Annotated in this window: 487 protein-coding genes, 3 tRNA genes, 2 pseudogenes, 2 riboswitches and 4 other annotated features (2 of these 498 running past the window's edge); of the genes and pseudogenes, 283 read left to right on the forward strand and 209 right to left on the reverse strand. The window is 28.2% G+C overall.

Annotated elements, in window-relative coordinates:
- Both ACQPUW_RS04890 and ACQPUW_RS04895 read left to right on the forward strand, forming a co-directional pair.
- Positions 1-54 carry the end of a hypothetical protein gene (locus tag ACQPUW_RS04890; protein ID WP_430836371.1) on the forward strand. The gene continues 87 nt to the left of window position 1, outside the view, so the window shows 54 of its 141 coding nt (coding positions 88-141); its start codon lies off the left edge, out of view; its stop codon occupies positions 52-54.
- 52 nt (positions 55-106) lie between these two features.
- The gene (locus ACQPUW_RS04895; RefSeq protein ID WP_430836372.1) at positions 107-3,022 is read left to right on the forward strand and encodes a DEAD/DEAH box helicase; all 2,916 of its coding nucleotides are present in this window, start codon (positions 107-109) and stop codon (positions 3,020-3,022) included.
- Between the two features lie 121 nt (positions 3,023-3,143).
- Here the strand turns inward: ACQPUW_RS04895 and pnuC are convergent, their stop codons facing one another.
- Both pnuC and ACQPUW_RS04905 read right to left on the reverse strand, forming a co-directional pair.
- Positions 3,144-3,935, reverse strand: coding sequence for a nicotinamide riboside transporter PnuC (gene pnuC / locus ACQPUW_RS04900; RefSeq protein WP_430836373.1), 792 nt, complete (start codon positions 3,933-3,935; stop codon positions 3,144-3,146).
- A 425-nt stretch (positions 3,936-4,360) separates the two neighbouring features.
- A complete protein-coding gene (locus ACQPUW_RS04905; RefSeq protein WP_430836374.1) occupies positions 4,361-4,756 on the reverse strand; it encodes a (deoxy)nucleoside triphosphate pyrophosphohydrolase in 396 nt (131 codons plus the stop codon).
- A gap of 147 nt (positions 4,757-4,903) precedes the next feature.
- On the opposite strand from ACQPUW_RS04905, the gene ACQPUW_RS04910 reads away from it, so the two are divergent.
- The 9 genes from ACQPUW_RS04910 (at position 4,904) to ACQPUW_RS04950 (ending at position 13,068) form a co-directional block, all read left to right on the forward strand.
- On the forward strand, positions 4,904-5,662 hold the full coding sequence (locus tag ACQPUW_RS04910) for a conserved phage C-terminal domain-containing protein (protein ID WP_430836375.1): 759 nt from the start codon (positions 4,904-4,906) through the stop codon (positions 5,660-5,662).
- A gap of 503 nt (positions 5,663-6,165) precedes the next feature.
- A complete protein-coding gene (locus ACQPUW_RS04915) occupies positions 6,166-6,345 on the forward strand; it encodes a hypothetical protein (protein WP_430836376.1) in 180 nt (59 codons plus the stop codon).
- A 164-nt stretch (positions 6,346-6,509) separates the two neighbouring features.
- Positions 6,510-6,632 (forward strand): hypothetical protein, encoded by a 123-nt coding sequence (locus ACQPUW_RS04920; protein ID WP_430836377.1) that lies wholly within the window; start codon positions 6,510-6,512, stop codon positions 6,630-6,632.
- 173 nt (positions 6,633-6,805) lie between these two features.
- The gene (locus ACQPUW_RS04925) at positions 6,806-7,564 is read left to right on the forward strand and encodes a MurR/RpiR family transcriptional regulator (RefSeq protein ID WP_430836378.1); all 759 of its coding nucleotides are present in this window, start codon (positions 6,806-6,808) and stop codon (positions 7,562-7,564) included.
- A 141-nt stretch (positions 7,565-7,705) separates the two neighbouring features.
- A complete protein-coding gene (pfkB, locus tag ACQPUW_RS04930; RefSeq protein ID WP_430836379.1) occupies positions 7,706-8,626 on the forward strand; it encodes a 1-phosphofructokinase in 921 nt (306 codons plus the stop codon).
- Complete coding sequence (locus ACQPUW_RS04935; protein WP_430836380.1) at positions 8,623-10,008, forward strand: PTS fructose transporter subunit IIC; 1,386 nt, start codon at positions 8,623-8,625, stop codon at positions 10,006-10,008. The genes pfkB and ACQPUW_RS04935 overlap by 4 nt, the downstream gene beginning before the upstream one ends.
- A 12-nt stretch (positions 10,009-10,020) precedes the next feature.
- Positions 10,021-10,464, forward strand: a complete 444-nt coding sequence (locus ACQPUW_RS04940) for a PTS sugar transporter subunit IIA (RefSeq protein WP_430836381.1) — start codon at positions 10,021-10,023, stop codon at positions 10,462-10,464.
- A gap of 315 nt (positions 10,465-10,779) precedes the next feature.
- Entirely contained in the window at positions 10,780-11,094 is a 315-nt protein-coding gene (locus ACQPUW_RS04945; protein ID WP_430836382.1) for a nucleotide pyrophosphohydrolase, read from the forward strand.
- Positions 11,095-11,118: 24 nt separating this feature from the next.
- Complete coding sequence (locus ACQPUW_RS04950) at positions 11,119-13,068, forward strand: DNA/RNA helicase domain-containing protein (protein WP_430836383.1); 1,950 nt, start codon at positions 11,119-11,121, stop codon at positions 13,066-13,068.
- Between the two features lie 184 nt (positions 13,069-13,252).
- On the opposite strand, the gene ACQPUW_RS04955 is transcribed toward ACQPUW_RS04950, so the two are convergent.
- Positions 13,253-15,016: a glycoside hydrolase family 35 protein gene (locus ACQPUW_RS04955; RefSeq protein ID WP_430836384.1), complete on the reverse strand. Its 1,764-nt coding sequence runs from the start codon at positions 15,014-15,016 to the stop codon at positions 13,253-13,255.
- Between the two features lie 393 nt (positions 15,017-15,409).
- Here ACQPUW_RS04955 and ACQPUW_RS04960 point away from each other — a divergent pair, with 393 nt between their 5' ends.
- The 3 genes from ACQPUW_RS04960 to ACQPUW_RS04970 all read left to right on the forward strand — a co-directional run bounded on the left by ACQPUW_RS04960 (position 15,410) and on the right by ACQPUW_RS04970 (position 16,880).
- Positions 15,410-15,862: a carbohydrate kinase family protein gene (locus ACQPUW_RS04960; protein ID WP_430837278.1), complete on the forward strand. Its 453-nt coding sequence runs from the start codon at positions 15,410-15,412 to the stop codon at positions 15,860-15,862.
- 9 nt (positions 15,863-15,871) lie between these two features.
- Positions 15,872-16,483 carry a bifunctional 4-hydroxy-2-oxoglutarate aldolase/2-dehydro-3-deoxy-phosphogluconate aldolase gene (locus ACQPUW_RS04965; RefSeq protein WP_430836385.1) on the forward strand — a complete coding sequence of 204 codons (612 nt, stop codon included), beginning with the start codon at positions 15,872-15,874 and terminating at the stop codon, positions 16,481-16,483.
- 148 nt (positions 16,484-16,631) lie between these two features.
- On the forward strand, positions 16,632-16,880 hold the full coding sequence (locus ACQPUW_RS04970) for a BRCT domain-containing protein (protein WP_430836386.1): 249 nt from the start codon (positions 16,632-16,634) through the stop codon (positions 16,878-16,880).
- 117 nt (positions 16,881-16,997) lie between these two features.
- On the opposite strand, the gene ACQPUW_RS04975 is transcribed toward ACQPUW_RS04970, so the two are convergent.
- Positions 16,998-17,429: a hypothetical protein gene (locus ACQPUW_RS04975; RefSeq protein WP_430836387.1), complete on the reverse strand. Its 432-nt coding sequence runs from the start codon at positions 17,427-17,429 to the stop codon at positions 16,998-17,000.
- Positions 17,430-17,610: 181 nt separating this feature from the next.
- Positions 17,611-18,627 (reverse strand): tryptophan--tRNA ligase, encoded by a 1,017-nt coding sequence (trpS, locus tag ACQPUW_RS04980; protein ID WP_430836388.1) that lies wholly within the window; start codon positions 18,625-18,627, stop codon positions 17,611-17,613.
- Between the two features lie 65 nt (positions 18,628-18,692).
- Positions 18,693-18,966 (reverse strand) — a binding site (T-box leader).
- A 551-nt stretch (positions 18,967-19,517) separates the two neighbouring features.
- On the opposite strand from trpS, the gene ACQPUW_RS04985 reads away from it, so the two are divergent.
- From ACQPUW_RS04985 to ACQPUW_RS04995, 3 genes are all read left to right on the forward strand, one after another.
- Positions 19,518-20,294: a nitroreductase family protein gene (locus ACQPUW_RS04985; protein ID WP_430836389.1), complete on the forward strand. Its 777-nt coding sequence runs from the start codon at positions 19,518-19,520 to the stop codon at positions 20,292-20,294.
- A 32-nt stretch (positions 20,295-20,326) separates the two neighbouring features.
- Positions 20,327-21,094 (forward strand): peroxide stress protein YaaA, encoded by a 768-nt coding sequence (gene yaaA, locus ACQPUW_RS04990; protein ID WP_430836390.1) that lies wholly within the window; start codon positions 20,327-20,329, stop codon positions 21,092-21,094.
- An 85-nt stretch (positions 21,095-21,179) separates the two neighbouring features.
- Complete coding sequence (locus ACQPUW_RS04995) at positions 21,180-21,392, forward strand: hypothetical protein (protein ID WP_204595628.1); 213 nt, start codon at positions 21,180-21,182, stop codon at positions 21,390-21,392.
- A gap of 55 nt (positions 21,393-21,447) precedes the next feature.
- Here the strand turns inward: ACQPUW_RS04995 and ACQPUW_RS05000 are convergent, their stop codons facing one another.
- On the reverse strand, positions 21,448-21,576 hold the full coding sequence (locus ACQPUW_RS05000; protein ID WP_430836391.1) for a hypothetical protein: 129 nt from the start codon (positions 21,574-21,576) through the stop codon (positions 21,448-21,450).
- Positions 21,577-21,719: 143 nt separating this feature from the next.
- Here ACQPUW_RS05000 and ACQPUW_RS05005 point away from each other — a divergent pair, with 143 nt between their 5' ends.
- The 21 genes from ACQPUW_RS05005 to ACQPUW_RS05105 all read left to right on the forward strand — a co-directional run bounded on the left by ACQPUW_RS05005 (position 21,720) and on the right by ACQPUW_RS05105 (position 38,861).
- Complete coding sequence (locus ACQPUW_RS05005) at positions 21,720-21,935, forward strand: hypothetical protein (RefSeq protein WP_430836392.1); 216 nt, start codon at positions 21,720-21,722, stop codon at positions 21,933-21,935.
- Positions 21,936-22,068: 133 nt separating this feature from the next.
- On the forward strand, positions 22,069-22,965 hold the full coding sequence (locus ACQPUW_RS05010) for an NAD-dependent epimerase/dehydratase family protein (RefSeq protein WP_430836393.1): 897 nt from the start codon (positions 22,069-22,071) through the stop codon (positions 22,963-22,965).
- Between the two features lie 11 nt (positions 22,966-22,976).
- Positions 22,977-23,474, forward strand: coding sequence for a flavin reductase family protein (locus ACQPUW_RS05015; protein ID WP_430836394.1), 498 nt, complete (start codon positions 22,977-22,979; stop codon positions 23,472-23,474).
- A gap of 158 nt (positions 23,475-23,632) precedes the next feature.
- On the forward strand, positions 23,633-24,049 hold the full coding sequence (locus ACQPUW_RS05020; RefSeq protein ID WP_430836395.1) for a DUF3592 domain-containing protein: 417 nt from the start codon (positions 23,633-23,635) through the stop codon (positions 24,047-24,049).
- Positions 24,050-24,093: 44 nt separating this feature from the next.
- A riboswitch (purine riboswitch) is annotated at positions 24,094-24,195 on the forward strand.
- 175 nt (positions 24,196-24,370) lie between these two features.
- A complete protein-coding gene (locus ACQPUW_RS05025; RefSeq protein WP_430836396.1) occupies positions 24,371-25,765 on the forward strand; it encodes an NCS2 family permease in 1,395 nt (464 codons plus the stop codon).
- Positions 25,766-26,000: 235 nt separating this feature from the next.
- A complete protein-coding gene (locus tag ACQPUW_RS05030) occupies positions 26,001-26,834 on the forward strand; it encodes an MBL fold metallo-hydrolase (protein WP_430836397.1) in 834 nt (277 codons plus the stop codon).
- A gap of 216 nt (positions 26,835-27,050) precedes the next feature.
- Positions 27,051-27,500, forward strand: coding sequence for a MarR family winged helix-turn-helix transcriptional regulator (locus tag ACQPUW_RS05035; RefSeq protein ID WP_430836398.1), 450 nt, complete (start codon positions 27,051-27,053; stop codon positions 27,498-27,500).
- Positions 27,501-27,510: 10 nt separating this feature from the next.
- On the forward strand, positions 27,511-28,488 hold the full coding sequence (locus ACQPUW_RS05040) for a beta-ketoacyl-ACP synthase III (protein WP_430836399.1): 978 nt from the start codon (positions 27,511-27,513) through the stop codon (positions 28,486-28,488).
- A gap of 62 nt (positions 28,489-28,550) precedes the next feature.
- Entirely contained in the window at positions 28,551-28,775 is a 225-nt protein-coding gene (acpP, locus tag ACQPUW_RS05045; RefSeq protein ID WP_430836400.1) for an acyl carrier protein, read from the forward strand.
- A gap of 156 nt (positions 28,776-28,931) precedes the next feature.
- Positions 28,932-29,870: an enoyl-[acyl-carrier-protein] reductase FabK gene (gene fabK, locus ACQPUW_RS05050; RefSeq protein WP_430836401.1), complete on the forward strand. Its 939-nt coding sequence runs from the start codon at positions 28,932-28,934 to the stop codon at positions 29,868-29,870.
- The gene (fabD, locus tag ACQPUW_RS05055; RefSeq protein ID WP_430836402.1) at positions 29,863-30,807 is read left to right on the forward strand and encodes an ACP S-malonyltransferase; all 945 of its coding nucleotides are present in this window, start codon (positions 29,863-29,865) and stop codon (positions 30,805-30,807) included. Before fabK ends, fabD begins: the two co-directional genes overlap by 8 nt.
- A 9-nt stretch (positions 30,808-30,816) precedes the next feature.
- Complete coding sequence (gene fabG, locus ACQPUW_RS05060) at positions 30,817-31,557, forward strand: 3-oxoacyl-[acyl-carrier-protein] reductase (protein ID WP_430836403.1); 741 nt, start codon at positions 30,817-30,819, stop codon at positions 31,555-31,557.
- A 15-nt stretch (positions 31,558-31,572) separates the two neighbouring features.
- Positions 31,573-32,811: a beta-ketoacyl-ACP synthase II gene (gene fabF, locus ACQPUW_RS05065; RefSeq protein ID WP_430836404.1), complete on the forward strand. Its 1,239-nt coding sequence runs from the start codon at positions 31,573-31,575 to the stop codon at positions 32,809-32,811.
- An 11-nt stretch (positions 32,812-32,822) separates the two neighbouring features.
- On the forward strand, positions 32,823-33,320 hold the full coding sequence (gene accB / locus ACQPUW_RS05070) for an acetyl-CoA carboxylase biotin carboxyl carrier protein (RefSeq protein ID WP_430836405.1): 498 nt from the start codon (positions 32,823-32,825) through the stop codon (positions 33,318-33,320).
- Positions 33,321-33,322: 2 nt separating this feature from the next.
- On the forward strand, positions 33,323-33,745 hold the full coding sequence (gene fabZ, locus ACQPUW_RS05075) for a 3-hydroxyacyl-ACP dehydratase FabZ (RefSeq protein ID WP_204595643.1): 423 nt from the start codon (positions 33,323-33,325) through the stop codon (positions 33,743-33,745).
- Between the two features lie 9 nt (positions 33,746-33,754).
- Positions 33,755-35,107: an acetyl-CoA carboxylase biotin carboxylase subunit gene (locus ACQPUW_RS05080; protein WP_430836406.1), complete on the forward strand. Its 1,353-nt coding sequence runs from the start codon at positions 33,755-33,757 to the stop codon at positions 35,105-35,107.
- Positions 35,100-35,969: an acetyl-CoA carboxylase, carboxyltransferase subunit beta gene (gene accD, locus ACQPUW_RS05085; protein ID WP_430836407.1), complete on the forward strand. Its 870-nt coding sequence runs from the start codon at positions 35,100-35,102 to the stop codon at positions 35,967-35,969. Before ACQPUW_RS05080 ends, accD begins: the two co-directional genes overlap by 8 nt.
- Positions 35,962-36,777, forward strand: a complete 816-nt coding sequence (locus ACQPUW_RS05090; protein ID WP_430836408.1) for an acetyl-CoA carboxylase carboxyltransferase subunit alpha — start codon at positions 35,962-35,964, stop codon at positions 36,775-36,777. Before accD ends, ACQPUW_RS05090 begins: the two co-directional genes overlap by 8 nt.
- 140 nt (positions 36,778-36,917) lie before the next feature.
- Positions 36,918-37,877 (forward strand): DUF4003 family protein, encoded by a 960-nt coding sequence (locus tag ACQPUW_RS05095; protein ID WP_430836410.1) that lies wholly within the window; start codon positions 36,918-36,920, stop codon positions 37,875-37,877.
- Positions 37,878-37,913: 36 nt separating this feature from the next.
- The gene (locus ACQPUW_RS05100; RefSeq protein WP_430836411.1) at positions 37,914-38,327 is read left to right on the forward strand and encodes a HutP family protein; all 414 of its coding nucleotides are present in this window, start codon (positions 37,914-37,916) and stop codon (positions 38,325-38,327) included.
- A gap of 120 nt (positions 38,328-38,447) precedes the next feature.
- Positions 38,448-38,861 (forward strand): hypothetical protein, encoded by a 414-nt coding sequence (locus ACQPUW_RS05105; RefSeq protein WP_430836412.1) that lies wholly within the window; start codon positions 38,448-38,450, stop codon positions 38,859-38,861.
- Positions 38,862-38,932: 71 nt separating this feature from the next.
- Here ACQPUW_RS05105 and ACQPUW_RS05110 read toward each other — a convergent pair whose 3' ends face one another.
- The gene (locus tag ACQPUW_RS05110; protein ID WP_430836413.1) at positions 38,933-39,262 is read right to left on the reverse strand and encodes a thioredoxin family protein; all 330 of its coding nucleotides are present in this window, start codon (positions 39,260-39,262) and stop codon (positions 38,933-38,935) included.
- Between the two features lie 124 nt (positions 39,263-39,386).
- Here ACQPUW_RS05110 and ACQPUW_RS05115 point away from each other — a divergent pair, with 124 nt between their 5' ends.
- From ACQPUW_RS05115 to nrdR, 30 genes are all read left to right on the forward strand, one after another.
- The gene (locus ACQPUW_RS05115; protein ID WP_430836414.1) at positions 39,387-39,653 is read left to right on the forward strand and encodes a hypothetical protein; all 267 of its coding nucleotides are present in this window, start codon (positions 39,387-39,389) and stop codon (positions 39,651-39,653) included.
- Positions 39,654-39,797: 144 nt separating this feature from the next.
- Entirely contained in the window at positions 39,798-41,072 is a 1,275-nt protein-coding gene (locus ACQPUW_RS05120) for a replication-associated recombination protein A (RefSeq protein ID WP_430836415.1), read from the forward strand.
- A 487-nt stretch (positions 41,073-41,559) separates the two neighbouring features.
- Complete coding sequence (locus tag ACQPUW_RS05125) at positions 41,560-42,012, forward strand: RrF2 family transcriptional regulator (protein ID WP_204595653.1); 453 nt, start codon at positions 41,560-41,562, stop codon at positions 42,010-42,012.
- Between the two features lie 2 nt (positions 42,013-42,014).
- Entirely contained in the window at positions 42,015-43,196 is a 1,182-nt protein-coding gene (gene nifS / locus ACQPUW_RS05130) for a cysteine desulfurase NifS (protein ID WP_430836416.1), read from the forward strand.
- 2 nt (positions 43,197-43,198) lie between these two features.
- Positions 43,199-43,633 (forward strand): Fe-S cluster assembly scaffold protein NifU, encoded by a 435-nt coding sequence (gene nifU / locus ACQPUW_RS05135; protein ID WP_204595655.1) that lies wholly within the window; start codon positions 43,199-43,201, stop codon positions 43,631-43,633.
- An 8-nt stretch (positions 43,634-43,641) separates the two neighbouring features.
- Positions 43,642-44,721 carry a tRNA 2-thiouridine(34) synthase MnmA gene (mnmA, locus tag ACQPUW_RS05140; protein ID WP_430836417.1) on the forward strand — a complete coding sequence of 360 codons (1,080 nt, stop codon included), beginning with the start codon at positions 43,642-43,644 and terminating at the stop codon, positions 44,719-44,721.
- Between the two features lie 132 nt (positions 44,722-44,853).
- Positions 44,854-45,348 carry a PRC-barrel domain-containing protein gene (locus ACQPUW_RS05145; protein WP_430836418.1) on the forward strand — a complete coding sequence of 165 codons (495 nt, stop codon included), beginning with the start codon at positions 44,854-44,856 and terminating at the stop codon, positions 45,346-45,348.
- Complete coding sequence (locus tag ACQPUW_RS05150) at positions 45,332-46,363, forward strand: AI-2E family transporter (RefSeq protein WP_430836419.1); 1,032 nt, start codon at positions 45,332-45,334, stop codon at positions 46,361-46,363. Before ACQPUW_RS05145 ends, ACQPUW_RS05150 begins: the two co-directional genes overlap by 17 nt.
- A gap of 90 nt (positions 46,364-46,453) precedes the next feature.
- Positions 46,454-46,632, forward strand: a binding site (T-box leader).
- Between the two features lie 48 nt (positions 46,633-46,680).
- A complete protein-coding gene (alaS, locus tag ACQPUW_RS05155) occupies positions 46,681-49,326 on the forward strand; it encodes an alanine--tRNA ligase (protein WP_430836420.1) in 2,646 nt (881 codons plus the stop codon).
- A 145-nt stretch (positions 49,327-49,471) separates the two neighbouring features.
- Entirely contained in the window at positions 49,472-49,729 is a 258-nt protein-coding gene (locus ACQPUW_RS05160) for an IreB family regulatory phosphoprotein (protein ID WP_039315650.1), read from the forward strand.
- Positions 49,730-49,775: 46 nt separating this feature from the next.
- Entirely contained in the window at positions 49,776-50,195 is a 420-nt protein-coding gene (gene ruvX / locus ACQPUW_RS05165; protein ID WP_430836421.1) for a Holliday junction resolvase RuvX, read from the forward strand.
- A 72-nt stretch (positions 50,196-50,267) separates the two neighbouring features.
- Positions 50,268-50,528: a DUF1292 domain-containing protein gene (locus ACQPUW_RS05170; protein ID WP_204595661.1), complete on the forward strand. Its 261-nt coding sequence runs from the start codon at positions 50,268-50,270 to the stop codon at positions 50,526-50,528.
- Between the two features lie 22 nt (positions 50,529-50,550).
- Positions 50,551-51,012, forward strand: a complete 462-nt coding sequence (locus ACQPUW_RS05175; protein ID WP_204595662.1) for a Fur family transcriptional regulator — start codon at positions 50,551-50,553, stop codon at positions 51,010-51,012.
- 73 nt (positions 51,013-51,085) lie between these two features.
- A complete protein-coding gene (locus tag ACQPUW_RS05180) occupies positions 51,086-52,753 on the forward strand; it encodes a ribonuclease J (protein ID WP_430836422.1) in 1,668 nt (555 codons plus the stop codon).
- Between the two features lie 174 nt (positions 52,754-52,927).
- Entirely contained in the window at positions 52,928-54,754 is a 1,827-nt protein-coding gene (typA, locus tag ACQPUW_RS05185) for a translational GTPase TypA (RefSeq protein WP_430836423.1), read from the forward strand.
- Between the two features lie 97 nt (positions 54,755-54,851).
- Positions 54,852-55,856, forward strand: coding sequence for an endolytic transglycosylase MltG (gene mltG, locus ACQPUW_RS05190; RefSeq protein ID WP_430836424.1), 1,005 nt, complete (start codon positions 54,852-54,854; stop codon positions 55,854-55,856).
- Between the two features lie 18 nt (positions 55,857-55,874).
- Positions 55,875-56,519, forward strand: coding sequence for an O-methyltransferase (locus ACQPUW_RS05195; protein WP_204595666.1), 645 nt, complete (start codon positions 55,875-55,877; stop codon positions 56,517-56,519).
- An 8-nt stretch (positions 56,520-56,527) separates the two neighbouring features.
- Complete coding sequence (locus ACQPUW_RS05200; protein ID WP_221860822.1) at positions 56,528-57,772, forward strand: peptidase U32 family protein; 1,245 nt, start codon at positions 56,528-56,530, stop codon at positions 57,770-57,772.
- 11 nt (positions 57,773-57,783) lie between these two features.
- A complete protein-coding gene (gene udk, locus ACQPUW_RS05205; protein ID WP_430836425.1) occupies positions 57,784-58,401 on the forward strand; it encodes a uridine kinase in 618 nt (205 codons plus the stop codon).
- Positions 58,402-58,458: 57 nt separating this feature from the next.
- The gene (locus ACQPUW_RS05210; RefSeq protein WP_430836427.1) at positions 58,459-60,066 is read left to right on the forward strand and encodes a penicillin-binding transpeptidase domain-containing protein; all 1,608 of its coding nucleotides are present in this window, start codon (positions 58,459-58,461) and stop codon (positions 60,064-60,066) included.
- 124 nt (positions 60,067-60,190) lie between these two features.
- The gene (gene sigK / locus ACQPUW_RS05215; RefSeq protein WP_204595669.1) at positions 60,191-60,892 is read left to right on the forward strand and encodes an RNA polymerase sporulation sigma factor SigK; all 702 of its coding nucleotides are present in this window, start codon (positions 60,191-60,193) and stop codon (positions 60,890-60,892) included.
- Positions 60,893-60,985: 93 nt separating this feature from the next.
- The gene (locus ACQPUW_RS05220; protein WP_430836428.1) at positions 60,986-62,041 is read left to right on the forward strand and encodes a type IV pilus twitching motility protein PilT; all 1,056 of its coding nucleotides are present in this window, start codon (positions 60,986-60,988) and stop codon (positions 62,039-62,041) included.
- A gap of 183 nt (positions 62,042-62,224) precedes the next feature.
- Positions 62,225-63,514: a cell division FtsA domain-containing protein gene (locus ACQPUW_RS05225; RefSeq protein ID WP_430836429.1), complete on the forward strand. Its 1,290-nt coding sequence runs from the start codon at positions 62,225-62,227 to the stop codon at positions 63,512-63,514.
- Positions 63,515-63,527: 13 nt separating this feature from the next.
- Positions 63,528-64,682 carry a cell division protein FtsZ gene (ftsZ, locus tag ACQPUW_RS05230; protein WP_430836430.1) on the forward strand — a complete coding sequence of 385 codons (1,155 nt, stop codon included), beginning with the start codon at positions 63,528-63,530 and terminating at the stop codon, positions 64,680-64,682.
- Between the two features lie 196 nt (positions 64,683-64,878).
- Entirely contained in the window at positions 64,879-67,530 is a 2,652-nt protein-coding gene (locus ACQPUW_RS05235) for an SH3 domain-containing protein (protein ID WP_430836431.1), read from the forward strand.
- A 369-nt stretch (positions 67,531-67,899) separates the two neighbouring features.
- Positions 67,900-68,703, forward strand: coding sequence for a sigma-E processing peptidase SpoIIGA (locus tag ACQPUW_RS05240; protein WP_430836432.1), 804 nt, complete (start codon positions 67,900-67,902; stop codon positions 68,701-68,703).
- A 10-nt stretch (positions 68,704-68,713) separates the two neighbouring features.
- Complete coding sequence (sigE, locus tag ACQPUW_RS05245) at positions 68,714-69,421, forward strand: RNA polymerase sporulation sigma factor SigE (protein WP_430836433.1); 708 nt, start codon at positions 68,714-68,716, stop codon at positions 69,419-69,421.
- Between the two features lie 80 nt (positions 69,422-69,501).
- Entirely contained in the window at positions 69,502-70,275 is a 774-nt protein-coding gene (gene sigG, locus ACQPUW_RS05250) for an RNA polymerase sporulation sigma factor SigG (RefSeq protein ID WP_430834348.1), read from the forward strand.
- 92 nt (positions 70,276-70,367) lie between these two features.
- On the forward strand, positions 70,368-70,646 hold the full coding sequence (locus ACQPUW_RS05255) for a YlmC/YmxH family sporulation protein (protein ID WP_430836434.1): 279 nt from the start codon (positions 70,368-70,370) through the stop codon (positions 70,644-70,646).
- An 81-nt stretch (positions 70,647-70,727) separates the two neighbouring features.
- Positions 70,728-71,177, forward strand: coding sequence for a transcriptional regulator NrdR (nrdR, locus tag ACQPUW_RS05260; protein WP_204595678.1), 450 nt, complete (start codon positions 70,728-70,730; stop codon positions 71,175-71,177).
- A gap of 44 nt (positions 71,178-71,221) precedes the next feature.
- Here the strand turns inward: nrdR and ACQPUW_RS05265 are convergent, their stop codons facing one another.
- From ACQPUW_RS05265 to ACQPUW_RS05275, 3 genes are all read right to left on the reverse strand, one after another.
- Positions 71,222-72,325, reverse strand: a complete 1,104-nt coding sequence (locus tag ACQPUW_RS05265) for a tyrosine-type recombinase/integrase (protein ID WP_430836435.1) — start codon at positions 72,323-72,325, stop codon at positions 71,222-71,224.
- A 72-nt stretch (positions 72,326-72,397) separates the two neighbouring features.
- Positions 72,398-72,862: an ImmA/IrrE family metallo-endopeptidase gene (locus ACQPUW_RS05270; protein ID WP_430836436.1), complete on the reverse strand. Its 465-nt coding sequence runs from the start codon at positions 72,860-72,862 to the stop codon at positions 72,398-72,400.
- 20 nt (positions 72,863-72,882) lie between these two features.
- A complete protein-coding gene (locus tag ACQPUW_RS05275; RefSeq protein WP_430836437.1) occupies positions 72,883-73,401 on the reverse strand; it encodes a helix-turn-helix domain-containing protein in 519 nt (172 codons plus the stop codon).
- Positions 73,402-73,560: 159 nt separating this feature from the next.
- On the opposite strand from ACQPUW_RS05275, the gene ACQPUW_RS05280 reads away from it, so the two are divergent.
- The 86 genes from ACQPUW_RS05280 to ACQPUW_RS05705 all read left to right on the forward strand — a co-directional run bounded on the left by ACQPUW_RS05280 (position 73,561) and on the right by ACQPUW_RS05705 (position 143,506).
- On the forward strand, positions 73,561-73,803 hold the full coding sequence (locus ACQPUW_RS05280; RefSeq protein ID WP_430836438.1) for a DUF739 family protein: 243 nt from the start codon (positions 73,561-73,563) through the stop codon (positions 73,801-73,803).
- Positions 73,804-73,815: 12 nt separating this feature from the next.
- Positions 73,816-74,571, forward strand: a complete 756-nt coding sequence (locus ACQPUW_RS05285; RefSeq protein WP_430836439.1) for a phage antirepressor KilAC domain-containing protein — start codon at positions 73,816-73,818, stop codon at positions 74,569-74,571.
- Positions 74,572-74,584: 13 nt separating this feature from the next.
- Entirely contained in the window at positions 74,585-74,917 is a 333-nt protein-coding gene (locus ACQPUW_RS05290; protein ID WP_430836440.1) for a histidine kinase, read from the forward strand.
- Between the two features lie 31 nt (positions 74,918-74,948).
- Positions 74,949-75,128: a hypothetical protein gene (locus ACQPUW_RS05295; protein ID WP_430836441.1), complete on the forward strand. Its 180-nt coding sequence runs from the start codon at positions 74,949-74,951 to the stop codon at positions 75,126-75,128.
- Between the two features lie 12 nt (positions 75,129-75,140).
- On the forward strand, positions 75,141-75,278 hold the full coding sequence (locus ACQPUW_RS05300; RefSeq protein ID WP_430836442.1) for a hypothetical protein: 138 nt from the start codon (positions 75,141-75,143) through the stop codon (positions 75,276-75,278).
- Positions 75,278-75,577, forward strand: a complete 300-nt coding sequence (locus ACQPUW_RS05305) for a hypothetical protein (RefSeq protein ID WP_430836443.1) — start codon at positions 75,278-75,280, stop codon at positions 75,575-75,577. Before ACQPUW_RS05300 ends, ACQPUW_RS05305 begins: the two co-directional genes overlap by 1 nt.
- A 12-nt stretch (positions 75,578-75,589) precedes the next feature.
- The gene (locus tag ACQPUW_RS05310) at positions 75,590-76,156 is read left to right on the forward strand and encodes an ERF family protein (RefSeq protein WP_430836444.1); all 567 of its coding nucleotides are present in this window, start codon (positions 75,590-75,592) and stop codon (positions 76,154-76,156) included.
- Between the two features lie 2 nt (positions 76,157-76,158).
- Positions 76,159-76,467, forward strand: a complete 309-nt coding sequence (locus ACQPUW_RS05315) for a hypothetical protein (RefSeq protein WP_430836445.1) — start codon at positions 76,159-76,161, stop codon at positions 76,465-76,467.
- Positions 76,468-76,480: 13 nt separating this feature from the next.
- On the forward strand, positions 76,481-77,188 hold the full coding sequence (locus ACQPUW_RS05320) for a hypothetical protein (RefSeq protein ID WP_430836446.1): 708 nt from the start codon (positions 76,481-76,483) through the stop codon (positions 77,186-77,188).
- Positions 77,188-77,592 (forward strand): hypothetical protein, encoded by a 405-nt coding sequence (locus tag ACQPUW_RS05325; protein WP_430836447.1) that lies wholly within the window; start codon positions 77,188-77,190, stop codon positions 77,590-77,592. Before ACQPUW_RS05320 ends, ACQPUW_RS05325 begins: the two co-directional genes overlap by 1 nt.
- Positions 77,570-77,872, forward strand: coding sequence for a hypothetical protein (locus ACQPUW_RS05330; RefSeq protein ID WP_430836448.1), 303 nt, complete (start codon positions 77,570-77,572; stop codon positions 77,870-77,872). The genes ACQPUW_RS05325 and ACQPUW_RS05330 overlap by 23 nt, the downstream gene beginning before the upstream one ends.
- Before the next feature lies 1 nt (position 77,873).
- A complete protein-coding gene (locus tag ACQPUW_RS05335; protein ID WP_430836449.1) occupies positions 77,874-78,266 on the forward strand; it encodes a replication terminator protein in 393 nt (130 codons plus the stop codon).
- A gap of 34 nt (positions 78,267-78,300) precedes the next feature.
- Entirely contained in the window at positions 78,301-79,014 is a 714-nt protein-coding gene (locus tag ACQPUW_RS05340) for a hypothetical protein (RefSeq protein WP_430836450.1), read from the forward strand.
- A gap of 83 nt (positions 79,015-79,097) precedes the next feature.
- The gene (locus tag ACQPUW_RS05345; RefSeq protein ID WP_430836451.1) at positions 79,098-79,583 is read left to right on the forward strand and encodes a Holliday junction resolvase RecU; all 486 of its coding nucleotides are present in this window, start codon (positions 79,098-79,100) and stop codon (positions 79,581-79,583) included.
- A 194-nt stretch (positions 79,584-79,777) separates the two neighbouring features.
- Positions 79,778-80,518 (forward strand): RES family NAD+ phosphorylase, encoded by a 741-nt coding sequence (locus ACQPUW_RS05350; protein ID WP_430836452.1) that lies wholly within the window; start codon positions 79,778-79,780, stop codon positions 80,516-80,518.
- 192 nt (positions 80,519-80,710) lie between these two features.
- Complete coding sequence (locus tag ACQPUW_RS05355) at positions 80,711-81,184, forward strand: DUF722 domain-containing protein (RefSeq protein ID WP_430836453.1); 474 nt, start codon at positions 80,711-80,713, stop codon at positions 81,182-81,184.
- 60 nt (positions 81,185-81,244) lie between these two features.
- Positions 81,245-81,418, forward strand: coding sequence for a hypothetical protein (locus ACQPUW_RS05360; RefSeq protein ID WP_430836454.1), 174 nt, complete (start codon positions 81,245-81,247; stop codon positions 81,416-81,418).
- 186 nt (positions 81,419-81,604) lie between these two features.
- A tRNA-OTHER gene (locus tag ACQPUW_RS05365) sits at positions 81,605-81,689 on the forward strand.
- A gap of 153 nt (positions 81,690-81,842) precedes the next feature.
- Complete coding sequence (locus ACQPUW_RS05370) at positions 81,843-82,475, forward strand: hypothetical protein (protein WP_430836455.1); 633 nt, start codon at positions 81,843-81,845, stop codon at positions 82,473-82,475.
- A gap of 145 nt (positions 82,476-82,620) precedes the next feature.
- Positions 82,621-83,370 (forward strand): hypothetical protein, encoded by a 750-nt coding sequence (locus ACQPUW_RS05375; protein WP_430836456.1) that lies wholly within the window; start codon positions 82,621-82,623, stop codon positions 83,368-83,370.
- A gap of 258 nt (positions 83,371-83,628) precedes the next feature.
- Entirely contained in the window at positions 83,629-84,423 is a 795-nt protein-coding gene (locus tag ACQPUW_RS05380) for a DUF2971 domain-containing protein (protein WP_430836457.1), read from the forward strand.
- A gap of 131 nt (positions 84,424-84,554) precedes the next feature.
- The gene (locus tag ACQPUW_RS05385; protein WP_430836458.1) at positions 84,555-84,848 is read left to right on the forward strand and encodes a hypothetical protein; all 294 of its coding nucleotides are present in this window, start codon (positions 84,555-84,557) and stop codon (positions 84,846-84,848) included.
- The gene (locus tag ACQPUW_RS05390; protein WP_430836459.1) at positions 84,841-85,236 is read left to right on the forward strand and encodes a terminase small subunit; all 396 of its coding nucleotides are present in this window, start codon (positions 84,841-84,843) and stop codon (positions 85,234-85,236) included. The genes ACQPUW_RS05385 and ACQPUW_RS05390 overlap by 8 nt, the downstream gene beginning before the upstream one ends.
- Entirely contained in the window at positions 85,220-86,479 is a 1,260-nt protein-coding gene (locus ACQPUW_RS05395; RefSeq protein ID WP_430836460.1) for a PBSX family phage terminase large subunit, read from the forward strand. The genes ACQPUW_RS05390 and ACQPUW_RS05395 overlap by 17 nt, the downstream gene beginning before the upstream one ends.
- Positions 86,480-86,493: 14 nt before the next feature.
- Positions 86,494-87,918, forward strand: coding sequence for a phage portal protein (locus ACQPUW_RS05400; protein ID WP_430836461.1), 1,425 nt, complete (start codon positions 86,494-86,496; stop codon positions 87,916-87,918).
- On the forward strand, positions 87,911-88,681 hold the full coding sequence (locus tag ACQPUW_RS05405) for a minor capsid protein (protein ID WP_430836462.1): 771 nt from the start codon (positions 87,911-87,913) through the stop codon (positions 88,679-88,681). Before ACQPUW_RS05400 ends, ACQPUW_RS05405 begins: the two co-directional genes overlap by 8 nt.
- 28 nt (positions 88,682-88,709) lie before the next feature.
- A complete protein-coding gene (locus ACQPUW_RS05410) occupies positions 88,710-89,615 on the forward strand; it encodes a hypothetical protein (RefSeq protein WP_430836464.1) in 906 nt (301 codons plus the stop codon).
- Between the two features lie 115 nt (positions 89,616-89,730).
- Positions 89,731-90,351 carry a phage scaffolding protein gene (locus tag ACQPUW_RS05415; protein ID WP_430836465.1) on the forward strand — a complete coding sequence of 207 codons (621 nt, stop codon included), beginning with the start codon at positions 89,731-89,733 and terminating at the stop codon, positions 90,349-90,351.
- Between the two features lie 18 nt (positions 90,352-90,369).
- Positions 90,370-91,194, forward strand: coding sequence for a N4-gp56 family major capsid protein (locus tag ACQPUW_RS05420; RefSeq protein ID WP_430836467.1), 825 nt, complete (start codon positions 90,370-90,372; stop codon positions 91,192-91,194).
- A 38-nt stretch (positions 91,195-91,232) separates the two neighbouring features.
- Complete coding sequence (locus tag ACQPUW_RS05425) at positions 91,233-91,535, forward strand: phage head-tail connector protein (protein ID WP_430836469.1); 303 nt, start codon at positions 91,233-91,235, stop codon at positions 91,533-91,535.
- A gap of 26 nt (positions 91,536-91,561) precedes the next feature.
- Positions 91,562-91,855 carry a hypothetical protein gene (locus ACQPUW_RS05430; protein ID WP_430836471.1) on the forward strand — a complete coding sequence of 98 codons (294 nt, stop codon included), beginning with the start codon at positions 91,562-91,564 and terminating at the stop codon, positions 91,853-91,855.
- On the forward strand, positions 91,848-92,261 hold the full coding sequence (locus ACQPUW_RS05435; protein ID WP_430836473.1) for an HK97 gp10 family phage protein: 414 nt from the start codon (positions 91,848-91,850) through the stop codon (positions 92,259-92,261). Before ACQPUW_RS05430 ends, ACQPUW_RS05435 begins: the two co-directional genes overlap by 8 nt.
- 386 nt (positions 92,262-92,647) lie before the next feature.
- Entirely contained in the window at positions 92,648-93,172 is a 525-nt protein-coding gene (locus ACQPUW_RS05440; protein WP_430836474.1) for a hypothetical protein, read from the forward strand.
- Between the two features lie 13 nt (positions 93,173-93,185).
- A complete protein-coding gene (locus tag ACQPUW_RS05445; RefSeq protein ID WP_430836475.1) occupies positions 93,186-93,527 on the forward strand; it encodes a hypothetical protein in 342 nt (113 codons plus the stop codon).
- Positions 93,528-93,598: 71 nt separating this feature from the next.
- Positions 93,599-93,811 carry a hypothetical protein gene (locus ACQPUW_RS05450; RefSeq protein ID WP_430836476.1) on the forward strand — a complete coding sequence of 71 codons (213 nt, stop codon included), beginning with the start codon at positions 93,599-93,601 and terminating at the stop codon, positions 93,809-93,811.
- Positions 93,811-97,374, forward strand: coding sequence for a phage tail tape measure protein (locus tag ACQPUW_RS05455; protein ID WP_430836477.1), 3,564 nt, complete (start codon positions 93,811-93,813; stop codon positions 97,372-97,374). Before ACQPUW_RS05450 ends, ACQPUW_RS05455 begins: the two co-directional genes overlap by 1 nt.
- An 11-nt stretch (positions 97,375-97,385) precedes the next feature.
- Complete coding sequence (locus ACQPUW_RS05460) at positions 97,386-98,261, forward strand: phage distal tail protein (RefSeq protein WP_430836478.1); 876 nt, start codon at positions 97,386-97,388, stop codon at positions 98,259-98,261.
- An 11-nt stretch (positions 98,262-98,272) separates the two neighbouring features.
- Complete coding sequence (locus ACQPUW_RS05465; RefSeq protein ID WP_430836479.1) at positions 98,273-98,902, forward strand: hypothetical protein; 630 nt, start codon at positions 98,273-98,275, stop codon at positions 98,900-98,902.
- On the forward strand, positions 98,881-101,181 hold the full coding sequence (locus tag ACQPUW_RS05470) for a Gp37-like protein (protein ID WP_430836480.1): 2,301 nt from the start codon (positions 98,881-98,883) through the stop codon (positions 101,179-101,181). The genes ACQPUW_RS05465 and ACQPUW_RS05470 overlap by 22 nt, the downstream gene beginning before the upstream one ends.
- 19 nt (positions 101,182-101,200) lie before the next feature.
- Complete coding sequence (locus ACQPUW_RS05475) at positions 101,201-101,665, forward strand: hypothetical protein (RefSeq protein WP_430836481.1); 465 nt, start codon at positions 101,201-101,203, stop codon at positions 101,663-101,665.
- A gap of 15 nt (positions 101,666-101,680) precedes the next feature.
- On the forward strand, positions 101,681-102,055 hold the full coding sequence (locus ACQPUW_RS05480) for a hypothetical protein (RefSeq protein ID WP_430836482.1): 375 nt from the start codon (positions 101,681-101,683) through the stop codon (positions 102,053-102,055).
- A 1-nt stretch (position 102,056) separates the two neighbouring features.
- The gene (locus ACQPUW_RS05485) at positions 102,057-102,215 is read left to right on the forward strand and encodes an XkdX family protein (protein WP_430836483.1); all 159 of its coding nucleotides are present in this window, start codon (positions 102,057-102,059) and stop codon (positions 102,213-102,215) included.
- A gap of 46 nt (positions 102,216-102,261) precedes the next feature.
- Positions 102,262-102,552 (forward strand): hypothetical protein, encoded by a 291-nt coding sequence (locus tag ACQPUW_RS05490; protein ID WP_430836484.1) that lies wholly within the window; start codon positions 102,262-102,264, stop codon positions 102,550-102,552.
- Positions 102,553-102,711: 159 nt separating this feature from the next.
- A complete protein-coding gene (locus ACQPUW_RS05495; RefSeq protein ID WP_430836485.1) occupies positions 102,712-102,990 on the forward strand; it encodes a phage holin family protein in 279 nt (92 codons plus the stop codon).
- A gap of 76 nt (positions 102,991-103,066) precedes the next feature.
- Positions 103,067-103,924: a peptidoglycan recognition protein family protein gene (locus ACQPUW_RS05500; RefSeq protein ID WP_430836486.1), complete on the forward strand. Its 858-nt coding sequence runs from the start codon at positions 103,067-103,069 to the stop codon at positions 103,922-103,924.
- Between the two features lie 280 nt (positions 103,925-104,204).
- Positions 104,205-105,275, forward strand: a complete 1,071-nt coding sequence (locus ACQPUW_RS05505) for a hypothetical protein (RefSeq protein WP_430836487.1) — start codon at positions 104,205-104,207, stop codon at positions 105,273-105,275.
- Positions 105,262-105,585, forward strand: a complete 324-nt coding sequence (locus ACQPUW_RS05510; RefSeq protein WP_430836488.1) for a hypothetical protein — start codon at positions 105,262-105,264, stop codon at positions 105,583-105,585. The genes ACQPUW_RS05505 and ACQPUW_RS05510 overlap by 14 nt, the downstream gene beginning before the upstream one ends.
- Positions 105,578-106,363 (forward strand): hypothetical protein, encoded by a 786-nt coding sequence (locus tag ACQPUW_RS05515; RefSeq protein WP_430836489.1) that lies wholly within the window; start codon positions 105,578-105,580, stop codon positions 106,361-106,363. The genes ACQPUW_RS05510 and ACQPUW_RS05515 overlap by 8 nt, the downstream gene beginning before the upstream one ends.
- Before the next feature lie 171 nt (positions 106,364-106,534).
- Entirely contained in the window at positions 106,535-106,663 is a 129-nt protein-coding gene (locus ACQPUW_RS05520; protein ID WP_430836490.1) for a hypothetical protein, read from the forward strand.
- A gap of 133 nt (positions 106,664-106,796) precedes the next feature.
- Positions 106,797-107,084 carry a DUF5658 family protein gene (locus ACQPUW_RS05525; RefSeq protein WP_430837279.1) on the forward strand — a complete coding sequence of 96 codons (288 nt, stop codon included), beginning with the start codon at positions 106,797-106,799 and terminating at the stop codon, positions 107,082-107,084.
- Positions 107,085-107,183: 99 nt separating this feature from the next.
- Positions 107,184-107,792 (forward strand): DUF4352 domain-containing protein, encoded by a 609-nt coding sequence (locus tag ACQPUW_RS05530; RefSeq protein ID WP_430836491.1) that lies wholly within the window; start codon positions 107,184-107,186, stop codon positions 107,790-107,792.
- A 228-nt stretch (positions 107,793-108,020) separates the two neighbouring features.
- Positions 108,021-108,557, forward strand: coding sequence for a hypothetical protein (locus ACQPUW_RS05535; protein WP_430836492.1), 537 nt, complete (start codon positions 108,021-108,023; stop codon positions 108,555-108,557).
- Positions 108,558-108,726: 169 nt separating this feature from the next.
- Entirely contained in the window at positions 108,727-109,077 is a 351-nt protein-coding gene (locus ACQPUW_RS05540; protein WP_430836494.1) for a coiled-coil domain-containing protein, read from the forward strand.
- Between the two features lie 8 nt (positions 109,078-109,085).
- Positions 109,086-109,739 (forward strand): hypothetical protein, encoded by a 654-nt coding sequence (locus tag ACQPUW_RS05545; protein ID WP_430836496.1) that lies wholly within the window; start codon positions 109,086-109,088, stop codon positions 109,737-109,739.
- Between the two features lie 736 nt (positions 109,740-110,475).
- Positions 110,476-111,033, forward strand: coding sequence for a DUF4352 domain-containing protein (locus tag ACQPUW_RS05550; RefSeq protein ID WP_430836497.1), 558 nt, complete (start codon positions 110,476-110,478; stop codon positions 111,031-111,033).
- Between the two features lie 518 nt (positions 111,034-111,551).
- Complete coding sequence (gene pgeF / locus ACQPUW_RS05555; protein ID WP_430836498.1) at positions 111,552-112,286, forward strand: peptidoglycan editing factor PgeF; 735 nt, start codon at positions 111,552-111,554, stop codon at positions 112,284-112,286.
- A gap of 15 nt (positions 112,287-112,301) precedes the next feature.
- The gene (locus tag ACQPUW_RS05560) at positions 112,302-113,009 is read left to right on the forward strand and encodes a response regulator (protein ID WP_430836499.1); all 708 of its coding nucleotides are present in this window, start codon (positions 112,302-112,304) and stop codon (positions 113,007-113,009) included.
- Complete coding sequence (locus tag ACQPUW_RS05565) at positions 113,006-114,697, forward strand: ATP-binding protein (protein ID WP_430836500.1); 1,692 nt, start codon at positions 113,006-113,008, stop codon at positions 114,695-114,697. Before ACQPUW_RS05560 ends, ACQPUW_RS05565 begins: the two co-directional genes overlap by 4 nt.
- 204 nt (positions 114,698-114,901) lie before the next feature.
- Positions 114,902-115,780 (forward strand): phosphate ABC transporter substrate-binding protein, encoded by an 879-nt coding sequence (locus tag ACQPUW_RS05570; RefSeq protein ID WP_430836501.1) that lies wholly within the window; start codon positions 114,902-114,904, stop codon positions 115,778-115,780.
- A gap of 31 nt (positions 115,781-115,811) precedes the next feature.
- Positions 115,812-116,702: a phosphate ABC transporter permease subunit PstC gene (pstC, locus tag ACQPUW_RS05575; RefSeq protein ID WP_430836502.1), complete on the forward strand. Its 891-nt coding sequence runs from the start codon at positions 115,812-115,814 to the stop codon at positions 116,700-116,702.
- A 2-nt stretch (positions 116,703-116,704) separates the two neighbouring features.
- Positions 116,705-117,589 (forward strand): phosphate ABC transporter permease PstA, encoded by an 885-nt coding sequence (gene pstA, locus ACQPUW_RS05580; protein WP_430836503.1) that lies wholly within the window; start codon positions 116,705-116,707, stop codon positions 117,587-117,589.
- 9 nt (positions 117,590-117,598) lie between these two features.
- Positions 117,599-118,348 (forward strand): phosphate ABC transporter ATP-binding protein PstB, encoded by a 750-nt coding sequence (gene pstB / locus ACQPUW_RS05585; RefSeq protein WP_221860858.1) that lies wholly within the window; start codon positions 117,599-117,601, stop codon positions 118,346-118,348.
- Between the two features lie 21 nt (positions 118,349-118,369).
- The gene (gene phoU / locus ACQPUW_RS05590) at positions 118,370-119,026 is read left to right on the forward strand and encodes a phosphate signaling complex protein PhoU (protein WP_430834335.1); all 657 of its coding nucleotides are present in this window, start codon (positions 118,370-118,372) and stop codon (positions 119,024-119,026) included.
- Between the two features lie 168 nt (positions 119,027-119,194).
- Positions 119,195-120,526, forward strand: a complete 1,332-nt coding sequence (locus ACQPUW_RS05595) for a DUF512 domain-containing protein (RefSeq protein WP_430836504.1) — start codon at positions 119,195-119,197, stop codon at positions 120,524-120,526.
- A gap of 2 nt (positions 120,527-120,528) precedes the next feature.
- Complete coding sequence (gene der / locus ACQPUW_RS05600; protein ID WP_221860865.1) at positions 120,529-121,845, forward strand: ribosome biogenesis GTPase Der; 1,317 nt, start codon at positions 120,529-120,531, stop codon at positions 121,843-121,845.
- A gap of 2 nt (positions 121,846-121,847) precedes the next feature.
- Positions 121,848-122,840 (forward strand): NAD(P)H-dependent glycerol-3-phosphate dehydrogenase, encoded by a 993-nt coding sequence (locus tag ACQPUW_RS05605; protein ID WP_430836505.1) that lies wholly within the window; start codon positions 121,848-121,850, stop codon positions 122,838-122,840.
- Between the two features lie 431 nt (positions 122,841-123,271).
- Positions 123,272-124,750, forward strand: a complete 1,479-nt coding sequence (spoIVA, locus tag ACQPUW_RS05610) for a stage IV sporulation protein A (RefSeq protein WP_430836506.1) — start codon at positions 123,272-123,274, stop codon at positions 124,748-124,750.
- 141 nt (positions 124,751-124,891) lie between these two features.
- Complete coding sequence (locus tag ACQPUW_RS05615; RefSeq protein ID WP_430836507.1) at positions 124,892-125,287, forward strand: hypothetical protein; 396 nt, start codon at positions 124,892-124,894, stop codon at positions 125,285-125,287.
- 217 nt (positions 125,288-125,504) lie between these two features.
- A complete protein-coding gene (locus ACQPUW_RS05620) occupies positions 125,505-126,497 on the forward strand; it encodes an asparaginase (RefSeq protein WP_430836508.1) in 993 nt (330 codons plus the stop codon).
- A gap of 94 nt (positions 126,498-126,591) precedes the next feature.
- A riboswitch (purine riboswitch) is annotated at positions 126,592-126,690 on the forward strand.
- 80 nt (positions 126,691-126,770) lie between these two features.
- A complete protein-coding gene (locus tag ACQPUW_RS05625) occupies positions 126,771-128,135 on the forward strand; it encodes an NCS2 family permease (protein WP_430836509.1) in 1,365 nt (454 codons plus the stop codon).
- A gap of 159 nt (positions 128,136-128,294) precedes the next feature.
- Positions 128,295-129,176, forward strand: a complete 882-nt coding sequence (locus tag ACQPUW_RS05630; protein ID WP_430836510.1) for a YicC/YloC family endoribonuclease — start codon at positions 128,295-128,297, stop codon at positions 129,174-129,176.
- Positions 129,177-129,190: 14 nt separating this feature from the next.
- Positions 129,191-129,460 (forward strand): extracellular matrix/biofilm regulator RemA, encoded by a 270-nt coding sequence (gene remA, locus ACQPUW_RS05635; RefSeq protein WP_039316141.1) that lies wholly within the window; start codon positions 129,191-129,193, stop codon positions 129,458-129,460.
- Positions 129,460-130,092, forward strand: coding sequence for a guanylate kinase (gene gmk / locus ACQPUW_RS05640; protein ID WP_430834331.1), 633 nt, complete (start codon positions 129,460-129,462; stop codon positions 130,090-130,092). The genes remA and gmk overlap by 1 nt, the downstream gene beginning before the upstream one ends.
- Positions 130,073-130,294 (forward strand): DNA-directed RNA polymerase subunit omega, encoded by a 222-nt coding sequence (rpoZ, locus tag ACQPUW_RS05645; RefSeq protein ID WP_430834330.1) that lies wholly within the window; start codon positions 130,073-130,075, stop codon positions 130,292-130,294. Before gmk ends, rpoZ begins: the two co-directional genes overlap by 20 nt.
- Positions 130,295-130,300: 6 nt before the next feature.
- The gene (gene coaBC, locus ACQPUW_RS05650; RefSeq protein WP_430836511.1) at positions 130,301-131,491 is read left to right on the forward strand and encodes a bifunctional phosphopantothenoylcysteine decarboxylase/phosphopantothenate--cysteine ligase CoaBC; all 1,191 of its coding nucleotides are present in this window, start codon (positions 130,301-130,303) and stop codon (positions 131,489-131,491) included.
- A 53-nt stretch (positions 131,492-131,544) separates the two neighbouring features.
- Entirely contained in the window at positions 131,545-133,740 is a 2,196-nt protein-coding gene (gene priA, locus ACQPUW_RS05655) for a primosomal protein N' (protein WP_430836512.1), read from the forward strand.
- Positions 133,741-133,752: 12 nt separating this feature from the next.
- Positions 133,753-134,196 (forward strand): peptide deformylase, encoded by a 444-nt coding sequence (def, locus tag ACQPUW_RS05660; protein ID WP_430836513.1) that lies wholly within the window; start codon positions 133,753-133,755, stop codon positions 134,194-134,196.
- 31 nt (positions 134,197-134,227) lie between these two features.
- Complete coding sequence (gene fmt / locus ACQPUW_RS05665; RefSeq protein WP_430836514.1) at positions 134,228-135,157, forward strand: methionyl-tRNA formyltransferase; 930 nt, start codon at positions 134,228-134,230, stop codon at positions 135,155-135,157.
- Positions 135,158-135,168: 11 nt separating this feature from the next.
- Positions 135,169-135,858, forward strand: coding sequence for a zinc metallopeptidase (locus tag ACQPUW_RS05670; protein WP_430836515.1), 690 nt, complete (start codon positions 135,169-135,171; stop codon positions 135,856-135,858).
- A gap of 41 nt (positions 135,859-135,899) precedes the next feature.
- Positions 135,900-137,213, forward strand: coding sequence for a 16S rRNA (cytosine(967)-C(5))-methyltransferase RsmB (gene rsmB, locus ACQPUW_RS05675; protein ID WP_430836516.1), 1,314 nt, complete (start codon positions 135,900-135,902; stop codon positions 137,211-137,213).
- A 13-nt stretch (positions 137,214-137,226) separates the two neighbouring features.
- Positions 137,227-138,258 (forward strand): 23S rRNA (adenine(2503)-C(2))-methyltransferase RlmN, encoded by a 1,032-nt coding sequence (gene rlmN, locus ACQPUW_RS05680; RefSeq protein ID WP_430836517.1) that lies wholly within the window; start codon positions 137,227-137,229, stop codon positions 138,256-138,258.
- Between the two features lie 13 nt (positions 138,259-138,271).
- Entirely contained in the window at positions 138,272-138,991 is a 720-nt protein-coding gene (locus ACQPUW_RS05685; RefSeq protein ID WP_430836518.1) for a Stp1/IreP family PP2C-type Ser/Thr phosphatase, read from the forward strand.
- Positions 138,988-141,192 (forward strand): Stk1 family PASTA domain-containing Ser/Thr kinase, encoded by a 2,205-nt coding sequence (gene pknB / locus ACQPUW_RS05690; RefSeq protein ID WP_430836519.1) that lies wholly within the window; start codon positions 138,988-138,990, stop codon positions 141,190-141,192. The genes ACQPUW_RS05685 and pknB overlap by 4 nt, the downstream gene beginning before the upstream one ends.
- Positions 141,193-141,352: 160 nt before the next feature.
- Entirely contained in the window at positions 141,353-142,216 is an 864-nt protein-coding gene (rsgA, locus tag ACQPUW_RS05695) for a ribosome small subunit-dependent GTPase A (protein ID WP_430836520.1), read from the forward strand.
- Entirely contained in the window at positions 142,216-142,866 is a 651-nt protein-coding gene (gene rpe / locus ACQPUW_RS05700; protein ID WP_430836521.1) for a ribulose-phosphate 3-epimerase, read from the forward strand. Before rsgA ends, rpe begins: the two co-directional genes overlap by 1 nt.
- A gap of 1 nt (position 142,867) precedes the next feature.
- A complete protein-coding gene (locus ACQPUW_RS05705) occupies positions 142,868-143,506 on the forward strand; it encodes a thiamine diphosphokinase (protein ID WP_430836522.1) in 639 nt (212 codons plus the stop codon).
- Positions 143,507-143,749: 243 nt separating this feature from the next.
- Here ACQPUW_RS05705 and rpmB read toward each other — a convergent pair whose 3' ends face one another.
- Positions 143,750-143,941 (reverse strand): 50S ribosomal protein L28, encoded by a 192-nt coding sequence (gene rpmB, locus ACQPUW_RS05710; RefSeq protein ID WP_039316116.1) that lies wholly within the window; start codon positions 143,939-143,941, stop codon positions 143,750-143,752.
- A 197-nt stretch (positions 143,942-144,138) separates the two neighbouring features.
- Here rpmB and ACQPUW_RS05715 point away from each other — a divergent pair, with 197 nt between their 5' ends.
- From ACQPUW_RS05715 to ACQPUW_RS05740, 6 genes are all read left to right on the forward strand, one after another.
- Entirely contained in the window at positions 144,139-144,489 is a 351-nt protein-coding gene (locus ACQPUW_RS05715) for an Asp23/Gls24 family envelope stress response protein (protein ID WP_204595246.1), read from the forward strand.
- A gap of 14 nt (positions 144,490-144,503) precedes the next feature.
- Positions 144,504-146,153 (forward strand): DAK2 domain-containing protein, encoded by a 1,650-nt coding sequence (locus ACQPUW_RS05720; protein WP_430836523.1) that lies wholly within the window; start codon positions 144,504-144,506, stop codon positions 146,151-146,153.
- 76 nt (positions 146,154-146,229) lie between these two features.
- The gene (gene recG / locus ACQPUW_RS05725; protein WP_430836524.1) at positions 146,230-148,260 is read left to right on the forward strand and encodes an ATP-dependent DNA helicase RecG; all 2,031 of its coding nucleotides are present in this window, start codon (positions 146,230-146,232) and stop codon (positions 148,258-148,260) included.
- Between the two features lie 69 nt (positions 148,261-148,329).
- Complete coding sequence (gene rsmD / locus ACQPUW_RS05730; RefSeq protein ID WP_430836525.1) at positions 148,330-148,890, forward strand: 16S rRNA (guanine(966)-N(2))-methyltransferase RsmD; 561 nt, start codon at positions 148,330-148,332, stop codon at positions 148,888-148,890.
- Entirely contained in the window at positions 148,890-149,405 is a 516-nt protein-coding gene (coaD, locus tag ACQPUW_RS05735; RefSeq protein ID WP_430836526.1) for a pantetheine-phosphate adenylyltransferase, read from the forward strand. The genes rsmD and coaD overlap by 1 nt, the downstream gene beginning before the upstream one ends.
- The gene (locus tag ACQPUW_RS05740; protein ID WP_430836527.1) at positions 149,386-149,925 is read left to right on the forward strand and encodes an ATPase; all 540 of its coding nucleotides are present in this window, start codon (positions 149,386-149,388) and stop codon (positions 149,923-149,925) included. Before coaD ends, ACQPUW_RS05740 begins: the two co-directional genes overlap by 20 nt.
- Here ACQPUW_RS05740 and ylbJ read toward each other — a convergent pair.
- Both ylbJ and ACQPUW_RS05750 read right to left on the reverse strand, forming a co-directional pair.
- A complete protein-coding gene (gene ylbJ, locus ACQPUW_RS05745) occupies positions 149,908-151,086 on the reverse strand; it encodes a sporulation integral membrane protein YlbJ (protein WP_430836528.1) in 1,179 nt (392 codons plus the stop codon). The genes ACQPUW_RS05740 and ylbJ overlap by 18 nt on opposite strands.
- 42 nt (positions 151,087-151,128) lie before the next feature.
- Positions 151,129-152,340 (reverse strand): nucleotidyltransferase, encoded by a 1,212-nt coding sequence (locus tag ACQPUW_RS05750; RefSeq protein WP_430836529.1) that lies wholly within the window; start codon positions 152,338-152,340, stop codon positions 151,129-151,131.
- Positions 152,341-152,568: 228 nt separating this feature from the next.
- Between ACQPUW_RS05750 and pta the strand changes: the two genes are divergently transcribed.
- From pta to ACQPUW_RS05845, 19 genes are all read left to right on the forward strand, one after another.
- A complete protein-coding gene (pta, locus tag ACQPUW_RS05755) occupies positions 152,569-153,570 on the forward strand; it encodes a phosphate acetyltransferase (protein ID WP_430836530.1) in 1,002 nt (333 codons plus the stop codon).
- 60 nt (positions 153,571-153,630) lie between these two features.
- Complete coding sequence (locus tag ACQPUW_RS05760; RefSeq protein WP_430836531.1) at positions 153,631-154,827, forward strand: acetate/propionate family kinase; 1,197 nt, start codon at positions 153,631-153,633, stop codon at positions 154,825-154,827.
- Between the two features lie 175 nt (positions 154,828-155,002).
- Positions 155,003-155,509 (forward strand): YceD family protein, encoded by a 507-nt coding sequence (locus tag ACQPUW_RS05765; protein WP_430836532.1) that lies wholly within the window; start codon positions 155,003-155,005, stop codon positions 155,507-155,509.
- A 2-nt stretch (positions 155,510-155,511) separates the two neighbouring features.
- Positions 155,512-155,694, forward strand: a complete 183-nt coding sequence (gene rpmF / locus ACQPUW_RS05770) for a 50S ribosomal protein L32 (RefSeq protein ID WP_430834309.1) — start codon at positions 155,512-155,514, stop codon at positions 155,692-155,694.
- 58 nt (positions 155,695-155,752) lie between these two features.
- Positions 155,753-156,751, forward strand: coding sequence for a phosphate acyltransferase PlsX (gene plsX / locus ACQPUW_RS05775; RefSeq protein WP_430834307.1), 999 nt, complete (start codon positions 155,753-155,755; stop codon positions 156,749-156,751).
- Between the two features lie 77 nt (positions 156,752-156,828).
- Entirely contained in the window at positions 156,829-157,059 is a 231-nt protein-coding gene (gene acpP, locus ACQPUW_RS05780) for an acyl carrier protein (protein ID WP_204595258.1), read from the forward strand.
- Between the two features lie 108 nt (positions 157,060-157,167).
- Positions 157,168-157,866, forward strand: a complete 699-nt coding sequence (gene rnc / locus ACQPUW_RS05785; RefSeq protein ID WP_430836533.1) for a ribonuclease III — start codon at positions 157,168-157,170, stop codon at positions 157,864-157,866.
- The gene (locus ACQPUW_RS05790; RefSeq protein ID WP_221860918.1) at positions 157,859-158,881 is read left to right on the forward strand and encodes an elongator complex protein 3; all 1,023 of its coding nucleotides are present in this window, start codon (positions 157,859-157,861) and stop codon (positions 158,879-158,881) included. The genes rnc and ACQPUW_RS05790 overlap by 8 nt, the downstream gene beginning before the upstream one ends.
- A gap of 185 nt (positions 158,882-159,066) precedes the next feature.
- Positions 159,067-162,624 (forward strand): chromosome segregation protein SMC, encoded by a 3,558-nt coding sequence (gene smc, locus ACQPUW_RS05795; protein WP_430836534.1) that lies wholly within the window; start codon positions 159,067-159,069, stop codon positions 162,622-162,624.
- A 22-nt stretch (positions 162,625-162,646) separates the two neighbouring features.
- The gene (ftsY, locus tag ACQPUW_RS05800) at positions 162,647-163,561 is read left to right on the forward strand and encodes a signal recognition particle-docking protein FtsY (protein ID WP_430836535.1); all 915 of its coding nucleotides are present in this window, start codon (positions 162,647-162,649) and stop codon (positions 163,559-163,561) included.
- Between the two features lie 85 nt (positions 163,562-163,646).
- Positions 163,647-163,976: a putative DNA-binding protein gene (locus ACQPUW_RS05805; protein ID WP_430837280.1), complete on the forward strand. Its 330-nt coding sequence runs from the start codon at positions 163,647-163,649 to the stop codon at positions 163,974-163,976.
- 16 nt (positions 163,977-163,992) lie between these two features.
- Positions 163,993-165,348: a signal recognition particle protein gene (ffh, locus tag ACQPUW_RS05810; RefSeq protein WP_430836536.1), complete on the forward strand. Its 1,356-nt coding sequence runs from the start codon at positions 163,993-163,995 to the stop codon at positions 165,346-165,348.
- Positions 165,349-165,380: 32 nt separating this feature from the next.
- Entirely contained in the window at positions 165,381-165,626 is a 246-nt protein-coding gene (gene rpsP, locus ACQPUW_RS05815) for a 30S ribosomal protein S16 (RefSeq protein WP_307483653.1), read from the forward strand.
- Between the two features lie 51 nt (positions 165,627-165,677).
- The gene (locus ACQPUW_RS05820) at positions 165,678-165,905 is read left to right on the forward strand and encodes a KH domain-containing protein (RefSeq protein ID WP_307483655.1); all 228 of its coding nucleotides are present in this window, start codon (positions 165,678-165,680) and stop codon (positions 165,903-165,905) included.
- A gap of 87 nt (positions 165,906-165,992) precedes the next feature.
- Positions 165,993-166,490, forward strand: coding sequence for a ribosome maturation factor RimM (gene rimM / locus ACQPUW_RS05825; protein ID WP_430836537.1), 498 nt, complete (start codon positions 165,993-165,995; stop codon positions 166,488-166,490).
- Positions 166,480-167,196, forward strand: coding sequence for a tRNA (guanosine(37)-N1)-methyltransferase TrmD (trmD, locus tag ACQPUW_RS05830; RefSeq protein ID WP_430836538.1), 717 nt, complete (start codon positions 166,480-166,482; stop codon positions 167,194-167,196). Before rimM ends, trmD begins: the two co-directional genes overlap by 11 nt.
- 119 nt (positions 167,197-167,315) lie before the next feature.
- Positions 167,316-167,663: a 50S ribosomal protein L19 gene (gene rplS / locus ACQPUW_RS05835; protein WP_430836539.1), complete on the forward strand. Its 348-nt coding sequence runs from the start codon at positions 167,316-167,318 to the stop codon at positions 167,661-167,663.
- An 83-nt stretch (positions 167,664-167,746) separates the two neighbouring features.
- On the forward strand, positions 167,747-168,589 hold the full coding sequence (ylqF, locus tag ACQPUW_RS05840; protein ID WP_430836540.1) for a ribosome biogenesis GTPase YlqF: 843 nt from the start codon (positions 167,747-167,749) through the stop codon (positions 168,587-168,589).
- Positions 168,590-168,611: 22 nt separating this feature from the next.
- Positions 168,612-169,418, forward strand: a complete 807-nt coding sequence (locus tag ACQPUW_RS05845) for a ribonuclease HII (RefSeq protein ID WP_430836541.1) — start codon at positions 168,612-168,614, stop codon at positions 169,416-169,418.
- 41 nt (positions 169,419-169,459) lie between these two features.
- Here ACQPUW_RS05845 and ACQPUW_RS05850 read toward each other — a convergent pair whose 3' ends face one another.
- Positions 169,460-169,825, reverse strand: coding sequence for a YraN family protein (locus ACQPUW_RS05850; protein ID WP_430836542.1), 366 nt, complete (start codon positions 169,823-169,825; stop codon positions 169,460-169,462).
- Between the two features lie 113 nt (positions 169,826-169,938).
- On the opposite strand from ACQPUW_RS05850, the gene ACQPUW_RS05855 reads away from it, so the two are divergent.
- From ACQPUW_RS05855 to ACQPUW_RS06035, 37 genes are all read left to right on the forward strand, one after another.
- Positions 169,939-171,468 (forward strand): YifB family Mg chelatase-like AAA ATPase, encoded by a 1,530-nt coding sequence (locus tag ACQPUW_RS05855; protein ID WP_430836543.1) that lies wholly within the window; start codon positions 169,939-169,941, stop codon positions 171,466-171,468.
- Between the two features lie 14 nt (positions 171,469-171,482).
- Positions 171,483-172,541 carry a DNA-processing protein DprA gene (gene dprA / locus ACQPUW_RS05860; RefSeq protein ID WP_430836544.1) on the forward strand — a complete coding sequence of 353 codons (1,059 nt, stop codon included), beginning with the start codon at positions 171,483-171,485 and terminating at the stop codon, positions 172,539-172,541.
- 44 nt (positions 172,542-172,585) lie between these two features.
- A complete protein-coding gene (gene topA / locus ACQPUW_RS05865) occupies positions 172,586-174,679 on the forward strand; it encodes a type I DNA topoisomerase (protein ID WP_430836545.1) in 2,094 nt (697 codons plus the stop codon).
- Between the two features lie 195 nt (positions 174,680-174,874).
- Positions 174,875-175,651 (forward strand): GTP-sensing pleiotropic transcriptional regulator CodY, encoded by a 777-nt coding sequence (gene codY / locus ACQPUW_RS05870; protein WP_430836546.1) that lies wholly within the window; start codon positions 174,875-174,877, stop codon positions 175,649-175,651.
- A 218-nt stretch (positions 175,652-175,869) separates the two neighbouring features.
- Entirely contained in the window at positions 175,870-176,571 is a 702-nt protein-coding gene (gene rpsB / locus ACQPUW_RS05875; protein WP_430836547.1) for a small ribosomal subunit protein uS2, read from the forward strand.
- Between the two features lie 95 nt (positions 176,572-176,666).
- Positions 176,667-177,575 carry a translation elongation factor Ts gene (gene tsf / locus ACQPUW_RS05880; protein WP_430836548.1) on the forward strand — a complete coding sequence of 303 codons (909 nt, stop codon included), beginning with the start codon at positions 176,667-176,669 and terminating at the stop codon, positions 177,573-177,575.
- 71 nt (positions 177,576-177,646) lie between these two features.
- Positions 177,647-178,357: a uridine monophosphate kinase gene (gene pyrH, locus ACQPUW_RS05885; RefSeq protein ID WP_430834294.1), complete on the forward strand. Its 711-nt coding sequence runs from the start codon at positions 177,647-177,649 to the stop codon at positions 178,355-178,357.
- Between the two features lie 13 nt (positions 178,358-178,370).
- Positions 178,371-178,928, forward strand: coding sequence for a ribosome recycling factor (frr, locus tag ACQPUW_RS05890; protein WP_430834293.1), 558 nt, complete (start codon positions 178,371-178,373; stop codon positions 178,926-178,928).
- Between the two features lie 66 nt (positions 178,929-178,994).
- Positions 178,995-179,756 (forward strand): isoprenyl transferase, encoded by a 762-nt coding sequence (locus ACQPUW_RS05895; RefSeq protein ID WP_430834292.1) that lies wholly within the window; start codon positions 178,995-178,997, stop codon positions 179,754-179,756.
- A gap of 22 nt (positions 179,757-179,778) precedes the next feature.
- Positions 179,779-180,573, forward strand: coding sequence for a phosphatidate cytidylyltransferase (locus tag ACQPUW_RS05900; RefSeq protein ID WP_430834291.1), 795 nt, complete (start codon positions 179,779-179,781; stop codon positions 180,571-180,573).
- A gap of 171 nt (positions 180,574-180,744) precedes the next feature.
- The gene (locus ACQPUW_RS05905; protein WP_430836549.1) at positions 180,745-181,707 is read left to right on the forward strand and encodes an AI-2E family transporter; all 963 of its coding nucleotides are present in this window, start codon (positions 180,745-180,747) and stop codon (positions 181,705-181,707) included.
- A gap of 22 nt (positions 181,708-181,729) precedes the next feature.
- Positions 181,730-182,887, forward strand: a complete 1,158-nt coding sequence (gene dxr, locus ACQPUW_RS05910) for a 1-deoxy-D-xylulose-5-phosphate reductoisomerase (protein ID WP_430836550.1) — start codon at positions 181,730-181,732, stop codon at positions 182,885-182,887.
- Positions 182,888-182,898: 11 nt separating this feature from the next.
- Positions 182,899-183,912 carry an RIP metalloprotease RseP gene (rseP, locus tag ACQPUW_RS05915; RefSeq protein ID WP_430836551.1) on the forward strand — a complete coding sequence of 338 codons (1,014 nt, stop codon included), beginning with the start codon at positions 182,899-182,901 and terminating at the stop codon, positions 183,910-183,912.
- A 12-nt stretch (positions 183,913-183,924) separates the two neighbouring features.
- Positions 183,925-184,974, forward strand: a complete 1,050-nt coding sequence (ispG, locus tag ACQPUW_RS05920) for a flavodoxin-dependent (E)-4-hydroxy-3-methylbut-2-enyl-diphosphate synthase (protein ID WP_430837281.1) — start codon at positions 183,925-183,927, stop codon at positions 184,972-184,974.
- A gap of 73 nt (positions 184,975-185,047) precedes the next feature.
- On the forward strand, positions 185,048-189,394 hold the full coding sequence (locus tag ACQPUW_RS05925; RefSeq protein ID WP_430836552.1) for a PolC-type DNA polymerase III: 4,347 nt from the start codon (positions 185,048-185,050) through the stop codon (positions 189,392-189,394).
- A gap of 236 nt (positions 189,395-189,630) precedes the next feature.
- Entirely contained in the window at positions 189,631-190,089 is a 459-nt protein-coding gene (gene rimP / locus ACQPUW_RS05930; protein WP_430836553.1) for a ribosome maturation factor RimP, read from the forward strand.
- Between the two features lie 15 nt (positions 190,090-190,104).
- Positions 190,105-191,217, forward strand: a complete 1,113-nt coding sequence (nusA, locus tag ACQPUW_RS05935) for a transcription termination factor NusA (protein ID WP_221860953.1) — start codon at positions 190,105-190,107, stop codon at positions 191,215-191,217.
- A 14-nt stretch (positions 191,218-191,231) separates the two neighbouring features.
- A complete protein-coding gene (gene rnpM / locus ACQPUW_RS05940; RefSeq protein ID WP_204595287.1) occupies positions 191,232-191,498 on the forward strand; it encodes an RNase P modulator RnpM in 267 nt (88 codons plus the stop codon).
- A complete protein-coding gene (locus ACQPUW_RS05945; RefSeq protein ID WP_430836554.1) occupies positions 191,491-191,808 on the forward strand; it encodes a ribosomal L7Ae/L30e/S12e/Gadd45 family protein in 318 nt (105 codons plus the stop codon). Before rnpM ends, ACQPUW_RS05945 begins: the two co-directional genes overlap by 8 nt.
- Positions 191,809-191,822: 14 nt before the next feature.
- Complete coding sequence (infB, locus tag ACQPUW_RS05950; protein ID WP_430836555.1) at positions 191,823-193,865, forward strand: translation initiation factor IF-2; 2,043 nt, start codon at positions 191,823-191,825, stop codon at positions 193,863-193,865.
- 19 nt (positions 193,866-193,884) lie between these two features.
- On the forward strand, positions 193,885-194,235 hold the full coding sequence (gene rbfA, locus ACQPUW_RS05955; RefSeq protein ID WP_430836556.1) for a 30S ribosome-binding factor RbfA: 351 nt from the start codon (positions 193,885-193,887) through the stop codon (positions 194,233-194,235).
- 1 nt (position 194,236) lies between these two features.
- Positions 194,237-195,223: a DHH family phosphoesterase gene (locus ACQPUW_RS05960; RefSeq protein WP_430836557.1), complete on the forward strand. Its 987-nt coding sequence runs from the start codon at positions 194,237-194,239 to the stop codon at positions 195,221-195,223.
- Positions 195,211-196,086 (forward strand): tRNA pseudouridine(55) synthase TruB, encoded by an 876-nt coding sequence (truB, locus tag ACQPUW_RS05965; protein WP_430836558.1) that lies wholly within the window; start codon positions 195,211-195,213, stop codon positions 196,084-196,086. Before ACQPUW_RS05960 ends, truB begins: the two co-directional genes overlap by 13 nt.
- Positions 196,087-196,108: 22 nt before the next feature.
- Complete coding sequence (locus tag ACQPUW_RS05970; RefSeq protein ID WP_430836559.1) at positions 196,109-197,035, forward strand: bifunctional riboflavin kinase/FAD synthetase; 927 nt, start codon at positions 196,109-196,111, stop codon at positions 197,033-197,035.
- A gap of 115 nt (positions 197,036-197,150) precedes the next feature.
- Positions 197,151-197,414, forward strand: coding sequence for a 30S ribosomal protein S15 (gene rpsO, locus ACQPUW_RS05975; RefSeq protein ID WP_045725674.1), 264 nt, complete (start codon positions 197,151-197,153; stop codon positions 197,412-197,414).
- A 78-nt stretch (positions 197,415-197,492) separates the two neighbouring features.
- Positions 197,493-199,601, forward strand: a complete 2,109-nt coding sequence (locus ACQPUW_RS05980; RefSeq protein WP_430836560.1) for a polyribonucleotide nucleotidyltransferase — start codon at positions 197,493-197,495, stop codon at positions 199,599-199,601.
- A 49-nt stretch (positions 199,602-199,650) separates the two neighbouring features.
- Positions 199,651-200,958: a M16 family metallopeptidase gene (locus tag ACQPUW_RS05985; RefSeq protein ID WP_430836561.1), complete on the forward strand. Its 1,308-nt coding sequence runs from the start codon at positions 199,651-199,653 to the stop codon at positions 200,956-200,958.
- Between the two features lie 68 nt (positions 200,959-201,026).
- Positions 201,027-201,317 carry a YlmC/YmxH family sporulation protein gene (locus tag ACQPUW_RS05990; protein ID WP_204595295.1) on the forward strand — a complete coding sequence of 97 codons (291 nt, stop codon included), beginning with the start codon at positions 201,027-201,029 and terminating at the stop codon, positions 201,315-201,317.
- Between the two features lie 18 nt (positions 201,318-201,335).
- Positions 201,336-202,535: an aspartate kinase gene (gene dapG / locus ACQPUW_RS05995; protein WP_430836562.1), complete on the forward strand. Its 1,200-nt coding sequence runs from the start codon at positions 201,336-201,338 to the stop codon at positions 202,533-202,535.
- Positions 202,536-202,623: 88 nt separating this feature from the next.
- Positions 202,624-203,322: a ClpP family protease gene (locus ACQPUW_RS06000; protein WP_430837282.1), complete on the forward strand. Its 699-nt coding sequence runs from the start codon at positions 202,624-202,626 to the stop codon at positions 203,320-203,322.
- Between the two features lie 101 nt (positions 203,323-203,423).
- The gene (locus ACQPUW_RS06005) at positions 203,424-205,838 is read left to right on the forward strand and encodes a DNA translocase FtsK 4TM domain-containing protein (protein ID WP_430836563.1); all 2,415 of its coding nucleotides are present in this window, start codon (positions 203,424-203,426) and stop codon (positions 205,836-205,838) included.
- A 96-nt stretch (positions 205,839-205,934) separates the two neighbouring features.
- Positions 205,935-207,281, forward strand: a complete 1,347-nt coding sequence (gene rimO / locus ACQPUW_RS06010; protein ID WP_430836564.1) for a 30S ribosomal protein S12 methylthiotransferase RimO — start codon at positions 205,935-205,937, stop codon at positions 207,279-207,281.
- Positions 207,265-207,855, forward strand: a complete 591-nt coding sequence (pgsA, locus tag ACQPUW_RS06015) for a CDP-diacylglycerol--glycerol-3-phosphate 3-phosphatidyltransferase (RefSeq protein WP_430836565.1) — start codon at positions 207,265-207,267, stop codon at positions 207,853-207,855. Before rimO ends, pgsA begins: the two co-directional genes overlap by 17 nt.
- A gap of 149 nt (positions 207,856-208,004) precedes the next feature.
- A complete protein-coding gene (recA, locus tag ACQPUW_RS06020) occupies positions 208,005-209,051 on the forward strand; it encodes a recombinase RecA (RefSeq protein WP_430836566.1) in 1,047 nt (348 codons plus the stop codon).
- Between the two features lie 343 nt (positions 209,052-209,394).
- Positions 209,395-210,930: a ribonuclease Y gene (gene rny / locus ACQPUW_RS06025; RefSeq protein ID WP_430837283.1), complete on the forward strand. Its 1,536-nt coding sequence runs from the start codon at positions 209,395-209,397 to the stop codon at positions 210,928-210,930.
- Between the two features lie 172 nt (positions 210,931-211,102).
- Positions 211,103-211,363, forward strand: coding sequence for a stage V sporulation protein S (locus ACQPUW_RS06030; RefSeq protein WP_204595302.1), 261 nt, complete (start codon positions 211,103-211,105; stop codon positions 211,361-211,363).
- Positions 211,364-211,523: 160 nt separating this feature from the next.
- A complete protein-coding gene (locus ACQPUW_RS06035) occupies positions 211,524-211,784 on the forward strand; it encodes an HPr family phosphocarrier protein (protein ID WP_204595303.1) in 261 nt (86 codons plus the stop codon).
- An 87-nt stretch (positions 211,785-211,871) separates the two neighbouring features.
- On the opposite strand, the gene ACQPUW_RS06040 is transcribed toward ACQPUW_RS06035, so the two are convergent.
- Positions 211,872-212,087: a DUF378 domain-containing protein gene (locus tag ACQPUW_RS06040; protein ID WP_430836567.1), complete on the reverse strand. Its 216-nt coding sequence runs from the start codon at positions 212,085-212,087 to the stop codon at positions 211,872-211,874.
- 167 nt (positions 212,088-212,254) lie between these two features.
- Here ACQPUW_RS06040 and purB point away from each other — a divergent pair, with 167 nt between their 5' ends.
- From purB to cobT, 3 genes are all read left to right on the forward strand, one after another.
- On the forward strand, positions 212,255-213,685 hold the full coding sequence (gene purB / locus ACQPUW_RS06045; protein WP_430836568.1) for an adenylosuccinate lyase: 1,431 nt from the start codon (positions 212,255-212,257) through the stop codon (positions 213,683-213,685).
- Between the two features lie 108 nt (positions 213,686-213,793).
- Positions 213,794-214,951, forward strand: a complete 1,158-nt coding sequence (locus ACQPUW_RS06050; protein ID WP_430836569.1) for an MFS transporter — start codon at positions 213,794-213,796, stop codon at positions 214,949-214,951.
- 110 nt (positions 214,952-215,061) lie between these two features.
- Positions 215,062-216,162, forward strand: a complete 1,101-nt coding sequence (cobT, locus tag ACQPUW_RS06055) for a nicotinate-nucleotide--dimethylbenzimidazole phosphoribosyltransferase (RefSeq protein ID WP_430836570.1) — start codon at positions 215,062-215,064, stop codon at positions 216,160-216,162.
- Between the two features lie 7 nt (positions 216,163-216,169).
- Here the strand turns inward: cobT and ACQPUW_RS06060 are convergent, their stop codons facing one another.
- Positions 216,170-216,853: a phosphotransferase family protein gene (locus tag ACQPUW_RS06060; RefSeq protein ID WP_430836571.1), complete on the reverse strand. Its 684-nt coding sequence runs from the start codon at positions 216,851-216,853 to the stop codon at positions 216,170-216,172.
- A 197-nt stretch (positions 216,854-217,050) separates the two neighbouring features.
- Between ACQPUW_RS06060 and ACQPUW_RS06065 the strand changes: the two genes are divergently transcribed.
- The 10 genes from ACQPUW_RS06065 (at position 217,051) to ACQPUW_RS06110 (ending at position 224,628) form a co-directional block, all read left to right on the forward strand.
- Positions 217,051-217,611: a bifunctional adenosylcobinamide kinase/adenosylcobinamide-phosphate guanylyltransferase gene (locus ACQPUW_RS06065; protein WP_430836572.1), complete on the forward strand. Its 561-nt coding sequence runs from the start codon at positions 217,051-217,053 to the stop codon at positions 217,609-217,611.
- Positions 217,598-218,350 (forward strand): adenosylcobinamide-GDP ribazoletransferase, encoded by a 753-nt coding sequence (locus tag ACQPUW_RS06070; protein ID WP_430836573.1) that lies wholly within the window; start codon positions 217,598-217,600, stop codon positions 218,348-218,350. Before ACQPUW_RS06065 ends, ACQPUW_RS06070 begins: the two co-directional genes overlap by 14 nt.
- Before the next feature lie 10 nt (positions 218,351-218,360).
- Complete coding sequence (locus ACQPUW_RS06075) at positions 218,361-218,741, forward strand: bifunctional adenosylcobinamide kinase/adenosylcobinamide-phosphate guanylyltransferase (protein WP_430836574.1); 381 nt, start codon at positions 218,361-218,363, stop codon at positions 218,739-218,741.
- On the forward strand, positions 218,734-219,330 hold the full coding sequence (locus tag ACQPUW_RS06080; RefSeq protein ID WP_430836575.1) for a histidine phosphatase family protein: 597 nt from the start codon (positions 218,734-218,736) through the stop codon (positions 219,328-219,330). The genes ACQPUW_RS06075 and ACQPUW_RS06080 overlap by 8 nt, the downstream gene beginning before the upstream one ends.
- 65 nt (positions 219,331-219,395) lie before the next feature.
- A complete protein-coding gene (locus ACQPUW_RS06085; protein WP_430836576.1) occupies positions 219,396-220,319 on the forward strand; it encodes an ABC transporter substrate-binding protein in 924 nt (307 codons plus the stop codon).
- The gene (locus tag ACQPUW_RS06090) at positions 220,300-221,328 is read left to right on the forward strand and encodes a FecCD family ABC transporter permease (protein WP_430836577.1); all 1,029 of its coding nucleotides are present in this window, start codon (positions 220,300-220,302) and stop codon (positions 221,326-221,328) included. The genes ACQPUW_RS06085 and ACQPUW_RS06090 overlap by 20 nt, the downstream gene beginning before the upstream one ends.
- An 8-nt stretch (positions 221,329-221,336) precedes the next feature.
- Positions 221,337-222,092, forward strand: a complete 756-nt coding sequence (locus ACQPUW_RS06095) for an ABC transporter ATP-binding protein (protein ID WP_430836578.1) — start codon at positions 221,337-221,339, stop codon at positions 222,090-222,092.
- A 10-nt stretch (positions 222,093-222,102) separates the two neighbouring features.
- Positions 222,103-222,753, forward strand: a complete 651-nt coding sequence (locus ACQPUW_RS06100) for a diphthine--ammonia ligase (protein ID WP_430837284.1) — start codon at positions 222,103-222,105, stop codon at positions 222,751-222,753.
- A 20-nt stretch (positions 222,754-222,773) separates the two neighbouring features.
- Positions 222,774-224,309, forward strand: a complete 1,536-nt coding sequence (locus tag ACQPUW_RS06105; protein ID WP_430836579.1) for a cobyric acid synthase — start codon at positions 222,774-222,776, stop codon at positions 224,307-224,309.
- 4 nt (positions 224,310-224,313) lie between these two features.
- Positions 224,314-224,628: a hypothetical protein gene (locus tag ACQPUW_RS06110; RefSeq protein ID WP_430836580.1), complete on the forward strand. Its 315-nt coding sequence runs from the start codon at positions 224,314-224,316 to the stop codon at positions 224,626-224,628.
- Positions 224,629-225,047: 419 nt separating this feature from the next.
- Here ACQPUW_RS06110 and ACQPUW_RS06115 read toward each other — a convergent pair whose 3' ends face one another.
- Both ACQPUW_RS06115 and ACQPUW_RS06120 read right to left on the reverse strand, forming a co-directional pair.
- Positions 225,048-226,466, reverse strand: a complete 1,419-nt coding sequence (locus ACQPUW_RS06115) for an MFS transporter (protein WP_430836581.1) — start codon at positions 226,464-226,466, stop codon at positions 225,048-225,050.
- A 618-nt stretch (positions 226,467-227,084) separates the two neighbouring features.
- Positions 227,085-228,110 carry a branched-chain amino acid aminotransferase gene (locus tag ACQPUW_RS06120; RefSeq protein WP_430836582.1) on the reverse strand — a complete coding sequence of 342 codons (1,026 nt, stop codon included), beginning with the start codon at positions 228,108-228,110 and terminating at the stop codon, positions 227,085-227,087.
- Between the two features lie 296 nt (positions 228,111-228,406).
- Between ACQPUW_RS06120 and ACQPUW_RS06125 the strand changes: the two genes are divergently transcribed.
- The 4 genes from ACQPUW_RS06125 to ACQPUW_RS06140 all read left to right on the forward strand — a co-directional run bounded on the left by ACQPUW_RS06125 (position 228,407) and on the right by ACQPUW_RS06140 (position 232,435).
- Positions 228,407-230,311 (forward strand): FUSC family protein, encoded by a 1,905-nt coding sequence (locus ACQPUW_RS06125; protein WP_430836583.1) that lies wholly within the window; start codon positions 228,407-228,409, stop codon positions 230,309-230,311.
- Positions 230,312-230,559: 248 nt separating this feature from the next.
- Entirely contained in the window at positions 230,560-231,174 is a 615-nt protein-coding gene (locus ACQPUW_RS06130) for an alpha/beta hydrolase (RefSeq protein WP_430836584.1), read from the forward strand.
- Between the two features lie 142 nt (positions 231,175-231,316).
- The gene (locus ACQPUW_RS06135) at positions 231,317-231,931 is read left to right on the forward strand and encodes a DNA-3-methyladenine glycosylase (RefSeq protein ID WP_430836585.1); all 615 of its coding nucleotides are present in this window, start codon (positions 231,317-231,319) and stop codon (positions 231,929-231,931) included.
- A gap of 24 nt (positions 231,932-231,955) precedes the next feature.
- Positions 231,956-232,435, forward strand: coding sequence for a cupin domain-containing protein (locus ACQPUW_RS06140; protein ID WP_430836586.1), 480 nt, complete (start codon positions 231,956-231,958; stop codon positions 232,433-232,435).
- A 31-nt stretch (positions 232,436-232,466) separates the two neighbouring features.
- Here ACQPUW_RS06140 and ACQPUW_RS06145 read toward each other — a convergent pair whose 3' ends face one another.
- Complete coding sequence (locus ACQPUW_RS06145) at positions 232,467-233,288, reverse strand: mechanosensitive ion channel family protein (RefSeq protein WP_430836587.1); 822 nt, start codon at positions 233,286-233,288, stop codon at positions 232,467-232,469.
- A 222-nt stretch (positions 233,289-233,510) separates the two neighbouring features.
- Between ACQPUW_RS06145 and ACQPUW_RS06150 the strand changes: the two genes are divergently transcribed.
- The 7 genes from ACQPUW_RS06150 (at position 233,511) to ACQPUW_RS06180 (ending at position 238,812) form a co-directional block, all read left to right on the forward strand.
- The gene (locus ACQPUW_RS06150) at positions 233,511-233,870 is read left to right on the forward strand and encodes a DUF5658 family protein (protein WP_430836588.1); all 360 of its coding nucleotides are present in this window, start codon (positions 233,511-233,513) and stop codon (positions 233,868-233,870) included.
- Positions 233,871-234,121: 251 nt separating this feature from the next.
- Complete coding sequence (locus ACQPUW_RS06155; RefSeq protein ID WP_430837285.1) at positions 234,122-234,823, forward strand: radical SAM protein; 702 nt, start codon at positions 234,122-234,124, stop codon at positions 234,821-234,823.
- Positions 234,816-235,298, forward strand: a complete 483-nt coding sequence (locus tag ACQPUW_RS06160; RefSeq protein WP_430836589.1) for a QueT transporter family protein — start codon at positions 234,816-234,818, stop codon at positions 235,296-235,298. Before ACQPUW_RS06155 ends, ACQPUW_RS06160 begins: the two co-directional genes overlap by 8 nt.
- A gap of 136 nt (positions 235,299-235,434) precedes the next feature.
- The gene (locus tag ACQPUW_RS06165; RefSeq protein WP_430836590.1) at positions 235,435-236,226 is read left to right on the forward strand and encodes a TIGR00266 family protein; all 792 of its coding nucleotides are present in this window, start codon (positions 235,435-235,437) and stop codon (positions 236,224-236,226) included.
- 133 nt (positions 236,227-236,359) lie between these two features.
- Positions 236,360-237,313: a hypothetical protein gene (locus ACQPUW_RS06170; protein WP_430836591.1), complete on the forward strand. Its 954-nt coding sequence runs from the start codon at positions 236,360-236,362 to the stop codon at positions 237,311-237,313.
- Positions 237,314-237,402: 89 nt separating this feature from the next.
- Complete coding sequence (locus ACQPUW_RS06175; RefSeq protein WP_430836592.1) at positions 237,403-238,512, forward strand: M20/M25/M40 family metallo-hydrolase; 1,110 nt, start codon at positions 237,403-237,405, stop codon at positions 238,510-238,512.
- 144 nt (positions 238,513-238,656) lie between these two features.
- Positions 238,657-238,812 carry a hypothetical protein gene (locus ACQPUW_RS06180; protein WP_430836593.1) on the forward strand — a complete coding sequence of 52 codons (156 nt, stop codon included), beginning with the start codon at positions 238,657-238,659 and terminating at the stop codon, positions 238,810-238,812.
- Between the two features lie 27 nt (positions 238,813-238,839).
- Here the strand turns inward: ACQPUW_RS06180 and ACQPUW_RS06185 are convergent, their stop codons facing one another.
- On the reverse strand, positions 238,840-239,151 hold the full coding sequence (locus ACQPUW_RS06185; RefSeq protein WP_430836594.1) for a rhodanese-like domain-containing protein: 312 nt from the start codon (positions 239,149-239,151) through the stop codon (positions 238,840-238,842).
- A 182-nt stretch (positions 239,152-239,333) separates the two neighbouring features.
- Here ACQPUW_RS06185 and ACQPUW_RS06190 point away from each other — a divergent pair, with 182 nt between their 5' ends.
- Positions 239,334-240,452 carry a DUF6398 domain-containing protein gene (locus ACQPUW_RS06190; protein ID WP_430836595.1) on the forward strand — a complete coding sequence of 373 codons (1,119 nt, stop codon included), beginning with the start codon at positions 239,334-239,336 and terminating at the stop codon, positions 240,450-240,452.
- Between the two features lie 207 nt (positions 240,453-240,659).
- On the opposite strand, the gene ACQPUW_RS06195 is transcribed toward ACQPUW_RS06190, so the two are convergent.
- On the reverse strand, positions 240,660-242,102 hold the full coding sequence (locus ACQPUW_RS06195) for an amino acid permease (RefSeq protein WP_430836596.1): 1,443 nt from the start codon (positions 242,100-242,102) through the stop codon (positions 240,660-240,662).
- Positions 242,103-242,483: 381 nt separating this feature from the next.
- On the opposite strand from ACQPUW_RS06195, the gene ACQPUW_RS06200 reads away from it, so the two are divergent.
- A complete protein-coding gene (locus ACQPUW_RS06200) occupies positions 242,484-242,657 on the forward strand; it encodes a hypothetical protein (RefSeq protein ID WP_430836597.1) in 174 nt (57 codons plus the stop codon).
- Between the two features lie 327 nt (positions 242,658-242,984).
- The gene (locus ACQPUW_RS06205; protein WP_430836598.1) at positions 242,985-243,476 is read left to right on the forward strand and encodes a QueT transporter family protein; all 492 of its coding nucleotides are present in this window, start codon (positions 242,985-242,987) and stop codon (positions 243,474-243,476) included.
- A gap of 29 nt (positions 243,477-243,505) precedes the next feature.
- Here the strand turns inward: ACQPUW_RS06205 and ACQPUW_RS06210 are convergent, their stop codons facing one another.
- From ACQPUW_RS06210 to ACQPUW_RS06220, 3 genes are all read right to left on the reverse strand, one after another.
- Positions 243,506-244,774 (reverse strand): CapA family protein, encoded by a 1,269-nt coding sequence (locus tag ACQPUW_RS06210; RefSeq protein WP_430836599.1) that lies wholly within the window; start codon positions 244,772-244,774, stop codon positions 243,506-243,508.
- A gap of 9 nt (positions 244,775-244,783) precedes the next feature.
- Complete coding sequence (locus ACQPUW_RS06215; RefSeq protein WP_430836600.1) at positions 244,784-245,560, reverse strand: M15 family metallopeptidase; 777 nt, start codon at positions 245,558-245,560, stop codon at positions 244,784-244,786.
- A 221-nt stretch (positions 245,561-245,781) separates the two neighbouring features.
- Positions 245,782-246,501, reverse strand: coding sequence for a GntR family transcriptional regulator (locus ACQPUW_RS06220; protein WP_430836601.1), 720 nt, complete (start codon positions 246,499-246,501; stop codon positions 245,782-245,784).
- A 135-nt stretch (positions 246,502-246,636) separates the two neighbouring features.
- Here ACQPUW_RS06220 and ACQPUW_RS06225 point away from each other — a divergent pair, with 135 nt between their 5' ends.
- On the forward strand, positions 246,637-248,046 hold the full coding sequence (locus ACQPUW_RS06225) for a glycoside hydrolase family 1 protein (protein WP_430836602.1): 1,410 nt from the start codon (positions 246,637-246,639) through the stop codon (positions 248,044-248,046).
- 134 nt (positions 248,047-248,180) lie between these two features.
- Positions 248,181-248,936, forward strand: coding sequence for an exodeoxyribonuclease III (locus tag ACQPUW_RS06230; protein ID WP_430836603.1), 756 nt, complete (start codon positions 248,181-248,183; stop codon positions 248,934-248,936).
- Positions 248,937-249,286: 350 nt separating this feature from the next.
- On the opposite strand, the gene ACQPUW_RS06235 is transcribed toward ACQPUW_RS06230, so the two are convergent.
- Positions 249,287-249,565 carry a hypothetical protein gene (locus ACQPUW_RS06235; RefSeq protein ID WP_430836604.1) on the reverse strand — a complete coding sequence of 93 codons (279 nt, stop codon included), beginning with the start codon at positions 249,563-249,565 and terminating at the stop codon, positions 249,287-249,289.
- A gap of 185 nt (positions 249,566-249,750) precedes the next feature.
- Here ACQPUW_RS06235 and pulA point away from each other — a divergent pair, with 185 nt between their 5' ends.
- From pulA to ACQPUW_RS06255, 4 genes are all read left to right on the forward strand, one after another.
- Positions 249,751-251,769, forward strand: coding sequence for a type I pullulanase (gene pulA, locus ACQPUW_RS06240; protein ID WP_430836605.1), 2,019 nt, complete (start codon positions 249,751-249,753; stop codon positions 251,767-251,769).
- Between the two features lie 95 nt (positions 251,770-251,864).
- Positions 251,865-252,254 carry an NUDIX domain-containing protein gene (locus ACQPUW_RS06245; RefSeq protein ID WP_430836606.1) on the forward strand — a complete coding sequence of 130 codons (390 nt, stop codon included), beginning with the start codon at positions 251,865-251,867 and terminating at the stop codon, positions 252,252-252,254.
- Between the two features lie 191 nt (positions 252,255-252,445).
- A complete protein-coding gene (locus ACQPUW_RS06250; protein ID WP_430836607.1) occupies positions 252,446-252,850 on the forward strand; it encodes a hypothetical protein in 405 nt (134 codons plus the stop codon).
- 25 nt (positions 252,851-252,875) lie between these two features.
- On the forward strand, positions 252,876-253,529 hold the full coding sequence (locus ACQPUW_RS06255; protein ID WP_430836608.1) for an isochorismatase family cysteine hydrolase: 654 nt from the start codon (positions 252,876-252,878) through the stop codon (positions 253,527-253,529).
- Positions 253,530-253,542: 13 nt separating this feature from the next.
- Here the strand turns inward: ACQPUW_RS06255 and ACQPUW_RS06260 are convergent, their stop codons facing one another.
- Entirely contained in the window at positions 253,543-254,400 is an 858-nt protein-coding gene (locus ACQPUW_RS06260; protein ID WP_430836609.1) for an LD-carboxypeptidase, read from the reverse strand.
- A gap of 108 nt (positions 254,401-254,508) precedes the next feature.
- Here ACQPUW_RS06260 and ACQPUW_RS06265 point away from each other — a divergent pair, with 108 nt between their 5' ends.
- The 4 genes from ACQPUW_RS06265 (at position 254,509) to ACQPUW_RS06280 (ending at position 260,221) form a co-directional block, all read left to right on the forward strand.
- Positions 254,509-256,410 (forward strand): ABC-F family ATP-binding cassette domain-containing protein, encoded by a 1,902-nt coding sequence (locus ACQPUW_RS06265; RefSeq protein WP_430836610.1) that lies wholly within the window; start codon positions 254,509-254,511, stop codon positions 256,408-256,410.
- A 141-nt stretch (positions 256,411-256,551) separates the two neighbouring features.
- Positions 256,552-256,737: a hypothetical protein gene (locus ACQPUW_RS06270; protein WP_430836611.1), complete on the forward strand. Its 186-nt coding sequence runs from the start codon at positions 256,552-256,554 to the stop codon at positions 256,735-256,737.
- Between the two features lie 183 nt (positions 256,738-256,920).
- Complete coding sequence (locus ACQPUW_RS06275; protein WP_430836612.1) at positions 256,921-258,486, forward strand: DUF2828 family protein; 1,566 nt, start codon at positions 256,921-256,923, stop codon at positions 258,484-258,486.
- A gap of 736 nt (positions 258,487-259,222) precedes the next feature.
- Positions 259,223-260,221: a tyrosine recombinase XerC gene (locus ACQPUW_RS06280; protein ID WP_430836613.1), complete on the forward strand. Its 999-nt coding sequence runs from the start codon at positions 259,223-259,225 to the stop codon at positions 260,219-260,221.
- Between the two features lie 31 nt (positions 260,222-260,252).
- On the opposite strand, the gene ACQPUW_RS06285 is transcribed toward ACQPUW_RS06280, so the two are convergent.
- Positions 260,253-260,822: a hypothetical protein gene (locus ACQPUW_RS06285; RefSeq protein ID WP_430836614.1), complete on the reverse strand. Its 570-nt coding sequence runs from the start codon at positions 260,820-260,822 to the stop codon at positions 260,253-260,255.
- 103 nt (positions 260,823-260,925) lie between these two features.
- Positions 260,926-261,360 carry a hypothetical protein gene (locus tag ACQPUW_RS06290; RefSeq protein ID WP_430836615.1) on the reverse strand — a complete coding sequence of 145 codons (435 nt, stop codon included), beginning with the start codon at positions 261,358-261,360 and terminating at the stop codon, positions 260,926-260,928.
- 152 nt (positions 261,361-261,512) lie between these two features.
- Here ACQPUW_RS06290 and lexA point away from each other — a divergent pair, with 152 nt between their 5' ends.
- Positions 261,513-262,118, forward strand: coding sequence for a transcriptional repressor LexA (lexA, locus tag ACQPUW_RS06295; RefSeq protein WP_430836616.1), 606 nt, complete (start codon positions 261,513-261,515; stop codon positions 262,116-262,118).
- A 68-nt stretch (positions 262,119-262,186) separates the two neighbouring features.
- Positions 262,187-262,801 carry a metalloprotease family protein gene (locus ACQPUW_RS06300; RefSeq protein ID WP_430836617.1) on the forward strand — a complete coding sequence of 205 codons (615 nt, stop codon included), beginning with the start codon at positions 262,187-262,189 and terminating at the stop codon, positions 262,799-262,801.
- 22 nt (positions 262,802-262,823) lie between these two features.
- On the opposite strand, the gene ACQPUW_RS06305 is transcribed toward ACQPUW_RS06300, so the two are convergent.
- The 15 genes from ACQPUW_RS06305 to ACQPUW_RS06375 all read right to left on the reverse strand — a co-directional run bounded on the left by ACQPUW_RS06305 (position 262,824) and on the right by ACQPUW_RS06375 (position 283,297).
- On the reverse strand, positions 262,824-264,110 hold the full coding sequence (locus ACQPUW_RS06305; protein WP_430836618.1) for an aminotransferase class I/II-fold pyridoxal phosphate-dependent enzyme: 1,287 nt from the start codon (positions 264,108-264,110) through the stop codon (positions 262,824-262,826).
- A gap of 57 nt (positions 264,111-264,167) precedes the next feature.
- Positions 264,168-264,410: an RNA chaperone Hfq gene (hfq, locus tag ACQPUW_RS06310; RefSeq protein WP_204596312.1), complete on the reverse strand. Its 243-nt coding sequence runs from the start codon at positions 264,408-264,410 to the stop codon at positions 264,168-264,170.
- A gap of 44 nt (positions 264,411-264,454) precedes the next feature.
- Positions 264,455-265,387 (reverse strand): tRNA (adenosine(37)-N6)-dimethylallyltransferase MiaA, encoded by a 933-nt coding sequence (miaA, locus tag ACQPUW_RS06315; RefSeq protein ID WP_430836619.1) that lies wholly within the window; start codon positions 265,385-265,387, stop codon positions 264,455-264,457.
- A 21-nt stretch (positions 265,388-265,408) separates the two neighbouring features.
- Positions 265,409-267,388 carry a DNA mismatch repair endonuclease MutL gene (gene mutL, locus ACQPUW_RS06320; RefSeq protein ID WP_430836620.1) on the reverse strand — a complete coding sequence of 660 codons (1,980 nt, stop codon included), beginning with the start codon at positions 267,386-267,388 and terminating at the stop codon, positions 265,409-265,411.
- Positions 267,389-267,401: 13 nt separating this feature from the next.
- The gene (mutS, locus tag ACQPUW_RS06325; RefSeq protein ID WP_430836621.1) at positions 267,402-270,074 is read right to left on the reverse strand and encodes a DNA mismatch repair protein MutS; all 2,673 of its coding nucleotides are present in this window, start codon (positions 270,072-270,074) and stop codon (positions 267,402-267,404) included.
- Positions 270,075-270,568: 494 nt separating this feature from the next.
- Positions 270,569-273,832 (reverse strand): DEAD/DEAH box helicase, encoded by a 3,264-nt coding sequence (locus tag ACQPUW_RS06330; protein ID WP_430836622.1) that lies wholly within the window; start codon positions 273,830-273,832, stop codon positions 270,569-270,571.
- A 118-nt stretch (positions 273,833-273,950) separates the two neighbouring features.
- Positions 273,951-275,315, reverse strand: coding sequence for a tRNA (N6-isopentenyl adenosine(37)-C2)-methylthiotransferase MiaB (miaB, locus tag ACQPUW_RS06335; protein WP_430836623.1), 1,365 nt, complete (start codon positions 275,313-275,315; stop codon positions 273,951-273,953).
- Positions 275,316-275,490: 175 nt separating this feature from the next.
- A complete protein-coding gene (locus tag ACQPUW_RS06340; RefSeq protein ID WP_430836624.1) occupies positions 275,491-276,348 on the reverse strand; it encodes a GNAT family N-acetyltransferase in 858 nt (285 codons plus the stop codon).
- Between the two features lie 64 nt (positions 276,349-276,412).
- Positions 276,413-278,317 (reverse strand): bifunctional 4-hydroxy-3-methylbut-2-enyl diphosphate reductase/30S ribosomal protein S1, encoded by a 1,905-nt coding sequence (locus ACQPUW_RS06345; RefSeq protein WP_430836625.1) that lies wholly within the window; start codon positions 278,315-278,317, stop codon positions 276,413-276,415.
- Positions 278,318-278,338: 21 nt separating this feature from the next.
- On the reverse strand, positions 278,339-278,995 hold the full coding sequence (gene cmk, locus ACQPUW_RS06350; RefSeq protein ID WP_430836626.1) for a (d)CMP kinase: 657 nt from the start codon (positions 278,993-278,995) through the stop codon (positions 278,339-278,341).
- A gap of 72 nt (positions 278,996-279,067) precedes the next feature.
- Positions 279,068-280,282, reverse strand: a complete 1,215-nt coding sequence (locus ACQPUW_RS06355) for an NAD(P)/FAD-dependent oxidoreductase (protein ID WP_430836627.1) — start codon at positions 280,280-280,282, stop codon at positions 279,068-279,070.
- A gap of 280 nt (positions 280,283-280,562) precedes the next feature.
- Positions 280,563-281,462, reverse strand: a complete 900-nt coding sequence (locus ACQPUW_RS06360; RefSeq protein ID WP_221861034.1) for a MurR/RpiR family transcriptional regulator — start codon at positions 281,460-281,462, stop codon at positions 280,563-280,565.
- A 149-nt stretch (positions 281,463-281,611) separates the two neighbouring features.
- Positions 281,612-282,157: a tRNA (mnm(5)s(2)U34)-methyltransferase gene (locus ACQPUW_RS06365; protein WP_430836628.1), complete on the reverse strand. Its 546-nt coding sequence runs from the start codon at positions 282,155-282,157 to the stop codon at positions 281,612-281,614.
- 52 nt (positions 282,158-282,209) lie between these two features.
- Positions 282,210-282,920, reverse strand: coding sequence for a pseudouridine synthase (locus ACQPUW_RS06370; protein ID WP_430836629.1), 711 nt, complete (start codon positions 282,918-282,920; stop codon positions 282,210-282,212).
- Positions 282,921-283,090: 170 nt separating this feature from the next.
- Positions 283,091-283,297: a hypothetical protein gene (locus tag ACQPUW_RS06375; RefSeq protein ID WP_430836630.1), complete on the reverse strand. Its 207-nt coding sequence runs from the start codon at positions 283,295-283,297 to the stop codon at positions 283,091-283,093.
- Between the two features lie 133 nt (positions 283,298-283,430).
- On the opposite strand from ACQPUW_RS06375, the gene ACQPUW_RS06380 reads away from it, so the two are divergent.
- Positions 283,431-283,820 carry a PadR family transcriptional regulator gene (locus ACQPUW_RS06380; RefSeq protein WP_430836631.1) on the forward strand — a complete coding sequence of 130 codons (390 nt, stop codon included), beginning with the start codon at positions 283,431-283,433 and terminating at the stop codon, positions 283,818-283,820.
- Between the two features lie 42 nt (positions 283,821-283,862).
- On the opposite strand, the gene ACQPUW_RS06385 is transcribed toward ACQPUW_RS06380, so the two are convergent.
- From ACQPUW_RS06385 to ACQPUW_RS06415, 7 genes are all read right to left on the reverse strand, one after another.
- Complete coding sequence (locus tag ACQPUW_RS06385; RefSeq protein WP_430836632.1) at positions 283,863-284,894, reverse strand: hypothetical protein; 1,032 nt, start codon at positions 284,892-284,894, stop codon at positions 283,863-283,865.
- Positions 284,878-285,774, reverse strand: coding sequence for an ABC transporter ATP-binding protein (locus ACQPUW_RS06390; RefSeq protein WP_430836633.1), 897 nt, complete (start codon positions 285,772-285,774; stop codon positions 284,878-284,880). Before ACQPUW_RS06390 ends, ACQPUW_RS06385 begins: the two co-directional genes overlap by 17 nt.
- A complete protein-coding gene (locus ACQPUW_RS06395) occupies positions 285,771-286,337 on the reverse strand; it encodes a hypothetical protein (RefSeq protein ID WP_430836634.1) in 567 nt (188 codons plus the stop codon). The genes ACQPUW_RS06390 and ACQPUW_RS06395 overlap by 4 nt, the downstream gene beginning before the upstream one ends.
- 96 nt (positions 286,338-286,433) lie before the next feature.
- Positions 286,434-287,069, reverse strand: coding sequence for a hypothetical protein (locus tag ACQPUW_RS06400; RefSeq protein WP_430836635.1), 636 nt, complete (start codon positions 287,067-287,069; stop codon positions 286,434-286,436).
- A gap of 89 nt (positions 287,070-287,158) precedes the next feature.
- Positions 287,159-287,353: a hypothetical protein gene (locus tag ACQPUW_RS06405; RefSeq protein ID WP_430836636.1), complete on the reverse strand. Its 195-nt coding sequence runs from the start codon at positions 287,351-287,353 to the stop codon at positions 287,159-287,161.
- A gap of 49 nt (positions 287,354-287,402) precedes the next feature.
- Positions 287,403-287,933 (reverse strand): TetR/AcrR family transcriptional regulator, encoded by a 531-nt coding sequence (locus tag ACQPUW_RS06410; protein ID WP_430836637.1) that lies wholly within the window; start codon positions 287,931-287,933, stop codon positions 287,403-287,405.
- Between the two features lie 240 nt (positions 287,934-288,173).
- Complete coding sequence (locus ACQPUW_RS06415; protein ID WP_430836638.1) at positions 288,174-288,875, reverse strand: LytR/AlgR family response regulator transcription factor; 702 nt, start codon at positions 288,873-288,875, stop codon at positions 288,174-288,176.
- Positions 288,876-289,050: 175 nt separating this feature from the next.
- Between ACQPUW_RS06415 and ACQPUW_RS06420 the strand changes: the two genes are divergently transcribed.
- Positions 289,051-289,479 (forward strand): divergent PAP2 family protein, encoded by a 429-nt coding sequence (locus ACQPUW_RS06420; RefSeq protein ID WP_430836639.1) that lies wholly within the window; start codon positions 289,051-289,053, stop codon positions 289,477-289,479.
- Positions 289,480-289,500: 21 nt separating this feature from the next.
- Here ACQPUW_RS06420 and ACQPUW_RS06425 read toward each other — a convergent pair whose 3' ends face one another.
- A complete protein-coding gene (locus tag ACQPUW_RS06425; protein ID WP_430836640.1) occupies positions 289,501-290,532 on the reverse strand; it encodes an exonuclease domain-containing protein in 1,032 nt (343 codons plus the stop codon).
- 87 nt (positions 290,533-290,619) lie between these two features.
- Between ACQPUW_RS06425 and ACQPUW_RS06430 the strand changes: the two genes are divergently transcribed.
- The gene (locus ACQPUW_RS06430) at positions 290,620-291,243 is read left to right on the forward strand and encodes a hypothetical protein (protein WP_430836641.1); all 624 of its coding nucleotides are present in this window, start codon (positions 290,620-290,622) and stop codon (positions 291,241-291,243) included.
- Between the two features lie 34 nt (positions 291,244-291,277).
- Here the strand turns inward: ACQPUW_RS06430 and ACQPUW_RS06435 are convergent, their stop codons facing one another.
- The 5 genes from ACQPUW_RS06435 to ACQPUW_RS06455 form a co-directional block, all read right to left on the reverse strand.
- Positions 291,278-292,192 carry a hypothetical protein gene (locus ACQPUW_RS06435; protein ID WP_430836642.1) on the reverse strand — a complete coding sequence of 305 codons (915 nt, stop codon included), beginning with the start codon at positions 292,190-292,192 and terminating at the stop codon, positions 291,278-291,280.
- 319 nt (positions 292,193-292,511) lie between these two features.
- Complete coding sequence (locus ACQPUW_RS06440; RefSeq protein ID WP_430836643.1) at positions 292,512-293,543, reverse strand: DUF6398 domain-containing protein; 1,032 nt, start codon at positions 293,541-293,543, stop codon at positions 292,512-292,514.
- A 553-nt stretch (positions 293,544-294,096) separates the two neighbouring features.
- Positions 294,097-294,966, reverse strand: a complete 870-nt coding sequence (locus tag ACQPUW_RS06445; RefSeq protein ID WP_430836644.1) for a glucose 1-dehydrogenase — start codon at positions 294,964-294,966, stop codon at positions 294,097-294,099.
- Positions 294,967-295,135: 169 nt separating this feature from the next.
- Positions 295,136-295,645, reverse strand: coding sequence for a TIGR04002 family protein (locus ACQPUW_RS06450; protein WP_430836645.1), 510 nt, complete (start codon positions 295,643-295,645; stop codon positions 295,136-295,138).
- The gene (locus tag ACQPUW_RS06455) at positions 295,635-296,477 is read right to left on the reverse strand and encodes a pyridoxamine kinase (protein WP_430836646.1); all 843 of its coding nucleotides are present in this window, start codon (positions 296,475-296,477) and stop codon (positions 295,635-295,637) included. Before ACQPUW_RS06455 ends, ACQPUW_RS06450 begins: the two co-directional genes overlap by 11 nt.
- Positions 296,478-296,634: 157 nt before the next feature.
- On the opposite strand from ACQPUW_RS06455, the gene ACQPUW_RS06460 reads away from it, so the two are divergent.
- A complete protein-coding gene (locus tag ACQPUW_RS06460; RefSeq protein ID WP_430836647.1) occupies positions 296,635-296,874 on the forward strand; it encodes a hypothetical protein in 240 nt (79 codons plus the stop codon).
- A 36-nt stretch (positions 296,875-296,910) separates the two neighbouring features.
- On the opposite strand, the gene ACQPUW_RS06465 is transcribed toward ACQPUW_RS06460, so the two are convergent.
- Both ACQPUW_RS06465 and ACQPUW_RS06470 read right to left on the reverse strand, forming a co-directional pair.
- Entirely contained in the window at positions 296,911-297,525 is a 615-nt protein-coding gene (locus tag ACQPUW_RS06465) for a DedA family protein (protein WP_430836648.1), read from the reverse strand.
- Positions 297,526-297,633: 108 nt separating this feature from the next.
- Complete coding sequence (locus ACQPUW_RS06470) at positions 297,634-298,176, reverse strand: hypothetical protein (protein WP_430836649.1); 543 nt, start codon at positions 298,174-298,176, stop codon at positions 297,634-297,636.
- A 213-nt stretch (positions 298,177-298,389) separates the two neighbouring features.
- Here ACQPUW_RS06470 and ACQPUW_RS06475 point away from each other — a divergent pair, with 213 nt between their 5' ends.
- From ACQPUW_RS06475 to ACQPUW_RS06485, 3 genes are all read left to right on the forward strand, one after another.
- Positions 298,390-298,833 (forward strand): hypothetical protein, encoded by a 444-nt coding sequence (locus ACQPUW_RS06475; protein ID WP_430836650.1) that lies wholly within the window; start codon positions 298,390-298,392, stop codon positions 298,831-298,833.
- A gap of 267 nt (positions 298,834-299,100) precedes the next feature.
- Positions 299,101-299,844 carry a M15 family metallopeptidase gene (locus ACQPUW_RS06480; protein WP_430836651.1) on the forward strand — a complete coding sequence of 248 codons (744 nt, stop codon included), beginning with the start codon at positions 299,101-299,103 and terminating at the stop codon, positions 299,842-299,844.
- An 11-nt stretch (positions 299,845-299,855) separates the two neighbouring features.
- Positions 299,856-301,085, forward strand: coding sequence for a CapA family protein (locus tag ACQPUW_RS06485; RefSeq protein WP_430836652.1), 1,230 nt, complete (start codon positions 299,856-299,858; stop codon positions 301,083-301,085).
- A gap of 314 nt (positions 301,086-301,399) precedes the next feature.
- Here ACQPUW_RS06485 and ACQPUW_RS06490 read toward each other — a convergent pair whose 3' ends face one another.
- The 3 genes and pseudogenes from ACQPUW_RS06490 to ACQPUW_RS06500 form a co-directional block, all read right to left on the reverse strand.
- Positions 301,400-301,933: a deoxyuridine 5'-triphosphate nucleotidohydrolase gene (locus ACQPUW_RS06490; protein ID WP_430836653.1), complete on the reverse strand. Its 534-nt coding sequence runs from the start codon at positions 301,931-301,933 to the stop codon at positions 301,400-301,402.
- 249 nt (positions 301,934-302,182) lie between these two features.
- The gene (locus tag ACQPUW_RS06495; RefSeq protein ID WP_430836654.1) at positions 302,183-302,557 is read right to left on the reverse strand and encodes a phage holin family protein; all 375 of its coding nucleotides are present in this window, start codon (positions 302,555-302,557) and stop codon (positions 302,183-302,185) included.
- 346 nt (positions 302,558-302,903) lie between these two features.
- Positions 302,904-303,407 (reverse strand): annotated as a pseudogene (locus tag ACQPUW_RS06500) (FAD-dependent oxidoreductase); the annotation flags it as partial.
- Here ACQPUW_RS06500 and ACQPUW_RS06505 point away from each other — a divergent pair.
- Positions 303,408-303,686 carry a helix-turn-helix domain-containing protein gene (locus ACQPUW_RS06505; protein ID WP_430836655.1) on the forward strand — a complete coding sequence of 93 codons (279 nt, stop codon included), beginning with the start codon at positions 303,408-303,410 and terminating at the stop codon, positions 303,684-303,686.
- Positions 303,687-303,707: 21 nt separating this feature from the next.
- On the opposite strand, the gene ACQPUW_RS06510 is transcribed toward ACQPUW_RS06505, so the two are convergent.
- From ACQPUW_RS06510 to ACQPUW_RS06530, 5 genes are all read right to left on the reverse strand, one after another.
- Entirely contained in the window at positions 303,708-304,688 is a 981-nt protein-coding gene (locus ACQPUW_RS06510; RefSeq protein ID WP_430836656.1) for a DUF4428 domain-containing protein, read from the reverse strand.
- 295 nt (positions 304,689-304,983) lie between these two features.
- Positions 304,984-305,490, reverse strand: coding sequence for a hypothetical protein (locus ACQPUW_RS06515; protein WP_430836657.1), 507 nt, complete (start codon positions 305,488-305,490; stop codon positions 304,984-304,986).
- Positions 305,491-305,502: 12 nt separating this feature from the next.
- A complete protein-coding gene (locus tag ACQPUW_RS06520; protein WP_430836658.1) occupies positions 305,503-305,751 on the reverse strand; it encodes a hypothetical protein in 249 nt (82 codons plus the stop codon).
- 102 nt (positions 305,752-305,853) lie between these two features.
- Complete coding sequence (locus ACQPUW_RS06525; RefSeq protein ID WP_430837286.1) at positions 305,854-306,234, reverse strand: DUF5658 family protein; 381 nt, start codon at positions 306,232-306,234, stop codon at positions 305,854-305,856.
- 25 nt (positions 306,235-306,259) lie between these two features.
- Entirely contained in the window at positions 306,260-307,177 is a 918-nt protein-coding gene (locus ACQPUW_RS06530; protein WP_430836659.1) for a YHYH domain-containing protein, read from the reverse strand.
- A gap of 271 nt (positions 307,178-307,448) precedes the next feature.
- Between ACQPUW_RS06530 and ACQPUW_RS06535 the strand changes: the two genes are divergently transcribed.
- Together ACQPUW_RS06535 and ACQPUW_RS06540 are read left to right on the forward strand one after the other, a co-directional pair.
- Positions 307,449-307,916 (forward strand): CPBP family glutamic-type intramembrane protease, encoded by a 468-nt coding sequence (locus ACQPUW_RS06535; protein ID WP_430836660.1) that lies wholly within the window; start codon positions 307,449-307,451, stop codon positions 307,914-307,916.
- 38 nt (positions 307,917-307,954) lie between these two features.
- Positions 307,955-308,392 carry a hypothetical protein gene (locus tag ACQPUW_RS06540; protein WP_430836661.1) on the forward strand — a complete coding sequence of 146 codons (438 nt, stop codon included), beginning with the start codon at positions 307,955-307,957 and terminating at the stop codon, positions 308,390-308,392.
- Between the two features lie 75 nt (positions 308,393-308,467).
- On the opposite strand, the gene ACQPUW_RS06545 is transcribed toward ACQPUW_RS06540, so the two are convergent.
- The 33 genes from ACQPUW_RS06545 to ACQPUW_RS06705 form a co-directional block, all read right to left on the reverse strand.
- Entirely contained in the window at positions 308,468-309,427 is a 960-nt protein-coding gene (locus ACQPUW_RS06545) for a GH25 family lysozyme (protein ID WP_430836662.1), read from the reverse strand.
- Between the two features lie 66 nt (positions 309,428-309,493).
- Positions 309,494-309,985 carry a cobalt ABC transporter permease gene (locus ACQPUW_RS06550; protein ID WP_430836663.1) on the reverse strand — a complete coding sequence of 164 codons (492 nt, stop codon included), beginning with the start codon at positions 309,983-309,985 and terminating at the stop codon, positions 309,494-309,496.
- Positions 309,986-310,005: 20 nt separating this feature from the next.
- Positions 310,006-310,299 carry a hypothetical protein gene (locus tag ACQPUW_RS06555; protein WP_430836664.1) on the reverse strand — a complete coding sequence of 98 codons (294 nt, stop codon included), beginning with the start codon at positions 310,297-310,299 and terminating at the stop codon, positions 310,006-310,008.
- A 54-nt stretch (positions 310,300-310,353) separates the two neighbouring features.
- The gene (locus ACQPUW_RS06560; RefSeq protein ID WP_430836665.1) at positions 310,354-315,735 is read right to left on the reverse strand and encodes a phage tail protein; all 5,382 of its coding nucleotides are present in this window, start codon (positions 315,733-315,735) and stop codon (positions 310,354-310,356) included.
- Positions 315,736-315,770: 35 nt separating this feature from the next.
- The gene (locus tag ACQPUW_RS06565; RefSeq protein WP_430836666.1) at positions 315,771-316,151 is read right to left on the reverse strand and encodes a hypothetical protein; all 381 of its coding nucleotides are present in this window, start codon (positions 316,149-316,151) and stop codon (positions 315,771-315,773) included.
- 60 nt (positions 316,152-316,211) lie between these two features.
- The gene (locus tag ACQPUW_RS06570; protein ID WP_430836667.1) at positions 316,212-316,463 is read right to left on the reverse strand and encodes a hypothetical protein; all 252 of its coding nucleotides are present in this window, start codon (positions 316,461-316,463) and stop codon (positions 316,212-316,214) included.
- An 18-nt stretch (positions 316,464-316,481) separates the two neighbouring features.
- Positions 316,482-316,631 carry a hypothetical protein gene (locus ACQPUW_RS06575; protein WP_430836668.1) on the reverse strand — a complete coding sequence of 50 codons (150 nt, stop codon included), beginning with the start codon at positions 316,629-316,631 and terminating at the stop codon, positions 316,482-316,484.
- A gap of 16 nt (positions 316,632-316,647) precedes the next feature.
- Positions 316,648-317,250: a hypothetical protein gene (locus tag ACQPUW_RS06580; RefSeq protein WP_430836669.1), complete on the reverse strand. Its 603-nt coding sequence runs from the start codon at positions 317,248-317,250 to the stop codon at positions 316,648-316,650.
- 85 nt (positions 317,251-317,335) lie between these two features.
- Positions 317,336-318,034, reverse strand: a complete 699-nt coding sequence (locus ACQPUW_RS06585) for a phage distal tail protein (RefSeq protein ID WP_430836670.1) — start codon at positions 318,032-318,034, stop codon at positions 317,336-317,338.
- 4 nt (positions 318,035-318,038) lie between these two features.
- Complete coding sequence (locus ACQPUW_RS06590; RefSeq protein ID WP_430836671.1) at positions 318,039-321,023, reverse strand: phage tail tape measure protein; 2,985 nt, start codon at positions 321,021-321,023, stop codon at positions 318,039-318,041.
- Positions 321,024-321,289: 266 nt separating this feature from the next.
- Positions 321,290-321,604 (reverse strand): phage tail assembly chaperone G, encoded by a 315-nt coding sequence (gene gpG, locus ACQPUW_RS06595; RefSeq protein ID WP_430836672.1) that lies wholly within the window; start codon positions 321,602-321,604, stop codon positions 321,290-321,292.
- 22 nt (positions 321,605-321,626) lie between these two features.
- On the reverse strand, positions 321,627-322,232 hold the full coding sequence (locus tag ACQPUW_RS06600; protein WP_430836673.1) for a major tail protein: 606 nt from the start codon (positions 322,230-322,232) through the stop codon (positions 321,627-321,629).
- A complete protein-coding gene (locus ACQPUW_RS06605; RefSeq protein ID WP_430836674.1) occupies positions 322,233-322,571 on the reverse strand; it encodes a hypothetical protein in 339 nt (112 codons plus the stop codon).
- Between the two features lie 7 nt (positions 322,572-322,578).
- Positions 322,579-323,013 carry an HK97-gp10 family putative phage morphogenesis protein gene (locus ACQPUW_RS06610; protein WP_430836675.1) on the reverse strand — a complete coding sequence of 145 codons (435 nt, stop codon included), beginning with the start codon at positions 323,011-323,013 and terminating at the stop codon, positions 322,579-322,581.
- Positions 323,013-323,393: a phage head closure protein gene (locus ACQPUW_RS06615; RefSeq protein WP_430836676.1), complete on the reverse strand. Its 381-nt coding sequence runs from the start codon at positions 323,391-323,393 to the stop codon at positions 323,013-323,015. Before ACQPUW_RS06615 ends, ACQPUW_RS06610 begins: the two co-directional genes overlap by 1 nt.
- A complete protein-coding gene (locus ACQPUW_RS06620) occupies positions 323,383-323,649 on the reverse strand; it encodes a hypothetical protein (RefSeq protein WP_430836677.1) in 267 nt (88 codons plus the stop codon). The genes ACQPUW_RS06615 and ACQPUW_RS06620 overlap by 11 nt, the downstream gene beginning before the upstream one ends.
- A 6-nt stretch (positions 323,650-323,655) precedes the next feature.
- Complete coding sequence (locus ACQPUW_RS06625; RefSeq protein WP_430836678.1) at positions 323,656-324,810, reverse strand: phage major capsid protein; 1,155 nt, start codon at positions 324,808-324,810, stop codon at positions 323,656-323,658.
- Positions 324,811-324,827: 17 nt separating this feature from the next.
- Positions 324,828-325,478: an HK97 family phage prohead protease gene (locus tag ACQPUW_RS06630; RefSeq protein ID WP_430836679.1), complete on the reverse strand. Its 651-nt coding sequence runs from the start codon at positions 325,476-325,478 to the stop codon at positions 324,828-324,830.
- Positions 325,459-326,571 (reverse strand): phage portal protein, encoded by a 1,113-nt coding sequence (locus tag ACQPUW_RS06635; RefSeq protein WP_430836680.1) that lies wholly within the window; start codon positions 326,569-326,571, stop codon positions 325,459-325,461. The genes ACQPUW_RS06630 and ACQPUW_RS06635 overlap by 20 nt, the downstream gene beginning before the upstream one ends.
- Before the next feature lie 57 nt (positions 326,572-326,628).
- The gene (locus ACQPUW_RS06640; RefSeq protein ID WP_430836681.1) at positions 326,629-328,254 is read right to left on the reverse strand and encodes a terminase large subunit domain-containing protein; all 1,626 of its coding nucleotides are present in this window, start codon (positions 328,252-328,254) and stop codon (positions 326,629-326,631) included.
- Positions 328,244-328,744: a P27 family phage terminase small subunit gene (locus tag ACQPUW_RS06645; protein WP_430836682.1), complete on the reverse strand. Its 501-nt coding sequence runs from the start codon at positions 328,742-328,744 to the stop codon at positions 328,244-328,246. The genes ACQPUW_RS06640 and ACQPUW_RS06645 overlap by 11 nt, the downstream gene beginning before the upstream one ends.
- Before the next feature lie 158 nt (positions 328,745-328,902).
- Positions 328,903-329,211 (reverse strand): HNH endonuclease, encoded by a 309-nt coding sequence (locus ACQPUW_RS06650; protein ID WP_430836683.1) that lies wholly within the window; start codon positions 329,209-329,211, stop codon positions 328,903-328,905.
- Positions 329,212-329,306: 95 nt separating this feature from the next.
- The gene (locus ACQPUW_RS06655; RefSeq protein WP_430836684.1) at positions 329,307-330,017 is read right to left on the reverse strand and encodes a hypothetical protein; all 711 of its coding nucleotides are present in this window, start codon (positions 330,015-330,017) and stop codon (positions 329,307-329,309) included.
- A 498-nt stretch (positions 330,018-330,515) separates the two neighbouring features.
- Positions 330,516-331,298 (reverse strand): hypothetical protein, encoded by a 783-nt coding sequence (locus tag ACQPUW_RS06660; RefSeq protein ID WP_430836685.1) that lies wholly within the window; start codon positions 331,296-331,298, stop codon positions 330,516-330,518.
- 173 nt (positions 331,299-331,471) lie between these two features.
- The gene (locus ACQPUW_RS06665; RefSeq protein WP_430836686.1) at positions 331,472-331,945 is read right to left on the reverse strand and encodes a DUF722 domain-containing protein; all 474 of its coding nucleotides are present in this window, start codon (positions 331,943-331,945) and stop codon (positions 331,472-331,474) included.
- Positions 331,946-332,015: 70 nt separating this feature from the next.
- Positions 332,016-333,224, reverse strand: a complete 1,209-nt coding sequence (locus ACQPUW_RS06670) for an MrcB family domain-containing protein (RefSeq protein WP_430836687.1) — start codon at positions 333,222-333,224, stop codon at positions 332,016-332,018.
- Positions 333,225-333,365: 141 nt separating this feature from the next.
- Positions 333,366-333,533, reverse strand: coding sequence for a hypothetical protein (locus ACQPUW_RS06675; protein WP_430836688.1), 168 nt, complete (start codon positions 333,531-333,533; stop codon positions 333,366-333,368).
- A 45-nt stretch (positions 333,534-333,578) separates the two neighbouring features.
- A complete protein-coding gene (locus ACQPUW_RS06680; protein ID WP_430836689.1) occupies positions 333,579-334,331 on the reverse strand; it encodes a rolling circle replication-associated protein in 753 nt (250 codons plus the stop codon).
- A 280-nt stretch (positions 334,332-334,611) separates the two neighbouring features.
- Positions 334,612-334,926 (reverse strand): hypothetical protein, encoded by a 315-nt coding sequence (locus tag ACQPUW_RS06685; protein WP_430836690.1) that lies wholly within the window; start codon positions 334,924-334,926, stop codon positions 334,612-334,614.
- Positions 334,927-335,176: 250 nt separating this feature from the next.
- Positions 335,177-335,356 (reverse strand): hypothetical protein, encoded by a 180-nt coding sequence (locus tag ACQPUW_RS06690; protein ID WP_430836691.1) that lies wholly within the window; start codon positions 335,354-335,356, stop codon positions 335,177-335,179.
- Between the two features lie 114 nt (positions 335,357-335,470).
- Entirely contained in the window at positions 335,471-335,629 is a 159-nt protein-coding gene (locus ACQPUW_RS06695; RefSeq protein WP_430836692.1) for a hypothetical protein, read from the reverse strand.
- Positions 335,630-335,684: 55 nt separating this feature from the next.
- Positions 335,685-336,179, reverse strand: coding sequence for a helix-turn-helix domain-containing protein (locus ACQPUW_RS06700; protein ID WP_430836693.1), 495 nt, complete (start codon positions 336,177-336,179; stop codon positions 335,685-335,687).
- 58 nt (positions 336,180-336,237) lie between these two features.
- The gene (locus ACQPUW_RS06705) at positions 336,238-336,420 is read right to left on the reverse strand and encodes a helix-turn-helix transcriptional regulator (RefSeq protein WP_430836694.1); all 183 of its coding nucleotides are present in this window, start codon (positions 336,418-336,420) and stop codon (positions 336,238-336,240) included.
- Between the two features lie 141 nt (positions 336,421-336,561).
- On the opposite strand from ACQPUW_RS06705, the gene ACQPUW_RS06710 reads away from it, so the two are divergent.
- From ACQPUW_RS06710 to ACQPUW_RS06725, 4 genes are all read left to right on the forward strand, one after another.
- A complete protein-coding gene (locus ACQPUW_RS06710; RefSeq protein ID WP_430836695.1) occupies positions 336,562-336,906 on the forward strand; it encodes a helix-turn-helix domain-containing protein in 345 nt (114 codons plus the stop codon).
- 67 nt (positions 336,907-336,973) lie between these two features.
- A complete protein-coding gene (locus tag ACQPUW_RS06715; protein ID WP_430836696.1) occupies positions 336,974-338,455 on the forward strand; it encodes a DUF4041 domain-containing protein in 1,482 nt (493 codons plus the stop codon).
- A 181-nt stretch (positions 338,456-338,636) separates the two neighbouring features.
- Positions 338,637-339,134, forward strand: coding sequence for an ImmA/IrrE family metallo-endopeptidase (locus tag ACQPUW_RS06720; protein ID WP_430836697.1), 498 nt, complete (start codon positions 338,637-338,639; stop codon positions 339,132-339,134).
- The gene (locus tag ACQPUW_RS06725) at positions 339,115-340,824 is read left to right on the forward strand and encodes a recombinase family protein (RefSeq protein ID WP_430836698.1); all 1,710 of its coding nucleotides are present in this window, start codon (positions 339,115-339,117) and stop codon (positions 340,822-340,824) included. The genes ACQPUW_RS06720 and ACQPUW_RS06725 overlap by 20 nt, the downstream gene beginning before the upstream one ends.
- Here ACQPUW_RS06725 and ACQPUW_RS06730 read toward each other — a convergent pair.
- The 3 genes and pseudogenes from ACQPUW_RS06730 to ACQPUW_RS06740 form a co-directional block, all read right to left on the reverse strand.
- Positions 340,807-341,592, reverse strand: a pseudogene (locus ACQPUW_RS06730) (FAD-dependent oxidoreductase); the annotation flags it as partial. The gene ACQPUW_RS06725 and the pseudogene ACQPUW_RS06730 sit on opposite strands and share 18 nt — an antisense overlap.
- Positions 341,589-342,578 carry a sulfide/dihydroorotate dehydrogenase-like FAD/NAD-binding protein gene (locus tag ACQPUW_RS06735; RefSeq protein ID WP_430836699.1) on the reverse strand — a complete coding sequence of 330 codons (990 nt, stop codon included), beginning with the start codon at positions 342,576-342,578 and terminating at the stop codon, positions 341,589-341,591. The pseudogene ACQPUW_RS06730 and the gene ACQPUW_RS06735, both read right to left, overlap by 4 nt.
- Positions 342,579-342,713: 135 nt before the next feature.
- Positions 342,714-343,745 (reverse strand): D-alanyl-D-alanine carboxypeptidase family protein, encoded by a 1,032-nt coding sequence (locus ACQPUW_RS06740; protein WP_430837287.1) that lies wholly within the window; start codon positions 343,743-343,745, stop codon positions 342,714-342,716.
- A 336-nt stretch (positions 343,746-344,081) separates the two neighbouring features.
- On the opposite strand from ACQPUW_RS06740, the gene ACQPUW_RS06745 reads away from it, so the two are divergent.
- Positions 344,082-344,504 (forward strand): DUF2953 domain-containing protein, encoded by a 423-nt coding sequence (locus ACQPUW_RS06745; RefSeq protein WP_430837288.1) that lies wholly within the window; start codon positions 344,082-344,084, stop codon positions 344,502-344,504.
- Positions 344,497-344,991, forward strand: coding sequence for a GerW family sporulation protein (gene ytfJ / locus ACQPUW_RS06750; RefSeq protein WP_430836700.1), 495 nt, complete (start codon positions 344,497-344,499; stop codon positions 344,989-344,991). The genes ACQPUW_RS06745 and ytfJ overlap by 8 nt, the downstream gene beginning before the upstream one ends.
- 38 nt (positions 344,992-345,029) lie before the next feature.
- Here the strand turns inward: ytfJ and scpB are convergent, their stop codons facing one another.
- From scpB to dapF, 45 genes are all read right to left on the reverse strand, one after another.
- The gene (scpB, locus tag ACQPUW_RS06755; protein WP_430836701.1) at positions 345,030-345,638 is read right to left on the reverse strand and encodes an SMC-Scp complex subunit ScpB; all 609 of its coding nucleotides are present in this window, start codon (positions 345,636-345,638) and stop codon (positions 345,030-345,032) included.
- Complete coding sequence (locus ACQPUW_RS06760; RefSeq protein ID WP_430836702.1) at positions 345,625-346,380, reverse strand: segregation/condensation protein A; 756 nt, start codon at positions 346,378-346,380, stop codon at positions 345,625-345,627. Before ACQPUW_RS06760 ends, scpB begins: the two co-directional genes overlap by 14 nt.
- Before the next feature lie 111 nt (positions 346,381-346,491).
- Positions 346,492-347,619, reverse strand: a complete 1,128-nt coding sequence (locus tag ACQPUW_RS06765) for a D-alanyl-D-alanine carboxypeptidase family protein (protein WP_430837289.1) — start codon at positions 347,617-347,619, stop codon at positions 346,492-346,494.
- Between the two features lie 211 nt (positions 347,620-347,830).
- A complete protein-coding gene (locus ACQPUW_RS06770; protein WP_430836703.1) occupies positions 347,831-349,135 on the reverse strand; it encodes a pyrimidine-nucleoside phosphorylase in 1,305 nt (434 codons plus the stop codon).
- A gap of 455 nt (positions 349,136-349,590) precedes the next feature.
- Positions 349,591-350,469 carry a tyrosine-type recombinase/integrase gene (locus tag ACQPUW_RS06775; RefSeq protein ID WP_430836704.1) on the reverse strand — a complete coding sequence of 293 codons (879 nt, stop codon included), beginning with the start codon at positions 350,467-350,469 and terminating at the stop codon, positions 349,591-349,593.
- Between the two features lie 84 nt (positions 350,470-350,553).
- The gene (gene spoIIM, locus ACQPUW_RS06780; protein ID WP_430836705.1) at positions 350,554-351,189 is read right to left on the reverse strand and encodes a stage II sporulation protein M; all 636 of its coding nucleotides are present in this window, start codon (positions 351,187-351,189) and stop codon (positions 350,554-350,556) included.
- Between the two features lie 136 nt (positions 351,190-351,325).
- A complete protein-coding gene (locus ACQPUW_RS06785; protein WP_430836706.1) occupies positions 351,326-351,844 on the reverse strand; it encodes an NUDIX domain-containing protein in 519 nt (172 codons plus the stop codon).
- 94 nt (positions 351,845-351,938) lie between these two features.
- Complete coding sequence (locus ACQPUW_RS06790) at positions 351,939-353,063, reverse strand: DUF1002 domain-containing protein (protein WP_430836707.1); 1,125 nt, start codon at positions 353,061-353,063, stop codon at positions 351,939-351,941.
- Positions 353,064-353,307: 244 nt separating this feature from the next.
- Positions 353,308-353,604, reverse strand: coding sequence for a hypothetical protein (locus ACQPUW_RS06795; protein ID WP_430836708.1), 297 nt, complete (start codon positions 353,602-353,604; stop codon positions 353,308-353,310).
- Positions 353,605-353,761: 157 nt separating this feature from the next.
- On the reverse strand, positions 353,762-353,917 hold the full coding sequence (locus tag ACQPUW_RS06800) for a hypothetical protein (protein WP_430836709.1): 156 nt from the start codon (positions 353,915-353,917) through the stop codon (positions 353,762-353,764).
- 318 nt (positions 353,918-354,235) lie between these two features.
- A complete protein-coding gene (locus ACQPUW_RS06805) occupies positions 354,236-354,889 on the reverse strand; it encodes a putative ABC transporter permease (RefSeq protein ID WP_430836710.1) in 654 nt (217 codons plus the stop codon).
- A 709-nt stretch (positions 354,890-355,598) separates the two neighbouring features.
- Positions 355,599-356,429, reverse strand: coding sequence for a sporulation transcription factor Spo0A (spo0A, locus tag ACQPUW_RS06810; RefSeq protein WP_430836711.1), 831 nt, complete (start codon positions 356,427-356,429; stop codon positions 355,599-355,601).
- A gap of 348 nt (positions 356,430-356,777) precedes the next feature.
- The gene (gene spoIVB, locus ACQPUW_RS06815) at positions 356,778-357,965 is read right to left on the reverse strand and encodes a SpoIVB peptidase (RefSeq protein ID WP_430836712.1); all 1,188 of its coding nucleotides are present in this window, start codon (positions 357,963-357,965) and stop codon (positions 356,778-356,780) included.
- A 158-nt stretch (positions 357,966-358,123) separates the two neighbouring features.
- The gene (recN, locus tag ACQPUW_RS06820; protein WP_430836713.1) at positions 358,124-359,815 is read right to left on the reverse strand and encodes a DNA repair protein RecN; all 1,692 of its coding nucleotides are present in this window, start codon (positions 359,813-359,815) and stop codon (positions 358,124-358,126) included.
- A 15-nt stretch (positions 359,816-359,830) separates the two neighbouring features.
- On the reverse strand, positions 359,831-360,283 hold the full coding sequence (locus ACQPUW_RS06825; RefSeq protein WP_221859695.1) for an arginine repressor: 453 nt from the start codon (positions 360,281-360,283) through the stop codon (positions 359,831-359,833).
- 22 nt (positions 360,284-360,305) lie between these two features.
- Positions 360,306-361,133: an NAD(+)/NADH kinase gene (locus tag ACQPUW_RS06830; protein WP_430836714.1), complete on the reverse strand. Its 828-nt coding sequence runs from the start codon at positions 361,131-361,133 to the stop codon at positions 360,306-360,308.
- Positions 361,134-361,147: 14 nt separating this feature from the next.
- The gene (locus ACQPUW_RS06835; protein ID WP_430836715.1) at positions 361,148-361,957 is read right to left on the reverse strand and encodes a TlyA family RNA methyltransferase; all 810 of its coding nucleotides are present in this window, start codon (positions 361,955-361,957) and stop codon (positions 361,148-361,150) included.
- A gap of 2 nt (positions 361,958-361,959) precedes the next feature.
- On the reverse strand, positions 361,960-363,834 hold the full coding sequence (dxs, locus tag ACQPUW_RS06840) for a 1-deoxy-D-xylulose-5-phosphate synthase (RefSeq protein WP_430836716.1): 1,875 nt from the start codon (positions 363,832-363,834) through the stop codon (positions 361,960-361,962).
- A gap of 18 nt (positions 363,835-363,852) precedes the next feature.
- Entirely contained in the window at positions 363,853-364,722 is an 870-nt protein-coding gene (locus ACQPUW_RS06845) for a polyprenyl synthetase family protein (RefSeq protein WP_430836717.1), read from the reverse strand.
- Positions 364,712-364,933, reverse strand: coding sequence for an exodeoxyribonuclease VII small subunit (xseB, locus tag ACQPUW_RS06850; protein ID WP_430836718.1), 222 nt, complete (start codon positions 364,931-364,933; stop codon positions 364,712-364,714). Before xseB ends, ACQPUW_RS06845 begins: the two co-directional genes overlap by 11 nt.
- A 14-nt stretch (positions 364,934-364,947) precedes the next feature.
- On the reverse strand, positions 364,948-366,141 hold the full coding sequence (xseA, locus tag ACQPUW_RS06855) for an exodeoxyribonuclease VII large subunit (RefSeq protein ID WP_430836719.1): 1,194 nt from the start codon (positions 366,139-366,141) through the stop codon (positions 364,948-364,950).
- The gene (locus tag ACQPUW_RS06860) at positions 366,131-366,979 is read right to left on the reverse strand and encodes a tetrahydrofolate dehydrogenase/cyclohydrolase catalytic domain-containing protein (RefSeq protein ID WP_430836720.1); all 849 of its coding nucleotides are present in this window, start codon (positions 366,977-366,979) and stop codon (positions 366,131-366,133) included. The genes xseA and ACQPUW_RS06860 overlap by 11 nt, the downstream gene beginning before the upstream one ends.
- Positions 366,980-366,990: 11 nt before the next feature.
- The gene (nusB, locus tag ACQPUW_RS06865; RefSeq protein ID WP_430836721.1) at positions 366,991-367,395 is read right to left on the reverse strand and encodes a transcription antitermination factor NusB; all 405 of its coding nucleotides are present in this window, start codon (positions 367,393-367,395) and stop codon (positions 366,991-366,993) included.
- 109 nt (positions 367,396-367,504) lie between these two features.
- A complete protein-coding gene (locus ACQPUW_RS06870) occupies positions 367,505-367,888 on the reverse strand; it encodes an Asp23/Gls24 family envelope stress response protein (RefSeq protein ID WP_430836722.1) in 384 nt (127 codons plus the stop codon).
- 85 nt (positions 367,889-367,973) lie between these two features.
- Entirely contained in the window at positions 367,974-368,486 is a 513-nt protein-coding gene (locus ACQPUW_RS06875; RefSeq protein ID WP_430836723.1) for a SpoIIIAH-like family protein, read from the reverse strand.
- A 38-nt stretch (positions 368,487-368,524) separates the two neighbouring features.
- Positions 368,525-369,139, reverse strand: coding sequence for a stage III sporulation protein AG (gene spoIIIAG, locus ACQPUW_RS06880; RefSeq protein ID WP_430836724.1), 615 nt, complete (start codon positions 369,137-369,139; stop codon positions 368,525-368,527).
- A gap of 13 nt (positions 369,140-369,152) precedes the next feature.
- The gene (gene spoIIIAF / locus ACQPUW_RS06885; RefSeq protein WP_430836725.1) at positions 369,153-369,734 is read right to left on the reverse strand and encodes a stage III sporulation protein AF; all 582 of its coding nucleotides are present in this window, start codon (positions 369,732-369,734) and stop codon (positions 369,153-369,155) included.
- A gap of 5 nt (positions 369,735-369,739) precedes the next feature.
- Positions 369,740-370,954 carry a stage III sporulation protein AE gene (gene spoIIIAE, locus ACQPUW_RS06890; RefSeq protein ID WP_430836726.1) on the reverse strand — a complete coding sequence of 405 codons (1,215 nt, stop codon included), beginning with the start codon at positions 370,952-370,954 and terminating at the stop codon, positions 369,740-369,742.
- A 10-nt stretch (positions 370,955-370,964) separates the two neighbouring features.
- Complete coding sequence (spoIIIAD, locus tag ACQPUW_RS06895; RefSeq protein ID WP_204595952.1) at positions 370,965-371,348, reverse strand: stage III sporulation protein AD; 384 nt, start codon at positions 371,346-371,348, stop codon at positions 370,965-370,967.
- A gap of 10 nt (positions 371,349-371,358) precedes the next feature.
- Positions 371,359-371,556, reverse strand: coding sequence for a stage III sporulation protein AC (gene spoIIIAC, locus ACQPUW_RS06900; RefSeq protein ID WP_204595953.1), 198 nt, complete (start codon positions 371,554-371,556; stop codon positions 371,359-371,361).
- A gap of 15 nt (positions 371,557-371,571) precedes the next feature.
- On the reverse strand, positions 371,572-372,090 hold the full coding sequence (locus ACQPUW_RS06905) for a stage III sporulation protein SpoIIIAB (RefSeq protein ID WP_430836727.1): 519 nt from the start codon (positions 372,088-372,090) through the stop codon (positions 371,572-371,574).
- A complete protein-coding gene (spoIIIAA, locus tag ACQPUW_RS06910) occupies positions 372,078-372,998 on the reverse strand; it encodes a stage III sporulation protein AA (RefSeq protein WP_430836728.1) in 921 nt (306 codons plus the stop codon). The genes ACQPUW_RS06905 and spoIIIAA overlap by 13 nt, the downstream gene beginning before the upstream one ends.
- 143 nt (positions 372,999-373,141) lie before the next feature.
- Complete coding sequence (locus ACQPUW_RS06915; RefSeq protein ID WP_204595955.1) at positions 373,142-373,507, reverse strand: CD1247 N-terminal domain-containing protein; 366 nt, start codon at positions 373,505-373,507, stop codon at positions 373,142-373,144.
- Between the two features lie 62 nt (positions 373,508-373,569).
- Positions 373,570-374,127, reverse strand: a complete 558-nt coding sequence (efp, locus tag ACQPUW_RS06920; RefSeq protein WP_204595956.1) for an elongation factor P — start codon at positions 374,125-374,127, stop codon at positions 373,570-373,572.
- Between the two features lie 190 nt (positions 374,128-374,317).
- Positions 374,318-374,692: a hypothetical protein gene (locus ACQPUW_RS06925; RefSeq protein ID WP_430836729.1), complete on the reverse strand. Its 375-nt coding sequence runs from the start codon at positions 374,690-374,692 to the stop codon at positions 374,318-374,320.
- A complete protein-coding gene (locus ACQPUW_RS06930; RefSeq protein WP_430836730.1) occupies positions 374,689-375,081 on the reverse strand; it encodes a hypothetical protein in 393 nt (130 codons plus the stop codon). The genes ACQPUW_RS06925 and ACQPUW_RS06930 overlap by 4 nt, the downstream gene beginning before the upstream one ends.
- A complete protein-coding gene (locus ACQPUW_RS06935) occupies positions 375,081-375,650 on the reverse strand; it encodes a hypothetical protein (RefSeq protein WP_430836731.1) in 570 nt (189 codons plus the stop codon). The genes ACQPUW_RS06930 and ACQPUW_RS06935 overlap by 1 nt, the downstream gene beginning before the upstream one ends.
- Entirely contained in the window at positions 375,647-376,096 is a 450-nt protein-coding gene (locus tag ACQPUW_RS06940; protein WP_430836732.1) for a hypothetical protein, read from the reverse strand. Before ACQPUW_RS06940 ends, ACQPUW_RS06935 begins: the two co-directional genes overlap by 4 nt.
- On the reverse strand, positions 376,087-376,581 hold the full coding sequence (locus ACQPUW_RS06945; RefSeq protein ID WP_430836733.1) for a hypothetical protein: 495 nt from the start codon (positions 376,579-376,581) through the stop codon (positions 376,087-376,089). Before ACQPUW_RS06945 ends, ACQPUW_RS06940 begins: the two co-directional genes overlap by 10 nt.
- Positions 376,542-377,015, reverse strand: a complete 474-nt coding sequence (locus ACQPUW_RS06950) for a hypothetical protein (protein WP_430836734.1) — start codon at positions 377,013-377,015, stop codon at positions 376,542-376,544. The genes ACQPUW_RS06945 and ACQPUW_RS06950 overlap by 40 nt, the downstream gene beginning before the upstream one ends.
- A complete protein-coding gene (locus ACQPUW_RS06955) occupies positions 376,996-377,430 on the reverse strand; it encodes a prepilin-type N-terminal cleavage/methylation domain-containing protein (protein ID WP_430836735.1) in 435 nt (144 codons plus the stop codon). The genes ACQPUW_RS06950 and ACQPUW_RS06955 overlap by 20 nt, the downstream gene beginning before the upstream one ends.
- Before the next feature lie 2 nt (positions 377,431-377,432).
- On the reverse strand, positions 377,433-378,464 hold the full coding sequence (locus ACQPUW_RS06960; protein WP_430836736.1) for a type II secretion system F family protein: 1,032 nt from the start codon (positions 378,462-378,464) through the stop codon (positions 377,433-377,435).
- On the reverse strand, positions 378,436-379,818 hold the full coding sequence (locus tag ACQPUW_RS06965; protein ID WP_430836737.1) for a GspE/PulE family protein: 1,383 nt from the start codon (positions 379,816-379,818) through the stop codon (positions 378,436-378,438). Before ACQPUW_RS06965 ends, ACQPUW_RS06960 begins: the two co-directional genes overlap by 29 nt.
- 83 nt (positions 379,819-379,901) lie before the next feature.
- Complete coding sequence (locus tag ACQPUW_RS06970) at positions 379,902-380,912, reverse strand: hypothetical protein (protein WP_430836738.1); 1,011 nt, start codon at positions 380,910-380,912, stop codon at positions 379,902-379,904.
- A gap of 24 nt (positions 380,913-380,936) precedes the next feature.
- Positions 380,937-381,755, reverse strand: coding sequence for a diaminopimelate epimerase (gene dapF, locus ACQPUW_RS06975; protein WP_430836739.1), 819 nt, complete (start codon positions 381,753-381,755; stop codon positions 380,937-380,939).
- 96 nt (positions 381,756-381,851) lie between these two features.
- On the opposite strand from dapF, the gene ACQPUW_RS06980 reads away from it, so the two are divergent.
- Positions 381,852-383,585 carry an Rqc2 family fibronectin-binding protein gene (locus tag ACQPUW_RS06980; RefSeq protein ID WP_430836740.1) on the forward strand — a complete coding sequence of 578 codons (1,734 nt, stop codon included), beginning with the start codon at positions 381,852-381,854 and terminating at the stop codon, positions 383,583-383,585.
- A gap of 33 nt (positions 383,586-383,618) precedes the next feature.
- Here ACQPUW_RS06980 and ACQPUW_RS06985 read toward each other — a convergent pair whose 3' ends face one another.
- From ACQPUW_RS06985 to mraZ, 20 genes are all read right to left on the reverse strand, one after another.
- Complete coding sequence (locus tag ACQPUW_RS06985) at positions 383,619-384,782, reverse strand: THUMP domain-containing class I SAM-dependent RNA methyltransferase (protein ID WP_430836741.1); 1,164 nt, start codon at positions 384,780-384,782, stop codon at positions 383,619-383,621.
- Between the two features lie 24 nt (positions 384,783-384,806).
- On the reverse strand, positions 384,807-385,349 hold the full coding sequence (gene pyrR, locus ACQPUW_RS06990; protein ID WP_430836742.1) for a bifunctional pyr operon transcriptional regulator/uracil phosphoribosyltransferase PyrR: 543 nt from the start codon (positions 385,347-385,349) through the stop codon (positions 384,807-384,809).
- A 19-nt stretch (positions 385,350-385,368) separates the two neighbouring features.
- Positions 385,369-386,286, reverse strand: coding sequence for an RluA family pseudouridine synthase (locus ACQPUW_RS06995; RefSeq protein WP_430836743.1), 918 nt, complete (start codon positions 386,284-386,286; stop codon positions 385,369-385,371).
- 111 nt (positions 386,287-386,397) lie between these two features.
- Positions 386,398-387,000, reverse strand: coding sequence for a DivIVA domain-containing protein (locus tag ACQPUW_RS07000; RefSeq protein WP_430836744.1), 603 nt, complete (start codon positions 386,998-387,000; stop codon positions 386,398-386,400).
- A gap of 16 nt (positions 387,001-387,016) precedes the next feature.
- Positions 387,017-387,784, reverse strand: coding sequence for an RNA-binding protein (locus ACQPUW_RS07005; protein WP_430836745.1), 768 nt, complete (start codon positions 387,782-387,784; stop codon positions 387,017-387,019).
- 1 nt (position 387,785) lies between these two features.
- A complete protein-coding gene (locus ACQPUW_RS07010) occupies positions 387,786-388,061 on the reverse strand; it encodes a YggT family protein (RefSeq protein WP_430836746.1) in 276 nt (91 codons plus the stop codon).
- A 14-nt stretch (positions 388,062-388,075) separates the two neighbouring features.
- On the reverse strand, positions 388,076-388,546 hold the full coding sequence (locus ACQPUW_RS07015; RefSeq protein ID WP_430836747.1) for a cell division protein SepF: 471 nt from the start codon (positions 388,544-388,546) through the stop codon (positions 388,076-388,078).
- Between the two features lie 12 nt (positions 388,547-388,558).
- A complete protein-coding gene (locus ACQPUW_RS07020; RefSeq protein ID WP_430836748.1) occupies positions 388,559-389,221 on the reverse strand; it encodes a YggS family pyridoxal phosphate-dependent enzyme in 663 nt (220 codons plus the stop codon).
- An 89-nt stretch (positions 389,222-389,310) separates the two neighbouring features.
- A complete protein-coding gene (locus tag ACQPUW_RS07025) occupies positions 389,311-390,045 on the reverse strand; it encodes a DUF881 domain-containing protein (RefSeq protein ID WP_430836749.1) in 735 nt (244 codons plus the stop codon).
- Between the two features lie 11 nt (positions 390,046-390,056).
- A complete protein-coding gene (locus ACQPUW_RS07030; RefSeq protein WP_430836750.1) occupies positions 390,057-390,398 on the reverse strand; it encodes a small basic family protein in 342 nt (113 codons plus the stop codon).
- Positions 390,398-391,135 carry a DUF881 domain-containing protein gene (locus tag ACQPUW_RS07035; protein ID WP_430836751.1) on the reverse strand — a complete coding sequence of 246 codons (738 nt, stop codon included), beginning with the start codon at positions 391,133-391,135 and terminating at the stop codon, positions 390,398-390,400. Before ACQPUW_RS07035 ends, ACQPUW_RS07030 begins: the two co-directional genes overlap by 1 nt.
- Before the next feature lie 14 nt (positions 391,136-391,149).
- Positions 391,150-391,959, reverse strand: a complete 810-nt coding sequence (locus tag ACQPUW_RS07040; RefSeq protein ID WP_430836752.1) for a cell division protein FtsQ/DivIB — start codon at positions 391,957-391,959, stop codon at positions 391,150-391,152.
- A 121-nt stretch (positions 391,960-392,080) separates the two neighbouring features.
- Positions 392,081-393,223 carry a stage V sporulation protein E gene (gene spoVE, locus ACQPUW_RS07045; protein WP_430836753.1) on the reverse strand — a complete coding sequence of 381 codons (1,143 nt, stop codon included), beginning with the start codon at positions 393,221-393,223 and terminating at the stop codon, positions 392,081-392,083.
- Positions 393,224-393,247: 24 nt separating this feature from the next.
- On the reverse strand, positions 393,248-394,222 hold the full coding sequence (gene mraY, locus ACQPUW_RS07050; RefSeq protein ID WP_430836754.1) for a phospho-N-acetylmuramoyl-pentapeptide-transferase: 975 nt from the start codon (positions 394,220-394,222) through the stop codon (positions 393,248-393,250).
- A 46-nt stretch (positions 394,223-394,268) separates the two neighbouring features.
- Positions 394,269-395,624: a UDP-N-acetylmuramoyl-tripeptide--D-alanyl-D-alanine ligase gene (locus ACQPUW_RS07055; RefSeq protein WP_430836755.1), complete on the reverse strand. Its 1,356-nt coding sequence runs from the start codon at positions 395,622-395,624 to the stop codon at positions 394,269-394,271.
- A gap of 11 nt (positions 395,625-395,635) precedes the next feature.
- Positions 395,636-397,090 carry a UDP-N-acetylmuramoyl-L-alanyl-D-glutamate--2,6-diaminopimelate ligase gene (locus ACQPUW_RS07060; protein WP_430836756.1) on the reverse strand — a complete coding sequence of 485 codons (1,455 nt, stop codon included), beginning with the start codon at positions 397,088-397,090 and terminating at the stop codon, positions 395,636-395,638.
- A gap of 105 nt (positions 397,091-397,195) precedes the next feature.
- Positions 397,196-399,409, reverse strand: a complete 2,214-nt coding sequence (locus tag ACQPUW_RS07065) for a stage V sporulation protein D (protein WP_430836757.1) — start codon at positions 399,407-399,409, stop codon at positions 397,196-397,198.
- 84 nt (positions 399,410-399,493) lie between these two features.
- Positions 399,494-399,949, reverse strand: coding sequence for a cell division protein FtsL (locus tag ACQPUW_RS07070; RefSeq protein WP_430836758.1), 456 nt, complete (start codon positions 399,947-399,949; stop codon positions 399,494-399,496).
- 43 nt (positions 399,950-399,992) lie between these two features.
- Positions 399,993-400,925 carry a 16S rRNA (cytosine(1402)-N(4))-methyltransferase RsmH gene (rsmH, locus tag ACQPUW_RS07075; RefSeq protein ID WP_430836759.1) on the reverse strand — a complete coding sequence of 311 codons (933 nt, stop codon included), beginning with the start codon at positions 400,923-400,925 and terminating at the stop codon, positions 399,993-399,995.
- A gap of 15 nt (positions 400,926-400,940) precedes the next feature.
- Positions 400,941-401,369, reverse strand: coding sequence for a division/cell wall cluster transcriptional repressor MraZ (gene mraZ / locus ACQPUW_RS07080; protein WP_430836760.1), 429 nt, complete (start codon positions 401,367-401,369; stop codon positions 400,941-400,943).
- 179 nt (positions 401,370-401,548) lie between these two features.
- On the opposite strand from mraZ, the gene ACQPUW_RS07085 reads away from it, so the two are divergent.
- A tRNA-Sec gene (locus ACQPUW_RS07085) sits at positions 401,549-401,645 on the forward strand.
- A gap of 270 nt (positions 401,646-401,915) precedes the next feature.
- Here ACQPUW_RS07085 and ychF read toward each other — a convergent pair.
- Entirely contained in the window at positions 401,916-403,013 is a 1,098-nt protein-coding gene (ychF, locus tag ACQPUW_RS07090; protein ID WP_430836761.1) for a redox-regulated ATPase YchF, read from the reverse strand.
- Between the two features lie 165 nt (positions 403,014-403,178).
- Here ychF and pdaA point away from each other — a divergent pair, with 165 nt between their 5' ends.
- Positions 403,179-403,988 (forward strand): delta-lactam-biosynthetic de-N-acetylase, encoded by an 810-nt coding sequence (pdaA, locus tag ACQPUW_RS07095; RefSeq protein WP_430836762.1) that lies wholly within the window; start codon positions 403,179-403,181, stop codon positions 403,986-403,988.
- A 13-nt stretch (positions 403,989-404,001) separates the two neighbouring features.
- Here the strand turns inward: pdaA and ACQPUW_RS07100 are convergent, their stop codons facing one another.
- From ACQPUW_RS07100 to ytxC, 19 genes are all read right to left on the reverse strand, one after another.
- Entirely contained in the window at positions 404,002-404,646 is a 645-nt protein-coding gene (locus ACQPUW_RS07100) for a cyclodeaminase/cyclohydrolase family protein (protein ID WP_430836763.1), read from the reverse strand.
- A gap of 105 nt (positions 404,647-404,751) precedes the next feature.
- Positions 404,752-405,297 (reverse strand): nitroreductase family protein, encoded by a 546-nt coding sequence (locus ACQPUW_RS07105; protein ID WP_430836764.1) that lies wholly within the window; start codon positions 405,295-405,297, stop codon positions 404,752-404,754.
- A 54-nt stretch (positions 405,298-405,351) separates the two neighbouring features.
- Positions 405,352-406,452 (reverse strand): tetratricopeptide repeat protein, encoded by a 1,101-nt coding sequence (locus tag ACQPUW_RS07110; protein WP_430836765.1) that lies wholly within the window; start codon positions 406,450-406,452, stop codon positions 405,352-405,354.
- Positions 406,453-406,511: 59 nt separating this feature from the next.
- Positions 406,512-408,239 carry a phospho-sugar mutase gene (locus ACQPUW_RS07115; protein ID WP_430836766.1) on the reverse strand — a complete coding sequence of 576 codons (1,728 nt, stop codon included), beginning with the start codon at positions 408,237-408,239 and terminating at the stop codon, positions 406,512-406,514.
- Positions 408,240-408,389: 150 nt separating this feature from the next.
- The gene (locus ACQPUW_RS07120; protein WP_430836767.1) at positions 408,390-408,995 is read right to left on the reverse strand and encodes a 50S ribosomal protein L25; all 606 of its coding nucleotides are present in this window, start codon (positions 408,993-408,995) and stop codon (positions 408,390-408,392) included.
- Between the two features lie 303 nt (positions 408,996-409,298).
- On the reverse strand, positions 409,299-409,736 hold the full coding sequence (locus tag ACQPUW_RS07125; RefSeq protein WP_430836768.1) for a DUF523 domain-containing protein: 438 nt from the start codon (positions 409,734-409,736) through the stop codon (positions 409,299-409,301).
- Between the two features lie 74 nt (positions 409,737-409,810).
- Positions 409,811-410,761 (reverse strand): carbohydrate kinase family protein, encoded by a 951-nt coding sequence (locus ACQPUW_RS07130; RefSeq protein WP_430836769.1) that lies wholly within the window; start codon positions 410,759-410,761, stop codon positions 409,811-409,813.
- Positions 410,762-411,024: 263 nt separating this feature from the next.
- Entirely contained in the window at positions 411,025-413,385 is a 2,361-nt protein-coding gene (locus tag ACQPUW_RS07135; protein WP_430836770.1) for an endonuclease MutS2, read from the reverse strand.
- Between the two features lie 3 nt (positions 413,386-413,388).
- Positions 413,389-415,731 carry a DUF3656 domain-containing U32 family peptidase gene (locus tag ACQPUW_RS07140; RefSeq protein WP_430836771.1) on the reverse strand — a complete coding sequence of 781 codons (2,343 nt, stop codon included), beginning with the start codon at positions 415,729-415,731 and terminating at the stop codon, positions 413,389-413,391.
- A 115-nt stretch (positions 415,732-415,846) separates the two neighbouring features.
- Positions 415,847-417,124: a cell division protein ZapA gene (gene zapA / locus ACQPUW_RS07145; RefSeq protein WP_430836772.1), complete on the reverse strand. Its 1,278-nt coding sequence runs from the start codon at positions 417,122-417,124 to the stop codon at positions 415,847-415,849.
- Between the two features lie 191 nt (positions 417,125-417,315).
- Positions 417,316-419,697 carry a phenylalanine--tRNA ligase subunit beta gene (gene pheT, locus ACQPUW_RS07150; RefSeq protein ID WP_430836773.1) on the reverse strand — a complete coding sequence of 794 codons (2,382 nt, stop codon included), beginning with the start codon at positions 419,695-419,697 and terminating at the stop codon, positions 417,316-417,318.
- Positions 419,698-419,729: 32 nt separating this feature from the next.
- The gene (gene pheS, locus ACQPUW_RS07155) at positions 419,730-420,749 is read right to left on the reverse strand and encodes a phenylalanine--tRNA ligase subunit alpha (protein ID WP_430836774.1); all 1,020 of its coding nucleotides are present in this window, start codon (positions 420,747-420,749) and stop codon (positions 419,730-419,732) included.
- A gap of 62 nt (positions 420,750-420,811) precedes the next feature.
- Positions 420,812-421,033, reverse strand: a binding site (T-box leader).
- A gap of 43 nt (positions 421,034-421,076) precedes the next feature.
- Positions 421,077-421,859, reverse strand: a complete 783-nt coding sequence (locus tag ACQPUW_RS07160; protein WP_430836775.1) for a TrmH family RNA methyltransferase — start codon at positions 421,857-421,859, stop codon at positions 421,077-421,079.
- 13 nt (positions 421,860-421,872) lie between these two features.
- Positions 421,873-422,541 carry a potassium channel family protein gene (locus ACQPUW_RS07165; protein WP_204594245.1) on the reverse strand — a complete coding sequence of 223 codons (669 nt, stop codon included), beginning with the start codon at positions 422,539-422,541 and terminating at the stop codon, positions 421,873-421,875.
- A gap of 12 nt (positions 422,542-422,553) precedes the next feature.
- Positions 422,554-423,900: a TrkH family potassium uptake protein gene (locus ACQPUW_RS07170; RefSeq protein WP_430836776.1), complete on the reverse strand. Its 1,347-nt coding sequence runs from the start codon at positions 423,898-423,900 to the stop codon at positions 422,554-422,556.
- A gap of 198 nt (positions 423,901-424,098) precedes the next feature.
- Positions 424,099-424,458 carry a 50S ribosomal protein L20 gene (gene rplT / locus ACQPUW_RS07175; RefSeq protein WP_430836777.1) on the reverse strand — a complete coding sequence of 120 codons (360 nt, stop codon included), beginning with the start codon at positions 424,456-424,458 and terminating at the stop codon, positions 424,099-424,101.
- A 27-nt stretch (positions 424,459-424,485) separates the two neighbouring features.
- Positions 424,486-424,683 (reverse strand): 50S ribosomal protein L35, encoded by a 198-nt coding sequence (gene rpmI / locus ACQPUW_RS07180; RefSeq protein ID WP_024614980.1) that lies wholly within the window; start codon positions 424,681-424,683, stop codon positions 424,486-424,488.
- Between the two features lie 22 nt (positions 424,684-424,705).
- Positions 424,706-425,227 (reverse strand): translation initiation factor IF-3, encoded by a 522-nt coding sequence (infC, locus tag ACQPUW_RS07185; protein ID WP_430836778.1) that lies wholly within the window; start codon positions 425,225-425,227, stop codon positions 424,706-424,708.
- A 197-nt stretch (positions 425,228-425,424) separates the two neighbouring features.
- Positions 425,425-426,303 carry a putative sporulation protein YtxC gene (gene ytxC / locus ACQPUW_RS07190; protein ID WP_430837290.1) on the reverse strand — a complete coding sequence of 293 codons (879 nt, stop codon included), beginning with the start codon at positions 426,301-426,303 and terminating at the stop codon, positions 425,425-425,427.
- 144 nt (positions 426,304-426,447) lie between these two features.
- On the opposite strand from ytxC, the gene ACQPUW_RS07195 reads away from it, so the two are divergent.
- Positions 426,448-427,149: a DUF6873 family GME fold protein gene (locus ACQPUW_RS07195; RefSeq protein WP_430836779.1), complete on the forward strand. Its 702-nt coding sequence runs from the start codon at positions 426,448-426,450 to the stop codon at positions 427,147-427,149.
- A 115-nt stretch (positions 427,150-427,264) separates the two neighbouring features.
- On the opposite strand, the gene ACQPUW_RS07200 is transcribed toward ACQPUW_RS07195, so the two are convergent.
- Complete coding sequence (locus ACQPUW_RS07200; RefSeq protein WP_430836780.1) at positions 427,265-427,909, reverse strand: HD domain-containing protein; 645 nt, start codon at positions 427,907-427,909, stop codon at positions 427,265-427,267.
- Positions 427,910-428,019: 110 nt separating this feature from the next.
- On the opposite strand from ACQPUW_RS07200, the gene ACQPUW_RS07205 reads away from it, so the two are divergent.
- Positions 428,020-428,094, forward strand: a tRNA-Cys gene (locus ACQPUW_RS07205).
- A 49-nt stretch (positions 428,095-428,143) separates the two neighbouring features.
- Here ACQPUW_RS07205 and hslO read toward each other — a convergent pair.
- The 3 genes from hslO to ACQPUW_RS07220 form a co-directional block, all read right to left on the reverse strand.
- Positions 428,144-429,025, reverse strand: coding sequence for an Hsp33 family molecular chaperone HslO (gene hslO / locus ACQPUW_RS07210; protein ID WP_430836781.1), 882 nt, complete (start codon positions 429,023-429,025; stop codon positions 428,144-428,146).
- Between the two features lie 3 nt (positions 429,026-429,028).
- Positions 429,029-429,775, reverse strand: a complete 747-nt coding sequence (locus ACQPUW_RS07215) for a class I SAM-dependent DNA methyltransferase (protein ID WP_430836782.1) — start codon at positions 429,773-429,775, stop codon at positions 429,029-429,031.
- A gap of 97 nt (positions 429,776-429,872) precedes the next feature.
- A complete protein-coding gene (locus tag ACQPUW_RS07220) occupies positions 429,873-430,124 on the reverse strand; it encodes a small, acid-soluble spore protein, alpha/beta type (RefSeq protein ID WP_430836783.1) in 252 nt (83 codons plus the stop codon).
- A 207-nt stretch (positions 430,125-430,331) separates the two neighbouring features.
- On the opposite strand from ACQPUW_RS07220, the gene ACQPUW_RS07225 reads away from it, so the two are divergent.
- The 3 genes from ACQPUW_RS07225 to dapB are packed head-to-tail and all read left to right on the forward strand — an operon-like array spanning position 430,332 to position 432,992.
- On the forward strand, positions 430,332-431,321 hold the full coding sequence (locus ACQPUW_RS07225; RefSeq protein ID WP_430836784.1) for an aspartate-semialdehyde dehydrogenase: 990 nt from the start codon (positions 430,332-430,334) through the stop codon (positions 431,319-431,321).
- 19 nt (positions 431,322-431,340) lie between these two features.
- Complete coding sequence (gene dapA, locus ACQPUW_RS07230) at positions 431,341-432,219, forward strand: 4-hydroxy-tetrahydrodipicolinate synthase (protein WP_430836785.1); 879 nt, start codon at positions 431,341-431,343, stop codon at positions 432,217-432,219.
- 17 nt (positions 432,220-432,236) lie between these two features.
- Positions 432,237-432,992 (forward strand): 4-hydroxy-tetrahydrodipicolinate reductase, encoded by a 756-nt coding sequence (gene dapB, locus ACQPUW_RS07235; RefSeq protein WP_430836786.1) that lies wholly within the window; start codon positions 432,237-432,239, stop codon positions 432,990-432,992.
- 40 nt (positions 432,993-433,032) lie between these two features.
- Here the strand turns inward: dapB and ACQPUW_RS07240 are convergent, their stop codons facing one another.
- The 8 genes from ACQPUW_RS07240 to ACQPUW_RS07275 all read right to left on the reverse strand — a co-directional run bounded on the left by ACQPUW_RS07240 (position 433,033) and on the right by ACQPUW_RS07275 (position 441,463).
- Positions 433,033-433,527 carry a GNAT family N-acetyltransferase gene (locus ACQPUW_RS07240; RefSeq protein ID WP_430836787.1) on the reverse strand — a complete coding sequence of 165 codons (495 nt, stop codon included), beginning with the start codon at positions 433,525-433,527 and terminating at the stop codon, positions 433,033-433,035.
- A 103-nt stretch (positions 433,528-433,630) separates the two neighbouring features.
- Entirely contained in the window at positions 433,631-435,307 is a 1,677-nt protein-coding gene (locus tag ACQPUW_RS07245; protein WP_430836788.1) for a peptide ABC transporter substrate-binding protein, read from the reverse strand.
- A gap of 51 nt (positions 435,308-435,358) precedes the next feature.
- Positions 435,359-436,345, reverse strand: coding sequence for an ABC transporter ATP-binding protein (locus ACQPUW_RS07250; protein WP_430836789.1), 987 nt, complete (start codon positions 436,343-436,345; stop codon positions 435,359-435,361).
- A 1-nt stretch (position 436,346) separates the two neighbouring features.
- A complete protein-coding gene (locus ACQPUW_RS07255; RefSeq protein WP_430836790.1) occupies positions 436,347-437,354 on the reverse strand; it encodes an ABC transporter ATP-binding protein in 1,008 nt (335 codons plus the stop codon).
- Between the two features lie 15 nt (positions 437,355-437,369).
- Positions 437,370-438,311: an ABC transporter permease gene (locus ACQPUW_RS07260; protein WP_430836791.1), complete on the reverse strand. Its 942-nt coding sequence runs from the start codon at positions 438,309-438,311 to the stop codon at positions 437,370-437,372.
- A gap of 13 nt (positions 438,312-438,324) precedes the next feature.
- Positions 438,325-439,251, reverse strand: coding sequence for an ABC transporter permease (locus tag ACQPUW_RS07265; RefSeq protein WP_430836792.1), 927 nt, complete (start codon positions 439,249-439,251; stop codon positions 438,325-438,327).
- 542 nt (positions 439,252-439,793) lie between these two features.
- Positions 439,794-440,927, reverse strand: coding sequence for a pyridoxal phosphate-dependent aminotransferase (locus ACQPUW_RS07270; protein WP_430836793.1), 1,134 nt, complete (start codon positions 440,925-440,927; stop codon positions 439,794-439,796).
- Positions 440,927-441,463, reverse strand: coding sequence for a cob(I)yrinic acid a,c-diamide adenosyltransferase (locus ACQPUW_RS07275; RefSeq protein ID WP_430836794.1), 537 nt, complete (start codon positions 441,461-441,463; stop codon positions 440,927-440,929). The genes ACQPUW_RS07270 and ACQPUW_RS07275 overlap by 1 nt, the downstream gene beginning before the upstream one ends.
- 150 nt (positions 441,464-441,613) lie before the next feature.
- Here ACQPUW_RS07275 and dapD point away from each other — a divergent pair, with 150 nt between their 5' ends.
- Positions 441,614-442,324 carry a 2,3,4,5-tetrahydropyridine-2,6-dicarboxylate N-acetyltransferase gene (dapD, locus tag ACQPUW_RS07280; RefSeq protein ID WP_221859808.1) on the forward strand — a complete coding sequence of 237 codons (711 nt, stop codon included), beginning with the start codon at positions 441,614-441,616 and terminating at the stop codon, positions 442,322-442,324.
- A gap of 58 nt (positions 442,325-442,382) precedes the next feature.
- Here the strand turns inward: dapD and ACQPUW_RS07285 are convergent, their stop codons facing one another.
- Positions 442,383-443,036: a single-stranded DNA-binding protein gene (locus ACQPUW_RS07285; protein WP_204594266.1), complete on the reverse strand. Its 654-nt coding sequence runs from the start codon at positions 443,034-443,036 to the stop codon at positions 442,383-442,385.
- 108 nt (positions 443,037-443,144) lie between these two features.
- Positions 443,145-443,918 carry a polysaccharide deacetylase family protein gene (locus ACQPUW_RS07290; RefSeq protein WP_430836795.1) on the reverse strand — a complete coding sequence of 258 codons (774 nt, stop codon included), beginning with the start codon at positions 443,916-443,918 and terminating at the stop codon, positions 443,145-443,147.
- 124 nt (positions 443,919-444,042) lie between these two features.
- Between ACQPUW_RS07290 and ACQPUW_RS07295 the strand changes: the two genes are divergently transcribed.
- Entirely contained in the window at positions 444,043-444,579 is a 537-nt protein-coding gene (locus ACQPUW_RS07295; protein ID WP_430836796.1) for a DUF4364 family protein, read from the forward strand.
- Here the strand turns inward: ACQPUW_RS07295 and ACQPUW_RS07300 are convergent.
- Complete coding sequence (locus ACQPUW_RS07300; protein WP_430836797.1) at positions 444,551-445,453, reverse strand: YncE family protein; 903 nt, start codon at positions 445,451-445,453, stop codon at positions 444,551-444,553. The two genes, ACQPUW_RS07295 and ACQPUW_RS07300, sit on opposite strands and share 29 nt — an antisense overlap.
- Positions 445,454-445,584: 131 nt before the next feature.
- On the opposite strand from ACQPUW_RS07300, the gene ACQPUW_RS07305 reads away from it, so the two are divergent.
- A complete protein-coding gene (locus tag ACQPUW_RS07305; RefSeq protein WP_430836798.1) occupies positions 445,585-445,830 on the forward strand; it encodes a TIGR03905 family TSCPD domain-containing protein in 246 nt (81 codons plus the stop codon).
- Positions 445,831-446,172: 342 nt separating this feature from the next.
- Here the strand turns inward: ACQPUW_RS07305 and ACQPUW_RS07310 are convergent, their stop codons facing one another.
- The 4 genes from ACQPUW_RS07310 to ACQPUW_RS07325 all read right to left on the reverse strand — a co-directional run bounded on the left by ACQPUW_RS07310 (position 446,173) and on the right by ACQPUW_RS07325 (position 452,171).
- A complete protein-coding gene (locus ACQPUW_RS07310; RefSeq protein ID WP_430836799.1) occupies positions 446,173-447,576 on the reverse strand; it encodes a glutamate decarboxylase in 1,404 nt (467 codons plus the stop codon).
- A gap of 36 nt (positions 447,577-447,612) precedes the next feature.
- A complete protein-coding gene (gene gadC / locus ACQPUW_RS07315) occupies positions 447,613-449,175 on the reverse strand; it encodes a glutamate:gamma-aminobutyrate antiporter (RefSeq protein ID WP_430836800.1) in 1,563 nt (520 codons plus the stop codon).
- 732 nt (positions 449,176-449,907) lie between these two features.
- Positions 449,908-450,852: a ribonuclease Z gene (locus tag ACQPUW_RS07320; protein ID WP_430836801.1), complete on the reverse strand. Its 945-nt coding sequence runs from the start codon at positions 450,850-450,852 to the stop codon at positions 449,908-449,910.
- A 14-nt stretch (positions 450,853-450,866) separates the two neighbouring features.
- Positions 450,867-452,171 carry a bifunctional folylpolyglutamate synthase/dihydrofolate synthase gene (locus ACQPUW_RS07325; RefSeq protein WP_430836802.1) on the reverse strand — a complete coding sequence of 435 codons (1,305 nt, stop codon included), beginning with the start codon at positions 452,169-452,171 and terminating at the stop codon, positions 450,867-450,869.
- Between the two features lie 251 nt (positions 452,172-452,422).
- Here ACQPUW_RS07325 and ACQPUW_RS07330 point away from each other — a divergent pair, with 251 nt between their 5' ends.
- Positions 452,423-453,682, forward strand: coding sequence for an FprA family A-type flavoprotein (locus tag ACQPUW_RS07330; protein WP_430836803.1), 1,260 nt, complete (start codon positions 452,423-452,425; stop codon positions 453,680-453,682).
- Positions 453,683-453,978: 296 nt separating this feature from the next.
- On the opposite strand, the gene ACQPUW_RS07335 is transcribed toward ACQPUW_RS07330, so the two are convergent.
- The 3 genes from ACQPUW_RS07335 to ACQPUW_RS07345 form a co-directional block, all read right to left on the reverse strand.
- The gene (locus ACQPUW_RS07335; protein WP_430836804.1) at positions 453,979-454,635 is read right to left on the reverse strand and encodes a GTP pyrophosphokinase; all 657 of its coding nucleotides are present in this window, start codon (positions 454,633-454,635) and stop codon (positions 453,979-453,981) included.
- 61 nt (positions 454,636-454,696) lie between these two features.
- Positions 454,697-457,342 (reverse strand): valine--tRNA ligase, encoded by a 2,646-nt coding sequence (locus ACQPUW_RS07340; protein WP_430836805.1) that lies wholly within the window; start codon positions 457,340-457,342, stop codon positions 454,697-454,699.
- A gap of 53 nt (positions 457,343-457,395) precedes the next feature.
- Positions 457,396-457,624: a binding site (T-box leader), on the reverse strand.
- Positions 457,625-457,685: 61 nt separating this feature from the next.
- Positions 457,686-461,373, reverse strand: the 3' portion of a protein-coding gene (locus ACQPUW_RS07345) for an acyl-CoA dehydratase activase-related protein (RefSeq protein WP_430836806.1). Its footprint extends 623 nt past the window's final position; only the last 3,688 of its 4,311 coding nucleotides appear in the window; its start codon lies beyond the right edge, outside the window; it ends in the stop codon at positions 457,686-457,688.

The following is a 461,373-nucleotide window of genomic DNA, read 5'->3' on the forward strand; positions in this document are numbered from 1 at the left end:
AAAAAGTATTATAAATGCAAGGTATGTGGACATAAAATGAATACTATGGATTAATGGCATATGTGGTATAATTTTCTTGTAGATTATACTTAAGGTGGATAAAGTAATGGGGAAATTATGGACAAAATCAATAGTAGAGAAAGAAATAACAGTAGATAATTTAGAACTAAAGGATATTGAAGTTAAAGATATAGAAAGCAAAAACTATGTTATAAATAATAAGCTAGTTACAAATTCAGAAGATACAAATTTATTAAATGAAATTAAAAAAGCATTAAGTGAATGTGAAAAGTTTTATTTTAGTGTAGCTTTCATTAATTTTAGCGGACTTCAATTACTTTTAGATTCATTTAAAGAAGCTTATGAAAAAGGTGTAGAAGGTAAAATAATAACATCAACTTATTTGAATTTTACAGAGCCTAAGGCACTTAAAAAATTAAGAGAATTTAAAAATATAGATTTAAATATTTTTATAGCAACACAGGAATTAGGCTTTCATACTAAAGCTTATATCTTTGAAAATAAAGAAAATTATAAAATAATAATAGGGTCATCAAACATAACAAATAGAGCATTAAAGAGTAATGTAGAGTGGAATGTAATGGTGATTTCTAAAAGAGATGAAAACTTTATAAGAGAAGTTATAAATGAATATGATATTTTATGGGATAAAACAGATGAAGTTAATGAAGAGTTTTTAGCTACATATGAAAGCTTTTTAAGTAAAATACATTCATTAAAAAAGGATGAAAAATTAATATTTGAAGAGTATGAAATTATAAAGCCTAACTACATGCAAAAAAGAGCTGTAGAAAATTTAAATAGAATTAGAGCTTTAGGTGAAAATAAGGCATTGGTAGTTGCAGCAACAGGAAGTGGTAAAACATTCATGTCAGCTTTTGATGTTATGGAATGCAACCCTAAAAGGTTATTATTTATAGTTCATAGAGAGGATATATTAAAAGGTGCTTATAAAACTTTTAAGAAACTTCTAAAAAATAAAAATAAGTCTTTGGGATTTTTAACTGGAAATAGCAAAGAAATGGATGCTGAATATTTATTTTCAACTAATATATCAATGAATAATAACTTACAAGAATTTAGTGAAGATAGCTTTGATTACATAATAATAGATGAGGCTCATCACATTATGGGTAACAGTTATAAAAATATAATAAACTATTTTAAGCCAAAGTTTACTTTGGGCATGACAGCAACGCCAGAAAGATGTGATGGAGCAAATATTTTTGAGATTTTTGATGATAATGTTGCTTTAGAAATTAGATTAAGAGAAGCTTTAGAGAAGGGACTTGTAATTCCATTTCACTATTTTGGAATTACAGATATCTCAGGGGCAGACTTAAGCGCTGTAAATATAGATGATATTAATAAAGTAGCAAAGATACTTTCTATAAATAAAAGAGTAGATTTTATAATAGAGAAAATGAATTTTTATGGACATGATGGAAATAAAAGAAGGTGCATAGGATTTTGTATAAATATAGATCATGCAAAATATATGGCTGATGAATTTAATAAAAGAGGAATAAATTCAGTTTATTTAACAGGAAAAAATAGTCCAGAGGAAAGAAGCTTTTATATAAAAAGATTAGAAGATGAAAATGATGATTTAGAGGTAATATTTGTAGTTGATATATTTAATGAAGGAGTGGACATACCTTCATTAAATCTTGTACTTATGCTTAGACCAACAGCTTCTCCAGTAATATTTATACAGCAACTTGGAAGAGGTCTTAGAAAGCATGAGAGCAAAGAATTTTTAACGGTGCTTGACTTTATAGGAAATCATAACAAAGCTTTTTTAATAGCTATAGCCCTAAGTGGAGCTAGATATTATGATAAAGATAGTTTAAAGGTTTCTGTAGCTACAGATTTTTTGAATATACCAGGAGCAACTAATATACAAATGGACAAAATATCAAAGGAAAGTATATTAGAACAACTTGAAAATGAAAACTTTAATTCAATGAAATATTTAAAGGAAGAATATTTGAATTTTAAACTAATGAATGGAGGTAAGATACCATATTATTTAGTTGATTATTTAAAGTATGATGGGGCTCCAGATCCTATTAAATTTATAAATAAAGAAAAAACTTATTTAGGCTTTTTATCAAAGATTGAAAAGTTAGATGAGATTAATAAGCTATTAGAAAATGAAATCTTTTATAAAATATTAAGAGAACTTTCTAATATGCTACCTATTAAAAGAATTTATGAATTTGTTATATTAAAGTATTTATTAAGAAATAAAGATATAAATATAGAAATTGCAAAAAAAGAAATTTCTAAATATATAGAATATGTAGAGGATACTGATATAATTCATTCTTTTAGGGTGTTAAATAGAGATTTTCAGGATTCATCACAGATAAGTAGAGGTATAGATATATTTAATATTTCAGATGATAAGATATCTGGTAAGATAAGCTTTGAGTTTAGAAGAATATTAGATGACAAGAGATATAAAGAGGTTATATCAGATGTAATAAACTATGGAATAATTAGATATTTAAATGAATTTGGAAGTATATATTATGGAGTTCCTTTCTTGAAGTTATATGAGCAGTATCAGATGGTTGATATAGCACTTCTTTCAAATTATGAAAAAATTCATAGTTCTTTTAGAGGTAGTGGATTATTAACTAATGATAAGGAGTATTTTTTATTTATTGATCTTCATAAAGAAGAGGATATTAAAGATAGTATAAATTATGAGGATAAATTTATAGATAGGGGATATTTCCAATGGCAAACTCCAAATAGTACAGGTCAAGGGTCTGATAGAGGAAAGAATATAATTTTTAATAGAGAGAGAAATACTAACCTTCATATATTTATTAGAAAGTATAAAGAGATTGATGGAAAGGTTCAACCTTATATTTATATAGGTAAGGGTGATACAGTAAGTTATGAAGGAGAGAAACCTATAACGGTAAAACTAAAACTTCAGAATATAGTATCAAAGGAGCTTTATATAGAATTTATAAAGAAGGTTTAAAAATAAGAGGATATTAATTTTCACAAATTAATATCCTCTTATTGAATTATAGACAAAATAACTTGTTCATATTTAAAGAAGTTAGCTTGTCTATATTTAATGATTTTTATTTCATAATATTTTAATTAACAGTCTCTACATGTTGTTTCTTATCAATTTTCTTCCAAAGAATTATACCGTATACAGAGTTAACAGTAAATTGAGTCCACATTAATGCACCTGATAAAGCTGTAAGTGATAAGTTTGGATCTGATAGGAATGAGTGTAAGTATAATATTATTCCTACTGCATCTGCTAATAACCAGAAGTACCAAGTTTCTTTAAATCTTTGAGTAGAAACTATAACTGCACAAATTGTTACTGTTGCAGTAAATGAATCTATTAAATAACTTTGATCTGGTGGTATAATATTTCCAGTAAAGTGCTTTATTATATCTGGTAAATAATAAGCAAATCTTGAGTAAAGGAACCAAAGTACTATTATAAATATAATAATTCCTATCCATTGTTTTTTATTTAATGATCTAACTTCTATAGTTGATGATTCAGAATCATCCTTTTTAGCTTCTAGGGCACTCTTTCTCCAAGCAAAGAACCCATAGCAGTTCATTGGTAACATGTATAATACATATAAAATAACTTCAGCATACATTGTACGAGATAAGGAAATAAATATATAAAAACAAGTATTAACAACTCCCCAAGCATAAGCTGCTGCCTCTGCACGGGCTGTATATACTGCCGCAAGTAATCCAGTTATTGCTGATAAAAGTCCTGCAATTGATAATACAGTTATTGTTTCAGAAAGTGAACCACCACTGTATAAAGGACTAAAGAAAAAGAATATATTTACAACTAAGAAAAATATAAAATATCCTTTATGAAACTTTGAAAACGATTTAAACCAAGTCATTAAAATTCCTCCTAAAAGTGTGTTAAATAAATACGTCTTTAAATGACAACGTTATTATATAGCTAATAAATCAATAAAACAATGATACAATATCCATTTAAAAGTAATTAAAGGGAAATAATTACTTTTAAATAAGGGGAGTACATATTTTTGAAACAAAATTAATTTATTTGATGCAAGTGTGTAAAAGGTTTTCATAAATAAAAGCCTTCTATAAATTTACAGAAGTAAATAAAAAAAGAACAAAGTTAATAAATTAAAAACGTATACAAATTATTGAATTATTTTTTCTTTTAGTTAAATTTTAAACCGCATAAACTAATTTTACTTAAAATAAAAGAGTGTAGATTTATCTACACTCAAGTTATAAGATATTAATATTATATATTTTTTATTATGTATTTAACTTTAATAGTAGTTAAGTATTATTTATTTTCGATAAGTTGCTTAACTGCTGGAATATCAGCAGGAGCCCAATTAAGAGATTCTAAATTCTCAATTGGTAACCATATAAGCTTAGAATGTTCATAAGCTTTTGCTTCGCCAGATAATATTTTGCATCTTGCTGTAATTAAATTTACAATAATATTTTCATATTCATGAGTATTATTATTAAATTCTTCTATAAACTTTATATCACAATGTAATTCCTCTTTAATTTCACGAACTATTGCATCTCCTATAGTTTCACCTTCTTCAATCTTTCCACCTGGAAATTCCCAAAGGTTACCTAGAGACATTCTTGGTGAACGAAGAGCACATAATATTTCTCCATCATTATTTTCTATAATAGCTCCAACTACTTTAATTTTTTTCTTCAAATCAATCACCTCTACATATATTTTAGTAAATTTTTTTAAAAAAAACTATAAAAAGTTTTTAGTAAATTTAATCTTCTGCATATATACAAACTGTAAGGTTTAAATTCAATGGTTTAAATCAAAAGATTTATAAGGAGTGTGTATAAAATGAAATTTAATTTATTAGGATTTTCACAATTAAGAGCAATGGAACTAGGACTAGATTTAAAGGACTTAACAATACTTAGGTACATTGTAGACTTTATAGAAAGTGGAAAAATGATTGAAAGAGAAATTGATGGAAAGATTTATTATTGGATAAAGCAAGAAGCATTAATTGAAGCACTTCCAATACTAAATATAAGTGGAAATATAGTTTTAAGAAGAAGACTTAAAAGGTTAGAAGATCTTAATATATTAGAATATAAGCTTATTAAAAAGGGGGGAACATATTGTCTTTATGGCATTGGAAAAGAGCTTCCTAGTCTTTTATACGAAAAAGGAACAAATCAAAAAGTTAAAAGGGAAGAAACTAAAGAGTTTAAAAATGCAAACTCAAAAGTTAAACCAAAAGATAACTCTATTAAAGATTCTTCAGATAAGAATATAGAAAAATATAATATAAAAAATATTTCTGAAGAGGTAATTAATTATCTAAATGAGTTAATAGGTACAAGCTATAATTATAGAGCAAAAAGTATATTTAATCTTATAAGAAAAAGAGTAGAAGAAGGATATACAATTTGTGACTTTAAAGAGGTTATTAAGAGAAAGCATAAGGAGTGGAGGGGGACAGAGTATGAGAAATATTTAAGACCTTCAACTCTTTTTAGGGGAAATAAGTTTGATGAGTATTTGAATCAAAAAGAGGAGATAATTAGGACGGTTCCAAGTGATCCGCAGTATAGTGAGTTTGAGTTTGATTAAAAGGGGACAAGTTATATAAGTGGAGTTTACTTGATTTTAATAGCATTAAAATATAAAAGAGCTTATATAATATATTAGATTTGCAATAAAATATAAATTTAATTTTATAATAAAAAGAGAATAGAATGGAAGAAAAGTTAAATAACTTAGATTTATAAAGATTAATTAGCCTGTTTATCTAAATCAAACTTGTATAGTTTATTGTTATATTAATATTGCTCGTTGTTCTTATCTCTTTTCAAGGGGAAAATTAGTTCTAGTCAAACTTATTTTATTTCCAAAGGTTTATAAGAGCAATGTTCATATAATTTAACAGGCCCCAAAATGAGAATGGGGGGATAAAAATAGTAAAAATGCTATAGTTACAATAAAAGTTATAGATATTTTTTTATAGACATATTTTATTATGTGTAGTTATTTTATAAAGAAATAATTTTAAAAAATAGTTCATATAGTAATATTTTTATCGTAGAAATTAATTAATAAATTAGGGGGAATTAGATTTGGAAAGTACAAGTTTAAATCATATAAAACTTGAGCATGTAGAAAGAGCATATTTAACAAGAGATATGAAAATAAAGGACAAGCATGATGCATTTTACTTTTTTTCTGCAATGAATTTATTAAATTCATATGTTAAGAAAAATATGCTATTGAAAAATTTAGGAAAAAATATTTTTTAAAGAAATATATAGTAAATGGAATAAATGAAATTATATCTAAGGAAATAAGCGGTGTAAAAATATATATACAAAAGGATATAACATATATAAAAGTACTAAGGCATCAATTTAGTTTTCATAATTTAGTAATTTCAAATATAATGAATGATTATATTAATACCGATATGAATATTAAACAAGAGTGGGAAGGCGTTAGACTTCAGAATATTGCAATTGCTATATTTAATGAAGCAGAAGATTTAATAATGAAAAAAAGTATAAGAAAATTAAAGAAAGATTTATTATAGACTAAAAAAGTATTATGTAGAAAAATAATTTAAGAAAAGCTATCTTAACCTTTTATGTTAAGGTAGCTTTTTTATATAAATTAAATTTCTAATTTATATAAAAATAACACGTGGAATAATCATCCAATAAATGGTAAAATTATGATTGTATTGAGGAAAATGGGGTGAAAATAGTGATAATAAATATAACTAAAGACTTATTTAATACATTGACCGGAAGTGAAAAGGCAGTTGTTGAATTTATAAATAATAATTCAGAAAAACTAATAAATATGTCAATAGTAGATATGGCAGAGTTAACATATACTTCTCCCGCAACAGTATCAAGAGCAATAAAAAAGTGCGGATTAGAAGGATTTGCGGAATTAAGATATAAAATATCAAAAGAAAATAAATCAAGAAGAGATTATAAAAATGTAAATGATATATTAGGAAAATCTTTAATAGAAGCAGTAAAAACAATAGAAAACATATCAGTAGAAAAAATAATAGAAGCAACAAAAATACTTTCAAATTCAAGAAGGGTATATATATTAGCAAGAGGATTATCAGAGCTTGTAGCGGAAGAGTTTGATTTAAAATTAAAGCTATTAGGTTATAATACATTTTTAATAAAAGATCCTAATATAATGAGAAACTTAAGTAAAAAGATGAATAGAGAGGAAACGATAATAGTATTTTCTTTAAAGGGAGAAACAGCTGAAATAGTTGAATCAGTTATAAATTCAAAAGAATGTGGATGTAAAGTTATTTCATGTTGTTGTAGTTCAAATACTATATTAAATGAAATTTCAGATATATATTTATTAGGAAGAAAACATGCTATGGTATCTATAAAAGATCATGAAGTTACATCAAGACTACCACTTTATATAATATCGAGAGGAATTATAGATTATTTAATAATAACTGAAAAAAATGAAAATAATTAAGATATATAAAAAGTGTAATAGTATTAGTAATTCAGAATGTAAAGAAGAAATTCTACATTTATAATTTGAAAACATTTTCAAAGATATATTGATAAAATTATATTATAGGAAAATGATAGTAAATATAAGAGGTGGAAGAGAATGATATACACATTAACTGCTAATCCGGCGATAGATATGAATTTTAATACTAAAACAGCAGAGCCATACAAAGTGAATAGAACATCCGATTTAATATATTCTCCAAATGGTAAGGGAGTCAATGTAACTTTAACATTAAAGAATTTTAATATAGATAGTACTGTTATGGGCTTTTTTGGTGGCTTTACAGGGAAATATATTATAGATGAATTAGAAAAAAGAGGAGTGTATACTAATCCATGTATTATTGAAGAAAATACAAGAATAAATGTATTTTTTAATAAAGATAAAGAAGAATTCAAATTCGTAAATGCTGGACCTTATGTTAAAGAAGATATACAAAAAGATATGCTTAAAAAATTAAAATGTCTCAAAAAAGAAGATATATTGATTGTTAGCGGTAGTCTTCCTTATAGTATTAAAGAGAAGTTTTATGATGATATTATGAAAATTTGTGCTGAAAAAGGTGTACAAGTTATTTTGGATATAAGCTCTAAAAAGCTTATAGATTTATTATCTTATAAGCCTTTATTAATAAAACCAAATGATGAAGAAATAAAAGATATATTTGGAATAGAAATAATTACGGAGGGTGATGTTAAAGAAGTTTTAAAAATGCTTAAAGAAAAGGGAGCTAAAAATATACTTCTTACAATGGGTAAAAAAGGAATGTACTTTTTTGATGGGGAAAAAATTATGTTTTGTGAAGCCTTTAAAGTTGAGCTTGTTAGTTCAGCATGTGCTGGAGATGCTGCATTAGGCGCATTTATTAGTGAGTGGATAACTTCAAAGAATATAGAAGTAGCTTTAAAAAAAGCATCAGCATTAGGTGCAGAAGTAGCTTCGTCTCATGGTCTTGGAAATTTTGAAAAATATAAAGGGTATATGGAAGATATAAAAGTTAGGGAGGTAATATTATGAAAAAAATATTAGCAGTAACAGGTTGTCCAACCGGTATAGCTCATACATTTATGGCAGAAGAAGCCCTAAAAAAGGCTGCAAAAGAAATGGGTGTAGAAATAAAGGTTGAGACAAATGGGGCAATTGGTGTTGAAAATGAATTAACAAAAAAAGATATTGAAGAGGCTATAGGAATAATTATTGCATGTGACAAAGATGCAAGAACTGATAGGTTTGCAGGGAAACAAATAATAGAAACGTCAGTTCAAGATGGAATTCATAAGCCTAAAGAACTTATACAAACAATATTAGAGGAAAAAGGAATTATTAAAAAAGGAAATACTACTATAAAATCAAAAGATATAAATGAATCTGAAAAAGAATCATTAGGGAGAAGTATATATAAGCATTTGATGAATGGTGTATCTCATATGTTACCTCTAGTTGTTGCAGGTGGAGTTTTAATTGCAGTATCTTTCTTATGGGGAATAAATTCAGCAGATGCAAATTCAGATCAATACAATCAAATAGCAGCAATGTTAAAAAATATAGGTGGAACAGCATTCTCAATGATAGTTCCTGTATTTACAGCATATATTGCATCATCAATTAGTGGAAGACCAGGGTTGATTGCAGGCTTTGTTGGTGGACTAATGGCAGATGCAACTGGAGCTGGATTTCTTGGTGGTATAATTGCAGGTTTCTTTGCAGGATATTTAATATTAGGACTTATAAATTTATTTAAAGGATTACCAAGACAATTTGAGGGGCTTAAATCAATATTTTTATTACCTATAATCGGTATATTATTAACAGGTATTTTAATGACATTACTTGGAGGACCAGTTGGTGCTTTAAATACCAATATAATGGACTGGCTATCATCATTAGAAAATGAAAATGCAATATTACTTGGAATAGTTATTGGATGTATGTCAGCTTTTGACTTTGGGGGACCGGTTAATAAAGCAGCATATCTTACAGGAACAATGTTACTTGCGCAAGGTAATTATTACTTTATGGCGGGAGTATCAGCAGCATGTATAACACCACCACTTGTAATAGCGCTTTCAACAACTATATTTAGAAAAGCATTTGATGAAGAGGAAAAGGCAGCAGGTATAGTTAATTATATATTAGGATTTACTCATATAACAGAAGGTGCAATACCATTTGCGGCAAAAGATCCATTAAGAGTAATACCAATACTTATGGTGGGATCTTCAGTATCAGCAGTATTAACTTATATGATGAAAATACAAGTTCCAGCACCGCATGGTGGATTTTTAGTTTTACCATTAGTAGATAAACCATTTCAATGGGTTTTAGCGATATTTATTGGATCATTAGTTGGAGCAGTTTTATATGGAATTTATAGAATGAGAAATTTAAAGAAAGCTTAGGGGTAATATGAGATGTTAAAAGAGTTAATTAGAGAAGAAAATATAAAGTTAAATTTGCAAGGAAAAAACAAAGATGAAGTATTTAAAGAAATGATTGATATTTTGGACGAAAACAATCTTTTAATTGATAGAGAAAAGTTTACTGAAGATATATATGCAAGAGAGAGTTTAAGTAATACTGGAATAGGGTTTGGAATTGGTATTCCACACTCAAAATCAGGATTTGTAAAAGAATCATCTATCGTTGTTGGTATAAGTAAAGAAGGAGTTGATTATAACTCAATTGATGGAAAGAAAGTTAATTTAGTATTTATGCTTGCAATAAAAGATGATGAAAGTGATTTGCATCTTAGAGCATTAGCTACTATTTCAAGAAAACTTATGCATGAAGAATTTAGAGAAAGTTTAATCAATTCAAATAGCAAAAAAGGAGTTTTAAGTATATTAGTTGAATAAAAAATTAATTTTAGGTATAGCGCTTTACTAAAGAAAGGTTATAGAAGTAGAGGTTAAGATTAAATATATAGGTTTAGAATATAAAAAGCTATTTAAGTTTAAAACTTAAGTAGCTTTTTATTTATTAAAACGATTTATAAGAATAATAATAGAAAAGTTATGATGAAGATAGAAATGGTGTTATGTTTAGAAATTATTTTAGACTTAACTCTGGTTAGTTTGTTATATTATCAAAACTATATTTGGGGTTAAATAAAAATTTTTATGGTATAATTTTCTTGTAAAACAAATAAGTTTAAGGGGAAGAAAGAAGAAATGGAAGAATTAATTAAAAGAGTGCTAAAATTTAGAGATGATAGAGAGTGGAATAAGTTTCATACTCCTGAAAATTTAGCAAAAGCGATATCTATAGAGTCAGCAGAATTATTAGAAAATTTTTTATGGGATTCAAATTTTGATAAAGAAAAAGTAGAAGAAGAACTTGCAGATGTAATGCTATATTGTGTAATGATGGCAGATAATTTAGATGTTGATATAGTTAATATTATGAATAAAAAAATAAATAAGAATGAAAAAAAATATCCTGTAGAAAAATCAAAAGGAAATTCAAAAAAATATACAGAATTATAATGCAAAACGTAGGGGGATAAGGTTTTGTTAATATATCAAGCTAGTAAAAAAGAATTTATGGATCATGTTACTAATGATGAAATTAGTATAAAAATAGAAAGTGAATATAAAAAAAGAATTGGAAAAGCAAACTTAGGAGAAATAAGGGCTTGGAAAAATTCAATGGATAGTATGTATAAGGTTTTAAATACAAATGAAATTTCAGATGAATGTGGTATAGCAATAGAATATAGAATTCCAGCAACATCGAAAAGAATAGACTTTATTGTTTCAGGCTTGGATGAAAATAATAAAGAAAATTTAGTAATAATAGAATTAAAACAATGGGAAGAATTAGAGAGTGTAGAAGATGAAGATGGAATTGTAAAAACATATATAAATAAAGGAATAAGAAAAACACCACATCCAGCATATCAAGTATGGAGTTATTATAGCTTAATAAAGGATTATAATTCATCAGTTCAAGAAAAGAAGATAAATTTAGTACCATGTGCATATTTACATAATTATTATAAAGAGAAAAATGATCCTATAGAAAATAAAATATATGAATATTACTTAAAGAAAGCACCAATTTTTACAAGAGGACAAGCGATTAAGCTTAGAGAATTTATTTGTAAATATGTAAAAAAAGCAGATTATAAAAAAGGATTATATGATATTGAAGGAGGAAAAATAAGACCTTCAAAATCACTTCAAGATTCACTGAAGCTTATGTTAGATGGAAATGAAGAATTTATAATGATTGATGATCAAAAAGTTATATATGAGATGATTTTAAAAAATATAAAAAATTCAATAAAATATAACAAAAAAAGTGTAATTATAGTAGAAGGAGGACCGGGAACGGGAAAGTCGGTTCTTGCAATAAATCTTTTAGTTAATGCAACTACTAGAGAATTAACGTGTCAGTATGTTTCAAAAAATGCAGCTCCAAGAGAAGTATATACAAAAAAACTTAAAGGAAACTACAAGACAACTTATATAAATAATCTTTTTAAAGGTTCAGGAAGCTATATAAATACTTGTGAAAATGAAATTGATGTTTTAATAGTAGATGAAGCACATAGATTAAATAAAAAATCAGGTATGTTTCATAATTTAGGAGAAAATCAAATAAAAGAAATTATAAGAAGTTCAAAAGTATCGGTATTTTTTATAGATGAAAATCAAAGAGTCACATTAAATGATTTTGGAAGTATTTGTGAAATTAAAAAGATATCAAGTGAACTTGATATACAGTCAAAGCATTTAAAACTTGAATCTCAATTTAGGTGTAATGGATCAGATGGATACCTGGCTTGGATAGATGATATTTTGCAAATAAAGGATACAGCAAATTTTGATGGATTTGAATTTGATTATGATTTTAAAATATTTGATAATCCAAATGATATGAGAAAAGCAATTGAGGAAAAAAATAAGATTAGTAATAAATCAAGAATTGTAGCAGGTTATTGTTGGGATTGGAAAACAAAGAAATTTTCTAAGGATTATGAATATGATATAAATCTTGCAGATGGAACGTTTAAAATGAAATGGAATTTATCAAATTCAAAAACATGGGCAATTGATGAAAATTCCATAAATGAAGTTGGATGTATACATACATGCCAAGGGCTTGAATTTGATTATGTTGGAGTTATTATAGGAAATGATATGAAGTATGATGGAGAAAGAATTATTACAGATTTTAATGAGAGAGCAAAGACAGACAAAAGTCTTACTGGTATTAAGAAGATGTTTAAAGAGAATAAAGATAAGGCTCTTAAATTAGCAGACGAAATAATAAAAAATACTTATAGAACATTAATGACTAGAGGAAATAAAGGGTGTTATGTTTATTGCACTGATGAAAAACTTAAATATTATTTAAAGGAAAGGATATATGGATTTAGTAGTAATATAACAGCTAAAGAAATATCAATAGATTATGAGGAGAATATTTGCAATAAAGAAACTTTAATAAAATGATTTGATTATTAAGATATAATATGGAGCAAAACATATTACAGTACCAGTTGCATCTACGAATAATTATATAGAAAAAATTGTAGCTAATAAGGAAGACTGGATAGTAGATAAGCTAAAACACTTTATTTTAGAGAATGTAATTAAAAATATAGCACATAGTAATAAATACTATGTGCTATATTTTTTAGTAAAGAGGTATATCTTTAAGACTTATATTAGAACTATATTTTCCTTCTGTTTCAAATATGACAATTTTATTTTCTCCCAGTGTTAAAAGTGGTGCAGGAATATATAGATACTTTGTTGGACCTATATCCCAGAAACGACCAAGGTTAAAACCATTTATAAAAGCACAACCCTTACCGAAATCAGGTAGATGAAGGAATGTATCTCCCTTTTCTTCTACTGTAAATGTATATTCATAAAATGAAGGAGTATTTTCAATGTATCCAAGTGAAAAATCTACTTTGCTAATATCCTCCATGTCCAAGCAGTAATGATCCCAACCTGTATGGAAGTGAATATCAACCATTACTCCGCCCTTGATTCCCTTACGCTGTTTTGGACTTACTAAACTTGCACCATAATTTATTCTACCTAGATTCTCCACAAGAATATCTAATGTATTATCAGAATTAGTATTAAAGTCTAGAGGAATATTTGCTCCAAGGCTATCTTTATATTGAGTTGTTACATGAGTTTTATTTAAAAATACTTGAGCTCTATCATCACAATCTACTAACTTACTCTTTTCTAAAGGATTCATCTTAGGAAGTTTAGCTCTATATAATATATATCCAAAGTTTTGATCAAGCTTTTCCATGCTTAGTGTTTGAGGATTATAAATAGGGGTAGTTAATTTTTCTAAAGTATTAAATAATGACACTTTATTAGAAAGCTTTATATCTCCATAATCCTTAAATTTAATATTATTAGATAAAGTAACTTTAGGGATTTCTTTAAAGCTCGAGATAACTTCTTTAAATTTAAAGTACTTTTCAGAAGGTTCTCCCCATTCAGTAAGTGGAGCATCATAATCGTAAGTTGTTGTTTGAGGATCTATTCCATCATGATAACTGCAACCATTATATAAACCAAAGTTTGTACCACCATGGAACATATAAATATTCACATGACCTTCCTCTAGCACATCCTTTAATTCTTTTGCTGCATCTTCGCTATCTCTTCTTTTAAATTCATCACCCCAGTTATTAAACCATCCTATCCAAAATTCCATACACATTAGAGGACCTTCTATATTATTTTCTTTCATAAAGGTATTTAGGTTAGAAATTTGTTCTTTTGATCTTGAACCAAAATTTGCAGTAGGGAAAACTCCATCACAAGCTAAGGTTCCAGCCTCAAGAGCTTCTTTCCATCCACCATCAGAAGTGAAAAGTGGAACAGTAGCACCATGAATTATCATTAGAGATTTTATAGCCTTTAAATAATCCTTATCGTTACTAAAGGAACCATATTCATTTTCAACTTGCATCATAATAACAGGACCACCATTAGTTATTTGAAGAGGAACTATATATTTAAATAACTCTTCAAAGTAAGAATCAACAGCATCTAAGAATCCTTTATAAGTACTTCTAACTCTCATTGAGTCATCTTTTAAAAGCCAAGCTGGAAGTCCTCCAAACTCCCATTCTGCACAGATATAAGGAGTAGGTCTAAGGATTATATAAAGTCCAAGCTCCTCAGCGATTCTTATGAATTTAACAAAATCATGATTACCAGTAAAATTAAATTCACCTTTTTTAACTTCATGATAATTCCAAGGTATGTATGTTTCAACGCAATTACATCCCATAGATTTAAGCTTTTCTAACCTGTCTCTCCAATACTCAGGTACTATCCTAAAATAATGTACAGCACCTGATATTATTTTTATTTTCTTATCATTTAAATAGAAATCTTCTTTTATTTCAAACTTACTCATATATATCCTCCTAAAATTCAATCTATATAAATAGAAACAATAAACGTGCCAATATAGTGTCATATAGGTCTTAATTAAAATCTTATATATTGATTAAATAATATGATTTTAAGGTTAATCAAAATAAGTTACTATACTACATGTTATAAACCAAATATTACAACTAATGCTAAATATAGTATAACATTAATAAAGTTTATAGTTAATTAATATCTTATTATTTATTACCACATTTTATTAAGTGTCATATAATTTTATATTTTTGTCAGATAAAAAGAATAAATGTAATAAAGAATTATAAAAAAATAAATTAATTTCTATAACTGAACCAATAAGAGCGGACGAAAAGAGAAATTCAGAAATTTTAAGTAGAATATATCTTTTGACCCTAATATAAGATTAAAGATGTGGACAAAAGAAGAAGCAAAAGAGTTTATAAAGAAAATTTTGCCAGAAGTAGATATACTATTAATTGGTGATGAAGAGGTAGAATTATTATGTGGACATTCTAATTTAGAAAAAGCAATACAAGAGTTTCATGATTATGGTATTAAGAATGTAATCATAAAAAGAGGAAAGTACGGAGCAATTGGATCTTCTGGAGATGGTATATGTTACGTAGATGCTATAAAGCCTAGAGCCATAGTTGATACAGTAGGAGCAGGAGATGGATTTGCAGCAGGATTCTTAACAGCATTTTTAAAAGGTGAGTCATTAGAAGAGTCTTTAAGATTTGCCAATGCTGTAGGATCATTAGTAGTTGGGGTTGAAGGGGATAATGAGGGGCTTCCATATTATGAAGATGTATTAGTTCATTTAGGGGAAAACAAAGTTGTTGAGAGGTAGAGATTATATATGGGGAAGGGTATACTAGATACTTTAAAAAAAGAAAAAGTTGTAGCCGTAATAAGGACAAAAAATTATGAGGAAGCAAAAGAAATAAGTATTGGAGCAATTGAAGGTGGAATAAAAGTAATAGAAATAACAATGAGTGTTCCTTATGGCGAAAAATTAATAAAAGAACTAAAGGAAATCTATAATGATGTTTTAATTGGTGCAGGTACAGTATTAACGGAAGAGCAACTAAAGTTATGTGTAGAAAATAATGCTGACTTTATAGTATCACCTTGTTTAAGTGAAGAAATAATAAATGCAAGGGGAACTTTAGATATACCAATTATTCCAGGGGTAATGACAATGTCAGAACTTAATAATGGATATTCAAAAGGAATAAGATTTTTTAAAGTATTCCCAGGAAATATAGTTGGGAAAGATTTTATAAAGGCAGCAAAATCCATTTTTGAAGATATAGATATAATGCCAACAGGTGGGGTGAATGATAAAAATATTTCAGAATGGGTAAATGCAGGTGCAGATTGTGTTGGTATAGGAAGCGATTTAAACAAAGTGTTCAATAATAGTGGTAAAGTTGGAGTTAAGAGTTACTGTGAAAAACTAATATCATAAATTTATATTTGATAGAGATATAGTCGCTTATAGAGAGTGAAAATTCAATATCATAAATTTATATAATAATAAATAAGTAAGCATATATTATTTTGAACCCTAATATATTTATAACAAAACATATTATTAATATATTAGGAGGGGTATTGTGGAGAATAATATTTGCAAAAATATATTTGATGGAAAAGTTATAGTTTTTACTGGAACTATGAGAGAGAGCATAAGTAAAATGCGAGAATTAGCAGTAAAACATGGAGCAAAAAGCCCAAATTCAGTTAGTACTAGAACTAATTTAGTTGTTGTAGGTGAAAAGCCAGGTAAAAAGTTAACTAAAGCAAGAGAACTTCGTATTGAAGTAATATCAGAAGATGAGTTTTGGGAAAAATTAAGTGTTTAGCATTTAAAAAAGGGACTGTTTAAAGCAGTCCCTTTTACTATGTATAGTATTTATGGTATAAAATTTTTGTATAGCTATAATATTATTATAGTTTTTATACTGAAATAGAGCTATTTTTTAAAACATAGATATTATTGCATTTGCGATTTCACTAGATGGATTAACTTCTAGTACATCTTCTGCAAGCTTAATAGTATCATAAGGTTTAATAAATCCATTTGGAAGAATTGCAAACATTAATAACCATTCTTTATATTTTAAAGATGGATTTAAAGTATTAGCCTTATTTGCATGATTAAATGCAAGTTCTTCATAACACATAGGAGTAAATATTACATATAAAAAATAAGACATTAAAAAGTGACAATGAGAAAGTTCTGTAAAATCCTTTGTATTTTCTAATTTATTAATCTCATTTATAAGCCAAAAGTAAAAATTACTTTGAGTATGGTAATCACAAGCTTTAAGCTTTATAAGTATTTCTTCATCTATATCTAAAAGTGATATTTCATTTAAATTTATTTCTAATATATCATTTAAGTTATTCATATATAAGCCTCCATAAGTTTTTAGTTTAAGTATATAGTATTTTAAAAATAATCTCAAAACTATAAATTTTTATAATAAAATAAAATGTTGATGATATATACGAGTTAAACAGTTGTCTTACTAGTGGTATATAACATCAACATTTTTTATTTTAATATAATTTCATGAATATTTATATAATCTATACATTGAAATAATTAATTCCTATGGCATCACGAACTTCTTTAAGAGTCTCAGATGCAGTCATTCTAGCTTTGTTGCTTCCATCTAAAAGAATCTTATATATAAGTTCTTTATCCTTTTCAAATTCCTTTCTTCTATTTCTAATTGGTTCAAGTTCAGCTTGAAGTACATCATTTAAATATCTCTTTACTTTAACATCTCCAAGTCCACCTTGTTTGTAATGTTCTTTAAGTTCTTCAATATATTTTTTATCTTTGCCAAAAGCATCTAAATATATAAATACAGGATTATTATCAACTTCACCTGGATCTGATACCTTTATATGATTTGGATCTGTATACATACTCATTATTTTTTCAGTTATTACATCTGCTTCATCTGATAAATATATAGCATTTCCTAAAGATTTACTCATCTTAGCCTTGCCATCAACACCAGGAAGCCTAGCACATCCAGAATTTGATATTAAAGCTTCTGGTTCAACTAATATATCTCCATATATAGCATTAAAGCTTCTAACAATCTCACGAGTTTGTTCTATCATAGGAAGTTGATCTTCACCAACTGGAATTTTTGTAGCTTTAAAAGCTGTAATATCAGCAGTTTGACTTACAGGATAAACTAAAAATCCAGCAGGAATACTAGTATTAAATCCTCTAAGTTTAATTTCTTCTTTAATTGTTGGGTTACGTTCAAGTCTTGACACTGTAACTAAATTTAAGTAGTGCATAGTAAGTTCATTTAATTCAGGGATTTGTGATTGTACAAATATTGTTGTTTTAGTTGGATCTATACCAACTGCTAAATAGTCTAAAGTTACTTCCACTAAGCTTTTTCTTATTTTCTCAGGATTTCTTGCATTATCAGTTAAAGCTTGTTGGTCTGCAATCATAATAAAGTTTTCATATTCACCTGTTTCTTGAATTTCAAATCTAGTTCTTAAAGAACCTACATAGTGTCCTAAGTGTAATTTACCTGTTGGTCTGTCTCCTGTAAGCATTATTTCTTTACTCATTTTAAAAACTCCTCTCATTTGTTTAATAAAAATATTTAATATAATAAAAAAACTCCGTCCTAAATAAATAGGACGGAGATAAATTCCGCGGTACCACCTAAATTGCATATTATAAACTAAAGTATACTTTAATTTATTAAATGCCACTTAAAATTCAAGTACTAACATACTCTAGCCTCTATAACGTGAAGCAAACGATAGAAGATACTCTCTTTAAAAAGATTTCCCTTTATTCCTCAAAGGTCCATTCATTAAATCTCTTCTTGCTAGAATCTCACCATTTTCTAACTCTCTTTAACGAAGCTAAACTTAACTACTTCTCCTTATCAATGGATTAATATATCTTAATTTACATCAATAATACTCCTTAAAATTTTGCTTGTCAATGAGTATTAAGGGTATTATATTCAAAAATATGTAAAAAGGTTATGAATTAATTATACACTTATTTACATGTGTTCCCTGTGAAGGCATATATAATTGAGCAGATTATAGCACAGGTAGAAAACATCACGTAATCAAGGTTAAGTAACATATAATTAAAAAATAATATAGTTAAAATTAATATTAATGATGATAAAATAAAGCCTTTTAATAATCTTTTAAAAAAGATATTCTTTAGTAAGTTCATATGTATATACCACCTTTAAAGTTTACTCTATAAAGTAATCGATTACAAAAAGTGTATGTAATCTTAGTCTAAAATTTAGAAAAAGTATCCTACTACATGATAAAGCACAATTGTGCATATTAAAAAATTATATATTTTAAGATATTCTTTGATACAGTCTTTAGAGTCATAACAATCACTCCTGTAATATATAGTATAATGTTACCATATATTGTTTTAACAATTGTAAACTAGGTGTAAATTATAAGGGGTGGAAAAAATGAGTGAAGTAATAAATTTAATAAATAACAGAATGTCTTTAAGAAAGTATTCAAATAAAAATATAAGTGAAGAAGAATTAAAGATTATATTAGATTCTTCAATGAGAGCTCCAACAGCAGGAAATATGATGTTATATTCTATATTAGTAATTAGAGATAGTGAAACCAAAAGAAAGCTTGCAAAGACTTGTGATAATCAACCTTTTATAGAAAAGGCAGATATAATTTTAATATTTTTAGGTGATTTACAAAGGTTATATAATTATTATAATATATGTAATGTAAAAGAATTTTGTAATAAGAATAGTTTAGAATTTAGAATGCCAGATGAAGGGGATTTTATGCTTTCTATGCAGGATGCTATAATAGCAGCGGAGACTGGAGTTATTGCAGCAGAAAGTTTAGGAATTGGATCTTGTTATATAGGAGATATTATAGAGCATTATGAAATTCATAAGGAGTTATTTAATCTTCCAAAGCTTGTGTATCCAGCATGTATGCTTTGTCTTGGACACTATGAAGATGATTATAATAGGATAATATCAGATAGATTCAAAAAAGAATATATTGTATTTAATGAAAAATATAAAGTATTAAATAAAGAAGAATTAGAAGATATGTTTAAAGGAAGAGAAGAAAAAGTATCTCCTAATAATATATATGGTGCAGAAAACTTTGGACAATTTAATTATAGAAGAAAAACTGGTGCAGAATTTTCAAAGGAAATGGGACGTTCTGCAAGAGAAATATTAAAAAATTGGAATGGACAAGAGTAATATAAATTTATGAGGAAGAGAGAGGGACACAGATGATAGTAATTTTATCACCAGCAAAAAAACTAGAAAGAAAAGAATTAAATTATGATATAGAGTTAACTAATGTAAGACATATTAGTGAATCAATAAAGTTAAATGAAAGATTAAAAGAATTTAATCCAGATGAATTAGGATCATTAATGAAGATATCAGATAAATTAACAGATGATACTCTTTTAAATATCCATAAATGGACAATAGAAGAAGCAGAGCACTCATTTCCATGTATATTAGGATTTAATGGAGAAGCCTTTAGAGGACTTGATATAACTTCATATTCTAAAGAGGACTTAGAGTATGCAAATTCACATCTTAGAGTATTGTCTGGGTTATATGGAGTATTAAGACCTTTAGACTTAATATGCAGTTATAGATTAGAGATGGGAACTAAGCTTAACATAGGTAAACATAAAAATCTTTATTCCTTCTGGGGAGAAAAAATAAACAAGACTTTATTAGAAGATATTAAAAATAGTGAAAGTGATATCCTAGTTAATTTAGCATCAAATGAATATTCTAAATCTGCAAAATTAAATAAGATGAAGGGAATTACTATAGTAACTCCTGTATTTAAAGAATTTAAAAATGGAAAATATAAAGTTGTAACTGTACATGCCAAAAGAGCAAGGGGACTTATGGCAACTTATATAATGAAAAATAGAATAGAAGATGTAGAAGGGTTAAAAAAGTTTAATGAAGAGGGATATATCTATAGAGAAGATTTAAGTAATAGTGAGGAAATGGTATTTACTTTAGGATAAATATTGTTAAAGAAGTATATTACCTCCTTAATAAATGTGGTAATATATTAAAGTAAAGTTTCTTAAACAGAGGAGGAATATATCTATGATATATTTAATAGTTATTAATATAATTGTAGTAATTGCAATGTTAATAATGTTCTTAAAGGCATCAAGTATGTTTAAAAAAATTGCTGATAACAATGGTAATATAGAAATAGAAGGGCAAGAAGCAAAGAAATATATGAAAGTTTCTATTGTATTAGCTCCTATTAGTTTAATATTAACAACAGTTATAGTGTTAATGGTATTATTGTAATAAGTAAAACTCTATTAGATAAAAAGTTGTCTAATAGAGTTTTACTTAAATTTAATTATTTAAATTTATTTTTCTTATTAAGTGCCTTATCCCTTGATTTTTTCATTGTATGAATATTATAGCAAATTAATATAATTACACATATTAATGGAAGACCAACAAGCAAATAATATAATGGATTCATGGAATAACCTCCTATTTATTTAAGTTATCTTTTATGATAATGGGTAATAATACCTCATAACATAATAATATAATATTTAAAGTTTTCTTTAAAGTATGATAATATGTAATTATTAAAGTTTGCAAATTATAGGAGGTGTCAATATGATACTAGTTGCTTTAAATGTAATTGTTATTGCTGCAATGATTACATTCTTTATAAAATCAGTAAGTACATTTAAAGATATAAAAGATGATAATGAGGAATATGTAAAGGAAATGAATAAAAAAGGTAGCAGATATATGATTATTTCTGTACTACTTGTTCCTGTTGCAATAGTAATATCATTTAAAATAATTGTGGACATGTTCTTATTTTAGATAAACAACTCATAAATTTATGAGTTGTTTTTTTGTTTACTAATTGGATAATATATGCAAATATGGTATCATATAATCATAATAGGTGTGAGGATTTTAAATTGTTATATTAAATTTGAAAGGATAATATGCTATGAGTAAGATATTAGTTTTTGGTGGGACAAGATTTTTTGGGAAAGAACTTATAAAAGAACTTATAATTAACGGACATGATATAACAATAGCAACGAGAGGGATAAGAAAAGATAATTTTGGGGACAAGGTTAAGCGTATAATTGTTGACAAGCGAAATGAAAACGCTTTAATGAAGGCTTTGGATGGACAAAGATATGATGTTGTTTATGATACCATTTCATATAGTCCAAATGATGGAATGAGAATGTGTAATGTATTAAGGGGTAAAACAGATAAATATATTGTAGTTTCATCAGTTGCAGTCTATGATGAAGGAATAAATTTAAAAGAAACAGAATTTAACCCAAGTAAATATGAAATAGTTATGGGGGAGAAGGAGGAGTTTTCTTATAGTGAGGGAAAAAGATTAATGGAGGCTGTATTATATAAAAATGCAGAGTTCCCTGTAATAGCTGTAAGATTCCCAGTAGTTATAGGAAAAGATGATTACACAGATAGGCTTTTAACATATGTTAAAAGAGTTGATAGTAAAGAAACTATATGTTCAACTAATTTAGATTCACATATGAATTTAATAACTCAAAATGAAGCAGGTGTATTTTTAGCATGGCTTCTAAATAAAGATATAAATGCTCCTGTAAATGCTGCTTGTATAGGCGATATAAGTTTAAAAGAGATGATAAATATAATTGAAGAAGAATGTGGTATTGAAGCAATTTTGAATAAGGAGTATGATGATAATGATACATCGCCTTATAATAATTATTTAAACCTTACAATAAATATTATAAATATTATGGAGCTTGGCGGGTATAGATTTAAAAAAATTCATTCTGAATTAAGGGAAATTGTTAAATATTATAAAAGTACCTTGAAATGTAGAAGTGTAGTTTAGGAGGAGCAAAAGTGAATAATAATTTTACAAGAGATGTTGAAAATGCTTTAGATAATCTTCATATAAATGGAGCATTCTTAACTGGTGGAGATTTAAAATCTGCAAATACTATGACAATAAGCTGGGGTAGCATAGGCTTTATGTGGAGAAGACCAGTATTTATGGCTTTAGTTAGAGAAAGCAGATACACAAATGAATTTTTAAAGTCTGGAGAAACATTTACAGTAAGCATTCCTTATGAAGGTGAGCTTAAAGAGGCATTAAAAATATGTGGAAGCAAATCAGGAAGAGATGTAAATAAAGAAGAACTTGCAAATATAAAATTTATTCCATCAAAGAGTGTAGATACTCCAGTAATTGAAGGATGTAATAGATATTATGAATGTAAGATTTTATATAAAAATGAAATGGATTTAGATAATTTTGATAAAGATCTAGGAGAGCAGTTCTATAAAGGTGAAAAAATAGGTCATATACTTTATTTTGGAGAAATCGTAGAAGAATATTAATTATAGAGGATTAGCTTTTTAGCTAGTCTTTTATTTTATAAAAGGAGGGGTATGTCAGATAGAGACATACCCCTCATAATTTTTCACACAAATGTAAATGTTATCATATATTATATTAATAAGCATTTTATATAGTCTATCTAAAAGGGGGTATTGTAATGGCAATGTATGTACTATTAGCTATAGGAATTGGGTTATTATTAGCTGCAATAATAATATTTGGAATTAGATATAGAGTTTATAAAACTGGAACAAGAGTAGTTGGAAAAATAATAGAAGTAAAGAAGACAGATGAAGCTATATTAGATGATTTTCAACAGGTATCATTTATAACATTATATAAACCTGTTATAGAATTTGTAACAGAAGAAGGCGAAAAAATAGTATTTGTCCACAATGAACCTGGTAGCAGTAGAGACTTTAAAGTTGGTGATGATATTATGGTAGTGTATAACAAAAAGAAATCACATAACTTTTATGTAGATGATAAAATGGAGTTCTTTAGACTTTCAATAACATTAATAATATTAGCATTATTATTTTTCTCTTTTTCATTTACATTATATTTGATATAAGGAAATAATTACATTGCAACAATATAATTAGATATAGTATAATGGATAAAATAATAATATAGACCCATATAAGTCTGATAATACGGTTCAGAGGTTTCTACGTGAAGACCATTAATCTTCGCACTATGGGTAAATCAAAATGAAGTTTCTATGAGCTAGCATTGGTTTACCTAATAAACCGGCTAGTTTTTTTTGTTTTACAATGAAGTAAAAGTCAGAACCTTTAGAAGCTCACTAAAAAGAGACTATAGCATTAAACCTGAGAGACAGTTCTTTTATGGGTGCTTTACTATACATAACTATAAAAATGGAGGAGAACAAATGAAAAATATTCTAGAAAAAGTATTTAAGCTTAATGAGAATAAGACAAATGTAAAAACAGAAATTATTGGTGGACTTACAACTTTCGTAACATTTGCTTATGCATTATTAGTAATTCCAAACATATTAAAAATAGGTGGAATGAATTCTCTAGGTCTTAAAGGAGATGCAGCAGCAAATCTTACTATGGCACAAGATCCAATAATAGCTTCGGCTTTTGCATCAGTTTGTATAGCAGCAGCTGTTGGTACTTTAATAATGGCTTTTCATGCTAATTTACCTTTTGTTTTAGCACCAGGTCTTGGACTTGTATCATTCTTTTCTTATAATATTTGCCTGAAATTAAACTTTACTTGGCAAGAAGGTTTAGCAGCTGTATTTATATCAGGTATTTTATTTGTAATTATAACTTTAACTTCTATTAGAGAAAAAATAGTTCAAGCTATTCCGCAAAACTTAAAATATGCAATAACAGCTGGTATTGGATTATTTATTGCATTAATAGGTTTAAAAAGTGGTGGAATTGTAGTAGCAAATCCAGGAACATTAGTAGCTTTTGGAGACTTTACTGATAAGGCAGTTATTTTAACAATAATAGGACTTATAATAGGTGTTATCCTTATGGCAAGAAAAGTTACAGGTGCAATGTTAATTGGAATTGTAATTACTACAATAATAGGAATACCTATGGGAGTTACAAATATTCAAGGAATGAAGCTTTTCTCAATGCCTGTAATTGGTGATACATTCTTTGCTATGGATTTAAAAGGACTATTAACAAGTAACGGAGATGGACTTATAGGTGCATTACTTACTGTATTTATGGTTGTAATTACATTAAGCTTAGTAGATCTTTTTGATACAATTGGTACTTTACTTGGAACAGCTCAAAGTTCAGGAATGGTTGAATCTGATGGTGAGGTTAAGAATTTAAGACAAGCTTTAACTTCAGATGCAGTAGGAACAACTTGCGCAGCATTACTTGGAACAACAACCCTTGCAACAACTGTTGAGTCAGCTTCGGGAATAGCAGCAGGTGCAAGAACAGGACTTTCTAATGTAGTAGTAAGTATTATGCTTGTATTATCTCTATTCTTTAGTGGATTAGTTGGAATAGTACCACAAAGTGCAACAGCACCAGCTTTAATAATTGTTGGTATATTAATGATGAGTGCAGTTTCTCAAATAGATTTTTCAGATTTTACAGAGGCGGTACCTGCTTTCTTTACTATAGCAATGATGCCATTTACTTATTCAATAGCTAATGGTATTGCAATTGGAATGATATTTTATCCAATAGTAAAAGTTGCTACTGGAAAAGGAAAAGAAGTACACAAATTACTTTATATATTTGCAATATTATTTATATTAAGATTTGTTCTTATGCCAGATTAATTATAAGAAAAGCATCGCCTATCTATGTTTATATAGATAGGCGATGCTTTTTATAATTTATTAAAGTATTAAGAGTATATAATATAGAAACTATAAGCTTAAATATAATTACGAGTAAGTAAATAAATACAAATAGTTAAATTTATATAAATATACAAAGGGTTAATTAGAGTGCATGATATAATTTTATTAAGGAATATATGAAAAATATATTAAATGGATATGAGGGGATTATATGAAGATTACAACAATTATAGAAAACAATAAAGAAGAAGGTAGCAAATTAGAGTGTGAGCATGGATTATCTTATTTTATAGAAGCTTATGGACTAAAAATTTTATTTGATACTGGACAATCAGAAAAGGCTTTATCCAATTTTAAAAAATTAGGATTACCACTTGAAAATATAGATTACATAATACTAAGTCATGGACATTATGATCATGCTGGTGGATTTAAATATTTCTTAGAAAATATAAATAATAATAAGCCTTATATTGTACTAGGAAAGGAATTCTTTAAAAGAAGTGATAAATATCATTTAAAAAGTGAAGAAGAAAAATATATAGGTATTAATTTTGATAAGAGATATATAGAAGAGATGGGATATAGAATTATTGAAGTTAAAGAAAAAATGAAATTAGGAAATAAAATATATGTAATATCTAATCTAGAAAGTTGCAATGAAGAAAAGATATCTAAGATTGGAAATGAATTGGCAAGAAAAGAAAAAAATATCCTTATAAAAGATAATTTTGCAGAGGAGCTTGTTCTAGTTATAGAAAATGGAGAAGGTCTTACCTTAATAACTGGATGTGCCCATACGGGGATTATTAATATTATTACTAAGGTCCAAAATATAATTGGGAAAAAAGTAATAAATGTAATAGGGGGAATACATCTTTCAAAACTATCATTATCAGAAAATGTAAAAATAGCAAAAAAAATTGAGAAGCTAAATATTAAAAAGTTTTCTTTATGCCATTGTAGTGGGAATAAAATAATTGATATTCTAAAAGATAATGAAAGTGAGATTATAGAAGGATTTACAGGCAAAGTTATCCAGTAAAAATTTCTTAAATAATATTAAGAAATTTTTGTTAAAATGAATAAAGCCATTAATAAAATAGAAAATAACAGCAAATATTTAGTTGACAAAATAATTTGATTATATTATAGTTTGATTATCAAAACATTTGACATAAAAAATGTTTGACGCCATTGATTTATTCATAAAAAATAATTATAGTATATGTAGACTATATGAAAAGTGGAGGATTTATTAATGGACATAAGAAAAAAGGTATTGAACGAATTATTAGTTCAAATTTTTAATGATATACTTCAAATTGAAGAACAAGCATTAAAAAAAGGGGTTCTTAACAATCTTTCTGTTACAGAAATACATACTATAGAGGCGATTGGTATGTATACAGAAAGAACAATGTCAGAGGTAGCACAAGACTTAAAGATAACTGTTGGAACTTTAACAACAGCAATTAATAAGCTTATAAAAAAAGGCTACGTTGAAAGAAAGAGAATTGAAGAAGATAGAAGAGTTGTATTAATTAAATTAACTAAGAGTGGAAAACTTGCATTTAGATTGCATGAAAAGTTCCACAATGACATGATCAATGCAACAATTGAAGGTTTATCAGATGAAGAGGAGAAAATTCTTATATCTTCATTAGATAGATTAAATGAATTCTTCAAGATTAATTATTTAAGCAATTAAGGAGAAGATCATGAAGGAAGTAAAGATTAAAGGTGTAGGTTCATACGTTCCATCTCAAGTTATTACTAATGATGATTTAAGTAAAATAGTAGATACTAATCATCAATGGATATTAGAGAGAACAGGAATTTGTGAAAGAAGGATATCTGAAGGCGAAGATACTTCCAGTATAGCTTATAAAGCAGCAAAAGTTGCAATGGATAAGGCGGGTATTAAGGGAGAAGAACTAGATTTAATAATAGTTGCTACTATTACTCCAGACTCATTTACTCCATCAGTAGCATGCATATTACAAAAAATGATAGGGGCAAAAAATGCAACAGCCTTTGACTTAAATGCAGCATGTACAGGATTTATTTATTCATTAGAAGTAGCTGAGAGCCTACTTAAGACTGGAAGATATAAAAATGCATTAGTAGTTGGTGCAGAAACTCTTTCAAAGATTATTGATTGGAAAGATAGAAGCACTTGTGTTCTCTTTGGAGATGGTGGCGGAGCTGCTGTTATTGGAATAGATGAAGAAGAGAAGAGCGGAATTATAAACACTTATTCAATATCAGAAGGAGAAAAAGGTGATGCATTAACTGCAGGAGCAAATGATGTAATTAATCCTTTTGCAAAAGAAGAAGTTATTAAAAGCAAATATGTACAGATGAATGGAAGAGAAGTATTTAGATTTGCAACAGGTGCCATGGTTGATTCTATAAAGAAAGTTTTAGAAGGTACTGGATATAATTTAGAAGATATAGATTATGTTGTACCGCATCAAGCTAATTTAAGAATAATAGATTATGCAGCAAAAAAACTAGGACTTTCAAAAGAAAAATTCTATGTAAATTTAGAAAGAGTAGGAAATACATCATCAGCATCAGTTCCAATGGCTTTAGCAGATATGGATAATGAAGGCAAATTAGAAGATGGAAATCTAATAGTTTTAGTTGGATTTGGTGGAGGCCTAACTTGTGGTGCCACACTAATAAAATGGTAATTAAAAGCGAGAGCTTTGAAATATAAAATAAAATTAAAGTGTAAATTATGGAGGTATTTATTATGATATTTGAAGGAATTAGAGAAGTAGTTTGTGAACAATTAGGAGTAGAAGAAAGTGAAGTAACATTAGAAACAACTTTCGAAGATTTAGGAGCAGATTCATTAGATTTATTCCAAGTAGTAATCGAAATAGAAGAAAAGTTTGGTATTCAATTAGAAGATGCTGAAAATATAAAGAGCATCAAAGACGCAGTTGATTACGTTGAAAAAAAGAAAAACAACTAGTATTTAAGAGTAAGATCTGTTGCTCATAGTGGTTTTAGGTAGAGGTAACAGAATATTTTCAATAATCAAAAATCGGGTGCTTAGTATTAGAACCCGATTTTGCTTATATTATAAATGAATTTATAACTGTATAGGTAAATTTTAGGAGGAACTTTAATGAGTAATAGAGTTTGTGAAATGTTAGGTATTAAGTATCCTGTATTACAAGGGGGAATGGCTTGGATTGCAGATGCATCATTAGCAGCAGCTGTAAGTGAAGCTGGAGGCCTTGGATTAATTACAGGAACAGCGCCAATAGAATGGATAAGAGATGAAATTAGAAAAGCTAAAAAGCTTACAAATAAACCTTTTGGAGTAAATATAATGCTTATGTCTGAACATGCAGATGAAGTTGCAAAGCTTGTATGTGAAGAAGGAGTGTCAGTTGTTACTACAGGCGCTGGAAGCCCAGGTAAGTACATGGAGATGTGGCAAGAGCATGGTATAAAGGTTATACCAGTTGTTGCATCAGTTGCTTTAGCAAAAAGAATGGAAAAGATGGGTGCAGATGCGGTAATAGCAGAAGGAACGGAGTCAGGGGGACACGTTGGACAATTAACTACAATGGCATTAATTCCACAGGTTGTTGATGCGGTAAATATACCAGTAATTGCAGCAGGCGGAATTGCAGATGGAAGAGGAGTTGCAGCATCATTTATGCTTGGTGCACTTGGAGTTCAAGTAGGAACAAGATTCTTAGTTGCAAATGAGTGTACAGTACATCAAAATTATAAAGATAAAGTTCTAGGTGCAAAAGATATAGATACAGATGTAACAGGAAGATCAACAGGACATCCAGTTAGAGTAATTAAAAATAAGTTATCTAGACAGTTCCAAAAGCTTGAAAAAAGTAATGGCACAGTAGAAGAGTTAGAGGCACTTGGAAGAGGAGCTCTACCAAGAGCAGCTAGAGATGGAGATGTTGTAAATGGTTCTGTAATGGCAGGTCAAGTTTCAGGTTTAATTAATAAAGAAGAGAGTTGTCATGATATAATACAGGACTTAATGAATGGAGCTAAAGTTGCTCTTGAGACAGTTGGAGGATTATATGAGTAGTAAAAATATTGCTATATTATTTGCAGGCCAAGGTTCTCAATATATAGGAATGGGAAAAGATTTATACGAAAATATAGAAGAATGCAGAGAAGTTTTTGATAAAGGCGAAGCTGCATTAGAAATGGATATTAAGAATTTAATATTTAATGGTACAGAAGAAGAATTAAAATTAACTGAAAATGCACAGCCAGCAATTTTATTAACATCTCTTGCAGCAGCTAAAGCTCTAGAGGTAAATGGAATAGAAGGAGATTTTACTACAGGTTTATCTCTTGGCGAGTATGGTTCATTAATTTATGGAGGAGCTTTAAATTTTTCAGATGGATTAAAGCTTGTTCGTGAAAGAGGAAAAATAATGGGTAGTTCACTTCCAAAGGGACTTGGAAAGATGGCAGCCATTTTAAAATTAAATGATGAAAAAGTAGAAGAGCTTATAAAAAGAGCTTCAGAATTTGGAATCATAGAAGGTGCAAATTATAATTGCCCAGGTCAAGTTGTTGTATCAGGTGAAAATAATGCTATAGAAGAATCAGTAAAAATAGCTAAAGAACTTGGTGGAATGGGAATCATTTTAAATGTTAGTGGACCTTTCCATAGTTCATTACTTGAAGGAGCAAGTTTAGAATTTTTAAAAGAACTTGAAAAGGTTCAGTTTAATAACTTTAACAAAACAGTTTATTCAAATGTGTTAGGAGCTCCATATAGTGATGGGGATGACTTAAAAGAACTTTTAAGAAAACATATAAAAACAGCGGTATTATTCGAAAAAACAATTAGAGACATGTTAGACAAAGGTGTTGATACATTCATCGAAGTAGGTCCAGGTAAAACTTTAAGAGGATTTGTTAAGAAGATCGACAGAAAAGCCAAAGTCTATAATGTAGAAAATATGGAATCATTAAATAAAACTATAGAAGATTTAAAGGGAAATGTTTAGGAGGTTTTTATGTTAAAGGATAAATGTGCAATAGTAACAGGAGCTTCAAGAGGAATAGGAAGGGCTATAGCTAAAAAGCTAGCTTCTCTTGGTGCAAATATTGTTTTAAATTATAGAAGTAATGAAGAGGAAGCTTTAAAAGTACAAGAAGAACTTTTAAGTATGGGAGTAGAAGTCTTCTTATATAAATGTGATATAAGCGATAGCAAAGCTGTAGAAGAAATGGTTAAATCTGCAAAAGAGAAATTTGGAGCTATCGATATAATGATAAATAATGCTGGTATTACTAAAGATACATTAATACTAAGAATGAAAGATGAAGATTTTAATAGTGTTATTGATGTAAATTTAAAAGGTGTATTTAACTGCTTAAAAGCTATAACTCCAATTATGGTTAGGCAAAAATCAGGTAGAATAGTTAACCTTTCATCAGTTGTTGGAATAGTAGGAAATGCAGGTCAAATAAACTATGCAGCATCTAAGGCTGGTGTTATTGGAATGACAAAATCATTAGCTAAAGAAGTTGGAAGTAGAGGTATTACAGTTAATGCTGTAGCACCAGGATTTATTGATACTGATATGACAGAAGTTTTAGGAGAAAAATTTAAAGAGGAAGCTAAAAAGAACATACCGCTAAAGAGACTTGGTAATCCAGAAGATGTTGCAAATATGGTAGCTTTTTTAGCATCAGATGATGCATCATATGTAACTGGTCAAGTAATGAATGTTGATGGCGGAATGGTAATGTAAAGCGGAGGATTTTTTATGGAAAGAAGAGTAGTAATTACAGGAATGGGAGCTTTAACTCCTATAGGAAATAGCGTAGAAGAGTTTTGGGCTAACGCTAAAGAAGGTAAGCTTGGAATAGATTATGTAACTTTAGTGAATAAAGATGAAGTTAGTGTAAAGGTAGCAGGAGAAGTTAAAAACTTTGATCCAGCTGAAATTTTAGGTAAAAAAGAAAGCAAAAGATTAGATAGATATTCTCAATTTGCATTAGCTTGTGCTGATGAAGCAATTAAATCATCAGGATTAGATTTAGAAAATATGGATAAGAATAGAATTGGGGTACTTGTTGGTTCAGGTATTGGAGGATTCCAAACTATTGAAAATGAAATAACAAAGATGGCTACAGGTTCAAAGAGAGTATCACCATTTTTCATACCTATGGCAATAAGCAATATGGCAGCTGGTAATATATCTATAAGATATGGATTAAAAGGACCATCAACTGCAGTAGTTACAGCTTGTGCTACAGGAACAAATGGAATAGGAGAAGCATTTAGACAAATAAAACATGGATATGTTGATGTAATGCTTGCAGGTGGAGTAGAAGCGCCAATAACTAAGATTGGAATAGAAGGATTTGCAAGTCTTAAGGCTTTAAATCCATCAAATGATCCTAAGAGATCATCAATTCCATTTGATAAAGATAGAAGTGGTTTTGTAATTGGTGAAGGAGCTGGAATATTAGTACTTGAAAGCTTAGAGTCAGCACAAAAGAGAGGTGCTAATATATTAGCTGAGATTGTTGGATATGGAAGCACTTGTGATGCTTATCACATTACATCACCAGATCCAGAAGGAGAAGGTGCATGTCGTGCTATGGTTGAAGCTATGGAAGAAGCATCAATAAAGCCAGAAGAAGTATCATATATAAATGCACATGGAACATCAACTCCTTTAAATGATAAATTTGAGACAGTAGCTATAAAAAGAGCTTTTGGAGATTTAGCATACAAGATACCTGTATCATCAACTAAATCAATGACAGGACATCTTTTAGGTGCAGCAGGAGCTATAGAATCTATAATATGTATAGAAGCATTAAGAGATGGTTTCATACCTCCTACAATTGGTCATCAAACAAAAGATGAAGAGTGTGATTTAGATTGCGTACCTAATGTTGGAAGAAGTGAAGAATTAAACTATGCTTTAACAAATTCATTAGGATTTGGAGGACATAACGCAACATTATTATTTAAGAAGTGGAATGAAAAATAGGAGGCTATTTTATGAATATTAACGAAGTGAAGGAACTTATTAAGCTTATAAATACTTCAGAGCTTGCATACTTTGAGTATAAAAGTGGAGATTCTCATATAAAAATGGATAAATCTTTAACTAGAGGAGCAAATGTATCACCTAACAAAGAAGTTAAGAGTGAAACTGTAACAGAGAAGATTCATTCAGAAAAAATGATAAGTGAAGTAATAGATGAAGTTAAGGAAGAAGTTAAAGAAGATAAAGAAGAACCTCAAGACATCTGTGGAACAATAGTTACGTCACCAATGGTTGGAACTTTTTATGGATCACCTTCACCAGATAGTGATAGTTTTGTAAAAGTTGGAGATAATGTTAAAAAAGGATCAGTACTTTGTATAATCGAAGCTATGAAACTTATGAACGAAATAGAAAGTGAAGTTTCAGGAAGCATAGTTCAAGTTTTAGTTAAAGATGGAGATATGGTAGAGTATGGTACTCCATTATTTAAGATAAGGGAGGATGTCTAATTATGATGGGAATAAAAGAAATAAAAGAGATATTACCTCATAGATACCCATTTTTACTTGTTGATAGAATTGTAGAAATGGAAGAAGGGAAAAGTGTTACAGGATATAAGAATGTAACTGCAAATGAGCAGTTTTTCCAAGGTCATTTTCCAGAAGAACCTGTTATGCCAGGAGTTTTAATACTTGAAGCTATAGCACAAGTTGGAGCAGTAGCTCTTCTTACAAAGGAAGAGTTTAAAGGTAAAATTCCACTTTTTGCTGGAGCTGATAAGGTAAGATTTAGACAAAAGGTAGTACCAGGAGATAAATTAGAATTAACTTGTGAAATTATAAAGCTTAGAGGTCCTGTAGGAATTGGAAAAGGTGTAGCTAAAGTAGATGGAAAGAAAGTATGCGAAGCAGAAATAATGTTTGCTATAGGATAGGTGAAGTATATGTTTAAGAAAGTATTAATTGCAAATAGAGGAGAGATAGCAGTAAGAATAATTAGAGCATGCAGAGAACTTGGAATTGCAACTGTTGCTGTTTATTCTGAAGTAGATAAAGAAGCTCTTCACACACAACTTGCTGATGAGGCAATTTGTATTGGGGCGTATCCTGCAAAAGATAGTTATCTAAACATAAAAAACATATTAAGTGCATGTGTTTTAACTGGTGCTGATGCTATTCATCCAGGGTTTGGATTCCTTTCTGAAAATGCTAAGTTTTCAAAGATGTGTAGTGAGTGTAATATTAAATTTATAGGACCAGATTATACATCTATAGAGCTTATGGGAAATAAAGCGAGAGCTAGAGAATTAATGAAAAGTGCAGATGTTCCTGTTGTTCCAGGTTTTGAAGGAACTATAGAAAATGAAGATCATGCACTAGAAATAGCTAAAAATATAGGATATCCTATTATGATAAAGGCTGCTGCAGGTGGCGGTGGAAAAGGTATCAGAATAGCAAGAAATGATGAAGAATTTAGAAAGGGATATAATACTGCTAAATCAGAATCATTAGCTTGTTTTGGTGATGATACTTTATATATTGAAAAGTTTATTGAAAGACCAAGACATATAGAATTTCAAATACTTGCAGATGAACATGGAAATGTAGTTCATTTAGGTGAACGTGAATGTTCATTACAAAGAAAAAATCAAAAAGTATTAGAAGAAGCCCCATCTTCAATTTTAAGTGAAGAACTTAGAGCTGAGATGGGAGAAGTTGCAAAGAGAGCTGCTAAGGCTTGTAATTATAAAAATGCAGGAACAATAGAGTTTTTAGTAGATAAAGACTTCAATTATTATTTCATGGAAATGAATACAAGAATACAGGTTGAACATCCTATAACTGAAATGGTAACAGGAGTAGACCTTTTAAAGCAGCAACTTAAAATAGCAAGTGGAGAGCCTTTAAGCTTTACTCAAGAGGATATAAAAATAAAAGGTCATGCAATAGAATGTAGAATTAATGCTGAGGACCCTGAAAATGATTTTAGACCTTGTCCAGGACTTATTAATGAATTATATATACCAGGTGGACTTGGCATAAGACTTGATTCTGCAATTTATTGTGGATATAAGATACCTCATTGTTATGATTCAATGCTTGCAAAACTTATAGCTTATGGAGAAAATAGAGATGAAGCTATAATAAGAATGAAAAGAGCATTAAGTGAGTTTGGAATTGGTGGAGTTAAGACAAATATAGAATTCCAATATTCACTTTTAGAGATGGAAGAATTTTTAAATGGAGATTATGATACTGCATTTTTAGGAAATAAGATGGTGAATAAGCATGCTTAAGGATTTGTTTAGTAAAAAAAAGAATTATGGAACAGTTAAAAAAATAAATATAGAGTCAGATGTAAAACCAAACATTCCATCAGGTATGTGGACTAAATGTGATACATGTCACTCAATAATATATCATGAAGATTTAGTTAAAAATAAATATGTTTGTACTAATTGCAATCATCATTTTAGACTTAGAGCTCATGATAGAGTAAATTTATTTTTTGATGATAATTCTTTTGAAGAATTTGATAAAAATTTAAGTACAAAAAACCCTCTAGGCTTTGAAGGATATCAAAAAAAATTAGATGATGCCAAGAAGAGAACTAAGAGTAGAGAAGCTGTTATAACAGGAACTGGTTTAGTTAATGGAATAAGAGTTTGTGCTGGAATAATGGATAGCTTCTTTATGATGGGAAGTATGGGAACTGTTGTTGGCGAAAAGCTAACTAGAATGATTGAATTTGCTATAAAGCATAAGCTTCCTGTTATTATATTTACAACTTCTGGAGGAGCTAGAATGCAAGAGGGTATATTCTCTCTTATGCAGATGGCAAAAGTTAGTGCGGCTCTTGCAAAACATAGTGAAGAAGGACTTTTATATATTACTGTACTTACAGATCCAACAACAGGTGGAGTTACTGCAAGTTTTGCAATGGAAGGTGACGTAATATTAAGTGAACCTAATACATTAATTGGATTTGCAGGAAGAAGAGTAATTGAAAACACTATCAAAGAAACATTACCAGATGATTTTCAAAAGGCAGAATTTCTATTAGAGAAAGGCTTTGTTGATAAGATAGTAAACAGAGAAGAATTAAGAACTTGTGTATATAAGATACTAAGATTACATGAGGTGAATAGATATGAATAGAAGAATGGCAAGAAAGATGAAAGCATGGGATAAAGTATCTATTGCAAGACACAAAGATAGACCAACAGGTAAATTCTATATAGAAAATATCTTTGATGAATTTATAGAATTCCACGGAGATAGAAACTTTGGGGATGATAGCGCTATAATAGGTGGTATTGCTGAAATATCAGGTAGACCAGTAACTGTAATAGCTATAACTAAAGGTGAAAATACTAAAGAAAATATAGAAAGAAACTTTGGTATGCCAAGACCAGAAGGTTATAGAAAAGCATTAAGACTTATGAAGCAAGCTGAAAAATTTAAAAGACCTGTTATATGTCTTATAGATACTCCAGGGGCTTTCTGTGGAGTAGATGCTGAAGAAAGAGGTCAAGGTGAAGCTATCGCTATGAATCTTTTTGAAATGAGTAAGCTTAAAACTCCCATAGTATCAATAATTACAGGCGAAGGTGGAAGTGGTGGAGCACTAGCTCTTGCAGTTGGAGATTCTGTAGGTATGCTTGAACATTCAATATATTCAATACTATCTCCTGAAGGATTCGCATCTATCTTATGGAAAGACGGTGAAAGAGCTTCAGAAGCTGCTGAGGTTATGAAAATTACAGCAGAAGATTTAAGAGCGTTTAACATTATAGACTTTATAGTTAGGGAACCTCATGGAGGAGCTCATAAAAATCCACAGCGTATGGCAAATGGTTTTAAAAGAGCAATATTATTAGAACTTGATAAATTAAAAGAAATTAATGAAGATGAGCTTTTAGAAAAAAGATACAATAAATTTAGAAATTTTGGGAAAAATTTATAAAAATTTGAATAAAAAGAATTAGAATAGTTAATTATTCTAATTCTTTTTTTGAAATTTATTGACAGTTGTATCGTATTAGAAATAATATATAATTATATAATATTTAATATTTAATGCAAAAATTTTATGAGGATGATGAAATGGATATTGAGCTGAAAGAGAAAGTAAGAATTTTTATTGAACTAAACAATGAATTTAAAAAGAATTTAAGGTGGGATGGAAAAGATTTAAATTGTCTAGCATCTTTAATAGCAAATGGTTCTGATGAAGAAATTAATGAGACTAGAATAAAGGATATAAGGAAGTATATTAGAAAGAACACTAAATTTAATTCTAAATTCAGAGGAGAGTTTAAAAAGGTTTTCTCTATTCTTATGAATGGTAGAAAAGACTATAAGGAGGTCTTTTTAAATACCAAATATATAAATTCTTCATTAGTAGATAGAGGTTTTAAAGATAATAAAGAAACTCTTTATACAGCATTTTTATTATCTAAAAGATTTAACGGTGAGGAATTAGAAGAAAAATTAAATAGACTATTTGAAATAAAAGAAGTTATTAATGAAGAGCAGTATGATTTCTTTATGAAAGAGGATTATATAGTATATGTGTATCTGACGGCAATAGATAAAGAAATTAATGAGATAGTTCAAGATATAAAAAATATTGACTCAAAGATAAGAGAGATAAATTTAAAGGAAGTTAAGAGTCTTGATTCTTTTTATTTGTCTTTACTTATTACAAATTCAGATATAGAGAAAAAAATTGAGAAAGTACTTAATATTAGGTGCAATCTTATAGATAGCTACAGTTTTATAGAAGAAGATGTATATCCTCTTATAGGATTAGCTTCAAGCTTTGTAAGGGAAGATGAAGTTTTCGCTAAGGGAGTATGTGATATATATGACATGCTAAAAGAAAAAAAGGATTTTAATAGCAAAGGAATATCTGAAAAAAATATTTTTAAAATATCGTTGTGTATTGTATTAATGAGATATCTAGAGTACATTAAAGGTGATATAATAGATGTAGATACTGAGGAAGAAGATGATCTTATATATATTATAGAGGAGTATATAGCCTTTTCAATTATCTTATAAATCATAATCTTCCCTTAGGGATTGGAGAACGTAAAGATGAGAAATACTAGTACAGAAGTAGCAAAGATTGCTACAAGAATGGCAATTTCAAGTAGAGACGAAGAGGAAGTTTTAAAATTAAAATATAAGAAAAGTGATTATCTAGTAACTGCAGTTAATATTGGTGGAAATATCAATGATTCTATTCACACTATCTTAGAAAGAGCACTTGTTGCTTCTAAAAGAAACAATTTAATAAGAGAAGAACATATTCATGAAGGAGCTATAATAGGTGCAACTAGAGATGCTTTAATGCAAGTTCAAACTAGAGCAAGTGGTCAAAATGTTGGTGGGAAAATTGGTATAGCTAGAAGAGGCGAGCATATATCAGTTTGCATTTTTCTAAGTATAGGTCTTCTTCATTTAGATGAAGTAGTTATTGGGATTGGACATAGAGCAATTCCGATATAACATATAAGCTCAAGGATATCCTTGAGTTTGTTTATTTATATAAACAAAATTTCTTGATTGCATAAAGATTGTTTGATAAAGTTTACTTATCTTAAATTAACATAGAAAGAAGGAAATATAGTGTATATTGTTTTTGGAAAGAAAATATTAGATACAAAAGAAATTGGAGAAAACATAGAAGAAAATACAGAATTTAAAGTTCTTAAAGATATGAGCAAAGGAACTAAAAGAGAGGATGTTTGTGCTTATAATTTAAGTATTCCAGTAGAATTATTAAATGAAGAGATAGATTCATCATATAATATAGAAGAACTTGATGAAGACACATTATTTGAAGAGTATATGGCCATTGCAGAAGAGATTGCTATGGAAATAGAAGAATTTTTACCAGAAGAGAGTAAAGTTAGATTTGTAACATATAAGTGGGATCTTTCAGATAATGATGTTAGAGGAATTCTTGTTGTAGGCAATGATGAAATAACTGAAAATAAAATGATGGATGTTCTAAAAAGACTTTTAACTCAAGTAGAATAAGAAAAAATACCCTATGGTAATAGTGCCATAGGGTATTTAAATTTTTATTATATAAATATATCATAGCTTTACTATTCTTCATTACATAATTCATAATATCTATTTATATCTTTGATTAAATTTTCTACACTAAAGTATCTTGCCTCTCTTATATATTCCTTTCCATCTATATATAACAGTATTGCAGGAAAAGTAAATATACTAAAGCTTGCTAAGATTTCATCTGTATTAAAAGGTGGTATTTCATAAGCAGATATCTTAGGAAATTTCTTTAATTCCACTTCAAGTTTTTCTTTTATTGCACCACAAGCACTGCATGTTGGTGAAGAAAAATAAAGTAAAGTTATTCCCTTCTTTTTTAATAAGCCTTCAATAGTTTTTTTATCATTTACTATAACCATATAAACATCTCCTTTACTTAATATTATCATAAGTGTCAATAAAGAGTTAATTTATATAAGTTTATAATAAATCTTCACATATACAAATATAAATAGAGATAAGAATAATAAATGTAGGTGGATTATGATTATAAAAGCAATAACTGTACCAACACCAAGGAGGATAAAGAAAAAGATTGAAAAGTTTTGTACAAAAGAAAGGATGGCAATGTATTCTCTCATAGGAGGAGGGATTTTAACCATATCTCTTACAGATACAGAACTTAAATCTTTACCTATAGGAGGACTTTTATATTGTGGTTTTACTTATGAAGTAATAGAAAGAACAGAGCCAGAGATATTAAATATGATTTATAAAAATTATATAAGTCCATATCCTAGATTATATTAATATATAACTATTACAGTAATAAAAAGTTTAATTAATATAAAAGTATAGTTAAGATAAGGATTGGATTTGCAATATAAGCTAGATATAATATTAAATAATTATGATATAATTATTTAATATTAAGTTTAGAAAAGAGTGGAAAGAATGCGTAAACCATTAGCTGAAAAAATAAGACCTAATGAATTAAGTGAAGTATTTGGTCAAAAGCATATACTAGGAGAAAATAAAATTTTAAATAGAATAATAAAAAGTGGAACAATAAATAATATGATTTTTTATGGACCACCAGGGATAGGAAAGACTACAGTTGCAAATATTATTTCTAATAAAATAAATAAAAGATTTTATAAGTTAAATGCAACTACTGCTTCCTTAAAAGATATACAAGAAATAGGAAAAGAATTAGATACTTTCATGGGTAGAGATGGAGTAGTTCTTTATCTAGATGAGATTCAAAATTTTAATAAAAAACAGCAACAGTCTCTTCTTGAATACATAGAAGATGGGAGAATAACTTTAATAGCATCTACTACAGAAAATCCTTATCATTATATTTTTAAGGCCCTTTTAAGTAGATCAACTATATTTGAATTTAAAGCCTTAGATGAGGAAGATGTAATTGATGCATTAAAGAGAGCTGTATCAATTGAAGAAGAAGACTATGAAAATTTAAAAATAATAGTTAGTGATGAAGGATATAGATATTTTGCAGCAGCTTCTAATGGTGATGTTAGAAAAGCGCTAAATGGACTTGAAGTTGCGATAAATTCAACTAATCCTAATGAAAATGGAGAAATAATAATAGATTTAGAAGTGGCTAAAGAAAGTACTCAGACAAAGGTTGTAGCTTATGATATGAAGGGTGATAGCCATTATGATATATTAAGTGCATTCCAAAAGTCTATAAGAGGAAGTGACCCTAATGCTTCAATTCATTATTTAGCAAGGCTTATTAAGGCTGGAGATTTAATATCTATATGTAGAAGACTTCAAGTTATTGCAAGTGAGGATATAGGCCTTGCATATCCACAAGCTGCTATGATAGTAAAATCTTTAGTTGATTCTGCAAGAGAACTTGGATTTCCAGAAGCTAGAATACCCCTTGCTGAAGCAACAATACTTTTAGCTACCAGTCCTAAATCGAATAAAGCCTATGTAGCTATAGATTCAGCTTTAAAAGATTTAGAAACAATGAAAATAGATGATATGCCAAACACCTTAAAGGATGCTCATTATGGTGGTGCAAAGAGTCTTGGAAGAGGAATAGAATATAAATATCCTCATAATTATGAAAACTCCTATATAGAACAGCAATACTTACCTAATAATATAAAAAATAAAAAATATTATATACCAGGAGATAATAAATTTGAAAAGGGTATTGATAACTATTGGAAAGCTATAAAGAAAAAGAAATAAGCTTAAATATGATAAAAATGAATTTACCGTGTATTTATCATAGTATTAAATAAATACAATAATATTATAAATAAAATAATAGTATTAAAGAATTAAAATAGTACAAATTAAAAATAAAGTGAGTATTAACAAATTTAATAGAGTTAATACTCACTTTATTTAACTTATTTAATATATAGATAGCTTAGGCTTAATAGCTTTTGTGAATTTGAAATTAGGATATAAGTTTATTTTTAGTAGATTTTTTGTGTTGAAATATTTGGGGGATTTGTGTTGGTTTAAGATAGGCTTATAATACTTTTTTATTGATAAGGAATCTTATAAATTATGGGATATAGCAATTTATAATACTAAGTAAAATATACTTAAATAAATTTAAAACAAATTTTCATAAATTATTTACATAACTTTATTGACAATAACCGAGTGCTTTGGTAAGATATAATCATAAATCGTAGTAAGTTACTCTACTTTAAGGGGTGAATCAATGAAACTTTCAACAAAAGGAAGATATGGTGTAAAAGCTATGGTTGATCTTGCAATTAACTATGGAGAAGCTCCAGTATCAATAAAAACAATATCAAAGAGACAAAATATATCTGAATATTATTTAGAACAACTATTTAGTCCCCTTAGAAAAGCAAAGCTTATAAAAAGTATAAGAGGTGCTCAAGGTGGGTATGTACTTAATAAAGAACCTAAATATATAAAGGTATCAGATATTATGTATGTTTTAGAAGGTCCTATTGAAGTGGCAGATTGTATAGATGGTTCAGAATGTAACAATATAGATTGCTGTGCAACTAGGATTCTTTGGAAAAAAATAAAAGATAGCATTGATAGTGTTATGGAATCAATAACACTTGAAGATATAGTTAATGATTATGAAATTATAAAGAAAAAGAATCAAGAGTTAAATCTTGTAGATAGAGGTGAATAGAAATGAGATCAGTATATATGGACTATGCTGCAACAACATACGTTAAACCAGAAGTTTTAGAAGAAATGCTTCCATACTTCAGTAATAAATTTGGGAATCCATCTTCATTCTATGGAATATCAAGAGAAACAAAGATGGCAGTAGATAAGGGTAGAGGTCAAGTTGCTAAAGCTTTAAATGCTGACATGAGTGAAATATACTTCACAGGTGGTGGATCAGAAGCTGATAACTGGGCAATAAAAGGTGTCTGTGCTGCTTATAAAAATAAAGGAAACCATATCATAACAACTAAGATAGAACACCATGCTGTATTACATACTTGTCAATACTTAGAAAAGCAAGGATTTGAAGTTACTTACTTAGATGTTGATGAAGAAGGCTTTATAAGATTAGAAGATCTTAAAAATGCAATTACAGACAAAACAATATTAGTATCTATAATGTTTGCTAACAATGAAATTGGTACAATAGAGCCTGTAAAAGAAATTGGTAAGATCTGTAGAGATAAAAAGATTTTATTCCATACAGATGCAGTTCAAGCAATTGGAAATGTTGAAATAGATGTTAAAGATATGAATATTGACTTATTATCACTTGCAGCTCATAAGATTTATGGACCAAAGGGAATAGGTGCACTTTATGTAAGAAAAGGTGTTAGAATACACAACCTAATCCACGGTGGTGGTCAAGAAAGAAATAGAAGAGCTGGAACAGAGAATATAGCTGGAATAGTTGGATTTGGTAAGGCAATTGAACTTGCAACAAACAACTTAGAAGAACATGCTAAGAAAATGACTGTTTTAAGAGATAGATTAATAGATGGATTATTACAGGTTCCTTATACAAGATTAAATGGACCAAGAGGAGATAAGAGACTTCCAGGTAACGTAAATATTTCATTTGAATTCATAGAAGGAGAATCAATACTACTTTCATTAGACTTTGAAGGAGTATGTGCATCAAGTGGTAGTGCTTGTACATCTGGATCATTAGATCCTTCACACGTATTACTTTCTATAGGATTACCTCATGAAAAAGCTCATGGATCATTAAGATTAACATTAGGTGATGGATCAACAGAAGAAGATGTAGATTATGTTTTAGAAGTTGTACCACCAATAATAGAAAGACTTAGAAAGATGTCACCATTATGGACTGACTTTATTAAGAAGGGAGAAAATTAATTATGATATATAGCGAAAAGGTAATGGATCACTTTAGAAATCCAAGAAATGTAGGAATTATAGAAGATGCAAATGGTATAGGAGAAGTTGGAAACGCTAAATGCGGAGATATCATGAGAGTATACCTTAAGATAGAAGATAACAAGATTTTAGATGCTAAGTTTGAAACATTTGGTTGTGGGTCAGCTATAGCTTCATCATCAATGGCTACAGATTTAATCAAAGGAAAGACAATTGAAGAAGCTTGGGAACTTACAAACAAAGCAGTTGCAGAAGCTTTAGATGGACTTCCACCAGTAAAAATGCACTGTTCAGTTTTAGCTGAAGAAGCAATCCACAAAGCTATAAACGATTATAGAAAAAAAGAAGGTTTAGAAGCTTGGGATTTTGAAGAGCACGGAGACGATTTACACGACCACATTCACGGAGAAGAATAGGTGATATAATGGAAAAGAAAAAGGTTGTTGTAGGTATGAGCGGCGGAGTTGATAGCTCCGTCGCTGCTTACCTTTTAAAGAAACAAGGTTATGATGTAATAGGTATTACTATGCAAATTTGGCAAGAGGACAAAGAATACGAAGAAAGAGAAGGCGGTTGCTGTTCTCTATCAGCCGTAGATGATGCTAGAAGAGTTTGTGAAAAATTAGATATACCTTTTTATGTATTAAATTTTAGAGATTCATTTAAAGAAAATGTAATTAAATACTTTGTTCAAGAGTACATAGATGGAAAGACACCAAATCCATGTATTGCTTGTAATAAACACTTAAAGTTTGATGAACTTTTAAGAAAAGCAAGAGGAATAGGTGCAGAGTATGTTGCTACAGGTCATTATGCTAAAATTGAAGAAAGAGATGGAAGACATCTTTTAATAAGATCTGATGATGACAGAAAAGATCAAACATATGCTTTATATAATTTTACACAAGATCAATTAGCACATACATTAATGCCATGTGGTGAATTTACTAAAGATAAAATAAGAGAAATTGCAAAAGAAATAGGGTTAGCTGTTCATAATAAGAAAGATAGTGAAGAAATATGCTTCATACCTGATAACAATCATGGAAGATTTATAAAAGAAGAGCGTCCAAATGAAGTTAAGCCAGGTAATTTTGTAGATAGTAAAGGTAATATACTAGGACAGCATAAAGGAATAGTATACTATACAATAGGACAAAGAAAAGGTCTTGGAATAGCTCTTGGAAAGCCTGTATTTGTAACAGATATAAGACCTAAGACGAATGAAGTCGTATTAGGATCTGAAGAAGCTATCTTTAAAACTGATTTAATTGCAAAGGATATAAACTTTATTCCTTTTGATGAATTAAAGGGCGATATGAATGTTCAAGCAAAGGTTAGATATTCAGCAAAGCCTGCAGATGCAGTGATTTCACCTCTTCCAAATGGAAAAGTTAAGGTGTCATTTAAAGATAAGCAAAGAGCGATAACAAAAGGCCAATCAGTAGTATTTTATGATGGTGAGATTGTTGTCGGTGGTGGAATAATCGAAGGATTAGCATAAATTTTAAGACTAGAGAATTTTCTCTAGTCTTTTTTGTTTATATAAAATTAATGTGTTAAATATATTTTATCTTTAAGTTTAAAATTGGAAATAATGGGTAAGCTAAGTATATTAAGTTTAGGAGGGTTAAATATGCTTAGGAGCAAGGATTTCTATATGAAGAGTGTTTATGACATTAGTGGTAAAAAAATAGGAATTGTAGAAGACCTTTTTATTAACTTTTTTGAAGGGAAAATTATCGGAATTAAGATTTCTAATTATGCATTATTTTCAAAAAAGAATTTCATTAATTGTGAGGATATTATATCTATAGATAGAGACATTGTTGTAAGAAAAAGCATTCAAGGGGATGGGCTTAAGTTAAAGAGTGTTAAAGGTATGGAAATAATTGATTTGAATGGTGATATAAAAGGGGTAATGGAAGATTTAATAATTGAAGAAAAAGACTTTTCAATTAAGGGACTACTAGTTAGTACTGGTGTTATAGAAAGGCTTTTAAAAGGGAAAGATGTTTTGCTTGTAAATGAGTGCATTTTAGGTGAAGAATATATATTATATATTGGCAGAGGTGATGTAACATTAAAAGCTATGCCTAGAAAGGGAGAGAAAAATGAGATTTCCAATTAAAAATAAATCATTAATAATAAGAATAGTTATATTAATTCTGCTAATTTTAGCTGTAGTTTTATATTTTAATTGGAGTATATTTAGAGATGTTGTAAATATTATAGTTATATCAGCAATATTAGCTTATGTTATAAAGCCGCTAAGAGATTTGCTTTCTGATAAATGGAGGACATCAAAGAGGACATCAACACTTATAGTTATGCTTGGTATATGCTTTTTAATAGTTTTATTATTTTCGATATTAATACCAAAACTTATGAGGGAAATGGGTAACTCAGTAACTATAATTGATGAATTATCAGATTACTTAAATAATATAGGAGAAAAAATAAAATCAAATGACTCATCAATAGCAATTACAATATATGAAGAATTAGAAGTAAAGTTATGGGGAGGTATAATGGCATTATCTCATAGTGCTATAAACTGGATTATAAACTTTACAAGTAATATAGTATCTATAGCAATTATACCTATAGTTGCATACTATTTTTTATCTGATGGAGATAGTGTATCGAATAAAATGTATTTATTAATACCTATTGAAAAAAGAAGTATAACTAGAAAAATAGTAAATGATGTGAATTTACTTCTTGAAAGATACATAATAAGTCAAGTGATGCTTTCTTTAGCAACTGGAGTTATGTGCTTTGTTTTATTCTTGGGCTTAGATGTTAAGTTTGCGCTTATACTCTCTATAATAAATGGAGTATTTAATATTGTACCGTATTTTGGGGCCTTTTTTGGAGGAATCCCAGCTGTTCTTATAGCCTTTGTTGATTCTCCAGTTAAGGCTTTGTGGGTTGTAATTGGAATATTAGTAATTCAACAGATAGAGGGAAATATATTAGCTCCAAAAATAACAGCAGATAGCACTAACATACACCCTCTAATAATAATCATATTATTACTAATAGGTGAGAAGGCTGGAGGGGTAGCAGGGATGATTCTAGCTGTGCCTGTAGGGGTAATATTAAAGGTAATATATGATGATCTAAATTATTACTTGTTTTAACATATGTATATTTGTAGAAAAACAACAAATAATTATTAAAAATATTGACATATTTAAGTATATAAAATATAATTTCTTTAGTAAATTGAATATTTAGCTATGACCGGGATGAGTAGATTTGAATTTATTTTTTAGAGAGGAAGTGGATGGTGAAAACTTCTAAATAAATCATTTTGAAGCTACCCATGAGCTATAACCATTTAAAGAGATGTAAATTAATTTTACATAATTAGGGTGGTACCGCGGAAGAGTTAGCTTTCGTCCCTTGCTATTATTTTGGGATGAGGGCTTTTTTTATTGTAATGGAGGTAAGAAATATGAAGTATATGGGAACAAATGAGCTTAGAGAAGCTTATTTAAGATTTTTTGAAGGTAAAGATCATTTAAGGCTAAAGAGTTTCCCTTTAGTTCCAAAAAATGATAAGAGTTTATTATTAATTAATGCAGGTATGGCACCACTTAAGCCATATTTCACAGGTTTACAAGAACCACCAAAGAAGAGAATTACAACATGCCAAAAATGTATAAGAACAGGAGATATCGAGAATGTAGGTAAAACTTCAAGACACGGTACTTTCTTTGAAATGCTTGGTAATTTCTCTTTTGGAGACTATTTTAAAGAAGAAGTAATTCCATGGGCTTGGGAATTTATAACAGAAGTATTAAAAATGCCAAAGGATAAATTATATGTAACAATATATTTAGATGATGATGAAGCATTTGAAATATGGAAAAACAAAACTGATATAGATACAAGCAGAATATTTAGACTTGGAAAAGAAGATAACTTCTGGGAACATGGTGCAGGTCCATGTGGTCCATGTACAGAAATCCACTTTGAAAGAGGTATAGATGTAGAACCGGTTAAAACTGCTGAAGAATTTGTAAAAGCTAGTGATGAAGATAGAATAATAGAATTCTGGAACTTAGTATTTACACAATTTGATGGAGATGGAAAAGGTAATTATGAAAGATTACAAAATCCTAACATAGATACAGGAATGGGACTTGAAAGACTTGCTACATTAATGCAAGGTGTTGAAAATATATTTGAAATAGATACTGTTAAAAATATATTAGGTAGAGTTTCAGAACTTGCAAATGTTAAATATGGAGAAGACGCTACAAAAGATATATCACTTAGAATAATAACAGACCATGTTAAGTCAGTTACTATGATGATTTCAGATGGTGTTCAACCAAGTAATGAAGGAAGAGGATATGTACTTAGAAGACTTCTAAGAAGAGCTGCAAGACATGGAAGAGTTCTTGGAATAAAAGGATTATTCTTAAAGGATATAGTAGAATCAGTAGTTGAAAACTATGGCGTTGAATATGATGAACTTATTGCTAAAAAAGATTACATTGAAAAAATTGTTACGTTAGAAGAAGAAAGATTTAATGAAACAATAGATTCAGGAATGGGAATACTTTTAGGATACATTGAAGAACTAGAAAAAGAAAACAAGAATGTATTAAGTGGAGAAAAAGCATTTAAGTTATATGATACTTACGGATTCCCTTATGAATTAACAGAAGAAATATTAGAAGAAAAAAATATCACAATAGATAGAGAAGCTTTTGATAGAGAAATGCAAGAGCAAAGAGAAAGAGCTAGAAGTGCTAGAGGAGAATTCACTTATATGGGAAGTGAAGAAACACCAATAAATCTAGTTGATAGCGATATAGAGTGTGAGTTCGTAGGATATGATAAGGACGAAGCTGTTGGAAAAATAGTATTCTTAGCAACAGATGAAGCAGTTGTAGAAGAATTAAAAGAAGGCCAAAAAGGATACATTGTTACTGATAAGACACCTTTCTATGCAGAAATGGGAGGTCAAGTAGGTGATAAGGGTACTATAAAGGGACATAATTTTGAGGCTTATGTATATAACACTAAGAATAATGTTGGTGGAAAAACTATTCATTATGTAAAAGTTAATAATGGAATAGTAAAATTAAATGAAGAAGCAGAATTAAAGATAGATGTAAAGAGAAGAAATAATATACGTAAGAATCATACAGCAACTCATATGTTACATGAAGCACTAAAAGAAGTTTTAGGAGATCATGTTAACCAAGCTGGATCATTTGTTGATGATGAAAGATTAAGATTTGACTTTACTCATTTCCAAGGTTTAACTGAAGAAGAGCTTCAAAAAGCAGAGAATTTAGTTAATGAAAAGATAATGGAAGTATATAGCGTTGATACAGATCTTATGACATTAGAAGAAGCAAGAGAAAGGGGCGCTATGGCTTTATTTGATGATAAATATGGCGATAAGGTTAGAGTTGTATCTGTTGGAGATTATTCAATGGAACTTTGTGGAGGAACTCACGTTTTAAACTCAGGAGAAATTGGATTATTTAAAATAGTTAATGAAGCTGGAGTTGCAGCAGGAGTAAGAAGAATAGAAGCATTAACAGGATTTGCAGCAATAAAGTATGTTGAAGATAAGCAAAAAATGCTAAAGGAAGCATGTGCTGTATTAAAATGTAATGAAAAAGAAATAATAAATAAGATTTCTACACAAACAGCAGAAATAAAAGAAAAAGAAAAAGAAATTGCAGAATTAAAATCAAAACTTACAAGTGGTGCTGAAGATGATATATTAAATTCAGCTAGAGATATAAATGGTATTACTGCAATAGCATATGCATTAGAAGATGTTGACGGAAATGCATTAAGAGACTTAGGGGATAAGATAAGAAATAAGGCTCCAAAATCAGTAGTTGTATTAATAAGTAAAGTAAGTGATAAGGTTAATTTAGTTGCAATGGCAAGCAAAGATGCAGTAGCATCTGGAATCCATTGTGGTAAGATAATTAAAGAAGTAGCATCAGTAGTTGGTGGCGGTGGAGGTGGAAGACCTGACATGGCTCAAGCTGGTGGAAAGCTTCCTGAAAAAATAAATGAAGCTATCGATAAATCATATTATGTAATTGAAACTTTAGTAAAATAGTGTACTTTTAAAAAGATATGGGTTATAATTATTTTATAAGATATGAATATAAAAGAATAAATATGGAGATTACTATTAACAGTATATATAAATTTCCTTTAACAATAAGGTAAGGGGGTGAGCTGCTAGAAGAGCAGCATAGGATATGAGTAATAATTTAGAGCATACAATGCAATTTGATTTATCAAAAAATAAAGAAGTGCTAACAAAAGCCATTTTAACTGAGGTTTATAATTCGCTTCAAGAGAAGGGGTATAATCCAATTAATCAGCTTGTTGGTTATCTAATATCAGGAGACCCTACTTACATTACAAATTACAACGGAGCAAGAGCTTTAGTAAGAAAACTTGAAAGAGATGAAATTCTTGAAGAAGTTATAAAATCTTATTTAGAGATAAAATAAAAAAAGTGCCCTGTTGAAGGGCGCTTTTTGTTTTTAGGGAGATAATATGAGAATATTAGGATTAGATGTTGGGCAAAAAACAGTTGGAGTAGCTATTTCAGATCCTTTAGGATTTACAGCACAAGGAATAACAACTATAAGAAGAACTAAAAAAAGTGAAGATGTAGAAGCTGTAAAGAGAATATGTAATGAATATTCTGTAGAGACTATAGTTATTGGATTACCTAAAAATATGGATGGCTCAATTGGATTTGCTGGAGAAAAGATACAAGAATTCAGTGAACTCTTAAAAGAGGCTATAGATTTAGAAATAGTATTTTGGGATGAAAGACTTACCACTGTTGCAGCACATAGGGCTATGCTTGAGGCTGATTTATCAAGAGGAAAAAGAAAGAAAATAGTTGATAAAGTAGCAGCAACGTTTATTTTACAAGGATATTTAGATAGAATATCTAGCGTTAAATAATTATTAATTGAAAATAATTATTGACAATACTTTACTATAGTAATTAAAATAAAGAAAAAGGAGAGAATAAATATGGAAAAAGATATAGAATACATTGATTTATTAGATGAAGAGGGAAATGAGTTATCATTTAAAGTGATTAGCTTTTTTAAGATAGATGATTTAAATAGTGAATATGTAGTTTTAACTCCAGCTGATGAAGAGGGAGATGAAGCGGTAGTTCTTAAAGTCGAAAAGGATGAAGATGGAAGCGATAACCTTATAAATATAGAAGATGAAGCTGAATTTGCAATGGTAGAAGAAGCTTATAATTTATTAATGCAAGAAGATTAGAACATAGAAAGAGGTGTTGTAAATGGGAAGCTTAATTTCAGTGGATATGCAAGAACTTAAAGAAGATTTAAAGAAAAAAGGATATAAATTAACTCCTCAAAGAAGAGCTATAGTTGATACTATAATAAAAAATGAAGGAAAACATTTAACTGCCGAAGAAATATATGATGAGGTAAAAAAAGATTGTCCTGAAATAGGCTTAGCTACAGTTTATAGAACGGTATTACTACTTGAGGAAGTAAAATTATTATCTAGATTAGATTTAAGCGACGGATGTAGTAGATATGAAATTATTCACCAAGATGAAGAACATAGACATCACCATTTAATATGCAATCAATGTAACAAAGTTTTTGAAGTTGAAGAAGATTTATTAGATGAATTAGAACAAAGAATAGAAACAAAATATGGGTTTAAAATACAAGATCATAGTGTAAAATTCTTTGGAATCTGTGAAGAGTGTATGAAGAAAAATAAAGAATAATTAAAGGAATCCTCTCAAATATAAAAGAGATGACATCCTTTGTTTATACATATTTTAAATAAGGAGGGGAAATATGAAGAATGAAAGAGCTAAGGTTAAAATCATTCCTTTAGGTGGAATAGATGAAATCGGGAAAAACCTTACAGTTGTAGAATATAAGGACGACATTGTAATTATAGACTGTGGTTTAAAATTCCCAGATGTTGATATGTATGGAATAGATATAGTTATACCAGATATATCATACCTATTAAAAAATAAAGATAAAATTAGAGGAATATTTTTAACTCACGGACATGAAGATCATATAGGTGCACTTCCATATGTTTTAAAACAATTGGATATACCTATATATGGAACTAAACTTACTCTAGGAATTGTAGAAACAAAGTTAAGAGAACACGGACTTTTAGCTACTACAAAATTATTTAGAGTAAAACCTAAAGACAAAATAAAATTACAAAATGTAACGGTTGAATTTATTAAAACTAATCACTCAATAGCTGATTCAGTTGCGATAGCAATCCATACTCCACTTGGAGTTGTTCTACACACAGGAGACTTTAAAATAGACCATACTCCAATAGATGGTGCTAGAACAGATTTTGCAAGACTTGCAGAACTTGGAAGAAAAGGCGTACTTGTAATGATGGCGGATTCTACTAATGTAGAACGTCCAGGTTACACAAAATCAGAAAGTGTAGTTGGTGAAACTTTAAAAAGATTATTTGGAAGAGCAAAGGGTAGAATTTTAGTTGCTACTTTTGCATCAAATATTCATAGAATTCAACAAATAATAACTGCAGCAGAAATGTATGATAAGAAAGTTGCGGTATCCGGTAGAAGTATGGAGAATATCGCGCAAGTTGCGATAGATCTTGGATACTTAAAACTACAAAAAGATACTTTAATAACAATTGATGCAATACAAAAGTATAAAAATGAAGAGGTAGTTATTATAACTACTGGAAGCCAAGGAGAGCCGATGTCAGCACTTGCTAGAATGGCAGCTTCAGAGCATAGAAAGATTACAATAGTTGAGGGGGACACTGTTATAATATCAGCAACTCCAATACCAGGTAATGAAAAATTAGTATCAAAGGTTATAAATCAATTATTTAAAAAAGGTGCAGAAGTTATATACGGTTCTGATGAGAATGTTCACGTTTCAGGGCATGCTTGTCAAGAAGAATTGAAGCTTATACAAACTATAGTAAGACCTAGATTCTTTATACCTGTACATGGTGAGTATAGACATTTAAAGCAACATGCAGAACTTGCTGTTAGCGTTGGATTAAATCCAAGAAATTATGTATTACCAGAAACAGGAGATCAAATTGAAATTACACGTAATTTAATAAAGAAGAATGGAACTGTAACATCAGGTCAAGTTCTTGTTGATGGATTAGGTGTTGGAGATGTTGGTCATATAGTTTTAAGAGATAGAAAACATCTTTCACAAGATGGTATATTAACTGTTGTTGTAACTCTTGATAGAGAAAGTGCATCAGTTATTGCAGGACCTGATATAATTTCAAGAGGTTTTGTATATGTAAGAGAATCAGAAGGTCTTATGGATGACGCAAGAGGAATTGTTAAAGCTGTTTTAAGTGAATGCGAAAAGTCAAAGATTACTGATTGGGCAACTATAAAGAGTAGAATTAGAGATGAACTTAGAAACTTCTTATATGAAAAGACTAAGAGAAAACCTATGATACTTCCAATAATAATGGAAATTTAATTAAATAAGTGGTTCATTTAGCAATCATTTATATTGACTTTTTAAAAAGTAAAGATTAGAATATAAATTAGTGCGAGAATTGGGTACACAAGTATCCAATTTTCTTTTTGAAAAAAAATATTATAGGTTTACATAGAAAAAAACAAAAGTAAAGCTAAAAAGTGGAGGAATATAATGGAATTAATTAAAAGAGAAGATATTAGAAATATAGCTATCATAGCCCACGTTGACCACGGTAAGACTACTTTAGTAGATGCGTTATTAAAAGATAGCCATACTTTTAGATCAAACGAAAAAGTACAAGAAAGAGCTATGGACTCAAATGACTTAGAAAAAGAAAGAGGAATCACAATCCTTTCAAAGAATACTGCAGTACATTACAATGGAGTAAAAATCAATATTGTTGATACTCCAGGACATGCTGACTTTGGTGGAGAAGTTGAACGTGTACTTAAAATGGTTGACTCAGTATTATTAGTTGTTGACTCATATGAAGGACCAATGCCTCAAACTAAATTCGTTCTTAAGAAAGCATTAGAATTAGGATTAAGACCAGTAGTTGTTATAAATAAGATAGATAAGCCAGATGCTAGACCAGAAGCTGTTATCGATGAAGTATTTGAATTATTCTTAGAATTAGGAGCTGATGATGAGCAATTAGATTTCCCAATAATCTATGCTTCAGCAAGAGATGGTTTTGCAAGACATAATGTAGAAGATACAAATGAAAATATGACTCCTTTATTCGATACAATTTTAGAACGTGTTCCATGTCCAGAAGGATATGTAGACGGACCATTACAAATGCTTGTTACAACATTAGATTCAAATGAATATGTTGGTAGAATAGCAATTGGTAAGATTCATAGAGGAACAGTTAAAAAGAACCAACCTATAGTTTTAGTAAGACAAGATGGAAGTACATCAAATTATAAAGCTACATCATTATTTGGATATAACGGATTAAAGAGAGAAGAAGTTGAAAGCGCTTCAATCGGAGATATAATAGCTCTAAGTGGTGTAGGTGATGCTAATATTGGAGAAACAATAGCTGATTCACAAAATCCAGAAGCTCTTCCATTTGTAGAAATTGATGAGCCAACACTTAGCATGAACTTCATGGTAAATGATTCACCATTTGCAGGTCAAGAAGGAGATTTCATAACTTCAAGACACTTAAGAGATAGATTAATGAAAGAACTTGAAACAAACGTAAGTTTAAGAGTTAGAGAAATAACTCCAGATTGCTTCGAAGTTTCAGGTAGAGGAGAATTACACCTTTCAGTATTAATCGAAACAATGAGAAGAGAAGGATACGAATTACAAGTATCAAAAGCTAACGTTATCTTCAAAGAAGAAAACGGAAAGAAAGTAGAACCAATGGAATACTTAACTATAGACGTACCTGAAGAGTTCATGGGACCTGTAATGGAGAAGCTTGGACCAAGAAAAGGTGAAATGGTTAATATGACATCAGCAGTAAATGGTTATACTAGATTAGAATTTGTAATACCTGCTAGAGGTCTTATCGGATTTAGAAATGAATTCATGACAGATACAAAAGGTAACGGTATAATGAATCACGTATTCCATGGATATGCACCATTTAAGGGCGAAATTCCAGGAAGAAGTAGAGGATCAATAGTATCATTTGAACAAGGAGATGCTATTGCATACGGATTATTTAATGCTCAAGAAAGAGGATCATTATTCATAGATGCTGGTGTGCCAGTATATCAAGGAATGATCGTTGGAGTATGTGGAAGAGCGGAAGATATAGATATAAATGTATGTAAAGGTAAGAAACTTACAAATACAAGATCATCAGGTGCTGATGATGCAGTTAAATTAGTACCACCAATAAAGATGACTCTAGAGAAAGCTTTAGAATTCATTAATAGCGATGAATTAGTTGAAGTAACTCCACAAAATGTAAGAATGAGAAAAACTATCTTAGATAGTGCTGAAAGAAGAAGAAGAACAAGCAGAAGTAAGAAGTAATTACCCTAATTTTATCTTTATAAAGTGAAAAAAAAGTATTATAATAAAGTGAATAGCCTAAATAATGGCTATTTACTTTTATATATAGGGGGATTTTATGAAGAAATCTAAAATAATCTTAATAGTTTTTGTACTCTTAATAATATTATTAGGTGCTACTGTTTTTATGTATACTAGAACTATAAATCATCCCTTAAAATCGGATAAAGATAGTATAGTAGTTGAAGTTAACGAAGGAGAAGGATTTTATACTTTACTTAATGAACTTAAGGAAAAGGGTTTGATTGAAAATGAATTTTTTATAAAAGCTTATTTGAAATTAAATAAAGTTGTTCCAAAGGTATCAAAAGGTACATATACAATTAAAACAGATGTAAGTTTAAGTGAATTCTTAAAGACATTAGAAACTGAAAATGCTGTTAAAGTTGTTATTCCAGAAGGATATACAGTAACTCAAATAGCTGAAGTTCTTGAAAAAGATGGATTGTTTTCAAAAGAAGACTTTTTAAAAGCAGTTAATGAGTATCCTCTTCCAGATTACATAAAGAAAGATAACAAAAGAAGATATGCATTAGAAGGATTTTTATTCCCAGATACATATTCATTCCCAATTGGGGTTACGCCAGATACAGTTATAAAAACTATGCTTGACAAATTCCAATCTGTAATGGAAGAAGCAGAAAAGGAAACAGGGGTGACTGTTCCTACAAATCAAATAGATGAAGTAGTAACTAAAGCATCGTTAATTGAAAGAGAAGCTAGAACAGAAAGAGATAGACCTCTTATAGCTTCAGTTATTGATAATAGAATTAAAAAAGGTATGCCTCTTCAAATAGATGCAACTGTTATTTATGCATTAGGAAAGCATGTAGATAAAGTATTATATAAGCATTTAGAAGTAAACTCACCATATAATACATATAAAAATAAAGGACTACCAGAAGGACCTATAGCAAGCCCTGGAAAGCCTTCATTAATTGCAGCACTTAAGCCTGCAAAAACAGACTATTTATATTATCTACTAGATCCTAACACTGGAGAACACTATTTTACAAGTAGCTATCCAGATTTTGAGAAAAAGAAAGTCGAATTTGGATATTAAATTATCTTGGAGGAATATATGAGCGGAATTACTTATGACTATATGGAAGAATATTTAAGAGGACTAATTGGAGAAAGCAGTGGAAGACTTAAAGAGTTAGAAGATTTTGCAAAAGAAAATGGAGTTCCGATAGTTCAAAAAGAAGCTGGAAAGTTTTTGGAATTTATGGTTAGTATGAAAAGACCATTAAAAATTTTAGAGCTAGGAACTGCCATAGGATACTCTTCTATACTTATGTATGATGCTTCAAAAACAAATCCTGATATTGTTACTATAGAGAGAAGCAAAGAGATGATCGAACTTGCAAAAGAAAATATTAAAAGATTTAACCTTGAAGATAAGATTACTATAAAAGAAGGGGATTGCCTTGAAGTATTAGAAAATCTTGATGAAAAGTTTGATTTAATATTTATGGATGCAGGAAAAGGACACTATAATCATTTCTTGCCACATTGTTTAAGATTACTAAAAGAAGATGGAATTATAATAGCTGATAATGTATTATTTAGAGGAATGGTTCCATCACAGGAATTAGTAAAAAGAAGAAAAATTACAATAGTAAAAAGAATGAGAACATACTTAGAGATGGTTTCAAATGATGAAAATTTAATAACCTCTGTCATTCCTATGGGAGATGGTATTGCGATAACTAAAAGGAGGTAGGTTTGAAGATGAGAAAACCTGAAATTTTAGCACCAGCTGGAAATTTAGAAAAATTAAAAATTGCTATAGATTTTGGAGCAGATGCTGTATATATAGGCGGAAGTAGATTAAATTTAAGAGCTTTTGCTGGAAACTTTACAAATGAAGAAATAGCTGAGGCAGTTAAATATTGTCATGATAGAGAAAGAAAACTTTATGTGACAATGAATGTATTTCCACGTAATTTTGACTTAAATGGAATGGAAGATTATATAAAAGGATTAGAAGCTTTAGGAATTGATGCTATCATAGTAGCTGACCCTGGAATAATAGCAGTAGCTAGAGAAGTAGCACCTAACTTAGAAATACACTTAAGTACACAAGCTAACACTGTAAACTGGAAAGCGGCTAAGTTCTGGTATGATTTAGGTGTTAAGAGAATAGTACTTGCAAGAGAAATGACTTTCAATGAAATTCATGGATTTAGAGATAATCTTCCAGAAGGATGCGACTTAGAAGGTTTTGTACACGGTTCAATGTGTATGGCTTATTCAGGAAGATGTCTAATTTCTAATTATATGTTAGGAAGAGATTCTAACAAAGGAACATGTGCTAATGTTTGTAGATACAAATATTTCTTAGTTGAAGAAACAAGACCAGATGTTTACTTCCCTGTTATAGAAGATGATAAAGGAACATATATAATGAATTCAAAGGATTTATGTATGATTCACCATATACCTGAATTAGTTCAAAGTGGAATATATTCATTTAAAATTGAAGGAAGAATGAAAAGTGAATTCTATGTTGCTTCAGTAGTTAAAGCATATAGAGAAGCATTAGATAGTTACTGGGAAGATCCAGATAATTATAAATTCAAGCAAGAATGGATGGATATCTTATTAAAAGTTAGCCATAGACCATATCATACAGGATTCTTCTTTGGAAAGACAGGAGAACAAAATTATGATGATTCATCATATATAAGAGATTATGATATAGTAGGAATAGTAAAAGAATTTGATGAAGAGACTATGACTGCAACTATAATGCAAAAAAATAGAGTGTTTGAAGGAGATAATGTTGATATATTAAGACCTTATACACCTAATTTCTCAATAAAGATGAATTCAATGTATGATGTAGAAAAAGATGTTGAGACTAATGTTGCTAATAGAGCACATATGATCTTTAAGATGAAGGTTGATACACCTCTAAAAGAAAATGATATGTTAGTAAGAGGAAAACAAACTTTAAAAATTGGAGACAAATAGGAGGCAAACTAATGAAAAAACCTATACTTATTGGAATAACTGGAGGAACAGGTTCAGGTAAAAGTACCATAGCAGACGAAATATATAATAGCTTTAGTGAAGAGTGTATAGCTATGATACAACAAGATGCATATTATAAGGATCAAAGCCATTTAACAATGGAAGAAAGAACAAAAACAAACTATGATCATCCAAAGGCATTTGATAATGATTTATTAATAGAACATTTACATTGTTTAATCAATGGCGAACCAATTAAAAAGCCTATATATGATTTTACTATACATAATAGATCAGAAGAAAAAATAAATGTAGAGCCTAGAGATATAATAATCGTTGAAGGTATTCTTGTACTTGAAGATGAAAGAATAAGAGATCTTTTAGATATAAAGGTATATGTAGATACAGATGCTGATATAAGAATATTAAGAAGAATGCTTAGGGATATAAATGAAAGAGGAAGAGATGTTGATTCTGTAGTAGAGCAATACCTTTCAGTAGTTAGACCTATGCATATGCAATTCACTGAACCAACAAAAAGATATGCAGATATAATTGTTCCAGAAGGCGGACACAATAAAGTAGCTATAGATATATTAGTTTCAAAAATTAAAGATACATTAAAATAACTTGTATAAAACACCTTTTCTTAGTCAAGAATTAGCTAAGGGAGGTGTTTTCCTTTTATGAAGAGAATGGATGTAAAGAGAGGTAATTCTTTATTAGCTCTTCTAATGGTTATATTTGCTGGGTTAGCAGTTAGATTATATTTTTTAAATGTTCATCCTACAGAAAGAGTAGAAGCGAATTATAAGAATCATCAGACTGAAAGCATAAGTGATAGTAAATATATGCTATTAGATACAAGTGGTAAAGATTTAGTAGAGTATGAAAAGAAATATGTATTAGTTATAGATTCAAAGCCTTTTAGTTTAAATAATTATGGGGAAACTTTAGAGGATTTAATGGCTTTAAACTTTATTATGAAGGGGGAAAATAGTGATTTTAATTATACTGATGTAATGAAAAGTCAAGGAAAATTATATTACACTATTTCAGAAGAAACTTATAATAAAATAAATAAATTAGATAATTTAAAAGGCGTATATACCTTTATTAGTGATAAAGTGGATAGAAAAGAAGCTTGGTCTGTAAATGGTATGTTCTCAAATATAACTGATAAAAATATAGTACAGGGATCTATAGAGGAAGAAATATATAATAATATAAAGAATAATGAAATTCCTAAAAAGAATTTTTATCTTGATGAAAAAAATGTTTATACAGATGATGAACTTGTTATAAATGATAATAATAGAAATATAAAACTTACAATAGATAAAGAATTTGATAGTAAGATTAGAGACGTATTATCAAAAGAAGAGTATCAAAAATATAAAAATGTAGGCGTAAGTATTATGGAAAGTGATACGGGAAAAATTAAAGCTTTAGTTCAGAAAAATGAAAGTGAAGCTAATATAAACTTAGGAATAGAAGGAATGGGTTATGAACCAGGGTCTATTTATAAGCTTATAACATACGGAGCAGCTTTAGAGGAAGGACTTGTAACTCCTTATAATACAGTAGCTTGTAATGGTAAGATGTGTAATGGCAAAGTTCATGGAACACTTACAATAAATCAAGGGTTAATAAAATCTTGTAATGATGTATTTGGAGCTATAGGACGTAAAGTTGGATATGATAAATTAATGGAGTATAGTGAAAAATTAGGATTGTTTAAAAGGGTTATAGGAATACAGGGAGAAGGAAGAAACGAAACTTCTGGAGTAAAACCTAAAAATGATGATCCTAAAAATAATAATATTATGGCACTTATTCCAATCGGACAATCAATGAATGTATCTCCTATACAGATGCTTGGAGCTATTAATACCTTTACGAATAATGGAGTTTATGTAAAGCCGTATATTCTAGAGAGTATCTTAGATGATAACGATAAGGTAGTAAAACAATATGAAACTCAAAAAGAAAGAATATTTACAGAGACAACAAGCAAAATTGTGAAAAATGGAATGAAAGAAGTAGTTACTACTGGAACAGGTAAAAGTGCATTTGTTCAAGGTAATGATATGGGTGGAAAGACAGGGTCATCTTCAAGTAGTAATAATACTACACATGGATGGTTTGCAGGATACTTTACAATAAATAACAAACAATACACAATGATTGTTTTTGTTCCAGATTTAATAGAAAAAGAAGATGAAAATATAGGTGGGGGTAACACAGCAGCACCTATATTTAAAGATATAGTATTACAATTAAATAAAAAATAAGAATAAGGCTACATATTTTAAATGTAGTCTTTTACTATAAAGAAAATTATATTTTTTATAAGATAAAGCAAGTTTTCCTTATAAAAATCATATGATATTAGTAAGCACTATAAGGAGGATGAAAGTGTTAGTAATATCGAATTTTATTGATTTGCTCTGTAACACCGTATTTTTAACTGGATACATCTCTAACAATAACACTTTCCCTACACCTCTTGATGAAAAAGAAGAGGAAAAGTATTTAAGAAAACTGAAAGAGGGGGATAAGGGAGCGAAGAGTGTATTAATTGAAAGGAATCTAAGGTTGGTAGCGCATATAGTTAAAAAATATTCTTTTCCAAATAAAGATGTTGATGAATTAATTTCTATTGGGACAGTTGGGCTTATTAAAGCTATAGATTCTTTTGATGTTGATAAAGGTACAAGGCTTGCAACATATGCATCAAGATGTATAGAAAATGAAATACTAATGTTATTTAGAAATAATAAAAAGCAAAAAGGAGAAGTTTATCTGCAAGACCCAATAGGTGTTGATAAAGAAGGAAATGAAATTTGTTTAATTGATGTACTTAGTAGTGATAAGGATTCAGTGCTTGAAAAAGTTGAAAACAATCTTCAGGTAAAGGCTTTGTATAAAAAGATGGAAGAGATACTTACAGAGAGAGAACATGATATAATTATTATGAGATATGGTCTTCAAGATGGAAAAAGCAAAACTCAAAGAGAAATTGCTGCAAAATTAAATATATCAAGATCATACGTCTCTAGAATAGAGAAAAAAGCCTTGAAAAAACTCCAAAAAGTTCTATATGGAAAAGGTATATAGATTTGTTCTAAATTCCTCTATAAAAATAGAGGAGTTTAGCTATTTTTATAGAAATATAGAAGATGGGGGAAATCAATAGGTCGGAGGAAAGAAATGTATACTTTAAGAGAATTATTAGGTAAAACAACAGAGTTAAATGCATCAGATTTACATTTAACAGTTGGGATACCACCAACAGCAAGGTTGAATGGAAAATTAATGCCACTTGGAGATGAAAATCTAACTCAAGATTGTATGGAGAAATTCGCCAAGGAAATACTAGGAAACAGATTTGATATATATAATGAAGACGGAGAAGCTGATACATCATATTCATTATCAGGAATAGGAAGATTTAGAGTAAATGTATTTAAGCAAAGAAATAGTGACGCAATAGCATTAAGAGCTATACGATTAAAAATTCCGACTTTAGATGAACTAAATCATCCAAGTGTATTAAAAGAGTTAGTTAAAAAGCAAAGAGGATTAGTTCTTGTAACAGGTCCAACGGGAAGTGGTAAGAGCACAACTCTTGCTGCCATGATTAATGAAATAAATGCTACAAGAAGTGCCCATATAATTACTTTAGAAGATCCAATAGAATATCTTCATAAACATAAAAAGTGTATTATAAATCAAAGAGAAATTGGTAAAGATAGCAAAAGTTATAAGAGCGCATTAAAAGCAATTTTAAGAGAAGATCCAGATGTTATACTTGTAGGAGAAATGAGAGATCTAGAGACTATTTCAATTGCTATTACTGCAGCAGAAACTGGACATTTAGTATTCTCAACGCTACATACTATTGGTGCAGCAAAAACAATAGACAGAATAATCGATGTTTTTCCACCACATCAACAACAGCAAATAAGAATACAACTTGCAGCGGTGCTACAAGGAATAGTGTCTCAGCAATTAGTTCCCACTGTAGATGGAAAAGGAAGAATTGCAGCACTTGAAACAATGATAATTACGCCAGGAATACAAAATCAAATTAGAGAAGGAAAGACTTATCAAATAGAGTCTGCAATACAAACAGGAAGCAAATATGGAATGAAGAGCATGGATATGTCTTTAGTTGAACTTGCTAGGAATGGAAGTATAACTAAAGAGACGGCAATGATATATTCTGTTGATAAAGAAATATTGAAAAGGATGATGATGCTTTAAAATGAATATAAATGATCATTAATTAAGAAATTTAATTAGTGATCATTTATTTTATTAGAAAATATTAAAGAAAAATAACAAAAATATTAATATATTATTAAAAGAAAAAAATAAAAAGGAATTTATAAATATATGTTGAATATATAAATGTAAGTAGGAATGACAGGAGGGAAGATAGGGAAAATGCAAGAATTTTTAGTTACAGCAATAGATATAGGGACACAAAAAATTTCAGCTTCATGTGGATTGTCATCAATTGGGAAAGAGGTTGATATATTAGGAAGTTCTTGTGTTTATTCAAAGGGTGTTGAAAAAGGGAAAATAGCTGATATGGAAAAATGCAAAGAAGCATTTCTTGAAGCTTTAGATAATTTAGAAAAAGAGATAGATAGAGAAATTAAAGATATTTACATAGGATTACCATCTACAGATGTGAAAATCCAAGAAAGTAATTTTGAAGATGATATTAATGGAATAGTATCTCCGAAGATTCTTAATGATGCATTAAAATATATTAGAGAAAATACTTTTGTAAATGATGATGAAGAGATATGTGATGCTTTTATAAATTGTTATAAAGTGGATGATAAGCTTAGTTTAAATTTAGCTGAAACCTTAGAAGGAGACAAGCTTTTAATAAATGCTACTGTTGTTACTTGTAAAAAAGATGTAATAAAAAAATACATGGATTTATGTATTGGCACTAGATACAATATTAAAGGATTTATAGTTAACATAATGTCACTTAAAAAAATCTTTTTCTTTAGAGATCAACTTGGAGAAAGAGTTATGGTAGAGAGTGGCGCAGCACTTACAGAAGTAGCTATATTTAAAGATGGCGTAGCTAAAGAATTATTTTCTATTCCTTTAGGAGGCAATAATATAACAAGTGATTTATCAATTTGTGGTGGGCTTTCTAATGAAGAAGCAGAAAAAATGAAGTGTAAATACAGTAGTAATTATGAAACACTTTATAGTGAAAAAGATGAAAAGGAACTTACTTTGGATGGAAAAGGCATCCATAAGGAACTTTTTTATAAAGTTTGTGAGGCAAGAATTGAAGAAATTCTTAATTATGTAAATAATGAATTAAAAAACACTGGTCATTTTGATAATCTATGTAGTATAATTTTATGTAGTGATTCTTTAACAAACTTTGAAAATATAAATAAACTATCTAAAGAAATCATGAATGATAGAGTTCGTATATTTACAAAAAATGATTTTGGTATGCAAAATTTTTCAAATATTACCTCATTAGCTATTGTTAAAGAGGTGCATGATAGGGTAGAATTAATATGTGAAGATTTTACAAAAGATGTTAAAGATAAGACTTTAAGATTTGAAAAAATAAGTGATATAAATAGAAACGAAGAATGTGATATAGTAGAAAAAGAAGATCACGTTAAGAAAAAAAAGAATAATAAAGGCATTAGGGGAAAATTAAGAAGTTTACTAGAGGATATTTTCTAAAGGAGGAATTGTTTTGTTAGATTTTGAAGTGGATATGCAAGAATTAACTAATATAAAGGTAATAGGCTGTGGAGGCGGAGGAAGTAACGCTGTAAACAGAATGATAGTTGAAGGATTAAAAAATGTAGAGTTTATAGCTATTAATACAGATAAACAAGCACTTATGTTATCACATGCCAATCAAAAAATTCAAATCGGAGAAAAGCTTACTAAAGGACTAGGAGCAGGAGCTAATCCTGAAATAGGACAAAAAGCAGCAGAAGAAAGTAGAGAAGAAATAACAGCAGCTATTAAAGGCGCAAACATGGTATTTATAACAGCTGGTATGGGCGGCGGAACAGGAACAGGTGCTGCACCAGTAGTTGCTGAAGTAGCTAAATCATTAGAAATACTTACAGTAGGTGTTGTAACAAAACCTTTCCCATTTGAAGGAAAGAGAAGAATGAGACATGCTGAAATGGGTATAGCTAAATTAAAAGAAAAAGTTGATACATTAGTAATAATACCTAATGAAAGATTATTATTTATGGCTGATAAAAAGACAACTTTATTAGATTCATTCAGATTAGCTGATGATGTTTTAAGACAAGGTGTACAAGCAATTTCTGACCTTATAACTATTCCAGGAGTAGTTAATGCTGACTTTGCGGATATAAAAGCAGTTATGTTAAATAAAGGTTTAGCACATATGGGAGTTGGACACGGAAATGGTGATAATAGAGCAGCTGATGCTGTTAAAGAAGCAATTGCATCACCATTACTTGAAACTTCAATTGAAGGAGCAACAGGTGTTATCTTAAACTTTACAGGTGGAGCAGACCTTGGAGCACTTGAAGTATACGAAGCAGCAGATGTTGTAAGAGAAGCAGCAGACGCTGATGCTAATATAATTTTCGGGGCAGTTATAGATGAAACATTACAAGACGAAATAAGAATAACTGTTATTGCAACTGGCTTTGAAGAAGATGGAATAGGAGCTTTACCAAAAGAAACTGCTAAGGTAGAAGTTAAATCACAAATAAAACAACAAGTTGAAGAAAAGGTTGAAGAGGCTAAGGAAGAAGTTGCAGCTACAACTTCCGAAGAAACTGTAAGTTCAACTATAACTTATACAGAAGAAGATTTATCTATACCTACATTCTTAAGAAGACCAAGAAGATCAAATTAATAATAAGAAATTTTTAAGACCTTGGAAATTAGTTTCCAAGGCCTTTTTTATACAATAAAGTTACAAAAAAGTTAATAATAAATGAAAAAATAGAAAAAATAAGGGGTTAAAATCTTTGATTAGATAAAAAGATATGGTAAAATTAAAAAGAATATTAGCAATTAAGAAAAATAATGTTATAAATGGGGAGAATAGTATGAAAAGGAAACAAATTACAACTATGATGTTGGTTGTAGCAGCAACCACAGGTTCATTTATATTTAATAATACCAAAGCATTTGCAGACACTCATAAAAATAATATTAGTACTTTCGGCCTTGAAAGAGCTTCAAGCAAAGGAAAAGTGGTAAACGTTGAAACTAATCTAAGAATAAGAAAAGATCCAAGTACTAGTAGTAGCGTTATAGGATATCTTAGAGATGGACAAACTTTTGAGATACTAGGAAAAGAAGGCTCATGGTATAAGATAAAAAATGAAAATAAGATAGGTTTTATTCATAAAGATTATGTAAAAGAGATAGATAGCAATAATAATGAAATAAGTACTAGTTTAAAAGGAGAAGTAATTAATATTACATCTACTTTAAGGCTTAGAGGTTCAGCTTCAACTGGTGGACAAGTTATAGGATATTTAAAAAATGGAGAAAAGTTTGATATATTAGGAAAAGCGGGTTCATGGTACAAGGTTAAAGTTAGTGGAAAAGTTGGTTACGTACACGGTGATTATGTAAAAGTAATAAATCAAGGTAGTAGTAGTAATAACACTAGCAATAATAGCAATAATAAACCCACAGAAATAATGAAACAAGGAACTGTAATAAACATAACTTCTAGTTTAAGAGTAAGAAAAGGCGCATCAACAAATTCAGAAACCCTTGGGTACTTAAAAAATGGAAGCAAGCTTGAAATAGCATCAAAGTCAGGAGTATGGTACAAGATAAAATACGGAAATGGCTATGGTTATGTACATGAAGACTATGTAAAAATAACAGGTGAAAGCGGAAACAATAATAATAGTAACAACAACAATAATAATAAACCAGTAGAAACAATGAAGCAGGGAACTGTAATAAACATAACTTCTAGTTTAAGAGTAAGAAAAAGCGCATCAACAAACTCAGAAACTCTTGGTTACTTAAAAAATGGAAGCAAGCTTGAAATAGCATCAAAGTCAGGAGTATGGTATAAAATAAAATACGGAAATGGCTATGGTTATGTACATGAAGACTATGTAAAAATAACAGGTGAAAGCGGAAACAATAATAATAGTAATAACAACAATAATAATAATAAACCAGTAGAAACAATGAAGCAGGGAACTGTAATAAACATAACTTCTAGTTTAAGAGTAAGAAAAAGCGCATCAACAAGTTCAGAAACCCTTGGTTACTTAAAAAATGGAAGCAAGCTTGAAATAGCATCAAAGTCAGGAGTATGGTACAAGATAAAATACGGAAATGGCTATGGTTATGTACATGAAGACTATGTAAAAATAACAGGTGAAAGCGGAAATAATAATAACAGCAATAACAACAATAATAATAATAATAAACCTTCAGATAAGGTTGAAGGAACAGGTAAGGTTATAAATATCACAAGTAACTTAAGAGTAAGAAAAGGTCCAGGAACAAATCACGAAGTTTCCGGATATTTATTAAATGGAGATACTTTTGATGTTTTAGGAAAAGAAGGAACATGGTATAAGATTAAAAAGGGAAGTTTAAGTGGTTATATAAGTCAAGACTATGTAAAATTCTATCCAAATGGAGGAAACTCAAATAACAAACCTGAGAAGCCAGAGAAGCCTGAGAAACCAGAAGTAACAAAAAAATTTGGAAAAGTACAAGTAAGTAGCGAACTTAGAATCAGAGAAAAAGCAAATACAAATTCTAAAATATTAGGAAATCTAAGAAATAGTGATGTTATTGAGATTTTAGGAGAAGAAAATAGTTTCTATAAAATAAAAAGTGGTAGTATAGTTGGATATTCAGCAAAGGAATTTATAAAAGAAATATCTCAATCAGAAGCTGAAGATAATAATAACAATAATAGTAATAGTAATAAACCTGAGAATGGAACAACTATGACAACTAATTACCATATGTCTATGGATTCATATATAAAATTACAGCAATCAAGAGTTCCAGCCTATGATTATAATTATTATGAAAAATATATAAATCCAAATAAAGCAAGTAATCAATCACAATTCTTAAGAATAGATGAGTTTAGAAATATTAGTGTAAGTGGATTAAACAATTACTTTAATAGTAAAGATGCTGGTGTTTTAAAGGGACATGCACAAGGGTTTGTTAATGCAGCAAAGAAATTTGATATTGATCCAATATATTTTGCTGCTCAATCAATACATGAGACAGGCTATGGAAAAAGTAAGTTAGCTGAAGGTGTTACCATTACAGAAATAGCTAATCCTGATAAAGGAAAGTATAATAGCAATGGTGAATTAATTGGATATGAAATGATTAAACTTGCAAAACCTGTAACTGTATATAATTTATTTGGTATAGGAGCATATGATAATTCGAAAGTATTCCCAAATAGAGCACTAATTCTTGGAACAACATACGCATATAATCATGGATGGACAACAGTTGACAAAGCTATTGAGGGAGCCGCTAGCTTTGTATCAAGTAATTATGTAAAAAGTTCAAAGTATAACCAAAACACATTATATAAAATGAGATTTATACCTAACACAGATTTAATATGGCATCAATATGCAACAACTCCATGGTATGCTGAAAGTATAGGGGCGCAAATGGAGCAAATGAAAAATTTATATACAGGAAATAATGACTTTGTTTATGATAGACCTAAATTTAATTAATGTAGAATTATAAAATTTACCTAATTTATATTAATTAAAGAAGAAACTTAGAGCTTAATAACAAATGTAATATATCTTTGAATAATCCTATAATATAATAGGTTTTTAAATTACTATATAAAAGTAAAATAACTAAAAATAACTATAAGAGACTTATATAAGAAATATAAGTCTCTATTTTTTTGCAAAAATTATAAAAAAATAGATGAATTATATATGTAAATATCAACAAAAAGTAATAAAAAAATTAAAAGAAGTTTTAGTGTAATTATATGTAAAAAAAATCAGTTAAAAACTACTGTTCTTAACAATTAATATGACAAAATTTTGAAAGATATAGTTATATAATTTTATTAGGAGGTTGATCAAGTGGATATATATGTAGATATATTATTAATTGAAAATTTTTTGGTCAATTTATTTTTGCTAACAATATCCTATAGAGTACTTAGAGAAGCGTATTCATTTAAAAAATGTATATTTGCAGCAGCCTTAGGAGCTTTGTACACCTTAACAATGGTTTTTAATGAGTTAAATTGGCTATCTAATAACTTTTTTCAAGTTATTGTTTCATTAAGCTTAGCTTATATTCCATTAACAAATAAAAAAATAGGAAATGCTTTAAAATGTGGGGCAACATTTATAGCATCGGCATGTGTTTTGAGTGGGATTTGTTTTAAAATAGCTGTTATAACTAATGAATATTCAATAAAGAATGGTATTATGATAAATGATTTTAAGGTGAAGTATTTAATTATCTGTGTAGCTATTCTTTTTATAGCTCTAGAGAGAATTACAAGTTATATAAGAGAAAAAAATATAATAAGAGATTTCTTCTATGATATTGAGATAACACTTAAAGACAAAGTTATTATGGTAAAGGGATTCTTAGACTCCGGAAATGAACTAAGAGAGCCAATTACTAATTTACCTTGTATATTAGTTGAAGAAGGTTATCTAAATACATTAGATATAAAAAATGAAGGTGTATTCTATATTCCCTATAGTGCTATTGGATACAATGGAAGCTTAAAGGGATTTAAAGTAAACAATATAAAACTTAAAAAAAGTGGAGAGACCTTTAGAGAAATAGATGCAATATTGTGTCCATGCAAAGATACTTTAAGTAGGGATAATGAGTTTAATGCATTATTATCGAGAGGGGTAATATAAGGAGGGTATTATGATAAAAATTCAGATGTTATTAAATAGAATATTAGAAAAACTAGGATTGTTTAGAAAGAAGCTGCATTATGTAGGAGGAAGTGACGCTCTTCCACCACCCCTTTCTAAAGAGGAAGAAGAGGCTCTTGTAAATAAATTAAATGATGGAGATGAAGAGGTTAGGAGCACTTTAATAGAAAGGAATTTGAGACTTGTTGTTTATATAGCTAGAAAATTTGAAAATACAGGAGTGTATGTAGAAGATCTAATTTCAGTTGGTACTATTGGACTTATTAAAGCTGTAAATACATTTAATCCAGAAAAAAAGATAAAGCTTGCAACATATGCATCTAGATGCATTGAAAACGAAATACTTATGCATTTAAGAAGAAATAATAAAATTAAAGCGGAAATATCATTTTATGAACCTTTAAATATTGATTGGGATGGAAATGAACTTCTTTTATCAGATATTTTAGGTACAGAAAATGATATAATTTATAATTTAATTGAAGATGAAGTAGATAAGCAATTATTATTTATTGCACTAAAAAATTTAAATGAAAGAGAAAAAGAAATTGTAAAACTAAGATTTGGTCTAAATGGGACAAATGAAAAGACTCAGAAAGAGGTTGCAGACCTTTTAGGCATATCTCAATCCTATATTTCAAGATTAGAAAAAAAGATAATAAATAGATTAAAAAAAGAAATTAGTAAAATGGTTTAGGTTGTCTGTAGTATAAAACTATTATCTTGCGGAGATACTTTTTATTGTGATGATATTACTTCCAAAAGGAGTTGATGATATTGATCATTAATAAAGTTGAGATATGTGGAGTAAATACTGCGAAACTTCCTATAATTAAAGAAAAAGAAAAAAGAGAACTTTTATTAAAGATGCAATCAGGAGATAATAGTGCAAGAGAGACATTTATAAAAGGAAATTTAAGATTAGTGTTAAGTGTAATTCAAAGATTTAATAATAGAGGAGAAAATGTTGATGATTTATTTCAAGTTGGATGCATAGGACTTATGAAGGCTATTGATAATTTTGATCTTTCTCAAAATGTTAAGTTTTCAACTTATGCAGTTCCAATGATAATTGGAGAAATAAGAAGATATTTAAGAGATAATAATTCAATAAGAGTTAGTAGGTCATTGAGAGATATAGCATATAAAGCATTACTAGTAAGAGATAAATTGGTTAAAGACAATAATAAGGAACCAAATATCTCACAAATAGCAAAAGAATTAGAGATACCTAGAGAAGATGTTGTATTTGCATTAGACGCTATACAAGATCCTGTATCTTTATTTGAACCAATATATCATGATGGCGGAGATGCTATATATGTTATGGATCAAATTAGTGATTCTAAAAATACTGATGAAAATTGGTTAGAAAATATCTCAATAAATGAAGCTATGAAGAGATTAACAGATAGGGAAAAATTAATATTAAATCTTAGATTTTTTAGAGGAAGAACGCAGATGGAAGTTGCAGATGAGATAGGTATATCTCAGGCACAAGTTTCAAGACTAGAGAAAACAGCACTAAAACATATGAGGAAGTATATTTAGAAAAAGAACTCTTTAAGAGTTCTTTTTCTTTAGATAAATAATAAATAACTATACTTTTGAATATAAATGTAAAATGTAAAGGGGGAGTTTAAATGGAAGAAAATTTACATTCAATTAATGCAATGAGAAATATGGAGATAATAGATGTAAACACAGGAAGAAAGCTTGGATATATAGTAGATATAAAATTAGACTGTGAAGAAGATAAAGTACAATCATTAATTATACCGGGAGAGAATAAAGGTTGGTTTGGAAAAGGAGAGGAGATAGAGATTCCTTGGGAGAATATAGAGAAAATAGGTATTGATGTTATACTAGTATCAGCTGATAATTTAAATATTGTTTCAAGAGATGATAATAATTACAGATAATATCTAGTCAGGAAAGGAAAAAATATGTATAATAACGATATAGAGTAAGTAATTAAACGTACAGAAAGGTGGGAGCTATCTATGAAATGCCCTTTTTGTTCTTTTCAAGAAAGTAAGGTAGTTGACTCAAGATCAACAGATGATAATACTACAATTAGAAGAAGAAGAGAATGTTCAAATTGTAATAAAAGATATACAACATATGAAAAGGTAGAAGATATTCCAATTTTAGTTATTAAAAAAGATTTAACTAGAGAAAATTTCAATAAAGAAAAAATTGTGAATGGATTAATTATAGCATGTCAAAAGAGACCTATTTCTAGAAAACAAATAGAAGAAATTGCAGAAGATATTGAAAAGACAATATCAAATAAGATGATGACAGAAGTTCAATCAAACTACATAGGGGAAATGGTTATGGAGAGACTTAAAGAGATTGATGAGGTTTCATATGTAAGGTTCGCTTCTGTTTACAGACAATTCAAAGATATTAATACCTTTATGGAAGAAATAAATAGATTAATGAGATAAACCCAAGTAAATAAGCCACTTAAATTGTAAACGGCAAAAATTCGTCAAAAAATATTATTTATAACATTTGAAGCTCTGTCTAACATGTCATTGGTAACATGGCTATATGTTTTCATAGTTTGCTCAACAGTATGTCCAAGTAAATTAGCAGCAGTTTTAAAGTCTATGCCGTTTGCAATTAATTTGGTTGCGTAAGTATGTCTTAATTCATGAATTGATATATTGAATCCAAGTTCTTTAAGTTTTCTATTTAAGAAACTTATAACAGCATCATTACTTTGACTTTTTATTATTCTATTCATTAAATTTATAGGTTGAGTTCTTTTTAATTTTTTTAAATATACAATTGTCTTTAGTGGTATTGGAACGCATCTATAGGAGTTTTTAGACTTTAGTTCATCAAATCCATATTCTTTAGGATTTAGACTAATTACCTTCCATTGTTTATTTACAGTTAATGTAGCTGTTTCAAAATCTACATCATTCCAAGTTAATCCCATTATCTCACCTATTCTTAAACCACAAGTGCCAGCTATAATTATTACAGGTACGTAATTACTATATCTAGAGTTTTCGAAAGTACTTACTAAATCATTGAATTCTTTATCTGTAAGAGCTTTCTTTTCAAATTTCTTTTTAGATTCCTTTATATTTAAATTTTTAACTGGTGATTTTGAAATTATATTATAATTATTTATAGCAGTATTAAATATAGTTGAAAGTTTAGTAAGATAGTCTTTTATAGTTGTTTCTCTTAAACCTTTTTGTGTGAATTTATCTACACATTTTTGTATATTAAATGTATTGATATCTTTTAATTTTAAATCATAAAGTTCTTTAAATGCTTTTATGGTAGCTCCATAAGCAATTACTGTTTTTAAAGATCTATAAATTTTTATATGTTCAATATACATATCAGCAAATTCTTTAAATGTAATATCATAGTAATCTAGATTTAATTTATGTTCTAGGTTATTTTTTATTTGTTGAAGTAATTCATCAGCAGCAAATTTAGCTTTCTTTTTTCCTTCTCTAGTATTAGGAAATCCTTGTTTAGATTTTTGTTTCCATTTACCTAATTCATCTTTATAGGATATTATAACTTGTATTCCATTATTTTTTTCTCTGTAAGTAATATTGTAATCCATAAAATCACTCCTTATCGAATATATGTTCTTATTAATTTATAAAATAAACAGTTGATTATACAACTGATATTTTTAGAACGATTTACCTATAAATAAATTAGGAATAAAATAAATTAAATAATTATCTATTTCATACATATCTCCATATTTACATTTATAATAATTAATAGCTTCTTCTAAGTATTCTTCTGTAATTCCTAAGTATTCAGCTATCTCAAATTTTCCAGAACAACCATGTTCAAAAGCTTCTATTAATCCAATCAAGCCAATATTTTTATCATAGCCATATCTTCTTGCTATAATTTCTTGTTTTTTATTTTCTATTTTACATTGATTGGTTATATCTCCATAGTTCAATCTATAATGGCCTAATTCCTCAGCCAATATACAATATTTATTTTTTATATTCATTCTACTATTTAATATAATTATATTATTTATACATTTTCCACAGGGAGTATCAGTTCCTAGATCTATTTCAATAACTTGAGCTCCCTGTTTATGTGCTTCATTTAATAGATTTTCATATTTAGTCATAGGCATCTCAATCCAATCAATTAATTTTTTTTGTTTAAAAACTCATTAATTTTCTCATTCATAATATTCTTTTCTTCATTAGATAAATTATCATCATGACAAGCAATTAAATAAGGTGTATCATTTTCCTCTGCAAGTGAAGCACAGGTTTCATTTTCACTTGATTTATATGCAGAGTTATTTATAAATTTAGGATTATCCATTAAATCTTTTGTATAAGTAATAACTTTCTTTTTACCTATATCATTTAATTTTCTTAAATCTTCTATATGTTGTTGTTCTTCTTCAGATAAAGTAATATTTGTTTTAGTTATTAACTCACTAGTTTTCTCCATAGGTACAGCTAGACCCATTAACCAAGCTTCATTAACATCTAATGCTTTTGCAATTTTATATATATTTTTTTGTTTTGGCTCATAAGCACCTGAAATGTAAGTGCTGATAGAAGATTTTCCTATCTTAGTTTTTTCAACTAAATCTGCTTGTTTCATATTACGTATTTCTAATGCTTCTTTAATTCTGTCTGCTATAGTAGCCATTTGAATCACCTCTTAAATATAATATATCAATAATGTTCAGAAAACGCAACAAAAATACGAAAATAAATAAAAATAAGTTCAGAAACACGAAAAAAAGTTATTGACAAAGAAAAAAATAAGAGTTATTATAAGTTCAGAAACACGAACGGAGGTGGAGAGATGATATTTGATTACAGTAAGCTAAGAGGAATAATAAGAGAAAAATTTGGAACCCAAGATAAGTTTGCTAAAGCTCTTGGAGTAGGACGAGTAAGTTTGAGTCAGAGACTTAATAATCATTTAGAGTTTACACAAGAAGAGATAAACAATTCTTGTGAATTATTAGAAATTAATAAGAATGATATAGCAAAATATTTTTTTACCATAAAAGTTCAGAAAGGCGAACTAACAAGAGCAAGTTAAGGAGGACAAGCAATGAATAATTTAATGATTTTTGAAAATAAGCAACTTATAGAATTACAACAAGATGATAATTATGAAGTAATAATTAGTGGTAGAGAACTACATGAATTTTTAAAAATAAAAACTCCATATAAGAAGTGGTTTGAAAGAATGAAAGAGTATGGATTTGTTGAAAATACGGATTTTGTTACAGTTGGACAAAAAAGTCCAATTGCAAATGGGGGATATAAAGAAATAACAGAGCATGCAATTAAGTTAGATATGGCAAAAGAAATTGCAATGATTCAGCGCAGTGAAAAAGGTAAACAAGCTAGACAATATTTCCTGCAAGTTGAAAAAGCATGGAATAGTCCAGAAATGATTATGAAAAGAGCTTTAGAGATTGCAAACAAGCAAGTTGAAAATTTAAAGCTAGAAAATACGGAACAGAAAAGGCTATTAAAAGAACAAAAACCTAAAGTTCTTTTTGCTGATGCAGTTAGTACAAGTCATACATCAATATTAGTTGGAGATTTAGCAAAACTAATAAAACAAAATGGAATAGATATTGGAGGAAGGAGATTATTTGAATGGTTAAGAATTAATGGGTATCTAATCAAGAGAAAAGGAACCGATTATAATATGCCTACGCAAAAATCAATGGATTTAGGACTTTTTGAAGTTAAAGAAACAACAATAAGTCATTCAGATGGACATGTAACAACTAGTAGGACACCAAAGGTAACAGGAAAAGGACAACAATATTTCATAAATAAGTTTTTAAATTAAGGAGGACAAGCATATGGACGATAAATTATTAACTGTTAGAGATTTAGCAGAGAGGTGGCAAAAGACAGAACTTACAATAAGGAGATATGTTGCTGATGGAATATTAACCCCTTGTAAGGGAGTACCAGGAACTATGTTTGCACCAGCATACATAGCTAAATTAGAAGGAATTGAATTGGAGAGATTTTCTCCATTAGAAAAAAGGAGATTAGAAAATGAAATAGATATGTATAAGAAAAAGTATGAGGATATGAGGGTAATCATAACTAATGTATTAATTGAAGTTTCTAAAATTATGAAAGTATCTAGAGAAGATATTTTAAGTGACACAAGTTTATGGAGATAAAAATAACTAAGTTAAAGAAGGGTGATTAAGAATGTTAAATTATCATGGAAGATTAATATTAAGTGTTTTAGTTATGGCAGGATTAACTTTTAGTACAGCATTAGGAATTTATGAATTTAATTATGCTAATAGTAGCAAGAGAAGATTAATGTATGGATTATTAAGTGTATTTAGCTTAATAAGTATGATTTTAGTATCAAATTTAATTTAGGAGGAATGAAAGATGAATAAAGAAGAAGTTTTAATTCAATTAAGAGATTTACATTACAATATTAAAAATTTTGAAAGTGTAGAAAGTTCAGAAGATGATGTACAAGCATTGGAATATGTAATTAATGAATTAGAAGGAGCTGTTGGATAATGAGAGCAGCAGGAATAAGTTTTATAGGAACAATGAATGAACTTAAAGAAAGAGTTCAAGATGTAAGAATAGAGTATTGTGTCATAGCAACAGAATTATATTTTAATGGCTATGAAAAAGAAGAAGCGTTCGTTAAAGCTAAAGAAATTTTCAATAAAAAAGTTCATCCCCAAACCGTCCAAAGTCTTGGGAATGAACATGATGAAATTACTTTTAAGAGTATTTTACCATTAAATTGTGATATAGACAATGGAGAAATTTATGACAAATTAACTGGAGAAACGATAAGAGAATTATAGGAGGATTTTAATATGAATTTATGGCAAAAGCTTATTGAAGTTAGAAAAGAGATAGATAATTTTGTTAAGGATACTAAGGGATATGGTTATCAATATGTTAGTGGTAGTCAAGTTCTAGGAAAGATAAAACCTAAATTAGATGAATTAGGAGTAATTCTTAAGGTTGAAACTGATGATATGGTTTGGACAACCTATGATTATACAAGTTCTAAAGGAGAAGGGAAAACAGACTTTGTAGTAAGTGGAAAGGTTAAATACACATGGATAAATGCAGATAATCCAGAAGAAAGAGAAGAATGTAGTTTTGATATATTTGGACAACAAGATGATATATCAAAAGCATTTGGTAGTGGGTTAACTTATTCAGAAAGATATTTCATACTTAAAAGCTTACAAGCTCCAACAGATAATGATGATCCAGATAGTAGGGATACAAGAGGAAAAGTTGGTAAAAATAATAGTGAAACATATAGATGCAATGCATGTGCTAAAGAAATACAATACAACGTAGCTAAATTTTCATATCAAAAATTCGGTAAATCACTATGTATGGATTGTCAAAAGAAAGAAGGGAAGTAGAAATGTATAACTTTAAAATTGATATAAGAGAAAAAGATAATAGTGTTATTTATGGTGTAGAAGCAGGCGGACATTATGAACTTTATATCGAGGATGGAGATACTAAAATTAAACTAACGCTTTCTTATGAACAATTAGATGAAACTATGGATAGCCTTTTAGAACAATGCGGAGAAAAGAGTTACTCAGAATTACAAGAGGAAAATGATAGATTAAATTCAGAGAATGAAGAATATAAGTATCAAAAAGAATTAGATGAAGAATATGAAGATTATGCAAGGGAAAAGTATCGTGAAGATGGACCTTTTTAAGTGAGGTGATTAAATGGCAGGATGGGTAAAAGTTTATAGAGACATAGAGAACAATTGGTTATGGGAAGATACACCATTCAGTAGAGGACAAGCTTTTATAGATCTCTTGTTAATGGTTAATCATCAAGATAAAAAAATATTATTTAATGGGGATTTAGTAGAAGTAAAAAGAGGTTCAAGAATAACTTCATTAAGACAACTAGGTGAATCTTGGGGATGGAGTAGAACGAAGGTAAAAAAGTTTTTAGAGCAACTTGAAAAAGACGGCATGATAACTGTAAAAAGTGACAGTAAAAAGACAGTTGTAAGCATTGAAAACTATACCTTTTATCAAGATAGCAAAAGTTCAGAAGTGACAGTGAAAAGCCGCAAAAATGACAGTGAAGTGACAGTGAAAGACCACAGAGATGACACTGAAATGACACTGAAAGACACAAACAAGAATGATAAAGAATATATAAAGAATGATAATAAGGAAAAGAATGATGAAGAAGGGAAAGAAATACCTAAACTTGAACCTCTTTTCTTTCCAACTCCATCCTGTCAAAAGATATATAAGTTAATAGGAGAGAATGGATATAGGTTCTTTATTAAGGCAGATATAAAAGAAGATGATAGTACTATAGCAATAAATACTAAGAGCAATGTAGATAAAACTATAATAGCTCAATATATACCTAGAATAGATTGGCAACTAAATAAAAGAATAGAGGTGACTTAGTGAAGATATGTAAAGAATGTGGATCAAATTACTTAGTAGAAGTACACCACATAATATTTAGAGGACAAACTCCTGCATTGATTAACTGCAAATATAATTTAGTTTCTTTATGCTATGACCATCATAGAGGTGCTTATGGTCCACATGGAAGTAAAGGGCATAAGCTGGACCAAAAGTTAAAGAAAGAATTTCAAGATAATTTAAGGTTACTTTTTGGACAAGAGATAAATTATACAGTAGAACAAATAAAAGAGAAATTAGATATAAGTTTAAAAGAAACAGAACGCCTTATAAAGACTTTATTACCAATAGAGGGTAAATATAAGGGGATAGATATTATAAGAGCGTGCATGGGTGGAAAATTAGTTTTAGGGGGTGAGTATGAATTACAAAGAACAATATAAGCAAGATGTTATTTTATACAACAGTGTAGTGAATAGATATAGAAATTTAAAAGAGAATGATATTTTAGGAGCTTATCAGTTAATGAAAGATAGTCACATTCTTTCTGAAAGATGGAGTGTAATAAGAGAAGAATATAGAAAGCTCTTAAAACGTGGAGAGAAAAGTGAAGAAAAGGACAGGCTAGAGGATATGTACAGATTTCTAAAAGAAGTTCATACAGATTCTAGAATGGTTTGGAAATATGCAAAAGAAGGTTTTAAAAATAAGGAGGATTATTAAAATGGAAAACATGATTAATTTAGAGAAGTTTGCTGATGGAGCATTAGCTGAAAAAATGAATGGAGCATTAAAAGAGGTATTAGAAAATATAGCAGATCCTAACACAGATTTCAAATTAAAGAGAAAACTTAATTTAGAAATGACATTTGTAAGTGGAGAAGATAGAGAATTAGCAGAGGTAAGTGTAGTTGCTAAAACTAAACTAGCACCTAATAAACCAATTGCAACAAAGATTGTTATTGGAACAGATGGTAAAGGTGGAATATTAGCAAGTGAATATAAGAAACAGGTTCCAGGACAAAGCGTAATGAGGGTAGATGAAAATACAGGAGAAGTTCTTACAACAGGAGAAGAAAAATCAGTTAACTTAGAAGGTATTAAATTAGTTAAATAATAAAATTTATATAAATTGAAAGGTGGAAAATAAAATGATAAACAAAGAAGCAATAGAGTATTTAGTAAACTTAGGAGAAAAGGATGATCCAATAATTCAATTAGCACAAGGAACATATTCAAGAGTAGGTTTAAGTAGAGTTACAGAACCAGTAGCAAGTTCACTTACAGTATCAACACTTACAGGATTAGTTGATTATATAAAAGGGAATGTAGATGAGTTAAAAGGTGAATTACTTATACAAGTAAAATCAGAAGAGGAAGTAAGATTGTATAGTCCTTTAAATGAAGATAGGGAAAGAGAGTTATACATTAAAGCAGAAGCTATATTACCTAATAATGTTCGTTATGATCAATTTATAGATACAGAAAGATTTAACATAATGCTTCAAAGTAGTTTTGTAGATGTAGGAGATAAAAAAGCATTACTACAATATACAGGACTTGTACAAGATGAAAATGTAAAGAGTATAGGGGATGATGGAGTAAGCCAACAGGTTACAGTTAAAACAGGTGTAGCGAGTGTAGGACAAGCTATAGTACCTAATCCAGTAAGCTTGGCACCTTATAGAACATTCCCAGAAGTAGAACAACCAATGAGTAAATTTATATTCAGAATGCAAGATGGTCCAAGAGCAGCAATATATGAAGCTGATGGAGGAGCATGGAGAAATGAAGCTATTAATAATATAAAAGAATATTTATTAGAAGAATTAGAAGGTATAAGTAATATTAAGATAATAGCATAATAACAAAGGATTAAAGACATATGAGGGTACAATTTTACTATTGTATTCTCATATGACAATCAAATGATAGAAGGTGCATATGTTTGAAAAATGAGGGCAAGAGATTCGAGGAAGATTTTAAGAAGTCAGTTCCAGAAAAGTATTTTATATATAGATTTAAAGATGGTACAGCAAACTTTAAAGGAACTAAAAATGAAAATGTAAGATTTCAAGCACATAATATTTGTGATTTTCAAGTAGTTACAGAAAATAAAGTTTTTCTATTAGAACTTAAGAGCTATAACGGTGTGAGTATTCCTTTAAGTGGAATAAGAAAAACTCAATTAGAAGAAATGTTAAAGGCTAGTAAGTATAAAAGTATAGAACCATATTTTATGTTTAATTTTAGACCGTTACAGAAGGTCTATGCAGTTAAGGTAGAAAATGTACAAGCATTTATAGAAAAGGTAGAGAGAAAGAGTATACCAGTTAAATGGTGCATCGATAATGGAATAGAGTTGGAAGGTATTAAAAAGAAGGTTAGATTTAAATATAACTTAGAAGAGTTCTTTAGAAAATTACAATCTTAATAGATTTACTCGTAAATGAGTATAAAATTAAAACAGAAATAAAAAACAATAAAAATCTATTTATTTATATGAAAATATTATGAAATAGATAATAAACTATGATATTTGAAAATTTAATAATACGGTAAGTTATTGATAAGTTACATATGAATAATTTATAATGTTCTTATAAAATGAATCTTAGGAGGATAATTATGGAGCATATAAAGAAACCATACGAAGAATTTGAGGAATTTTTAGATGTTATAAGAAATAAAAATAGATTCTTTATTCCTCAAAAATTTTTAGATATATTTGATGAAATAATTAATCAGTGTAAGGAACTCATAAAGCCAGGAGTTGAATTATATAGGTGTAGAATTCATAATGATAACGGAAGAGATGAAGAACCTTATAAAAACGAAGAAATAGGAATTCCACCTAGTAATATTCTTTCAGTTGGAAGGATTAATCCAAGGGGTATTAATTATTTATATACAGCAGGTTCGAAAGAAACTGCTATAGCAGAAGTAAGACCCAATATAGGCGATTATGTAAGTATAGGTAAATTTAAAACAAAGAAACATTTAGAGGTTGTTAAATTAGATAAAGATATGAGTGTAGTGGGTTATGTAGGTGACGAAAGCAAGATGTATATAGAGTTTATTTGCCAATTTTTATTTTATTTTAATGTAAATTCTTGTAAGGTGATTAAAGAAAGTGAAAAAGAATTAGAATATTTACCTACTCAAATCTTTGCAGAATACTGTAAAAATAAGAAATTAGATGGAATTATGTATCCTAGTAGTGTTAGCAATGCAAATGTACTTGAAACTGATGTTAATAAACCTATTCAAGGATATAATTATGTTTTTTTTAGCGAAGAAGGTTTAGATTACATTGATTCAAAAAAAGTAGAAATCAAAAGTATTAAATATGGATATGATAATAAATAGTAAAAATACCGTAGTATTCTTAATGAATATGCGGTATTTTTTATTTCGCAATTGGCAGATAAAGTGAAGTTTTAATTAAGTTATATTCTGGCTAGGTAAGAATTTAAAATATGAAAGGATGTGATGTACCCCCATCACATTCAATATATAGTACAGTACGCCTAGCCAGTTTATTTTATATAGGAGGAATTTATGATAGATAAGAATATATTTAGGAAAACAGAAGCAATATTATATGATTATAATAATTTAGCTTCTAGAATAGAATTATTAAAATTAGAAATTAAAGATATAGAAGAAACTTATAAAGGTTGTGGATCCATATCATATGAAGAAAGAACACAGTCAACTAATAAGTTTAATAGTAGTGTAGAAAATGAAATATTAGAAAAAGAAAGATTATTAAAAGCTAATAAGATAGATTTAAATAATAAAGTAACATTAAAGCGTAGGATAGATAGTGCAGTTCAATGTTTAAAGGATGAGGAAAGAAAATTAGTTGAGTTAAGGTATATAAATAAAAGATCTTTGAGTTGGAATCAGATAGCATTTGTACTTAAATATAGTCAGGAATACTGTAGAAAAGATTTGAGGGAAAAGGCTATTAATAAGATTGGTGATACAATATTTTATAATCCATACAGACAAGAGAATTTTAATATTTAAAAGGGTATTTTAATATATTCATAGAATAAATAATATGTTATAGAGAAAGGGGCGATAAGTATGATTATTGTATTAAAAGGTAAAAATCCATATGGTATGGGTAAGGAGCCATTTGGTTGCGGAAGAGATTCATATGGATACTGGAAACAACCATTCGGACTTATTAAAAATCCATACGGATGTGGAAGAGATCCATTTGGTTGTGGTAAGAACCCATTTGGAAAAGTAGCGTAAATAAAAAGATAGTAACATTGGTTACTGGCTTTAATTTTTTACTACCGTATTTCTACCACATTACTACCAACATAGTACCAGTTATTTATGATAGTATATAAATATGGACAGGATGATAATTTCTGCATGACCTCTCATAAATTCTCAATACCCATAATTAAGGTAGGATTAAGTTCCTACTAATATGTCGATGTAGAGCAACGGTAGATCACTAGGGACGCGTCGTAAAAAAGACTAGAGAAAGTTGGTTCAATTCCAACCATCGACACCATTAATAAAGACTAATAGCAGGGATTACAATGTGCTATTAGAGTAAGTTTACTAAAGAATCTAGTGTAAAAGCTAGATTCTTTTTTCTTCAAAAAAAGGATAATAAACCTTTCTATAGAACATATTAGAATAAAAGGTAGAGGAGGTTGTTAATATGAGAAATGAATATAAAAATATTTTTTCATGTAATCCAGATTTTAAAAAAAATGCACGTATGAATTGGAGATTTAGTAAGCTTATAGTTGAGGAAAAGAATAGAATAAATATGGCTGAAGGATATGGTGGCGCTGCAATTCTTTTAATAGATAAATGCTTAGAAGATAATTATGATAAAAAAGCTGATATAATTATTTTCCCAATTATATTTTCAATAAATCAATCCATAGAATTATATTTAAAGTCTATAATGAGCTCCGTTAATAAGCTTTTAAGTCATTCGGAGACTCCTAAGCTAAATCATGATATTATTAGTATATTTTATTATGTAGATTCTAAAGTTAAAATTCTTGAAAAAGATAGATATGAAACATGTATATTTAAAAGAGATTATAAAAATATTGAAGAATATCTAAAGGAATTAAGAGAGATATTGAATGATAAAGAAAGAAAGAGCATGGATTTTTCTAGATATCCAGAAAGTGTGAAAGGGGATACTAGATTTTATGAAAAAACGTTTGATACTATATTAATTGATTTAGAAAATTTAAAAAATAGAATTACCACAATTTTGGAAAATTTAAATTTAATAGCATGGTATTATTGGGAATTAACTCAAGATCAGAGATAAGAATATCAAATTTTTAATTAATATAAATTTTATTTTAGATACCAGTAAAGAATAAGTAACTTGGAGAAAAGAACCTAGACTATATTTTAGGTTCTTTTTGTATTATGTAAAACTTTACCTTATAATTGTTATGAGGTGATTGCTAATGAAAAAAATATTAGATAAAAAAGAAATAATAATTATTATTGGATTAATTACACTTTTAATTTCTATTCCATTTATTATAGGGTCTATGGTTAAAGTACATGAATTGGACAAACCAATCAGTATTGATAATTGGCTAATATACTATGCAACTATTGGAGGGGCATTAATAGGAGGTTTTATAACAGCTGTTGGATTATATATAACAATAAAACAAACAAGAGAAATTCAAGATGAGAACAGTAAAGATATAGAAAAGGAAAGAACAATAGAAAAAGATATTAGACAAATAGAATATTTAAAGAAGTTATATATACAAGGTTATAAATACGAAAAGTATTTAAAAAATAACCTAGGAAAATCTTTAATGAAAATAAAAAAGTTAGATACAGTATTAAATATGTTAAAAAGTAATAAAAATGATGATTTTGGTTCTGAAATTATAGAAATTAGTTTAAATATTATAGATACATTAGATGATTTAAATAGAAATATTATCATAGAATCAGCTTGTATACAGTCTAAGGAAATAAAGAGTTTAGTTATTTTGATATCGAATTTTCAAGAAAATATAATAGATAAAATGAATAAGATAATTTCAGAAATACAAAACTATGATGAAAACTCTATATCTGAAATATTATCTGATGAAAAAAATGTATTTGGTATAGTGATAAAATTATTAATTGAACTAAATGTTGAAATATATAGAGATATAGAAAATAGAGCTGATTATAAAAAAGTCATATAAAGAAGTTATAGATTATAAATATATAATATTTTAAAATAAGCGGGATGGCGATTAGTGGCTATGGAACCAAATGAAAAGTAAATAAAGCTTGTGTATTGTATAATTAAGGATAGAAGTAAGTATTGAGTACATTGAAAAAATTAAGTAGCTTGCTTAAAATACATCTACAATATAAGCTAAGTGAAAATTATTAACATAGTTTAGGTTAGGCTATTTTTGTTAAAACCAGTATAATAAATCTGAGAAAGTGGTAATGTTATGGGAAATTGGAGAAATAAATTTTTAAACTTTATGAATAAAGAAATGTGGATGAATAAAGAAATGAAAGAGTTAATTAACAATAATTATCCTAAGAGTTTTTATAAATATAAAGAAATCAATGATTATACTTTGGATATGATTAAAGAAGGAATGATTTGGGCATCTAATCCAGATAGTTTCAATGATCCATATGATTGTCTTTTAGATTTTGATGCTATTGAGGTGATAAGAGGCAAATTTAGAAAAAAAAATTTAGTTCAAATTAAAGAAATAGATAAAGAATCATTAAAAATAATAACTCATAAAATAGAATATGCAATGGAAAAAATAAAAAAGGAGATTGCTATTATTTGTCTATCAGAAGAAAATAATAATATATTAATGTGGAGTCATTATGCAAATAATCATCAAGGAGTTTGTTTTGAGTATGATGGCAATGAAGTTTGTGAATTTTCAGAGATTTATCCTATAGTTTACATAAAGGAAAATATTGATTTGAGTGAGAGTTTGATAGACATTGATCCACATGGAATACAGAAAAAGATTATGATAAAATCTTCTGTATGGGAGTATGAAAAGGAGTGGAGAATTATATTGAATAATTCTGAACCAGAAAAAAGTGGTGGTTTGATAAAATTTCCAAAGATTAAGTCAATATATTTAGGGTGTAAAACTAAGGAAGAAGATAAAGAAAAAATTATTGCATTAGCGAAAGAAAAAGGAATTAATGTGTATCAAATGAAAATGAAGAGAAATCAATTTAAATTAGAGTATAGTGAAATTAATATTTAAGGTAATTGTTAGACTATAAATAGTACAAGTTTAAGGCTAGATGTATAAATTTAATTTTACTTACAGATGATAGGATGATAAAAAGGCCCTGTAATAGGCCTTTTTACTTTATACGGAAGTGAGGTGAAATAATGAATATACAAGGTAAGATAAACAAAGTGAAAAAGGGGTCAAACATTTATGGATACATATACTTAGTAAATAGAGAACAATTTTTAAGCAATAAGACAGGAAATATATGTACTGTATATAAGCTATTTCACTTAATGGATGTAGAGGAGTATAACGAAATATATTCAGACAATAAGAAAGATCCTAATAAGTATTCTAAAATTAAAGAAGAAGTACTAAGTACCTTTAAACAACAAGAAATACTTTTAAAATTAGTTGAGATATATAAAGAGGTAGGTGGAGCAGATGGATAATGAAAAGCTTACACCAAAACAGAAGGCATTTGCAGATTATTATATTGAGTTAGGGAATGCAACAGAAGCAGCAAGAAGAGCAGGATATAAGAAGCCTAATGTACAAGGAAGTCAAAACTTAGAAAAACTTAGTATTAAGTCATATATAGATGAAAGAATAAAAGTCTTAGATAAAAAGAGAATAGCAAAGGGTGAAGAAGTCCTCCAATACCTTACAAAAGTTATGAGGGGAGAAGAAAAAGACCAATTTGGATTAGATGCATCACTTCAAGATAGAACTAAAGCAGCAGAGCTATTAGGTAAAAGATATAGGCTATTTGTTGATAAGGTTGAAACTAATGTAAATGCTAAAATTATCTTTGAGGGAGAAGATGAACTTGAGGACTAATAATGAGTTAAGAATAAGCTTACCAAGTAAGATAGGTAAAGGTTACGGTACCTTTTGGAAGTTTAAAGGTAGATATAGAGTTGTTAAAGGTGGTAGAGGAAGTAAGAAATCAACTACTACAGCACAATGGATAATCTATAATATGATGAAGTATCCTAAAGCAAATACATTGGTTATAAGAAGGGTATTCAATACTCATAAGGATTCTACTTATACTCAATTAAAGTGGGCTGCTAATAATTTAGGTGTATCTCATTTATGGCATTTTAGTAAATCACCATTAGAAGCTACTTATAAACCTACAGGACAAAAAATATTATTTAGAGGACTTGATGATCCAATGAGTATTACGTCAATAACAGTTGAGGTTGGATATTTATGTTGGTGTTGGTTTGAAGAAGCATTTCAAGTGATGAATGAAGATGATTTTAATAAAGTAGATATGTCAATTAGAGGTGAATTACCTAAAGGATATTTTAAACAAATAACATTAAGCTTTAACCCTTGGAGTGAAAAGCATTGGTTAAAGAAAAGATTCTTTGATACTAAAGATGATAATATCTTAGCATTAACAACTAATTATAAATGTAATGAGTTTTTAGGTGATGATGATAGAGAGATATTTGAAAAGATGAAAGAGAAGAATCCGAGAAGATATAAAATAGAAGGACTCGGAGAGTGGGGAATAGCAGAAGGTTTAGTATATGAAAACTTTACTGAACTTGAATTTGATATAAAAGAAATAAATAAAAGAGAAGGAGTTATTAGTGTCTTTGGTTTGGACTTTGGATATACTAATGATCCAACTGCATTTATATGCTGCTTAGTTGATGAAAAGGCTAAGGAGCTTTTTATTTTTGATGAACATTATCAGAAGGCTATGAGTAATACAGACATAGTTAATATGATTAAGTATAAAGGATATTCCAAAGAAAGAATAGTAGCTGATAGTGCAGAACCTAAGAGTATTGATGATGTTAGAAAGCAAGGAATAAGAAGAATTAAAGCAGCTCAAAAAGGTAAAGACAGTATATTAAATGGAATACAAAACATACAAGATTATAAAATATACGTTCATCCTAAGTGTGAAAATACAATAGTAGAATTAAATAACTATGTATGGAATACAAAGGAGGGACAAGTCATAAATAAACCTATAGATGATTATAACCACCTTATGGATGCTTTAAGATATGCTATGGAGCAAACAAAGAAAAAAGGTGGAATAAGAGTACTTAAATAGAGGGGAGGAATAATATGTTTGGATTAGGACAACCAGTAATAAGTGATGGACCTATGAACACTAGTCAATGGTTAGCGGAAGAAATACAAGACTTTTTAAATTCAGATAATAGAAAGTTAATGTTAACTGGTGAACAGTATTATGAGGTTAATAATGATATATTACAAAGAAAGATTACTAGACCTACTGAAAATGGTGGGAATGAAGAGCTAAAGTATAAGGCTAATAATAAATTAGCTCATGCATTCTATAAGAATTTAATAGATGAAAAGGTAAATTACTTATTAGGTAAAGATTATACTGTAAAATCTGATAATGAGGAATATATTAAAAAGATAAGCTGGACTTTAGGAGATGATTTCTTAGATGTATTTAATGAATTAGGATATGAAGCTTCTAATAAAGGAATAGGATGGCTACATATATTTATTAATGATGAAGGTAAGTTTGATACTATGGTTATTCCATCGGAACAAATAATACCTATATGGAGTGATAGAAGGCATAAGGTATTAGATAGATTAATAAGACTTTATGATTTAATAGTCTATGAAAGCACTAATAAAAAGACAGTAACTAAGATTGAATTATGGTATCCAGATAAGGTTGAGTACTATATAAAAGATGGAGAGCAGATAATACTTGATAGTGAGAAATATCTTAATGCAGATGGTAATATAGGACATTATCTAAAGGATGGAGCATGGGCAGTATGGAATAAGGTTCCGTTTATACCATTTAAGAATAATAGAATTGAAAAGGGCGATATAAAGTTTATTAAATCTCTTTTAGATAATTACGATTTAAGTAGATCAGATGTAGCAAACTTTATTGAAGAAGTAAAGAATCTTATTTATGTACTTAAAGGTTATGGTGGAGAAGATTTAGGAGAGTTTATGGATAATCTTAATTACTATAGAGCTATAAGTATAGATGATTCAGATGGTGGAGTAGATGCGTTAAGTCCTACTATGGATGTAGAAGCCATAAAGATTCACTATGAGCAGTTAAAGAGGGATATTAATGAGTGTGGCCAAGGAGTAAATAAAGACTTAGATAAGTTTGGTAGTTCTCCAAGTGGCATAGCTCTTAAATTTCTATATAGTGGAATAGATTTAAAATGTAACTCTTTAGAAGTTTTATTTAAGAAAGCTTTCAAGGAGTTATTGTATTTTATAAATATTTATTTAGGTGAAAGTAATCAAGGATTATATAAGGATATTCCATTAGAATTAATATTTAATAAGAATATCAAAATCAATGAAACTGAAACTATTACTAATTGTGTAAACTCAAAAGGTGTAATTAGTAACAAAACTATCATGGCTAATCATCCATGGGTTAAGGATCCAGTAGAAGAGCAAAAGCAACTTGATAAGGAAAAAGAAGAGTTTGGAGCAGAGTTCGATAAAATACCAGTAGGTGGAGAAGATGAATAAGAACTCTGAATACTGGGAGAAAAGAATAGCAGAGCCAACGTGGAGTATATATAATTCACTAGAAGAAAAGAATAGAGATTTATTAGAGATGTATCAAGAAGCAAGTTCAAGTATTTCAGATGAATTATATAAATTAGCTGAAAAGATGAAAACATCAACACCTATGTTAAGTGATATGCATAAGTTTAATAGACTTACTAAGCTACAGAATAATATAAATGTCATTATTAAGGAGCTTGGTAGTAATGTAGAGAACTTAGGTAAGAAGAATATGTATAAAGGCTTTATCGATAATTATAAAGCTACTATGGAAGCTATAGGAGAACTGGATTTTGCTATACCTAATAAAAAGCTTATTGAGCAATTACTTAATAAACCATGGCTAGGTAGCAACTTTTCAGAAAGACTATGGAAGAATACTAAAGTCTTAGCTATGAATCTTAATGATATTCTTACTACTGGATTATTTCAAGGTAAGACAGTGACAGAAATGGCAATCCAATTAAATAATAGAATGAATCAAGGTTTTAATGTAGCTCATAGATTAGTAAGAACTGAAACAATGCATTATTTAAATGAAAGTTCTATACAAGCTTATAAAGATTCCGGGTGTGAAGAAGTTCAAATATGGGCAGCAGTAGATGAAAGGACTTGCCCAACTTGTGGATTAATACATGGTAATATTTATGCAATGAAAGATAAACCTTATTTACCTTTCCATGCCAATTGCAGATGTACTTATTTACCTGTTATAATTAAGTAATGATATATTATAACAAGGGGGATAAATTATGTGTAGAGAAAAAGAAGAAAAGAAAGGTTGGTTTAATTTTAAACTAATAATAATTCTAGTAGCAATTTTCATTGTGATACCAATAATTATTTTCGGATGTCTATTTTGGGGATATGAAAAGGGATATGAAACTTCATGGGCGATAGGGGTTGGATTCTATGGTTCTTTAATTAGCGGAGTTGGTACTATAATAGCATTTCTAGTTACTAGTTATCAAACTAATAAAATTCAGAATGAAAATATGAAATTTAATTTAAAACAATTAAGATTAAATAATATCTACAAAGAGATTTCTGAATATGAGAAGTTAATATATGAAATTAATAGTTTTAACCAATTAGTTACAGAAACACAATATATTGATATATTCAATACAAATATTGTAAGAGAACATTGTAATAAATTATTAGAATTTACTCATAATATAAAATGGAAATCTTTGATCGTTGTAGAAAAGACATTAAAAGATGATATAAATCATTACTTTTCAAGTCATTTGAACTCGAAAGTTTGTGATTTAAAATATAATGATATAATAACGCCTGAATTAACAGAAAATATAAGGAAGCTTTTTAGAAAAATTGTCAATATAAATAATGAAGATTTGCAAAAAACAAAGATGAAAGTATATACATTAGAAGCAGAAATTAAAGAAAATCCGAATGGGACAGAGAAAATAATAAGAAAAGCATATAATATTTTATTAGAAACAAGGAGAAAAATTGAAACACAAAAAGGTATAGAAAATATAATAGTAGAATTAGATGCGATAACTGAAAAAATTTGTAAACCAACAAGGGAATTAGCAATAGAAATGTCAAAAATTCAAGATTTTACAGTTAGATTAACGGAAGCGTTAAAAAAGAAATACGTAGAAATAGATAAAATAGTAGAGAAGTCTTAGAAATAAGGCTTTTTTATTTTGCCTTTTTTCTTACTTTGCAGGCGTAAAAGAATAAAGATAAGAACCACATTACAAGAGCAACACTTGTAAAAAGCGTAAATGGAGGGATATATAAATGAATTTAGAAGAATTATTAAAAGCTCAGGGATTAGATGATAATCAAATTAAATCAGTTATGGGAGCTATGAAAAAAGAAAAGATTTATACTACTACTCTTGAAAATGCAGAGGAAAGATATAACAAATTAAAAGGTCAAAAAGATGATTTAGAAGGGCAATTAAAGACTTCTAATGATACTATCAAAGATCTTAAAAAGAATAATGCTAATAATGAGGAGCTTCAAAAGACTATTAAGCAGCATGAAGATACTATTAAAACTTTAAAAACTGATAGTGATGCAAAGATAAGGAATTTAACTTTAGACAGTGCTATAAATAATGCATTAACTAAAGCTAAAGTAAAACATTTAGATTTACTAGCATATAAGTTTGATAGAGATAAGTTAGTAATAAATGAGGATGGAACAGTAACAGGATTAGATGAACAGCTTAAAGGATTTAAAGAAACATATAAAGATATGTTTGAAGTTACTTTAGGAGGAGGAACACCACCTAATCCAGACACTAAGAAAAATAAAACAACAGTAACAAAACAAGAATTTTTAGCAATGGATTTTTATGAGCAAAGTAAATTTGCTAATGATAATCCAGAACAATATGCAGAAATTATGAAATAGAAAGTGAGGTAATAATATATGCCAAATAGTTTATTAAATGTAAAAGTAATGGGAGAAGTAATTGGTGCTAGTCTTCCAGCTAAATTAAAATTTGCACCACTTGCAAAAGTAGGAACAACATTAACAAAAGTAGCTGGAGATACTCTTGTAGTAGGTAAGTATGGGTATATTGGAGAAGCGGTAATTGTAGGACCAGGAGAAGAAATTCCAATATCAGATTTAAGTATGACTAGCCAAGAGGTAACAGTAGCTAAAGCTGGTAAAGGTATTAAAATACTTGATGAAGATGTTGTTATTAGAGGACAGGAAGTTGTAACAGAAGGTAAATCACAATTAGAAAAGTCTATTTTAGATAAAGTCGATAGTGATTGTTTAACAGCATTACAAACTACAAAAGTTATTGTAGATAAATCAAGCGAAGAAATAAGTTATACTTCAATAGTAGATGCTAAGGGTGCATTTGGGGATGAAGAAGAAGAATCAGCAGTATTATTTATATCACCAAAGCAAAAGGTTAAGTTATTAAAAGAGCCAGAGTTTATAAGAGCAACTCAAATGGGTGATGAAAGAATGATTAAAGGTGTTATTGGTGAGTATGGCGGATGCCAAGTAGTTGTATCTAAAAAAATAAAAATCAAGAATGGAAAGTATGAAAATGTTGTTGTAAAAGTTGGAGCTCTTGGAATAGAATTAGCAAAATCAACAGATATTGAAGAAGATAGACATGCTAAGACTAAGTCATCAGAATATTATGCATCACATCACTATGTAGCGTATTTAAAGGATGAATCTAAATGTGTAAAACTATTAACTGCAACAGAAACAAAGCAACCACAATCTTAATGAGAGGGTAAAACCTCTCTATTTTTATAGGTGATAATATGGATAATAAAAAAATATTAGAAAAAATAAAAAGAAGAAGTGTTGCAGCATCTAATCAAAGTGATGAATTACTTAATGATCTTATAGAAGAAACACAAAATGATTTATCAGAATATACAAACTTAGAAGTTCTTCCATCAAGTCTAGAAGGTTCTTTAATAGATTTAGTAACAATTAAATGTAATAGGTTAGGTAATGAAGGTATATCAAGTGAGAGCTTTAGTGGAGTATCTACAAGTTATATAAATGGATTTCCAAGACATATAGAAAGGAAATTAAGAAAGTGTAGAAAGTTACCATAGGTGATTATATGAGTATTAATAGCAATATGAAAAAGTTAATATTACAAGAAAATAAGGAAGTAATAAAACCTTCTGGAGCTAGAAAAAAAGAATGGATTGACATAAAAGAACCTATTTTAATATCAATTTATGAAACAGATAATAGGGTTAATACAAGCAATGTTATATATAATTCTAGTACTCATATAGGACTAACTTTCAATAAAGAAATATGTTATAAAAATAGATTGAAAGATGGGAAAAAAATATATAGCATAACTGGAGTTAACCCACAAGGACGCTTGAATCAATTGTTTTTGAAGGTGATAGAAAATGTCTAGTGAGTTTGCAAGTAGTTGTGAGAAAGCTAAAAGATTAATGGAGTTACAGATTATTGAAAATGTTACTAAAGCATGTTTATTAGTTGAGAGAGAAGGAAAGAAAAATTGTCCTGTAGATCAAGGCCCATTGAGGGCGGCTATGTGTCATGATGTTAACGTAGGATTTGGAGAAGTAATAGGAAGAATAGGTAACACTATGGAGTATGCTCCTTATGTACATCAAGGTACTGGAATTTATGCTAAAGATGGTAATGGAAGAAAAACACCTTGGAAGTATAAAGCGGAGGGTGGAAAGTATGCAGGATGGCATAAGACAGTAGGACAAAGACCACAGCCATTTTTAGAAAATGCTAAGACAAGCAATATAGCAAAGATACAGTATATTTTAGGGGAGGGATTAAGATAGAAAATACAATTATAGAATATTTAAATAATGATAAAGAGTTAGTTAAATTAGTTGGTAAAGATAGATTTTTCCCCTTATTTACAACAGATATTTCTAAGCCTTCCTTAGTATATTCTTATACTCCAATTACAAATGATTATATAAGTCAATCACAACTTGAAATTAAAATAATTTGGAGTGATTATGATGAGGTAGAAGCTATAGAGAAGTGTTTAGAAAAAATATTTACTAATAAAGAAAGTGATTGTAAGTTTAAAACTTATAAAAATATAATATTTAAAGCCACAAGAAGTGGTGGAGGAACGCTATTCAGAGATGATTTACAAATGTTTGAGGATAGCGTTATTTTTATAATCAAATTTAAAGAATAGAAAGGATGATATAAAATGGCAAATACAGATAAACCAATATTAGTTGGAGCTGGTGAATTATATATGTATGAATTTACAGGAGAAGCTATTCCATCAGATGCAGAAATAGAAACAGATGAACATAATGTGGGACATTGTAATAGTGGATTTAGTATTGATTACAAGCCTAAAAAATATGATGTTAAAAATCAATATGGAAGAATAGTAAAATCATTTATTACAGATGAAGAATTAACAGCTAAGACAGGAATTATTTCATGGGATTTAAATAAGTTAGCATTATTGTCAACTGCAAAGATTACAGAGGATGCAGAAAAGAAAAAGAGGACTTTAACATTTGGTGGTGGTGGATCACTTAAAAATGTACTTGTAAGATTTGTTCATGAGGAAAATGGAAAGCATTTAAGATTTACTATGATTGGACAAGGCGGTAATGGATTTGGACTAGACTTTGCAGATAAAGAAGTTTCAATAAATGCTGAAATTCAAGCTATGGAATATATAAAGAATTTCTTAGCAAGTTTTGAACAAGAACTATAGGAGGAATGTTTAAATGTTAGATTTAGACTTAATAAATAATAGTAAAATAGACATTAAATTAAATGGTGAAACAGTAAAGGTAAATGAAGCAACTTATAATATGGCAAAGAGAGTTAGAGCATTTCAAGAATTTTTAGTTAGTGAAGAAGCAACACAAGAACAATCTGAAAAAATGCAATCAGAGTTAATAGTAGATTTTTTAAATAATAATGAAAATGGTAAGAAGTTTACTCAAAAGGATTTAGATAGCTTTTCTTTTGTTGGAATAAAAGCTATATATAATTTGATAGTTGATTCAATTAATAAAAAAGAAATAAACCCAAACTTAGAATCCCCTTACCAAGCGGAAAAATAGGAGAAGCTATAATAAACAAATATTTTCCTAGTGAGAAATGGGAAGAAAAATATTATTGTGAAACTGCTGATATGAAAGCAATAAGTGAGTATACAGGTTTGAATTTTAATGAGATTCATAACCTGCCATATTCACTTTTTTTATTGTACAGAAAAGATGCTTGGTTAAGTGGTTTAAAAGGAACTGAAAGGGGACAGGAGTTCCTAGAAACCTTATGGGGATTAACTCAAACTAAGGCTGATTATGAAGCCATAAATAATTTTAAAAGAAAGGAGGGAAAATAATGAGTGGTATTGCTTTAGCACCTTTAGTTGTTGATATAAAAGCTAACTTATTACCATTTTCAAATGGAATAGATACAGCATCAAGAAAAGGCGTTGATTTTGAAAGAAAGATGGAACAAGTAAATAGAGAATTAAAACTTACAGAATCAGGTTTTAAAGTTGCTGGATCAAGTGCAGAGTTAATGGGTAATAAAATGGTTAAGTTATCTACCAAGCAAAGTGAATTAACAGAAAAAATGAGATTGCAATCACGTGCGATAGATATAAATAAAGAAGCTTATACAAAGATAGATGCAAGATTACAAAAATATATAGAGAAGAATGATAAATTAAAAAATTCTATAGAAAAAGTAACAAGGAAGCATCAAGAAGCTGAAAGAACTTATGGTAAAGAGGCAGAAGAGACAAAGAAATTAGCTGATAAGTTAACTAATTTGAATGAAAAACTTGCAAATAATAAAAAGAAGATAGAAGCTACAAATGAAAAGTTAGATAAACAAAAAACTAAATTAAATGAATGGCAAGCAGAGTTATTACAAAGTCAACAAGCTTTAAATAAAACTAACAAAGAGCTTAAAGAGTTTAAATTAACTCAAATGAGTGAAAACTTAGGAAAAGTATCTAATGGATTAAAGACAGTAGGCTCTAATTTAACTACGCATGTATCATTACCACTTGCAGGGATTGCAACAATAGCAGCACATACTGGCATGGAATTTGAAGCAAAAATGTCTAGGGTTAAGGCTATTAGTGGAGCAACAGGAGAGCAATTTAAAATATTGACAGACCAAGCTTTAAAACTTGGACAAGAAACTGCTTTTAGTGCTTCTGAATGTGCAGAGGGTATGGAGAATTTAGCTAGTGCAGGTTTTGATGTAAATGAAACTACAGAAGCTATGCCAGGACTTTTAGATTTAGCGGCATCTAGTGGAGAGGACTTAGCAACAAGTTCTGAAATAGCAGCAAGTACACTTAGAGGATTTGGTTTAGAAGCATCTAGGACTGGACATGTAGCAGACGTCCTTGCTAAAAATGCAGCGGCGACTAATGCAGCGGTAAAAGATACTGGGGATGCTATGAAGTATATTGCTCCAAATGCACGTGCAGCAGGACTTAGTTTAGAAGAAACAACAGCAGCAATTGGAGAATTAGCTAATGCTGGTATTAAAGGTAGTCAAGCTGGAACAACTCTTAGATCGGCTTTAGTAAGATTAGCAAAACCATCTGACCCAGCAGCTACTGCTATGGAGAAAATAGGATTCACTGCTTTTAATTCAAGTGGAAAGATGAAATCCCTTGCAACGATAATGGGAGAGCTAAATGAAAAAACAAAAAAGCTTACAGATGAACAAAAGCAAAATACTATTGCAACTATTTTTGGTACAGAAGCTTTATCTGGAATGACTGTTTTAATGCAAGGTGGTAAGCAAGGGCTAACAGATCTTACTAATCAATTTAAAAATTGTGATGGTGCGGCTAGTGAAATGGCAAAAACTATGCAAGATAATACAAAAGCTAGTATAGAGCAGGCAGGTGGTGCACTAGAAACAGCATCTATAAAAATGTTGAATATAGTAGCACCAGCAATAAAGTCAATAGCTGATGATATTGGAGATTTAGCTGATAAGTTTAGTGCATTAACGCCAGAAACTCAACAGGTAATATTAAAATTAGGAGCAGTAGCTATAGCGGCAGGACCATTATTAAGTATTACAGGAAAATTAATAGGAGGATTTGTTAAATTAGTTGATTTTACAAAGAAGTTTAAAACTGCATTATCTGCTACAGAGGCGGTTGCAAAGACAACTACAGTAGCAACCGAAGGGTTAGCAACAGCAACAACAGCGAGCAGTGCAGCAAGTGGAGCAGCAGCTTTAAGTTTAGGTTCTATAGCAAGTGTAGCTTTACCTTTAGTTGGAGTTATAGGAGCTGTAGCTGGGGGAGTTTATTTATATACAAAAAATACAGAAGTAATGTCAAGTAGTGCTTTAAAGTCTAAAGAAGACTTAGGGCTTGTTGGTAATGCTTTATTAGCTTTACATGGACAGTATGCTTTAACTGCTGATGAAATGGATAAAATGAATATAAAACATAAAGAATGGAGTGATAAAATATCTCCAGAAACGCAGAAGGCGTTAACTGAAATTTCTGATAAGATTGCTAACTACAATTTTGAAGTTGAACATGCGAGTAGTCTAGGAAAATTGGCAGATAAAGAAGAAGGGGCAAAATTAAAGAAAAATCTTGATGATATAATTAATGAAGCTATTAAAAAGATTAAGGAACGTTCTCCAGAGGTTCAAAAGAGTATGGCAGAAGCATTTAAAGCTGATGATGGAAAATTAGATGATAATGAAAATAAATTAATGGAGTTCTTCAATAAATCACAAGACGAGCAGATAAAAAAAGTTGAAGAATTGCACAAACAAATATATGAGATAGATAAAAAGGCTGGGGAGCAACAAGGAAAACTTAGTGAAGAACAAATAAAAAAGAGAGAAGAATTAGTTGAAAAGATTGGGGAAATTGAAAGAGATAATACAGTAAAAAATAATGAAGAACTTGAAGCTTCAAAAGCAAGTTTTATAGCAAGAATGAATAATTTGGATATGAATGGTATTTCTAATTTATTACAAGAAAAGGCTAAAGCTAGAGATAAAGAAATTCAAATTCAATCAGAAAAATATGATACTTTAATTCAGGAAATGAATATGAAAATGCCAGAAATGAATGAAGAACAAAAGAAGTACGCACAAAAAGAAATTGATAAGTGGACTGAAACAAAGAATAAGGCTGTAGGTACAGAAAAAGAAAAATATAAAGGGTTCTTAGAAGCTGCAAAGAAAAAATATCCAGAGCTAGTTAATTATATTAATGAAGCTAACGGAAAAATATTAGATGAGGGAGAAAAAACTAAAAAGAAAGAATTAGAACAATATTCTCAAGGGTTAGATGGATTAAATAAGGTAACCAAGAGTGGATATTATCAAATATATAATAAAGTAAGAGGAAGTATGGATGATATCTATGTTGAGGTAGATGATTCGACCGGGGAAGTAGTTGAATTGTGGGATCAGAAAACTGATGAAATATTAGGTAAACCAATAAAAGCTAGAGATGATATAAAAAATGATATAAGAAATGGTAATATAAACTTTACACCTATAGTAAGCGAATATAACAAAAATAAAGCTGCAGTAGAAAATAATCCTGTTAAACCTAAATCAGAAGAAAACTTAGGTATATTTGATTGGGTAAAAAGCTGTTGGGATGATAGTTTAGGATATGTTTTGAAACATCCAATAAAATCCTTCACAAATATGTTTTCTGGATCAGTTCAAACAGCTCCTAATTTTCATTATAATGGATTAGATAATGTTCCTTTTGACGGATATTTAGCAAGGCTTCATAAAGGAGAGAGAGTATTAACAGCAGATGAAAACAATAGTTATAACAAAGGTGATGGTGATATAAGAGTAACAAATAATTTTTATGGTAGAGTTGATAGTCCTTATGAAGTATCTAAAGCAACTAAAAGAAGTATGAGGGAATTACAATATTAAGGAGGAGCAGTATGGATAGTATTATTAGAATTATTAATTTGAAAAATAATAAAGAGATTAGTATTCAAAGCAGATTAAAAGATAGTGGAATAGTATGCACTAATTTTAATGAAGGTGCTCCTCAAGGTGATTTTCAAAAAATAAAGGGAGTTAATCAATTAGGACAAACTATAAATTCTACATCTTTAAGTGAGAGAGAAATAATTCTAGAAGGAATAATAATAGGAGAGAATAGGACACAAGTTGAGGTAATGAGAAATCAGCTTGTGTCTATTTTAAATCCATTAGATGATATATTACTTAAATATACAGATGATAATATAAATAAAGAAATTATGCTAAGACCAGAAGTTGTACCAGTATTTTCAGTTGGAGTATCAACAGAACAATTAGAAAGTTTTATGATAAATTTTAATGCTTCATATCCTTTATGGGTAGACCAAAAGGAAATATTAGTTGATATTCAAACTTGGGAAAGTAATTTTGAATTTGAATTTGAGTTATCTAGTGAAGGTATTGAATTTGCAAGAAAAGGTCCTAATGAAATTAGTTTTATAAATACAGGACATATGGAAGCACCCGTTGAAATGTATTTTACTGCTCCTGCATTGAATCCTAAGATTACTTTAAATAATAAAGAATATATAAAGGTAAATGAAAAAATTAATGATGGGGAAGTATTGTATATATGTACCTCATACGGAAATACAAGAGTTGAGATTATAAAATCAAATGGGGATAGAAAAAATGCTAGTGGGTATATTGATATATTCAGTAGCTTTTTTAAATTACCAATAGGAGAAAATACTATAAGTTATAGTACAGATGGAGATTATATTCCACAGTCAGTTTTAATTAAATATAAAAATCAGTATTTAAGTTTATAGGAGGTGATATTATGGCTGAATTTGGAGGATTCTTTAACAGTATAAATGGAGATAGAAAATATAAATCAGAAGATTTTGCAAAATATTTTACAACATTTATGAGTACGGGAGTTAATCCGGCTATTGATAATTTAAGAGTTTATAAGAAAAATAATAATACTGTAGAAGTAAAGCGGGGTACCGCTAATATAAATGGATATTTGTATAGTAATGATAATTTATTAGATAAAAATATAGAAATTGGAACTACTAGAATTGATAGAGTAGTTTTAAAACTAGATATTATAAATAGAGTATTAAATATACAAATAAAAAAGGGATCAACTACATCGCCACCTAATTTACAAAGGGACAATAAAGTATATGAATTAAGTTTAGCTAAAATAAATGTAGGAGCATCAGATATTAATATAGTTGATGAAAGAGGCAATAAAGATGTATGTGGGTATATGGCTTTTACAGGTAGGGCAGATATACAAGAAATGTGGGATATATTTAGTTCACAGTGGCAATCAAAACAAAAACTATGGGATGATTGGTTTAAGAATATGCAGGGCAAAAGTATTAGGGGATTTTATATACAAAGTCAAAAGCCTAATGAGTCAAAGGTGGGAGATGTATGGATACAACTATTAGAGTAATAGATAATAAATTTAATTTTTTAGGAATTATAGAGGACTATAGTTCCTTTTATTTTATAAGAAATTATTATCAAGCTAAAGAATTTCAATTAGTATGTTCTTTAAAGTATAAAGATATATTAAGAGATGGAAATATACTTTTTATTACACCTAATAAACCGCTAATTGTTGAAACACCAATTATTAATGAAAGTAAAAAACAAATAACAGTCAAAGGCAGGGACTTAAAATCTATATTAGAAAGAAGAATAACAGTACCACCAATTGGACAAATTCATGATAGTTTTAAAGGAAATGCAGAAGATGTAATAAAACATTATGTAGAGACTAATGCAGTAAATCCAATTGATAAGAAAAGGAAGATTAATGAGTTGGTGATAGCACCTTCTAAACATAGAGGTAAGGTTGTTAGTTGGCAAAGTAGATACAAGTATCTAAATTATGAAATTAACAACATAGGAAGTTCAACCGGATTAGGGTGGCGGGTTACATTAGATTTAAAAAATAAAAAATTTATATTTGATGTAATAGAAGGAATAGATTTAACAACAAGTAAAAGTAAAGTTATTTTTAGTGATGACTTTAATAATATTACTGATGTTGTCAAAACAAATGATTCAAAAAATTATAAAACAATGGGGTATGTTGCAGGCCAAGGTGAGGGTGCAAATAGAGAAGTAGAAGAAGTGTATAGGAATAATGAGATAGGCTTAAATAGAAGAGAACTTTTTATTGATGCTAGAGATATAGAAGAAGGAGAGAAAGAAAAGTTAGCTGATAGGGCTAAGGCTAAATTAAATTCTTTTGATTATATAAACTCTACTGAAAGTACAGTTGTAAATACAAACTTTATTTATGAAAAAGATTGGGACTTAGGAGATATAGTAATAAGAAAGATGGATGATGATTCTGAAAACTTAAGGGTTACAGAAATTACAGAAGTATATGAAAAATATTTTAAAATAGATGTAGTTCTAGGAGATATTATTCCTAATCCACTTGAAGATATAAATCAAGAAATAAATTCAGCTCCAACGTATAGTGGAAATAATGGAATTAAATTATGGAGACCTAATGTAGATACTAATGGTAATTTAGCTTGGGATTTAAATTCTTCTAATGAAACTCCTTCTATTGTGAATATTAGAGGCCCCCAAGGTCCAGAAGGTAAACAAGGAGAGTGTGGACCAATGGGAGTACAAGGATTACAAGGTATCCAAGGAAAACAAGGAGAAAGAGGGCTACAAGGAATACAAGGACCTAAAGGAAATGATGGATTAACTCCAATAATAGGAGCTAATGGAAATTGGTTTGTTGGGAATGTAGATATTTTAAAACCTTCAAGAGGTATTCAAGGGCCAGTGGGACCTCAAGGATTGAAAGGCGATAAGGGGGATAAGGGAGAAACTGGACCTCAAGGAGCTATAGGACCTCAAGGCTCAAGAGGTGAACGTGGTCCACAAGGAGTACAAGGTCCAGCTGGTAATGGACAAAGTTATATTGTTTTCCATCAGTTCTTCATAGCTGCAGAAGGACAAACAAAATTTAGATGGAACGATGGTTATACTTATCCAACTGGAATAAATGCAATAGCAATTTATCTTAATGGTATAAGATTAACTAATAATATATTTAAAGAAACAAGTGGAAACTCTATTGAATTTAAAATACCTTTAAGCAAAGATGATAAAGTTTTTATAGAAGCTATGCAAGCAGTTAAAGACTTGCAAGGACCACGAGGCCCACAAGGGGTACAAGGTAATAGTGGTCCTAAAGGTGATAAAGGTGATAGAGGTGATAGAGGGTTACAAGGTATTCAAGGAGAAAGGGGCCCACAAGGAGAAATTGGACCAAGAGGAAATGATGGAGCTACACCTGAAATAGGAGGAAATGGAAACTGGTTCATAGCAGGAAAAGATACATTAAAACCTTCAAGAGGTATTCAAGGACCTCAGGGTATTAAAGGGGATACTGGAGTACAAGGAGCAATTGGACCAAGAGGACCACAAGGCATTCAAGGCCCCAAAGGAGAAACTGGAGCCAGAGGTCCCCAAGGACCTAAAGGTGACAAGGGAGATAGAGGAGTTCAAGGCCTTAAGGGCGATAAAGGTGATATTGGACCAGTAGGGGCACAAGGATCTCAAGGGACAAAAGGTGATACTGGAATCACAGGACCACAAGGTCCTAAAGGAGATAAAGGAGATGGAACTGAAATAATAGTATCTAATAATAGACCAGCTGGGAATATTAGAGGTCGTGTTTGGATACAAACATATTAGAATTAGAAAGGAGATATATATGGCGGTAAGAAATGGAATTTATAAAGTAGATAATGGCGATGGGACTTTTGATGAAATAAATTTAAAAAGTAATGCAGGGCAAATAATATTTAAAGATGGTAGAAGTCTACAAAATATTTTTGATGAAAGCAATAAGCTTTGGGAAGGTGCTGCTTATATGGTAGGTAGTTCTGTAGCTTCACCTACTAAACCATTGAGTAAATGCGCTAATGGGTGGCTTCTTAAATGGAGTGACTACGATCCTGGAGAAGGGGCAAAAAATTGGAACTGGCTTTATAGTTATATTCCTAAACATGGAGTTCAGTACAATGATAACACTTATATCCCAGTAGCTGGTGGCGAAAAATTTGATTCATTTATGTCTAAAGGCTTATATATAACAGATACAGCGATAAAGGGTGATGATGCAAATGCCGAGAATGGTGGAAATGATATTTGTCTAAGAGAAATTTGGGAATGGTAGAAAGGAGATTTAACTATGGAATGCTATATACAAATAGATAAAGAAAGTAAAAGAGTTATCGCTTATAGTTCTAATAGTTCAAATACAGATACTTGTTTAGAAATAAAAATTAATAAGGAAGATATTCAGTTTAAAGAATTATTAGATAACCCTTTTATTTATGTTTTTAACATAGAAACTAATACATTTATTAAAGATACTAAATATCAAGAAGATTTAATAAAACAACGTGAAAATAATATACCAGATTCACAAAAAATAATTAATTTAACTAAAGAGCTTGCAGCAAATAAACTTGAAAACATGAAAAAGGACCAAACTATAAAAATGCTTACAAGCCAACAAGCAGCAATAATGCTTGATATTATGAAGTTGAAAGGAAGTAATTAAAATGGGAAATAGTAATTTGGATTTTTTTAAAATGGCATTCTTTATGGGAGCTATAGATACAGATTATTTACAACAAGTCGTAAGAACTGAAAAAAATCAATTTGGATATATAACATCAGAGCAATATAAAGAAATTTGTGGACAAGAGTTTGTAGAATAACAAGCTCTTTTTTATTTTAAGTTCAAGAATGTGAGGACATAATTATATGAACATAGATATAACAGTATTAGTTGGAATGGGCTGTACTTTAATAGGTGCAGCTCTTGGCATTTGGAAGGTGAAAAAAGAAGGAGATAGAGCAACTATAGAAGATACAACAAAAGATACTATAGTTGCTACTAAATTGGATTATATAAGCAAGGGTGTAGATGATATAAGATTAGATATAAAAGCACAAGATAAGCGTATTAGAGATCTTGTGGAGCGTGTTGTAACTGTAGAGCAATCAGTTAAGTCAGCACACCATAGGTTAGAGGATTTAGAAAAGAATAAATAAAAAGAAGGAATATAAAAAATGAAAGATATTATAACAGAGCCACAAGGTAAATTAAATAATATAAAAAATTATGAAGTGATTGAACGTATAAAGAAAAATGGAGAAAAAGTTCAATGTACTTATAAAAATAAATAAATTTAAAGAAAGAGGGAGTTTTAAATGGATTTAACAAAATTTATACCAGAAGCATTAGGATTATTAGTAGCAGTACTTTATATTGTAGGAACATTCTTAAAGGATAGCCCCAAAGTACAAGACTGGAGTATACCTTGGGTGTTAACTGTACTAGGTGTTGCTGGATCATGTGGATTACAAGGATTTAATACAACAGCAGTATTACAAGGTATTGCATGTGCTGGAGTTTCAGTACTTACTAATCAATTAAAGAAACAAGTTTCTATAAAGAAAGTCGAAGATTCTAAAGAGCAAGGACAATAATCTTTGCTTTTTTAGTTTACAAAATTATATTAAAAATAGTTTTTAATAATATATAAAATAGAAAGAAGGAATTAAAATGCTAAAAATCAATAAAAAAATAAGTCCATACAATCATTATAATGGAGGAAATAACATTAAATATATTGTTATTCACGGAACAGATAATGTAAATGATACAGCTAAAAATAATGCAGATTACTTTTATAGGGCAGATAGAGGAGCGAGTGCTCACTATTTTGTAGATGATAATGAAATATGGCAAGTTGTAGAAGATAAAAATGGAGCTTGGCACTGTGGAGATGGAAGAGAAAAATATGAAATAACTAACTCTAATTCACTATCTATAGAGATGTGTGGTACTGATAATGGTAGATATAGCGATAAAACAGTAGAAAATACTATTGAATTAACTAAATACTTAATGAAGAAATATAATATAGATGTAGATCATGTTGTAAGACACTATGATGCATCAAGAAAAAACTGTCCTTCTCAATTCTCACCTAATAATTGGTCTAGATGGTGGGATTTCAAAAAGAAATTAGGAGGAAAAGTAGAGGATGCTCAAATATCAGGAGATTCTTCATCAGGTTCTAAACTTTGGGAAGTAAGTATAAGTGGAGAAGAAGTTAAGTCATTACAAAGAGAGTTAAATAATCAATGTGGAGCTGGCTTAAATGTAGATGGTTACTTTGGTGAAAGTACATTAAATGCTTGTATTACTGTAAAAGAAGGGGCAAGAGGAAACATAACTAAACTTATACAACAAAGATTATTAAACAGGGGATATACTTCATTATTACAACATGGTGGAGCAGATGGTTGCTTTGGTAGTGGTACAACTACAGCTATAAAGAATCTACAAAGAAATAAGGGATTAAGTGTAGATGGAATAGTGGGTAAGAATACTTGGAAAGCATTATATAGAATGTAGTTTGATACCAGGAACTGAATTGAGTTCCTGGTATTTGTTTGAAAATATTTTGTTAATTAAAATGAGGTAATATATATAAGAAGAGATTAAAAAAGTGTTTGTATTTTAATAGAGTGCACGGATTTTATAGTTAAATTTGTTAGTTTTAAAATTATTTAAAATCTAGTAGTTTGTATGTATTGAAAATAAGATGAATAGAATTGTAGAAAGATAAATTTGCTATATATACATAAATATACTAAAATTAAGTTATTAATATAGTAAAAGAGGGAAGAAAAATATGGGTAGATACATAGAGGTTTTAAAAAGCAATATTAAATATAATTTTTCTCAGAGAGAAGTTAAGATTATACTAGATGATTTGAAAAACAATAATTTAATAACATATAATAAAAAATGTTTAGAAGAAAATAAAACAATAATTTATATTGAAAATTCACTTGATTGTAAAGAAAGACTTTTATATGCGTTAGAAAAATCTAATAAAGTAGTAGAGCGTATAGAGGATTACCTAATAAATAAAGTATATAGGTATAGTATATACTTCAAATGCGAAGATTTTAAGAAGAAGAAAGAAGTACTAAAATCAGAAGAAGATAATTATGTAGTATTTGATGATATAGGAGATTCTATTGAAAAAGAGGAATTTGATAGTAGAAAAATTGTTATTAAGGAGAATGAGGATGTAATTTTATTTAGGTTTTTGATTGAAATCGAAATAAGTGTACATCAAATTAAAGGCTATCCAAAAGTATATTATCCTACCTTATGGATATATCATAAAAAATTAAAAGTATTAGAATATAGATTCGATTCTATTGGAGCAGAAAATGATGATGATTTCTATGATTCAAGGATGAATGGACAGCATGCAAAATTAACAAAGTCTTATGATGCAAAGATTAAAGAATATAGATTAGCTCAAAAAATAAAACAAATAGTTGAAGAGGTTAATGAAGTAAAGGAAACAGCTCAATCAATGGGATTAAAACAGAATAGTTTGGCAAAACTGAAAGTAGGAACAAATAATGTTATGCCTTTAATTGGAGATTTGGAAGAGTTTATATGTGATTATGATGCGTTATTCAATGCAAACAATGAAACAGAAAAAATAAAAGAACAACTTGAAAAGTTTATTGGTGGAATTAAGAGAAATGCTAAGTATAAAGCTAGAACATTAACATGGTACGAAAAAGATAAGAGTATACTAGATATTCAAGTTCTATTTGACTATAAAGGTAAATCATATGATTTGCTAAATTTCCAAAATCCAAAAAAAATTAATGGGAGTATGATGAATTATGCAATTAACTATATTACAAAAATTGGAGAGGATGTTGAGCAAGGATAAAATTGAAGACTTAAATGAGTTTTTAGAATTTAATATAAATTCATTTATTACATCAGGAGAAATTGCGAATAGATTAGATATTAAATATGCTGAAGCAAAAATAATAACAAAAGAATTATATAGATATGATTATTTAGATTTATTCTTTAGGCAGTATTGTGAAAATGAAATTGATATTTGTGAAACTAACACATACGATAGCATAGAGAGTATACCTGATGAATTTTGTGAAGACTGTGATAAAAAATGTCAAATAATAAAAAATATAATGATAGTTTATAAGGTGTTGAAATTTAATGTTTATGAATAATGAAGAAAATATTGAAATGATGGTAGATTTCTTCTTGAATGATGCTGACAGTGAGTTAGTCGGTAAAGCATTAAGAAAAAAAAGTAAAATAAATATGGATCTATTTGATGAATTATATTTACAATTAAAAGATATGCACGAATTTACAGATGTATATAAGGGAATTAAAGCAAAGACAAAAGGCGAGTTGTTAGAAGATATGATTAAGGTATTAATCTTGAATACATCGTTATTTTCGTTGTTTGACAATATAACAAATGATAGTAATGAATATGACATAATTACAAAATTATCAGAAAAAGGACAAGCTTTAAGTAAGGTAATTCCAGAGGAATTAACTAGCCTTGTAATATGCGAATGTAAAAATTATCAAGATACCATTGGGGTAACATGGATTGGAAAATTATATTCACTATTAGAGCTAAGTGATTTAAAGCTAGGTATAATATTTTCATATGAACCTTTAACTGGTATGAAGATTAAAAAGGATGAGGATTATAAAGAAGAATATGGATGGAAGGATGCAAATGGGTTAACAAGAAAAATATTTTTGAAAAAAGGAATTTATATAATAAATATAAATAAAGAGGACTATGAAGCGATTCATAAAAAAGAGAAGGGGATATTTGATATAATTGAAAAGAAATGTGAGGAGTTAAGAATTCTTGCTAATATAGAAAAAGAAAAGAAAAATCATCCATCACAAGTTAATGTTGAGAAAATAAAAGATAAAATAGCTAATGAACTACAACAAATAGAAGAAAAAAAGAAAAAATAGTATAGCAAATGCTGGGTATTTTAAGGTGGATAAATTATTAGATAATGTAGAAGAAGGAGATTCTGGACTAAGTAAAACTAAATCAAGTTTTGAATTAATCAGTAAATATGATAAAAAATAATAAAAGTTAATCTTATTTACAAAAACGAAGTGTTAAAAAAGGGTATTGTTATGAATATTAAGAACAATATTAAATCTGCATTTAAAGATAAATGTGATGGAATAGATTTGATAATAACGCAAGAAAATCCTATGGAAGTATATGAATGTAAATATACAAATGGTTCGTGGGATAAATAATTGATATAGATAAGTTTTAAATAATGAAAAATGGCAACACTTCAAATAGAGGTGTTGCTTTATTATTAATTATATAAAAAGTTCAACGAAGAGAAGTGTAAAAAATAAACTATTTTTATTGTATATATTAAATGTGGTAGATATTCTTTTTACTTTAATATTATTAGAAACAGATATGTTCAAAGAAGTTAATGGAATTATGGTTAATATAGTAGAAAATCATTTATTAAGTTTTTTTATTAAGGGAGGATTAGTCGGATTACTTATATATTACTTAATTAAAAGAATGACTAATGCAACAAATAAGCAATTATTAATATCTAACTTTATATTGAATGGAGCATTAGGCATTTACTGTATAATTAATTTAATGCATATATCATATATTTTTTTATATCTAATAATATTAAATGTAATTTAAGGTGCTATTATATAGCATCTTTTTCTATTAATAGACTGTTTACATAGTATATTTATTATTCATGGTAAAATATTCTTATATAACTAAGGAGGAGTAATTATGAATAATAAAAAACAAATTATAATTTATGTAATTATAGCTATAGTATTTTTTACTTTAGGTGGTTCTTTTGGATACAACAGAGGAGAGGCTAATACATATAATAAAATGAGAAGCTCTGGAGAAAAAACTGATAATTCAGAACAAAATGATACAAAGAAAGAGGATGCTTCAAATATAAAAAGCATAAAGTTAAATCAAACTGAAAAATTTAGTGGCGTAGAAATGAAGGTTTTAAATTCAAAAGAAGCTAATAGCGTAAATAATGAATCAGGAAATGTTAAGGCTTCAGGTAAATTCATTATAATTGAAATATCATTAAAAAATATTTCAAAAGAAGCTATTGAATATTCACCAAAGATATTTAGGTTAATAAATAATGGAATAGAATATCAATCAGATGATGTTGCTTTTGATGCATTACAAAAATTAAATTCTCAAAAAAGTATATATGACGAAGATAAAAATTATATAGGTCCATATGATAAATTTAATCCTGGTATAACTAAAAAAACATTTATAGCATTTGATGTCCCTAAAGATGTAGATTTAAAAGATGTAAAACTAATTATACAAGATGATAAAAATGTTCAATTTGATCTTAATTAAAATAAAAGGACTAGAATTAATTCTAGTCTTTTTTTTAGTAAGATTAAACGGTAGTTTTAATACATTTGATGAAATTAACATGTTATTTAAATATTTAATTGGTTGTACATGTTAGAATAAAACAGTTGATTTAAATCATAGGGGGAATTACTTTGATAAAAGAAAAAAATATTCTTAAAAAAATGGTGGTTTTGGCTAGTAGTTATAATTTCTTTAATAGTTATAAGTATGGCTATCTACTGTATAAAAGAAAGAAATATATCTAGAGATAATTCAAGTGCAAAAGAAATAATATTATCTGCTGGTAGTTTTGAATGTGGTAAAGATATTTCAAGAGGCAGGTATACATGTAAAGCAATAGATGGAGAAGTAGGATTTCAAGTTTTTAAAGAAAAAGATACAGATCCAGAAGTAGTCGATGTTTTAAATTCTAATGGAGACATAGGGGTTAGAACACTAACGTTTTCTTTAGATACAGGGGATACTATAATAATAGATAATTTTACTCCAGCAGAAACTAAATTAAGGGATAAGTTAACAACAGGTATATGGGAAGTTGGTATAGATATAAAACCTGGAAAATATATCGCAAAAGCTAAAGATGGAGACGGGATTCTAACAATTTATAATAACAAAAAGTATATATTAAATGTAGATTTAGATTCAAGTGGTAATAGTGGAATGAAACAGATAGAATGTACTTTAAACAAAGGAGACATAATAAATATAGGTCTTATAAATGAAATAGATTTTAATAAAGAATAAAACTTTATTATTAAGTTATATAAAAATAAAAGAGGACTAGAAATTAATCTAGTCCTCTTTTATTTTAGTGAGATTAAATGGTATTTTTAATGCATTTTCTTATTGTTATAATTATGAAAATATTGTAATATATATGTGGACAAATAACTAATAATTTACAGGGGGAATTATGAATATAAAATTATTTGAAAACAAAATATTTAGAAAGATGCTGAATATTGTTAAGCATTTAGGTGTATTTTTATTGGCTATGCTTATATTTACTGCTTTTTCATTAGCTTTACCAGAACAGCATGTAGAGGTTAACTTTGAAAAATATAACGAAATTAAAAATCAAGAAGAGAAAGTATCTGATGAATATAATGCATTAAATTCAGAATTCGAAAAGAAACAAACTGAATTATTAGAAAAAAAGAAAACAATATCTTCAGATAATGAAAAAATGACTCAACAAATAGCTGATCTAAATAAAAATACGAATGATTTAAATGAAGAAATAAAAAATTTAAATGAAAAATAGGGGGAAATATGAAAAATAGTAAATTTATAAAATTTATATTTAAATATAAGATTGCCATAATAATTGCATTTATTTTTTCTATTATAGGATATTTTAATCCTACTGATTACAAAAATGATTATGATTCTAAATTAAATGAAATGCAAGTTCTAAGCAATAAAATAAATGATATAAAATCAGATGATACTTTAAATAAAGTAAATTCTGAAATAACAGAATTAGAAAGTACTAATGCTAAATTAACTAATGAAGTAAATAATAAAAATAAAGAAGTTGAAAAACTTAAAGAAGAAAAGAAAAAAATAGAAGAATCAAAGAAAAAAGCTGAAGAGGAAAAGAAAAAAGTTGAAGAGGAAAAGAAGAAGGCTGAAGAGGAAAAGAAGAAAGAAAACTTAGATAAAGCTAAACAGTCTAGTGCTAAAAATAATTCTACATCTAATACATCATCAAACTCAAATAAATCAGGTAGCTCAGGTGGTTCAAATAGCTCAGATAATTCAAGTAGCCCAAGTGGTAACTATGTATATGCAAATGGTGGGACTTCAAAATCTAATAAATATCATAAGTCATCAAATGCACATGGAATGGAAGGAGCTATAAAAATGAAAGAAAGTGATGCAAAGAAAAATGGTTATGTAGCTTGTGGTAGCTGTTATCGTTAATAAAACATATAAATATTAGAAAGTAATTTAAAAGACCAGATATTTAATCTGGTCTTTTGCCGTCAAAAAATCGTCAAAAATTATTGATAAAAAAGAATATATATTCTTTTTTATATAGAGATTAGAAAGTAATATAATTTAGTATATAACTTATTTTGGGTATATATTTATATAAATAATTATATATGAAAATATATGGAAGAAATAAATAGATTAATGAGATAATTGTAAAGCATTTTAATTCTAAATTTAGAATTAAAGTGCTTTTTTATATTAAATATTATTTAAAGATCTTTATAATTAAGAATATAATCTTAAATAAAATAATCTTAAATGATTGTAAAATAATTAAAATATTTATTAGTAAGAGCTTTTTTATAAAATTTTTAGATTATTTACTATTTAAATTTCCAACTGTAATTTTAAAATTCTAATTTAGTAAGAAGAGATATATTAGGTGTTTTATAACGGTAATTTATATAGATATTCTAATAAATTATCATATTATAAATATATAATAAATTAAACGTTTAATTTATATAATAATAACAAATTTTCGATGGAAATGAATAAATTAATAATTAGTTAATAATAAGAATAAAATATTAATAATGAATGTATTTTATGTAAATTGACGATAAAATACCTCTATGATATTCTAATTATGGCATTATTACCAATTCATATAGATATTAAAGGGTAAAATGTATTTTAATATTTTTAGGGGGATTTATCAATGGGAAAAGAAAAAAAAGCTATTTTTAAAAAATGGTGGTTCTGGCTTATAATTGTAGTAGTTGTTGGAGGTGCCATAGGAGCAGGATCAAATACAACTGAAAATGGAGATACTCCGGTAGCTAATCAAGAACAAAAAGAAGACACTAATAAAAAAGAAGAGGCTAATAAAACTGAAACATTTAAAGTAGGGGATACTATAGAAGTTAAAGATTTTAAAATAAAAGTTAATAAAGTTAGCTCAGATAATGGTGGAAAAATTATTAAACCAGAAGATGGGAATGAATTTATAAAAGTTGACGTTACAGTTGAAAATATATCAAGCGAAGAAAAAACAGTTTCATCAATTCTAATGTTCAAAGTTGTTGATAAAGATGGAAGAGAATGTAAACAAGCGATTACAGAAAATCAAAATGGACAATTAGATGGTAAAGTTGCACCAGGAAGAAAAATAACTGGAGAATATGCTGTTCAAGCGCCTAAAGGAGAAAAAGGTCTTGAATTACAATTTGATAGTTCATTACTTTCTAGTGGACAAATAATAGTTAAATTAAATTAGTAAAATAAAAAGACTAGATTATGTTTCTAGTCTTTTATTATATTACAATAAAATAGGTATCAAGATTAAAAAAAGAGATTAGATTTCTAGTTATTATAATCAATATTTTAATTATAGGTACTAATATAACAAACTGAAAATATACCAATAGAATCTAATAAAAGTGATAAGAAAAAATAGATTAATTAGATAATTGTAAAGCACCTTAATTCTAAATTTAGAATTAAGGTGCTTTTTTATATTAAATATTATTTAAAGATTTTTAGAAGTAAGAATATAATCTTAAGTAAAATACTCGTAAATGATTATAAAATAATAAAATAAATAATTTTAGTGAAGTAATTAAAAAATAAAAGTAGGATAAGAGTTATTAAAGATGTATTAAAATGCTCTATATAATACCTAATTGAAAACTTAAAATATTTTTTAAGTTAAAGTTAAGTAAAAATAATATGAGTTTAATAGATAATAGATGTAGTAAATGTTAAAATAATATTAAAAGATATGGAGGTACTATTATGAATAGAATGCGTAAAGAGAATTTTAAAATAAAAAAAGATTTTTTAGTATTAGAAAATGATAAATCAAGTGTTATATTTTCAACAGCTGAAGATGAAAGAAGTTTTAATAGAAATACAGATGAGGGAATAGATGCAATAAATAGTATAAAAGAAGATTTTAATGTATATAAAGTGATTTATCTAAAGCAAATACATTCAGATGTGGTATTAAACTATAACGATGAAGTAGATTTTATCGAGAATGAAGGAGACGGAATAATAACAAATAAAAGAAATATTGCAATTGGAGTCTTTACCGCTGACTGTGTACCAGTAATTATTGTAAATGAAGTAGATGGAGTAATAGGTGCTGTTCATAGTGGTTGGAAAGGGACTTTTAATTCAATTACAAAAAAAGCTCTACAAAAAATGGTTGATCTATATTCTGTTAATCACAAAAATACAAAGATTTACATAGGAGCTCATATAAGAAAATGTTGTTATGAAGTATCAGAAGAGCTTAAAGAAAAATTTATAAAAGAAAAAAGCATCAAAGAAGATATTCTATTTGATGGTAGAAATTTAAGTTTAAAAGAGTGTATTATAAAAGATTCAATAGATAGTGGCATATTAGAAGAAAATATATATGATTTTGATGCATGCACTTATTGTGAAGATAAAATAAAATTACATTCATATAGAAAATCAAATGGATCATATGGAAGATTATTTTCATTTGTTCTATTGAAATAGAGGGGGATTAATGTTTTGGCACAAGAAAAAATATTAATAGTTGATGATGAAGAACACATATTAGAATTATTAAAGTTTAATATTAAAAATGCTGGATATGAAGTTGTTACTGCAAACAATGGATTAGACGGAGTTAAAATTGCAAAAGAGGAAAAACCAGATTTAGTATTATTAGATCTTATGTTACCAGGGATGGATGGCTATGATGTATGTAAAGAAATAAAGAAAAATAAAGAAACGAGTAATACAGCTATAATAATGCTAACTGCAAAAGGTGAGGAACTAGATAAGATATTAGGACTTGAACTTGGAGCTGATGATTATATGACAAAGCCATTTTCTATAAGAGAATTGCTTGCAAGAGTTAAAGCAGTTTTAAGAAGGAGTATACATACTAATTCAAATAAAGAAGAAGATTATTATGAAAATGGAAGACTTAAAATTGATTTTGAAAGGCATGAAGTATTAATAAATAAAGAAAGAATAGATATGACTCTTAAGGAATTTGAACTTCTTGAAATACTTATCAAAAATAGAGGTAAAATCTTAAAAAGAGAAGTGCTTTTAGATAAGATATGGGGATATGAATATATTGGAGAAACAAGGACCGTTGATGTTCATATAAGATATTTAAGAAAGAAAGTAGAAGAAGATGATAAAAATCCTAAACTTATCGAAACAATAAGAGGGGTAGGATATAGGTTTAACGGGCAGGTGTTATGAAGAAGAAAATAGTAACATCAGTAATAATAACAGTTATATTTGCTTTAGTAATAATAACATCATCTTTCATGGCATTATCTAGTATACAAGAAATTCAAAATACTAGAGATATCCTTAAAAATTACAACAATATTGCCGCTAAATGGATAGATAATGGAAGATTAGAGAAGTCTGAATTAAATAATTTTAAAATAAATGGAACCGATATAAGATTTACTATAATAAATAAAGAAGGAAAAGTAACATTTGACTCAATAAGCGATAGTAGTAATAGTTATTTAGGTAGGGAAGAGATAGAAAAAGCAAAAACGAGCTCAAGTGGAGTAGGATATTCAGAGAGGTATAGTGAAACATTAGGATTAAACATGATATATTGTGCAACAAAACTTAGTGATGGAACTATATTAAGAAGCAGTGTACCTGAATCTACAGTGAAAATATTTTACGCAGAGAATATGAAATATTACATTATAGTAGTATTTATAGTATTAATTCTTTCAATTGCATTAGCACTTAAGCTTGTAAGAATAATTGTTGATCCTGTTAAACATCTAGAAAGTGTTACTTCAAAAATTGCAAATGGAAATCTTCAAACTAGAGTTAATATGATTTCAAATGATGAACTTGGGCATTTAGGGAAAACATTTAATAATATGGCAGATCAACTTCAAAGTAAGATGAATGAGATAGTAGATAAACAAAATAGATTAGAGTCTATTTTAAATTGCATGCAAAGTGGAGTTATAGCTGTAGATAATAATAATGATATAATTACTATTAATCCTTATGCACAAAGAATATTTGGTATAAATATAAATGCTACAGGAAAATCTTTAAATGATTGTATTGAAGATAAGAGAATTAAAGATATATTAAAAGGTGAAGATGGTACTGAAGTTCAAGTTAAAATAAAAAAACCAGTTAGAAGATTCTTAAAAATAAAGACAGCAACTGTCATTAATGGATATAAAAGAATTGGTAGAGTTATTGCAATACAAGATATAACAGAAATGAAGAGACTTGAAAATATAAGAACGCAATTTGTTGCAAATGTATCCCATGAGCTTAAAACACCTCTTACATCTATTAAAGGTTTTGCAGAAACATTAAAATATGTAGATGATGAGGAAACAAAGAATAAATTTTTAGATATAATAGATAAGGAAGCTGTAAGACTTACAAGACTTATTAATGATATTTTAGTGCTTTCAAATTTAGAAAGCAATACAATTGAAGAAATGGAAGAGTTCTTACCAGATGATATTATTGATGATGTTGTTAATATTTTAAGTGATCAAGCAAGTAGAAAAGATATTAAAGTAACATTTTATAGAGATAATATAAATTATATTTTAGGGCAAAGAGATAAGTTTTTACAAGTGGCTCTTAATATTATTGAAAATGCAATAAAGTATTCAGAAGAAGGAGCGAAGGTTGATATAAAGAGTTTCTCAGAAAATGGATACTATAACTTTATTGTAAAAGATACAGGGATTGGAATACCAGAAGAGGATCTTCCAAGGATATTTGAAAGGTTTTATAGAGTAGATAAGGCGAGAAAAAGCGGTGGAACAGGGCTTGGACTTGCAATAGTAAAACATATAGTCAAAAGTTTTGGAGGCACCATAGAAGTTAAATCAGAACTTAATGAAGGTACAGAATTTACATTTAAAATAAAACATGTTTAGTTAAAAAGGTAAAAATCTATAACTTTAGATTTTTACCTTTTTTCTTTTTATTAATACATTTGTTAAATTTCTTTAACAAAATTCTAATGTAGTTTAACTTTTGTATAATAATAGCTTAACTTTCAAAAGATATTATAAAGATATAGTAATTAAGCATAATAAATCAGCAAAGAAATTAGCAAATATTTTGTGGAGGTTATAGATATGAGAAAGAAAAGTTTGAAAATGGTAGTAACAGCATTAGCGATAACTATGGTAGGAGGAATGTTTGTAGGCTGTGGTTCAGGTACAAATAATGCAGCAAATGATGGGCAAACAATAACAATAAGTGGATCATCAGCACTTCTTCCACTTATGGAACAGTCAATAGAAAAATTCAATGAAATTAAACCAGGAAATACAATCAACGCACAGGCAGGTGGATCAGGAACTGGACTTACTCAAGTTTTAGAAGGATCAGTCAACATAGGTAATTCAGATGTACTTGCAGAAAGCAAATTAACAAAAGAGCAAGCAAGTGAATTAATAGATCATAAAGTAGTAGCTCAAGGATTTAGTGTAGTAGTTAACAAAGCTGCTGGAATTACTAATTTAACAAAGAAGCAAATACAAGATATATTCTCAGGTAAGGTTACAAATTGGAAAGAAGTTGGTGGAAAGGATATGGATATATTAGTAATTCATAGACCAGCATCTTCAGGAACAAGAGCAACATTTACAGAGAAAGTTTTAGACGGCAAAAAGGAATTGGAAAATGATTCAATAGGAGCAGTTCAAGATAGTAATGGCGCTGTATTAAATGCTATGAAACAAAATGATGGTGCAATAAGTTATGTAGCTCTTTCATACATGAATAATGAAGAGGCTAAAAAATCACTAGATTTAGTTAAAATAGATGGTGCAGAACCTACAGTTGATAATATAAAATCAGGAAAATATAAATTCTGGTCATGGGGACATATGTACACTAAAGGAGAGGCTAATGGACTTTCAAAAGAATTTATTGATTTTGTAGGTAGCAAAGAAAATTCAGAAAGCATAAGTAATCTTGGATTAATTCCTGGTAGTGAAATTAAAGAATAGATATAAAAAGCAATAGATAGGAATGAGAAATATGAAGAAAAGAAGTTTTAAAGAAAGGTTATTAAATGAATATTTAGGAAAAGGATTTTCAAGTTTTTGTGGGATTTTAATAATTTTAATAACAATATCAATAATTATATTTATAGGATCAAAAGGAATACAAACTTTCACTAAAGGTGAATATAGCGTATTGGAGTTTTTATTCACAAATAACTGGAACCCAACAGGTAGCCCTAAAACCTTTGGAGCTTTTGCCTTCATATTAGGATCAACATTAGTATCATTAGGGGCCGTAATTTTAAGTGCCCCTGTTGCTATTGCATTAGGGATATTTGTTAATGTAATTTCAAAAGGATTTGGAGAGAAGGTTATTAAGCCAGCTTTAGAAATATTAGTTGGTATACCATCAGTAGTATATGGTTGGGTAGGTGTATCGGTACTAGTACCTCTTATAAAGGATAACTTTGGAGGTATGGGATTCTCACTTTTAGCTGGAGTATTAGTATTATCACTTATGATACTTCCAACTATAGCAACACTTTCAATAGATGCAATTAAAGGAATCCCAAGGGAACATATTGAAGCATCATATGGACTTGGAGCAACAAGATGGCAAACAATTAAAAACGTAATAGTACCTGGTTCAAAATCTGGAATACTTACAGGTGTTGTACTTGGAATAGCGAGAGCTTTTGGAGAAGCCCTTGCAGTACAAATGGTAATTGGAAATGCAGTTAAAATACCAGATGGTTTAACATCATCAGCAGCAACATTAACAAGTATATTAACAATGGATATGGCAAACACAGTAAGTGGATCAGCATGGAATGACGCTTTATGGACACTTGCACTAATACTACTAGTAATATCATTTATATTCATACTAATAGTTAGAAATATAGAAAAAAGAGGAGTGAAATAAGAATGGACGCAAAAAAAATAGATAAACTTGCAACGGGAGTATTCTACTTAGTAGCATTTATGGTAGTAGCTATACTTGGGGCATTCATTGCGTATATTTTATATAAAGGTATTGGCATGATAACTCCTTCATTTATATTTGGAAAACCTAGTATGACAAGTGCAGGTGGTGGAATTGGACCACAAATATTTAATTCACTTTACATGTTAGTTATTTCATTAATAATAACAGTACCTATAGGAATAGGAGCAGGGATATATTTAGCAGAATATGCTAAAGAGGGTGTAATATTAAATATTATAAGGTTATCACTTGAAACAATGTCATCATTACCTTCAATAGTAATAGGTATGTTTGGTCTTTTAGTATTTGTAAATTTAGCTGGATGGGGATACTCAATAATAGCAGGTGCATTATCAGTTAGTATATTAAATATTCCATCAATGACAAGAATATCAGAAAATGCTATAAGACATGCATCTAAGAAAGTTAAAGAAGCTTCATTAGGTCTTGGGGCTAGTAAATGGCAAACTATAAGAAGATTAACACTTCCAATAGCTATGAAAGATATTCTAACAGGAATAATATTAGCTTCAGGAAGAATTTTTGGAGAAGCAGCAGCATTCTTATATACAGCAGGATTAAGTTCAGGAATGCTTAACTTTAATCAAATTAGTCTTACTGGAAACACATCTGCATTCTCACTTTTTAGACCAGCAGAAACTTTAGCGGTTCATATATGGAAATTAAATTCAGAAGGTGTAGTACCAGATGCTTCAGCAATAGCAAATGGAACAGCAGCAGTGCTTATAATAATGGTTTTACTATTTAATTTATTAGCAAAAGTTATTGGAAATAGAATGTTAAAGGCATATAGCGGCAAGTAGGAGGAACGTATGAGTATAATAGAAACTAAAAATTTAAATCTTTATTATGGAACAAATAGAGCTCTTAAAGATATAAATATGAAATTTGAAAAGAATGAGGTTACAGCGCTTATAGGACCATCAGGTTGTGGTAAGTCAACCTTCTTAAGAACAATAAATAGAATGAATGATCTTATAGACTCAGTAAAAATAGAAGGAGAAGTTCTATTTGAAGGAAATAATATATTTGATGATTATGATGAGATTGCATTAAGAAAAAGAATTGGTATGGTATTCCAAAAGCCAAATCCTTTCCCAATGTCTATATATGATAATGTAGCTTACGGTCCAAGAATACATGGAATTAAAGATAAGAAAACATTAGACGAAATAGTAGAAAAAAGCTTAAAAGGTGCAGCACTATGGGAAGAAACAAAAGACAGGCTTAAAAAGAGTGCTATGGGATTATCAGGAGGTCAACAACAAAGACTATGTATAGCAAGAACTCTTGCCATATCACCTGAAATAATTCTTATGGATGAACCAACATCAGCACTTGACCCTATTTCTACTAATAAAGTAGAGGACTTAATTGAAGAACTTAAAAAAGAGTATACTGTTATTATAGTTACTCATAATATGCAGCAAGCTGGAAGAATAGCAGATAAAACAGCATTCTTTTTAAATGGTGAGGTTATAGAGTATGGTAAAACAGAAGATATATTCTATAGACCAGAGGATAAGAGAACAGAGGATTATATTACAGGAAGATTTGGTTAATAATAATTAAGAGGTGGTTATATGATAAGGGAGTCACAAAAATTAAGAATAAATACTATAAACAACAACTTAAGTAAAATGACTGATTTAGTAAAAGATCAATTAAATCAAAGTATGCTAGCATTAAAAGAAAGAGATAGTAAATTAGCAGATGAAATAATAAAAGATGATGATAAAGTAGATAATCTTCAAAGAGTAATTGAAGAAGAATGTATTAAGTTCATAGCAACAGAGCAACCTTTAGCAAAAGATTTAAGAAGAGTATTTACAGCATCAAAAATAGTAACTGATTTAGAAAGAATGGCAGACCATGCAGTTGACATATGTAAAATAGCAAGAAAAGCAGATTCTAAAACTTATATAAGTGAAGCAAAAAAACTTTGGGTTATGGAAGAAAAAATACAAAATATGATTACTTTAGCACTAAAGGCTTATCTAGATAGAGATGCTGATAAAGCTTATGATATATGTAAATTAGATGATGAGATAGATGATTTATATAAAGAGGTCTTTAAAGATACATTAGTTTATATAAAAGATGATGAAAGTCAAGTTGAAGTTGGGACTAATTTATTGTTTGTAAGTAAGTATTTAGAGAGAATTGGAGACCATGTAACTAATATTTGCGAATGGATCATATTTAGCAAAAAAGGTGAATATGTTGATTTGAATGAATAGTTTAAAACCACGCTAATAACTTTAGTGTGGTTTTTATTATGTATTTATTTTATATAATTTAAATTATGTATGTAAATGTAGTGTTTTTCATGACTTTTATTGACTAACTACATATATTAATGTAATATAACAAAAGATACACTAGTTTATAAAAAGGGGAGTGAAAATATGAAGAACTTAATAAAAAGTGTGCTTCCAGATAGTATTGCAGAAGAAGTAGGTATAGAGCCTGGAGATTTTCTTCTTACAATTAATGATAAGGAAATAGAAGATATTATTGATTATAGATTTTTAGCTGTAGATGAAGAAATAACAATTCAGGTAGAAAAAGCTAGTGGTGAGATATGGGATATTGAAATAGAAAAAGATTACGGTGAAGAGCTTGGACTAGATTTCGAAGGCGGAATAATGGATAAAGCAAAGAGCTGTAGTAATAAATGCGTATTTTGTTTTATAGATCAATTACCAAAGGGTATGAGAGATACTCTTTATTTTAAAGATGATGATTCAAGGCTATCATTTTTACAAGGTAATTTTGTTACATTAACAAATATGAAAGAAAAAGATATAGATAGAATAATAAAGTACAAAATAAGTCCTATTAATATATCAGTACATACCACAAATCCAGAACTTAGGGTTAAGATGCTTAATAATAGATTTGCAGGTGAAATCTATGCAAGAATGAAAAGACTTAAAGATGCAGGAATTCAAATGCATGCTCAAATAGTCTGTGTGCCTGGAATTAATGATGGAGAAGAGCTTAAGAGAACAATAAATGATTTATACACTCTTTATCCTCAAGTTAATAATGTAGCTGTAGTACCAATTGGTATCACTAAGTTTAGAAAAGGATTAACACATGTAAATACATTTACAAAAGAAAGTTCAAAAGAAGCAATAGAAATGGTAGGTAAACTTCAAAATAAATTTATGAAAGAAGTTAATGAACCATTTGTAAGGTTATCAGATGAATTTTATGTTGTAGCAGAAGAAGATGTTCCAGGTGAAGACTTCTATAATGGCTTTGAACAATTAGAGGATGGTGTAGGAACTATTCGTTATTATAGAGAAGCTATAAAGAGAGATTTAGAACTTTTAGATCTAAATAAAAAAGGAAGTTATACTGTAGTAACTGGTACATTAGCTTATAATGAAATAAAAGATGCTATGGATAGTATAGTTTCAAAAAATCCAAAAGTTAAAATAGATGTAAAAAAGATTGTAAATAACTATTTTGGAGAGACTATTACAGTAGCAGGTCTTTTAACAGGAACAGATATCATAGAGCAAATAAAAGATAGTATAGATACAAAATATCTTATAATGCAAGATAATATGTTCAGAAGAGGATATGAATTAGCTCCAGAGGAACTTGTTATGCTAGATGACGTAACAATTGATATGTTAGAGGATGCACTAGGTGTCAAGGTTATCGTGTGTGATTACTCAGGAGATGGGTTTATAGATATAATAAATAATTACAATGAGGAGGAATAGTAATGGGAAAACCGATTGTTGCAATGGTAGGAAGACCAAACGTTGGTAAATCTACATTATTTAATAGATTAGCAGGAAAGAGAATTTCTATAGTTGAAGATACACCGGGGGTTACAAGAGATAGAGTGTATGCTGAAGCTGAATGGCTTAATCATAATTTTACAATGATAGATACAGGTGGTATAGAACCTGAAAGAGACGATATCATAGTAAAACAAATGAGAAGACAAGCGAATATAGCAATAGAAACAGCAGATGTAATAGTATTTATTGTTGATGGTAAAGAAGGTTTAACACCAGCTGACCAAGAAGTTGCGTCAATGCTTAGAAAGAGCAAAAAACCAGTTGTTCTAGTAGTTAATAAGGTAGATACACTAAAAGAAGAAGATAATGCATGGGAGTTCTATAATTTAGGTATAGGAGATCCAATTACAATATCAGGAGCTCAAGGATTAGGGCTTGGAGATATGCTAGATAGAGTAGTTGAACATTTTGATAACTCATATTTAGACGAGGAAGAAGACGAGTTTATAAGAATAGCTATGATTGGTAAGCCAAATGTAGGTAAATCATCTCTTATAAATAAACTTTTAGGTGAAGATAGAGTTATAGTTTCAAATGTTCCAGGAACAACAAGAGATGCAATTGACTCATACCTAGAAACTGATGAAGGTAAGTTTATACTTATAGATACTGCTGGAATTAGAAGAAAAAGTAAAGTAAAAGAGGAAATAGAAAGATATAGTGTTATAAGAACTTACACAGCTATTGAAAGAGCAGATGTTTGTATATTAATGGTAGATGCGCAAGAAGGTATAACAGAACAAGACGAAAAGATAATAGGATATGCTCATGAAATGAGAAAAGCTATTATGGTAGTAGTTAATAAATGGGATCTTATAGAAAAAGATGATAAGACACTTGATAAATATAAAAAGGAACTTCAAGGAAAACTTAAATTCTTAAGTTATGCTCCATATGTATTTATTTCAGCACTTACAGGACAAAGAACACATAAAATTCTTAGTACTGCAAGAATGTGTTACGATAACTATTCAAAGAGAATTTCAACAGGTGTTTTAAATGATGTAATAAATAGAGCAGTTCTTATGAAAGAACCACCAATTGTTGGATTAAAGAGAATGAAAATTTATTATGCAACACAAGTTGCTGCAAGACCACCTAAATTTATTTTCTTTGTTAATGATTCAAATGCAACACATTTCTCATATCAAAGATACCTAGAGAACCAATTAAGACAAAGTTTTGATTTTGAAGGAACTGGTATACAAATAGAGTATAGAGAAAGGAAAATGTAATTATGAGTAAGGTAGCATTTATTGGAGGAGGAAGCTTTGGTACAGCATTAGCTGTTCAGCTTGGTCAAAAAGGAAACGAAATAAGTATATTTGACAGAGATATTAATGTATGTAATGACATCAATAATAACAGAAAAAATGATAAATATATTAAAGACCTAATCATTCCAGAAAATATTACAGCCTATAATAATTTAGATGAGGCAATAGATGGGATTGACTATTTAGTTTTAGCAATTCCTTCCCATGTAATACGAGATGTTACTAGATCTTTAAAAGGAAAAATTACAAAAGATGTAGTCATAATATCTATAGCAAAAGGTATTGAACCTACAAGCAACAAAAGACTATCAGAGGTTATAGAAGAAGAACTTCCTAATCCTGTAGTTATACTATCAGGACCAAGTCATGCTGAAGAGGTAGCAATAGAGATCCCAACTACTTTAGTTGCGACATCAAACGATATGAAGTACGCAGAACAAGTTCAAGAATTATTTATGACACCAACACTTAGAATATACACTAACGAGGATATAGTTGGTGTAGAGATAGGTGGAGCTGTTAAAAATATTATTGCACTAGCAGCAGGTATCGGCGATGGTGTTGGATATGGTGATAATTCAAAGGCAGCCTTAATGACAAGAGGAATGAAAGAAATTTCAAGAGTAGGGATGGCCTTAGGCGGAAAAGCTGAAACATTCTTCGGTCTTACAGGAATGGGAGATTTAATCGTTACTTGTACATCAATGCATTCAAGAAATAGAAGAGCTGGTATCCTTATAGGAAAAGGTGCTTCTTTAGATGAAGCTTTAGATGAAGTTGGAATGATAGTTGAAGGGGTTAAAGCTTGCAAGGCTTTCCATGAACTAAATAGAGAAATTGGTGTTAGTATGCCAATTACAGATGCACTATATAGTATACTTTTTGAAGGTAAAGAGCCGAGAGAAGCTGTTCAAGAACTAATGCTTAGAGAAAAGAAAAACGAAACACATTAAAAAAGCAACCAAATTTGGTTGCTTTTTTTTATATTTATTTCATATCTTATAACCTTCATGTCATATAACTATAATATAGAGGTAAATGAGGAGGTCTTTAGTTTAGAAATATAGATTAGTTTTCTATATTATCTTAGATTATAGTTATATACATTGCGTAAAAATTTTTATAAGGAACTTTATGATATCGATTTCTTATTTTAGGACGATAAAAAGTATTTAGGATTATTATTCATAAATGAAATAGCAGTTTTACGAATTTTTTTTAATGTTAATATAGTCTTTCTGTTTACTTATTTAAATTTATATAAATATTTTACTATATTACTCTGAAATATGGAAATATATTTAAAAATTCAATTATAAATTAGTATATAATTTCAACATTTAGAATATATATATATTGTTACAAATAGTTAGGAGGTATTTTCTTGGACAACTTTAAAATCTATAAAGATATATCAGAAAGAACCCAAGGAGACATATATGTAGGAGTTGTTGGTCCTGTAAGAACTGGTAAATCAACTTTTATAAAGAAATTTATGGATCTTATGGTAATACCAAAGATAGATAATGAATTTAAGAAAGAAAGGGCAAAGGATGAATTACCACAAAGTGGATCAGGGAAAATGATACACACAACAGAACCAAAATTTGTTCCAAATGAAGCAATTGAAATAAACATTGAAGATGAAATAAAATTTAAAGTTAGAATGGTTGATTGTGTAGGCTATATAGTAAAAGAAGCATTAGGATATATAGAGGGTGATACACCTAAAATGGTAAATACTCCGTGGTATGATTATGAAATTCCATTTGAAGATGCAGCTGAAATAGGAACTAGAAAGGTTATAACAGACCATTCAACAATTGGTTTAGTTATAACTACAGATGGAAGCATAACTGGACTTGAAAGACAAGATTATGTTGAGGCAGAAGAAAGAGTAATATCTGAACTGCAATCAATAAATAAGCCATTTGTAGTAGTACTTAATAGCTCAAGAGTAAATTCTAAGGAAACAAAAGAAATTAAAAAGGAAATGGAAGAAAAATATAACGTTGAAGTTCAACCTATGGACATAGCAAATATGAGAGAAGAAGACATTGAAAATTTATTTAAGCATGTACTTAAAGAATTCCCAGTAAAAGAAGTTAATATTGATATGCCAGAGTGGCTTGAGAGGCTAGAAGCAGAGCATTGGCTTAAAAAGGATTTCTTTAACATAATAAGAGGGATGAGCAAAAACATATCAAAAATAAGAGATGTAAAAATTTCTCTAGATAAATTAGATGGAGAGGAGTTTTTAGGAGAGGCTTTTATAAAAGAAATAGATCTTGGGGTAGGGACAGCTAGGGTTATACTTAAACCTAAAGATGGAATATTCTATAAAGTTTTAAGTGAAATTTGTGAATTAGATGTTACTTCAGAAAATGATCTTATGTCAATAATAAAAGAATTAAATTTTGCTAAAAAAGAATATGATAAAGTTAAAGATGCTTTAAATGATGTAAATGAAACAGGATATGGGCTAGTAGCACCACAGCTTAAAGAAATGAAATTTGAAGAACCGGAAATTGTTAAACATGGTTCTCAATACGGAGTTAAGTTAAAAGCAAGTGCACCATCACTTCATTTTATAAAAGCTAATATACAAACTGAAATAAGCCCTATTATGGGATCTGAAAAAGAATCAGAGGAGTTAGTTAAGTCATTACTTGAACAATTCGAAAATGATCCAGCAACTTTATGGCAAAGTAATATGTTAGGTAAATCACTCGAAGTTCTTGTTAAGGAAGGCCTTCAAAATAAATTATATAAAATGCCAGAAGATGTTCAGATAAAAATTCAAAAAACATTACAAAAAATAATAAATGAGGGTAATGGTGGATTAATCTGTATAATCCTATAGAAATAAAAAAAGGTTAGTATCTTGTTTAACATTATACTAGCCTTTTTAAGATTATGTTATCATATTCATCAAATTGTGAATAATATATAATATAAAATATATATTTTTAAAGTATTACGCGAAAAGGCATGGTGAGGTATTATGATTAATAAATACAAGGCTTATAAAAAAGTTGGGGCAATAGATAAGGCAATCTCAGAGAAAGTAGGGTTTGATTTTTATGGAAATGTCTATGCTTCACCAGGGGTATTAAAGCATATAAGAAAAAAGCACGGAAAACAGCTTACTAGAAATATAAAAGATAATTTAACAATAATTATTGAAAGAATTATTGGAGATCCAGATTTTGTAGGAATGAATAAAAGGAATGCAGAATCAGGTGCATTAGAATTAGTAAAAAAAGTTGATGCATATATAATGCTAATACTTGAAGTTGATTTAAAAGAAAAATATATTTATGTTTCAAGTATGTATCCAGTAACAAAAAGTAAGATGAGAAATAAGATATATAGTGGCACTTTGAAAGAGGCTGTATAATAAAAAAGTATTATTTGCTTGAAAAATGTTTCATTAAGTATGTATAATAAAAATATATAAAAGTTTTTGAGGTGAGAAAAGGCTCCTCACGCGCTAATATAATTTAGTAAACAGAGATGTAGGATACGCCGCCCTACCAAAAATTATTTAAAGACTTAGAGACTTTTGGTAAATACCAAGAGTTCTTTTTATTACAAAGGAAAACAGGAGGATGACTATGAAAAAAATTGCGGTTGTTTTTAATGGTGGAACAATATCAATGAAAGTTGATGATAGAATAAAGGCTGCTGTGCCAAGCTTAAGTGGAGAAGAGATAATGGCAATGGTGACAGGGATAGAAGATTATGCTGAAGTTGTAAATTATAATTTCTCATCTCTTCCATCACCACACGTTACACCTGAACTTATGCTTAAATTATCGAAATTTGTTCAAGAGCTAGCAGATAGAGAGGATATTGCAGGAATTGTTATAACACATGGTACAGATACTTTAGAAGAGACAGCATACTTTTTAGATTTAACAGTTAAGACTAAAAAACCAATAGTTGTAACTGGTGCTATGAGAAGTTCTTCAGAACTTGGATATGATGGGCCTTTTAATTTAGCTGCATCAATTTGTACAGCTATAGCTGAAGAGTCAAGAGGTAGAGGGGTGATAGTTTGCTTTAATGGAGAATTGAATGATGCAAGAGAAGTTACTAAAGCAAATTCAATGGCATTAAATGCTTTTAGAACTCCAAACTTTGGACCTGTTGGAATAGTTGACAATAATAAAGTTATATTCTATAGAAAAGGTAAAAAAGGAGAAAAGTTATCACCAAGCAATATGGACAAAGATGTGGCACTTATAAAGTGTGTTGCTGGAATGGACTCATCTTACATAGACTTTGCTTTAGAAAAAGGATTTAAGGGAATTGTAATTGAAGGAATGGGAAGAGGAAATGTTCCACCAACAATGGTTGAAGGAATAAAGAAAGCTATATCAATGAATATTCCGGTAGTTCTTGTATCTAGATGCTTTGAAGGAAGAGTTTTTGAAAGTTATGGATATGAAGGTGGAGGAAAACATTTAATGGATCTTGGAGTTATATTTGGTGACACAATGCCGGGCCAAAAAGCAAGAATACAACTCTTAGCAGCTATAAATTCAGGTAAGACATTAGATGAAATTAAAAAATTATTTGAAGAAGGATTATATGAACATAATTAGATAAATGAATGAATTTCATTCATAAATTTAAAATTATTCGCATATAACAATATATTTTAATAAAATATATTGACAATATTCGTGAAAATTAATAGAATAGTATTGTAAAAAGACTCATATAATAGTGGAATATGGGCCACTAGTTTCTACAAGATGCCTTAAACATCTTACTATGGGAAGACTATTCTTAAGAAAAAATTTAAAGAAGGTCATTATGAGTTATTTTATAGAAAATAGGTCATAATGACCTTCTTAGTTTTGTGGGGGGAAAAAATGAATAAAGAAAAAAGAGTTTTCGAAATATTAGAAAACAAGAATGTTGATTTTAAGAAAGAGATTATAGCTGGGATAACAACATTCTTAACAATGGCGTACATAATAGCTGTTAATCCAAGCATATTAAGTGCAACTGGTATGGATCAAGGTGCATTAGTTACTGCAACTTGTCTAGCGGCAGCTATAGCAACTATACTTATGGGAGTATTTGCGAATCTACCATTTGCATTAGCATCAGGTATGGGACTTAATGCTTATTTTGCTTTTTCTGTTGTAATTGGAAAAGGTATATCATGGGAGGTAGCATTAACAGCAGTTTTTGTTGAAGGTATCATATTTATTCTTATGTCACTATTTAAAGTTCGTCAAGCAGTTGTAAAAGCGATACCTATGAATATGAAATATGCGGTTACAGCTGGTATTGGATTATTTATTGCTTTTATAGGTCTTACTGGAAGTAATATAGTTGTTGATAATCCAGATACATTTTTAGCACTAGGACATTTTACTACACCAACAGTTATAATAGCATTAATTGGAGTAGTGGTTATTGCTGTACTAGATAAAAAGGGAGTTAAAGCATCTATACTTTTTGGAATATTAGTATCAACATTACTTGCATGGGGATATGCAATGTTTAACCCAGAATATGCAGCAAGCCTTGGTATATATTTACCTAATGGAATTATTAAATTTGAAAGTATAGCTCCTATAGCAGGAAAACTTGATTTTGGTTATATGTTAAATCCGAATACTATATGGACTTTTATAACAGTAGTTTGTACATTCTTATTTGTAGATTTCTTTGATACTATTGGAACATTAGTTGGAGTTACATCAAGGGCTGGAATGCTTGATAAAGATGGTAACATTCCAAATGTAGGAAAAGCTTTAATGGTGGATGCAATAGGAACAACGGCAGGAGCGTGTCTTGGAGTTTCTACAGTGACAACTTTTGTTGAGAGTTCAACAGGAGTAGCAGCAGGTGGAAGAACAGGTTGGACATCAGTAACAACAGGATTATTATTCTTAGTTGCAATGTTTTTCTCACCAATTTTTGTAGCAATTCCAGCATGTGCAACAGCACCAGCTTTAATATATGTTGGTTATTTAATGCTTGGAGCTGTTAAAAATATTGATTTTAATGAAATAACAGAAGGATTCCCTGCATTTATAACAATAGCAGCTATGCCACTTACTTATAGCATAGGAGATGGATTAACTCTAGGAGTTCTAGCTTATGTTTTCATTAATGTTTTATATAATACATTCTTTATAAAGAAGAGAGAAGAGAAGAAAAAAATATCTATAGTTATGATTGTACTTGCTATAGTATTCTTATTTAAATTATTCTTATTATAAAATAAATGAAGGACTAGCTCTTTTGAGTTAGTCTTTTTTTATTGAGAAATATAACTAAAACTTAATTGTAAACATTTTGTTAACAAACTATTGACTTTAATGGTGTACTAAAATAATATGTATTTATGAATTTAAGTTTTATGCAGAGGAGGGAAAATAATGGTTAAAAGTATGACTAGCTTTGGAAGAGCTAGTAGTGAAGAAGGTAAAGAAAGACTTTTTTCTATTGAAATGAAAAGTGTAAATCATAGATATTTAGATATGAATATAAGAATGCCAAAGTCAATTTTTCCTTTAGAAGAAAGGCTTCGTAAATTAATAAGCTCAAAGTTAAATAGAGGAAAAGTTGATGTTTATATAAATCTTAAGAACTTTTCTAAAGGTGAAAGTGTTGCAGAAGTTAATGAAACGTTAGCTAGAAGCTACTTTGAATGCTTAGCTAGAATTTCAGAAGAATTAAACATTCCAAATGATGCAACAGCAACTAAGATAGCAAGATTTCCAGATGTAATTTCAGTTACAGAAAAAGAAGAAAATGTTGAAGAAATATTTGAAGAAATAAAAGTTTTAATGGAAACTTCTCTTGAAAATATGGTTGAAATGAGGGAAAGAGAAGGAGAAAAACTTAAAGAAGATATATTAGAAAAGCTTAATGTAATAGAAAACCTTGTACTTGATATAGAGAAAATTGCAGATTTAATTCCAATGCAGTATAAAGCAAAGTTAGAAGATAGAATAAAAGATCTAACTACAGGAATTGAAGTAGATGTAAATAGAGTTGCAGTTGAAATTGCTATTTTCGCAGATAAGGCTACTGTAGATGAAGAAATTATAAGACTTAGAAGTCATATATCTCAAATGAGAAGTACGCTTGATATATGTGAGCCAATAGGTAGAAAGCTTGACTTTATTGTTCAAGAAATGAATAGAGAAGCAAATACTATAGCTTCTAAATCAAATGACATGAAAATGACAAATATAGTCATTGACATAAAAAATCTAATTGAAAAGATTAGAGAACAAGTTCAAAACATAGAATAATAAGGAGGATACACATGGGTATTAAATTAATCAATATTGGCTTTGGAAATATTGTGTCAGCTAATAGACTAGTTGCTATTGTAAGTCCTGAGTCTGCACCAATTAAGAGAATAATCCAGGAAGCTAGAGATAGAGGAATGCTTATCGATGCAACTTATGGAAGAAGAACAAGAGCAGTTATTATAACTGATAGTGACCATGTAATTTTATCAGCAGTTCAACCAGAAACAGTAGCTCACAGATTATCAAATAAAGATGATCATGAAGATGAGGTAGATGAATAATGAGTAAAAAAGGCGTTTTATTAGTAATATCAGGTCCATCAGGAGCTGGTAAAGGAACAATTTGTAAGGCATTATTAGATAAACATAAGGATATTTATTTATCAGTTTCAGCCACAACTAGAGAGCCAAGAGTTGGCGAAGTGCATGGTGTAAATTATTTCTTCAAAACCAAAGAAGAATTTTTACAAAAGGTCGAAGAAGGAGATTTCTTAGAACATGCAGAAGTGTATGGCAATTACTATGGAACACCAAAGTCTAGTGTACAAAAGATGTTAGACGAAGGCAGAGATGTAATATTAGAAATAGATATACAAGGGGCTTTAAAAGTCAAAGAAAATTGTGAAGAGGGAATATTTATATTTATACTTCCTCCATCAATGGAAGAATTAAAGCAAAGAATCATTAGAAGAGGAAGTGAAACACCAGAATCTTTAATGACAAGATTTAAATCAGCGTATAAAGAAATAAACTATATTTCAAAATATAATTATGCTGTAGTAAATGATGAAGTAGATACAGCTGTAACAAAGCTTGAAGCTATAATTGCAGCTGAAAAATGCAGAGTAGATAGAATGAAAAATAAGATATTAGATTCTAAGGAGGGCTTTATACATGAACAACTCTATGATTAATCCATCAATAGTAGATTTATTAAAAAAGGTAGAAGACAGATACTCACTAGTTATAGTGACTTCAAAGAGAGCTAGACAAATAATTGCAGGTAGTGAACCATTAGTAAAAGTAAATTCACAAAAACCTTTAACAATCGCAATAAACGAAGTAAATGAAGATAAAGTAGGATACGAAACTATAGAAGTAGTAGAGGAAAACTAATATACTATGTATAAGAATAAATGCGTTGTATTAGGAGTTTGTGGAGGAATTGCGGTTTATAAAGCATTAGATGTTGTAAGCGCTCTTCGTAAAAAAGGAGTAGAGGTTAGGGTCATAATGACTGAATCATCTACTCAATTTGTTACACCATTAACCTTTCAGTCAATTAGTCAAAATATGGTTATAACTGATATGTTTGCAGAGCCAAAGGCGTGGGAAATTCAACATATTAGTCTTGCTCAAAAAGCAGATATAATGCTTATTGCACCAGCTACAGCCAATATAATAGGTAAGGTTGCAAATGGTATAGCGGATGATATGTTATCAACTACTATCATGGCTACTAAAGCTAAGGTTATATTTGCACCGGCAATGAATACAAATATGTATGAAAATCCAATTGTTCAAGCTAATATTAAAAAGCTTAAAGAATATGGATATGAGTTTATAGAACCAGACTCAGGAAGACTTGCATGTGGAGATATTGGCAAAGGAAAACTTCCGAAGCCAGAAGTTATATTTGAGCATGTTTTAACAGCACTTCACCCAACTAAAGATTTAGAAGGTAAGAAAGTTCTTGTAACAGCAGGACCTACTAGAGCAAATATAGATCCAGTTAGATTTATAACAAATAATTCAACTGGGAAAATGGGATATGCTATTGCAGAAGAAGCAAGAGATAGAGGTGCTAGAGTTGTACTTGTAACTGGAGCTAAAAATATAAAGAAACCACATGGAATAGAAATTATTGAAGTAGATACAAATTCTGAAATGAGAAAGGCTGTCCTTGATCATTATAATTCATCTGACATTGTTATAAAGTCAGCAGCTGTTGCTGATTATAAGCCTAAGGAATATAGCGATGAGAAAATAAAAAAAGGTGATGGGAATTTAAATATAGAATTTACTAGAGATAATGATATTTTAATGGAACTTGGAGAAAAGAAAAAGAACCAAGTATTAATTGGTTTTGCTGCTGAAAGTAGTAATTTGATAGAAAACGCAAAAGGCAAATTAAAGAGAAAAAATCTTGATTATATTATAGCAAATGATATTACATCAAAAGAAACTGGTTTTGGTAGTGATCAAAATAAGGTTTTTGTAATTTCAAAGGATGGTTCTATAAAAGAACTTGATATAATGAGTAAAAGAGAAGTAGCTAGTAATTTGTTTGATGTTATTGAAAGAAAGCGCTAAGTATGCGCTTTCTTCTCTTATTAAGAAGAATTTTGAAAGGGTGAACTTATAAAATGGAACTATATGCTGAAGTAATTGTAAATAGTGATGCTGTAGAGATAGATAAGCCATTCACTTATAAAGTTAAAGATGATCTAGTTCCTTTAATTAGTGTAGGTCACAGAGTTAAAATTCCATTTGGAGTGAGAAATAAACCTACAGAAGGGTTTGTTATGGCTCTTTCAACTGAGTTTAATGATACATATAAGGTTAAAGAAATAATTAAATTATGTGATGAAGAACCTATTCTTACAAAAGAAGATTTGCTTATGATAGAATTTTTAATACGTAAAACTCTTTGCAAACATATAGATGCAATAAGAGTTTTGATACCAACTGGGCTTATTAAAGGACTAAAAAGCAAAAAGAAAAAAGTTATTAAGTTTGTTAATGATTTTTATGAAGATATAAAAAATAAAGAAAAATATAAAAATCTTATTAGCTTTATAAAAGATAATGATTGTTTATTTTCTAAAGCAGAATTATCAAAAGAATATAACTTTTCTACATATGTAATAAATAAGTCAATAGAAAAAGGATATTTATCTATTGAAGAGACAGTAATAGAGAGATTTAATCGTAGGATTTATAAAGAAGATAATTCTAAAGATTTAACAGAAGAACAAAAACAAGCAATATTAAGAATTGAAAATACAGATAAAAATGGAGTGCTTTTAAAGGGCGTAACAGGTTCAGGGAAAACTGAAATTTATATGAATTTAGTAGAAAAAGTACTAAATAGAGGAGAGGGAGCTATTGTTTTAGTTCCAGAAATAGCATTAACTCCACAGATGATTGAAAGATTTAAGGGAAGATTTGGAGAAGATGTTGCACTATTTCATAGTAGGCTTTCAGATGGTGAAAGATTCGATGAGTGGTATAGAGTAAAATCAGGAAGGTGCAGACTTGTAGTTGGCGCTAGAAGTGCAATATTCCTTCCAGTAGATAAATTAGGACTAATAATTATCGATGAAGAGCATGAAGGAACTTATAAATCTGAACATAACCCTAAGTATAACACTAAAGAAGTAGCAGAATTTTTAAGTGTTATAAAGGGATGCAAATATATTTTAGGATCTGCAACACCATCTGTTGAAAGTTTTGCAGATGCTATGGTCTCAAAAACAGAATTAATTGAACTTAATAACAGAGTTGATAATAAACCTCTTCCTACTATGGAAATAGTAGATATGAGAGAAGAACTTAAAGTTAAGAATCTTTCAATGTTTTCAAGAAAACTCTATAAAGAAATGAAAGAGGCTTTAGAGAGAAAAGAGCAAATTATATTATTCTTAAATAGAAGAGGATTTTCTACATTTATTTCTTGTAGAAGTTGTGGATATGTGTTTAAATGTCATAAATGTGACATATCTATGACTTATCATAAAAATGGATACTTAGTTTGCCATTATTGTGGCCGAACAGAAAAGCAAGTTAAAATTTGTCCAAAATGTAAGAGTAAATATGTTAAGTTTTTTGGAGCTGGTACTGAAAAAGTAGAGAATGAAGTTAGAAAATATTTTAAAGATGCTAGAATTCTTAGGATGGATGCTGACACAACAAGGAATAAAGATTCTCATGAAAGAATATACAATTCTTTTAAAAGAGGAGAAGCTGATATATTAATTGGTACCCAGATGATAACCAAAGGCTTGGATTTTAAAGGAGTTACCTTAGTTGGAGTATTGGCTGCTGATATGTCACTTAATATACCGGATTATAGATCTGGTGAGAGAACGTTTCAGGTAATAACTCAGGTTGCAGGAAGAGCAGGAAGAGGAGATAAAGAAGGAAAAGTTATAATCCAATCTTATACTCCAAATCATCCAAGTTTAAAGTATGCTATAGATAATGACTATGTAGGAATGTTTAAAGAAGAAATTGCTATAAGAAAAGGAATGGGATATCCACCTTTTGGAAAAATATTGCTTATAAGAGGGATTTCAAAAAATGAAGAAAAATTAAAGGAATTTATGAAATCTATAGCTAAGGAAGTTGATAAACTACTAGAGGATGAAATAACACTGCTAGGGCCAACTCAGTGTATAGTTGGAAAGATTAAGGATAAATATAGATGGCAAATCTTAATTAAGGGCAAAATTATAGATGAACTAGCTAAAAAAATAAAAGATAGACTTTATGAAATGAATAAGAGTGTATATAATGAAATAAGAGTAAATATTGATATAAACCCAAATAATTTATTATAGGAGGAATTTTTCATGGCAATTAGAAAAATAAGACTTAAAGGTGACGAAGTATTAAGAAAGAATAGTAAGGTTGTTGATAAAATAGATAATAGAACTTTAACATTAATAGAAGATATGATAGATACTATGTATGAAGAGGATGGAGTTGGTCTTGCAGCACCACAAGTTGGAATACTTAAAAGGATATTTGTTATAGATGTTTATGATGGAGAAGGTGCTAGAGTATTTATAAACCCTGAAATTCTTGAAACTTCAGGAAGTCAATATGGAGAAGAAGGATGTCTTAGTGTACCAGGTGAATTTGAAGATGTAGAAAGACCAAACTATGTAAAGGTAAAAGCTTTAAATGAAAAAGGTGAAGAATTTATTTTAGAGGGAGAAGAATTACTTGCAAGAGCAATTCTACACGAAAATGATCATTTAAATGGTATTTTATTTATAGATAAAGTAAAATAAAGTTTACTAACACAAAAAAGGAGGGATACTTTTGAAGATAGTATTTATGGGAACACCAGATTTTGCAGTTCCATCTTTAAAAGAATTAATAGATAAATATGGAGTAGAGGCAGTATTTACTCAACCAGATAGACCAAAAGGTAGAGGTAAGAAATTAGCTTTTTCACCAGTTAAAGAAGAAGCATTAAAGCATGATATTAAGGTATATCAACCAGAAAAATTAAAAGATGAAAAAGAAATGATTGAAATGCTAAAAGATATGAAGCCAGATTTTATTATAGTTGTAGCATTTGGTCAAATACTTACTAAAGAAGTTCTTGACATACCAAAGTATGGTTGTATAAATTTACATGGGTCAATACTTCCTATGTATAGAGGTGCAGCACCTATAAACTGGGCAATTATAAATGGAGAAAAGGTATCAGGAAATACTACTATGCTTATGGATGTTGGGCTTGATACTGGGGATATGCTTTTAAAGGATGAAGTTGAAATAACTGATAACATGAATGCAGGAGAGCTTTATGATATCCTTAAAGAAAGAGGCGGAAAGCTTTTAGTTGATACAATAGAAGGTGTAGTTAATGGAACTATAACTCCAGAAAAGCAAAGTGATGAAACTTTCTATGCCAAAATGCTAAACAAAAAGATGGCTGAAATTGATTGGAGTAAGAGTGCTAGAGAAATTCATAATATGATTAGAGGATTAAATCCTTGGCCTGTTGCACATACTTTATATAATGGAAGCACTATGAAAATATTTGAAAGTGAAGCTTTAAATAAGGAAAGTAAGGCAGAGTGCGGAAAAATAATAGAAGTTTCAAAGAAGGGAATAGAAGTCTCTACTGGAGAAGGTGTTCTCTTAATTAAAAAAATGCAATTCCCGAGTTCAAAACCTTTGATGGTAGAACAATATATAAATGGTCATGAGGTTAATAAAGAATTTATATTAGGTAGATAGGAGAGATATATATGTATTATCCATTTTATTTCGATAGAACAATGCTTATATTAATACCTGCTCTTTTAGTTAGTTTCTGGGCTCAAGCAAAAATTAGCTCAACTTATAATAAGTACAAAACTATAAGAACTATGAATGGGTACACAGGTGAGCAAGTTGCAAGAATGATGCTTAATGAAGCAGGTCTTTCTTTTGTAAATATTGAAATAGTAAATACAAAGCTTGGAGATCATTATGATCCGAGTAGTAAAGTGCTTAGGTTATCTCCAGAAGTGTATAGTGGAACCTCAATTGCAGCTGCTGGAATTGCAGCTCATGAAGTTGGTCATGCAATTCAACATAAGGAAGCATATAAGCCACTTATACTTAGAAATTCAATTGTTCCAGTTGTGAATTTTGGTTCAAGTATTTCATGGATTTTATTTATAATTGGATTATTTATGGGGAATAGTTTACTTGTTAACTTAGGGATTGTATTATTCTCAGGTGTTGTGATATTTCAATTAGTAACACTTCCTGTAGAATTCAATGCATCAAGTAGAGCTATTAATATACTAGAAAAAAGAGGTATATTATATGGTGATGAAGTAAGTGGTGCTAAAAAAGTATTAGGCGCAGCTGCCATGACTTATATTGCATCTGCATTAATGGCAATTGCACAACTATTAAGATTAATTGCAATTAGTAGAAGAGATAATTAAAATTGCTATATATTAAGAAAAACTGAAAGAAGAGGTATTTTATGAATAGTAGAAGCATAGCTTTAAAAGTACTAAATAGGGTATTTAATGAAGGAGCTTATTCAAATTTAGCATTATCAAATGAATTAAACAATTCAGACCTTAATGATAAAGATAAAGCATTAGTAACAGAGATAGTTTATGGAACTATAAGAAGAAAAAGTAGTTTAGATACTCTTATAGCTTCATTTGTTAAAGATATAAAGATAATGGATAAAAGAGTATTAAATATCCTAAGAATGGCAATGTATCAATTAAAATTTTTAGATAAGGTTCCAAGTTATGCTGCGTGCAATGAAGCTGTAGAGCAAGCTAAAAAAATATCTTTAGGATCAAGCAAATTAGTTAATGGTATTTTAAGAACTTATGGTAAAAAAGGTGAGTCAGGATTAAACTTTAAAAACAAAATATATGAACTAGCATATACATATTCTTTTGAACCATGGCTTATAAGATTATTTATAAAACAATATGGAGAAGAAGATACTATAAAAATCCTAAATGGATTAAACTTTACTCCAAAGGTAACAGTTAGGGTAAATTCATTAAAATCTAACTTTGATGAAGTATTTGAAGAGTTAGAAGAAAATGGTTATAATGTAGAAGAAGGATATATATGTCCTGAGGCTATTTCAATCAAAGGTGGAAAAAGCGTAGAAAATAATAAACTATTTAATGAGGGTAAAATAACTGTTCAAGATGAAAGTGCTATGTTAGTTTCACCACTTTTAGATATAAACCATGGTGAAACTGTATTAGATTTATGTAGTGCCCCTGGAGGTAAGACAACTCATATATCAGAGCTTCTTGAAAATACAGGAAAAGTTTTAGCTTTTGATTTACATGAAAATAAGCTAGGCTTAATTAAAGAAAATTGTGATAGACTAGGAATAGACAATGTAGAATTAAAAGAAATGGATGCTACAAAGATAGACGTAGAGCTTGTAGGTCTTGCTGATAAAATACTTTTAGATGTTCCATGTTCAGGACTTGGGATAATAAAGAGAAAACCAGAAATTAAATGGAATAAAAATCGTGAAGAACTTAAAGAAATAGTTAAAGTTCAAAGAGAAATCATGGAGAATTCATGGCAATATTTAAAGATTGGTGGAGCTATGGTTTACTCAACTTGTACTTTAAATAAAGAAGAAAACGAACAAAATATTGAGTGGTTCTTAAATAAACATAACGACTGTAAGTTAGAGAAAGTATTCATAGGTAAGGGGGATAACTTAAAATATCAAAATGATATGTTAACAGTTCTTCCAAATGAATATATGGATGGTTTCTTTATGGCTAAACTTAAGAAAATTTAGTAGGAGAAAATTTATGGAAAATTTATTAGATTATACTTTAGATGAATTTGCATCATGGTTAAAAGAGAATGGTGAAAGTGCTTTTAGATCAAAACAAGTATTTTCATGGATATATAAAGATATATGGAATTTTGAAGATATGAAAAATATACCAAAGTCATTAAAAGAAAAGTTGAATGAGAACTTTGAAATTTTAATTCCTGAGGTGATTGAATGTTTTAAATCATCAGATGATAATACAAGAAAATTACTTTTAGCGCTTAATGATGGAAATTTAATAGAATGTGTAATCATGCAATACAAACATGGAAATACAATATGTATTTCTACTCAAGTTGGATGTAGAATGGGATGTAAATTCTGTGCATCAACAATAGATGGTAGAGTGAGAAACTTGACTTCTGGTGAAATTCTTTCACAAATAATGATAGCTCAAAAGGTATTAGGAGAAAGAATATCAAATATTGTTTTAATGGGAAGTGGGGAACCACTTGATAATTATGACAATGTTTCAAAATTCCTAAAAGAAGTAACTTCTGAATATGGATTTAACATAGGTCAAAGGCATATTACACTATCAACATGTGGATTAGTACCTAAAATTTATGAATTAGCAGATGAAGGTATGACAATAACACTTGCAATTTCATTACATGCATTTAGTGATGAGAAGAGAAGAGTGATAATGCCAATTGCTAACAAATATTCAATAAAAGAAATTTTAGATGCATGCCATTACTATATTGATAAAACCAACAGAAGAGTAACATTTGAATATGCACTAGTAAAAGATGTTAATGATAGTAAAGAAGATGCTAAATCTTTAGGGCAATTATTAAAAGGAATGCTTTGTCATGTTAATTTAATACCTGTAAATGAAGTAAAAGAAAATTCATTTAAAAGATCTTCTAATAAAGCTGTAGAAACTTTTGCAGAAATTCTTAAAGATAGAGGAATTGAAGCTACAGTTAGAAGAGAAATGGGTGGAGACATTAATGCTGCATGCGGGCAATTGAGAAGAAGTTATATTAAGTCCCAAAGCTAGGGGGAGAGTATATATGGTAGGATATAAAAGTGATGTTGGAATAAAACGAAAATTTAACGAAGATAGCCTTGGTTACTTTGAAGGTGACTCTTATAGTATTTATATAGTTGCAGACGGAATGGGAGGACATAACGCAGGAGAAGTAGCTAGTGAAATGGCAGCTAGTGAAGTTATAAAATTTGTAAATGATAATATTAATAAATTTTGTGATAATGTTCTTGAAGAAGCAATAAAAAAAGTGAATTCTGATATATATAATTATTCAGCAAGTGATAAAAAGTTAAAAGGAATGGGAACTACAATAACCGCATGTTTGTGTTATAATAATAAAGTGATTGTTGCGAATGTAGGGGATAGTTCCTGCTTTGGAGTTAAGGATGATATTGTATATAAGCTTACAAAGGATCACTCTTTAGTTCAGCAACTTTTAGATGCTGGAAGTATATCAGAAACTGAGGCAATGAATCACCCAAATAAAAATATTATTACAAGGGCTGTTGGAACTAGTGATAATGTTGAAGTAGATATATTTAAATTTGAGCTAAATGAATATGATAAATATCTAATATGTTCAGATGGATTAACAAATGAAGTCACAATTGATGAAATGAACAATATATTAAAAAGAGAAAAAAACAATAAACTTGCCTGTGAATACTTAGTAGATGAAGCTAATAAAAATGGAGGCAGAGATAATATTACAGTGATGTTGTTTGGAGGAGAGATAATATGAATGGGGAAATATTAGGCGATAGATATGAACTACTTGAGCAAGTTGGCGAAGGTGGCATGGCTATTGTTTATAAGGCTAGATGTAATAAGCTAAATAGATATGTAGCAGTTAAAATTCTAAAAGCTGAGTACTCAGATAATGAAGAAATAGTTAGTAAGTTTAAAAAAGAAGCAACTGCCATAGCTAAGCTATCTGACAACAATATAGTTAATGTGCTAGATGTAGGTACTCAAGGAGATACTAATTATATTGTAATGGAACTAGTAAATGGTAAAACACTTAAAGAAGTTATAGAACAGTTTGGTAAAGTAAGTTATGATACTGCTATAACTATTGCAATTCAAGTTGCAAAGGCTTTAGATTGTGCGCATAAGAATAATATAATTCATAGAGATATAAAACCTCAAAACATATTGGTTACTGAAGATGGTTTAGTTAAAGTAACTGATTTTGGTATTGCTAAGTCTTCAGATTCTGCAACCTTAACAAATACAAGTACTATTTTAGGTTCAGCACATTACTTCTCACCAGAGCAAGCAAAAGGAAGTTTTATTGACGATAGAACAGATATTTATTCATTAGGTGTTGTAATGTATGAAATGTTAACAGGGAAAGTGCCATTTGAAGCAGATTCTCCTGTTACAATAGCTTTAAAGCATCTTCAGGAACAAGTAGTTCCACCAAAGGAGTTAAATAGTAAAATTCCTGAAAGCTTAAATAAAGTTGTGTTAAAGTGTATGGAAAAGGATGCAAATAAAAGATACCAAGATGTTAAAGAATTAATATCTGATCTTGAAAAAATAAAAGAAAACCCAGATGTTGAAATTGGGGCTGTTAGTAAAATCGGAAATAATACTCAAGCAACTAGTCAGCATACTATTGTAATGGATGCTATAAAAGAGCCAATAATAACAAAAGATGATCATAATGACTTAGAAGACGAATATTATGATGATGAAGATGATGAATATTATGACGATGAAGATGATGGATATTATGATGAATCAGAAGATGATCATTATGAAGAAGAAAAGAAACCTAAAAAGAAGGATCAACATAAAAAAAGCAGTAAAGGAATTATAATTGGTATAGCAGCTGTAGTTATTATTGCACTTTTAGGTGTTGGAGGATACTTTATGCTTAGTGGAGGAAGTTCTCCTAAGAAAGTAAATGTTCCAAATCTTGTTGGTATGACTTTTGAAGAGGCTCAGAAAGAAGCAAGTAGCATTGGACTTAAAGTTGTTAAAATTAAAGAAGTTAAAAGTGATAAAAAAGCTGGAACAGTATTAGAAACTGATCCTAAAGCTGGGGAATCAGTTAACGAAGGAACAACTATAAATGTTACTGTTAGCGGTGAAGAGAAAGCATATATGCCAAATGTAGTTGAAGATACTTTAAATGATGCTAAAGCTAAGCTAAATAGTATTGGAATAACTAATATAAATGTTACGGAAGAATATAGCGATAGTATATCAGCAGGGAAAGTAATTTCACAAGATCCATCAAATGGAAGTGAGGTTACTAAAGATACTACTGTTAATTTAGTTGTAAGTAAAGGTAAAAAGACAACTAATGTTACTATACCTTCATTAAATGGATTAACTGAAAGAGAAGCTAGGGATAAATTATCTGCTCTTGGATTAAGCGTAGATGTTCAAACAAGCAAAACAACAGATCCATCATTAAAAGATAAGGTAATAGATTCATCACCAAAATCAGGTGCTAGTGTAGAAAAAGGATCAAAAGTTATATTAACTGTTGGAACTTACACAGAAGAAAACGTAGATATAATGAGTAAAGTTAGTGGAATGAGCTTTAAAAATGCTGTTAAGGAATTAGCTAAATATAATATTACAGCAACTATTCAAGATGGATATGATAAAGATGGGAATGTTGTGAGTTCTTCTCCATCTTCTGTAAAACCAGGAGGTTCAGTAACGTTAACAACTGATAAAGAAAAAACACAACAAATTGATGATAGTAGAGTAATCGGGAAAACTTTTAGTGATGCATCATCATATTTAGTAGGATTAGGATATAAAGTACATTCAAATCCTGGTAATGCAGGTTCTAGTGACATAGTAACTGATATGAGTGTAAATGGAAAAAATGTTACTCTTACTATAAAAAAAGATGATAGTACAGAAACTGGGACTGGTACTGGTACAGAAACAAGTCATAAAGATAACAAAAATAAATAAAATTAATAATATTTAAGTTAATAAATAAAAAAGAGGCACTATTGCCTCTTTTTTATTTAGAGAATTTTATATAAATTCTTAAAGCATATTTTAAAAAGGTTGCAAAAAATAATGAAAAGTGTTTATATTAATAAGTAAGAAAGAAATTTTTGGAGGAACTATGAAGGGAAAAATAATTAAAGGAATAGGTGGATTCTATTATATAAAAACTGATGAAGGAATAATAGAATGTAAGGCTAGAGGAAAGTTCAGACATAAATCACTTAAACCTATGGTTGGAGATAATGTAGAGATTTTAATAGAGAATGGAAAAGGAACTATTGAAAAGATAGATGATAGAACTTCAGAGCTTATAAGACCAACAGTTGCAAACGTAACACAAGCATTTGTAGTCTTTGCTATAAAAAATCCTGATTTAAACTTTGATTTATTAAATAGGTTTTTAGTACTTTGTGAAAGTAATAATATAAAGGCAATAGTAGCTTTAAATAAAGTCGATTTAGTAAATGAAGAAGAAAGAAAAGAACTAAAAGAAAAGATTAATGCTATAGGATATGAAGTATTATTTATAAATGCGAAAAAAGGAATAGGTGTAGACAGCTTAAAAGAAAGATTAGAGGGTAACGTAACCGTTTTATGTGGACCATCAGGAGCGGGAAAATCAACTCTTATAAATACACTTACAGATAGATTACATATGGAAACTGGAGAAGTTAGTGAAAAGATTGGTAGAGGAAAGCATACTACAAGACATAGTGAACTTATAGATATATCTGATGGATATATTGTTGATACACCAGGATTTTCAACTTTAGATGTAACATTTATTGATAAAGATGATTTGAGATACTGTTTCCCAGATTTTGAGGAATATAATAATGAATGTAAATATAGAGGATGTCTGCATCATAAAGAGCCAGGATGTGCAGTTAAAGAAGCTGTAGAAGAGGGAAAAATTAATAAATATAGATATGAATTTTATATAAGAACATTAGAAGAAATATTAAAAGGGAGGAAGTATTAATGATAAAAATAGCACCGTCAATTTTATCAGCAGATTTTTCAAGATTAGGGGAGGAAATAGAACTTTTAGATAAAAGTGGAGCAGATTACATACATATAGATGTTATGGATGGAGCTTTTGTACCCAATATAACTCTTGGAGCACCAATAGTTAAGGCTATTAGAAACAGAACAGATAAAATATTTGATGTTCACCTAATGGTTGAATCACCATCAAGATACATAGATGATTTTGTAGATGCAGGAGCAGATATTATAACTATACACTATGAAGCCGAAAAGCATATAGATAGAGCAATTCAATATATAAAATCAAAAGGTGTAAAAGCTGGAGTTGTGTTAAATCCAGGAACTCCAACTATACTTATTAAAGATTTGATTTCTAAATTAGATATGGTTTTAATAATGAGTGTTAATCCAGGTTTCGGAGGACAAAGCTTTATTGACTATTCTATAGAAAAAGTTAAAGAAGTAGATGAAATGAGAAAAAAATATAATAAGGATTTAATAATAGAGATAGATGGTGGAATTGGTATAGATAACATTAAGATAGTTAGAGAGGCTGGAGTAGATGTTGCTGTTGCAGGTTCTTCTGTATACAAGAATGGTGAAGTTATTAAAAATATAGAGAGTCTTAAAAGGAATTCGTAAAATGAGAGCAATAATAGTAACTGGTGGTAATCCACCTTCAGAAAAACTATTAAAATCATATATAGAAGAAAATGATATTATAATTGGAGTAGATAGTGGATGTAATATTTTATATAAGCTAAATATAATTCCAAATCTAATATTAGGAGATTTTGATTCCATTAATAAAGAGGTATTAGAATATTTCTTAGAAAAGGACGTAAATGTTGAAAAGTATAACTCAGAAAAAGATTATACAGATACTGATTTAGGTTATAGAAAAGCTAAAGAGATATTTAAAGCCAATGAAATTCTTATGTTTGGAGCTACAGGTTCAAGACTAGATCATACTTTGGGGAATATAGGGATATTATTTAGGGCTCTTAAAGATAAAGTTAAAATGCAAATTATAGATGATAATAATAGAATGTATATAGTTAATAAAAGTTCAATTATAAAAAAAGAAGATGGAAAAGTTATATCATTTCATGCTTTAAGTGAAGTTGTAAAGAATTTTACTATAAGAAGTGGTAAGTATGATTTGACAAGCTATGATATGACACTTCTAGAGCCAAGAGCTATTTGCAATGAATTTTTAGATGATGATATTAATATTACCTTTGATTCAGGTGTGATTTTAGTTATGTATACTAGAGACTAAGAAATAATTTATATTAAAAATAGGAACTAATATTTTCTTTTTACATACAATGTAAAAAGGGGATATTAGTTCTTTTTTATTAATTTGTATTTATGGGAGGAAGAAATGAAAATAGTAGCTATAAAATTACCTAAATGTATATCAAGTATAATAAAATTTTTTAGAAGAAAAAAATAAAAATACATAAGAATTTAAAGTATAAAAAAAATGCAGTGCGTATGCAATGCATTTTTTTTATTTGAACTATATTGCTCTTTCAACCTTACCAGATCTAAGACATCTTGTACAAACGTGAACTTTCTTTGGAGTTCCATTAACTAAAGCTTTTACTTTCTTTATGTTAGGAGCCCAAGTTCTCTTTGATTGACGATGTGAATGGCTGTATTGAACACCTGCAACAACACCTTTGTTACAAATTTCGCATCTTCTTGCCATTTGAAAACACCTCCTTGTTAAGTGAAGATATATTTCTCTTCAATAGGACAGAATTCATTGTAACATAATATTATATGATTTTGCAAGTGGTTATTTTAAAAAAAAATATATTATTTTCCTATATTCTCATATAAATCTTGAATAATAGAGTTTTCTAATATAAAATATAGGTATGATATGTATGAGGAGGAATAGTAATGGTAGGATTTTCAAAAGAAAATGGAAAAGTTCATTACTCAGAAGAAGTCTTAGCTAAGATTGTTGGATTATCAACAATGGAATGCTATGGTGTAGTAGGTATGGTTTCAAAGAATGCTACAGAAGGTCTTTGGGAGTTAATTAGAATAGAACATTTTAACAAGGGAGTTAAGATAGCTATTAACGATGATGATAAATTAGATATTGAATTATTTGTTATGGTAGAGTATGGAACAAAGATATCTGTTATAGCGAACAATATAATTCAAAAAGTACGTTATAATGTAGAAAACTTTACTGGATTAAAGGTAGCATCAATTTCAGTAAATGTTCAAGCGGTAAGAGTCTAGGAGGTAAACGACTAATGGAATTTAATAAGATAAACGGCCGTGATTTTTATAACATGGTAGTAAACGCAAGCAATAGGCTAGCGGAAAAGAGTGATTATGTTAATGCATTAAATGTATTCCCAGTACCAGACGGAGATACAGGAACTAACATGTCAATGACTTTTAAAGCTGCTGTTAAGGAAATAGAAAATATAGATTCAGATTCTATAGGAGAAGTTTCTAAAAAGCTTGCGAAAGGTGCATTAATGGGTGCAAGAGGTAACTCAGGAGTTATTCTTTCCCAAATTTTAAGAGGAATTTCAAAGGGATTAGCTAATCTTGACGAAGTTTCAGCTAGCGAGTTTGCAAACGCATTGCAAGAAGGGTCAAATTCTGCATATAAGGCAGTTATGAGACCAACTGAAGGAACTATACTTTCAGTTATAAGAGCTACAGCTGAAGCAGGTATGCATTCAAAAAAACACAACGTAAAAGAACTTTTAGAAGAAGTTACAGTTGCTGCAAAGGTGATGCTTGATAAAACACCAGAATTATTACCAGCACTTAAAAAGGCGAAGGTTGTAGATTCAGGTGGTATGGGGCTTTATATAATACTTCAAGGTATGCTTGAAGCATTAAAAGATGGAATAGTTGCAGAAGTTAAAGATATTAAAATTGGTGAAGGTGGCGGAGAAGTTACTGGAGCTAAGACAACTGGAGATGCAGATATTAAATTTGGATATTGCACTGAGTTCATAATATTAGGCGATGCGACACATGCAAAAGAATTACAAAATGAAATTGAACCTTTAGGAGATTCAATGATAGTTGTTGGATATGATGATGTAATAAAAGTTCATATTCATACAAATGATCCGGGACTTGTTTTATCAAATGCTGTAAAGATCGGTGAACTTTCAAAAATCAAGATTGATAATATGAGAGAAGAGCATAGAGAACTTTTAGCTGGAGAAATGAGAGAAGAGCAAGCAAAGCAAGCAGAAGAAGCAGCAGAACAAGAAGAAATTAAGAAGTATGGTTTTGTTACAGTTGCTATGGGTGATGGAATTACAAACATATTTAAAGATTTAGGTGTGGATTATGTAATTGAAGGTGGTCAAACTATGAACCCTTCAACACAAGATATATTAGATTGTATAGATAAGATTAATGCAGAAAATATATTCATATTACCAAATAATAAAAATATAATAATGGCTGCATCACAAGCACAAGAAATATCAGAAAAAAATGTAATTGTAATACCAACAACAACTATTCCACAAGGAATAACTTGTGTATCAATGTTTAATAGAGATGCTGAACCAAAGGAAAATGAAGAAGAATTAAAAGAATTAATGGAAGCTGTTAAAACTGGTTCAGTAACATATGCTGTTAGAGATACGGAAATGGATGGAATAAACATTAAAGAAGGAAATATGCTTGGCTTAGTAGAAGGCAAGATTAAAGAAGTTGGGGAAGACAAATTTGAAGTTGCTGAAAAAGTACTTGAAAATATGGTTGATGATGATAGTGAGCTTATAACTATATTCTATGGTGAAGATGTTACGGACAATGAAGCAAATGAATTTGTATCTAAGCTTGAAGAAAAGTACGAAGATTGTGATATACAATTATATAAAGGTGACCAACCTTTATACTACTTCTTAATGTCAGTTGAATAATATATATTAAATTACACAAAATAAAAAGCACCGTAAGGTGCTTTTTATATTTATATTGGGAGAGGTGAGGAAAGGGATGAATATCTACACTGAAGTAAATAATATAAAAGGGGTAGGGCCCAAGGCTACTGAGAGGCTTAATAAAGCTGGGATATTTAGTGTTCTTGATCTTCTTTTATATTTTCCAAGAGACTATGAGTTTATAAATGGTAACAGTAGTATAAAAGAGATAGACGAAAATGAAAAACAGATATTAAGCTGTACTATGGTAAGGTCAAAGGGGGACTTTAGAACAAAGACAGGTAAAATAATAACAAATATAGAGTTTAATTATAATGGTATGAGTGTTATAGGGAAGTGGTTTAATCAACCTTATATAAAAACTAAATTTAGAAAAGGTGAAACTTATAATCTGTTAGGTAAATATAAAAAGGTAGGACATACACTTGAGATTACAAACCCTCAAATTGGTTCAAATGAGTCATTAAAAAGTGAGATAATACCTAAATATTCATTGAAAGGTGAGCTTACGAATAATTTTCTAGCAAAGATAGTTGGGCAAGTTTTAGATACTATAACTGTAACTGAAAATTTACCTTTGGATATATTAAAAAAATATAATTTAATTTCTTTAGATGAATCTATTAGAGAAATTCACTTTCCAAAAGGAAAAGATAAATTAGAGAGAGCTATTGAAAGATTAAAGTTTCAGGAGTTATTTACATACTCAATGAAATTACTTATGCTTAAACAAAAAGTTAGAATAAAAAATGGTATAGGATATAGTTGGACTGATGAACTTAACGATTTAAGAGAATCTCTTCCATATAGTTTGACAAATGCACAGGCTAAAGTTGTAAGAGCTATATTAAAAGATCAAAAATCTTTATATCCAATGAATAGGTTGGTTCAGGGAGATGTAGGTTCTGGTAAAACTATAGTTGCTTTAATTGCTATTTTTAATGCCTATAAAAATGGTTATAAATCTGCATTTATGGCACCTACTGAAATTCTTGCAAATCAACATTATAAAGAAGCTAAGAAGATCTTTGAAGGGTTTAATATAGAAATTGAACTTTTAACTGGAAGTACATCTATGAAAGAGAAAAAAAGAATAAAGGAAAGAATAAAAGAAGAAGGACCTTTACTTGTAATAGGAACTCATGCACTTATTCAAGAGGACGTTGAATTTAATAACTTAGGTCTTGCGGTAACTGATGAACAACATAGGTTTGGTGTAGAACAAAGAAGTAGACTTATTAATAAAGGAAAGAGAGCTGATGTATTAGTTATGACAGCAACTCCAATTCCTAGAACTTTAGCACTTTATGTTTACTCAGATTTAGATGTATCAGCTATAGATGAATTACCACCTGGTAGAAAGAAGATAGATACAAGATTTTTTAAAGATGATGAAAGAGATAACGCTTATAGATTAGCACTTAGTGAAATCAATAAGGGAAGACAGGTATATATTGTATGCCCACTTATTGAAGAAGATGAAAAAGAACAACTAAATTCAGTTGAAAGTGTATATGAAAAATTAAATTATGGAATCTTTAAAGATGTTAAGGTTGAGTATCTTCATGGAAAGATGAAAGGTATAGAAAAAGATGAGATTATAAATAGGTTTAAAAGTGGAGACACTAAAGTTTTAATATCAACTACTGTTATAGAAGTAGGAGTAAATGTTCCAAATGCATCAGTTATGATTGTTGAAAACGCTGAAAGGTTTGGTTTGGCACAGCTTCATCAGTTAAGAGGTAGAGTAGGTAGAGGAGAGTATGAGTCATATTGCATATTAATTGCAAAGGCAAAAAGTGAAAATACAAAAAGAAGAATGGAAATACTTACAGAATCAACAGATGGTTTTTATATATCAGAACAAGATTTAAAACTTAGAGGCTCAGGTGAAATGTTTGGAATGAGACAAAGTGGTGATGAAGGGCTTTTACTTGCAGATTTATATAATGATATGAAAATATTAATAAAAGCTAGAGAAGAAGCTAATAATATTTTATTAAATGATACAGAAAAAAATAAAATATTAATAAGGGAAATAAAGAATAATTTAGAAAAAAGTAGTAAATATATATGTTTTAACTAATTATAAATTGTATAAAAAAGTTGATTATGATAGAATAAAAGATATATGGCACTAAGGAGGATATAAATAGTGAGAATAATAGCAGGAAAAGCAAGAGGACGTAAAATATTATCACCAGCAACATACGAAACAAGACCAACTTTAGACAGAGTAAAGGAAGCTATGTTTAGTATGATTCAAGGATACATACCAGAAGCAACAGTTGTGGATGTTTTTGCAGGAACAGGAAGCTTAGGACTAGAAGCGGCAAGCAGAGGTGCTAAGGAGTGCTACTTATTTGATAAGAGTGAAGTAACCTTCCCACTATTAAAAGAAAATGTTGAAAATCTTAAGTTTACAGATTTTTGTCATCCATTAAAGATAGATGCGTATGCAGGTCTTAAGATGCTTGCAAAGAAGGGGAAAAGATTTGATTTAGTTTTCATAGATCCACCTTACTGCAAGGAAATGATTCCAGAGGCAATAAAAACAATTAAAGAAAATGATATGTTAAATGAAGATGGAATAATAGTTACAAAAATAGATTCTATAGAAGAAATATATGAAGGATATGAAGATATTAAACTTACAAGAAGTAAGAAATATGGAAATACAACAGTTTGCTTCTATAAAATCCAAGGAGAAGAATAATGAAGTCTGCAATATATCCTGGAAGCTTTGATCCAATAACTAATGGACATTTAGATGTTATAGAAAGAGGGGCAAAAATATTTGATAAGATTATAGTTGCCGTTCTTATAAATGTTGAGAAAAAGGGATTGTTTGATATAAAAGAACGTGTTGAACTTATAAAAAAGGCTACTCAAGGAATTGAAAATGTTGAAGTTATAAGTTTTGAAGGATTACTTATAGATTTACTTAAGCAAAAAGAAACTAATATAATATTAAAAGGGCTTAGAACAGTAATGGATTTCGAATATGAATTACAAATGGCTTTAATGAATAACAAATTAGATAAAGAAGTCGAAACTTTATTCATGGCAACTGCTACTGAAACTTCATTTGTAAGCTCATCAGCGGTTAAGCAAGTAGCTAAATTTGGAGGAAGTATTGAGGGATTAGTTCCAAGTAATATTATTGATGATATTGAAAGAAAGATTAACAGGGATGATAGAGGTGTTGTAAATGGACAAACAAGAAATTAATATTGTTGAGCTTTTAGAATATCTACAAGACCTTGTAGATAATTCACCAAAGGTACCTATGAGTGGAAAAGCTATGGTAGATAAAAAGGAATTTATAAGCGTTATAGATCAAATAATAAATTATCTGCCAGATCAATTTAAAAAAGCTCAATGGGTAATGAATGAAAGAGATAGAATACTTACAGAGGCTAAGAGAGAATATGATTCAGTAAAAGAAGAAACAATGCATCTTATGAGACAAAATGTTGAGAATCATGATATAGTCAAAGAAGCGAAAATCAGAGGTCAAGAAATTTTAGCCTCAGCAAAAAGAGATGCTAAAAAGATAAGAGTTGGCGCTAGAGATTATGCTGATGAAATATTATCAGAGCTTGATAAAGAAATGGAAAAAAAGAAGATGGAGCTTATTAAATCACTTCAAATAAGTTTTGAAGATACAGCAAAAGAAATCGATCAAAACCTTACAGAAGCATGCTCCATTGTAAAAGAAAATATTAAAGAATTAAGAGATATGAACTAATATTTTTCTTAAAAACTTTAAAACTAAAGGAATTGATAAAAATATTAGTATTGGTATTGCATACATAAATAGATTTTTATATAAATTAGTTGATGTTATAAGTGATGAGGTTTCTGTAGTTTTGAAAATAATATTTGATAAGCAAAAACTTACTATAAAGCTAAATAAGCCTTGTACAAGCTTTAAAAACATATATTTAATCATAGAAACATTATTTTTACTCATGAATGATGATGTTTGTGCAATAGCGGATAAACCGGAAAATGATGCAAAAAAGCTTATTATGGATAATTTAAGGTGTATTGAAAGGTCACTTGAAGCTATTATATTACAACCATTTGTCATTTCAATGCTTCCTAAAAATGTTCCGTATAAGGCGTTTTTTGGTATGTTTAAAAAAGTTTCTATATTATAGAATGTACTACTTATTAATGAACTATTTTTAAGTATAGATATAATTACAGAGAATGCTACCACATAGCCAGAGACTGCTAATGTGGTATTAATTGCGTTTTTAATTGCCTCATCAATTGCAAGTCCAAAATTCACATTAGAACTTTTTGAAATCTTCTTCTTATAATTATTATTAGAGGAAGATTTTTTTATTGTTAAAAGTGCAATAAAGAAAAGTGATAAGTAATTGCTTATAAGAAGGAAGTAACCATATTTAGGATTACCCAGTAAAGTTGCACCAACAGAACCTAGAAGAAATATTGGTCCTGCATTTGAAGCTATATTAACTAATCTAAAATATTCTTTTTTTTCTATATATCCTAATTCATAAATATCTGAACTGTATTTTGCACCTAATGGGTATCCGCATAACATACTTGCTACTATAGGAAAAGAACAGTTAGAAGAAAGTTTAAGGGGTCTACACACAAGGGGGCCTAGTATATTAGAGTACAGTGATATTCCATCATAGGAAATAAGTAAATTACAAATTAGCGAAAAAGAAAAAACAGTGGGTACAATAGCTTTAAAAGAAAGCTTACAACCTTCTATGGCAGCTTGGATAGAAGATTCGATATTAACTACAAACAGAACAATTAATACGGTAATAACAAAACAAAAAATATAATTTTTTTTAATATTAGTTAGCTTAAGCAGTATAAATGTAAAAATAAATATAAATATCCATAAAATAAAAATACTATTCATGAAATCACTCCCATCAATAGTATTTATATGCACAAAACTAAGTTAAATTCTTCTATAAATATAAGGAGTTTTAAAATAATCCTCCATAGGTGAAATTGAGTTATTTAATAATGAGTATGCCTTTGTACCTTGAAGGTCTAATTGAAGCATATTATTAGAAATGTGTCTAGGAAATTTAGTTAATATATTTATTTCACTATTTTCTTTAATTGATTTTAGTATTTTTGCTCCCTTTTCATTAAAAGCTAGAGGTCTTATATATGTTATATCGGAAGTTTGAATTTCTTCTATAGGGAAGTTTTCAAAGCCTATAAAAACTTTAGAAAGTATTCTAGATATTCTAGTGTAAGTATATCTTTTACTTTTTGATTTTAATATAAGATCTTTTAATGAATTACAATTGATTATTTCTTTTAAAATTTTATTATCAAGGCCTTCGGATACATCGGCTATTGATTTGATGCTTTCTCCATTTGTTAAAAGTTTATATTTTAAAAATGGAAATAAAGACTCTTCAAAAACAAAATTATAATTTTTTTCGTTAAGTTCATTTATTACTTTTAGGCTTTCAGTTGGAATAGAGTTTTTAATAATATTTATATCAAAATTATCTTTTAAAGTCTCTCTAATTGAAGTTGCAGAAGAGAATGTCTTATTTAAGGAAATATCATTATAATTACTACCTTCTCTCTTTAAAGTGAAAGGTTTAATATCGCTATTTAATTTAAGTAATGCCTTTATATACTCAATAGCTAGAATATTATTAGAATTTGATAATATTTCGCTAATATTTGAAGATAATAATATAGAATTTAAAGCATTAACCCTAGCCGTATGGAATGGCAATCCTTTATCTAATTCTATTTTTAGGCTATCTCTATAATCTTGAGGTTCATCTTTTAAGATTTGTGCAATGCTAACCAAATCTTCTATTTTGCCGCTTTCACTACCAAAGTATATATTATTAATACAATTTAAAGAATTTAATAGTTTAACACCTCCATAAGCAAAATTTTCAGCCGAAGATAATGAATATACTAATGGAAGTTCTAGTACAAGATCAACACCATTTAAAACAGCCATTTTTGCTCTATTATATTTATCTATAATTGCTGGGTTTCCCCTTTGCATAAAATTCCCACTCATTACAGAAACTATTCCATCGGCATTTGTATCCTCAATCGCTTTTGTTAAGTGATATTTATGCCCTAAATGGAATGGATTATATTCTGTGATAATTCCTGTTAAATTCATATGAATAATCCTCCTAAAAATAAAGAATATTCATAAGTATAGCATAAAAAAAATAAAATGGCACGTTTAAAGGTGGAGAGGTTATTATTCAGAAAATTTGTATTATTTCAAATCTATTGAATTCAAGTATTAGGAAAAAAAATAGAGCTTAGAGGTTGAAAATCGCCATCATTTAGGAGTATAGTAGTATATGGAGATATACACGGATCTTTGAAAGGAGAAATGAACATGGAACTTATGAACAAGATATGGGAGGCTGCTAAAGCTGACAAAAAGAAGATAGTTCTTCCTGAAGGAAATGAGGCTAGAACAGTAGTTGCTGCTCAAAAAATAGCTGAAGAGGGAATAGCTATACCAATGCTAGTTGGTAATAAAGAAGAAATATTAAAAGCTGGTAAGGAGCAAGGTGTTGAACTTAAAGGAGTAGAGATAATAGATCCAGAAGTTTCACCTAACCTTAACAAATACATAGAAGCTTTTTATGAATTAAGAAAAAATAAAGGTATGACAATGGAAAAGGCTGAAAGAATAGTTAGAGATCCTCTTTATTTTGCTACAATGATGGTAAAATTAGATGATGCTGACGGAATGGTTTCAGGAGCTGTTCATACGACTGGAGATCTTTTAAGACCAGGTCTTCAAATAATAAAAACTGCACCAGGAGTTTCAGTAGTATCAAGTTTCTTTATAATGCTTGTACCTGGATCAAAATATGGAGAAGAAGGTATGCTTTTATTCTCAGACTGTGCAGTTAACCCAAATCCAAACTCAGAACAATTAGCTGCAATTGCAATAGCTACAGCTGAAACTGCAAAGAACCTTTGCAAAATGGATCCAAAAGTAGCAATGCTTTCATTCTCAACAATGGGAAGTGCAGATCATGAGGTTGTTGATAAAGTTAGAATTGCAACTGAAAGAGCAAAAGAATTAAGACCTGATTTACAAATAGATGGAGAAATGCAATTAGATGCTGCTATAGTACAAAAAGTAGCTGACCAAAAAGCTCCAAACAGTAATGTTGCAGGTAATGCTAATGTATTAATATTCCCAGATTTACAAGCTGGTAACATAGGATATAAGTTAGTTCAAAGATTTGCAAATGCAGAAGCTATAGGACCAGTGTGCCAAGGATTTGCAAAACCAATAAACGACTTATCAAGAGGTTGTAGTTCAGAAGATATAGTTAATGTTGTTGCTTTAACAGCAGTTCAAGCGCAAGCTTCAAAATAATATTAAGTTAAATTAATATTAACAAAAAGTTTACAGTGAGTTTAGAAGGGAGTTTTCAAGATGAAAATTTTAGTAATAAATTGTGGAAGTTCTTCATTGAAATACCAATTAATAAACATGGCTAACGAAGGAGTTTTAGCGCAAGGTTTAGTAGAAAGAATAGGAATAGAGGGATCAATTCTTACTCAAAAAGTTGAGGGAAGAAATAAATATATAATAGAGCAACCGATGCAAGATCATAAAGATGCTATAAAATTAGTTTTAGGTGCATTAGTTGATGAAGAGAATGGCGTTATTAAGTCAATGGATGAAATCTCAGCTGTAGGACATAGAGTTGTTCACGGTGGAGAGAAATACTCAAAATCAGTATTAGTTGATGATGAAGTAATGAAGTATTTAGAAGAGTGTGTGAAACTTGCACCGCTTCATAATCCACCAAATATAATAGGTATTGAAGCTTGTAAAGCGTTAATGCCAAACACACCAATGTCAGTTGTATTTGATACAGCTTTCCATCAAACAATGCCAGCTAAAGCATTTACTTATGCTATTCCATATGAATTATACGAAAAACATGGAATAAGAAGATACGGGTTCCACGGAACTTCTCATAAGTATGTTTCAAGAAAAGTTGCAGAAGTTATGAATAAGAACATAGAGGACTTAAAGATAATAACTTGTCATTTAGGTAATGGTGGTTCATTAACAGCTGTAGATGGCGGTAAATCAATAGATACTTCAATGGGATTCACTCCACTTGAAGGAATAGTTATGGGTACAAGATCAGGAAACATAGATCCTGCAATCTTAACATACTTAATGAGTGAATTAAATTACACTGCTGATGAAGTTAATACAATGCTTAATAAAAAATCAGGATTACTTGGAATATCAGAATTAAGCTCAGATTTTAGAGATATTCGTGATGCTGCTTTTGATAGAAAAGAAGAGAGAGCAATCCTTACTAAAGATGTATTCTTCTATAGCATAAAGAAACAAATAGGAGCATATGCTGCTGCTATGGGTGGAGTTGATGTTATAGTATTTACAGCAGGTATAGGAGAAAATTCTAAGGAAACTAGAGAAGGCGTTTTAGAAGGTTTAGAATTCCTTGGAGTTGAAATAGATAAAGAAAAGAATGCTATTAGAGCAGATATAAATGAAATATCAAAAGATGGTTCTAAAGTTAAGGCTTATGTTATTGCAACAAATGAAGAATTAATGATAGCAAAAGAGACTTTAGACCTAATAAAATAGTAAATATTAATAAATTTTCTTGACTTTTCATTCACCCCTTTATATAATAAATTGTGTTTGTTCAGTAAATATTTTAAGCTAAGGGGTGAAAAAAGCGCTTTCGCTCGAGCTATGTCGATATAAATTGACATAATGTACCTTATGGTACGAGGAATTTTTCCAGAGCATGAAGATTATGAAATTACAATTTTCTAGCCTTTACTCAAAAAGAGAAAGAGAAAAAAGTATTAACTACGAATTTGAGATGGACAATTTTCACTTTGAAGGTGAATTAATTGAGCCAGCATCAAATGTTTCTGTTGAAGGAGTAGTATCTTCAAAAGAAAGAGAGCTTGTAGTTAGCCTACATGTTAGAACAAAGCTTAAGATTGCTTGTTCAAGATGTTTAGATACCTTTATCTATCCAATAGATTTTGAAATAGAAGAAAGGTTTACAAATGTTGACGAATCAGCTAGTGATGATGTAACATTTGTAAAGAGTGATGAATTAGATCTCACAGATTTTATTGAAAGAGAAATAATTTCAACCTTACCGATTAAAAGACTTTGTAGTGAAAAATGCAAAGGCCTTTGCCACAGTTGTGGTAAAAATCTTAACATCGAAAAATGCACTTGTAATAGTGAAGATATTGATGTAAGATTAGCAGGTCTTAAGGCACTGCTTGATAATAAGGAGGTGTAAGCATGGGAAATCCAGCAAGAAAAACTTATAGAGCAAAGAGAGATTCAAGAAGAGCTCAAACTTTTAAAGCGAGCTTACCAGGAATAGTTGAATGTCCACAATGCCACGAAATGAAGCTTGCTCATAGAGTATGCAAGAGCTGTGGATATTATAAGAGTAAAGAAGTAATATCTTCAGCAGAATAAAAGAAAGTCTTATGACTTTCTTTTCTTTATATACAAAGAAAAAAAGGGGTGAAATTAGATGAAGATAGCAATAGATGGAATGGGTGGAGATAATGCACCTATGGCTGTTGTAGAAGGCGTTGTAGAGGCTTTAAAAGAGCATAATGACATGGAAATCTATATAACAGGACCAAAAGATAAAATAGAAGCAGAATTTAATAAGCATACTTATCCAAAGGATAAAGTGACTATAGTAGATGCTAGCGAAGTTATAAGCACTAATGAACATCCGGTTATGGCACTTAGAAGAAAAAAGGATTCAAGTATAGTAAAGGCTTTAAATTTAGTTAAATCTGGAGAATGCGAAGGGATCATATCAGCAGGAAGTACTGGAGCGTTTTTAGCTGGTTGTACTCTTATTGTTGGAAGAATAAAAGGAGTAGAGAGACCATCTCTTGCACCTATTATGCCAGGTAGAAGAGGCAGCTTTATGATAATAGATGCTGGAGCTAATGTTGATTGTAAACCAGGTTATCTTGTTCAATTTGCTAAAATGGGAAAGATATATTATGAAAGTGTCTTTAAGAAAAATAATCCATCAGTTGGATTAATAAATATTGGAGCTGAAGAAGAAAAGGGGAATGAACTTACAAAAGCCACATATAAACTTCTTAAAGAAGAGGATATGAATTTTGTTGGAAACGTTGAACCTAGAGATATACCTACAGGAGATGTAGATGTATTAGTATGTGATGGATTTGTAGGTAATACTGCACTTAAACTTTATGAAGGTGCTGCTATGAACTTACTTGGAATTATTAAAGATCACATCATGGAAGCTTCAGCACTATCAAAATTAGGCGCAGCTTTACTTAAACCTGTCTTTAAAAAGCTTATGGTTAAGTTTGACTATAAAGAAGTTGGTGGAGCACCATTTTTAGGAGTAGATGGAATATGTATTAAAGCGCATGGAAGCTCAGATGGGAAGGCTTTTAAAAACGCTATAAGACAAACAAAAATATTCCATGAAGGAAAAGTAATAGATAAAATAAAAGTAGAATTAGGACAAAATAATTAAAATTTATTTTAGTAGAATATTGACTGTATATTTAATATATAATATTATCTAAGGGAAGGATTTCAGGAGGTGATAATATGTTTGAAAAAATTCAAGAAATTATAGCAGAAAAATTAAGCGTAGATGCTGATGAAATTACATTAGATTCATCATTCGTTGATGACCTTAATGCAGATTCACTAGACATTGTAGAATTAATAATGGCACTAGAAGATGAATTAGATATGGAAATTCCAGATGAAGACGTTGAGGGATTCAAAACAGTTGGAGATGTTGTAGAGTACGTAAAAAACCATGTTGAAGAATAATAAAATCCCGCCCAAATGCGGGGTTTTTATATTTTAAAAGAAATAGTTTATTCTTGAATTTGTTTAACTGGAGCAAACTGAAGAATAAACTTAGAGGAGTGTAGAAAAATGAATAAATTAAAATTGAAAGAGTTTCAAAGCGCACTTGGTGTTAAGTTCACTAATCTAAGTTATTTAAAGAAGGCACTTACACATAGTTCCTTCGCAAATCAATATAAAGACACAGAATACAATGAAAGATTAGAATTTTTAGGAGATTCTGTACTACAATTATGTATAACAGAGTATTTATTTAAAAATTATTTAGATAAGGCTGAAGGGGAACTTACAAAGATTAGAAGTCTTATAGTATGTGAAAATTCCTTATTTGAAATAGCTAAGAAGCTTGATCTAGGTAATTATATTAGAATGAGTAAGGGCGAAGAACTTACTGGAGGAAGAAATAGAACATCAATACAAGCAGATGCTGTGGAGGCGGTTCTAGCTGCTATATATTTAGATAAAGGACTAGAATTTACTAGAGAATTTATATTAAATCAATTTAGAGATATAATAGATAAGGCTATAGAAAATAAAATTATATTAGATTTTAAAACTAAGCTTCAAGAACATCTTCAAAAGAATGGTGAAGTGAACATAATATATGATTTAGTAAAGTTTGAGGGACCACCTCACAGAAGAAAGTTCTTCACTAAAGTACTTATAAATAATGAGTGTATGGGAGAAGGTGAAGGATTTTCTAAAAAAGAAGCAGAACAGGCTTCAGCAAAACAAGCATTAGAAAAGATGGGGGTAATAAATGAGTAAAAACCACTATATTATACCAATATTTGTACCACACGAAGGGTGTCCTCATAACTGTGTATTTTGTAATCAAGACAGAATAACAGGGGTAAAGGATAGAGTTGATGGAGAAAAGGTTAAAAATATTATTGAAGAATATTATGAAACTATACAAAACAAGGAAGCGACTATAGAAGTTTCTTTCTTTGGAGGTACATTTACAGCAATAAGAGAAGAAAAGCAAAGAGAGTTGCTTGAAGTTGCTAAAAGGTATAAGGAACTTGGGATAGTAAGCAAAATTAGAATGTCTACAAGACCTGACTATATAAATGATTATATATTAAGCTATTTAAAAGATTATGATGTTGACATAATTGAACTTGGAATTCAGTCATTAGATGAAGAAGTATTAATAGCATCTGGAAGAGGACATAGCGTATTAGATGTAATTAATGCATCTAAGCTTATTAAGAAATATGGAATAACCTTAGGACATCAATTAATGCCTGGTCTTCCTAAGTCAAATCCAGAAAAAGATATAAAGAGTGCTATTGACTCAATAAAAATGGAGCCAGAGATAGTAAGGATATATCCTTCACTTGTTATTAAAGATACGCCTATGGAAGTTATGTATAAGAGAGGAGAATATTCTCCATATACATTAGATATGGCAGTTGAAGTTAGTAAAAAGATATACAGCATGTTTAATGAAAAAGGTATAAATGTTATTAGAATAGGACTTCAACCTACAGAAACAATAAATGAAGGTGGAGATATAATAGATGGTCCATTCCATCCTGCCTTTAGAGAACTTGTTGAAAGTAGCTTGATTTTAGATAAGATTAGAGATAAAGTAAGTAGTAAGTCTTTTGAAATCTTAATAAATAATAAGGATGTAAGTAAACTTTATGCCAATAAAAAGTCTTATTTTAATAAGTTAAAAGAAGATGGATATAATGTAACTGTAAAAATAACTGATGAGGTTACACGAGGTATACTAATACTTAAAGATGATACAGAAAAGCAAATAAGTATTTAATAAAGCGAGAGGAAACTCTCGTTTTGTTAAATAATTTAAAGAGTTTAATATATACTAAATTCAGAGGTGATTTATATGAGAAAAAAAACAAGAGAGAAGATGCAAATTGCACTTGCGGTATTTTTAGTTTTAGTATTTTTAATATCCTTAGTACCGATATTTATATAGCATAGGGAGTGGAATGGTTGTTTTTAAAATCTTTAGAAGTAAGAGGGTTTAAATCCTTCGCCGATAAAACAGAACTTAAATTTAGGAAAGGGGTTACAGCGGTTGTAGGACCTAACGGCAGTGGAAAGAGTAATATTTCAGATGCAGTAAGATGGGTCCTTGGAGAACAAAGTGTCAAGACACTTAGAGGTGGCAAGATGGAGGATGTAATCTTTGCCGGAACTCAGTACAGAAAACCAGTTGGACTTGCACAGGTTTCTCTTACTTTAGATAATTCAGATGAAGTCCTTTCAACTGATTATAATGAAGTAACTGTAACTAGAAGGATATTTAGATCAGGAGAAACTGAATATCTTATAAATAATAGTAAATGTAGACTTAAGGATATAACAAGTCTTTTTATGGATACAGGGATTGGTAAAGAGGGCTATTCACTTATTGGACAAGGTAAAATTGAAGCAATCCTAAGTGGGAGACCAGAGGATAGAAGAGCACTTCTTGAAGAGGCTGCTGGGATTGTTAAATATAAGTGGAGAAAAAATGAGGCTGAGAAGAAGTTATCTAATACTGATGAAAACTTAATCAGAATAAGAGATATTATATCTACTTATGAAGAAAGATTAGAACCTTTAAGAGTAGAGAGAGAAAAAGCTTTAAAATTTAATGATTTATCTGAGGAGCTTAAAGAAAAGGAAGTTTCTTTAATTGTAAGTAATATAAAATTTGTTGAAAATGAACTAAAGGCTTTTAATGAAGAACTAGAAAAAAGAGAAAAAGATTTAAATGTTAAAAGAGATGGATTAAAGAATAAAAGAGAAACATTAAAAAGTATAGAAGAAAAGCTTGAAGAACTTGAGAGTAAAACTACTGATAAGAAACTTGAGTACTTTACTAAAAAGGAAGATATAACAAAAGCTAATAGTGATATTGAATTATTTAATGAAAGAATAAATAATTTAAATAAAACTATTGAAAAAAATAAATTTGAAGAGTATGGACTTAATAATAAAGTTAAAGATATACATAAAGAAAAAGAAATCTTAGAAAAAGAGTTATCTGCAAAAAAAGAGGAACAAAAATCTAGAGAAGAAGAGATTACTACGCTTGAAGAAAAGAATAAAAATCTTAGTTTAAAGATAAAGGAATTTGAATTAGAACTTAAGAACTTAAAAAATAGTGAGCTAGAATTACTTAGAGGAAATTCTTCTATAAAAAATAAGATAACAGAAATAAGTAGTGAAATAAAAAATAAAGAAGAACGAAAAAATAGGATAAAGAATTCCCTTGAAAGTGTTAATAGTAACATAAATATTAACAAAGCTAGCATAAATGGATTAACTTTAAAAATAGAATCAGAAGAAAAAGAATTTGAAATATTAAGAGAAAAGGTTTCTTCAAGTAAGCAAACACTATCAAGACTTAATAATAATTTACTTAAAAAAGAAAATGAATCTAAGGGAGCTAATATAGCTATAAGTAAGCTCGAGGCTAATAAATCTATGCTTGAAGACCTTGAAAACCAGTATGAGGGATATAATAGATCTCTTAAAAATTTAATGGATAGAGTATATAAAAAGCTTACTCCACATACTGAAAATATAAATGTTTTAGGGGAAGTTTTTGATGTTCCTAAAGGATATGAGCAGGCAATAGAAACAGCTCTTGGTGGGTCAATTTCAAATGTTATCACAGAAACAGAAAAAATTGCTAAAGACTTAATTGGATATTTAAAAAGCAATAAGCTAGGAAGAATTACCTTCCTGCCTCTTAACATAATAAATGGAAAGAGAATTAGTGTTGATAATAGAGTAAAAGATATAGATGGGTATTTAGGTATAGCATCAGAAATAATTGAATTTGATAATAAGTACACTAGGGTTATTGACTACGTTCTTGGAAGAACTTTAATTTGTTCTAATATGGATAGTGCTTTCAAAATTGCAAAGATAACAGGATATAAGCATAAAATTGTAACTTTAGAAGGTGAAGTTTTAAATGCAGGAGGGGCACTAACTGGAGGTAGTATAAAGGGTAAAACCTCAAATATATTAAGTAGAAAAAGAGAAATTGAAGAAATTGAAAATAGAATTACCACAGGAAAAGAAAAATTAAAAGAGATATCAAAAGAAATAGAAAAAATAAATAGTGAAAGAAAAATTATAGATGAATCAATTTTAAATGATACAGATAAAATACATGGAATAAAAATAGAGATGGCTACAAATAAAACTGAGTTATCAAACTTAGAAAATCAAATTAAGAAATTAAGGGATACATTAGTATCATCTCAAAATGAAGAATCTAAGATTGATTTAGATATATCTTCTTTAAAAGAGCGCTTAAATGAATATGAGAGAAATCTTAAAGAATTAGCAAGTGAAAATTCTTTAAATAAAGAAAGAGAAATTGAACTTGAAAATATTTTAAATAAAGAAAAAACGTATATTCAAAAGTGTAATAATGAATTAACAGAGGCTAGAATAAATAGAGCCTCTATAAATGAAGTACTTCAAAGTAAAATTAATGATATATCAAGAAAAGATATTGAATTAAAAGAGAGTAATTTAAAAATTATAGAAATTCAAAAGGAAAATGAAGATTCTTTAAAAGGTATAGAAAAATCTAAAAGTGATATTGAAGATAGCTTAAATCTAATAAAAGAGAATACTAAAAGATTAGAAGAGTTAGAAGAAATATTTAAAGAAGACGAAATTAAAAAAGGTTCTCTTAAAGAAGATTTTAGAAAAATTGATAGTTTAATTACTGAAATGAGAGAGATAATAAATAAAGAAGAAGGCGAGTTTAATAGAAGAGAGATTCTTAAAGCTAAAAGTGAGATGGAAATAGAAAATCACTTTAAAAAGCTTAATGAAGAGATGGATTTAACTTATGTAGAAGCTCTTGAAATTGCAAAGCCTATTGAAAATATCATGGCCTTCAAGGACAACATAAATTCAATTAAAAGAAGAATATCAGCTTTAGGAACTGTAAACCTTGCAGCGATTTCAGAATATGAAGAAGTTAGTGAAAAGTATGAGTTTATGTCTACGCAAGAACAGGATTTAGAGAAGGCTAAAGAAGAGCTTATTTCAGTTATACAAGAAATGACTCTAAAAATGAAAGCAATATTTAAAGAGAATTTTAAAATTTTAAATAAAAACTTTGATGAAACATTTAAAGAATTATTTAAAGGTGGAACTGCAGAGCTTATATTAGGGGAAGGTGATGAACTTACAGCTAATATAGAGATAAATGTAATGCCACCTGGAAAGAACCTTCAAAATATTAATTTAATGTCTGGTGGAGAAAAAGTATTGTCTGCAATAGCCTTACTTTTTGGTATACTTAAAATGAAGCCAACTCCTTTCTGTATATTAGATGAAATTGAAGCTGCACTTGATGATGCAAATGTATATAGATATGCAGAATTTTTAAAGAAATTTTCAGAAAAGGATATTCAATTTATAGTAATTACTCATAGAAAAGGAACTATGGAAGTAAGTGATGTTATGTATGGTGTTACAATGGAAGAAAAGGGAGTTTCTAAAGTAGTATCAGTTGATTTAACTAAATAGGTGTAGAAGTGGAGGACTTAAAATGTTTGGAAAATTATTTGATAAGTTAAAAACAGGTTTAACAAAGACTAGGGATGGGTTACAAGATAAAATTAATGAAGCATTAAATTTAGCTGTAACTATTGATGATGATTTATATGAGGAATTAGAAGAAATATTAATAATTTCAGATATAGGTATGGATACAACTGTTGAAATTATAGATAGATTAAAAGTTAAAATTAGAAAAGAAAAAATAAACGATCCTCAAATGGTAAAACCAGCCCTTAAGGAAGTTATAACTGAAATGCTTCTTGAAGGAGATAATGAAGAGGAATCAAATGGATCAGAAAAAGAAGTTTTACTTGTAATTGGGGTAAATGGAGTTGGTAAAACTACATCAATTGGAAAGCTTGCAGCTAAAAATAAGCAAGAAGGTAAAAAAGTATTACTTGCAGCAGCAGATACATTTAGAGCGGCTGCAATTGATCAGCTTGAAGTATGGAGTGATAGAGCAGAGGTTGATATAGTAAAGCAAAGTGAAGGATCAGATCCAGCTGCAGTTGTTTTTGATGCAGTTCAAGCAGCTAAAGCTAGAAATGTAGATCTTTTAATTTGTGATACAGCTGGAAGACTTCATAACAAAAAGAATTTAATGAATGAACTTTCAAAGATAAATAGAATTATAGATAGAGAATATGGAGAAGCTAAGAAGCAAACGTTTCTTGTTTTAGATGGTACAACAGGACAAAATGCGGTAATTCAAGCTAAACAGTTTATGGAGGCTTGCCCTATAGACGGAATAATATTAACAAAATTAGATGGTACTGCAAAAGGTGGAGTTGTTATATCTATAAAGCAATCTCTTAACATACCAGTTAAGTATATTGGGGTTGGAGAAGGTATTGATGATCTTCAAAAATTTGATGCAGAAAGTTTTGCTGAAGCATTATTTTAAAAAAAAATTAAGGTGTTAAGTAAAAATACTTGACACCTTAAAATATATCTGTTATTATCTCTTTTGTGGGTAAGGTGATTATATGATGGAAGATAGGGTTGAGATTTCATTATTGATGGATTTTTACAAACCATTACTAACTGAAAAGCAAAAAAATATTATGGAATTATATTTTGAGGATGACTTATCCTTAGCTGAAATTGCTGAATTAAACAACACAAGTCGTCAAGCAATCCATGATTTGCTTAAAAGATGTTATAAGCAACTTTTAACCTATGAAGAAAAGTTAGGCTTACTTCAAAAGAGTATAAATCGAGAAGAAAAAATTATAAAACTTCTAAAAAACTTTAAAGAAAAGTATTCTATTTCTAATAAAGAATATGATATGCTAAAGAAAGAACTAGAAGATTTATAACATTAGGAGGTTTAATATGGCTTTTGAGGGATTATCAGAAAAGCTTCAAAATACCTTTAAAAAATTAAAGGGAAAAGGAAAGCTTAATGAAAAAGATATTAAAGAAGCTATGAGGGAAGTAAAACTTGCTTTATTAGAAGCAGATGTTAACTATAAAGTAGTAAAAAAGTTTGTTAAAAGTGTTAGTGAAAAATGCGTTGGTAGTAATGTGTTAGAAAGCTTGACACCAGGTCAACAAGTTATTAAAATAGTTAACGATGAACTTACTGAACTTATGGGAGGAAGCGAAAGTAAAATAAATTATTCAAGTAGTGGGACTACAGTAATAATGCTTGTAGGACTTCAAGGAGCTGGTAAAACTACAATGTGTGGTAAGCTAGCATTAAACCTTAGACAGAATAATAAAAAACCGCTTCTTGTAGCATGTGATATTTACAGACCTGCAGCTATAAAACAATTAGAAGTTGTAGGAAAGCAAATAGATATACCTGTATTCTCTATGGGAGATAAAGAAAAAGCAGTTAATATTGCTAAAGCGGGTATAAAATATGCAAAAGATAATGGGAATAACGTAGTTATTATAGATACAGCCGGAAGATTGCATATCGATGAAGGCTTAATGCAAGAATTAAAAGATGTAAAGGAAGCTGTAAATCCTTCAGAGATTTTACTTGTAGTAGACTCAATGACAGGTCAAGATGCAGTAAATGTTGCAGAAAGTTTTAATGATGAACTTGATGTATCAGGAGTTATCTTAACTAAGCTTGATGGTGATACTAGAGGTGGTGCTGCACTTTCAATCAGATCAATTACTGAAAAGCCAATAAAATTTGTTGGTATCGGTGAAAAAATGAATGATTTTGAAGTGTTCCATCCAGACAGAATGGCCTCAAGAATACTTGGAATGGGAGATGTATTATCCCTAATAGAAAAGGCTCAATCTGCAATTGATGAAGATGAGGCAGCAGATTTTACAAAGAAAATGATGAACCAAGGTCTTAACTTCGAAGACTACTTAACAGCAATGGAACAAATGAAAAAGCTTGGACCATTGAATAAGTTGATGGAGATGATTCCAGGAGTTAATGCAAAAGAATTACAAGGTGTTGATTTTGATCAAGGTCAAAAACAAATGGAAAAGGTTAGAGCTATAATTCTTTCAATGACTTTAAAAGAAAGAAGAAATCCATCACTTGTAATTAGTAATTCTTCAAGAAAGAAAAGAATTGCAAAGGGATCAGGTTCAACAATACAAGAAGTTAATAAACTTATTAAAGGATTTGAGATGATGAAAAAGCAAATGAAGCAAATGAAATCACTTCAAAAGGGAGGCAAAAAAGGTCTTCTAGGTAAATTGCCTTTTATGAGTTAATATAATTATACTTTAAAGGAGGTGAAATTAACATGGCAGTAAAGATTAGATTAAGAAGAATGGGAGCTAAGAAAGCACCTTTCTACAGAGTAGTTGTTGCTGATTCAAGAAGCCCAAGAGATGGTAGATTCATCGAAGAAATCGGATTCTACAATCCAATTTCAGAACCAGCTGAAATAAAAATCAACGAAGAAAAAGCTAACAAATGGCTACAAAATGGTGCACAACCAACAGAAGTAGTTAAAAAGCTTTTCGTAAAGGCAGGCCTAAACAAGTAATTTTAGGAGGTGAATACTGCACCTAGTACATACACTATATGCAGGACACTTATGAAAGAATTAGTTGAAGTAATAGCTAAGTCTCTTGTGGATAAGCCTGATGAAGTTAAAGTAAATGAGATTGCAGGTGAGCAATCAATTATACTAGAACTTAGGGTTGCACCAGAAGATATGGGCAAAGTTATTGGAAAACAGGGAAGAATAGCAAAAGCTATTAGAACCGTAGTAAAGGCTGCAGCAATAAAAGAAGAAAAAAGAGTAGTAGTTGAAATTATCTAAAAGAGTTAGGCCTGTCCTAACTCTTTTTATATAATATAAGGATAAATATTTAATTCTTTGATAATTATAAAAAAGAGGTGAACGCTAATGGGAGAATTTTTTAGAGTAGGTAAAATAGTAAATACTCACGGATTAAAAGGTGAAGTTAAAGTTATGGCAACAACTTCTGATGTTAATAACTTTAAAAGATATGGAACTGTTTTTATAAACGGAGTTGAAAGAGCCATTGAAGGTGTTAAATTCCAAAAAGATAGAGTAATCTTAAAGATAGAAGGAATAAATTCAATTGATGAGGCTGAAACATATAAAAACAAAATTTTAGAAGTTCCAAGAGAAAGAGAACCTGAACTTCCAGAGGATACTTTTTATGTTACTGACCTTATAGGTATACATGTATTTGATACTGAAGGTAAGGATCTTGGAGCTATATATGATGTTATAGAAACAAAAAATAATGATGTATATTGGATTAGAGAACCTAAAGAATTACTAATCCCTGTACTTAAGACAATCGTTTTAGATATAGATTTAGATAATGAGAAGATTGTTATAAGACCAGTAGGAGAATGGCAAGATGAAGATTAGTGTTTTAACGCTTTTTCCAGATATGTTTTCTATATTTAATCATAGTATTATAGGTAAAGCACAAGAAAAAGGACTGGTAAATATAGAGTGCTTTAATATTAGAGATTATACAAATCATAAAAATAAAAAGGTTGATGATTATCCTTATGGTGGTGGTGCGGGAATGGTAATGGCGCCTCAACCTATTGTAGATACTATAAGAGAATGTAAGAAAAATAATCCAGGGAAAGTTATATTTTTAGGGCCTAGAGGAAAGCAATTTAATCATGAACTTTCAAAGGAACTTGCAAAAGAAGACAACTTAATATTTATATGTGGACATTATGAAGGTATTGATGAAAGAGTATATCAGCATATAGATATGGAAATATCACTTGGTGATTTTATATTAACAGGTGGTGAAATGGCTGCTATTCCTGTAATTGATTCTATTCTTAGATTAAAACCAGGAGTGCTTGGAAAAGAAGAAAGCTTTATGGATGAATCATTCTCTAATGGACTTTTAGAATATCCTCAATATACAAGACCTGAGGAATTTGAAGGAGTTAAGGTTCCAGAAGTATTACTTTCAGGGCATCACGAGAATATAAGAAAATGGAGAAGAAAAGAGTCGTTAATAGCTACAAGAGAAAAAAGAAAAGATTTATTTGATAAAATAGAACTTACAAAAGAAGACAAAAAGATATTAAAAGATCATAATAAATAAAATGTTGCAATAAATGATATTTTATGCTAGAATATGCTTTGTGCTAGTACGGGCGTTCCTCTTTTGGATTATAGCTCCGGAAAGAACGTCACAATTTACTTATTAGGAGGGAATGCACAATGAACGAAATTTTAAGAGCAATAGAACAAGAACAAATCAGAAACGATTTACCAAGCTTCAACGTTGGGGACAACATAAAAGTTCACCAATTAATCAAAGAAGGTAACAGAGAAAGAGTTCAAGTATTTGAAGGAACTGTTATCAAGAAGCAAAATGGTGGTTTAAGAGAAACTTTCACTGTAAGAAGATTAGCTTACGGTACAGGTGTTGAAAAGACTTTCCCAATGAACGCTCCAATGATCCAAAAGATCGAAGTTTCAAGAAGAGGTAAAGTAAGAAGAGCTAAGTTATTCTACTTAAGAGACAGAGTAGGTAAGGCTGCTAAGGTTAAAGAATTATTAAGATAATTAACCATAAAGAAGAGGCTTAGAATTAAGTCTCTTTTTTTTCTATAGATAAAAAGAATCAATACGTAAGGAGGAGTTTTTTTATGGCAATTAACTGGTTCCCGGGGCATATGAAAAAGACTCAGAGGGAGATTAAAGAGAATTTAAAGCTTGTAGATGCTGTTATAGAAATTAGAGATGCTAGAATTCCAGCAAGTTCTGCAAATCCAGACATAGATAAGCTAGTAGGCGATAAACCAAGGTTAATACTTTTAAATAAAAGTGATTTAACAGAATCTAAAGTTACTAAAGAATGGATAAAACATCTAACTAGAGATAATGTTATGGCTATGGAGGTGAACTGCTTAAAAGGAAGTGGATTTCAAAAAATAAAGCCTGCACTTAATGAGCTATTAAAAGAAAAGCATGAAAGACTTAAAGGTAAGGGATTAAAGGTAATCATGACAAGAGTTATGGTTGTAGGAATACCTAATGTAGGGAAATCTACATTTATAAATAAGATGGCTAAAAATAATATAGCGCAAACAGGAGATAGACCAGGGGTAACTAAGAGTAAGAGATGGATAAAGACAGCTATGGATATAGAGATGCTTGATACTCCAGGAGTTTTATGGCCTAAGTTTAAAGATGATGAAACAGCATTAAATCTTGCATTTACAGGGGCTATAAGAGATGAAATAATGGATATAGAAGATTTAGCCTATAGACTAATTGAGAGGCTTCAAGAGTTCTATCCTGACAACTTAATAGAAAGATATAAGATAGATACTGTATATGATAATCCACTTGAAACTATGGATGCTATAGCTATAAAAAGAGGAGCTATAATGAAAGGCAGAGAAATAGATTATAATAGAATATCAGTTATTATATTAGATGAATTTAGAGGTGGAAAGATAGGAAATATCTCATTGGAAAGACCTTAATTTATCAAATTGGAGGGGTTTTATGAAACTTCTAAATAGTGATTTAAGCACTATGAGTTATAAAAATATAAAAGAAGAGTTTGATAGTCTTAATCTTGATTTTAAGAGTGATTATGCTGTAGCTTTAAGTGAAATACTTTTAAATGATAAAAGAAAGAATGTTAATAGTCTTGGAAGCAAGATATTAAAAGAAAAGCAGAAGCTTAAAGATGAAGAAGTTAGAGTAAAGAAGATGTATGACTTTGATAGAGGGTTTGCAAAAGGAAGGCTTCTAGCTGGAGTTGATGAAGTCGGCAGAGGACCTCTTGCAGGACCTATAGTATCAGCAGCTGTAATACTTGATTTAAATTCAATAGATGATGAGATGATTTTTTATTTAAATGACTCAAAAAAATTATCAGAAAAAAAGAGAGAGGAACTTTCTTTAATAATAAAAGAAAAAGCAATAGCTTACTGTATTAGTGAATGCTCTAATGATGAAATAGATGAAAAAGGCGTAGGAGTATGTAATAATGAAGTTTTCCTTAAAGCAATACATGGTCTAGAGAAAAGAGCTGATATTATTTTATCTGATGGATATACTGTTAAAGGTATAGATAGAGAAAATAAGTCAGTTATAAAAGGTGATACAAAAAGCGCATCAATTGCTGCTGCTTCAATTATAGCTAAAGTATATAGAGATAACTTGATGAAGGAATTAGCAACTAAATATCCGGAATATGGATTTGAAAATAATGTAGGGTATGGAGCTTCAAAACATGTTGAAGCAATAAAAGAACACGGTGCGACCCCTGTTCATAGAATGAGTTTTTTAAGAAATATATTATAAGAAGTAGTAATAGCTAAAAAGGCTATTACTACTTTTTTATTTTATCTAAATGCATCTTTAGTATGAATTATATTATTAGTATTATTTTGATGATTTAAATACACTTCTATAACATCAAATCTTACGAAATAATCATTAAATTTATTATTAAGTAGGAAATATTTTGTTAATTTTTTTATATTCTGAATTTTACTAAAGCTAATTGATTCAATACCTCTTCCGAACTTAATATCATATCTACTTTTTACTTCTACGAAGCATAAGATATCATTTTTAAAACAGATTATATCTATCTCTCCAAATCTATTAGAATAATTTCTCTCTAGGATTATATAGTCTTTACTACATAAATAATTTGAAGCAAGGTCTTCTCCATAATAACCAATATATTTATTATACTTTTTCATTTAAAACACCTCTCTAATTATGATTATTGACAGTTAAAAGAATTATTATCGGTGTAAGAATCTTTGATTAAAAATATTTTTTAGTGTTAATACTCCTTTATGAGGTGAGGTAGATGGCCATAAATATAAAAAGTGCAACTAATATTGGAATAAATAGTTTTGTAATAAATGTTGAAGTTGATATATCAAAGGGACTTCCAGCATTTAATATAGTTGGACTCGCAGATACATCAGTTAGAGAAGCAAAAGAGAGGGTTAGAACTGCTATTGTTAATTCAGGATTTGAATTTCCTTTAGGCAGAATAGTAATAAATTTAGCGCCAGCAGATATTAAGAAAATAGGAACATTACTAGATTTACCTATTGCCATAGGAATACTTATAGAATCAAATCAAATTCAGAAAAAGGATTTAGATAAATATTTAATTATAGGTGAATTATCATTAAATGGAGAACTTAAAAGAACTAGAGGAATAACACCAATTATAATTAAAGGAATTGAAGAAGATATAGAAAACTTTATTATACCAAGAGAAAATATAGATGAAGCTATAGAGGTATCAAAAGGAAATGTATATGCAATGACTTCTTTAAAGGAATCTGTAGATTATGTAAATTGCGAAGATATGTTGCCTTTAGATTTTGGTGAATATAAAGAAGAAAAAAATGTCGAATGGAAAAATAATTTCAATTCTATAATTGGACAAAATTCATCAAAGAGGGCAATGGAAATTGCAGCAGCCGGCAGACATAATATTTTGTTATATGGAAATCCAGGGTCAGGTAAGACTATGCTTGCAAAAGCGTTTAATTCAATACTTCCGCCACTTACTGAAGAAGAAAAAATTGAAATTGCAAAGATATATTCAATATGTGGGATGATTGATACATATAAAAATATAAGAATACCATTTAGAGAGCCACATCATACAATTTCAAAAGTTGCATTAGTTGGTGGAGGGCGAGATATTAAACCAGGAGAAATAACTTTAGCTCATAATGGAGTTCTTTATTTGGATGAAATTTTAGAATTCAAAAAGGAAGTATTAGAGGTACTAAGGATTCCTTTGGAAGAAGGAGTAATTAGAGTAGATAGACTGAATGAACGAGTCGAAATGCCAAGTAAATTTCAGCTTATAGCTTCTTTTAATCCTTGTCCATGTGGGAAAAAGTCTATAATTCCTGGAGAATATGATAAATGCGAATGTAGTGAAAATGAAATACGAAGATATCAAAAGAGGTTATCAAAGCCTTTAAAAGATAGAATTGATATATTTAATTATGTTCCTTCATTGAAATTTGAGGAGTTAAAAAAGAAAAATTTAGAGGATGAAACTAAAAATATTAAGGAAAGAGTTTTAAAGGCTAGAGAAATACAGAAAGAGAGATTGAAGGATACTCCTTATAAGTTTAATTCAGATATAAGAGGGAAAGATATATTTGATTTATGCAAGATATCTAGAGAAGGAAAAGAAATTTTAGAAAATTATTTTAAAATTAACAATCCTTCTTTAAGAGGATATGGGAAAGTTATAAAGGTGGCTCAAACTATAGCAGATTTGGAGCTTCATGAAGTAATAAAAAGAGAACATATTATAGAAGCAATTAATTACAGAAAAGATGTAAATGGAGAAATTATATAATAAGAGGTGGACAAATGGAAAAATATATATTATGGTTAATGATGTTAGAATGTACTAATATTCAAAAAATAAAATTAATTAGTATTTTCTCCAATGAGAAGAATATATTTGATAATTTTGATGAAATAATAAAAACATATTTAAAAAGTTATAAAAATTTTGTAAATTATGACAAAGAAAAAGAATTAGAAAAAGTTACCCTTATCGAGGAAAAATTAAGAAGTGAAAACATAAGTTATATAACGATTAACAGTAATAAGTATCCAGAGGATTTAAAAAGTATCCATGAGCCACCTTATGTATTGTTTTATATGGGAAATATAAATTTATTAAGTAAAAGAAAAGTCGGTATTGTAGGGTCAAGAAAGAATAGTATTTATGGAGAGAGAGCTACTAGAGTTATAACTAAAGAACTAGTTAAGAATGATATATGTATTGTAAGCGGTGGTGCTTTAGGGATTGATGCTATAGCCCATGATGAATGCCTAAAAAATCAAGGTGATACAATTGCTATATTAGGATCTGGGCTAGATATTTATTATCCATATAAAAACAAAGCTCTGTTTAATAAAATTAGAGAAAAAGGTCTTATTATCTCAGAGTTCTTGCCAGGTACTAAGCCTTATGCATATAATTTTCCAAGAAGGAACAGAATAATTAGTGGATTATCAGAAGCTATAGTAGTTACAGAAGCAACAAAGAAGAGTGGGTCATTAATAACTGTTACATGCGCATTAGAGCAAGGTAAAGATGTTTTAGTTGTACCACAATCAATTTTTTCAAGTGGTGGATATGGTGCAAACCTTTTAATAAGAGATGGTGCATATATTTATACATCAATTGAGGATATTTATTTGCTTTTACATATAGATAAGAGTAAGGTAAAAGAAGAGAATAGTGATATGGTTCATAGTGATATTTTAAAAATTATAGAGAGTGAACCAATGCATATTGATGATATATTTACAAAGTCACAGGTTGACAGAAATACTTTATATGGTTTATTATTTGAACTGCAAATTAAAAATGAAATATTAAGTCTACCTGGCAATTATTATGTCAGAGTAACATAAGTTTAAGGGGGTGAATAACTCCAGTATTATTAGTGGAGTTAGTTATGGGCCAAAAATTAGTAATAGTAGAATCACCAGCAAAGGCAAAAACAATAGGAAAATATTTAGGAAAAAATTATATTGTTGAAGCGTCAATGGGGCATATAAGAGATTTACCTAAAAGTAAATTAGGTGTTGATATAGATAATGATTTTGAACCAAAGTATATAACAATAAGAGGTAAGGGAGATCTTCTTAAGACATTAAGAAAAGCTGCAAAGAAGGCGGATAAAGTTTATCTTGCAACTGACCCCGATCGTGAAGGAGAAGCAATATCATGGCATTTAGCAAATCTTCTAAATATAGAAGAGGGAGAAGAGTGTAGGATTGTATTTAATGAAATAACAAAGACTGCAGTTAAAAATTCTATAAAAAATGCTAGACAGATAAATCAAAATTTAGTTGATGCACAGCAAGCTAGAAGAATTTTAGATAGACTAGTTGGTTATGAAATAAGTCCAATTCTTTGGAAAAATGTAAAATGGGGCTTAAGTGCAGGTAGAGTACAATCAGCAGCGCTTAAACTTATATGTGAAAGAGAAGAAGAAATAAAAAAATTCATTCCAGAAGAATATTGGACAGTTGACTGCGAATTAAAAAAAGGAAGAAAAAAATTCCCTATAAAGCTATCAACATATAAAAATAAAAAGATAGAATTAAAAACAGAAGATGAAACAAATAAAGTTATAAATTCAATAGATAAAGATAATTTTGTTATTAAATCAATAAAAAAAGGAAGTAAACTTAAAAATCCTATGGCTCCTTTTACCACTAGTACACTTCAACAAGAGGCAAGTAAGAAACTTAACTTTATGACAAAGAAAACAATGTCAGTAGCTCAAGGGCTATATGAAGGTGTGGAAGTTAAAGGGCATGGAACTGTAGGTCTTATTACTTACATGAGAACGGATTCTGTTAGAATATCACAAGAAGCACAAGAAAGTGCAAAAAGCTTTATATTAAATAATTATGGTGAAAGTTATCTACCAAAAGAAAGTAGAGTATATAAAGGAAAGAAAAATATTCAAGATGCCCATGAAGCTATAAGACCAACAAATATAGAAATAACACCAGAAGTTGCAAAAGCAAACTTAACAAATGATCAGTATAAACTTTATACACTTATATGGAAGAGATTTGTATCTTCTCAAATGGCATCATGCGTTTTAAATACTAATTCAATTGATATATTAAATGGAGATTATAAATTTAAAGCTAGTGGATCTACGATTCAATTTGATGGATTCATGAAAATATATGAATATGCAATTAGTGATGAGGATGATAATTCATTACCAGAACTTGAAGAAGGAGAGGTATTAAATGCAGCTTCCCTTGAAGGAAAGCAACATTTCACTCAACCTCCTGCAAGATATACAGAAGCATCATTTGTTAAACTTTTAGAAGAAAAGGGTATAGGAAGACCAAGTACTTACGTTCCTACAATTTCTACATTATTAAGTAGAGATTATGTAAATAGAGAAAAGAAAAATCTAATACCAACAGAACTTGGCTTTATAGTAAATAATATAATTTGTGAATACTTCAAACAAATAGCAGATGTAGATTTTACAGCTAGTATGGAAAGAAACTTAGACCATATTGAAGAAGGTGAAATACAATGGAAGTCTGTTGTAGGTGAATTCTTCGAGCCACTAAAACATTCACTAGAAAAAGCGGAAAAGGAAATGGCTAAAGTTGTAATAGAAGATGAAGTAAGTGATGTTCCTTGTGATAAATGTGGTAGAATGATGGTTATAAAAAAAGGACGATATGGAAAGTTCTTAGCATGTCCAGGTTATCCAGAATGTAAAAATGCTAAACCTATAGTTGAAGAAATAAAAGCACCTTGTCCAAAGTGTGGGAGAAAGGTATTAGCAAAGAGAAGTAAAAAAGGTAAGAGATTCTATGGCTGCTCAGGATATCCAGAATGTGATTTTGTAAGCTGGAATGAACCAGTTGAAAAGAAATGTCCAGAATGTAATTCTTATATGGTTAAGAAATATTCTAAAAAATCTGGAGATTATATTCAATGTTCAAATAGCGAATGTAAGTATAAAGAAGAAATAAAGAGTGAGAAGCAAGAAAATAAAGAATAAAATAGGTAATGATGATATAATGATACATTAAACAATCCTTTTGTCGAAAAAAATAAGAATATTGTTGAAATAGAGTATACAGTATGATAAACTGAACTAGTATTACGAATTTATTAAAAATTTAAAAAGATTTTGAATAGTCTAACAAATGGCAATATGAATCTGAAATTCGTTAGATATTAAGGAGGATTTTTAATGTCATCATTACTTAATAAAGCGAGAAAATTAAATAAAATATTACAGAAATCAGGTACTGAAGCTGTAGCATTTGAAGATATCTGTGAACTTTTAAGCGATGTACTAGCTTGCAACGTTTACATTATTAGTAAAAGAGGTAAGGTTATAGGACATAGTTTTTCAGAAAAGTTTGAATGTGCAATAATGAAAGAAAAAGTAGTCTATGAAAAAAGATTTCCAAATGAATATAATGAAAAGTTATTAAGAGTAACAGAAACACTATCTAATTTACCTAATAAAGGTGAATGTGTATTTGATGGGATTGGAAAGTGTGATATGTCAGACAAGCTTTCAACAATTGTTCCTATAATAGGAAATAGAGAAAGACTTGGTACACTTCTTTTAGCTAGATTTGGAGAATCATTTACAGATGATGATTTAGTTCTTTGTGAATATAGTGCAACAATTGTTGGAATGGAAATGTTAAGAGCTAAACAAGAAGAATTAGCTGAGGAGACAAGAAAGAAAGCAGTTGTTCAATTAGCTATAGGAACTCTTTCATATTCAGAACTAGAAGCTGTAGAACATATTTTTAATGAACTTGGAGGTACTGAGGGTTTACTTGTAGCATCAAAGATCGCAGATAAAGTTGGAATAACAAGAAGCGTAATTGTAAATGCATTAAGAAAATTTGAAAGTGCTGGAGTAATTGAATCAAGATCATTAGGAATGAAGGGAACTCATATTAGAATACTAAACGATAAATTATTAGATGAATTAAAAAAGATAAAATAAGCAATAATAACGAGTGATTGATAAATTTCAATCACTCGTATATTTTTAGTGAAAAATATAAAAAAAAACAAATTTATGTTGATAGAAAAAAAAGCTTATGTTATACTATCATAGGTAACAAAATACGCACATTATCGGGTTTGCAAGATAGGTGCCTTTGATTATAAGGTTTCTTGTAATTACAACGATAGTGGAGGAAAAAACCAGGAGGTAACAAAATGTCAGTTATATCAATGAAACAATTATTAGAAGCTGGTGTACATTTCGGACACCAAACTAGAAGATGGAACCCTAAGATGGCTCCTTACATCTTCACAGAAAGAAACGGAATCTATATAATAGATTTACAAAAAACAGTTAAGAAGGCTGAAGAAGCTTACAACTTCTTAAGAGAAGTTTCAGAAGAAGGAAAAGAAATACTTTTCGTTGGAACTAAAAAGCAAGCTCAAGAAGCTATCAAAGAAGAAGCAATAAGATCAAATATGCACTTCGTTAACAATAGATGGTTAGGTGGAATGTTAACAAACTTCAAAACTATCAGAACAAGAATTAAGAGATTAGAAGATTTAGAAAGAATGCAAGAAGATGGAACATTCGACGTTCTTCCTAAAAAAGAAGTTATCAAATTAAAAGGCGAAATGGAAAAGCTAGAAAAGAACCTTGGCGGAATCAAGAACTTAGATTCAAGAAATGTTGGAGCTATGTTCGTAGTTGATCCAAGAAAAGAAAAGAACGCTATTTCAGAAGCTAAGATATTAGGAATTCCAGTAGTAGCTATCGTAGATACTAACTGTGATCCAGAAGAAGTTGACTACGTAATTCCAGGTAATGATGATGCTATAAGAGCGGTTAAATTAATAGCTGCTAAGATGGCTGATGCTATTATCGAAGGAAGACAAGGCGAACAAATAGCTGAATAATATCAGAAGTATAAAAGGTAGGTGGAGAGCTTCTTCATTTACCTTTTACCCTAGATGGTAAGGGTTACTTTTTTTAAAATAAGGAGGAATTGAATATGATTACTGCAAAATCAGTTAAAGAATTAAGAGATAAGACTGGCGCAGGTATGATGGACTGCAAGAAGGCTTTAACAGAAACTAACGGAGACGTAGAAAAGGCTGTTGAAGTATTAAGAGAAAAAGGATTAGCTGCTGCTGCTAAGAAAGCTGGAAGAGTTGCTGCTGAAGGAATAGTTAAGACTTTCATATCAGAAGATAGCAAGAAAGCTTCAATAGTAGAAGTAAACTGTGAAACAGATTTCGTTGCTGCTAATGAAGAATTTGTAGCTTTTGCTGAAAATGTAGCAGAATTAGTTGCTAACACTTCAGTTGAAACTGTAGAAGAATTATTAAATGAAAAATTAGGAGATGCTACTGTACAAGAAACTCTTACAGCTTTAGTTGCTAAGCTTGGAGAAAACATGACAGTTAGAAGATTCGAAAGATTATCATTAGAAAATGGTGCTATCGAAAGCTACATCCACGGTGGTGGAAGAATCGGAGTTTTAGTTGAAGTTTCAACTGAAGGTGATGCTAACGTAGCTAAAGAAGTAGCTAAAGAAGTTTGTATGCAAGTTGCTGCTGCAAACCCATTATTCTTAAATAGAGATTCAGTAGATCAAGAAGCTTTAGAAAAAGAAAAAGAAATCTACAGAGTTCAAGCTTTAAACGAAGGAAAACCAGAAAAGATCGTTGAAAAAATGGTTATGGGAAGAATCCAAAAGTACTTCAAAGAAGTTTGTTTAATTGACCAAGTATGGGTTAAAGATGGAGACAAGACAATAACTAAGTTATTAGAAGAAAAGTCAAAAGAAGCAGGTGCTCCAATGACTATAACAAAGTTTGTTAGATTTGAAAGAGGCGAAGGTATCGAAAAGAAAGAAGAAAACTTTGCTGAAGAAGTTGCAAGACAAATGGGTAAATAGTAACCTACAAAAGAGAACACCTTGTGTTCTCTTTTTTTAAAAATTAATATGAATATTTCGGAGGGATTATAATGGCAGATTGTAAATATAATAGAGTAATACTAAAATTATCTGGTGAAGCGCTTGCTGGAACTAATGGATTTGGAATAGATTTTACTGTTGCAACAAGAATAGCTTTAGAAATAAAGCAATTAGTTGATTCAGGTGTTGAAGTTGGATGCGTAGTAGGTGGCGGAAACATCTGGAGAGGTAGAAGCGGCGAAGGAATGGATAGAACTACTGCAGATTATATGGGTATGATGGCTACATGTATTAATGCATTAGCGCTTCAAGATTCACTAGAACAAGTAGGCGTAGATACTAGAGTTTTAACTGCTATTGAAATGAAGGAAGTTGCAGAACCATTTATAAGAAGAAGAGCTATGAGACACTTAGAAAAGGGAAGAGTTGTTATTTTTGCAGCTGGAACTGGTAATCCATACTTCTCAACTGATACAACAGCAGCACTTAGAGCGGCAGAAATAGAAGCTGATGTAATTCTTTTAGCTAAAAAAGTTGATGGTGTTTATGATAAAGACCCTCATAAGTATTCAGATGCAATAAAATATGATAAACTATCATATATAGAGGTTTTAGAACAAGGATTACAAGTAATGGATTCTACTGCAACTTCTTTATGCATGGATAACAATATTCCTATATTAGTATTTGGTTTAGATGAACCAGGTAATATTCAAAAAGCTATTTCAGGTCAAGAAATAGGTACATTAGTTTCAAAATAAAAGGAGGATATTTATGAGTAAAAACATTCTTAAAAATGCTGAAGAAAAAATGATAAAAACAATAAGTGTTTTAGAAGTTGATCTATCAACTATGAAAGCTGGTAGAGCTAATCCTACAATGCTTGATAGAGTTCAAGTTGAATATTATGGAAGCATGTGTCCAATAACACAAGTAGCCAATGTATCAGCTCCAGAACCACGAGTTCTTCAAATAACTCCTTGGGAACAAACATTATTAAAGGATATAGAAAGAGCGATACTTACTTCAGATTTAGGATTAAATCCTTCAAATGATGGATCAGTTATCAGATTGGTAATACCAGAATTAACAGAAGAAACTAGAAGAAATTTAGTTAAAAATGTTAAAAAGGCTGGAGAAGATTCAAAAGTTGCTTTAAGATCAATTAGAAGAGATGCTAATGATAAGATAAAAGCCTTAAAGAAAGATGGAGAACTTAGCGAAGACGAAGTTAAAAAAGCTGAAGATAACATCCAAAAGGTTACAGATAAATTTGTCAAAGAAGTAGATAAATTAATAGAAGCAAAAGAAAAAGAGATAATGTCAATCTAGTTAAACAAAAAAACCTGCTCTTTAGCAGGTTTTTTATATAAAGAAAAAAAGTGGGGAGGAGAACTCATGCTTAAGTTTTTTAAAGGGGAACATATTACAGAAAATGAAGAAATAAGCCTTGATATGGATAATATTCCAAAACATATTGCGATAATAATGGATGGAAATGGAAGATGGGCTAAGAAAAGAAAGCTTCCAAGAACTATGGGACATAAAGCTGGAGTTGAAACAATTCGTAGAGTATTAAAAGAAGCAGATAAGCTTGGCGTTAAGTATATGACACTTTATGCTTTTTCAACAGAAAATTGGAAAAGACCAAAAGATGAAGTTAATGCTTTAATGAAGTTATTAATACAATACCTAAGACAAGAAATTAATGAGCTACATAAAAATGGCGTTAAAATAAATGTATTAGGCGATATGTCTAAATTACCTAAAGAGTGTCAAGAAGAGATAGAGAAATCTGTCCTTAAGACGGAAAATAATACAGGTATAACAATGAATATAGCTTTAAATTATGGTGGAAGAGATGAAATATTAAGAGCTGTAAAATTAATTTCAGAAGATGTATCAAAGGGAATAATAAAATCTTCAGAAATTGATGATACTATTTTTGAAAGTTATTTATATACAAAAGGTGTGCCAGATCCAGATATAATCATTAGACCTTCCGGAGAACAAAGATTAAGTAATTTTCTACTTTGGCAGTGTGCTTATTCTGAATTTTGGTATTCAGATATTTGTTGGCCAGATTTTAAGGAATCAGATCTTCATAGAGCAATTTATGATTTCCAAAAAAGAGACAGAAGGTTTGGCGGCGTAAAATAAAAAGAAATAAGGTGGTTTTTAAGTGAAATCAAATAATAGATATCTTGGTGCTTTAATTATTGCTCCTTTTATTATATTTGTATTTTTAGGTGGTGCATGGTTAGAAGGGCTTACAATCGTGTTATCAGCATTAGGATTACATGAATTTTATAATGCATTAAAACAAAAAGAATTTAATCCTATCTCTATTGTAGGATACTTACTTTTAATTGGTTATTATATTTTAAATAATAATTTAGGATTACTAACATACTTAGTTGTATTTGCAACGTTTATACTTTTAATAATTCCTGTTATAAACCTAAAATATACATTTATAGATGTTGCTATAACATTACTTGGATTTTTATATGTAGGAGTATTATTTAGTTTTTTACATTTAGTAAATATTAAATTTGGTGGACAGTATTTAGTTTGGCTTATATTTATAGGATCCTGGATGACAGATACTTCAGCTTATTATGCAGGAAGATTCTTTGGAAAGCATAAATTATGCCCTAAAGTTAGTCCAAAGAAAACTATTGAGGGTTCAATTGGTGGTATGCTTGGAGCTACGATATTTTGTGGAATATTTGGAATAGTAGTATCTAAGTATGTATATATAATGCCTTTATATCACTACTTTATAATAGGAGCATTATGTGGAGTATTTAGTCAATTTGGAGATTTAGTAGCTTCTTCTGTAAAAAGATATGTTGGAATAAAAGATTATAGTAATTTAATACCAGGACATGGTGGAATATTAGATAGATTTGATAGTATACTTTTCTCAGGTCTTGTAGTATTTTATTATTTAACTTTTATAGTATGTATATAGTGAAAGAGTTCTAAAAGAAAAACTTTTAGGACTCTTTTATTTTATAATTCAAAATTATTTTATGAATTTTATTCTATTTTTTAATGTAATATTTAATTTAGTTATGAGCCTTAGAAAAATTCTAAGGTTTTTTTTGTTGCATATAAATATAGAATAAAGGGGGATAAAGAAGTGAAGTTAAAGGAAGATCATAAAAAACTTATAGAAGCACTTGTATTACTACTAATTATATTTGTATTTGTAGTTTTAATTAGAAGTTATTTTAAGCCGTTTCTTTGGATTGTAATAATATTTATACTAAGTAGTCCTTTATATAATATTTTTACTAAGCTTAAGATAGGTAAAAAAATATCAGCAACATTAAGTTTGCTTGTTTTAAATATCTCTGTAGTATTAATAATTTACTATTTGGGAAGGAATATATTCGACTTAGTAAATAATATATATAACAGCAATATAAACATGATTAATGAACTTTTAAATGAATTTAATACAATACTAGAGAGTATACTTGGAAACGTAGATATAAGTAGTGAGGCTATGAATTTATTTCATCCTAGAGTTTTAACAGAGGGAGCGTTAACTACAGGTGAGGGGATAATAAGTTATTTTATAGGTAATGTATGTGCATTTTTTATACTAGTAGATAAGGAAAAAATTATATATTATATGAATAGACTTGTTCCACAAAATGCTCTTAGAAGGATTAATAATGGTGGAAAGAACATAAAAAGTATTATATCAATACAAGCAGTGCTTATTTTAATATCTACACTTATAATAATCATAGGATTTATGATACTTGGAATAAAAAATTCCTTTATTTTAGGAGTGATTTGTGGTATTTTAGATTTACTTCCATATGTAGGAACAATAATTGTATTTATACCAATTATAATATACAATATTATAGTAAAAGATTATCTTATAGCTTTTGGATTAATATGCCTTTATCTATTAGTTCAAATTATAAGAGAAATATTAGAAGCGAAATTATTAAGTAATAAATTTAATGTGCATCCTTTAATAATATTTCTTTCTATATATATTGGTATAAAGGTTTTTGGTATGATTGGAATTTTTATAGGACCTTTATATAGTATGATGGTTAGAGATATTTTTTGCGAGGACTAGATAGATACGGAGGAAAAAGAAAATGAAAAATATTTCAATACTAGGTGCCACAGGTTCTATAGGTACTCAAACTTTAGATGTAATTAGAAAATCTAAAGAGATAAATTTGATAGGGGTAACTGCTAATACTTCTGTAGAGAAGGTTAAAGATATAATAGATGAATTTTATCCTAAATATGTAGGAATGATGGATGAAAAATCAAAAGAAGAAATAGATAGATATGTAGAAGAAAAGGGATTGAACATAAAAGTGTTATTTGGTATAGAGGGGCTTAAGAAAATAGCTTCACTTGATGAAATTGACACAGTAGTGACATCAGTGGTTGGTATGATTGGACTTGAGCCTACAATTGAAGCTATAAAGAAGAAAAAAGATATTGCTCTTGCAAATAAAGAAACATTAGTTGTTGCTGGAGAGCTTGTAATGAATGAAGCTAAAAAATATGGAGTTAAAATACTTCCAGTAGATTCAGAACATAGTGCAATATTCCAAAGTTTAAGAGGCAATGATTTAAGTACATTAAAAAAGATAATTTTAACTGCTTCAGGTGGTCCTTTTAGAGGAAAGAAAAAAGAAGATTTAGTTAATACATCATTAGAAGAAGCTTTAAACCATCCAAATTGGAGTATGGGAAGAAAAATAACTATAGATTCATCAACTTTAATGAATAAGGGACTTGAAGTTATTGAAGCACATTGGTTATTTGATTGTGATTATGATAATATACAAGTATTAGTTCATCCTCAAAGTATAGTACATTCAATGGTTGAATATTCAGATAATAGCATAATAGCACAACTTGGATCAGCAGATATGAGACTTCCTATTCAATATGCTCTTAATTATCCAGATAGAAAAGAAGCTATTGCAAATGGAATAGACTTTTATGAAATATCAAAGCTTACATTTGAAAAGCCTGATATGGATACATTTAAGTGTTTAAAACTTGCTTTTGAGGCAGGAAAGCAAGGAAAACTTATGCCAACTATTTTAAACGGTGCAAATGAGGAAGTTGTTCAATTATTTTTAGATAACAAAATTTCATATATTCAAATTGGAGATATAATTGAACATTGTATGGAACATTTTAAAGAGGAAGGGAAAAAAGAAGTTACTTTAGAAAATGTAATTTCATTAGACAAAAAAGTTAAGGAATATGTGAGAGAAAATTATAACTAGGAGGAAACTTAATGTACATTGTATATGCTGTAATAGCATTTGGGCTACTTATAATAGTTCATGAATTTGGTCATTTTATACTTGCAAAGATAAATGGGGTAAAGGTAGAAGAGTTTTCAATAGGTATGGGTCCTAAGATATTTTCTATTGATGGTAAAGAAACTAAATATTCATTAGGTATATTACCTATAGGTGGATATGTAAAAATGCTTGGAGAAGAGGAAGATGTTCAAGATGAAAGAAGTTTTTCATCTAAATCTCCATTTAGAAGGATTACAATTATTTTAGCAGGTGCTATAATGAATTTAATTCTTGCAATAGTAATATTTACTGCGTTTTTACATCACTTTGGATACACATTACCAAAGGTTAACTCAGTAATTGATAACAGTCCAGCTTATGAAGCGGGAATAAAGCCTGGAGATGAATTTAAAAAAATTGATGGTCAAAGGATATTTGCACCAGATGATATTACAATTGGTATAAACCTTGCAAAGGGTAATCCAGTTAATTTAGAAGTGGATAGAAATGGAGAAACGCTTAATTTTACTGTTAAGCCTGAATATAATGAAAAAGAAAAAAGAGATATGATAGGATTTGCTTTTGAAACAGTTAAAAATCCATCAATATTAGATAGTTTTAAAGAAAGTTTCAATCAAACAGCATCATTAGTAAATCAAACATTTAAAGGGCTTAAAATGATATTTACTGGAAAAGCAGACTTAAAGACAGATGTAGGTGGTCCTGTAACTATAATAAAATTATCAGGTGCAGCTGCAAAGGCTGGTATCTGGAATCTTTTATATTTTACAGCGTTTATAAGTGTAAACCTTGCTGTATTTAATTTATTACCATTTCCTGCATTAGATGGAGGATGGACAGTATTGCTTTTAATTGAGCTTATTACAAAAAGAAAGGTTCCAGATAAGATAGTAGGTGCTTTAAATTTTGCAGGTTTTGCGCTACTTATGGGACTTATGCTTTTAGTTACAGTTAAGGATATACTGTTCCCAATAAACTTTTAGGAGAGTAAAATGATGGAGAGAAAAATCACAAGAATTGTTAAGGTTGGAGGGATAGAAATTGGTGGTGAAGCACCTGTTGTTATCCAATCAATGACAAATACAGATACAAGAGATGTAAATAAAACTTTAGAACAAATAGATAAATTAGTAAAGGCAGGATGCCAGATTATAAGATGTGCTGTTCCGGATATGGAGGCTTGTGATGCACTGAAGGAAATTACAGAAAAATCACCAGTTCCAATAGTTGCAGACATTCATTTTGATTATAGATTAGCACTTAAAGCTATTGATAATGGAGTAGCTAAACTTAGAATAAACCCTGGAAATATAGGAAATTATGAAAGAGTAAAAGCTGTAGTTGAAAAAGCAAAAGAAAAAAATATTCCTATAAGAATTGGAGTAAATTCAGGATCTTTAGAGAAAGATATTTTGGAGAGAGATGGAAAACCAACCGCTAAAGGACTAGTTGAAAGTGCATTAAGACATGTTAAAATATTAGAAGATTTAAATTTCTATGATATAGTTATTTCAATAAAATCTTCTAATGTACCTATGATGATAGAAAGTTATAAATTAATGAGTGAAAAGTGTAACTATCCATTACATTTAGGCGTAACAGAGTCAGGTACAGTATTTAAAGGGACAATAAAATCAAGTATAGGAATTGGAACTCTTTTAGCAGAGGGAATTGGAAATACTATTAGAGTATCATTAACTTCAGATCCAATTGAAGAAATAAAAGTTGCTAAAGAAATACTTAAAGCATTAGATTACACAAAGGAAGGAATAGAATTTGTATCATGTCCTACTTGTGGAAGAACAGAAATAAATTTAATAAAAATAGCAGAAGAAGTAGAAGAGAGACTTAAAGATACTAATAAAAATATTAAAGTTGCTGTAATGGGATGCGTAGTTAATGGTCCTGGAGAAGCAAGAGAAGCTGATATTGGTATTGCTGGAGGAAAAGGTGTTGGCATAATATTTAAGAAAGGCCAAATAATAAAGAAGGTAAAAGAAGAAGAATTAGTTGATGAACTTATAAAGGAAATAGAATCTTTATAAGATTTATATTTAATTTGTTCCCCAAAATTAAATTTATTTTGGGGGTTAATATTTTTAAAATGGAGGTAATCCTTTGAGCGAAGAGTTCATTAAAAAAATTAATAAAGAAATTAATAAAAATGAAGAATTAGAAGATAAGGAAATAAAGTTAAATAGATTTCAATTTTATAGAAAAAGCAATGTATTAAAAGTAGTAATAAAATGTAAAGATAATTTAATTCAAAGTGAAGAGGATTGGATAAAAAAATTAATAGCTACAAATTTAGGACTAAATATAAAAGTAGAATTATTAGTTTATAAGGATGTAGAAGATGCAAGTGTAGATGATATATTAACAAAATATTGGTCTGATGTTGTTTTAGATATAGTTAGAAAAAACCCACTATCAAAAAATGTTTTATATTCTAAGCATAAAGATATTAAAGAAGATAACATAATAATTAGATATGGAAGCGAAGCTATTGTAAATCATCTAAAAAAGAAGGATATAGAGAGAAAAGTAGCTGCTCAAATACATGATATATTTGGAAGAAGAATAAGGATTGAACTAAAATATGATAATTCTTTAGAAGATACAAATTATGAAGAGAATAAAGCAAAAGAAAATAAAAAGATAGTTGATGATGTACTTCAAGGTAGAATAGTTCAAGGAACTCCTTCAGGGGATAGTGCTGATAAGAAAGAGAAGAAAGAAAGAAAAGAAGCACCAAAGAAACAACAAAATGAAGGATATCAAAAATATAAAAGAGAACCTAAAGGTGAAAATACTATTTTAGGTAGAAATATAAGTCAAGAAGCTATGAATATATGTGATATTGATGAGACGTCAGGATATGTTGCTATAATTGGAGAAGTATTTAAGACTGAAATAATTGAAACTAGAACTGGTAAAAGTATTCTTACATTCTTCATAACTGACTATACAAGCTCAATTACAGTTAAATGTTTCTTAAAGGAAAAAGATAAAGAAGAAGTTTTAGAAAATGTTAAGAAAGGTTTATATTGTAAGGTAAGAGGAGAGGCTATATACGATACCTATGCTAGAGAAGTAGTAATAATGGGTAGAGATATAGTTAAAATGAAAAAAATAGAAAGAATGGATGGGTCAGAAGAGAAGAGAGTTGAACTTCATTTACATACAAATATGAGTACTATGGATGGAATGGTATCTGCAAGCAAGCTAATAGAAAGAGCAGCGAAATGGGGACATAAAGCTATTGCTATAACAGACCATGGTGTAGTTCAATCCTTTCCAGATGCACAAAGTTCTTCAAAGAAATTTGGTATAAAAGTTCTTTATGGAGTTGAGGGATATCTAGTTGATGATGGTATACCAGTAGCGCTTCATGAAAGAGGAGAATCTTTAGATGATTCATATGTTGTTTTTGATTTAGAGACAACAGGATTTTCAGCTAAGAATGATAAGATAATAGAAATTGGTGCAGTTAAAATACAAAATGAGAAAATAGTGGATAGATTTAGTGAGTTTGTAAATCCAGAGAGAAATATACCATATAAGATTACAGAGCTTACTGGAATATCAGATGATATGGTAAGAAATAGTGAAACTATAGAGAATATACTGCCTAGATTTTTAGACTTTTGCAGTGGAAGTGTATTAGTTGCGCATAATGCAGGCTTTGATACAGGATTTATTAAAAATAATTGTAGAAGAATGGGATTAGGATTTGATTTTACAATTGTTGATACTGTTCCTTTAGCAAGATTTTTATATCCAGAACTTAAAAAAGTAAAACTAAATATAGTTGCAAAACATTTAGGTATATCCCTTGAAAATCATCATAGAGCTGTAGATGATGCAAAGGCAACAGCTGATATTTTGCTAGTTTGTTTTAAAAAATTAAGAGAAGAAAAAGAAATAGATACATTAAGTAAGTTAAATGAAGGTTTTTTATCAAATATAGATATCAAAAGACAACCAGCATTTCATATAATAATTTTAGCGAAAACTCAAGAAGGTCTTAAGAATTTATATAAGCTAGTATCAGAAGCTCATCTTAATAATTTCTTTAAAACTGCAAGAACTAAAAAAAGTAGGCTTCAAGAAATGAGAGATGGACTTATAATAGGATCAGCATGTGAAGCTGGTGAAGTATATAGAGCCATCTTAGATGGTAGAAGTGATGAAGAAGTAATGAAAGTCTGTGAGTTCTACGATTATTTAGAAATTCAGCCGATAGCTAATAATAATTTCTTGATAGCAAAGGGAAATGTTAAAGATGAAGATGAATTAAGAGAAATAAATAGAAAAATATATAATATAGGTAAAAAACTTAATAAACCTGTGGTTGCAACTGGAGATGTACATTTCTTAGAACCTGAAGATGAATCATTTAGAAGAATAATAATGGCTGGTAAGGGGTTTAAAGATGCCGATAATCAACCACCATTATATTTAAAAACTACAGATGAAATGCTAAAAGAATTTTCATATTTAGGTGAAGATGAAGCAAAAGAAGTTGTTATAGTAAATCCTAATAATATAGCAAATGAAATTGAATCTATAAAACCTATTCCTGATGAGACATTTCCACCTAAGATTGAAGGTGCAGAAGAAGAAATCAGAAATATGGTTATGACAAAAGTTCATTCAATTTATGGAGAAAATTTACCAGAAGTTATTCAAAAGAGATTAGATAAAGAATTAAATTCTATCATAAATAATGGATATGCAGTTCTTTATCTTATTGCACAAAAGCTTGTTGCGAAATCTCTTGAAGATGGATATCTTGTTGGTTCAAGAGGATCAGTTGGATCTTCTTTTGTAGCTACAATGTCAGATATAACAGAGGTTAATGGACTGCCACCTCACTATGTATGTCCAAATTGCAAAAAATCAGAATTCTTTTTAGATGGATCTATAAGTTCAGGTGCAGATTTACCACCAAAAGACTGCCCGGAATGTGGTGCTCATTATATAAGAGATGGTCATGATATTCCCTTTGAAACTTTCTTAGGATTTGAAGGTGATAAAGAACCAGATATTGACCTTAATTTCTCAGGTGAATATCAAGGTGTTGTTCATAAATATTGTGAAGTACTTTTCGGTAAAGGATATGTATTTAAGGCTGGTACAATAGGTACAGTTGCAGAAAAGACTGCATATGGATATGTTAGAAAATATCTAGATGAAAGAGATATGAGAGTTTCTAGTGCAGAAATTGAAAGATTAACAATTGGATGTACAGGAATAAAAAGAACATCAGGACAACATCCAGGTGGTATAATGGTTGTTCCGAGTGATAATGAGATTTATAACTTTACACCAATACAGCATCCAGCTGATGACAATGATACTGATATAATTACGACTCACTTTGATTACCATTCAATAAGTGGTAGACTTTTAAAACTTGATATACTGGGCCATGATGATCCTACTGTTCTTAGAATGCTTCAAGACTTAACAGGTCTTGATCCAAAAACAATACCTCTTAATGATGAGAAAGTACTTAGCTTATTTATAAAACCTGATGCACTTGGTGTTACAAAAGAGGAATTAGAGTGCGAAGTTGGAAGTTATGGGTTACCTGAGTTTGGTACTAAGTTCGTTCGTCAGATGCTAGTCGATACACAACCTAAGAGTTTTGCTGATTTAGTAAGAATATCAGGTTTATCACATGGTACTGATGTATGGCTTAATAATGCTCAATATTTCATAAAAGAAGGATACACAACATTAAAAGATTGTATAGCAACGAGAGATGATATTATGGTTTATTTAATGTATCAAGGTGTACCACCAAAGAGTTCCTTTACTATAATGGAAAAAGTAAGAAAAGGAAAGGGACTTACAGAAGATGATGAAAAATTAATGAGAGAAAATAAAGTTCCTGATTGGTACATTGAATCCTGTAAGAGGATAAAATACATGTTCCCTAAAGGTCATGCTGTTGCATATGTAATGATGGCAGTAAGAATTGCATACTATAAGGTATATTATCCAGAAGCTTATTATGCCACATATTTTACAGTAAGAGCAGATGATTTTGATGCTGATCTTATATGCAGAGGTGAAGGTGCAATTCATGAGAAACTTCATGAACTTTATGATCTTGGCAATGCGGTAAGTACAAAAGAAAAAGGAACTATAACTTCCCTTGAAATGGCATTTGAAATGTATAAGAGAGGTTTTAAATTCTTAAAGGTAGACCTTTATAAGTCAGAAGCTACTAAGTTCATCATTGAAGAAGATGGCCTTAGACCTCCTATAAATGCTCTTCAAGGAGTTGGAGATAATGCAGCTAAAGCAATTGTTGAAGCTAGAAAAGATGGAGAATTTATATCAAAGGAAGACTTAAGACTTAGATCTAAAATTACAAAAACAGCAGTTGAAACATTAAATAATCATGGATGTTTAGAAGGGATGTCTGAGACAAATCAATTATCATTATTCTAAATATCATAGAGATATATGTAATTTTTTCAAATATACTTGAAAAAAAACATGTTGTATGTTAGAATTTAAATTGATGATTATTACTAATAGCTAGATTAAAGGAGTGGGGAAATTATTTACCCGCTCTTTCTGTTTAAAGCGCAACTTCTTAGTTGCGTTTTTACTTAAAATAGATTTTTAGTTATTTGGGAATAATAAGTTTATAAAAATTGAATATTGAAAAAGGAGGGTAACATATGAAAAAAGATGCCTTAATAGAAAAATTAGAAGAGTTAGTTATGCCAATAACTGATGAATTAGGTTATGAATTATATCATGTAGAGTTTGTAAAAGAAGATGGAGAAAATTATTTAAGAATATATATAGACAATGAAGAAGGCATTACACTTACTGATTGCGAAAAGGTTTCAAGAAGAGTTAGTGAAATGCTAGATGAAGAAGATCCAATTTCTACATCATACTTCCTAGAACTTTCTTCACCAGGTATAAACAGAGGTTTATTTAAAGAAGAACATTTTAAGAAGGCTGTAGGAAGCGAAGTGTTTATAAGATTTACAGGTTCATTAAATGGACGTAAAAATATAAAAGGTATATTAAAATCTTATGAAGGTGACTTTATAGAAGTCCAAGGTGAAGAATTAGTTAAAGTACCAATGGATAAAATAAAAAAAGCTAACTTAGAAGGGGAATTATAAAAGGAGGATAAGGACATGAACGAAGAGTTTATAGGTGCTCTTAAAGAGATAGTTAAAGAAAAAGGAATAAGTGAAGATTTAATATTTACAACAATTGAAGATGCAATGGTTGCAGCTTATAAAAAGAATTATGCAAACCAATACACTTCAGCTCAAAATGTTAAAGTTACAATTAACAGAGAAAGTGGAGAAATTGGAGTATATGCTCAAAAAGTTGTTGTAGACGAAGTATATGATGAAGTAACAGAAATAAGCTTAGAAGAGGCTAAGGAAATAAATCCTAAGTATGAAGTAGATGATGTTGTTGATATGGAAGTTACACCTAGAAACTTTGGAAGAGTAGCAGCACAGCTTGCAAAACAAGTAGTTACACAAAGAATTAAAGAAGCTGAAAGAAATATAGTGTATAATGAATATAAGGAAAAAGAGTTTGACATAATAACTGGTACAATTCTTAGAAAAGATAAAGGATTAGTTTTTGTTAACCTTGGAAAACTTGAAGGCGTTATAGGACCTAATGAACAAATGAAGGGTGAAGAATATAATTTTAATGAAAAATTAAAGTTATATATAGTTGAAGTTAAAAATGCTTCAAAAGGAGCACAAATTCATGTTTCAAGAACACATCCAGGATTAGTTAAGAGATTATTTGAACTTGAAGTTCCAGAAATATATGAAGGAATAGTTGAAATAAAGAGTATCTCAAGAGAAGCTGGTTCAAGAAGTAAAATAGCAGTTTACTCAAATGATGAATCTGTAGATGCTATGGGCGCTTGTGTAGGACCTAAGGGTGTAAGAGTTCAAAGTATAGTAAATGAACTTAAGAATGAAAAGATAGACATAATAAAATGGAGTAAAGATTCAGCAGAATTTATAGCAAATTCTTTAAGTCCTGCAAAAGTTTTAAGTGTTACAGTTAATGAAGAAGAAAAGTCAGCTAAAGTTGTTGTTGATGATAGCCAACTTTCACTTGCAATTGGTAAGGAAGGTCAAAATGTTAGATTAGCAGCAAAACTTACTAATTGGAAGATAGATATTAAAAGTAAATCACAAGCACTACAAGAAGAGGAAGAAGTTATAGCTGAAGAAGTAATAGAAAACGTAGATTCAGAAGAAATATCAGAATAAGAGAGGTGTTTTTCATGAAAACTAAAAAGATACCTTTAAGAATGTGTACTGGATGTATGGAGATGAAACCTAAGAATGAACTTATTAGAGTTGTTAAATCAAAAGAAGGAGACGTATCTGTTGATTTAACAGGAAAGAAGTCAGGAAGAGGTGCATATGTTTGCAAGTCAAAAGATTGCTTGGCAAAGTCTTTTAAAACAAGAAGATTAAGTAGAAACCTTGATGTGCAAATAAGCGAAGAAATATATGACAGACTAAGGGAAGAGATGGATGATGAGTAAATTTTTCAATTTTCTAGGCTTAGCTAAAAGATCAGGTAACCTAGTTGAGGGTTATAGTAAATGTAATGAATTAAGAAATAAAAACAGAATGTATCTATTTGTTATTTCAAAAGATGCATCAGAATCAACAAAAAATAAATTTAAAAAACATTGTAATGAAAAACAAATACCATGTATTGAAGATTTCTCTAAAGAGGATTTAGGCATTGGCATAGGAAAAGATGAAATAAAGATTCTGGCTGTGCAAGATAAGAATATGGCTAAAAAGTTAATAGCTCTTTATGAGGAGGAAAATATATGTAGAAATTAATCGGGGGTGACTGTATGTCAAAAATTAGAGTACATGAATTAGCAAAAGAATTAGGTATAAGTTCAAAGGAACTTATTGATTTATTAATGGATGAGTTCAACATAGAAGTCAAAAATCATATGAGCGTAATAGAAGACGAAGATGCAGATCTTATAAAGGAACTTTTAAGTAATGTAGCACCTGCAGAGAATGTAGTAGAAGAATACGAAAAAATCGCAGATGAAGAAGCTAACAAAGGCGCTAAGAAAAAGAAAAAGTTTAAAAAAGGTGATGACGCTGAAGGAAATTCAGAAGATGCAGAAGCAAAAGTAATTGAAATTGGTGAAACAATAACAGTTAAGGAGTTAGCAGAAAAGCTAAACAAACCAACAGCAGATGTTATTAAAACACTTATATTCACAGGGGTTATGGCAGGTATAAATCAAGAGATAGATTTTGAAACTGCTGAAAAAGTTTGTGAGAAATATGAAGTTTTAGTAGAAAAGAAAGAAGAATCAGCTGAACTTGATGAAGTTGAAGTTGAAGAAGATAGCGAAGAAAGTCTTCAAAAGAGACCACCAATTATAACAGTAATGGGTCACGTTGACCACGGTAAGACATCTTTATTAGATGCTATAAGAAAAGCTAAGGTTACTGCAACTGAAGCAGGAGGAATAACTCAACATATAGGTGCTTACACTGTTAATGTAAATGGAGAAGAAATTACTTTCCTAGATACTCCAGGACATGAAGCTTTCACAGCTATGAGAGCTAGAGGAGCACAAATAACAGACGTAGTTATATTAGTTGTTGCTGCAGATGATGGTATAATGCCACAAACAAAAGAAGCTATAAATCACTGTAAAGCGGCAGGAGTACCTATGGTTGTTGCAATAAACAAAATTGACAGACCAAATGCAAACATTGATAGAGTTAAACAAGAATTAACAGAACATGGTTTAGTAGCAGAAGACTGGGGTGGAGATACAGTTTGTGTTCCAGTTTCAGCAAAACAAGGTGAAGGAATAGATACTTTACTTGAAATGGTACTTTTAACTTCAGAAATGTTAGAATTAAAAGCTAACCCAGATAGAAAAGCAAAAGGTACTGTAATAGAAGCTAAACTTGATAAGGGAAGAGGTCCAGTTGCAAGTTTACTTGTTCAAAATGGTACATTACATGTTGGAGATTCAATATTAGTTGGAGCAACTTACGGAAGAATAAGAGCTATGTTTGATGATACAGGTAAAAAGATAAAATCAGCAGGCCCATCAATACCAGTTGAAATATTAGGACTTTCAGAAGTACCAGCTGCAGGAGATAGATTCAATCAAGTTAAAGATGAAAAAACTGCAAGAAATATGGCTGAAATCAGAAAAGAAAAAGATAAAACTGATAGCTTAAATGCTAGACATAGAGTTTCACTTGAAGATCTATATAGCCAAATAAAAGAAGGTACTGTAAAAGAACTTGATATAGTTGTAAAAGCAGACGTTCAGGGATCAGTTGAAGCTATAAGACAATCACTTGAAAAATTATCAACAGATGATGTTAAGGTAAGAGTAATACATGGTGGTGTTGGAGCTATAACAGAAACAGATATATCATTAGCAACTGCATCAAATGCTATAGTAATAGGATTTAACGTAAGACCTGATTCAAATTCAGTTGCAGCAGCTGAAAGAGAAGGAGTAGATGTTAAGACTTATAGAATAATCTATGATGCAATAGAAGATGTTAAATCAGCTATGATAGGAATGCTTGAGCCAGAATACAAAGAAGTTATTTTAGGTAAAGCAGAAGTCAGAGAAACTTACAAAATATCAAGTGTAGGAACAATAGCTGGATGTTATGTATTAGATGGAAAAATTACAAGAAATTCAGATATAAGAATAATTAGAGATGGAATCGTAGTATTTGAATCAACTTTAGCTTCATTAAAGAGATTTAAAGATGATGCTAAGGAAGTTAGAAGCGGATATGAATGTGGTTTAAGCGTTGAGAAATTTAACGACCTTAAAGAAGGAGATATCATAGAAGCATACACTATGGAAGCCATTGTAAGAAAAGAACTTTAATTTTTAAGAGGTGATATATATGGCTAATTACAGAGGTGGAAGAATAAACGAAGAAGTTAAAAAAGTAGTAAGCGCCTTGATACAAAATGAAATAAAAGATCCAAGATTAACTGCTATGATTTCCGTAACAGGAGTTGAAGTTACTAGAGATCTAGGTTATGCTAAAATATTTGTAAGTATATTTGCAAATAGCGAAGAGGAAAAAGAAAATAACTTAAAGGCACTAAAGGGTGCAAGCAGCTTCATTAGAAGAGAAGTAGGACGTAAAGTTAAATTAAGAGTCACTCCTCAAATAATTTTTGAATTAGATGAATCAATTGATTATGGAATGAAGATTGATGGGCTAATAAGAAAAGCTAAGGAGAAGTAAAATGGCACTTAAAGATATAAAGAAAATTATCATTGAGGCTAATAAAATTGGGATTACATTTCATACTTCACCAGATGGGGATGCAATAGGAAGTGCATTAGGACTTCTTAATGGATTAAGAGAACTTGGAAAAGATGTATATATAATTTCAAAAGATAAAATTTCTGAAAATCTTGCATTTCTTCCATATTCAGAAGAAGTAACAGGAGAAACAATAGATCCTAAAGAAGGTACTGATTTAGTTATAGTACTAGACTGTGGTAATGTTGAAAGAATTTCGGCAAATCTTTCAGGGTTTTCTGGAATGGTAATTAATATAGACCACCATGTATCTAATGATAAATATGGGTTTATAAATTATGTTGATACTACAGCGGCAGCTACGGCTGAAATAGTATTTTTATTGTTAAAAGAAATGGGCTATGAATTCTCTGTCAAGGAAGAAATATTAGAGAGAATAGGAAGATGTCTTTATACTTCATTGGTTACAGACACTGGATCATTTAGACACTCTAATGTTACTAAAAGAACACATGAGATTGCGGGAATGTTAATTGGAGTTGGAGTTAATAATTCTAAGATATACAATAATTTATTTGATAATAGAAGTATAAATAAATTAAATCTTATGGGATATGCATTCCAAAATGCTAAACTTTATTTTGATGGTAAAGTTGTAGTTACAGTTTTAGATAATGATTCCCTTAAAAAATTTGATGCTGAAAAAGAAGATACATCTGATATAATTGGAAATCTTTTAAGTATTAAAACAGTTGAAGTTGCAGTTCTTTTAAAGGAAGTTGAAGAAGGCGTTAAAGCAAGTCTTAGATCAAAATATGATTTTGATGTTAGAAAGATTGCTGAGACATTTGGTGGTGGTGGACACCCAAAAGCCTCAGGACTTATGCAAAGAGGAGTTATGCTTCAAATTGCAAAAGATAATATTTTAAAAGCTATTGAAAGAGAGATAGACCTATGCAAGGAGTAATAAATATTTTTAAAAATTCTGGAATGACATCTTTTGATGTGGTTAGAAAAATTAAAAAAATTGCTCGTGAAAGAAAAGTTGGTCACACTGGGACATTAGATCCGGAAGCATTTGGAGTGCTTCCGGTATGTCTAGGTAAAGCTACTAAAATAATAGATTATATTATGACAGCGCCTAAAACATATAAAGTAATATTTTCTTTAGGTTTTAAGACAACAACATATGATCTAGAGGGGGAAGTTCTTGACAGAAAGGATATTTCTCATCTTAATGAAAATGAAATTTTAGAAGTTATTAACTCTTTCAAAGGTACATATAGTCAGATTCCACCAATGTATTCAGCACTCAAAAAAGATGGAGTTAGACTCTATGAACTAGCAAGAAAAGGCATTGAAATTGAGAGAGAAGGTAGAGATATAACAATTTTTGATATAAAAGATATTAGTATCAATCTTCCGGAAATTACAATGACAGTAACTTGCTCAAAGGGAACGTATATAAGAAGTTTGTGTTATGATATCGGAGAAAAACTTAATGTATACGGAACTATGGTTAATTTAAGAAGAACAGCTACTTCGATTTTTAAAGAAGAAGATAGTGTAAATATAGATTTGTTGACAGAAGATAATATTGAAGAATATTTAATACCTATTGAGGATGCTTTAGAGGCGTATCCTAAAACAATAATAAATAATAAATTTAGAAATCTTCTTATAAATGGAGCAAGAGTTTATGATAGAAGATTATTAAAGGATAATATTGAAAATAATATATTGTATAGGGTTTATGATGAAGACAATATTTTCATTGGTCTTGGCATTAAAGATAAAGATGGGTTTAAGTTAGAAAAGTTATTAATGTAGCTTAGGAGAAGACTAAAACGATATGAAGGTAGTGGATGGAAAAATAACTAACAAAAATGATGAGTACTATGTTGCACTTGGAAGTTTTGATGGTTTACATAAAGGACATTTATCATTAATTCATAAGTGTATAGAACTTGCAAAAGAAACTAATTCTAAAAGTATGGTATTTACATTTAGTAATCATCCAAGAACAGTTATAAATCCAAGTATAAAAATGAAGTATCTGATGGATAATATAGAAAAAGTAGATATTTTAAAAAAAGAGGGGATAGATAAAGTTGTTCTTAGAAAATTTAATAAAGAATTTATGGAACTATCACCAGAAGGTTTTATAAAAAGACTTTGCAATGACTACAATATTAAAGGCATAGTTGTTGGATTTAACTATAGATTTGGATATAAAAATTTAGGAGATACCAATCTTTTAAGAGAACTATCAACAAAGTATAACTATAGACTAGAAGTAATAGCACCTTTGTTACATGATGAAGATGTTGTAAGTAGTACTAGAATTAGAAATGCTTTGAAAGATGGAGAAATTAGTGAGGCTAATAAAATGTTAACTAGAGCTTATAGTTTAAGTGGAATAGTTGAACATGGCAGACAGATTGGAAGGACTATTGGATTCCCAACTGCAAATCTAAAATTTGGAGAAGAAAAAATCATTCCAAATACTGGTGTATACTATACAAATGTTAGATGGAAAAATAATATTTATAAAGGAATAACTTCTGTTGGAAGCAATCCAACCGTAAATGGTAAGAGGTTAACAGTTGAAACATTTATATTAGATTTTCATCAGGATATTTATGATGATGAGATAGTAGTATACTTTATAGAAAAAATTAGGAATGAAAAAAGATTTGATTCTATTGATTGTTTAAAAGAGCAATTAAAAAAGGATGAAGAATATGCGAAATCAAAAGAATTAGCTGTTATTATATAAATATTATTTACAACATTACATTGTTTTGTTATAATAATAGCGGAAACCTAGTCCTATGTTCTAAGGTGCCATCTTATTACATGGAACTAAGGGGATATTTTACGGAGGTGTAATTATGGAAAAGGCAAGAAAGCAAGAAATAATTAAAGAATTTGGAAGAAGTGAACACGATACAGGATCAGCAGAAGTTCAAATCGCATTATTAAGCGAAAGAATTAATGAATTAACTGGACATTTAAAGGTTCACAAGAAAGACCACCACTCAAGAAGAGGACTATTAATGATGGTTGGACAAAGAAGAGGTCTTTTAAATTACTTAGCAAAGCAAGATATCGAAAGATACAGAGCTATAATTAAAAAATTAGGTTTAAGAAGATAGCTTAGAGCGGTTAAAACCGCTCTATTATTTTAAAGTCGTTAGAAAAATTTGTAAATTGAAACGAAAGGAGGTCCCTTTATGAGGAACACACTTAGTACAGTAGTAGCTGGAAGAGAGATGAAAGTCGAATTTGGCGATTTTGGTATGTTATCAAATGCAGCTATATTAATGAGCTACGGCGATACTGTAATATTAACTAATGTAAATAAATCAGAAGAACCAAGAGATGGAATTGATTTCTTCCCTTTAAGCGTTGAGTATGAAGAAAGATTATACGCTGTTGGTAAGATACCTGGAGGGTTTATAAAAAGAGAAGGAAGACCATCAGAAAAAGCAATTCTTCATGGAAGAGCAGTTGACAGAACAATAAGACCGTTATTTCCTAAAGGATATAGAAATGATGTTCAAGTTGTTTGTACAGTTGTTTCAGTTGAAAAGGACAATATACCTGAAATATTAGCAATTAATGCAGCATCAATGGGATTATGTTTATCAAGTATACCATATAATATTCCAGTTGCAGGAGTTCAAGTAGGATTAATAGGTGATGAATTTATTTTAAATCCAACTTCAGAACAAAGAGAACAGAGCATACTAGATCTTACAGTTTGTTCTACAAAAGAAAAGGTTATGATGATTGAAGCTGGTGGTAATGAAATACCAGAAGAGACTATGATAGCTGCTATTGAATTTGGATTTAATTCATGTAAGCAAATAATAGCATTCCAAGAAGAAGCTATGGCTAAATTCGGTAAAGCTAAAGAAGAAGCAGTTGTATTTAAAGTAGATGAAGAAGTAGAAAAAGATGTAAAAGCTTTTGCTAGCGATATGGTAAAAGAAGCAATGTATATCATGGATAAAGATGAAAGAAATATTGCTATGGATGAAGTAAATAAAAAAGTATTTGCTGAATTCGAAGAAAAGTATGAAGGCAAATCAGGGGATATTAAAGAAATTCTTTATACAATGCAAAAAGCAGTTGTAAGAGAAATGCTTTTAAAAGATAAGAGAAGACCTGATGGAAGAGCTTTTGATCAAATAAGACAACTTGGATGTGAAGTTGGAATATTACCAAGAACTCATGGTACAGGATTATTTACAAGAGGATTAACTCAAGTAATGACAGTTGCTACTTTAGGTTCAGTTGGAGATATTCAAATTTTAGATGGTATAGATGAAGCGGAATCAAAGAGATATATGCATCATTATAATTTCCCAGCATACAGCGTTGGTGAAGTTAGACCACTTAGAGGGCCAGGAAGAAGAGAAATTGGTCACGGAGCACTTGCAGAAAGAGCACTTGAACCATTAATACCTTCAGAAGAAGAATTCCCATATACTATTAGATTAGTATCAGAAGTATTAAGTTCAAATGGATCAACATCACAAGCTTCAGTTTGTGGATCAACATTAGCATTATTAGATGCTGGAGTTCCAATAAAGAGACCAGCTGCAGGTATTGCAATGGGACTTATAACATCAGAGGATTTAACTGAAGAAGAAGTATTAACAGATATTCAAGGAATAGAAGATTTCTTTGGAGATATGGACTTTAAGGTTGCAGGAACTGAAAAAGGTATTACTTCAATACAGGTTGATACAAAACTTAAAGGATTAAGTTTCAATGTTGTTAATACTGCAATAAAAAATGCAAGAAAAGCTAGAATGGTAATTTTAGATAAGATAAATGAGTGTATAGCAGAACCAAGACAAGATGTTTCAAAGTATGCACCAAAGACATCAATAATTAAAATTGATCCAGAAAAGATAAGAGATGTTATAGGAGCCGGTGGAAAGGTTATTAATAAAATAATCGAAGATACTGGAGTTAAGATAGACATAAAAGAGGATGGAACTGTATTTGTATCTTCTGTAGATCATGAAGGTGTAAATGAAGCTTTAAAGATAATCGAAGGATTAACAAAGGTAGTTAAAGCCGGAGAGGTTTATCTAGGAAAAGTAACTAAAATAGCTACATTTGGAGCTTTTGTAGAAATTCTTCCTAATAAAGAAGGATTAGTTCATATTTCAAAACTTGATAAGAATAGAGTAAATAAAGTTGAAGATATAGTTTCAGTTGGAGATGAAATTCTTGTTAAAGTAACAGAAATTGATAATCAAGGCAGAATAAATCTTTCAAGAAAAGATGCATTACAAGATAATGAAGAAGAAAAAGAAGATAAGTAATACTAAAAGGGCAATGTTATTGCCTTTTTTTTACTAAGAGGAGGCTTTTATGCATAAGATTTTTACACTAGAAAATGGGCTTAGAATTGTAATAGAAAAACTAGATGGGGTTAATTCGGTTAGTGTAGGAGTAATGATTCAAAATGGATCAAGAAATGAGAGTGAAAAGCTAAATGGTATCTCTCATTTTATTGAGCATATGTTTTTTAAAGGTACCTATAAAAGAACAGCAAAAGAAATAGCAGAAGAAATTGAAAATGTTGGTGGCCAAATAAATGCATTTACTAGCAAAGAAGCTACTTGTTATTATATAAAAACCCTTAGTACACATTTGGATATTTCATTAGATGTATTATCAGATATGCTTTTAAATTCAAAATTTGATGAGAATGATATTGAAAAGGAAAAGGGCGTAGTAATTGAAGAAATAAATATGAGTGAAGATAATCCAGAAGATGTTTTAGATAATATTCATTCAAAAGCTTCATTTGAAGATAATTCTCTTGCATATCCAATATTAGGAACTATCGATAAAATTAAGAGTTTAAAAAGAGAAGATATAATTAATTTTATAAATGAGAAGTATACTCCGTATAATTCAGTTATATCTATCTGCGGTAAATTTGATGAAGAAGAGATTATTAATTTGGTAGAGAAATTTTTTGGTAAATGGAAGAGTAAAGAAAAATATACACCTATTTATGAAGGAACTGATATTAAGGAGAATTCAATTTTTCTTAAAAAAGAGATTGAACAATTACATATTGATTTAGGACTTCAGGGATTACCATTTGGTGATGATAGAGGATATGCATTAGTTCTTCTTAATAATATTTTAGGCGGAGGAGCCTCATCTATTTTATTTCAAAAGGTCCGTGAAGAGCTAGGTCTTTGTTATGTAATATATTCTTATATACAGCCGTTTCAAAATGCTGGCTTAATAAACATATATGTTGGATTAAGTAAAGAATATGCAGATAAAGCCCTAGAGGTTATAAAAAGAGAACTTGAGAAATTTGTAGAAGATGGAATAACTGAAGAGCAGCTTAGAATAAATAAAGAAAAAATAAAAGCAAATTATATATTAGGATTAGAAAGTACCAGCTCAAAAATGTTTGCTAATGCAAAATCTTTATTGCTTAGAAATAAGATTAGAACAGAAGAGGAAGTTATTGAAAAAATAGATAATATAAGCAAAGAAGATATAGATTATGTTCTAAAAAATTGTTTCGGAAAAGGTGTTTTAAATACTTCTTATGTTGGAAGTGAAATTGATAAGGATTACTTAGATTCTTTTATATATAAATCAGAAGAAGCCTATGATAATTCTAGAAAATCAACTAAAAGTAAGTTATAATATTAGAGGTAATATATCTCTTCCCTAACTCATATATATATTTATGAATGTTAGGGAGGGATTATTGTATGTATGTGCAAGGCGATAAAAATATAAAATATCTTAGTGAACTTGAAAGATATGAGCTTATAAATATTAATGATGGGGAAAAGTATGATTATCTTCAAAACAATGACTTAGTAATTGATGATGAAGGAAATATAAAGTATCTTCTTATAGATGCATCTTCTTCTAAATTTAGTATTTTTGGTGGGGCTAGAGAGATATTAGAAATTGACTGGAGCGCAGTACAGAAAGTTGGGGCTAAAACGATAATACTAGACGCCGATGAAAATAGCATAAAGAGGGCAAAGGTATGAATCTAAGGGGGAAAAATTATGAAAATTGTAGTACAAAAGTTTGGTGGCACATCTGTATCTACAAAAGAGAGAAGACAAAAAGTAGTTGAAAAAGTTAAAAGTGCCATTGATGAAGGGTATTCTCCTGTAGTAGTAGTTTCCGCTATGGGAAGAAGTGGAGATCCTTATGCAACAGATACACTTTTATCATTAGTTGGAGATAAGTTTAAAAGCACAAATAAACTAGCATCAGACCTTTTAATGTGTTGTGGTGAACTTATAAGCTCAGTAGTTATGAGTAATGAATTATTTGATGCTGGAATTGATGCCATTCCATTAACTGGAGGACAGGCTGGTATTAAAACTGATAATGTATTTACAAATGCAAAACATTTAGATGTTGATCCAAAGCAAATATTAGACTTTGTATCAAAAGGAAGAGTACCAGTTATTACCGGATTCCAAGGAATGAGTGAAGATGGATTTTTCACAACTCTTGGAAGAGGAGGTAGCGATACTAGTGCAGCTATATTAGGAGTTGCATTAGAAGCTGAACAAATAGAAATTTATACCGATGTAGATGGTATAATGACAGCTGATCCAAGAATAGTAAAAGATGCATCATTAATAAATGTAATAAGTTATAATGAAGTATTCCAATTAGCGGAGCAAGGTGCAAAAGTTATTCATCCAAGAGCTGTTGACATAGCTATGAAGAGTAACGTACCATTATTTATTAAAAATACAATGAGCGATGCTAAAGGAACATTAATTAATAATAATGGAGATCTTAATAATGGTAAGATAATTACTGGTATTACTCATCAAAATGATAGAATACAAGTGAAAATTAAAGCAAAAGAAAATTTAAATAATCCAAAATACAAGGATTTATTAAGCTTACTTGCGGCTAATAAAATAAGTTTGGATTTAATAAATATATTCCCAGAACAGCAAATTTTCACAATTGGAGAAAATAAGAAGAAAGAGCTTGAAAAAATATTAAATGCTATAAACATAAAATATTCATTAACAGAGAACTGTAGTCAATTAGCCGTAATAGGATCACGAATGGCTGGTATACCAGGGGTTATTGCTAAGATAGTTCGATCATTAAATGAAAATAATATTGAAGTTTTACAAACAGCAGATTCTCACATGACTATATGGTGTTTAATACATTCAGATAATGTGGCAGAAGCTATAAATGCGCTACATAAATCATTTGAACTATCATAATAACAAAATTTAATATTTATATAAGCATAAAGTATAAAAAAATTCCTCTTGTACAAAATAAAAGTGTATAGGAGGAATGTTTATGAATATGAATTTTTTTAAAAGTGAAAATGAAAATGATAATAATGAAAAATTAGATAAAAATAGTGAATCAATCAAAGAGTTTGGAAATATGGGTGTAGTAAATCCGAATGAAAGAATTAGAGTGTTACCAATTATCGGACAGGTAGAAGGACACGTAGTTTCTCCAGCTCAAACTAAAGCAACTAAGTACGAACACGTAATACCACAGCTTATTGAAATGGAGCAAAATGAAAATGTTAAGGGTGTACTAATTGTATTGAACACTGTTGGAGGAGATGTTGAAGCAGGCCTTGGAATTGCAGAAATGATAAATTCTTTATCAAAGCCAACTGTTTCTATAGTTATAGGAGGAGGCCATTCTATTGGAGTGCCACTTGCAACATCAGCAAAATATTCGTTTATAACTCCATCTGCAACAATGATAGTTCATCCTATTAGAATGAATGGGTTTATAATCGGAGTCTCTCAAACTTTTGAGTATCTAAAAAAGATGCAAGAGAGAATCAATGAATTTATAGTTAGAACTTCTGATATAAAGAAGGAGGAACTAGAAAAACTTTTAAGACAGCAGGGCGATTTATTAAATGATGTAGGAACTATTTTAATTGGCAATCAAGCAGTTGAGTGTGGATTAATAAATGAAGTTGGTGGACTAAAAGAAGCTATTTCAAAGTTAAATACATTTATAGATAAAAATGAGTAAGTTATTAGGATCAGCTGTAAATATTTTATAGCTGATTTTATTATGTTTATAAAAGGAATTTTATTATATATGTAGAAAGTAATAAAGTGGGGTGATTATTTTTGAGCAGAACTAAAAAAGCAAGTAAGAATAAGAAAAATAATAATAATAAAAATACAGATATACTTGGAATAGTATATATTTCAGTAGGAATACTTTTATCAGTTGCAATATATACAGATTTTGTAGGAATATTATCAGCAATATCTCAAAAGTTATCTCATTTTCTAGTAGGTATTGGAGCATATATAATCCCTATTTATTTATTATATTTGGGATATGAATATATAAAATCTAAAGGTAGTATTAAGCTAAATAAAAATTTCTATGGAGTAACTATATACGCCATTATATTAATATTAATATTTTCAACAATATATCTTCAAAGTATAGATAATGTTACTTCTTTTGGACAAGGTATAGAGGATATTTTAAGTATGAAATCAATATTAAATGGAGGAGTTTTAGGATATCTAATATCATATCCATTATTTAAATTTGTAGGAACGGTAGGTTCTTATATCATTTATATAGCACTTATTATAATAGCAACTATACTTACATTTGATATTACATTATATGATGTTGGCGTAACTGTGAAGAATAAGAGCAGTGAAATAAAAAAATCTAGAAAGAGAAGAGAACCACAAGTTAAAGATAGAAACAATGATATAGATGATACATTTATTAAAGTGGTTAAGAAGGATGAAGGTAAGAATGTAGATAAAAAAGAATTTTTAAATGGTGTAAATAACAAGATTAAAATTTTAGACTTTATGAAGAATTCTTCTCTTGATGATGAAGATACTATATATGAAGATGAGCCATATAAAAATAATGAAGAAATAGTTGAGGAAATAGAACCTAAGGAGCATCAAGAAAAAATTGATACTTTCTTAAAAGATTCAAATAAGATAGATAATACGTATAAAAAAGAAAAGTTAGATAATTCAGTGAAAGATGTAGTACATGATGAAATCGAAACTAGTATACAAGAAGGAAAAGAAGAAGGGATGAAGTCTGAATATGTTCATCCGGATACATCTTTACTTAATATAAATAGTGGAACTAAATTAAATAGTAATGATAAACAAGAACTTATTGAAAGTGCAAATAAATTATCAGAAACATTAGGAAGCTTTGGAGTTGATGCTAAAGTTACTCAAGTAACAAAAGGACCTTCAGTTACTAGATTTGAACTTCAACCAAGTCCAGGAGTAAAGGTAAGTAAAATTGTAAATTTATCTGATGATATAGCTTTAGGGCTTGCTGCATCTGGAGTTAGAATAGAGGCGCCTATACCAGGTAAGGCGGCTGTTGGAATAGAAGTCCCAAATAGAGAACAAACTCCAGTATTTTTAAGAGAAGTATTAGAATCAGATGAATTTTTAAATACTAATAAGAAGTTAGCATTTTCACTAGGAAAAGATATAGGAGGTCAATGTGTTGTAGGGGATTTAAGTAAAATGCCACATACATTAATTGCAGGTGCCACAGGATCAGGAAAGAGTGTATGTATAAATACATTAATAATAAGTTTACTTTATAAATACTCTCCAGATGAAGTTAAACTTCTAATGGTTGACCCAAAGGTTGTTGAATTGAGTGTATACAATGGAATACCTCATCTATTGATACCAGTTGTTACAGATCCAAAGAAGGCAGCCGGAGCATTAAATTGGGCTGTAAATGAAATGACAAGAAGATATAAATTATTTGCAGATTCAGGAGCAAGAAATATTGATTCTTACAATTCTCTTTATGCTAAAGGAACAATTGAAGAGAAGCTTCCTTATATAGTTATCATAGTAGATGAACTTGCTGATCTTATGATGGTATGTCCAAATGATGTTGAAGATTATATAGGAAGATTAGCACAGATGGCAAGAGCAGCAGGTATGCATCTAGTAATTGCAACTCAAAGACCTTCAGTAGACGTAATAACTGGTGTAATTAAAGCAAATATACCATCTAGAATATCTTTTGCTGTTTCATCTCAAATAGATTCAAGGACAATATTAGATAGTGGTGGAGCAGAAAAACTTTTAGGAAGAGGGGATATGCTTTATTATCCTGTTGGAGAAAGTAAACCACTTAGAGTTCAAGGGTGCTTTATATCAGAAGAAGAAGTTGAAAAAGTAGTTGAATTTATAAAAGATGGAGAAAGTGAGGCTATATATAAAGAAGAAATTATAGAGCATATAAATAATGAGGCAGAAGCATCAAATTCTAATATGCAAGGAGATGATGTAGATGACCTTTTAGAAGAAGCTATAAATATAGTTGTTGATTATGGGCAAGCGTCTACATCATTTTTACAAAGAAGACTTAGAATTGGTTTTAATAGAGCATCAAGAATAATGGATGATCTAGAAGCTAGGGGGGTAATATCTCCTAAAGATGGCAGTAGACCAAGGCAAGTATTAATATCTAAGGATGATTTGACAGCAGTAGATTGCAGTGATAATAACATTTAATGAGGACAAGGAAATTTTATCTTGTAATAGCATAGAAACAGTTATAAAATAGTTAGGTATAAAAGTATTTTTTTAAAACATAGGAGGAAAAAAGTTTTGGCAAAATATAAAGTAGGAATGGTTAGCTTAGGTTGCGATAAAAATAGAGTAGACTCTGAGATTATGCTTGGAGTTATGAATAAAGAATATGAAATAACAAATAATCCAAAAGAGGCAGATATAATTATAGTTAATACCTGTGGTTTTATTGAAAAGGCAAAACAAGAATCAATTGATACTATCTTAGAGATGGCGGATTATAAGACTAAGCACAATTGCAAATTATTAATTGCAACTGGTTGTTTAACTCAAAGATATGGAAAAGAGCTTCAAGAGTTAATGCCTGAAATAGACATAATGCTTGGGGTGAATGATTATAATAAAATAGATAAGTTAATTAGAGAATTTATAACAAAAGAAAATATGGAAGATAAATTTACAGAAGTAAACTATTCAGATGATAATATAAATGAAGGTGAAAGAGTACTCACAACAGATAAAAGTACTGCATATTTAAGAATTGCTGAAGGATGTAATAATTTCTGTACTTATTGTATAATACCTAAGATAAGAGGTAAATTTAGAAGTAGAGAAATGGAAAGCATATTAAAAGAGGCAGAAGGATTAGCTAAAAAAGGTGTTAAAGAACTAATATTAATAGCTCAAGATACCACTCTTTATGGAAGTGATTTATATGGAAAGAAAAGTCTTCATATACTTTTAAATAAGCTATCAAAAATTGATGGCATAGAATGGATTAGAGTATTATATTGTTATCCAGAAGAGATATATGATGAGCTTATAACAGAAATGGCTACAAATGATAAAGTATTAAAATACTTAGATTTACCAATACAACACATAAGCAATAACATATTAAAACTTATGGGAAGAAAGACAACAAAAGAAGATATAATAAATAAAATTGATAAACTAAGAAGAGAGATACCGCAAATAGCACTTAGAACTTCTCTTATAGTAGGGTTTCCAAATGAAACAGAGGACGACTTTAATGAGCTTAAAGAATTCTTAAAAGAATATAAGCTTGAAAAGGTTGGAGTATTTAAATATTCAAGAGAAGAAGGAACACCAGCTGCTATTATGGATATGCAAATAGATGAAGAAATAAAAGAAATAAGAGAAAAAGAGCTTATGTTAATCCAAAGTGAAATTTCAAAGGAAATAAATAGTTTGAAAATAGGTAATATATATGATATCCTTGTTGAAGGATATAATGGTGAATACTACTATGGAAGAAATTATGAAATGGCACCTGAGATAGATGGAAATGTATTCTTTACAAAGCATTGTCCTGTAGATAAAGGAGATATTGTTGAAGTTAGAATAGAAAAGAATACAGAGTATGATTTAATAGGAGTTGGTATGTGTGAATCTTGCAAATAAATTAACATTACTAAGAATGATCTTAGTACCAATTTTTTTGATATTTATTGCAGTTAAAGGAATACCATATGGTACTTTTGTAGCAACATTTATATTTGTTATTGCTTCAATAACAGATAAACTTGATGGATATATTGCAAGAAGTAGAAATCAAATAACTAATTTTGGTAAATTCATGGATCCTTTAGCAGATAAATTATTAGTTACGGCTGCATTAGTTTCACTTGTAGAATATGGGGTTGTTCCAAGTTGGGCAGCTATAATAATTATTGCGAGAGAATTTGCAGTTTCAGGACTTAGGACCCTAGCGGCAGCAGAAGGTAAGGTTATTGCAGCCAGCTGGTGGGGGAAAATTAAAACTGTTATACAAATAGTAGCTATAATATTACTTTTAATAGAAATAAATATAACACAAAGCACAAGTTTATATAATGCTGTTATAAACAGTAATTTTTTAACTAGTTTCTTTAAGTATATTCCAAGTTTAGCATTAAATATAGCAGTTGTTATAACTATAATATCAGGATATGATTACTTTAGAAAAAATAAAAATGTAATAACAATGAATAAGTAAAATGATTAGAAAATAATAAATATGTCAATTATAATAAAAGTTCCTACTAAGAGTTGGGACTTTTATCTGTATTTATAGTTGACTATATATAGGTAGTTCTATATAATTATATATATAGAACATAAGTTCGGTGAGAGGATGGTGTATTAATGAATAATATAGATTCAAATAAATTAAAAGCAATTGAGGCTGCCATGGGCCAAATAGAAAAACAATTTGGTAAGGGTTCAGTTATGAAATTAGGAGAAGAATCAGTTCTTAATGTTGATTCAATTCCAACTGGCTGCTTAGATTTAGATATAGGACTTGGGATTGGTGGAGTACCAAAGGGCAGAATTGTAGAAATATATGGACCAGAAAGTTCAGGTAAAACTACAGTTGCACTTCATATTGTTGCAGAAGCACAAAAATTAGGTGGAGCAGTTGGATTTATAGATGCAGAACATGCATTAGACCCTTCATATGCTAGGAAAATTGGAGTAGATACAGAAAATTTAATAGTTTCTCAACCAGATACTGGAGAGCAAGGACTTGAAATAGCAGAAGCTTTAGTTCGTTCAGGCGCTATTGATGTTATAGTTGTTGATTCAGTTGCAGCACTTGTTCCAAGAGCTGAAATTGAAGGGGAAATGGGAGATGCACACGTTGGTCTTCAAGCTAGGTTAATGTCTCAAGCACTAAGAAAGCTTGCGGGAACAATAAGCAAAACAAATTGTGTTGCTATATTTATAAATCAACTTAGAGAAAAAGTCGGTATAATGTTTGGTAATCCTGAAACAACTCCTGGAGGAAGAGCATTAAAATTCTATGCATCAGTTAGAATGGATGTTAGAAGAATAGATTCAATTAAGCAAGGTGAAAGTATAGTAGGTAACAGAACAAGAGTTAAGATAATAAAGAATAAGGTTGCACCACCATTTAGACAAGCAGAATTCGATATAATGTATAACGAAGGTATTTCAAGAGAAGGAAATATCATTGATGTTGGTGTTAAGGAAGAAATAGTTCAAAAGAGTGGAGCATGGTTCTCATACGGAGATGTAAGATTAGGTCAAGGTAGAGAAAATGCAAAAGCATACTTAAAAGAAAATCCAGAAGTAGCCTTAGATATAGAAAATCAAATTAGATCAAAGTATAATCTTCCTCTTAATAAAGCGAAGGAAAAAGAAGCTGCTCCTGATAAAGAAAAGAAATAAGAATAAGATTAACTTAAAGTAAAATTAAGTTTTTATGGTAAGGCAACCTAAAGAATAGGTGTCTTACCATTTTTTATTAAACAACATAAAAAAATAATAGTTAAAGGTTTACTTAAAGATGAAATGTTAATAAGAAATTAGGCGTAAAAAAGAGAGAAAATGAGTATAATAAAGAAAATGAGGTGATTAATACTTTATATTAGTCAACTTGACATAATTTTATTTTTACTATACAATAATAACAAATACTGGTTTATCATATTCCAAAGATAACAGTGAGAAACAGTATGACACCACTACGCTTTCACTTAAAAATAAGCGAGGGGGTGTTAATATGCCACAAATTGTAACAATAATTATAATTGATATAATTGTGCTGTTAATATTAGGAATAGTACTTTACAAAACAATACAAAGTACATCAAAAAACAAAATAGAATCTCTTGAAAGAGAAGCAGAAAAGCTTGTAGAAGATGCAAAAAAAGATGCAGAAGCTATGAAGAAAGAAGCTATACTTGAAGCAAAAGAAGAGGTTCATAGATTAAGAAATGATTTAGAAAAAGATTCTCGTGAGAGAAGAAATGAGATCCAAAGGCTTGAAAGAAGAGTTTTACAAAGAGAAGAATCTCTTGATAAAAAGAGCGATTTTCTTGAAAAGAAGGAAGAAACCATTAATGGTAGAATGAATGACATTAAACAGTTAGAAAAAGAAGCTAACGATCTTCATGAAAAGAGAAGAGAGGAACTTGAAAGAGTTGCAAACTTATCCAGTGAAGAAGCTCGTCAATTAATTTTAGATGAAGTTAAAAAAGAAGTTTCACATGAGTCTGCTATAATGATTAAAGAAATTGAGAGCAAGGCTAAGGAAGAAGCAGATAAGAAGGCGAGAGAAATCGTTACTACAGCAATACAAAGATGTGCTGCTGATCATGTTTCAGAAACAACTGTTCATGTTGTTGCGTTACCTAATGATGAGATGAAGGGTAGAATAATAGGTAGAGAAGGAAGAAACATTAGAACCCTAGAAACGTTAACAGGAGTGGATTTAATTATAGATGATACTCCAGAGGCAGTAATTTTATCAAGTTTTGATCCAATTAGGAGAGAAGTTGCTAGAATGGCACTAGAAAAGTTAATAGTAGATGGCAGAATACATCCAGCAAGGATCGAAGAGATGGTTGAAAGAGCTCAAAAAGATGTTGAAAACGACATTAAAGAAGAAGGAGAACAAGCGACATTAGAAACAGCTGTTCATGGTCTTCACCCAGAGCTTACAAGATTACTTGGTAGATTAAAGTATAGAACTAGTTATGGCCAAAATGTATTAAAACATTCCATAGAAGTTTCATATTTAGCTGGTTTGATGGCTTCAGAATTAGGTTTAGATGTTACTCTAGCTAGAAGAGCTGGTTTATTACATGATATAGGGAAAGCTGTAGATCAAGAACAAGAAGGGCCACATGCAATTATTGGGGCTGATCTTGCTAAGAAATATGGTGAATCTAAATTAGTAGTAAATGCTATAGGAGCCCATCATGGGGATGTTGAAATGCAATCTTTAGAAGCAATATTGGTTCAGGCAGCAGATGCAATATCAGCAGCAAGACCAGGAGCAAGAAGAGAAACATTGGAGGCATATATAAAGAGATTAGAGAAGTTAGAAGAAATTTCTAACTCATATGAAGGTGTAGAAAAGTCATATGCCATTCAAGCTGGTAGAGAGATTAGAATTATGGTTAAACCAGATCAAATTGATGATGCTGGATCAGTTGAACTTGCTAGAAATCTTGCAAAGAGCATAGAAGAACAATTAGAATATCCAGGTCAAATAAAAATCAATGTTATTAGAGAAACTAGAGCAATTGATTTTGCTAAATAAATCGTCAATATTAAAATACATTTTGCTTTGTCAAAATGTATTTTTTTATAAAATTTCAAAAAAATAAAGGGATTTATAAATAAGAGTAGAATATATATATTATGCCACAAGATGGTAGAGTATTTTTATTAATGTAAACGATTAGTAATAAAATGTAGGAGGAGAAATAAAAGTGGAAGTATTAAAAGTTTCAACAAAATCAAACCCAAATTCAGTAGCAGGAGCATTAGCTGCAATAATAAAAGAAAAGAATATAGTAGAAATTCAAGCGGTAGGAGCTGGCGCTATAAATCAGGCTATTAAAGCCATTGCTATAGCAAGAGGATTTGTAGCTCCAAGTGGAAAAGATATAATCTGTGTACCGGCATTTACAGATATAATTATTGATGGAGAAGAAAGAACAGCTATTAAGCTTATAGTACAGCCAAGATAATAATATGTATTATTTTTAAAAATACATAACTAAATTGGAAGTAGAGGTAATTTATTTGTAAATTAGCTTATTCAATAGTTGAAATTTTCACGAAAACCATTTATAATAAAATGGTTAATAAAATATTAACCTATTAAATTAAGTAAAGAGGTGTATTTACATGGTATCTAAAGAGGTTTTAGTTAAGAACGCTACTGGTTTACACGCTAGACCAGCAACTTTACTAGTTAAAAAAGCTTCTTCATTCAAATCAGATGTGAGCTTAGAGTTTAACGGTAAGAAAGCAAACGTTAAGAGCTTAATTGGAGTTCTTTCATTAGCTGTTACTGCTAACTCAGTGGTAAACGTTATTGCTTCAGGAGATGATGAAGCTTTAGCTGTAGAAGAAATTTCAAAATTAATCGAAAACTTAGAAGATTAATTAAAGATTAAAGGTTCCTAATATTTTAGGAACCTTTTTCTTTTTTTAATAAGAATTTATGTATATAAAATCATTTACATATGATTCTTATTTTAATGATATAAGTTTACATCTAAATAATAATGTTATTAAGTTAATTCCAGATATAGCGATTAGTATATATATAATTCTAGATACCATTGCTACTCCAAAGCTTAATAAGGTAACTAAATTAAAATTTAATAAACCAACTAAACCCCAATTAAGTGCACCTATTATAACTAGTAAAAAAGATAGTTTGTCTAATATGTTTATTTTACACATAATAAAATCTCCTTTCATTACTATCTAAAATATATATATGAACATATAATATTAATAATGACTTTAATGAAAGTTTTTTTTACAAAAAGATGAAAATAATAAATAATTATGTTATAATACGAACTATATTATGTAATATTTAAAATATATTCGTATGGAGGTCTAGGATGAGAAATTTATATAGTACACCGCTAAATTCAAGATATGCATCAAAAGAAATGAGTTTTATTTTTTCTGATGATATGAAATTTACAACTTGGAGAAAATTATGGCTAGCACTTGCAGAAAGTGAAAGAGAGTTAGGATTAAATATAACTGAAGAACAAATAGAAGAATTAAAAGAACATGTAAATGATATAAACTATGAGGATGCAATAAAAAGAGAAAAAGAAGTAAGACATGATGTTATGAGTCATGTATATGCATATGGATTACAATGTCCAAAGGCTAAAGGAATAATTCATCTTGGAGCAACTAGTTGTTATGTGGGAGATAATACAGATGTAATAATAATGAGAGATGCATTATTATTAATAAAGAAAAAGATAGTTACTGTGTTACATAGATTAAGTAAGTTTGCTTTAGAATATAAGGATATGCCAACACTAGGATTTACACATTTCCAACCAGCACAGCTTACAACAGTAGGTAAGAGAGCTACTCTATGGATGCAAGATTTAGTAATGGACATAGAGAACATTGATTTCCTTTTAAGCACTTTAAAATTAAGAGGTGTTAAAGGAACAACTGGAACACAAGCAAGCTTTATGACTCTTTTTGAAGATGATGAAGAAAAGGTGAAAATATTAGATAAAAAAGTTGCAGAAAAAATGGGATTTGAAAAAAGCTATGGAGTTACAGGTCAAACTTACCCAAGAAAGTTAGATTCAATAGTTTTAAATACATTATCAGAAGTAGCACAAAGTTGCTATAAATTTAGTAATGATTTAAGATTACTTCAAAGTATGAAGGAAGTAGAAGAACCTTTTGAAAAAAATCAAATAGGGTCATCAGCAATGGCATATAAGAGAAACCCTATGAGAAGTGAGAGAATGGGTGCTCTAGCAAGATATGTTATTGTAGATGCATTAAATCCTGCTATAACAGCTTCTACACAATGGTTCGAAAGAACACTAGATGATTCTGCTAATAAAAGACTTTCAATTGCAGAAGGATTCTTAGCTTTAGATGGAGTGCTAAATTTATATATTAATATAGCTGAGAATATGGTTGTATATGATAAGGTAATAGCTGCTCATGTAAATAATGAATTACCATTTATGGCAACTGAAAATATTATGATGGAATCAGTAAAAAGAGGCGGAGACAGACAAGAATTACATGAGAAAATAAGAACTCACTCAATGGCTGCAGCTCAAAGAGTTAAGGGTGAAGGCCTTGATAATGATTTAATAAAGAGAATAATTAATGATGGTACTTTTAATCTTTCAGAAGAAGAGATTAGGGCAATTATTGATCCTAATGAATTTGTTGGTAGAGCTCCAAGTCAAGTGGTAGAGTTTATTGACGAATATATAAATCCGATTATAGAGAATAATAAAGAAGCAATAGAAGTTAAGAGTGAAATTAACGTTTAAATTATTAAACTAGAAGTTATCCATTGTAACTTCTAGTTTTTTACTTTATAAAATTAAAAGAAGTATGCTATAATAACTTTGTTTTACAAGAGACGAAGGGAGAAAAAAATGAATGATAAAAATAAAATAATATCAACTACACTAATATATTTTGTAATGGTGGTTACAGCAATAACAGAAGGTCTTATAAATATATTTACAGTACCTATTAAAAGAGATTTTGCAATAACTGATACAAAATTATCATTAATGTTTATGTTTGGTACAATAGCATATTTAATATGTAATTATGTTGGTGGAGCTTTATGTGAAAAGATAGGTCAGAAAAAATTATTTTTAATAGGGTTATTAGGAGCTGGTCTAACTAATTTAATACAAGCATGGTCACCTAACTTTACAATATTTATAATTGCATTTGCAATAATTCAAGCTTTCCTAGGTTTAATGTCTATTGCAGCAAATACTATAATACCAGTAATATGGATTACGGGACAAGCAATTGCTATGAATTTAACTCACTTTGCTTATGGAGTAGGTCTTTCTGCATCACAAAAACTTTCAGGGGTATTAATGACAGATGGATTTGGATGGAGAAAGATTTATATAGGTTCAGCGATAATTACATTTATAGTATTAATAGCATTTTTATTTGTAAAGCTTCCAGTAGTAAAAATGGATAAAAAAGAGGATAAAATATCTTTATTTGTAATTTTACAAGATAAATTAGTTTGGTTTTTCTTTATAGGTTTAGGTTTTTATATAATAGCTGAACAAGGAACAGGAAGATGGTTACCAACGTACATAAAATCTAATTATTCAAATGTTACAGAATCAAAAATAGCATCTTATGTATCAATATTTTTCTTATTATTAACTATTGGCAGATTAGTTGGTGGATTTATAGTTGAAAAAATTGGTGCTATGAGATCTGTAAAAATATTTTCATTAGTTGGTGGATGCTTATTTATAATTGGACTTATAAGTGGAGAACCAGGATTATATATAGTATCAATTGCAGGATTCTTTTTCTCAATAATGTTTCCAACAGTTGTTGTCATTATAAGTAATACATTTAAAAAGAGTACTGCCTATACTACAGGAATTATAATAGCGCTTGCAAGTATTGTAAATACTGTTATGAATTTATTGGTAGGAGTTGTATCAGATAGTATAGGAATAAAATATGCTATGTTTATAATGCCAATATCTATATTAATTACATTTGTATTTTTATGCTTAGCAAGCAGAACTGCTAAATCAAGATAATTTATTTTAGCTGAATGCACATAATGGTGTATTCAGCTAATTTTCAATAAAATATATTAAAAAATTAGGTTCATTAAATTATATGATATTATTTAAGGAGTATTAGTGATATGAAGGATAGAAGATATGAAATATATAAGATAATAGATAATATAAATTCTACAGATAAAGAAATTCAAAGAAAAGCAAGAGAAAGGGTGGATTCTTTAGCAAAACCACTTGGTAGCCTTGGTAAACTTGAAGAAATTGCTATTAAGGTAACGGGAATAACTAATAAAATGAAGAACACTTTTGAAAAGAAATGTGTAATCATTTTCTGCTCAGATAATGGAGTGTTTGAAGAAGGTATAGCAAGTACTCCTCAATATGTTACGCTTGCACAAACTATTAATTTTACAAAAGGATTATCAGGTGTTGGAGTAATTGCAAAGCAAAATGGAAGCGACCTAATGGTAGTTGATATAGGTATAAATAGTAATTTAAAGGTTCCGGGAGTAATACATAAAAAAATAAGAAGAGGAACTAATAATATTGCAAAAGGTCCAGCTATGAGTGAAGAAGAATGTATAACTGCTATATTAGCAGGCATAGAGTCTGTTAAGAGAGCTATAGATGAAGGATATGAAATTTTAGGGGTAGGAGAGATGGGAATAGCAAATACCAGTACTAGTAGTGCAATTTTAATATCTCTACAAGAATGTAGTATAGAGAAAGCAGTTGGAAGAGGCTCAGGATTAACTAATAGTTCATTTGATAAAAAGAAAGCTATAATAAAACAAGCGTTAGAGATAAATAATCCAGATAAAAATGACCCTATAGATGTATTGACGAAAGTTGGAGGATTTGATATTGCAGCTATGGCAGGTGCGTTTTTAGGTGCAGCGTATTATAAAGTTCCAATAGTTATAGATGGATTTATATCAGCTGTGGCAGCACTTGTAGCATCAAGATTAAACAGTAATGTAAGAGATTATCTATTTTCATCTCATTTATCTCAAGAAATTGGATATAGCCTAGCTATTAAAGAATTAGGGCTTCAACCTATGGTGAATTTAGATATGAGGCTTGGAGAAGGTAGTGGTTGTCCTATAGCATTCACTATAATAGATACAGCAAATGCTATATTAAGAGACATGTCAACCTTCGAAGAGTCAGGAATAAATTGTGAATATTTAAATGAAATACGCGATGAGGAATGTTATAAAGTATAGATGTAACTTATATAGAACTTAATACAAGAAAACCACCTTTTTTATAATCATAATTTTTATTAGTAGATGGTGATTTTGTTATGCTCCATAAACCATTATATAATTTCACAAGTTTAATATAATTTTTAAGTTTTTCTATATCATAATTTGTTATTGTTCCTAAATATGATTCTAAGAAATATAATTTCTTAGAATCATCTATAAATAGTGAATATGTAGCCAAATCAAAGAATATGTCATTCAATGCTGAAAATTCAAAATCTATTAATAGAGGGTTATTATTTGAAACTATAATATTAGATGGATTTAAATCATTATGGCATAGAGAAAATTCTTTAATTGGAAATTTATTTTCTATGTAATTCAATAATTCTAAGTAATAATCATAAGTTTTAGGAAGCTGTATAGTATTATCTTTGCAATATGATAACTTATCATTAATATAAGAAAATGGAGATATACAATTTAATTCTTTTGAAGGGGTGAGTGAATGAAATTCCTTTAGCTTAATAGATAATTTATCTATAAATTCATTTGAGTTACAAAGGTATTCACAGGGAGTATCCCCATCAATCCAATTACATAATAAAATAAATAAGTTTTCACATCTTAAAATATATGATTCTCGATTGATAACTTTTAATATATTATGCTCTTTTAATAGATTTTTTTCATCTAAAGAAATCTTCATTAGATATAAGCTATTATTTATAGAGATATTATAAGCATCATTGGAAAGACTTTGAAGCTTATTAATTAATTTTACATTGTGTATATTAGTATTAAATTTTTGGGATACACATAAAAAAACGTTTTTTAACAAATAATCACCTAAATTCTTAAAGTATATTATGCATTATAACATAAAAAATAAAGAGGAGAAAATATATGAAAATAGCAGTAATAGGAGGAACAAGAAGTGGCAAATCTTTTCTTGGAGAAGAGATTTGTAAAAGGATAAATACTTCAGATAATATAAAATATATAGCTACTATGGAACCTCATTGTGATGAAGATTTAAAAAGAATAGAAGGTCATTTAGAAAGAAGAAAAGACAATACTTTTATAACATTAGAGGCCTTTAGAGATTTAGATAAAATAATTAATGAAATAAATAAATTAGATACTATTCTTTTAGATAGTGTCACTACTTTACTTAATAATGAAATGTTTACTAAGGATGGAGTTCAAAAATATACATATAAAAAAATAGCTAAAAATATTATTGATCTAAGCAACGAATGCAAAAATATAGTAGTTGTCACTGATTATGTTTTTAGTGATTCTATATTGTATGATGATTTTACTAATGAATATAGAAAAGAATTAGCTTATTTAAATAGAGTAATAGTTGAGGATTTCGATATAGTAATTGAATGTAATTATAATAATTTTGAAATTCATAAAGGAAATTTTGAGGGGAGAAAATTAATAAATGAGATATATTAGAAGCTTTTTTATGGCATTATCTATGTTTTCAGTAATACCAGCGCCTAGATATAAATGGGAGAAAGAAAATACAAAAAATATTTTAAAATTTTATCCCTTTGTTGGGGCTATAATAGGAGCTTTATGGGTATTACTTTATAGTGTATTAAATTGGTTTAATATAAATAATGTATTAATTAGTGCAATACTCTTAGTTTATCCTATAATGGTTACTGGAATGCTACATTTGGATGGATTTATGGATATATGTGATGCAATACTTTCAAGAAGAGATAGGGAAACAAAATTAAAAATTCTTAAAGATTCATGTACTGGAGCATTTTCAGTAATTTGTCTTGTAATCTTAATGATAATTCAATTTGCATCTATTTATTCAATAATAGAAGATAATAAAAATATATTATTTCTTTTATTTATACCTATAATAAGTAGAAGTTTTATGGCGCTTATGATATTAACAAAAAAAGAAATAAAAGAGAGTACTTTAGTAAAAATATTTAAAGATGGTACTAATACATGGGATAGGGTATTACAAATAATTATATTGATTATAACATTTATAGTTATATATATTACATTAGGAGCTATATATAATTGTATTATGCTTATAATGTGCTTAATTATGCTTTATAAAACAGATGTTAATATAAAAGAGCTTGGAGGAATAAATGGAGATGTGGCAGGCTATGGTCTTATAGTTGGAGAGTGTGTTGGAATTTTAATGTTAGCATTATTTTAAGGAGAGAGATATGATATTAGTTTTTGGTGGTGCTTATAATGGCAAGTTAGCCTATGTAAAAGAAAAATATAATTTAGATGAGGAAGATATATTTTATTGTAATTCAGACAATATAAACTTAGAAAAAAAAGTTATATGTGGTTTTCATATATTTGTTAGAAATATGATTTTGGAAAATAAGAGTCCTTTAGAATACATAAAAAGTAATATGGATAAATTAAAAGATAAAATAATTATAACTGATGATATTGGACTAGGAATAGTACCAATTGAAAAAACAGATAGAATTTGGAGAGATGAGCATGGAAAATCAATTCAATATATATCTTCTAAGAGCAAAAAGGTTATAAGAATTTTTTTAGGTATAGAGAAGGTTTTAAAAGATGAATAAAGTAAATTTATATTTAATAAGACATGGGAAAACAGAAGGTAATGAAAAACGTTTATATTGCGGATATACTGATTTGCCACTTTCAGATAAGGGAAAGACTGAATTAGAATCTTTAAAAGGAATATATAAAGTTTGTGATAATTATTATACGACAGGGCTTAAGAGAACAAATGAGACATTAAATATATTGTTTGATTGTGACAATTATTCAATTGAAGAGGGTTTTAAAGAGTATAATTTTGGTGATTTTGAGATGAAAGGATATGAAGAATTAAAAAATAAAAAAGAATACATAGATTGGATAGAAGATGTTACTGGAAAATATGTTATTCCTAATGGGGAATGCAAAAATTCTTACAGAGAAAGAATAAAAGATACATTTTATAAATTTATAAATGAAATATTTAGTAAAAATCAAAAAAATGTTGCTTTAATTTGTCATGGAGGAACTATTGGAACAATTATAGAACAGTTTTATAATAGTGAGAAAAATTTATTTGATTGGCAACCAAGTTGCGGAAGGGGATATCTATTAGAAATAATATTAGAAAATAATAAGATTAATATAGTTAATATGGAAAAAATATAAATAAGATGTTATACATGATATAATATCATAAATAAGAAAATCTAAGGAGAAAAACAGGAGGACGTATGAAAAAGTTTAAAGGAATAAAATTTATTACTATCATAGTTTCAATATTTTTAATTGCAGCTATATTTGTAGGTTGCACAGGAACTGAAAAAACAATGCAAGATAGAGAAGGAAATCAATTTAATGTACCAAAGAAAATGGATAGAATAATTTCCACAGCTCCATCAAATACAGAAGTTCTAGTATCATTAGGTCTTGGTGATAAAATAATTGCTACAGATACATATTCAAAAGATGTTGCTGGAACTAATAAAGACGTTACTAGAATAGATTTTATGAATCCAGATGCAGAGACAATAATATCACTTAAACCAGATATTATAATAGCATCAGGACAGAATAAAGTAGATGGTAAAGACCCATTTGAAGCAATTAAAGCAGCTGGAATACCAGTTGTATACATTCCAAGTAGTAACAGTATTGAAGGTATATATGATGATATAAATTTTTTAGCTAAATTAACTGGTACAGAAAATAAAGGAAACGAAATAGTTTCTAATATGAAAAATGAAGTAGAGAAGATAAGAAAAATTGGAGACACAATAAAAGATAAGAAGTCAGTTTATTTTGAAATAGGACCAGAACCATCATTATATAGCTTTGGTAATGGAACATTTTTAAATGAAATGATAGATATAATTGGAGCTAAGAATATATTTAGCAATGAAAATGGATGGATATCACCAAGTGCTGAATCAGTTATTGAAAAAAATCCAGATGTTATTTTAACAAATGTAAATTATATAAAAGACCCTGTTAAAAAAATTGAAGATAGAAAAGGATGGAACACTATTAATGCTGTTAAAAATGGAGATGTATATCAAATAGATACAAATTCATCATCAAGACCATCACAATACATTATAAAAGCTTTAAAACAAATGGCAAAGGATATATACCCAAATGAATATAAAAATCAATAAAAAAAGGAATCTAGCTTTTTTAACTATACCTATAGTTTTTTTAGTTATATGTATTGGAACTTCCATTGGAAGTTCCAATATTAACTTATTTGATATTTTTTCAATAATAGGTAATAAATTAGTGAATATTCCGTTAAGAGAAAATGTAACAGGGCAAGAGGTAGCTATTATTTGGGAACTTAGATTTCCAAGAGTTTTATTAGCATTTTTAGTTGGTGGTGCATTAGCTGTAAGTGGAGCAGTTGTACAGTCAGTGCTTAAGAATCCACTGGCATCACCATATACATTAGGAATTTCATCAGGTGCTGGTCTTGGTGCAGCACTTGTAATGATTTTTGGAGTAAACATACCTTTAATTCAAGAATTTTCTTTGCCAATAGTTGGCTTTATATTTGGTTTGTTTACAGTTATAATAGTAATAGCTTTTGCAAAGAGAGTAGATAAACTTTTATCTAATAATACTATAATACTTGCTGGAATGGTATTTTCATTGTTTTTAAACGCAATACTTACAACTATAGGATCACTGCATGGAGATAGCTTAAAGGCCATTTCACTTTGGCAGATGGGGTCTTTTTCTATGAAGGGGTGGAGTTACGTTGAAGTATTTATACCATTTTTACTTATAGGAATTATAGGAGTCATCTTACATACAAGAGAGATGGATATACTTACATTTGGAGAAGATAGTGCTAAAGCAGTGGGAGTAGATACCAATAAAGTTAAAACAAGACTTTTCCTATTTACAGCCATATTGACAGGTAGTGCTGTAGCTTTAAGCGGAATAATAGGCTTTGTAGATTTAATAGCACCTCATGTAGTAAGAAAAATATTTGGAGCTAAACATAGTTTAGTAATACCAATGTCTTTTGTATTTGGTGGGATTCTAATGGTTATTACAGATTTAATATCTAGAACAATAATTTCACCATCAGAACTTCCGGTAGGTGCAATAACTGCACTTATAGGAGCACCTTTCTTTGCTTATATATACTTTAAAAAGAAGTAGGTGAAAAAATGATAAAAATAAATAATGTATATACTGGATATGATAAAATAGATATCATTAAAAATGCTAATTTGGAAGTTAATAAAAATGAATTATTTTGTATAATAGGCCCTAATGGTTGTGGGAAAAGTACGCTTTTAAAAGCAATAGCTAATATAAACGATTATACAGGCAGTATTAAAGTTTTAGACAAAGAAATAAAGAGTATAAGTAGAAAAGAATTAGCCAAAGAAATAGCATTAATGTCTCAGATAACAGAAGTATATTTTTCATATACAGTATATGAGACTATTTCATTAGGAAGATATGCTCATATAAAAGGGGCTTTTACTACTTTAGGAAAAGATGATAAAATTATTATTGATAGCGTAATTGAGGATTTGTCTCTTAAAGATATAGAAAATAAATATATAAGTGAACTTTCAGGAGGACAACTTCAAAGAGTATTTTTGGCTAGAGCAATAGTTCAAGATCCTAAGGTTATATTATTAGATGAACCTACTAATCATTTGGATTTTAAACATCAAATAGAACTCTTAGAGAACTTAAAAAAATGGTGTATAAATGGAGAGAGAACTGTTATAGGAGTATTACATGATCTTAACCTTGTTCAAATATATGCAGATAGAGTAGCACTTATAAATAATGGGGAGATAGTAAAGATAGGTAGCAGTGAAGAGATATTAAAATCAAAAGAAGTAGAAGATATATATGGAATAAATATAAGAGAATTTATGATTAGGGTATTGAAAAAATGGAGTTAAGGAGAAATTTATAATGAAAAAATTTATTTTATCATATAGCTGTGGTAAAGACAGTACTTTAGCACTATATAGATTAATGAAAAAGGGATTAAAACCTGTTGGATTGATAGTAACAGTAAATAAAGATGAAAATGAGTCATGGTTCCACAGAATACCAGAATCAATATTAGATGAAGTTTCGGACTCATTAGATATTCCTTTAATAAAAGTAGTGTGCTCAGGAGAACAGTATGAGGATTCATTTGAAGATGCTCTAAAAAAAGGAAAAGAACTCGGAGCAGAAATGTGCGCATTTGGAGACATAGATATAGAAGCTCATAGAGGATGGTGTACAGATAGATGTAATAATACCTCAATAGATGCAGAATTTCCTTTATGGCAAGAAGATAGAGAGGAATTAACACATGAATTTATAGAAGCAGGATTTAAAGGTATAATTAAGTGTTGTAATGATACTCAACTAAATGATACATATTTGGGTAAGGTTTTAACAAAAGAAGTTGTGTCAGATATAAAAGAAACAGGAGCAGATCCATGTGGAGAAAATGGAGAATATCATACTTTTGTTTGTGGAGGGCCTATATTTAAAAAAGATATAGAATTTAAATTAGGTAAAAAACTTAAGATTAATGATTATAATCATATAATAATTGAGAAATAATGTTTATGGGGTGACAGGTTATGAAAAAAAATGTAATGATTTTAGGTACTGCATCCTCAGTTGGTAAAAGTACTATTGCAACAGCACTATGTAGATTTTTAAAAAAGAAAGGATATGATGTAGCACCATTTAAAGCACTTAATATTACTTCTAAAACAAATTCCATAGGAAATGGGGAAGAAATTGGACGTGCTCAAATAGTACAAGCAGAAGCCTGCGAAATAAAATCAGAGTATATAATGAATCCTATCTTAATAAAATCTATTGCTAATAAAAAAACAAAGATAATAGTTAATGGTAAATCTTATTGTCACAAAGATAATTGTTCTTATGAAGAGTTAAGTAAAGATTTAAAGGAGTTTATAAAAGAAGATTTTGAAAAATTAGCTGAGAAACATAGTAATATAATTGTAGAGGGAGAGGGAAGTTGTATAGAATTAGGTTCTAAAAATGAAGATTTAGCTAATTTTTATACTGCAAAACTTACAAATTCAGATGTTATATTAGTTGGAAATAGCGAAGAGGGTGGTGTATTTTCTTCAATTTATGGAACTATTATGCTACTTAATGAAGAAGATAGGGAATTAGTAAAAGGGATTATAATAAATAAGTTCAAAGGTAATAAAGATGAATTAGAAAATGGAATAAAAGAATTAGAAGAGAAATTAAAAATTCCAGTATTAGGTGTAATACCTTATGAAGAGTTGAACATAGAAGATGAGGTAATTATCACTAAAAGGCTTAGAAATAATAAAAGAAGTGGTCTTAATATAGGAATAATAAAATTATCACATATATCTAATCTTACAGATTTTTATCCATTAGAGCTTGAGAAAAATGTTAATATAAGATATGTAAAAACACCGAAGGAATTAGAGGGTGCAAATTTAATAATTTTACCAGGTAGCAAGAGTATAATGTATGATTTAAATGAAATCAAATCAAATGGATTATATGATAAAATTATAGATCTATACAAAGAGGGAGCTACAGTTATGGGAATTTGTGCTGGTTTCCAAATGCTTGGTAGAAATATAATAAATAATTTAGATTCAAATAATAGTAGGAAATGTATAACTGGGTTCGAAATGTTACCATTAGATACTAAAATATCTTTTGAAAGAAGGACAGTTATTTCTAAGGGAATTACATGCTCTATGGAAAATGAATTAAAGGATCTTTCTAATATAAGAATATATGGGTATGAAATACAAAATGGATATACTGAGATATTAGATAAAAATGGAGAGGTCTTTATAATAGATAAGAATAATAACATAACAGGTCTTTGCAACGAAAATGGAGATGTTTTTGGTACCTATGTACATGGTATATTTGAGATAGAAGAATTTAGGAAGAAACTTATAAATCATCTAAAAGAAAAATATAATGTTGTTATTGAAAATAGTAAAGAAGAGAAAGAAAATTATAAGAAATATAAACTAAAGCAATATGATAAGTTATGCAAAATACTAGAAGATAATATAGATACAGAAAAAATTCTTAATTTACTTAAAACTGAAGAGGAGGAATCTGAGGAGAAACCCTTAGAGTAATAATATGAATCATATACTAAATGTTCTAGCAATAGCAGTTTGTTTTTATGTCTTTGATCTATTATGGAGACATAGCAATTTATATAAGAAGTTAACTTTAAATAAAATTTTAAATAATAAATCTACGAAAATTATATTGGCCATAATTTCAATACTTTTAATAGGAGTATGTATAATTGTAGAAAAAATATTTAGTGGATATTTATTTGGTGAAGATAATATTAAGATATTAATTAAAGGAATAAGTTTATTGATATTATATATTACAACATCATTTATCTTTATGGATAAGTATACAGAAACAAGCAATACAAAATAATGTATTGCTTGTTTTTCTGTTGCAAAAAATTTAGAATTTAGAATTTAGAATATTGTATGCACTAATACCTTAAATAAAATACTCGTAAATGATAATAAATAAAGAAATAAAAAATATATATTGAAGTTAATATATACAATATTTGTAACCAATTGAGACAAAATACATATTATGTACTATAAAGCAGATAACAGTTAAGAGTGTGATAAACAAAAGAAAATAGATCCTCAAAAAACAAAAGCCAACTTTAATAAAAAGAATAAAAAGAAGAAATGATGATAGAGTTTATAAAAGCAAAATAGTAATATGTATAATTAAAAAGTAGTGCAATAATAATAAATTCTATCATCTTTTTATAATTATTATAGGCTATATATACATAATTAAACCCTAAGAGAAATTTTCTCTTAGGGTTTAATTTATTTATAATCTTTTGATGTAAAATAATCAATTAATGATAAAATGAATGATATAAAACATATTATAGCTACAATAATATAAACTTCTTTCATTCCGTAAACAAAAATTTCAGGCCTTCCTGGTATTGATCCAAGTACTTTAAAACCTGCAGCTTCACTCATTTTAAAATATAAGTATGATGTTGAAGCAGAAACTCCAAAAGCCAATCCTAAATTTCTAATTAAGGCATTAGTACCACCAGCTATACCAAGCTTTTCTTTTGGAACTGATGACATAATTAAATTTGTATTTGGAGATTGGAATAGACCATTACCAAATCCTAATAATATAAGCATTAATATTAGAGATAGTTTAGAAGTATGTTCTCCAGCAGTTGAAAGTAAATACATACTTAAAGCAGTAACAAATAATCCTGCAAGGGTTAATTTTTTACTGCCTATTTTATCTGATAGACTTCCACTTAAAGGAGCTACTACAAATAAAACTAATGGATAAAATAGCATTACAAATGAAATTTCTTCGGCAGTATATCCTAATACATCATTAAGATAAAAAGGCTGTATTATATTAATTGTATTGATAGCTACAAATGATACAAAAGCACAAAATAGATTTAAAGAAAATGTTCTTTTTTTAAATAATACTAAGTCAAGCATTGGTGGTTTAGCTTTTTTTTCAACTATTAAGAAGCAAATAAATAATATAATTCCAATAATAAATCCGCCTAATATATATATGCTAGTATATCCTAAATGCTGTCCAAGCATAATACAAGTGAAGATAAATAGTGTTGATGATGAGAATAATAAAGCTCCCTTACTATCAAAACCTTCTCCAGTTGACTTATTTTCTTTAGGTAGATATTTTCTGGCAAAGAAATAAGCTATTAATCCTATTGGTATATTAATTAAGAAAATAAAATGCCAGCTTAGATAAGTAACAATAAATCCGCCTAGTGCAGGTCCTAAAAGTGAACCTAATGCAACAAAAGATCCTGATATACCAAGAGCTTTTCCTCTCTCTCTTGGTGGAAATATATCTGTTATTATTCCTTGATTAGTAGACATAATCATTGCAGCACCAATTGCTTGCACTACTCTTGCTAAAACTAATAAAACAATATTAGGAGATAGTGCGCAGAGCAAAGATCCAAGTACAAAGCCTAAAATTCCTTTGTTAAATATAAGACTTTTACTTTTTATATCTCCAAGACGACCAAATATCAATATGGCAGCAGATATTACTATTAAATAAGCACTAACTATCCATTCAGCACCAGACATTTGAACATTTAATTTTTGACTTATAGTTGGAAGTGCTATATTTACAATACTACTATCTAAACAAGCCATAAAGGGCTGAGTAACAAGAACCCCAAGGGCTAGCCACTTAGTTTTGTTAATTGATTTGTTGTTCATAAAGTTTCCTCCAAAAAATTGATACTTTAATATTATAAATTAATTTTTTTAATAGAAAATGAACAAAATGTTCATCACTATATTGTTAAAAAAATGTACATATATTATTGTCTAGTTATTATTTAAATGAATATAAAAGGGAATAGTATTTAAGCAAATATTATGATAAATATATACTTAAATAAAATACTCGTAAATGATTATGAAAATAAAAAATAATACATCATATAGAAATTTATAACAAATATTTAAAACATAATGATTTTTAGAAATAAAAAGTACACTAATAAAAGCATTTGCTCCCAAAACTTGTTAGTGAAATTATAAAATAAGGATAGATTGAAGAATTCATTGAGTTAGCTAAAGAAAAATGATCTAAAGGAATAAAGTTTTGCGGAATATGTTATACATGATTATAAACGTGGAATCTTTACCTGGTAAAGATATATATTTTTACCAATATAGAAGATAGAATATTAAAAAGACATATAAAAACTTTGTATAGTAAAATAAAAAAGGTAGCTAGATAAATATGCTACCTTTTTTTATATTCGATTTATAAAATTTTGTTATGTATTAGAAAAGAAACAATAAATACTCAAAATAAAATTTTATTATCTATTTAATTTTAACTATCCAATCATCATGTTTTGGCTCTATATCACCAAATTGAATACCTACAAGAGTATCATATAATTTTTGAGTAACAGGTCCTACTTCAGTTTCACTGTAGAATACATGAAGATTATTATTATGGAATATTCCACCTATAGGAGTTATTACAGCTGCTGTTCCACATGCTCCAGCTTCTGAGAATTCATCTAACTTATCTACAAATACATCTCCTTCTATAACATCCATATCAAAATAATCCCTAGCTATTTCAAGAAGTGAGTATTTTGTTACACTTGGTAATATTGATGGTGAAAGAGGTGTTATAAATTTATTATCTTTAGTAATACCAAAGAAATTCGCAGAACCAACCTCTTCAATTTTTGTATGAGTTGCAGGATCTAAGAATATTGCATCAGCAAATCCTAATTTTTTAGCTTTCTTTTGAGCTAGAAGACTTCCTGCATAATTACCACCAACTTTTTGAGCACCAGTTCCATTAGGAGCAGCTCTATCATAATCAGATACCATGAAATTAACAGGCTTCATGCCACCTTTAAAGTATGGACCTACTGGTATACAAAATACAGAGAAGATAAACTTATTAGCAGGTTTAAGTCCAATATTATCTCCAACACCAATCATAAATGGTCTTAAGTATAAAGTAGCACCAGTTCCGTATGGTGGGACATAATCTTCATTAGCTTTAATAACTTGAATACATGCATCAATAAATTTTTCTTCTGGTATTTCAGGCATAAGAAGTCTATCACAACTATCATTCATTCTTTTAGCATTTTTATTAGGTCTAAATAATTGAATTTCACCTGATTTTGTTCTATATGCTTTTAAGCCTTCAAAGCATTGTTGCCCATAATGTAATGCAGGGGCACCTTCTTCGATAATAAGTGTATTATCTTCAACTAATTTACCATTATCCCATTCACCATTTTCCCAAACTGATATATAACGGAAATCAGTTTTCATGTAATCAAATCCTAAGTTTCCCCAATCGATATGTACTTTACTCATAATTGTCATTACCCTAAGTAGACTTAAAGTAATTTCCTCCCTTCAATCCTTCAATTATTGCTTATTATTATTTACTAATATTATAAAATTTATAAAGGTCATTAGTATAATAATTATTATAGTACAAAGGGAATGGTAAATAAAGAACTAAATTCAATTATATGTATCAAAATACAATTTAGATTAGTTATTTATTATTAATCTAACAATTTGATTACTATTTATTAATAGAGTGTATATAAAATTTAAGTATAATAAATATAAATTTATTATTTTATTAAAAGAGGAACGTAGAAATGAATATAGAGAAAATTAAGAATACACTAAAAGTAGCTGCACCTCCTGCTGCGGTATCTACTATTATATTATTTATAAATATATTGTTTTTTGGAGCAAACAATATAATAATTGCACCTTATATGACATTAACATTTATAAGGATGAGAAATTACTTAACTATTGAAAAGAATATTATAAAACCATTATTTATTCATTTATTTATTGGAATTCTATCATCAATAGCAAGTGAAGGATTATATAGCACATTTATAATCAATTTGTTAGGTGTTGGGATATTGGCTTATTTCTTAACAGATGAGTATAATCCAAGTAGTTATTTCCCATATCTAATGGCATTTGTTTTTTTGCAACTTTTTCCAACAAGTATTGAAGAAATACCAAAGAGACTAATATCAATAGTAATATCATATATTGTTGTTTTTATAGCTTTAATAATATTTTCACCTAAAGGGGTCTGCTCTAAAATATCTACTTTAATTGAAGACGGAATTAATAATATTAGTTTTCAATTAAAGGCTATATTAGATGGAAATAAAGAAGAATTAGAAAATAAAAGGTTTGATTTGTTTGAGATATGCAAAGAATTAAATAGGTTTGTTTATTCAAGTGGAAAGAAAAGATACTATCCATTTGTTATTGTTTTTCAGCATATGAATAATATAATTGATGAAATTGAATCAAATAGAACTTCAGTGAATTGCAATGAAAAATATTTAAAAAATCTTAGAGTATTATTTTTAGGTTATAATACTTTTAATAGGAAGGAATATATAAATAATATAGCTGAGTTTATTTCCAAGAATTCTTTTAAAGATGAGAATACTGATTTCTACATTGTATATGTTTTAAAATACTTTATATCTGCTATAAAAGGCACTATGAAACCTAATAAGTTTAATCTGAAAAAATATTTAAACTTTAAAGATTCTAAAGAATATTTTGAGAAATATAGTAAGTATACACTTTCATTAAATGGATTTAAAATCAGGTTTGCAATAAGGATTTCAATATTATTATCCGTATCTTTTACAAGTATTAGATTATTCAATATTCCAAAAGGGTATTGGATTCCTATGACAATATTCTTATTAACTTTACCTTTTTACGAGGATAGTAAAACAAGGATTAAATTAAGATTTAGAGGAACTATAATTGGATTAGTAATATCTTTTATACTTTTCTCTATTTTTAAGAGTAATGTATCACATGTAGTAATACTTATAATATGCACATTTTTCATGTATGCATTTAGTGATTATGGAACTATGACAATATATATAACTTGCTATGCTCTTGCAATGACTACTATACATATGGGAGACGATGAGGCAATAATTTTAAGATTAATATACACTTGTATATCAGCATTAAGTGTTTTATTTGCAAATAATTTTATATTACCTAATAAAAATCATATTGAACTTACAACTATGATTAATAAGTTAGTGGAATTAGATGAGATAATAGTAAATAAAATTAGAAGCATATTAGATTCAAGCTTTAATGAGTGTGAAATAAGAGATATTATTTATTCTTCATACCTAATAAGTGGAAAGTTACAAATGCATTATTCAAAAGTAGACAATATTAATTTTAAAAATTTACTAGCTAAAAATAATCAACTTACAACATTATTAACTCATTGCTGCATTATATTATGTAATGAAAATAATTCAAGGCTTGATAAAAGATATATTTATGAATGTCTAAATAACATTGATCATATATTAGAAAGTATGAAAATTAACTCTCCTAAAAAAACTATATTAAGAGATACATGTTGCATTAATGTAAATAACTTAAATCATAAAAATAATTATGAAAATACATTACTATTAAAATGTTTAAAAAAATCAAGTGAAGTTAAAGAAGATTTAGATAATCTAAAAAATGACATATAAAAAAAGATAGATTAAAATCTATCTTTTTTATATTGTATTTCTTAATAATATTTTGTAATTGAAATACTGATTATTTATATCTCACATAAATAAACTGACATTCTTTGACCTTTGGTATATAAGACTTAAATTAATAAATCATGAATTTTAAAAAGATAATTTTAACTAATTTTACTATTTTAAATATACAATTTTATTTGTGATATACTTTAGTCAGATTATAAATAATAAAGAAAGAGGTTGATAATATGAACGATATAGTAAAATCATATTGGGGAATGAATCTAAAACCTTTAGTTATAGGAAAAGGAAGCGATACTGTAGCTGTAATATTACCAGGTATAGGTTATACTTTAGATAGAGTTACTTTGGAATATTCATCACAATTATCATTAGAATTAGGATTCGATGTATTAAAAATAGAATATGGATTTCAAATAGGAAGAAGAGAGTTTCATCCGGATGAAGAGTTTAATATTATTGCAGAAGAATCCTTTAAATTACTTAAGAGCACTTTAGCCAATAAATACAAAAACATTGTTTTTATTGGGAAGAGTATTGGAACTTGCGTACAAAATGTTTTAAATAAAAATGTTAAGGGATATAATGTAACTAATATTTATTTAAGTCCTATAAATAAAACAGTGCAAATGGAAATAGAAGAAAATGCATTAGTAATCACAGGCAGTAGTGATCCGCTGTTATCAAAAGAAAATTTAGAAATTCTTGAAGAGGTTAATGGTACAAAATTAATAAGTATTGATGGTGCAAATCATGCTTTAAATATTGAAGGTAATGCAATAAGGAGTTTAGAAATACAACTTAATATAATTAAGTGTATGAAAGAATATTTAAGTAAATAATAAAAAGACTTATAGTTAAATATTTTAACTATAAGTCTTTTTTATATAAGGTTATATATGTTATAAATTTTTATATACATTGAAATTAATTATAAAATAAAGTATTGTTTATATAATAATACTATAGAAAGGAGAGGATATAATGATTTTAGATAAAGCATATTTCAAATCTGATGCTGTAACTTTAGCTAAAAGTTTATTGGGTAAGATATTAATTAGAGAAATAGATGGTAAAGTAATAAAAAGCAAAATTGTAGAGACAGAGGCGTATGTTGGGAAATGTGATAAAGCATGTCATGCATATAATGGAAAAAGAACTAATAGAACAGAAATTCTTTATAGAGAAGGCGGAGTAGCATACGTATATCTTATATATGGAATGTATAATTGTCTCAATGTAGTTACAGGCATGGAAGAAGAGGCAGAAGCTGTGTTAATAAGAGCTGTAGAACCTCTCAATGAATTTGAGTATATTTCAAATAAAAGGTTTAATCAAAATTATAGTGAGTTAAGTAATTTAAAAAAGTGTTCACTTACTAATGGGCCGGGAAAGTTATGTAAGGCTTTAGATATAGATAGAGATTTAAATGGATGTGAGCTTTATAGAAAAGGTGCATTATATTTAAGTGAAGGAAATAATGATGAGGAATTTAATATAATTTCTACTAAACGTATAGGAATAGATTATGCTGAAGAAGCAAAAGATTTTCTATGGAGATTTTATATAGATGGAAATAAATATATATCTAAAAAATAAATACAAATGAAAAGGAGTATATAAATGAATTCAAATTATTTTATAGAAAAATTACATATGGAAAAACATCCTGAGGGAGGCTATTATAAGGAATCTTTTATATCAAAAGATATTTTAGATAATGGGTATGGTGAAAGAAAGCTATGGACTAGTATATATTTCTTATTGCATACAGGAGAAGTATCTAATTTCCATAGATTAAAGTCAGATGAAATGTGGTATTTTCATGCAGGAGAGGCACTTACAATATATATGATATCACCAGAAGGTGAATTTATTGAAAAACAACTAGGCCTAAACATATCAAGCGGTGAAACACCACAAATATTAGTACCAAAAGGATATATATTTGGATCAGCAATGAATAATGATGGATTTTCTTTAGTTGGATGTATGGTATCACCAGGCTTTGAATTTAAAGATTTTGAATTGTTTAAAAGAAAAGAATTAATATCAAAATATCCAAACTATAAATCTATAATAACAAAATTAACAGTTGAATAAAAAAGGCACATCAATATTTGATGTGTCTTTTTTATTCTGATTTTTGCATATGTAAATCCATTTGTGGATACGGAATTGATATGTTATTATTATCAAATTCTATTTTTACTGTTTCTAACAGATCAAAATGAACTATCCAATAATTTTCAGTATCACACCAAGCTCGTACAATAAAATTAATTGAACTAGCGGCATGTTCACTAACTGCTACAAATGGTGCTGGATCTTTTAAAATTAAGGTATTATTGTCTACTATTTTATTTAAAATAGTCTTTACCTTTAATATGTCATCATTATATCCAACGCTAAAAGTTAAATCTACTCTTCGTAATGGTTTAGAAGAATAATTTATTAAGCTTCCATTTGCAAGAGCACCATTTGGTATTAATACTTCCTTATTATCTGCAGTAACTAAGTGGGAATAGAATATACCAATTTTTTCTACTGTTCCTTGATATGATGAAGTTTCTATATAATTTCCAACTTGTACAGGTCTTAATAATAATATTATTACACCTCCAGCAAAGTTTGAAAGGCTCCCTTGAAGAGCTAGTCCTACTGCTAAACCAGCAGAAGCTAATAATGCTGCAAATCCAGCAGTTGGTATTCCTACAAATCCCATAAATACAATTACTAATAAAATTTTAAGTCCAATATCAGCAAAAGCATGGAAAAAAGAAACTAAAGTTAAATCGACATTTTGTTTCTTTAGTAATGTATTTAAAGCTTTAAGTCCGTTATTCACAGCTTTCCAACCTATCCAAAGTCCAATTAAACCAAAGACAAGTTTTACTCCACTTGTAGATACCCAATGAAGTATATTATCAAAGATAACTGTTATATCCAAAAACACATCCCCTTTCGTGAAAAAATATTATTTAATTATAACTTCTACAAAAGTTAAAAGCAACAGATTAGTTTTAATTTATTAATTGGTAAAATTACTATTGAATTAATAAATATAGTAATACTTATAAATATTATTAATTATGGAGTGAAATACTAAGTACTGATTTTAATAAGAAAAAGTATTGTATTTAAACAATATAAATAATATTTTATGGAGATGATAAATATGATTAAATATATAATAAATAATTCATACTCAAATGTAAAATCAAAGTTGAAAGTTCTTTATATGTTGAATATAACAGATATAATCTTTACTATCATACTACTGAGAACTGGACTATTTAAAGAGGTAAATAGTATTATGTTTTTTATAGTTGACAGTCTAACTTTAAGTATATTAGTTAAAGTCTGCTTAGTAGGAATATTAATTTATTATTTAATTAAGAGAATGATGAAAGCTACATATAAACAATTAAAAGTAAGTAATATTATTATAATAGGAGCCATATTTATATTTTTAATAATAAATATATCTCATATAATATATAGTATTTTATATTTGTTTATGGCAAATGTGATATAAACTATAAAAATTATATACTCTATAATTCTAATTATTAATAATTATCTCTTCTATGTCTTTAAACTTGATTAATTTATTAATGAAGTATATAATATCTAATTGTAAAATTTAATTGACAGTTCGTAAGCCGCCTGTCATTAAACAAAACTAAGGCATTTTCTAATAAATAAGTATTTAGAGGATGGCTTTATGTCGTCCTTTTTTATTTTTATTAGTTTCTATGCCCTGAAAAAGGAGAAATATAAATGGAAATGCAAAGATATAGCAAAATATTAGGAAAAAATCCTAGAGAAATGGTAATGCTTAAGGGGTTTCCTTGTAAATGGGGAAGATGTAGTTTCTGCGATTACATTGAAGATAACTCTACTTTTGAAGATGATATTATTAAGTTTAATAAAGTTGTATTAAGTAATGTAACTGGTGAATTAGAGGTATTAGATGTAATAAATTCAGGAAGTATTTTCGAGCTACCAGAAGAGACATTGAAAGATATAAAAAATATTGTAATTAAAAAAAATATAAAAAAATTATTTGTAGAATGTCATTGGTTATATAAAGATAGATTAGATGAAATAAGAAATTATTTTAATATTCCAATAATATTTAGATGTGGTATAGAATCCTTTGATAACGACTTTAGAATGAAAGTATTAAATAAAGGTGCTGGATTTAAATCATATGAAGAAGTAAATAAGTATTTTGATTCAATATGTTTACTTGTTGGAATAAAAGGACAGACTAAGGAAATGATAAAAAATGATATAAGTATATTAGAAAACCATTTTAAATATGGATGCGTGAACGTTTATGTAGAGAATACAACTCAAGTAAAAAGAGATGATGAATTAGTTGAATGGTTTATTAAAGAGTATAGTTATTTAGAAAAAAATAAAAATATAGAAGTTCTTATAAATAATACAGATCTTGGAGTTGGGAGTGAAATAGATGATTAAAAAAAGTTCACTAGATATTTTTGTTAAAATAGCAGTAGTTGCTGCAATTTATGTAGTTTTAACTGTTGCAATAGCTCCAATAAGTTATGGTCCAATACAAGTTAGAATATCTGAGATATTAGTACTTCTAGCTTTTTATGATAAGAGATATATAGTAAGTTTAACAATAGGTTGTTTATTTGCTAATATGTTAAGTCCATTAGGAATGGCAGATATAATAGTAGGTACCCTTGGAACATTTTTTTCTGTATATGCCATTAGTAAAACTAAGAACTTATTTATTGCAACTCTTTGGCCAACAATTTTCTGTATTCCAGTAGTAGGCGTACTGCATTTACTAATTGGATTACCATTTTGGATATATTTATTTGGATTTATGATTGGAGAATTTATTTCAGTTACTATTGTTGGATATCCAATAGTAAAATTTATTAGTAAGAATTCTAAATTAATTAGTATTATACAGCTAACTTAGTCTCACCATGTATCAGTCTGACCTTAACTGACTAATATCATAATAATATATATTAAAATATTTTCTTAATACTTTTTATATAGAAATTTATATGTAACTAATATAATATTATATTAAAAAGAAAAGAGGTGTATTTATGATTTCTCATGAAATTGATTTTAATATTTACGGAGATGATATGCAATTTGTAGAAATAGAATTAGATCCACAAGAGTCAGTAGTTGCGGAAGCTGGTGCTATGATGATGATGGATAATTCTATTTCTATGGATACTATTTTTGGGGATGGAAGTAAACAACAAAATAGTGGGTTGTTTGGTAAATTAGGTGGTGCTGCAAAGAGAGTTGTAACAGGAGAAAGTCTATTTATGACTTTATTCACAAATAGAGGGGTAATGAAAGAAAAAGTATCCTTTGCATCACCTTATCCAGGTAAAATTATACCTATTAACTTATCAGATTATGATGGTAAAATAATTTGTCAAAAGGATGCATTTTTATGTGCTGCAAAAGGAGTTTCAATTGGTATAGACTTTAGAAAAAAACTTGGAGCTGGTTTCTTCGGTGGAGAAGGATTTATAATGCAAAAATTAGAAGGCGATGGATTAGCTTTTATACATGCAGGCGGAACTATAATTAGAAAAAGATTATTACAAGGTCAAAAGCTAAAAGTTGATACAGGATGTTTGGTGGCTTTAACTAAAACCATAGATTATGATATAGAGTTTGTTGGTGGAATAAAAAGCAGTTTATTTGGTGGAGAAGGGTTGTTTTTTGCTACGTTAACTGGTCCTGGAGAAGTATGGGTACAAAGCTTACCATTTAGTAGATTAGCGTCTAAAGTCTTTGCAGCAGCACCAGAACTTGGGGGAAAAGATGTTGGACAAGGAAGCGTATTAGGTGGTCTAGGGAATTTATTCCAAGATTAAAAATAGAAATTATAATAAGACACTTTTTAATATTAAAAAGTGTCTTATTTATTAAACTTAAATTTTATTGTATATATTTAGAGAAGATGAACAGAATTAGCATATATATGTTAATTTTGGAGGCGAATACTAAGTGAGAAATAAAAAAAAGATCATAGTAGTTTTTAGTATTATAATAGGCTTATTAATAGTTATAATTTTATATAAAAATCAGGACGGTAATAAAGAAGTATTAAATAAAAAGCAATATTCTATTGTAAAAAATGAAAGAAATAATTATAATGTCTTATTTGTAGATAATGATAGAAACACTTATATGTATAATAATGAAGATAACAATATATATAGCATAGATAAAGAGGGTAGTAAAATAAATAAATTGTATGACAATGTAATTCCTTTATTAAATGAATTTGATGAGAATGGATGGATTATTAGCAATAATACAAAAGAAAATTATTTAAAGTGTATAAACCTTTTAACTAAGAAGGAAATTACAATTCCATGTAACTACTCAAAATTTGTGAGTGATAGCCTAATACAGATCTATCAAGATAATATTGCACTAATAGAATCTGATGGAACAAAAAAATTTCTCAAGGTATATGATTTAAATAATGGAACTTTAATTAAGAGCAAAAATCTAGATAATAGAATAATTAGTAATTTAGATTTCTATGAAAATAAAGTAGTTTACAATGTAGTTAAAGATAAAGAAATATTAAATATTTATTATGATATAGATAAAGATGAAGAAAAAATAATAGCTACTGGATATGACAATTTATTTTTATATAAAGATAATATACTTCTTTGTAAGAGTAATCAGTCTGAAGAAATTTATGATGTTTATAATATTGTAAATAATAAAATTAACAGCATAGGAAAATTTGAAAGTGAAAAGTTTGATAATAAATATGTAAAATCAGGTAAATATATATATTCAACTATTAATAGATCAACATATATGAATTTGGAAGATTTTAAATTAGCGTTTATTAAAAATGAAACAATAAATACTATTCTAAATAACAGTATTATCTCTACGGATAATACTACAAAAGAAATAAATTTAAAAACTTTATAGGAAAATTTATCATGTTAATCTTTAAATTTATATTATTTCTTGGTAAGATAAACATATGTATTTTATAAATGTACAAAGGAGTAATAAGTATGATAAATAGAGAGAGAGTTTTGGATAGATTTATTGAATATATTCAAATTTCAAGCGAAAGTAAAAATGAAAAAGTTTTTAGTGAAAAACTTACAGAAGATTTAGAAAAAATTGGACTAGAAGTTTCTAGAGATAATGCAGGAGATATTATTGGTGGAACAACTGGTAATATAATAGCTAAATTAAAAGGAGATGAATCAAGAGAGCCTTTATTATTTAGTTGTCATATGGATACAGTTACACCTGGCATTAATATAAAACCTATAATAAAGGATAATATTATATCTTCAGATGGAACAACAATTTTAGGTGGAGATGATAAGGCTGGTATTGCAGCTTTAATAGAAGCTTTAACTAATGTTAAAGAGGAGCAAGTTGATCATCCTACTATAGAAGTTATATTTACAATAGCTGAAGAAATCGGATTATGTGGTTCTAAGAATCTTGATTATTCAAAAATAGAATCAAAAAGAGGGTTCGTTTTAGATACTAGCGGCGAGGTTGGAACAATTGTAAATAAAGGACCTGCTCAAGACAAGATTGATATTATAATAAAAGGAAAGCCAGCACATGCAGGGGTTGCACCTGAAAATGGAATAAGTGCTATTAATGTAGCTAGTAAAGCTATTGTAGCTATGAATCTTTTAAGAATAGATGAAGATACAACAGCTAATATAGGAACAATTAAAGGAGGAACAGCTACTAATATAGTTTGTCCAGAAGTAGTTATAGAAGCTGAAGCTAGAAGTACAAAGATAGATAAATTAGATAAACAAACAAAACATATGGTAGATACGTTTAATAAAATTTGTGATGAAGAGAATGCACAATGTGAAATAAAAGTAACTAGAGTGTATGGTCAATTTGTTGTATATGAAACTGATGATATAATAAAATTAGCTTCAAAGTCATTTGAGAATTTAGGATATAAAGTCGAAATTAAATCTTCAGGTGGTGGAAGTGATACGAATATATTAAATTGTAATGGAATCAAAGCAGTTAACCTTGCTATAGGTGAAAGAAGTCCTCACACATTAGATGAGCATTATCATATAGATGATTTAGTAAAGGTAAGTAAATCTATTTGTGAGATAATACAAAATGCATAGATGTTAATAAATAAAAGAACTGAAGTATATATTTCAGTTCTTTTATTATTTATAAACTTATTTTAGTTTTAAATAATTATATTTTTAGTGAATACCATAGGAGATGAAGGTAATAATTAATAATAAGTTTGAAAGGAGAATTATATGGAAATTAATAATTGTATTTTGTGTAAAGGAACAGGTGTTATTGAATGTGAATGTATAGAATTCTTCAATAAGCTAGATAATTGCCCAGTTTGCAATGGAGAAGGTGAGCACTATTGTCCTATTTGTAGTAGTAGTAGTAATTTACCAGATTGAAATTTATATAAAATAAAAAACTGTGTATTAAACACAGTTTTTTTCTATATCTCCATCCCATGATAACATCCCTCCACGAATATTAACACCACTTTTTATATCTAAATCATCTAATAAAGATACTGCATGAGCACTTCTATTTCCACTTTTACATATAAAATAAATTGGTTTATCAGTTGGTAAATTATCACTATAGTCTTCTATATCAGATAATGGTATATTTTTTGCAGATGGTATATGTCCTAGTTCAAACTCCTCTTTTTCTCTTACATCAATTAATAATGTAGAAGGGTCATTTGATAATAATGCTTTTAATTTATTTGTTGATATTTGTTTCATAATATATGATCTCCTTATTAAGTCTAATAATTTTTAATTATACCATATTATTAAAAATTATTAGACTTAAATTTTATTATATATAAATAAATTAGTGAAAATAATCCTTGAATAGTTGCATTATTATGTAAAGTTATTATAAAATCATACTTAGGAAAAAAAGTAAGGAGTTATAATTTATAATGCAATATATATGTAATAAAAATGAACAATTAAATAAAGATATAAAAGTACTAATAGAAGAGTATATTAAAAAGTATTTAAGCAAAGATGACACTTATTTATTTATGAATGCACTTGATATATTAATTAAATTAAATGATATTGATATGAATAAAGGTAAGATTGAATCATGGGCATGTGGAATAGTACATGCTGTATGTAGTCTTAATGATTTAAATATTAAGGTTGGAGATATTTATACGTTTTTTAATGTTAGTAATAGCACTGGATTAAAGAGATCGAAAGCAATAAGAGAATTACTAACAAAACATAATTATAATGAAAATAAATCTAATAATAAAGAAATAAAAAATAACTTAAACAATATAGATTATATAAATGCACAAAAAAAGATAAAAGAAGCTTATGAACAAAAGAATTTCAGTAAAAAGGTTATTTTAGCAAAAGAGGCATTAAATATTTGTGAAAATTGCTCAGATGCATATATTATTCTTTCAAATGATAAAAGCTTAAACGATCAAAAAAAGGAGCAATTATTAAGAAAAGCCGTAGAAGCATCAATAAATATATTAGGAGTTTCTGATATTAAAGATTTATATGATGTAACGGATTCCGTAAAAGAGATTAGACCATATTTAGGTGCTCAATACAGATTAGCAAATCATTTATGGGTTAGCGGAAATAAAAAAGAGGCAGTAGATATATGTATGCATTTATTGGAGTGTGACCCTAAAGATAGGCTTATAATTAGAAGTATCTTATTAAGCTGGACATTATTAATAAAGGATCATGATAAGACAAATACTATATTAAATAAGTATAGTAATGATTATTTAACTGCAACAGTGTATAGTAAAGCTTTATATTTAATAAAATGTGGTGAAATAGAAAAAGGAAAACGCGAATTAAGAAAAGCTATAAGATATAATAGATTTGTAATACCTTATATATTAAAAATGAAGAGAATACCTAAAGTATTACCTATAATAACTAGGTTTGGTTCAGAAGAGGAAGCTATACATTATATGTTATATGGTTATGATGCTTGGAATAATGTTCCGAAAGCTATAAATATAGTGAAAGAAACATATAAAGAAATAAAAAAGGATTGGACTTAAGTCCAATCCTTTTTTTACTTCTTACGAATTATTTTATAATATTATTGATATTAAATTTGTATAGAAGAATAAAATATATAAGATTATTCTGTTATATGTTTTTCTGGATATATGTATATGTTAGTTGATTTTTTTAACTTAATACTCATATTTAAAATAATAAAAAATTAGGAGTAGTTAAACTCCTAATTTTAATATAGTACTATATTATTTTAAATACTCAGAATTTTTTCTTTTAGCTATACTAGGTAGTATTAAGCCTAATCCCAATAATACGAATATAGTAGCTATATTCATAGAGACTTGGAATATCCATGATGCAGAAAATGCTTCAGCATTTGTTGGGAAGATACCCATTATACATGCAAATGCAGTAAACATAAAGCACCATATACCAAAGCCTAATGCTAACTTATTGTTTTTAACAAATTTATAGTCTGAATGAAAAGTTCCTTTTACAGCTTTTCTAAGCATTATATAAGCTAAGAATACCCATAAATATCTCATAGGCATAACAACCGCGTTTAATTTTAATAACCAAGTAAATAGAGAATTAACATCACCAATACCTAGTGCTGGAACTATTATTAAAATTGAAACTAATATTGTTGTCATTATATAACCGTTTGTTGGAACACCGCGTTTATTTACTTTAGCTAATGATCTTGGTACATATCTATCATCTGTATCAGCTAATAACACTTTTAGAGGAGCGTCTATTGAGAAGACTAAAGCAGAAACTTGTCCAGCAAAATTTGCTAAAGCATATAGTATTAAGAAGAAATTACCAACACCATAGTAGTCGCCAAGCATTTGAAATGCATAATATGCTCCGTTCATCATTAAATCATCTGGAATATTTGTAGCATCAAACATTATTCCCATTGCAAAAGATCCTAATATTGCACAAATAGCCACCATTACAGCAAGAGCTATCATACCTCTAGGAAATCCTTTCTTAGGATCTTTCATATTATTTACATATGGAGATATTTTTTCAGCACCTCCAACTGCAAAGACAAGCATAGCTAATGTCGTAAAATATGTAAAATCAAATTTGGGTATGAAGGTTTGAAAATTTATATTAGGAGTTGCAATATGTACTCCTCTTATAGATGGTGCTGCTATAACTAATAAAATATATAATAAGGACATAATGAAAGTTGCTATACCAGCTACTGTACCTATTTTACCTAATGAATTAATTCCTCTTGATGCAATCCATACAAAAAATAAAAAAACTACCAAACATATAGACTGTAATACTATAGGGTTCATATTATTTAATGTTGTACCATCTTGAAATACAGCCCATCCTAAAGAAATAGTAACAGCTTGTGGCTTTTGAGCAAGGTATGGTATATGAACTACCCAATACGTCCAACCTGCCAAATAAGCTATTTTAGGACTCGTTGTTTCTCCGATCCAAGAACTGACTCCACCTTTACTATCTTTAAATGTTGAACCTAACTCACCAACCATAAGTGCATATGGTATAAAGTAAAGAGCTAAGATTAAGACCCAAGAGGTAATTACAGTAAGGCCTTGATTTGCAAAATTATTAACTATATTACCGAAGCCCCATACAGTAACGAAGGCCATAAGTCCTAAGTTATACCACATAAGTTTTTTTGAATTGTTATTATCCATGTTGTTTCCTCCCTTATGAATTGTAATTTGTTAATTACAAAATAGTATAAATTTAGCTAAGATTAAGATATATTTTATATTTAATTAAAGCTTGTAATTAAAAAATATAATTCAAATTTTAATATTAATGTGAAATATTAATAACATTTTCAAAATATTACAAATATACAATATTATATTAACAAATTTTACTAGGGAAGTTGTGTATTTTCTGAAAACTTTTCATTTTCTATAATTTTTATGAATAGCATTACATTTAAATATATCAAGAATTGTAATGAAAAATAAAATATGTATAAAATGTATATATTAATAGCGTATGGATAATAATATTAAAAACATTAGGTGTGATATAAAATAATTTTAAGACTGGAGAATTATATGTTTGATATTTTGACTATAGATGATCTAATAAATTATTTATCAGAAATAGAAAGAAAATATGGAAATGAGTTAGTATTAACAAATAATACAGGATTAATACAAGATATTGATGACTTAATACAGATAGATAATGAAGTTGGAACTATATTAATAAAAGATAATGAAAACTAACTAATAAAAGTATTTATCATATATAGTTAGTAAAAAATAGAGATAACAACTAGGAAAGTTATGTAAGGCATTAAATGTATAAGATATAAATTTATTCTACCTTATTCGTAAATGAAAAATATATTATTTACCACTAAAGGTTTTTATCTTTAAAAAATATATTTATAAAATGCTAAAAGTATTGAAAGTAAGGAACTTGTAATATATAATAAGAAATGCAAAAATAAAGATGACAGTTCGTAAGCCTCCTGTCAAGAAACAAAACTAAGGCAAAATTGTTTTTTACCTGGATAATGAACTGAAGTCTTGCTTCTAGGGGGAGATTTCATGGATAAAACTATAAAGAAAATAATATTTACAGGTATTATTGCCGCATTATATGCAGCATTAACATTAATGCTAGCACCTATAAGCTATGGACCTGTACAATTTAGATTTTCTGAAATACTTGTATTACTAGCATATTTTAATCCATTATATATATGTGGACTTACTTTGGGATGTTTTATTGCCAATTTATTAGGCCCAAATGGGTTAGTTGATGTAGTCTTTGGTACACTAGCTACTTTTATAAGCGTATATGCAATTTACATAAGTAGCAAGATTAAAATGAAAGATAAATATAAATTATTTATAGCATCAATATGGCCAACAGTAGTGAATGGAATTATTATTGGATTAATGTTAAGCTATGTATTAAATATTCCTTTTATAATAGCTATGGCAGAAGTTGCAGTAGGAGAGTTTGTAGTTGTTACAATTATAGGAGTTCCATTAATTTATAAGTTAAGAGATAAGATTAGAGGGATGAATATATAAAAGGCTATCATATGATAGCCTTTTTTTACTTATGGAAAACTTTTTGTTCCTAAAGAATCACTTCCTATAATTCTTTTTGTATCATTAAGAGATCGATTTAATTTATTTATAGAATTGCCAGATAATTTATATTTTGAACTATTATTTAAAGCATCTACAACTGGAATTACTCTATGGATAAATAATCCATTATCTTTTGGTTCTCTATATACCCAGGTAGGAGTTATATTATAGTTTTTAAGATAAAGCTTATTATTTTTTAATCCAAGTGTAAAGTTTATTAAAAGCCCATCTTCAGTTAATTTTTTTTGAATTTCTTCATAACATTGATTAGATAAAAAATTACCTTGTGAATAGGCAACAAAAGTTGAATGGCCAGAGTCGCTTGTTAAAATCTCATATGGCTGTATTACATGTGGATGACCTCCTAAAACAATATCTACTCCAAGTTCATTCATTTTTTTGGCGATATTCTTTTGTGCTTTATTTTCCTTTGTTACGTACTCTTCTCCCCAGTGAAAGGAACCTATAATAAATTCAACACCTTCTTTTTTCATATCCTTTATAGAGTTTTCAACATCCTTGTATAATACGGATAAATTATTATAATCAAATGTATTAATCAATGGATAAACATCTTTAGGTATTTGTATTCCGTTTATAGTATTAGGGCCAGTTTTGTATGTATAAGCAAACATACCAATTTTATGACCATCTATTTCATAAATAATGTAATTTTTATCTTGCTTGTCTCTTTTTACACCTATATTGATTAAATTTTTATTTATACTCTTGGTTATAGTATTTTTTACTCCAGAAGAACCTTTATCAATAATATGATTGGATGCATAATTAATTACATCAAATCCAGTGTTTTTTAAAGTATCTAAAAATTCATCAGGAGAATTGAATGTTGGGTAGCCTTGAGGTTTTCCACCATTAAATGTACCCTCAAATACTCCAATAGAAAGATCGGAATTATATATAGTATCTTTTATATATTCAAAACTTTTATCAAAGTTATAATCTCCAGAAGTCTGTTTTGCGCCTAATATTTGGGCATCATGAACTATAAGATTTCCTACAGAAGTTATAGTATATAATTTTTCATTTTTATCCTTCTTCTCATCATCATGTGTATCTTTGCTATCAGATATTTCTTCTGGATTACTATAACTATCATTTCTATTTAAAATAGAGTTCACAGAGTATATTCCTATTCCTAAAAATATAAAAAGTATTAGCAAAGCAACATATCTTCTTATTATATATTTTCTTTTTTGTTTTTTTTCTTTCATTGAATACCTCTAATTTATAGATTCTAAATCATTTTTTAATAATTTTATTTCATCATCAAGATTGGTTAAGTATTCCTCTAAGCATAAATCACTCTCCATTATTTTAGTAGCATGTGATACACCTACATATCTATAATGCCATGGCTCATATGAATATTTAGTGACATTGACTTTATCTTTAGGATATCTTAGAATGAAGCCATATTTATAAGAATTTTCTTTTAGCCAAGTGAATGCTTTAGTATTTTCAAAGCCGCTGTCTAATTTCGTATAATCCTTACTAACAATATCTATAGCAAATCCAGTTTCATGTTCACTAGCACCTGGTGGTGCAGAATATTTTAATGCAGCTTCTTTTCCCTTAGCTTTTACATTAGTATTGAACAAATTAACCTGATTTTGGTGAGTACGGTATCCAGATGCACCAATTAAATCTATTCCAGCAAGCTTAGCGTCATTAAACATATCTTTGGCATGTTCAGAAACTGTTTTATTTAATTTTGTAGTAGTAATGTGAGATAAAAATGGTAAATTAGATTCTTCAATATCATTAGCAACATAATTATCAGAAAGTAAAGTATCTTTATTTACTAAAAAGATATTTGGATCCTTCCTTGCTTCTTCAAGTGTATTAAGTTTGTTCTTTAAAGAAGTATTATTACTTGTATATACACTTTCAATATTAGAATTAATTTCATTTTTTGAAATTAGAAATCCTGATAATGCTATTAATACAAATGTAGTAGAGCATATAAGAATTCTTTTAATAATTTTTTTTTGTTTCATTCACAAATCCCTTCCATATTTAACAATCTTTTTACTTAATATTACCACGTAAGCATTATACATACAATAAAATATAGCTTAATTTCAAAAAAATGGACATTTCAATTATATTTATATTTGAATATTCAAGTAATAAAATTAAATAAAAATTTTGAATTATAATTTATGGGAAGATAAGCTTAATATTAGGATGAAAAAATTAAAGGACGGAGAATCCGCCCTTATTTTTTTGATGTAAAAGAAGTGAATTCAAATTTATCATATCTATGTCTAGAAAATGAATATTCAAAAGCTTTACCATTAGATAGATAAGCTATCTGCTCTACTTCAAGAATAGGCTCATTTTCAGACAATAATAGATAATCTCTATCTGATTCAGTACTAGGAGAGGCCCTAAGAATCTTTTTAGAGCTAGAAATACTTAGTTTAAGTTCCTCTTCTATATATTTGTATATAGATTTTCTAAGAATCTCTTCTGTTATACCGGATATTATAGATGCATTCATGTAAGTTTTCTCTATTACATATGGAGAATTATTAATATATCTAACTCTAATTATCTCGTATACAGGGTCATTTAATTTTATTGATAAAGCATTTTTTATTGATTTTGTTGCAAATATAAGCTTAAATGATATTAATTTATTAACGATATCATATTCTATAGAATCAGTTAATCCAGATATTACTTCATTATTTAATTTAAATACTGGAGAGTATTTAGAGGATGTATTATCTCGTATAAAACTTCCTGAGCCTCTTCTTCTGTATATGATTCCTTCTTGAACTAATAAATCAATCGCACGTCGCATTGTCATTCGACTACAATCAAATTCTTTTGATAATTGTATTTCATTTGGTATTGGATTATTTAAATTATTATAGGTACCATTATTAACTCTATTTAGTAATTCTTTATATATGGCTAAATATTTATTCATATATCCTCCGTATTAAATTAAATTATATATATATATATAATATCATATTAATAAATATATACAAATAAGAATATGTATAGACAAATTTACAAATGTAATTGTATAATAAAAATATAAGATTTAGGAGGGGATAATATGAGAAATATAAAATTTTCAGAGAATTTTTGGTGGGGAGCAGCTACATCAGGACCTCAATCAGAGGGGGATTTCAATAAAGTAAATAAAAATATATTTGACTATTGGTATGAAATAGAACCAGATATATTTTATGATAAAATTGGTCCAAAAGTAGCTTCTAATTTTTATAATGATTATAAAGAAGATATAAGTAAAATAGCTAGTATAGGATTAAATTCATTTAGAACATCAATACAATGGACTAGGCTGATAAAAGACTTTGAATCTGGTGAACTAGATGAAGATGGGGTTAAATTCTATAATAATGTTATTGATGAATGTATAAAAAACAATGTAGAGTTAGTTATGAATTTGCATCATTTTGATTTACCAATAGAATTATATGAAAAATATGGTGGTTGGGAATCTAAATATGTAGTAGACTTATTTGTATTATATGCAAAGAAAGCTTTTGAATTATTCGCTGATAGAGTAAAGTATTGGACTACATTTAATGAACCAATTGTAATCGTTGAAGGTCAATATCTATATCAATTCCATTATCCTAAGATAATTGATGGAAAAAAAGCAGTACAAGTTGCTTTTAATTTAAACCTTGCATCAGCTAAAGTAATAAAAGAATTTAAAGAATTAGGATATAATAAAAATGGTGGTAAGATTGGTACTATACTTAACTTAACTCCAGCTTATCCAAGATCTGAGGATAAGGAAGATATTAAAGCAGCAGAATTTGCAGAGAACTTCTTTAATAGATTATTTTTAGACCCTGCAGTAAAAGGAACATTTCCAGATGAATTAGTGGAGATATTAAAAAATGATAATGTAATTTGGGATAGTACTGAAGAGGAGGATTTGATAATAAAAAATAATACAGTGGATTTCTTAGGTGTTAATTATTATCAACCATCAAGAATAAAGAGTAAAGAGAGTTCTTTTGATAGTACTAAATGGATGCCTGATAATTATTTTGATAGATACGATATGCCAGGAAAAAGAATGAATCCATATAGAGGATGGGAAATATATCCTAAGTGTATGTATGATATAGCTATAAATATAAGAGATAATTATAATAATATTCCTTGGTATATATCTGAAAATGGTATGGGAGTAAAAGGAGAAGAGCAGCATATAGACAGTGATGGCATGATAAATGATGATTATAGAATAGAGTTTATACAAGAGCACTTATACTATCTAAATAAGGGGATAAATGAAGGTAGTAATTGTTTTGGATACCACCTATGGACACCTATAGATTGTTGGTCATGGTGTAATGCTTATAGAAATAGATATGGATATATAAGTTTAGATTTAGAAACAGGAGAAAAAACAATTAAGAAATCAGGATACTGGATTAAAGATGTGAGTAATAAGAATGGCTTTGAGTTAACTATAGATATATAACAAGTTTTGAATTAAGATAAGAAGAGGAACAAAGGAAACTATTAATATTAAGGTTTCCTTTGTTGGTTTTTAAATATTTATATTATATCAATATTTTGATGATATAATAAATTTATTGAAGGAGGAGTAGTTAGATGAAAAAGTTAATATCATGGAATGTAAATGGAATTAGAGCTTGTGTTAAGAAAGGATTTTTAGATTTTTTTAATGAAATTGATGCAGATATATTTTGTATTCAAGAAACTAAACTTCAAGAAGGACAAATAGATTTAGAATTAGATGGATATTATCAATATTGGAATTATGCCGAAAAGAAAGGATATTCTGGTACAGCACTATTTACTAAAGAAGAACCTATAAATGTATTATATGGATTAGGTTTAGAAGAGCATGATAATGAAGGAAGGGTTATAACAGCTGAATTTGATGAATATTATGTAGTTACTGTATATACACCAAATTCTAAAGAAAAGCTTGCTAGAATAGAGTATAGAATGCAATGGGAAGATGCTTTTAGAGAATTTTTAAAGAACCTTGAAAAAAATAAACCAGTAATAGTTTGCGGAGATTTAAATGTTGCGCATAATGAAATAGATTTAAAAAATCCTAAATCTAATAGAAAGAACGCTGGATTTAGTGATGAGGAAAGAGAAAAGTTTAATATATTATTAGATAGTGGTTTTATAGATACATTTAGATACTTTTATCCTGAAATTGAAGGAATATATTCTTGGTGGTCATATAGATTTAATGCAAGAAATAATAATGCAGGATGGAGAATTGATTATTTCTTGGTATCATCTAGCTTGAAGGATAGATTAGTAGATGCAAAAATACATACAGAAATATTAGGATCCGATCATTGTCCAGTTGAAGTTATAATTAATTAATTTATGTAAATAAGCACCTATTAGATAATTTTATCTAATAGGTGCTTATTTTGAAGTAACTCTAGTGATTGTTGTAGAGTAATATATATATTAAGTAATAGCCTTTTATAAGGAGGCATAATATGAAAAAACTAATTATATCATCATTCAAGTATATCAGTTTAGCTATAATTTTTTTATTAGGGTTTATAATAGCTCCTTTTGTATTTAATGATTTTTCTTTTAGTTATTTTTATAAAATAAATTTTTGGGTTGGAATTTCACCACTTATTATTTTGATTCCCATATTATTTTTCGCGCTATTTAAAAGTGATAAATAATTCTTGCGGAGTGTTATTTTAACATTCCGTTTAAACATACTCTTTGTATTTGATTAAAATTTCTTCATGCAATTTATTAAGCGAGTTTAATTCCTCTTCAAATTTTCCATATAAGTTAATTGCTATTTCTTCCATATTACTTATAAAGTTAATATACTTATCTGTTGTTAGTGAATCTAACTTATTCATTATATTTTTAGGAAATATATATTCTTCATCAGTAGAGTATCCTAATATACTTTCTTCTTTCTTAAAATCAATAATTGTTGTAACAATTGTTATAACTTCACTTTCCGTAAATTCATTCATAAAGAGCTCCTTTTAATAGTAATTATTAATATATAGTATCACAATAATAGAGAAATATAAAGAAATTGCTTTACATATTATTACATATGGAAAGTGGTTAGAATTCACAGTATGCTATGTAGATGCATAATTTTAATAATAAGACTTACTAAATTACAAAAATATAGATTTAAGGAGATTTAATTATGTCAGATAACTATATGTATCTATGTAATCTTATGAAGAATAATTCAAGTGAATTTGAAAAAATGTTTTTTTATGATGGGGATTTGGGTGTAAAGTATACTAAAGAAAAAAGTATATTTTCATTATGGGCACCTTTAGCATCAAAAGTATTTCTTATTATATATGGTAATAAGGGGAGAAATCTAAATTATAAAGAAAGAGATACTATAGAAATGAATTATATAAATAAAGGAGTATGGAAAATAGAGGTAAATGGAGATTTAAACTATCAGTATTATAATTATTTAGTATTAAATGGTGATGTTGTAAATGAAGTTGTGGATCCATATGCAAAATCAGTTTCTTTGAATGGCCTTAGATCACAAGTAGTAAATCTAGAAGAAACTAACCCAGAAAATTGGAATAATGATATAAAGCCTAATTTTATCTCATTTCAAGCATCGAGTATATATGAGATTCATATAAGAGATTTTACTATTGATTCAAACTCAGGTGTTTTAATGAAAAATAGAGGTAAATTTCTAGGATTTTGTGAAGATAATACGACTATACCAGGTATTTATACAAAAACTTGTTTATCTCATTTGAAGGAATTAGGTATTACTCATGTTCATTTATTACCCGTTTATGATTTCTCTTCAGTTGATGAAAGTAACTTTGGCATTAATGAATATAATTGGGGATACGATCCTCAAAATTATAATGCATTAGAAGGTTCTTATTCACTTGATCCAGGACATGGTGAAATAAGGATTAATGAATTTAAGACTTTGATTAAAAAGCTTCATGATAGCAATATAAGAGTTGTCTTAGATGTTGTTTATAATCATACATTTAAAAGTGAAGATTCAAATTTTAATAAGATTGTTCCTAAGTATTATTATAGAGAAAATATCTTTGGTGGATTCTCTGATGGATCAGGTTGCGGAAATGAATTAGCTTCTGAGCGAAGTATGGTAAGAAAATTTATAATAGATTCTATAAAATATTGGGCTACAGAATATCATATTGATGGCTTTAGATTTGATTTAATGGGATTACATGATTTAGAAACTATTAAAACTATTAGAGATGAATTAAATAAAATTGATAAAACTATACTAATATATGGAGAAGGATGGGTAGGGGGAGATACTCCATTAAATTATTATGATAGAACTATAAAAGATAATTTAAATAGAGTTGATAAAAAACAAATTGCTTTATTTAGTGATGATATACGGGATGGAATAAAAGGAAATGTATTTTATAGATCTTCTCAAGGTTTTGTTAGTGGGGGGAGTGGACTTGAAGAGACTATAAAATTTGGAGTGGTAGCATCTACTTTTCATAAAGATGTTGATATAAGCAAAGTTAATTATTCTAATTTCTTTTGGGCTAATGAACCATATCAAACTATAAATTATGCTTCATCTCATGATAATTTTACATTGTGGGATAAATTATATTTATCAAATGGTTATGATGATGAAATAAATAGAGTATTAATGAATAAGCTCGCAGCAACGATAGTTTTTACTTCTCAAGGAATTCCATTTATGCAAGGTGGAGAAGAACTTTTAAGAAGTAAAAAAGATAGTAATGGTAATATAATAGAAAATAGCTATAATTCATCAGACGAAGTAAATAAGATAGATTGGAATAGAAAAAACTTATATAGTGAAGTATTCTCATGTTATAGAGAATTAATAAAGATAAAAAAAGAACATCCTGCATTTAGCATGGGAACATCACAATTAATACAAGAAAATCTAGTGTTTTTACGAAAGGATTATGATTTCTTTAAGGATAATCTTGTTTCTTTTAGAATAAATGGAATGGCTGTTAAGGATTCTTGGAGTGATATTATAGTTATTTATAATTCCAATAAAGATTATACAAATATAAAATTGCCTGATGGAAAATGGGAATTAGTATTTGACAGCCATTTTACAACAGTAGCTCATTCAAGTGACCTTTTTGAAAATATTTTTAATGCCGCTGGAATAGGTGGATATATTTTAGTTAAGAAATTATAAATTTATAAAATAAAGAGGAATTTCTGTTTTTTTATCGAATTAGTAAGATTGAGAATAAATTTATTTTACAAAAGTTGAATTAGGAGGGGATTATTATGGGGAATGTTATAGGATGCTCAATAATACTTAAAGATGATTTTAATAATGTATTAATAATAAAAAAGGGATCAAAGAAAAGTTTAGAACCTTGGAAATGCGTTGGAAGATTAAAAAAAGGAAAAGAATCTAATGAGAAATGTATTACAAATTCAATAAAGGAGGATTTGAATACTCTAGTATTTGATTTACAACCATTAAAAGAATTTGTAGTAAATAGCGAAACTAATGATTCAATTATGATATATGTAGGAAAAATTAAAGAATATATGAATCTTGGGAAAAAGGTTGTAGATATGAATTGGATATCTGAGAGAGAAATTGATAACTACGATTTTATAGATGGTGAAAAAGAAGTGCTTTTAGAGTACTTTAAACTTAATAAATAGTCTGATAAATTAAGCTAAATGAATATAGTCATTTAGCTTTTATTTTCTAAAACTAAGGTTATAATCAAAGTATATCAGAAAACATTTCCTTGGAAATAATTGGATGAAATGTTTGAAAATTTATAAAGTATTGTTAATATATAATGATAAAGATATAATATATAATAAAAAAGGCGTTAGGTTGTGAGCATATGATAAAGATACGTATAGATAAGAATAGATGTGGGGAGCCAATATTTAAAATAAAGCTAGAAGAAGAGAAGATAAAAGATAATAGATTGTTATATAGAGGTATATTGGCCGGAAAAAGAATATCAGGGTTATATAATTTTCAAATTCCAATGAAGTATTTTCTACCTATATATAATAATTTAGATAAGAATGAAGTTATTTTAGATACAAGAAGTATCTATTCATATTTAGAGTTTTCAGATGAAATAGAAGAAAATTACTATTACTCAATTATAGCTACACCTAAATACATGAGACGTTGGAGAGAGGAAAACTGTCAAAATATTTATAAAATAACTATAGATAAAGAGACAAAAGAGTTAGAGAAACGTATAGCTTTTAAAAAAATAGAGGTAGCTATATAGTATTTAAATGGTATGGAGGGTATATATGAATAAACTTATTAGTAATATAGAAAAGGAAATATTAGAATTAAATAAAATTACATTAGAGGATATAAGTAGTAATATAAAGGATGATACCGCATTAATAGTAGTTGATATGATAAATGGCTTTTATACAGAGGGTATGTTAGCCTCAGATAGAGTTGGCGATATAATATCTCCTATAGTTAATTTAATTGATAATATGAAAGAATGTGAGAAAATAATATTTGTTGATAATCATACTATAAATTCAACAGAGTTAAACACATATCCATCGCATTGTATAGAAAATAGTTCTGAAGTAGAGATAATTCCAGAGATTAAAGAAAGAGTTTTAGATAGCGAAAATTATGAAATAATTAAGAAAAATTCCATTAATGGATTCCATGCTAAAGAATTTAAAGAATGGCTAGATAAGAATAATCAGATTAATAATTTTATTATTGTTGGCGTATGTACTGATATATGTGTAGAGACTTTTGCTATATCTCTAATAACCTATTTTAATGAAAATAATATAGATAAGAAAATTATAATTCCAAAAGATTCAGTAGAGACGTATTCTGTAGGTAATCATGATGGAGATATTATGAATATTTTATCTTTATTTAAAATGAAGTCAAATGGAATTAATGTTGTTGAAAGTATAATAAGTTAGGATAAAACCTAACTTATTTTTTTATATCATAATATTTACCTATAACTATACCTTTTGATTCTAGATTATGACCTATCTCGTTAGTTTTAATTAAAGGTATATCGCTTTTTATACATATATCTATACATAGTTTTTCAAGATCACTATATTGTCCTTTAAGAGCTATCTCTGTAAACTCACCTATTATTAGACCAGATATTTTTTCGAACACTCCTAGCATACTATATTGAGCAAGAAAACTTCTTATTTTATTTATATCTCCTCCATTACTTTCTAAGAAAAGAATATTATTTTTAAAAGAAGGCATATATTCTGTGCCAGCTAGTTTAAGAGTACATCTTACATTTCCACCTAATACAATCCCTGTCATACTATCACCTAATAACCATTTGTGATTCCATGAAGAGAATAATGAAAATTTACTGTTTTTATTTAAAAATGTATTATAGAAATTTTCTAATCCTTGAGGAGATAAGATAGTTTTTATATTATAATAAAATGAATGTTTATCAGCTTTTTTATATATTGCATTTAATAATACAGATAAATCGCTATAACCAAAGTAAATAGCAGGCGATTCTTTTATAATATCAAAATCTATATAAGGTAATATCTCATTGCATAGGTCTCCTCCAGATACGTCAAAGATATGTGTTATTGATTTATCTTTAAATACAGTATTCAGTTCAGTACCTCTAGCTTTACCATTAGATAAAAACTCACTGTTTCTAAATATATTTTTAGAAACAACTACATTTAAATCAAATTTTTTTAGTAAATAAATTATCTTATTTAAATTAGCTTTATAGCTTATAGGAAGCTGATTTGAACACGCAATTAAATATATTTTAGTTTTAGAATTAAGTATCATATTATCACCTCTAAAGTTTATCTTTAATAAGATTATATACTAAAACTTTAATATTAGGTCTAAATTTGTTAGAATAATACTAATTAAATAATTTAGAGGAGTAAAAAAATGAATTTAATTACATTAGAGAATATAAATAAAAGTTATAGTGAAAAAATATTGTTGAAAGATGTTTCATTAGGTATTAATGATGGTGATAAAATAGGTTTAATAGGTTTAAATGGAGCGGGTAAATCAACATTTTTAAAAATAGTTGGTGGAAGAGAAGATTTTTTTGAAGGTACAAGAACTCAAGGAAAAAATGTTAGAATAGAATATCTATCACAAGACAATGAGTTTGATGATAACGCTACAGTTTTAGAACAAATATTCAAAGGTGAAACAAGAGAAATGAAGCTTTTAATGAAGTATGAAGAGGCTTTAAATAAAATAGAAAATGGAGAATTAGTTTCAAATGATAGTTTGATAAATCTTCAAGCACAAATAGATAATCAAAATTTATGGGATTTAGAAAGTGAAGCAAAGAGCATATTAAATAAATTAGGAATTACTAATTATTCAGAAAAAATGGGTAATTTGTCAGGAGGACAATGCAAAAGAGTATTTTTAGCCTCTGCACTTATTACACCTTGTGAATTATTAATATTAGATGAGCCAACTAACCATTTGGATTCTGATTCCATTGAATGGTTAGAAGAGTATTTAAATAATAGAAAAGGCTCATTACTTATGATTACCCATGATAGATATTTTTTAGATAGAGTATCTAATAGAATTATTGAACTAGATAGAGGAGCTTTATATTCATATGAAGGTAATTATACAAAATATCTAGAAAAAAAGATTGAAAGAATAGAAACAGAAAAATCACAAGAAGCAAAACGTCAATCACTAATTAGAAATGAATTAAAGTGGGTTAAAAGAGGAGCAAAAGCTAGAACTACTAAACAGAAGGCAAGATTACAACGTTTTGAGGAATTAGTAAATAAGGAATATATTGAAAATGATACAGATATAAAAATTAATTATGTTGGGACAAGATTAGGAAAAAAGATAGTTGAAATAAAACAATTAAATAAATCTTTTGATAAAAAGCAATTAATAAAAGATTTTTCTTATATCTTTACTAAGGAAGATAGAATAGGTATTGTTGGACCTAATGGAGCTGGAAAAACAACATTTTTAAATATATTATTAGGAAAAATACCTAGCGATAGTGGAGTAATAGAGGTTGGAGATACTGTTAAGTTTGGATTCTTTTCACAAGATGGAAAAGAGCTTAATGAAGATCTAAGAGTAATAGATTTTGTAAGAGAGGGTGGAGAATATATACCTACAGATGATGGTAGTAAAATAACAGCATCTACTTTATGTGAAAGATTTTTATTTGATGGTAGTATGCAATATTCACCTATAAGCAAATTATCAGGAGGAGAGAAGAGGAGATTACAATTACTTAGAGTTCTTATGGAATCACCTAATTTTATTATTTTTGATGAACCTACTAATGATTTGGATATTGAGACATTAAAAATTTTAGAGGATTTTTTAGATGAATACGTAGGTGTAGTAGTTGTTGTTTCTCATGATAGATATTTCTTAGATAGAGTATGTAATAAAATATTTGCATATGAAGAAAATGGAACTATAAGAGTGTTTCACGGTAATTATAGCGACTATTTAATTCAAATGGAAATGGATGCTAAAGAAACACCAAAGGTTATAGAAAATAAACCTAAAAAAGAAAGAATTAAAAAAGAAAATAAGGTTCCAAAGTTCTCCTTTAAAGAACAAAAAGAATTTCAAGAAATTGATAGTATAATAAGTGGTTTAGAAAGTAAGATTGATAATTTACAGAAAGAAATAGAAGAAAATTCATCTAATTACTCAAAATTAGAATCATTATTAGAAGAGAAGGAAGAATTAGAGTTAACATTATTAGATAAATACGAAAGACAAGAATACTTATATGATATTGCAAAGAAGATAGAGGAATATAAGAGAGGATAATCTAAAAATAAAATAAGAAGTTTAAATAAAAAGCTTTAGATTATTCTGAAGCTTTTTATTTGATTAAAGTTTATTAGTAATATATAATATAATAAACTATAAAACTTATTATATTTTGTACGTAAGTGGGAGTTGATATATATGGAAATTAAAATATCATTAAAAGGAAAGAGAGATTTTCTTAGATTTTCTGGTGATAGGATTGATATTTTAGATTTTGAGATGAATGAAACTAAATATAAACAAATCAGAATATTTAAAAAAGGTTTTTCTAAGTCTGAGTATATTGATAATAAATTGATAAATTGGATAAAGGAAGTAAAGTAGAGGTAAAAGAAGGAACTATTCTTCTTTTTTTTATATAAGGAATTATTATGAGTTTTGTAGCATACTTATTAATTGTAAAGGTATTTTACAGCTATAAAACTTATGTATACCTTGTTTTTATAAAGACACATACAGCTTCTACTAATATTTATCTGTGTCTTGTATATTAAGGAGTGAATTAAAATGCCGTTAAAATTGTTAAGCAGATTAAAAGAAGAGATATTAAATATTGATGCTGATATATATCAAGAAATATATGAGGATCAATATGATGATGAAAAATATAATAGTAATTCTAGTGTTAAATTACTAGCTTTGTATAATGAAATATTAAATTCTATAAATGATAATAGATTGTTAGAAAAAATATTGCTTAAGGAGTCATTAGAGGAAGATAGTATCTCTAGTATAAAACTATTATTTTATACTAGAGATATAGAATATGGGCTAGGAAGGCGAGAGCTTTTTAGGGATGCAATAAGATATACAGCATTAAATTATAGTGAAAAACTACAGGATTATATTTATTTAATACCTAAGTACGGAAGATGGGATGATTTATACTCTTTATTTGACACTCCTTGTGAAGACGATGTAATAAATATTTTTAAAGAGCAAATTAATAAAGATATAGAATCTGATAATCCATCAAATCTTGGGAAATGGCTCAAATCCATAAATACATCATCTGAAGCTAGTAGAGAACTTGCAAGAAAAACTGCTAAAGGACTTAATTTATCTTATTCAGAATATAGAAAATTAACAAGTTTATTAAGAAGAAGAATTGGAGTAGTAGAGCAGAAAATATCAAACAACGAGTGGGATAAGATTAAATATGGAGATGTACCAGCATTAGCATATAAAAAATATAAAGAAGCATTTATTAAAAATGATTATGAAAGATTTCAAGACTATGAAAATATAAGTAAAATAAATAGATCGACAAATTTTGATAGCCAGAATAATAATGATAAAATAAGCTTTATAAATTATTTAAGAATACTCCTGGATATAGATTATAATGGGGAGGAGAGCAGTAAATATGAAGAGGAATTGATTAATTTTATAAAATCAATGGATGTACAATCCGGAAACTGGATTACAGCTCTTTCTATAAGTAAAAGTGATTTATCAAATCAAAGCAACTATTTAATAGAGAGTTTATACTTTTCATTATATTATCTATATAATAATACTGGTTTGTTTAAAGATTATATAATGAAAACAAGTAAACCTTGTAATTTTAAAAAGATAAAAAGTGATGATATGTTGGAAAAAATAAAGGAGATAATAAGTAATTCTATAAGTGATTATATAAATATTGAAAGTATATTGGATTTAATACTTTTGGCTGCTATAAAACATGGAATAGATGATGAAAATCTTCCTGCAGGTGTATTAATTATAGTTGATGATATAAATAAAGTTAAAGGTGCGAACATATGTTCACAACAAGAAAAAGAGCACTTTGGGTATGATAAGCTTCAAGAAAAATGGAGATCAGCAGGATATACATTACCAGAAATAAAGATATTAGAATTGAATAGAAATAGTAAATTTAGTATAAAAGAATTAAATGAGAATTTTCATATAATAACTGGCTTCGGTGAAAAAATATTTGATACAGTTATTAATGATGAATTGGATTTAATGGATGAAAACTTAAATATAGATAATAATATAGAAAATGAATGCAATATAAATAATAACTTGGATGAAATACTGAAAAATGAAAGATATAATATATAAAAGTGAAATAAAATAAAAGGCATAATAAATTTATTATGCCTTTTATTTTATTTAGAATTATAGAATATATAAATTTTAAATAAAAAACCATAGATAGAAAAGCACTTCTAAACAAAAGTTGAAATTAAAAATTTGTATAAAAGGCCAGTGGTTTATTTTCATATAAAAAGACATATAAAAAGAATAGTGAAATTCAGCGAATTAAAGAGGAATGTTACAAGTGTGAATAAAAGAAAATGAATAAAATTCGCATATATTATTTCGCTAAATAACAATTTAGCGAAATAATATCAAAAAATAAGTAGGAAAATTCTAAAATAGTATAGTTTTTATAAAAATACTAGATTATTATTAGTTGCTTGATTGTAAATTTAAAATATTCGATATATTTACATTATTTTTAATATACTGATTATTTGTAATATTAATAACATTTAGAATATATTTATTTTATAAAATGTTATTAATATTCTAACTTTTAAAGGTTAAATAAGGTCAGGATTTCTCCTGCTTATTATTGAATTTGTTATAGAAAAATTTCATTTTCTAAAAGATCGATATATCTATAATATAAATATATAATTTAGATTAGATATATAATTTAGATTAGATATTTAATATAATATAGATAAATATGCCAATATCAGATAATCAGAACATATGTTCGCTTAAGCTTCTAATTAATAATAAAATATGCTAAAATTAGATATAAATATATTATAAAGAAGGTGTTGACATGTTATACGATTTTAAGGACTTAAAGAAAAGTGAGTCTCTCCCACCTATTGCTGTAGATTTTTTAAATTATTTAGAAACCATAAAAGCTAAATCTATAAATACAATAGATGCTTATAAAGTAGATCTTACTATGTTTTTTAGATTTCTTAAATTATATAGAGATGAAGTTATAGATAAAAATACAGAATTTGAAGATATTATTATAAATAATATAGATAATGATTTTATAAAAAAAATTAAGTTATCAGAATTATATGCCTTTATGAGTTTTTTAGAGAAATATAGAAATAATAGTGCTTATGCTAGAGCTAGAAAAGTTGCAACTTTAAAATCGTTTTTTAAATATCTTCAGAATAAAGCTAAAATAATAGATGAGAATCCTACATTAGAATTAGAATCTCCTAAAATCAATAAAAGACATCCAATATATTTAAATTTAAATGAAAGTATACAGCTATTAAAATCTATGGATAAAAATAATAAAAATTATCATAGAGATTATTGTATTATAACATTGTTTTTAAATTGTGGAATGAGATTATCTGAACTATGTAATATAAAATTGGATAAAATATCAGGAGATACTTTAACTATTATAGGAAAAGGTGATAAAGAGAGAACTGTTTATTTAAATGAAGCCTGTATGAAAGCTTTATCTGATTATTTATCACATCGTGATGATTCTAAAACTATCGATGATAATAAAAAATATTTGTTCTTATCAAATAGAGGTACTCCTATAAATAAGAGAACTGTTGAAATAATGGTTAAAAATTATACAAAACGTGCCGGTCTTAAAGATGAAAAATATACTCCACATAAACTTAGGCATACCGCTGCTACATTAATGTACAAGCATGGAGATGTAGATATAAGATCATTACAAACTATTTTAGGTCATGAAAATATATCTACAACACAAATATATACACACGTTGATGATGATACTTTAAGAGAGGCTGTAAAATCTAATCCTTTATCAAAAATTCAAAATTAAAAAAGACCAACATTTTTGTTGGTCTTTTTTATTATCCCATAATTGGATTTCCTAATATTTCATTTAAAGCTTTTATTATTTCTTGAGAGTTTCCATCGTATACAACTAATACTCTACCCTTTTTATAAAAATGAGGAGCAGTAGTCCAAGTCATTGTTACTCCATTTATTGTCTTTCCGTTATCTTGAATTGATTTAATATCTTCTTCTAACTTTCCTTTTGCATCCATTGGATATTCATATAAAGATAATTCCCCACCCTTTATTTTTACAATTTGCTTATCAACTGAAAAAATCTTTGTATTATCATTAGCTTGGGTGCTAGTTACTTCAGGATTAAAGCCTTTTTCTTTTAAGTCTTTTATTATAGCATTTTTATCATATTTAGCTTCATCATCAGTAAATTTTTTTATTGTTTCGTTTGTCGCATTTTTAACGTCATTAACTCCTTGTTCTACTTTTTCTTTAGTTTCATTAGCACCTTGTTCCACTTTCTCTTTTGTATCATTTACTGTTTTATTATTTGTACATCCTATTAATGAAAAAGATGATACTATTATACTGCTTGCTACAATAAGTTTGGTTAATTTTAATTTATTCATATTAATCTCTCCTATTCTTATCATAATTTCAGTATTAGTATTTATCTATTTTATTTAATTTATTCTGAATAAAAAAATAAGTGGTTTAATTCCACTTATTTTTTTATTGTTTATTCTTTTTTATTAATCTTCTGACACCTGGGAAAATTTCTTCTGTTTCTTCTTCAAGTGTATCTTCTAACAAATCTGCCTCATCTAAATATTCAATAAATTCAAAGGCGTCTATATATTTTTCTTCACTTTCAGATTTTATATCAGAATTAAAATTATTTTCATCTATTTTTAGTGATGAATATGCTTCTTTTAGAGCTTTTTCTAAATCTTCTTTATCAAGTGTAGGATCAATATTTTGTGCTTTTGCAATCATATTTTTCCATTCTTCTTCTAAGAATTTATTTTCTTCAATATTTTTTGCTATATCTTCTATTTTTATTGCTCTTATATCAATACCGTCTTCTTCAAGACATTTTCCGCAGTTATCACATATCTTGTTTTGATATAAATCACAATAATCATCATCAGTATACTTTTTTATCATTGTTACACCATCCTTTTCAGTGTATAAAATCAAACTATATTATAACAAATTAAACTTATAAATACAAACAGAACATATGTTTCAAGAACATAAGTTTGATATATATTTACTCATATGATATAATTAGTTCAAAGAATGTGAGGTGCTATGCAATGTTAGAGGGTAAAGATAAACAGAGTCAAATATATGATTTTTTAAAAAATTATACTGAGAATAAGGGTTACCCACCATCTGTAAGAGAGATTTGCGAGGCTGTAAGTTTAAAATCAACATCAACAGTACATGGTCACTTAAAAAGATTAGAGAAAAAAGGCCTTATAAAGAGAGATCCTACTAAACCAAGAGCTCTTGAAATAATTGAATTTTCACAACCTAAACGTGAAATGATTAATATACCTATAATAGGTAATATAACTGCTGGCGCTCCAATTCTAGCCACAGAAAATATAGAGGATACTTTTACATTACCAATTGATTTTATAAAACATAATAGAGAATTATTTATGCTTAAAGTTAGTGGTAATAGTATGATTAACGTAGGAATAAATGACAATGATTTAGCTATAATTGAAAGAACACAAACCGCGCTTAATGGTGATATAGTAGTTGCTTTAATAGATGATACTGCTACTATTAAAAGGTTTTTTAAAGAAAAGGATTATATACGTCTTCAACCAGAAAATGATAGCATGGATCCTATAATTATAGATGATTGCAAAATATTAGGAAAATTAGTTGGTATTTTTAGAGCCTACTAAAGAATACGTTAAATAAGAGAGTCATATATATATATGACTCTCTTATTTTTATTATTAAAGGAGGATTTATGAAAATTTTAAGCTATAAAACAAATAATACTTCTAGAAAAGAGATATTTAAAAATAGATTTTATATCTTTATCTTTATATTTTTTCTAACCTTTTTTACTTTTGGATACAAATTATTTTTTTATAAAGATGCTTTTGTAGTAACACTTTTATCATATTTATTATTAATGTTTTTATGTATATTTTTATGCATTCCAATACATTTATTAATCCAAGGAGTTGCATATAAGAAATTTAAAAATATTAATTTAATACTGTGGATAGATAATCTTCATATTTCAATTTATTATAATAAATATGCAAGTAATAAAAGACATGTATTATCTTTAATATTACCTTTTATAACATTAACAGGTATACCACTATTTATCACAACTTTTTTGCATGATAGTTTAGTCTTAATTAGTATTGCTTCTGCTAATATGTTATTTTCATCATTAGACTTATATAATTTGTATAGATTTATAAGACATTATAATGATAAATTTATTTTTAATGGTATTGATATTATAACTGAAGCTAAGCATAAAGATTTATCTGAACATTTTAAAGAAAATACTAAAAGTGAATATAAAAATATAGAACTTGATTTAGATTTAAATAAAATGGCTTAGAGAAAACTCTAAGCCATTTTATTTAAGAATTTAAAACTTTATTTAAAGCAATTAATACACCAATTTTAGCATGATCAAATGTAAGACCACCTTGAATATAAGCTATATAAGGTTCCCTAATAGGAGCATCTGCAGATAATTCAATTGAAGAACCCTGTATAAATGCTCCAGCTGCCATTATTACTTCATCTTCATAACCTGGAGTTGGAATTGGAATACAATGAACGAATGAATCAATTGGTGAGCCTTGTTGTATACCTTTAATAAACTCAATTAATTTTTCTTTGTTTCTAAATATAATTGTTTGAACTATATCTGTTCTCTTTTCTTTTGAAGATGGTTTAGCTTCAAATCCAGCAAGTTCCATAACTTTTGCACAAAAAATAGAACTTTTTACAGCTTCAATAGTTACATGAGGAGCTAAGAAGAATCCTTGGAATAATGTTCTCATAACTCCAAGTGTAGCTCCACATTCACCACCTATTCCCGGAACAGTTAATCTATATGATGCATTATCAACATACCTTTGTTTCCCTACTATGTATCCACCAGTTGGAGAAATTCCCCCTCCTATATTTTTGATTAAAGAGCCAGCCATTAAATCTGCACCAAAATCTGTAGGTTCTATTATATCTACAAATTCACCATAACAATTATCCACAAAAACTAGTATATTTTCATTTAAGCTTTTGACTAATTCAATTACTTCTTTTATTTGATTAAGTTGAAGTGAACTTCTAGTACTATATCCAGTACTTCTTTGTATATGTACCATTTTTATTGATGAATCATTTAATATAGATTCTTTTATTTTTTCTAAATCAAAATATTTTTCATCTATTAAGTCAATCTCATTATACTTAATTCCATATTCTATAAGAGATCCCATTCCATCATTTTTACTTATTCCAATTACTCCGTGTAATGTATCATATGGTTGTCCTGATATTGCAAGTAATGTATCTCCAGGACGTAGATTACCAAATAAAGCGGTACCAATAGCATGAGTACCATTTACAAAGTGTGGTCTAACAATAGCAGCTTCGGTATTAAATACTCTTGCATATACTTTGTCTAAACCATCTCTTCCCATATCATCATAAGCATATCCAGTTGTATTTGTAAAATGGCTATCACTTATTCTTTCATCTTGAAATGCAGAAAGAACTTTTAATTGATTATATTCTCTAATTTCATCTAATTTTTTAAATTCATCTTCTACATCCTCTAAAGCTTTCTTGTAAAGCTCAAATGCATTATTTTTAATATTATGTTTTTTTATAATTAATTCCTCTGTTGCTTTTAACATATTAGCCTCCTGTATAAATTAAACACAAAAATAAATAGGCAACAATGTGCCTATTTATTAAGCGTTATCTACGTCATTATTTGCAAATAGGATAGGCTTTGCTGGAGTTATTGTTGTAACAGCATGCTTATAAACTAACATTTGTTTACCATCACAATCTAACACAACTGTAAAACTGTCAAATCCTTTAACATATCCTTTTAGCTTATATCCATTTGTAAGATAGACTTCTACTGAAATTTTATTTTTTCTTGCACCATTTAAAAAAATATCTTGCAAATTATTTTGTTGTTTATTCATAAGACACCTCCAAATTACCAATACACCTTAAATATATTATACAACTACTTCATATTAATGTCATTACTTATTTTCTCTACTATTTCCTCTTCTGTCATAATATCTTTATCTAGAAAAATTACTCTAGGATCTCTTCTAAACCAAGTTAATTGACGTTTAGCATAATTTCTTGATCCTTTTTTTATCATTTCAACAGCCTCATCTTTTGTAATCTTACCTTCAAGATAATATAACATCTCTTTATATCCAATACCTTGCATTGATTGCATAGATGAAGTATATCCCATTTGCTTTAATTTTATGCATTCTTCTTCTAAACCTTTATCTATCATGATATCTACTCTCTTATTTATTCTAGAATATAAATTTTCTCTATTCATTGTTAATACATAATAGTAAATATCATAATCAGATTTATAAAAATCATTTCCAGCATTAAATGAACTGAATGGTTTTCCAGTAAGTTTAAAAACTTCAAGAGCTCTTATAACTCTTTTTTTATTATTATAATGTATCTCCTTATAACTTATAGGATCTATATCTTTTAATAAACCATGTATATATTCATTTCCTTTTAAGTTAGCTTCATTTTCTAAGTAATTTCTATAATTCTCATCAATTTTAGCATCGGTAAAATCCATATTACAAGTTAATGCATTTATATAAAGCCCTGTTCCTCCAGTAATTATAGGTAGCTTATTTTTATTAAAAATTCTATTTATAAATGTATTACCTAAATGCTTATAATCAGATACTGAAAACTTAACATCTGGCTTTACGATATCAATCATATAGTGATTAATATCCTCCATCTCATCTTTAGTAATTTTAGCAGAGCCTATATCCATGTATTTATATATTTGCATTGAATCTGCTGAAATAATTTCTCCATTTAATTTTTTTGAAAGCTTTATTGATAGAGACGTTTTTCCTACAGCTGTAGGTCCACCTAAAACTAATATTTTTTTCTTTGTCATAAACAACTTCATCCTTTTATTTTAAACTATTCTTCTAAATTTCTTCTCTAATTCAAAGTTTGTAAATTTTATTATTGTTGGCCTGCCATGAGGACAATGGAATGGATCTTCGATGAATCTTAAATCTTCAATTAATTTAATCATTTCTCTTTCATTTAAGAAATCATTTCCTTTTACAGCAGCTTTACAGGCCATGGTTGCAATTTTATTATATTTTATATCAATTGTTTTTCCGCTTCCTAAACTTTTCAAATCATCTATAATACTTAAAAATAATGATTTAGAATCTAATTTACCTAAAAAGTAAGGAACTTCTTTTAATGCTAAAGAATTTCCGCCAAAATAATCTATTTTGAATCCAGCCTCACTAAAAACAGTACTATTTTCTTCATAAAAAGCTAATTCATCTACTGTTAATTCTATAATAGTAGGTACTAGCAAAGGTTGAACTACAATTGACCCATTTTTTATTGAATTCGTATATTTTTCAAATAATATTTTTTCATGAGCTGCATGTTGGTCAATTAAATATAATGTTTCATTAAATTCTCCTATAATATAAGTCTTATTAAATTGACCTATTATTCTTAATGGTGGGAATTTTGCGATCCTTTCTATATTAGTGGAACTTTCTGTATCTGCACTTACGTCTATAGATACAGTAGGTTTTGAATTTTCATATTTTTCATATAATATATCCGAGGAATTATCATTATTATTTTTATTAATAGTAGAATAACTTATATCATGATTATATTGAATATTTATATTATCCTCATTCAAACTGTGTATAGGTATATCTTTATTTATTAGCTTTTCTTTTAATTTATTAAGTTCTTCTTTCTCTTGAGTTATTGCTGAAGAATAATCAAGAGAATCTCTATTTAACTTTTCATTTTTTTCAAATGAGTTAAATTTAACATTATTATCATCTATATTTAAGTCCATTTCAAAGTTCTCTACCTTTATAGGGTTAGTAATTGTTTCTTCTGGTAATTTAAATTCATTAAATACATCTTCCTTAAGTGCTTTGTGTACTGCATCAAATACACATTTAAATATAGCTCTATCATCTTTAAATTTTATTTCTGCCTTAGTTGGATGTATATTAACATCAACATATTCAGGATATACATTAATGAATAATACAAAGAAAGGAAACTTACTTACTGTACTAAAAGATTTAAATGCATTTTCTACTGCTGCAACTAGTGTTTTATTTTTTATATACCTTCCATTAACGAAGATGCTTTGATTATTTCTAGAACCTCTAGCTATCTCTTCTTTCCCTATAAATCCATCCACTGAAATAAAATCTTTATCATTTTTAAAATAAATCAAATTATCGCTAATATTTTTGCCATAAATAGCTCTTAGAACATCTTTTACATTTCCATTTCCAAAAGTATTTACAACTTTTTTGCCATTATTAAATAGTTTAAAACTTATATCAGGATTAGATATAGCTATTCTATTTATTATATCTGTAATAATAGAGCCTTCTCTTGTAAAAGACTTTAAAAACTTTTTTCTTGCGGGTACATTAAAAAATAAATCTTCAACCTCAATTGCAGTTCCATTATTAGTTCCGCAGTCAGTTTCTTTTAAAATTTCTCCACCCTCTATATATATTTCTCTACCAAATTCATTATCAGAAATCTTAGTTTTTAAATTAACTTTAGAAACAGAAGCAATAGAAGCTAAAGCCTCTCCTCTAAATCCTAAAGTATTTATTGAAAATATATCTTCAACGTTTTTTATTTTACTTGTTGCATGAGGAAGAAAAGCCTTCTTTATATCATCTGGATGTATGCCATCCCCATCATCAATTATTTTGATTAAGTTACAGCCACCTTCAATTATTTCAATAGTTATATTCTTAGCTCCTGCATCTATACTATTTTCTACTAATTCTTTTACAACAGAAGAAGGTCTTTCGACTACTTCTCCTGCTGCTATCTTATTTGCTGTATTATCATCAAGTAAATTTATTCTTTTCAAAGTTTATCAACCCCTATTTTAACTTCTTAGCATCACTAACTAATTTATAGAGTTTATTCATTGCTTCAAGAGGATTTAATTCTAAAATATCTACCTCTGAAAGCTCCTTTATAAGATTTTCTTTTTCCATGAAAGAGAAGTCAAGCTGCATATTGTCATGGTGAGTATTATTGATTTTTTCATTTATAATAGCTTTTTCTTCTACTATTTCCTCTTCAATTTTTTCAGCTGCAATTTCTTTTTCATATTCTTTCTTTAATACTTCTTTAGTACTATTTTCATAAGTATTATTTCCTTCTAACTCATCCAATATTTCTTTTGCTCTATCTATTACTTCTTTTGGAAGACCGGCAAGTTTTGCAACTTCTATACCATATGATTGATCTGCTCCACCTTCAATAATTTTTCTTAAGAATATTATATTATCTTCTACTTCTTTAACTGCAACAGAGTAGTTTTTAACTCCTGGTATTTTACCTTCAAGTTTTGTCAATTCATGATAATGAGTTGCAAATAATGTATTACATTTTAAATTGTTATTTTTGGAAATATGTTCTATAACTGACCAAGCTATACTAAGTCCATCATATGTTGATGTACCTCTTCCAACTTCATCTAATAATACTAAACTTTTGTGGGTTGCGTTATTTAAAATATTTGATACTTCCCACATTTCAACCATAAATGTAGACTTTCCTCCTGCAAGATCATCAGAAGCTCCTATTCTTGTAAAAATCTTATCGCATATTGATATATCTGCATGCTTAGCTGGAATGAATGATCCTATTTGAGCCATTAATGTTATTAATGCTACTTGTCTCATATAAGTTGATTTACCAGCCATATTAGGTCCAGTTATTAATAAAAGTCTATTGTCATTGCTATTTAGTAATGTATCATTAGAAACAAATTCACCTCTACCTATTACTTTTTCAACAACAGGATGTCGCCCATCTGTTATTTTTATTAATCCATCTTCATTAATATTAGGTCTTACATAATCATTTTCTAAAGCAATTATTGATAAAGTTGATATTGAATCTAAGTTACCAATGATTCTTGCACTCTTTTTTAAATTTGATATTTGTTCAGATACAATACTTCGTATATCTAAAAATAAGTTATACTCAAGATTAACTAGCTTTTCTTCTGCACCTAAAATTTTATCTTCCATTTCTTTTAAGTCTTGAGTAATATATCTTTCAGCATTCGCAAGAGTTTGCTTTCTTATATATCTTCCTTCTGGTATTGATGAGTAGTTAGCCTTTCTAATTTCAATATAATAACCAAAGACTTTATTGTATCCAACCTTCAAAGATTTAATCCCAGTAATTTCTCTTTCAGAGTTTTCTAAAGATGCAATCCATTCTTTACCGTGAAGCTTTGCTTTTCTTAATTCATCCACTTCTTCTGAATATCCATCTTTAATGATATTTCCTTCTTTAATACTCATTGAAGGGTCATCTAAGATTGCATTATATAATAATTCCTTTAAATCTTTTAATATATCTAACTCTTCATAGTATTCATTAAGCAAATCAGATTTACAACATCCCAAAGTTTCTTTTATATATGGTAATTTATCAAGTGAAGCTCTAAGAGAAACTAAATCTTTTCCATTGACATTACCATTTGCTATCTTCCCTACAATTCTTTCTATATCATATATATCTTTAAGTGCAATTCTAATATCTTCATTTAGTCCTATTGCACTATAAAGTTCTTCTACAGCATCTAATCTTTTTTCTATTTCAAACTTAGATATAAGAGGTTCATCTATCCATTTTCTTAATACTCTTGCTCCCATTGAAGTGCAAGTTTTATCCATTACCCAAAGTAAAGAACCTTTTTTACTCTTCTCTCTTATATTTTCAGTAAGTTCTAAATTCCTTCTTGAGCTACCATCAATAGTCATATAATTAATTATATCGTATTTTTCAAGGAAATTAATATTTGCAAGACTCATTTTTTGTGTTTCATAAACATACTTAAGTAATATCTTACATGCTATTTTGCTAGCATAATCTAACTCTGAAAGTTCTGCTTCACTAAATTGTAATATTAATTCATCATCAGTAGCTCTAAAGCTAGCTAAATCCTTCTTTGTTAATAATGCGGTTGTATAATTTGATAATTCATCTGCAAATTTATCAGTTATATTTATATCAACTATTATTTCTTTTGGATTAATTTTTGTTATTTCATCAAATAACGTACTTTTAATAGTAGTAAACGATGTTGTTTTGAATTCTCCAGTACTTATATCAGTTAATGCAATTCCAGTAGTATTATTTTCTTCATATATAGCTAGTAGATATGTATTAGAATTATTTTCACTAGTGTTATCTACATATGTACCAGGAGTTATAACTTTAATTACATCTCTTCTTACTATACCTTTAGAAGCACTTGGATCTTCAACTTGCTCGCAAATAGCTACTTTATATCCCTTAGTAACTAATCTTGATATATATCCTGAAGAGGCATGAAATGGTATACCGCACATAGGTGCTCTTTCATCTAAACCACAATCTCTGCCAGTTAATACTAATTCAAGTTCCTTTGATGCAGTTTTGGCATCATCAAAGAACATTTCATAAAAATCTCCTAATCTAAAAAAGACTATACAATCTTTATAATTTTCCTTTATTTCAAAATATTGTTTCATCATGGGAGTTAACGCCATACACTTTCACTTCCTTTAACTTTTTATCCTTAATTCTTATAAAATTAAGGATTATAACAACTTACCATATATTTCATATGGAATAAAATCCACTTATTTTAACGATTTTATCTGATTATTTTTGACGTTCAGCATAATTTTTTTAAAAGTCAAAAATAATTGCTAGAATAGTGATATTTACTTATTTCTATAAGATTATAACATAATGAAGTATAACATAAAAATTTAATTGAATAAATAAAAAGGACCTCTAAGGAGGTCCTATAAATTGATTTATGTAATTTAGTTATTAAAAAATATTTATTTCTAACATCTAAATAAATATTTTATAGTAATAATTGCTTTAATTTTAGATATAATAAAAGCACCTACGCTTTATCAAGTAGATTATTTTAAGTTTTGAAGAGATTATTAATTGGTCTCTTGTAATGAAAGAATAAGACAATACCTATGAACTTAAAGTATTGTCTTAAACTAATGTAATTTATTAGCTTTTATAAATCTCTATCAAAAAGTTTTAGTATATTTTCATTAGATAGATTGCTAAATAATTTAGTATTTAAAGAATCTTCTCCAATAAGATTCTCAATAAGTTCTCTTTTACGATTTTGAAGACTTATAATTTTTTCTTCAATAGTACCTTCAGAAACAAGCTTTATAACTTCAACAATATTTTCTTGACCAATTCTATGAGCCCTATCGGTAGCTTGCTCTTCTACAGCTGGATTCCACCAAGGATCAAAATGTATAACAACATCTGCACTTGTTAAATTTAATCCAGTACCACCAGCTTTTAATGATATTAAGAATACCTTTGTATCATCTTTATTAAACTTATTAACCAATTCTTGTCTAGTAGATGATTTGGTAGATCCATCTAAATAATAATAAGATAAATCATCAGTTTGCAACATATCTTTAATTTTATTTAATACAGAAGTAAACTGAGAGAATACTAATATTTTATGTCCATCAGAAGTCATATCAAGTAATAATTCTCTTAATGCAATTAACTTGCCACTATCACCCTTATAATCTTCCATAACAAGAGATGGATCTAAACAAATTTGCCTTAGTTTAGTTATATATGATAATATTTCAATCTTACTTGTATTAAATTCATCATTTTTAACCTTATTCTCTATTATATCATTTACATGTTTTGCATAAGATGCATATATCTTTTTTTGTTCTTTATCCATGTCTACTTTGATTATCTTTTCAATTTTATCAGGTAATTCATTTAAAACATCTTTTTTACGTCTTCTTAATATAAAAGGAGATATTAATAATTTTAATTCATCTAATATAACTTCATCTTCATTTAGAGTTCTATTAAATTTAGAGTTAAAACTATCTTTATCATATAAGAAGCCAGGCATAATAAAATCAAAAATAGACCATAACTCCATTAAATTATTTTCAATAGGGGTCCCTGTGAGAGCAAATCTATTTGTTGCATTGACTTTTTTACATGCTTTTGTATTTTTAGCTGAAAAATTTTTAATATATTGAGCTTCATCTAAAAAACAAAAATCAAACTCAATATTTTTATATAATTCATAATCTATTCTAAATAAGTTATAGGTAGTTACTATTACATCATACTCTTTAATATCATTTAGAATTTCTAATCTTTTTTTCTTAGCATCATTTACAATACCTACTTTAATACTTGGAGCAAACTTTAAGAACTCATCTCTCCAGTTATAGATTAAAGAAGTTGGAGCTATAATTATTGATTTACTTTTTTCTTTTGATAATATAAAACTAATAGCCTGAAGAGTTTTACCTAATCCCATCTCATCTCCTAAAATCCCACCAAACCCAAGATCTGATAGTTCTTTAAACCACTGCAAACCATAAACTTGATAGTCTCTTAGATTAGCATTTAAGCCTTTTGGTATAGTTGATTTTGATAAATTATTAGAAGATAATCTATCTGATATATCATTTAAAATAGAATCTCCTTTAAATATTCCAAATAATTCTGTTAGCTTTTTATTTGCATATAAACTTTTTCCTTTTGTAAAAGCAATTGTATCATCAGATAATTTCTTATCACTTAAAGTATCAACTAACATTAAAAATTCTTTTATTTGAATTTCTTCTAAATCTAAAAAATCTCCGTTTTTTAATTTATAATATTTTTTATTTTCTTTAAAACTTTTTAGTATGTTATAAAATTCTTCTTCTGATATATTTGATACTGAGTATTTAAATTCAAAATAATCATTTTTACCCCTGCGAACTTCAACTTCAAAATTATTTTTATTAAGTTTTACTATACCTTTAAAGTTTTCAGAATAGTATACTTCTCCTAATTCTTGAATAATATTTACTTTATTTTTAAAGAAATCAAATATTATACTATCATCACGCAAAAATGCAAAAAGTTTATTGTCAATTTTTTCTATTCCAATATTTTTTAAAGTATTTATAACTTTAGACTCATTTATAGTATCTCTATAAATGTATTTATCTTTAATTTCATCAAAGATATTGAATTCATAATCACCATATTTAACATTTACTTTTAAAAATATAACTTTATCTCTGTCAAAATAAAATTTGAATTTTACAGGAGCTGATACAATATTTTTAGTTATATTTTCATCAAGTATTACTGTATTAGATAAATCATTAATAGTAGGTATAAGCTCTTTATATACTCTACTTTTTTGACTTTCTAAAAAAGTAATCTCATCTGTATTAATAAATGTATTAATAAGTGGATATAATTTTTCACATTGCTTCATTGATGGTATATATATTATAGTATCATAAAGAAATACATCACCATTTCCGCCTAAATCTTCTGGAAGTCCTCTAGGAAGTGTGAAAGAAATACCATTATTTTTTTCTTTTAGCTCTATAGGAAGAGGAATATCATCAGCAATTATTTCACTTTCTATTTTTCTAGAATAAAATCCATTATTTAAGTATATTCTATTTTCCTTAATAATCTCAAAAAACATTCTTAACATACCTTTAGGTATCCAGATTTCCTTACCATTAATATGCTTATCTTGACTTCGCTTAAAGTTATTTGAATTTATATCTATATCTTTTAACATCTCAATAAATTTAAAAAGTCTTATATCATTATAGGAAAATTTTTGTTTTTTAATATCAAAAGTAAAATCTTTTCCATATGAAATAGGAATAGAATTATATTTATTTAAAAGAAACATATTTATATCTTTTAATAAATACATTTTTGAATTTCTAGAATTTTTAAATCCAATTTTAAATTCAGCACCTATTTTATGAGACCAAGAATTTCTATTTATATAAACATCAATTTTTAATAAATCTTTATTGTTACATAATAAATCTAGCATAGCATTAGATTTATTACTATCTAATACTTTATTTAGTTCAAATAAAGTATTTTTTTTAAGTTTTTCTTTTAAAGTAGAATCATCTTCTAATTTTTCTAAAAATCTATAAAATGAAGCACAGAGATGTTTACAAGCATAGTTAGTAGATTTAAGCTCATTATTCTCAAAATCTCTACATGTACATTTAGTATTAGTAACCTCATAAAGGCTTGAATCTATATTTATATTACAATTATATTTACTATAAAGGTCTTCTGAAATAACATTTGTACTTATATTTATCTCATTTATTGAGCTATTATATAAATAATCTATATTTTCAACTAGATCGTTGTTTAGTACTCTCATGCCATCATTTATCTTTCGTGTAGTTACACTTCTATTAAATCCTTCTATAAAGTTTTGTTTTATCATTAAATTCACCTACATTTTTTGAGTATACACATAGAATAAATTAAAGTTAGTATATATGCAACCTATATACAATAAAAAGGATAGCTAAATAACAAAGCTATCCCTTATTTTTTAAATTTTATAATAATTCTCCTATTAGTGAGAAAGGCTGAGCTCTAACAATTTTTAAATTAACAAGTTGGCCTATTAGTGATTTATCACCTGCAAAATTAACTAATTTTCCATTCCTAGTTCGTCCCATTAATTTTGTTTCATCATTCTTACTTGGTCCTTCTACTAAAATTTCTACTATTTTCCCTTCATATCCCTTATTACTTTTTATAACACCTTCATTAACAGCTTGTACAAGCTTATTAAATCTCTCATGTTTTATATCGTCTGGAACTTGATTTTCCATTCTATCTGCAGGAGTATGATTTCTTCTTGAATAAATAAATGTATAAGCAGCATTATATCCTACTTCTTTAACTAATGATAATGTGTCATTAAAGTCTTCTTCAGTTTCACCCGGGAAACCAACTATTATATCTGTAGTTATAGTTGCATTAGGTATCTCTTCTTTAATTTTATTAATTAGATACATATATCTTTCTCTGTCATAGTGTCTATTCATTTCTTTTAAAATTCTGTCTGATCCACTTTGAACTGGTAAATGAATTTGCTCGCAAAGTTTATCACATTCTTTTATAGCAGAAATTACATCTTCATTTAAATCCTTTGGATGAGAAGTCATAAATCTAACTCTTTCTAATCCATCTATCTCATTTATTAATCTAAGTAATTTTGCAAAGTCTATTTTTTCTTCTAAACCTTTTCCATATGAATTAACATTTTGCCCTAAAAGAGTTATTTCTTTATAACCTTTTGATACTAATTCTTTAATTTCTTTTATTATTTCTTCAGACTTTCTACTTCTTTCTCTACCTCGTACATAAGGAACTATACAGTATGTGCAAAAGTTATTGCAGCCATACATTATGGTAACAAAAGCCTTAGTATTATTTTCTCTATCTATTGGAATTCCTTCTATTATTTCAGTCTCTTTATTTAATATTTCCTTAACTTGAACACCTTCAGTTTTTACTCTATTAAGATATTCAGGGAATTTATATGAATTATGAGTACCAAATATAATATCCACGTAAGGAAATGTTTTTAATACCTTATCAGCCATACCTTCTTGCTGCATCATACATCCACATATTCCTATTATTAAATCAGGATTTTTTCTTTTGTATTTTTTCATCATACCTAGATTACCAAAAACTTTATTTTCCGCATTTTCTCTAACACAACATGTATTAAAAAGTACAATTGAAGCATCTTCAATATTTTCTGTTTTAGTATATCCTATTCGTTTTAACATTCCAGAAAGCTTTTCAGAATCCTCTTCATTCATTTGACATCCATATGTAGTGATAAAGAAATGTTTTCCTGTATTGCTCTTATTAATATCTTCGTACTTTTTTATATCAAGTTCCATTGTATTTCCTCCGACTTATAAATATATTTATATTTTAAAATTACTTAATGTATTATAGCATAAAAAAAGGAAGAAATAAAAGATTAGAATATTTAATATCATATATATTTAAATTATAGTTAAAACTTTTTTAGTTATCTAAAGTAATAAATATGATGTATTTTATATACTCTTATTATGCTTTTATCCAAGTATTATAATATCCTATAAATTTAAACCCTATTTTACTATAAAGATTCAGTGCCTTATAATTTGAATAGTCAACTCTTATATATAGTTCAGATAGTTCTATATCATAGGCTAGATTTATAAGATATTCTAATAAATACTGTCCATATCCCAATCCCCTATATTTTTTTAAAATACCAAAGTTAACTACCATATACATATTTTTATTATATACAATTTGTCCATATCCTATTTCTTTATTATCTAATAAGATAAAAATGCATAAATCTTTTTTATAATACTTCTGACTTTCTTCATATTTAATATCTTTTATATGAAGAGGTTCTCTTCCTGTATCATTAAAAATCTCATTTTGTATTTTACATCGTAACTGCTCATCAGTATTAGGCATAAAAGTTCTAAATGAAATATTAGTATCATTTGATATTTTTATTTTAGAATATAAATCATATTTTAATAATTTCGTTATTTTACTCTTACTAAAACAATTGTTAATAAGAATCTCTTTTGTTATTTCATCTTCATAAGCTTGATAAGCTATAATTTTATTTTCAAATTTTTTTATATCATCTATATTCACTAATTTTACGAACTCATTTTTTATATATAAATCATTAATAATAATAGTATCTAGAGAAGAGTTTTCAAAAAATATATAACCTATATATTTATTATTAAATAGTATCATTATTATTTGATTTTTATAAAGCATTCTTTTTATGAAATTTAAATCATTATAAAGTGAAATTATATTGCATCTATATTTATTTATATAAAAAAACTCATTTACTAACGTTGTAAGATTAGAGAAATTTCTATTATTTAATTTCTCATAATGTACCATATAAGAATACCCACCCCATAAATTATTATTTTAAAATAACCCCTAAAATAGGGGTTATAATATATTAAACATCTTTCATGCTTAAGCTTATTCTTTTATTATCTTCATCTACAGCTAATATTTTAGCTTTTATTTCATCTCCTATTTTTAGAACATCACTTGGGTTATTAATTCTATCATGACTTATTTTGGATATGTGAACAAGTCCGTCTAAGCCAGGCTCTAATTCTACAAATGCTCCAAAATCATTTATTCTAACAACTTTGCCTAGTACAACTGATCCTTCAGGATATTTATCTGAAGCATTTTGCCAAGGTTCAGGAGTAAGTTCTTTAATGCTAAGTGATAATTTTTTATTTTCTTTATCTAATTCAATAACCTTAACATCAATTATATCTCCACTCTTTAGATAATCTTCAGCCTTTTTTACATGATTCCATGATATTTGTGATAAATGAATTAATCCATCTACACCATTAACTTCTGCAAATGCTCCAAAATTAGTGAATCTTTTTACTTCAGCCTTTACTATATCTCCTACTTTTAAAGCTCCTAAAACTTGTTGCTCATTAATTTCCTTTGCCTCTTCTTGAACAATTCTTCTTGAAGCTACAACTCTTGAAGGATTTTCTTTATTAAAGTCTATTAATTTAACAACTAAAGTTTGACCTTTATATTCATCTTTATTATTAACAAATCTCATATCTATTTGTGATGCAGGAACAAATATTCTTATTCCATTATAATAACCTACTAGCCCTTTTTCTTTTATTTCAGAAATTTTCAGTTCAAAAGTTTCACCACTATTAAATAGATTTTCAAGTGAAGAGACTATTTCTTCTTTTTCATATTCTAATCTTGATAAAACAACAAATCCATTCTCATTGTTAAGTTTAATTACTTTAGCTTTTATTGTATCACCAACATTAAGATTTGAAGCGTATTCACTAGGATCAACTTTTGCAGTTAATTCTCTAAAAGGGATTATACCATCAGATTTATAACCAATAAGTGATACAACAACTTCATCTCTAGCTATAGATAATATCTCTCCTTCTATTTCATCACCAATGTGGAATCTTTTGTCCATTTCATTCATTAATTTTAATTGTTCATCATTTTTAATGTTTTCACCTTGCATAATATCAATAACCTCCCTAATTATCCAATCTGGTGTTGAAGCACCAGCTGTAATACCAATCTTTTTAAAGCTTTTATTTATAAATTCACTTGGTAGTTCCAATGAATTTTCAATATGAATAGTATTCTCACAATTTGCTTTAGATATTTCATAAAGCTTTGTTGTATTTGAACTATGTTTACCACCTATAACAATCATAGCATCTACTTTATTTGATAATTCATATGCACTTTTTTGTCTTACCTCTGTAGCTGAGCATATTGTATTAAATGATAGAAGTTCATCTGTCATAGTAGCTAAATTATTAATAGTATTATTCCAATTTTCTTCTTTTTCTGTAGTTTGTGATACTACACATATTTTATCAGAAATTTTTGTATCAAATTCTCCATTTGGCGTAATGGTCGCTTTATTATTGCACCATCCATTTATCCCAATAACTTCTGGATGATCTTTATCACCCAATATAACTATGTTATATCCATCATCTGAATACTTTTCAACTTTCTTTTGTATATTAGTAACAAATGGGCAAGTTGCGTCTATAACTTCAAGACCTCTAGACTTAAGATTTTCAACAACGTCTTTTGGCACCCCATGTGACCTTATGATAATAACATCACCATTTACTAATTCATTTAGATTATTATAGTCTATTGAATAAATATCATTTTCTTCTAAATATTTAACAACGTCACTATTATGAATAAGTGGACCTAAAGTATAAATTTTTTTCCTATACTGATTTTTTATATCAATAGACTTTTCGACTGCCCTTTGTACCCCAAAACAGAAACCAGCATTTTCTGCTAATATTACTTTTCTCATAATTGTACTCCTAATATAACACTAATTAATCTTAGATTTTATAAACTCATTTATTTTATTTGTAACTTGCTCAATATTTAGACCAGTTGTATCAATCTCAACGGCATCATCGGCTTTTCTTAATGGATCTATAGCTCTTGTACTGTCTTCATGATCTCTTCTTATTATATCTTTTAATATTTCATCATAAGAACATTCTATATTTCTATTTAATAATTCCGCATATCTTCTTTCTGCTCTTTCTTCTGGAGTTGCAGTTAAGAAGATTTTAAAGTTTGAATCCTTTAATACAACTGTTCCTATATCTCTACCATCCATTATAACATTATATTTATTTGACATATCTCTTTGTAATTTTACAAGCATTTTTCTAACTTCTGGTATTGAAGCGTATGCAGAAACTATTGAGCTAATTTCTGGCATAGTTATTTTTTCTTGTATATTCTCACCATTTAAAATTAAATCATCGTTTTCAAAATGCATTTCCATATTTAATATTAAGTTGCAGATTTCTGAAATGTTTTCTGCTTTCAAATTATTTTCTGATGCTTTTAAAGCAACAGCTCTATACATAGCACCAGTATTTATATACATTAAATCAAATTCTTTCGCTACAAGTTTAGCTATTGTACTTTTTCCTGCTCCCGCTGGACCATCTATTGCAACTGATAATTTCAAATTATTTTCCACCTTTCTAAATAACAACTATAAGTATCATTATATAATTATATTCTTTTTATAACAAGCATTTTAGATACTACTTCCAGCTACATATCCAGTAGATAATGCTATTTGTACATTATATCCACCAGTAAAAGCATCAACATCTATTACTTCTCCTGCAAAAGATAAATTATCTATAATTTTACTTCTCATTGTTGAAGGGTCTATCTCTTTTGTATCTACGCCTCCAGCTGTAACAATAGCTTCTTCTAAAGGTCTTAGGCCTTTTACTATAAGTTTAAAGTTTTTTATTAAATGAACTAAATTTTTTCTTTCTTCCTTAGTTATTTCATTAACCTTTTTATTTTCATCAATTTTTGATAGTTTTATAATTATAGGTAAAATCTTTTTTGGTAATAAATCATCTAAAGAATTTTTAAAATCTTTATTTATGTATTTTTTAAAATCTTTTTGTATTCTTAAATCTAAAGCTTTTAGATCTAGAGCGGGCTTTAAATCAATTACTACTTCATAATTTTTATTATTTTTGATAAATCTACTACCACTTAAAACTAGAGGTCCTGATATACCAAAATGAGTAAAGAGCATTTCGCCAAAATCTTTAAATACCTTTTTATTATTCTCATATATAGCTAGCTCAATATTTCTAAGAGATAGCCCCATTAGATCTTTTACTATTTCATCCTTTATCTCTATTGGAACAAGTGATGGTTTTAATTCTTTTATTTTATGTCCAAGTTCTTTAGCAAACTTTTGACCTTCTCCTCTAGAACCTGTAAGGGGATATGAAGCACCACCTGTACATATTATAAAGTGATCTCCTTCGATTATATTACTATTATTTATTTCAACTCCAGTTATTTTATTACAATTTTTTATTATTCTAGTTACTTTACTATTAAGCATTATTTTTATATTACATTTTGTCATAGCTTTTGATAAACCCTTAATAATATCTGAAGATTTATCAGAGTTTGGAAAAACTCTTCCTCCTCTTTCAGCCTTTAACTTAATACCTTCATCCTCAAAGAAATTAATAGTATCTTCATTAGTAAAAGTATATAAAGAACTATATAAAAAATAAGGATTTCCAGGAATATAGTTGAAAAATTCTGAAATATCTTTACTATTAGTTACATTACATCTTCCTTTACCTGTAATAAATAATTTTTTTCCTAATCTATCATTTCCTTCTATTAAAATCACTTCATTATTTTTACTTGCAGTTATTGCTGCCATCATTCCTGCTGGGCCAGCTCCTATAACTACTATTTTACTCATTTAATCAGCTCCTTAATTAATTGCTAAAACAATTGTACTACACTACAAAAAAAAAGTTAACTAAAATAAGATATTTATAAAGGTAATCTAAATAACATATTATTATATAGATTATTTGCTTATATTAGCCAAATATGTTTTTTTAGATAAGTATATTTTTATAAGATACTTATAAATTGACCTTTTTTTTATATAACAAATGACTTTATGAATGTTCATAAAGTCATTTGTTATATAAATATATTAATTTCTAAAAGAAGTCTATATAAAATCATATGGACTAGTCATCATTTTCACCTATAGTTTTATTATTTATTTGGTATATATTATAATCTTGCCAAATTGCTTCTAAAGAACCAAATGTATTTGCAATATTCTCTTTCTCTCTCATTCCAACTGCTATAATTAAAGCATTAACTAATGATAATGGGGCAACAAGGGAATCTACAAATGATGCCATATTACTCTGAGCAATTAATGCTAAATCAGCTTTAGATGCTAATGGAGAAATTAAACTATCAGTTAATGCAACTACTTTAGCTCCTTTTGCTTTTGAGAAATCTAATGCATCGATTGTTTTTGAAGCATATCTTGGGAATCCTATACCAATTACTAAGTCTCCTTCTTTAACATTTATAATTTGTTCAAATATATCTGAAATTCCATAGCTTACAGTTCTAACATTTTGAAGAATTATATTTAAATAAAACCCTAAAAACTCTGCAATAGCTGTTGAACTTCTTAGCCCTAATATGTAAATGTTATTAGCTTTAAATATTTCATTTACAACTTCCTCAAATACATTAGGATTAATCTTTTCAAGGGTTGCTCTTATATTTTCAATATCAGCCTTTAAAACTCCCTTTAGTGCATCACTATCAGATACATATTCATTAGAAAGCTCCAGCCTCTGTACAGTAGTAAGTTTATTTTTAATTAATTCTTGAAGAGCTTTCTGAAGTTTTGGATATCCACTAAAGCCTAACTCGTTAGCAAATCTTACAACTGTAGATTCTGACACTCCTACAGACGTTCCTAATTTTGCAGCTGTCATAAAAGCAGCCTTATCATAATTATTTAATATATATTCTGCTATTAGTTTTTGACCCTTACTTAATCTTTGAAATTTAATCTGAATTAATCTCATTAAATCTTTATTATCATTAAAATCTTTATCCATTATTATCTACCTACTTTACAATCTTTTGCAATAACAATTTTATCACTTAATGATAGCTTTTTCAATAAAAATTTCATATTTTATATATTTAAAATACAGTTTTTTATTTTTGTATCAATTAAATTACTACAATATTGATAAATTTATATTTAACTATTTTTTTCGATAACTACAAGCATTGGTGCCACTTTGCTCCTGTTTAAAAATTGATGAATCATCACTCCATATTCTTTTTTGGAGATTTTTTCTAGAAAATTTAATATGCAAGATTGTTCTTTTTTACCTTCATCATGACCAATATAAATGCATATTGTCATAATTCCACCTGGATTAAGAATTTCTAATCCAGTTTTTATACTTTCTAGTGATGTATTATGTTTTGTTGTTATTTCCTTTGAGGTCCCAGGTAAAAAACCAAGATTATACATAATACAGTCAACATTCTCATTTATATAATTATTAAATTTATGATGTGAATCACAAATTACTGTAACATTATCTTTATTTTTATCACTATATTTTATACAAGCTTCCTCTTGAACATCAAAAGAATATACTTTATTAAAATTTAAAGATAAGAAATCAGTGTCATATCCATTTCCTAAGGTACCATCAATTGCTACATTTTTATTTTTTAAATAATTATTAATTATATTATGTGATAATTCACTAATATCACCTACATAATTAAACATTTAAAATCCTCCTTAACATATATCATGTATTAGATCATGAAATAAGTATTTATTATAAAGAATTAATATAATTAAGTTCATCTTTTGTTAATTCTCTATATTCACCTTTCTTTAAATATCCAAGTTTAATATTCCCTACAGAAATTCTCTTTAAGCTTACTACATGATGATTGAATGCCGAACACATTTTCCTTATTTGCCTATTTTTCCCTTCATGTATGACTATCTCTACTGTAGAATTATTATTTTCAAAAGAGATTTCTTTAATTTCACAGTTAGCGGTTACATACCCACCAATATCTACTCCATTCATGAATAAATCCATTTCTTTTTGAGTAAACCTTCCTTTTACAACTGCTATATATTTCTTTTTAATTTTTACTCTTGGATGAATTATTTTATTATAAATGTCTCCATCATTTGTTAAAAGTAATAGACCTGAACTATCATAGTCAAGTCTTCCTATTGGAAATACTCTTTCATTAATATTAATTAGATCTATAATAGTTTTTCTTCCTTTTTCATCATTAAGAGATGTTATATATCCTTCAGGTTTATATAACATCAAATATACCTTTTTTTCTTCTGGTACAATTATTTTATCATTATATTCTACAACGTCTACATTTGGAGTTACTTTTATACCTAATTCTTTTACACATAAACCATTTACTTTAACTTTTCCTTCAGTAATTAATAATTCACATTTCCTTCTAGATGCTACTCCGCACTTTGCCATATATTTTTGTAATCTTTCTTCCATGTATAATCCTCCAATATTGTATTTCTTCTATGATTATATATATTAATTTAAATTTTTACAATAAAATAAATTATATTGAGGATTAATATTTTATAAATCAATAATTTAATATGTAATATAAAAACTTAGGTTAAAACCTAAGTTTTTATATTACATATTAAATTTATCTTTTAGAAGAAACAACCACGGCTTAAAAGTAATATCCATAATAATGGTGTGCCTCCAAATCCACAACCGCAATTACCAGATCCACAGTTGTTGAATCCTCCACAGCCACAATTGCCAAATCCGCGATTATTAAATCCTCCACAGCCACAATTATTGCAACCACAATTATTATTACAGCAACAATTGTTACATCTACATCTTCTTGACATGTTAATCAGCTCCTTATCTTTGGTTATTATATACTATTCATAATATATATAATTGTGTTATTTATTTATAATCATTTACGAGTATATGTAACTAAAGTATAATATAGTTAAGTAATTACTAGGAGGGATAATAATGGATAAAAGGAATCGTATTGTAGCACCAAGAAATGTTGTAAATACAAAAATGTTATACATGTTATATATTCTTAAAGAGCTATCAAAAGGGGAAGTCGTATTTGGGAATAAAGTTCTAACTGATTTTAAAGATATGTTTGATTCGACTACTATGCCCTTTCCAGTTTCATCAAGTACTGTATATGAAAGCTTATATGAACTTGAAGAAAGAGAATATGTAGTTTCAAAATGGAGTGGTGAAGATATATCAAATAAAAGAAGTAAAAAAGTATATTCAATAACTGATAGAGGAATTTCTTATTTAAATTCAAACTTAAGTGATTATATTTTAAATTTAGATAAGACAAAATCTACTCTAGATAAATTAAAACAAATGTTGTTAAAATAAAAGAAGAGGTTCGTAAGAAATATTTCTTACGAACCTCTTCTTTTATTTTATAAACTTAGATATAAGCCTATTTATAATTATATTAGAAATAAGTATAAATATTATTTCTATAAAAATAAATGATATAATATATTTTTCATTATAAAAATAATTAATCATAAAAATTTCATTTATAAAAAATGATCCATATGATCCTATTGCAATAGATGCAAAAAAAGTTATTACATACTTAACATTTTTAAAAACAAAAAAGTTGGATATATTTTCTATTTTAACTCTTTTATTTAATAATTTAACTATAAATAAAATACTAAAAGATATTATTAAAATTAAAAAACCACCAAATATATTTATCATATTATTATCTGCTAAATAATATAAGTAACTTTCTTTTTGAAGTTCATATTGAAAACAGTTCAAATAAGATAGAAAAACATCTCTTATACGAATAATATACGTATATATTGGATGATCTGATTTAATAAGTATCTCTATATTAATAACAGTAAAAATATACAAAGATGCAGGTATTAATAATATTGCAATTATCGTAACAAAAGAATTTGAAAATAATCTATCTATAAGAAGCGAATATGCAATAGTTAATATACCTAAAGCTAATAACTTAAAACAATCTTTAAATAATACCTCATAATAATTAGAGCAATAATACAAAACATCACTATGTTTATATCTAATACATATACCTAAATAAATATATATAACTATGAATAATATAACTATACTTACATTACACAATAAATTATTCCAAAATATTTCATTTCTATTATAAGGTCCACTATTTATCAATATCATTTTACTTCTTTTTTTAAGACCATTTCCAGCAATATATACTAATATTATTAAACAAATAAATACTATTATTGAACTTAAATCGATTAAAATAAATTTATCACTAATAAACGTAGCTATTCTATTTTTAAAATCTATAATCTTATTGCTGTAAATACCTAAATATAAATAGCCAGTCCATATAAATGTTGCTAATAATATTGCCCACTTAGTTGTATAAAACCATTGATAAATTAAGCTTTTTTTAATTATATTTTTCATTTATACTCCCCTCTTCAACTTGATAAATAAACATATCCTCTAAAGTTAAGTTTATTTCTTCTATGAATATGGGATTTAGTTTATTAAGTTTTTTTATAAATATATCATTGTAGTCTTTTGTTATTAATGTAAAAACTCGCCCTATTTTATTAACAGAGAATACTTCATTAAATTCTAAGAAATCCTCTTCATATATTGGTTTATCAAAAGCTACTTGAATCTTTTTTACTTTAGTATTTAAATTCTCAAGACTATCATTATATAGAATTTTACCGTTATTTATAATAACTATATCATCACATATATTTTCTAATTCATTTAAATGATGAGAACTTAATATTATAGTTGTATTGTTTTCCTTTGCTTCATTTTTTAATAAATTAAAAAACTTTTTTTTAAAGATAACATCTAGCCCTGAAGTTGGCTCGTCCAGTATTAAATATTTAGCACTTATTGAAAATGCAAACATAATATTTACACACATTTTCATACCTTTTGATAATTGGAATATTTTTTTATCTAATGGAATTTTAAATAGTTTATTTATTTCTAAAAATTTATCTTCATTAAAATTTTTATATGCAAGTTTATAATATTTTTTTATATCTTTTATTTTAAAGTTAGAGAAAAATGTATTTTCATCTTGTACATATCCTATAGATTCTTTTACTTTAGAATTATCAAAAACATCCATACTATCATACAATATATTTCCTTTTAGTGGATTGTATATGCCAGTTAAACAATTTATAAGAGTTGTTTTCCCTGCTCCATTTGGTCCAATTAATCCAACTACTCGTCCTTCATTACAATCAAAATTTACATTTGTAAGTATTTGTTTATTATCTATACTCATTGAAACATCTTTAATCTCTATCAATTTATCACCTCATTTGCTACCTCATAATTAGGATCATCTGAATTTAACTCATTAAACCAAAATAAATCAAATACATAACTTCCATCTTCCTTTATTACGATAGCATCAAGGGTTATTGGTACTTTTATTTTGTCAATGACTGAACTTCTCCCATTTGTATAATCATAAATATAAGTTATTCCGTATCCTTTAAATCTAAAGGGAATAATTTCATTAGATAACTTATAATTATTTATTTTACTAGCTTTATCTATATATTCATTTATTATAGTTTCTTTTTGAGCATCAGATAATTTTATATTATCTTTTAATTCAACTTTATCATAATTATTTCCTGAATAGGATAGTCTTTTTCTTTTAGATATACAATCATAAAGAGTTTGAGTATCTATATTATTAAACCTATCATCCTGAACACGTAAAAGGTTATTATTAAAAGATTCTATTAAAGAATTTACAGAATAGAATTTATGTTTAGGATTTAATTCTGTTGGCTTTACTATAATTACTGTTGTTAATATAGTTAATAAACCTATTAATATTATTATTTTGGATTTTTTCACTCCCCCATCACTCCTATACATAAGGATTTTACATATTTTTCTATAAGTTGTCAATTTATTATTCCTTATATATATCTTAAATATTTCTTAATAAATTCAATTGTTTTTTTCTTTTATTATATTTTCTTCTGTACATAATTTGTTAAGTGTATTTAATAAGTCTTTATATCCATTTTTAATATATTCATTATTACATAAATTTTCATAGGATACTGTATCAATATTTAACTTCAAAATTTTATTTACATTTCCACCATATATTTTTTCTAATATTGCATAAAACCCTTTTATGACTTCATAATTTTTCTCTTGTATGCCTTCATTATATTTTAATACATCATAATTTACTTTCTCAATTATTCCATATAACTGATACAAATAACTTAATTCTCTTATATTATATCTATCACTTAAAGTCGAAACTGCACATGAATAATTTTTATTTATTGGTATAGGATAAATATACTTTATATCATTACTTTTTGATACTATTCGTATACTTTGATATATAGAAGTACATATATCTAATCTTATAACATTTGCATTTGCACAAAGTTCTTTAACCTTGAATCGTTCTTCATATTTTCTATTATCCTCTATAATATCATGCTCTTCTCTCATCCTTCTTTTGTGCATCTTATTATTTATAAGCCAACTAAACCAAGCTCCTAGTGCTGAACCAGCTAAAATTGATAATGCTGAGATTATAGATGTAATTACTGGAATAGGCATGTGTATCCCTCCTTTTTTATATTAAATTTATTATTAGCAACTTTAGTTTTTTTATTACAGTATAAAAAAAGCTAGTTTTTATAACTAGCTTAAAAATACTCTTCTTCAATTTTTTTTCTGTAACATTCCATTGAACAATATACTTCACCTTCATTTTCATCAATGTAATTTTGGTCTTCAATTAAATTTCCACAATAATGACAAAATATATTATCCTTATTAAATTCATGTTCATGAATTATGTCACAATCTATTAGATTCTTTAAATACTTCTTATATAACATGAAATCCCCCATATAAACTATTACTTAATATATGTTTATTCAAGTAAAATTAAAATATTTTCAATATGGAAATTAGAAACTTAATATTAGCATCATCATTATTTTCTCGTACATTAATTAAAAAAACTATATTATATAAAAGCAACTTAATTAAATTAATAACTTCTTTTTCAGTTGTTCTTTTAAAATCTTGTAGGTCTAGCTCATTTACAAACTCATATAAGCGAATAAGTATAGTTTCTTTTATTATCTTATTTTGATTTAATATTTCAGTTCCTAATCCTTTTCTTTCCTTGATATCAGCATATAAGACGTTAATAAACTTTATTGTCTTAAGTTCATTTTTTTCTTCTTTAATTAACTCTTTTTTTAATTTATCAAAAGTATTATTCCAGCTTTTTTCTAAGACTTTCAAGAACAAATCACGTTTATTTCCATAATAATTATATAGTGTACCTACTGCAACATCACATTCTTTTGCTATAGCTTTAATGTCAACATTATCATAACCTCTATCAGTAAATAATTGCCAAGCAACATTAAATATTTTTTCATCTAGATTCTTTATAATTTTTGGCAATAGACTTCCCCCTTTTATTTATAATACATTTATAGTAAAACATGTTAATAAGTAAATCAACATGTTTAATACAACTTTAATTAAAAACTAATTTTTATATTATTAAACTTTTATAATATAATTATATTTATAAAAAAATGAGCCTATAAATATAGGCTCATTAATAAAAAAACTTTTTTATATTATAAGTGCTTATAATATTTTTATTTAATATTAATTCATTTTAAAATTTTAATATCATCAAAGTACATTATTAAATACTTTTTCAACTTGACTTACTTTATATCTACTTACAGGAATAGTTTCATTATTATATAATGTAATAATATTCTTTCTATATTCTTTAATATACTTCTTATTTACTAAATATCCTCTATGCGCTTCTATGAATCCATCTTCCTCTAATACTTCTACAAATTTATTAAATTTTATACTATTTGAATAATATATTTCGTTTTTTGTATGTATCCTTATTTTTCTATTTTCAATATCAAAATATAATACTTCATCTTTATTTAAGTTTATAAAACCATCTTTTATTTTAAATGAAATTATACTATTTTCTTTTTTATAATAATCTAAAAAATCTTCTATTACTTCTTCAATTTCATCATTTATTCTATTTTTTCTAACGAATCTAAATGGTCTAAATTTAAAGCTTCTATATACACATTTATCAAATGATGTCACAAAAACAAGTTCAGTATTATTATCTATATTTTTTATTCTTTCAGCAACTTGTAGACCATTTATATTAGGCATGCATATATCTAAAAATATTATATTATAGAAATTTTTTTTATATGTTTGTATAAAATTTAAGCTATCTGAATACTTTTCAATATTTATATCAACTTGAAATTTTTTAAATATATTATATACTTGTTTTTCGAATATATTTAAAAAATTATAGTCATCATCACAAATGGCAATATTGATCATCTTTACGTCATCCCCCCTTTTTTTCATTTTATCATATTATTGGAATTAACTCTTATTAACTTAACTTTTTTTAATATTTGTTCATATACTTAAATTAAAATTTTCTTTTATTAGCTTATTATTTTTTCACTTAAAAGGTATAATAAAAATAGTTGTAAAATATGGAGTGATATATATGATAGTAGAAAATAAATTAATTATTTTAAGTTTGATAGCTTTATTTTTAGCTCAATTTTTAAAAATACCTTTTGGGTACATAGTAACAAAAAAAATAGATTTTAATAGATTATTTGAAACAGGCGGAATGCCAAGTTCACATTCAGCCTTTATAGTTTCATTAACTGTAGGAATAGGTAGAACAAGTGGATTTGAATCTCCTATTTTTGCTCTTTCATTTGTATTTGCATCAATTGTAATGTATGATGCAATGGGTATTAGAAGAGCTGCCGGTGAACATGCTAAACTACTAAATTTAATATTATCAGCAGATAATAAATTCACATTCGATCATACCAAATTAAAAGAGTTATTAGGTCATACTCCATTTGAAGTTCTAGGAGGAATAATATTGGGAATAATAGTAGGATGTTTTTTTCCACTATAAAAGAGTAGATAATAATTTTTATTATCTACTCTTTCTTTCTTCAAAATATAATTTACTTAAATTATAACTATCATCTAATGCATTATGTTGTGACCCTTCAAATAAAATACCATATTTTAAAACTGCATTTTTTAAAGATAATGAATCATCTAACTTTAATATATCTTTACATAATACTTCTTGATAGTCAATATTATAATTAAGAATATAATTAACAATTTCAATGTTCTCTTTTGTTCTATTATTATCATTTTTTAAAACTGCAATATCATTTCCACCCCAATATAAAAATAGTTTATCATTATTTCCACACCATAATTCAAACTCTTTAAAAACACTCTCAAAACTTTTAGCTTTATCTATTTCTTCTTGTTTTAAAGAAGTTATTTCTATACATTTATCTGTTAATTTATATATTTTTTTAGGTTTTATACATCTATAAAATTTAGATATTATTTCACCATCTAATGTTGTTTTTACGGCTCCTATACTTATTATTTCTACATCATTAAAATTTACAAGACAATTCATTTCAAAATCAAAAAATATAAGTTCTTTTGCTTTAATAAGATACTTATTTAATTTTAATAATGTACTATTTCTTTTTATAAGCTTTCTATACTCCTTTCCAGCTTTTTTGCATCTAATATATAATGCCATTGGAGGTCTTTTTTCTTTGCTTATTATTTTTCTTACATTCTTTATTTCTATACATTTATAATTATAAAACTTATCTAAAAAGAACTGTATATATTCATACTCTTCATTATAAGAAAAACTTTTCTTATTTATTTTATTAACTACATCTTTTTTATCAGTAAAAAAGATAATATTTCTATCTGCTTCTATTTCATTTAAAGAAATAAGAGAAAGTATGTTTTTACAAATATAATGTAGTCCATGATAGTATGCTATTTTATAAGATTCTTCTTTTAATCTTTTCTTTATTTTTATTAAAACTTTATTATTACTAGGATCTTTAATAATATATTGTAATATAAAATTATTAGTTTCCCCTTCTATATAATAATAAGCCTCTATGTTATTGTTCATTTGTATATTAATCCCTTCATTGATATAATTATATTTAATATTAAATCATTAAATTTATATTTAATGATAAGATTTTGAGGTGTTCTTATGAATAAATTAAGTAAAAAAATACTAACAATACTAATAATAATCATAATTATTATTATATCACTTTTTATTACATATAAAGTTAGCTTTGAACCTAAAGTTCAAGTAACTTCAATTAATTCTGAAGTTCAAGTTGATACTAAAAATCTACTCGGAAAATTTATTCCAAAGGATGTAGATTTAAATTTATCAGGTATTAAATTAGAATCATCAGCATCATTTAGTGAAGAGGAGATAACTAATTTAATTATTGCTTTTATTAAAGATAATTCTATACAATCTGATGAACTAAAAGGTCTACAAACTGTAATTGATAATAATCACTTACTATTATATATTAATTTTGACTATAAAGGAATTCCCCTTCAAGCAGTTATAAATTTTACTATTTCTGCTGAAAATAATAATGCAGTTCTTCATTATAATTATGGGAAAGTAGGATTTATTGATATTCCTAAATCATATATATTCGATCATATAAAAAATAACTCGATAATATGGAAGGAAGAGGCGAATAACGATATTTTTATATCTTTATATAAAGATTATGGGATTTCTATAAAAGAAGCAAATTTAAATGACTCTAAATTAAATTTAAAATTCCAATTGAAATTTAATTTTTAAAATTAAAAGACACATATTTATATATGTGTCTTTTTCAAACATATATGCTTATAGGAATGATTTGATAAGGATTATCTGTAATTTTTACTCTAGGACATTTAGGTGGAGTAATTCCTAACTTATATAGACAGTCGAATGCTGGTATACATTTATATAACATCTCTTCATAAAAATCTTGTTGTCCTGTCTTTCTTAAAAAATGGACATTATCATTATTACAACATTTTTTAACTATTTTCCCAACTATGTTACAATTACAATCTATATTATCTAATTTATTAGCATTATTGTTTAAAAAATAACTATTATTTATTGTCAATACTATATCCTTATTTTGACACCTTAATATTAGATCACTTGTATTGTTTAGATGTAATTTGGATTGAATTTCGCTTAAAAATTTATCGATTATATTAAAATCTAAGCAGTCAATATCTGCTGAGAGTTCATTTAATTTATCACATCCAAAACAATTTATAATAGTCTTCAATGAATCTACATATTCACTTAAAGACTCACTACATATTGTTCCATTCACTTGTACATAATCACCTTCGTTTACATTACCTGAGCATACATCACTTAAAGTTTTTAGTTCTCCTTTATCTTGTAGGCTGGTTACTATGTTTCTATGAAAAGTAAACATAGTAAAAATTCTTTTTTCCTCTTCCTCTATCCTAACAAACCCTCGTTCTTCTATGGTGCTATCATTATCACATCCATAAGTATATGTACTTGCATCTGAATTAGTATAGCCTTTATACCCCTCTCTTTTATCTTTACTATATCTATCTTCACAAAAATTTGTTTCTTTACTCTCATTGTGTAATTTACCACTTAAGGTTCTATCGCATGTTCTTCTCTTAGTTAAAACCTCAATAAAGCCTTCCGCTATCAAGGAAGATAATCCTTTTATTAATAATTCATCTAAATAAAGAAGAAAATTCAAAATAGGCTCCTCCATCTATATTACTCTTCTTATATATCTATGAATTTACATCAAATATTATTAAAATTAATAATATTAACATAAGTAAAAAAATAGCATAAAGCTATAAATTACTATGTTCTTATTTAAAGTAAATAGATAATTACAAAATAGTTCTATAAAGAATTGTGGCCAATTTTCAAATAAAGAACGTAATTAGAATATGTATTCGGAAATAAAAACTATAGCTATAACTATATTATTTTGAAAATCTATTGTTATAAAGTAATTATAAATATTTTATTATTATATAAAAAAAAGTAGGATTTAATCCTACTTTTTACTTTATCTTATTTATAGCTTTAATAAGCCATGATCCGATTTTCTGATTTGTCCATAATGGTAAACTATATTCAATACAAAGACTTGCTTCTTCTAAGCTGCCTTTTTTATATGAACTGATTTCGCCATCAATAGTTGGTATATTTCCAACTAAGCATTCTATAAAATATGAATTATGCTTTAATGCCTTTTTTAAAGATTTTCTAGCATTTTTTCTATCATCCTTATAATAGTAATATAATACTTTTGCATATTTAAAAAATATGCAGTCTTCTTCATTGTATTTTTGAAGAATTGTATTAGCAAATTCATAATCTTTATTTATTAATGCTCTAAAAACTATAGAATGTCGTACATTTCTTGAATCATATTCATCTAGTTCTAGTAGCTCTTTTTCTATTCTAAAACTTTCTTCATAGTTCCCTAATGCAAACTCATAGTTAGATAATGTTGATAATATAGTTAAATAGAAATCACCTTCTGCAGATACTCCTATTTGCCCTTTATATTCATTAAAATATTCTTTTCCAAGCTTATCTTTTAGCATTACAGCACATTTTCTAAGCTCTATAGCTCCTTTTTCTACGTCATCTATATTTAATGCTTTATCAAATAAATCAATAACACTATCTTCACTATCACAACAAGATGAACATTTAGCTTTATCATCTTTTACTTTCCACTCTTTAGATGTCTTGTCTATATTTAATAGTTTTCTAATTTCTCTTGACTTACTTCCAATAGTTCCTTCTGAAACTTCAAAAAAATCTGCTAACTCATCCATTCTTAGCCCTCTTTTATTAAGAGTATCATTAACAAAGAAAATTGAATGTACTATTCCAGCAGACCATGTATTACTTTTTCCTCTTGATAGTTTATTATCTTCATTATTAGCTAATACTTCAATTAATTTAGCACATATTTCTGAATATTCATCGTCTAATACTTTACTACAAAAATTATTTATATTATTTATTATTTCTTCTACCCGAACGTTTAGTTCATCTGGTACATTTACAATGTATTTCATTTACTCCTCCTAAGTAATAATTTTAAACTTTCTTTTAAATCACATTTTAATATTATAACTTAAAACTATAAAATTTTCACTATTAATTTTCATATTGTTATTGTGTAGTCAAATATTAATTAATTTGTATTATTTAGAGCTACAATAAATGTAGCCATAATAAAAAGAGGAAATTGATTAATTTCCTCTTTTTATTATACAGATCATTTAATTATTTTTTTCTCCGTAAAAGCATTTCTATTATCTATATTTTCACTATGACTCTTTACTTTTGCATTTGATAGATTTCCAGTAGTTTCTTTATTTTTTTTATTTTTACCCATATTTATCACCTTCCTATATACTTAGTATAATCTTATTGGATAATACTATACTTTAATTATTAATTGATATTTTTATATTATTTCTTTTTCAGCAAATTATTTAAAATAAACTTACTTTATCCAATTCGTTGTTATTTTAATATTAGCTTTTAATTCAGCCGTATACATTAGTATCTTTTTATAAATCTCTTTATAAAATTTTAATCTACTTTAATTTCATATTCTATATACTAGCTATTAACTACTTCCCCACCATTAATATGTATTGTTTCTCCAGTTATAAATGAAGCTCCTTCACTAGCTAAAAAGACATATGCTTCAGCTAACTCTACAGGTTGAGCAGGCCTTTTCAAAGGCACTTTAGATCCAAATTTTTGATAATCACTCTTTTTAAATGAAGATGGTATTAAAGGTGTCCACACTGGACCTGGTGCTACAGCATTTACGCGTATCCCCATATCTGCCAAGTTTAATGCTAGACTTCTTGTAAAAGAAGTCAATGCACCTTTTGTTGATGAGTAATCAATTAGAGCTTTATCTCCATGATATGCTGTAATAGAAGTTGTATTTATAATACAATTTCCCTCTTTCATATATGGTAAAACAGCCTTACTCATATAAAATGCTGAAAAAATATTAGTTTTAAAAGTTCTTATCAACTGTTCAGAAGTGATTTGTATTATAGAATCAGCAGTATGTTGTTCTGCCGCATTATTAACGAGTATGTCAACAGTTCCAAACTTTTCTATAGTTTTTTTTACAACTTCTTCGCAAAAAGATTCTTCTCCTATATCACCTTCTATAGTTATTCCTTCACAGTTCTCTGCCTTGACTAATTCTAAAGTTTTATTAGCATCTTTGGATTCATTGAAATATACTATTACAATTTTAGCTCCTTCTCTTGCAAAAGCTAAACTAACAGCCCTACCAATACCACTATCTCCACCTGTAATTATAGCTACCTTATTCTTTAATCTTTTTCCATCATTTATATAGCTATTTAAAGAATATATAGGTAATGGATTCATATTTTCTTCTATACCAGGCTGCGCCAGTTCATCTTGTTTACTAAAGTCATTAGGGAATTCATTTTTTGTCATAAAAATCACCTCAATAAAAATAAGTTACTTTATTATTTTCTCTTATATGTGATTTAATATTCATAACTAAATTTCTCTATTAAAATCTATTATATATAATTATTAATAACGAAAAAAATCTATGTGAAATCACATAGATTTTTGTTTTTTACAAATATTTTATCATTTATTATTCTGAAATAACTTTATTAAATACTCCTATTTTATCTAATATGCTACCTATAATTATGAATATAATTGAACTAGAAACGCCTTGTACTATATCTAGACTAGCTGCTGAAAATCCTAAAAACATATTACCAACAAATATACCATTTGCAATAGAGTATCCTATGTAAGTTATAAAGATAGCTAATATTGAAGCGATTATATTTCTTCTGCATAATATCTTTTCACTTTTATTTGTAAATGCTAGTACTAGCAAAGGTTTTATTATCATAGTTGGAATAACCCAAACTACTGCACCAGATAGAAAGTCTGATAATCCTCCTCCTATAATTGCTGCCATTATAGCATATCGTTTTGGTAAGAATACTGCTGCTAGAAAAATAAAAACATCTCCTAAGTGAATATATCCCCCATTTAATCCTGTTGGTATATGTAAAAAGAATGTTGTCATAATAACAATAAGTGAAGTGAATAAAGCTGTTTTTATTAATACTTTTATATTATAATTCATCTAGTAAAACCTCCTTTAGAATACCTTCAAATTGAATTCCATATCTAGGATCTGTCGAAACATTCATTGTTTTATCAATAGCTTTTGAAATAAATTTAGAAGCTTTTTTCATAGCTACTTTTATATTAATTCCTTTTAAAATATATCCACTTATTAATGAAGTAAATATATCCCCAGTTCCGCTATAAGAGCAATTATGATAGGTGGATTTTTCTAAATGAAATTCATCTGTATCTTTACTATATAATATATTAAAGATACTATTATCTATTATAACTCCTGTTATTACTACATAGCTAGGACCAAGTTTTGAAAGAGATTTAGCTATAGATTTTACTTTATTTATATCTATATTATTTATATTAATTTCTTTAAAATTATTTTCTGCTAATATTATAGCTTCTGTTATATTTGGAGTTATTATATCAGCCATACATACTAATTCTTTAATTTTATTACATAACGATACTGTATATGTATCATACATATTTCCATTATCCCCCATTACAGGATCAACTATAACTATAGCTTTATTGTTGAATCTTATTAATTTCTCTATCATCTCTATTTGCTCCTCAGAGCCTAAAAAACCAGTATATATTGCATCAAAATATTCATTACTTTTTTGCCAGATTTCTAATGTATCTTTCATACTATCACTCAAATCATAAAATGAAAATTCATCAAATCCTGTCTGATTTGACAATACAGCTGTAGGTAATGGACACGCTTCTATATTTAAAACTGAAAGCAGAGGCAGTGCAACTGCTAATGAACATTTTCCTATTCCTGATAAATCATTTATTATGGCTACTCTCTTTTGTCTGTTCATTTTAATCTTCTCCTATAAAATATTTATTAACTATGGTATCATACTATTTAGATATCTCATAATGTACCGATACATTATTTCGTATCACATGTTACTGAAATTTTTTTATAAATCTTATATAATAAAATAAATTAATAAAACTTAGGAGGAATTTATTATGAGTTGTGGATGTTCATCTTTAGGAAATGATGGAAAAGCAGTTGCAGATTTAGTTAGAGGTAAAGGATTTGAAAATATACCAACAAAAGTTAATCATACTATAGTTTGCTCATGTGGTGATACTTTTGTTATGGATAAATTAGTATGTAAATGTCCTAAATGTAATATGACTTATGCTGTAACACCTTGTAGTTCTGATAATAAGGAAAATATAAAGGCTTGCGGAATTGATTATTAATAAAAAATAACCTGTATGTATACAGGTTATTTTTTATTATAATTTAGCAAAAACTCTTCTTTTTTTATTTTTAATTTTATGACGAATAAATATAATAATTATTATTACAAGTACTATTATATTTAAATATTTTTTTAATAAAATAGTTATTAGTTCAAAATTATCTCCTAAAAAATATCCTATAAGAATCAATACCGTATTCCAAAAAGCAATTCCAATAGATGAATATGCTATAAATGTTAAGTAATTTAATTTTTGTGCTCCAGCGAGTATAGAAACATATGTTCTTGTTATTGGAACAACTCTAGCTATAAGTACAGCTATTTTTCCATACCTATTAAACCATCTATTCAAAGAATTAATTACTCTTCTAGTTTTAGGAAATTTCAGTTTACTATAATTTAATAACGGCGCTCCCCCAATAACTCCTATAAAATAACATATGGTTGATCCTATTATTCCTGCTAAAATTGAAGTGATAACAACTAATAAATAGTTTAATTCACCTTTATAAACTAACATGCCTATTAGAGGCAATAATATCTCACTTGACATAGGAAAACATGCATATTCTAAAGCTACAACAATTAATATTCCAATATACCCCATAGTTTCTGTAAATGTTATTAACCAATCTATAATTTCACTCATTTATTATTCACGCACCTTACTAGTTATATGTTTAAATAATACTCAATAAAGTGTGCTTTTATTACGAAAAAGAACCAATAGTATTGATTCTTTTTCGTGATAATATAATTATTCAATTGAAATACTAGATATCTTATTAGTTTCATCTTTTTCATTTAAATTCGTAGTATATGTTTTATTTACTATATTATAAGCTTTATTTTCAGTTATCTTTTCATTAGATTTATTAAAATATTCTATACTCCCACAATTAGAATCTAATCTCGTACGAGTCTCTATTATTTCCTTATTATTGATATTGATTTTACAATATGATATTCCATATAAACTGTTATTTACATATCCAGCCCATACATTTTCCCCTACTGAATCTAATGTTCCAATTACAGAAATTACTTTATCATCATATCCTTTATAAATATAATTTAATTTATTAAATTTTGCTATTTCTAATGATAATGTGTTTGTATCATTTATTTTAGAATATGTATTATTATTAGATTCAGTTATTTTTATTTTATTCCAATTATTATAATTACCAGAAACCTTTGTAGCTTTATTGTTTATATCAATTAATAAATTAAAAATACAACTTCCAAACAATATTGCCAAAATTATTATTATTAATGTTTTTGTTATATTATTTTTCATTCTCGCCACCCTTTATTTCAACTTATAAACATATATTTTCCATAAATTATATATTTATTCTTTTATAAGAAAATATTATATAAATTTATTATTTACACTTTTTTCTATTTATAGAAGGATTTTTAAAAAAAGTATAGAATTAAATTAATATACAAAAGAGAAGTTATTGGGTCATTACAAAAAGAAAGGGTTGATATTATGAATATCATTGAAATGGAAAAAATTTGTAACAAAAGAAACTGTGTTGAAAGAATTATTTATAATCATTTGGTGGAAGAGAGAAATATTGCTGATTTGCTAATTAATTTTTTAAATTATTGCAAAGTAAAGAATCTTGACTCTTTAAAAAATCTTGATTCTAATTCATTTAGTATCATATCTACTTACGCAATATATACAGAAGTACTAAGTAAATACGTAAGAAGAGAAAATGTTATTTACCAAAATATGAAGCAAATACTAAATATGCTCGATACTAGTAAAGATAGTATAAGAGATTTTATTAATGGTACTTTAGAAGAAGAAAAGCTAATTACTAATTTAAATAAATTTATTTGTTTTGCAGGAATATCAGATAAATTTAATGAGGAATTTTTAAAAGATTGTAAAGATAGATATGTAACTAATCTTAATTATATTTTAGAAAAGTCAAAGTAGTTTATAAGGGGGTTTACTTTTGTATACCCTCTTTTTTTTTATTATTTTTAACTATTAAATTTTATATAATATGTAAATTATTTTAATTAACTTTTAACAATAGAATGTAATTAGGTATATTCTATTGTTTTTGTTAAAATATCCTAGTAATATATACATTGAAATGCCAATATATTAATAAGTATATATAAATTCGGTGGTGTATAATGCTTCCGAATTTTTATTTTGCTTATACTGAAGGGAAGTGTAAATATAAAAAATTTCAAGTTGAAGTTAATAGTTATTATTTCATTTTTAATTTCGTCAGTTTTATTATATAACTTATACTTACATGAAATTGATAAAGTAGAATCTGAAAATAAAATTATAAGTATTGAAAACAGTATTAAATTATTAGAAGAAAAAAGAGATAACCCAGAAGTCTTTTTAGTAAATAAAGATACTCTTCTTAATGAATCTTATAAGCCATCTGATATAGTAGAAAGCAAATTGCCATTTTTACCATATATAACCACCACTAAATTAAATAAAAATGTTGCTATTAAAGCCAAAGAGATGTTTGATGCTGCTAAAAAAGATGGAATTTATTTAATGGGAGCTTCTGGATTTAGGTCACATAATGTACAAGTTATTCTTTTTAATTCGAATGTAAAGAAAAAAGGTATTACTGAAACTTTAAAATACTCTGCTCCTCCTGGTGCAAGTGAGCATGAAACCGGATTCTCAATGGATATAGTAAGTACAGAATTTGAAGATTTGGATTTTAAGTTTGAAAATACAAAGTCTTTTAAATGGCTTATAAATAACTGTTATAAGTATGGATTTATATTAAGATATCCAAAAGATAAAGTTTCAATAACAAAATATGCATATGAGCCTTGGCATTATAGATATGTAGGAAAGGTTGCTGCTGAAGATATAATGAAAAACAATTTATGTCTGGAAGAATATTTATCTAAATTAGATTATGAAATTACTTCTTTAAAAAATAAATTAAATAACAAAGGATAAGAGTGATATTAATGAGTAAGCATTCGAAAAAATATTTAACATTTAAAAATTTTATCTTTTTATTTGGAATTATAATTATTTTAGGATTATCATTTTATGGAATTTATAATATATTCTATAAAAATAAAACCAAAAACTTTGAAGTTAAGCTTAATAAAAATGAAAAACTATATACTATAACTTCTGTTGGAAATATGATGACTCATGATGCACAAATTGCAGGTGCCAAAAAAGATGATGGTACTTATAATTTCGATAAAAGCTTTGAATATGTGAAAAATTATATAAAAGATTCAAATTTAAGTATAGGAGTATTTGAAGGAAATGTTAACGGCGGGAAGCCTGAAGGATATCCTACATTTAATTCCCCAAATGAATTCTTAGAAGCTTTGAAAAATACAGGATTTGATGTAATAAATTATGCATCTAATCATGTAATTGATCAAGGTACGAAAGGATTAAAAAGTACTATGAAAAAAAGTACTAATGATGGATTAATTAATCTTGGAGTAAAAGATAATAAAGGTGATAAAAATTATATAATTTATGATATTGATGGACATAAAGTTGGATTATTTGCTTATACCTATAGGACTGGTGCAAATTCTATAAATAGTATTCCAATACCAAATGAAATAAAGCCACTAGTAAATTCATTCAGTTATGATGATCTTCCTAGTCTTTATAAAAGTGTTCAATCATCCATAGATGATATGAAAAAAGAAGGAGTTGAGTTTATTATAGGTTCTTTTCATTGGGGTGATGAGTACAGTACTAAAGTTAATAAATCACAAAAGGAAATTGCAAATAAGATGAATGAAATGGGCGTAGATATCATACTTGGAAGCCACCCTCATGTTATTGAACCATATGAAATAATTACAAATAATAATCACTCAACATTTGTAATATATTCACAAGGTAACTTCTTATCAAATCAATGTTATGAAGAAATTAAAAATTCTCTAACTGAAGATGGTTTATTAATTAGATTTACATTAGGATTAAAGAATAATAAATTATATTTAGATAAGTATACAATTATTCCAACTTGGGTATACAGACGTCCTAAAGGAAATGGTCTATATACTCATACGATTATTCCTGTGGAAGCTGCTATAAAAGATAAGACTAAATTTGATCTTCCTGATAATGCTTATATTAGAGCTGAGCGTTCTCTTAATAGTACAAAAGATATTTTAGGAAATGATTTCGTTGGTACTAAATCATTTCCTAATTAAACAAAAAAAGACCATATTATATGGTCTTTTTTTGTTTAATTAACTTTACCATCATTTTTATTAAAGTAATATACTGCTAAACTACATCCTATTGAAGCAGCCATAATAAATATAAATAATTCCATAATAATATTATCTCCTAAAAATTAATACTTTTTAATAAGTATATGTGTCATAATTTTTATTATGTTTATTTTTTGTTTTATTTCTTATTATTTCATTTACGAGTATTTTATATAAGATACATTTAGCGAATAAAAAGCATCTACTTTAACATAGATGCTTTTTATTCGCTAAATTTAAGCTTTTATATATTATTTAATTCCTGTGCTACCAAATCCTCCTCTGCTATCATTTCCAAAGCTATTTTTTTCATTAATTATTAATTCTGGCATAGCTTTGTTTATTTTCATTTGACACACTCTATCATATAACGCAATTTCTCCATCTCTTAATGCATAACAAGGATAATAATATATATCGTTATCTCCTATGTAAGTATCGTCCCCTACTCCGTAATGATTAGTTTGAATCAATCCATAATTTTTAAAAGTAGAACTTCTAGGTACAATATTAATTTCATACCCTTTAGGTTGATTTAAAGATATTCCTAAGCATAGCATCATAGAATCACCTTCTTTATACTTTAGGATTCCATCTTTAAAATCTTCTTCTGTTAACTTTATTCCATTTTTCTTTCCACCAATAATCACTCTAAGATCTATCCAATTTCCTTTATCTATTTTCTCTAATTTTGGCATATTCTTATCATGGTAAATTATATCTAAATTAATTGGTTTATTTAATTCTTCCTGTATCATTTCTCTAATTATTTCCTTATTTATCATATGTATCCATCCCTTTCAAATTGTAAGTATATTATATTATAACTTGATTGTATAATTGTTATCAAATATAAATTATATAAGTTTTTAATAATTGTAATTTATATATTTATTTTTTTATTTAATAATTATTTACGAGCATTTCTTTTAAGATCTAATATTTAATATTAGATCTTAAAAGAAAAGAGCCTATTAGGCTCTTTTCTCGATTATTAAATTTTATTAGTTGTTAAGTTATTTTTAATCTGTATACTACATAACTCTTCCAGGTATTATTGCATCTAATATACCAATTATTAAGGCTGCTATTAATGCTCCTACTATAGATGAACTCATATTTGGAACTAAAAATTGTGTTAAATATATTATTATAGCTGCTACAATAAATCCTTTTATACCTTTTCCAAAAGGTGATGCATCAACGCCCATAAATAACTCTATTACATAGTCTACAATACTTATTATAACTGCTGCTAATACAACTGACCAAAATCCACTAATAGTGAATCCTGGTGTAAAAAATGCTGTTACTCCTAAAACAATCGTAAATAAAACTAATCTTACAAGCCATTTTAAAAAATGATTTGTGTTTGTTTGATTCTTTTCTTCTACTTTACTGTTTCCCATTTAAACTCCTCCTTAGTAAACTATTATTATCATATATATTTTTCTCTACTAATAAAAAAATATACTATGGAATAATTAATAATTTTATACGCTAAACTAAATAGTTTTCTTAATTTAAATTTTTATATTATTTATATATTTTTTTAATTTTACTAACTTATTTAATTCATTTTTTTTGTATAACTATTGAGCCTTTTTCCTTGCATTTCTTTGTATTTGCTACGTACTTTGAAAGATAGCCTTTTATTTTATAATTAGAATATTTTAGGCACACTCTTATAATAAGTATTTTTATAAATATAATGAAAAGCCTACTTAAAATATTATTTTAAGTAGGCTCAGTTTGTTAGCAAAGTTTTTGTTCAAATATATTATCAAGATTAAGTTTTTTTATTTTACCTTTTATCTCGTTGATGTCTGTAGTATATAATCCTTGTTCTTTCATTCTCTTAAAATATTCAGAGCCCGCAAATGTATATCTATTCTTTCTGCCTTCTCTACTATTTGATTTCTCATTTGCAAATGCAATTATATCTCCTATTGCTAGACTTCTTGGCATTATTAAGAGTGGCATACCCATAACTTGTCTTACAGCATTATGACCTGCTAAACTTCCCGTACATATGGCTTCTGTATGGCCAACAAAAAGTCCTGATTTTTCTCCTCCACATAATAGATTGGAAACACTGTCTACTCTCATATCATTACTTCTAGGCGCTACAGAAAGATATCTAATAGAATTACCTTTACTTCCAGCATAAGGATCAACATATTTTGCTTTTTCTAATCCGATTATTTTTCTAAGTTTCTTTAATGGATAATAAGTAGTCATCAATTTGGCATGTGCCGTGTGAACAAAAGAACAACATTCAACCAAATATTCGAATCTAAAAACATATCTTTACTATCAATATATCCTGATAAAACTATAGGTGATAAAATAAAGCTTTTAAGGCTTAAAAGTGGACTATCATATAATGAATTTGCTAAAAAGGCTAATGTAGGAACTATGACTATATATAGATGGGAATCTAATCAACGTATACCTAATAAACAATATTTAAATCAATTAATAAATAATTTTAACTTATCTAAAAATTATTTTGATATACGTATAAGAAAAGCCTAGGAATTTTTCCTAGGCCTTTTATTATAACTTTTCTCCACAAGAACTACAGAATTTTGAGTCTGAGGCTAGTTTACTTCCACACATTCTACAAAAAATATAATTCTGATCTGAATTAATATTTTCATTGATTGTTTTATTCTCATCAATAATTTTCGCACCAGTTACTATATTATTAACTGCTTGTGAGTTTTCACTTTGTCTAGATATTATTTCTAATACTGATACTATTTCATTTATATCTTGCATCGCTTTTGTATATGTAGATGAATTAGTTTTTGTTTCTTTTGTAATTAAAGATATAATCTCGTATGGTCTTTCTATAGTATCTACGACTACCCTTACTGATAAACTCTTAACAAGTTTCTTTGTTCTCTTTTTACCAGTAACACCACCGACTATAGCACCAACTCCACCAAATAGAACTCCGCCAGCAACAGCTCTTCCTAATCCACCTGATGTTATTGTATCACCATCTTCTAATACTTCATAAGATACTAAATCTGAAAATTTAAATATACGTGGTCCTATTGATCCAATCTTATTTGTTGGTATATACCATTTTTTTGTTTCATCATTTACACATAAATATATTCCTACTGATTTAGTTGGCTTAAAATTTATTAAATCATTTTTAAATATCTGTACTTTATCATATACTGATTGTAGTTCTTGTATATTAATTTTCTTATAATTAATCATAGTCGTCCCTATATAATCTGTATATGTTCTACTGCAACTACCGCATATAAAACCATTCTGACATTGATGATTAAGTAATCCTAACTTATTACCGCATACATCACACTTGTCCCAATCATCCCCTGCATCTTCTATGATTTTTATTATCTCTTGTGCAGTCACTTTATTTGTACCGTCTAGTAAATATTTCTTTACTTTCTTTTTACATTTGCTGCAAACTATTCCGTCCGCACATTTTGATCTCGTTACACCTGCTTGTTCTCCACAAATAGAGCACACTTCTTTTGAACTAAATAATCCCATTATTATTCCTCCTTAGTAAAACCAAGAATATATTACCATAAATATATCATTTATTTTGTAAATAAACAGTTAATTAAATTTGTAAAATATTAATAATTTAATTAACTCCTACTCTCAATATCTTTTTCATATATTTTATCCCCCACTTTTAAAATACCTCTCATTATAAATAGATGTATAATATAAAATATTATGTCAATAATTAAAATACAAATGCATTAAAAATACCATTTGATCTCACTAAAATAAAAGGCCAGATTATATCTCTGGTCTTTTATTGATTACATTAAAATATTTATTTTTCTACATTTGCATCAAATTCTAAATTTTGTCCATATGTTTCACTTGAAAAAATAATTTTAACTTTATCACTTTCATTAGTTAATCCATAATACGCATTAACCGTACAATTAGTACCTGGTGTTAATTCTTTTGGCTTTCCTTTAGGAAACATATCACTTGAATTAGCTATCGTTCCTTTAGAATCAGCCACTTGTAAATCAGCACCATGAATGTATAAAGTATTATCATTTTTATTTAAATTCTTATATGTATATGTAACTTCTATTATTTCTTTAGCATCTTTAAAATCTTCTTTATACTCAAAATCATTTGCCTTTTTAACAGAATCTATTTTTAATGAATACATATCTTTTCCATCATGCTTTATAATAGCTTCTTCTCCAACTTTATATACCTTATTCTTATTTGCAGATTTTTTATTTTCTCCGCAACTTACCATAATTCCAGCTGTTATTATAGTAACTAAAAATAAGCTTAATATTTTTTTTGCTTTCTTCATTTGTTTCTCTCCTTAAAAAATAATTATAAACACTATAAATATAATAAAAAATATAAATAAAGTACCTATGATATCTACGATTGATACTGTAGTTTTATTATAAACTTTATTGTAAGCAGCCTTCCTAGGATCATTAATCCACCCCATACCTTTTTTACCGTATGCTGGATTGATTGATTTTTTTATTTCTCTATTAATCCTCCCAGTAGTTCTAGCGCTTATGCTCTTCTTTAAGCTAGGAGTTCTTACTCCTACTTTCATATTTATTCCCCCTTATCTAATATAAGAATATTTTACCATGGATTATATTTCTATTATGTAAACAGTTTATTAATAGAAAAAAAGATGCTATATAATAGCACCTTAGATCACATTCAATAATATTAGATATAAAAATATATATGATATATGCATTAAATTAATTATTAAATAAATACCTAATGCTCCATTCAATATAAAATTAGACATTAATAATTGCTTATTTGTTGCATTAATCATTCTTTTAATTAAGTAATATATAAGTAATCCCACTAAACCTACTTTAATAAGAATACTTAATATAGGATTTTCTACTACGTTAACCATAACCCCATTAGCTTCTTTAAACATACCTGTTTTTAATAAAATTAAAGTAAGTGTTATATCACTTACATTTAAAATATATAGTAATTGTAGCTTTCTCTTTATATTTGTATATGAATATTCTTTAATAAATAAAAAAATAAGACAACACCTCCATAACAGAAAGTGTTATCTTAAAAATTATATATTATTCACTTTTATTTGATTTTTTCTTCTTATAAACTACAGTACCAGCACCAATTGCTCCTAATGCAATTACTCCACCAGCTAGTCCAACACTACTATCTTCTTTATCGACCTTAAGTTCTTCTTTTTTAGAATTATAAGCACTCATATATGCTTCTTTAAATTCAGTATCTATTGAATCATCAAATGACATAGCACTCTTTTCTTCTGTTGCATCACTTATACCCTTTGACTTATACTCTTCTAATTTATCATTCTTATAATCATTATATCCCTCATCATACCCACTGTTGTATGCTGCTGTTATAAGTTCACTTTTATATTCAGTATTACCTTTATTATCTCCTTTATATCCAGTGTTATATCCGTCTTTTCTAGCTATCTCAATTTCAGCTTCTATCGTATCTTTACCAGAGCTATATCCTTCTTTATATGATGCAATATATTCTTCTTTATAGTTTTTATTATATTGTGAGCTTAAATCTTCTTTCTTTGCAAAACCATCATCATATCCATTTTTATATCCTTCTTTTTTAGCTGTTTCTTTTTCTTCTCTTTCTTTAGCTTCTTTTGCAATTCTCTCTTCTTCTGCCTTCTTTGCTTTTAATTCAGCATCATTATTTTTTTTGGCTGTTGCATTATTTGTAGTGTTATTTGCAGTATTCTTATTTGTATTAGATGTTGAATTACTTGAACTATTGTTTTTAGTAGGCTTACTATCATAAGGACATCCATTATCATGTAAATGTGGTCCATACCCATGATGATAATGATATGGTCCTAATCCTGAAACATTCTTATTGTCTTTATGCCCTCCATTTGAGTCGGTTCTTCCTGAGTGTGCATTAGCAGTTATAGAGCTACCCATTATAAGTATAGATATAAGTAAAGTAGTAATTTTAAATTTTGTTGACTTCAAATTAATTCCCCCTATTGTTCATTAACAGTTTATTCATAATTGTTCCATAGTAATGTTACAATAGGTTACATATCAATTCAATATTTTCGACAATAATTGCTATGAGTATTTTTTTATAAGTTATTATTTTAATTTAGTTTTAATTTATATTAATCGAAAATGTGGATATTATGCCCCTTACAGTTCTTTTTATTTTAGAATATGTAAACAAAATATAAATGTAAATTTTTATCAGTTTATATATAATTAGTTACGTTGGGGGGTGACTAATTTGAGCAAGTTTGAAACATTTAAGGATAGAATAAATGAATTATCTGATTTTAAGTTTATTTTATTATCTGTGCTATTATGTGAGATATCAGATTCAATACTTATATTTATTCTTAATCTTTTTAATATTACAGATTCTATGATAAGTGGACCAAATATTAATGAATATTCTTTTTTATTTATTGTTTCTAATATTATAATTTTAGGTCCATTATTTGAAACAGGACTTTTAATTTTAATAATAAGAATACTTAGGAAATTTATAAAAGATGATCTTTTAAATTGGTTAATTGTATCTTTAATTTTTGCAGGACTACATAATTATAGTATTTATTATATTTTAATTATAGTTCCAACAGCATTTATTTTTAATTATGCTTATATATTTTATAAAAGCAAGACATTATCTATTTATTGGGTAATGGCAATTATACATATGATGTGCAATTTAATAGCCTTTATATATTAATAAAATTTAACTAATAGAATATAAAAGGGAGGTGTTTTATGAAGTTTTTTACTAATAGAGAGTATTTTGTTTTATTAGGTATTTTTATTATAATAGTAGCTACTTTATCAATTTATTATTATTCTAATGCTCGATTCATTAAAAGTGACTTTGATGGGATAAGTACTTTATCTACTAAACCAATAATAGAAAATAATAAAACCATTGGAGAATATAAAGTAGGATATTTTCATCCTAATAAAATTACTAAAGAAAGTTTATTAAAGTTTTTCAAAAATGAATGTTATGTTAAAGGTAGCTCTTATGTTTTGTTAATTAATAAAGATGATAAAGAAAGGGGGATCTTTTTCCCAGGAATTTATGCAGGTTTCTCCTATGGAAAAATAACTTATTATGAGTATATTGAAAGTGTAGAGGGACTATGCTCAATTGATGCAGATAAAAATACTATTACATATAAAAAAGAAAGTATTTAAAAAAGAACGTATTGGTACATATAATAAATGAAAAAGAGCTGTAAGGAGATTAATTCCTACAGCTCTTTTTAAAATTTATTTACTATATAAAGCTTTCCATGTATTCTTACCAACTATTCCATCTACATCTAAGCATTTATTTCTTTGTAGATTTTTTATAGCTATAGTTGTTCCTGGTCCAAAACATCCATCAGCCCCTCCGTGAGCATTTAAACTTGTGTATCCTCTATTTAATAACCTTTGTTGTATGAGTTTAGTTATGTTTCCTCTTGCCCCTTCTCTTACAGTAATACAAGCGTTTAAAGTATCATCTCCAAAATATCCATCAACTTTTAATCCTTTATTAAATTGTCCATTTAATTCTCTTTGAATAGCTCTAACTTCTTCTCCATTTATACTTACTTCCCATAAATCTTTTTTATCTGATATAGAAGGTTTTTGAACTGGTATTGATTCAGGATTAATAAGTACCTCTTCTGTGAAGTTATTTAAATCTACTCTAGTTTTAACTCCTGGAGTTGCTCCATCTTCTGTATATTGATGTCCAATAACCTTAAATCCTGTTTCCATAGGTGTATTAACTCCGTAATGGGCTATCCAACCAGGATAGTTCTTAACTCTGCTATCTAAATTATCTCTTCCAAAATATCCACCTGTATAGATCATACAATCATATCTACTTAGTCTTTTAAATTCTTCTAAAAACTCTATGCATCTATCTGATATTTGAGTTCTAGTTCTTCCTTGATTATTAGTTTCAATATCTAGACAAGGTAATACATTAAACTTTTTATCTTTTATAGCATTCCAAAAGTCTTTAGCTTGTTGAGTAGGTGAAGTTTTTTCACTCATAAAGTGATAGAAGCCAATTACTAACCCTGTATTTTTAACTCCATTATAGTGTTGTTCAAATAGTGGATCTATATATTCTACCCCTTCAGTAGCTTTTATAATTACTACATCTATTCCACCTCGTTTAACCTTATTGAAGTCTACTGTTCCATTATGCATTGATATATCTATTCCTTTTAGCATTTTACATCTCTCCTTTATTATTAATAACTATTTAAAATATAATTTTGTAAACTAAAAGAGCAAAGATTATTCTCCTTGCTCCACTGGTACAACTTGTGAAATTTGATTTAACTTATTTTTAAGCTCTATATTTTCTTGCTTTAAAGCATTATTCTTAGTAACTAATTCTGTAGCTTGTTGCTTTAAGTTATCTTCATTAAGTAATACCTTACCCTTATTGATTTCACCGGCTATAGCTTGTCTTAACATTTTCACCTGATCATCAGTTAAGTATGGTATCTTTTCTAGTAATAACCTATCAAAGGCATCCGCTTTAGATTTTACTAACTCCTTTATATTATCTGTAATTCTGTATTTTTCTTCTACGATATTCCATACCTGTTTCGCAGTTTCTATTTCTTCAACGTGTTTATCTAGCTGTAATTTTTGTTCTACAGCATCTTTTTTCTTTGCAATATATTCTATAGCAACATCTCCAACACTTTTTATAATAGCTACTAGAATTCCTACAACTCCTATAGCTACAGCTCCTAGTATTGGGTCTAAAATTTTATCCATAATTGATTCCTTCTTTCTTCTTATTTTATATTTTCTTCTAATGTATCAAGTCTGTGGTGTGCTGATTTAGTACTTTCTTTAAGTTTAGTTATATCTATTACAATATCTTGTATCTTTCTATCTTGAGCCTTTATATCAAGTCTTATATCATCTACCCCCTTACTAATATAATCAAGCTTTACAATAGTAGTTGTATCTTTTTGAGTTTCATCTTTAATATCTTTATTTTCATTTCTTTTATATCCTAGAAAACCTACTACTATTCCAAATAAGGTTCCTCCTATTCCTACTAATACAGTAATATCTACATTCATAACATTCTGTCCTCACCTTCCTAAATTAAATTTATATAACAAAAAAGACTAGAATTAACTAGCCTTTTCCATTGTTTCTAATCTATCTCTTTCATATCCTTTTTGTTTTGCTGTTATGGTCCAATCGAATAATGTGTTTGGTGTTCCCCTAACTTTAAAGTATTTTTCAGTTTTTTCTACTACCCTTACATATGTTAACTTACCATTACTAGCAAATTCACCTATAGGAGTTACATCTATTTTATATTTATATCTTGTATTTACAGTTGATAAAAACTTATTATCAAACCAAATAATGCAATCTCCGTTATTATCTGTTCTATTCTGCTCTATCCCTATATCTGTAAACCAACATTCTGTAGATTCTACCGCATTTAGTGTTAAATCTCCATATACAGTATCTACTATTCTATTCTTAGAACCTCTAACACTTAAACTTCCTTGTACCCTTATATTTACTCCATTTCCTGTGTATATATCTGGAGAACCAGCATCAGCCCAGAGATATGAACCTCCATTGCCATTTCCAAGTCTAAATCCATCTGGGAAGAATTCAGCATAATAACCAAGTTCATTCCATTTACGAAAACACGTTTTATCTGAACCTAAAAGTGCTGTACACCTTTTAGTATCTGTATCAAAAATACTAACTCCATGTTTTGCTAATATACTAAATTCCCCATTAACATTTTCATAAAAACTATTTCCTTTATTACCATTAAGAAACACCTGATTACAATTTAAAGAAATATCTTCATAAAAAGTTATTGGGCATACATGTCCAACAACGTTATACTTATCAAAGTCTATATAAGAATGATATGTGTCTTCTGAGCTATAAACTACAGTAAATACAGCATTTTTTTCATGTCCTATAGCTAATCCTGGCTTTTTAGAATCTGAATTAACCCTTACAGAATAAATTGTCCCAACATTATCATGTCTTCCTCCACCTTCCCAATCATAAAAATCTATTGAATTCTTTTGTATTTCTATTGCTTTTAATCCTGTAACATTAGAAAAAGTTGTTATACCATTAAGCTCTATTTTACTAGCATTAATCTTCACACTTTCTGCTGATTGATTAATTTCAGATATTATAGATCCTTTATCTGTCTTTTTATTTACTTCTGTTTTTATACCATTTAATCCAATATTTAAACTAGATAATTGACTTTGCATAGAACTTACTATGCTTCCATCTGCTTTAGTAGTAAGAATACTTTGAATAGAATTTACACTAGCATTTATATTATTTGTTTTTTGTGTTAATGTACTTTCTACTGTATTTATTTTCTCTGTTACTGTAGTTATATTATCCTTAATTTCTTGATTGATATCTTCTGGAGCTGGTGTCCAATCAGTAGGCTTAGTACCGCTTTCTACTTTAAATTTTCTATATCTGAGCTGACCAACAAAATAATCCATTCTTACAGCAATGACATTAATAAATTTATCTGGTGGTATTGATATTTTCATAGTTCTATATGATTTATCGCTTGGCTGTGAAGCTACATTAAATTCATCACTTACTCTAACCCAATAATTTCCACTTGTTTGCAACCAAAATTGTCCTTTAGCTCCGCTACTTACTTCATATTCAAAAGATATTGTTATATCTTTATTCAATATATCTGATTGAGTAATATCTCCCCAATTAATACATTGATTTTCTCTATTTTCACCATTAATTGTTCTCCATTCATATGATGTTCCTTTGGCATAATTCCTTCCACCAATCTGAATATTATTAACTGTTTTATCTATATCACTTTGACTAACTTTAGTAGATATTTGCCCTTTTAAAATATTAATACTACTTTCTGCATTAGCTACTCTTGTATTTACTGTTGTTATTTGAGTATTAGTATAAGTCTTTGCATTATTAAAAACTTCATTTGATTTACTTATAGCTATAGCATCTGCATGAGAATTAGCTGAATTTATTGCTTGTTGTTTAGCATCCAATATATTATTTTTAGTATCTTCTATATCTAACTTCCAATCAGTGTTAATATTACCCTCTTCTAATTGTATAAGACCTATTTGTATTAAATAACCATTAGCACTAGGAGCACCTTCATGTGAAAATACTAACCTTATATTTTTAAATTCAGAGTTTATAGTTCTAAATACATAGCTTCTTCTTTCTAATGAAACATACCCTGAAAAGTTAAATATACAATCTGCTTTAATTTTATTATTATTCTCTCCCCAATATTCAATCCAACAGTATAGGTGTTTTACATTAGGTTCTTCTCCAAATAATAATGATAATGTATATTCTGTGTTAGGCTTTATAAAAGTTGAACTGATTTCTTGCCATATACCCCCGCCTTTTACAGCACCTAAATAAGCTACTCCATTTTTATTGTAATAAGTATTTCCTTGCTGTCCAAAAACTGATATATCCCCCCAGTAATTCCAATGAGATATATTTGATGATCCAGGTACTAAATCAGGAAAATTACTATATCTAACATAATTTCTTGAACCAACTTTTAAATTATCAATTTTATTAGTAGTGTTAGTTAAATTAGTTGTTATAGTTTGTGTTGTACTATTTAAGCTATTTACACTAGCTTGTAAACTATCCTTAGCTTGAACTAATTTAGTAGATACATCATTTATTCTATCTGTAACTACTTTAATACTATCTACTATAGCTTTATTTATATCTTTAGGGCATGGCGACCAGTCCGTTACCTTATTTCCTAATTCACCTTTTACATTTCTTATTTCAAAATTCATAGTTTTTCCAGTATTATTAATTATCCCAAAGTTACTTGCTTCATATAAGTCTACAAATTTAGTATTTTGGCTACTTGTATTCTCCCAATATGACCAGCATTTTATCCATTTATTAGCTGTTAAATTCTTAGTAGAAGTAGCTCTCTTTCCTACATTATCATTATCGTTACCACTCCAAGATGAGCCACTTATAGCATAGTTATTAACATCTACATTCCAAGTACAATCAACTGGAACTTTTATCTCGAAAGATAATATAAATCCTTGACCATAGGGAACTCTAGTATTTACATTAGTTATTATTAAACCTGCTCCCCATACTGTACCTAAACCGCTTTGAGAAGATAATGACCAAGTATTTGTATTAGCATTGTAAGAACCTGAACAATCTATTTTAGATATATCATTTATACTTATTAAATTTGTTCCACCTATTTTAATTTCTTGAATACTCCTATTAATATCAGCTTGAGATACTTTAGTATTTATCTGCTCTTTTAATATATTAATTTCACTTTTAGCTTTACTTAAATTACTATTAGTTGTTGTTATTTGAGATGTAGTAAATGTCTTAGCACTATTTAAAGCATTATTAGCCTTATTAGTAGCATCTGTACTAGCATTATTAATTGCTTCTTGTTTCTTTGTATCTGCATATGATTTAACATTATTCAAACTTGTATTTATTTTCCCTATTAAGTCTGAATTTATATTATTAATATTACTGTTTATAGTATTAGTAGATTGAGTAAATGTTTGATTATCTACTTTTAACTTAATAGCTTTATCTAAAGCTTGTATTGTAGTTTTTTGAGTAGATAACTCTTTCCCATGCTCTGTAATAGTATTCTTTTGTGTAGATAACTCTATATCTAAAGTTCTATCCCCTATTTGTACTCTAGTACCTTTAATAGTTTCTTTAGCCCCATTTACCTCTCTAATAACGCTATTTATATCTAATTTATTACCAGCTATATTAGCATTATCAGCTACTTTATTATTATTTATAGCACCATCTGTAATACCTGCGCTGTGCACACCTTCACTATCAAACATTACTGTCTTGCAATCTTTTGCTCTTATGAGCAACCCATAATCTGTTGTATTGTCTTGTTTTCTATATTCCCCTAAAATAACTCTATTAATATTATCTCTATTAACTAATATTTGATTACCTACAATTTGAATAGATCCATTAGAACTAATTATTCTAAATTTACTTGTACTTATATCTCCAGCTTCTAACTTATTTACACTTAAAGAACTTATTTGAGCATCTCCTATAGCTCCGTTAGCTATTATTCCACTCCCAGCAGTTATTGCATTTGCATGAAAATTCTTTGCTGTAAGATTGCCAGCGAGCTGATTTTCTACACTAAGCGTTTTACCTTCTAGAATTCCAACCCTTTCTACTGCTACATTAAGCTCATTTACATCAGCTTTTCCAATTAAAGCATGTTGTAGTTTAGATTCTAAAGCATTTAATTGCGCTGTATCTACTTTTGTAAGTATAGCTTGACCAGCTTTTAATAAAGCTACATTTAAATCTTGTATATCACCTTTTATAACATGGATTTCAGCAGCTTCTATTACATTAGCTTTAAAGTTATCTATTTTATCACTACTTATTCCACCATTTTCAAATGCTTCACCGTCTAAAGTCCCATTGTCTAAAGTAACATTATCTACGGTATCAGAAGTATCTTGGAACTGTTTTTGTATATTCTCAAAACTTAATATAGTATTAGCCAATTCTACTGTATCTTTATTATGATTTTGTGGATATTCTATTGTTTTAACTATTCTTTGCTTATCTTTAATTTTATTATCTCTAGAAATAAGACTTATAGTATCTCCTAATTTATAATCTAAAACTTTATATTTTTTATTTATTTTTGCTAGATTAATAATTTCAGCTTCATAAGATCTATAAGGCTTACTTATTTCTTTAAGTTTAGCTTCTGCATCTTCTTTAAGATTTTCTACTATAGTATATCTATCATCTTTCCAAAATATAGTTTTAACCTTATTAGAATACTGGTAGTTTTCCACATAATTTTTTCCATTATTTATAGATTCTATAGTAAATCCATCTTTTCCAATTGGTATTATTCTTGTAGCATAATCATAACTATTACCCTGTATTTGTAAAGTCCTTAAATTTAAGCTATCTATAAAATAAGTTCCTTTATCTTCTCCAAGATGCTCATATACTTTTATAATTTTATTTAAAGTATCAAATTCAATATCAACTCTATAAGTTTTTTTAATTTCTTGAACTATCTCTAAAGAACTACAATCAGTTTTTCTTACTGTTCTTTTCTTTTTTATAGTATTATCTGCTACAGTCCAACCAGTTCCAACTATAGCAAGATTTAAAGCTGCAGTTATAGTTTGTTCCACACTTTCATATCTATCAAAAGGCTTTCCTTCTAATTCTTCTAAATTTAATTCACATACAAAGCTAGTATAATTTCCTTGCGGAGAACTTTCTTTAATAATAAATTCATTCGTTTTAGTTTTTATATAACATTCTTCTACTATAGAATAATAATTTTTAGCATTTTTAGGATATAAAAAAGAAAGTGTCTTATTACCAGTTTCTAATACACTTTCTATACATAAATCTTTATATTCTATTAATCCAGCTATTTTAGTTTTATTTAAACTTAATAATTGTAACAAACATTAACCTCCTTCCTTAAAAGATTAATATTTTTCTATTCTTCTATCATAAAATCGATACACATTAGTTCATTTGGTGCCATATCGTAGCTCCTAAGTTCTTCTAATCTAAAGGTATGCACATCAATTTCAACTTCAATATCTTGTAGATCCTTCATATCCTTATTCCATTTATCCATTTTCTCAGGATCTATAGAATAATTACCATCTTCTATTTTTAGATTACCTTCTTCATCCTTTAAGCAACATTCTTTTAATATTTTTTCCCTCTCCTTATTGTAATCTTTTAATTCTCTATCTACTTTACTTATATTTTTAGCAATAGCATAAGAAACTTTAACTGGTAATTTTCTATTACTTAATTCTCCTAACATACCTACTTTATCTAATATTTCTCTATTTTTTAATTTTGCCATCTTTAAATCCTTCTTTCTTTTATTTAATATAAAAAGGGCTTAATAATTTAAGCCCTTAAACTAAAATACAAAACAATTTAATTTTTTACTTTCTTCTGTAGCTGATGCTCTAAATTTTTGTACTTCTGCTGCTACTAATTGACTGTTTGATAAAAATAATTCTTGATTAGTTACATAAGTTTGAATATTTGTAACTCCATTTTCTTTTAAAGAACAATTCATATTTAAGACTGGTTGTCCTTTTACAGCTACATTTCCAGTTAAAGTTAAAGATTTTTCTATTTCGCTTGTTACTTTTATTTCATCTGACATTTAAAATTCCTTCTTTCTTTATTTTTGTATTAAAAAAGAGCCTACTGTTGTAAGCTCTTTTGTTAATGTTGTGATATTTACCACACATGTATTATTGCAATTCACTTGATTTTTTAATTTGTATATATCTGCTTTGGTTCTAATTAAATCCTTAATCTTTTTATTCATAAACAATATCCTTCCTTTATTTTTCTATTGATACAAACCTTATATTATCATTAATACTATTATCACTCTTAACACCATCAGCTATTACTCTTGCAAATATAAGAGTAAAGTTTTTTATAGATATTTTTGGGTCTTTTAAAAATTCCTGTTTAATATTTAATTTATGATCACATTTTCCACTTTCCATTACTACTAACGTTGGATCCATGCTATCTAAATTAAGTTCATTTATTTCAAGTGTATCTTGATAAAAAAATGTACTAAATTTAAGTTCTCTATTAAATTTCCCACCTACAATAATATAAGCATTTGCTTTTCTATACTTCGTGTCAGCTTCTACTTGTTCTACAACACTTTTAAACTGAGATTTTATTAAATTAAAAACCTCCTTATAAGTTAAATTCAATATATCATCTTTTGAGAATGTATCATCAAATAAATGCTTTGTTATTATTTTACAATATGTAGAATCTCCACAAAAACCTATAATTACATTATCATTTATTTTATATACCTTTTTATAATTCTCGCTCAATATATCTCCATCTTGATTTGTACATCTTTGTTCTCCCGCAAATAAAATAAATTCTTTATTTCCTACACCCATAACTAAACTCATATAATCCTCCTAAAAAACTTTTTAAGAATATTATACACTTAGTTACATTTTTCACCAAATGAATACTTTAAATTATTAATTATCTTTATATATATCTTGGTTTATATTTTATTACTATATCGCAATTATTTTTACTTAATGTTATGGTATTAGATCCTGGCAATACAAAAGGGAACTCCCAAAAGTCGGTATCTAAATACTTGTTATTTCCTTCTTCTAAAACAGTTCCCTCTTCTCCATTGAATATTATTTTTTTACCTTTTTTTAAATTTTTTATTCTTATAGGATCATTGGCCACCCCTTGTATATTTAATTCAATTAAATCAGTACTTGGTGTAATTTCTACTACACATGGAGTAACTGAATTCCCTTTTACATTAATTGATTTTGATAATATTCTATTAATCGTTTCTGTTACTTCCTCACCTACCTCATAAGCTGAAAACTTTAAATTTAATTTATATCTATCTTTTCGTATTGTTTTTTCTGTTTCATGTTCTGTTAAATACGATACATATTTATTTCTATATCCATCTAAATCTAAAATACACTTATTTTTCATCAAACTTAAAATATTACTAATATTATTTAAAATATCATCTCTACCTTTACCTCTTAAATATAAAACTATAGAAATAGGTTTATATCTAATTTTAGTATCTAGGTATATAGGAGTTAAAGATTTATCTAGCCAATCATTTTCAACTTCGATTGAGCTTGCTTGCATATCTACAGTTAATTGTTTAGCATTAAACTTTGATATATCAATATTATTTATTTTCATCTGATTATCTCCTTCTCTTAGAAGCTAATGCTAATTTATTGTTTACTTTACTAAATGTATAGTTACTTATTTCTTCACTATCAAGATAATTTTTTATTATATAAACCTCTTTTTTATCTGTTTTAATTTTAGATTGAATTACTTTTCTAACGCTATTAGTGACTAATCTATCTAACTTAGAAAGTGGAATTACTGCTTCATGTTCCTTACCTTCTCCAACTAAAGCCATCGTAGCCTTAGTTACAATTCCCCCTTCTGCTAACATAGGTATACTAGGAAGATTTATACCAAAATGAGAACCTCCGATACCTGGAACCCATGAAGGCACATCGAATCCAATTCCGTTTATAGATGATATTACCCAGTTGATACCTGAAATAGCTGCATTGATTGGTGCTTTAATAACTCCTCCTATCATTCCAAATATGCTACTTACTATATCACTCAAGCCTTGGAATGCTTCTCGCCAGTTTCCTGTAAATACACCTTTGAAGAATGTTATTACGCCATTGAATACTCCTTTAACTCCATCCCATATAGCTTTTACAGTTCCAAAGAAACTATTTAATGGAACACCTAGTATTCCTAGTGTTTGTGTCCAATCAGTATTAAATGCACCTTTAAAGAAGTTTGCAAATCCTTGAAATACTGATTTTATTCCATTCCATACAGTTTGCACTCCATTTCTAAACCATTCACATTTATTATAAAGAACTACAAATGTAGCACCTAGGCCAACTAATAATCCTATGATTAAAACTATTGGATTTAATGACATAACTAAATTAAGTGCGGCTTGTGCTCCAGCCATTAAATTTGTTGCTACTGTACTTGCTGCAAGTGCAACTTTTTGTAATAGTAACTTAGCAGTATTAAAAGCAAGTTTTGCTCCTGAGATAGTTAATTGAACTATCATTTTCATTAAGCTTAAAGTAAATTTTGCTGTAGCTTTCGCTCCATTTAATAAACCTTTACTTAATGTTGTAATCCCTTTTGCAGCAAGTTTTGCTCCTTTAGTAATACCACTCCAACCTATAGAACCTATCTTTTTACTAAATGAAACTACTTTCTTACCTCCATTAACGCATGAAGTTGCAAATCCTTTAAATCCTTGAATTGCCTTCTTTGTTCCTCCTGGAATACTTTTGATAAATTTAATATTTTCCTTTACACCTTTAGTTAATTTACTAAAGCCACTTAAAGTTAAATTGGTTGCCACAAATAAGCCACCAAATATTGCAATAGTCTTTTTAGTTCCATCGCTTAATCCATTAAAAGCACCAGCAACTTTTGCAAGGCCCATTGAAGCTAAAGAAATAAATGGAGCAAATGCATCTCCTAAACCTATCATTGCAATTTGTCCTTGATTTAAAGCGCCTTTAAGCTTGTATTGAGTTGTATTAGCAATTTTATCATATGCTTCATTTAGTGCATTTGAATTTGTATCCATCTGTTGCATTGATTGATTATAGATATTCATTCCATTTTCACTTGTCATCATAAGAATTGAGTTAAGGCCTTCGACACTTCCGAACATTGTAGCCATAGCACTTACTGGAGAATCTGACATTTTAGCCAACATGTCTAATTCATCTTTAAAGCTCTTTACATCTTTTTTGGCTTGTTTATATTCTTTTGAATTTGTTTTACCAGCTTTCTCTAAGTCACCCATCTTTTTAGATGCTTTTTCCATAGCATTCATAGCATCTTTTAAAGCTGGACTTGCACCCTCCAAACCTTTCTTTAAATCTTGAAGAAATGGCATCCAGCCCTTAGATTTTAATTCACTTACGTTAAATTTAATTCCAAGTTCGTCTGCTGCATCTGCCGCTTCCTTAGAAGGTTTTATTATATTTGACATAGCTGCTTTTAATGCTGTTACTGATTCTGCAGTTGCTAGACCTTGTGAAGTAGTCGAAGCTAATGAAGAAAATAATTCTTGTGTTGAAATATTTAACTGTGATGAAATAGGGGTAACTTTACCTACTGATGAAGCAAGTTCACCAAAGGTTGTTTTACCTAAGTTTTGAGTTATAAGCATTTGATTTGCTATTTTATCAGCTTCACTTGCTTTAATTCCGTAACTATTAAGAACAGTTGTTAATCCGTCAACTGCCGTTGCAGTATCAGTGAAACCTCCGACGGCTGCCTTTGTTGCAGTTCCCATGAAGTTTACTGCATCACTTGTATCAACACTTGCAGACAACGCTTCATATAAACCTTCACTCATTTCCGTAGCACTTTTACCAGTATCACTACTTAGTTGTAATACACCCTTTCTTAAATCGTCCATAGAAACTTTTGATGTATCTGCTATAGTGCTTACTTTAGCCATTCCATCCTCGAAATCCATTGCCATCTTACCTGATGCTACACCAACTCCAATTATCCCAGCACTTACTGGCTTCATTTTATCTGATATTTTACCAGCTTTTTCTCCAGCCTTCGCAAACTTATCTCCCATTTTTTCTAAAGCTTTATTATTATCTTCAATAGCTCTTTTAGTTTTAAGAACTGCTTTTTCAGATTCTGAAAGTTTCACTCTTTGCTGGTCCATTCTTTTATTTGATCCATCAATAGCCCTTTCATTTTTAGCATACTGCTCTTTTAATTCTTTTAACTTATTATCAAGCTCTTTTACTTCCTTTGAGCCTTTACCATAAGTTTGTACTGCATCTTTTTGTTTCTTTTCGGTATCAGCTATCTTTTGGGCCAGTTGTTCATTAGCATTTTTATATCCAATAATCTCTTTATTTATCTGTCTTATAGCTTCTCTAGACATAGAAACTATGGTATTTTGAGCTTTTAGTTTGTTGGACAACTCACCCTGTTTTGCTTTCAACTGATCTGTTGAGGTTCCAAATAATCTAGCTTTCTCACTAGCTAATGAAAATTGCGATTGAGTAACTTTAAGTTGATTTACAACTTCTTTCATTTGTCTTTGAAAATCAGAACTATTAGCTCCAATTTTTATATTAGCACCTGCCATATATTCACCCCCTTGCTATTCATCTTCAAATTCTTCTGAATCAGAATTTTCTTCCTGTCTTCTATTAATTAAATAATCTAAATAGTCCAGGTACCCGAACCAATCCATTTCCTCACAATCCTTAAAGCTCATTAACTGCTTTTGTATTGCAAAGTCATATATCCCAAAAAGTATGTCTACATATTTACGCTCAAATTCTTCTTCATCTTCATAACCATTTTCTTTGTCATATTCATCAAAAAAGGAAGATTCATTAGAATCTTCCTCTAGGAGTTTTTTGCTATTTTCTTCATCTTTGCTGCAGTTTTCTCTTCAATAAATTTTTGTATTTTCATAAGCCAAATATTAATATCTGTTATATCTAAATTATCTAATAGATCATCTTCAGTGAATTTATTATTGAAGCATTCGCATATAAAACTTACCATCATATCAAAATGCTCTGTTCTATATTCTACTTCGCCTTTTTCTGCATCAATTAATATATCTCTTATTTCATAATATCTTCTTTGAGTTTTACCTTTTATGGTACCTAATGCAAAGTTTTTCTTTTCCCCATAAATTTCTAAAATTAAATTCATATTGAATCCTCCTTAAAATAAATTAAGCTGACTTCTTAACTGGTTCTTGTACTTTACTAAACCAATCTGTAATAGCAGCTTTTGCATCTGTATGATTTTCTTCTAAGTAACTTTCATTAACTCTTACTCTCCAGTTTTTATCCTTCTCACGTGGATAGAATGTTCCTTTCAGCTTTGGTGTTTGTGTCTTAAGCTTATCTTCTTGAGTTTCATAACTTTCTGTTGCCCCTTCGTTGAACTTACCACAATATAGCCATACAAATTCATATTTATGATCTGTTCTTTTAGCTCTCCAACCTATAGCCACCTCATTTGACATATCATCTTGATTATCAACTAAGAATCCATTTTCATACTTACAACCTTTTAAAAGTGCTTCCTGTTCTGGACTTAAATCATTAAGTTCAATTTCAATTTCGATTGAATCTAATGTTTCTATTACTTCTTCAGTTCCATCATCACTAAAAGTTTTGTCTACTTTCTTTTTCTCTGTGACCTTTGCACTAATAGACCTTGCTAACTTTCTTACTGTATCAGTTGTATAGTTACTTAAAGTATTTTCTGTAACTAAAGAAATTGATATATCTCTTAAACCCATTCTTCTACTTTTTACAACTATTTCTGCCATTTAATCATCTCCCTCTTCTATTTCAGCCATGTAAAACCTTAAAGCTTTATGATATATTTTTGTGTCAGTTTCAAACTGATCTCTTCCATCTGTATAACTAAAACCAATCTTTAACATAGCCTTTTTAACATCTTTTTTTACTTTTTCTAAATTCTTTTTACTCCAAATATCTACTTGAAAATAATGTTCTAGCACCTCATTTGTATCTTCTGAATAATCATTAGGTAACTCATTGTATTGAAAGAATGTTATATGAGTTTTTTTCAAACTTTCATCATACCACCCGTATAATACTGGATAGCCTAAAGGTGCTAAAGCTTCTAATATTTTTTTATTCATATTGCACCTACTCCAAAATTTTTATCATTTTACTATATTCTTTTTCTGCTATACTACTAAATTGTTTCTTGTACTTATTTAGTGCATTTACCAGGAACGGATTAGCTGGAATCTTGCTTGTACCATATTCAATAAATTTTGCATAAAAGAAAGGGGAATTATCCCCTTTTTCCCAGCCTACAACTACAAACAATCTACCATTTCTATTTTTTACAGAACTTAAAGGAATCTTATCTCCCATGTGTTGCCCTGTTCTACTTCCTTTTCTTCCTGAATCCATAGGATTTCTACTCCTAGGTGCTAACTTCTTAGCTTCACTTTGAGTTAATTTACCACATTGTTTTAATATATTTCTATTAGCTCTATCATTAGCAGTTTTCCCTCCAAGATCTTCACACTTTTTAATTAAATCTTCTAGGCCCACAAATTCTAAAGTAGCCATTATTCTACTAACCTAACTTTTAAAATAACTTCAGTTTTATTAAATCCTAGAAAATCTGCTAACTTAATATCATATATTTTGTTATTCCACTTAACTTTATACTCTCTATTACCATTTTCATTATCTATAAATAACTCTTTTAATTTATCGCAATATCTAACTTTAACATTTAATATATTTTCTAAATTAACTCCAAATGCACTATATAATTCTTTTCCATATAAATTATTTATATTGGCCCAACATTCAAAAACTGTTACATAATTATCTATTCTATAACCATCATCATCAAATTCTTTACCATCATTTTTAACAATCTCAATTTTATTGTTATAGGTAGTTAATAATTGCTTCTTCTTTTGGTTATAATCACTTATCATCTTTTTGCACCACACTTCTTATCTGTAATTGTGTTAATTGCCTACTAAAATTACCTTCAAAGTATTCAATAGCATCATTGTAATCATATCTACAGTATTCAAATAATAAAGCCATATTAAAAGAACTACCCTCGAAATCAAGAGTAGTTCCTGCTATACCTTCTAAATATTCTTTTCCAGCTTCTAGACTTCTTTTAAAATTATCATCTTCTTCATTCCAGGTAATTTTTAAACGCTTCTTTAATTCTTCTAGCATTATTTATTATTTGCTCTTTGATGCTTTAGGAGCTTCTACGCTTAAACTTGAAATATCAAATACCAAGAATGAATCATTGTCTTTAGGTTCACCAGTTGCATATTGTTTTGCTAAATAAGTTCTTTCATCTTCTAGGAATTTATATTCATCTGAGAACTCTATTTTTTGACCTGAACCAACACCCATAAAGTAATCTTTACCCATTCCAGCTACCATTTTACCTTGTGGAACTGCTACAGATTGAACTATCTTAGATGGTATAGGCATAACACCATATACATAAGTACCTTGTTGAGTTAAGAATGTAGTTGCTGCAAAAATCTTTGTCCAGTAATCTAGTGGATTAACTAATATTAATACTGAAGGTACTGCTCTTGTTCCTCCTTTAGTTAATGGAGCCATTACACTTTTTCCTAAAGTTTCTGGTGATAAGTCAGCTAATGCTATAGCATCTTTATCAGGATAAACTTTATCTACTACCGCACCTTTTAAATTCTTTATCATTCCAATAGGTTGGTCTTTTCCTGTTCCTGCTATTATAGCAGCTTCTAAAGCTATTGCCATTGCTTCACTTAAAACTGTTCTAACATATCTATCTAACCATTCAGGGCCTAAATCAAGCATAGCTTTTGAAACTGGCATAAATGCAGATAGTTTATACATATCAGTTTTTACTTTATCAAATCCATGTTGTAACTCTTTCTTTATTGGATCTGTTAATGGTCCCCACCATGCTGCTTCACAGTTTGTCTTTCTTATAATCCATTCTGTTACTGCAGTAGTATTCTCGAATGTTATCTCACTTAATAATGGATGGTTTTGCTCTAAGTCTTCAAAAACCCTATCAAAAACAGTAGTTGGAAGTGTTACTGCTAAATCAGTAAATCCTCTCTTTTCAATTACTTCAGCATAATATTTTCTTTCCTCAGATGTTAATGTATTTATACCTCTTTTATTTAATACATTTCTATCATTAATTTCTGAACTTATCATTGATCGTGCTTCTTTTTGTGCTTCTTTTAATATATTGTCGTGAATACCTTGTGCCATTCTGACTAAGGCTTCAGCCATAGCTTCTTTATCTTCTCCTTGAATAGCATCATTTACTTGTGATCTTATTTGATTCATATCTATTGTGTTATCTAAATTTTTCATTGTCATTTAATCATCTTCCTTTCTTATTCGACCTCATTAAAGGCATTAAAAAAAGCTGAAATAATTTCAGCATTCCTTTTTTCATTTATTTTATTTTCATCTTCTCTTACTTCAGGTTCTTCTCCTGGATCATTCATTACTTTATCTCTCATTTCTTTTATTGATATATCTGAAAGTTCTGAACGACAATTTATTTCAGTATCTCCGTAAGCTGGTAAAGGTGTCGCTGTAACTTCAAATAAATCAACCTCTGTAATATCTCTATAGAAGTTCCAATCATCGTCCCATCTTGTTTTTTGATTTAATATATTAAAACCAAATGAGCACCCTCTTATTAAACCAAGTCTTACATTTTCTAATAAATCATTACCATCACTTGTATTAGGTACACTTAATTCAAATCTTAATCCTTGTCCATCTTCTTCTAATGATAAGTTTGAATTTGTTCTACCTACAACTTTATTCCAATCATGATTTATTAGCATAAATTTATCTCTTGTTTTATCTGCTAATGTTTTTAAAAATGCTCCTGGAGAAATCTTCTCATAAAAAGCATCACCCCATCTATCAGATAATTTTGTATAATCATCTGAAAATACTGCAGCATAACCTTCTAATTTTCTTTCTTCTAAATTTGCATTTCTAAATTCAAGATTAACTGTTCTTTGTTCCATTAGTTTCACCCCCTTTCAAGCTAGGATTTAGAACTGATTGATAGTTCTTAGTAACATAGTGTTCTTTTGACCATTCTTCATTTAATGGCTCTTTGCCTAACATTTCTAAATTATCATCAATCGAATTTACACCTATTCTGAATAATAAATCTGCTGACTTAGATAATTTTTCTAAATCAACATTTCTAATTTTTTGAGTATTCATTTTTATATAAGTTCTTTCTAAATAGCCTGTTCTTCCATAAACTTTACGATTAATTTCTGATGTTATAAGTTTTGCTATAGGATTTATACCAAACATTAAAAAATTATCTGTTTGCCCTTCTACACCAGCAATATCTCCTTTAATAACTCCTGCTGGTACATGAAATGCTGCTGCAACAAAATCTATAATATCGTTTATTACTGCTCTTACATCCCTACTATCTTTTGAGTTACCAACATTCTTACTTTCATTAAATTTATAAGTATTTGATAAAGGTAATACTGCATTATCAGCTTCAAGATATGTTTTAAAATCATTTTGCATCAAATTATCAAACGCTTCTTTTGCTGGGCCTTGTAATGGAGCTTGTCCGTTTATTTCTAATATTCCTTTTCGTCCGTTAGACTTTCTATAAGCTGACATCGAAGTACCAAGTAACTTACTATAGTCCTCATATAATCCATCAATTAAAGATTTAATGTTTGCATCATTGAGCTTTAAATAAATTACATCCGATTCTTTAAATATATCTTTTAACGGATAATCCCTAACAACAACATTCTTATAAATATCTTCATAATAAACATATTCCGTATGTGAAAAATCGTCAGCTACATAGAATTGATCTTCTAACTGAACTATTAAACATTCATTGTCATATACAAGGTTTGATATTACTTGCATCCAAAATTCAGTAGCATTTTGATTCTTGTTAGGCTCTATATTAAAAGCGTAGTAATTATTTTTTTTAACAGATTTACCTTTTTCAAATGTTTCAAACTCTGATAATACTAAAGCATTAGTTATAATCGAAATACATGATTGAATTGCAAACTCTTTATAAAATATTGCTGCTTTTATATCACTTGTTACTGGTCTACCTTCCATTTCAGCACTAAATAAATTACTAAAAAAACTTTTTATCCCTATTTAAATCACCCCCCTTTAGTATGAATAGCAACCATAATTAACTGTTTCGCAAACACTCTGCGGAATCTCTTCATCTTTAGATAAAGCGTGTATAAAAGCAAAAAAGCCATCAGTTTTTCTTAACTTTGGCTCAATCTTTTTATAACTTTTATTCTCTTTTTTATCGGTATCTACATAAACATTATTTGTATACCATCTCATCATAGGATCATCCCCAAATATAATATCTTCATTTGCAAATAATTGCTCTATTAACGGAGCTAATTTATTGTGAGTAAGATATCCATTACCTACTTCATTTAATGGAAGTCCTACATCACTAAATGCAGAAGCTACTAATGACTTTCTAAATCTATCAGCTACAATATCTATAATATTATATTTACTAGCTTTTTCCAAAAACCATTCAGCTATATATTTAGGATCTATTGTATCTTCTTTAAGTACAGTACATAATCCCATTTTCTTAGCTAACTCTATATCAAATTTTATTTTTCTTCCTGGTATATTTAAAGCTTTATGACATATAAAAGTGTGATGGATCCAAACTCGCTTATTTCCATACTTAAATAACAATCCACAACCTACAAAATCTCGAATACTTGCATAGTCTAATCCACCAATACATGAGCATCCTTCAAGTTCTGGTATCTCTTGATTAGTAGCTTTTATTTTTTCCCATTCTGCAACTACAGTATAAGAATCCTGTGCAGGTCTATTCATTCTTTTAGTCATAAAAGTTAATGCAGTTTGTGGCTGAAATTCCATGTCATTATATTCTTCTTCCATTTCTATCTGAAGATCCTTAAAATATCTTAATGATGGATTAGCCTTTTCCCATAACTTTTTATCATGCACCTCTTCATCTGAATCTAATTTATATAAAAGTGGTAACATTCTAGTTGTTTTATTTTCACCTTTTAATATTGCATCTGCAATTTCTAAATAATCATCTAAAACCCCACCTCTAACTTCTCCATTAGTTGTTATCATAAAGGTTCTTGAATTACGTTTCTTACCTAAGGCTGATTTAAATACATTTATATTTTTATAGTCCTCATACTCATGTATTTCATCAAATATAATACACGCTGGTCTTAAACCATCTTTTGTTTTAGCGTTTGAAGTTCTATATTTTATATAAGATCTTGTTTTCTTAAATACAATTTTTTCTTTAGTATAATAAAAAGCTCTCTTTAGTTTTTTATTATCATCAATAACTTCATATACATCATTAAAACTTGTTTCTGCTTGATCCTCTGAATTTGCTACTATATCAACATTATATTTAGGTAATCCATGAAAATCAGTTGTTAAGTACCAAGATACGCCACTTATAAAACCATTTTTCCCATTTCCTCTACCCATCATTATTAAAAATGTAGTCCAAACTAAAGTATAATCATCATAATAGCAATGAATTAATCCTATAACGAATTTTTCCCAAGGCAATAGTTTAAAATTAAAATATTCTTCTATTTTAGTTACTGCTTTTTCTATTCTTTCATGATCTATAACTACATTTGATTGTGATAGCTTTTCTTTAACTAAATTAATGCATCTTCTTATATCTTCGCAACTTTCTATTGCTCCACTTTCTATAAGATTGATATATTCATCAATGTATTTATTAAAGGTCATAATCACCATCACCACCCTTAACCGATGGTTTCAATCCTAAATCATTTAAAATTTTAAGCATTTGAGCACTTGTTTTATTTAACTCTGGAATACTATCATTCTTTTTCTTTCCTGTTTGTTTTCCATTATTCCACTCTACAGAAACTCCACGCTCTTTTATATCATCTATAAGTCTATTTTTAATATCCCATAATGACATATAATCATTTATTAGATCCTCATAGTGCTTTCCATAGGTTTCATTCTCTTCTAATTGCTTCAGTAAATCATCTTTAATTTCCTTCGCAATCATATTTCCCAACTCTTGCACCCTTTTAGCCTTTGCACCCTTTTTTGTGTGCGAGTTGCGTTCCCAATTAAATCTCCTTTTCCAGGACTTAATTGTATTTATAGATATCTCATATTTTTCAGCTATTTCAGAATACTTCATTCCTGAAATGTAGTCTTTATAAGCATTTTCACGAATTATTAAGTTTTCCTTTTCATTCATTATCACCACCTCATTTCTTGAAATAAAAATCTACTTTGCACCCTTTTTTTATATGGGTGCACCCCCCTCATGCGAAGCTTCAAAAAATCTCTCCTGTCTCTAACTATACCCGACCGACAGGCTTTTCCAAAAATCTGATTTTTTTAATAGGGGGGCTATCACCAACGCTCTTCATTATTAAATTTTTTCTTTTTAGTTCTATTTAAATGCTTATCATGTATCATGTTGTGGCATCTATTGCAAAGGCTCATAAGATTATTTATGTCAAGTGCTAGTTCAGGATATTGCTTAAGCTCCTTCATGTGGTGAACGCATTGAGCTGGTGAAAACTTCCCTTCCTTCTTACATATTTGACACTCAAAGTTATCTCTAAGTAATGCTTCACTTCTTTTCTTCTTCCACTTATAAGTTTTATAAAACTTATTTATTTCTTCATCAACTATATATCTCTTAAATAAATTTCTCATCTAAGTTTATCTCCTAATTTTATTTAATAAAGAAAGTAGCATGCTCTAACGAGATGCTACTTTCTTCGTAAACTATTATATTTTTATAAATACAATTATTTATAATTTTTATATTTCTCTAAAAAATTCATTATTTCTAAAATTTTATCGCTACATTCATCTTTTATAAGATTATAATTATTCTTTTGATGTATATTTCTATTCGATTCTATAAAGTTAATTAATAAATCTTTTTCATCTTTAGTCAATTCTTTTAAAGTATTTAATCCATTAGGCATCTGTTCATATCTAAATTCACTTAGACATATATGTCTATCATATTTATCATTAAAACAATAATTTAAAATATCTTTTAAAGACTCTAAACCAAAATTTCTAGAATCACTTATCTTTTCTAAGCAATCTTCATATCTTTTAAAAAACTCAAATAATTCTAGGCTTTTATTAGTATTATCTATAGACATTAGTTCATATAGCAACGGCTTAAAATCTTCATTTAACTTATATAATCCTGAGTATGAACTTGAAAATCTTATATTTGGCATTTGCTGAATATTAAAATTCTCATTTGAATACATTACTATATACTCATAAAATTTATCAAAAAGTGAATTTAAAAATAGACTCAGTTCATAGTGAAGAATAATACAAGTTTTTATTAATTGCCTTTTTCTATTTTCTTCTTCTACCTTTCTTGTATAATTTATAGATAATAGTACTGCTATTATAGTTGAAAATGCTCCAGTTAAAACTAAAATACCATTAGTATTAAATTCTATCCAATCAGTAAACTTATTGCATTGCAAAAAATATTTTTTCTGAGAATTACTAAAATAAATAAATATTAAAATTAATATAATAAAGAATAAAATTAAACTAATTATATTAATCTTTTTTTTAAAAGAATTAATTGATTTTTTTATAAAGTTATCCAAATTTACCCCTCCCTAAATTGATTATATAAAATTAAGATATTATAATCAATAAGATAGAAGATACCCCATAATACATATTGTGTGGCTTTTAGCAAATCTACTCTATGCTTTATATAATCAAGCTCGCCTATTTATTTATTTTATAAAGTAAAAAGAGCCCTTATATAAGCACTCTCTAAATTCATTATAAATATTTATCAATTAAATTGATTACAAATACTTTGTATCCTTCTTTTGACATTGAATCACCATATATATTGTACTATAAATATTAGGAACTAATACGGTAATAATATGGTAGAAAAGCGGTAGTAAACACACGTTCTACCTATTAATCCTAACTCATAGATTTTATAAACATTATTTTAATTAAGACAATTTTATTTCTAAAATATTGTCTATATCAGTTTTATATTCACTATATTTTTCTTCTATATTTTTATTTATGTAATTACTTAAGCTTTTATCTATTCTTGATTTATTTAATACTGGAGAAATAATGTAACTAATAGTAACAGAATCCTCAATTAGATACTCTTTGGTTAAATTAATTTCCTTAAAAACATTATCTATAGATTCCCTCAGACTTTTATTATTTTTAATTTCACAATTTTTCAGTATAATATATAAAGTAATAAAAAGGTACTTGATAAACTCATTTCTTTTCTTATTAGCAAGTCTATTTACAAAATCATTAATAACTTGTACATGTTCATTCTTATGGGCCCCTTTATTGCTCGTAGTACCATTTTCCATATTAGTCTGATATGTTCTCGAAACTTCAAACATTTTAATATCAATATTGTCTTTAAGATATTTTATATCTTCCTTACTAGCTGCATTTTCAAGATTTTTAGTAGCTTTTTTTACATCTTTAACTATTCCTTCTAATTCTAATGTTAAACTAATTATTGTATCCTTATTTTTTTTCGATTCACTTTCTCCATTAATTGTCATAATTATAGCAATTACTGATAATATAATTGAGGAAACAGTTCCTGCAAATGATACTTGTTGAACAAATTCGTTATTGTTATAACATGAAGCTATAATAGTTATAGAAATTATTCCTATAACTATTCCAAGTAAATATTTCATATGTAAAATGTTCTTTATATATTTTATATCTTTTTCATATTCTTTATAATCCATTTAACTCACCCAATATATTATACAAAAAATATCTTAATTTTACAAAATAAAGCTTTTTGTATTTAATTTAATTTTGTTTAAAAATATAAAATTGTATCATTAATAGATATCTTTTTTTGCATATTATAGAAAAAGAATCTAACTATAATGCTAGATTCTAATTATATTATTTATTATCTAATAAATCTTTCTTGAATATATGGATTATAAAATATGATATCAGCTATCTTATTAAGAGAATTTTTTCTTAAATCTTTTCTACAATACTCCTCACTATATTTAAGTACATAAGAAATCTGATTCCAGCTCAATGGTCTTTTGTTTATATATCTTAACTCCACTAACTTTCTTTCTTCATCTTTCAAGCCTTGAACTGCAATATCTATCCTGCGCTTTAAAGTTATTTTATTATTTAAATCTATCTTATTAGCTTCTAATAATTTTTCTTTTCCTAATATTTCATTCTCTACACTACTATTAAACTTATTGGTTGATTGTGTTCTTTCTTCATATGCTATGGATCCACAACCTTTATAAGTTTCTTCTATATCTTTAATTTCTAATTTTAACAATTCTATTCTAGAAGCTAAATTATTGTAATCATATAATATTCCTTCTATTTTTTTAAATATATTCTTATCTATCATTTAATCACCTCTAATTTTGAATAAAAAATACCGCCTATTAGTTTTAAATAGTACGGTATTATATAGTATTCTATAAATTTTTAATTCCATTAGTAACATATTGAGTTGCTTCAAGATTTAAGTACTCTCTTATATTGCCTTTAAATTTAAAAAGTTTACCTGAATTTGTTTTCTTATTAAATTCACATACTCTATATAAAAAAAATTTATCTGCATTTTCAGCTGAAAATGCTATCTCATTTGCGCTTAAATAAAATTGTGTATTACCTTTGCCAGAAGTAGTTTTTACTTCAATATATTTAAATGATCCATCTAAATTATAAGAAAGTATATCATATCCAGCGCCGTCACCTTCTTCTTTTGATATATGTTTAATTTTATTAGCTAAATCTTTTCTATTATTCTTTATTAAATATTCTTTTTCATAGTTTAATACCATGATTTCTCCTAAGTATCCTATTCTCTTTTGATTTTTATATTTTTTATTAAAATTAGTTTTATTTGGTTTAAACGTATATTTTTTATCTTTACCTAAAAAATCATCTGGAATATCAATTTCAGTTAAAGAAAATTCATCAACTGTATCAATAATTTTATCTAAATCTTCATCATTATAATCATCAGTAATATTATTATCAATTAGATCTAATTCAGAGTTTAGAATAATCCAGTTATTAGTTGTTTCAATTGTCTCTTTCATTTTCCCTTTTAATTCTCTGTATACTCCTAACAAATTATTAAGATCTTTTAATAACTCTCTATCATCCGGAATATTATCTTTACTATAATATTTACCACATATGTGTCCTAATTCATATCCCCTAGCTAAGTCAGATGTTTTACTATTACTTTTTAAATCTATCCTATCTTTAGAAAAATCCTTTAGTTTAGAACTTAATTCTGCCCTCCAAACATCTGATACTAATTTGATCTTTTGTCTTGCTTCTTTTTTTGAATATTTATTATTGTAATATGTCCATCCTTGGTTTAATGACAAATATACCCCACTCATATCAGAACAAAAAAGGTATACTATATAATAACCCTTTGTTGCTGTTTTAGTAATTTCTTTATCAAATACTGCTATCCATGGTACATTAGCCCATCTACCTACACCAGCAGATCCTGAAATCTCATAAGTATCATTATCAATATTGAAATTATCGTAAATATCTTGTTTTAAATCTAATCTTATAAATTGTTCTAATTTGTTATTTTTAAAATTTTCTTCTTTAGCTAGTATATAATTTTCTAAAATATTCAGTAATTTCTTTCTCATAATTCTGTTCTCCTATATTTAAATAAATTATTTATAATGAGTTTATTCATATAATATCATACTATTAAATTTTAAAAGAACATTTTTTATTTATTTTTATTATTTAATTTCGTTTACGAGTATATTATATAAGAGTTTAAATCACCATTGTTTCAATTTTCTTCCATCATTGCACCTTCTGTACATTTCTTTTAAATGATCTGCTTCGTATTGATTAATATCTCTAATTTTTTTCATTCTCTTTTCTTGAAGTTTTCTATATGTCAATCTTCCTAATTCCTTAGCTCCATATACTTTTAACAAATCCACCTCTTCACCTTCTTTCCTAACTATAAATATCTACTTTTAGATTTATCAATTTGTAAACTTTTGCATCTTTATATATAAATAAGTACCTGCAGTAATATCATTTATGTAAATTTTATAATCTCTAAAACTATAATTTTTATATAGGCTTTCAAAAACTTGTCTATCTCCCTGACATTTTGAAAGTTCATTTACTTTTCTTTTGCTATACTTAAAGTCATTAACTTTTACTATTGGTTGCTTTAAATTTCTTGATTGTGTCCATCTCTTCTGTCCCTTAGGATCTTTAGAAATATATCTAGCTAAACCTTCATATCCAAACTCATCCGCTTTTAACCTATCTGCATTTGCTCTTCCCTTCTTCCATAAATCTTCTACTTTATCTCTATCAATATCCCCTGACATAACAATATGATGATGTAATCTTATTGCTTTCTTGCCTTCTTTCTGTTCTCTATATTCAATTACTGCAATATATTTTAGATCAGGTAAATTATTTCTTTTTACATAACGCTTAACTCTTCTTAAGAAGTTAATTACGTCTTTTCTTGCTTCTTCTTCACTTTGTGGTAAATTCTCATTATCATAAGTTAATGTTACTGATAGATCCTTATCTGTGAAATTAGTATTAAGTAATCTAATTAAATGCTTCTTAGCATTCTTATCATTTAGATTCTTTTGTTTAGTTAAACTTTCTTTTTCTTTTCTCTTTCTACTATGTTTTCTTTCTTGAAAGCTTATTGGAAATATTTCTATCTCCAACATATTCCCACTATATATTCTTTTCTCTCTATATGGCATATCTAACCCCTCCAACTTTTATAATTAGTATTAAATTTAAACTTATATAGTTGTTAAGATAATACCTATTACAAGGCAGTTAAAACCTTAATTAAATTGTATATTATTGACTTAAATATCCATATAGAATATAATAAATGTATAGGTTTTACTAAGCCTTTGTTTTGTACACATTACGTTCTGCCAAGATTTATGTAATGTGTTTTTCTTTGTTTAAAAATAGTTTATAGACACATAACTAATTATTTATTATGTATCCATAAACTATTTAAATTTCTATTTATATATCTCTAATAGTTTGTCCAGTTTTTAAATCATATAATTCGCCATTGTCTAAATCAGTTCCTGATGGTATAATATCTAAAAAAGTAATTTCATCATGATCGTTTTGCATACTTTGGTCGGTTGCAAAATGATCTTTTTCTTTATATTCGTTATACATAGTTTTTACTTTATCTAAAGCATATTGAAAATCATTTGTTTCAAAATATATAATTACTATTTCATTTATATATTGGTCTATTGCTCTAAGCATTCTCACTTTTTCTTTTAGTTTCTCGCTTTTCCCTATAAAACTAACTCCTAACGCTCTCATAATACGCCTCCTAACCTACAGCTCCCTTTGATTCAAAATATTGTTTCTGACATTTTCTATATATCTCTTCATCTTCTAAACAAGCTATATGTAATGTATATAAATCATAATTTAAATCTAAGTTTTCTAATACAGCTCTAAAGAATTCTGTATCTTCATCTTTAACTTGAAACTCTATAAAATTTTCACTATGTTCTAATAGCTCTATTGCCTTTTTTCTAATCTCTTTTACATCCAGCTTTCTCTCCTCCTAAATTAAATTTGATACTAGGATTATACTTATCAAACTAAAAATACTTAACACCCCATAAGTAACTCTTTTCTTACTGCTTTTAGCATAATTAAATTCATACATTCCTAATGCTGTACTAAATGTCAATCCAGCCATAACTAAAATACTTAAAACAATTCTCCCATTATAAGTTAACATTATTATCTCTCCTTAAATTAAATATTGTTTATACAAATTAATAACCTATTTATCTTTGACTTAAATATAATTATGTTAATATAAATCCCCTTGTGGATTTCTCCACATTTATACTTAACTCTCTAATCTTTTCTCCAGTTCATCAGCTATTCTCATACTCATTTCTGGACCATACTTCTTTCGAATTATTTCTCCTAATACTTGTCCCATTTTTTCTTCAAGTATTTTCATATCCTTTGGAAAATTTAATTCAACTTCAAGTTCTCTTGCCATAACCCCTCACTCTCCCTTAAAATTAATTTATGAATAAGAATTGATTTTGCTACAGTTATTTTAATAGATACTTTTCAGCTAAAATTTTTAGTTCTGAAGCTCTCTTTTCTAATTTAGCAAAGAAATTTATTATTGTTTTAAGCTCTTCTTGCTCTGATTCATCAATAATTCCATCCTCAACAATCTTTAATAAAGTTCTTTGTATTTCCTTACTATTCTCTAAATCATTTGTTGCTGATATAGCAAATCTATAAAGGTTCTCTATATTCTCTGAATCTATTGGTTGAGTAATTCTTTTTCCTATAGGACATTCATTACAACAATAGTTATTTAATAGTTCAGGTGCATTATAAGCATCAGCCATAATAACAACTTTATCTACTGGAACAACTTTGCATAAATCTAGCTCATAATCAGTTAACGAATCTTTAGATACTCCTAAGTATTCTGCTGCTCCTTCTCTACTTGTAAATTGAGGATTATAATTAGCAGCTTTTTTCCTTGCTATGCAATACACATTTTGTGCTGCTTTTGTTGGTTGCTTTGCCATGTATATTTTTCTCCTTTCATGAAATAATACTCTTATACACGTTACGTGTGTAAAAATATTAAAAAAATATATCGTCTACTACACAATTAAATTTAGTTTTAAATTTAGTTAAAAAATTATAGCTTGGATTTCTTATTCCTAATTCGATTTTAATATAATATGATTCTGAAACTTCTAAGATATTAGAAATTTCAGAACGGCTTAATTTTTCACTTTGCCTAAATCTTTGTAATTTACTCATATAATACCTCCTACACTAATCGTGTAATTTAAATATACTACACGTTTTGTGTGTAGTCAATATCTTTTACACATTTTGTGTTTATACTATTATTTTTTTCACATTATGTGTAAAATAAAATACATAAGGATGGTGAATTAAGTGTTTGGAAATAGATTAAAAGAGTTAAGAAAAGAAAAAGGCCTAACACAAGCCCAATTAGCTAATATATTAACTACTTCTGCTAGTTCAATTGGAATGTATGAACAAAATAGAAGAATTCCAGATACAGAAACTTTACAATCTCTTTCTGAATATTTTAATGTTTCTGTAGATTATTTAATTGGAAAATCTAATATAAAAGAATCAGCTGAAGAACTGTTAAAAGATAGCCGATTTACTATAGCTCTTCACAATAATAATGGTATTGATGATGAATTACCTGAAGAAGCTAAAAAAGAAATTGAAAACTTTATCGAATTTGTTAAGCAAAAATACAAAAAATAATTGTGCTAATGCACTTTTATTTTTTGTTATATTATAATAATTTATTTCAATCAAAGGGGGAAAAAATATGGACAAAAAATTTAAATGGTTAATTGTTGCCTTAATTATAACTTCTTTAATTTCAGCAATAGTTCCTTTAGTAGGACTCTTAACCTGTATTCTTGCTTTAGTTATATACATATCTTTTAGTAAGAATGAAAAATCAATTTTTTACAAAAACAATTTAGATAAGGAAATTTCAGAAACTGATAATCTTATCAAAGAAAAACAAGAACTTTTAAAAGAAACCGAAAATGATGTATTAAAAAAACAAGATGAATTAAATCTTGAAAAAATAAAATTAGATGAATTAAAAAATCAATTTGGAATTTTAAAAGAAATAGTATCTTATAATGACACCATTGATAAATTAAAATTTAAAATCGAAACCTCTAAAGCAACTTTAGAGAAAATAAATACTAAGATAACTCTATCTGAGGAAGTATTATCTTATAAAGAACTCGAAAAGGAACTATATACACTTCAAGTAGGTATTTTTGAAAAAAAATATGATTATGAATTGTCAGAAGAATATAATTCACAATTAAAAGTTAATAGGAATAATCAAAAAGATTGTATAAAAGATGGATTAGCTATAAAAGTTCTAAATACATATTCTTTATTAGACTCTTCATTAAAACAATCTGAAAAAAATAAACTTATAAATAATTTATGTAAATTAGCCCTAAGAGCTTTTAATAATGAATCAGATTTGATTATTAATAAATTAACAATTAGTAATTTTACTAACAGTAGGAAAAAGCTTGAGTCTGCAATGGATCAAGTTAATAAACTTCTTAATCCATATGATATTTCAATAAATATGGATTACTTTAAACTAAAAATTGAAGAATTACAATTGCAATATGAGTATTTAGTTAAAATTCAAGAAGAACGTGAAGAACAACGTGAAATTAAGGAACAAATGAGAGAAGAAGCTAAAGTTCAAGCAGAAATATCAAAGCTTGAAAAGGAAGCTGCTAAAGAAGAAAAATTATATGAAAAAGCACTTATTAAAGTTAGAGCTGAATTAGAAAAAGCATCTGATGAAGAAAAAAATAAACTGCAGCTGCAAATACAATCATTAGAAGAAAACTTAAAATTAGCTGAGGAAAAAATGCAAAGAGCTAAATCCATGGCTCAGCAAACTAAATCTGGCTATGTATATGTTATCTCTAATATTGGATCATTCGGCGAAGATGTTTATAAAATAGGCCTAACAAGAAGATTAGAACCGTTAGACAGAGTAAAAGAATTAAGTGATGCATCAGTTCCATTTAGTTTTGATGTTCATGCTTTAATACATAGTGATGATGCTCCAGCTTTAGAGAAAGAGTTACATAATCATTTTAACTCCAATAGAGTAAATAAAGTAAATCTTAGAAAAGAATTTTTCAATGTTAAATTATCTGACATTGAGAAAGTTGTAAATGATAAAGTAAATACTCATATAAAATTCACTAAAGTAGCTGAAGCTCTAGAATATAGGCAAAGTAAACAAATGAATTAATTAATGTACAAGCATTAACACCTCTATAAAGGATGTTAATGCTTTATATTTTATATACTATAATCTATAAGTGACATATCTAATTATTAAGTATTATCATTACTTATCGAAAATATAAGAACATATGTTCGTGTTTATGTTATAATTATCCTGTAAATATAATTTATGGGGTGATTAACTAATGAAAAGTATATTTGAAATTTATGATTTAATTGAAAAAGAAAATATAATACTTGAAGAGGTTGAATTTAAACAATATTACATTGAAGGTATCTATTTTAAAGTGCCAGAGCTCTCTCCCGCTATTGGTATTAATAAGAATATAATCTCTGACACTAAAAAATATATATCTGTTTTAGCTGAAGAACTCGGCCACCACTTTACTTCTATTGGAGATTTATCTGCTGAATGTGTTACATATACTCAAAAGATTAATAGAAGTAAACAAGAGAACAGAGCTCGAATATGGGCTGCTAATTTTTTAATATCTGATGATGAAATAGTTGGAGCCTTAACCCATAATATAAATACTTTATATGGGTTATCAGACCATTTTAATGTTACAGAAGAAATAATAAAATATAAGTTACTATCAATATATCTTAAAGAAGATAAATATAATAGTACAAGACTTACTATTATGCATAAGGAGGTAGCTTATGATTGTTGCAATTTATAGTAGAAAATCAAAATTTACTGGTAAAGGTGATTCTATAGAAAATCAAATAGAAATGTGTAAGGAACATATTAAAACTTACATATCAAAAGATGCTGAATTCATTATATATGAAGATGAAGGATTTAGCGGTGGAAATATAAATAGACCTCAGTTTAAAAATTTAATGAATGATATAAAACATAAAAAGATAGATTTACTTATTTGTTATAGGTTAGATAGAATTAGTAGAAATGTTTCTGACTTCTCTTCTGTTCTAGATACTCTACAAGAATATAAGGTTGATTTTATATCAATAAAAGAACAATTTGATACATCTTCTCCAATGGGAAGAGCTATGATATATATAGCTTCAGTATTTTCTCAGCTAGAAAGAGAAACTATTGCAGAGCGTGTCAAAGATAATATGCTTGAAATGGCTAAGAACGGTAAATGGACAGGTGGTAGGGTTCCTCTAGGGTTTAGATCTAATAAAACCACTACACTAGATTCAGAAGGAAAGAAAAGACAACAAGTAACTTTAGTACATGATGAAAAAGAAATTGAATTTGTAAAATTTCTTTATGAGAAATATTTAGAATTAGGCAGTCTTCATAAGCTTGAAGTATATACCCATGAAAATAATATACGCTCATATAGTGGAAAGTTATTTGAAAAAAGCACATTAAAAATAATACTACAGAACCCTATATATGTTAAAGCAAATGCTTCTGTTATTGAATACTTAAATAGTACAAACTGGACCGTATATGGAACAGCTGATAATGTACATTCACTGCTAACTTACAATAAAACTGAAACCATTACTAAAAATGGTAAAATAACAAAAGCTACTAAAGAATTATCTGAAAGACTTGCTGCAATAAGCTCAATAAAAGGATATATTGAACCGGGCCTATGGCTAAAAGTTCAAATGCAGCTTGATAGTAATCGAGATACATTTCCTCGGCTTGGTAAGACTCATAATGCTTTACTTATTGGTAAATTGTATTGTGGTAAATGTGGAAGTCGTATGTTAATACAACATGGTAGAGTATCAAAGAAAACAGGTGAAAAGTTATTTTATTATGTATGCTCCTTAAAGAGAACATCTAGAAAAACATTATGTGATAATCATAATGTAAATTTATCTAAAATAGAAGCTGCAGTTTTAAAGGCACTTAAGGATTTAACTTTTGATAAGAAATCATTTTTAGATAATGTACGTATAGAGTATAAAAAGTCATCTGATAAATCAATAGAGTTATTAACTTTAAATAGATCATTAGAAGATAAAAAACAGCAAATCGATATTCTAGTCGATAAGTTATCACATGATGATAAAAATTTATTAACTGATATATTATTTGATAAGATAACTTTATTAAAGAATGAATGTATTGATATTGAAACAAAAATAGAAAATCTAAGAAAAGAAAAGGTTAAACTTGAAAATCAAGCATTAGAATTTTCCCTAATAGAAACTTTGCTTAATAAATGTGCTTTTATAGATAAGCTTTCACATGGAGAACAAAAGCAAATAATAAATGCTTTAATAGATAGTATATACTACTACCCTAATGATGATGGTGGAGAAAAAATAAAGATTAATTTCATAGGATCTATTGCAGAAGTTAATCCAATGATTTTAAGTGATGAAAAAAGGCAACTTGATAAGTTGTCTTTTTATTCACACTGCATGCCCAGTATCTAAAAGTATAATATTCTCTGCAAATTCTTTTAAAGCATACTGCTGACAAACCTTACTATTTAATTTATCATAATTTATATCTTCTTGAGGTACTTTTAATATAACTACTCCTGTTTTATCTAACTGATTTCTTATATCCTCCGATAAACTTTCTTTAGCTAACTTACAAGAGCCTGAGAAAGCTCCTAATTCATCTCCATTTCTTTCTCCTTGAATGTCACAAACATTACACCTTTCACTTACACTAATCCTTGGACCAAAGGCTGGGCATCTTAATACGCACATAGAGCATCCGTTGCCATACCTTAGACAATTTCCCATAGGTCCTGTCGAACCTGTTGTCTCTACAAATACATCACCTTTAATATAAGTATCATCTGCTAATATTATTCCTTTAATTTTTCCATCATCAAAATCTACATCTTTAACTCGTGTTTCAGTAAATATTTCTATTCCCATACCTTCTACATATTCTCTTACAGCGCCTTCAATTACATTAACATCATAAAGACTTGCATGTTTATGGCCTGGAAAATCTATATTTCTATGTCTTGAATATTTATCAGTTAAATTTATTAAATCACCAGCACCTAAAGCTATAAGTTCTTCTGAAGCTGTATATCGTCCGTTATTTCTCATAATTCCACCAACATTTCCAAGTCCAAGTAGAAGATCAGTTTTTTCAAATACAATAACTTCTGCACCTGCTTTTTTTGCAGTTATAGCTGCTGCAATACCAGACCATCCTCCACCTATAATAACTACTTTCATATTAATCTCCTTTCTTCAAATATACTTCTAGGATCTGTTTGAACTTTACAAAATCTTTTAACCTTATGGCCTTTATATCTAGCTGTGCACGCTCCACAAATCCCTTCTCCACAGCACATTTTAAAGTTATTACAGCATGATAATAAAATATCGCTTCTATCTAAGGAATCTAAAAACTCTATTACCTTTAAAGTTAAAATATCAGCTCCTGCTATATGAATATACGTTGTTCCATTATCTATACTATCTTTAATTAGCTTTTTACATTCATTAGACAATTGTCCTTTATCTAATAAATTCAGCTCATAATTTTTTATATTATATTTTAAAATAAAATCACTTATAAAACTCTTATCGAAATTACTATAATCTAAACAAAGTTCAACTTTACAATTTTGTAATCTTAATTTTCTTACAACTGGAACCATAGGTGCAATACCCATTCCTTTACTTAGAACTAGACATTTACTTTCTTTTTGCTTTTCTATATCTTTAAGTCCAAAGATTCCATTCCAATAAGGACCTCTTATATCAATTATATCTCCTTCTTTAAAGTTCAATAATTTTTTTGTTTTTATTCCTCTAATCTCTATTGCCAATGAAATAATATTCTTATCAACATCGGATTCTAAAATTGAAATTGGTATATCAAAATACATATCTTTATCAGGACATAAGAAAATATAACTTCCTGGATTTATTAAATCTAAAGCCAGTTTATGAATTACTTCTAACTTAATTACTAGTAATTCATCATCGTAATTATTAATATTTAATATTTTACAATTATATTTTTCTCTTCCTTCTTTTGCCTTCATTCCATTATTAAAGAATTCTTGATATATACAAACACCTTTCCAATTAGAACAATCACAAAAACACTTCCCATGCATTTGTGAACAAATTATACACTCTCCCACCTCCGCTAACTTACAGGGGCAGAATTCACTTCCCGCATCAATACAATCTGTTGCTTCTCTAATCATTATTGCTCCTTAAAAATTACTCCTTATACTAGAATATTGTTATTACTTTAATTTGTTAACACTTTTCTTTATCATTATAAAGTTAATAAAAAAAAGAGATTATATCTTTTTTTATTTAGATATAATCTCTTTTTATTACTGTATTCCTAGTATATTTATAAAGTCTACACTAGTTATTTCTTTATAAGAAGTTAATGGATGCTCCATCTTTTTTATATTATTTTCTTGGACTTTAAACGCACCAATAATCTCTCCCTCTTTAATATCTGAATATGGCTTAAAAACATCTATTTCATATTGAGTACCATCCTGTGTAAAGGCATTTATTACTCTTTCATCTTTTACTAGAGAGCTTAGTACTGGATTACCTTCTCCAAGGACTAATTGTTTAGTAGTATCAGAATTAAATGCATATCTATCTTTTATATAGTTAAATATTTTTTCAGTTTGATTCCATCTATCTGGACAATTTAGTACAACTATTATTACATCCTTACCATCGCAATTAACAGATGATACTAAGCATTTTCCAGCGCCTCCTGTGTACCCTGTTTTTACACCATTTGCTCCTGGAATTTTCCAAAGTATTTTGTTTATATTATTATAATCTCTCGTAAAATTATATTTTTCTTTTTTTATCTCTTTAGTTCCAACTATTTCTCTAAATACATCATATTCCATTGCCTTTGATGTAAGTATGGCTAAATCATATGCTGATGAATAATGTTCTTCTTTATCTAGCCCATGAGGAGTTTGAAAGTGAGAATCTATTATTCCTATACTTTTTGCAAAATGATTCATTATATCGGAAAATCCTTCAACTGACCCCCCTATTCCTTCCGCAATCGTAATAGCTGCATCATTTCCGGACCTATACATTAAGCCATAAAGAAGTTCTCTCAATGAGATCTTCTCCTCAGCCTTATAACCAACTTTAGATCCTCTAACTGCTGCTGCATTTTTTGATACTTCAAATACTTTATCTAAATCACTATTCTTTATAGCGACTAATGCTGTCAGTATCTTAGTAGTACTTGCCATTGGAACTACCTCATATGCATTTTGTTCAAAAAGGATTTGGCCACTTTCTTTTTCTATTGCAATAGCATTACGTGCTGAAACTTTTAACTTATCATTATTAGAAGCAAATGCTTGAATTGATATCATATTAAATATTAAACAAAGTATAAATACAAAGCTCATATATTTTTTAAGCTTTTCCATAAAATCACCTCGCTATTATTTTGCAATAAACTCTTATGAATATGCAGTTTACTGTATAGTATATTTTTCCTAATTCTTGAACATAATATTAGTATTGTATGGAGGGTAAAAATGAAAATATTAATTTTATTATTATCTATTATATTTATAATCTTTTTGATTCCACTTCCTATTAAGGTTAGTATTTTCTATTCTGATAAAGATTATTATATAAAGTTATATAAATATGAAATAATCTCTAAGGGAAATAGAGATAAAACACATAAATTTATGAAAAATATGTATTCATTTGCTAACACTTGTAGAACTTCTAAGTTTAAAGAGAAATTTAGTGATATAATTTTCTCTAAAAATTTTTTTAAAATAATAGTTTATAAATTAAAAAAAAATAAATATAAACCTAAGCTTAAATTTAATGGTTATTTAAATTATTCCCTAGGGGATTCCGATGACACTGCCTTATTTTATGGTGTTATTTCTTCCTTTGCTCCATTTCTTTATAGGTTCTTATGTTTATTTTTTAAAATAAAAAAATCAAACTTATCAATAGAGCCCATATTTAAAGATTCCAAATTTATTAATTTAAACTATAAAAGTATAATATTTATTTCTTTGGGGCAAATTATTTATATATGCATTATATTTATAAAATCAATCTTAAAATCTAAGGAGGTGTCCCTTTTAAGGGAAAATTATGACTAGAGAACATCCAATTGAAAATTTAATGAAAAGTACTATGGAAAATATAAGAGACATGGTTGATGTTAATACTATTATTGGAGATGCTGTAGAAACTAGAGATGGAACATATATAATTCCAATATCAAAAGTTTCCTTCGGATTCGCATCTGGTGGAAGTGAATTTGATTCACATAACAAAGTTTCATCAGACCTTCAGGTAGAATATCCTTTTGGCGGTGGATCTGGAGCTGGAGTTTCAGTAAAACCTGTTGCTTTTCTTGTAGTTAGAGAAAATTGTGTCAGACTTTTACCTGTTGAACAAGATAACACATATGACAGGATTGTGGATACAGTTCCTCAAGTAATAGAAATGTTAAAAGATGCTTTTAATAGTACTATGGGAAATAAGAAATGTGAAAATAATAGCCACCATTCCGAACTTAATTCAACACCTAGCGTAGATGATATTGACTTTACATCAAACTATGATGGTCATGATGTAAAATAAAATAAAAACCATTGCTACTTACTTTGTAGCAATGGTTTTTATTTATCTGTTGCATCAATTACAACTTCTTCAATTAAATCATCTTCTATATCTTCAAATAGGTCTAATGATGGTAATTCATCTAACCCAGCTAGTCCAAATTGTCTTAAAAACTCATCTGTTGTTCCATAAAGAATTGGTCTCCCTGGAACTTCAAGTCTTCCTACCTCTGCAATAAGTTCTCTTTCAATTAACTTCTGTATTGCACTATCTGATTTAACACCTCTAATTTCATCAATATCAACTCTAGTTATAGGTTGCTTATATGCTATTATAGCCAAGCTCTCTAATGATGCTTGACTTAAAGATTGTCTTCTATTTTTTTTAAGTAACTTTTGAATATAATCACTATATTCATTTTTGGTTACTAATTGATAAGCCCCATTTAGAACAATAAGTTTTATTCCTCTGTTAGATACCTCATAGTCTAGCATCATTTCACCTAAAATTTCTTCAGTATATTTAGGAGTAATCTCTAAATTAACAGCTATATCTCTTAAAGATAATGGCTCTCCACTTACAAATAATAATGCCTCAATTATTGCTTTTATAGGTTCTTTTCTAGAAGCTTCTTTAAATTCAAACTGATTTATATTAACTGTTTCCATCTTCATCACATCCTTTAATAATTATGTCTCCAAAACTTGATGTCTGATAAACTTTTACTTTTCTTTGTTTTATAAGCTCTAATAAAGCTAAAAAGGTTACAACACATTCTAACTTACATTCGCATTCATTCATAATAGTATTGAATTCTTGTATACTTCTATTTTCTAATATTTTAAGTAAATAATCATATTTATCTTCAATTTTATATAAATCTGATCTTATGTTTCTTTGTATGACATTATTTTTATTCTGTTTATTAATGTAATTTTCAAGTATTTTATTATAAAGATTATAGAGATCTATTAATGATATATTTCTAAATATATCTTCATTGCTTATTGTAGATTCTTTTATTTCTTCAATTATCTCAGGTTTTTTTGAATAAGAAATTCCACTATCTAATGATATCGACTTAAAATATTCTGTAGAAGCTTTAATCTTTCTATATAGAATTAATTTTTCAACAAATCTCTTTTCTATATCTTCTTCATTTTCTTCTTCTACTTTAGCTTTAGGTAAAAGACTCTTTGATTTAATTTCTATTAATGTAGCTGCAATAACTATAAATTCTGATGTTATTTCTAGGTCCATTTCTTTCATAGTATCTAAGTGCTCTAAATATTGATTTGTTATCTTAAATATTTCAATATTATATATATTCATCTTATTTTTCTTTATAAGATGTAAAAGCAAATCAAATGGACCTTCAAAATCGGCTACCTTTATCTTAGGTAATTCCATGTTTTCTCCACCCTTCAAGCAAAATAACATTATAATTATACACTAAATAGAGTGTTTTTTAAATGAAATTTTAAAGGAACCATACAATCTGTATGATTCCTTATGATAATTTTATTCATCTTTTTTAGGCAGAATATTTTTAACTTTAAATTTAATCTTTTCTATTATATTTGGCTTTTTAATATCTCTATCTGTGTATATATCTACTTCTCCAACTTTATCTTTTCCAATATATACTTCGCACTTACCTACTATATCTCCTGCACTATACTTATCCTTTATTTCATCAATTTTAATTTTCTTTTCAATATCACCTTGTTTACCTTTTTCTAATATAGCAACTAAATCCTCTTTAGCCTTTGCTACAAAATACTTATCTGTTTTTTCACCCATGGTTACATTTCCGACTTCTTCATCCTTAGATACTATCTTTTTACCTTCAAATTTAGAGAAGCCGTGATTTAATAATATACTTGCATCTCTATTTCTTATTTTAAAAGTAGGTGCTCCCATTATTACAGAAAGCATTCTAACTCCATCTCTTGTTGCTGTAGCAGATATACAATACTTTGCTTCTGATGTATATCCTGTCTTTAAACCATCACACCCTTTAAAGAACCTTACAAGTTTATTATGGTTAACAAGTTCTATTGGACTTTTTCTTCCTTCAGATATTGTTTCCATATATGTACCTGTATATTTAAATATTTTTTCATGCTTCAATAATTCCATTGACATTAATGCAATATCCCTTGCTGTTGATAAATGTCCTTCAGCTGGAAGACCATTACAATTTTTAAAAGTTGTATTTTTCATACCTAGCTCTTGAGCTCTTTTATTCATTAACTCAACAAAACTTTCTTCTGATCCAGCTAAATACTCTGCCATAGCTACAGAAGCATCATTTCCTGATGCGATAGCAATTCCCTTGAATATATCCTCTACGGATCTTATTTCTCCTGTATCAAGGAGCATTGTGCTACCACCCATTTTTTTAGCATTTTCGCTACATGTTATCTTATCATCAAGTTTTATTTTTCCACTATCAACTGCTTCTATTGCAAGTAACATAGTCATTATTTTAGTTACAGAAGCTGGAGCAAATTTTTCATCAACATTTTTTTCGTATATTATCTTTCCAGTCTTTGGTTCCATTAATAATGCTGATTTTGCCTCTATATTCATTCCACCTTCTTCTTCACTTTTTGCAAATGCGCTTATAGATGATATTGGTAACATTAATACTAATAATACTATACTTATTACTTTCATTAGTTCTTTATATATTTTTTTCATATTCTTATCCTCCTCTCAAAGTTATTGTTACCATTTAGAGAAACTTTAACACTAGTTATTTCTTATATAATTTGTATTTAAAATCCAATATTTTGTTTTTCTTTTTACAAAAAAAGAAGCTAAACACTAATCGTTTAGCTTCTTTAAAAATTCTTTATTTCACTATATCATATATTAAAGGTAAATCATCACCTTTTGATTCTTCAATAACTATATTTTCAAGCAAATCTTTTCTTGCTGTTTCTCCCTTAGCCAAATCATTTGAATATACATAAGCAATTATATCTCCCTTAGCTACCTTATCTCCACGCTTTTTATTAAGCTTAACTCCGACAGATAAATCTATCTTACTTTCTTTAGTTGCTCTTCCTGCACCTAAATTCATAGCAATGATACCTAATTTTTCAGCATGTATTTTATCTATATACCCATCCTTTTCAGATTTTACTTCAATTACATATTTTGCTTTAGGGAATTTACTTATATCATCAACATATGATTCATCTCCGCCTTGCGCTTTAACAAATTCTTTTAACTTCTTAAGGGCTTTACCATTTTCTATATTTTCCATAAGTAATGTCCTTCCCTCTTCTATAGTATTAACCTTTCCTGAAAGAATAAGCATATTACTTCCTAATGTTAGTGTAAGCTCTAAAAGATCACTAGGTCCATTTCCTTTTAAAAGATCTATAGCCTCAATTACTTCCAAAGCATTTCCTATTGCAAAACCAAGTGGTTGATCCATATCTGATATAATTGCAATTGTCTTTCTTCCAACATTATTACCTATATCAACCATTTCTCTAGCAAGCTCTTTAGCATCATCTGGTGTTTTCATAAATGCGCCATCTCCAACTTTTACATCAAGAACTATAGCATCTGATCCGGATGCTATTTTTTTACTCATTATACTAGATGCAATAAGTGACATATTATCAACTGTTGCTGTAACATCTCTTAAGGCATAAATTTTCTTATCTGCTGGAGCTAAATGACCTGTTTGCGCTGCTAATGCAATATTAAAATCATTTACATTATCTATAAATTGTTGTTGATCAAGCTCTACTGAAAATCCTTTGAATGCTTCTAGTTTATCAATAGTTCCTCCAGTGTGTCCAAGTCCTCTTCCAGACATTTTAGCAACTGGAACATCACAGCTAGCAACAAGTGGTGCTAAACATATTGAAGTTTTGTCACCTACCCCGCCAGTTGAGTGCTTATCAACTTTTATTCCTTTAATATTAGATAAATCTAACTTATCTCCTGAATTCACCATTGCCATTGTTAAATCAGCAGTTTCTCTTTTATTCATTTTATTAAAGAAAATTGCCATCAAAAGAGCTGATGCCTGATAATCAGGAATTTCTTTATTTGTATATCCTTGAACGAAAAATTCAATCTCGTCTTTTGTTAATTCTAATCCTTTTCTTTTTTTCAAAATTATATCATACATTCTCATTACTAATTCCTCCTTGGTTATACCTTCTATATCATATAACCTAATTTAAATTTTCAGATATAAACATAATTCGTTTATATCTGAAAATTTTATAGATTATAAATTAATTCTTTTATTACCCTTTATAAATTACATTTATAATTTAGACTATTAAATTTATGTATTCTAGTATTTTTTTATTAAAATCAATCTAAATTATAATTTTTAATAAAATTATATATACTATTAAGCCTTAAGAATTTATCCTTACTAAAGCCTGCAAGTGGATTTTATATTAATTCAAACCCACTATACAGCCTTATAAGTATTATTAAATTCATTGTTTTCTAAATCTAAATAAATATTTATCTCTTTAAGTTTTTCTACCACTATACTATCTAGTACTACTAGCTCTGACCTTCTCATAATGACCCTCCTATCAAAACTATTTTCTAATCTTTTGTTATATTAAATAGTTATGCCCTAGGATGAGCATTCTTATATACTAAATTAATTTTATCACTATTAATTATTTCATAATAAGTATCCATATAAGTTAATACTTGATTACCTAATAATTTTTGCACAGCTCTAACATTCGCACCATTTTGTAGCATATGCACAGCAAATGAATGTCTGAATGTATTTAGATTAACATCTTTTTTTATTCCAGCTTTATGAGAGTACTCTTTAACAATTCTCCATATTCCTTGTCTAGTTAATCCTTTACCATTTAAATTAACAAATAATTTATTAACACCACTTTCAGCAACTTCATCTCTAACTAAAATATATTCTTCAAGAGCTCTAGTTGCACTTCTTCCTATTGGAATTAATCTTTCATAATGTTTATTGTCAGTACATTTTACAAAAGAAAGATCCAAATTTATGTCCTCAACATCTAATGAAATAAGTTCAGATACTTTCATTCCAGTTGCATACATAAGTTCAAGTAACGCATTATCTCTAATACCTTTAACTCCATTTTTTTCTACGGATTTTATAATCCTGTCAACCTCTTCAACAGTAAGAATCTGAGGTAACTTTTTACTAGTTCTACTACTTTTATAGGTTATTTTAGGAATGTCACTTATCTTTCCTTTTGTTTTTAAAAACCCATAAAAACTTCTTAAACTTATTACTATTCTATTTATTGATCGTTCTGACTTACCTCCATCTAAAAGATTTTGAATGTATCCTGTAATAGCTACATTATCTGTTGTGTAAAGCTCCATATCCTTAGTCTTAAGAAATTTAATAAAAAGATTTACATCAGTAACATATGCATATACAGTATTTTCACTTTTTTCATTATTTAGTAAGTACTCCTTATAACTCTCTATAATTTCTAACATTCTTCTCTCCTACACCATTGCTAATTATATATATTCGACATTTTTTTCTATTTTCCTTCTATTTTTCTTTAGATCACTTATTTTTTATAGATAAAATTTAGTTACTACAAATTTAATAATATTAGGACATATATAAGTTTCTACAACTATACCTATTACAACAACACATAATAATATTATTAAAATGTTGATGCCTCCTTTATTTAAAATTAAATTTCTAATTGGTGTTTTTCTAATAAATTTCTCCTTAAATTTTGTTGTTGAAATACTAAGTGCCATTATGCTAAGTGCAATAATACTAGGAATGTAAATAATATTTTGTGGTATGATAGAACTTAACGCAATTCCTAAACCTTGTCCATCAAAAGTAGTTAATAAAAATGTAAAAGTATATCCTATTGTAAAACCTTTAATTAAATCTAGCGCTAATATTATAGGACTACCAAAGAATGTAAAGCTAAATATAATTATTGGTACTATTAAAAGTATATTCTTCTTAACAACTTCTAATAACAAAATTCCATAATCTATTGGTTTTTTTCCCATACTATTTATAAAACTTGTATAATAACTAGTTAAATCTTGTCTATCTGTAGGATTCATGCTTTTTACTGCATAAACACCAAGTACAATTCCAACACAGAAAAATAATAGTACTAACAAATAATATAACTTCTGTTCTTCAAATGCATCACCTATTTTTTTAACCAAAGCTTTCATCTTTCTATCCTCCTAAAGTTGTTATAAATAATATTATGATATTAATTGTAAATTTATTCTTACAACTTAAGGATAAATATGTAAATATATTAAAAAGAAGCAATTTTCAATAAAAAATTGCTTCTTTTTAATAACTTTATAGATACATGAAAGCAGATATAGTTTTTGTATCTATAATTCTTCCATCTTTAATCATTTCTTTTACTTCTTTTATTTTATATGGTTTAGCTTCAATAAATTCGTCATCATCTCCACCTTTTACCCCTTTGTAAAGGTTCGTAGCCTTATATATGTGTATTTGCTCATCAGTAAAACCAGCACCAGTTGCAATAGTTCCTAAATGCTCTATATTCTCTGACTTATATCCTGTTTCTTCTTCAAGTTCTCTATATGCACAAATCTTAGGATCTTCACCTTTTTCTAATTTTCCTGCAGGAATTTCTAATAAAACTCTATTTAATGCTACTCTAAACTGCTCTACTAGTAACACTGTTTCATCATCTAAAAATGCAAGTACTGCTGATGCTCCCGGATGTCTTATAACATCTCTATTCCCCTTATTCCCATCTGGTAATTCAACATCTATACTAACAAATTTTAGAAAATTACCTTCATACTTTAGTTCTTCTTTTATTATCTTTTCATTTAAATCCATCTTAATACTCCTTCCAATCTATTACATACAATTATTATATACATTTTTGTTTTTATTTACAATTCATACTAATTGTATTGTGATAAATAAAGCATTAATTTGTCGTGCTTTGTGAAGAGTTATTTGAATTAGTTGATTCTTGTGATGAGTCAGAATTAAATAATCCTTTAACCCAATTTACAAATTTAGTGAATATACCTTCATCTTCTGTAGATTGTGTACTATTATTTTCACCGCTTTGTTGGATTTCATTATTTGTTCCAGTAACTACTGTAGTATCACCTAATGCTTCATTATTAGTTTGATTCAATATTCCAGTATCCTCAGCTTTATTTTCTACTTTTTCTTTAGCACCACTAAAGAACTCTTTGATATTATTCCATAGGTTTTGGAAAAATCCTGAATCTTTAATAGCTTGTCCTGAACTTTCCAATACATCTTGGATATTCTTACCTATCTCATTTAATGTATTTTTCATTTCATCATAATTATATCCTTGCTTACCTATATCAACCATAAGATTGCTTAGTTCTTTTTCTTGTTCTGGAGTAAGTTTTATATTGTAATTATTAGTTACATTATTTATTATATTATTTACTGTATTTGGAGTCTCTGCTTTATCCTTTATAACTTGTGTCTTTACATCATTAACTACAGCTGCTGCCTTTTCTTGTCCAATATTTGAATCATTTGCAAGATTACCTGTAGTAACTAATTCTTTATTAGCTAATTCTTTTTTTTCTGAATCTAATTTATTTCCTGTTGAATCTTCAAATCCTTTTAATATTCCTGTTAATGCACCAGTACCTGAAACTTGGAACGGTGCTGCTGCTATTACATTAGCATCATTTATTCCTGCCGTTACTAAAGTATTTGATATCATGGAAGCTGTTACCCAAGTAAGATTTACCGTTTTTACATTTATTCCTGAACCTGCCTTTGTAGGTTGTACATATGAGCATGATATAGTTTTATTTCCTATTTCAGCTTCACTTGCAATTCCTTTTAAAGCTTCTCTTTCTTCTTTATTATTTACATTTATTAACTGGTATGTTCCTTCTTTAGCATTGAAATACTTAAGCATATCATTTTTTTGCTCTTGAGTTAAATTTGCACCAAGTGTTATTACATTAAATTGATCTGCAAAAGCAAATGTACTACTGCTTATTGCTATTATTGTTGTTAATGCTATCATAGAAAATATTTTTTTAGCCTTCATTTATTTTCTCTCCATTCTATTTTTGTAGTTAAAGTATATAATACAAAACTTATTAATCTTTTATACTTTAACTATACTATTAATTTCACATTATAATTATATATTCTTTTCTAATATATAATTATAATGTGAAATCCTTAATAAAACATTAAGTAATTATTAAGGATTTCTGATTGTTACCATTAATTTTATTAATTAATCATAAAAAAGAACTCACTTTTTAGAAAGTGAGTTCTTTTAAATATTATAATAACTCTTCATATTCTTTGTTTATTTTAAAAATTTTAAATAATAATAATCCATTAATGCTATCTTCAGTGGTTATAAATCCTTCTTTTTCCAAATTATTTAAAGCTATCATTATATCTTTTTCATTTTCTCCTATATCAAGTTTTAATTTATCTAAATTAAAACTTGACCATTCTTTTCTTTCTCTTAAATAACTTCTAACTTTATTATATACCTTACTTTCCTTATGCTCATCCACTAACTTTTTAATTTCTTTATTAGATTTTATTTCATCTATAAATTTATCTTTCATAAATAATACCTCTTCATCTCATTTTTATTGTTTTGTTCCTAATACTTTAATAATAAAACAATAATATTGATATTTTCTAATGTCATTATTAAATTTTAATAAATATTAGATAATCTAGGAATTATAATTAATCTTCTCATTAACATTCAAATTCATTTCATTTTGTTTTTCTATCTATCCTGACTTTAATTTTATAATTGCCAGATATAATAGTTATAATTCCACTTTCATCTTCTAAATCTATATAAATATCATTTCCTAAATTATTTATTTCATTTCTTATAAATGTAGATATTTCTTTATCAAATCTCATTACAATCTCCTTTTATTAAATAAATTTCACTTTATATCAATATTATATGACATATTTTACTATTTGTAAATATATGGTATTTTATTTTTCTTTTTAAGTGTCATTTACGAGTATTTTATTTAAGATTAAAATATATTATGTTAAGAGTTATATTAATAAAAAGTGTTAATTTAACTTAGATTTTTATAGTAAATTTTATTTTTTAACTATTCCTTTTTAATCTATTTTTAAAATTTAAAATATAACATAAAAAAACACTAGGAATTAACCTAATGTTTTTTATGTTATCTTCTATTCTCTATATATTTTTTTACTCACCTAGTTTTTAGGCTTTGGGAAAATCATATTAGGATATACTTTTTTCATATATGAATTAGGATAATGCTCATCTAAAAATCGATCAATAGTACTATCAGCTTTAACATGATTTATCCTTGCAACTTCTCTTCTTACAGCTAATGCAGACAATATAATATTAGGTATCATAATTATTAAAAATATGTATGTCCAAATTTTTATAGTTCTATTAGAAAAACGTGCCATAAGCTTGTTAAACAAAGGATATATCTCTTTTATAAAACATACACCCAATATTCCCCAAAACACACAATACTCAACACTTGTTCTTCCATTAATGCTAAGCGCCTTACTAGTATAATCCCAAGATATTGTACCTACCAGTTTTTGTTGCCCCCATGAGCATGCATATTCAAATATTCCTCCCAAAACAGCACTTATGGGGAATATTATCAACCCACTAAATTTAGCGAATCTATATAATGCTATAGTAAGAAGAACACATCCTATACCGTATACTGGACTAAATGGTCCATATAGCAACCCTTGTCTACTTTCAAAATAACCGTTTCTAATATAACACCAAATCATTTCTACTGCATACCCCAAGACAGATCCTACCATAAAAAGCCAAATCAGCTTATAGAAATTTATTTCATTTTTCGAATTAAACATATAGCCTCCTTCTAATCGTAATATAACTTTAATACTTAAAATGATATCATTATATTAAGTATTAATAAGGAAAATCCTTTTAAATTTCTTTAAACTTTACCATATATCTCTTATAAGAATATATTTCCTTAATATAATACCTAATCATATCTTAATATAATATTACATAGATTTATGCTAATTTATTTAATATAAATAATTTTGTTTTTTATTATTTTATTTATAGTTATTTTAATGGAATTCTTTTATTTATAATCATTTACGAGTATATTATTTACGATACTTTTTCATTTATTATTTCTTTTTTGTCTATTATTTACCCCCATAAATCTCACCCTATTTTTTATTTCTTTATATTTTTTCATATAATTCCCTAATCCACAACAAAAAAAGACTAGATACCTATATCTAATCTTCCACATTTTTTTATTTAGCCTTGGCATTAACAACTAAATTCCATAATTATTAGATTATAATATAAAATTCAAAATATAGGCAACTTTACTTTTTATAATTTAAGTCTTAATTAATACTAAGTAACTATTATTTTATATTAATTAATTTTTTGAATAAAAAAAGACATCAACTAATCAATTTTGCAACCGATTAGTTGATGTCTTTATAAAAAGAAAAATATTTATTGTTGTAATTTTGCATTTACTGCTTATACTTTTAATTTTATAACCTTTATAAACCTAGTAAAATAGACTTATGATACCTTATTTTTTAATCTTAATTTATCTGCAATAATTGCTATAAATTCACTATTAGTTGGCTTACCTTTATCATTGTGTACAGTATACCCAAATAACTTATTAATAGCGTCTATTTGTCCTCTACCCCAAGCAACTTCTATAGCATGTCTTATTGCTCTTTCTACTCTTGATGCAGTAGTATTATATTTTTTAGCTATAGATGGATATAATTCCTTAGTAACTGCTGATAATAATTCCATATCATTTACTACCATTGTTATTGCTTCTCTTAAATACATATATCCTTTTATGTGAGCTGGAACTCCTATTTCATGTATTATACTTGTAATTTCAGTTTCTAAATCAACTGGTTCATTGCGTGATATTGATGAATTATGAGAAATCATATCATTATTTTGAGAATTTATAGTTTGTCTATTTGATGTATTTACTCTAGGTGCACCAGTATTAAACATTTCTCTTATTCTTTTTGTAAATATGTCCATATCAAATGGCTTTACAACATAATAATCTGCTCCTAATGTAATTGCTTGTTGAGTTATTTTATCTTGTCCAACAGCAGATAGGACAATAACTCTTGGCATCTTATCCAAATTCATATTATTTAATTTTTCTAATACTCCTAATCCATCTAGATGAGGCATAATGATATCTAGTACGACTAAATCTGGTTTTTTAGCTTCTATTAGACTTAGAGCCTCCCTTCCATCTTTTGCTATACCAGTTACTATAATATCTTTCTGATTTAATAGATAATCATTTAAAATACTACAAAACTCTTTATTATCATCAGCTATAAGTACAGATATTTTTGAATCTTCCATGTTTTTCTCCCCTTTATCCATTTTATATTGTACAACTATATCTACCCACAAAACTTTGTATGTTATCTCAAAGAAGGTTAATTTTCCCTTACTTTATAAATATTCGACATTTATTTAGAAAATCCTTTTATAAGATAACACTTAATTTTATAATAGAAATAATTTATATATTTTTATTTTAACGGCAAGTTTCACCTTCCACTATTTGTAAATTATACACCATTTATAATAATTCGTCTATAGTTTTTAGTAATTTTTTCCATTTTGTTTGCTTTTTATATTATTTCATACCTTTATATATATAATAAAAAAAGGTAAGACAAATTGTGCCTTACCTTTTAAACCATATTATTTAATAATCCCTGCATCTTCTAACATCCAATCTATATATATTCCATATCCAACATCAGGTTTATTTATAAGAACATGTGTTACTGCTCCTACTATTTTTCCATTTTGTATAATAGGACTACCACTCATGCCTTGAATAATACCACCTGTTTTTTGTAAAAGTTCCTCATCAGTAACCTTTATAATCATACTTTTAGGACTTGGAGTTTCCTGATTTAACTTTTTTACAATTTCTATATCATATTCTTTTGGGCCAGTTTCATCTATTGTAGTTATAATCTTAGCTTTACCAACTTCAATTTCATCTCTAAAGCCAACTGGAAGCGGTGTTACAGTTTTTCCTTGCGAATAATCATTTTTCTTTGATCCAAATATCCCACATTGAGTATTTTTTTGGATACTTCCTATTGGAGTATCTTCATTTGTAAAAATACCTTTTAGTTCTCCTGGTGCTCCTTTTTCTCCTTTTCTTAAGCTAATTATAGATGCCTCTAATAATTCCCCAGATTTCACAGTAAATTTAGTATTTGTATCTCCATCTGTAATTGGATGTCCTAGTGCACCAAATTTTCCTGTTTCTTCATGATAAAATGTTAAAGTACCAACTCCTGCTGTAGAGTCTCTTATCCAAAGTCCTAGCTTATACTCATCTTTTTCTTTTTTCATATTTATTGACTTATCTATCTCTTTTCCATCTCTATTTACAACTAATTCTATTTTATCTTTTTTTGAATTCCTTACTACATTCATTACTTCCTTAGTCGTATACACTTTTTTACCATTAATTTCAGTAATTAAATCACCAAGTTCTATTCCAGATGTTTTACAAGGGCTTTCACTTTTTTGATCACCTATCATTATATCTGAAAATCCTACAACTAATACTCCATTAGATGATAATCTTACACCAACACTAGTTCCACCAGGATATAATTTTAAATCTTTTATATTTTGTACAGCAACAGACTTAAGAGGAATTAATCCCATGAAGCTTATATCTACAGTATCACCATTATAAGTTAAACGATTTAAAGGGCTAATGTCATCGAATATAGACGTTGTTTCTATTTCATTGCTTGTGTATACCTTATCTGGCATATCTTTAATAGTAAAGATTGTTGTTAATACCAATATAGTTATCAAGGTCATTAAGAAACTTATAGATTTTATTATTTTCCTTTTCATCTCTTCTCCTCCTTTGCCTCTGTTCTTAAGTTACCCTGAAGACATGCCATATATTCTGTATTAACTTTACTATAATAGACAAATTTTTTTAAAACAAAAAAATAAAACCACAGAGTTACCGTGATTTTATTTTTTCCTTTTATCCTCTCAGATATGTATTATATTGCTTTTAATTCTGTTTTTTTTGTATTTGAATTTTCAAACATCTCTCTTACATTTTCCAATGTTGCATTAGTTACACTATCTCCACCTAACATTGTAGCTACTTGATATATTTTTTCATCAATTGATAATAATCTTATCTTTGTAAATGTCTTCTCATTTTTAACTTCTTTAGACACAAAATAATGATGATCAGATAATATAGCTATTTGAGGTAAATGTGTTATACATAAAACTTGATGATTCTTAGATACTTGATACATTTTTTCTCCAACTCTTTGTCCAACTTGCCCACTAATACCAGTATCTATTTCATCAAAAATTAATGTTGGAATATCATCTTTATCCGCAAAAACGCATTTTAGTGCAAGCATTATTCTAGACAATTCTCCACCTGATAAAACTTTTTCAAGAGATTTTAGTGGTTCTCCTGGATTTGTTGAAATCATGAATGTAACATCATCAAAACCTTTTTCATTAAAATCATCCTGTGGTTCTATCAGTATATTCATTCTTGATTTATCTAATCCAACATAAGATAATTCTGATAAAATCTTATCTTCAAGTTCCTTACTATAAGATTTTCTAATAGAAGAAATTTTCTCACCAACTTTTTTCATTTTAGCAAAAATTTCTTTTTCTTTTTCTTCAAGTTCTTTAATTATTTCTTCAGCATGCACTAATTCTTCATATTGTTTTTTTAAATCATTATAATTAGATATAACTAGTTCAACTGATCCACCATATTTCTTCTTATAGCTATTTATAGTAAATAATCTTTCATTTATTCTTGCCAGTTCCTCTTCATCATACTGTATATCATCAGACATATCTCTAAGCTCTCTTGATGCTTCTTCTATATTATAAAAAGCTTCTTCTATAACTTCTCTTTTTTCTTTTATTTTTAACAGATGCTCCTCAACAGAAGTTAACTCTGATATTACTTTTGAAAGAGAATCAAGTACGCTTGAAGATTCCATACCATTTAAAAAATTATAGCTATTACTAATTGCAAGAGTTATTTTTTCTGCATTAGATAGCATATTATATTCTTCTTTTAAGTCTTCCTCTTCACCTATTTTCAATTTACCTTTTTCAATATCTTCAATCTGAAATTTAATATAATCTACTAATTTATCTCTATCTTTATTTCCATTGATATTTTTTATCTTTTCTCTGGTTTTTAATAGCGCTTCTCTTAAAATTAAAAATTTATCTAATTCGTTTTCTATTTTTTCACCAATATAACTATCTAAATAATTAACATGGCTACTTTTTTGAAGTAAACTCTGATTTTGATGTTGTCCATGAATATCCAAAAGTTTTTCTCTTATTCTTCTTAATTGATTTACAATTAGACTTTTACCATTTACTTTGATGATACTTTTCCCACTTAATAATGTTTCCCTTGATATTATTAATATATCATCAAATTCTATTTCTAATTCATTTAATACATCAAAAAGTTTACTATCTTTAATATCAAATATAGCTTCAACCCGAGTTCTACTTTCCCCTGTTCTAATTAAATCTTTTGAAAACTTTCCACCAAGCACGTAATCTATTGCATCTATTAAGATTGACTTACCAGCACCAGTTTCTCCAGATAATATATTAAATCCTTCACCTAAATCTATTGATATTTCTTCAATAAGCGCAAAATTTTTAATATTTAATTGTACTAACATCTATACCACCTATAATTACTCATTAATTCTACTTTGTATACTAGTTACAAGATCTTCTGCCCCTTCAAGACTTCTAACTAAAATAAATATTGTATTATCTCCTGCTACAGTACCTGCTATATCTTCGAATCCTAAGCTATCAATCGCTTCTGCTGCCGCAGATGCTCCACCTGTAAAAGTTTTTACAACTACCATCTTATCTACATTCTCAACATGCACAACTGCATTTGTTAATATATTTGCAAGTTTATCATTAATATTTGATGACTCTTTTGTCGGAACAACATACTTATATTTTCCTGCAACTGACTGCATCTTTAATAGTTTTAAATTTTTAATGTCTCTTGAAACAGTCGCTTGAGTAACATCAAATCCAGATTTTTTTAACTCTTCCGCAAGCTCTTCTTGAGTTTCTATATCTTTCTCTTTAATAATTTCTAATATTTTTTCATGTCTTTTTGATTTCAATGTACCTCACCATCTCATTCTATTATTTATTTAAAATTTTTGTTCTTAACACTTCAAAATAGTCATAATCATCAAATTGTATTAGCTTTGCTTCTCTCTCAGCTCTACTTATTCTAATTATAGCCTTCTTGTCTACTTCATATACTTTTTGACCATCAACAGTTAGATAAAGCTCTTCCTCTTCATGGAATGTTTTAATTGTTATTTTACTATCTCCTCTAAGAACCATAGTTTGCATACTTTTTGTATGAGGACAAATAGGTGTTATTAATATAACATCTAAGTCTGGATATATAAATGGTCCACCTGCTGAAAATGAATATGCTGTAGAACCAGTAGGCGTTGCAATAATAAGGCCATCACCTTTGAAGGAACTATAATATTTGCCGTCAACATATATATTAAACTTAGTCATTCTTGATAATGTACCTCTTGCGATTACAATGTCATTTAACGCTATTTGTTCATCATTTTTAACATCATTTATCTTACATTTTAAAAGCATTCTTTCTTCTACCTTAAAAAGATCATTTTTAAGTTTAAATATAGCTTTATCTATCTCTGATATATCAATACTACTCAAAAATCCAAGATTACCAATATTTATTCCAAGTAGTGGTATATCTAGTTTATTAGCTATCTTTCTTGCAACACCAAGTAATGTTCCATCTCCACCTAAAACAATAAGTAATTCTATATCTTTTGAAAGATCACTGCATTTAATTTCATATGTATTGAATATATCTATCTTTACTTTATCAAATGCCTTATTCAATTTTTCAATAACTAAATTTACAATAATTCCTTCGCAATCCTTAGATGGATTTATTGCAATACCTATATGTCTCATAAATATCCCGCCTTTTATATTTCTGAATGTGAAGCAGATACTACATTTTCTATATCTTCCATCTTAAAGTTACTAACTTTTTCTTTCTTTTTAGTAAAGTATACTAAATACTCTATATTTCCTTCTGGTCCTTTTATAGGTGAGTAACTAACCCCTAATATATTTAGATCATGTTCTAATAGATAATTTACTATAGAGTTTACTACTTCTTTATGAGTGCTTTCTTCACGAACTACTCCCTTTTTACCTACCTTTTCTCTTCCAGCTTCAAATTGAGGTTTAATTAAAGCTACAACTTCACCATCATCTTTTAAAAGATTTATAGTAGCTGGCATAATTGTTTTTAATGATATAAATGAAACATCTATTGATGCAAAGTCAAGTTTTTCTCCTATATCTTCTGGAGTTACGTATCTAATATTAGTACGCTCCATACAAACAACTCTTTCATCAGTTCTAAGTTTCCATGCAAATTGTCCATATCCAACATCAACTGAAAATACTTTTCTAGCACCGTTTTGAAGCATACAATCTGTAAATCCACCTGTAGATGCTCCGATGTCCATACAAACTTTACCATCTAGAACTAAAGGAAATTCCTTCATGGCTTTTTCAAGCTTAAGTCCACCTCTACTTACATAAGGTATAGTATCACCTTTAAATTCAATATTAGAAGTTACGCTAACTTTTGCTCCTGCTTTATCAACTCTTTGTCCATCCACAAATACTTTTCCAGCCATTATATTTGTTTTAGCTCTTTCTCTTGATGAAATTATCCCTCTATCTACTAATAATACATCAAGTCTCTCTTTCTTATCTGCCATTTTTATCTCCTTGTTTTTAACAATTTTAATACTTCATCTCTTATTCCCTTTGGATCTAAATTCCACTCACTGTAAAGAATAGTAGTATCACCTTGTTCAACGAACTTATCATTATAACCTAACGCCTTAAACTTTCCTTTAAATCCATAATTATTAAGTGATAATAATATATTAGATCCTAATCCGCCTTTAATTACATTATCTTCTACTGTTATTATATCATATCCTTCATTAGATAATTTCTTAATTATTCCTTCATCAAGCGGTTTTATAAATGTTGCATTAATTAACTTAGGATATATACCTTCTTTATTTAAAAGTTCTTTTGCTAGCATAGAATGTTGAGTCATTCTGCCAGTTGAAATTATTGCACATTTAGAATCTTTTCCCTCATCTAGAACTTCCCATTTTGCAAACTCTATTTTTTCTAATGCTTTAAAATCTGGTATTATATCTCCACCTCTTGGGTATCGTATAGCTATTGGTCTTTCTTGTTTTAAAGCCCAAGCTAAAAGTGGCTCTACTTCATCTAAACACTTAGGTGCAATTATTGTTATATTAGGTATAATGGAAAGATATGATATATCAAATATACCTTGATGTGTTTCTCCATCTTCACCTACTAATCCAGCTCTATCTATAGCAAATACTACCGGAAGGTTTTGAATACATACATCATGTAGAACCTGATCAAAAGCTCTTTGAAGAAATGTTGAATACACTGCAAATACTGGTCTTAATCCAGAACATGCCATTCCAGCTGATAAAGTCACAGCATGTTGCTCTGCTATTCCTACATCAAAGAATCTTTTAGGGTGCTTTTCCATAAAGCCTTTTAATCCTGTTCCATCTGGCATAGCAGCTGTTATAGCCACAATATTTTCATCTTTTTCTGCTAATTTCACTAATGCATTACCAAAAACTTTAGAATAATTACATCTTGCCGTATTTATAGGTTCTCCATTTTCTAAATTAAAAGGAGAAACTCCATGATATTTATCAGGACTTTTCTCAGCAAGTTCATATCCCTTACCCTTTTGAGTTACAACATGAATTATTACAGGCTCATCTATATTCTTTGCTTTAGATAATACATTCTTCATAGCTTCTATATTATGTCCATCTATAGGTCCTAAATATTTAAGTCCCATATCTTCGAATAGCATAGATGGTACTACTAGTTGTTTTATACTATCCTTTATTTTACTTAATTTTTTTGCAATACGCTTACCAGCTGAACTGTTATTTAATTTATTGTTTATTCCTTTTTTAAACTTATTATATTCAGGTTCCATTCTTACTTTATTTAAATAAGATGATAGCCCTCCAACATTAGTTGATATTGACATTTGATTATCATTTAAAATTACAATCATTTTTGTCTTTTTAAAGCCTAAATCATTTAGTGCTTCAAGAGCCATTCCACCAGTTAAAGCTCCATCTCCAATAACAGCTACCACATTATTATCTTCATTTTTTAAATCTCTAGCTCTAGCAAATCCTAATGCAGCTGATATAGATGTACTACTGTGTCCAGTGTCAAAAAAGTCATAAATACTTTCATTCCTCTTTGGAAATCCACTCATTCCATTATGTTTTCTAAGCTCATTAAATCTATCTTTTCTATCAGTTAATATCTTATGAATGTAAGTTTGATGTCCAACATCCCATATTATTTTATCTTTATCTAAATTAAACTCACTAAATAGACTAAGTGTTAATTCAACAACTCCAAGATTAGATGCAAGATGCCCTCCTGTTTTAGACACTGAATCTATTAAAAAATCTCTTATTTCATTTGATAATTCATACATTTCAGGTGTAGTCAAAACTCTTACGTCCGCAGGAGATTTTATTTCACTTAAAATATCCTTCATACTATCCCAACCCTCTTTTTAAAATTCCCTTATTAAAAGGTTTTTTGTTAATTCTATTAAATTATCGCTGTTTACTGTTAAACTTCTTAATAATTCAATACAATCCTCTGTAAGCTCTCTGCACAAATTCTCGCACTTATCTATTCCATATACAGAAACAAAATTTGTTTTGTCTTTTACTTCATCTGCATGAGTCTTTTTACCTAGTTTTTCTTCATTTCCAACAACATCTAACAAGTCATCTTTTATTTGAAATACAAGGCCTAATTTTTTTCCAAAACTATTTAATTTATCTATATCATCCGTTGGTGCTTCTCCAAGCAAAGCTCCAGATACTATTGAAGCTCTTATAAGTTCTCCAGTCTTTTTAAGATGCATATATTTTAGTTCATCAACTGGTATATTTCTTCCTTCACTTATAATATCAACAACTTGACCTCCAATCATGCCTTCTGATCCTGATGCTCTTGCAATTTCAAGTGATGCATCTAGTGCATGAATTCCATTTTCTTTTGCACTTTCCATAAGCAAAATCATAGCTTCATTTAAAAGAGCGTCTCCTGCAAGTACTGCTATATTTTCACCATATACTTTATGATTCGTAGGTTTACCTCTTCTTAAATCATCATCATCCATACAAGGAAGATCATCGTGTATTAATGAGTACGTATGTATCATCTCTATAGCACTTGCCATTTTCAATGCTTTCTCCCAATCTTTTTTATAAGCATTGTATGTAAGTATTGATAATATAGGTCTTATCCTCTTACCACCTACATTCAAACTATAACTTTCGGCATCATATATTAATTTATTATAACCATCTTTTCCACAAAAGTAATTTTGTAAATATAAATCTATTTCATGTTTTAAATCATTAATATTCATTGCTATTCTCAAGCTCCACTTCTTCATTATCTTCTACTACAGATATTTTACCTTCATATTCATTTAAAGTTTTGTAAAGTTTATTTACTAGCTTAGTTCCTTTTTCATATTCTTTCATAGCTTCATCTAAGCTTAACTCATTTTTTTCAAGGCTATCTAAAATATCTTTTAAATTTTGAAGCATATCTTCATAACTAACTTTTTTCGCCATATTTCTCTCCTTTTTTAATTAGGCTTAAATTGTCCTTTTATACTACCATCTTTAAATAATATCTCTATATCTCTATCTTTAATCAATTCATCTTTACTTTTTAAGATTAAATCACCACTCTTAACAACAGTATATCCTTTATTTAAGATTGTTAAAGGATTATTTGCTATTAAAAGTGAATTTAATTCTTGCAATTTATTACTCTCTTTATCTAATCTATTCTTAATAACTTTTTCTAAGCTCTTTTTTATTGAATCTAATTCTAAATAACTATTACTTATTTTTGAAATAGGTGAATTTAATAATAATATTCTTTCTAAAGAACTTATGTTACTTTTTTCTAATCCTATTATACTATCAATATTTTTATTTAGTAAAGTTTTAATATTTAATAGCTCATTTACCATTTCACTTTTATTATTTACAGCCATTTCTGCTGCTTGTGATGGAGTAGCTGCCCTTAAATCTGCAACAAAGTCTGAAATAGTATAATCAACTTCATGACCTACAGCAGATATTATTGGAATTTTAGATTTGAATATTGAATAAGCTAATTCTTCCTCATTAAAATTCCAAAGTTCTTCAATAGAACCTCCACCTCTTCCAACTATTATAACATCAACTGATTTTTTGATATTAAAGTATTCAATACCTTCAATTACTGTCTTATATCCATTTTCGCCTTGTACCTTAGCAGGATATAATACAATATCAACTGATGAGTTTCTTCTCCTAGAAACATTTAATATATCATGTATAGCTGCACCTGTTTTTGCAGTTATAACCCCTATCCTTTTTGGGTTTTCTGGTATATTTTTTTTATATTTTTCATCAAAAACTCCTTCTTTTAGAAGTTTTTCTTTTAATCTTTCAAATTTAATATGGAGTTCTCCAATTCCACTTTGTTCAATTTCTCTGCAATATAATTGAAGACTCCCACTAGCTGGATATAAAGAAGCTCTTGCTTTAACAATTACCTCCATCCCCTCTTTTAATGTGAACTCTAAGTTTAAAGTATCTCCTCTAAACATAATACAATTTATTTTTCCATTATCGTCTTTTAAAGAAAAATATATATGACCACTTGAATGATACTTTAAATTAGAAATCTCTCCTTTTACAGAGAGATTATTTAATATGAAGTCATTATCTATAATTTTTTTTATATAATTATTAACCTCTGAAACATTTAATATTTTAATTCTCATTTTTCTTAATTGCCTCACAAACATTATTAATTAAAAGTGTAGTTGTAAGTGCTCCTACTCCACCTGGGACTGGAGTTATTAAAGATGCTTTTTCTAAGACATCATCAAAATCAACATCACCAGTTATTTTTCCCTCAAATGATGAAGTGCCAACATCAATTACCACTGCACCTTCTTTTATATATTCAGATGTAATAAATTTTGGACTTCCAATAGCAACAACTAATATATCAGCTCTTTTACAAACTTTTTTTAAATCCTTAGTTCTTGAATGGCATATTGTAACTGTTGCATTTTCATCTAAAAGCATTTGGAATGCAGGTTTTCCAACTATATTACTTCTTCCTAGAATAACCACCTCTTTACCTTCTAAAACAACATTATATTTTTTTAATAATGTAACTACTGAATTAGGTGTACAAGGCATAAATGTATCTTCTCCAAGATATAGTTTACCAACACTTTCATATGTTAAGCAATCAATGTCCTTCTTTGGAGATATAACATTAAGCACTCTTTTTTCATTAATATGTTTTGGTAATGGCAATTGAAGCATTATTCCATGAACATTCTCATCATTGTTTAGACTATCAATTAATGAAATAAGTTCTCCTTCCTTTATAGCACTATCTAACATAATCTTATCAAATAAAACTCCAAGAGAAGTTGCTACCTTCTCTTGTGAATTTAAATAGTATATTGATCCACCATCATCACCAACTAATATAGAAGCAATTTTAGGAACTATCTGCCCATTTTCTTTTCTATATTCTATAAAATTCTTTATATTTTCTTTAATGTTTTTTGAAACCTCTCTACCATCAATAATCTTATCCAAGATAAATCCCCCTATTTGTTCTTATATATCTTATCTAAAACTCCATTAACAAATGAAACCGACTTTTCATCTGAATATTTCTTTGTTATTTCTAACGCTTCATTTATAGCAACCTTTTCAGGTACATCATTTACATAATTCATTTCATAAACTGCAAGTCTTAGTATTGCAAGATTTACTTTTGATATTCTTTCTATTTTCCACTTTTGTAAATTTTCTTTTATTAAATCATCTATTGAATCTTTATTTTCTTCTACACCTTTTAAAACTTCTTTTATGTACTCTAAATCTACTTCTTTTATATTACCTTCATAATTTTCAACAAATGTTTCCATTGCCTCGTTATATGATTCCTTTGTTAACATTGTGCTAAATATTAATTCCATTGCTTTCTCTCTTGATAATTTTCTACTCATCTTTTCCTCCTAATGATTCCTCTTCTAATCTTATTATAGACTTATTCTAATAGTGTTAAACATTATATATTCAAGCAAGGAAACACCCTCTGAATATCAGAGGGTGAAACTACATTTCCTTTGATTCTTTTTCTGGACTCTTTGGTAGATATATGTTCTGAACATACACATCTACGCTACTTACAACTAGTCCTGTCATAGCTTCTACAGTCTTCTTAACATTTTCTTGAACTGCACCTATAACATCTAGTATTTTCACACCGTACTCTACAGTAACTGCCATCTCAATTCTTGCTCTATCTTCTTCTAAAGTAACCTTTACAGCCTTACCTGATGACTTTTTACCTTTAAGTAGCTGTGATATGTTGTTTGTAACTCCATGTTGGAATCCCATAACTCCATCAATTTCTTCTGCTGCAATGCCAGCAATAACTGATACAACTTCATCTGAAATCTTTACGATTCCAATGTTTTCATTATTGAAGTTTTCCATTCACTTCGACCTCCTAGGCTTCGCACTTTGCGAAACTATTATCTTATGCTTATTATATCAAATATGATTTTACATTACAATGCATTTATTTTTTTACTTCTATTGAGATATCGTTTATATTTGCAACATCTTGCACTATTTCTTGTATTTGTAAGCTCATCTTTTCATCAATACCATCAGTTTTTACAAATACCTTCGCCTTGCTACCATCAATAGTACATAGTACATCCTTTACCCCTTTATTCTTTATGTTAATTTCAACTCTATGTTCATTATCCTTTTGTTTAGTCTTTTCTAAAAGTTGTTTTTGAGCACTAGCTTTTTGATCTTTTGAAGTATTCTTATCTTCAATTATTGCCTTTAAGTTTGCAACTGTTTCAGCATCGCTTGTTTCTTTTTCACTTCTAGAATCATAGAAGAAATCTTTTTGAGCCACTGTTTCTTTATCTTTATCCTTTTCTTCTTCATTTGCTGAAAGTACCTGACTTAAATCAGTTGGATCATTTAGTCCACCTTCATTAAGCTTTGTTGCTAGAAGCCCAACACATATTATTAGACCTAGCAAAGTGAAAATAATACCAAATTGTTTTTTATTCATTTTATTCTCCTCCCATCCTTTACCTATTGAATTATATGCTAACTATTCATAGAATATACATTAACTTTATCAATAGAAAGGTCATATAAATTTGATACAACTTTTTGTATTTCATATTTTGTTTTACTATTTTCCGCTCCTTCTGCTACAACAAAAACACTTATTACTTTTGGCTTATATGTTTGAAGTATAAAAGGTTCGTTCCCATCATCTTTGGTTGTCATAACAACTTTCGAACCATCATTTTTTTGTTCATTTACACGTTTTCCTCCTTCACTATCTGTTTCTTCTGTAACTGATGTTTGCGTATCTTCATCATATGCCGGAACTTTCTTCTCTCCGCTTTCAAAAGAAATCATTACATCAACACTTCCAACGCCATCCATCTTCTTTAATATTGTTGTTAATTGCTCCTTTTGTTCTCTTTCATATTCATCTTTTACACTACTTTCAGCTGAGCTATTATTTAACCCTTCACTTTCTAATCCACTTGACGTTGCAGTTTCTTGGTTACTATATTTTTCTTTAGAAGGTTTTAGTACATTTAATGCTAAAAGTAAAAATGCAATAATAACAATAATAATAATTAACTTGTTTATATTCTTGTTTTTCAAAAAATCATCTATGATTTTTTTGATCTTTTTGCCATCCACTCTACCATCTCCTTTACTCCATTTTATATATGTTAATTTTCCCTTCCTCAATATCTAATTCTTTTGAAATAAACTTAACTACTTCTTTATATTTATCATTTTCTATCTTTTCTTTATTCTCTTCCTTAGGCTTTATATCTACTTTATCTACCTTCTCTATTTTTTTTATATTTTTATCTTTAATCCTTATATCTAGCCTATTTATTGTGAAATCAGTCTTATTAAAATCTACTTCACAATCTACTTCACATTTAAATTCCAAATCTTTAAATTCTTTTTTTAATATATTTTCACAATTTTTATTAAAATTATTTTTAAAGCTCTCATTTTTAACTTTTGATAGTTCGTCATCATTCTTTTCTACTTTTTTATTAGTATTATATTCACCTTCATAGGCACTAATTGCATCTTTTAATTCTTCTTCACCATTTAAAATTATTGTTAAGATAGGATTTAAAATAACTGCTATAAGTATTAATCCTAAAACAAACTTCAAATATTTTTTCATATTATTATCTGGTGCAATTAATTCAACAGCAGCAATAAATATTAATGTTGTAACTAGTGTTATTACAAAATTATTTAACAATTCCAAATTCCTTATCCTCCTACTACAAATTTACCCGCTGATGCCATAATTCCTAATAAAATAAAGAACATAAAACTTATACTTATTACACATGAGAGTAATAGTATAAGGGCATCTCCAACTGCTGCTATAGATGAAGTTATTCTTTTATCACTTATAGGTTCAACTAATGCTGCAGATAACTTATATATAAATGACATAAGAACTAATTTTATTATTGGATATAAAAGTACTAATACAATTACAATAAGCCCTACACCTGTTATTGCATTTTTAATTATTAAAGAATATCCTGCAACTGAGGTTATAGCATCTGAAAATGTTTTTCCAACTATAGGAATGAAATTATCAACTGCAAACTTAGTAGTTTTAAGTGCAACTGCATCCATTGTATCTGCTGTAATACCTCTTATGGTTAAAGTTGCAATAAATACAGTTATAATTATTCCTTGAGACCACATTATTATTTGTTTTACCAGCTTACACAAATTATCTATCTTATGCTCAGTTGATAGATTATTTGCAAATTCCATTACAAAGCCTATTAATATTAAAGGTATTATTATAGAAATATATATTCTAGGTATTATTGTAACAGCAGCTAAAATTATTGGATCTAATGTAGCTGCTTGTACAAATCCTCCAGCTAAAGCAATCATTGTAACTAAGATAGGCAATAGTGCTGCCATAAAGTTTGCAATCTCATTAATAGCATCTGTTGCAACTTCTATTGATATCATGAAACTTTTTGAAAGTATCATAACTAATATTGAGTAACATGCAAAAAAAGCAATTTGCGATATATTTTCATTTTTAAAAGCATCCTGTAAGTTCTTAAGTAACGAACATAATATAGCTATGACTATAACTGATATAACAAGTTTTAGCACACTTCTAACTTCTCTAAATAATAAACTTATAATAGCTTTAAAAACTACTGAAAAACTTAAATTACCATGACCTTCTTCAATATATGACTTTACATATTCCATAGGATTAAGTTCATTTACTAACTCAACATCTGTTTTCATCTTATTTATATAATCATATAAATTATTAAGTCCTTCCTTAGTTTCACCATCAAGAACCTCTTCCTTATTAGTTTCTACTGTTTTATTTTCAGCCTTTGCAACACTGCCTCCAGAAAATGACGTTATTATTGGAATAATTGAAAATATTATTGTAAGAATAGTTATAATTACTGTCTTTTTTAATTTTATATTCATAAATATTCACCTACAAAATCTTTAAAATAGAGTCTAATACCGCCATAAGTATTGGTATTGCAAGGGCTAAGATCATAATCTTTCCTGCAAACTCTACTTTAGAACCTATTGTTGATGCCCCTGCATCTTTGCATACCTCCGCCGCAAAAGATGCCAAATATGCAATGGCAAGTATTTTCATTATTATTCCAATATAAACCATATCAATTCCAGCTCTATTTGCAATATCTCTTAAGAATGAAATTATATTCTGAAGTTCACCTAACATAAAAACAAAAATCATTACTCCTGCTGCAAGGCAAACTAAAACAGCTAAATCACTTCTTCTATCTTTAAATAACAGATAAATAAACAATGCAATTAGTGCAAAGGAAACTACTTTTAAAATAACCATATTAAATCACCTATAACATAAACATAGTTTTAACTGATTGAAATAAATCTCCAATAAGTGAAACAATCATAAGTAATAGAATAACTACTCCAGCTATATTAGTTATTACTGCTATGTCATCCTTTCCACTACTTTTTAAAACTTTATCTAATATTATTATTAATACTCCAGCACCACCAATTTTAAATAATATACTTATATCTAACATTTCGCCCCTCCTAACTTATAGTAAAAATATAATTACCATTGCCCCTATACATATACCCAAATATCTATATAATTTTGTATTTTTATTTGCTATTAATTCTGCCTCTTTTATATTTATGTTTAAATTAGATATAACTAAATTAAACATCTTTTCTTGTCCATATACTCCAAGTTCACCTAATGATTTCAAGAAATCTGCAATTGCTCGCTCATCCTCTTTATTTAGATATAACTTATCTTTTTCATTTTTATAAACACTGTTAAAAGCATGATACACACTCTCTCTTTTTCCTTGTAATAATAAGTCTGCAACCTTTGTAAATAACTCACTAAGTGGCATCCTGCATTTTGCTCCAATTGAAAATAGTGCTTCTGGTAGAGGAGTTGTATTATATACAACTTCATTTTGAAGAAGTAATATACTCTTTAAAATCTCTTGAAGAGTTTTGTGTCTTTTATTAAATCTTTCTCCTAAAATATATCCACCATAGCAAAAACAGCAAAATATTAATAATAGAAGCATTAGCCTAAACATACTATTTCACCATCTCTCTTTATGGAATACACATTCTCAATTGTTCCAACTCCTAATCTATTACTTAGAACTATTACTCTTTCTATAATTCCACTTAATAAAAGGTTATCAAAAGCTCTTCTCTTTTTGATATCTTCAAGATTAGATCCATGTACCGTAACTACAATGTTAACTCCTGAATTAAATGCTGTATTTAATGCATTTATATCTTCCTCAGTTCCAATCTCATCACATATTAAAACATCTGGTGATAATGATCTAATAGCCATGAGCATACCTTCCTTTTTAAGGCAATTATCTAATATGTCAGTTCTAATTCCTAGATTCATTTGTGGAATCCCAACATAACTTGCTCCAATTTCACTTCTTTCATCTATTACCACAACTTTTTTACCCATTAAATTTTCTTTCATATCTCCTGATGATAATATTCTTGTTATATCCCTTAATATAGTTGTTTTCCCACATTTAGGTGGAGATATAATTAATGTATTTCTAACAATATTATTATTTGTTATATACTTAAGAACCTTTTTCCCACATCCGATTACTTCTTTAGATATTCTTATATTTAGAGATGAAATATTTTTAATAGTTTTAATTTTATTATTTTCCATAACACATTCACCAGCTATTCCAACTCTATGTCCTCCCTTTAATGTTATAAATCCTTGCTTTATTTCCTCTTCATAGGCATATATTGAATAATTTGATATCCTTTGAATAATGAATTTAAATTCTTCCTTTGTTACTTCATTAGATAATATTACCTCCCCCTCATTTGTATATATAATAATAGGTTTATTTATCTTTATACGTATTTCTTGAATTTTTTCATTTTTATATTTATCAATTGTGTCAGCAATCTTTTCAGGAAAAATATTCAATCTATTTTCTTCCTTCAACACTCACTCTACCTCCTCATATAGTAAAACTTCTTTTATTCTCTATAATTAATATTTATTTCACCTAACAAATATTACTCTTTTCAAAAAAAATATGTAAAATGGGCATAAAAAAAAGAGCTTTGAAATCAAAACTCTTAAAACAACTAATTCATTATATTTTTATTACAATATGGACATGGTATATTACTATTTTCTTCAATTGCAGAAGCTTCAATAAATACTGGTTTATTGCAATGAATACACTTTACTTCTTTATATTCATCTTCTATCTCAGTTAATTCTTCTAATGAAACTTCCTCAAATAGTTCTTCTTGAATTCCTGAAAGATCATCATCCATATATTCTAGATTCTCTTGCATTGTTTCTTGATTTATTGTAAGTTCCTCAATCTTATCAGTCATCTTACTTAATATATTAGAAACTTTATTTAATACTTCTTTATTTTCGTTAATATCTATTTTATCTATATAATCATTTAGCTCTTGGATTTCTTCTCTTATATGATTCACATCAACACTTCCTTTTATATTAAAATTGCTAAGTTCTAAGAACTTAGCAATTTGTTATACTATTAAACTCTTTCCATGTACTCGCCAGTTCTTGTGTCAATTCTTATAGTGTCTCCTTCATTAACGAACATTGGAACGTTTATGATTGCACCTGTTTCTACAGTAGCTGGTTTTAATGTATTTGTTGCAGTATTTCCTTTAACACCTGGTTCACTGTGTGTTATTAATAATTCAACAAAGTTTGGAGCTTCAACTGAGAAAGCATCACCTTTGTAGAATTTAATAATAGCAAACATATTTTCCTTTAAGTACTTTATAGCATCTTCAACCTTTTCATAGTTTAAAGGAATTTGATCATATGTTTCTTGATCCATGAAGTAGTATAACTCTCCATCAGTGTATAAATATTGCATTTCTTTTCTTTCAATTACAGCTTCTTGGAACTTAGTTGTTGGGTTGAAAGTTGTATCAGTAACTCCTCCTGATATAACGTTTCTTAACTTTGTTCTAACGAAAGCTGCACCTTTTCCTGGTTTAACGTGTAAAAAGTCTACAACTGTAAATACTTGTCCTTCGTGTTCGAAAGTTGTACCTTTTCTTAAATCTCCTGCTGATATCATTAAATATCCCTCCAAAAGTATAAATTCAATTCCAAATAAGTTATACTATTAACTTTTAATCATATATAATCATAATTTGGTTTCTTCTGACATACAATGCTATTTTATCAAAAGTCACTGTTAAATGCAATTATTTAACCTGTTAATTTAACAGTATTTTTATATATTTTAAATCTTTCTCTAAATATTATTATATATTTTCTTTATTTTTATACTCTTGAAGCAATAATTTTAGTAAAAATTTTTCATTTTGATAACTTATTTCATATTCTGATATACAATATCCTAATATATTATCCATAAATGTCGATACATCGCTTTTGTTTCCTTCAAAAGTTATATTTATTTTTATACCATCTTCATTATCTATACTATTAATCTTTACACCATTTATCTTTTTAAAATCATTAAATATTTCATTTATATCCTTTCTTTCATTGGAAGATACTTTTACAGCATCAATAAAGTTCTTTTTTTCTTCTTTCTTTTCTGAAGATATTAATATAGAGCCTTGTATTACTAATAAAATAATTAGTATTATGTATTTAATATACGTTTTTTTCATTTATTATCACCAACCACATTTAAAGAATACCCCGCCTCATCATTATTAATCTTAATAATATCTAATTTTTCCTTAATATTACCTAAGTACTTATCATTTATCATAAGTATGTCTCCATAATTATTTTTTATTTCTCCAGAATTTGCATATAAATCTAATATTTCTACCCATTTCAGTATTTCTTTCTTTGAATATGAAATTTTATTATCAATACTATTCTCTATTTCTACATTATTAATATTTTTTTTATTTTCTATAATGTTACTTATGTTTATAGGTAATATAATTAAATTGCAAATCAATATCATTAATAATCCTCTATTTATACTTCTTTTATATTGCTTATCTTGCTTTTCAATAAATTTTTCAGGTATAAAATTTCTATTCATTATTTTTCTCCAATAATTAAATTCTTACTTTTAAATGGAAACTCAAACTTTCCCAAAACTACATTATCTATTTTTTCAATCTCATCTTTAGATATAGCTACTAAATTTCTTATTATTCTATTATTTCTTACCTTTATATAATAATACTTGCCTTCTATTTCTATAATAGATTCAAAATTTTGTTTTCTTATCTTTTTTCTTACATACTTTAATATTAAAAACTGAATTGGATTTACTTCTATTCTTTTAATGTAATCTAAAAAAGGTAATATCTTCACTCCACCTTTTATAGCATAAATAAGTGTCTTTTTATTTTTATAATCAACACTAAAATGTATTAAATAATCATCAGAGCTAAATTCTTGTTTTATCTCATTCTCTATAATGAGCTTTATATCTTTTATTTTTGTTTTATTATATTCTTTTATGTAAATTTCTTCATCTAATATTAAAAATTTGCTATTTCTACTTTTTATAACTTCTGATTTTATGTCTTCTATACCTATACTTTCTTCACCATATTTATATTTGTTTTTAAATATAAGTATTTCTTTTTTACTTTTTATCATTCAATTATAACCTCTCTTTTTAAAATAAGAATTATATTAAATTTTTCTGCTGGATCTTTAATTTCATCATCAGAAATTAAATACTTTCTATAAGTGCAATACATATAATTATCTAAATTTTTTATTCCATAATTTATTTTAAATGTATCCTCACTTTTTAAATAAGTTAATTTAATATTATAATCTCTATCCCCTATATTGTAATATACATCATCTTCCATACCATTTATTAACTCTTCACTATTATCCAAAGCCCACTTATTAACTATATCGAGTATAGTTCGTTGTGTTACCCTTAAGTCCATCATACTTTCATGTATTTTATATTTACTACTATATTTTAGATTCATCTTAAATATAGTTACTCCACCTAAAATTACTAAAGTTATAAAAGTAATTAATGCAAAAGAACTTATCAATACATATCCTCTTTTTTTTATAAGCATACTAAGTAACTCCTATCATCAATTACAATCTCCATATATATAAGGTTCTCCTTCTTATATACATTGAATGATTTCACATTCTCTAAAATTAAGTTTGATGTTTTATACTCTTTATTTCCATTATTAAATGAATAATATTTAACTCTTAGATTTCTACTTATAACTTCAAATTCTTTAGACTTTACATTGATATCACTAGAATTATTATCTACTTGTTCCTTACCTTGTTCTTCTTTTATTATTTCTATCTTATTATTATTTACAATATATTTTGTATTACCTACTTCATTAAATATTTTTCTAATATTTAATATTGCATTATCTATCTCATCTTCTCGATTAATCATTTCAGTTCGTCTAGATGTATATTTATATATCTCTAATGTCGTATTCATAATTAATATAACTAATACTGAGGAAATAAAAACATATGCAATACATTCAATTATTGTATATCCTTTTTTAAATCTTTTTCTCCCATCCAAATCTCTTTCTTTACCTCTTCCTTTAAAACTATATCGTCTCCATTTTCAATAAGTGCAAAATCCAGTAAAATACCATCTTCCTCTTCTTTAATTTTTTCTATTTGAATTAGCTTATCTGAGAATATATCATTTATATCTAATATATCTTTTGTTTTAAGTTCTTCAAAAACATTCTCATTAATGCCTATTGTGATCTTATTATCTAAAAATAAATCTTTTAATTCATCTATACTTGTATTAAACTTTATTTCATTTATTACATTGTTAAGTAATATGCTATTTACTCTCATATCACTTCTAATTTTAAAAGATTTATAATCTGATCTATTCATATCTATAAACAACATAAAAACCATTGTAATCATAAATATTGCTGCAATACATTCTAAAAGCATAGAACCATTATGTTTTATTTTAAATCTTCTTTTTTTCAATATTTATATAATCAACTCCCACTCTAATACTTATAAAATATTTTTCTTTATCTTTAGTATTATCTAGTATAGTAGTACCTGCTTTAGCTTGACCTTCTGACGTTATATCTATAATTCCATTTCTATTTAACTGTATATATTCTGGCATCTCAATAAAGTTTAGCTCCTCATGTCCATTCATTAATTTTATCTTTTTATTTGAATTCTCTATCTTTATCTTTAAATTTGATTCTGTATCTATAGCACTAATTTTACCTTCAGTAACTATATGTTTAAATGAGGCTAGGAAATTTTCCACCTCAATATCTCTATTTAATTTCTTGTAATAACTTATAGATGCTCCACCAAAGACAAATATAATAGATAATATAGCTATAACGGCGATTACTTCAATTATTGTAAATCCTCTTCTCATATTTAAGCTATGCCCCCATACATTCCATCAAACATCGGTAATACAAATACCCCTAGGAAAAATACCACCAAAAATGCCATTAATATTATTACAGTAGGCTGAAGTAGTGATGCAATTTTTTTAAATCTCTCGTTACATCTTTTACTTAATGTCTCCGTTAAATCTTCCAATCTTTCATCTAATGATCCACTTTCTTCACCTAATTTAATTATTGCAATAGCATACTTTGAAATATTAATTACCTCATTAATAGCTTTAGATAATTCATCACCTTTAAGAATTCTATCATTTAGTTCTTTATATAATTTATTCCTACCATTTTCCTCTTCACAATATTTTAAGGCTAATGATATATTAATCCCACTTGAAATAATAACTTTTATAAGCAATATCATTTCATATTCTCTTATTTCTTTTAATATGTTTATTCTATTTATTATAAATTCAATTATTCTTTTAAAATATGGCTTAATAACTATAATTGGAACTAATACTCCCCATATAGCTATAAAAGAAAAAGCAATTATAGGTGAATTATTTACCCATTTAGAAGTGTTTAATAAAACCTTAGTCAAATAAGGTAATTCTGAACCTACTGATAGATATACCTCCTCTAATTGTGGAATTATAAAAAGTATGAAGAATATACTTATAAAAACCATTGCACCTATTAAAAACATCGGATATATAGATGCATTTATTATTTCTTTTTTCATTGCATCCTTTCTTTTATAGTAGATACTCATCTCTCTAAAAACATCACTTAGCCTTCCAGTCTTTTCTCCAATAGAAATCATACCAAGCAAAAATGATGGATATAATGATTTAAAGGTAGCGAATCCTTGTTCTAAACTAGAACCCTTCTTTATTTCATATGATATCTTTTTTATAGATAGTTTATAATCTTTTCTAAGGGGAAAATCTTCTAATAATTCTATAGATCTAGTTATTTGAAGACCATTATTATATAAAGCACCTAAATTTTCACATATAATACTTATATCCCTATAAGAGTATTTCTTTACATCCTTCATATTTTATTAAGTCTTCTCCTTCAATAAATTTTTTATATTGCCTATAGCTTATAATCCCATCAAAAAGCATAGTTTTACATACTTCATACATTTGCTTATTAGAAAGTAATTCTATATCTAAATATATATTTTTTAAACGTTTTTTAATATCATCATCTATAAAGTGAACAGCACAAACTAATCTTCTTCCTTTAATTCCAGTAAAATTACATTCCTCACATCCACTTTCTTCATAAAAGAAATATTCTTTGCCATTAAATATTTCTTTGCAAACTTTTTTGCAATTACTACAAAGACACCCTATTAATCTTTGAGATATTAATCCTACAAGTGAGTCTTTTATTAAATAATTTTTAACATTCATATCTTCAAGTCTTAAAAATACCTCTCTACTAGATTTAGTGTGAATTGTAGAATATACTTTATGCCCCGTAATAGAAGCTCTTATAGCCATATTAGCCGTTTCTTCATCTCTTATTTCACCAACCATTATAATATCTGGATCTTGCCTTAATGTGCTCCTTAGTCCCTCTGCAAAACCTAAATTAATTTTCCTATTGATATTAATCTGATTTATTCCTTCAATATTACACTCTACTGGATCTTCTATTGTTGTTATATTTATATCTTTTTCTTTAATGTTTGATATAATAGAATATAATGTACTACTTTTTCCGCTTCCTGTAGGTCCACTTATTATTACCATCCCATTTTTTATATTTACGATTTTCTTCAAGCTTTCTAATTGAGAATCAAGTAGTTTTAATCCCGCTATGCTATAATCTAATTTTTCTTGATACAGTATTCTTATTACCATTTTCTCTCCATAAATTACTGGTACAGTCGATATTCTGCAATCAAAAGTGCCTAAACTATTATTTATTAAAATTTTTCCATCTTGAGGTTTCCTTTTTTCAGCTATATCCATATTTCCATTTAGCTTGACTCTTGAAAGTATTTGATTATAATCACTAATCCTCAATTTTCCTATAATTATTAATATTCCATCTATTCTCGCTCTTATAATTACAAAATCTTTTGATGGTTCAAAATGAACATCACTTCCATTTTGAGTTATTACTTTATAAATTATTTTCTCTTCTATATCTTCTCCTATATCAGGTCTTATTGAAGAAATAAGCTTACTAAATTTATTTTTATCTACATTTATAAATTTAGCTTCTTTTCCAAACAGAAATTCAATAAAATTTTTTCCTTCATCATTTTCTTCATAAGTTGCTACAAAAACCTTATCATCATTCTCATATAATGGTATTATCTTGAATTCATTCATTTTATCTTTTTTAATTTTATATACGCAGTCTAGATTGGATTTTCTAATTAATTCTTTCATTTTTCACCTCAATTTTATTATTTCCAATTTATGTATATTTAATCTTTTGCAACAAAAAAAGTTTTGATAATATTATCAAAACTTTAATTAATCTTTATAAAATCATATTTTCCTTCTTTACTGCTTATAACTGAAACACTTTCATCTTTATATGAAAATACTTCTTGATTATTTTCATTGCTATTAGAGCCTATAAATAATACATTTCCATTCGAATCAACAGATAACCCTTTTTTTAAATCAATACTACTTGGAAAAGAATATACCAATCTTTCAACGTTTCCTTTATTAATTTTATACACTGATGGTGCATCATTAATTGCAGTTCCTAAAACATAGTAAGTACCTGACACATCTACAATATCTTTAACATCCTCAAACTTATTTGAAATTTCTTCCACTTTTTTGTTTTCTTTGCTAATTTTCTTTAAAACCCTTTTATTATCTGCTGTTTGCTGAAGTATTATTACTTCATTATTTCCACCTTTTAAAAATTCAGCATATCCACTATCTAGTTTATATAAAAGTTCTTCCTTACCTGTTTTTAAATTAAATGTGAATACTCCATTCGTATTGTCACTAGACACTCCATAATAAACAATATTATCTTTATCTATAAAATCATAAAATTCTCCTGATATCGCTACTTTTGAATTTATCTTAATTTCTTTATTATCTTTTAAAGATAACACTTTCAAATTATATCCATTATCATAAACCATATATGAAACATAGTTTCCATCTGGAGATATTTTTATGAAATTATAATTTGAATCAGTAATTTCTTTTTCTTTACCTTTATAATAAATGTAATGCTTGCCGTCTCTCATAAAAATATAAGTTCCGCTCTCTTTATTGTATTCAATTACAATATCTTTATTTTTTAAATTACTGTATTTACCATCAATTAAATTTAAAGTATTGTATTTTCCGTTTTCTTCTAATAACACTGCCCCGTTTTGTACTTTTATTGCTTCTACGTTATTACTTGTAAGCTCATTATTTTGCACTTTTTTTTGACCACATGCAGTTAGAATAAATGAAAAACCTAAAAGAATTAATATATATATTGGTCTTTTTTTAATAACATTCATTCTATTCCCTCTTTTAATTATATTTTATAAAGTTTCCCCTATGCAAATATATTCAGCATTACCTGTCATATATACTCCATCTTCCTCAACTTCTATAATTAATTCTCCACCTGGAAGACTTGCTAATACTTTTTTATTAATTAAATTGAATTTATGAGCAACAACTGCTGATGCACAGGTACCTGTTCCACATGCAAGGGTTACACCAGCACCTCTCTCCCATGTTTCCACCTTTATATGATCTCTATTTATAACTTCAACAAAGTTTACATTAGTCCCTTCATTAAAATACTTAAATTTCTCTATAGATTTTCCTTCATTAACATCATATGCCTTATCTTCTTTTATTACAATAGTATGAGGTACCCCAACTAATACAGATGTTAACTTATAATCTTTATTATTTATATTTGTCACTTCATTTATAAGTTCTTTTTTATTACTTAAAGGAATGTCTTTTCCATCAAATGAAGGCACACCCATATAAACTTTAGCACCAGTTATTTTATCCTTTTCTAAAATTAAAGTTATACCTTTAATTCCATCTCCAGTTTCTACTGTAAATTTTATATCTTTAACATATCCTTTATCATAAATGTATCTTCCAAAACATCTTATTGCATTACCACACATATTAGCTCTTGATCCATCACTATTTATAATAGTCATTTTCATATCAGCTATAGTAGAATTTCTTACAATAATTAATCCGTCAGCTCCAATTCCAAAATGTCTATTACAAAGTTTTTTCGCAATTTCAGTTTCATTATCTAAAAACTTATTATCTAAATCCTCTATAAAAATAAAATCATTTCCTATTCCCTGCATCTTTGTAAATTTCATAATTGCTCCTCCTAAAGTACTTATATATTAAATTGATTATTACCTTAATTTAGTGTTATACTATCTTTAAATTATACAAAAGAAAGGATGATACCTTTGGCACTAGATGGCATATTTTTAAATAGTTTATTAACTAATTTAAAAGAATCAATTATAGATTCTAAAATAGATAAAATAAACCAACCTGAAAAGGATGAAATAATTCTTCAATTAAGAAAATATAGAACTAATATTAAGCTTCTAATTTCAGCCTCTTCACAATTTTCAAGATTACACATAACTAATACACAAAAAGAAAATCCTCTTCAAGCTCCATTATATTTAATGGTTCTTAGAAAATACCTAGTTGGAGGTCTAATAACTGACATCACTCAAAAAGATGGTGATAGAGTTACAACAATCCATGTATCTTCTAGAGATGAGCTTGGATTTGATAGTAAGTATTTATTAATTATCGAAATAATGGGAAGACATTCAAATATAACTCTTGTTCGTGAAAGAGATTTAAAGGTTATGGAATCTATTAAGCACATAACTCCTGATATTAATACTTATAGGGTTTTATATCCTGGAGTGACTTATGTTTATCCTCCTAAATCCAATAAATTAAATCCTTTTAATTTTTCTAAAGAAGAGTTCATTAATGCATTAGAAACTTGTTCTTATGATGTAAATGAAGATTTCTTCTTTAAAAATTTTACTGGAGTTAGTAAAGTCTTATCTAAAGAATTATATTTCAATCTTTCTAACTATAATTATAGCGTAAAGGATACAGAAAGGTTATACAAATTTGTTACAAATTTATTTAACAATATAAAAAATTATCCATCATTTAATATATATGTTGATAATAACGGAATTTTCAAAGATTTCCATGCATTAAATTTTTTATCACTTAAAGATAATTTTAACGCTATTAATTATTCAGATCCATCTGTTATGTTAGATGAATTCTACTATAAAAAAGATAAGCAAGAAAGGCTCCATAATAGATCTCAAGATCTTCAAAAACTTATTCATACTAATATAGAAAGATGTAATAAGAAAAAAAGAATTTTAGATGATACATTGGAAGATTGCAAATCTAAAGAAGATTTTAAAATGAAAGGTGATTTATTAACTTCATTTATATATAGTTTCAAAAAAGGAGATAAATCTGTTATTTTACAAAACTTCTATGATGAGAATTCACCTGATATAGAAATTAAACTAAATCCAAATAAAACTCCTTCAGAAAACGTTCAAATATATTATAAAAAATATAATAAATTAAAAAAAGCTGAAGAAGAAGCTCATATTCAACTTGAAAAGAATGATGATGAACTTAAATATTTAAATTCAGTACTTACAAACATTATTAATGCTGATTCTTATGATGAAATTGAAGAAATAAAAAATGAATTAATGGAAACTGGTTATTTAAAATTTAAAAAATCCTCTAAGAAAAAGAAAAGCAAATCCAAGCCTCTTCATTTCGTGTCATCTGATGGAGTAGATATATATGTTGGTAAAAATAATTTACAAAATGATTACTTAAGTTTAAAATTTGCAAATAAGAATTTTATGTGGATGCACACTAAGGATATTCCTGGCTCTCACGTAATAATATGTTCAAATGATGTACCAGATAAAACTTTGGAAGAAGCATCTGTACTTGCAGCCTTCTATAGTAAGGCAAAAACATCTTCAAAGGTGCCTGTTGATTATACATTAGTTAAAAATTTAAAGAAACCAAATGGTGCTAAACCTGGTATGGTTATATATCATACTAACTATACGATGTATACAGAACCAAAGGAGTTTACAAATTTAAATTTAAAAGAAATATAAAAAAAGCTCGCATGAAAATATGCGAGCTTTTTATTAATCCATAAGACACTGTACTACAGTATCTCCTGCATTTTTTATAAGTTTATTATCAAAATATTGATAATAATAACATTTTAATTTACCATTATATAATTTTCTGTTCTTTGATGATTTTATTTTAAATGCTTTTTCAAAATCTTCGTAAGATGTTAATATATTAAATTCCCAGTCTGAATACTTCTTTTTATATCCGCCAAATATTCCATATAATTCTCTAACTTCTCTTTCATCACTTAATCTTTCACCATAAGGTGGATTTGATATTATAAATCCATATTTATGTTTATTTGAAAAATCTCTAAAATCTCTTTCTTGGAATTCTATATACTTGTCAACTCCAGCTTTCTTAGCATTTTCTTTTGCAGTTCTTAAAACTCTATGGTCAATATCATAACCTAATAATTTTAAGTCTTTATCTTTTATAGCTCTTCTTGCACCTTCTCTGACTTGATCATATATATCTGATGGCATTGTCGGCCATTTTTCTGATACAAACTCTCTATTAAGCCCAGGTGCTATATTTTGCATTATCATACAAGCTTCAATAAGAATTGTTCCTGAACCACAGAATGGATCAATTAGTAAATAATCTTCTTTCCATCTTGATAAAAGAACCATTGATGCAGCTAATGTTTCTTTAAGCGGTGCTGCCCCCGCATGTTCTCTATATCCTCTTTTATGAAGACCTACTCCTGATGTATCAATTGTAAGAGTAACCTTATCTTTTAATATACCAACTTCTATTTTATATACCGGTCCATCTTCACTAAATTGATCTATTCCATATGCTTCGCTCATTTGAGTGACTACAGCTTTTTTTACTATTGATTGACAATCTGGAACACTATAAAGAGTTGATTTTATTGACTTTCCAACCACATGCATAACACCATCTTTAGGTATTATATCACTCCATTTTACATTCTTAGTTCCTTGAAATAGTTCTTCAAAGCTTCTTGCTTCAAATTCTGCCATATTTATAAAAACTCTATCTGCTGTTCTTAAATGGATATTTGCAATTGCTATATCCATTTCATCTCCACTAAAGTGAACCTTTCCATTTTCTGTACTTAAGTCTTCATATCCTAAAGCTTTTAACTCTTTTACAGTTACTCCTTCTATTCCAAAGGTAGTTGTTGCAATTAATTTGTATTCCATCTATTTATCTCCTTTAAGTTTAAACTAAACTTCATTTTCGTATATCTTTACTGAATCTTCTCCATCGATCTCTTCTATCTTAACTCCAACAACCTCTTCTTTTGATGTTGGTATATTCTTTCCTACATAATCCGCTCTTATAGGAAGTTCTTTATGTCCTCTATCAATTAATACTGCAAGCTGTATAACTGTTGGCCTTCCAACATCTATTATTGCATCTATAGCAGCCCTAACAGTTCTGCATGTATATAAAACATCATCAACTAATATTATCTTTTTATTTGTTATGTCTATTCCTAAATCTAAGCTTTTAATCTCTGGCATATCGTTATCCTCAGTTAAATCATCCCTATATAAAGTGATATCTACTGATCCAACTGGAATATTAACTCCTTCAATAGCTGAAATCTGCTTTGATATTCTCTCTGCAATTGGATATCCTCTTCTCTTTATTCCTATAAGTACGATATCTTCTACACCCTTATTCTTTTCAATAATCTCATGAGAAATCCTTATTAAACTTCTTTTTATTGCTTTATCATCTAAAAGATTGGCCTTTAATTTCATTATTATCCTCCTTTTTAATTTATATATTATCTTTTCTTAGATTTTCTAGTAATTTTTTATAATTGTCAGGAAGCTCTGATGTAAATTCCACATATTCTCCACTGCTAGGATGTATAAAACCTAAAGTTTTAGCATGTAACATCTGACCTTCATTTTTAAATTTTCCTTTTTTAAAACCATAAGTTGGATCTCCAACTAACGGATAACCAATAGAAGCCATATGAACCCTAATTTGATGAGTTCTTCCAGTTTCTAATACACATTTTATTAAACTAGAATTTTTAAACCTTTCTAAGACTTCATAATGTGTTACAGCACGCTTACCATCTGGAGTTATAGCTATCTTTAATCTATCTCTCTTTGATCTTGCAAGAGGCTTATCTACAGTACCATTATCTTGTTTTATTCTACCTTCAACTAATGCATAATATTCTCTTTTCATAGTATGTTCTTTTAATTGATCAGATAATTTATTATGTGCCTCATCATTTTTAGCAACAACTAAAATACCTGTAGTATCTTTATCAATTCTATGTACTATTCCAGGTCTTATAACACCATTTATACTAGATAAATCAGTGCAATGATAAAGAAGTGCATTAACAAGAGTTCCTGTATAATTTCCTGGTGCTGGATGTACTACCATTCCTTTAGGCTTATTTACAACTATAATATCCTTATCTTCATATATTACCTCTATAGGGATATCTTCTGCTTCTACTTCTAACTCTGTTGGCTCTGGCATGTTTATTTTAATTTCATCGTTTTCTCTTAGTTTATAATTACTTTTAGTCTTTTTATTATTAACTAATACGCTTTCATTTTCAATTAATCCTTGAATAAAGCTTCTTGATTTTCCTTCAAACTCACTTGAAAGAAATTTATCAATTCTTATACCTTTATTTTCACTATCTATGACATATATAATTTCATCCATTTTTAAGTCTCCTAAACATTTATTACTTAACAATTATAATATATTGCTTTAATTAACTCAACTGAAAGTATATATTAAAAAATCAGCATTACATTTGTAATGCTGATACTACTACTCTTCTTTATTTGCAAAGAAACTTTTAATTTCATCTAATTCATTAGTTGAAACTTCTTCATTTACAGGTTGCATATCCTCTTGTGCATATGCAATCTCTTTAATTCCTATCTCTTCATCCACCGGAGTTCCAATTGAATAGTTTTTATTTATATCTTTTTCTAAATCATCAAATGTTTCTAATTGTGTATTTATGAAGTTTCTAAACTTAGCTCTAAATTTTATAAATTCTTGTTTTACTCTATCAAATTCATCATTTATTTGTATTACATCACTATGAGCTTTATCTACAATTCTTTGAGCAGTTTCATTAGCATTTTTAACTATAAGTTCTGCTTCCTTTTGAGAAGTTTCTTTTGCTTGATCTGCTGCATTTTGTGCAAGAACTAAAGTATTTTGTATTGTTGTTTCTATTTTTGCATAGTGACCAACTTGCTCTCCTAAGACATCTAATTTCTCTTTTAACTTTGCATTTTCCTTATATAATTCCTCATAATTATCTACGACTTCATCTAAGAATTCATCTACTTCATCTGGATTATATCCCCTAAGACCTCTTTTAAATTCCTTATTGTTTATATCCATTGGAGTCAATTTCATTATTTTCACACCTCTACTATGTATATTTTTTTATATTAATTTTATATTTACCACTCTTACTGCGGCCTGTACAATCCCCTATGATATATTTACCATATTTTCTTATAGTTATTCTATCGTCTTTTTCAACTTCAAAACTCTTTTCTCTATTTATATTATAGTTTATCAGTACTAATCCTTCATCTATCATTTTTTGTGCTAATCCTCTAGATTTATTAGTGAGCTTAGCAACAATTGAATCTATTCTAATGGAGGAAATAAGAATTGTCTCCTCTTTAAATTCATGAGTTATTTCTTCAATATCTTCAAATAATTCAGTAATCTTACATGGGGTTTTCCCAATGCTTTTAAGATTCATTAATATATAGTCTGCAATTTCTTCATAAACAGCTACATAACATATATCTTCCTTTACTATTAAATCTCCTATTTTTTCTCTCTCTATTCCTAGAGATAAAATACTCCCCAAATAATTTCTATGAGTTACTTTAGTAAATTTAGATGAGTTTTTTATTTCTAAAACCCTAATTGGAAACTTAGTGTCATAAATATTATTAAAAGATATCATTCTTCGTTCTGATTCTTTAAAAGCTCCAAAACTTTCTACTTTTAAACCTTTTATATTTATTTCCTCCTCAAAAAACTTCCATATGTTTGGAGGATAAAAACTATTTCCAAACATAGGAATATTTCTTTCATAGGATAACATCATTTTTTCATATAAATTAATTGCACTATTTTTTTCTTCATTTAAAAACCTTTTAAGTATAATTTCTTTATTCATATTAAAGTATTCCAAGTACAAAACTAATTATGATTGGTTTCAATAAATCCAATACTATAATTGCGAATATAGGTGAAACATCTATAGGAACATTTCCAAGCAATTTACTTTGAATAAACCTAAAAGGTCTTAAAATAGGTTCAGTAAAGCTTGTCAATATTCCCATAATTCCATTATTTCTATCTACAATAACCCACGATAAAATACATTCTAATATAATAGCAAGTTCAATTATACGAAAAAGTGAGCTAATAAAATTAGCTATAATACCTTCCATCTAATATCCTCCTGTTATTTTGACCAGTTAAATAAAGCTTTTGAAGTTAATTCACTCTTTAATTCACTAGTTACTTCTACATTTGATGGTGATAAAAGATATACTCTCTTTTCCACTTCTTGAATATCTCCATGTAATGCATAACATGAGCCTCCAATAAAGTCTAATAATCTTTGAGCTGTTCTTATATCAAGATTAGTTGTATTTACAACAACAATTCTTCTATTTCTAACTGCATCACATATTTCCATTGCTTCTTCATAAGCAGTTGGCTTAGTTATTAAAACTTTAGCTGAAGCTGAAGTATGAATATTTACAACCTTATTTGATCTTTTTCCAGATATAACAGGCTCTATACTTTCATCTATTGCCATATTTTCATCTGCTGTTTCTTCAAATCCTTCTTCAAATTCATCATCCTCAAAGTCCTCATCAAAATCTCCAAATCCTAGAATATTTTTCATTTTTGATATCATATTTGCCATATCTTCTTCCTCCTAAATATTATAATTTCTTTCTCCAAAGATTCCTGTTCCTACACGAATCATATTTGATCCTTCTTCTATGGCTATCTTATAGTCATTTGTCATTCCCATAGATAATATTTCCATATCAATATTCTTAAATTTTCTTTCTTTTAAATTCAAGAAAATATTATGTGTTTCTTTAAAGTAATTTCTATTACTTTCTTCATCTCCTTTTGGAATAATAACCATTATCCCCTTAACCTTTACATGTTTACATGTTTCTATTTTTTCAATTATTTCATCTAAATCTTCTAGTAAAACTCCACTTTTACTCTCTTCTCTACCTATATTAATTTGAATTAATGTATTAGCTGTAAGATCTTCTCTTCCATAAAGTTCTTCAATTTTATCTAAAAGCTTTATACTTGAAAGAGAATGAATTAAGTGAACTTTACCTACTATATACTTAACTTTATTTGTCTGTAATTTTCCTATTAGGTGCCATTTAACATCTTTATGAAAACTCTCTTCCTTATGAATAAGTTCTTGTACTTTATTTTCTGCAAAATCTCTTAACCCATAATCATAAGCTTCTTCCATCTCTTCTAGACTTCTAGTTTTAGATACAGCTAAAAGCTTAACACCATTAGGTAAAATGTTTTCTATATTTTTTATATTTTCACTTATACTCATAAAAGCCTCCTAAAAATAAAGAGTTTTCACTCTTAATATTATTATTCTTCATTAGTTTGCATTTTCCTCTAAATTTTTCGTATTTTTTATTATTTTTCTATATATTCCTTCATATACTCTGTAGAACCTAATTTTGGAGCTGCTGGCATCAATATATTATCCTTTTTTTCTATTTCAACTGATAATTGCCTAACCATAAGCTCTCTTATATGAGTTCCTTCTTCTAATAATGCTGTTTCAAGTGCATCTGGATCTCCAATTGCATAAATATAAAATGGTGCATATTCTGTTGAATCATCTTCAAAACCAATAAATGCCCAATTACATATCACACCTGAACTTGGGATTACCCTATGATTATTAATGCTTATTGCTTCAGCACCAGCCTTTCTTAAATCATTTAATACTAATGCCATATCATTATCATGAAATATTTTAGATTTAGTCTCAAACTCATTATCTTCATTTAAGTTTATATTACCATCATTTATTTTAAGTAAAATTCCTGGTCCTTGAACTTCTGTAAGTCCAGTTATCATACCATAATCTTTTAATTGTGCCTTCATACTATCTAAAATTTTATCTTGCTTTTTATCATCATATTTGTATTTATTTATCGTTTCTTGTGTATCTTCATTTCTTTTTTTTAAGTTTGCTATCTCTTTATATAAATCACTCTTTTCATTAATAGCATCTTGATATTCTTTTGCACTAAGTTGAGTGGACCTTTCTATAATTTGCCCAAAATTCATATTAAAAGCTATCAATAAACCTACAAAAATAGATGCAAAAAATACTATTAATCCACCACTAGTTTTTTTCATATATTCACCTCTTACTGGCGTGACTTAATCTTTTCTAAAATTAGTCTTCTTATTATTGCAAAGTTGTCGAATATCCGTCCTCCAAATACTATTACAGCAGCTATATATATTGGTATACCAAGTTTATCACCAAGGTAAGCTAATCCTGCTGCTAATAATGCATTTCCAAAAAATCCTGATATAAATATATCTGGTTGAAAGTTTTTTGATAAATTTGCTCTAATAGCACCAAAAACTGAATCTAAACAAGCAAGTATTGCAACAGACATATATGGGGAAAGTTTATCAGGAATATTAACATCAAATACAAACCCAAATATTACCCCTATCAATAATCCTATAAAAGGTACCATTATTTCTCCTCCTTTTTCTCAACCGGCTTTAAGTAATCACTTTTAATTGTTTGAGTAGTTTTATCTATAACTAGATTATCACTTTGCTCAACTTCACAATTGTAATTTTGAAGTGCTCCGAAATCTAATGAACCTGGAAAATTCAATCCAACATTCAATCTTGCTTTATCTCCAATTGCTTTTATAATAATTGGTTCTTTAGGACTAACTTTTCCGGCTGTTCCAATCCATATATAGTTGCTTGAATTCTTTATTCCTGTCTGAGGAGTTATTCTATATCCATTAATTGAAATAGCTTCTGCCTTTGAATACCAAAGCAGATTAATTATATGTATTAACTCTTCTTCAGTAATACCTCTTCCAATATCATCATTACTTGATCCAAATATTGAAGTCTTTGGAGTTATTTTAATAGTTACTCCAGGCCCCTTTACATCAACTAGCCCCAAATGCATTCTAGCTGAATCTAATTGATTTTTTATTTCTTTACCAACATTACCTTCTTTTGAAGCTGCCTCTTCTAATTTCTTAAGTTCCTCGTTTAAAGAATTATTTTTGTTTTGTAACCCTTCTTTTTCTTTCTTTAAACTATCAAGTTCTGCAATAACATCACTTTTATTGTAACTCTCTATATTACTTTCATTATTTTTGTTTAATAATTTAAATTGATATGCCAGGAGAAAACCTAACAGTGCACACACAATTGCAATAGAAATCTGCGAAGTGGATTTCTTCATTTATATGACCTCCTCTATTTTTCCTCTTTAATTACTGGAGTACCCTCAAAGCTTAAATCTATATATCCCTTTTTAAAATCAAGCTTTTTATCTTCTAATATATTTAAAGCAGTATTTATCTTTTTTATCAAATCATTACCATTTCCAACTTTAACTTTAACATCATTATTAAAATATACAATGATATCATTAATATTAGTTACATCAACCATAGTTATTTTGTTTTTTGTTGTATTCGCATTTTTTATTTCATAAAGAGTTTCTAAAAAGTTCTCTAACCTTTTATCATCTTTAGTATCTACATATTTTTCTCCAATTTTACGTCCCTCTGATTTAAGGCCTTTGATTTCAATCAATCCATCACCTTTAAGTTTATTTACTTTTTCTAATAGCACTAAATCTGAGCTTATAACATCATATTCATCGCCATATTTAACATAGTAACCTACATTTTTTTCTTTAACATCCACTTCTAATGTTGATGGAAAATGTCTTTTTAAGGTAACACCATTTACATATGGATCTGACTTTAAAACCTTCTCTACTTCACTACTCTTAATAAAAAATATGTTTTCTCCTTTAATAGATTGTAATTTTTCATCTATTAAATCTTTTGTAACTAAATTTTCTCCACTAACTTTTACACTTTTAATTAAAAAGAGATTTGATTTAGTTACTATTAAACTACCAGCTATTGAAAGTAATATAATTATAAATATACTTTTTTTTATAAGTCTTTTTCTTTTGGCTTTCTTTATATATTTATTTCCATTTGCTCCCATGTTACATTCTAAACCTATCCTTACTATTTTATTTACATACATTAATATAATAACACTGTTACAATGATTTTTCATTAAAAAATTCTTAATAAGGAATTAATTGTTGTTTATATTCTCATAAAAATAAGAACTTAGCAGGTATACACTCCTACTAAGTTCATTTTTACTGTTGTTTTGCTTTTTTAATTGGTTCTTTACCTTCTGTTTGTCTAGAAATATTAATAAGTATACCCATAGCTATCAGATTAATTACAAGGGATGTACCTCCATAACTTATAAAAGGTAATGGAACTCCAGTAACCGGCATTGAACCTGTTACAACTGCTATATTTATAATTGATTGAACAGCTATAACAGAAGTTATACCTATAGCTAAAAGACTTCCATAAGTATCCTTAGCTTTCATAGCAACTCGTATTCCTCTCCAAACAAAAATAACAAATAACCCCATTATTATAAGACATCCAATCAAGCCAAGCTCTTCCCCAATAATGGAAAATATAAAGTCATTATGAGGCTCTGGCATATAAAGCATCTTTTGCCTTGATTGCCCAAGTCCAAGTCCTGTTATACCTCCAGCACCAAGTGCATAAAATGATTGAATTAATTGATATCCATTACCAGCTGGATCTTTCCAAGGATTTGTGAAGTTAAGCATTCTTGCTCTTCTATAAGGTTCCCCTAACGCAAATCCCAAAGCTGCAACTACTAAAGTTGGCGCAACAACACCAAACATATGAACATTTCTTGCACCAGCCGCAAATACCATTATAAATGTAACTATCATTATTACTGATGCTATACTAAGATTCTTTTCTGCTAAAACTAAAGCTGCAAATATACCTGCAACAAAGAAACAAGGGATTACTCCTTTTTTAAAGTCCCTTACACCGTCTCCTCTTTTCTCAAGAAACATTGCGAGATATAAAACTACAACATATTTTGCAAGTTCAGATGGTTGGAATGAAAATGGTCCAAGTTGAATCCATCTTTGTGCACCATTTACTCCTTCGAAAGCAAAAACTAAAAGTAATAAAGGTACTGTTACTATAAGGGCAATAAGAGTATACCTCTTAAGCTTATGATAATCCAATGCCATCATAAACAGCATAGCTCCTACTCCTAAAATGCTCCATATTACTTGTCTTTTTAAATAATGCATACTGTCATTATAATGGAACATAGCATAATATGAACTTGCTGAATATACCATTACAACCCCAACAGCAAGTAATAACATTATAGTACAAAATATACCATAATCAATCTCACCCATTCTCTTTCCCTTGGGTTTTCTTTTCTTCATATAAATTTCCTCCACTATATAATACTAAAGTGAAATAGCTCCTATAATACAAAGGATAATAGTAATAATTGAAAATACTGTAACAACCTTTACTTCTGACCATCCTAATTGTTCAAAATGATGGTGAACTGGCGCCATCTTAAACACTCTCTTACCAGTTGTTTTAAATGAAATTACTTGTATTATTACTGATAAAGTTTCAAATACATATATACCACCAACAATTACTAAAATAACTGGATTCTTTAATAATAAAGCAATACTTGCTACTGCTCCACCTAAAGCTAATGACCCTGTATCTCCCATAAATATTTTTGCAGGATAGGCATTATATCTTAAGAATCCTAAAAGCGCACCAATTAGTGCTAATGCAAATACTGATATTTGATAATTACCTTGATTAAATGCAACAACACTAAAGAATATTAAGACTATAACAGTTACTGTTGAAGCTAAACCATCTAATCCATCTGTAAGATTTACAGCATTTGTTGCTGCTGCATAATAGATTATTACAAAAGGAATATATAATATACCTAAATTTATTTGCATTCCTAAGAATGGAACCATAATTTCAGTTCCAAGTACTGTGTAAGCATAATAAGCCATAGCTACTGAGAATAAAAGTAATAATAGCATCTTTTGCCATGCTCTTAATCCTAAGTTATTCTTATGTATGATCTTAAGCATATCATCTAAGAATCCTATGAAACCAAAAGCGATCATTGAATATAATACTATCATTCCTTCATCAGATATACTATATCTCATAACTATCATTACAACAGTAACTGATATTATAAATATAATTCCTCCCATTGTTGGAGTACCTGCTTTTTTAAAGTGACTCTCTGGGCCTTCCTCCCTAATATTTTGACCAAATTTAAATTTGTGTAGCATAGGAATAAATATAGGTCCAAGTATTATAGATATAAGAAAACCTAATCCTAATGCTAAAAGCGTGACTGGATTAATAAAACTACTAAAAAAATCCCCCATTTTTCACCGCCAAGGTTATTACTACCTTAGCAGTTCACCTCCTTCGTTATTGTTTTATATTTTTTAATGCTTCGACTATTTCTTCGAATTTTTCTCCCCTTGATGCTTTAACTAAAATAACATCCTGAGATTTAATGATTGAATTTAAGTCGTTTATTAGATTTACCTTTGTATTATATAATTTTATTTCCTCTTTTTCAAAGCCTTCTTTGAAATCGCTTATAAATTCTCCACAAGATATAAGCATATCAACTTTATCATTTGCATATTCTGCAACTTCTCTATGACAGCTAGATGCCTCATCACCAAGTTCTCTCATAGTTCCTAAGATAGCTATTTTTCTTCCGTCTCTACTACTTAGTACATCAAGAGCTGCTTTCATAGAATCCGGACTTGCATTATAACAATCGTTTATTATTTCAATTCCATCACCATCTATGAATTCTAATCTCATTGATGTAGCTTCTATATTCTTAAGTCCATTTATAATATCATCTACTGTTAATCCAAGCTTAAATGACGCTGCTATACCAAGTAGAGCATTTAATACGTTATGAGCTCCTACCATAGGCAATGTGATTCTATGTGATTCTCCTTTAAAGTTTAAATCAAAGGAAGTTGTTTCTCTTGTTAATTCAATATTGTTTGCATAATAATTATAACCTTCATTATATCCAGTTTTTACTATTTCATACTCTTTATCATGAACCTTTTGAAGCATATCATCCTCTTCATTTAAAATAAGAATATTATTTTCATTAAAGAAATCTGTTATCTCCATTTTAGCTTTTAAAATATTATCTCTTGTCTTTAAGTTTTCTATATGAGATACTCCTATATTTGTAATCATTGCAATATCAGGTCTTGCACAATCTGCAAGATTGTGAATTTCATTAAAATCACTCATTCCCATTTCAAGAACAGCAACATCAATGCTACTATCTAATTGTAACACCATAAGTGGCAATCCTATTTCATTATTAAAATTACCTTTTGTTTTAAATACCTTATACTTACCACTTAAAAATGCACTTACTAAATCTTTAGTAGAAGTTTTTCCTGTAGAACCTGTTATTCCAACAACTTTCAATCCAAGTTTCTCTCTATATCCTTTTGCGATATTTAAAAGTGCTTTTTTTCCATCTTCAACTTTAATTACAACACCTTCTATATCATTTTCATCAAATAAAACTTCATCCACGATTGCAATTGTGGCACCTTTGTTAAATGCTTCTTTAATGTATTTATTTCCATTAAAGTTTTCACCCTTTAAGGACAGAAATACATTTCCATCTTTTATGTTTCTTGTATCTGTTGATAATGTATTAAAACTTTTATTATTATTATCAACTATAACTTTTCCATTACAATACTTAAGTAATTCTTCAAATATAAGTTCCATAAATCACACCTCTAGTTTTTCTTTAATATTTCTTCTATAACTTCTCTCTCATCAAAATGTATTGTTCCAGTGTTAAGTATTTGATATGTTTCATGTCCCTTTCCAGCTATAACAATCACATCTCCATCTTTTGCTATATCCATAGCTTTTGAAATTCCATCGTATCTATTTGTAATTTTTATATAATTTTCTTTATCAATTCCATTTAAAATATCTTCTATTATACTTTCTGGATCTTCACTTCTTGGATTATCAGAAGTAATTATTGCAATATCTGATAAATCTGTTCCAATCTTACCCATTTGAGGTCTCTTAACCTTATCTCTATCTCCTCCACATCCAAAAACAGAGATTAATCTTCCTTTAGTAAAATCCCTAGCTGTTTCTAATATTTTTTGAAGCCCATCTGGTGAGTGAGCATAATCAATTATTATTTCATATGGAAGACTGTATTTTCTAGCTGCTCTTTCACATCTACCTGGAACAACCACATCCTTTAACCCTTCTTTTATGTCTTTTAAGCTTATTCCTAAAGTATAACAAGCGCCAACTGCTCCTAATGCATTATACATATTATACTCACCTGGTATTGGAAGAACAATCTTTTCTTTTTCTCCATTTAATTCTACATCGAAAATTATATCCATGCTCTCTAGAATTTCATTTTTAGCAACTATATTACCAGAAGATCTCATACTATATGTTTTAAAGTTATTTATATTTTCTTTCTTTAAATCTTCAGTTATTCTAACTCCATAACTATCATCTATGTTTATTATACTAGTTTCACTTCTTTGGAATAACTTATATTTTGCTTTATAATAATTTTCAAATGTTTTATGAAAATCTAAATGATCTCTTGTTAAATTTGTAAATATACCTACTTTAAAATCTACTCCGTAAACTCTATCTAATTCTAAGGAATGAGAAGAAACTTCCATAATACAATATTTAACACCCTTATCAACCATTTCCCTAAAAAGTCCTTGCAATTCTAATGATTCTGGAGTTGTTCTCTCAGTTTCTAACTTTTCACTTCCTATGTAGTTTGCTATAGTTCCTATAAGTCCAACTTTTTCACCAATACTCTCAAATATATCTTTTATCATAAAGGCAGTTGTTGTCTTACCATTTGTTCCTGTTACTCCTATAATGTTAAGTTTTTCGCAAGGATTATCATAATATTTTGCACCTAATTTAGCTAAAGCCTTTCTTGTATCGGCAAATTTAATAACTGTTATATTCTGAGATATATTAATATCATCCTCACAAACAATAACTTTAGCCCCTTTTTCTATAGCACTATTTATAAATTTATGTCCATCACTTGCAAATCCCTTTATGCAAACAAAAACATCTCCATTTTCTATTTTTCTACTGTCATAATTAATATTATTAATATCAATATTACAGTCTCCCTTTAATATTTTATAATCTAGTCCTTCTAATAGCTTAGATAATCTCATCTAACCATCTCCTTTAAAATAATATGCAATTTACTTATTTATAATTACATTTACTATTTAAAATAGCATGTAAGGACCTCCCTACATGCTATAACAATCAAGAATTTAATCTTTATAATCTGAGTTCAAAGTTAATTTAACATTTGTTCCTTTATTAATCAATTCTCCACTTGGTACGCTTTGGTCGGTTACTTTACCTTCACCTTCAAATTTAGCAGATATTCCGAGACTCTTTAAAAGTTTATCAGCTGCATCTTTAGAATATCCTCTAATATCAGGCATCATAATAGCCTCTTTATTATTATCATTACCTTCAGTATATAGTGTAACTTTAGTTCCTTCTTTTACTGAATAGCCTGGATATGGCTTTATACTTGTTACAGTATGCCCACTGCCTTCTATATTATAATCTAAATTTGCTTCTTTTAAAATCTTTTTAGCTTCTTCAATATTTTTTCCCCTAACTTCTGGGATAATTGCATCTCTAATTATTGCAGAATCATTCTCTTTTGAGAAGTCACTTTCTAAATAATTAAATATATCTGTAAATAAAACTTTTGCAACAGGGCTTGTTACAACCCCTGCATAATATGCACCATTGTTTGGTTCATCAATAGTAATCATAACTGTTACTTTTGGGTCACTAACTGGTGCCATTCCTACGAAAGATGATATATATTTTCCTTGCTCATAAGTACCATTTTCAGGATTTACTTTTTGTGCAGTACCTGTTTTACCTCCAATATGATATCCTTCCATAAATGTTCCCTTTGCAGATCCTGAGGTAACAACTCTTTCTAAGTAAGTTCTAAGTTCTGCTGTAGTTTCTTTATCTGCAACTGTCTTCTTTGTTGGTTCAAATTTATTATCTATTACGCTAACACCTGAATCATCTTTATGTGTAACTTCTTTCATAACATGAGGTTGTATTAATTCTCCTCCGTTTGCTACTGCATTAAAAGCTGCCATAAATTGAACTGAATTTACTGTATTAGTTTGTCCAAATGAAATTGTTGCAAGGTCAGTAGCTGAGATGTTTTTAGGATTTTTTATTATACCTGGAGCTTCTCCTGGTAAATCTATTCCACTCTTTTTACCAAATCCAAATTTATTTATATATTCATATAACTTATCTTTTCCAAGTTTTTGTCCAAGCTCCATAAACCCTACATTACAAGAGTTTTGTATTATTTCTGGGAAAGTTAATGTTCCATGACCACTAGTTTTCCAGCATTTTATTTTTCTATTTCCAAAAGTTAAAGAACCATTACATACAAAATTATCAGTTGGCTTTACAACTTTTTCTTCCATAGCAGCTATAGATGTTATTACCTTAAATATTGATCCTGGTTCAAAGGTATCATTTACCAATCTATTTCTCCACATCTTTTGAACCTTATCATATTCAGTTTTCCCTGAAAATTCATCTGCACCTTTAAATGGCTCATTTGGATCAAAGTCTGGTTTATTTGCCATTGCTAGAATTTCTCCAGTCTTTGGATCAGTTACAAGCACTGATGCTGCTTTTGCCTTATTATCTTTAAGGGCTTGTTCCGCTGCCTTTTCTGCAAACAATTGAATATGTTCATCTATTGTTAAAACTATATCTTTCCCTTCAACTGGTGGAACAAACTTTGAAATAGTATAAGGTAGATCATTACTCTTACTATCTAATTCTGCTATTCTCATACCAGGTATACCTGATAATTGATCATTATATTGAAGTTCAACCCCAGTTAATCCTTGACCATCTATATTAGTACTTCCTAAAAGATGTGCCGCAAAATTTTTATTTGGATAATATCTTTTTGTATCTGGTGATACCATAACTCCACGTATGTTTAAATCTTTAACTTTATCAGCTTGCTCTTTCTCTATTCTTCTAATCAATGTAGCTGAACCTGCATCAGCACCACTTGGAAGTTTTGTATTAAGTTTCTTAAGAACATCCTCTTCTTTCATTCCAACAGCTTCTGCTATTTTAGGTGCAATATCCTCATTGCTCTTATCATCTTTATTTTTCTTACTTTCATCTTTAAGATATGCTCTTATAGAATTTAAGTCAAAATCGACTCTATAAACATTGGCAGAAACTGCAAGTTCTTCACCATTTCTGTCTAATATCCTTCCTCTTCTAGCATCTATTTTAACTTCGCTTGTCCATTGTTCTTCAGCCCTAGCTGCATATTCTTGTCTCTTAACAATCATTATGTAAGATAATCTAACTGCTAAAACTGCTAAAATTAATATTAATAATCCAATAATTAATCTCATTCTCTTTCTAGATAATGCCCTATCTATAAAGCTTCTTTTCCTCACACTAACTCCTCCGTATAATTGCTTAAAAACACTTAGGATGCACTTTATTTAATTAAGTGCATCCATTACTTTAATAACTCAAAATTACTTATCTTCATTTCTGTTTCCTAATCCAGAAAGATAATCCTTTGATAAATCAATATCAACCTTTTTAGCATCTACTGGGGAAATCATTTTCAGTTTATTCTTAGCATTAGATTCAATATTTATTAGTGAAGCATGCTTTAATAATTCTACTCTTAGAGCTTCATTATTTGAAGTAACTACCTTAATTTCATCATTTACACTTCCAACTTGTGTTTGTAAGTTATAAACTTTGGTATCTCTCCATATAGTTATAACCCCAAGAACAAAAATAACTAATGCTATTTGTAATGCTGCATTTCTCTTTTTAATTTTTTCTTGCCTAATTAATTTATTTTTTCTTTTTTTATCATCTTCAAGATTTTTGTATCTTTTATCCTTTTTTATGTCATCATATTTTCTCTGTGGAGTTACAGCTGTATTTCCTCGTACATAATCATATTCCTTCACTATCACTTTATTCACATCCCCTTATATTTATAACATAATAATAAAAAAATTATATTCTCTCAATAACTCTAAGTTTAGCACTTCTACTTCTTGGATTCTCTAGAACTTCCTCTTTTGATGGGTCTATAGCTTTTCTACTTACTAATTTAACCAATGGTTCTTTACCACATATACATATTGGAAACTCTTTTGGACAAGTGCATGGATTTGCTAAATCTCTAAATTTCAATTTAACTATTCTATCTTCTAAAGAGTGGAAAGTTATAATAGCCATTCTTCCACCTTTATTTAATCTATTAACACCATCTTCAATAGCTTTATTTAATATTCTAAGTTCTCCATTAACTTCAATTCTTATAGCTTGAAAAGTTCTCTTAGCAGGGTGTGGCCCTTCTCTTCTAAGCTTTGCAGGTATTGCACTTTTTATTATGTCAACTAATTCAAAAGTAGTTTCTATAGGCTTCTCTTCTCTTCTTTCAACTATAAAAGAAGCAATTCTTTTCGCAAATCTCTCTTCTCCATAATCTTTTATTACTTTAAACAATTCTTGCTCACTATAATTATTTATAACTTCATAAGCTGAAAAATCATTCTCTCTATTCATTCTCATATCAAGTGGAGCATCTTGCATATAACTAAATCCTCTTTCACCCTCATCTAATTGATAAGATGAAACTCCAAGGTCCATTAATATACCATCCACATTACCAATATCCAATGTATCAATAATTTCTCCTATGTTATAAAAATTATTATGAACTAATATTTTATTATCATAATCTTCTAATCTTTTTCCTGCTGCCTTTAAAGCATCTTTATCTTGATCTATTCCGATTAATAAACCATCAGTTGATAATCTTTTTAATATTTGTGATGAATGTCCTGCACCACCTAATGTACAATCTACATATTTACCATCTGCTTTTATGTTTAAACCTTCTAAACATTCATTTAAAAGTACTGAAACGTGTTTAAATTCCATATCTTTTTCTCCTCATCAAATCCCTAAGTCGCTCATCTTTTCTGCAATAGATTCAAAGTCAACATCAGAATTATTGTATTCTTGCCATTTTTCCCTACTCCAAATTTCTACTCTACTTAATACTCCTATACTTACTATTTCCTTTTCTATTCCAGCATATTCTTTTAAATTCTGTGGAATCAATCCTCTCCCTTGCTTGTCTAGTTCTACTTCACAAGCACCAGAAAAGAAAAATCTAACAAATGCTCTTGCATCTTTATTCGTAAGTGGTAGTGATTTCATTTTTTTCTCTAAAACTTCCCATTCTTCCATAGGGTATGCATATAAACAACCATCAAGGCCCTTTGTTATTACGAATTTTCCATTTAACCCTTCTCTAAGTTTTGATGGAACAATCATTCTGTTTTTGCTGTCAAGACTATGATGATATTCGCCTATAAACATAATTAATCTCCCCTATTATACTTTACAGTTATTTCACTCTACTTTCAACCACTATTCACCACTTTTAACCACTTATTTTATACTATTCTATAATAATTATAAATTCCCTTCTTTTTTTGTTAACTTTTTTACTTTTATTTGACTTTTCCTTTATAGTTATGTAAAATATTTTAAGTTATGGGAATAGATAAGTTCTGGTGTTCTTACCGGTCTTCAAAACCGTGTTATGGTGCTAATACCACCATTGGTAGGTTCGATTCCTACATATTCCCGCCAGGACAAAGCGATGTGTATAGTAAATTTCACATCGTTTTTTTAATTTCATCTCGCATACACCTAATATTTCACCCAAAACTTTACAAGGCTATTATTAAAGGAAGTCCAATATTAATCTAATTATACATAATTTTTCTATTCTATTTATAATAATTTAATTAAGAAATTTCAAAATTAAAAATTAAAGTGTGATTTAAATTTTATTTAGATTAAATCACTATATTTTCAAAATAAAAAAAAGTGGAGATTTCTCTCCACTTTTTAAATGTATTAAACGTTGAATCTAAAGTTTACTACATCTCCGTCTTTCATAACGTATTCTTTACCTTCTAATCTATAAAGACCTTTTTCTTTAGCAGCTGCTTCTGAACCACATTCTACTAAATCATTATATCCAACAACTTCTGCTCTTATGAATCCTCTTTCTATATCTGAGTGAATCTTTCCAGCAGCTTGAGGAGCCTTTGTTCCTTGCTTTATAGTCCATGCTCTTACTTCTTGAACACCAGCTGTTAAGTAACTAATAAGACCTAATAATTTGTATCCCTCTCTTATAAGTTGATCTAACCCTGATTCTGTTAAACCGTATTCTCCAAGCATTTCTTCTTTTTCTTCATCTTCAAGTCCTGAAAGTTCTTCTTCTATCTTAGCACTTACTATAACAATCCCTGAATTTTCGCTCTTAGCGTACTCTTCTACTTTTTTAACATATTCATTATGTTGATTACCACTTACAACATCATCCTCTGAAACATTACATGCATATAATACTGGTTTTGAAGTAATTAAGAATAGACTCTTTATGAAAGTTTCTTCATCTTCAGTAACTTCTAAAGTTCTTACAGGTAAATTATTTTCTAAGTGAGCCTTAATTTTTTCCATTAATTCATATTCAGCTTTTGCATTTTTATCACCTGATCTTGCAAGCTTAACTGATCTTTCCATTCTTCTTTCTAAAACTTCTAAATCTGAGAATATAAGTTCTAAATTTATTGTTTCTATATCTCTTATCGGATCAACAGAACCTTCAACGTGAACTACATTTCCATCATCAAAACATCTTACAACATGAACTATTGATGAAACTTCTCTTATGTGTGATAAGAATTTATTTCCTAAACCTTCTCCTTTTGAAGCTCCTTTAACTAATCCAGCTATATCATAAAATTCTATTGAAGTATATACTTTTTTCTTAGTATTATACATTTTTTCTAATACATCTAATCTTTTATCAGGTACATTAACCACTCCAACATTTGGTTCTATAGTACAGAATGGGTAGTTTGCTGATTCCGCTCCTGCCTTTGTTATTGCATTAAATAAAGTACTCTTGCCTACGTTTGGTAAACCTACGATTCCTAACTTCATTATGTACATTCCTTTCTCATTTAAACTATACCAATAGATTATACTCTACATATTGCTAATTTTCAACTTATTAAAAGACAAGAAAATTTCCTTTAAATATTACCATGTTTATTTTTAGATATTCTTCTAATAATAATATTGAAGGTTCTGATAGGAGGTTTTATTATGAAAAAAAATCTATTTAAAATAATAATGCTTTCTTCTTTTATAGTTTTAAGCGTTTTAGGTCTTAAAGTATTTGCTGAAAATATTAGCGATAATACAGAACTTAATTGGTACTTTGTTGCTAGAGGTAAAGATGTAACTCCAGAAGCACCTAAGGAATCAGCTTCATTTTTAAAAGATAGTTACTCTTTCTACCTAGGAGATACTTCAAAGAAAGAATTATATTTAACTTTTGATGAGGGTTATGAAAAAGGAAACACAGAAGCAATTTTAGATATTTTAAAAGAAGTAAATGTAAAAGCTGCTTTTTTTGTTGTTAAACCTTATATAACGTCTCAAGCTGAAACTGTTAAAAGAATGGAAGCAGAGGGTCATCTTGTATGCAATCATACTTCACATCATCCATCAATGGCATCTATTCAAAACACAGAAAAATTTAATAATGAGTTTAAAGAGGTTGAAGATGCATACAAAAATTTAACTGGAAAAGATATGCCAAAATACTTTAGACCACCTATGGGTAAATACTCAAAAGCTTCTTTAGAAAAAACTAAGGACTTAGGATATAAAACTATTTTTTGGAGCTTTGCATACAAAGATTGGTTAGTTGACAATCAACCATCACCTAGTTATGCAATAGATAAAATTAAAAATGGAGTACATCCTGGATGTATTATGCTACTTCATGCAGTATCTGATACAAATACAAAAATATTAAAAGAACTTCTTATTTCTTTAAAAGAAGAAGGTTATGAATTCAAAACTTTAGACGAACTTCCAAATGAAATGGTAATAAAAGGTGCAAGTTAACTTGCACCTTTTTTTATTTATATATATGTTCATTTACTATATTAAGTATATTTTCTTTTTTAGCCCTAGATTCATTAAGTAAAGAATTCATTTCACTTTCTACTTCATTAAAGAATTCTTCACCTCTTAAAGAATTTAAATTTACTTTTACATTTATAACTGAACTTTCAACTGCTGCATGTAATAAACTTGCAGCCACTCCAGCATCAGATACAAGCATCTTGTTTCCATATTCTGTTGCAAATTCTATATTATTATAAAACTTAACACACTCTCTGCAAACTTTTAATGGAGAAAGCATAGCATCATATGTTTTACTTTTTAATTCTTTTTTTCTATGTATTTGCTCTATTTCAGTGTCTTTAGGTAGCTTATAACAATCCATAAGCTTATTAAAACAAGTTCTATCTTCTTCCATAAATTCAATGCAATTTGCAATAAATTCTTTACATTCTTTTTCAAGAGATACCATTTTGCACTTATTTTCTTCACTTAAAGTATTAAAGGCTTTCTTATTTATAGTTAAAGAATATACCATATTATTCAGGCACCCTGAAAGCCCTGCTACAAGTGCTGCTGTGCTTCCTCCGCCTGGTGATGGTGAATTTGAAGATAAATCTTCTAAAAATTCTTCTATTTTATAATCTTTAAATAACATCTATTAATCACTCCTAGATAATAATACTAAATTATATCCACCTTATTATAACAGTTCTATTATAATTTAAAATTAAAAGACTCAGATTATGAGTCTTTTATCTTACTAATTAGTTGTATATGGTGTATTAAATTTATTTTTAAATACATATTCTCTTATATTTTTTTCTGCATTATGACTTTTAACTTCAGCTGCAACTCCAACTGGAGAAACACCAATTATTCTATAATCATTAGATATACCTAATAAATTTTTAACTTTATCTTCTTTTAAAGCACCAATCCACATAGTTCCATAGCCTTCAGCAGTAGCTGCAAGAATAAAATGTTCCATAGCTATAGCTCCATCTGCTATATAAAACTCTTTACCTTCTACCTGCCCTGACTTCTCTGGCTGAGATATTACAACAACTGCCATAGGTGCTTCCTTTAAAGCATCCTCAGCTTTAGTGTCTTTATTGAGAACACACTCACTTATTCTTTCTTTTGTTTTAGAATCATCTATAATTATAATTTTAAAAGATGTTCTATTCTTCCAAGATGGAGATCTCATTGCTGAATTAATCATATTATCTAAACTACCTTTGCAAACTTCATCACCTTTGTATTTAGTAATACTTTGTCTTTTTTTTATTACATCAAAAAATTCCATATAATTCACTCCTAATCATAAATTATATGATTAGTATTCCATCATAAAAAATAATTATTTATTTTCTTTTTTGTTTATTAGCTTTTCAATCTTTTGTACAATTTCATCATCTTTATTTAATTCTTTTGCAATTCTTAAGTGTAATTTTGCATCTTCTAAATTTCCAGAATTTAAATAACACATTATTATATTTGTACAAATTTCAACTTCTCTAGAAGCTTCAAATGCCTTTTTAAAATATTTTATAGCTTCATCATAATTTCCTAAGCATGCATAATTTAGCCCTAATTCATTAACAACTTCAAGTATGCCGCTCTCTATTCTTAAACTTTCAAGTAAATAATAAACAGCCTTTTCAAACTGTCCTACCTTCCTATAGCTTACACCTAGGTAATAGTATATTAAAGGATTTTCTTGGAATTTATCTAATAATGATAGGAATAATCCAATTGCCTTTTCCGGTTCTTCTTCCATAAGTTTAACAGCCTTTTCATAAGTTGTTACATTTTCTATATCATTCATAAGCATTTCAATCTCTGGAGTTTGGTCTCCACCTCTTCTTAAATACTCATTAATTTCAACTTTTGCTCCTTGATAGTCTGTTTTATCTTTTAAAATTATTCCTTTATAAAGATATGGCTCTTTCATTTTATTAAATAGCTTTTTCGCTTCGTCAATATCTTCTAATAAGACTTCTTCAAATCCACTATCTTTTTCTCTAATGCTTACTCCAATTAAAAGTAACTTTTTCATATACTCTTCATTTTCATCAACTTGAAGAAGTCCTTTTAATATAAGATAGGCATCTTCTAAACGATCCTCTTGAACTCTTTTAGCAACTAAGCTCTTTCCACACTCTTCACTTTCAGGAATTTGCATTAATAACAGCTTATAATCTTCACTATAGCTTATATCTTTATCTGCTCCTAATGTCAAAAGCATACCTTCTATAAAATAATATATTGGAAGATTTTCTATTTTTATTTTATCCTGTATATTGCTTGTTATGTATTCTGAACTTATTGGTATAAATAATTCTTTATTTTTAAAAGAAATATACTCAGGTATGTTTATTGATTTTTTAAATCCCTCTTGGTCAATTTCTAAAAACAAAAGCTTACTAAGCTTTTCTTTAAATAATGCTTTATAATCCATATAATTTCACCGCCTATAAAAAATATTGCTACCATCTTTAAAGATGGTAGCATAATAAATTAACTTAACTTGCTTTCGATTAAGCTCATTACATTTTCTTTAAATCTTACCATATCTTCTTGTGCTCCATCTAAACTACTTCCTTTAACAGCAAGATATACTTTCATCTTAGGTTCAGTACCTGATGGTCTTACAACAAAAGATGAACCATTTTCAAGTATAAATTTTAACACATTTGACTTAGGTAATTCAATGTTAGTTTTAGTATTTTCAATTAAATTTTCTTCAACACTTAATTTGTAGTCTAATTTAATCTTTACTTTAGTTCCAGCAATTTCAGTTATTTCAGTATTTCTTAATGATTCAATACATGAAGCTATTTTTTCTTGTCCTTCTTTTCCCTTTAGTTCTATAGAAACTAGCTCTTCTTTAAAGAATCCAAATTTCTTATATAATTCATTTAACCCTTCAGCTAAACTTAACCCCTTTTCTTTGTAATAAAGAGTCATTTCTGATATTAACATACCTGCTATAACAGCATCTTTGTCACGCACAAAATCTCCTGCTAGGTAACCATAACTTTCTTCAAATCCGAAAAGATAAGTATTGCTTCCACTTTCCTTGAATTCTCTAATTTTTTCTCCTATATATTTAAACCCAGTTAAAACATCTAGTATTTCTACATTGTAGTGATTTGCTATTTCTCTTGCACCTTCTGTAGTAACGATTGTTTTAATTACAGCTCCATTTTCATGTAGCTTTCCAGTTTCTTTTAATGAACTTAATATATAATCTGTTAATAGTAGTCCTGTTTGATTTCCAGTTAGTACTTTATATTCTCCATCTGAATCTTTAACAACTACTCCAATTCTATCACAATCTGGATCTGTACCAAAAATAATATCCGGATTTTCATTCTTAGCTCTTTCTAAAGCAATTTCAAATACTTTAGGATCTTCTGGATTTGGATATGGTGCTGTTGGGAAGTTTCCATCTGGAAGCTCTTGTTCTTTTACTACTGATAAATTTTCATATCCAAGCTCTTCTAAAACCCTTCTAACTGGCATATTTCCTGATCCATGAATTGGTGTATATATTATTTTTAAATCTTTCGCTTTTTCTTTTACTAATTCTTTTCTAATTGTAAGGTCTTTTACTTTTTCAATATAGACCTTGTCTACTTCTTCTCCAATATAATTTAATAAGCCTTCTTCTAAAGCTTTTTCTTCATTTATCATTTTTATTTCTGAGAAATCTTTAATATCATTTGCACAATTTATAATCTTTTCAGCTTTAAGGTCTGTTACTTGACCTCCAAATTCATCATAAACTTTATAACCATTATATTCTTTTGGGTTATGTGAAGCTGTAATAACAACACCGCCTGTACAATTTAAATGTCTAACTGTAAATGATAACATCGGAGTTGGTCTTAAACCTTCAAATAAATAGACTTTTATATTATTAGCAGCAAGAGTTAAAGCCGTTGCCTTTGCAAATTCCTTTGACATATTTCTTGAATCATATGCTATTGCAACTGATGGTTTCTCAAATGAATCGTTTAAATAGTTAGCAAAACCTTGAGTTGCTTTAGAAACAGTATATATATTCATTCTATTGCTTCCAGCACCTATAACTCCTCTTAAACCACCTGTTCCAAATTCCAAATCTTTATAGAATCTATCTTCAATTTCCTTATCATCTTTAATATTTCTTAATTCTTCCTTTGTTTCCTCATTTATTATCTCAGATGTCAACCATCTATCATATTTTTCTCTATAATTCATCTGTGAACCTCCTTTATTCTTACAGATATATTATACATCATAAGGAAAAAAATTCAAACAATTCTAAATCCCTTTTTATTACAAATTATGCTAAAATAATAAGAGAGGTTTCGACAAACTCAAAGAACCTCTCTTATTTTTTAAATTATATTATTTATGAACTTTATCATTTATTACTTCTGATTTTTCTTCTGCCATTAAATCTGAAGTTAACTTTCTTTCGTTTGCTACAGCTGCAATAACAGTATCTAAACTGTCTAATACTGTTATCTCTTCTCCAAATTCTAAATCAGCTAATTTATACACTGCCCCATCTACCCCTTTAGACACATCAAACTTTATAGATTTAGGTAACTTATTTGATTCACAAGAAATTTTAACTAAATCCTTTTCTTTTTGTAGTACCGCACCTTTTTGGGTTAAGAAACCTTCCCCTACATATTGTATAGGAATATCCGTTTCTATTTGTGCATTTCCATCTAAAAGTTCTAAATCTAAATGTATAACGTTATGATTAATTGGTTCTCTTTGCACTTCTTTAATTAATGCACTTTTAGTTTCTCCATTAAAATTAACATTTAAAATCCCGTGTTCTCCTGAGTTTGAAATTTCTTTTCCAAGTTCTAAGCACCCAACTTCAAACATTAAATTGCTCATTCCTTTTCCATATATAACTCCAGGTACTAACCCCTTAGCTCTAGATTTTCTTCCACTATTACTAACTTTATTTCTTTCTTTTATTGTTAATTCGCCCATAACAATTCCTCCTACTTTCATTGCAAGTTCTTTTTTAATTATTCCTAAAAGTATGGAATTTTATTCATCATTTTTAAAAATTAATCTTATCAAACAAAAATAAGAGATATAATTATACCTCTTATCCTTACTTTTTTATTATAAATCTTTTCTATAATAATTATTATCACGCCATGAAGAAAAATATCTCAAACTTTGATTTAGTATTGTACTAAACTTTATATTTATATACTAGTGATAATTTATATTTATTGCGTTAATAACTTTAACATAGTTAAACAAGTCTATCAAATGATAGTATTATCATAAAATATCTTGAATATTATCTTCTGAGAATACTTTTATCCCATTTTTTCTAAATAATTTTGCAGTAAGTCCTTCTCCTTTTATCTTGTTTTTAGAAAATTTACCATCATAAATATAATTACTTCCGCAAGAGGGACTCCCTTCTTTTAAAATCGCAATCTTTGCATTCACTAGCTTTGCAATCTTTAATGATTCTTCTGCACCTTTTTCAAAAAATTCAGTGACGTCTTCACCAGCTTTATTAATTACAAATATTTTTTTATCTCTTTTTGAAATTTCTGCTGGTAATCTTGGTGTAGTCATCCCCCCCAATTGTTCTGGACAAATTAAAACTGCTTTTCCTTCTTTAAATAATTTAACGCATTGTTCATTTTCATTATTACCTCCACTATATTTACAATTACATCCACAAAGGCATGCACTAATCACCATCATAAGTAACTCCTCCTTATCCTTTATTTATAGAAAAAGGCTAAAGACTCTCTAGCCCTTAGCCGTAAATATATTAATTAATATGTATCTTCTTCCCATTCGATCTTATTTAAATATAATTCTACATATTCATCGCTCATCTTAGGATTTATAGTATCCTCATGAGAAATAGTTATAGTTGACATTGCAATTGCATATTTTACTGTATCTTTTAATGATAAATTCTTCATATATCCATATCCTACACCTGCAACAAATGAATCTCCTGCTCCTGTAGTATTTTTAACAGTTACATTTTTAGCTTTAATTTTTCCTGTTTCTTTATTATTCATATAGTATATACCATCGGCATCTAAACTAATAAATACATTCTCTACCCCTTGAGATAAGAAGTAATCTCCTGCCTTATCTAAATCCTCTTTAGTATTTATCGGAAAACCACAAAGGATTTCTGCTTCATATCTATTTGGTTTTATAGTATGGAAGTATTTAATTAAATGTTTAATTTTTTCTGCTTTGGCTGCTGATACTGGATCTAAAACGAACTTTGTTTTTCCCTTATATGTAGTAAGTATATATTCAAGCATCTCTGCATCATCAGCATCAAGAATTGTATATTCAGCATTAGAAATTGCTTCTTTCTTTGAATCAATAAAATCAGTATCCATCTCATCTAAGCTTTCCATATCTACAACTGCTGATACCATATCTCCTGTGTGATCTAAAATTGCCATATACGTTGGAGTGCATCCGCCTTCAAGAATTAATGATTCCTCCATGTCATATCCAACCATCTTTGAATGTGATAAGATATTTCTACCATTTTCATCATCTCCTATGATTGATATAAATTTAGTATTTACTCCAACTCTTGCAAGATTTTCAGAAATATTTCTACAAACTCCTCCAAGTGAAATTTTAATATTTCCCGGATTTGAATCTTTACCTTTATATGTGTTTCTAGTAAAACCTAGTATATCAACAATTGATGCCCCTATAACTAGTATGTATGAATCTTTTTGTGTCATATTATCTCTCCTGTTTCTATTTCCCATTATTATAAAAAAACATACAATTATTATAAGTTACAAAAAGAAAAAAATAAAGAATATTTCTTTAATTTTTTAAAATAGTTAATGTAAAGGTTTGTAAATTGTCGTATTATGTCCTTTATTTAATATTTCCCTTTTAATTCGGTTAATTAACCTTAAAGAGATAGTTTATTTATTTCCAAAGTAAACTATCTCTTTTTAAACTTGTTAATTGTATATTAATTTTTTGTGAATTTATTTTACTTTAAGATAACAATTGTAACACCATCGCCACCTTCACCATAAACTCCTAATCTATAGCTCTTTACATGAGGATGTCTTTTAAGCATATCATTTATAGCTTTTCTAAGTACTCCTGTTCCTTTACCATGAACAATTGTTACTTCACCTAAGTTTGCCATGTAAGCATCATCTAAATACTTATCAGCTCTAAAGCAAGCCTCTTCAGAATCCATTCCTCTTAAATCAACTCTGCTTTCTATATTACTTAAATTTAATTTAACTTCTCTCTTTTTCTTTTCCTTTGCCTTTTTAACTGGCTTATCTAAGGCTCTTAAATCTTTAGCCTTAACACTTATTTTCATTATTCCAGCTTCAACTAACACTTCCCCTTTACTATCAGGAAGTGATATTACTATAACATTTTGATTTAGTGATGGAAGATATGCTTCCATTCCTAATTTAATCTCTTCTATACTTTCGCCTTTTTGTTCTTTTTGAGAGTAAAGTGATTTTTCTTTATCTTCTAAACTTTCTTTAAGCTTTCTTCTCTCTTCCTCAAGTCTATTTCTTCCGCCACCTGAGATACCCATTTTTTCTAGTTCTCTCATAGCCTTTAAAATTTCATCTGCTTCATCCTTAGCATTAGATATTATATCCTTAGCTTCTTTTCTAGCATCCATATATGCTTTATCTCTTGTTTTATCTAACTTTTCAAGCTTCTCTTCATATTTTCTTTTAAGCTTTAATGCGTCTTCCTTAGCTAATATAGCTTCCCTTGCATCTCTTTTTGCTATAATACTCTTTTCTTGAAGTTCTCTTATAAGATCTTCAAATTGAAGATTATCTTCAGCTATAAAATCTTTAGCCTCTTTTATTACACTTTCACTAAGTCCTAATCTTCTAGATATTTCAAAGGCATTTGATTTACCTGGAACTCCAATTAAAAGTCTATATGTAGGTCTTAAAGTTTTTACATCAAATTCAACAGAAGCATTTTCAACATCTGGAGTTCTAAGTGCATATCCCTTGAGCTCACTATAGTGTGTTGTAGCTACTACCTTACTTCCTCTTGCTTTTAAGTTTTCAATTATAGCTGCTGCTAGTGCCGCCCCTTCTGTAGGATCAGTACCTGCTCCAAGCTCATCAAATAGTACTAATGATTCTTTAGTTGCTTTACTCATTATATCAACAATATTTGTCATATGGGATGAGAATGTTGAAAGTGATTGTTCTATACTTTGTTCATCTCCAATGTCTGCAAATATTTCATTATAAAATGCTATTTTAGATCCTTCTTTTGCTGGTATTAAAAGCCCACACATACCCATTAAATGTATAAGTCCAATTGTCTTTAATGTAACTGTTTTACCACCAGTATTAGGTCCTGTAATCATTATTACATTATACTCTTCTCCTAAATATACATCTGAAGATATTACGTTTTTAGGGTCTATTAAAGGGTGTCTTGCTGATATCATATCAAAGCTTCCATCTTCACTTACAGTTGGATAAGTTCCATCTATACTTGATGCATAAGCTCCCTTTGCAAATATAAAGTCAAGTTCACCTAATATTTTATTATTACTTTTACATACATCAACATTATTTGAAACTTTATTTGAAAGATCTGTTAATATCCTTTCAATCTCTGCTTTCTCTTTTAGCATAAGTTCTTTAATTTCATTATTTAAATTAACTAACCCCATGGGTTCTATAAATAATGTTGCTCCCGTTGAACTCTGATCATGAACTATACCAGGAACTTGCCCTTTATATTCAACTTTAACAGGGAGTACATATCTCTCCCCTCTCATTGTATATAAATTTTCTTGAAGATATTTTGAATAGCTTCTAACTATACTATTTATTTTTTCTCTTACTGAGGAATTCTTTTCTTTTAAATTCCTTCTTATACTTCTAAGGGTAGATGATGCTCTATCACTTATCTCTTCTTCTGATACAATAGCTCTTTCTATTTCTTCCTCTAATCCTTTTAAAGGTTCTAAAATATATGCTAGATCTTCTATTCTTTCAAAAGCTACTTCAGCTTCATCTCTTTCTGTATACTTTTTAAATCTTCTTGAGCATCTTAGCATATTTCCTATATTTAAAAGCTGCTGGCAAGATAAAACTCCACCTTTACTAGCTCTTTCAATGCCTTCACTTACATCATACAATCCTTCAAATGGAGGTGCCCCTTTTGTAACCAACATATCTAAGGCTTCTTTTGTTTCTTTCAGTGCAATTTCTACTTCATATCTTGTTTCATATGGTGTTAATTTATCTATAAGCTTCTTTCCACCTTGTGTTTTTGAATATCTTTTTAAATTTTCTTTTACTTTTTGAAATTCTAAAACTCTAAATGTTCTTTCATTCATTTTTTATTCTACACCTCTTCTATAATGGCCTTTTGTATAATTTTTATTATCTATTAAACTTTTTCCATTAAGTTCATTTATAACTCTTCTTACTTCTTCTCTACTTTCATCAGTAAAATCAAGCCTTAAGCATTTGATTCCCATATCCTTTAAATCATCGATTTCTTCTATTAGGTTTATTGAAAGTGAATTTAATATATGGCTTCTACAAAATATATCAGTCATGACATTAAATTTTTCGTTTACCCTATCTATTAAAGTAAATGTGTCTTTTTCACAAGCTCTATTACATTCTTTATTGCTATCTTTAGTTCCGAATGTACTTCCTATTGGACAATATTCACTAACCATAAGCTCTGTTTTACCATATATCATCTTAGCAACATTTCCTTTAAATCCTTTTAATGAAGCTTTCATCTCTTTTCTATTAAGTTCTTCACTAATAGTTAATATATCCATATCCTCCTTATAGAATTCTAAGGTATCTTTATTAAATATATTTAATTTATAATCACCAATAATAAATAACTCATTTTTATATTTATTTATTATTCCAACATTAGATGTAAGCAGTCCCTTTATATATGGTTTACACTCTTCTATAACTTTAATGATTGCTTTAAATTCACCTTTTATTATATTAGGCAATCTAAGTATTAAATTACATCCTTTGCTATATTCCTTAAGATCATTAACTCTTATTCCATCTTTATGTCTATTAAATATATCCACTACAATATATTCAAAATCATTTTTCAATTCTTCAAATTGATCTTTTAATATTACTTTCGGTAATATATCTATATTTTGGCTATTTCTATCATTTGATATAAATTCTTTTTCATTTCCGTATCTTCTTCTTCTATACTTTGAACATTCTTTTTTTATTATTTGCTCAAATAGCTCTCTTCTAAGTTCATTTAACTCACCAATTCTCATAAATCCATCTTCAAATGATGAATACTCTATTTTATTAAATCTATATGGATATTCGCCTGACTTAAATAAAGCCTTTTCTATTCTCTCTTTATCTAAAGGTTTATTTGATGCTTCTTCTACAACACTACCTGAGACCTCATAATAGTCATCTCCAAATAAAGTTCCAAGCTTAACTTCTTCATTAATTTTAAAATGAAGATATCCTTTTAATTCAATTTTTCTTCCATAAGGTTTTATTCCTTCACTAAGTTCTGCGGTTAGCTTTTTATCAGACATTTTATAAAGATAATCTCCTTTTTTATATCCAATTGGGAATAATTTAACCTTATCTCCCTTAGCTGCCTCTTTTACCTCATTTTTATTTTTTATAATTTTACTAGCGGTGAATCCTCCATCTTTAACTCTGACTCCATCACCTAAACCAATCTTCTCTTCTAATAGTACTTCCCCATTTTCTAATACTCTTCCAAGTAATACACCTGTATTCTTAGGGAAATTATAACTCATCATATCTCTTCCAACGTTTTTATTTAAATATGCTTTTGAGAAACCTTCTCTATTAAATAATTGAAGTAATTCTCCCTTACCTTTTTTAACATCAAACTCATAATTATATATTTCTTTATCTACGGCTTTTCTATAATTTCTAACTACACCTGCTACATATTCAGGTCTCTTCATTCTTCCCTCTATTTTTAATGAATATGTCCCACTATCTATTATACTTTTTACATCTTCTATAGTACAAATATCCTTTGGTGATAAAAGATATCCTCTCTTCTCTCCACCTTTTTGTGATTTTAATGTGTATTCCATTCTACAAGGCTGTGCACATCTTCCTCTATTACCGCTTCTGCCTCCAATCATTGAACTCATCAAACATTGTCCTGAATAACATACACAAAGTGCTCCATGTACAAACATTTCTGTTTCAATTTTTAAATCAGTTGATATATGCTTTATTTCCTCAAAAGTTAATTCTCTTGATAAGACTATTCTATGAAAGCCTTTTTCTTTAAAATACATAGCTCCTTCACCATTATGAATAGTCATTTGTGTTGAAGCATGAAGTTCAAAGTCATTATACTTTTCTTTAATTACTTTAAATAATCCTAAATCTTGAATTATAAGAGCATCCACTCCTATTTCATAAAGATATCCCGCATACTTTAATGCTTTAGGAAGCTCTTCTTCCTTTAATAAAGTATTCATTGTCACATAAACTTTTACACCATAGCTATGTGCATAATCTATTGCTTTTTTCATATTTTCATTATCAAAATTTGAAGCATAAGCTCTTGCCGAAAACTTATCTCCACCTAAATATATGGCATCTGCACCATTATTAATTGCAGCATAAAGACTTTCCATACTTCCAGCAGGTGCTAGAACCTCTATTTTTTCCATTTACATCTCTCCTATAAACTTAACCATTTGTTCTTTTCTATATCACTTTAGTTTAACCTATTACTTAGCAAAAATAAAGTACTGAGTAAATGTAAAACTACTCAGTACAAAAACTTTACCTTCTCTTTAGTAACACTGGTTGACTCTCTGCTTTAGCCTTAGTAAGTTCAATTTGAGCATCTAATAACTTCTTTTCTAAATCAAGAACTTTATACTTACTACTTTGAAGCTCTATTCTTGTAGCTTTACCAGCCTCGATTAATGTCTTTCTATCATTTTCAAACTTAACTGTTTTTTCCTTTAATTCATCTAATATTTCTTTTTTATCTTTAACTTCTTCTTTTAATAAATCTATTTCTTCTTGAAGAGAATTTATTTCTAAATCTTTTTCTTCCTTTAAATTTTCAAAGTTCTCTATATTCTTTTCATTCTTACTTTTCTCTTCTTTTATTCGATGCTTAAGTTCTTCATATTCTGATTGAAGTTTATTTAAATTAGCACTTCTTTCATCTAAATTATTTTTAGCATCATCATACTTAATCTCATATTCATTTATAGTGTACTCATTATTCTTAATTTCATCTTTAAGTTCTTTTATTTTACTTCTAAGCATATCCATCTCTACTTGAAGAGAATCTCTATTAGTCTTTATTCTTTCAAGATCCTTAAGAATGCCTTCTCTCTCTCGTTTTACATCTTCAACTTCTTTTAATAAAACTTTATTTTTAAATAAACTACTATCAATTTCTTTCTTACTGCTTATATTCTCAGTTTCTAGTTTATTTATTTTTTTATTTAAAACTTTTTCACTATTTTCTTTTTCAGTTAATGTACTTTTTAACTTATTGTTTATCTCATTATTTTTATTTATTAAAGATACATTATCATTTTTAATTTTATTATTCTCTTCTTTTAATTTTGATATTTCAACTTCTTTACTCTTTATATTATTTAAGAAATCAGAAATATTAGCCTTTAATCTATTTCTCTCTTCTTTAATCTCATTAAGTTCTTTTAATAATGCTTCCCGATCATCCTTTAATCCATTTATTGCATTGTCTTTACTCTCTTTAAGATTAATGTTTTCTTCTTTTAATCTTGTTATATTACTCTTTAGCTCTTCAATAGTTTTAAAAAGAGTCCCTTTTTCATTTTCTATATTATTTTTTATACTTACTAAATTCTTAATTTCACTATCTGACTTATATAATTCATCTGTAATGTTTACAGCTGCAAGTACTGATGCTTGTGATATACTAAGCATAGGATTTTTGCCTAATATCTCTTTTATTCTCTCATCTACATATGAAGCAATATCTCTTAAATAATCTTCACTCTCTTTTCCCTTTAGGTTATAATCTACACCATTTATGTTAACTGTAATTCTTATCATACTACTCCACCTCTTAAAATATAATAATTCCTCTTATACTAATTATATTGGATATTTAAGGATTGTACAATTATGTAAAGTAAAAAGGTAATTAATTTTTAATAATTTTTATGATATAAAAAGGGTTAATCACAAAATATGATTAACCCTTTTAAATTTCGTCATTTTATTAATTATATTAAGACATTTTTCTATCTTAATATAGCTCCTAGTTTATGTTCAAGAGCTCTTAATATTTTATCATGAACTTTATTTACTTCTTTATCAGTTAAAGTCTTTGATTCATTTCTATAAACTATAGCATAAGCAATACTTTTTTTGCCTTCTTCTACTTGCTCGCCTCTATATATATCGAAAAGCTCTACTTTTTCAACAATATTTCCTCCAGCTTTTCTTATTGTATCTTCAATATCTTGAACTAGTATTTCTTCTTCAACTAAAAGAGCAATATCTCTTGTAACTGCTGGGAATTTAGGTAATACTTTATACTTTCTTTCAAGTTCAGCATTATCATATATAGCGTCTAAGTTTATTTCCGCTACAAAACATGGAACTTCTATTCCAAAGTTTTCATTAAGATCTGGATGTATTTCTCCAAATACTCCAGCTTCTGTCTTTCTTCCAACAATAAGTTTTGCAGTTTTTCCTGGATGGAAGCTTGGATTTTCAGATTCTCTTAAGAACTTAACTCCTTTAACTCCTAACCCATCAATTAAATTTTCAACTATTCCCTTTAGATTTAGATAATCAACATCACCATAAATACCAACAGTTAGTATATTCTTTTCTGTTGGAAGCTCTGTAGGATCTTCTGAAGGAATATAAACTTTACCTATTTCAAAAAGATACGCTTCACTATTATTTCTTGAATAGTTTCTTGCAAGTGATTCCATCATTGAAGCTAGAGTAGTTGTTCTCATTACACTATAATCTTCTCCTAAAGGATTCTTTATAGTAACTACACGTCTTAACTCACTATCTTCTGGTAAAGCTATCTTATCGAAAGCCTTTGGTGATATAAATGAATAACTAATAGATTGATTTAATCCACTTGCTGTCATTATTTCAACAACTTTATCATCTAATATTTCTTTTCTATACTTTGGCTCTCTCTCGGTTTGAACCTTAAATATAGTTCCTTCAATATTGTTATATCCATATATTCTTGCAACTTCTTCAGCTATATCTTCTTTGATTGCAATATCTATTCTAAATGTTGGGATAGTTATATCTAAATTATCTCCATTTATTTCAGTATTTAAATCTACTGAATCTAAGCATCTCTTCATTTCTTCTTTTGAAATACTTGTTCCTAGGAATTTATTAATCCAATTTGAATCAACTGATATACTTGAAATTTCTTTAACTTCATTATATACATCAATTGTTCCTTCCATAACATCTCCACAACCTAATTCACAAACAAGTGAACAAGCTCTATTTAAAGCAAGTTCTGCTAAATTTGGATCAATATCTTTTTCAAATCTTGAAGAACTTTCAGTTCTGATTCCAAGCTTTTTAGAATTTACTCTTATATTAGTTCCTTCAAAATTTGCACACTCAAATATTATTTCAGTTGTATCTTCTTTAACTTCTGAATTTTGTCCTCCCATTATTCCAGCAAGAGCTACAGGTCTCTCACCATCTTTAATACATAAAACTGTATCATCTAATTCTCTTTCTGAATCATCTAATGTTATAAACTGTTCTCCATTTAAAGCTTTTTCAACTACTATAGTATTTGTTTTAATCTCTCTTTTATCAAATGCATGCATAGGCTCTCCTATTTCAAGCATTACAAAATTAGTTATATCAACTATATTATTTATAGGTCTAACACCTGCTTCTAAAAGTCTATCTTGCATCCACTTAGGTGATGGTCCTATCTTTACATTTTTAACGCCTCTTGCCATATATCTTCTACATAAAGAATCCTTAACTTCAACTGTTAATTCATCATTTATATTTATATTTGAAGTAGTTTTATACTCCATATTTGGCATCTTATATGTTGTTCTAAGAGTTGCAGCAGTCTCTCTTGCCATTCCAACCATACTTAAGCAATCTGGTCTATTTGATGTAATATCAAAATCTAAAGTTTCTTTCTTAAGTCCTAAATATTCTTTAATCTCAACGCCTAAAGGAGCATCTTCTGGAAGAATCATAAGTCCATCTACTTCATCTTCTCCCTTAAGTCCAAGTTCAGCTTCTGAACAGAACATACCATTAGACACTATCCCTCTAAGTTTTCCCTTTTTAATTTCTGTCCCATCTGCTAGTGTTGACTTATGAAGCGCAACTGGTACAACATCTCCAACCTTCATATTTGTTGCAGCTGTTACTATTTGAATATCTTCATCTTCTCCAATGTCCACAAGACATACATTTAACTTTTCTGCATCTGGGTGCTTTTCAATAGACTTGAACTTACAAGTAACAACTCTATTTATAAGATCTCCTTGAACTATTATTCCTTCTAATGCTGATCCTGTAAGAGTTAATAAATCTCCAAGTTCTGTAGCATTTACATTTATATCAACATAATCATTTAACCAACTATATGGTACTTTCATTTTCTTACCTCCTGTTTTTAAGCTAAAATATTTTAGAATTGATCTAAAAATCTCATATCACTTTCGTATAATAATCTTATATCATCTATACCATACTTAAGCATAACCATTCTATCAACACCGAATCCAAATGCAAATCCTGAATATTCTTCTGGATCTATATTGCAATTTCTAAGTACTTGTGGATGAACCATACCGCAACCTAATATTTCAATCCATCCGCTTCCCTTACATACTTTGCATCCCTTACCTCCGCAAACAAAACATGTTGCATCCATCTCTGCTGAAGGTTCTGTGAATGGGAAATGATGAGGTCTAAATTTAGTCTTAACCTTATTTCCAAACATCTTCTTTGCAAATAGCTCTAATGTTCCCTTAAGATCTGCAAATGTAACTCCTTTATCAATTACCAATCCTTCCATTTGATAGAATATAGGTGAGTGTGTTGCGTCAACATCATCTGATCTATAAACTTTTCCTGGTGATATCATCTTAATTGGTGGGTTTTGATTTTCCATAGTTCTAACTTGAACTGGAGAAGTTTGAGTTCTTAAAACAAGATTATTATTTATGTAGAATGTATCTTGTTCACTTCTAGCTGGATGATCCTTTGGTATATTTAAAGCTTCAAAGTTATATTTATCAAGTTCTATCTCTGGACCTTCTTCAATAGTGAATCCCATTGAAACAAATATATCTTTCATACTTTCAAGAGTTAGGTCTAGTGGATGTCTCTTTCCTAATCTATTCTTCTTTCCTGGAAGAGAAATGTCTATTACCTCATTAGCTAACTTTTCATTCTTTTCTTTGTTTTTTATTTCCTTGGAAATATTTTCTACTTCACCTTCTAAAGCAGCCTTTACTTCATTAACCATCTTACCTACTAAAGGTCTTTCTTCTTTTGATACATCTTTCATACCTCTAAGTATAGTTGTAAGTTCTCCTTTTTTACCAAGGTACTTTACTCTTATTTCTTCAATTTCTGAAGAAGTCTTAGCATTTGTTATTTCTTTTAATGCCACTTCTTGAATATTTTTTAATTGTTCTTGCATATTCAAATTCTCCTTTCTTAACAATTCCAAATTAATTTTGCATAAAAAAAACCGCCCCTATAACAAGGGACGGATTATCCGCGTTACCACCCTAATTGGTCTAATATAAAAACAACTAGACCCAACTCGTAAATTTAACGATTTTACCCGCTAACTACTACTTAAATTCATAGTTAGAACTCCCAAGTGAACTTCAATATAATGTTTTTAAAATAGCTTACAGTCTATGGCTACTTCTCCCTTAAAAAACTAATTATACCTACTCTCTTGATCAACGCTTTATTAATTTAAAATTATACTATAGATTATACATATTATTTTCTAAAATTACAATAGTCTTCTTATTTGTCTAACTCTTTCATAAAGAATTATAGATGTAGCAACTCCTACATTTAATGATTCGGCTCCTCCTGGCATAGGTATTTTTACCTTTTTATCTGATATATTATAAATTTCGTCAGATACACCATTACCTTCATTACCAACTGTTATAACTATCTTACCAGTTAAATCTTCGTCAAAAAAGTCATTTTTTCCTTCTAATGAAGTAGCTACCAATGAAAATCCTCTTTCTTTTAAATCATTAATTACATTAAAGTCATCATCTTGTATTATTGGTATATAAAACATAGATCCCATTGTAGATCTTATTGTTTTATCATTATATATATCAACTGTACCTTTTGTTAATATAATCCCATCAATCCCAGCTGCATGTGCCGTTCTTATTATAGTTCCAAGATTACCAGGGTCTTGAACTTTATCACATAGTAGATAAAACTCACCATTTAATAATTTATCATTACTATCCATTAAGACTACTGCAAGAATTCCTTGTGGATTTTCTGTTCCACAAATTTCTAAAAACAAACTTCTATTTAACTTAAATATTTTACCACTATAATTATATTTCTCTATAAGCTCTGTTGTCTTACTTTCTAATTCATCAAAACAAAATATAGTTTCTATACTAGCTCCAGCTTTAAGCGCTTCCTCTACTAACCTAAAACCCTCTATTAAATATTTTTTTTGTTTGTTTCTATTTCTTCTATCTTTTAATTTTTTTGTTTCTTTATATATAGTGTTATCTTTACTTTCTATATAAATCAAATTCTGCACCTCATTAGTTAAATTTAACTATCATACCTTCTAACTTGCTTAAGTCTTCAGCAGAACCTATTGCAACAAATATATCTTTACCTTCAACTATAAAATCTGCTGGAGGAGAAAGATTTATCTCATCATCTCTCTTTATAGCCATAACGTTAATTCCATATTTACTTCTAAGCTTTAATTCACTTATAGTCTTATTTTGCCATTCTTCTGGTGCTTCTATTTCCATGATACTGTAATCTGGTGATAATTCGATAAAATCTAAAATACTTTCTGAAACTAAATTATGGGCTACTCTAACTCCCATGTCTTTTTCAGGTAATATTACTCTATCTGCACCTATCTTATATAATACTTTTGCATGTAAATCACTATTTCCCTTAGCAATTATATATTTAACACCAAGTTCTTTAACTAAAAGTGTAACCATAACACTAGCCTGTATATTAGATCCAATAGTTACAACTGCAACATCAAAATTTCTAAGTCCTAAAGTTCTAAGTGCACCCTCATCTGTTGCATCCATTTGAACTGCATGAGTAACTTTATCAGATATATCCTGAATTAAATCCTCATCCTTATCTATAACAAGAACATCATTTCCAAGTCCATAAAGAGTTTCAGCTACTGATGATCCGAATCTTCCAAGACCTATAATTACAAATTGCTTCTTTACCATTTAATTCATCCCCTAACCAATTAAAATCTTTCCTTCCGGATATTTATGTGTTTGTTTTTTCTTATTTCTTAAAAATGCTAAAGCTACAGTCATAGGTCCAACTCTACCACAATACATTGTTATCATTATTATGATTTTTCCTGCTGTGCTTAATCTTTGAGTAACTCCAGTTGTAAGACCAACTGTACCAAAGGCAGATGTTGCTTCATAAAGTATATTTATAAATGATTCATTCGGATCTGTAATAGATAACAACATTGAGACCCCTATAACAAGAGCCATACCTATTATTAAAAGAGCAAATGATTTATAAACTAACTCTTTTGAAAATCTTCTACCAAAAACTTGTGTATCTTCTCTACCTCTTATAACTGATATTACAGTTAAAATAACTATACCAAATGTTGCTGTCTTAAGTCCACCTGCTGTTGATCCTGGTGAACCACCAATAAACATTAATATTATAGTCAGGAATTTCCCGGAATTCGTCATTCCATCTGTAGATACGCTATTAAATCCAGCAGTTCTTGGTGACGCTGAAGCAAAATAAGAATTAAGTATCTTATCTCCGAATCCCATATTTCCTATAGTTTGAGGATTATTCATTTCAAATAGATACATTAATATAGTTCCACCAATTAATAATACGACTGTAATTAATATTACTATCTTTGAATGTACAGATAATTTCTTAAGACCTCTGTAATTATATAGTTCAAGCCACACGGTAAAACCAAGTCCACCTATTATAATTAAACTACTTATAGTAAGTAATACTACAGCATTACTTGAATATGCCGTAACTGAACTAAATCCTCCAAACAAATCAAAACCTGCATTACAGAAAGCTGATATTGAATGGAATATACTAAAATAGACCCCTTTTAGAAATCCAAATTGCGGAATAAATTGTGTAGATAATAAAAGTGCTCCAAAAAATTGCACTGAAAAGGTAAAACCTAAGACATATCTTACCATTCTAACTAGTCCTTGAATATTAAATGTATTCATAGCCTCTTGCATAAGTAATCTATCTCTTAGTGTTATCTTTTTGCCCAATAATACCGCTATAAAAGTTGCAAAAGACATAAATCCAAGTCCTCCAACTTCAATAAGAAGCATTATAACTATCTGCCCAAATTCATTCCAATGTGTTCCAGTATCTAAAGTTACAAGACCTGTTACACATACAGCTGAAGTTGAAGTAAATAACGCATCTAAAAAATTTGTGCTCTCCCCATTTGCTGATGAAATTGGTAAGCTTAAAAGTATTCCTCCTATAAGGATAACTATTATAAATCCTAGTGCTAATATTTGTACTCCACTTAATCTTAATTTTTTTATTGAAAATTTTTTCATTTAATCACCTCAACGGTTTATATCTAATGATATCTAATATTTATTATAAGCAATATAATATAAAATATTAGCAACTAAATTTTACTATCTATTTGTTAAAGTATTATTATATCTATATTAACATTCTATAAACATGAAACATTTTCCTTTATTTTTTTCTATATATAAAGAAAATGCGACCTAAGTCGCATTTTATAATTAAGCGTTTATATGTTTTTTAGCTACTTCAACTAATTCAGCAAATGCCTTTGGATCATTTATAGCGATCTCTGATAACATTTTTCTGTTTATGTCTATTTCAGCTAACTTCATTCCATTCATGAATCTTGAATATGAAAGACCATTCATTCTTGTAGCTGCGTTTATTCTAGCTATCCATAATCTTCTATAATCTCTTTTCTTTAATCTTCTACCAACATAAGCATTTCTTAATGCTCTGATAACTGATTCATTAGCTGTCTTAAATAACCTGCTCTTTCCACCGTAGTATCCTTTTGCAAGCTTTAATACTTTTTTATGATTCTTACGAGCGTTAACTGCTCTTTTAACTCTTGCCATTTAACAAAACCTCCTGCGTCCAAACTCTTATAGGTATGGTAATAATTTCTTGATTACTTTTTCTTGTGCTACTGATACGTATCCACCTTTTCTAAGTTTTCTCTTAGTCTTTGAACTCTTCTTAGTTAAGATGTGGCTTCTGAAAGCTTTAGCTCTCTTAAGTTTTCCTGTACCTGTCTTTCTAAATCTCTTTGCTGCACCTCTATGTGTCTTCATTTTTGGCATGATAAAATCCTCCTCTCAAAAGTTATGCCTTTTTTGGGCCTAAAATCATAGTCATGTTTCTTCCTTCTCTCTTAGCTGGCTTTTCCATGATACAAACATCTTCAAGCTTTCCTAAGAAATTGTCAAGAATCTTTTGGGCGATATCGCCTAATTGCATTTCTCTTCCTCTGAATCTTACAGTGACTTTAACTTTATCTCCATCTAATAGGAACTTCCTTGCTTTTTTAGCTTTAATTGCAATATCATTTTCTTCAATAGTAAGACTTACTCTGATTTCTTTGATATTAATAACTTTTTGTTTCTTCTTAGCTTCTTTTTCTTTTTTTGATTGCTCATATATGAACTTACCTAAGTCCATAATCTTGCAAACTGGTGGCTTAGCATTTGGTGATATCATCACTAAATCTAATTCACTTTCCTCTGCCATATTAAGAGCTTCTTTAGTTGGTAATATACCAAGTTGTTCTCCATCTTTAGATATTACTCTTATCTCTCTATCTCTAATCTTTTCGTTAATTATATAATTTTTACTAATAGCTTCCACCTCCGGGTTTTAACATTTAAATATACATATAAATAAAGGACGGCATAAAGCCGTCCTGTTTAATCAAATTCATCAAATAAACTAAACCATACTAACAACTTTCCACGAAGCGTTGCAGGTGAGAAACGGCTGTTTCTTCTTTACATGAGTTATTTTACTATTTTTCTTCATCTTTGTCAACACTTTTCTTTAGAATTCTACAACAAATTATTAACTTCATATTCGTTAACAAATTCTACTCGTTCGCCAAAGACATTTATTATTGTATCAATGAATTCTTTATTTGTACAGTGTTTTTTTCTATAAATTTTAATTTTTTTTGGAGCATTAGTTATAAGACCACTTATTATTACGTCTTCTATACTTGCATCCACTCCTAATTTACAATCAGTTAACTCATTCATAAACTCATCAAAAAGATCATTATTATTTTCATCTACTACATTGTATCCACCATCTTTATGGATTATAATATCAATCCTTTCAACCTTGCTATCTTGTATATCTACAAAATATTTTAGTAACTTTATGAATTCTCTATATTCCTTTTCTACCATATACTTCTCTACTACTTTATCTATAACTCTTTCTATATCATCTCTTAGTTCTCTCATTCTAAATGTTATAAACCCATTTATATTAAGTTCATTCTTTTCTTCTAAGCATTTCTTTATTTTTGAAACTATTTTATTTATCTTATTTTCACAATACACACTAGTTTCATCCTTAATGCCTCTTCGTCTATATAACGTATCCATAATATTTTTTTCAACTTCTAATATTTCATCTTGTTTTAAGAAAAAGTAAGTATCTGTTAAAAACTCAAACAATTCCTTTTCTTTATAGTTTTTAATTACTATTCCATATAATACTTCACTTATATATATTTTAATTTTTTCAAAAACTTCATCACTATAACACTCTTCATCACACATAACTTTTACAAGATGAGTCTTACCTTCAATCTTTTCAACTAAACCTATTACTATTTCTTTATTTTTTAGTAGGGTTTTCAATTCTTGCAACTCTTTTATAAAGTCTAATTCTCCCATATACGCTAACTTCAGCACAAGCATAGATTTCACTCCCTTCTTAGTAATAGTATGTATTAAATGTAATCCACCTATACTACTAATCATTTTGTAAAACTTCCTAGTTTTATTGATTTTTTAGCATATTAGTAGTAATTTAAGTATATATTTATATTTAGGAGGACATTTATGTATTCTTTTGTTGACTATAGGACAACAGACATTGAAATATTAAACTTAAAAAGACAAGGAGTTCAACCTATAAAGGTGCCAAAGTCCACACTCCTTTATGATGCTATTGATGGACATGTAGATATTCAATTAAATATCTTAGATAAAAAAAGTCAAACAATAATAGTTCATAAAAATATTGAAGAATCTTTTTTGAATAAATTAGAACATTTTTCAATCAACTTCATTCTTTCTAACAATTCATTAAATAGTAAATATCCTAATGATATAATTTTAAACGCTTTAATAACTGATAATTTTCTAATGCATAATCTTAAATATACAGATAAAAATATATTAGAAAATTGCACCATGAAAAAGCTACTAAACGTAACTCAAGGATATACAAAATGTTCAGTTTTAAATATTTATGATAAAGCTTTCATAACCTCTGATAAAATAATATATAACACTTTAATAGAAGAAAATTATGATGTTCTATTACTTCCACCTGGTGATATCATACTTGAAGGACTAGATTATGGTTTTATAGGTGGAACAGGTGGTATGATCGGAGATAATAAAATAGCTTTTTTCGGTAATTTAAAACATTATAAATATGGTTTGCAAGTTATATCTTTCTTAAAAAAGCATAATATTAAACCTGTTTATTTATCAGATTCTAAACTAATAGATAGGGGTAGCATATTAACTCTATAAGCTTCTCTATATAGTACGTTCTCATATTTAAAATGTTTCAGTTTTGAATAATAAAAGCTATAATTTTTTTATTTTTATAGCTTTTTTATATTTTCAAGTAACCTACTCAAGTAACCTACTTAATAAAATTTAAATTTGTAGTTCCATTCTCTCTATATTTTTCTAAAAACTCATGCATGCTTGCAATTATATCTAGTTTATCTTCTTTATTTAATCCACCTCTACCTAATCTATCACACAAAAATATTAATGTAATATCATTAATATCTACTGTTTTTGCCATTTCCTCTTCATTTCCAAAAGGTAATTTTTTTGTTATATATAGAAAATGCATATGATATTTTATTAAACTTTGAACCTTTTTTATAAAAACCTCATCAGTAAAGCCTATACCTTTAAGAAATAAATAACCTTCATCATAACCTACATTATCATGATTATAAGAAGTCCATCTTCCTTTTCTAAGTTTAGTAGTTTTTATCTTACCTATATCGTGTAAAAGGACTGCCCACATAAATACTCTTTTATCATTTGCATACTCTCTATAATGAGCAGCATTATCTACTACCATCATAGTATGATTCCATACATTCCCTTCAGGATGATGTTTTTCAGATTGCTGAATATCATATAATTTTTTAAGTTCATTAAGCGGTTCCTCATTAAGTTTTTCCTCTCTAAATAATTTATTAAAGTATTCAGATGGTTTTTTATCATAAAGCAAACTCTGTTCAATATCTTTTATTTTTATTTTAGGCATTTAAACTCTACTCCTTTCACCAAAATTATTTTAACCATTTTTATAAAAAAAATGTATTTTAAAAAAATTTTGTAATCTTTTTTTTAAAATCGAATATACTATAACTATAAGGCGCTGTAGCCAAGTGGTAAGGCAGAGGTCTGCAAAACCTTTATTCCCCAGTTCAAATCTGGGTGGCGCCTCCAAAACAAAAAAGATGAGAGCTAATCACAGCTCTCATCTTTTTTATCCTTTTTATTTACACTTTTCTAATAACTCTCCAATTTCATCATGAGTTACTTTATATTTTCTATTACAAAAATGACATACTATCTCTTCATCTTTTCCATCATCATAGATATTTCTTAATTCTTCTTCACCAATACTTATTAAAGCTTTTTCTATTCTCTCCTTTGAACAATCACATTTATATTGCGGTTCAATGCTATCTAATATTTTAGGCTCCATATCTTCAAATACTTCTTCAATTATTTGTTCTATAGTCATCCCTTCATCAATAAGAGTCGTTATTGGCTTCATCTCTTGAAGTCTATATGTTATTATATCAGCTAATAATTCATCTGCATCTGGCATCATTTGAATTATGAACCCTCCAGCAGCTTTTGTTGAAAGATCTTTATCTACTAATACGCCAAGTGATACTGCTGATGGAGTTTGTTCTGATACAGTAAAGTAATACGCTAAATCCTCTGCTATTTCTCCTGTATATATAGGAACCTGTCCTACATATGGATCTTTTAATCCCATATCTTTTATTACGTAAAGTAATCCATTAATTCCAACAGCCCCACTTACATCAAGCTTCCCATTTTCTTTTAGTGGTAAATCTACATTTGGATTTCCTATAAATCCTTTAACAGATCCATCTGAATGTCCAGTTACTGTAACTCCTCTAAGTTCTCCACCACCATCAATCTTTAATGTTATAGCTTCTTTATCTGATTTTAATTGAACTCCCATAAGTGAGCATGCAGTTAACATTCTTCCAAGTGCTGCTGATGCAACAGGCGTACATTCATGTAATGAAGTTCCTTCATTAACTAAATTTGTAGTGATACCTCCTATAAATCTAACCATTCCATTTTTAGCAGTACCTCTAATAATTTTATCCTTCATAAGTTATCCCTCCATCTCTTTTTTAACTACATATAATATTCTCTCTGAAGAATCTAACACTTTATTTTCTGAGTACCCTTCATATTTTCCTAATATACATAGTCCACATTCTTTTAGCATTTTTTCTATATCTTCCTCTTTATATGCTCTTTCAAAATGTTCCTCTTCAAATCTTTCATAAAGATCACCCTCTTTAATGAAGAAAGTTAAAAACATATTTGTTATTTCATCTTCAAATGTATTTTCCCATGAATAAAATACATCCTCAGAATTATAAGTATATATATTATTACCTAATATAGTAGATAATTTATAGTAAGAATTTATATCGAATATAAATATTCCATCATCCTTTAAATGATTAACTACTCCATTAAAATAGTTCATAAGATCTTCTTCTTCTAATATATAATTAGTAGAATCTAGCACGCAAGTTATTAAATCAAATTTATGATTCAATGTAAGTTCTGTCATGTCTTGACATACTATTCTACTCTTAATTTTTTCTTTTTTAAATTTTTCAAAGGCTTCCCTTAACATGTCCTCTGAAAGATCTACTGCAAATGAGTTTTTAAAATCTTTAGCTACTCTAAGAGAAACATTACCTGTTCCACAAGCTAAATCTAAATAATCTATCTTTTCTATATTATATTCATTTGATATATCTCTAACTCTTTGTGCTATTTCATCATAGTTTATATCTTCGTTTATCAATTCATCATATATTTTAGCAAATTCACCATATGCCATAAAACTCCCCCATTCGCTTTATAAAAACACTACCATTTATATTATAATTAATTCTAGATTTAGTCAAACTAATTACTTACAAATTTATTATCATTAATTATTTTCTTCCTAATATCTCATCATTTGTTGGTATATGAAGCTTTTTTTTCCTACTTGTCATTATACCACCAATTCTTCCCGTCTCTTCAGCAGTAAGCGCAGCCCAGCCTCCTTCGTCAACCTTGTCTCTAAGACCTAATTCTTCTGCAATTTCATATTTTATTTTTTCTCTTAATTTTTCTGCATCTGTAAGCTCTTTGTTTGATTTTAATTTAGATTTTATAATTTTTTTTAAAGGCGTTTTACTCATATCATTCACTCCCATCTTTATTTTTATTTTATCCATAAAAAAATAAAAAATGTATTATTCTACTAGGGAACTAATATAATTATGTGAAAAGTTTTTTAACACTCTATTTTTTCTCGCTATTTTTTCCATAACTCTTGATATTTCTTTAATAAATCCTTATAGTTATTGTATAAATACAATTATAGAAAAAGTATTGGAGGGATTAATTTGTATAACATTGCAATAGTTGGGGCTACTGGTAATGTAGGTAGAAAAATATTAAGCATCTTAGAAGAAAGAAATTTTCCTATAAAAAATCTTTATCTTTTTGCTTCTAAAAGATCAGCAGGTAAAAAAATAAATTTTAAAGGAGTAGAATACGTAGTAGAAGAAACATGCGAAGAAAACATAAAATCTAAAGATTTAGATTTTGCGTTATTTTCAGCAGGTGGAGATACAAGTTTAGAATTTGCTCCTGTTTTTGCAGAAAATGGTGCTGTAGTTATAGATAATAGTAGTGCTTGGAGAATGGACCCTAAGGTTCCTTTAGTTGTTCCTGAAGTAAATCCTGAGGATATAAAGTGGAATACTGGAATTATAGCTAACCCAAACTGTTCTACAATCCAAGCGATGCCTGTATTGAAAGCTATCCATGATAAATATGGTTTAAAGAGAGTTGTATACTCTACTTATCAAGCTGTATCTGGTGCAGGAATGCAAGCAATACAAGATTTAGAAGATGGAATGAAGGGAATAGCGCCTAAAAAATTCCCTAAACCAATAGTAGGTAATGTATTACCTCATATAGATGTATTCTTAGAAAATGGATACACTAAAGAAGAAATGAAAATGATAAATGAAACTAGAAAAATTCTTCATCTTGATGATTTAAAGGTAACTGCTACTACTGTAAGAGTTCCTGTATTAAATTCACATAGTGAAAGTATTAATGTAGAACTTTTAAATTCTTTTGAACTTGAAGATGTAGTTAAAGTTTTAGAAGCTGCACCAGGAGTTATAGTTTATGATGATGTAGACAACCTTAAGTATCCTACTCCTCTTGAAGCATCAGATAAAGATGATGTTTTTGTTGGAAGAATAAGAAGAGATTTTAGTATCGATAACGGATTAAACCTTTGGGTTGTTGCTGACAACATTAGAAAAGGTGCTGCATTAAATGCTGTCCAAATTGCTGAATTAATGATTAAGGACAAATAAGAATTGGAGGAATTTTAATATGACAATTTTTGAAGGTTCAGGTGTTGCTATAGTTACACCTTTCACAGAAAACGGAGTTGACTACAATAAATTAAAAGAACTTCTAGAATGGCATGTAAAAGAAGGAACAGATTCTATAGTTATTTGTGGAACAACAGGTGAAGCCACTACAATGACTTTAGATGAAAAGAAAGAAGTAATAAAATTCACAGTTGATGTTATAAATGGTAGAATACCAGTAATTGCTGGTACTGGTTCAAACAACACTAAAGCTTCAATAGATATGAGTAAATACGCAGAAAGTGTTGGTGTTTCAGCTGTTCTTGTAATTACTCCATATTATAACAAAACAAATCATAAAGGATTATTAAAGCACTTTGAAGCTATAAACGATGCTATAAATATACCAATAATTCTATATAACGTTCCAAGTAGAACTGGTATGAATATTACACCATCTACTTTAAAAGAACTTTCAACACTAAAAAATGTTGTTGCTATTAAAGAAGCTAGTGGAGATTTAAGCCAAGTAGCAAAAATGAAAGCTTTATGTGGAGACTCTATAGATATCTATTCAGGTAATGATGATCAAATCATACCTATTATGTCTCTTGGAGGTATCGGTGTTATATCTGTTCTTGCAAATGTAATACCAAAAGAAGTTCATAACATGACAAGAATGTATTTAGATGGAAAGTGTCATGAAGCTTCAAAGATTCAAATAGATACTTTAGAACTTGCAAATTCATTATTCTTAGAAACTAATCCTATACCAGTTAAGACTGCTCTTAACTTAATGGGATTAAATGTAGGTCCTTTAAGACTTCCATTATATGAAATGGATGAAACTCTAAAAAACAGTCTTGAAGATACATTAAAAAAATATAAATTAATGTAATTTAAGGAGATACTTATATGATTAAAGTAATATTAAATGGTTGCTCAGGTAAAATGGGAACTGTTATAACAAATATATCAAAAGATTTTAATGATCTTGAAATAGTTGCCGGTATAGATAGATTCCCTAAAAAGGATTTACCATATAAAGTGTTTGAAAAGCCTATGGATGTAAATATAGAGTATGATGTACTACTTGATTTTTCTAGAGCTGATGCTTTAAATGGTTTATTAGAATTAACAGAGAAGACTAAAAAACCTCTTGTAATATGCTCAACTGGTTTTTCAGATGAAGATTTAAAACTTATAGATGAAAAGAGCAAAACTCTTCCTCTATTTAGATCTGCTAATATGTCACTTGGAATTAATTTAATAAACTCATTATTAAAAAAAGTTGCACCTATTTTATACGGAAATTATGATATAGAAATCATAGAAAAACATCATAATCAAAAAGTAGATGCTCCAAGTGGAACTGCTCTTCTCTTAGCTGATACTATAAGAGATTCTTTAAAAGAAGAAACTAAATATGTATATGGCAGAGAAGGTTCACACAAACGTGAAAAAGAAGAAATAGGAATTCATGCAGTTCGTGGCGGATCAATCGTTGGTGATCATGATGTAATATTTGCAGGTACTGGTGAAGTTATTGAATTAACTCATAAAGCAATATCAAGAGAAGTATTTGCAGTAGGGGCATTAAAAGCGTGTGAATATATGGGTAAGATTGCTAAACCTGGACTATATAATATGGATGACGTGATTGGATTATAAATATATTAAAAGATGGTAGAATTTTTTCTACCATCTTTTTTTAATTTAATATTTTCCCCATATAATATTCATCTAAATATACTCCATCTTTTAAAAAAGCTTTCATTTTTATTCCCTCTATTTTAAATCCCATATTCTTATATAATTTAACTCCTGCTTTATTATTACATATAACTGTAAGTTCAAGTCTAACTATCTCATTTTCTCTTGCCCATATAAATAATTCTCTAAATAATTTAGTCCCTATACCCTTTCCTCTAAATCCGGCTCTTATACCAATAACATTATAAGATGTATGTCTTACTCTTTTATATTGTCCTCTAAAAGAAGTTAAATATCCAATAAGCTTTCCATCCACTATTGCACCTATTGCAACACCTTCACTTTCTGGCGAAGATAAAATATTTCCTACCTGATTTTCCGTTATATTTCTTTCCCCTTCTTCAAATAGCATAAACTCACTTTCATGATCTAAAGCATAAAATAGATTGTATAGTTCTCTAGTATATCTTTTATCTAATCTTATAATTTCCACGTAACTACCTCCCCCTCTCTTATTATATATTTTAATAATATATACAGTGATTTATGCAATAAAAAAGCTAAAGAAGATATCTTCTTTAGCTTTTTATTTTAAATTAATGTGCTTCTATATATGCTTTGTCAAAGTAAACTTGACCAAGAGTTGAAGCTCTAAATCCTTTAACATATGATTGTACACCATATACTTTAGTATAATCATATATAGGCATAATTGGCATTTCTTCTAACAAAATTTCTTCTGCCTTCTTCATGTATTCAAATCTCTTCTTATTGTCTGCTTCTACTTTAGCTTTCTTAATTAACTCATCATACTCTTTATTTGAGAAGTGAGCATCATTATTACCCCAGCTATTTTTGTCATCTGCATTTCCACTTACCCACATGTCTAAGAACGTCATAGGATCTGTATAGTCAGCTGACCAACCATGTCTAGCTATTTGATAATCACCATTTTGTCTTGTATTTAAGAATACTGCCCATTCTTGATTTGTAAGCTTAACATTAACACCAATAGCTTTCCAGTTTTGCTCAATAACTTCCATTATAGCCTTATGTCCACCTTCTGAATTATACATTAATTCTAGTTGTGGAAGTCCTTTTCCATCTTCATATCCAGCTTCCTTTAATAATTTTTTAGCTTCTGCAACATTATCTTCATACTTTAAAGGATCAAACTTATTATTTTTAAATTCTTTTTCATCTGGATCTTTAACACCTGATGGAACAAAACTAGCAGATGGTACTTGTTCTGCTTTAGTTACATCTTTAACTATTGTTTCTCTATCTATTGCTAATGAAAGCGCTTGTCTTACTTTCTTGTTACCAAGAGCTTTTTGAACTTCTTTATCTAATTTGTCTGAATTATTTCCTACATTAGCACATACAAAATATGTTCCTAAGTTAGGGAATACTTGTACAAGCCCCTTTTCTTTTCCATCTTCAATTCTTTCAACTGGAACATTTGCAATCATATCAAAATTCCCTGATTCTAATGATGCATAAGAACTTGTTTCATCAGTAGCCATCTTATAAACTAATTGTTCAAGCTTTATATCATCCTTATTCCAATAATTTTCATTCTTTTCAAAAGTATAAGAATCTTTCATTTGATAATCTGTTAATTTGAATGGTCCATTTGAAATATAAGTTTCTGGTTTAAGGCTCCACTTATCTCCATTGGCTTCAACTACATCCTTTCTAACAGGCATATAAGTTGGGAATGCCATAAGTTCTATAAAATATGGAGTTGGAGCATTTAATGTAACCTCTAAAGTCTTATCATCAACAACTTTAATTCCTAAATCTTTCTCTTCAGCTTTTCCATTATAATATTCTTGAGCATTCTTTATATACCAGAATTGATACACATACTCTGCTGCTGTCTTTTTATTTAATACTCTTTTCCAAGCATAATCAAAATCTTTTGCAGTTACAGGCTGTCCATCTGACCATTTAGCATCATCTCTTAATGTAAATGTGTAAGTTAATCCATCATCAGATACCTTCCACTCTTTTGCTACTCCAGGGATTGCTTTATCATTTTCATCTAGTCTAACTAGACCTTCAAAAGCATTTCCAATAACTGTTGATCCATCAACTGCTGTGTTAAGAGCTGGATCTATAGTTTCTACAACGGCCCCAATATTATACATAAGTTTTTGCTCTGTTGCAGATCCACCTTCATCTGATCCTCCACACCCAACGAAAACTGATGCACTTAGTGAAATTGCTAATGCAACTGCACAAAGTTTTTTAATTTTACTTAATTTCATTTTTTATCCCCCTTTTATATAGTTATAATAAATTATCAGTTTGATAATGAATTATTCTTCATTGAATAAATGACAAGCTACAAAATGATCCTTTTCAATTTCCCTTAGTATAGGATCTTCCTTGCTACAAATATCCTTAGCATATTTACATCTACCTTTAAATCTACATCCAGGTTCTGGATCTATAGGAGATGGAATATCTCCATCTAAAACTATTCTTTTATTTGCTTTTGCTATATCTGGATCTGGTATAGGAACTGCTGATAAAAGTGCTTTAGTATATGGATGTTTTGGTTTTAAATAAACATCATCACTAGGTCCTTTTTCAACCATTTGTCCTAAATACATTACCCCAATATGTGTTGATATATGCTTAACCATTGATAAATCATGAGCTATAAACAGATAAGTTAATCCAAGTTCATCTTGAAGTTCCTCTAACATATTAATTACCTGTGCTTGGATTGAAACATCAAGGGCAGAAATTGGTTCATCACAAACTATAAAATCCGGTTCAACTGCAAGGGCTCTTGCGATTCCAATTCTTTGTCTTTGACCTCCTGAAAATTCATGTGCATATCTATTTATATGACTTCCATTTAATCCAACTTTATCAAGCAAATATCTTATTCTCTCTTCTCTCTCTGCTCCTTTATATAATCCATGAATATCTATTGCTTCCCCAATAATATCACCAACAGTCATTCTTGGATTTAAAGATGCATATGGATCTTGGAATATCATTTGCATCTTCCTTCTTAAAGGAATCATTTCCTTTTCAGATTTTCCTGTTATGTCTTCACCATTAAAAATTATACTTCCACTAGTTGGCTCATATAATTTTAATATAGTTCTACCAGTTGTAGTTTTACCACACCCTGATTCTCCAACAAGACCTAAAGTTTCTCCTTTTTTTATACTAAAAGAAACACTGTCAACAGCCTTTACATAACTCTTCTTTTCAAATATCCCCTTCTTAACTGGGAAGTACTTGCAAAGATTATTAACTTCTAAAATCACATCTTTATGTTTTTCCATATTAGCCTTCCCTCCCTATAGGTGCTTTAACGTCTGGCGCATTCTCATGACATAGCCAACAAGCAGCTTCATGTCCATTATCAACTTTAAATAATGGTGGTTGATTTTCCATACATATTTTCATTGTATAATCACATCTATCAGCAAAAGGACATCCTGTAGGCGGTTTTAAAAGATCAGGTGGCTGACCATCTATTGGTATAAGTTTCTCTTTAAGCTCACTAAGTGGGTTTGGAACACTTCTAAGCAATCCCCAAGTATACGGATGTTTTCCTCTATAGAAAATATCCTCTGCAGTTCCTGATTCCACAATTATCCCACCGTACATAACATTTATTCTTGCACAAAGATCTGCTACAACACCAAGATCATGAGTTATTAATATAATTGCTGTATTTAGCTTTTCTTTTAAACTTTTCATTAGATCAAGTATTTGCGCTTGAATTGTAACATCAAGAGCTGTTGTTGGTTCATCTGCAATAATTAAATTTGGTTCACAAATCAAACTTATAGCTATCATAGCTCTTTGTCTCATACCGCCTGAAAATTCATGTGGATATTGCTTCATTCTACTTTCAGGACTTGGTATTCCAACTAAATCTAGCATTTCTATTCCCTTTTTCCAAGCTTCTTTTTTAGAAATTCCTCTATGCTTCATAAGATGTTCAGTTAATTGATCACCTATTGTATACAATGGATTTAAAGATGTCATAGGATCTTGGAATATCATTCCCATTTTTTCTCCTCTTATCTTCTCCATTTCTCTTTCTCCATAATTACTTATATCATTTCCATCAAATATAATTTCATCACTTTGAATATTTGCATTTTCTGATAGTAATTTCATTATTGACATCATTGTAACGGATTTTCCGCATCCTGATTCACCAACAATTCCAAGTGCTTCTCCTTTATCTACATAAAATGAAACTCCTCTTACCGCCTGTACATCACCTAAATGTGTATCAAAGGAGGTTCTTAAATTTTTCACTTCTAATAATTTACTCATACTTTTAAACTCCCCCTATCTTTGATGTTTAGGATCTAGTGCTTCTGTTAATCCGTCACCTAGCATATTAAATGAAAGTATTATTAAACATATCATAACTGCTGGGAAAAATAACTGATATGGCTTTGTATATATTGCAGGCATTGCATCATTGCATAATGTACCTAATGAAGCAAGTGGTGCATTTAGTCCAAGTCCAATAAAGCTTAAAAATGCTTCAGTAAATATAGCCTGTGGTATTAAAAGTGTCATTGTAACTATTATTGAACCCATACAATTAGGTATTAAATGTCTAAATAAAATTCTTTTTTTAGATGCTCCTAATGTTTTAGCAGCAAGTACAAATTCTTGTTGTTTAAGTTGAAGTATATCTCCTCTTACTATTCTTGCCATTCCAACCCAATATGATATTGAAAGTGCTAATATAATACTTAGTATTCCAGTTTTGTCAAATGAAGTATCCTTTAATACGGCCATAATTATTACAACATATATTGTTGTTGGAATTGAATATAGACAATCAACAACTCTCATCATAATATTATCAATTTTTCCACCGAAAAATCCTGATATACCACCATATATAACTCCAATAAATAAGTTTATTACAGCAGCAGCTCCTCCAATAATTAATGAGTATCTAGCACCCATCATAACTCTTACAAATAAATCTCTTCCAAGTTTATCTGTACCAAAAAAATGTGTTCCGTTAGGTCCCAAATCTTTTGATCCTGCTATTTGAGCATCATATGCAAAAGGTGATACTATTGGAACTATTATTGCAAGTAAAATTAATACTATTATTACTATTAATGAAACTAATGCCACTTTATTTGCTCTAAGTCTCCTCCAAGCATCACTCCAATATCCAACACTCGGTCTTACATTTTGTTGAAAATTTTTCTCCTCTTGTGATATAGGAGTAAACATATTTTTATCAAATTCTAAATTTTCCATACACTTTACCCCCTTAACCTTCTACATTATCAAGTTTTATTCTTGGATCAATAACTACATATAAAATATCGACTAATAAATTACACACTACAATTAATGTACAGAAGAACACAACAACCCCAAGTAAAGCTGTATAATCTCTATTTGTAATTGTAGATACAAATTCATTACCAAGACCAGGTATTACAAATATTTTCTCAACAACAAATGATCCTGTAAGTATTGATGCAACTAATGGTCCAAGGTACGTAACTACAGGTATAAGTGAATTTCTTAAAGCATGCTTAAAGATAACTACTCTACTACTTAACCCTTTAGCTTTAGCTGTTCTTATATAATCAGATTTTAAAACATCTATAAGTTTACTTCTTGTAAGTCTAGTTATAAATGCCATAGAACTTCCTGCAAGTGCTATTACCGGCATTATATAAGTCTCTGGCCCAGTTAACCCAGCAGGAGGAAGTAATCCCCATTTCACTGTAAAGAAATATATAAGTACCGCTCCTATTACAAAACTCGGTACTGTTATTCCGAGAGTTGATATAAACATACATACCTTATCAGGCCACTTTCCAGATTTAAGTGCTGAAACTACCCCAAGTAATGTTCCTGCAACAAGAGAGAATATAATTGCCACGGCCCCAAGTTTTGCTGATTTCGGGAATGAATACGCTATAGTTTCATTTACACTTCTTCCCCTATACTTTAATGATTCTCCCAAGTCTCCTTTTAATAAATTTTTCATATAAATTGCATATTGCTCACTTAACGGCTTGTCTAATCCATACTTTTCATTTAGTACAACCTTCATTTCAGCTGTGATTTTCTCACCATCAAATGGTCCACCAGGCATTGCTCTTACCAGAAAGAATGTTATCGTTACAACTACCCAGATTGTTAAAATACTAGTAAAAACTCTTTTCCCTATGTACTTTAGCATTTTTAAAACCCCCATTTCATTTTGTCATATATATACATTTGATATTTATTAATAATTATATTATATCTATGCCTTTTGTCAATTAACAATGTTAAGCTTATAGCCATCTTTTTATTAATATATTAATAAAATCTAGGTTATTTTTATTAATTTATCAAATACGTACCTTCTTGTTTGAATACGTTTACTTTGACTTATTTAGCCAATTGGTGCAAGTTTTTTATTTTAACTTGCATTTTTTATACATATACTTTTTTAACAAATTTAATATTTTTCATTTTTTTTTAATATTTATTCAGCAATGAATATTCTCATACATTTTTTGGATTTTGTACGTATTAGGAATACATTTTGAAGGTTTATTTTTATCAACATTTAATTTTAAAGGTTAACTCTACGAAATTAAAGGGTTTTTAAAACCTTTTTGAAGTTTTTAAGTATCATACTTTCATTTTATTTTTATGCTTTTTCTACAAAAACATAAAAAAATATGACAATTAATAAATTTAATCGTCATATTTTTGTTTTATTTTTATGAAATTTTATAAGTTTTTTATAAATTCTTCTATTTTATTTAATGCAAGCTCTAATTCTTCTATAGAATAACAATATGATATTCTTATAAATCCTTCTCCACCATCACCGAAAGCTGACCCTGGAACACAAGCAACTTTTTTCTCATTTAGAAGTCTTTCACAAAATTCTTCAGAAGTTAAATTAAACTTCCTTATAGATGGAAAAACATAAAATGCCCCTCTAGGTTCACTAACATGGAATCCTATCTGTCTAAGTCTTCCAACAACATAATTCTTTCTCTTTAAGAATTCATCCTTCATATATATAACATCATCCATAGAATATTTTAACCCTTCAATCATACCATATTGTACTATTGAAGTTGCACATGACACGCCATATTGATGAACCTTCATAATTTCTTTCATTATAGTATCGTGAGATGCTATATAGCCAATTCTAAGGCCTGTTGCAGAAAACATCTTTGAAAAACCACTTATATATATTACCTTTTCCTTTATACTGCTATCTTGCGCAACAGAATAATACTCATCATATATAATAGAAGCATATATTTCATCTGTAATTACAACTATATCCTCACTTTTTATAAAGTCTATTAACTCATCTCTACCTTTCTTATCAAGAACTGCACCAGTTGGATTAGTTGGGAAAGATAATACTAAGTATTTACATCCCTCTTTTTTAAACTTTTCTTTTATGTTATCTACATTTACAGTAAAATCTTCATTTAATTTATAATTTATAATTTTCCCTCCAACTATATTTACGACACTTTCATATGCTGGATATGCCGGTGTTGGAATTAATACCTTATCTCCTTCATTTAACAATGCCATAAAGCAATCTAATATTGCTTCACTGCCTCCAATTGTTATACATATTTCTTCTTCTGAATAATTTACATCTAATGTTCTTAAGTAATTTGAAATTTTAGACCTTAATTCTTTTACTCCTGCATTTTCAGTATAAACAGTTTTATTTTCATCAATTGCTTTTTTAATTCCATTTTTTATAGCCATAGGTGTATTAAAATCCGGTTGTCCCAGAGTTAATGATATTGCGCCTTCAACTTTTCGTACTTTATTATAAAATTTTCTAATACCTGATATCTCTACATCCATTACTCTATTATTCATTAAAATTCAACTCCCTTTCTAGCTGGTACTCCTTCTTTATAATAATGTTTTATTTCTTTCATTTCTGTAACAAGATTTGCTCTATCAACTATTTCTTTCGGAACATTCCTTCCTGTCATTATAAGCTCTACATTTTTTGGCTTTTTATCAATTAATTCTATAACTTCTTCTACTGATAAAAATTCATTTTTAAGAACTCCCATAACTTCATCTATTATAAGCATATCGCATTTGCAATTTTCTAAAATATCTATTATAAAATTGTATGCAACTTTAACTTCTTTTTTAACTTCTTCTTTCTCTTCTTCAGTAAGAGTCCAAACAAAGCCTCTTCTCTTTTCAAATCTAAAGATTTCAAAGTTTTCTCCAAGTTCATCTACAGTATTAAGTTCGCCAGTCCTTCCGCTTTTTAAGAATTGAACCATTATAACCTTAAGCCCATTACCATAAGCTCTCATCCCTTGACCTATAGCTGCAGTAGTCTTCCCTTTCCCATTTCCTGTATATATCTGAACAAAACCTTCATTTAGTTTCAAAGTAATCATCTCCTTTAGAAGATATTTTACATTAAAGTCAAAATACTAGCAAATTTTGTTCTTTTTTATAAGAAACTCTTTTATTCCTGAACTTTTTTTATTATAATTAATTTATTATTATTAAATAACAATGTTAGAGAGGATGATACTATGGAATACAATTTTACTGATCCATATGAAATAGCAAGATTCATAAAAGAATCAAAAAAATCAACACCAGTCAAAGTTTATGTAAATGGTGATTTAAGAGAAGCAAACTTAGAAGGAATAGAATGGTATGGAACTAATGGTTTCTACATATTAGTTGGCGAATCAGATTTAATATTAAAGGTTGTTTTAGATAATAAGCACTTAATAAAACACTTTAAAATAGAAAATGATAGAAGAAACTCTGCAATCCCAATGCTTGATATTCTTGAGATAGAAGCTAGAATAGAACCAGGTGCTATAATCCGTGATAGAGTATCTATAGGTAAAAATGCTGTAATCATGATGGGCGCTGTTATAAATATAGGCGCTGAAATAGGTGATGGAACTATGGTAGATATGAACGCTGTAATAGGTGCTCGTGGAAAACTTGGAAATAATGTTCACTTAGGTGCTGGAGCTGTTGTTGCAGGAGTTTTAGAGCCACCTAGCAAGTCACCATGTGAAATAGGTGATAATGCCTTAATCGGAGCTAATGCTGTAATACTTGAGGGTGTTAAAGTAGGAAAAGGTTCAGTTGTAGCTGCAGGTTCAGTTGTAACTGAAGATGTTCCAGATGGTGTTGTTGTTGCAGGTTCACCAGCTAAGATAATTAAGTCAGTTGATGATAAGACTAAAGATAAGACTCAACTTCTTGATGATTTAAGAAAATAATATTAAATAAAAAAGGTATTTGAATATTCAAATACCTTTTTTTAATATCTTTTATAATTTATACAGCACCTTCTTCGTGCTCATTTGTTTCATCTCTTTTAGATCTTTCCATTTTTGATATTGACACTTCATATGCAATTTTCTTGACTACTTCAGTTTCTGATACCTTCTTTTGATACTCTCTACTTTGTAATCTACCCCATACCTTAATGTTATCTCCAACTTCTAAAGTCTTGCAGAATCTTGAATTTCTTCCCCAAGCAATTGTTGGTATATAGTCTGACTTATTGTATGCTCTGTTTACTGCTAGTAAAACGTCTGCAATTTCTCTTCCAAATGGTGTTGTTCTATATACTGGCTCTTTGCATATATATCCATCTAAGAAAATTTCATTAGGATTTTTACTTCTCTCTATACAAGGTTCAATATTTCTCGCAAAAACAGTAAGTATTAATTTGTTTGATCCTTCTATAAATTTATTATATGATCTTAACTGTCCTTCTACTATAACATCCTTGCCTATACTGATATCAAACCCAGCTAATAATCTTTCTGAGATTGTAACATTCAATAAATCTACTGAATCGCTTAACCTCTGTACCTCAAGACCAAATGTATAAAACCCTTCTCCATACATTTCGTGACTATACTCTAATTCTGAAACTACCTTTCCTTCAAGATAAATTTTGTTGTTTAACATTAAATTATCCATTGTAACCCCTCTCTCCCTTTGTGATAAACTAATTTATATAAATTTAATGACCCCCACAAGTACATTTCCATTATAATACATAATTTATCCAATTTTCAATATAAATTATTATTTTTTATGTTGGACGCCATTTGAATCAATATAATAATCTTCTTTATAAATCATTTCTCCTACTTTTTTAAACTCATACCCTTCTTCTTTAAGCTCTTTAATTATTCTATCTAAATTCTTTGGTGTGTACTTTGCATTGTTATGAAAAAGAGTAATGGAACCTGGTTTTACCTTCTTCCTAACCCTTTCATACTCCTGCTTTTCTCCATCTTGTCTCCAATCCACTGAATCCGCATCCCATTGAATTGGAATATATCCAAGCTCTATAACCTTTTTTACAGCAGCATCATTATAGTCTCCACTTGGAAATCTAAATAGTTTAGTTTCCTCTCCAGTAACTTTCTTTATTGTTTCTTCTGTCTTCTTTATTTCCTTTTCTATCTTGTCACCACTTATTTGTGAGAAGTTTGGATGAATATAGCTATGATTACCTATTTCATGCCCCTTCTCCTGTATAAGCTTAAGTTTCTCTGCATTTTCTTCAGTACAATCTATCCATTTTCCCATCATAAAGAATGTTCCTTTTACATTATATTTGTCCATTATGTTTAATATGTCACTTAAGTAATCTTTTTCAGCCCAATTTATATCAAAAGTTAAAGCTATATTTTTTTCTTCAGTATTTATTGAATGAATAGGCAAACTCTTCTCCTTAGCAAGTGCATCTACAGATTTTCTATATCCCTCATATACAAAAATCCCAGCTGATGCTAAAGCTACAAACAAAATAAGTGCAACTACAAATATACTCTTTCTCTTTTCTAAATTCAAAACAACTTCTCCTTATTATTTTTAAAAATACATTCATTTATATTTTATTTAATTACACTATATTCATTCTTTTAGAATTTATGCTATAATTATTAATATATCTGAATAAAATGGAGGCTTAATTATGTACGAAGAGAGTTCATTAGAATTAGCAGAAAACAAGTTATTGCTTTTATATATCTTAAAAACTCTAAAACAGCCTATTTCTAATACACAACTCACTGAAATAGTGCTTGAAAATAGTTTTATAAATTACTTTACCCTACAACAATACGTAGCAGAACTTGATGAGTCAAAATTTATAGAATATGCTGAAGTGATGGATAAAAAATTATTAAAATTAACAGATAAGGGTGATAGTGTACTTTCCTTCTTTAAGGATAGAATATCTCCTTCAAAAATCTCCCTTGTTAATGAATATGTTAAGTCACATATAGATTTAATAAAAAAAGAACTAACAATACATAGTGACTATACAATAGGTGCTAACGATAGCTTTATTGTTGATATTAAAGCTTTAGAGGATGATTGTCCTTTAATGGAATTAAAATTACAAGTACCAACAAAAAAACAAGCCACTTATCTTTGTAACAAGTGGCAAGAAAATCCTTCAGAAATATACAATCAAATTATCACTTTATTATTTGATGATTTGAATTAACCATAATCATTGCATTAGGTTCATTCCCTATTGCGATGATTTTTCTTTTATTGTCCTCCTCATTTATTACATGCAATTTTCCATTTAGATAGTCACTAATAAATATTTCTTTTTTTCTTTTTATCACTCTATTTGGCATTCCACCTACATTTATATTTCTAACTACTTTTCCTTCTCTTATGTTTACTACACTTACACTTTCAGATCCAAAATTTGCAACATATAATTTGTCACCATCTTCAAATACATCTATAGGCATAGAGTCAACCTTTATTCTACTTATACATACTAAATTCTTCATTGAATAAATTCCAATAAAACCCTCCTTATCACTTCCTAAATAACTCTCACAAAGATAAAAGTATTCACCATTTTTAGACATAGTAATCTTAATAGGATATTCACCAACCTTTACTTTCTTATCTATATCTTTATTATCTAAATTGATTAAAGACACCGTATTTTCAAGCAAATTGGCAGATAAAAGTACTCTCCGAGTAGAATCTAGAACAATACTATCTGGAGAGTTTCCTGAAGGAACTTCAAATTCAATATTCTTATTTTCTATATTATAGAATATTATAGAATTTGTTTCATTGCATGCAACACAAGCATATTTTTCATAAAGCTTTACATCATTAGGGTGAGGTCCTATATATTCCCTTCCTATCTCTTTTAGACTTGCCAAATCTAAAAATGATAAACTGTTGTCATAACTATTTGCTACAACCCCTAATCCTCCTCTTATTTCTATGCTCCTAGGACCTATAGGCCTTCCATTTAAACTTAAGCTTATATTTTCTATACTTAAGCTCTCCTCATCTATTTTCCTTATACAATCATCACAAGTATTACAAATATAAATATTATTCACAAGTAACACCTCCTAAGGAATACCTATCTTTATATAATATGACTTCATTTGACTTTAGCGACAAAATATACTTTATTTCTTGTAAATTTCACAGTATAATTAATTTATATTTTTTTATTTAGGAGGCATTTATGTATACATATAAAACAAATGGTGTGTGTTCAACTGAAATACATGTTGATGTAGAAAATGATATTATAAAATCAGTAGAATTTGTCAGAGGTTGTCCTGGAAATTTATTTGGTATCTCAAGTCTAGTAAAAGGAATGAACATTGATGAAGCTATATCAAAGCTTGAAGGAATTAAATGCAAAGATAAATCTACATCATGTCCTGATCAGTTAGCAAATGCTTTAAAAGAAATCAAAAATATGTAATAAAAAAATTCCTAGTATTTATAGTCAAAACCTATAGCTACTAGGAATTTTTCTATTTTATTTTCTAATTCTATGAAGAAATTCAATAATTCCAGATACTTAGCATTGGTAAAAACAGTTAATACCATATGCTAAACTAAATAAAATATTATTTAATCAAGAAATATTTTACTTATAGTAGTACTTGCGTTTAACCTTTATATCATAATTTAATTTTTAATATAATTAATCATTATACATAAGACATTTTTATAAAAAAACTGTTACCAAAGTAACTTTTATTAGTTACTTTGATAACAGTCCTATATTTTAAAGCTATTTATTTAATAATAATTCTTTTGATTAATGTGTAAAACCATATGCACCTTTGTTTGTTTCATTCTTTTGTAAAACACGTGCATTATTAAGAGCTTTTATACCAGATTTCATATCATTTACTAATTGTTCAGCCATTGCATGACCTAAGTCAGCACGACATACAATACGTTGGATTCTTACATTTTGTAAGTTTTCTGGTAATGGATAAGCAGGTACTTGCCATCCTTTCATTAATAATCTATCCGCTAGATCATCTAATGTCCATTCTACTTTAGCATCATCTTTTAATTTGTAGCAAACTATTGGTAAATTTGATCCATCATTATAGATTTCAAATAACCCCATGCCCTTGATTTCTTTTGCCAAATACATTGCAACATCTTTTGTTTTTTGATGTATTTGTCTATATCCTTCGAAACCGTATCTTAAGAAGTTGTAATATTGTCCTATTATTTGGCTTGCACTTCTTGAGAAGTTTATAGCCATTGTTGGCATCTTTCCTCCTAAGTAGCTTACTTCAAATATCAATTCTTTAGGTAGGAATTGTTCATCTTTCCACATTACCCAACCGATACCTGGATAAACTAGTCCGTATTTATGACCTGAAGTACTTATTGATACAACATTCTTTAATCTGAAATCCCATTCAAGATCTGGTTCTATAAATGGTGTAAATAAACCACCTGAAGCCGCATCAACATGAATTGGAACTGATAATTTAGCAGTCTTATTATATTCTTCAACAACATCATTTAATTTCTTAATATCATCAAATTTACCTGTATAAGTGATACCAAGTATTCCAACTATACCTATAGTATAATCATCAACATAATCCATTACTTTATCCATATTTAAGCTCATATGCTTTTCATCCATTGGAACTAATCTCATTTCTATATCCCAATATACACAGAATTTTTCCCAGCATACTTGGAATCCTGATGATATTACTAAGTTTGGTTTCTTATTAATTACATCCATACCAAGCTTCTTAGCTCTATTTCTCCATCTGAACTTCATAGCCATACCAGCTAACATACAAGCTTCTGATGATCCAACTGTTGAAGTACCTATAAACTTCATATCCTTTGGAGCATTCCATAAATCAGCAATTATATTTACACAACGATTTTCAAGTTCTGTTGTTTGAGGGTATTCTGACTTATCAATAGCGTTCTTTTCTAATGTTTCAGACATTAATTTTGTAGCTTCATCCTCCATATAAGTTTGGCAGAATGTAGCTAGATTCAATCTTGCATTACCCTCATCCATTAATTCATCTTTAACTAATCTGTATGCAACTCTTGGTTGTATAGGCTTCTTGCCAATTGAGTATCTTGGCATTCCCATATTCTCTTCTTCAGTACCGAATATTGGTGTACTATAAATATCCTTTAATTTTTTATCCTCTCTACTAAATAACATAAAAAGACCTCCTAAATTTATTAATCTAAAATAATATTAAGCTTTATCATTTTTCATATTGTCTCTTTGATCCATAACATCTTCTTCATTTGGATTAATATGATGTTCACCTCTTGCTATTGGATGTACGAATCTATTAGTTTCATGATGTTTAATTCTTGAAATTTTAACGTTATTACTATTATGGTTAGATTTATCATGTAATGCATATATAACAAATGGAATTATTATCGCTATAATGAAACTAATTACTAATATAACCTCATATTCAGTAGTACTTTTACCTGTTAAACTGCTTGGTGGAACAAATGATATTATTAATGAAAGTATTGACATTATTAAACCAGCTGCAGCAATTATTGTCTTAACTACTACACCACCTGGAATTTGATATGCTCTATTTAGATTCTTCTTTTTATATATTAATACAAAGTAACCTATAAAGAATAATATATAACCTACTAAGTAAATTACAACTGTTAAAGAAATTGCAGTTAAAAATGAAACGTTGTTACCACCGCCTCCAAATGTTAGAACTGCTGCCCATATTGTAACAACAACACCTTGAACCATAATTAATGGAACTGGTACGTTATGTTTATTAACTTTTCTAAATACTTTTGGTAAAATTCCATTTTGAGCTGCTGTATACATCCCTCTTGATGGTCCTACAACCCATGCACTAACTTCTCCTATAACACCAAGTGCTATCATTAAAGCTATAATCTTTACAATCCAAGTTCCATTAGAAGTAAAGTGACCTACTAATGCCTCGAATGTTTGTACAACACCAGCACTTAAATTTAATTGTGATTGTGGTATTACTGATGCTACACCTAATCCTCCTACAGTATTTAATATAATAGCTACTACTATTAATATAATCATTGCTATAGGATAATCTCTTTTAGGATTAGTCATTTCATTAACATGTGATGCTGATGCTTCAACTCCCATATATGCCAATATAAATGATACAAATACAACCAATGTGTTTATTTGAGTGAAATCTGGTATAAATGCTTTTGTACTTATTTCCACATCTATTGGATTTCCTTGAACTACATAAATAATTACTAATGCAAATAAAATTATTGCAGGTATAACAATACCGACTATAAATCCTAGTTTAGCTATTTTAGCTGTATTCTTTGTACCTCCTAACTGTGAAAAAGTTAGAACCCAGAATATAATTAATACACCAATAAATTTTACAACTGGATTAGTATTAAGTGCAGGAAAATCAAATACATATGATAATGCTCCTAATATAAAATAAATCATTGTTACAAATCCAACAGTAATTTGAAACCATTGAAAAAATATTGCTGCAAATCCAAATCTTTCTCCTAAGGTATTTCCTACCCAAGCAAAAATACCACCTTCTTGCCAACCTTCAACTGTAGCCATTTCTGCTGCACATAAAGCTACTGGCAAGAACCATAAGAATCCACCTAATAATAAGAAAAATACTAAATGAAAACCTGATGTTGCAAATGTAGGATATTCATACACTGTCATTACCATGGAAGCTGTTATTGCAAAGAACCCAAATAAACTCAATGATTTGGCATTACTTTGCTTTGAATTTTTATCCATAATTTCACGCCCCTTCGATATTTTATTTTTAAATCATTAACATCGTCGACAAAATTAATCAAGTTAGGGATTTTTTTCTTGTCCCTGTCTATGGCTAAAGTATAACAACTGTCATTTTTTATGTAAAACGCTGTTTTTAAGCTCAAAATGTTTAATTTTGTAATAATATTAGGTTATAAGGATAAATCCCCATAAATAATCCAGTATTCTTATCTATTCTTAGTTTTTCTACTAAACTTATTTTGTAAAATTTACATTTTCCTATGAAGGCCTTTAAAATAGCCCTTTCCCTCATATAATTAATAATTATTCCGTAATTGTTAATTTTTACAAATGAGTATATAGGCTTTGTTAATCGTTTACATAAATATTTCATTGTGATAAATTTTCCTTCTAATAACTTCTTTTATTGAAAAAACTTTACTTTATTTTATATAACTTTACTTTATTTTCTATATAGTTACAATTTTATACATCTATTTAAAATATATTAGTTACCTATTAATTATCAATGTACTAATACTCATATTTGTTTATTATATATATCATTTATTCAATTAAAATTTATTTTTAATATTTAAACAAAAAAGACCAATATATTATTCTTAAAATAAAGATAAATATTGATCTTAACAAATTTATATATTTAAATACTTTCTATCACACATTTCCTCATATTCTTTTTTCATCATATCAATCATTCTTGCAATAGCTCCTTTTACTTATACCAACTTAATCTATAAAATTTAATACTTTCTTCATTCCATCATTTGCTAAAGCTGAACTTTCAAATACATCCTTAGCATTATTTATAAACTCTTCTGGATTTAATAAGGCTGGAGAATAATGAGTAAATATTAATTCTTTTATATTTGCTTTTTGAGCTAAAGTAGCTCCTTCTCTAAAGGTCATATGCTTATTTTTAATTGCCTTCTCTAAATCATTATCATCTCCATAGGTACCTTCACATATAAATAAATCACTTTCTTTGATAAAATCTACAATACTGTCTATTGGCCTACTATCTGTTATATAGCTTATATTTATTCCTCTTCTTTTTTCTCCTAAAACTAAGTTACTTCCGTATCTTCTTCCTTCAAACTCTATTTCTTCTCCTTTTTGAAGTCTACTCCATAAAATTTTAGGTACATTATTCTTTTCTGCAAGTTCTTTGTTAAATCTAGCTCTTCTTTTTATTTCTACTCTAGCTCCTATACACTCAATTGAATGTTCAAGAGGTAATGTGCTAATAATTATTTCACTAGTTTTTTCATCAGAAGGTATTATACGTTTATTTTGTATCTTAAAGTTCAAATTATCAAAGTCACATTCTATAACATTTATACTATAAGGAATATATTTAGCTGTAACCATAAGGCCTTCTACAATCTCTTTTATTCCCCTAGGTCCTATAATTGTGAGTTCCTCTTCTCTTCCGCTGTTTCCTATAGTAGCTAAAAGTCCAGATAATCCGTTAACATGATCACCATGTCCATGAGTTATAAATATAACATCTATACTCTTAAACCCTAATCCATATTCCCTAACCCATATTTGGCATCCTTCCCCACAATCAATTAATATTTTTCTTCCTTCATAATTAATCATAAGAGATGAAAGATGCCTAAATGGCATAGGCATTCCTCCACCAGTTCCTAAAAAAGTTATATCTACCATAATAAAGTCACCTACTATTCTTCTTTTACTATGTTATTTATTATACCTCTCATTTCTCCAATCATGTATAAAGATCCTGTAACTAAAATTAGATCATTATCTCCTGAAATCTCTAAAGCCTTTCTAAAACCTTCTTCATAACTATCAAAACTTTCTACATTTGCATTAACTTTTTCTATTTCTTTTTTAAGTTCTGCTCCAAGTTCTGCTCTATTACTATGAGGTGTCAGTGCTATTATCTCCTTACTCATAGGTGCTATTATATTTATCATATCTTCCACTTGTTTGTCTGCCAATATTCCTATTAAAAGAATTATATTTTCATAATTAAAATACTTAATAACATTTTCTTTAAGTGTAGTTATACCTTGAATGTTATGTGCCCCATCTATAACTACTAATGGATTTTTATTTAATATTTCAAGTCTTCCAATCCACTTTGAATTTTCTATACCTTTTTCTATATCTTTTATTTCAAAACCTTGTATTTTTGATAATATCTCCATTACTTTAACAGCAACAGCACAATTTAATATTTGATGTTCTCCTAAAAGTCTTAAATTAGCAACATAACTTTTAAGTTCTCCCCTCACTTCAATCTTTTGATAAACATTATCTTCTCTAATAATTTCTAACAGTTTTGCATCATTATATTTAACTTTATATATCTTTGCTGATTTTTCATTCGCTATATATTCAAGCTCCTTAAGTGCTTCTTCTTTCTGAGGATATAGTACTAAAGGAGTATTTTCTTTTATTATACCTCCTTTTTCTCTTGCTATTTCACCTAAAGTGTTTCCCAATATATTTGTATGATCTAAACTTATTGAGGTTATAACCGTAACTAGTGGATTTACTACATTTGTTGAATCAAGTCTTCCTCCAAGTCCAACTTCTATAACAGCATAATCTACCTTTTTATCATAAAAATATTTAAACATTAGACAAGTTATTATTTCAAACTCTGTTGGATGGCTATATCCTTCTTTAATTACTATATCTACTGCATTTTTTATATAATCCATATAATTTCCTAAATCAGTTTTTTTAATATTTTCTCTATTTATTTGTATTCTCTCTTCAAACTCCTCTAAAAATGGTGAAGTATACATACCAACATTAAAACCTTCCTCAATAAGCATTGAAGAAATCATAGAAGTTGTAGATCCTTTACCATTTGTACCTGCTATATGTATAACTTTTAATTTCTTATGTGGACTTCCTAAAATCTCTAAAAGTCTTTCCGTTCTTTCTAATCCGTAATTTGACCCGAAATTTCCAACTTTCTTAATATAACTCATCGCTTCCTTATAATTCATTTGTTTTCGCCCCTTATATATATTTAAATACTATATTACTTATTTTGTTAATTTAAATTTAACACTATTAACATTTTAACTATAAATATTTTATTGTCAAAAGCTTATAATAAGAGTATACGTCATTTTACTAAATTTATCTAATTGATAACAAAATATCATTTACAATCAATTACTTTTTTGCTATCATAAATCATATCGAAGTAATATTTATTATTTTATAGAAGTTATTATTTACAAGAGGTGTTAATATGAGAAATGTAGAAATTAAAAAGGACATCTACTGGGTAGGTGCACTAGATCCTAAGTTAAGAATATTTGATATTATAATGTATACTCCATATGGAACAACTTATAATTCATATGTAGTTAAAGGTAGTGAGAAAATCGCATTATTTGAAACAGTTAAAGAAAGATGCTTTGATGAGTACTTAAAGACTCTTGAAACATTAGATATCACTCCAGCTGATATCGACTATATAATTGTTGATCATACTGAGCCTGATCATGCTGGATCAGTTGGTAAAATATTAGATCTTGCACCACACGCTAAAGTTGTTGGTTCAATGCAAGCAATCTCTTACTTAAAAGAAATCATAAACAGAGATTTTGAACACATAGTGGTTAGAGATGGTGATACTTTATCACTTGGAAATAAAACATTAAAATTTATTTCAGCACCATTTTTACATTGGCCAGATTCAATGTACACTTATGTTGTTGAAGACGAAGTATTAATAACTTGTGATTCATTTGGAAGTCACTACTCATGTGAAGAAGTATTTAATGACTTAATTCCAGATAAAGATGCATATAATGAAGCATTAAGATACTATTATGATTGTATAATGGGACCATTTAAACCTTTTGTATTAAAGGCTATAAATAAGATAAAAGACTTAAAAATAGATGTTATATGTCCTGGACATGGACCGGTATTAAGAGAAGATCCATGGAAGATAGTAGAAACTTACAAAGAATGGAGTACTCCTGTTAAACCTAAAATTAACGGAGATAAAAAAGTTACTATTTGCTACGTATCAGCATATGGCTACACAGAAGAATTAGCAAAACATATTGCTGAAGGAATAAAGAAGGATCATAACGTAGAAGTTAAAATGTATGATGTGATTCATCATGAAACTGCTGAAATTCTTAAAGATATTGAGGAGTCAGATGGTTTATTATTTGGTTCACCAACTATAGTTAATGAATTATTACCTCCAATTAGAATCTTACTTGCTAATTTAAACCCTATAATACATGGTGGAAAATTTGCAGCTGCATTTGGTTCATATGGATGGAGTGGAGAAGCAGTTCCTAGAATAGAACACAGACTAGAAGAATTAAAAATGAAATTAGTAAATCCTGGTCTTCGTGTTAAGTTCAGAGCTTCACAAGAACAAATTGAAGAAGCAATAAACTTTGGTAATTCTTTCTCTAAGACAATGTTTGGAGAAATGGATATAAAAGCAGTAGATCATGGAAAGTGTGACGTAGTAAAAAAATAATATTACTATGGAAATATAACTTTTTTGAAAAACTTTAAATAAGAATAATATAGAATTAGTTGAAAGTGTTTATCCTATCAAACCATTAAAACATACCTATAATGTTAAAATTAAGATCTAGGCTTTAAAATATTATAGTAATAGGATAAAGACTCCGTAGTATCCCTAGGCGGCTTAGAAATAGCTACAGCTATAATAAAAGGTATTGATACTACACATATATTTATGATAGCTATTTCTTATTTAAATAGTTACAAAAAAAGAGAGACAAAAATTGTCTCTCTTTTTTTAGTATATTAATCATTAGATAATTTTTCTATTTCTTTTCTTATATCAATCATTTTATTATCTAAAACAGTTATCATATCTGCACATTCTCTAAGATCATCTGATATATGATCAAGTGTTTTATTTCTATATTTATAATATAGCTTATGCTCAAGACTAGCCCAAAAATCCATAGCTATTGTTCTTATTTGTATCTCTACCGGAACATCTACTGTACCTGTAGATAAGAATACGGGTATTGTTATTATAGCATGTAGACTTCTATATCCATTTTCTTTTGGATTCTTTATGTAGTCCTTAACTTCAATAACATTAATATCATCTTGCTTAGATAATATATTAAATATTGAATATATATCTTCTGTAAATGAACATATTATTCTAACTCCAGCTATATCTTTAAGATTATCCATTACATTCTCTGCTGTAGGTTCCAATCCTTTGCTTATAAGCTTTTGTACTATACTCTTTGGCTTTTTAACTCTAGTTTTTATATGTTCTATAGGATTATAATCATGTAACATTTTAAATTCATTATTTAATATATTAATTTTAGTGCTTATTTCTTCTATAGCAAATTCATATTTAATTAATAAATCTGTCCAAATTAAAAATTCTTCATTTTCAGCAAAACCTTTAAGTTCATACTTTTCTTCTCTATACATATTCCCATCTCCCATTTTATAAAGAAAAGCGTTAGCAAAATGCTAACGCTAAATCTAAGAATTATTTTAATGCATCAATTCTACCTTTAACAGCTTCTAACATTTCAACATATTTAACTCTTTTTTCTTTTTCTCCTAAAACAACTTTTTCAGGAGCTTTAGCTACGAATCCTTGATTTGAAAGCTTTTTATCTATTCTTTCAATTTCTCCTTCTAGCTTTTTAAATTCTTTATTTAATCTTTCAAGTTCCTTTTCTCTATCAACTAGATCAAGTAATGGCATGAATAACTCTCCACCCTTTACAACTAATGATACTGCATTTTCTGGAACTTCTTTTTTATCTTCTATAAATGATACATTTGAAGCTGATGCTAATTTCTCAATGTAAGCAGCTCCTGACATAAATGCATCCTTAGCTTCATTTGATATATAACACATAACATTTGCTTTTCTTGATGGTGGTACATTCATTTCTGCTCTTAAGTTTCTTAGATTCTTAATTGCTTCTATAACAAATGCCATATCTTCTTCTGCTTTAGCATCATTTAATTCTTCCTTAAATTCTGGCCAAGCTGATAGTGTTATAGTTTCTTCATCTTCATTTAAATGAGTAAATATTTCTTCTGTTATAAATGGCATTACTGGGTGAAGTAATTTAAGTCCTGATTCTAAAACAGTAAATAATACATTATAAACTATTCCCTTCGCCTTTTCATCTTCTCCGTATAATACAGGCTTAACCAATTCTATATACCAATCACAGAATTCTGTCCACATGAAATCATAAACCTTTTGAAGTGCAATTCCAAGTTCAAATTTATCCATGTTTTCTGTAACTTCTTTAATTAAAGTATTTAAATTTGAAAGTATCCATCTATCTGCTAAACTATACTCTTTGCAATCTTTATATTTATTCATTATTTCTCTATCAAGGTTCATCATAACAAATCTTGAAGCATTCCATATCTTATTTGCAAAGTTTCTTGCTGATTCAACTCTTTCTGGATAATATCTTATATCATTTCCTGGTGCATTACCAGTAACAAGCATAAATCTTAAAGCATCTGCACCATAAGTATCTATAACTTCTAGTGGATCTACTCCATTTCCTAAAGATTTACTCATTTTTCTTCCTTCAGAGTCTCTTATTATTCCGTGTATTAATACATTTTCAAATGGAGTTTCTCCCATGTTATGTATACCACTAAATATCATTCTTGCAACCCAGAAGAATATAATATCATATCCAGTAACTAATGTATTAGTTGGATAGAAATATTCTAAATCTTCAGTTTTATCTGGCCATCCAAGTGTTGAGAAAGGCCATAATGCTGATGAGAACCAAGTATCTAAAACATCTGTTTCTTGTTCTAAATTATTACTTCCACACTTTTCACATATCGTAATTTCTCCTGTTGATACGTTTATATGTCCACAGTCATTACAGTACCATACTGGTATTCTATGTCCCCACCATAATTGTCTTGATATACACCAATCTTGTATATTTTCCATCCAGTTAAAGTATGTCTTTTCAAATCTTTCAGGAATGAATTTTGTTTTATCATTCTTTACAACTTCTATAGCAGGATCTGCTAATGATTGCATCTTTACATACCATTGTTTTGATATTATAGGCTCTATTACAGTGCTACATCTATCGTGAGTTCCTACATTGTGAGTATGATCTTTTACCTTTACTAAAAGTCCAAGATCTTCTAAATCTTTAACCATAGCTTTTCTAGCTTCATATCTATCTAGCCCTTGATATTTTCCGCCTTTTTCATTTATAACTCCCTTATCATCCATAACCCTTATTTGAGGTAAGTTATGTCTCTTTCCAACTTCAAAATCATTAGGGTCATGTGCTGGAGTTATTTTAACTGCACCTGTACCAAATTCTATATCAACATAGTCGTCACCAACTATAGGGATTTCTCTATCTACTAATGGAAGTATTAAAGTTTCTCCTATAAGATGTTTAAATCTATCATCATTTGGGTTAACTGCAACTGCTGTATCTCCAAGTAAAGTTTCTGGTCTTGTTGTAGCAATTTCTAAGAAACCTTCTCCATTTTTTAATGGATAATTTATATGCCAGAAGTGTCCTGCATGCTCTTCATATTCTATTTCTGCATCTGATAGAGCTGTTTGACACTTAGGACACCAGTTAGTTATTCTATTTCCTTGGTATATAAGTCCTTCTTTATATAACTTAACAAATACATATTTAACTGCTTTATCTAAGTGTTCATCCATCGTAAATGCTTCTCTTGTAAAGTCAGCTGAACATCCCATCTTTTTAAGTTGAGTTCTTATTCTTTCTCTATACTCATCAGTCCATTCCCAAACCTTTTCAAGGAATGCTTCTCTTCCCATTTCTTTCTTCTTAAGACCTTTTTTTAGAAGTTCATTTTCAACTTTAACTTCTGTTGCAATTGATGCATGATCTTGTCCTGGAAGCCAAAGAGTTTCAAATCCTTGCATTCTCTTAAATCTTATAAGCATATCTTGAAGTGTATTATCAAGTGCATGACCTAAGTGTAATTTTCCTGTTATATTTGGTGGTGGCATAACGATTGAATATGACTTCTTATTCTTATCAACCACTGGCGTAAAGTACTTCTTTTCTTCCCAAGTTTTATAAATTCTATCTTCAAATTCTTTTGGGTTATATGTTGTTTCAATGTTTCTTATATCTGACATATAAAACTCCTCCTTAAAATTAATCTATTTAAATAAAAAAAGAGCTTTCATCCAAAAAGGACGAAAGCTCGTGGTACCACCTTTATTCCTACAAAGATTTATAATTAAATCTCTATAAGCTCTTAATTAAAATAACGACCTAGACAGACCGTCTTTAGCTACTATAATTTCACTAAAGAAGCTCAAAAGCTACCTTCAAAATATTTCATATAAAGGGCTCTCACCTTTTCCCTTCTCTCTTTGATATTTCCTATTTTTACTCCTCTTTCTCATTGCTTTTATTATATTATTTAAATATTATCTTATATTAATAATCCTTTTTTGTCAAATTATTAATATAAATTTATTGATGAAGAGTTGCACTTGCTTCTTCAAATGATCGTTGTGGCTCTTCAAAGATTTCCACAACCTCTCTCTCTATTTTATTTTCTTCTTCTTTTACTTTCTTAAATGCAACTGATAGCATAAGCTTAATTCTATTAACTTGATTTACAACTGAAGCACCTGGGTCATAATCCACAGCCACTATATTGGCAGCTGGATAATTCTTTTTAAGTGCTTTCATCATACCTTTACCTGTAACATGGTTTGGCAGACAAGCAAATGGTTGCATACAAACTATATTATCTGCACCACTCTTTATAAGCTCTATCATTTCAGCTGTTAAGAACCATCCTTCTCCTGTTTGGTTTCCAAGTGAAAGTATCTTTGAAGCCATCTCTCCAAGATGTTTAATATTCTTTGGTGCCTCAAATCTATTACTCTTCTCTAATGCTTCATTCATTGCTTTTCTATAGCTTTCCATATACTTCATAGCAATCATGCTTAGATCTCTTGAAGTTCTACTAAATGCTAAATATTTATGCTTAAAGTCACTATCATATGCTGAATAGAAGAAGAAGTCTAAAAGATCAGGCACAACAGCTTCTACTCCTTCACTTTCTAAAAGACTAACAATATCATTATTTGCAGTTGGATGATATTTAACTAATATCTCACCAACAACACCAACTCTTGGCTTCTTGATATCTAATAATTCTAACTCATCAAACTCTCTTATAAGCTCTTTGATATTTCTATTAAACTCTCTCTTGCTTCCATTTCTAACATTCTCTTTTGCTATCTTGTTCCACTTTTCATGAAGCATATTAGCAGATCCTTTAATCTTTTCATAAGGTCTTGTTCTATATAAGACTCTCATAAATAAATCACCATATACAAGTGCCATTAATGCTCTCTTTATAAGCTTTAACGTTATTTTAAATCCTGGTTGTTTTTCAAGTCCTACTGCATTTAATGAAAGAATAGGAACATTGTTAAACCCAGCATTTTTCATTGCAAGTTTTAAGAATCCAATATAATTTGTTGCTCTACATCCTCCACCAGTTTGAGAAATTATAACTGATGTATTATTTAAATCATACTTACCTGATTTTAAAGCCTTTATAATTTGCCCAATTACTATTATTGAAGGATAACAAGCATCATTATTAACATATTTTAATCCCTCTTCAACTGCACCTGGATCACTAGATGGAAGTATCTCTATATTATATCCGGCAGCATTTATAGCTTCCTCTAGCACATCAAAATGTATTGGTGACATTTGTGGACATAATATTGTATGATTTTTTTTCATTTCTTTAGTAAATACAGGGTTCTCATAAGCTATATTCTTAACTACAGGCTTATAATTATTTCTATCTCTCTCTTCAATGGCTGCTTTTAATGATCTTATTCTTATTTTAGCAGCTCCTAAATTATTACCTTCATCTATTTTAAGAACAGTATATATCTTACCCTTCTCTTCAAGAATCTCATTTACTTGATCTGTAGTAACAGCATCTAATCCACAACCAAATGAATTAAGTTGAATCATTTCAAGAACTTCAGAATCTCTAACATAAGCCGCTGCTCTATATAGTCTTCCATGATATGTCCATTGGTCTACAACTCTAAGAGGAGCATGTAATTCACCTAAATCTGCTATACTATCCTCTGTTAATACTGCCATTCCAAATGAAGTTATAACATCTGGAATTCCATGGTTTATTTCTGGATCTATATGATACGGTCTTCCTGTTAATACTATTCCTTTTTTATTAGTCTTCTTAAGGTATTCTACAACTTCTCTTCCTTTATTTTTTATATCATTTCTATAATTTTCTCTTTCAATATATGCTTTAGTTACAGCATCCTTAGCTTCTTTAATAGTTATTCCAAAGTCTTTAAATTCTTCAACTATTCTCTTAGCTAATACCTTCTCATCATCTAAAGAGAAGAATGGTGCTATATATTTTATATTTTTTTCTAAAAGAACATCCATATTATTTTTAATTACCTCTGGATATGAAGTAACCATTGGACAATTATAGTGATTTGTTGAATCACTAAATTCTTTCTTTTCATATGGTATACATGGATAGAATATTGTATCTACTCCATTTTCTATTAAAGCCATTATATGTCCATGTACAAGTTTAGCTGGATAACAAGCTGATTCTGAAGGTATAGTATCAATACCTTTTTCATAAAGCTTTTTAGATGAAACTGGTGAAGATACAACTCTAAATCCTAGCTCTGTAAATAATGTAAACCATAATGGATAATTTTCATACATATTTAAAACTCTAGGTATTCCAATTGTTCCTCTTTTAGCCTCTTCTTTCTTTAACGGCTTATACCCAAATGTTCTTTTGAATTTATATTTATAAAGATTTGGAACTTCATCTTTATTAATGTGTATCCCAAGTGGTCTTTCACATCTATTTCCTGAAATAAATTTCTCATTTGTAGAGAATGTATTTTCAGTAAGAAGGCAATTATTTCCACAAAGTCCACATCTTCTAAATTCTGAAGTCATCTTAAAATCTTTAACTTGTTCTTTTGGTAATATTGAAGATTTCTCTCCTTCTACATACCTCTCCTTTGAAATTAAAGCAGCTCCAAAGGCTCCCATAAGTCCTGCAATATCTGGCCTTACAACTTCTCTTCCTGATATCTTTTCAAAACTTCTTAAAACAGCATCATTATAGAAGGTACCACCTTGAACTATAATTTTTTCTCCCATTTCTTTTTCATCTCTAATCTTTATAACTTTATACAAAGCATTTTTGATTACTGAATATGAAAGTCCTGCTGATATATCTCCAACAGAAGCTCCTTCTTTTTGAGACTGTTTAACCCTTGAGTTCATAAAAACTGTACATCTTGATCCTAAATCAACTGGTGAATTAGAGAATAATGCAGCCTTTGCAAACTCTTGTACTTCCATTCCAAGGGATTTACCAAAGGTTTCAATAAATGATCCACATCCTGATGAACATGCTTCATTTAAAAGTATACTGTCTATTACTCCACCTTTAATTTTTAGACACTTCATATCTTGACCACCAATATCAAGAATAAAATCTACTCCAGGTAAGAAGTATTCAGCTGCTTTATAGTGAGCAATTGTTTCTATTTCACCAAAATCCATATGAAGAGCTGATTTAATTAATGCTTCTCCATATCCAGTTACTGTGGCTTTTGCGATTTCTACTCCCTTTGGAATATTATCGTAAACATCATTCATTATATTAACTATTGTTTTTAAAGGATTTCCTTCATTACTTCCATAAAATGAATATACTATTTCTCCACTTTCATTAATTAACACAACTTTAGTTGTTGTAGATCCAGCATCAATTCCTAAGAATACTTTTCCTTTAGTATCTTTTAATTCTGCTCTTTTAGCTTTTGCCTTATCATGTCTATCTTTAAATATTTTATAATCTTCCTCACCTTCAAATAAAGAAGGTAATCTTTCTATAGCATCATCTTTAGCATCACCTATTTTATTGACCTTATCTATTAACTCTTTGAAAGAAACTGAAGCTTCTTCACTTGATAAAAGTGCTGCACCCATCGCAACAAACAATTGTGAGTTATCTGGAAATATTATCTCCTCTTTTGTAAGTCCTAAAGTTTCAATAAATCTATTTCTAAGTTCTGATAAAAAGTATAGCGGTCCCCCTAAGAAAGCAACATTT

Source organism: Clostridium sardiniense, assembly GCF_050584765.1.
Taxonomy (GTDB): domain Bacteria; phylum Bacillota; class Clostridia; order Clostridiales; family Clostridiaceae; genus Clostridium; species Clostridium sardiniense_A.

Excerpts from the sequence above, each read along its gene's own strand:
- rpsP (WP_307483653.1), top strand. The coding sequence starts at position 165,381 with ATGGCAGTAAAGATTAGATTAAGAAGAATGGGAGCTAAGAAAGCACCT.
- ACQPUW_RS05430 (WP_430836471.1), top strand. The coding sequence starts at position 91,562 with ATGAAAAAGTTAATATTACAAGAAAATAAGGAAGTAATAAAACCTTCT.
- mraY (WP_430836754.1), bottom strand. The coding sequence starts at position 394,222 with ATGGGGGATTTTTTTAGTAGTTTTATTAATCCAGTCACGCTTTTAGCA.
- ACQPUW_RS06605 (WP_430836674.1), bottom strand. The coding sequence starts at position 322,571 with ATGAATAAAAAAATATTAGAAGCTTTAGCACCTTTAGGCTATCCAGTA.
- rlmN (WP_430836517.1), top strand. The coding sequence starts at position 137,227 with ATGGAAAATTTATTAGATTATACTTTAGATGAATTTGCATCATGGTTA.
- ACQPUW_RS06080 (WP_430836575.1), top strand. The coding sequence starts at position 218,734 with ATGAATAAAGTAAATTTATATTTAATAAGACATGGGAAAACAGAAGGT.
- ACQPUW_RS06250 (WP_430836607.1), top strand. The coding sequence starts at position 252,446 with ATGATAAAGATACGTATAGATAAGAATAGATGTGGGGAGCCAATATTT.
- ylqF (WP_430836540.1), top strand. The coding sequence starts at position 167,747 with ATGGCAATTAACTGGTTCCCGGGGCATATGAAAAAGACTCAGAGGGAG.
- ACQPUW_RS06450 (WP_430836645.1), bottom strand. The coding sequence starts at position 295,645 with ATGAATTATAATATAAAAGTATTAATAAAAACAGCTTTATTCACTTCA.
- priA (WP_430836512.1), top strand. The coding sequence starts at position 131,545 with ATGGAACTATATGCTGAAGTAATTGTAAATAGTGATGCTGTAGAGATA.
- ACQPUW_RS06180 (WP_430836593.1), top strand. The coding sequence starts at position 238,657 with ATGGAAATTAATAATTGTATTTTGTGTAAAGGAACAGGTGTTATTGAA.
- ACQPUW_RS06220 (WP_430836601.1), bottom strand. The coding sequence starts at position 246,501 with ATGAATAAATATTTAGCCATATATAAAGAATTACTAAATAGAGTTAAT.
- ACQPUW_RS05120 (WP_430836415.1), top strand. The coding sequence starts at position 39,798 with ATGCGTAAACCATTAGCTGAAAAAATAAGACCTAATGAATTAAGTGAA.
- dapD (WP_221859808.1), top strand. The coding sequence starts at position 441,614 with ATGGAATACAATTTTACTGATCCATATGAAATAGCAAGATTCATAAAA.
- fabF (WP_430836404.1), top strand. The coding sequence starts at position 31,573 with ATGGAAAGAAGAGTAGTAATTACAGGAATGGGAGCTTTAACTCCTATA.
- ACQPUW_RS06230 (WP_430836603.1), top strand. The coding sequence starts at position 248,181 with ATGAAAAAGTTAATATCATGGAATGTAAATGGAATTAGAGCTTGTGTT.
- ACQPUW_RS05335 (WP_430836449.1), top strand. The coding sequence starts at position 77,874 with ATGGAAAACATGATTAATTTAGAGAAGTTTGCTGATGGAGCATTAGCT.
- rplT (WP_430836777.1), bottom strand. The coding sequence starts at position 424,458 with ATGGCAAGAGTTAAAAGAGCAGTTAACGCTCGTAAGAATCATAAAAAA.
- ACQPUW_RS06635 (WP_430836680.1), bottom strand. The coding sequence starts at position 326,571 with ATGGAAGGTAGACCAGTAACAAGTGATATAAAAGCAGCAATATTTTAT.
- ACQPUW_RS05080 (WP_430836406.1), top strand. The coding sequence starts at position 33,755 with ATGTTTAAGAAAGTATTAATTGCAAATAGAGGAGAGATAGCAGTAAGA.
- fabG (WP_430836403.1), top strand. The coding sequence starts at position 30,817 with ATGTTAAAGGATAAATGTGCAATAGTAACAGGAGCTTCAAGAGGAATA.
- ACQPUW_RS06790 (WP_430836707.1), bottom strand. The coding sequence starts at position 353,063 with ATGAAGGCTAAAAAAATATTTTCTATGATAGCATTAACAACAATAATA.
- ACQPUW_RS05595 (WP_430836504.1), top strand. The coding sequence starts at position 119,195 with ATGAAGAACTTAATAAAAAGTGTGCTTCCAGATAGTATTGCAGAAGAA.
- dapG (WP_430836562.1), top strand. The coding sequence starts at position 201,336 with ATGAAAATTGTAGTACAAAAGTTTGGTGGCACATCTGTATCTACAAAA.
- acpP (WP_204595258.1), top strand. The coding sequence starts at position 156,829 with ATGTTTGAAAAAATTCAAGAAATTATAGCAGAAAAATTAAGCGTAGAT.
- ACQPUW_RS06060 (WP_430836571.1), bottom strand. The coding sequence starts at position 216,853 with ATGAAGATTTCTTTAGATGAAAAAAATCTATTAAAAGAGCATAATATA.
- ACQPUW_RS06745 (WP_430837288.1), top strand. The coding sequence starts at position 344,082 with ATGTATTCATTTGCTAACACTTGTAGAACTTCTAAGTTTAAAGAGAAA.
- coaD (WP_430836526.1), top strand. The coding sequence starts at position 148,890 with ATGAAGTCTGCAATATATCCTGGAAGCTTTGATCCAATAACTAATGGA.
- ACQPUW_RS07325 (WP_430836802.1), bottom strand. The coding sequence starts at position 452,171 with ATGAATTATAAGGAAGCGATGAGTTATATTAAGAAAGTTGGAAATTTC.
- udk (WP_430836425.1), top strand. The coding sequence starts at position 57,784 with ATGAAAAAACCTATACTTATTGGAATAACTGGAGGAACAGGTTCAGGT.
- ftsY (WP_430836535.1), top strand. The coding sequence starts at position 162,647 with ATGTTTGGAAAATTATTTGATAAGTTAAAAACAGGTTTAACAAAGACT.
- pulA (WP_430836605.1), top strand. The coding sequence starts at position 249,751 with ATGTCAGATAACTATATGTATCTATGTAATCTTATGAAGAATAATTCA.
- ACQPUW_RS04910 (WP_430836375.1), top strand. The coding sequence starts at position 4,904 with ATGAAATTTAATTTATTAGGATTTTCACAATTAAGAGCAATGGAACTA.
- tsf (WP_430836548.1), top strand. The coding sequence starts at position 176,667 with ATGATTACTGCAAAATCAGTTAAAGAATTAAGAGATAAGACTGGCGCA.
- ACQPUW_RS05740 (WP_430836527.1), top strand. The coding sequence starts at position 149,386 with ATGGACAAACAAGAAATTAATATTGTTGAGCTTTTAGAATATCTACAA.
- spoIIM (WP_430836705.1), bottom strand. The coding sequence starts at position 351,189 with ATGAAAGCTTTGGTTAAAAAAATAGGTGATGCATTTGAAGAACAGAAG.
- lexA (WP_430836616.1), top strand. The coding sequence starts at position 261,513 with ATGTTAGAGGGTAAAGATAAACAGAGTCAAATATATGATTTTTTAAAA.
- efp (WP_204595956.1), bottom strand. The coding sequence starts at position 374,127 with ATGATATCAGCAGGAGATTTAAGAAAAGGTACAACTTTCGAACACGAA.
- ACQPUW_RS06565 (WP_430836666.1), bottom strand. The coding sequence starts at position 316,151 with ATGGCAAAATTAAAAAATAGAGAAATATTAGATAAAGTAGGTATGTTA.
- ACQPUW_RS05420 (WP_430836467.1), top strand. The coding sequence starts at position 90,370 with ATGCCAAATAGTTTATTAAATGTAAAAGTAATGGGAGAAGTAATTGGT.
- ACQPUW_RS06375 (WP_430836630.1), bottom strand. The coding sequence starts at position 283,297 with ATGTCAAGAAGATGTAGATGTAACAATTGTTGCTGTAATAATAATTGT.
- ACQPUW_RS05415 (WP_430836465.1), top strand. The coding sequence starts at position 89,731 with ATGAATTTAGAAGAATTATTAAAAGCTCAGGGATTAGATGATAATCAA.
- recA (WP_430836566.1), top strand. The coding sequence starts at position 208,005 with ATGAATAATATAGATTCAAATAAATTAAAAGCAATTGAGGCTGCCATG.
- rplS (WP_430836539.1), top strand. The coding sequence starts at position 167,316 with ATGAACGAAATTTTAAGAGCAATAGAACAAGAACAAATCAGAAACGAT.
- ACQPUW_RS06455 (WP_430836646.1), bottom strand. The coding sequence starts at position 296,477 with ATGAACAGACAAAAGAGAGTAGCCATAATAAATGATTTATCAGGAATA.
- mutS (WP_430836621.1), bottom strand. The coding sequence starts at position 270,074 with ATGGCGTTAACTCCCATGATGAAACAATATTTTGAAATAAAGGAAAAT.
- ACQPUW_RS06235 (WP_430836604.1), bottom strand. The coding sequence starts at position 249,565 with ATGAATGAATTTACGGAAAGTGAAGTTATAACAATTGTTACAACAATT.
- ACQPUW_RS06940 (WP_430836732.1), bottom strand. The coding sequence starts at position 376,096 with ATGCTTATAAAAAAAAGAGGATATGTATTGATAAGTTCTTTTGCATTA.
- ACQPUW_RS04940 (WP_430836381.1), top strand. The coding sequence starts at position 10,021 with ATGTTAAAAGAGTTAATTAGAGAAGAAAATATAAAGTTAAATTTGCAA.
- ACQPUW_RS06290 (WP_430836615.1), bottom strand. The coding sequence starts at position 261,360 with ATGATAAAAAAGTATACTGATGATGATTATTGTGATTTATATCAAAAC.
- ACQPUW_RS06490 (WP_430836653.1), bottom strand. The coding sequence starts at position 301,933 with ATGATAAATAAGGAAATAATTAGAGAAATGATACAGGAAGAATTAAAT.
- ACQPUW_RS06075 (WP_430836574.1), top strand. The coding sequence starts at position 218,361 with ATGATATTAGTTTTTGGTGGTGCTTATAATGGCAAGTTAGCCTATGTA.
- ACQPUW_RS06660 (WP_430836685.1), bottom strand. The coding sequence starts at position 331,298 with ATGGATTATAAAGAATATGAAAAAGATATAAAATATATAAAGAACATT.
- ACQPUW_RS05255 (WP_430836434.1), top strand. The coding sequence starts at position 70,368 with ATGGAAGAAAATTTACATTCAATTAATGCAATGAGAAATATGGAGATA.
- infB (WP_430836555.1), top strand. The coding sequence starts at position 191,823 with ATGTCAAAAATTAGAGTACATGAATTAGCAAAAGAATTAGGTATAAGT.
- ACQPUW_RS05170 (WP_204595661.1), top strand. The coding sequence starts at position 50,268 with ATGGAAAAAGATATAGAATACATTGATTTATTAGATGAAGAGGGAAAT.
- ACQPUW_RS07015 (WP_430836747.1), bottom strand. The coding sequence starts at position 388,546 with ATGGCAAATATGATATCAAAAATGAAAAATATTCTAGGATTTGGAGAT.
- ACQPUW_RS06085 (WP_430836576.1), top strand. The coding sequence starts at position 219,396 with ATGAAAAAGTTTAAAGGAATAAAATTTATTACTATCATAGTTTCAATA.
- ACQPUW_RS06580 (WP_430836669.1), bottom strand. The coding sequence starts at position 317,250 with ATGAGTTTAGTTATGGGTGTAGGAAATAAAGAATTTATTTTATTTGCG.
- ACQPUW_RS05020 (WP_430836395.1), top strand. The coding sequence starts at position 23,633 with ATGGCAATGTATGTACTATTAGCTATAGGAATTGGGTTATTATTAGCT.
- dxs (WP_430836716.1), bottom strand. The coding sequence starts at position 363,834 with ATGAAGGATATTTTAAGTGAAATAAAATCTCCTGCGGACGTAAGAGTT.
- spo0A (WP_430836711.1), bottom strand. The coding sequence starts at position 356,429 with ATGGAAGATTCAAAAATATCTGTACTTATAGCTGATGATAATAAAGAG.
- ACQPUW_RS06575 (WP_430836668.1), bottom strand. The coding sequence starts at position 316,631 with ATGAATAAAAAGATTAAGGATTTAATTAGAACCAAAGCAGATATATAC.
- ACQPUW_RS05320 (WP_430836446.1), top strand. The coding sequence starts at position 76,481 with ATGGCAGGATGGGTAAAAGTTTATAGAGACATAGAGAACAATTGGTTA.
- ACQPUW_RS07260 (WP_430836791.1), bottom strand. The coding sequence starts at position 438,311 with ATGGAAAATTTAGAATTTGATAAAAATATGTTTACTCCTATATCACAA.
- gadC (WP_430836800.1), bottom strand. The coding sequence starts at position 449,175 with ATGGATAAAAATTCAAAGCAAAGTAATGCCAAATCATTGAGTTTATTT.
- ACQPUW_RS06960 (WP_430836736.1), bottom strand. The coding sequence starts at position 378,464 with ATGAAGGATGTAAAGAAATACTCTTATAGGGATATAAGTATTATATGT.
- ACQPUW_RS05270 (WP_430836436.1), bottom strand. The coding sequence starts at position 72,862 with ATGACTAAATATGAAAATCTATTAAATGAAGCACATAAACAGGGAGCT.
- ACQPUW_RS07100 (WP_430836763.1), bottom strand. The coding sequence starts at position 404,646 with ATGTTATTTAAAGATTATAAAATAGAAGAATTTTTAGAAGATTTATCT.
- ACQPUW_RS06650 (WP_430836683.1), bottom strand. The coding sequence starts at position 329,211 with ATGAGAAATTTATTTAAGAGATATATAGTTGATGAAGAAATAAATAAG.
- coaBC (WP_430836511.1), top strand. The coding sequence starts at position 130,301 with ATGTATAAGAATAAATGCGTTGTATTAGGAGTTTGTGGAGGAATTGCG.
- ACQPUW_RS05715 (WP_204595246.1), top strand. The coding sequence starts at position 144,139 with ATGGTAGGATTTTCAAAAGAAAATGGAAAAGTTCATTACTCAGAAGAA.
- ACQPUW_RS07265 (WP_430836792.1), bottom strand. The coding sequence starts at position 439,251 with ATGCTAAAGTACATAGGGAAAAGAGTTTTTACTAGTATTTTAACAATC.
- ACQPUW_RS06485 (WP_430836652.1), top strand. The coding sequence starts at position 299,856 with ATGAGTAAGCATTCGAAAAAATATTTAACATTTAAAAATTTTATCTTT.
- rsmB (WP_430836516.1), top strand. The coding sequence starts at position 135,900 with ATGAATAGTAGAAGCATAGCTTTAAAAGTACTAAATAGGGTATTTAAT.
- spoIIIAE (WP_430836726.1), bottom strand. The coding sequence starts at position 370,954 with ATGAATATAAAATTAAAAAAGACAGTAATTATAACTATTCTTACAATA.
- ACQPUW_RS05390 (WP_430836459.1), top strand. The coding sequence starts at position 84,841 with ATGGATAATGAAAAGCTTACACCAAAACAGAAGGCATTTGCAGATTAT.
- ACQPUW_RS05145 (WP_430836418.1), top strand. The coding sequence starts at position 44,854 with ATGCTTAGGAGCAAGGATTTCTATATGAAGAGTGTTTATGACATTAGT.
- ACQPUW_RS05295 (WP_430836441.1), top strand. The coding sequence starts at position 74,949 with ATGTTAAATTATCATGGAAGATTAATATTAAGTGTTTTAGTTATGGCA.
- ACQPUW_RS05855 (WP_430836543.1), top strand. The coding sequence starts at position 169,939 with ATGGCCATAAATATAAAAAGTGCAACTAATATTGGAATAAATAGTTTT.
- ACQPUW_RS06770 (WP_430836703.1), bottom strand. The coding sequence starts at position 349,135 with ATGAGAATGTATGATATAATTTTGAAAAAAAGAAAAGGATTAGAATTA.
- ACQPUW_RS05375 (WP_430836456.1), top strand. The coding sequence starts at position 82,621 with ATGAAAAAAATATTAGATAAAAAAGAAATAATAATTATTATTGGATTA.
- ACQPUW_RS05410 (WP_430836464.1), top strand. The coding sequence starts at position 88,710 with ATGTGTAGAGAAAAAGAAGAAAAGAAAGGTTGGTTTAATTTTAAACTA.
- ACQPUW_RS06630 (WP_430836679.1), bottom strand. The coding sequence starts at position 325,478 with ATGGAACAAAGAACAGTTAATCTTGAATTTAGAAATGCAAATTTAGAA.
- ACQPUW_RS05520 (WP_430836490.1), top strand. The coding sequence starts at position 106,535 with ATGAATATTAAGAACAATATTAAATCTGCATTTAAAGATAAATGTGAT.
- rpmF (WP_430834309.1), top strand. The coding sequence starts at position 155,512 with ATGGGAAATCCAGCAAGAAAAACTTATAGAGCAAAGAGAGATTCAAGA.
- hfq (WP_204596312.1), bottom strand. The coding sequence starts at position 264,410 with ATGAATAAACAACAAAATAATTTGCAAGATATTTTTTTAAATGGTGCA.
- ACQPUW_RS05495 (WP_430836485.1), top strand. The coding sequence starts at position 102,712 with ATGGATTTAACAAAATTTATACCAGAAGCATTAGGATTATTAGTAGCA.
- spoVE (WP_430836753.1), bottom strand. The coding sequence starts at position 393,223 with ATGAAGAAAAGAAAACCCAAGGGAAAGAGAATGGGTGAGATTGATTAT.
- ACQPUW_RS06425 (WP_430836640.1), bottom strand. The coding sequence starts at position 290,532 with ATGAACAATAACATAGAGGCTTATTATTATATAGAAGGGGAAACTAAT.
- ACQPUW_RS05370 (WP_430836455.1), top strand. The coding sequence starts at position 81,843 with ATGAGAAATGAATATAAAAATATTTTTTCATGTAATCCAGATTTTAAA.
- ACQPUW_RS05620 (WP_430836508.1), top strand. The coding sequence starts at position 125,505 with ATGAAAAAAATTGCGGTTGTTTTTAATGGTGGAACAATATCAATGAAA.
- trpS (WP_430836388.1), bottom strand. The coding sequence starts at position 18,627 with ATGAGTAAAGAAATAATGCTTACAGGAGACAGACCAACAGGTAAATTA.
- ychF (WP_430836761.1), bottom strand. The coding sequence starts at position 403,013 with ATGAAGTTAGGAATCGTAGGTTTACCAAACGTAGGCAAGAGTACTTTA.
- ACQPUW_RS06135 (WP_430836585.1), top strand. The coding sequence starts at position 231,317 with ATGATTTTAGATAAAGCATATTTCAAATCTGATGCTGTAACTTTAGCT.
- ACQPUW_RS05515 (WP_430836489.1), top strand. The coding sequence starts at position 105,578 with ATGAATAATGAAGAAAATATTGAAATGATGGTAGATTTCTTCTTGAAT.
- ACQPUW_RS05505 (WP_430836487.1), top strand. The coding sequence starts at position 104,205 with ATGGGTAGATACATAGAGGTTTTAAAAAGCAATATTAAATATAATTTT.
- ACQPUW_RS05010 (WP_430836393.1), top strand. The coding sequence starts at position 22,069 with ATGAGTAAGATATTAGTTTTTGGTGGGACAAGATTTTTTGGGAAAGAA.
- rpmI (WP_024614980.1), bottom strand. The coding sequence starts at position 424,683 with ATGCCAAAAATGAAGACACATAGAGGTGCAGCAAAGAGATTTAGAAAG.
- ACQPUW_RS05565 (WP_430836500.1), top strand. The coding sequence starts at position 113,006 with ATGAAGAAGAAAATAGTAACATCAGTAATAATAACAGTTATATTTGCT.
- ACQPUW_RS07245 (WP_430836788.1), bottom strand. The coding sequence starts at position 435,307 with ATGAAATTAAGTAAAATTAAAAAACTTTGTGCAGTTGCATTAGCAATT.
- zapA (WP_430836772.1), bottom strand. The coding sequence starts at position 417,124 with ATGATAAGAATTACAGTTAACATAAATGGTGTAGATTATAACCTAAAG.
- ACQPUW_RS05150 (WP_430836419.1), top strand. The coding sequence starts at position 45,332 with ATGAGATTTCCAATTAAAAATAAATCATTAATAATAAGAATAGTTATA.
- ACQPUW_RS06195 (WP_430836596.1), bottom strand. The coding sequence starts at position 242,102 with ATGGATAATAACAATTCAAAAAAACTTATGTGGTATAACTTAGGACTT.
- ACQPUW_RS06690 (WP_430836691.1), bottom strand. The coding sequence starts at position 335,356 with ATGTTAACTTATAATGGGAGAATTGTTTTAAGTATTTTAGTTATGGCT.
- ACQPUW_RS06460 (WP_430836647.1), top strand. The coding sequence starts at position 296,635 with ATGAGTTGTGGATGTTCATCTTTAGGAAATGATGGAAAAGCAGTTGCA.
- ACQPUW_RS07320 (WP_430836801.1), bottom strand. The coding sequence starts at position 450,852 with ATGGTAGATATAACTTTTTTAGGAACTGGTGGAGGAATGCCTATGCCA.
- ACQPUW_RS06260 (WP_430836609.1), bottom strand. The coding sequence starts at position 254,400 with ATGATACTTAATTCTAAAACTAAAATATATTTAATTGCGTGTTCAAAT.
- pdaA (WP_430836762.1), top strand. The coding sequence starts at position 403,179 with ATGAAAAAAAATCTATTTAAAATAATAATGCTTTCTTCTTTTATAGTT.
- pta (WP_430836530.1), top strand. The coding sequence starts at position 152,569 with ATGGAACTTATGAACAAGATATGGGAGGCTGCTAAAGCTGACAAAAAG.
- ACQPUW_RS05550 (WP_430836497.1), top strand. The coding sequence starts at position 110,476 with ATGGGAAAAGAAAAAAAAGCTATTTTTAAAAAATGGTGGTTCTGGCTT.
- ACQPUW_RS07130 (WP_430836769.1), bottom strand. The coding sequence starts at position 410,761 with ATGACACAAAAAGATTCATACATACTAGTTATAGGGGCATCAATTGTT.
- ACQPUW_RS05275 (WP_430836437.1), bottom strand. The coding sequence starts at position 73,401 with ATGGCTACTATAGCAGACAGAATTAAAGAAGCATTAGAAATACGTAAT.
- ACQPUW_RS07250 (WP_430836789.1), bottom strand. The coding sequence starts at position 436,345 with ATGGAAAAACATAAAGATGTGATTTTAGAAGTTAATAATCTTTGCAAG.
- ytxC (WP_430837290.1), bottom strand. The coding sequence starts at position 426,303 with ATGCTTGTGCTGAAGTTAGCGTATATGGGAGAATTAGACTTTATAAAA.
- ACQPUW_RS06600 (WP_430836673.1), bottom strand. The coding sequence starts at position 322,232 with ATGGCAGAAATAGTTGTAAAAAGTAGAAGAATGGGTTTAAGAGATATA.
- ACQPUW_RS05235 (WP_430836431.1), top strand. The coding sequence starts at position 64,879 with ATGAAAAGGAAACAAATTACAACTATGATGTTGGTTGTAGCAGCAACC.
- ACQPUW_RS07035 (WP_430836751.1), bottom strand. The coding sequence starts at position 391,135 with ATGAAGAAATCCACTTCGCAGATTTCTATTGCAATTGTGTGTGCACTG.
- ACQPUW_RS07200 (WP_430836780.1), bottom strand. The coding sequence starts at position 427,909 with ATGCCTAAAATAAAAATAAAAGATATTGAACAGAGTTTGCTTTATGAT.
- ACQPUW_RS05380 (WP_430836457.1), top strand. The coding sequence starts at position 83,629 with ATGGGAAATTGGAGAAATAAATTTTTAAACTTTATGAATAAAGAAATG.
- ACQPUW_RS06835 (WP_430836715.1), bottom strand. The coding sequence starts at position 361,957 with ATGGCAGATAAGAAAGAGAGACTTGATGTATTATTAGTAGATAGAGGG.
- ACQPUW_RS06625 (WP_430836678.1), bottom strand. The coding sequence starts at position 324,810 with ATGACAATGAAAAATTTAGATAACACAATAGATATGAATCAAATAAGA.
- dapB (WP_430836786.1), top strand. The coding sequence starts at position 432,237 with ATGATTAAAGTAATATTAAATGGTTGCTCAGGTAAAATGGGAACTGTT.
- ACQPUW_RS06510 (WP_430836656.1), bottom strand. The coding sequence starts at position 304,688 with ATGGGATTATTTAGTTCAAAAGAAGTGTGCTCTATTTGTGGAGAACAA.
- gmk (WP_430834331.1), top strand. The coding sequence starts at position 129,460 with ATGAGTAAAAAAGGCGTTTTATTAGTAATATCAGGTCCATCAGGAGCT.
- ACQPUW_RS04965 (WP_430836385.1), top strand. The coding sequence starts at position 15,872 with ATGGGGAAGGGTATACTAGATACTTTAAAAAAAGAAAAAGTTGTAGCC.
- rbfA (WP_430836556.1), top strand. The coding sequence starts at position 193,885 with ATGGCTAATTACAGAGGTGGAAGAATAAACGAAGAAGTTAAAAAAGTA.
- ACQPUW_RS06550 (WP_430836663.1), bottom strand. The coding sequence starts at position 309,985 with ATGGATAAAATTTTAGACCCAATACTAGGAGCTGTAGCTATAGGAGTT.
- ACQPUW_RS05535 (WP_430836492.1), top strand. The coding sequence starts at position 108,021 with ATGGCTATCTACTGTATAAAAGAAAGAAATATATCTAGAGATAATTCA.
- ACQPUW_RS06330 (WP_430836622.1), bottom strand. The coding sequence starts at position 273,832 with ATGATAAAACAAAACTTTATAGAAGGATTTAATAGAAGTGTAACTACA.
- ACQPUW_RS05350 (WP_430836452.1), top strand. The coding sequence starts at position 79,778 with ATGGAGCATATAAAGAAACCATACGAAGAATTTGAGGAATTTTTAGAT.
- ACQPUW_RS06050 (WP_430836569.1), top strand. The coding sequence starts at position 213,794 with ATGAATGATAAAAATAAAATAATATCAACTACACTAATATATTTTGTA.
- ACQPUW_RS05850 (WP_430836542.1), bottom strand. The coding sequence starts at position 169,825 with ATGAAAAAGTATAATAAATATATTGGTTATTATGGAGAAGACCTTGCT.
- hslO (WP_430836781.1), bottom strand. The coding sequence starts at position 429,025 with ATGAAGGATAAAATTATTAGAGGTACTGCTAAAAATGGAATGGTTAGA.
- ACQPUW_RS06645 (WP_430836682.1), bottom strand. The coding sequence starts at position 328,744 with ATGAATGAAAAGGAAAACTTAATAATTCGTGAAAATGCTTATAAAGAC.
- frr (WP_430834293.1), top strand. The coding sequence starts at position 178,371 with ATGAGTAAAAACATTCTTAAAAATGCTGAAGAAAAAATGATAAAAACA.
- ACQPUW_RS06115 (WP_430836581.1), bottom strand. The coding sequence starts at position 226,466 with ATGAACAACAAATCAATTAACAAAACTAAGTGGCTAGCCCTTGGGGTT.
- ACQPUW_RS06470 (WP_430836649.1), bottom strand. The coding sequence starts at position 298,176 with ATGAAAAATAATATAACAAAAACATTAATAATAATAATTTTGGCAATA.
- miaA (WP_430836619.1), bottom strand. The coding sequence starts at position 265,387 with ATGACAAAGAAAAAAATATTAGTTTTAGGTGGACCTACAGCTGTAGGA.
- ACQPUW_RS06440 (WP_430836643.1), bottom strand. The coding sequence starts at position 293,543 with ATGAAATACATTGTAAATGTACCAGATGAACTAAACGTTCGGGTAGAA.
- ACQPUW_RS06300 (WP_430836617.1), top strand. The coding sequence starts at position 262,187 with ATGAAAATTTTAAGCTATAAAACAAATAATACTTCTAGAAAAGAGATA.
- plsX (WP_430834307.1), top strand. The coding sequence starts at position 155,753 with ATGAAGATAGCAATAGATGGAATGGGTGGAGATAATGCACCTATGGCT.
- ACQPUW_RS06475 (WP_430836650.1), top strand. The coding sequence starts at position 298,390 with ATGGAAAAAATTTGTAACAAAAGAAACTGTGTTGAAAGAATTATTTAT.
- rpmB (WP_039316116.1), bottom strand. The coding sequence starts at position 143,941 with ATGGCAAGAAGATGCGAAATTTGTAACAAAGGTGTTGTTGCAGGTGTT.
- ACQPUW_RS07135 (WP_430836770.1), bottom strand. The coding sequence starts at position 413,385 with ATGAATGAAAGAACATTTAGAGTTTTAGAATTTCAAAAAGTAAAAGAA.
- ACQPUW_RS05210 (WP_430836427.1), top strand. The coding sequence starts at position 58,459 with ATGAAGAGAATGGATGTAAAGAGAGGTAATTCTTTATTAGCTCTTCTA.
- pstB (WP_221860858.1), top strand. The coding sequence starts at position 117,599 with ATGAGTATAATAGAAACTAAAAATTTAAATCTTTATTATGGAACAAAT.
- ACQPUW_RS05805 (WP_430837280.1), top strand. The coding sequence starts at position 163,647 with ATGGAAGATAGGGTTGAGATTTCATTATTGATGGATTTTTACAAACCA.
- ACQPUW_RS05110 (WP_430836413.1), bottom strand. The coding sequence starts at position 39,262 with ATGGTTATAGTAAATGATAAAAAAACTATTGAAGGCTTATTAAAAAAG.
- nifS (WP_430836416.1), top strand. The coding sequence starts at position 42,015 with ATGAGATCAGTATATATGGACTATGCTGCAACAACATACGTTAAACCA.
- ACQPUW_RS05355 (WP_430836453.1), top strand. The coding sequence starts at position 80,711 with ATGATAGATAAGAATATATTTAGGAAAACAGAAGCAATATTATATGAT.
- ACQPUW_RS06965 (WP_430836737.1), bottom strand. The coding sequence starts at position 379,818 with ATGAAAGAATTAATTAGAAAATCCAATCTAGACTGCGTATATAAAATT.
- ACQPUW_RS06070 (WP_430836573.1), top strand. The coding sequence starts at position 217,598 with ATGAGATATATTAGAAGCTTTTTTATGGCATTATCTATGTTTTCAGTA.
- ACQPUW_RS05280 (WP_430836438.1), top strand. The coding sequence starts at position 73,561 with ATGATATTTGATTACAGTAAGCTAAGAGGAATAATAAGAGAAAAATTT.
- ACQPUW_RS07195 (WP_430836779.1), top strand. The coding sequence starts at position 426,448 with ATGTATTCTTTTGTTGACTATAGGACAACAGACATTGAAATATTAAAC.
- ACQPUW_RS06795 (WP_430836708.1), bottom strand. The coding sequence starts at position 353,604 with ATGAAAGATAAATTTATAGATGAAATAAAATCTAATAAAGAAATTAAA.
- ACQPUW_RS05490 (WP_430836484.1), top strand. The coding sequence starts at position 102,262 with ATGAACATAGATATAACAGTATTAGTTGGAATGGGCTGTACTTTAATA.
- ACQPUW_RS06985 (WP_430836741.1), bottom strand. The coding sequence starts at position 384,782 with ATGGAATACAAATTAATTGCAACAACTACCTTTGGAATAGAAGGAGTA.
- ACQPUW_RS05990 (WP_204595295.1), top strand. The coding sequence starts at position 201,027 with ATGTATGTGCAAGGCGATAAAAATATAAAATATCTTAGTGAACTTGAA.
- codY (WP_430836546.1), top strand. The coding sequence starts at position 174,875 with ATGTCATCATTACTTAATAAAGCGAGAAAATTAAATAAAATATTACAG.
- ACQPUW_RS07120 (WP_430836767.1), bottom strand. The coding sequence starts at position 408,995 with ATGGGCGAATTAACAATAAAAGAAAGAAATAAAGTTAGTAATAGTGGA.
- ACQPUW_RS06495 (WP_430836654.1), bottom strand. The coding sequence starts at position 302,557 with ATGGGAAACAGTAAAGTAGAAGAAAAGAATCAAACAAACACAAATCAT.
- ACQPUW_RS06875 (WP_430836723.1), bottom strand. The coding sequence starts at position 368,486 with ATGAATAAAAAACAATTTGGTATTATTTTCACTTTGCTAGGTCTAATA.
- ACQPUW_RS07005 (WP_430836745.1), bottom strand. The coding sequence starts at position 387,784 with ATGAATAAAGAAATTATACTTAAAAGGTTTTTAAATGAAGAAAAAAAT.
- rpoZ (WP_430834330.1), top strand. The coding sequence starts at position 130,073 with ATGAACAACTCTATGATTAATCCATCAATAGTAGATTTATTAAAAAAG.
- ACQPUW_RS06265 (WP_430836610.1), top strand. The coding sequence starts at position 254,509 with ATGAATTTAATTACATTAGAGAATATAAATAAAAGTTATAGTGAAAAA.
- ACQPUW_RS07255 (WP_430836790.1), bottom strand. The coding sequence starts at position 437,354 with ATGAGTAAATTATTAGAAGTGAAAAATTTAAGAACCTCCTTTGATACA.
- ACQPUW_RS07010 (WP_430836746.1), bottom strand. The coding sequence starts at position 388,061 with ATGGAAGGTATTATAGCTAATTTTATTAGCTCACTTTTTCGTATAATT.
- rsmH (WP_430836759.1), bottom strand. The coding sequence starts at position 400,925 with ATGGAATTTAAACACGTTTCAGTACTTTTAAATGAATGTTTAGAAGGT.
- ACQPUW_RS05720 (WP_430836523.1), top strand. The coding sequence starts at position 144,504 with ATGGAATTTAATAAGATAAACGGCCGTGATTTTTATAACATGGTAGTA.
- ACQPUW_RS04975 (WP_430836387.1), bottom strand. The coding sequence starts at position 17,429 with ATGAATAACTTAAATGATATATTAGAAATAAATTTAAATGAAATATCA.
- ACQPUW_RS06385 (WP_430836632.1), bottom strand. The coding sequence starts at position 284,894 with ATGAAAAATATAATTAAAAAAAGCTTAATTTATCAATGGTTTTATACA.
- ACQPUW_RS06365 (WP_430836628.1), bottom strand. The coding sequence starts at position 282,157 with ATGTTTAATTATGTAGGTGATATTAGTGAATTATCACATAATATAATT.
- ACQPUW_RS07000 (WP_430836744.1), bottom strand. The coding sequence starts at position 387,000 with ATGAAATTGACTCCAATGGATATAAACAATAAGGAATTTAAAAGAGGT.
- ACQPUW_RS06255 (WP_430836608.1), top strand. The coding sequence starts at position 252,876 with ATGAATAAACTTATTAGTAATATAGAAAAGGAAATATTAGAATTAAAT.
- ACQPUW_RS05615 (WP_430836507.1), top strand. The coding sequence starts at position 124,892 with ATGATTAATAAATACAAGGCTTATAAAAAAGTTGGGGCAATAGATAAG.
- rimP (WP_430836553.1), top strand. The coding sequence starts at position 189,631 with ATGAAAAAAGATGCCTTAATAGAAAAATTAGAAGAGTTAGTTATGCCA.
- ACQPUW_RS05845 (WP_430836541.1), top strand. The coding sequence starts at position 168,612 with ATGAAACTTCTAAATAGTGATTTAAGCACTATGAGTTATAAAAATATA.
- ACQPUW_RS05300 (WP_430836442.1), top strand. The coding sequence starts at position 75,141 with ATGAATAAAGAAGAAGTTTTAATTCAATTAAGAGATTTACATTACAAT.
- accB (WP_430836405.1), top strand. The coding sequence starts at position 32,823 with ATGAATATTAACGAAGTGAAGGAACTTATTAAGCTTATAAATACTTCA.
- ACQPUW_RS05960 (WP_430836557.1), top strand. The coding sequence starts at position 194,237 with ATGGCACTTAAAGATATAAAGAAAATTATCATTGAGGCTAATAAAATT.
- ACQPUW_RS06280 (WP_430836613.1), top strand. The coding sequence starts at position 259,223 with ATGTTATACGATTTTAAGGACTTAAAGAAAAGTGAGTCTCTCCCACCT.
- ACQPUW_RS06105 (WP_430836579.1), top strand. The coding sequence starts at position 222,774 with ATGAAAAAAAATGTAATGATTTTAGGTACTGCATCCTCAGTTGGTAAA.
- spoIVB (WP_430836712.1), bottom strand. The coding sequence starts at position 357,965 with ATGAAAAGGAAAATAATAAAATCTATAAGTTTCTTAATGACCTTGATA.
- ACQPUW_RS06610 (WP_430836675.1), bottom strand. The coding sequence starts at position 323,013 with ATGGCTACTTTAGAATTTGTGGGCCTAGAAGATTTAATTAAAAAGTGT.
- ACQPUW_RS05480 (WP_430836482.1), top strand. The coding sequence starts at position 101,681 with ATGGAATGCTATATACAAATAGATAAAGAAAGTAAAAGAGTTATCGCT.
- ACQPUW_RS06670 (WP_430836687.1), bottom strand. The coding sequence starts at position 333,224 with ATGAGAAAGAAATTACTGAATATTTTAGAAAATTATATACTAGCTAAA.
- ACQPUW_RS06930 (WP_430836730.1), bottom strand. The coding sequence starts at position 375,081 with ATGAATAGAAATTTTATACCTGAAAAATTTATTGAAAAGCAAGATAAG.
- ACQPUW_RS06285 (WP_430836614.1), bottom strand. The coding sequence starts at position 260,822 with ATGAATAAATTAAAATTAACCAAACTTATTGTAGCAAGCAGTATAATA.
- ACQPUW_RS06725 (WP_430836698.1), top strand. The coding sequence starts at position 339,115 with ATGATTGTTGCAATTTATAGTAGAAAATCAAAATTTACTGGTAAAGGT.
- dxr (WP_430836550.1), top strand. The coding sequence starts at position 181,730 with ATGAAAAATATTTCAATACTAGGTGCCACAGGTTCTATAGGTACTCAA.
- ACQPUW_RS05970 (WP_430836559.1), top strand. The coding sequence starts at position 196,109 with ATGAAGGTAGTGGATGGAAAAATAACTAACAAAAATGATGAGTACTAT.
- pyrH (WP_430834294.1), top strand. The coding sequence starts at position 177,647 with ATGGCAGATTGTAAATATAATAGAGTAATACTAAAATTATCTGGTGAA.
- ACQPUW_RS06035 (WP_204595303.1), top strand. The coding sequence starts at position 211,524 with ATGGTATCTAAAGAGGTTTTAGTTAAGAACGCTACTGGTTTACACGCT.
- def (WP_430836513.1), top strand. The coding sequence starts at position 133,753 with ATGGCAATTAGAAAAATAAGACTTAAAGGTGACGAAGTATTAAGAAAG.
- ACQPUW_RS06090 (WP_430836577.1), top strand. The coding sequence starts at position 220,300 with ATGAATATAAAAATCAATAAAAAAAGGAATCTAGCTTTTTTAACTATA.
- ACQPUW_RS07305 (WP_430836798.1), top strand. The coding sequence starts at position 445,585 with ATGTATACATATAAAACAAATGGTGTGTGTTCAACTGAAATACATGTT.
- mraZ (WP_430836760.1), bottom strand. The coding sequence starts at position 401,369 with ATGTTTATAGGCGAATATCATCATAGTCTTGACAGCAAAAACAGAATG.
- ACQPUW_RS07115 (WP_430836766.1), bottom strand. The coding sequence starts at position 408,239 with ATGAATTATAGAGAAAAATATGATAGATGGTTGACATCTGAGATAATA.
- spoIIIAD (WP_204595952.1), bottom strand. The coding sequence starts at position 371,348 with ATGGTTATTTTAAAAGTAGTTTCCTTTGCACTAATTGCATTGTTTATT.
- ACQPUW_RS06000 (WP_430837282.1), top strand. The coding sequence starts at position 202,624 with ATGAATTTTTTTAAAAGTGAAAATGAAAATGATAATAATGAAAAATTA.
- ACQPUW_RS06720 (WP_430836697.1), top strand. The coding sequence starts at position 338,637 with ATGAAAAGTATATTTGAAATTTATGATTTAATTGAAAAAGAAAATATA.
- ACQPUW_RS06160 (WP_430836589.1), top strand. The coding sequence starts at position 234,816 with ATGATTAAAAAAAGTTCACTAGATATTTTTGTTAAAATAGCAGTAGTT.
- ACQPUW_RS06305 (WP_430836618.1), bottom strand. The coding sequence starts at position 264,110 with ATGTTAAAAGCAACAGAGGAATTAATTATAAAAAAACATAATATTAAA.
- ACQPUW_RS07310 (WP_430836799.1), bottom strand. The coding sequence starts at position 447,576 with ATGTTATTTAGTAGAGAGGATAAAAAATTAAAGGATATTTATAGTACA.
- ACQPUW_RS05175 (WP_204595662.1), top strand. The coding sequence starts at position 50,551 with ATGGGAAGCTTAATTTCAGTGGATATGCAAGAACTTAAAGAAGATTTA.
- ACQPUW_RS05040 (WP_430836399.1), top strand. The coding sequence starts at position 27,511 with ATGAAGGAAGTAAAGATTAAAGGTGTAGGTTCATACGTTCCATCTCAA.
- ACQPUW_RS06590 (WP_430836671.1), bottom strand. The coding sequence starts at position 321,023 with ATGGCAGGTGCTAATATAAAAATTGGAGCTAATAGTTCTGATTTTCAA.
- ACQPUW_RS05180 (WP_430836422.1), top strand. The coding sequence starts at position 51,086 with ATGAAGAATGAAAGAGCTAAGGTTAAAATCATTCCTTTAGGTGGAATA.
- ACQPUW_RS06095 (WP_430836578.1), top strand. The coding sequence starts at position 221,337 with ATGATAAAAATAAATAATGTATATACTGGATATGATAAAATAGATATC.
- purB (WP_430836568.1), top strand. The coding sequence starts at position 212,255 with ATGAGAAATTTATATAGTACACCGCTAAATTCAAGATATGCATCAAAA.
- ACQPUW_RS06165 (WP_430836590.1), top strand. The coding sequence starts at position 235,435 with ATGATTTCTCATGAAATTGATTTTAATATTTACGGAGATGATATGCAA.
- ruvX (WP_430836421.1), top strand. The coding sequence starts at position 49,776 with ATGAGAATATTAGGATTAGATGTTGGGCAAAAAACAGTTGGAGTAGCT.
- pstC (WP_430836502.1), top strand. The coding sequence starts at position 115,812 with ATGAAGAAAAGAAGTTTTAAAGAAAGGTTATTAAATGAATATTTAGGA.
- ACQPUW_RS06185 (WP_430836594.1), bottom strand. The coding sequence starts at position 239,151 with ATGAAACAAATATCAACAAATAAATTAAAAGCATTATTATCAAATGAC.
- ACQPUW_RS06955 (WP_430836735.1), bottom strand. The coding sequence starts at position 377,430 with ATGAGAAGAGGATTTACAATAATTGAAGTAATCGCCGTTATAGCTATA.
- ACQPUW_RS06805 (WP_430836710.1), bottom strand. The coding sequence starts at position 354,889 with ATGTTTAATTCGAAAAATGAAATAAATTTCTATAAGCTGATTTGGCTT.
- ACQPUW_RS06065 (WP_430836572.1), top strand. The coding sequence starts at position 217,051 with ATGAAAATAGCAGTAATAGGAGGAACAAGAAGTGGCAAATCTTTTCTT.
- ACQPUW_RS05265 (WP_430836435.1), bottom strand. The coding sequence starts at position 72,325 with ATGGATTACAATATTACTTACAGAGAAAAAAATAATGGAATACAAGTT.
- remA (WP_039316141.1), top strand. The coding sequence starts at position 129,191 with ATGGGTATTAAATTAATCAATATTGGCTTTGGAAATATTGTGTCAGCT.
- nifU (WP_204595655.1), top strand. The coding sequence starts at position 43,199 with ATGATATATAGCGAAAAGGTAATGGATCACTTTAGAAATCCAAGAAAT.
- rimM (WP_430836537.1), top strand. The coding sequence starts at position 165,993 with ATGGGAGAATTTTTTAGAGTAGGTAAAATAGTAAATACTCACGGATTA.
- phoU (WP_430834335.1), top strand. The coding sequence starts at position 118,370 with ATGATAAGGGAGTCACAAAAATTAAGAATAAATACTATAAACAACAAC.
- ACQPUW_RS06765 (WP_430837289.1), bottom strand. The coding sequence starts at position 347,619 with ATGTTACCAATATCATCTATAAGCGCATTTGCAAAAAGTGAAGAAGAA.
- gpG (WP_430836672.1), bottom strand. The coding sequence starts at position 321,604 with ATGAATTTAATTTTAGAAATTTATGGGGAAAAGAAAAACTTTGCATTA.
- ACQPUW_RS07285 (WP_204594266.1), bottom strand. The coding sequence starts at position 443,036 with ATGGATAATTTAATGTTAAACAACAAAATTTATCTTGAAGGAAAGGTA.
- ACQPUW_RS06905 (WP_430836727.1), bottom strand. The coding sequence starts at position 372,090 with ATGTTTAGGCTAATGCTTCTATTATTAATATTTTGCTGTTTTTGCTAT.
- ACQPUW_RS06125 (WP_430836583.1), top strand. The coding sequence starts at position 228,407 with ATGAATATAGAGAAAATTAAGAATACACTAAAAGTAGCTGCACCTCCT.
- ACQPUW_RS06685 (WP_430836690.1), bottom strand. The coding sequence starts at position 334,926 with ATGAGAGCGTTAGGAGTTAGTTTTATAGGGAAAAGCGAGAAACTAAAA.
- ACQPUW_RS06355 (WP_430836627.1), bottom strand. The coding sequence starts at position 280,282 with ATGAGTAAAATAGTAGTTATAGGAGCTGGCCCAGCAGGAATGATGGCA.
- ACQPUW_RS05670 (WP_430836515.1), top strand. The coding sequence starts at position 135,169 with ATGTATTATCCATTTTATTTCGATAGAACAATGCTTATATTAATACCT.
- ACQPUW_RS06620 (WP_430836677.1), bottom strand. The coding sequence starts at position 323,649 with ATGCTAGAAGAATTAAAGAAGCGTTTAAAAATTACCTGGAATGAAGAA.
- ACQPUW_RS06200 (WP_430836597.1), top strand. The coding sequence starts at position 242,484 with ATGTTTGATATTTTGACTATAGATGATCTAATAAATTATTTATCAGAA.
- scpB (WP_430836701.1), bottom strand. The coding sequence starts at position 345,638 with ATGGAAACAGTTAATATAAATCAGTTTGAATTTAAAGAAGCTTCTAGA.
- dprA (WP_430836544.1), top strand. The coding sequence starts at position 171,483 with ATGGAAAAATATATATTATGGTTAATGATGTTAGAATGTACTAATATT.
- ACQPUW_RS05625 (WP_430836509.1), top strand. The coding sequence starts at position 126,771 with ATGAATAAAGAAAAAAGAGTTTTCGAAATATTAGAAAACAAGAATGTT.
- ACQPUW_RS06110 (WP_430836580.1), top strand. The coding sequence starts at position 224,314 with ATGAATCATATACTAAATGTTCTAGCAATAGCAGTTTGTTTTTATGTC.
- ACQPUW_RS06270 (WP_430836611.1), top strand. The coding sequence starts at position 256,552 with ATGGAAATTAAAATATCATTAAAAGGAAAGAGAGATTTTCTTAGATTT.
- rsgA (WP_430836520.1), top strand. The coding sequence starts at position 141,353 with ATGAAGGGAAAAATAATTAAAGGAATAGGTGGATTCTATTATATAAAA.
- nusB (WP_430836721.1), bottom strand. The coding sequence starts at position 367,395 with ATGAGTAGAAAATTATCAAGAGAGAAAGCAATGGAATTAATATTTAGC.
- ACQPUW_RS05685 (WP_430836518.1), top strand. The coding sequence starts at position 138,272 with ATGGTAGGATATAAAAGTGATGTTGGAATAAAACGAAAATTTAACGAA.
- ACQPUW_RS06540 (WP_430836661.1), top strand. The coding sequence starts at position 307,955 with ATGAAGTTTTTTACTAATAGAGAGTATTTTGTTTTATTAGGTATTTTT.
- typA (WP_430836423.1), top strand. The coding sequence starts at position 52,928 with ATGGAATTAATTAAAAGAGAAGATATTAGAAATATAGCTATCATAGCC.
- sigE (WP_430836433.1), top strand. The coding sequence starts at position 68,714 with ATGATAAAAATTCAGATGTTATTAAATAGAATATTAGAAAAACTAGGA.
- ACQPUW_RS07055 (WP_430836755.1), bottom strand. The coding sequence starts at position 395,624 with ATGGAACTTATATTTGAAGAATTACTTAAGTATTGTAATGGAAAAGTT.
- ACQPUW_RS06130 (WP_430836584.1), top strand. The coding sequence starts at position 230,560 with ATGAACGATATAGTAAAATCATATTGGGGAATGAATCTAAAACCTTTA.
- ACQPUW_RS07270 (WP_430836793.1), bottom strand. The coding sequence starts at position 440,927 with ATGAATAATAGAGTAATGGATGTAGAGATATCAGGTATTAGAAAATTT.
- ACQPUW_RS05385 (WP_430836458.1), top strand. The coding sequence starts at position 84,555 with ATGAATATACAAGGTAAGATAAACAAAGTGAAAAAGGGGTCAAACATT.
- ACQPUW_RS06340 (WP_430836624.1), bottom strand. The coding sequence starts at position 276,348 with ATGGTACATTATGAGAAATTAAATAATAGAAATTTCTCTAATCTTACA.
- ACQPUW_RS05540 (WP_430836494.1), top strand. The coding sequence starts at position 108,727 with ATGAATATAAAATTATTTGAAAACAAAATATTTAGAAAGATGCTGAAT.
- ACQPUW_RS05895 (WP_430834292.1), top strand. The coding sequence starts at position 178,995 with ATGCTTAAGTTTTTTAAAGGGGAACATATTACAGAAAATGAAGAAATA.
- ACQPUW_RS06370 (WP_430836629.1), bottom strand. The coding sequence starts at position 282,920 with ATGGAAGAAAGATTACAAAAATATATGGCAAAGTGCGGAGTAGCATCT.
- ACQPUW_RS06345 (WP_430836625.1), bottom strand. The coding sequence starts at position 278,317 with ATGAGAAAAGTAATATTAGCAGAAAATGCTGGTTTCTGTTTTGGGGTA.
- ACQPUW_RS06040 (WP_430836567.1), bottom strand. The coding sequence starts at position 212,087 with ATGTGTAAAATAAACATATTAGACAAACTATCTTTTTTACTAGTTATA.
- rnc (WP_430836533.1), top strand. The coding sequence starts at position 157,168 with ATGAATAAATTAAAATTGAAAGAGTTTCAAAGCGCACTTGGTGTTAAG.
- ACQPUW_RS07060 (WP_430836756.1), bottom strand. The coding sequence starts at position 397,090 with ATGAGATTATCTAAGCTATTAGAAGGACTAGATTATAAAATATTAAAG.
- ACQPUW_RS05025 (WP_430836396.1), top strand. The coding sequence starts at position 24,371 with ATGAAAAATATTCTAGAAAAAGTATTTAAGCTTAATGAGAATAAGACA.
- ACQPUW_RS07140 (WP_430836771.1), bottom strand. The coding sequence starts at position 415,731 with ATGGAAAAAATAGAGGTTCTAGCACCTGCTGGAAGTATGGAAAGTCTT.
- nrdR (WP_204595678.1), top strand. The coding sequence starts at position 70,728 with ATGAAATGCCCTTTTTGTTCTTTTCAAGAAAGTAAGGTAGTTGACTCA.
- miaB (WP_430836623.1), bottom strand. The coding sequence starts at position 275,315 with ATGGAACTTGATATAAAAAAGTACGAAGATATTAATAAGAGCAATACA.
- ACQPUW_RS05985 (WP_430836561.1), top strand. The coding sequence starts at position 199,651 with ATGCATAAGATTTTTACACTAGAAAATGGGCTTAGAATTGTAATAGAA.
- ACQPUW_RS05285 (WP_430836439.1), top strand. The coding sequence starts at position 73,816 with ATGAATAATTTAATGATTTTTGAAAATAAGCAACTTATAGAATTACAA.
- fabZ (WP_204595643.1), top strand. The coding sequence starts at position 33,323 with ATGATGGGAATAAAAGAAATAAAAGAGATATTACCTCATAGATACCCA.
- ACQPUW_RS06420 (WP_430836639.1), top strand. The coding sequence starts at position 289,051 with ATGATAGTAGAAAATAAATTAATTATTTTAAGTTTGATAGCTTTATTT.
- mltG (WP_430836424.1), top strand. The coding sequence starts at position 54,852 with ATGAAGAAATCTAAAATAATCTTAATAGTTTTTGTACTCTTAATAATA.
- ACQPUW_RS06830 (WP_430836714.1), bottom strand. The coding sequence starts at position 361,133 with ATGAGACATATAGGTATTGCAATAAATCCATCTAAGGATTGCGAAGGA.
- ACQPUW_RS06800 (WP_430836709.1), bottom strand. The coding sequence starts at position 353,917 with ATGAGATTTGATAAAGAAATATCTACATTTATAAGAAATGAAATAAAT.
- ACQPUW_RS06775 (WP_430836704.1), bottom strand. The coding sequence starts at position 350,469 with ATGTTAGAAATTATAGAGAGTTATAAGGAGTACTTACTAAATAATGAA.
- ACQPUW_RS05750 (WP_430836529.1), bottom strand. The coding sequence starts at position 152,340 with ATGAATTTAACAGGAATTATCACAGAATATAATCCATTCCATTTAGGG.
- ACQPUW_RS05570 (WP_430836501.1), top strand. The coding sequence starts at position 114,902 with ATGAGAAAGAAAAGTTTGAAAATGGTAGTAACAGCATTAGCGATAACT.
- ACQPUW_RS05765 (WP_430836532.1), top strand. The coding sequence starts at position 155,003 with ATGAAATTACAATTTTCTAGCCTTTACTCAAAAAGAGAAAGAGAAAAA.
- ACQPUW_RS05545 (WP_430836496.1), top strand. The coding sequence starts at position 109,086 with ATGAAAAATAGTAAATTTATAAAATTTATATTTAAATATAAGATTGCC.
- recG (WP_430836524.1), top strand. The coding sequence starts at position 146,230 with ATGAATATCTACACTGAAGTAAATAATATAAAAGGGGTAGGGCCCAAG.
- alaS (WP_430836420.1), top strand. The coding sequence starts at position 46,681 with ATGAAGTATATGGGAACAAATGAGCTTAGAGAAGCTTATTTAAGATTT.
- rpe (WP_430836521.1), top strand. The coding sequence starts at position 142,216 with ATGATAAAAATAGCACCGTCAATTTTATCAGCAGATTTTTCAAGATTA.
- ACQPUW_RS06405 (WP_430836636.1), bottom strand. The coding sequence starts at position 287,353 with ATGTTATATAAGAAGTATTTAAAGAATCTAATAGATTGTGACATAATT.
- ACQPUW_RS05485 (WP_430836483.1), top strand. The coding sequence starts at position 102,057 with ATGGGAAATAGTAATTTGGATTTTTTTAAAATGGCATTCTTTATGGGA.
- ACQPUW_RS07125 (WP_430836768.1), bottom strand. The coding sequence starts at position 409,736 with ATGATGGTGATTAGTGCATGCCTTTGTGGATGTAATTGTAAATATAGT.
- ACQPUW_RS06140 (WP_430836586.1), top strand. The coding sequence starts at position 231,956 with ATGAATTCAAATTATTTTATAGAAAAATTACATATGGAAAAACATCCT.
- ACQPUW_RS05225 (WP_430836429.1), top strand. The coding sequence starts at position 62,225 with ATGCAAGAATTTTTAGTTACAGCAATAGATATAGGGACACAAAAAATT.
- ACQPUW_RS06415 (WP_430836638.1), bottom strand. The coding sequence starts at position 288,875 with ATGATCAATATTGCCATTTGTGATGATGACTATAATTTTTTAAATATA.
- ACQPUW_RS05200 (WP_221860822.1), top strand. The coding sequence starts at position 56,528 with ATGAGAAAACCTGAAATTTTAGCACCAGCTGGAAATTTAGAAAAATTA.
- dapF (WP_430836739.1), bottom strand. The coding sequence starts at position 381,755 with ATGAAATTTACAAAGATGCAGGGAATAGGAAATGATTTTATTTTTATA.
- ACQPUW_RS05705 (WP_430836522.1), top strand. The coding sequence starts at position 142,868 with ATGAGAGCAATAATAGTAACTGGTGGTAATCCACCTTCAGAAAAACTA.
- ACQPUW_RS05340 (WP_430836450.1), top strand. The coding sequence starts at position 78,301 with ATGATAAACAAAGAAGCAATAGAGTATTTAGTAAACTTAGGAGAAAAG.
- rpsB (WP_430836547.1), top strand. The coding sequence starts at position 175,870 with ATGTCAGTTATATCAATGAAACAATTATTAGAAGCTGGTGTACATTTC.
- ACQPUW_RS06210 (WP_430836599.1), bottom strand. The coding sequence starts at position 244,774 with ATGAAAGAAAAAAAACAAAAAAGAAAATATATAATAAGAAGATATGTT.
- ACQPUW_RS07215 (WP_430836782.1), bottom strand. The coding sequence starts at position 429,775 with ATGGCATATGGTGAATTTGCTAAAATATATGATGAATTGATAAACGAA.
- truB (WP_430836558.1), top strand. The coding sequence starts at position 195,211 with ATGCAAGGAGTAATAAATATTTTTAAAAATTCTGGAATGACATCTTTT.
- pyrR (WP_430836742.1), bottom strand. The coding sequence starts at position 385,349 with ATGAAATTAAAGGCCAATCTTTTAGATGATAAAGCAATAAAAAGAAGT.
- ACQPUW_RS06465 (WP_430836648.1), bottom strand. The coding sequence starts at position 297,525 with ATGAGTGAAATTATAGATTGGTTAATAACATTTACAGAAACTATGGGG.
- ACQPUW_RS04895 (WP_430836372.1), top strand. The coding sequence starts at position 107 with ATGGGGAAATTATGGACAAAATCAATAGTAGAGAAAGAAATAACAGTA.
- ACQPUW_RS05035 (WP_430836398.1), top strand. The coding sequence starts at position 27,051 with ATGGACATAAGAAAAAAGGTATTGAACGAATTATTAGTTCAAATTTTT.
- ACQPUW_RS07110 (WP_430836765.1), bottom strand. The coding sequence starts at position 406,452 with ATGGATTATAAAGCATTATTTAAAGAAAAGCTTAGTAAGCTTTTGTTT.
- ACQPUW_RS06175 (WP_430836592.1), top strand. The coding sequence starts at position 237,403 with ATGATAAATAGAGAGAGAGTTTTGGATAGATTTATTGAATATATTCAA.
- ACQPUW_RS05405 (WP_430836462.1), top strand. The coding sequence starts at position 87,911 with ATGAATAAGAACTCTGAATACTGGGAGAAAAGAATAGCAGAGCCAACG.
- ACQPUW_RS05445 (WP_430836475.1), top strand. The coding sequence starts at position 93,186 with ATGTTAGATTTAGACTTAATAAATAATAGTAAAATAGACATTAAATTA.
- ACQPUW_RS04920 (WP_430836377.1), top strand. The coding sequence starts at position 6,510 with ATGAATATTAAACAAGAGTGGGAAGGCGTTAGACTTCAGAATATTGCA.
- recN (WP_430836713.1), bottom strand. The coding sequence starts at position 359,815 with ATGTTAGTACAATTAAATATTAAAAATTTTGCGCTTATTGAAGAAATA.
- ACQPUW_RS05030 (WP_430836397.1), top strand. The coding sequence starts at position 26,001 with ATGAAGATTACAACAATTATAGAAAACAATAAAGAAGAAGGTAGCAAA.
- ACQPUW_RS06640 (WP_430836681.1), bottom strand. The coding sequence starts at position 328,254 with ATGACCTTTAATAAATACATTGATGAATATATCAATCTTATAGAAAGT.
- ACQPUW_RS07165 (WP_204594245.1), bottom strand. The coding sequence starts at position 422,541 with ATGGTAAAGAAGCAATTTGTAATTATAGGTCTTGGAAGATTCGGATCA.
- ACQPUW_RS05465 (WP_430836479.1), top strand. The coding sequence starts at position 98,273 with ATGGCTGAATTTGGAGGATTCTTTAACAGTATAAATGGAGATAGAAAA.
- ACQPUW_RS05220 (WP_430836428.1), top strand. The coding sequence starts at position 60,986 with ATGTATACTTTAAGAGAATTATTAGGTAAAACAACAGAGTTAAATGCA.
- ACQPUW_RS05400 (WP_430836461.1), top strand. The coding sequence starts at position 86,494 with ATGTTTGGATTAGGACAACCAGTAATAAGTGATGGACCTATGAACACT.
- ispG (WP_430837281.1), top strand. The coding sequence starts at position 183,925 with ATGGAGAGAAAAATCACAAGAATTGTTAAGGTTGGAGGGATAGAAATT.
- ACQPUW_RS07020 (WP_430836748.1), bottom strand. The coding sequence starts at position 389,221 with ATGAGTATAAGTGAAAATATAAAAAATATAGAAAACATTTTACCTAAT.
- topA (WP_430836545.1), top strand. The coding sequence starts at position 172,586 with ATGGGCCAAAAATTAGTAATAGTAGAATCACCAGCAAAGGCAAAAACA.
- pgeF (WP_430836498.1), top strand. The coding sequence starts at position 111,552 with ATGAATAGAATGCGTAAAGAGAATTTTAAAATAAAAAAAGATTTTTTA.
- rnpM (WP_204595287.1), top strand. The coding sequence starts at position 191,232 with ATGAAAACTAAAAAGATACCTTTAAGAATGTGTACTGGATGTATGGAG.
- ACQPUW_RS06190 (WP_430836595.1), top strand. The coding sequence starts at position 239,334 with ATGCAATATATATGTAATAAAAATGAACAATTAAATAAAGATATAAAA.
- der (WP_221860865.1), top strand. The coding sequence starts at position 120,529 with ATGGGAAAACCGATTGTTGCAATGGTAGGAAGACCAAACGTTGGTAAA.
- ACQPUW_RS07340 (WP_430836805.1), bottom strand. The coding sequence starts at position 457,342 with ATGTCAGATATAAGAAACATTGAAACAACATATAACCCAAAAGAATTT.
- ACQPUW_RS05980 (WP_430836560.1), top strand. The coding sequence starts at position 197,493 with ATGAGGAACACACTTAGTACAGTAGTAGCTGGAAGAGAGATGAAAGTC.
- ACQPUW_RS05160 (WP_039315650.1), top strand. The coding sequence starts at position 49,472 with ATGAGTAATAATTTAGAGCATACAATGCAATTTGATTTATCAAAAAAT.
- ACQPUW_RS06545 (WP_430836662.1), bottom strand. The coding sequence starts at position 309,427 with ATGCTAAAAGGAATAGATATATCAATGCATAATGGAACAGTAGACTTC.
- dapA (WP_430836785.1), top strand. The coding sequence starts at position 431,341 with ATGACAATTTTTGAAGGTTCAGGTGTTGCTATAGTTACACCTTTCACA.
- ACQPUW_RS06520 (WP_430836658.1), bottom strand. The coding sequence starts at position 305,751 with ATGAAAGTAGGAGTAAGAACTCCTAGCTTAAAGAAGAGCATAAGCGCT.
- ACQPUW_RS06150 (WP_430836588.1), top strand. The coding sequence starts at position 233,511 with ATGATTAAATATATAATAAATAATTCATACTCAAATGTAAAATCAAAG.
- ACQPUW_RS06740 (WP_430837287.1), bottom strand. The coding sequence starts at position 343,745 with ATGATATCAATTCAAGCATTTGCTTCTAATAATGATAAGTTAAAAGTT.
- ACQPUW_RS06695 (WP_430836692.1), bottom strand. The coding sequence starts at position 335,629 with ATGGCAAGAGAACTTGAAGTTGAATTAAATTTTCCAAAGGATATGAAA.
- ACQPUW_RS06760 (WP_430836702.1), bottom strand. The coding sequence starts at position 346,380 with ATGGAATTACCTAAGATAAAGGTAGCCGATTTTGAAGGTCCATTTGAT.
- ACQPUW_RS06215 (WP_430836600.1), bottom strand. The coding sequence starts at position 245,560 with ATGAAACAAAAAAAAATTATTAAAAGAATTCTTATATGCTCTACTACA.
- ACQPUW_RS05305 (WP_430836443.1), top strand. The coding sequence starts at position 75,278 with ATGAGAGCAGCAGGAATAAGTTTTATAGGAACAATGAATGAACTTAAA.
- ACQPUW_RS04935 (WP_430836380.1), top strand. The coding sequence starts at position 8,623 with ATGAAAAAAATATTAGCAGTAACAGGTTGTCCAACCGGTATAGCTCAT.
- accD (WP_430836407.1), top strand. The coding sequence starts at position 35,100 with ATGCTTAAGGATTTGTTTAGTAAAAAAAAGAATTATGGAACAGTTAAA.
- ACQPUW_RS05500 (WP_430836486.1), top strand. The coding sequence starts at position 103,067 with ATGCTAAAAATCAATAAAAAAATAAGTCCATACAATCATTATAATGGA.
- pnuC (WP_430836373.1), bottom strand. The coding sequence starts at position 3,935 with ATGACTTGGTTTAAATCGTTTTCAAAGTTTCATAAAGGATATTTTATA.
- ACQPUW_RS06275 (WP_430836612.1), top strand. The coding sequence starts at position 256,921 with ATGCCGTTAAAATTGTTAAGCAGATTAAAAGAAGAGATATTAAATATT.
- ACQPUW_RS05630 (WP_430836510.1), top strand. The coding sequence starts at position 128,295 with ATGGTTAAAAGTATGACTAGCTTTGGAAGAGCTAGTAGTGAAGAAGGT.
- ACQPUW_RS05100 (WP_430836411.1), top strand. The coding sequence starts at position 37,914 with ATGAGAAATACTAGTACAGAAGTAGCAAAGATTGCTACAAGAATGGCA.
- ACQPUW_RS05090 (WP_430836408.1), top strand. The coding sequence starts at position 35,962 with ATGAATAGAAGAATGGCAAGAAAGATGAAAGCATGGGATAAAGTATCT.
- ACQPUW_RS05435 (WP_430836473.1), top strand. The coding sequence starts at position 91,848 with ATGTCTAGTGAGTTTGCAAGTAGTTGTGAGAAAGCTAAAAGATTAATG.
- ACQPUW_RS07220 (WP_430836783.1), bottom strand. The coding sequence starts at position 430,124 with ATGAGTAAAACGCCTTTAAAAAAAATTATAAAATCTAAATTAAAATCA.
- ACQPUW_RS05460 (WP_430836478.1), top strand. The coding sequence starts at position 97,386 with ATGGATAGTATTATTAGAATTATTAATTTGAAAAATAATAAAGAGATT.
- rseP (WP_430836551.1), top strand. The coding sequence starts at position 182,899 with ATGTACATTGTATATGCTGTAATAGCATTTGGGCTACTTATAATAGTT.
- ACQPUW_RS06360 (WP_221861034.1), bottom strand. The coding sequence starts at position 281,462 with ATGGATAAAGATTTTAATGATAATAAAGATTTAATGAGATTAATTCAG.
- ACQPUW_RS04955 (WP_430836384.1), bottom strand. The coding sequence starts at position 15,016 with ATGAGTAAGTTTGAAATAAAAGAAGATTTCTATTTAAATGATAAGAAA.
- ACQPUW_RS05395 (WP_430836460.1), top strand. The coding sequence starts at position 85,220 with ATGAACTTGAGGACTAATAATGAGTTAAGAATAAGCTTACCAAGTAAG.
- ACQPUW_RS06430 (WP_430836641.1), top strand. The coding sequence starts at position 290,620 with ATGAATAAATTAAGTAAAAAAATACTAACAATACTAATAATAATCATA.
- ACQPUW_RS06245 (WP_430836606.1), top strand. The coding sequence starts at position 251,865 with ATGGGGAATGTTATAGGATGCTCAATAATACTTAAAGATGATTTTAAT.
- ACQPUW_RS05450 (WP_430836476.1), top strand. The coding sequence starts at position 93,599 with ATGAAAGCAATAAGTGAGTATACAGGTTTGAATTTTAATGAGATTCAT.
- ACQPUW_RS06380 (WP_430836631.1), top strand. The coding sequence starts at position 283,431 with ATGGATAAAAGGAATCGTATTGTAGCACCAAGAAATGTTGTAAATACA.
- ACQPUW_RS05330 (WP_430836448.1), top strand. The coding sequence starts at position 77,570 with ATGAATTACAAAGAACAATATAAGCAAGATGTTATTTTATACAACAGT.
- ACQPUW_RS06700 (WP_430836693.1), bottom strand. The coding sequence starts at position 336,179 with ATGGCAAAGCAACCAACAAAAGCAGCACAAAATGTGTATTGCATAGCA.
- pknB (WP_430836519.1), top strand. The coding sequence starts at position 138,988 with ATGAATGGGGAAATATTAGGCGATAGATATGAACTACTTGAGCAAGTT.
- ACQPUW_RS06705 (WP_430836694.1), bottom strand. The coding sequence starts at position 336,420 with ATGAGTAAATTACAAAGATTTAGGCAAAGTGAAAAATTAAGCCGTTCT.
- pheS (WP_430836774.1), bottom strand. The coding sequence starts at position 420,749 with ATGCAAGAACAATTAAAAAATATTCAAGAAGTGGCATTAAAAGAAATA.
- ACQPUW_RS05290 (WP_430836440.1), top strand. The coding sequence starts at position 74,585 with ATGGACGATAAATTATTAACTGTTAGAGATTTAGCAGAGAGGTGGCAA.
- ACQPUW_RS05315 (WP_430836445.1), top strand. The coding sequence starts at position 76,159 with ATGTATAACTTTAAAATTGATATAAGAGAAAAAGATAATAGTGTTATT.
- ACQPUW_RS06845 (WP_430836717.1), bottom strand. The coding sequence starts at position 364,722 with ATGAATATTAATGATTTAAAACATGAAATAGATTTATATTTACAAAAT.
- trmD (WP_430836538.1), top strand. The coding sequence starts at position 166,480 with ATGAAGATTAGTGTTTTAACGCTTTTTCCAGATATGTTTTCTATATTT.
- fabD (WP_430836402.1), top strand. The coding sequence starts at position 29,863 with ATGAGTAGTAAAAATATTGCTATATTATTTGCAGGCCAAGGTTCTCAA.
- ACQPUW_RS06995 (WP_430836743.1), bottom strand. The coding sequence starts at position 386,286 with ATGGATGAAATTATATATGTCATAGATAGTGAAAATAAAGGTATAAGA.
- nusA (WP_221860953.1), top strand. The coding sequence starts at position 190,105 with ATGAACGAAGAGTTTATAGGTGCTCTTAAAGAGATAGTTAAAGAAAAA.
- pstA (WP_430836503.1), top strand. The coding sequence starts at position 116,705 with ATGGACGCAAAAAAAATAGATAAACTTGCAACGGGAGTATTCTACTTA.
- ACQPUW_RS05440 (WP_430836474.1), top strand. The coding sequence starts at position 92,648 with ATGGCAAATACAGATAAACCAATATTAGTTGGAGCTGGTGAATTATAT.
- ACQPUW_RS05790 (WP_221860918.1), top strand. The coding sequence starts at position 157,859 with ATGAGTAAAAACCACTATATTATACCAATATTTGTACCACACGAAGGG.
- rpsO (WP_045725674.1), top strand. The coding sequence starts at position 197,151 with ATGGAAAAGGCAAGAAAGCAAGAAATAATTAAAGAATTTGGAAGAAGT.
- ACQPUW_RS06515 (WP_430836657.1), bottom strand. The coding sequence starts at position 305,490 with ATGAAGAAAGCAAAAAAAATATTAAGCTTATTTTTAGTTACTATAATA.
- ACQPUW_RS05455 (WP_430836477.1), top strand. The coding sequence starts at position 93,811 with ATGAGTGGTATTGCTTTAGCACCTTTAGTTGTTGATATAAAAGCTAAC.
- ACQPUW_RS05425 (WP_430836469.1), top strand. The coding sequence starts at position 91,233 with ATGGATAATAAAAAAATATTAGAAAAAATAAAAAGAAGAAGTGTTGCA.
- ACQPUW_RS06155 (WP_430837285.1), top strand. The coding sequence starts at position 234,122 with ATGCAAAGATATAGCAAAATATTAGGAAAAAATCCTAGAGAAATGGTA.
- ACQPUW_RS05115 (WP_430836414.1), top strand. The coding sequence starts at position 39,387 with ATGATTATAAAAGCAATAACTGTACCAACACCAAGGAGGATAAAGAAA.
- ytfJ (WP_430836700.1), top strand. The coding sequence starts at position 344,497 with ATGACTAGAGAACATCCAATTGAAAATTTAATGAAAAGTACTATGGAA.
- ACQPUW_RS05005 (WP_430836392.1), top strand. The coding sequence starts at position 21,720 with ATGATACTAGTTGCTTTAAATGTAATTGTTATTGCTGCAATGATTACA.
- ACQPUW_RS05000 (WP_430836391.1), bottom strand. The coding sequence starts at position 21,576 with ATGAATCCATTATATTATTTGCTTGTTGGTCTTCCATTAATATGTGTA.
- ACQPUW_RS04985 (WP_430836389.1), top strand. The coding sequence starts at position 19,518 with ATGAGTGAAGTAATAAATTTAATAAATAACAGAATGTCTTTAAGAAAG.
- ACQPUW_RS07040 (WP_430836752.1), bottom strand. The coding sequence starts at position 391,959 with ATGTATGTAAATAAAATAGTAAGGATAGGTTTAGAATGTAACATGGGA.
- ylbJ (WP_430836528.1), bottom strand. The coding sequence starts at position 151,086 with ATGAATAGTATTTTTATTTTATGGATATTTATATTTATTTTTACATTT.
- ACQPUW_RS06735 (WP_430836699.1), bottom strand. The coding sequence starts at position 342,578 with ATGATTAGAGAAGCAACAGATTGTATTGATGCGGGAAGTGAATTCTGC.
- ACQPUW_RS06570 (WP_430836667.1), bottom strand. The coding sequence starts at position 316,463 with ATGTCAGATGAAATAAAAGTAACAAGCGAAATAGAAAAATCTTTAACT.
- ACQPUW_RS06400 (WP_430836635.1), bottom strand. The coding sequence starts at position 287,069 with ATGCCTATTCCAGTAATTACATCTATAATCTCAGCATTATCAATTTTA.
- ACQPUW_RS07335 (WP_430836804.1), bottom strand. The coding sequence starts at position 454,635 with ATGTATAGAGAAGAAAAGTATGAACTTAAAGGTTTTGCTGAAAATGAA.
- xseB (WP_430836718.1), bottom strand. The coding sequence starts at position 364,933 with ATGGCGAAAAAAGTTAGTTATGAAGATATGCTTCAAAATTTAAAAGAT.
- ACQPUW_RS05360 (WP_430836454.1), top strand. The coding sequence starts at position 81,245 with ATGATTATTGTATTAAAAGGTAAAAATCCATATGGTATGGGTAAGGAG.
- pfkB (WP_430836379.1), top strand. The coding sequence starts at position 7,706 with ATGATATACACATTAACTGCTAATCCGGCGATAGATATGAATTTTAAT.
- ACQPUW_RS05195 (WP_204595666.1), top strand. The coding sequence starts at position 55,875 with ATGAGCGGAATTACTTATGACTATATGGAAGAATATTTAAGAGGACTA.
- ACQPUW_RS06680 (WP_430836689.1), bottom strand. The coding sequence starts at position 334,331 with ATGCCATATAGAGAGAAAAGAATATATAGTGGGAATATGTTGGAGATA.
- ACQPUW_RS06445 (WP_430836644.1), bottom strand. The coding sequence starts at position 294,966 with ATGACAAAAAATGAATTCCCTAATGACTTTAGTAAACAAGATGAACTG.
- ACQPUW_RS05095 (WP_430836410.1), top strand. The coding sequence starts at position 36,918 with ATGGATATTGAGCTGAAAGAGAAAGTAAGAATTTTTATTGAACTAAAC.
- ACQPUW_RS05310 (WP_430836444.1), top strand. The coding sequence starts at position 75,590 with ATGAATTTATGGCAAAAGCTTATTGAAGTTAGAAAAGAGATAGATAAT.
- mnmA (WP_430836417.1), top strand. The coding sequence starts at position 43,642 with ATGGAAAAGAAAAAGGTTGTTGTAGGTATGAGCGGCGGAGTTGATAGC.
- ACQPUW_RS04945 (WP_430836382.1), top strand. The coding sequence starts at position 10,780 with ATGGAAGAATTAATTAAAAGAGTGCTAAAATTTAGAGATGATAGAGAG.
- ACQPUW_RS06925 (WP_430836729.1), bottom strand. The coding sequence starts at position 374,692 with ATGAAAAAAACGTATATTAAATACATAATACTAATTATTTTATTAGTA.
- ACQPUW_RS05945 (WP_430836554.1), top strand. The coding sequence starts at position 191,491 with ATGAGTAAATTTTTCAATTTTCTAGGCTTAGCTAAAAGATCAGGTAAC.
- ACQPUW_RS06225 (WP_430836602.1), top strand. The coding sequence starts at position 246,637 with ATGAGAAATATAAAATTTTCAGAGAATTTTTGGTGGGGAGCAGCTACA.
- ACQPUW_RS07025 (WP_430836749.1), bottom strand. The coding sequence starts at position 390,045 with ATGAAAAAAACTAGTGGTGGATTAATAGTATTTTTTGCATCTATTTTT.
- ACQPUW_RS06615 (WP_430836676.1), bottom strand. The coding sequence starts at position 323,393 with ATGATAAGTGATTATAACCAAAAGAAGAAGCAATTATTAACTACCTAT.
- ACQPUW_RS06870 (WP_430836722.1), bottom strand. The coding sequence starts at position 367,888 with ATGGAAAACTTCAATAATGAAAACATTGGAATCGTAAAGATTTCAGAT.
- ACQPUW_RS06970 (WP_430836738.1), bottom strand. The coding sequence starts at position 380,912 with ATGAATGTTATTAAAAAAAGACCAATATATATATTAATTCTTTTAGGT.
- ACQPUW_RS05530 (WP_430836491.1), top strand. The coding sequence starts at position 107,184 with ATGAATAATAAAAAACAAATTATAATTTATGTAATTATAGCTATAGTA.
- ACQPUW_RS05470 (WP_430836480.1), top strand. The coding sequence starts at position 98,881 with ATGGATACAACTATTAGAGTAATAGATAATAAATTTAATTTTTTAGGA.
- ACQPUW_RS06555 (WP_430836664.1), bottom strand. The coding sequence starts at position 310,299 with ATGAATGTAGATATTACTGTATTAGTAGGAATAGGAGGAACCTTATTT.
- ACQPUW_RS05760 (WP_430836531.1), top strand. The coding sequence starts at position 153,631 with ATGAAAATTTTAGTAATAAATTGTGGAAGTTCTTCATTGAAATACCAA.
- ACQPUW_RS06585 (WP_430836670.1), bottom strand. The coding sequence starts at position 318,034 with ATGAAAATAAATAATATTGATATATCAAAGTTTAATGCTAAACAATTA.
- spoIIIAC (WP_204595953.1), bottom strand. The coding sequence starts at position 371,556 with ATGTTAGATATAAGTATATTATTTAAAATTGGTGGTGCTGGAGTATTA.
- ACQPUW_RS04995 (WP_204595628.1), top strand. The coding sequence starts at position 21,180 with ATGATATATTTAATAGTTATTAATATAATTGTAGTAATTGCAATGTTA.
- ACQPUW_RS05605 (WP_430836505.1), top strand. The coding sequence starts at position 121,848 with ATGAGTAAGGTAGCATTTATTGGAGGAGGAAGCTTTGGTACAGCATTA.
- ACQPUW_RS07295 (WP_430836796.1), top strand. The coding sequence starts at position 444,043 with ATGTACGAAGAGAGTTCATTAGAATTAGCAGAAAACAAGTTATTGCTT.
- ACQPUW_RS07030 (WP_430836750.1), bottom strand. The coding sequence starts at position 390,398 with ATGGTACCTTTTATAGGATTATTGATAGGGGTAATATTTGGGTTTGTA.
- xseA (WP_430836719.1), bottom strand. The coding sequence starts at position 366,141 with ATGAGAATTAAAATATTAAATGTTTCAGAGGTTAATAATTATATAAAA.
- ACQPUW_RS05820 (WP_307483655.1), top strand. The coding sequence starts at position 165,678 with ATGAAAGAATTAGTTGAAGTAATAGCTAAGTCTCTTGTGGATAAGCCT.
- ACQPUW_RS06935 (WP_430836731.1), bottom strand. The coding sequence starts at position 375,650 with ATGATAAAAAGTAAAAAAGAAATACTTATATTTAAAAACAAATATAAA.
- fabK (WP_430836401.1), top strand. The coding sequence starts at position 28,932 with ATGAGTAATAGAGTTTGTGAAATGTTAGGTATTAAGTATCCTGTATTA.
- ACQPUW_RS05475 (WP_430836481.1), top strand. The coding sequence starts at position 101,201 with ATGGCGGTAAGAAATGGAATTTATAAAGTAGATAATGGCGATGGGACT.
- yaaA (WP_430836390.1), top strand. The coding sequence starts at position 20,327 with ATGATAGTAATTTTATCACCAGCAAAAAAACTAGAAAGAAAAGAATTA.
- ACQPUW_RS07105 (WP_430836764.1), bottom strand. The coding sequence starts at position 405,297 with ATGGAATTTTTTGATGTAATAAAAAAAAGACAAAGTATTACTAAATAC.
- acpP (WP_430836400.1), top strand. The coding sequence starts at position 28,551 with ATGATATTTGAAGGAATTAGAGAAGTAGTTTGTGAACAATTAGGAGTA.
- ACQPUW_RS07170 (WP_430836776.1), bottom strand. The coding sequence starts at position 423,900 with ATGAAAAAATTTTCAATAAAAAAATTAAGATTAAGTGGAGTACAAATA.
- cobT (WP_430836570.1), top strand. The coding sequence starts at position 215,062 with ATGAAGGATAGAAGATATGAAATATATAAGATAATAGATAATATAAAT.
- ACQPUW_RS06205 (WP_430836598.1), top strand. The coding sequence starts at position 242,985 with ATGGATAAAACTATAAAGAAAATAATATTTACAGGTATTATTGCCGCA.
- ACQPUW_RS06715 (WP_430836696.1), top strand. The coding sequence starts at position 336,974 with ATGGACAAAAAATTTAAATGGTTAATTGTTGCCTTAATTATAACTTCT.
- ACQPUW_RS07330 (WP_430836803.1), top strand. The coding sequence starts at position 452,423 with ATGAGAAATGTAGAAATTAAAAAGGACATCTACTGGGTAGGTGCACTA.
- ffh (WP_430836536.1), top strand. The coding sequence starts at position 163,993 with ATGGCTTTTGAGGGATTATCAGAAAAGCTTCAAAATACCTTTAAAAAA.
- ACQPUW_RS05125 (WP_204595653.1), top strand. The coding sequence starts at position 41,560 with ATGAAACTTTCAACAAAAGGAAGATATGGTGTAAAAGCTATGGTTGAT.
- ACQPUW_RS06665 (WP_430836686.1), bottom strand. The coding sequence starts at position 331,945 with ATGATAGATAAGAATATATTTAAAAAAATAGAAGGAATATTATATGAT.
- ACQPUW_RS06120 (WP_430836582.1), bottom strand. The coding sequence starts at position 228,110 with ATGAGTAAAGTACATATCGATTGGGGAAACTTAGGATTTGATTACATG.
- pheT (WP_430836773.1), bottom strand. The coding sequence starts at position 419,697 with ATGAAAGTACCATATAGTTGGTTAAATGATTATGTTGATATAAATGTA.
- ACQPUW_RS06785 (WP_430836706.1), bottom strand. The coding sequence starts at position 351,844 with ATGGATTTAAATGAAAAGATAATAAAAGAAGAACTAAAGTATGAAGGT.